We start from the raw sequence: 461,373 nt of genomic DNA, 5'->3' as shown, positions 1-461,373 counted from the left end.
CCTTGTTTTAATGGCCCCTCAGCTTCCGCATATCTGGCAAAATGACGAACTATTCTACAGGAAAAAGAAAGGGCATCGTGTTAAAGCAACCGTAATTTATTTCCCTTCTGATTTCCCATTGAATCTTACAGATGAACAAAATATCTTAAGTCCGATACAGGAACTGATAAAAAAGGCATCAAGAGGTTTAGTTTTTTATGGCACTACCAGCCAAAAGGTTTCCCAGATTCTCTCCGCTTTGTCAAAAGAAGAGGGCTTAACCAAGATCATCAATTTTCTGGAGGTGATAGATATCTTATCACATTCAACTGAATACCGGCACCTGGCAAGTATTTCCTTTAAAAATCTATACGAAGAAAAAGATACAGACCGCATCAATAAAGTATACCAATTCCTGATGCAGAATTTTTATCGTGATATTAATCTGCAAGAGGTTGCTGATCTCTGCAATATGACGCCTAATGCATTTTGTCGTTTCTTCAAAAGCAGGGTTCAGAAATCATTCACACAATTTCTGAATGAGCTACGCATAGGCCATGCATGTAAGCTCATTCAAAATGAAACATATTCTATAGCAGATGTTTGTTATGAAAGCGGGTATAACAATCTTACCAACTTTAATAAGTTTTTCAAATCGATTACCGGTTTTACGCCGTCCAAATACCGAAAAAAATCAGAGTTAGTAAATCCCGTTACAAGCAAGCCCTTAAATTATTAGCTTACCTTTGAGGTGCTATTAACTTGTTTACATGAGTGATGAGGATGCTATTTCATTGATCGGAAAGGCGGTGAGCGGCCATGAACCACAGGTCTGGGTGGATCTGGGTTGCGGCAGCGGGACGTTTACTAAGGCGTTAAATTCATTACTGCCGGTCGGAAGCCACATTATCGCGGTTGATCGAGAAAAGCAACAGTTGAATTTACCGAATGTTGATTTCCTGCGGGCGAATTTTGAGCGAGATGATTTGAAGCTTTCAGGACTGGATGGTATTTTGATGGCCAATGCGATCCATTATGTGGCGGAAAAAGCGGCTTTGATCAGGAAACTGGAACCGATGTTTACAGGCTCTCCCCGTTTTATCATGATCGAATACGATACCGACAGGGCCAATCCATGGGTGCCTTTTCCTATTCCTTTTAAGCATTTGCAGACTTTATTCGGGGCGCTTGGTTATCATAAGATCGTTAAAATCAGTGAAAGGCCCTCTACTTATCGTTCAGGGAATATGTATTGCACATTGATTGAAAAATAGTTTTAGCCTGGCTTAATTAAAGGAATGCCTGAATTCCATTGGCGAGATGCTGGTCTTAGTTTTGAAAAGCTTGCTGAAGGATTGTAAATGTTCAAATCCAAGTTCATAGGCAATCTCGCTGACGGAGAGATTGGTGGTTGAGAGTTTCTCCTTAGCCAGTTCGATTAGTTTGTTATGCAAATGCTGCTGGGTATTCTGTCCGGTTAGAGATTTGAGCAGACCGCTGAGGTAACCGGGTGAGATATTTAAGTTTTCGGCAATGTAAGTAACACTGGGTAATCCTTTTTGAGCAAGAGCACCGCTGTTGAAGTAATTTGTGAGCATATCTTCCAGTTTGATCAATATTTCATGGCTGGCGATCTTGCGGGTGATGAACTGGCGCTGATAGAATCTTTCGGAATAGGTCAGCAAGAGTTCCAATTGTGCAATGATCACGCTTTGGCTAAACCTGTCGATATTGGCATGGTACTCCTGCTCGATATTTTGCGCGAGGGTGGTAAGCATAGTTTCTTCCTTGTCAGACAGGTACAGCGCCTCGTAAACCGAGTAGCTGAAGAACTCGTATTGTTTAATGGTTTTGGCCAGCGAGGTATTCCACAAAAAATCCGGATGGATCAGGATGATCCAGCCTTCGGGCCGGTGCAGTACGCTGCCTTTGTCGATGTCCATACCAAAGACCTGGCCGGGTGACATAAAGAAAAGCACACCTTCATCAAAATCGCTGGCCTGCTGGCCATATTTAAATTTGGCGTTCTTCATCCTTTTCAGTGAGATCGAATAAAAATCATAGGTTAAACTGAATGAGCTTTCTGCCAGAGGCCTGTTCAGGTCGTCCATATGCACCAGGCTGATTAGCGGGTGTGCCGGTTTAGGCAAGCCTGCGGCGCGGTGATATTCGGTGATCGTATGGAAACGGAATAGCTGGTGGTTATTCATAACACAAGATACTTATTTTTGATGACACACTGCTGCGAACTCCTTTGCGAAATCAGCGAGTTTAACCTTACCCATTTTTGGTTGGCTCCTATGAAAGTTCTCCAGCGTTTTGCCGCTGTGCATCACCGCCTGCATTTCTACCAATGTTTCCGCCAGTTTTTCAGGCAGCTTGGCCATCTTCAATCCCTGCAGCATTTCCTTGTCCGAGAGCAGCACCCATTTTAACCAGGGTTTGCCCACCGCGCTGCCAATGATCTTTGCCGCTTCGTTACAGGTCATTTCCTCACTGCCTACGTAACGGATGGTTTTCCCTTCGGGCAATAATAGCAGTTCCTCAGCAACCGCATCAGCGATGTCTTTCGGCGATACGAAAACAATCCGGTCATCTCCGCCATAGTTCCCCATCAGCAGGCCGGTCTTGCCAGTCAGCAAGGCCCAGAGGCCAGAATAACGTAACGTCAGGAATTTGCCGATAAAACCTTTGCCTTTGATCAGGTCGATAGACTGGTAGAAATTGGTGTAAAACGAACCGGGCCGCATGATAGTAATGGAGGCGTCCAGTTCATCAAATAGGTGTTCTACGTTTTCGCCTTTGACCAGGTCAGCAGCCCAGCCACTCATCAATACGATGCGTTTAGTTTTTGCTTCCTTTAGAGCCTGAGCATAATTTTGCGCCATGCGGCGTAAATAAACACTCAGGTCGGGTTCAGTGAAGCTCAGTGGTATCATGGCATAAACCGCGTCTGCGTCTTTAAAAGTATTAGTTAAAAACTTGACGTCGGAAATCGAGCCAATGGCCGGTATCGCACCTAAGTTTTCGATAGCTACTTCTTTTTTCGGGTCGCTGCTTACCACGGTTACGGCATGACCCTGTTTAACTAATATTTCTGTTAGCGGCTGGCTGATGTTCCCTAAAGAACCCGTTACTATAATCTTCATTTTATTGGGTGTAAACGCCATTTTCAATATCCGTAAGTAAGGCCGAATGCGTAGGGTGCCAGTTCAAAGTTTCCTGCGTCCACTTGCTCGAAGACGGACAGTCGATCGCGGCCATATGGGCAAACCAGCCAAAATGCTCCCCCGCTGCTTCGGGCGTAACTGATCTTACCGGTAGATTAAGTTTTTTGCCAATAGCTTCGGCAATTGACTTTACCGTAATGGCTTCTTCGGCAGAAGCATGATAACGGGCACCTTGTGTGGCATTTTCCAAAGCCAGTCGGAATAAATGGGCAGCATCTAAACGATGCACCGCGTTCCAGCGATTCAGCCCTTCGCCGATATAAGCCGAAAAACCTTTTTCTTTTGCGATATTAACCAGTATCGGCACAAACCCATGCTTATCGTCATCTCCATGCACCGAAGGCGACAAACGCACTGACGCGGCACCTACCGAATCTCCTGTTTGCTCCGAGGCCCGCGGCCATCCCGGGTTAACAGGTGGCTTAATATCTTCAGTGGCCAGCTTTCCCGGGCTAACCAGGGCTGTGCCCGAGGTAACTATAAAGGGCCGATCAGAACCTGCCAGTACTTCACCGATGGTTTCAATGGCGATTTTATCTACCTGGCAAACTTCCGGGAACCGGGTAAAATCGTGAATAAAGCCGGCATGGATCACGCCGTCTACCTGTGCAGCGCCGCTACGCAGGCTTTCGAGATCTTCCAGATCACCCCGGTGAACTTCTGCCCCCGCATCGATTAGTTTTTGGGCCGATGCATCTGAACGGGCCAGGCCGAGTACCTCGTGCCCGGCATTTATTAATTCCTGCACAATGGCAGTACCAATGAAGCCTGTGGCTCCGGTGACAAATACGCGCATAATTGAATTCTTTTGTTTCTACAAAAATGGGCTGCTTTGGTCAACAGGATTTATCCAAATCTGCGTTTGTTTTAGCCAAAACCATAAAAAGCATACGAACATCCTGAATCGTTATATCTACTGAATACTTTTTAAACTGTATTTTACTATCAAACAAAATTCTCCATTACTAACGAACAATTTTGCACTTTGTATCAAATGGGTAATTATGATACTTCAATTTGCTCTTAATCAGGTTATCGAAACGCAAGAAGCGAAACTTGCCTCAAAAGATGCGGGTCTGAAAAGAGACGCGTTGGCAAACAATAATTTATAACTATTTTCGCATAATAAAGTAATGGAACTAGTTAACCTCATAGAAAAGTATAATGATCTTCGAATAAGCGAAGTGATCGATCATGATCGGTTTAACCTGATTGCTATTGATCATCATTCTACCCGGATCGAAGGGTCAACATTGACCGAGGTGGAAACACAGGTTTTGATCAATGAGGGACGAACTCCTAATGGGAAACCATTAGAGGAAAGCTTAATGGTTACTGATCATCATGCAGCCTTGCTTTTTACGATTGAAAACGCAAAAGCAAAAAGAGCATTGAGCATATCTCTTTTACAAGAGATTAATGCTTTAGTCATGAAAAACACAGGCAAGGTGTATAACACTATGTTAGGTACCGTGGATTCGCGAACCGGAGCATTTAGAAAAGGCAATGTCACTGCAGGTGTTTCATATTTCCCAAATTTTGACAAAGTAGAGCGTCTGACTAAGGATTTAATAAAAAAACTTAATGAGGCTATTAATTCTCCTTTATCTATAGCCGAGCAACTAAATCTTTCATTTGACGCACATTTTAGCCTTGTCAGCATACATCCGTATTATGATGGCAATGGTAGAACATCGCGACTGTTAATGAATTATATTCAAGCCTGTTATAATTTTCCTTTGGCAATCGTACAGAGTGAGAATAAAGCAGCTTATATCCAGGCACTAATTGATACTCGTCAACAAGAAAACATTGAAATATTTCGTCAGTTCATGGCTGGTGAGTATGCGTTTTTACTTAATCAAGAAATTGAAAAATTTGAGGAAATGAAAAAGCCATCAAAAGGAAAAGGCTTTACTTTCCTGTTTTAGTTAGCGACCGATTGGAGAAAAACGGTAAAGTTGTCTATGTAGTTCCGGCCCATCAATATTTATCAAAGTAATGACAGCAAAGTGCAATATGCATTTCGTGCATATTGCTTTTACCGACCCTGTTTGGAAGGAATTACCCAGGAGTCCTCTGTAGTTCAATCCGCTGATGTTAAAAAATACGACCCGGAATGCAGCGAAAAATTATTCGACAATCTTACTTCTTCTATATACTGCTGGAGTCAGCCCCGTTTTTGATTTAAAGATCCGGTTAAAGGCCGATTCCGACTGATAACCGACGCTTGCTGCAATTTCTGATATATTGCTGTTATTCGTCGTTAATAGCTTTTGGGCTTGTCTGATGCGCCAATTGGTAAGGTAGCTCAACGGCGTTTCATGCACTAATTTTTTAAACCGGTTAAAGAAAACAGAACGTGACATACCAATCTCCGATGCAAGAGATTCCAGCGTCCAGTCGTTTTGGGGTGAATCCTGCATCAGTTTGAGTGCCTTGCTGATCCTTGGGTCGCTTAATGCGGAAAGAAAACCACTGCCGGGAGCAGCCTGCTCTAAATATGCCCTTATGATATTGATAAACATAATTTCCGATAGGTTTTTCAGCATTACGCTGCTTCCCGGCTTTTCGTTATTGAGTTCTTCCAACATTAATTGCGTAACCTGCTTTAGTAACAATTGATTTTCTGTCACATATTGCCTGATATGAATAATTGGGGGCAAATCCTTTAGAAATGGGTGCGGGGGCTGATAATCAAATTCAAAATGGCCCGCTATAAGGGTAGTTACGTCGCCGCCGCCGTTAAAAACATTTACCCCTGCTCTGCGGGCCTTAACAAATTCTGGCGAGGGCATGCGTAAACTGGTAGATTTATCTGCTATCCAGTGGGCGCTTCCGTGAGGAACAAATACCAGATCGCCCTCGGCCAATTCTATGATACTGCCATCGGGTGACCCAATAGTACAGTTGCCACTTACCAACCGCCAGAATTGCGAATTCTCATCCTTAACAATATCCAGTCCCCATGGGGCCGCAAGGGGAAACTTGCTATAAACAACACTTCTGAGTCTGGTTGCCTCTAATACGGTACTTAAAGCGTCCATCTTTATAAATTGATACGATTAGACAAATATACAACACTTTTTAACGCTTTAAGTATTGAATAACAGGATAGCTTTGTATTATTAAATAATCAAAGAAAAATGACAACTCAGGAATTAGCCAATCGCTACTATGATCTTTTTCAACAAGGGCAGGTGGCTGAAATTTATCAACAATTTTATAGCGCCGATATTGTTTGTACCGAACCCGAACATGCCTTGGCAATTGGTGTGCCTACCATAACCAAGGGTATTGAAGCGGTTTTAGCAAAGTCGAAAGCCAGGCAGGAAATTATAGCAGAAGTACACAGTTTCTTTTGCAGCGAACCGGTGATTGGCGGCGACTACTTTAGCGTGGCTATGGGAAGGGACATGACCTTAAAAAATGGTCAGCGGTTACAGTTAGCAGAAATTGCAGTTTTTGGCGTAAAGGACGATAAGATAATATCCGAAACCTTTTTTTATTAGCATCAATTAAAACTAATTGAATAGTAAACTATTTGCCATGTGCAGCAAATATTTAAAAATGTGGTTCGAGTTCTGCTCCCGCTACAAAGTAATTTAAGAAGGCTTTTAGATTAAATTCTAAAGCCTTTTTTATTTAGTACCCAATTCTCCCTAAAGTGAATAGGTATCTAATTCGGTACACTATTCCTGTAATCCGAGAAACTACCATCGACTATTATATCGGAAGATTGAGGCACTATTAGTCTGGAGTTGTAAACTTCGGATAGCGGAGGTGACGTTTTTTTCCGGTCGTCACAGTTATGTGTCCGGTCGTCAAAAATATTTCGGCACTCAACGGTTAGCCTATTTCTTTACATTAAAACACATAAATTATGGAAACCACACAACGTCAAACCTATCTCGACTGGCTCCGCATATTCTCTATACTGGGCGTATTGCTGTTCCACTCGGCTATGCCATATGTTTCGGAAGAATGGTGGCATATCAAAAACCACGATACCAGTAACCTGCTCATGGAATCTAACTTTTTCCTGCATCTTGTCCGTATGCCGCTGCTGTTCTTTATTTCAGGCACGGTGAGCTATTATATGATGCAGAAACGCAGTAGCCTTAGCTTTATCGGATTGCGCTTTCGCAGGCTGTTTATTCCGCTTGCAGTAGGTATGTTCGTTATTGTGCCGCCGCAGATCTATATGGAACGCCTAAATAACGGTTACACTGGCAGCTATTGGGAGTTTTATAAAACAGTGTTCAATTTTGTGCCTTACCCAAAGGGAAGTTTTAGCTGGCACCACCTTTGGTTTATTGCTTACCTGTTTGTGTATGACATTATTTTTGCGCCGTTTTTTGCGTGGATGACATCGCCAAAGAGCGAAGCATTCAGAAACAAATTGGCTGTATTGGCCGAAGGTAAATGGGTATATATGTTAATGTTGCCTGGCGTATTATGGTTTGTTTTTGTGACTAAAGATTCCCCGGAAACCAATAACCTGGTGCAGGACTTGCCATATTTTGTTTATTGGTTATTGTTTGTACTCGGTGGATTTATCTGCATTACCCAACCCAAATTGATGGACAGCCTGGAACGCAACCGGCGCTTTGCGCTTACCATCGGGTTCCTGGCTTTCTTACTGATCGATATCCTGCGTTGGAACAAAATCGAGCCCGAACATGAGCGCTGGCCGTTTGACAACAGCGGGTTAATGTATGACGTCTTTTATTCGTTGTGGCCTATAGTGGCCTGGGCTTGGGTACTGGCACTGGTAGGATACGGCAAACGCTACCTGAACAGAAAGCTAAAGGTCTTAAATTACCTCAACCAGGCTGTGTATCCCTTCTATATCCTACATCAGACGGTGATCGTGATATTGGTTTATTATATTGTTCCGCTGCATGAGGATGTGCTGATTAAATATATTTATACCGTTGGCTTCACCTTCTTTATAACGATGGGCCTGTACCATTTGCTGATAATGCCTTTCCCTGCTATGCGGTTTTTGTTTGGTATGAAACCAGCGGCGAAGATAAAGTCGACAGTAGCGCCTGGACCTGAAAATGTTGAACAATCGATATTGATCTCCGCTTAATTTTTATAACTTGAACTAATGAAATTTTTCAGAAAATATATTTTCCCTGCGCTGTACGGTTTGCTGGTTTATTTTACAGTGAGGTTACTGCACGATACAGATATAGGCTTTCATTTTTGGAAACGGGATTGGCGTATAAATGCTGTAGAATTGACCTGTTCCATATTGGTTGGTTACTTAGGGATAACACTTTTTGAATGGCTTTTCAAGTTTTATGACAGGAGATCGCCGGTTCAGTTAAGTTATAAAAATGTGTTTAAGGAACTGGCTATATTTATTGGTGCTAACCTTGTATTGGTAAATTTTGTGTTTGTTCCGATGGATACGGCATTACACCAGGCCTGGATACCTTGGGCAGATATTGCTGATATAAACATGATACCTACGTTTTATGCAGTTATTTACTATGGCATAGCGCGCAGCAACACCTATCTGCGCGCATTTGTAAATAACAAAATTCAGTTGGAGAAGATCACTAACGATCATTTGCAAACCGAACTAAAATTCCTCAAATCGCAATATCATCCACACTTTCTCTTCAACGCGCTGAATACTATTTATTTTCAGATGGACGAGGATGTGGAAGGAGCAAAACAAAGTATTGAGAAATTTTCTGAATTGCTGCGCTATCAGCTATACGATCAACAACAACAGGTACCGATAAGCAGCGAGATGGAGTATTTGAAAAGTTTTATCGACCTGCAAAAAATACGCAGTACAGATAAGCTGAAACTGGATTTGAAATTTGATAAGGCATTGAACGGACAGCTGGTTTACCCGCTATTATTTCTACCCTTGGTGGAGAATGCTTTTAAGTTTATTGGGGGCGATTATGAAATGAAGGTTAGCACCGAAGTAGAAAGTAAAGAGATCGTCTTCAAAGTAGAAAACTCCGTGCCTGATTTCCAGGAAAAGCTGAATAAAACCGGTGGCATAGGGCTGGAAAACCTGAAGCGGAGGCTTGACTTGCTTTATCCCGGCAAACATTCATTTATGGCGCAAAAACTGGGGGACAGCTTTGTGGCCGAATTAAGATTGAACTATGAATAACATCAACTGCATCATAACTGATGACGAGCCTTTTGCCCGCAAAGGCTTGCAGGGTTATGTGGAAAAAACAAGTTTTTTTGATCTGAAGGGAATGTGTGAAGATGCCATGCAGTTAAGCGATATGCTGCAAAAACAGCCGGTTGACCTGCTGTTCCTCGATATCCAAATGCCGCATATTACCGGGGTAGAATTTATACGGGCATTATCCAATCCGCCTAAGGTGATCTTCACCACCGCATTTGAACAATACGCCTTGCAGGGCTTTGAGCTGGATGTGATCGACTATTTACTAAAACCTATCTCATACGACCGCTTTCTGAAAGCTGCCTGGAAGGCACGCGATTATTTCGCACTTCGTGAAAATAAAACGGATACATTCGGTTCGTATATGTTCGCCAAGTCAAACGGCAGGTTGGAGAAGATCAATTTTGATGAGATACTGTTTATAGAAGCGATGGAGAACTACGCATCCATTCATTTAGAGAACAGAAAGATCATCATCCACACCACCTTTAAAGCACTGTTGGAAAAACTGCCCGCTAACCAATTTCTGCAAACGCATAAATCCTATATTGTTGCCATTGGTAAAGTAGAAAGCATCGATGGCAATACCATTCACATCAAAAAGTGCCAGGTGCCCATCAGCAAATATATGCGTGAAGCGGTTTTGGGGCAGATTATAAGGTAATAGCGCTGTAACACATTTGTAATACAATCCGTGTACAATTCAACAAAAAAACCTGTAAATCCCATCATCGGTGGAGGCCGATGAAGTGTTACTGTTAGGTCAAAACACTGCGTTTAGAAGCCAAAAAAGGCCGTTTCTCTTGCGAGAAACGGCCTTTTTACTTCAAGTGCGCCCACCTGGGCTCGAACCAGGGACCAAAAGATTATGAGTCTTCTACTCTAACCAACTGAGCTATAGGCGCGAAATTAGTTTATCGGGATAAACTACTAAACCGTGGTATTTATGTTTAAAACAATGTTTACCGCTATTCAGGCTGCAAATGTAGAAATTTTTAATTTATACAGAAATGAAATTTGAAATTTTTAACGTCGGGGGGCCATTATTCTCTGATTTTTAATCGCCAGGTTGCCCGTATGCGCCCTACGGCTGACATTTTAGTCCGCTGATCGGGAGTTGAATTCTTCAGGAGATAACTTAAAGCAGTTGATTCTGTGTAATCAGCTACGGCCTCTTTATCAATTACAAACCTGGCATCATAAAAAAACTCTTCTGCCGCCTCAAAACTATCAAACTTATTTTCCTCAATCCGGTGCTGCTCAAAAAATTGGGTCAACTCATCATTCATCTTAAGTCCCGCATTTAATTTTTCTGATTTTATGTATATATCAGCGGTTATCCAGTATCCCCCATGCTGTTCTAATATACCATGAATGATCTTTAATAATTCCTTTTTCTCTTTCACATCCAGATATACCAGCAGACCTTCGTTTACAATTACTATTTCCTCTTCATCAAAGTGATCTGTAATTTTTCTGAATGCATCCTTATTAAGGGCATTTAATGGCAATATTTCCAGTTTGCCTTTTAAGGGCTTTCCGACCTGTTTTAAGGCATTTGTAAAGCCTTCTTTTAGTTTGATCACATTATCCAGATCAGTATCTATATAATGCACATCACGTTCCTGCAAAGCGGCCAAACCACGAAATGAAAACCCAGATGACAGCTCCAGGATATTTTTGGCTGGCAGATCATTCAGTAACTGGTCAATACTTTGATACCGGCTTTCAAAATGTAGTAGCCTTGCCCAAAAGCCAATTTCTGTATTTTCATAGTCAGGTTTATATATCTCTGGCGATACCATCAATCCAGCAGCTTCCCTGGCAAACGGAATGGATGTTAGCCCTTTAAGCAACAGCAATGCCCTTGCCGACGGACTTATGCTACTATAATCACGGTTTGCTGAGTTTGTCTCAATTTCCATGCTATCTGTAAGCTAATTTTCGTAGAATTGTTGGTATAAAACTATTAAATTTCTACCAATGCAAAACATCAAAAACATCATATTTGACTACGGCAATGTAATTTTTAACATCAATTTTGCACAGGTGCAGGATGCCTGGAAAAAACTGGGTATTAACAACGCCGATGACTTTTATGGGCACCGGCATCAGGACCCGGTATTTAACCTGCTTGAGCGCGGCGAAATAAGCCCTGCGGGCTTCAGAGCGCGTATAAGGGAGCTAACTAACAAGCCCGGACTTACTGATGAGCAGATCGATGATGCCTGGAATGCCATATTTGTTGGTATACCACAGGGTAATCATGAACTATTGTTAAAACTAAAAGATAAATACCGCACGTTCTTATTGAGTAATATCAATGCTATCCATTACGACTATGTCCACCGCTATTTAAAAGATGAATTTGGCATGAACAATAATGAGGGACTTTTTGAAAAAACCTATTACTCGCACCTTACCGGCAAGCGCAAACCCGAACCAGAGATATTTGAGCAGGTATTAAACGAAAATAACCTTAATCCTGCCGAAACATTGTTTATTGATGATAGCCCACAGCATTTAGAGACTGCAAAGAAACTGGGGATACAAACCTTTTTAATGACTGCTCCGGATACTATTCAAAAGTTTTTTGAACGTGAGAAGTTGGTTTAGTTTTAGAAACACACCCCTTCCCCTCTTAAGAGGGGAACCAACCTCACTAGCTGCTGCCGCGAGTTTAGCGTAGCGTAACTCGTGGTGCGGCATTGTTAAAGCTTCCAGCTTTAACAACAAACATAAAAAAAGCCCGGTAATGATACCGGGCTTTAATATTTTAACAAAGCCTTATTAAGCTACTTTCAACTTCTTCAAGTCTGATTTTTCGAATTTCTCATGCGCATAATCCAACGTTACGGTTAGTTGTTTCACATCCTTTTTAGATGGGAACTCAAACATCGCGTCAATCATTATCGCTTCGCATATTGAGCGTAAACCACGTGCACCTAACTTAAACTCCATTGCTTTATCAACAATAAAATCCAACACTTCGGTATCAAAGTCAAGCTTTACACCTTCATATTCAAACAATTTTTTGTATTGTTTAAGTAAGGAGTTTTTGGGCTCGGTTAATATGTTGTGCAACGCTTCCCTATCCAGCGGATTAAGGTAAGTTAATACCGGTAAACGACCAATCAGCTCAGGTATCAAACCGAATGATTTCAGATCCTGAGGCGTGATGTATTTGTAAAGATTTTTAAGGTCAACCTCGCCATCATCACGTTTCATTTTGTAACCAACGGTTTGTGTACGCAGGCGGTTTGCTATTTTACGCTCAATGCCATCAAAGGCACCACCGCATATAAATAATATGTTGCTGGTATTAACCGTGATCATTTTCTGATCCGGATGCTTACGGCCACCCTGTGGTGGTACGTTAACCATTGTACCTTCTAATATTTTCAACAAAGCCTGTTGCACACCTTCGCCACTTACATCACGTGTGATAGAGGCATTATCGCTCTTACGTGCTATCTTATCAACCTCATCAATATAAACTATACCTCTTTCGGCAGTGGTTACATCATAATCGGCTGATTGCAGCAAACGTGTTAATATGCTTTCTACGTCCTCACCTACATAACCGGCTTCGGTTAATACGGTGGCATCGCAGATACAGAAAGGTACATTTAATATTTTAGCAAGTGTTTTGGCAAGCAGGGTTTTACCTGTGCCTGTTTCACCTACCATTATAATGTTTGATTTTTCTATCTCTACCTCATCCTTGTCAATACGCTGGTTTAAGCGTTTGTAGTGGTTATATACTGCTACCGATAATATCTTTTTAGCATCATCCTGACCAATAACATACTGATCAAGGTGACCTTTTATTTCGGCAGGCTTTAATATACCCGGTGTTGAAGGAGAGGCTTTTACCTTACGCACTTTCAGCTCTTCAGCTAATATTTCATTGGCCTGGTTAACACATTTATCACAAATATGCGCATCAAGACCGGCTATTAGCATCAGGGAGTCCTGTTTACCGGCGCCGCAAAATGAACACCTGATCTCCTTGCTGTTTTTATTCATCTGATTTCCTTTTGTTTAATCAAAAATAACTAATTGATAATTGAATACGAAATGTATTGCAAATTGTTTCAATTTCAACCAGTTATTTTTATCTAATTATAAATTATTTAGCTTTTGTGTGATTACCACGCAAAATTTCATCAACCATACCAAACTCTTTTGCTTCTTCAGCAATCATCCAATGGTCACGATCCGATGCATCCCATACTTTCTCAAATGGCGCGCCGCTATGGTCAGCTATGATCTGGTACAATTCTTTTTTCAATTTGGTAATTTCATGATAGGTAATCTCTATATCAGATTGCTGGCCCTGCGCACCGCCTGATGGCTGGTGAATCATTACCCTGGCATGTGGCAATGCAGCTCTTTTACCATTGGTACCTGCACATAATAATACTGCCGCCATTGAAGCTGCCATACCTGTACAAATTGTAGCTACATCATTTGATATAAATTGCATAGTATCATAAATACCTAAACCAGCATAAACAGAGCCACCCGGAGAGTTAATATAGATCTGGATGTCACGTTTGCTATCTGCCGATTGTAAGAACAGCAATTGAGCCTGAATTATGTTTGCGATATTTTCATAAATCGCATCGCCAAGAAAAATAATACGATCCATCATTAAACGCGAGAACACGTCCATCTGAGCTACATTTAACTGGCGTTCCTCTATGATATAGGGTGTCATTGAGGTTGGAAGTGATGCTGATTGGGCAACTCCTGTAATATATTTATCTACGTAAAGGCTGTTAATACGGTGATGTTTAACAGCGTATTTTCTGAATTCGTTTTTATCGATACTGTCCATGATTTGTTATTTATCCTTGTTATGTAAATTGGCGGGGTTTAATCGCCCTAATATAGTTTTTACTTCAATAAAATTTAAACCATAAAGTTTTTTTAAAGTAAAATTATTTGGATCAGCTTAGTCCGGAAGTCAGAAAGTCCGAAAGTCGGAAAGTAAAAAAGCAGTTTTGAGCTTTCGGACTTCCCGTCTTACGGACTTTCTGACTAAGGTCTTAAAAATATTAATGCTTATGCTCTGCTACTAATTTGCTGAAATCAGTAAACAGAATATCCTTATCATTTAAAGTAACAACGCTTTTAATGTAATCAAATACCTTAAGCGCTTTTAATTCTTCAAATATCTTGTTGGCATTTTCTTTTGTCTGTAAGTACTGTACTGTGTACTGGGCTAATTGCTCTTCGGCAATTGGCTGCGGACTGTACATCTGGAACTGCTGAGCCAGGCGTTGTTTTGCAAGGGCAAATACTTCGTCATATTTTATGTCGATGTTTTGATCCTTAATGATCTTGTTCTCGATCAATGTCCATTTAAGGTTTTTTGCAAAATCACTATAACCACCTTGTAATTCATCATCGCTCAATTGCTCATTGGTGGCTTTTAACCAGCGTTTCAGAAAATCGTCAGGCAAATTAAAGTCAACTTTATCTAACGCATAATGATATATCTCGTCCTGTAATTTACGCTCAGCATCCTGCTGCATCATAGTTTCAAGCTCTTCAGTTATCTTAGCTTTAAACTCCTCTTCAGTAGTTACTACACCTTCACCAAATAATTTATCAAAGAACTCCTGATTTAAATCACTTTCCTCTAAACGGTTAATGTTCTTAACTGTAAGGCGGAATTTTGATTTCAGATCAGCGGCTGCATCTTCTTCTATCTTTAATAAACCTGCAACTTTAGCTGCATCGTTATTAAATGCTTTCTGAATATCAAACACTACTTCGGCTCCTTTTTGTAAACCTATCAGTTCTGCCTTTATGCCGGCATCCTGTATTTGGTCTAACCTAACCGATGTAGTATTGCTTATCCCATCCTCAAAAACAGAACCATCTGGTGAAAGTTGAACTAATTCTGAATAAAGCACATCATCACCTGCCGATAAGTCAGGATTTGTCATTTTGCCATAGCTTTTGCGGATATTTGTTATGCGCGATGCCAGCGTTTCGTCATCAACTTTGATAATATATTTGGTTATTTTATCTTTTGATGAAAAATCGATATCAAATGCAGGGGCCAAACCAACTTCGTAGTTAAATTCAAAGTTATCGGCGAAATCCCAGTTATATTCTTTGCTATGATCAACTTGTGGCAATGGCTGACCCAAAACCTCTAATTGCTGCTCATTTATGTAGTTATTCAGTGTATCTGATAGTAAATTATTGATCTCATCAACCAAAATACTCTTTCCGTACATTCTTTTTATATGAGCGGGAGGAACCATTCCAGGACGGAATCCAGGGATCTTTGCTTTTTTAGCTTGATCCTTTATAGCTTTATCAACACGTGGCTGGTAATCTTCAGGGTTAAGGTTGATCTTTAAGATCGCATTCAGGTTATCAATTTTTTCCTGTGAAATATTCATCTTTTGCGGCTATTTTAGTTAATCGTTTGTTGTATAGTATACATACTATAATAACTATACCAATTTTAGAGGCGCAAAGGTATTAAAAAATTGTAAAGTGTGAAAGCAGTGCAAATGAGAAATTATGAGAATCATTTTTAAGGCTCTCCTCATATTTTTTGGCTGAAGCCTCTTTTCTATTTGAATTTAGCCGTTGGCTGAAGCCAAACGGCAATGAATTGGGATTACCCCATTCAAGTGCCCACGCTCCACCGCCGGTTCAAGCGTCCACGCTTGAACTTAAAATATTGATGAGCGTCCACGCTCATATTTATTAAACGAGCTAGGACGCTCGTATTTGCTATCACTCAAGTGTGGACACTTGAACTGGTGAGGTATGATGAATAAACCATTACCAACAACTATCAGTTAACTATTTTATGACTAACCGGTTTTATCGATTTCAAATAGGCATATATTGCTTTCAGGTCCGCTTCACTCATCCCGCTGTAATCATACCATGGCATTGGGCTTATGGCGTGCGCATTTTTTTGCTTTGCCCCTGCCGAATCGGTATAGGACTTAAACCTGTTAACAAAAGCCTCCCTTGTCCAGTTACCGATACCTGTAGCTTTATCGGGTGTGATGTTTGCCGAATAATAGGATCTGCCCTGGATCTTAAAATCGCGCCCGCCGGCATAATCCATCCCATGGATGATCTTTCCATTTTTTAATGGCGAATGGCAGCCGCCGCAAGCTGCTTCATTTATTATATATGCCCCGTATTTAATAGTATCGCTTTGCGGGGGTATCTCACCTAAGGAGGCTTTGTGCGGCATAGTGTACACCAGTATGTTCAATGGAAAATCCAACTGCCTTTTCGGATACGGACTGGTTACTATTGGTGTTAACTTACGCAAATAAGCAATAATAGAATACAAGTCTTCCCTGCTCATTTTTGAATAATAATCCCATGGCATAAGCGGGAATATAGCCGAACCATCCTTGCGCTCGCCGGTAGTAATTGCGCGGAATAGTTCACCGTCCGTCCAGTTTTTTAAATTATGCGGTGTGATGTTGGGTACATATATAACACCAGGCAAACCATCATCGCTTGAATCAAATTTATCACCACCCGCGCCGAACTTATCCGGCTCAATAGCACCAATAGATTTCGACCAATCGCGCTGCGAATGGCAATCCATACAAAGCGATACATGATTGGCCAGGTACTTACCGCGCAGCACCCGTTGCGGGGTTATGGCTATGGTTATATTTTCAGGCTTGCCAACACTGGGCAATGCTAATGTGATGTAGGATACCGCTATAACGGCAATTAAAACAACTGCTATAACTAGGTACAATAATCCTTTTCCAATTTTCTTCATGACAGGTTTTAGCGTTGACGGTTAAGCTTCAACTCCTTAAATATAATTACTTTCCATATAATCCAAAACAACCATACCATTTATCTTCAAATAGTTACAGACTTTTTATTATAAGTTAACCAAACATCCGTAAAACAAAAAAGGCCGGAATATGACCCCGACCTTCAACATTATATAGTATAATAATTAATCTACCTTCTCTACCGATGAAGCTCCCGACTTATCATTGGTCACGCTTGCTGGATTGCCTTTGTATTTTACTTCAGATGCGCCGCTGCTATGTATTTCAAGCGAGTGCAGCACATTTATCTGGCACTCCCCTGCTCCCGATGTGCTGATATAGTAATTGCCGACAACAAAATCATACGCATGTACCTTGCCAACACCACTTATGTCGATATGGTGTGAGCTGGCCTGACCTGTAAGAAATAATTCTCCAGCCCCGCTGGTTTCTGTAGTTACATTGGCCGCATCCAGGTCGAGGGTTATTTTACTGGCACCGCTGGTGCGGAAAGCAATATCCTTGGTAACAATTTTACCCTCAGCAGTAACCTCAATAGCACCCGAGCCTTTGATTTCTTCCAGATCACGTATACCTACATGCACAATCATTGGGCCGCCGTTGCATATATTTTTTTTAGTGTGGATATGCAGCACGCCGTCACTCACATTGGTTTTAACATATTTAAGCAGGTTATCATCGGCCGTAATAGTAAGCTTTGTTGAACTATCCTGCTTGAGCACCAGGTTAAACCCACCCGATATATCAAGCTTAGTAAAACTGGCTACATTACGCGTTTCGCTGGTTTGGTGGCCCGAGCCGTGTACACAACCAAACCTGCACGATGATGCTCCCACCGCTATTGAAACTCCTGCTATAAACAGGATGATATAATTAAATGCCTTTTTCATGATGAGTAGTTTATTGTTATTTGAGTTTATATGACCCCTAATATACAAAGGATGTTACATTTATAAATAAAAAAAGCTACGGCCCGTGGGTCATAGCTCCTGATATATGATTGAACTTTTGCAAAAGTGCTGATTATAACTCGGCCAACTCGTCGCTTTGAGTTTTGTGGGCTTTTATTACTTTAACTGTTTTTGTTAAATGCTCGGCCACCAGTTGTGATTGGTTTACAGTAGTAATATTGCTGTATTTTAAATCGCATTCGCTAACATTACCTGCAAGATCGGCTTTGGCATGATCATTTACGTTGATGTTGGCGCTGTAAGCATCAAGGTCAAGCTGGGCTGATGCGTTATCATACAAGGCAACATCTAAACCTATCTCAGCTAATTTACCGAATGATTTAACTACTGAGTTATCATAAGCACTGATGCCTCTCAAATCTTTAGCAGTAACCCATACTACCAATTTTTCGGCTTTGTATGATGAGATCCTTAAAGTACCGTTCACATTTTGTACTACAGCGTTTTCTCCATAGTAGCGGTTGTAAACTTTTACTGCATCGGCTGAGCCGTCTGATACAAATACTTCTACGTTTCCGCGTACTTCGATATTATTGATCTTGCTTACGCTGGTTAAAGTGGTGCTAACTTCTTTATTGTTTTTAACGGTAGCTGCGTTAGTGAAATTTACTGTTCCAAAAGCTAATGCTGCAATAGCTATAAGGGTAAATACTTTAGTTTTCATGATATTTATTTTTTTGATTGTCAATTTGTTGTGATTCATTTCTGTTATTAAATACACCAATAAGACAGACACGCGCAGGCAAACGTTACAGCTACATTTGCTCTAATAGACGTACACCCTGATTATATCGGTAAGCCCGGTAAAAACATCGGTGAAATGCGGAAAAAATTTATTGAATTGATATGCAAATGTGCGGATATGCAGATGTGCAGATGCAAAAAGATCCCTCATTGAGAGGTGTTAGGGGGGTATGCGTTATATAGAACTATAGACTTCCCCAAAAAACGTCATGCTGAACTTGTTTCAGCACCCCACACTCTAAGTTACCATTATGCAGATCATCCTCCTTCTGGTGAGTTCCCGAAACAAGTCCCGGATGACGATCACTTCTCAAAACGTTATCATTAGAAACGAAGCAATCCCCAACTATACAGAGCGGCTCTGCTAATTGGGGATTGCTTCGTACCTCGCAATGACGAGTAGAAGAGCATTGTGGGTATTAACTCTTTAATTACTTGGCGGGCAAATCTGCATAAAAGTAACTACGCTACTACCTTCGTATGATTGTATATCGCCGGTTGGGCAGGCTACACTGTAATCCCTGTAAGTTAGGTTGCGGGCGGCATCGCGGTTTTGCCAGCCAGTGTTGGCATTTTGCTGTACCCAGGTAAGGTATTGCTTTTGGCCGCCATCATTTATAAGCATCATAATATACTGCGCAAATATTGATTTCATTACCCCCTGCTCATTAAAATCGCCTTCGGCAGGTAATAAGCCATTGGTACACATGTTATTTTTGGTATAATCGGCATAAGCTGTGGCATCGGTAATATATGATGCATCTTTTGTCACATCATACAGCATAACCGCAGCGCCAATTGCTGTACCCTGGTTATAGGTATAATCCTGGTAACCGGGGGCACCATTACCTATTTTATGATCGGCTACCTCACCATTGGCAGGATTAACCAAATTCGTCTTCGCCCAAGCGTAAATCGACTTTGCTTTTGCCAGATAAGTAGTATCCTTAGTGATCTGGTACAAACGTACAGCAGCAATTACCGTAGGATAATTTATACAGGCGTTTTTACCGCTGTGCTGAAAATCCCAGAACATACCACCATCAACCGGGTCGTATGAACCTGCCCATACGTGGTTAAAACCAGCTATTGATTGTTGCAGATAGGTGGCATTACCCGTTAGCTGATTGGCCCGGGCCAGCGCGGTTACCCACCACATCATATCATCATAAATAAACCAGTCGGTAGCATTGCTCCAGTTATAGTTATCGTACTGAGTTACGGCACCAGCATATATATTATTGATCATGGTCATTTGGGCAGGATCGTTAGTACGTTGATATACATCCATGGCCAGGTCCCAATAAATAGCCTGTGTCCATATAGCGCCTAAACTACTTTTGGCTGTTGAGCTATAATACAGTTTGGCCGATGAACTATAGAAATACTTGTTAAAAGCCGCATAAGCGGTAGTGGCATCAGCAGCGGTAAAGTTTTTGGGCGGAGCGGTTGTTGTAGTTTTTACCGGGGTGAGGTTTTGCGGCGGCGGCAGGTAACTGGTGCTTTTATTACAACTCATTGTAACAAAGCCTAAGGCGATAAGTAAAGTGTTCATCATGTTTTTCATGGTAAAGGTTTTTCCATTACCATAGCTGGTAAATGTTGTTTTCATAATTAATACGGTTTATGTTTAATTGGTTATGGTTATGCCACGTGAAAGGGGTAACCAGAGGACAAGGATAGTCCGGAGGTATTAAAAAATGGGTTAATAAACCGGTTAACTGCTTATTAAATTTATTAAGCGGCAATAAAAAATCGTTTGATTTATCTATTGAGTCGCATGGTATCGCTCATAGCCGCTAAGGCCTATTTGTTTTGTCTTGATACAAAAGAAACAAAAAATCAAGTCAGCAGAAATGCTTCTTTGCCGCACAAGGCCATTGTCCTGCAAATCAGGCAAAACCTGGGCTGCTATATTTTTACCCTGCTGTCGCTACACACCTGGCCTTTACGCTTTTGTAAAAATCTGCTATGTCCTGCCGGTCTCAAGGCCACCAGCGTTTTGCCTGCTTTCACCCGAAGCTGTTCTACTGACAGAAGAAAGAAGGAACCTCACCACACTTTTCATAAGGAAAGAACTTTAATTGAACCGTAATTAAAAGCGGGTAAAGGCCCGACAAAAAGCGCGGGCCTGGGTGTTTTGCCTGTGGGCGGAAGGATCTTTTTGTCTTGATCTTTGGTTACTTTGGATCAAGCCAAAGTAACTAGTGTCGTGTCAATCATAAAATGTCGCTAGTCATGAGCCTAAAGTCTTGAGTCAAAATTCAAAAAGAACGAAATATGGCTTTAGACTTACGACTAAAGACTGTTGACTTGACACTAGGGCTCCGCGCCCATGAGCGGCTTCATGCGATATTCAAACATGCAAGTCCACTTTGCACAGTCGGGGATTGCTTCGTACCTCGCAATGACGCTTAATGAGATTTAACTGGGTTACAAATAATACACCACCCCATCACTCTTAATCTTCCCGGCATCAAGCAACATACGGATAGTTTCAATACGCTCCTTTTCAACCCCATTTTTAAGGCTGGTGATTAGTTCTGAAGCATCAAGTGATGATATGCTGAGTAATTCTACTATTTCATTAGTGATCACATCGCTTATCTCGTCGGCATTGCGCTCACGCTTTTCTTCGAGGCATATATCACAGATGCCGCATTTGGGGGCATTGGTTTCATCAAAATAAGCTAGTAGCATCTGACTACGGCAACGGCGATGCAACAAGTAGGCAAATACGGCCTCAATTTTATTGCGGTAATTAGCCTTACGGGTTTCAATATAACCTTTATTAATATACAGGTTATCAGCATCCATGCGGGGCTTTAGCCAGGTTACCTGCGGATGATCTGTTTGGGGCAGGTAGTTCAATACACCATATTCCTGCAACTTATTAAGCCCTTCAATAACCTGTTGGGTGTTCATATGGGTACGTTTGGAAAGATCGAACTCCCGCAATCGCACATAATCATCAAACGCCCCACCATAAGAGCGCAGCAACGCTTTTATAAATGGATCCCAGCCGGGGTTTTGAATCTGGAAGTTATATAACTGCTCATTAAATACTTCGAACCTGAAGCGCGAGGGCAGAAAAACACTCTCGTTAAAGCTCACATATTCGTCCTGCTCTAAAAACTTAAGGGCGCTGAGGGTTTTAATAGCATCCAGTTTATAGCGGGCACAAAAATCGCCAATATCCAAATCGAAGCTAATGCCCGCCCCCGCTCCATATGCCAGCTGGTAATAGTTGGCCAGGCAATGGTATATGCGCTTGATCTCCTCTATCGATGGAAAGTTCAATTCAAATTTCTTTTCTTCTTTATACCTGTCGGCCGGACTATACAGTAGCACCGCATAGGCCTTTTGCTCGTCGCGCCCTCCCCTGCCAGCCTCCTGATAGTAGGCCTCCAAACTCTCTGGCAAATCCTTATGGATCACAAAGCGTACATCAGCCTTATCAATCCCCATCCCAAAGGCACTGGTCGCTACAATAACGCGGGTATGGTTCCTGATCCAATTATCCTGTTTTTTGGAGCGCACTTCAACACCCAGACCTGCATGATAAAAATCGGCTTTGATACCATTATCATTATAAAATCTGGCTATTTCGGCGGTTTCCTTACGGCTGCGTACATATACAATACCGCTGCCTTTTACACCTTTGGCTATATCAAGCAGCTTGCGCAGCTTGTTTTCCTCGCTCATCACCACATAGCTGATATTGCGGCGCTCGAAGCTTTTTTGAAAAACGTTTGGCTTGGTAAATCGTAGTTTTTGTTGGATATCTTCCCTAACCTCGGCAGTAGCGGTAGCAGTAAGTGCCAGTACAGGCACATCCGGGTGTAACTCACGCAGATCGGCAATATGCAGGTACGGCGGCCTAAAATCATAACCCCATTGCGATATACAGTGCGCCTCATCAACGGCAATCAGGTTTACCTTCATGTATTTGATGCGTTCCTGCACCAACTCTGATAGTAAACGCTCAGGCGAGAGATATAAAAATTTAACCGGATTATAAATACAGTTATCCAGTGCCAAATCAATCTCGCGCTTGCTCATCCCCGATACGATGGATACAGCATTGATACCTTTGGCTTTCAACCCTTCTACCTGGTCTTTAATCAAAGCTATTAATGGCGATACCACAATACATATCCCCTCTTTAGCCAGGGCAGGTATCTGAAAACATACCGACTTTCCCCCACCTGTAGGCAGCAGCGCCAACGTATCATGCCCCAGTAATACGGATTTTATGATCTCCTCCTGCATAGGCCGGAAGTTATCATGGTTCCAATATTGTTTAAGGAGCTCGCGGATGGTCATGTATGGTGAGTGGTTGATTAGTTGGATTAAGTGAGTAGTTAATGCGTATACTATGTTTTACTAATTGCGAAGATAAGAATTAAGTGGAAAGTGGATTATTGGAAGTATATACAGGGGGGAGCAGGTTTGCAAGTACATGAGAGGGTGTCATGCTGAGCGCTAGTCGAAATATGAGCGCAGAGGCCTTTACCCACATGCTTCGACTAGCGCTCAGCATGACGGCTTAAACACATTGATCTATATAGTTTAGGGATTGCTTCGTTCCTCGCAATGACGCTTTTAGAAGATCAGCCAGAATCAACCACTCACAATTAATTTAATGACAATATCAAAACCTTCCAATTACTTCAATAGTTTTATCTTCGTAACGTAATCATATTATTATAATAATGAAGTTCATTTACCTGCCCATAATATTGCTCCTATTTGTGACTACAGTAAACGCCCAGAAATGGAACGTTGAAGCCCCTCCCGGCCCGTCAAAAAAAGTTATTATAACTACCGATGAAGGCACCTGGATGAATTTGGATGTTAGTCCGGATGGTAAAACCATTGTATTTGATTTGTTGGGCGATATTTATAACCTCCCTATTGATGGCGGCAAGGCAACCTTGCTGGCAGGTGGCAAAGCATGGGAAATACAGCCAAGGTTTAGCCCTGATGGTAAACAGATCTCTTATACCAGCGATAAAGATGGCGGCGATAATATATGGGTAATGAATGCCGATGGCAGCGATAAGCATCCAATAACTAAGGAATCCTTCAGGCTATTGAACAATGCCTCGTGGACACCCGACGGGCAATACCTGGTGGCCCGCAAGCACTTCACCAATACCCGATCATTGGGCGCAGGCGAAATTTGGTTGTATAATAAAGCAGGCGGCGATGGTATACAGCTTACCAAACGCAAAGATGATGAACAGGATGCAGGTGAACCCTTAGTATCGCCCGATGGCAAATTTGTTTACTGGAGCGAGGATGTTACCCCCGGCCCAAATTTTCAATATAATAAAGACCCCAATAAAGGCATATACGCCATAAAAAAACTAAATCGTGAAACAGGCGAAATAAATATAGTAGCAGGTGGAACAGGCGGCGCTTGCAGGCCGCAGCTATCACCTGATGGCAAGCTGATGGCTTTTGTAAAGCGTGTGCGTTTAAAATCGGAGCTATTTTTGCACAACATAGCTACTGGTGAGGAATGGCCTGTTTATGATGATCTGTCACACGATCAGCAGGAAACGTGGGCTATTTTTGGTGTATACCCCAATTTTGCCTGGACCCCCGATAGCAAAGGCCTCATATTTTATTCCAAAGGGAAAATATGGCACATGGATATCAGCACCCTGAATACAACTCCTGTTCCATTTGAGGTAACATCAACTCAAACTATTAGCGATGCGCTGCATTACCAACAAAAAGTTTTCCAGGATGAATTTTCTGTAAAAATGATACGTGAGATTACCACATCGCCTGATGGTAAAACAATAGCTTTTAATGCGGCGGGCTACATCTACACCAAAACACTGCCAGATGGCGTACCTACACGCATAACCAATACCACCGATCTGGAATACTCCCCGCAATTTAGTCCCGATGGCAAATCATTAATTTATATTGACTGGACGGATGAGTTAAAAGCCTCTATCAATCATATCGACCTGACCACACATATTGTTACCCGCTTAACTATTGATAAAGGGTTTTATTATACTCCAAAATTCTCAAATAAAGGCGATAAAATAATTTATGTAAAAGGAGTAGGTAACGAAGTATCAGGCTTTGCTTTTGGCGAGAACCCGGGTATATATATGATACCGGTAATGGGTGGTACGCCACAGATGATCATCAATAACGGCATCAATCCGCAATTCTCAATTGATGACGCAAAAATCTATTACCAGAGTGAGGATGGCGATAAAAAAACTTTCAGAGTGATGGATGTAAGCGGTGCTAATCAACGCACACTGTATACATCTACTTATGCCACGCAATTTAACCCGAGCCCCGATGGCAAATGGATGGCTTTTACCGAACTATTTAACTGTTATATAACGCCTATGGTTACAACAGGTAATCCGCAGGATCTTTCGGCAAATAATAAGGCTATCCCACTAACCAAGCTCACTAAAGACGCCGGCACCTACCTGCATTGGAGCAAGGACAGCCAAAAAATAATGTGGACGCTGGGACCAAGATATTATGTGAGGGATATCGGTACTGCTATCGGCGATAAATTTAACCCGGCAGATACAGCAAGCACAGACATTGGATTGAAGCTAAAAACTGACGTACCGACAGGTAAAATAGCTTTCAAAAACGCGCGTATCATCACCATGAAGGACGACCAGGTGATTGAGAACGGAACCATTGTTATCGACCAGAATAAGATTATAGCAGTTGGCAAAAATGAGGAAGTACAAATACCCGCCGATGCCAAAGTTTATGATATAGCCGGTAAAACCATTATGCCGGGCATAGTTGATGTACATGCACATCTGCACCCCAGCCCTGATGGTATTTCGCCGCAGCAGGACTGGAATTATTATGCCAACCTGGCTTATGGGGTAACAACAGCCCATGATCCATCCACTAATACGGAGATGGTATTTAGTCAGGCTGAAATGGTAAAATCAGGCCACATGGTTGGCCCGAGGATATACTCAACCGGCACCATTTTATACGGTGCTGATGGTGATTTTAAAGCAGTAATAAATAGTCTGGATGATGCCCGCTCGCATTTGCGCAGGTTAAAGGTCGTGGGTGCTTTCTCGGTAAAAAGCTATAACCAGCCCCGCCGGGAGCAACGTCAGGAAATTATTGCTGCCGCGAGAGAACTGCAAATGGAAGTAGTGCCCGAAGGCGGTTCAACTTTTGAAACCAATATGAATATGATAGTAGATGGGCATACTGGTATTGAGCATAACATACCTGTTTGGCCTGTATACAAGGATGTGAAAAGTTTGTGGAACAATAGCAAATCGGGCTATACCCCTACGTTGATTGTAAGTTATGGCACTCAGTTTGGTGAAAATTATTGGTACGACCGTTTGGAAGTGTGGAAAAACCAGCACCTGCTGAATTTTGTACCGCAATTTATAGTAGATGCACGCTCGCGCCGCAGAACGGAATCTGAATATGGCGATTATGGCCATATAGAAATATCAAAATATGTAAAACAGATAAGCGATGGCGGCACAAAGATAAATCTGGGTTCACATGGGCAATTACAAGGTTTTGGCGCCCATTGGGAAATGTGGATGCTGGGCCAGGGTGGTATGACACCTATGGAAGTTATCCGCTGTGCTACCATGAACGGCGCATCCTATTTAGGTATGGATAAAGAAATTGGCTCGCTTGAAATTGGCAAGCTGGCCGATTTGATAGTACTGAATGCCAACCCGCTTGATGATATCCGCAATAGCGAAAAAATAAAATATGTAATGGCAAACGGCCGCCTGTATGATTCAGATTCCATGAACGAAACAGGCAATACCGAAAAGCCACGCCTGCATTTCTGGTGGCAAATGGGCCGGGGTGATATGATCAGCCTGCCGGTTGAAAATGCCCAAACGTATCAGTTTACTACTGAGGATGGGGATTAGGGAACCAGGATTTAGCGGATTTTAGAGATTTACAGGATGTTACTAATCAGCGCGTCATTGCGAGGTACGAAGCAATCTCTACGTATGGGGTACACTGAGGCACTCGAAGTGTGCGGGGAAAGGCCTTTCCGCTTATGCTTCGAGTGCCTCAGCATGATCCGGCACACAGCTCTGTATAGCATAGGGATTGCTTCGTACCTCGCAATGACGCGCGGTGAAAAAAAATCGCGACAGACTTTTGACTTTGAACTTTCGACTTTAAACTACCGTGCTTTCTCTTCTCTTCTTCTCTTTCACAATCAAACCCAACTCGCGGCTCATTTGGCCTGCTATAGCAGTATTTTCCTGCGCACGGCGGAAAAGGTATGGCAGTACGGCTTTTATAGGTCCGTAAGGCACGTACTTAGCAACATTGTAGTCGGCATTGGCAAGGTTAAAGCTCAGATTATCGCTCATTCCCAACAATTGCGAGAAATAGATATGCGGGTTTTTAGGGTCAACGTGCTTTTCATTCAGCAAGTCGGCCAATAAACGACAGCTATCCTCGTTATGGGTACCCGCTACAATGGCAATGCCATCAACATGATCAATGCAGAACCTTAATGCGTTATTATAATCTATGTCCGTAGCTTCCTTATTGGGTTGTATGGGCGATGGGTAACCCTTTTCATCAGCACGCTTGCGCTCTTTTTCCATGTAGGCGCCACGTACTATTTTGGCACCTAAAATAAAGCTGCCTGCAACAGCCTGACTGTAATCCTGTTTTATAGATTCCAACTTATCATGACGGTACATTTGGTAGGTATTGTAAACAATTGCTTTTTGCTTATTAAAACGGGCCATCATGTTTAAGGCCAGCAGGTCAATGGTTTTTTGTATCCATGTTTCTTCAGCATCAATCATTACCGGGATACTTGTTTTATAAGCTTTTTCGCAAATAGCCAGTACACGGGCTTGTACTTTTTTCCATTCTTCCTGTTCAACAATGGTAAGCTCAAGGCCTTCATCCAATTTCTCCAATAATGAAAAGCGGCCTACGCCTGTCACTTTAAATACGGTGATGGGTACAGCCTTATCGCCGGAGGCGCGAACTATGGTACGGATAATTTCATCGCGGGTATTATCAAATACACTTTCGTCATCCTCACCTTCAATAGAGTAATCTAATATAGTGCCTACGCCACCCGCGTACAGTTTTTTTATAGTGTTATCGCATTCGGTAATGGTTTCACCACCGCAAAAGTGCTTGAAAATGGTTGATTTTATGATGCCTTTAATAGGTAAGCCTATTTTAATGGCGAAGTTTGTAACAGGCGGACCAATCTTTACTAAAAAATTTACATTAATGATCCGGAACAACCAATAAGCGCGTTTAAGCTCAAAATTGGTTGCATGGCGAAAAGCTATCTCCGTATTTTCAAACGAAAGTGTAGTTACTGGAGATGCTTTGAGGTCAGTTACGTTCGAAAGCATAAATACAAAAGTAGAAAATACAAGTTAACATAACTCATTATTCTGCGAATAGTTTATTTTTGCCCCTCCATGATAGAATTTAAAGTTACAGGCGATTACATTCCGTTGATACAATTACTAAAAGCAGCCAACCTGGTGCAAACCGGCGGCGAAGCGCAAATAGTTGTAACCGAGGGCGAAGTGCAGTACAACGGACAGGTGGATTACCGCAAACGCCTAAAAGTTAAACCCGGCGATGTAATAGAATTCAGAAATCAAAAGATCATGGTTATATAATTATGGATACGCTTCATTTAGATACGATTAATAGCATCGACTACCCTATTTATTTTGATAATAGTATAGATCAGCTGGTAAACTTTATAAAAACAGGTAACTACTCCCGTTTTTTTATTTTAACCGATGAAAACACGGCACAACACTGCTTACCATTGGTTAAAGAAAAGCTTGGCGATATTGACAATTACGATATTATCGAGATAAATGCCGGCGAGGAAAGCAAGGATATTGATTTTTGCATAGGCATATGGAAAATGCTGATAGACTTTGGCGCCGATCGTAAAAGTTTGATGGTAAACCTTGGTGGTGGTGTGATCAGCGATCTGGGTGGCTTTGCAGCTTCCACATTTAAACGCGGGATCGATTTTGTACACGTGCCTACCACTCTCCTTTCGCAGGTTGATGCTTCAGTTGGTGGCAAAACAGGCATTGATATTGATAGCATTAAAAACATCATTGGCACCTTTACCCAGCCTAAAGCAGTATTTATTGCCTATGATTTTTTAAAGACATTGCCCGAAAGACAAGTACTTTCGGGCCTGGCCGAGATGCTTAAACATGGTTTAATAGTTGATGCCGATTATTGGAACCAGCTTAAAAACAGTGATCTTACATTCCCGGCAGTTGAGCTGATCTATCATTCTATAGAAATAAAAAACAGGGTAGTAATTGAAGACCCGAAAGAAAACGGCATACGTAAAAGCCTGAATTTTGGTCATACAGTTGGTCACGCTGTGGAGACTTATTCTATATTAAAAGACGATGGTACTGCTTTATCGCATGGCGAGGCTATTGCCATCGGCATGATATGTGAAGCATGGCTATCGCACAAAAAAATTGGATTAAGCAAGGCTGAGCTTAACGAGATAGTAGATGTGATTACAAGCTTATATCCTAAATATCTGCTGGAAGAATCAGCAAACGCTGAGTTGTATGCCCTGATGCAAAAGGATAAGAAAAACCAAAACGGTAAAATAAATTGCACACTGCTTACACAAATTGGCCAGTATAGTATTGATAATATCTGTACAGAAGCCGAACTTAGCGAAAGTTTAGCTTTTTACGCAACATTATAAATAAATGAATTCCCTCACCCCAAGGAATGACGCTGTAATTGTATTGATTACCCTGCTGGTTGTATTAACGCTGGTTGAAATGTGGCTGAGCTACCGCGAAAACCGTAAATATTACGAGAAACGCGATACCCTCACCAATATTTATTTAACCAGCCTGGCATTTATTATAAACCTGGCTGTAAATGGCAGTATATTTTTTATCCTGACTTTTACTTATCAATTCAAGCTGTTTGAAATACATAATGCGATAGCCTACTGGTTTATACTGATAGTAACGCAGGACTTTTTATACTGGGTTTTACATTATGTGGGACACTACTCGCGCATGTTTTGGGCCGTGCATGTAACACACCATTCGTCGGAGCATTTTAACTTAACTACCGGCTTCCGCTCTACTGTTTTTGAGCCCTTGTACCGCGTATTTTTTTATTTACCGCTGGCGCTGATGGGTTTTGACCCTATAAATATTTTATATGCTTACCTGATCACCCAGCTTTACGGCAACCTGGTACATACACAATATAACGTTCCGTTGCCAAAATGGTATGGTTGGATATTCGTGACACCATCGCATCACAGGGTACACCATGCATCAAACATCCCTTACCTTGATAAAAACATGGGTATGCTGTTTATTATATGGGACAGAATTTTCGGTACTTTTCATGAAGAAAATCTGCCTGAGCCTATAAAATACGGCCTCACCCATCAACCTGAAGATATGGGCCCGGTAAATGTACTTTTCCACGAATGGAAAGCCCTGCTGCATGATGCCAGGAAAGCGCCAGGCTTTGTTAATAAATTCAAATATTTTTTTAATCCGCCGGGCTGGAGCCATGATGGCAGCACACAAACTGCAAGAGCGTTGCAGCGGGAATATGATGAACAGCAGCATGGAGTTGATGTAAAAACTAATGCGGCTTAAATTCTCTATCATTTAGCGCAAGTCTTGTGCAGCTGTTTGTGCAATGATGACTTGTGATATTAAGATCAAAGAAGCACAAGGCAGCCATTTCTCTACCCTAAAACACAAGACGTGGGTTAACGTAATGACTGCACAGTTCGCATCGCTTCTTTAAAAAGATTTCTCGCTATCGCTCGAAATGACAAGGGGGTTTTAATTTAAACCTGTACATTCATCTATTAATTAAATCTGGTCCCCTATGGATAATAAACAGGTAATAGAAAAATTCTACAACTCATTTGCCGCCTGCGATGCTGAAGGCATGATAAGCTGCTACGCTGATGATGTAACATTTAAAGACCCTGCTTTTGGTTTAATAAATGGTTATGATGTTAAAAAAATGTGGCGAATGCTGTTAAAAAATCCGAATTTAAAAATCATTGCAAGTAATATAAATGCTGATGACAAAACCGGCAGCGCCGATTGGGTGGCCATTTATACCTTTAGCTTAACCGGCAGAAAGGTGACAAACAAAGTACACGCCCAATTTAAATTCAGCAATGGCAAAATCACTAAACATACCGATCATTTTAGTTTTTGGAAATGGGCCGGGCAGGCATTTGGCTTAAAAGGTTATTTATTAGGCTGGACATCATTGATGCAGAATAAGGTAAGGCAACAGGCTTTAGCGAGGTTGGAAAAGTTTAAGGGATGATGGTGAGCATGGCGAATATTTGACTCACCCGGTCTTTCCGCTATCAAGCGGACGACCACACCTCCCTATCGCAAGCGATAAAGAGGGTAAACCTCCTTTAACCCTTTATCCCCTCTTTGCGCGTAGCGGAGAGAAGGATGATAAGCGAAGCGATGTTAGGGTGAGTTAAAATGACCTGAACAGCGGCCTGCTAATCAACGGAGAAAACGACCAGGGAATCGAACTTAAAACAACCAGCAACGCAATCGTAAACCATATCGCCATCGTCTTAAACTTTTCTATATCCGTAGTTTTCCGCTTTGCTTTGGCTGAACCAATAGTGATCAAAATAATACCCGTCAGCATCATGGTAATGTGTTCCATCCCAAAAAACCTGATCTGCCGGTTATGTACCGCATCCTTAAAATTATGCAGGAAATAGTTTACTATCGGGCTAATGAAATACAGCCACAACCCAAACACCAATTGTATATGTGCTATGGTTGCAGTTATCCATCGTACCCGCTCATCCAATTTTGTGAATGGCTTTTTCAGGAGCCAGCCACGGTAACTACGATAAATAGCGAAAAGTAAACTTGCCAGCACAAACCAGCGCACTAATGAATGTAAGGCTAATAAAAAAAGATACATGTAATAAGCTTATATCTTGTTGGACGATCAGCAAAGGAAAAGATTTTAATTTATTTATAAGTAATCCCTGCGTCATGGATGGAAGCGGAAATCCTTTGAAAAAGATTAGAACGAAAAGTCCGGCCATCAGGCAACGGCCAGATGATTATTAAACGACCAATAAGAATAAAAAAGATATATTACCTTTAGGATACATAAAGACTAATGGAGATTGCTAATCATTCTGAAGACCAGATCATAATCGATAAGCCTTTGAATTCTCAACCGAAATCAAAGCATGTATACTAGCTGACTGAAAACTTAGTAGATATTATATTATGAATACAGCATCCACTCTTAACTTTCGCATAGCGACTAAAGAAGATCTTAAGGAAATTATCAAAATGATGGCTGATGATCCGCTGGGGTCACAAAGAGAAGTCGTTTCAGAAATAATATCCGAGAAATACATGTCCGCCTTTGAAAAGATTCAGGCAGATCCAAACCAGGAATTAACGGTTGCAGAAATGAATGGAGTTCTGGTCGCAACATTTCAGCTGACATTCATCCAGTACCTTAACTTTCAAGGTGGAGTAAGGGCGCAAATCGAAGCGGTAAGAACAAATTCCAATTACCGCAGCCGGGGCATTGGAACCAAAGTTTTTGAATATGCCATCAACCGGGCAAAAGCGAAAGGCTGCCACCTAATTCAACTAACCACTGATAAAGCAAGGCCAGATGCACTTCGGTTCTATGAAAAGTTAGGTTTTAAAGCAGCTCACGAAGGAATGAAATTAAAATTGTAAGTAGAATTATCGTTAATCAGCCAGTTCAAGCGCCAACGCTTGAATGCAAAAATTTGTAAGCGTCCACACTTACACCACGCTGTCAAAAAGTTTCCAAATCGGACAATTATGCGAGTAGTTTACAATCACCAACCCAATAAAATTCTGTTTACTCTATTTATTTTCAAAAAAATAAAATTTTCTATTGACAAACTGTTTTTTAACCGTACATTTACCACGCAAAACAAAAACAATGACTTTTAACACCGCATTTTTTTATGGCTACTACTTTTACTTTAACAGTAAGAGCCGGGACTAATATGCGATAACAAACATATAAAGAAACTAAAAAGTCCCGGCCCACAAGCCGGGATTTTTTGCTTTAAGAGTATTTATGAAAAAAGAAAAACCAAGAGTTGCCATACAGGGTATCCGCGCTTCCTTTCACGAAGAAGCTGCCTTCAAATATTTTGGTGAAGACATCGAGACAATTGAATGCAACTCTTTTAAGCAAACATTTGAGGCTCTGCAAAATAAAGAAGCCGATTATGTGGTAATGGCCATTGAGAACAGCATAGCAGGCAGCATTTTGCCTAACTACACGCTATTAATGAGCTATGGCTTCCCTATTGTTGGCGAGGTTTTTATCCCTATCCAGTTGCATTTAATGGCATTGCCGGGTGTGAAGTTTGAGGATGTGAAGTATGTAACATCGCACCCGATAGCTATACGCCAGTGTGTCGACTTTTTTTATGAATACCCGCACCTTAAAATGGTGGAAAGCAGCGATACCGCCGCCTGTGCCAAACGCATCCGCGAAGAACAGCTGACCGACACCGTTGCTATAGCCAATACGTTAGCCGCTAATTTATACGGACTGCAAATACTGGAGCGTCGTATCGAATCAAACAAAGTGAACTTTACCCGTTTCCTGATCATCACCAATCATGAAACGCCTGTTAAGGGAACACCTAATAAAGCATCGCTTTGCTTTGAGGTGAGTAATAAAGCGGGGTCGCTGGCTAAGGTATTAAACATCTTCGCAGATCAAAACCTTAACATGAGCAAAATACAATCAATGCCGGTGTTAGGTAAGCGCAACGAGTATAATTTTTATGTTGATATAGAGTGGAACGAAATGAAGCAATATGATAGCGCCATAAGGCAAACGCTTAAATACACCCACAACTTTAACATACTGGGCGAATATGAGCGATACGAGGAACAACCCAGTACCGATCAGTTTAAAAAGCCTGAGAAAAGGACTTATATAAAGATTAAGAAACTAGGGCAGGCGTAAGAGAGTTGGAAAAGTCGGGAAGACGGAAAGTCCGTAAGCAAGGCAATATAAAACAGTAAAAAATTAACAATTAAAATATATAACGATTAACAAACTTCCGGACTTTCGGTCTTACCGACTTTCGGACTTACAAAACAACAAAACGATGAAACTAGATTTAAACATACAGCCACTTGAATCCTGGATTAAAACAGGTAAGGAACCTCTTGTAATAGCGGGCCCATGCAGTGCCGAAACAGAAGAACAGCTGGTAGCCACAGCTCATTTATTAGCCGCAACCGGTAAGATCAGCGCTTTACGTGCAGGTATCTGGAAACCACGTACCCGTCCCGGAGAGTTTGAGGGTATCGGCAGCATAGGTTTAGAATGGTTAAAACGCGCTAAAGATGAAACTGGCTTACCAACCGCAGTTGAAGTTGCAACAGCAAAACACGTTGAAGAAGCTTTAAAGGCAGGTGTTGATATTCTTTGGGTAGGTGCACGCTCAACTGCGAACCCTTTCACCGTACAGGAAATTGCTGATGCCCTTAAAGGTGTTGATGTACCTGTAATGGTTAAAAACCCGGTAAACCCTGATCTTTCATTATGGATAGGTGCTTTGGAACGTATTAACAATGCAGGTATCACTAAACTGGCTGCTATACACCGCGGTTTCTCATCATACGAAAAATCTGCTTTCCGTAACGAACCAATGTGGGATATCGCTATCCACTTAAAAACTTTGGCACCGCACCTGCCAATGATCAATGACCCAAGCCACATTACAGGTAATCGTTCATTAATTGGTTACGTTTCACAAAAAGCTTTGGATTTGGATATGCAAGGCTTAATGATCGAATCACATATTGACCCTTCAGTTGCCTGGACAGATGCTGCACAACAGGTTACCCCTGCGGCTTTGGTTGAAATTATTGATCACTTAACCCTGCGCAAACCAGAAGTACGTGATGCCGGAGTAAAAGATAAATTAGCTGAACTACGTAGCCAGATTGATAAAATTGACGACCTGGTTATACAGAAGGTTGCTGAGCGTATGCAGATCGCTGAAAAGATCGGTCAATACAAAAAAGATAACGGCATCACCATTTTACAGGTTAACCGTTGGGACGAGATATTGAACAAACGCACAACTTATGCAAAAGCATTAAAGTTAAGCGCTGAGTTTACTGAGAAACTGATGGAATTATTACACAGCGAATCTATCCGTAAACAAACAGAAGTAATGAACAAAGGCCAGGAAACACCTCCTGCAGAACAACTTACACACGCTTAATCAACCAGGCTATCCGGTAGATTCTCCCCCTGTTTTTAGGGGGAAGTATCGACGGAGGAGACAGAGGGGGTAAAAGCGTAATTTGAATACTAATAACTTCGATTATACATCGAAACAGATATGGAGCAGAACATCATCCTGAGTAAAAAAAGCAAAACGGCAAATGGTACCGTGCAATTAACAGGCTCAAAAAGCGAATGCAACCGTGCATTGGTTATTGAAGCCCTGAGCAATGGCAAGGTAAAGGTTGAAAATATTTCAGACGCAGCAGATACGGTGACTTTAATGGAAGTTTTAAGTCAAAAGTCAAAAGTCAAAAGTCAAAATACCGACTCAGGACTAGATACTCAAGACTTAAGACTCGTAAACATCGGCCCTGCCGGCACTGCTATGCGCTTTTTAACGGCCTATTTTACTTTGCAGGATGATGAGGTGATTTTGACGGGCAGCGAAAGGATGAAACAAAGGCCTATCGGTGTGTTGGTGGATGCGTTGCGCCAGTTAGGAGCGCATATTGAGTACGTAGAAAAGGAGGGCTTCCCTCCCATAAAACTTAAAGGCAGCTTCGAGCAGCTAACTAGTAAGATCAGTATAAAAGGCAACATCAGCAGTCAGTATATTACCGCACTGTTGCTCATTGCTGCCCGGCTGCCTTTAGGTTTGGAATTACATATTGAGGGTGATTTAACATCGCGCCCTTATGTACAAATGACTTTAGCTATGCTGGAGCAGGCAAAGATACAACACACATGGGAAGGCAATGTCATCACAATTTCACACCAGGAGTTTGCAACAACAATATTACCGGTTGAACCTGACTGGAGCGCTGCATCATACTGGTACTCAATAGCTGCATTGGCCGATGAAGCCGAATTGTTCCTGCCCGGACTAACGCAATACAGCCTACAGGGCGATAGCGTTATCACCGAGATCATGGCTAATTTTGGCATCACATCGCAGTTTAAGGATGGCGGTGTGCATTTGTTAAAAGAAGCAAAACCGCTTTCCCGTAAAATATTCGACTTGAAGGAATGCCCTGATCTGGCGCAAACCATCATCGTAGTTTGTGCTGCATTAGGTCATGAGGCTACTTTTACCGGCCTGGAAACCTTAAAGATCAAGGAAACCGACCGTGTTAAGGCTCTGCAAAATGAGCTGGCCAAAATCGGCGTAAAACTGATTGAAAAAGGGTTACTTTACAAATTGGATTGCAGCGAAAAATTCATCCCTGAGCGTATTTTCATCAACACTTATGAAGATCACCGCATGGCTATGGCTTTTGCGCCTTTAGCTTTGCTGATACCACAGGTGGAGATTGAAGATGCAAAGGTGGTAGAGAAATCATACCCGGCTTTCTGGAGTGATCTGGAAAAGATAGGGTTTGAGGTTGAGCAAAAAGCATAAAGGTTAAAGCTGAAAGGCTTTTAAAAAGGGTGTCATGCTGAGGCACTCGAAGCATGAGCGTAGAGGCCTTTGCCCGCATGCTTCGACTAGCGCTCAGCATGACATCTACCAAAACAACAATAAACCTAAGCGTCATTGCGAGGTACGAAGCAATCCCTAAACAATACAGGGCGGCTCTGCTAATCAGGGATTGCTTCGAGCCTCGCAATGACGAATTAAATTATAAACATCCGCACATTTGCATATTTGCAGATCTGCACATCTAAAAACATCATGGCAGGCAATTCATTCGGGCAATTATTCAGGATAACAACTTTTGGCGAATCACATGGTGAAGCTATAGGCGTAATTATTGATGGCTGCCCGTCGCAGTTAACGGTCGATCTGGATTATATCCAGGGTGAGCTGGACAAGCGTAAACCCGGTCAGTCTAAAATAACTACCCAGCGTAAGGAGAGCGATACGGTTAAGATACTTTCAGGCGTATTTGAAGGTAAAACAACCGGTACACCAATCGCTATGCTGATACCGAATGAAGACCAGCGCTCAAAGGATTACACCCACAATGTGGATGTTTTCCGTCCTTCGCATGCTGATTATACTTACCAAACCAAATACGGGATTCGTGATCACCGTGGCGGTGGCCGCTCATCCGCCCGCGAAACCGCGGCACGTGTTGCGGCAGGTGCTTTAGCCAAACTATTGCTTAAAAGTCAGGGGATTGAGATAGTGGCCCATGTGAGCAGCGTAGGCAAAATAGATGCGCCAAACGTGGAGATAAAGGATGTACAGGAATTCATTAATGACCGTGAAAAGAACATCGTGCGCTGTGCTGATCCGGCCACTGCTGAGGAAATGATCGAGTATATCGATAGCATCCGCAAGCAGGGCGATACCGTTGGCGGTAAAGTTACCTGCTATGTAAAAAACTGCCCGGTTGGCTTGGGCGAACCTGTTTTTGATAAACTGCACGCCGAGCTGGGTAAAGCCATGCTGAGCATCAATGCCGTACACGGCTTTGAATTTGGTTCGGGCTTTGCCGGCAGCGAAATGCGCGGCTCGGAGCATAACGACATATTTGTCAAGAACAATGTTGGCGATATTGCTACCATTACCAACTTCTCGGGCGGTATACAAGGCGGTATCAGCAATGGCATGCCGATAGAGTTCAGAGTTGCATTTAAGCCGGTGGCTACCATAATGCAGGCCCAGGCCACTATTGATAGCGAAGGCAATGCAGCCGAAATATCGGGCAAGGGTCGCCATGATCCTTGTGTAGTACCCCGCGCCGTCCCTATTGTTGAAGCTATGGCCGCACTGGTTTTAGCCGATCATTATTTAAGAAACAAAAATTCAAAGTTGATTTAAGATGTGCAAATATGCAGATGTGCGGATGTGCAAATGCTTAAAATTGTATGCTTAAAATCAAATAACTATGTATTTCATCTGCACATATGCACATCCGCACATCTGCATATTAAATAACCATGACCTCTCCTATCCAACTCTACAAAAAAGCTTACACAGGTTTATCACGCAATAGCTGGTATCTATGTCTGGTGATGCTCATAAACCGGAGCGGAACCATGGTCATCCCTTTCATGACCATTTACTGCATCCACCAGTTACACTTTACCATTATACAGGCAGGTTATATTATGGCGCTGTTTGGGTTGGGCTCCATCTGCGGCGCATTTATTGGCGGTAAATTAACAGACAAGTTCGGCTTTTACGATTTGCAGATCTTCGCCCTACTAAGCGGTGGTATACTTTTCCTCATCTTAGGCTATCAACATACATTTTTAACCGTAGGTGCCGGTGCTTTTGTATTGAGTTTTTGCAATGAATCGTTCAGGCCTGCAAACTCATCAGCCATAGCCTATTACAGTACCGATGAAAATAAGACACGCTCCTATTCGCTCAACCGTTTGGCAGTTAACCTGGGCTGGTCGGTAGGCGCTGCATTGGGTGGTTTTTTGGCTGCCTATAGTTACCATTCACTTTTTTGGGTGGATGGCTGTACTAATATCCTGGCGGCACTTATGCTGCTAAAACTTATACCACGCTCGCATATTGTTAAAGCTGTAAAGAATAAAACAGCAATCACTGATACATCATCAGCTTATAAAGACACCGTATACCTTGTATTTATTGGCTTAGTGATACTTTTTGCCGGATGTTTTTTCCAGTTGTTCACTATGCAGCCGGTATTTTATAAAACGCAATGGCTACTTAATGAACGCACTATTGGTTTCCTGATGTCGTTAAACGGGTTGCTGATCGTATTTATAGAGATGATCCTCATCCATAGATTGGAGGGCCGTCGTCACCCATTAAATTATATCAGCGCAGGTGTAATATTGGTAGGTATCGGCTTCGTATTGCTCAATGTAATGCCTCCCAATATATTATCAGGTATAGTGGCAATGCTATTCATCACCTTCGGCGAAATGTTTTCCATGCCATTCATGAACTCCTTCTGGATAACCCGTACCAACAACAATAACCGCGGCGAATATGCCGGTCTGTACACCATGGCATGGTCAACAGCCCAGGTTTTAGCACCAACCATAGGCGCGCAATTAATTGCACATGGTGGTTTTAGCCTGTTATGGTGGATAATGGGTGTGATATGTTTAGTATCAGCGATAGGGTTTGGCATTTTGTACCGGAAAATAGTATCAAGTAGCTAGTATCAGGTATCAAGACAGAGTGTTTTTATAATTCCCTCCCCTGGGAGGGGTGCGGCTGGATGTGTTGTGGCAGGGAGGGGTTTCTGCGCCTGGTTTAGCAAAGTTCAAGAAACCCCTCCCTGCCCCTCCCAGGGGCGGGAATCGCACGTTCCCAAGCTTTTTCTTTTTATCTTGATACCTGATACTAGCTACTTGATACTAAAAAGAGCTACTTGATACTAAAATCCTCGCCGTTACCAGCAACTGCCCTGTATGCCTCATGGTATGCTCCGCAGAATGGACCAGCAGACCTATAACTGTTGATGGAATTTGCGCCCTGCCTACACCGCGGGTTTCAGTTAGGGTTGTTTCATCTGTTTCACCTAGTTGTTTTATGGCCCTATCAACCTGATGGTTAAAATTATTAAGCAGGGTTTGCACATTCTGTTGCTGGTCTTTCCCTTCTGATGCCAGGTAATCCAGTTGCTGCTGGGTAAGCTGTTCGCCTTTGGCATACGTAAACAATCTGTCCAGTACGCCAGTCAGATGTTGTAAATGAAAACCCGGCGATGCCATGCCCACGGGCCTTTCCCACAATAATTTATCAGGGAAGTTATTCATCAGGCCGTTTATCTCTTCGCGGGCTTGCAATAAGGCATGGGCAACCGGCTGAAGCAAAGGTGGTATGCCCTCCAACGGACCTCGCAGCCATACTTCTGCTTTATTTTTGTTTGCCATAATTATAATTTCATAGTACAATATCCGCCAAAATTATTCATATCGCAAAAATGGTTTTCATCCCTGAAATGTTCATTAGATTTATTAATTTAATACCGTTTTAACTATTGCAAGTTGTGGTATAGCAATTGCTATATACACACATGATACACATCTATGAAAATGAAGTTCCCTTATTCCATTGTTAAAAGACCCGCTTACCCTGTATTTATATTACTGCTCTGCCTGCTTACCACTACCTTTCAAAGCTGTAAAAAGAAACGTTCTGATATGGCTAATATTCTTTTCAAACGAACTCAGAATATAGTTTTTAAACAATTAGATCCCGACGATTTTGCAGTAGTATTTAAACACGTGCTGGATAGCGACAAGGCAAATCTCACCAACCCGGTACGCATTAAAACTTATTATGTAAATAACGATTATGACCCCGCGCTGTTCCTCGCATATTTTCAAAATGGTGATTTTAAAACAATGCTTGATTATTTTGACAAAGCCGATGAGCACGGGCTTGACTCAAACATGTTCCAACCTCAGCAGATCAGGGCACTTGCCAGTAAATTTTACAGCAAGAATGGCATAAAAACACTTGATGAAGCCTACCATGATATGGCCCAGCTTGAGCTACTTACGGCAAACTCACTTATTAATTATACTAACTATCTGAAATTTGGGCTCATCAACCCTAAAAGGATCTATTCAAGATATTTTATGGCTACCAAAAGGCCCGACAGTACCTCCATAAAACAGGTGTTACAGGCCCGGAATCTTAAAATTTATTTAGATACCATACAACCTAATGACCCTCAATACAAAATTTTGCAAAAAGCTTATTTAAGCGGAACAGTAATACCCGGCTTATCTAAGGATGAATCGCAACGTTTGTTATTGATCAGCATGGAGCGCTTAAGATGGCAAAATAAACCTACTGAAGTAAAGTATGTATTGGTAAACATCCCTGATTTTAAGCTGGATGTGATGGATAGCGGCAAATCTGTTTTAAACATGAAAGTTTGCGTTGGCCAGGGCCGTAATATGGACAATGCAAAAACCCTTATCCATTTTGATGATACCGACAGGTATGACAAGCCCAACCCGCACGAAACCCCCATGTTAAACAGCGTGATACACAGCGTACAAGTAAACCCGGTTTGGAACATACCCGAAAGTATTGCCAACAAGGAGATAATGGTTGAAGCCGCCAAAGACCCCTACTACCTTGCTAACAAAAATATTGATGTTTATAAAAATGGCGATAAGATACCTGACCCTGAAACGATAGATTGGTCGACCGCCAATAAGTCTGATTTTGAATTTAAGCAGAAACCAGGTGCCGATAACTCCTTAGGAAAGATCAAGTTCCTGTTCAATAACCATAGTAATGTTTATTTGCATGATACGCCCGCCAAATCAGCTTTTTATAAGGCGATGCGCGCGGTAAGTCATGGATGCGTAAGGCTGGGTAATCCAGAGGGCCTTGCACTGGCCCTATTCGGCCAAAGTGATGAGTATAATACGATTGACGAAGATATGAAATCCGACAATCCCGCACCTACTGATATCGACCTGCCAAATAAAACCGCGGTTTATATCACCTATACAACTTGCTGGGCCGATTCAACCGGAGTTATACAATACAGACCGGATGTGTACGGATTGGATATAGTTTTATATGCACACATGGCGAAAATACTGGACAATGTTAAACCAAACGTTCCCACATTAGCAGCCAGATAAAGTAGAAAGAGTCAAGACGCTAGAATCAAGAGTCAAGAAAAAAGTTTTAAAGCTTCTTGGTTCTTGACTCTTAATTCTTGACTCTTGCTTTTATCTTGATTCTATTAAAGATTCGCTAACCTGTTTGCGGTATCAGCAGGGAAAATGTAAGCAGCTGAAAGATCTTCGTTAAGGTATTTCGAGTTGTAGTTATTATCGTTTCCGTTGATGAAAAATACGGTGCGGCCTTTTATATCATCAATAACTTCGTTTGATACTTTTGGCGATACAGCAGGACATCCCCAGCTACGGCCTATTTTACCTTTTTCATTGATCGTTCTTTCGCTTACATAAGGCGCGCCATGAACTACAATTTCGCGGGCACGGGCATCATCATTAAAGCCTTCATCCAAACCATCAAGGTGTAATGAACGGCCATGTTTACCCATATAAACATCGTCAGTAAGGTAAAAACCTAAACTGCTTTGGTGTGAGTCATTAATATTAGAGAAGCTGTTGGCAACATCGTCGCCACTACCCGACCCATGGGCAACCCAGGTATTTAATAAAAGGTGCTTGGCAACCAGGTCAACAATCCACATGCGTTTTTCGCGACTTGGTTTATTCAAATCAACAACAGTAATAACGGAGCTGTTTTGTGGTAATTTGTTCGCCATTTTAAGGTTGATGAAACCTGTTACTGCCTTTTTAAATACAACTTCATCCAAACCTGATTGTTGTAGTTGTGCAGCCTGGTAAAGATCATCAACATATTTTTCAAATAGATCTTTTGCTGATGACGCTGCTTCTAATGGAGCAGTCGACCGGTTCGCGTTAGCTGTTCTCCAATTGATCATAGTAATTGAAAGGAGCATACAAGCGCACGTAATCCACCAAAAATGTTTCCTCATAGTACTAATTAGGGTATTTAAATCTGTTAATAAAATCAACAGGTTCAGGTATTAGCAACGATATATTTGTTGTGATTATTGCAAAAGTAAACAAATTAATAAATAATTATTATATTTAATTACAATTATTTCGTTTATGTTAAACAAATCACCTATATATTAATAAAAATACCTGTCTCAATTTTGTTGAGCGTTATTGTACGGAACGGAAACAAAAAAAGTTTACTTAACCCAGCTTACCTTTTGTTCAATAGGAATTGTTCTTTGGCCCTCGGGATGTACATCAGTGTACCCCAGATATAAAACACCTACTACATGGTCATCTACACCGAGGTTTAAATACGCTTTCATGGCAGGTTTAAGTGCCATGCCTCCTGTGCCCCAATAACTTGCAATATTTAACGCAGTAGCACCCAGCAGCAGGTTTTGAACAGCACATGATGTAGCAGCTATTTCTTCAAATACAGGTATCTTGGGTAGTTTACCCCTTTTCATAATGGCGATAATTACATGTGATGCTTTATCACCCTGATGAAGCAGGTTATTTGCAACAGTATCATTCTGATCTACGTCGCTGGTATTTTCCCTGTAGATATTGGCGTGCGCAGCACAAAATTGTGTAGCATCTTCATATACCACAAAGCGCCATGGCTCCGTATACCCGTGGGTTGGCGCCCAGTCAGCAAGTTCTAATATGGCAGCAATATGCCCGTTTGGTATTTTATGGCCGTTCATCATAAATGGCTTTATGGTACGGCGGTTCTTTATATTTTCTGCTATGGCGATGAAACTTTCAGTCATGTATAATAAAAAAATCTTTGTGTTACTATGTGGATCTCTTTGTGACCCTGGCGGTAAAATTAACCACAAAGATCACAAAGAACCGCACAAAGGGCACAAAGATTATATTGCGATGATGAAAATGCTGAACTATTTAAGCTCTTATATTCACTAAATCACTCATTCACTCCATCACTCATTAATAAATCGCCGGATATTTCCCGGGATTGGTCTCGTTCATCATATTATATACCGCCTCTATCACATCATCATGTGATGGTTTGCTGAAATAATCACCATCAGAGCCATATGGCGGGCGGTGGTCCTTAGCACTTAATGTTTTAGGCTGAGAATCGAGCGAATAATAGCCATTCTGGTTTTCCAATATCCTTTGCAGAATATAGGCTGATCCTGAACCGGGAATATCCTCGTCAATAACCAGCAACTTATTGGTTTTTCTTAATGAACTGCCGCAGATATTATCCGTATCAAAAGGATACAGCGTTTGCGGGTCGATCACTTCGATATGGATATCCATTTTTTCCAACTCTTCGGCCGCTTCCATTACAATACGCAGGGTTGAACCGTAAGATACTACAGTAATATCAGCACCTTCGCGCATAATTTCAGCCTTACCCAGCGGTACGGTGAACTCACCCACATTTGCAGGTAATTTTTCCTTTAAGCGATAACCGTTAAGGCATTCTATAACCAATGCAGGCTCATCGCCTCTTAATAAGGTATTATACATACCGGCAGCCTGGGTCATATTACGGGGCACGCAAATATGCAAACCACGCATGCCGCCTAATATCATGCCCATTGGTGAGCCTGAGTGCCAGATGCCCTCAAGCCTGTGCCCGCGTGTACGGATAATAACCGGCGCTTTTTGACCACCTTTGGTACGGTAGCTTAAGCTGGCCAGATCATCACTGATCACGTTCATGGCATATATCAGGTAGTCAAGATATTGTATCTCGGCTATAGGGCGTAAACCACGCATGGAGAGGCCCATACCCTGCCCTATAATGGTTGCTTCGCGTATACCGGTATCAACTATACGCAGGTCGCCGTATTTGCTTTGCAGGCCGGCAAAGCCCTGGTTAACGTCTCCTATCGCACCCACATCCTCGCCAAAGGCAACAATACTTTTATCGCGCTCAAAATTGGCATCAAAGCAGGCATTTAATACCTCACGACCATCAATTAAACGGGCATCATCATCGTACTCAGCTGCAATAACCGGCACATTTAATGGCGAATATGGTGTTCCTGAAAATAGTTTGGAGTTATAACGCTCGGTATTCTTTTCATTTTCAGTATAAAGCCAGCTAATTAGTGCTTGTTTTTCAGGTGTATTTTCTTTAACCGTTAAGCGTAGTGTTTTACGTATTGATGAAACAATATCATTACGCCCCGGGTCAATTACCGAGCGCAATGCTGTGGCGATAGCCGTTAATTCCGTTTCGGCTGCTACATTATGCGCCAATTGCTCAATAGCCAGCGCCGCTTCATCCAATTCGATCTTAATTTCATCGGCACGTTCGTTCCAGGCTTCACGCTGGCATTCACGCACAAACTTTTTAGCCTCCGCCTCCATCTCATCCAGTTCTTCAGGTGTTGCAATGGCCGATGATATCATCCAGTCGCGCATTTTTACCAGGCAGTCGTAGTCATTTTCCCATGCCAGGCGCTCCTTGCTCTTGTAGCGCTCATGCGAGCCTGAGGTAGAGTGCCCTTGCGGCTGTGTCATTTCGGTAACGTGTATCAATACCGGCACATGTTTTTCACGACAGATGCTTATCGCGCGCTCATAGGTTTCGCACAAGGCTACATAATCCCAGCCGCGTACTTTAAATATTTCGTAGCCGTTGGTACCCTCTTCACATTGGAAACCTTTTAATATTTCGGATATATCTTCCTTCGTAGTTTGCAAGCTGGCGGGTACAGATATAGCATAGGCATCATCCCAGATAGAGATGGCCATAGGCACCTGTAATACACCGGCGGCGTTAAAAGTTTCGAAAAACAAGCCTTCGGAAGTTGAGCCATTGCCTATAGTACCAAAGGCAACCTCGTTACCGTTTACTGAAAATTGCTTTAAATATTCCAGTTCATTGTTCTGGCGATATAGTTTTGACGCGTATGCAAGGCCCAATAAGCGCGGCATATGACCACTCGTAGTCGAAATATCCGACGCGCAGTTCATCGTTTCGGCCTGGCTTACCCAGCTACCATCGGGATTCACGAAGCGCGTAGCATAGTGGCAATTCATCTGCCTGCCGCCTGATGCCGGGTCCTTTTCAATATCGGGTGTAGCATACAGTTGTGCAAAAAATTCCTTCAGATTGCTCATCCCTGTGGCAAACATAAAGGTTTGGTCGCGGTAATAACCCGAGCGCCAATCGCCGGGCTTAAACGCCTTGGCCATAGCCAGTTGGGCCACTTCTTTTCCATCGCCAAATATGCCAAACTTAGCCTTTCCCGTAAGCACTTCGCGGCGACCAAGTATACTGGCTTGCCGGCTCTCAAAACCCACACGGTAATCGTTGATCACAATCTTTTTGAAATCATCAAAACTGAGTTCAACATCACCAAAGTTGCCGGCACTATGTAATGCAGTTTCGGGCATATCAAATTTGTTTAGTCGGTAAAATTATAAAATTCTATTTTGTAATTGGTACATTCTTCATTCAAAACGTTCAGTTTTTATAATAGTTTTTAAATTAGATTAAACCTTATATATTTGTATGAATCAAATAACCAACATGAAAAAGATCTTAATATTATGCGCAGTTATTATAGGCTTTGCCTTTACTGCATCGGCACAAGATAACCAAAAAGCTGAATTTAAATTCAACGAAGAAAAGCATGATTTTGGTAAAATACCACAAGGCACGCCAGTTACCACAATCTTCACATTTACTAACGTTGGTACCGAGCCTCTTATTTTAACAAATGTGCAACCTACATGTGGCTGTACCATTGCTGATTATACTAAAACACCAGTAAAAGCCGGCGAAACAGGCCAGATAAAAATCACTTATAATGCTGCTGCTGCCTATCCTTTTAACAAAGGCATTACAGTAACATCAAATGCTAAAACACCAACAAAAATTTTATACATAGTTGGCGAAGTTGTGGCAAAGGCAGCCCCTGCTCCAGCGGCGGCGACCACTACACCACCAACTGCGGGTAAATAAGTTTTTAGTAACCGATATTTAAAAGGCTCCGTAGAACGGGGCCTTTTTTGTTTTATAAGCTTTTTTTATCCAACCCTCTTTGTGCGAAGCGGAGAGAGGGTCGATAAGTGTAACGAAGTCGGGGTAAGTTGGCGGAGCACGGCGAAGTTCGCGTTAGTGATAGCAGCGGATACCGGCCACTTCGAAAGCCTCAGTGCAGGCCCGCGCTTAAGGCCTGTGTAGTATGAGCGGATAGCACGGGCCGCAGGCAACGCCCAAATATTAACTTCGACGCGCTCCGCCGACTCACCCGGTCTGCGCTGCGCTGGACCACCCTCTCTACCGCAAGCGGTAAAGAGGGTGGGTTAACAAAATAAATTGTCAGATTTTAAACACAAAAACCTAACAAACAATATTAAAGATTAACAGTATTTTCTTTTTACTAATTTTGCCCCATGCCAATGATCTCGCATAAAGGTGAGCGGATGCCCGCTTCGCCTATTAGAAAACTGACCCCATTTGCCGATAAAGCCAAACAAGATGGCAAAAAGGTATATCATTTAAACATCGGCCAACCCGATATTGAAACGCCTGCGGGCATGCTTAATGCCATTAAAGGTATCGACTTTAAAGTATGGGCCTATACCCCATCCGAAGGCACATTAACCTATCGTGAAAAACTAACTACTTACTATAATAAACTGGGCTATAACATAGCAGCCGATGATATTTTAGTAACTACAGGAGGCTCCGAAGCTATCACCATAGCCATGATGACCTGCCTCGACTCGGGTGATGAGGTGATCATTCCTGAGCCTTTCTACGCAAATTATAATGGCTTTGCCAGTCAGAGCGATATTGTGGTGAAACCTATATTATCGCACATTGAAAATGGTTTTGCCCTACCCCCAATAAGCGAATTTGAAAAACTGATAACGCCAAAAACAAAGGCTATATTTATTTGCAGCCCCAATAACCCAACCGGCTACCTGTACTCAAAAGAGGAACTGGAAGCATTGAAAGAGTTGGTTTTAAAGTATGACCTGTACCTGTTCTCGGATGAAGCCTACCGTGAGTTTTGTTATGATGGGCAAACCTTTACCTCGCCTATGCATCTGGAGGGATTGGAACAGAACGTAATAGTGCTTGATACCGTAAGCAAGCGTTATAGTGCCTGCGGAGCACGCCTGGGCTGTTTAATAACCAAGAATAAAGCAGTGTGGACAGCGGCTTTAAAATTTGCACAGGCAAGGCTGAGTCCCGGCATGGTGGAACAAATTGCCGGTACAGCAGCGGTTGATACTCCTGATGCCTATTTTGAAGCTGTAAACAAGGAATATACCAACCGCCGTAATACTATAGTTAACGCGCTTAATAAAATGGAGGGCGTTTATTGCCCTAACCCGGGCGGCGCATTTTATGTGGTGGCCAAACTACCCATTGATAATGCTGATAAATTTTGCCAGTGGATGCTAGAAAGGTTCAGCTACCATAACCAAACGGTGATGATGGCACCTGCAACAGGCTTTTATAGCACAGAAGGGGCCGGACTTAACGAAGTAAGAATGGCCTACGTTTTGAATATTGATGATATAAAGAACGCAATGATTTGTTTAGAGGAAGCATTGAAAGTTTATCCGGGGAGAATTTAAGTTAAAAGTCAAAAGTAGAAAGTCAAAAGTCTTTCTAAACGTTGTAGCATCCGGCTAAAAACTGTACTTTTGTAAGCTTTACTCTTTCTAAGGGTCTAACTAAAAAAATGGGGTCGACCGGAATTGACAGGATGGAGATAAGTAAGTAAGCATGCAGCGCGTTGGGTGAATTAGCGCTTAAATCTGAACGCTCAAACTTACAAATGGCGAAAATACTTACGCCTTAGCTGCTTAATTTAGAATTTAGCAAGCTTTTGTCCCGCCGGTTTTCCGTTTCATCGGATCGGCACCAGGGGCATCGAAAGATGAAAATAGCCTGCTTAATGGTGTGCATAGCTGGCGAAACAAAGCACCTAAGGAAGACGGTACAGGCAAGCAACTGGCCTTCCCCTTCCCTACAATTAAACAGAAGCTAAGCATGTAGAAAGCTTACCTTATACCATGTTTGGACGAGGGTTCGAATCCCTCCGGCTCCACCCGAAGGGATAATCGTTAGATTATCCCTTTTTTTTTCTATTTCAAGCAGTCCTTTTTCTTTCATTATCAGATAGTTATGATCCAAACCAGGCAGTATAGTGGGTGTTCGATAGATGCCATTTTGGTAGTACAAGTTGCTGTCGAACACGGTAGAAACCAGGGCGCGTTTTCTGATTGTATCTGATAATTCATAAATACCCCTCATGTCATTAAGCTTGTGGATATGATCCTGGAACAATTTAAATCCTTCAGACATATTTTTGCTCAATTGTTCAATGGTGGCCCGTAGGGTAAATATTTCGCCATTGTAGGTTGAAGACCAACGTTCATAGGTATCACGCCCAATTTGGTTACTTATCCACTTCTCCTCCACTGCATAAAGCTTCTCTTGTACCCTCTCCAAATCTTCTTTTTTTTGTTTAGCGGCCTCCTGATTCTGTTTGAATTTATCATTCAATGAAGCTTCTGCGCTTTCTTTAATAAACCTGATATCATTCATTGGCAAACTCATCAGCTCGTAAATTTGAAGAAGCTGATCATGCGCCTTAACGGCGCTGAGATTAAGGTGCTTGGAAAACTTACACTTATAATAATAGTACCAATGATTTTTCCTGTTTCGGGAAGGAGCTCCGGACAAAGGCTGACCACAGTGGCATTTTAACACACCCCTCAATGGAATTTCATCGTCGAGAGTTTTTTTACTCCTATCCGGTTTTTCCATTTTTTTCTGAACTGTGTCCCAGGTCAACTTGTCAATAATAGGCTCATGCCTTGCCGGAAAAATTCCTCCGGGGTATTCCTTGAACTGTTTTACTTTAACCAAACCGGCATAAGCAGGATTCGAAAGAACACGTTCTATTGCCATATTCCCTTTTCGATTGAAGCCCATTTCAAATACTTGCTCCTTAATGATATTTAAAGGAACATTCCGCAAATAATTCTGGAAAATAAATAGTACTATTTTAGCCTGTTCCTCAACGATTTCCAGTGTCCGCTCTTTACCTTCACCAACTTTTTTGTAACCAAATGGCGGGAGGTTGCTTATTGGAAAGGGAACCGAAAATAAACCTGTCAGACTTATTATCCCAGGCATCGGATAACCTGTTGCAATCTCTTTTGGGTAATCCGAACAAAGGCGATAGTGCCCCTTTATTACCACGAAAGAAAGGCAAAAGACGCAAGGGCATGGGCCTTTAATCATCCTTTAACACATTAAAAATACGACTATGCAAACAGGTGAAGATATACAGGGACTAAGAAAGATCATTGATTTTACACGGCTAATCAGCTTATCTATTTTATGCATTCATTTCTATATCAGTTGCTTTGCAGCTTTTCAGCATTGGCACTGGACAGCGGAAATAACTAACCGTATGGCAATGAATATCAGCAAGACCGGCCTCTTTATAGGAATGCTTAAACCCAAGCTGGCTGCTTTGCTATTGCTTTTTGTTTCCCTAATCGGTGCCAAAGGCAAAAAGGACGAGAAGATTAGGAAAGATACTGTCGCTATTTACATCGGTGCCGGACTGCTCTTATATTTTATGGGTGTGCTATGCTTTTATCTCAACGCCACTGCAACAATTATAGCGATCAGTTACATCGGTATTACCAGCTTAGGCTACCTGCTCATCTTAACAGGCGGTGGCCGACTATCCCGTTTATTAAAGCTAAACCTGCAAAAAGATATTTTCAATACTGAAAATGAAACTTTCCCGCAGGAAGAACGCCTGCTTGAAAATGAATACTCAGTTAACCTGCCCGCCAAATACAGTCTGAAAGGTAAAGTCCGCAACAGTTGGATCAATTTTATTAACCCGTTCCGAGGTCTGTTAGTGGTGGGTACGCCCGGAGCCGGTAAATCTTATTTTGTTATCCGGCATGTGATCGACCAGCATCTGAAGAAAGGTTTTAGTATGTTCATCTATGATTTTAAATTTGACGACTTAACGAAGATCGCCTACAACAAGCTGAAGAAATACCAAAAGAACTATAAAGTCAAACCCAAATTCTACCTGATCAATTTTGACGACCTGTCAAGAACGCACCGCTGTAACCCGCTTGACCCGCAATCAATGGAGGATATTACCGATGCTACCGAAGCATCCCGCACCATCTTATTAGGTCTGAACCGCGAGTGGATTAAGAAACAAGGGGATTTCTTTGTAGAATCTCCTATTAACTTTTTAACCGCTATCATTTGGTATCTGCGTAAATACGAGAATGGCAGGTATTGGCAGGAATGGTCAATTTGGCTGCGGAAAGATTACACCGACCAGCAATGGAATAAAGAAAATTTGACCGTATTATCGGAACATCGTTACAAAACTGAATACGGACAACGTTTTCTTCAGCCGAAAAAAGAAGGGAACATTCTTTTATTGCAATCAGGTTAGCTTATAGCAGATTTAAAGCCCGCTATTAAATGCTCAACCATATTAGCGACCACGCTTAATTCATTATACACCTAAACCTAACAATCATTATGAAAAACAACGAACCGCTTCAAAACATTAAAAATAAAGAACTTACTAAAAGGAAGTTGGTACAGGCTGTTGGAGAAATCATCAAAACAGAAGGTTTTGTAGCTTTAAAAAGTGCCAGTAAAGTTGCCAGGATTGCTGGAGTAGACAGAAAGCTGATAGGCCGCTATTTTGGTGGACTAAACCAATTGATAGAAGCATATGTGGTAGAAAACGATTACTGGCTTTTATTCACAGAAAAAATAAATGACCTGATAAAATCGAATAATTATCCAGGAAGCAAAGACTTAATAACGTCAATACTTCAAAATCAATTTACTTATTTTTTCCTCTGACAAGGATATGCAGCGCTTAATTCTTTGGGAATTAACTGCCGATAGCCCGCTAATGAAAAGCATTCATAACGCCAGAGAAAGCATGGGACAAAAGTTATTAAAGACAACGGACGAACACTTTAATGGGTCAAAGGTAAATTTTCGGGCTATAGGTGCGCTACTGGTTGGAGGTATTTATTATACCATTTTGCATACGACTTGCGCCGAAATGGTGTGGTCTCATTCATCATAATCTCCAATTTACCCATCCTTTCAAACATTTGTTCGGCGATTTCAAGATAGCTGGAGTTCGTGTGCATTTTGAAACCGATATGATCATTTTTTGCGGCCTCCCATTGTTCGCTAAGTTCGAGGGTTGCGCGGCTAAATATTTGCTCGAACGTTTCAAATAAAGCGTTGTCGATTCCTGCCTTTGTATGGGTATTACGCATGTCGCCGATCATACCCATTTTAGCTATATAGGCGACATCTGGTTGAATATCTAAATGATAATTGCCTTCAGCGAATTTACAAAGCCGTCGGTAATGACGAGGGAAGTCCTTTTCAAAATGGGTATTTAATTCGGTTTCGATATGAAAGCTAAGTTTATCATCGACGATGGTTGTGTTATCATGTGGCTGTGAAAATATTCGTTTGGTTCCGGAATTAAAGAAGTGTCGATGTTGTTGCTTATCGTAAAGATATATCTTTCGTTCTGTGTCATTATAAAAGTTTCTGATCAGGCATTCGCTTACATAATGATGGTTAATCGGGATACTCATTTAGACGAATTTACAAAAACATTGCTACAAGGGGTGCTGTCATCAATCAAAAAAAAGCTCATTTATTTTGTGTAAATTTAAAAGTGAATTCGCCAATTGCCACTTTGTATGACCAAATTACCAATCATTTCGCACAGGGCGCAATGGCTATGAGGTTAAATGATGCGATCAAAAGCGGCGCACTGAATCCGGGAATAAGAATTGATGTTCTGAATGAACCCATAAAAACACCTTATGCTGATCCGGCCACTCGTGAAATAGTTTTGCAGGAAAACTTTCTTGCCTTTCTGTGGGCGATCTGCTACTGTTTTAATGCTTTTAACAGAATGGCTTTTGAACAATCTTTAGATCATGCTACTATAAGTTTAAGCCGTTCATCGGAAGCGCCTGTAATCAATCAACTATTCGATTGGGCAGTTGGTCTCGGCATGGCGCACGAGGATTGGCCACCAGGCCTACCAACACCCGGCAGTAAAGATCAATGGTCTGAGGAAACCGATGCATTGTTTCTCTTCGCAATTCGTTTTACCGGAGCATGGTATTTTCATTGATTATACTGTCACTACAGGAATTCAAGTATTTTTAGAGCGACATCGAATCGCCTTTCTTCCGGAAAATACGGAATCATGGAAAATTCAGGAATTTGAGAAATTGTATCAAATACTTTTTGCAAAAGTAGATGAACGAAAAGCACTTTATGACCAATATCGCCCCCTTGTTATTCCTGTTTAAAGCAGTTTGTAGCGAAGTAAGACCCATTTTGCTCAACCTTTCTGCACAGTAAAGAACTTGAAATGAAATTATTGACTGACACACAGGTAGTGGCACCGTAATTTTATCAATTTTAATCATCTTTATACTTACATATTATTTAGAATGAATATTTGACCTGAGCTTAATATGATCCGTTATGCTAATGTAAATTGGGAAACGAGGACCCCTGAGACCGGCCTAAAAGGCCTCTGCCCAGCATGCGGCCATCCGGTTACCGCTAAGTGCGGCGCTGTCAGGATTCACCATTGGGCCCATCTGAAACGTATAGATTGCGATGCCTGGTGGGAACCAATGACGCAATGGCACCTCGATTGGCAAGACCATTTTCCCAAAGAGTGGCGTGAAAAAGTATTTAGGGATGAGATTACCGGCGAGTTTCATCGGTCGGACATACAAACTCCGCAAGGTATCACAATCGAGTTTCAACATTCTGCCTTATCAATTGATGAGTTGCTCAGCCGAAACATTTTTTATAAAAAACTGATATGGGTGATAAATGTATGTTATGGAGATGTGAACGCTTTTGTTATATTTGTTTAAGATGTCCGACGTTTTTGCAAAATACCTGCGTAGCCACATAGAAATCACGGATGAAGACCTGGAGCTGATTCGGTCCGCCGGTGTGGAAAGGAATCTCCGTAAATGGCAACCGTTGTTGCAAGACGGAGAGACGTGGCTAATCAACTGTTTTATTACCAGTGGATGCTTGCGCATATATCGTTTTGGCGACGATGGCAGGGAGCATACATTCAGGTTTGGCGTAGATACCTGGTGGGTAACGGACGTAGAGAGCTACAATCGTGAGAAACCTTCCCTATTTAATATAGAAGCGCTGGCGGCAAGTACGGTACTTATCTGGACCAAGGCAAAATGGACAGAGTTGATGTTGACTATCCCGGTTTTAAAAGAGTTTCAGGAAACACTTATGGCTAATAGTTATGAAGCCAGTCAGCGCAGGATATACTCGTTAATCAGTTCATCCGCCGAAGAGAAATACATCGAATTTCAAAAAACTTATCCGAGTGTTTTTAATCGGGTACCGTTGCATATGGTTGCTTCGTATTTAGGTGTATCAAGGGAAACAGTGAGCCGGTTAAGGAAGAGTTTTACTACACATAGGTAGTTCTAAGTTGGTGACCCGCGCTTGTTAGACGTAAAAGTTTCCTTACTAAATGAGCGCCATAACGCTAAATGATTGTGAGTATTCAATTTTTACCATGTTATATGATGGAATTGATGAATCAACGACACAAAATGTAACATTAATAATCAAGCAGATATAAAATACTACGCGTGTGTTTTCAGGTGCTTAACACCCGTAGTATTTTAAATCTATAAATTCACAAATTGAGGCGCTTTTAGTAATCCATATCATTTTGAAACCGGCGTTTCAGGCTTCATATCGAAAGACGCTTGAAGTGCAGCCGGGCGTGTGCCGAGGCCTTCCCTGCTCTTTTTCAACCAAACATTTTCGATATTCCTTTTCGTTTCTTCCAGCATTGAGTGTGGTTCGAGATTACGGAAAGTTTCAACTTCACCTGCCGCAACAGCTGTCAACGTCGCGAAAACCGGTTCAGGGTCAAACTGCGCCCTTGGAAACGCAAGCTTTGAGTAATCAAATAAACGATCACCGGGCTCATCAATCCAGCTTTCCCAGGTTTGAAAACCGCGATCATTAAAGCCGGTAAGGAACGGCCCCGGATTTACAGTAAATACCTCTACACCAAATTCCTGGAGTTCCAAACTCATCGTTTGGGCAATTGCTTCTGTAGCATGCTTGGAGGCAGCATAAATCCCGGTGAACGGATTTACATTTACACCTTCACGTGAAGATACCCATACGATTCTTCCTTCACCGCGTTTAGCCATCTGCTTGGCGATACCCTGTGTTAATAGTAATGGTCCGAAAATATTTACCTCAAATTGATTTCGCATATTCAGACCGGGAATATCAATTACAGACCCCCCCTCCAATAAACCGGCATTATTAACCAATATTTCCACGTTCCATGCGAGTGCCTTTTTCCTGTCGCCTTCATTGGTGACATCGAGTTTCACCACCTTAATATCCACTCCACGTGCTACCGCCTGGCGTTTTAGTGGCTGTACCTGCGCGTAGATTTCTACCGCAGCAATAACGTCAAATCCTTTTTCTGCAAGTCTCATTGCGGCTTCATTCCCGAAGCCTGTACCCGCACCTGTAATTAATACTGTTTTCATAATATGTTTTTTTTAGTTGTGATGATAATTAATAATGGATTTTTTTGGTTGAGTTTGCATTCAATTATGCCTTATTGTTCCTGAAAGTCTACAGAAACCGAAATCGATTTTAGCGCTTCAACCTCTTTCGTCATTAGCTGAAGTTTTATCGAAGCCCTGTCATACGCGTTCTTTCCGAGAAAAAGATGCAATGGAGGTTTTTCTTCATTAGCCGTGGCTATAATGATGTCTGTTGCGCGGCCGGGGTCACCCGCTTGTTTACCGTCGGTTAACAGGTAACGTTGGTGCGTTTCTTTAACTGCCTTATAACCGTCAATTTTACTTTCCCTGAAAACTAAAGAACCACCTGACAGGAAATTCGTGCGAAACCCCGAAGGTTCAACGATGGTAACTTTAATACCGAATTCTTCAACGTCCAAGGCCAGCACCTCTGAAAATGCTGATACTGCTGCTTTAGTAGCAGAATACGCGGACCAGCCAGGTGCTGCTGAAAACGCAAGTATCGAACTCATGTTAATGATATGGCCTGATCCTTGGTTACGCATGACAGGTAAAATGCTTTTGGTCACATTAAATACGGCAAGAACGTTAACTTCAAAAATATTACGAATATCAGCTTCCGAAATATCTTCTGCTGCACCTGCCGGGCCGTAGCCGGCATTGTTAACCAACACATCGATCCTGCCGAACGCCGCTATAGTTTCCTGAACAGATTTTTTGATCGAATCTCCGTCATTGAGATTGACAGTCAAAGCGAGAAACTGATCACTTTTAGTTTCGCCGACTGACGCTTGCAACGCTTGTATGTTGCGTGAGGTAGCGGCTATTTTATCGCCCCTATCTAATAATTTTTTGACCAGGAACAGGCCCAATCCCTGAGATGCCCCTGTAATAAACCAAACTTTAGTTATTTCCATTTCGATTGTTAGTTGTTTGAATAATGATCAGCAACCGAAAGAATTGGCTAAGGGCTAATTCCCTCGGTTAGTTATTACATTGTTTATTACCATGGCTGACCGTCACCGAATGACCAATCCGAGCGGTCAACGAACACCATGTTGATCATCACATCATCAGCGCGAACATCTAATTGCCTTCTTAGTTCGTCAGAAATATACCTGAAAAAGGCAAGTTTCGAATCTATGTTATTTCCGACAGTGCTGGTTACCTGGATCAGCATAAAATCCGGTGAACGGTCCCAGCCGAGAAAGTTTTTATCGTAGATCAAATTCTCCGGTGACTTTTCGTTAATGACAATGAATTTGTCCCCGTCCGGTGCTTTTAATACATCAACAATTCCTTTGTAAACGATATCGGCAACTGTGGCGCGATATTCAGCTGTTTTTCCTTTTAGTAAATCAATGCGTGCAAATGGCATAATGTTACCCTCCTGTTTGTTTTTAAATTATTGTTTGTTTTTTTGATCTGTTGCAACCGTAAGCCGATTGCATGAAACAAATCTGAGGATTAAAGGCCTGCTGCAACGAAGCCATATGACACAATTTGAAAGTGACATTTGTCACAGGTTTTGTTGTTTCGCAAAGAAATACCTTCAATAATTATTTGGCATGTAAAAATTGAAAGACGACTTAAATAACAAAAAGCACAACAAGTTGTAAATCAACAATTTGCACAGCAATAAAATATAACAACCTGTAAATCAAGGTGTGTTCGACAGTCGAACATTTTTGCTGTTAAATTTTTTATTAAATTGATATTTATCGATTACTTATCGCTAAAAAAACGTAGTTAAAAAACAAAATCTAACAAATAGAAGTAAGTTAACTATTTGATTTTCAACTAACTAATCAACAGTAAAAGAGAAATTAAGTGTTCGACCTGACCCCCACTCACTCCACAAAAAAGCCCTTAGATTAACTTCTGAGGGCTTTTTATTTTATATAGTCGCAGACTACATACATAATTCTCTATAGACACAGTCTACGGACAGCTTGGGCGGAAATACGTGAATAGTATCACGTATTATTACGCTGTAAATCACGTACATGTCCTGATTATTTTTCCCGGCCTGTTGTTCAATTTTGTACCTGATGAGAGACGCAGCTTACTACAGTTTATCGGCTCAATCTCTCTTGTAAATATTTTTAACAAGCTATTTAAAACTTAATTTCATGAAAAAAATTAATTATTTACTACTGCTTGCAGCAGCTATGCTGTTTGCAGCATCATGCGGTAAAGACGGCGCAGTTGGGCCGCAAGGTTCAACTGGAGCTAAGGGCGCCCAGGGTGTGGTTGGTCCGGCAGGGCCTGCTGGCGCTAACGGACAAAACGGAAGCGTGATTTACAGCGGCTCCACTGTGCCGCTGACAACGACGGGCGCTAACGGCGATTTTTACCTAAACACTTCAACTGGATTACTGTATGGCCCTAAAACCACCTCGGGCTGGGGTACTGGCTTTTCACTCGTTGGTGCTACAGGTGCAACCGGCGCTACAGGCGCAGCAGGTACGCCCGGCAGCAAAACGCTGAGCGGGGTTGGCGCGCCTGCAACCTCATTGGGCAGCCTGGGTGATTATTATCTTGATGATGCCAGCTATCTTTTGTACGGCCCTAAAGTTTCTTCCGGGTGGGGAACTCCTGTATCGTTACAGGGCCCTCCGGGCACTGCCAATGTTATGTACACCGATTGGTTTACCCCCCCTACTTACAAAAAGGATACAGTTTTCGGAGTGTACGGTTTTTCAGCTAAAGAAGCTATTCCTGCCATTACACAGTCAATACTTGACAATGGCACCGTGATCACTTATGGAAAATTAAACGGCTATGTTTCAAGCATATGGCCTACCAACCAGGTATCAGAATTACCTATTTCTATTACTTATATGGATGGTAGTGCGGCTAATATAGATACATGGTCCGCATTTGCCACACCGGGCACCCTTGAGATCCGCCTGGTGAGCAGCCTAAATGCATATGGCGGTATTTCAAATGCACACCAGTTCCGCTGCATTGTTATCCCCGGAGGTGTTAATATACCAGCAACCATAGGTTATGCTGCATTACAGCGTTACTTAAGGATAAAGGACAATTAGTCGTAAACAATTACACTTAAATAAAACAAAGAGGCCGTCCCGAGAAGGGAGGGCCTCTTTTTAATAAAAAAGATGTTCGGTTAAGTTTGCCCGAATATTAGCTTAATCAGGGGGCAAAGTTTGAAAAGAACGTTTTTTAAGCGGCTATTCTAGCGAGACATAACGACATATAGATCAGTTATTTACGTGGCACTATTACTAAAGCGTTAAAATTTCGGACCTATTACTTAAAAATGCTCAAAAAGCGTATTTGCGCACTGCCGACCTCTGTACCTGCATAGTCGGCAAACAGGTTATTGGCGGAAATGGTAGGACGACACCCAACAAAGAACGAATATTATTTCCCGACAATTTTCTTTCGGTGTACAATTCCCCAATCTGTAAGATTACTGATGATGGTTTGTAGCGTATTGCCGTGTTCCGTAAGTTCATATTGAACCGTTATGGGTTGTGTATCTAAAACGGTTCGTTTTACCAACTGGTTTATCTCTAATTCCTTTAATTCTTTGCTTAACATTCTGTTAGAAACTCCTTCTACATCATTCAAAATATCGGAAAACCGCCTTTTCCCGTAACAGCAAATAGACGAAATAATAGAGATCTTCCATTTCCCGTTCAGCACGTCCATTGAATCCTGAACGGCTCTCATTCTTTTCTTTTGTTCCTGTTGAAACTCTTCTATTTTACAACTCATAACGTTACTTTGTTATACAGATGATACTGCTATTTTTCAGTACAAAGCTGCAAATCCCCCTTTATTTAAATAAAAAACAAAATCCGGAAAGCCCTGTTGTTTAATTCAATAGGGCTTTTTTTAAGACCTCATATTGAGGTATTAACATTGGTTTCAGATACATTTTTTCAATATCCTGTTCACAGGATTTTTTTAGACAGATACTTTAAAGCCCTTCGTATGTTTCGGAAAAAACACTACCTCCCATTAGCGCGTCCATTGAATTTTGAACGGCTCTCTTTTTTCTTCCTTTGCTCTTGCAAATCTTTAATCTGACACATCACAATGTTACTCTGTTACCTTTATGTTACTGTTATCTTTCGGTACAAAGTTACTAAAGATAACTTTAATAGTCGACTTTTGTCACTCAATCTTTAAAAAAAGAAATAATGAATAGATTAAAAAATAAAGTAGCAGTTATTACCGGCGGCAATAGCGGTATCGGGTTTGGCATTGCCCAGGAATTTAAAAATGAAGGTGCTAAAGGAGTTATTGTCGGCAGAAATCAGGAAACTTTAGATAGTTCTGTGGCTCAGCTTGGCGGTAATTTTATAGCCATAAATGCCGATGTAACCAATGTTGCCGACCTGGGCAGCGTGTTTAAAGAAACAGCTGAAAAATTTGGTAAAATAGATGTGGTTGTAGCCAATGCGGGTGCCGGAGCGGTAGGAACTGTAGCCACTTTTGACGAAGCCGCATTTGACCAGGCCATTGACCTGAACCTAAAAAGTGTTTACTTCACGGTCCAAAAAGCATTGCCATATATGAATGATGGTGGTTCTATTATTTTGATCGGGTCAAATGCAGCACATCGGGCCTATGCGAATTTTACGCTGTATGGCGCGGCAAAAGCAGCCGTCATTTATTTGGCCAAAGGATTTTCGAGCGACCTTTTAGATCGGAAGATCAGGGCAAATGTGATCACACCAGGTACCACAGATACCCCGGCGTTCGACAAATTTGTTCCCGCAGAACAAATGGAAGCGGTAAAAAAACACTTTGCAGATCAAATGCCGATAGGCAGGATCGGGCAGCCTGCTGACATTGGTAAAACAGCGGTTTTCCTGGCCTCTGATGATTCTTCGTTTATGCTTGGTGCTGAAATCCTTGTTGATGGTGGAATGACCTATTTATCTAAGTAATTGACCCAACGGCAGCGCGGGTTTATAAATGTGCCATTAAATAATTAAAAAAAAAATCAAAATGAGTAATTCAAAAAATAAAGCTGCGAGCTACGCAATTATCGGCTTCGGCAAGATCGGCCAGGCCCTGGCCAAGGCGTTTGCCCGCAACGGCATCAAAGTATCCGTTGCAACCACGCGCGACCCGGAAAGCTTTGCACCCGATGCGGCCGCCATCGGATCGGGGATCATTCCCACAACACTGGCGGAAGCCGTCAAGGCGGACGTCATCTTTTTGGCTGTGCGTTTCGAATCGCACCCGGATGTCGCAAAAGTGCTTCAAACCTGGCAGGAGAAGACCATTGTTGATGTGACCAATGCCTATGGCGTGCCCATTGAGAAGATGGGAGGACTGCCTTCTGCCAGGTTCGTGGCGCAGTCCTTCACTGGCGGAAAACTGGTTAAGGGCTTCAACCATTTGGGGGCTGCCATTCTTGACCAGGACCCGGCCGTACATGGTGGCAGGAGAGTCGTATTCCTGGCGAGCGATGACGACGGGGCAGCAGCGGAGATTGGTGCGCTTGCAGAAAATCTCGGTTTCGCGCCAGTCAAACTTGGCGGGCTTTCGGAAGGCGGACTGCTGGTGCAGGCGCACGGAAACAGCTGGGGTAAACTGATATTTCAGGACCTGGTCAAGTTCGACTGATAAATCGTTATCGCAAATTTCAAAAAAGATGAAAGACAAAATAACACAAGAGAATGTCCAGATTGTGCAAGACTTTTTTGCAGCAATTGGCGGCGGCGACAAACAAGGCCTGCTGGCACTGGTAGCCGAAGAGATTGAGTGGATCATTCCGGGTAAGGACTGGCCACTGGCTGGCACGCACCGCGGGCACGCAGGTTTGGCGAAGGTACTTCAGAAGGCGTCCGAAGAGGTGGAAATGACATACCCTAAGCCCCCCGATTTCGTGGCGCAGGGAGAACGGGTTTTCGTCATCGGCGTCGCTACAGGAAAAATCAAAGCCACAAATAAGGCGTTCAAAGACGACTGGGTTTTCGACATCACCGTTCGGAATGGCAAAATAACGAACATCCGGGAGTATATCGACACGCAAGCACTGGCCCTGGCCTCCGAGATGCCCATAAGCCCCAAGGCTTAATGAGCGAATGGACGGTCTTTAAATTCATAAGCTCAAAGGCAATATGACCGTTTATAAGTTAACGGTGGTTTCACCAATACACACTAAATAAATGTTTCAACAGTATAAGCTTCTTTTAAATCTCTGTTTCTTCATGAAGCAGGGATTTATCAGGCAGCTTGAGTAAATTGCGCATAATTATATACTTGAACGATGTCCAATTTTGAAGCGCTTTTCGATTACATTCAAGAAATATCAGGCAAACTGCTTTCAGAAGATGATAAGCATTTGTTGATGGAGCATTTCAAACCCAAAAAACTTCGAAAACGGCAATACTTTTTACAGGAAGGAGACGTATGTAAAAATATAGGGTTCATTGTAAAAGGATCTGCCAGAACCTTTACGGTAGATGAAAAAGGGCATGAACATATACTGAAATTATCTTTGGAAAACTGGTGGCTGGCCGATTTTGAAAGCTTTTACCTGTTAACGCCAAGTCGGTTTAATATTGAAGCGCTGGAGGATCTGGAGGTTCTGCAATCAACCAATGCTCAAATTGAGGAGTATCTCAAACATATACCTGCCTTTTCATCGATGGCGAACGTAATCAGTCAAAATTACACCATTGCAAACCAGAAAAGAATGCAGGCCGCTATAAGCTATACGGCTGAAGAGCGTTACGAGGATTTGATCAGCAATTATCCGCAATTTCTACAGCGGTTCCCGCAAAACATGATCGCTTCTTATCTGGGTTTATCCCCGGAAACGTTGAGCAGGCTAAAGAAAAACTCTTTTAAATAGATCTGTATGAAAGGATGAATTCGGTATCTAAATAAACCCTCATCGATATATCTTCCTGAATGCAAAAAAATTAATTACTAATGGGATATATGCCGTTGTGTCGGTCTGGCTTTCTGCCACTTTGGTTTTTTACCTCTACCTTAAGTTGCTATTTTACAATTTGTTATCAACTTAATGTAATATAGGCCATCATCTTGAATTGACCTATATCAAGCATATTTAATGATTCATATCAACACGCAGTTCGTTACAGTACCGCACCTTTGTATATGATTCAGAACGGAAAAATCCTGAAGAATTTGAAATCAAACGATTCAATGAATGTCAACAAAAAATGTATTAATTAATAAATAGGAATAATGAGTAAATTAAAAAACAAAGTAGCGGTAGTTACCGGTGCTTCAAAAGGAATAGGTGCAGCTATCGCAAAACATTTTGCGGCAGAAGGCGCAAAGGTTGTTGTAAATTATGCCTCAAGTAAAGAAGGCGCTGACAAAGTAGTTAAGGAAATAACCGAAAATGGTGGTATAGCCATCGCTGTGCAGGCCGATGTATCCAATGAAGCAGATGTAACCAGGCTGTTTGAAGAAACAAAGAAGGCTTTCGGAGGCCTGGACATTTTAGTTAACAACGCGGTTTCTCAGGGATACGCACCTATTGAACAAATCTCAGTAGCAGATTTTCATCAGAGTTTCAACGTCAATGTGTTAGGGTCTATACTCACTATACAGGCAGCTTTGAAATTATTTGGCGCTAAGGGCGGCAATATTATCAATATCAGTTCGGGTGCAAGCAAATACCCTCTTCCTAATGCCTCATTATATTCAGCTACTAAGGCGGCGTTAGATGCCTTTACCATTGCGTTATCAAAAGAACTGGGTGCAAAGAATGTTCGTATCAATTCTATTTTACCGGGCGCTACAGAAACAGAAGGTGCAGTCAGTGCAGGTGTAACTGCCGGAAGTGAGTATGAAAAAATGTTTGTGGAGAAAACACCGCTTGGCCGCAGAGGCCAGCCCGCAGATATTGCAAAAGCTGTCGTATTCCTGGCTTCCGATGATGCAGCGTGGATTACGGGTGAGCAAATTTCCGTTTCGGGTGGTATGTATGGTTTTTAAAAATTCTCGTCGCCATTTTCGAAATCGGCCTTTATTGTACCGCCAGGTCAATTAATAGTTGTAAATCCTCTATAAAATTATTGGAAATCGGAGCCTTTGAGACCACATTTAAACCATAATAGGTACGGCATGGGAGAGATTCTTAAAAGCCTATAGATGAAAATCTATAGGCTTTTAAAATTATTTTCTAATTTAGGAGTGTAGTGATAACACCTACCGCGAACTAAATTAAGATGAAAAAAAATAAAAAAATCATATTTATTGTGGTCGCGGTCTTGTGCCAGGCTTTCGGGCCTTTAAGCATTGCAAAGACCTTTGTTCACAATAAAACTGTTGAAAACAGGTGGATTGCTGAAATCCATTTTGAAACGATTGATAACCTGATCTACGTACCTGTTTCAGTTAACGGGTCGGCATACTGTCGCTTTATTTTAGACGGCGGCTCCAGTGTTTGTGTAGTCGATTCGTCAATCGTTAACTCACTTCATTTAACAGGTTCAGGCGACGGAATTATTCATGGCGCGGGTACGGGGGCTGTCAAGGTTAGTTACTGTGATAGCATTACATATAAGCTTAAGGATATAAAAACATTGGTTCCCCGATCGGATATTATTAATCTGTCCAATGCTGTGCCGGGGCAAAAGCTTGATGGACTCTTGGGTTATGACTTCTTTTTGAAGTATGTTATTGAGATAAATTATAAAAATAAAGTTATCCGTTTATATCAACCGGAGAGTTATCATTACAAGGGAAAAGGTTCGGTTGTACCGATCAGCTTTTTCAAAAAGATACCGCACTTTAAGGCTAAGGTAAAGGTGTACGGCCGTGCCCTTGTGGAAAAAGATTATGCGATTGATACAGGGTCTTCCGATGTAATTAACGAGAATTTGCTAAACGTGTCTACCGGTCCTAAAAAAGAGGTAGTTGGGGGTGTCGGTGTTGGACAAAAGTTTACGATTGTACAGGGAAAAATAGAAACATTTCAGATAGGTAAGTACATCCTCCACAACCTGGATGGAGTATCGGGGGCTGATAAAATAGGTGCAGGGCTGCTTAGCAGATATACTGTCGTATTTGATTACTCACGGTCTCACATGATTCTGGAATAATTATAAAGAGGATAACCAATATAACGCAATCAGTTATTTTCAAAACAAGCATTTTTTTAAGGGTGTTATAGCTGAACATTCCGGGAGGTTTTACTATTTGATCCGTGCCGTAAGTTTATCTATTTCAGCCTAACATCACCCTCTAAAGCTGCGATATTTATAGGCTAAGGTCCACTAAATAACCGATCTGTGGGAACAGTATGGGAAAGATTATTCAAAAGCCTTTGTATGGATGATATCGGAAGTTAGCGAATATCGGTGGATTCTGTCCTTGCAAAACCTGTAACTAACCAGAACATTTTAATTCAGCCTTTACTTAAACCTTTTCGGCATTTACTTATCTTACTTTTAACGAAGGTTAGTTAGCCCTATCGACACCTATGAAATTCTTTATTACAGTTCTTCTCTCTTTAATTTGGTGCTTACCGATATTTGCTCAATCGCAGGTTAATAACGCAAAAGCAGACACGCAAAAATATCTTCTTGAATACGATCCGGCTGTATTACGCATAAAAGGCAATTCGTTGCCTATAGGTATCTTAGCTATATCTGGCAAGGGACAAAAATCACAAACCAAAGGTTTTTTAAATGGTGCTGATGATTGGTCGAAATATGAAATAGAAGTGGATAGCGGCAATTACTCAAATGGAAAAATTAAAATAAAAGGAAGTGGAAAAGGATATAAAAAAGGAGATTCATTAACAGTTAATGTCTACACAAAAAAATCCTTTTTATTTTTCAGCAGTAAAGGAAACTGGTTATTCAGTCAAAAAATACCCTATAATTATGAAACGAAGATAAATATTTTAACCACAGGCAATTTTTCTAAAGCTCCTGGCGACCATGTTCAATTTGGTGTGCGAAAATACTTTGATAACAAAATGTTCATTGACAAGTGGGCCCCGGTGAAGAAGAATTTAAAAGATTTTACTTTCCTGTTTAACGGTGTTCATATTTCGAAATCAAAAGACGATTTAGAAATCAATAAAGACCCAACCAAAATTAAAAATGATAAAATACAGTTAATAGCTTTATTTGCTAAAAACACCGCTATAACCGATACGCTTAACTTTTTACTCAATTATGTTGCAAACTATCAGTGCAACATACAATCTAGCGGAACAGGGTACGGTTTAAACGTAACAGCAGATATTTATCACGATTCAATTATCAATGCTCAATTGCTAAAAATTAAGATACAAAATGATGCTACACAAAAAACCTATAATTATTGGATCAATACAAATGGAGGTTCGATTGATATTTCAAGTAAAGGTGCAGATGGCAGTGATGGTATAAATGGCATGGATGGTTTTGCCGGTACAACGGGCGCGCCCGGAACAGTTTCGGCTGATGTAGAAACCACCACCAATGGCGATGGTACAACTACCACTACTACTAATTTAGTAACCGGTCCGGGTGGAGATGGCAGCAACGGTCAGGATGGCGGAAATGGCCAGGATGGTGATACCGGGGGTAATGGCGGAAACATTACTGTTATTTATTCGCCAGCTGTGAAACCCTTTCTAAACTTGATTAAAGCAATTAGTATCCCGGGTAAAGGTGGATCCGGGGGCAGGGCCGGCAGAGGTGGCATGGGTGGAAGTGGAGGAAGCGGAAACCCGAATGGGAATGCTGGTTTAAATGGCCAGGATGGGCGATCCGGTTCCGATGGCGCTGATGGGCGGATAGGAAATGTGACTTTTACAATGACCAATCCATAAAGTAAACTGAAGCTTTGGATCAAGGAAACGATGCAGAATATAAGTTGCCGAAGTTTTCACATTATTGTTAGAACCGACAAAAATGGAGACTTCTTTTCAAGATCAATCAGACATTTTTTTAAACGCCTGAAATTTTTGACTGAAATAGATTGAAGATGCATGTTTGAGAATATGATAAAAAAATCTAACACATGAAAATAAATAACTTATTGGTTTACAATTCACTAATAATCAATAAAAGAGGAATAAAGTGTTCGACCTAACTCCTCACCCACTCCACTGAAAGGAGATGTTCAATTTTGAGCATCTCCTTTTTTATGAGCGACAAATACCTTATTGTCAATTAGTTAAATTTTCATTTTCATAATTTAAAAACTGGTTCGATATTATTACCATTTAAACGATCAGTATAATAAATCTTCAATCTCTTTATCCGTTAATTCTTTGTTCCATACTTGCAGATCATCTATTTTTCCATTAAAGCCCCCTACTTTCTGTAAGGGGAAAAACAAAGTTTCTGATCTGCGCTTTTTAGTTTTGTCTTTATCTGTAAACTGGATGAAATCGTCATACATCTTCTTCTGTAATTGGCCATTTACGTATAGGCTCGTCCCTTTGTTTGTGCCGGTAATTACAATATGTGTCCAGGTGTTTGTAGGTACAGCATAACCAAAATCGAAATTATACCCATCTCTGGAAAAGCCTAAATTACCGGTGCTACCTTGTTTTAGTTTTACTGCCGAATTGGGTGATCTAAAAATAATGGCACTATCAGGATTGTTATCAGCTGCATTTATCCAAAAGGAAACAGTATAATCATAACCAATCTCTTTATAGGGTAGTTCGGCAATACTATTTTTTCCTAAAAACGACAGAGCGTTTCCTTTATGCCCTTTTGCATAGTCGGCCTGATAGAGTTGTACCCTTTCATCCTTTTTATCGAAATTAAAATAAGCCACCAACGGCTGATCAGGTTTGCCTATTTTGCCCCGTATATTTGTTTCGGGGCCTTCGCTTATTTTCTTGCCCGCGCTTTCAAAATCATCAAACTTCATGATGTTAGCACTACCATTCCACATTTTTTGGGATAATACCTGCATGGCGGGAAATACACGGTCATGCACATCCTTTTCGCTGATGCCATTACCCACAATATCGTTCCATACTGCGAAAGCACCACCTAATATGGTGGGGTCACCAACCGGGAAATTTACTTCGCCTATCATTGATGGGGTCCAGTTATCATAAAGGTTTTTAGTATCCAGATAGTCGTAATAATAGTCGGCGGCAGGTACAATATACAGCCAGCCATCAGGCGTACTAATCTGGTTGTAACCGAGCTTTTTCATTGCAATTGGGTTGGCGTAGCCATTATACCAGGTGTTCATGGTTACATTTTTTACAGTTACCGGCGTAGCTCCTGCCGCGTGTGTTAACGCGCCCCAAAGCCTCACCTCTTTGCCATAGCCCTGTACATATTTTATGAAATGATCAGTAAAAGCGCGAAAGGCTTCAGCGTCTCTTTTATCATATTCATCGGTACCGATATGTACCTCTTTTCCCATAAATACAGGATGATCGCCTGATAAATATTCCTTAAACACGTTTTCAATAACCGTATAGGTAAGCGGATTGTGCAGGTCGAGGTGATCCATACCATATTGCCTACTGCCAATTGCCGGAACTGCTTTGGTAAAAGCGAGCGCATGGGCAGGCACATCTATTTCAGGGATGATGCGTACTCCATAGTCATTGGCTAATTGCTGCAGCGCTATAAACTCCTGTTTAGTGTATGAGCCGTCTTTAGCGGTAAGGCCCGGATAGGTATCATTTTGTAAACGGAATGCTGAATAAGTGCTATCCCATTTATTGCCGAAATATTTCCTGAAACCATTATCGCTTAAATGAATCTGGAAATCATTCATTTTGTAGTATGACATGAATTTAACGTAATCGCGCAGGAATTGCAAGCTGAAAAATTTACGTCCATCATCCAGAATAAAACCACGCACTTTAAATTCGGGATAATCGCGGGCAATGCCTTTGGGGATGGTTCTTTTCTGTTCAAGTAATTGCAATAAAGTGCGCGTGCCCCAAAATACGCCCTGATAATCAAGTGCACTGATTTTTATAAAACTCCCAGCTTCAAAATAATAACCTTCATCGCCAATGGCGGCGTCTTTTTCGTGCAGGATTAAATAAATATCGCCCTTTTGGGGTTTACCTGATGCTATTTTTAAGTTGAGGCCAGTTTCTTCTTTTAGCTCATTTTGCAGTATAACAATTGCCTTTTGTAGTACTTGTTTATCGCGGATATTTATAACGATCCTTGAGGCATGTGTTAAAACAAAAGTGCCCGCGCTGCCATGCCATTCGCGCAATGCGGGGATAACAAAAGGTTGGGGATTAATCCCTGTATCCGCATATTTTCCATGCACAAATACTTGCTTTGATACGTCATATTTTAAGGTATCGTTAGTATTGCTTAGCAGCTGAAAATACAGAGTTACATTTTTTGCTACCAGGGGTTTAGCGACCCTTCCGGTACTGTCAATTATAGGGTTATGATCGCTCCCTTTCAAAACCAGATGGTAGCCATTTGGCGCTTCAGGAAAAGTGACTTTGGTATCGCCCGGTTTTATGGCTGGAATACCGGATACTGATTTTATTACAGAACTGTCAACCTGTGCAAAAGACAGGCTCCGGGTTATCATTATTAAAATAATTGTATATATAGTTTTTTGCATAATAAGTTGTGTTTGTAAGTTCAGGTTCAGATCTATTTTATGTCCACACTAAATTTGTTCCCTGCTGTAACTATGATATAGTGGATAATACCTGCCGATAACAGCAGGAAAACCATGGTTTTAAACAAATTGCTTTTTTCATAATTGGAAGATTAATAAGTAAATAAATAAAGTTTTTAATCTATTCAAGTTAATATTAGCCATTAATTAAATTTTAAAAGACACTACACAATCGTTTGATTAACGATCAATAGAGGCATTTTAATTAAAATTAAAAAGGTTGTAATAACTTGTTTACAAGCTTTTAGTCTGCCAATCTATTATTGCTGAACAACATATAATAGTATTTGTATCACAATAATAAACATTGATACCATTTTACCACCCATTCAACACTGGTACTTTCATTTTAAAAAAAACGCTATTCACATTCATTATAAATATTGTGCGCTACTTTAATTTTGACACTTTAAAGACAAACGTTTGCGCAAGCTTTTGCCAGCCATTCAAGATTTTTATTAAATAGATTCGACTTGTGATCATTTGGGTAGTTAAGTGGAAAACAATCACTTATAAACAGGATACCCGCAATGATGCAGTTATATGCGCGGTATAACAAGGCATCAGCAAAAGTCCGATTAAGCATTATTTATTTATTAACTAAATCCAATCAAAGTATGGCAAAGGCTTACAAAAAAACGCTTGTTTGTTTATTATGCTTAGTTTACTATGGCCTTGCCTATGGCCAGGTTAGTGTAAGCGGAGTAGTTAAGGGGTCTGATGATGGCAAAGTATTGCCACAGGTTTCCATAATTGTTAAGGGTACTAGCGATGGAACAGTAACAGACCTCGACGGCAGGTTCCACCTGTCTGTATCGCCAAATGCGGTATTACAGTTTTCCTTTATCGGCTATGTTCCTAAAAATGTTGAGGTAAAGGGCAGATCCGTTATTGATGTCACACTACAGGCATCAAAAAAAGACCTGGACGATGTTGTAGTGGTGGGCTATCACGAGGTATCAAAAAAAACTACAACCGCGGCTATTACTATAATATCAGGAAAAGATATAGAGGATCTGCCAACACCAAGTTTTGATCAGGCCTTGCAGGGTAAAGTACCCGGCGTAAATATCCAAAACTATAATGGCCAGCCCGGTGTGCGTAACACATTTGTAGTTAGGGGTAACACAAATATTTCAACAGGTTTTAATGAGGCTAATGCACTGAGCTCGCCATTGTTTATTATTGATGGTGTACCAACTAACCTCAGCGATATGAGCCAGTTTGATAATACCCAAACTGACGTGCTTGCAGGTATTAATATAAACGATATAGAGAGTATCGAGGTGCAAAAAGACGCGGCCGCGACAGCCATCTGGGGGTCACGGGGTGCAAATGGCGTGGTAGTTGTTACCACAAAAAAAGCCAAAAAAGGCAAGCCGCAAATAGAGCTGAATGTTTATGGTGGTTTTTCTGCACAGCCAAAATTGCAGCAAACTGCAACAGGCTCTGAAGAACGGAATGAGAAAATAAACTTTATCGCACAGCAAACAAATAAGTCGGGGCTTGGAAATCTTCCCCAAATGCTTACCGACAGTTTGAACCCGTCATTTAACAATGCTACAAACTGGCAGGGCCTGTTATACAGGAAAGCTTACCTGCATAATATAGACCTGTCAATAGCTGGTGCATCGGATAATCTTAATTATCGTGTCAGCATGAATAATTTTAATCAGGATGGCGTATTGTATGGCACCGGACTTAACAGATATTCATTCCGTTCAAACATTGATTACCAAGTAACTAAGAAGTTTGGTATTGAGGTTAATATCAGCATGTCAAGGGTGGACAGGCAGCCGGGATTAAGCAACTCCATACATGGTGTTAATCCTTTAGCAGGTTATTCGCTGCCCAGTTCCTTTTACTATCTTGATGCTAATGACATTGCTGCTTATAAGGGACAATACTCCGGCATACGCAATCTGGATAGAAATGATAATATAACAGCGTTCGTAGGCTTGCATTACCAGATATTGCCTGGCTTATTGCTCAAGTCTGAAGAGTCGATAAATAAGCAGTCAAATGAGAATCAGTTTTCCGCGCCTTCCAATCTCTCCAGCATAGGTGCTGCTGTGGCATCCGACTCATTAAGCAATTATACCCAGGTAAATGCCAATAACATATTATCTTACACCAAAAAGCTCGGAAACAACAACATATCCATACTTGCATTTCAGAGTTTTGAGAGAGATGTAACTAACCTTCTTTATGTGTCGGGCAGCTACATTCCCGATAACTCTATTCAGGTGGTGCAGGGGGTATCAGCTGGTAACCTGCTTGCTTCAACCAATTACCTGGCATCCTCGCTTTTATCATGGGGCGGGCAGGCACATTATGATTATAAACAAAAATACCTTTTGGACGCTACTTTGCGCGCCGATGCTTCATCAAGGTTTGGGCCCGGCAGTAAATGGGGGTATTTCCCGTCTGTGAGCGCAGGCTACAACATCATGGATGAGGACTTCATGAAACGTATAAAGTGGATAGATCAATTTAAGATACGCGGAAGCTGGGGCATTAGCGGGCAGCAACCCACTGATTACTATGCACCTTACAATACTTATGTTGTTGGTACAGGCAACAATAACTTTAATAATAACAATTACCAATCAAACCTCAATGGTTACTATAATGGTGTTCCAATCGGTATACCTAATTTTAGTTCGGGTACGGCATTTACCGATTCGAAGCTTTCGTGGGAACCCACAAAGCAACTCGATCTGGGTTTTGATGCGTCTTTCCTGAACAGCCGGATCCAGCTTACTTTTGATTATTACGATAAGAGATCGAGCAACCAATATTATACTTTCCCGCTGCCATTTTATACAGGATATACACAGCAAACTACCAATTCACCATTAACAGTAGGAAACAGGGGTATTGAAATTAACCTTAATACACGCAACCTGTCGCCGCAAAGCAAGGTGCAGTGGAGTACTAATTTCAACATATCGTATAACCATAATGAAATACTGAAGCTGCCAAACGGTAACCGTACATTAGTTTACACTGATCCTAATACAGGTCAGGAATATGTGTTTACAGTAGGCAAGCCAATAAATGTATACTACCAGATACAGTACCAGGGTGTTTATAATACACAGGGCCAGGTGCCGGTAAACCCGTTAACAGGGCAGTTGCTTACTTACTTTAAGGGCTATTATCCTGTAAGGGCGGGTTACCCGATCTGGAAAGACATTAATGGAGACTACGATGTATGGACTGATGAGGATACAGGCAATCAATATGGTGACCTGCAGCCAACTGGTAATCCCAATCCTACGTTTACAGGTGGCTTTAATAACACAGTTAGCTATAAGGGTTTTACACTAGGTGTTTACACCTCTTTTACACTGGGGCGTACAATTGTTAATACATTGCAGCAGCAGCAGTTAAATAACTGGGGAAGTGGCCTATATAATTTTGTCAACACGGGTATCCCCAATCTTAATCAGTTAGGATTCTGGAATCCTGCAGCGGCAGCAGCTAACCCCAACGGATATAAGGCAAAATTCCCTGCATTAAATCCTAACGGCCCTTATTTTTATGAATATTCTCCATGGACAACCATGTTTAACCAGAATGGCAGTTATTTGAAGATCAATACCATTTCATTGGGTTACAGGCTACCTAAAAAATTCACAGATGCTTTAGGAGTTACATCGTGCCGGTTGTATTTTACGGCTGACAACATAGCTGTTTTCCAAAAATCCACTGTACCTGATGCAGAACAGGTGACCCCTTTTGGTGATTATGATGGTACAACCTACCCCATACCAAAGAACTACACCCTGGGTATAAATGTTCAGTTTTAATTGATTTAAAGGAAATTACGATGAAAAATTATAAAATTAAATACTTTGTAATATTATTTCTTTGCGGAACGATGCTGTTTGGCTCGTGTAAGAAATATATAAACGAAACGCCAATAAACGCACCAACTACCGCCAACTTCTGGACATCGGAACAGGCAGCACAAACAGGCCTGGCTGGCGCTTATAGTTTATTGCGTACCGCCTTATTAAGCCGGTCAAGTTACTTTACCTTCGGAGACGCTACAGCGGGTGAGTTCGCATCCTTTAACGGCGATATCGCTTATACTGATTTTAATGAAAGCGGCCAATATGATTTTAACTATACACCCTATGGTGGTGTATGGAACGACTGGACTATCTTTTATCAGTTGATAGCCCAGTGTAACCTTATTATTAACAAGGTTCCCGGTATGGCTGCATCAACATTTACTGATGATCCGGTTGCTACCAAAAAACAGATAATAGGTCAGGCATATTTTTTAAGGGCTTTCGCTTATTACTATATTACCGAAGTATGGGGAGCACCTGTAATTGTTACACAAGTGTATACTAACCCTATTACTGCACAGCCGGTTGCCCGTTCTACAGATGCTCAGGGTTTTGCCCAGGTAGTAAGTGACCTGACACAAAGTATCAGCATGCTGCAGTATAGCTATGCCAACCCTACTGATGTTGCCGTACAGGCCAATAAGAGTGCAGCATTCGCACTTTTATCAAAAACCTATATGTGGCAAAAACAATATCAGCCTGCAGCTGCGGCCGCAGATAGCGTGATAAAATATGGCGGTTATACCCTTGAGCCGGCTGCAACCTATAGAAATATTTTTAGAGGGCATGATCAGGAAAGCATTTTTGAGTTATATATGCTTTATACAGGTGCTGACAATGAGGCAACAGGAGATGCCTTTAATATGTTCCTGCAAGCGCCTTTTATAGTTAGCCAGCAAACGGCATGGTATGTGGCTCCAACTGTGATAAATAACCTTTACGGTGATACCACATCCACTTCTGCTGATATACGCGTGAAGAATAACTTTTACGGATTGCAGACCATAAACCCCATCCTGGTAAAATATGCGGATGTAGTGTATCAGAATTCAGGTACGCAAACCACCGCTTATGTAAGTGATGATTTGGTGCTGCTGCGCCTGGCCGATATTTATCTTACAAGGGCTGAGGCTGCCGCGCGGTTAGGTGATCTGGGTACAGCAGATATGTACCTTAACCTGGTACGTAAAAGAGCAGGAGTAGCAGCTTATAATGCAACCGGTGCTACTGACCTGATATATGAAATTATGGATGAACGCGGAAGGGAGTTTTACGGCGAAGGCAGCTGGTATTTTGATCTTTACCGTACAGGATTAATTTCAGACCCTAACTACGATAATGCGGTACCTGGTTATAATACCGACAGGGTTAACGGCGGCGGATGCCAATGGCCGATTGGGTTAAGAGCATTACTGCAGCAGGACCCATTGCTGGTGCAAAATAAATGGTGGGCGTCACACTAATTATTTAATCACTTAAAAGAAATAACAATGAAAAATATTATAAAATATATGGCAATTGCTGTTGTAATGGTAATTGCGTTTAATGGCTGTAAAAAGAATGACTATATAGTTGGCGGCAAACTGGAAAGTACTACAACGCCCCTTACTACTTATGATTATCTGAAAAGTAACAGGTTTAAAATGTTTGATACCTTACTAATGCTGGTTGATAAAGCCGGATTGAAAGATGTGATCAACCAGAAAGGAATAACCTTTTATGCACCGAGTGATTATTCTATAGACAATTACCTTTTGCTAAGAACGCTTGAAGTGCAAAATGTTGATCCAAGTAAAAAATACACTATCGACACATTGATAAAGTATGATCTGGCTACGTTTAAGGATTCCCTTAATGCTTATATCGTACCCAGCACTGTTACCTATAGTTCACTTACAGAAAATGGCGTTTTATTTAAAACGGCGCTTGGTAACCAAACCGTTATCTCGTATGAAACAACCACTGATGCAACTCTTGGTTATTCGGGTGCAGTAAGTACCTTACCAAGGATAGAGTATTACACCTTTATTAAAGGAGGGCCCCTGCCATCACCGCTTGTTGCATCACAAATAGTTGATACTGTAGGTGTAAGGGTGCTTTGCCAAACATCAGGGCTCACCACTGCCACAGGGCAACTCAATGTTCTTGCGAACGGGCATATATTATATTTTAAACAATAATAGCTTATACAACATGAAAAAGATATTCTATTTATATAGTGCTATCGTATTGGCATTTATAGCTATAACATACTCTTGCAAAAAGTCGACGGTCGGGTTTCTGAGCCCTTATGTTCATTATGAACAGAATCCCATAAAAGTGCCCAAGGGCCGTACTTTTCTGAGTTCAGCATTAAACCCGGATGGATCGTCTATGCCATTTACTGCTACTGTTGTTCATTATTACAACAAGGCTAACGGGCAGATAGTGGATTCATTATTTAATAAAAAATTTCCTGTACAGATATTTACAGGATACATTGACCCTAAAAAGGATACTTCCTTTCAGCAAATCATCTCCTTTCTGAAAACAGAATACCTCCCGGCAGTAACAATTTTACCTAACAGCGGACAGGTATCGGCTAACTCGGGTGCACTGTACTTACCCGCAGGAGAATATCAGTATGATTTAAGAATAACAAATGAAGCTGGTACAAAGGTATATCCGAAGATTGGCGATTTCATATTAGCAGATACCACAACCTTTGATGCTGTACCGGCAATAGGTTCAACAAGCGAAACCCGTATCCTGGTAGGCAACGAAAGTAAATCAAGTGTAGGCCAACATCCGTTATTAACTATTACAAGGGTAGCGGATACTCCAAATATAATAACGGTTGTATACAAAGATAAAAATGGAACTCCCTGGAATCCTCAAGCCGGTGAAGTAGTAAGCCGGCCCGCGGCAGGGCTAAATCCAATTCCTCCTTACTTACAGTCATTGCAGGAATATACTTCTTCCTATTATTACACCTCCACTTCAAGCGTTTTCAGGTTCCCATTGGTTCCTTTTCCGTTAAACACACTTGGAAATGGATTCAATATTTATCAAAGAATACCGGCTAAATATGTAAGTAATGATGGATTACCCGAAGGGGCATATACATTAAACTTGCGGTTCCCGATACGTATATATGTACCCGGTTCGTATTTGGTAGTTGAACAATCAATAGATGCTACGCGTGTCCCCTAAATAAATGGCATTAAATAAAGGAGATTAATGATTTACAAACTTCCGTAATAACAATTTCACGAGAGTTTGTAAATTAATTCATCTCCGGATATCTGCTGATACCAGAGAGATCAACAATATAAAATAATATAAAAACACAAGGCTTAGATCTGATTATAATGAGTACTACAACAAAAAGGGTTAATATTTTGATTGCGGCAATGTTTTTAACGTTGGGCAGCGCATTCGGGCAGTCGGTACCACAAACGGACATAACAGTACCACTTGGGGGCAACGGATGGTTAAACAAAGGAGCAAAAGCAAAGATAACCGACGCCGGCCTTACTGAATGGAGCGATGCTAAAGATACCATTAGTGTTTATGTGCGAACCGAAAGCACTGGCGATTTAAATGTAGCCCTGAAACTGCTAGTACCCAATGGCACAAGCAAAATAAGCATTGCTGTCGATAAAACCATTATAACCAAAGTGGTAACTAATCGTGATACGGCTATCATAAATTTCGGAAAGATAGCCATTAATAACCCCGGGTATATAAAAATAACCCTGTATGGCATAAGCAAAACAGGTAATACTTATGCCGAGGTGAGTGATATTATATTAAGCGGAAACGCACTTGCAATGGGTGCCAGTTATGTAAAAAATAACGAGGGGAATTATTATTACTGGGGGCATCGCGGCCCATCGGTACATTTAAACTATAAGCTACCGGCAGTGGCAAAAAATAATGTAGAATGGTTTTATAATGAAGTTATCGTACCTGTTGGTCAGGATGTACTCGGCTCCTACTTTATGGCTGATGGCTTTACAGGCGGGTATTTTGGCATGCAGGTAAACTCACCAACAGAACGCCATATTCTCTTCTCTATCTGGAGCCCGTATGAAACCAATGACCCTAAAAATATTCCTGATAGTTTAAAAATTCACCTGTTAAAAAAAGGCGACAATGTGCATGCCGGTGAATTTGGCAATGAAGGATCGGGCGGGCAAAGCTATATGAACTATCCCTGGATTGCGGGGAAAACGTATGCATTCCTGATACATGCACAAGCTGATTCGATCGCAAAAACCACAACATTTACAGCCTATTTTAAAGAAGCTGGCAAAGGTGACTGGCAACTGATCGCAAGCTTTAAACGCCCTATGTCGGGCTTTTATTTAAAGGGATTATACTCTTTTCTCGAAAATTTTGACCCGGAAATGGGTAATGTGCAGCGCAAAGTATTTTTTGGCAATGAATGGGTACGTGATACAAATGGCAAATGGTACCCATTAAATGATGCCCTTTTTACGGGTGACGCTACGGCAAACATCAACTACAGAAAAGATTACGGCGGTGGGGTAAAAGATGATCTGTTCTATTTGCGCAACTGTGGCTTTTTTAATGACTTCACCCCTGTTAGAACCAATTTAACCCGCCAAAGTTCAAAGAAACCAGATCTGCAATTACCTGATTAATAATTTGTTAAAACCTGACTATTAAACGCAGTAAACCGCTCCATCATTAATTAACTCATTAACCCCGATGTAAAATGATAAAAAAACCAACAACTTTAAAGGAAATCGCTAAAGCGTTAAACATTTCAGTTTCTACCGTTTCAAGAGGCCTGCAAGACCACTCAAGCATTGGCCTGGTTACCAGAATGAGGGTAAAACAACGCGCTATGGAGCTGAACTATGAACCTAACTTAACAGCAATTTCCTTTAAAAAAGGAAAGTCATTTAACATCGGGGTAATATTGCCTGAACTTTCTGAGTCGTTTTTCTCGGCAGCTGTAAATGGCATTGAAGATACTGCGGATAAAAGAAACTATACAATTTTATTAGCCCAATCACATGATAGCGAAGAAATGGAACGCAGACTGGTGGCCAAAATGAAAAACCAGAGGGTTGATGGGATGCTTATATCTGTCACAAAAAACTCATCTGCCTGTGATCATTTTGAAACATTGAGAAAATCCAATATCCCTGTAGTATTTTTTGACAGGATTCCCGCTATGAAGGACATCCATAGTGTGGCCTGCAATATGGCAACCGGAACTTTTGAGGCGGTAAATTTTCTTTTAAAAAGAGGACATCGTGTTATAGGGATGATAAATGGGCCTGCTACGCTATATGCCACCGGTGAGCGTAAGGAGGGCTATATACAGGCGCTGATAAAAAACAGGCTCAAGTTTGACCCATCCTTACTGGTTAATTGCGACCTGACCGAAGCCGGAACTATCGCTGCTATGAAAGAATTACTCAATAACAAAAGAAAGCCAACCGCAATAGTTACATTTAATGATTATGTAGCACTTTTTGCTATCAGCTATGCCAGATCTCAAAATATTGAAATAAATAAAGAGCTAACTTTTATAAGTTATGCAAACCTGCCACTCATTAATTATATGGATTTTGTTCCTGTGGCATCGGTTGAGCAGTTCCCCTACCTGCAGGGGCAAAAAGCTACCAATATACTAATAGATTTACTGAATAACCCCAATACCAAAAAAGATGAAAAACAGGCTTATTATAGTATAAAAGTAGAGTCGCAATTAGTGGTTAACGATAAAATTAAGCCATAATCGATCTTTCAGTTTAATTACACTCACACTCCTGTTAAATCTTGAACAACTGCATTTCCGGCAGCCTTGATTTGATCCCCACTTCTGCCCGGGGATGCCGAAAAGTAGATTAGTAGCCAACCTCGACGGTCGCCCTGAAGATCGATTTATTCATCAAATTGTTAACCATAAAATGTGCCACGTCCGCTCTGGAAATCTTTAGCCCTTTCCGGAGCGGCCCATCAATTGCTGTACGGTACTTGCCAGTTTCAGGGCTATCGGTCAATTGAGGCGGCCGTATTATTGTCCAGTCGATTCCGCTTTCCCTTACAATTTTTTCCATCACCCGCAAATCGGCATACATGTTCCGTAACAACGGCTGTAAGATAAACCTGGTTGCAAACTTAACCAGCAGGGAATGTGTAGGGTTTACTTCCAAACCGGCCGCCGATATAAAAAATGCGCGGTTAATTCCTGTCTCATGCATCGCTTGCAGCAAGTTTTTATTTCCCTGGGAATATAGTGTTGTTGTTTTTAAGGAGTTTTTTCCTATTGCTGAAATTACCGCATCTTTATTTTCGAGGTGTTGTGCTAAAGATCCTGATTGCATCACATCTCCCTGAACAATGGTTAAATTGGGATGCGAAATATCCAGCTTGGAGGGAGTTCTTAAAATAGCAGTTACGTGATACCCTTCAGCTAGTGCTTTTAATACCGTGTGTTTGCCAATCCCGCCATTGGCACCTAAAACTACTATATGATAGGAAGATTTATTTGAATTACTAGTCATGACTTAATGCTTTAATAGTTGTTATTGATATTTCTGTCTGATTATGTTCTCCCCCTTAATTGAACTTGAAAATGCTCAACACGTAGATAATGATGAATAGCAGAACTTGAATAGTCTGAACGGTCATGAGCCTGTTTTTTAGCTTGACCATAGCTTCAGCAATATCGACTCCTGTGAAATAGGCTGCCAGTGTTCGTTTTAATCTCGAACCCAGCATTCGCCTAAGGCCTAAACCGTTAATAATAATCAATAATAAAACGCCCATTTTTATCCTGAACCATAGCTGGGCTCCCCATACTTCATGCATTTTAACCATCATCAGTATACCGGATATAAGGATGACCAGCATACCGATACCCATGAATTTTTGCAGTTTATTGAGGTATTTCTCTAATCGAACACCTTCCGCCGGATCCTTCAGGAAAACTTTCCAGAAAATCTGGAAGGCTGCTAAATCTATAAAAGCAGCTCCCGCCATAAGTGTTATGCCGATAATGTGCCCAACAAGGGCAGCATCATAAAATGTTATGCTCATTTCCATAGTTAGTTTATTTTATTTTTTAAAAGGTCATTCTTAGACACATACCAAATACTTGTCAAAACCAATATCAGGTCAGCTAAAACAAAAACTATCTTAGAAACAGGATCACCGCTGCAGATATGTGCGATCAGTGCCGAAACCATAGCGATTATAAACCCCGCATAAACCCATTCCTTAACTCTTACAGGCGCAAATGGTAATAAAAGCACAACAGCGCCAATAATTTTGGCGGTAACCAATTCGATTCTGAAATAGTCAGGAAATCCCAGTTTTCTTAAATCCGGGCCATGGCTGTACGAGAACCACGCGCTGAAAGCGATAAAAAAGCTGATAAAGCCTTTTGCTATCCAATAAAGTGATTTATTTTCTGTTTTTTGAGCGCTCATACCTATTACGTTTTTGTAGTTATATTTACAAATATAATTCGTTTACGTATTAAAACAATTATTTTATAATGTATTTTTGTTATTTTTATTGCGGAAGCGAAATAGTATGAATAAAACAGTTGAATTAGTTAACCTCTGGGCGGAATTTGAAGCAAAGTATCCTGATGGAAACATTGATGAATTTTGCCGGCATTATTTAGCCAGCCGACAGAAAACAGATGAGGAAGGACCGCTAGTTGGGGGTGTTATACCATATATTAATGATGGGTTGCTCTTAAAAATTATTGGCAGGATCAGCAAGCTGAATATGAATTATGCCAACCTCGCACTCGAAGGAACGGGTTTAAACCAAATTGAAGAATTTGGTATGCTTTATACCATCAGGCAGGAAGTGAATCCCAGAAAAACGGAAGTGATCTTTGCAAATTTATTTGAACTCTCGAGCGGCACTGATATGTTGAACAGGATGAAGAAAAGAGGATTGATCAGCGAATATGACGACAAAGAAGATAAGCGTTCGAAACGGATGCGGCTTACACCGGAAGGTGAAAAAGTTGCAAATCTGTGCTCCGATAGGATCGTTGCAAATGCCCGGATGATCATGCACAATTTGAGCGATGACGATAAACAGCTTTGTATTCAATTGCTGAAAAATGTGGAGATCAAATTTTCTGCATTATGGCCGAAACATAAAGGAAAAGCATTTGAAGAAGTTTACGCCGAAATAACTGGCACTCCTTATAAAAATAGATAAATATGGCTATCGGTTACTAACTCTCTTTCTGATTCTTAATATCCTGCGAAAACTGCGAGGGTGTTTTACCGAATTCCTTTTTAAAGGCTTTAGTAAAATACGATTGTGTTTGTATCCCTACCCGGTACATTACATCAGTTAGTAAAACATCTTCATGGGTGATAATATTAGCAGCCTTTTTTAATCTGAACGACCGTACAAATTCACCAATTGAATAACCGGTGATGCCCTTTATTTTGTTGTATAATTTCGTTTTACTCATGCCCATCTCTTTACATATATAATCTACATCTAAATCTGAATTACTAAGCTGTAATTCAATAAGGTTTATTAATTGATCTAAAAAATCCTTGTCATTCTCTGAATCTGCAATTTCCTGTGCTTCTAAAAAATAATTTTTCAGGTAGCGTTCCTTTAATATGCTTCGCTGCTCAAAAATGTTTCTGATAGAAAGCAGCAACAGGTGAATGCTTACCGGCTTTGGGAAATACAGGTCGGCCCCCGAATCGGCCCCCTCTATTTTTGACTCAATCGCATCTTTTGCTGAAAGTATGATAAACGGAATCTGGTTTGTTTTTTTATCCTTTTTTAACTCTTTGCAAAAGTCAATGCCATTCATTCTGGGCATCATTAAATCGCTAATGATCAGATCAGGCAATTCGGCTTTAGCTATGGCCAAAGCTGCAATGCCATCGCCAGCCTCAATTATTTGATAAAATTCGGCTAAACTATGACGAATAAAGTTTCGGAGTTCATCGTTGTCATCAACAATAAGAATTTTATACGTTTGGTTGTTGGTTTTTGTAATAGCGGGTTTACTTAACTCCTGCAATTCTTTATTTTCATTTTGATAAACAGATGCACTTAGGCTTTCTAATTGGATAGCCCTGTTTACTGATTTTGAAACCCATGTTTCATTAGTTGAATAGTCGGTTTTATCAACCGGAAACATAACAACAAAATCGCTGCCCACATTTTTTTCACTATTAACATATATACTTCCTTTATGTAGGAGTGTAAGGCTTTTTACAAAAGCTAATCCTACGCCCGACCCCATATGTGCATCTGTAATTCTGTAATAGCGTTCAAATAAATGTTGTATAGAGTCATTTGATATTCCTATACCGTTATCAGAAACACGTATAAAAGCATACTTTTTACCCTTGAAATTAGCATTAACAGCAATTTGATGTTCATATACCGAGATAAAGTCTGGTTCATTTTCATAAAGTTCAATAGTGATGTTTCCGCCATTTTTGGTGTACTTAAAGGCGTTGTCCATCAAATTCAATATTATTTTTTCTATAACCTGGCGATCAAACCAGGTCTCACCCAAATCCTGATCTATTTTTAAATATAAATTTATCTGCTTTTGTAAAGCCAGACTTTTAAAGTCTTCTGCTATTTCAGCAATAAATATATTTAAGTTCCCGGGCATAACTTTTAGTCGTAACGCTCCCGTTTCTGCCTTTCTAAAATCCATCAGCTCATTAATTAATAATAATAACCTGTTAGCATTACGGTGTATAGTATCATAATATTGATGAAATGTTAAACGATCGTCTTCTTTCATCATTTTTTCAACGGGGCCTAAAATAAGACTGAGCGGCGTTCTGAATTCGTGAGAAATATTGGTAAAAAACTGCAGCTGTATGTTGTGCATTTCCTCCCGCTTTTTTTCATCTATTTTTTTAAGATCAAGATTCTTTTTAAACAATAGTAAAAAATAAGCCGAGGTAGAAAACAATATCAGTATCAGGAGTTTAAACCACCATGTTTCCCAAAATGGCGGAAGTATATCAATGGCAACGGAAGTGAATTTATTATTCCATACGCCATCGTTGTTGGCAGCTTTTACGTAAAATGTATAATGGCCGGGGTCAAGGTTAGTATAATTAGCATTACGTTCTGTGCTGTTATAATGCCACGCTTTATCAAAGCCATCTAATTTATAGGCATATTGGTTATTCTCCGGTGCTGTATAATTTAGCAGGGCAAACTCAAACGAAATTGAAGACTGCTGGTAGTTTAAAATAATATGGCGGGTGAAACTAATATCCTTTTGCAAAGGAGAGTTTTCCTGACCAGGTTGTATAGTTTGGTTAAATATTTGAAAGCTTGTTATATAAACCGGGGCTATAAATTGATTTATTTTTATATCCTGCGGATAAAATTTATTAAAGCCATTAATGCCGCCAAAATACATTTCGCCATCTTTTGTTTGCATATATGATCCGGCTTCAAACTCAAGCCCCTGCAAACCATCGGCGATATTGTATTTTTTTAATGAATGATTATCTGGGTTTAATCTTGTCAGGCCGTTTGAGGTAGATATCCATAAATTACCTTCTTTATCTTCAGTAATTCCTTTAATAAACTCCGATGATAAGCCACCTTTATTCGTAAACAAATCAAACCGGTTGGCATATTTATTAAAGAGGTATAAACCGGCCTGGCCCACCCAAACCCGTCCTTTGCTATCCGTAAAAATAGTTCTGATATCAGGTGTTTGTTCGCTATTAATAAAATAATGTTTGAATTTCTTTTTGATCAGATTATAGCAATTGAGTCCGCCATCATCAGTGCCTATCCATACGTTCTTGTCCTCATCTTCATTTAAGGCGACAATGTTATTTCCGAATATGCTGGTTTCCTGCCGTAAATCGCTGGTTATTCGCCTAAAATGATTGGTTTTAAGGTCGAGAAGATTGAGCCCGCCATAATAAGTTCCCACCCAAAAATCCCCTTCACTATCGTTTAATGTTGCTTGCACATAGTTTGAACTGATGGAATTTTTATCGGCTGGATTATTTACAAAATGAACAAAGGTATTGTTAGCTCTATTCATCAGGTCTAAACCTCCACCCCAGGTTCCTATCCACAAATTGTTATAATGATCTTCATTAATACTTAAAATAGCATCAGAACTAATGCTTTTGGTATCATAAACATTATATTTAAAATGCTGAAAGGTATTATTTGTAGTATTATATAAATTTAATCCACCCCCATCCGTACCTACCCATATATTATTTAAATGATCCTGAAAAAATGCTTTAACATCATTATAACTTAAGCTATTGATATCAGACTGTTGTTGTACCAATTTAAATTTATCGGCTAATGGGGCATAAAAGTTAACCCCACCGCGATGTGTACCTATCCAAAGATTATTTTGATCGTCTTCGAAAATAGCTGATATGGTTTTTTGAGATAAACTGAGTGGATTGCCTGGTACATTTTTACAATGGATAAAGTTATTTGTGTTTGGGTTAAACAAATCAAGACTTCCATTAATGCCGCCAGTCCATATCTTGTCCTGCTTATCAATAAATAAACTTCTTACCTGATCAGTGCTCAGGCTAAAAGGTTCTTTATCATTATGATGGAATTGTTTAATAGTATTCCTGGCCAGATTAATTACAATGATGCCATCATCAAGGGTTCCAAACCAAATGTTGCCTTGTTTATCGCCCTGTATTTTAGTTATAGAATAGTTGAGATGATAATCAGGATTACCTGCCAGTTTAAAAGTATTTACAAAGGCCCCGGTTTTTTGGTTGTAAAAGCATATTCCTTTATCTGTTCCAATCCAGAGGTTTGCATTGCCATCTTCATACAAATCATTTATTTCATTATTCAGGAGGTTTGGCGGATAGCCTTTTTGGTATTGAAGCTGTTTAAATACACCATGCTTAGTGTCATAATAATTAAGCCCGCCAGTAGTTGTTCCAACCCATAGTTTCCCTTCTTTATCTCCATATAAACAATTTATTTCGCTGCCCGACAGGCTGTTTTTATTTGAAGGATCATGTTTATAGGTTGTAAACGTGTTTTTATAAGGATCAAATTTATTCAGTCCGTTTAAAGTGCCTATCCATATATTGTGCTGTGCATCCTCACTAATACATTTAATATAATTATCGCTTATGCTTTTTGTATTATTTCCGTTGTTTCTAAATATCTTAATATTATAACCATCGTACTGGTTTAATCCATCCCTTGTACCAAACCAGATATAGCCTCTGCTATCCTGAAAAATGCTTTCTATTGTATTTCCCGACAGGCCATCTGTGGTGGTAATATGTTTAAATTTTAAGTTCAGATTTTGAGCCATCAATACTGATGGAGCCATTATTTTAAAACAAATAAGTATGAAAATCACACATAAGGATAATCTCCTAAATGCGCTGCAGTAATAATTGCTAAAATATTTATAAACCATTTTTTGGTTGTAGGTTGAATAATCGGTTTTTGAAAGTTCTTTAAACCTCCACTACTGGCTAATTTATAAATCCTTACTTAACAATAGGTTATAGCAGGATAGCAAAATGATAAAATGACTAATCGGACTAAATATTTGACTAATTGAACAATTCGATTACGTTGAAATTGTCAGTTATTTGTCCAAGCCTAATTAACTGTACATTTTACATTTGATTCCTCAAATATAAATAACTGTTAATAGAGTTGCCACTTTGTCCTCAGCAAAATGGCGCCATTTTATAAACCAATTAAATTATTTAAACCATTAATCGATGAATTATGCGAAACTTTACTTTTACTTTTCATTTCTGGAGAAGATTCATGTTTTTGATCTTTCTTGTAACCGGACTCCTTTCTTTGAAGGTACATGGTCAGGAAACAATAACTGTTTCGGGTACTGTTAGTTCCAAGGATGATGGAACTGTTATTCCGGGTGCAACCATTAAAATAAAAAACACCCCGAATGGAGTGGCATCCGACCGCACAGGTAAATACACCATACACGCGGCAAAGGGCACTGTGATTATTTTTAGTGCAGTAGGATATGAAAGTATCCAGGCGACAGTAACAGGCGCTTCGCTAAACGTATCACTGGCAACCAAACAAAATGGCCTGAACGAAGTGGTGGTTATAGGTTACGGAACATCTACAAGGGCAAATCTTACAACAGCGGTTGTTAAAGTTGATCCTAAATCTATTCCGAAGGATGCAAATAACTCCGTGGAGGAGTTGCTCTTTGGCAGAGCGGCCGGTTTAGACGTTCAGCAGTCGAGCACACAACCTGGTGGGGCCATTAACCTTTCCATACGCGGTCGCGGCGCCCCTTTGATCGTAGTAGATGGCGTTATATTCCCAAATGACGGGCTTGAACCGAGCGGCGGCAGTATAGATGCAGGTACAAATGGTGTTTCGCGCGGCGCATTAGCCGGTTTAAACCCGTCTGATATTGAATCCGTAGAGGTTTTAAAAGATGCGAGCGCGGCTATATATGGTGTTAACGCAGCCAATGGCGTTATTTTAATTACTACCAAAAAAGGTAAAGCCGGCAAAATAAATGTAACTTTTGATGGCAGCCACTCTGTTGTAAGTAATACAGGCTATTTAAAGCCTTTAAATGCTACGCAATATGAGACGCTTTTTAATACTTTTCAAACCGACCAGTATTTAGGTGCCCATTTAATGGAACCTTATGGATCAAATGCACCATCGGGATTGCCAACACCAAAATATTCGGCAGATCAGATAGCAAGTGCAGGTGTTGGTACTAACTGGCTCGATCAAATCTTTAGAACCGGGTATATTGACAATGATAACCTGAGTGTTAGCGGCGGAACGGATAAAACCACTTACTATTTTTCAGGCGGTTACTTTAATCAGTTAGGTACCGTTCAGGGTTCAGCCTTAACAAAATATACCGGCAGGGTTAACCTATCATTCAAGCTGGCAAAATTTGTTACTTTAAATACAAACTTTACAGGCAGCCAGAATGATTATCAAAACTCTTCATCGGGTGGCCAGAATGATGGGTCAGGCAGTCAGGGATTTGGTATTGTTCAGGCTGCTTTAGCTTTCCCGGCAAACATACCTGTTTATACAAATGGTGTACTTTCTCAATTTGGCACTACTTCAAACCCGGTTGGGCTGCTGCAGGTGCAGGATCATACGCACTATCATTCTTTAAATACCAATATATCCGCAGATTTTAACCTGATACCGGACGCCTTAACCGGCAGGTTATTATTCGGTGATAACTATGAAACTGCAACACGTAATTTTTTTGTTCCAGGTAGCGTGTTTTTTTATCAGCAATTCCTGTCAAGGGCTTCAATAAATAATAATGATCGTGATAACCAAACTTTAGAAGCATCGTTAAGCTATAAAAAGAAAATAGCGAAATTTCTGAATATTGATCTGGTAGGTGGTGCAGGCCAGTATATCAGTAAATATAGTTCCTTTAACTCACAGGGAACCGGTGCAGAAGATGGGCTTACCACAACCAATCTTGGCGCCGAAACCGGAAATATAGCCATTACATCAAACCAAACAGCAAATACTACGCGGTCCTATTTTGGCAGGGGCACATTCAATTTTCTTGATAGGTATATCATCTCCGCTTCTTTGCGTGATGACGGTTACAGCTTATTCTTCCCTAATAATAAATATGCGTTGTTCCCGGCTGTATCATTGGGATGGAAAATTAATGATGAATCATTCTTCAAAAATATAACTTTTGTTGATCTTTTAAAGCTTCGCGCCAGCATTGGTGTAACCGGCCAAACTATAGGATCGGCGGCATACGGCGGGTATTCTCCAAACTCGGATAATGTGTACCTGGATGGAGGATCAGAATATGTTACGATATCGAGGTATGCAGTAGATAATCCCGATTTAACCTGGCAAAAAACAATTAATAAAAATATTGGCCTTGATTTCGGACTATTTAAAGACCAGATAACAGGTTCTGTTGACGTATTTAGGGATGATATCACCAATTTACTAAGCACAACAGCACCAACAGCGCCTTTGTCAGAGTTTTTTACCCAAACCATCAATGGCGCGCACCAGATCAGGCAGGGGTACGATATCTCGCTAATGTCACATAACATCACAACAAAAGATTTTGACTGGAGCACTGTTATCAATGCATCTCATTATTTATTCAAATGGGATACCCAGTTTCCTTTTACTGTTTTGCAGGCCTATCAAAGTGTAAACGATCCGGTGGATGAATATTATTATTTTAAGACCGACGGTTTATTAAAACCGGGCCAGGCGGTACCTGCGTCCCAGCCAACAACCGGTGGCGCTAATTTACCGGGATCTCCAATTTTTGTTGATAAAAACCATGATGGCAAATTAGATTATCGTGACGTTTATAAACTGAATCCCGATCCTAAGTTCACACTTGGTTTTGGTAATAATTTCAGATATAAGCAATTTGATTTAACCGTATTCTTTTACGGTCAGTTTGGTGGCCACGCTACTAATTTAAACAATGCCTGGGGCGATCCTAATGCAATTGCTTCGGGTAGCCAGAATGGAACTACACAAGCCTTTAATGTATACAGCTCAACCAATCCTGGTGGAACAAGGCCGAGTGTAAATTATGTTGAAAGCGCCGTGGGCCTGCTGGTACCATCTGATATTAATCTCACCAGTACTGATTTTGTTCGCCTGCGTAATTTATCGTTTGGGTATACCTTCAATTCGTCTGCTATAAACCGGTTTGCGAAATCTGTACGGGTATTTGTTGATGCACAGAATCTGTTTATCATAACCAATTATAAAGGCGCGGACCCTGAAGTGACTTACCAGACTGTAAAAGGTGGTTATGCCCCTTATCCGCCAACCAGAACCCTGTCAGTTGGCCTTAGAGCATCTTTTTAACCATTTGATGTAAATTAAAAAATTAGAATCATGAAAAAAATATTGATATATATATTAGCCACATCATTTATTGCAATAAGTGGCTGTAAAAAGCTGGACCCACAGCTGTATGGGAGCTTAAACGCTGCTACTTTCCCTAAAACAGTTGCTGATTTTACGGCTTACACGATACAAGCATATGAGCCATTCCAGGCGAAATGGGGCTACCAGGATGGGGCTGCTTATCAACCTTGCTGGTTTAGCGCTCAGTATGGCCAAATAATGGAATTTGACTACGGTACTGATGAAATGAATACTTTTACCGGTTGGGGTGGCATATTTACACAATTTAGTGAGGCTGATTATACCCCGTTAATTAGCTTGCCTGATGCTAATAATGACCATTTTGAAAAAACAAGGTTTATCAGCAGGTTAACGCAAATAATTGCTGATATCACAAACTCAAGCATTGACCAGGCAGACAAAGACGAATTTATTGCCGAAGCCAGGATGTCAAGAGGATGGAATATGTATTACCTTTTACAATTATACGGGCCGGTGCCTGTTATTATTAATCCTGCTTTACTGGGAACAAGTGCCGAAAGTAATCTTACCCGCCCGTCGCGCGCCGATTACCTGGCCGATATAGTGAGCGATCTGACCTTTGCTGCTGCTAATTTACCTGTGGCGCCAGCAAATTATGGCAGGTTTAATAAGGCATTGGCTTTAACCGTATTGATGCGCACTTACATGAATGAAAAGGATTTTACCGACGCGATTCCTGTTGGTAAACAAATTATGGGCATGGGCTACTCATTGGTTAATAATTATGCCAGCTTGTTTACAACCGCAACAGAAAAGAACTCAGAAACCATGTGGGCAGCAATATGCTTGCCGGGATCAGACGGAAAACCGGTTTCCTCAGGTTTTAATCCTTATGATTTTTATACCTACCCGGGCGACTACGTTGGCAACGAGGTACAGTATGCATGGGGATACGCAGGTAATGCACCTTTTGCTGCAACCTGGACATTTTATAATTCCTTCGATCCTGCTGATAAAAGGCGTGCCCTGCTGATAGCAAGTTATACCAACAGATCAGGCGTAACAGTTAACCAGGCTAGTGGCTTAACAGGCCCGGTAATAGCCAAATACCCCGATAATGATGGGCCAAGCGGGTCATTTCAAGCAAATGACCTGCCACAGGCCAGGCTGGCTGATGTGATGCTCATGCTTGCAGAAGCGGAGAATCAGGTGAACGGGCCGACTTCGGAATCTATCGGTTACGTAAATCAGGTTAGAGCGGCTCATGGTGGGTTGGGAGGCGTTTCGGCTGCCGCAATTACTGACAAGGCATCGTTTGACGCGTGGATATTGAAAGAAGAGGGATGGGATCTTTATTTTGAAGGAGACCGGAAAATGGAGCTAATAAGGCACGGGCAATACAACCAGGCATTACAATCTGTGGGTAAAACACCAACCAACTATCTGGAACCTGTTTCAAACTATAACCTGGCCGCCGGAAAAGGCACATTAACTCAAACACCTGGTTATTAATACATATCCCCGGCATCAGCCATGCTATTGACTGATGCCGGGATTATTAAGCCTAATAGTGAAAAATATATTTCGGTTTTCAAGCATTATCCTGGTTCGTAACATAGGATGTAAAAAAGAGGATAGTACCCAAACCATCGGGCTTGGGGCTTTTGATAATACAGGTAAATCCACTATGGAATTGGATGATTTTGCAAACTGATCAGTAATACAAAACAGCCACAATTTACTAACCAAATCAACAATATTATGAAAAAAATTATCATTCTTTCATCAGCTTTATGGCTTTGTTTAGGCTTAAGTTGTACAAAAGAAGCTACACAAAAACAAGTTACTCCAACTAAAACCAAGTCGGTGCTATCTGCTACTTCATTAGCTACCACTACAACGTTTGCATATGGCTCAGATGTAAGCTGGGTTACGCAAATGGAAGCATCCAACTACAAGTTTTATAATAGCAGCGGTACGCAGCAAGACCTTTTTACAATTTTGAAGGGGCTGGGTATCACTTCTATCAGGTTACGTGTTTGGGTAAATCCATCTGCCGGATGGAATAATATAACGGATGTGGTGGCAAAGGCAAAAAGAGCTGCCGCTGCCGGAATGAATATCCTGATCGATTTTCATTATAGCGATACCTGGGCAGATCCGGGTGATCAAACAAAACCGGCTGCCTGGACAAGTTACAGTACCAGCACCTTAATAAGTACGGTTTATAGCTACACTTATAGCGCGTTAAATACGTTAAAATCAAATGGTATAACCCCAACATGGGTGCAGGTAGGTAATGAAACCAGTGATGGTATGCTGTGGCAGGATGGGAGAGCCTCAGTATCAGCAACTAACTTTCAAAACTTTGCAAGCATGGTGCTAAATGGCTATAATGCTGTGAAAGCAGTATTCCCATCGGCAAAAGTTATTGTACATGTGGCTAATGGATTCAACAATACTACAACCCGATGGATATTTGATGGGCTCAAAACATATGGTGCCAAATGGGATGTTTGCGGGTTTTCTATTTATCCTACAACAAGCAACTGGTCAACCATTGACAGTGAGTGTTTAACTAATATGAATGATATGGTTTCAAGATACGGGAAACAGGTAATGATATGTGAAGCCGGCATGGATGTTACAGCGCCAACTACCTGTAATGCTTTTTTAACCGATCTTATAGCTAAAGTTAAATCAGTATCAGGCGGTAATGGTTTAGGGTTGTTTTATTGGGAGCCCGAAGCCTATAATAGCTGGCAGGGATATAGCATGGGCGCATTTGATGCTACCGGTAAGCCAACCGTAGCCATGAATGCTTTTGCACATTAATAAATGAAAATAAGTATGCGATATGTTGTGGGTCGCATACTTGTTTTATAGATTGAACTATATATGAAAAAGAAAATCATACAAAGCTTGAAGATTTCAGCCGGCCTATTAGTTGTTGTATTTACAGTGCACACATTGTTTGCATTTAAATCATCACCGCCTAAAAAGCATATTCATTTTGACAAAATACTGGGGGCTGATATTTCTTTTCTTCCGCAGTTGGAAGCCGAGGGTCATAAATTTTATGATAATGGCACTCAAAAAGATGCCATACAGATACTTAAGGATCATGGATTTAACTATGTAAGGCTGCGTATATTTAATAATCCGGCAGCTGATAGCGGATACTCTAAAAAAGGGTTTTGCGATCTGGAAAGCACAAAGAAGATGGCGCTACGTATTAAAGCTGCAGGCATGGGCTTTTTACTCGATTTTCATTACAGTGATAACTGGGCAGATCCGGGCAAACAGCATAAACCATCTGCATGGAGATCGGCAAATTATCAGCAATTGCAGGACTCACTGCGCGCCTTCACAAAAAACACATTGCTGGCATTAAAACAACAAGGTACCCTACCCGATATGGTACAAATTGGTAATGAAATAAGCCATGGTATGCTATGGCCCGATGCAAGCCTGAAACACCTGGACACCCTGGCTGCTTTTTTAAAAGCGGGTGTGCAGGGGGTAAAAGATGTAGACAAGTCGATTAAAATAATGCTGCACATTGCCTGTGGTGGTGAAAATGGCGAATCGAGGTATTTTTTAGATAATATGTTAAAGCGCGATGTGAAATTTGACATTATAGGAGAGTCTTATTATCCTGAGTGGCATGGCCCAACAGATAGTTTAAGCAGAAATCTCATAGATCTAAATCAGCGGTATAAACAAGATGTTATTGTTGTTGAATATTCGCAGCAGAAGCAGGCTGTAAATGATATTGAGTTCTCCCTACCGGGGAATAAGATGAAAGGGACTTTTATATGGGAGCCGCTCAATTATGGCGAAGCGGCATTTGACCATAGTGGTAATGCCAATGACTATATGAAAACCTATTCAGAGATCAGTAAAAAGTATAACATCACCCAGTAATATTTCTTGTGTGATAAATTTCAAAAAATATGTTAATGGCACATTATTAATCGCCAGTGAACATGTTGTTTAATTCTTATAAATGAAAAAATATCCATTTTACTTTTTGCTTATAATTAGCAGTATATTACAAGCTAAAGCTCAAACAAATCTTCCTTCGGTTAAAAGTTTTAATACTGATTGGGCGTTTGTAAAAGATATTGATACTGTTAATTGCGGGCAGATTTTAAGCAATGCTCAAACAGCCAATATTAACTGGGAAAAAGTATCATTACCCCATACGCCAAATATTGAACCCGTAAATAAAATTAAAGAACAATGGCAGGGAACGTGTTTTTACCGTAAGTTTTTTACAATTCCTGCTGAAAGTAATGGTAAACATATAGCTATTCAGTTTGATGCCGCTATGCACGAGGCCGATATCTATTTAAATGGTAAACATATCTACAAACATCTTGGCGGCTTTCTGCCATTTTATATTGATATATCCAATACTGTAAAAACCGGCCAACAGAATTGTATCCTGGTAAAACTAAATAATCAGGATAATCCCGTTATACCACCCGGAAAAGCAATAAAGGACTTAGATTTTAATTACTATGGCGGTATTTATCGTAATGCATGGTTAATTACAACCAATAAATTGTACATAAATAATGCTGTACAAGCCAATCGCATAGCAGGGGGCGGCATACTTATCCATGATGAGGGTGTAAGTGCAGCAAGTGCAAAAGTTATTGTTAAAACCGATGTGAACAATGACTATAAGCAAGGTAAAAAGGCATGGATAAAAGCTACCTTATTCACTAAGGATGGCAAAGTAGTGGCAACTTCAACATCCGCTCAACAATTAATTAAAGCCGGCAATTACGGAACGTTTACACAAACGCTTACAATTACCAACCCTCAATTATGGTCGCCTGCCCAACCCAATCTATATAATATTAAAATACAGGTATATCAAAACACTAAACAGGTTGATGAAACAAGCCTGAAAACAGGTATTAAAACTGTTGTTTTTGCAGCCAATGGATTTTATATAAACGGAACAAAGCTAACTATTGTAGGTACCAACCGTCACCAGGAATACCCATACATTGGCTATGCTTTATCAGATAATGCGCAATACCGCGATGCCTGGAAGATAAAAAATGCAGGATTTAATTTTGTAAGATGTTCCCATTACCCACCCTCCCCAGCCTTTTTAAATGCCTGTGATGAGTTGGGCATAATGGTAATGGATGCCATACCCGGTTGGCAATTTTTTGGCAACAGCGAGTTCCAGAAAAATAGTTTTCAAAATATCCGCGATATGATTCATCGTGATCGTAATCATGCTGCGATTGTTTTATGGGAGGCTTCATTAAATGAAACCAACATGAGTAAAGATTATATGGATACGGCAAATAAAATTGTACATACGGAGCTTCCTTTTAAAAATGTTTTTAGCTCGGGATGGATGGATTATGCTTTTGATGTGTTTAATCCTGCACGCCAGCATTTAAAAGCGCCTGATTACTTTAAAAAATACAATCACTCCAAACCGCTGTTGCTTGCGGAATACGGAGATTGGGAATATTACGCGCAAAATGCCGGATTTAACCAAAAAGAATATGCAGGTTTAAAAAGTGAAGAGCGCAGTTCAAGGCAATTGCGTACAGATGGGCAGCAACGAATGCTACAACAGGCATTAAATTTTCAGGAATCACATAATGATAATTTGTATGGCCCAGGTGTTGGTGATGCTAACTGGTTGATGTTTGATTACAAAAGAGGATATGCGGAAGATCTGGAAACATCCGGTATAATGGATATCTTCAGGTTGCCTAAATTTAGCTTCTATTTTTACCAGAGCCAATACCAATCAAATACAGATGCAAACAGATTTGGTAAGCCTATGGTTTTTATAGCTAATTATTGGAATGATCCAAAGCAAAAAACTGTAAAAGTATTTAGTAATTGCGATGAGGTAGAATTATTTCTTAATGATAAATCTCTCGGCATTCAGAAACCGGATACAGACTTATTTTCCCGGAATTTGCCACACGCGCCATTTACTTTCAATCCTGCCGCATATATACCCGGCAAATTAACTGCAATTGGTTATATAAAAGGCAAAAAGGTTGCTGTTAATACCATAGCCACCCCAGGCAGCGCATTTAAGATAAATATTAAAGCAGATTTAAGCGGCAAAAACCTTGCTGCAGGTAAAAACGATATCATATTTATTTATGCCAGCATCACTGATAGTAAAGGAACAGTGATACCCAATGCCGGTGATATGATAAAATTTTCAGTTAAAGGTAACGGTGAGCTTATTGGTAAGCAATCTATTAATGCTGAAGCCGGTATTGCTACCATATTACTTAAAGCCGGAGACAAACACGGACCTATTAAAATTGAAGCTTCATCCGGTAAATTGATTTCGGCAGAATTAGTGTATGTTACAAAATAATGATAAATCCAATAACTGCATTATCTGCTTTTAATTGATGTGAACACTTTATCAAATATTAGACCTATTAATACCCGACTAACGATCGGGTATTAATAGGTCTAATATGGTAAATAGTCGAGAGTCGGGCTTATTGAGCGTGTCCAATTCTGCGATCACAAACATAGTAAAGCTAATTCTTTCCTTTTTTCTTATTTATAGCCTTATCTATTTCAAGATCAATATCTGTATTTTTTACAAGTTTGACATTTTTAGCTTTTAGCGTTTCTCTTTCTCATAACTTATTCTTCTAAAAGTCATGGAGGAATACCATTACACGCTAAGGACCTAAAGTCTGATTTCGGTCAGCATATTACTTACTGATAGCTGCATTTAGTTCATCCATTGTCCAGCTTTCGATCCTTCCCTTAGTTGCCTGCCTGATTTTTTCTACATCTTCGGGGTAAATGATGGGTGCTTTGTTACCAAAATCACTGCGTATATAGCTTAGTACCGATGCTATATAATTGTTATCATTACTACCAAGCGCGGGCATTACATCAGGATAAGTTTTTCCTCTGATAGGGCCATGTAACCCATATAATAAAATCTTTATCAGTTTTTCCTTACCGGCGTTAACATCTATATTCTCAGCAAGTACCGGTGCCGGTATATCCTTTCCGCCGATTCTAATACCCTTGGCATCCGCCCCATGGCAAGTTGCACAAAGCTGCTTAAATATCCCTGCGCCTTGTACAACCAGGTTTCTTTCCAATTCATGCATCATTGCTTCCCTTTTTTGCTGATCTGCCAGCGCTTTTATACCATCTTCATATGATTTTTGCGAATAAGCCAATACCGGGTCGCTGGAATAATGATCAATTAAATAAGCTATAAGCGCCTTTGATTTTTCCGTGTTTACAAAACGCATAGTTAACAACAACTGAAAACGCACATCGGCACTTGGATCATCCTTGAGCATGGACAATAGATCTATTGCCTGATCATTCTTTTTCATAAAGTCCTCCCCTATCCAAACTGTTGTTTTACGTACCTGCGCATCAGCATCTTTTAAAGCGCTGGCAAAAGTTGCAGCATCCATTTCGCCTAATCCGTTCAACGTCCATAAAGCATGGATACGGGCAAGTTGGTTAGGTGATGTTAAGGCCATAGACTTTAATGCCGGCACTACTGATTTATCGCCTCTCAGTACCAGCAGCTTTTGTGCATTATCGCGCCACCAGCCGTTAGGACTATTTAAATAAGTTACCAATTGTGCACTTGATTCTTCCAACATATGCGGGCGAACCTTTGCTGGCTTCATTCCGTCATAAACCACCCGGAAAATACGGCCGCGGCCCACATTCTTATCCAGCCCTAACCGCACTATCTGCGGGCGCAAATAGCTATCAGCCTTTGTCCATTCACTTTCCTGTATAATGCCATGGTACATATCCACAATATACATACAGCCATCGGGCCCGGTGACTGTGTTTACCGGCCTGAAATTCATATCACTAGAAGCCAAAAACTCCTGCTTATCATAAGCATTTTGAAGAGTTACTTTCCCCTGGTTATCAGTAACCTTTGCACGGCGTATCAATCGCCCAACGGGCTCACATATATACAGGTCGCCTTGTGCATCCTGCGGTAGTTTATCACCCCGGTAAATGGATTGCCCGTTACAGGCGGTAAAGTGATTTAAAGTACTGTCAGCACGCAAACGGTGCACACCGCCCTGCACATCGGGTGTAGCTATAATAGGCCATACCGCATTAAATTCATCCGTATACTGATCCTTAAAATCAAGTGTACCATAATGTAGGTTCTGTTGAAAATCTAATGCGGGCACTTCGCTGCCTGCCGATGAAAAGAAAAGCCTGCCGTAATTATCATTGGCCAGGCCCCATTGCGGCGGCGAACCCTGTATCAATGAATCGGCTATCAGTTGGTTATTCTTATACGTATAACGTACTGGGTCATAAGTAACATATATGCGGTTATCGAGGTTCCATATTAAACCGCTTTTTTGGTGTTCAAGGTTACTGGTGTTAGGCGCAGGGTTGTTATAGTAGATCGTTTTGGTATCGGCTTTTCCATCGCCGTCAGTATCCTGAAAACAATAGATATGATTTGAGTAAGTTTCATCAACCAATAACCGGCCGTGATCAAGCGGAAGGATCATCCTTGGCAATACCAGGCTATCGGCAAATATGGTAATTTTATCCATTACACCATCGCCATTGGTATCTTCCAATAGTTTAATGCGGCAGGTATTGCTGCGCTGACCTGTGCCATTAACGTTTTTCATATAGGTAGTCATTTCGGCTACATACATTCTTCCGTCTCCGTCCCAGGCTATGGCCACCGGCTGACTAACCAATGGCTCACTGGCAACTAACTGTAAATGATAACCTTTTGGCAGGTAGATCGATCTTATTTCATCCACTGGTGATTTTGGGCCTGGATCAGGATGCGGGTTAACCAGTATTTTACCTGTTGCATCCCGTTGTACAGGGAATTGCACCGGATATTTTGCCTTACAAGTATATAAAAGCACGGCAGTTGTGCATAAAATGCCTAACAACCATTTATGATTTCTTCTCATTTTGTTATTTGAAATTGAACGGTTTATTGCTTATAATTTTTACCTATGGCATATTCTATTCCACCCAGCAAATGTTTCAGGTAAAGCGGGTCAGCGTATGATTCATCAGTATGGCCTAGCTCGGTATAAAAAGCCCTGCCGCCATCATAAGTATGGTACCATGCCATGGGATGATCGCCCATTTTTAATTCGGACTTTTGCTGGTCATAACTACTCTCGTCAATCTTTATCAGCACATGCAGATCAGGAGCCATCCATTTAAAAGAATACCACTCATCTTTCCTTTTCCAATGCCTTGGTAAAAAACTGGTAGCGATGTTAGTAGAATCAACTACATCTAAAACAGCTTCCTGCTGGCTGGGGTGACCCTTAAAATAAGCACCTGAAAGATTGCCATACCACTGCCAGTCGTAACAGCAATCCGTTGCGGCATGAACGCCTACATAGCCCCCGCCATGTTCAATATATTGTTTTAAAGCTGCTTTTTCATCTTCAGTAAATAGCTGTGTACTGAGACCGGTTGTGCTTAAAAATACAATTGCCGCATACTGCTTTAAGTTATCAGTGGTAAATTTTGAAGCATCGGTGGTTGTATCTACATCAAAATTATTTTCGGCGCCCAATTTTTGTATGGCAATATTACCAACAGCAATTGATGCATGATGGAAACCCTTTGTTTTGCTGAACACAAGTATTTTAGGCTTGTGCTTGTAGCCTGATGCCCAAGCAATTGTAAAGCAAGATAAAACAAGGAAAACCATTGCTCCTGAAACTTTCAAAGCCTGTTTAAGGCTAATTATTGGTGATACTTTCATTCTCTTAGGTTATAATTTAGTTTAAAAAATTGTCTTTACACTCAGGCCAAACGTGCGGGGATTGCCTAAATGAGCGGCTCCAAAATCGTAGGCATAATCAACATAATGTTTATTAAAAATATTGCTTCCCCATAAAAATACGTCGAACCGTTTGGTTGATACACCAAGGCGGGCATTAAATGTATTGTATGCTTTTTGCTCGATGGTATTAGCCAGGTCAAAGTACTGATCGCCCAAATAATGCCACTCGCCATGTGCTACCAGTTTCACTTTCTTTGAGCTGCCTAAGCCATAAGCGTATTGCACCAGCAGTGTTGAGGTTATGTTAGGTGTAAATACCTGGTGATTGCCTTTAAAATTTACCACACTATCATTAACCGGAATGTTTAAACTGGTGTACCGGGCATGGGTATAACCAAAATTGTAATCAATTTCAAGTCCTTCAACTGGTGTGGCGGCAAATTCTGCTTCGGCACCATAACTGGTTAGCTTGCCTGCGTTCTGGGTTACGGTAATTGCATCGGGCAATAATAGCGTAGGTACCTGCGCATTATTAACACGGGTATAAAAAACATCGGCATTTAAACGGATTCGTTTATCCAGGAAAGTGTTTTTTGTACCAGCTTCATAGTTATCACTGTATTCGGGTTTGTAATTATACAATGGTGGCTGCGACGGATCTGAACCCAGTTCGCTTATACCACCTGCCCTAAAACCCCGGTTATAGGCAGCATACAGGTTGTTATTTGGGGTAAGATGCCAGGCTGCGGTTACTTTGGGCGAGAGGGCTTTAAAAGTTGCCGTTGAAGCAGTATCTGTCCGGGTAACTACCGGGGCCTGCCCGTCTGGTTGATAGGCGCCGTTTATAAATTCTTTTTTGTGCTCGTAATCATATCTTAAACCTGCTGTAACATCAAATTCAGGTGTGAAAACATAGGTTACCTGACCATAAAATGCCATCCCGTAGTTGGTGCTGGTATTGATATTAATGCTGGTAAAATTAGATACAGTCGAACCCACCATTTGCGCATCACTACCAAAGTGTGTACCTACTTTTGTAGGGCTGTAGTTAAAAAAACCATAGGCCCCGGCAGTCCATTTTAAATGTGATGTTGATGTTGTTGGTGAACTAAAACGAAACTCCTGGATACCCGTTTGCACAATATTCCAATCCGGACCGTAATTATTTATTAATGATATACCATCAATAGGAGAAAAATCACCATCAATAGGTTGTTTATAATATCTATAGTTTTTTTGGTAGGACGACTGCGAAGTAAAGTTAAAAGCACTACCAGTATAATTTGCCGACAGAGATGCGTTGAGCGTATTGTCAACCATAGTAGTGGTCGCGTTCTGATCAACCACAAACGGCGTGGCTAATGCCTGCTGCGCGCTTGAAACCAATGTAAACGGCCCGTTATTACGGTTTATATCATTCTTTACATTTAGTGTGAATGACAATTTTGAATTGGCCAGAAACTTCAGGTAGTAGTTACCTAAAAAGTAATGCTGCTTATCAAATTTGGTATTATTAAATGAATTGGTATAAAAGCCGCCAAAGTTGGAGAACAAACCTGCTACGCCCAAAAATAGCTTATCTTTTATTATCGGCGTGCGTAATCCAAAACTATAGCGTTGCTGGTCATAATTACCAATGTCAACCCCTGCAAAGCCGGTGGTTTCATTAGTGGGCTGTTTAGTAATGATATTAATTACCCCGCCGGTGGCGTTGCGCCCGTACAGGGTTCCCTGCGGGCCGCGTAGTATTTCAATGCGGTCAACATCAAGTAACTGGGCAATGTAGGTGTCCAGGCCAAACTGATTAACCCCATCGATATAAGTAGCAACAGCCGGATCATACGACGTTGTGGTTATACCCCGTACAGAGGTTACGTTACGGTTGTCGCCAGGGTTGGCTGCATACAGGTTGGGCACCAGGCCGGTTATATCTTTAATATTCCATATTTTATCATCATCAACCTGTTTGGCCGTGATAACTGAAATGCTCATAGGTAGTTTCTGGGATTCTTCATCCTGCTTTTGGGCTGTTACAAAAACTTCACCCAGCTGTTTATCCGCATTTATTAATGTGAAATTTACAGATGCAGCGTTGGTTACATTAATTATCTTAGTTAATGTGGCATAGCCAACTGCGCTTACTTTTACAGTGTAGTTACCTGCAGGTATATTTTTAATATTGAATCCGCCATTTGCATTGGTTGATGTACTCAGATTAGTATTAAGCAGGTAAACATTTGCACCGTGTACTGCAATTCCCTTTGCATCTTTTACTATGCCTGATAAAGACTGGGCAAATGCCACCGATCGCAAAAAAAATAGTCCGGATAATAGAAGTAGTATTTTAGTGTTAGTCATCCCCGGTTTTATTGCTGTTTGATTGATAGGACATATTCAACCATTTTTTTCACATCTGCCGGTGGAATTGCCGGGTGAGCTGCCATAGCTACTTGCCCCCATACCCCACTGCCTCCGTTGATCACTTTTTGAGTTAGCAATTCATAATTAGCCTCAGTTGCCGGGTATTTTGCAGCAACATCCTTATAAGCAGGGCCTACCAATTTAATATCCAACTTGTGGCAGCTTAAACAATCTGATTTTGCTACCAGATCTTTACCTTGCTGCAGATCGGCAACTGTAGGTTTTTTAACCGTAGCTTTCTTTTTTGTTACTGTTGATTTTTTGTGTGTTTGAGCAGATGTGCTGTTTGTTGATAAGCCCAGACAGGCAATTAAAGTAACGGCGATTAAAGCAGAAGAAAATTTCAATCTCATATTATAATATTCGTTTTAAAAGGTTGCGTTTACTATTGGTTAAAGTAAATCGGTTATATAATGATAATCCAAAAGAAGGTTTAGGCCTTAATAAACCATTAAAAAAAAGAAATTTTAATAGTTACAATTAAATTTATCTTCAATGATATATTAATTCCCCGGTATACTATTCAAACAAATTAGCATTTATCTCAAACAAATTAGCATCTACTTATTATGTAATAACATTAATACATAATTAATGATTAAAATCAAGAGATTTACTATGGCCCTGGCTTTATTCGCATTAAACCATTTAAGCGATAATAGTTTTCCAGTTGTTTATTGATGATCGTTTCGCCCGCGCCAACTTGTATGATGTCGGGGTTCTGGTCTGCTCCATACCCGCCTAGCGCGGCTGACCGTACATCAGCGATGTAGCCCGGCCAGTTACCGCCGCTCCAGGTATACCCAAACAAAAATGGATTAGCTGAGGCATCACCCATCTTCTTTTTCCATTCCAAGCCTAACTGGACGAATAATTCACCCGGACAAGCAGCTATAACTATATTATCATTTATGATGATGGTTATGAGATGCACATTATAATTAAGCGTTTTATTATACCTGCCGGTGAAATGAAGAGAATCATCCAAAAATTTAACACTGGTTTGATTACTGATGGCTGACAGCTTTTTAGCGAGTTTTATAGTTTCATAAGCAAGCAGTTCACCCGTTCTGTTCATTGGCTTATAATCTGTTTGAACCGAATCATTAGGGCCTGATCTGCGGGGACTAATCTGCAACGACTCAATATTACCGGCAGCACCCTGTATAAAAAGGCAATTCACTTTGTTACCGAATGCTTCTTCAACCTTGCGCGATGCTACACCAGGGTAATCGGCAGATATGGCGTAGTTAAAGCAAACAATATCGGCATGGCAGGCATAATTCATTAATATCACACGCGGCTGCCCCTGCATATCTTCAATTTTAATAACACCCAGCTCGGGATCGACCGGACCAAAAGGAATGCGCTCAGGATTTTCACGTGTGTAGTGTTCATCCCCTACCCATGATTCACGTGCATGCCCATCTTCACGGGTAATGAGCCGGTTAAAGCCCAATTGCGGAAAAGTAGTATGCCCCGCGGATATTTTGGCCGGGAACATGTTATGGGTTGCCATTTCAACTGCGTGAATAATCTGATCTTCATAAAATGTGACATAAGGATTCCTCTGAAACGCTCTTTTATCATTGACCATGGGTTCAGAATGCGTATGCGAGGAGGAGATCATCACCTGCGATATCCCGTATTTTTCTTTGCAGATATTTGCCACCCGGTCACTGACAAAAATAGCCAGATCTACAGCAACAAATGCCAGCCGCTTGCCATTCATGTCAAGCACCAGGCTCCTGGCATAAACCGAATCATGTAATAACTCATCAGTTTTTGGGGTGATGTTTACTTTAGCAGTACCGGCTAACAGCTGCCCATCCCTGGCAATAACACTATTGGGTAAAACAAGTACAGCCACCAAAAAGATGACTGTTACATCAAACTTCAAAAACGAAATACGGCGGGTGCTATTATGATCTGTAAATGGCTTTGTATACATCTTTATCATGTTAATCATACTTATTTTTAGTTTAAAAACAGTGAATAATAAATGTAAAAGCTTAGCGCTGAAAAGGCATTTGGCAGTAACGAAGTCTTTATAAGCATCTCCCGGCGTACAAAAATGGGTTCATCCCTCATGAATCCGTTCATGGCTGTTTTCATTTCGCTTTTATCTGCGCGAGCAACTGCTGAGTATTTTGATTTTTATTGTTCAATTTTTCTGCCTTATTGATATATATCAATGCGGCGTCTTTATTACCCATTTGCAAATAAGTGGCTGCAATTTTATTTATCAGGTCAATATTTGTCAGATCTGCGGCATAAACTTTCTTCAGTTGTATAACATCACCGGCAGCGGCTTTTACGGGTTCAAGGTTTAAGCCTGCTGAGTTATTTGCAATAGCATAGTCCAGGTAAGGCAACGCCTTTTCCGGTTCATCAAGCTTAAGGAAAAGTACAAAAGTATATCTTGCCCTTTCAAATGAAGGTGAAAGATTAAATGCTCTTCTAAAATAAAACAATGTAGTGGTATCATTCTTTAAAACACCACTTAACATGGCAATTTTTTCAGCAAGGCCCGCATCAGCCGGGTATTCCAATGCCAGGCCTTCCAATACATTCCTTGCCTGTTTGTAATCGTTTTTGTTTGTATAATAGGTATATAATTCGCCCATGGTATCGCTCCAAACTGCTTTTTTAAAAACCAGGTTATAAGCGAGGGCCTGTTCTTCCGTTTCAGATTTAATTGAATCTGCAGCGTGTGGCTCATCATATGGCCAATGTGTTTTAAGATTAAGTATGCGGTATAGCCCTGCAAGTGAATCTGGTTTGGTAACGGGCATGTCCTTCAGCAATTTGTTAAATGATAGCCCATCAGAACTAGCTGCAGGTAAAATATGAGCTTTGTTTATAGCCGTGTAAAACACATCCGACATAATTGCATACCCTTTTAAATTGGGGTGCACATGATCTACAATAAGTTTGTCACCTATAATTTGATGATCGGAAAATGATTCAAACGCGGCCTTTGTATCCACCAGGTGAACATCAGGGTAATTGCGGCTTAGTTGTGATAATATAGTGTTGAACTCCTGCGGTGCCCTGAAACGCAGCCCGTCCAGATCGCTGGCCTTTGCAAAAAATATTTTGGCCTGCAGGAAATTCCCTTCAGAAAAATATGACTGCGCCAAATAATAATTACAATTCGCGCTTTCAGTATAGCCTTTATTGGCAGCATTAAAAAAGTTTATTGCTGTATTAAAATCTTTCGCATTGAAGGCCTTTAACCCACTCTGGTAATTTTCATTAAAACCGGTATTTTTTTTACCAGTTGTATCAAAACTTATAAATGGTTTCAGGTCCTTATCATTGCTGACCAGGTTACTCACAAAAACCGGAATATGGTGCTGACTGAACAAGCTAAAAACGGCATCCATATTCGTTTTAAATTGATCCACACCTTTTTCATACAGATCAGACCGATAAGGTATTTGCTGTTTTGCAGCCATTAACTGCATCCGGCTTTCACCTGGTTTGGTAGCTGAGGCGTTTAAAGTGGTCTTTTCAAAAACGTTGCTCATTAATTGTACAATCTTGAATTTACGGAGGCTGAGAATTAAATTCACCATAAACCTGCTGCTACCCATATTTTGGGTGGATGCAGCCCCGAGCGCACCATAAAACTCATTATGCCCGGTATAAATCAATATCGCATCCGGCTCATAGTTCACCACTTCTTTGGCAAAGCCTAATACCGTGTATGAATTTACGGCTGTTAATGATAGATTAATAATTTCAAAATTTTTATCGGGATAATCATGTGCCAGACGATACTGCAGCCAGCGGTGAAAAGATCCGTTGTGAAAATAAGGATACCCAATGGTAGTAGATTCGCCTAAAACAAACAGCCGTATGGTATTACTGTCTTTTTTCTTTTTGAAAATTTCACTGTTCCCGGTTGTAGCGATATCCTGATCGGTAAAATATTTTTTTGAAGCGTTGGGATTAAACACCAGATAATCAGCATTGACTTTGTATTCAACAAACAGGTGAAGGTTATTACCATAATGAAACAACCTTAAGCCAAATTCAATTACACAAAGAATTATTAAAGGGACCAGTATGATACTGATCCCTTTAAATAATATAATTTTATTTCTGGAAGGTTCTTTTAATGACGAGTATTTAGTCTTTTTTACCGGCATAAATTATTAGTCCTCATTTGGTTATCCAGTAAAGTTAATTAATAGCCCGGATTTTGTTGCCATGCCGGGTTTAGTGACATTTCTGCATACGGAATAGGCGCTAAATATTTTTCCTGCACGTTTGTTCCGGCAGGGATTGGGTTTTCCGAAGGATCGCGAACCGCAATTATTGACGGCAGCAACTGCAAACGGCAAATGTCAAACCAGCGTACACCAAATTCGCCGGCACACTCATAAGCCCGCTCGTATACTACAGAATCCCTAAACGCCAGCTGTGAAAGGCCCGGCGTAAGTGGCTTTTCACCAGCACGTGCCCTAACTTGGTTTATAGCCGCATAACTTTGGGCTGTTGGGCCGCCGCCCGACATAGCCGACGATTCAGCATAATTTAAGAGAACCTGCGGATACCTCATAATATCATAGGCTTTATTAGTACTTGGCTGTATAGAGCTAATTGTTGTGGCTGTTTCATTTACCCCATCGCCGTTTAATCCGGCCCTGAACTTTTTGTAATATGGGTGACGGGCATGCGTGTGGCTATCAGACCATGGGTATAAAGTAAATGTCACGTTATCCGCGTTCCTTATTTTTAAAGTGGTATAAAATGTCAGGTCGGTACGTGTACATTTTGGTGCATCTTTAAAGAATGTAAGTTCCGGATAAAAATCATCCCATCCACTTGAACCATCAAGGGCAACTTCATCAAGCGGTACACTGGTTGAGCCAAAACTACGTTGTGGCAAACTGGCGGCAACATTGTACTGCAATGCAAAAATAGATTCAGAACTATTATTGGTAGTGAATACTTTGTCATAAGGTGTATTTAGATTATAAACACCTGCCTGCATCACGGTATTCGCAGCAGCAGCAGCCAAAGCATAATTGCTTGTTTGGTTAAGCGGCCAGCCAGCCATTGTTTGGTATACATCACTCAAAATAGCACTAACTGTATATACATTAGGTTTGCCCTGCTCCAATTTGGTGCTCAACATACCTTTTGCCGTGTTAAGATCACTTATAATTGATGCATAAACAGCAGCTACAGTAGCTCTTGGCAGCCTTGAATTTGGATCGATGGTTCCTAAAACAAGGGGTACCTGCCCAAATGTCCTTACCAAATAATAATAACACAGTCCCCTTAAGAAATACGCCTGACCTGCTGAAGCATTTTTCAGTGAATCTGTTGAATTAACATTTTTATAAACAGTAATTACGTTATTGGCCTGATAGATACAACTCCAAGGGCCATTCCATTCGGCAGGTAAGCTCTGATTGGTACTGCCGCCGGATAACCTGTCGAAATCGCGCTGATCCGCCTTATTTAATCCCGGATCGGTCGTTAAATCGTCTGACCCAAAGTAAGAGAACATTTTACTGGTAAAGCCCCATGAGCCATCCTTTGCCAATACAATGTACATAGCGTTAACAGCACCATCCAGGTCACTTTGTGTTTTATAATAAGTGCCCGGTGTTAATGTAGCCTTCGGATCCTCCTGAAGTATTTTTTTGCACCCGCCAAACAGCAGTAATGCCAGGGACGCAAATAATATTATTTTTATCGTTTTCATTTTTGTACTTTTTATGAATAATTAATTATTACAATAATGCCTTATAAACCAAGTCTGAATCCAACAGTGAATGTTCTCGGATTAGGTATTACTCCAAATTCCTGTCCCTGGTCATTAGTGGTATTACCATTGTACACTTCCGGATCATATCCCGGGTATTTGGTAATTGTAAATAAATTCTGACCACTTACATATACTTCCAAACTTCTGACTTTAATTCTGCTTAACAGATCATTAGGTATATGGTAAGCCAATGACAGGTTCTTTAATTTACAATAGCTGGCATCATATACATAACGACTACTATTATTTTCATTATGGCTGGTATTACTCCATGCAGGGTTATCTGTTTGATGTTGTGGTGTCCACAGGTTTTCAGGTACCGCTGCCGCAAGTGTAGCATTCTTCATATCACCTAAACCACCCCATAAATAGGCAAGGGTTTGAGAGAATATCTGGTTACCCTGCTCGCCCTGAAACATAAAGCTTAAGGTGAAGTGACCATAAGTAAAGTCATTGATAAAACCATAAGAGTACCTTGGTGTTGCATTACCCAGCGGTTCATAATCGGCTGATGTTATTGCATGGTCATTGTTTAGGTCGGCGTACCTTGCATCACCGGGTTTTTCACCATATAATGCTGCCTGAGCGGCTTGATCTGTTTTCCATGTACCCAGGAATTTATATCCATAAAATTCGCCTAATGGCAACCCAACCTTAATTATGCCAAAACCATCCGGCAAATTATCCAGGCCTTTAAGACTAAGGACTTTATTCCGGTTCAATGATACGTTGAAATTGGTTGTCCACTTAAATTTTTGTGAAGCAAAAGGAGTTCCGCCAATTGCAAACTCTAAACCTTTATTGCTGATACTACCAATGTTATTTTGCGTATTACCACCGCCTACATATTGAGGATTTGGGGAATTATATAAAAGATCGGTTACTTTATTTGTGTATGCATCTGCTACAAAAGTTAACCGTCCTTTTAAGAATGACATGTCAACTCCCAGATCATAGGCAGTTTTAACTTCCCATTTTAGTGAAAGCGGCGCCGGGCTACCTAAAAATGTGGCATTGCTTGCAGGACCGCCAGCACCACTATAGTAATAAGCGGTAGACGGGTTACCCGCTGTACTAATTTGTGCAATACTTGAATAAGCACCTACTGACTGATTGCCTGTTTGCCCATAAGTAGCACGGATCTTAAAATCAGAGAACACCGGTGAGTTCGCTAAAAAATCCTCTCTGCCAACATTCCAGCTTAAACCAATTGATGGAAAGGTGCTATATTTCTGGGTCAGGTGTGATGAACCGTCATCACGTATACTGGCTGAAATTTCGTATTTTTCTTTATAGGCATATATTACACGTGCCATATAGGATATTAAGCCGTCTGCACCATAGGTTGATGATGTCAGTTGTGTTCCGCCTAAAGCCAGGTTATAATAGCCCAGGTTATAGGTTGACAGGTTATTTGACCGGGCATCAACACTAACACCATTGTCCTGTGATTGCTCATACAATGCGGTTGCTGTTATTGAATGGTCGCCAAACGTCTTTTTATAAGTAAGGTAATTACTTGTTATGTAGCTAGTATTTTTACTTGAGTTAACATCTGCATAATCAGAGTGACTGATATAACTTCCCGTTCCAGGACCAAAAACAGTTTGATTAAGGCTCCATCCAAGGTTATATACGTCATTTGACGTGAAAGTTAAGCCATCAATAATGCGATAATTAAATGATAGTTGTCCGTCAACGTTCGTACTGGTATTATCAACTGCCTGGCTAAGCGCCTGGGCAATGGGATTGGGTTGTATAGAAGCATAAGGAGCGCTTTGTACAAATGAACCATCAGGATTTCTGATAGGTGACAAAGGATCGTATTCAGCTGCAAGGTTAAAAGGATCAACCAAACCACCATTGTAGCTATTATTATGGCTCTGCGGTAAACTTGCAGCAACAATAATTCTTAAGTCCATTTTGTTATTAAGCTTGGCGTCAATGGTGCTCCTGAATTTTGTATCCTTATACCATTGATTCAGTATTAATCCGGGTTGATCAAGGTAGTTTAATGATACACGGTATTTTACATTATCATTACCCCCTGAAACATCAAGCTGATAATTTTGCACAAATGGCTTTTGTTGCAATGCGCGTTGCCAATCGGTACCGCCATTTGTTTTGTAATCATTTAGCTGTTGTTGCGAAAATGGAGCCAAACCGCCTGTAGCTACGTATTGCGAATTTACTGAACGGGCAAAATCATAGGCATCCATTAAATCAAGTTCCTTAGGTATTTCACCTTTTTGAAACCATGCATCAAAATTGATGACTGTTTTTCCGGTCTGGCCTGATTTTGTAGTAATCAATATAACACCATTTGAACCCCTTGAACCATAAATAGCAGTAGCAGCCGCATCTTTTAACACTTCAATAGACGCGATATCATTGACGTTAACATCCGGGCCACCGCCAATGTATCCGTCAATTACATATAGCGGGGTTGTACTGCCAGTAATTGTATTTACACCACGGATGATAATGCTGGGATCGCGCCCTGGCTGCCCGCTTGTGCTGGTAACAGCCACACCTGATACGGTACCCTGTAATGCCTGGGATACATTTTCCAAGGGGCGTTTAGCAACTTCTTTTGCTGATATAGTGCTGGATGCGCCGGTAACATTACTCCTCTTTTGTGTACCGTAACCAACAGCCACAACTTCATTTAGTAAATTTGGTGCATCCTGCAATGTAATATTTAATGAAGTTTGCCCCGTAAAGGGTATTCTTTGTTCAGTATACCCAATAAAGGTAAAAACAAGTACGGCACCATCCTTTACTTGTATATGAAAGTTGCCTTTATCGTCGGTAACAGTCCCAAAAGATGTTCCTTCAATTTTTACAGTAACCCCTGGCAGGGCCTCTCCCTTACTGTCTTTCACAGTTCCGCTGATATCAGCAGGCGGTCGCGGAGAATTTGTCTGGCTACTCTTTACGAGTGCAAATGCGGCATTGCTTCCAAACACAATACAGCATACCAGTAACATAAATAAAAGTCTTTTCATTCTGGTTTAATTTTGGTTAATAAATTGGGTTAACAATTGATAGTCGAAAGTAAAACACCCCAATTAATAAAGTATTAACAAAAGATTAATGGGATTAATAAGAATTAATTTGCAAACAAAGCACTGATTGTCAAATATTTAATTATAAAGAATAAATATTAACACACGGTTTAATTCAACACAGTTAGCTTATATGGCAAATAGTTTTAATTATGTTGCCATTACAACAAATTGGTTCTTATAATCATTTCGGCCTATCAACTTAGGTAATAATACTGCAAAAATTCGTGCTGAAATAATAGAACTGCGTACATCCAAAATATTAAATCACTTAGTTAACAATGTAAGATTCAATATTACAGTCTATTAACACCTCCATTGCATTATCATTTAATTCGATTGAAGTACATATGTAGTGCCATAAAGAGAATAGTGCTCTCCCCTTTACAATTAAATACTATATATATGAAACGGTCCGGCCAGGATAAACCCGGCCGGACCGTTTCATATATATGGGACAAGCTGGTTATTGAACGCCCCAGCTTTTATTAGGCTTTGGCCCCATCTCAAGTTCAAGATTTCCGCCTGCAACCAGTTGCGCATGGGTAAACCAAGGTGTATTTAGCGGTTCGCCATTAAACTTTGCACTTTGGATATATTTATTTTTAACCGAGCAATTATTAGCAATCAAGGTAAATTGCTTGCCACCCGGAAGATCAATAGTTACTTTTTTAAACACCGGACTGCCAATTGTATATACTGGAATACCGGGAGTAACCGGATAAAAGCCCATGGATGAAAATACTACGAATGCCGACATGCCACCGCCATCCTCATCACCCGGAATACCAAAAATGGTATCCTTATACCATACATCAAGTAAAAATCTTACGCGATTTTGGGTTTTCCACGGTGAATTAGTAAAATTATAAAGATAGGGTATCACAAAACTCGGTTCATTACCCATGGAGAACTGCCCAACCAAACCTGTAGCATCCGGGAATTTACTCCAAAACTCATATTTACTTCTGCCCAGGCTTTCGCGGTATAATTGATCGAGCTTGTTTTCAAACAAGGTTTTACCGCCCATAAGAGCCATTAAACCTTTCACATCATATTGCACCTGCCATAAATACGTCCAACCATTATTTTCATCATAATATTCCCGGCCGCCCATACCACCATCAAACTTGGGGTCAATATTTATCCAGTTACCCCGGCCATCCTTGGGGATAAACATTTTAACTTTATCATTCCACAAATTTTTATAATTGAGCGCCCTTGAACTAAATTTTTTATAGTCATTATCTTTACCCAGATCTTTTGCCATCTGTGCTACAGCCCAGTCATCATAGCTGCCGCCAAGCGTTACAGCTACTGCCTGCCTTTTTTCAAAAGGGTGTACCAATGCTACAGTTTCCTTTTCACCGGGACGCAAGGCGGGGAAGTAGCCGTTTTTATAATAAAAATCATCTAATACTGTTTTCGGCCCGTTCCTCCACGGAAGCATGGTTGCCTGGGTTGCATTTTTCAGCATCCCTTCATATGCCTTTAAACTATCAAAACCTCTTATCCCTTTACGGTAATCATCAAGGATCATGATTGAGGAGTGAAAAGCATTCATACAAGGGTTATCACCAAAAAGCACAGGAAAGGTTGGCATCCATCCACCCTGTTCGTATTGTGTTACATAGGAGTTAACCATATCCTGCTCCAGCGCGGGATCCAGTATAGTCCTTAGCGGATGCAGTGCAAGGTAAGTATCCCAAATCCAGTCATCAACATAAAATGGACGGTTACTGGTGTGGATCTTTTTATCATAACCGCTGTAATATTTGTTGTTTTCAGATATATCTACCATGCGCTCATTACAACGGTACAGCGCTGTATAAAACGATCTCTTTTGCGCCTCAGTCCCACCCGTAACTTTTATCTGATCAACAACTTTTGCCCAGGTTTCCTCGGCATTGTTTTTAATGGAGGTAAAGGATTTATCCTTTATCTCCTTATCAAAGTTCTCCTTAGCCTGCTCAGCACTTATATAGGAAATGGCATATTTAAATTCAACCGTATCGGGTGAATTTTGCGGAAATGAGATCCATGCTTTTACATCGTTCCCATTTGCTGCATCATCCGTGTTTAATTTATCAGCCTTAACAGTACCTGTTTTACCCGCTATGCTAAAAACGCCGTACATATAAACTTTTATGTCATCATGGTAAGTTTCCATTCCCTGCATTTCATTGCCTCCGGTAAAATGCCAGCTGCCTGTACCATCATTATACAGGCTAAAAAGAAGGCTTTTATTTAGTGAATTATGCGGGAATGCAAAACGGAATATCCCCACCTTTTTGCCGGGAGTAAACTCAACATTCATATCATCATCAACCAAATAGGTTGAATAGTACCAGGGCCGTGTTACTTCTAAATCATGATCAAAAGTGAGTTTTTGATCCCACGCCGCTAATGAAAGCGGTTTAACCGATGGCTTAAGTGCAAATACCTGCCCCAGGCGGTGCGAAACTATTGTTAATGGAAAGCTGGAGATCTGGTCGTCAATGTAATCGTTTCTTTGCGGGTACATTCTTATAACCTGGTGAGGCAGTTGGGCCGTTGGCCGTGTAGGCTCCAGCAGTTGGCCAACGTTACCGATACGGGGGTCGATGTATTTTAGATTACCACCGCCTGCATTTTCGTCTTCATTTTGAGCAGATGCAGTTAAGCCGAAGCAGCAAATTAGTACAAGGTGTAATGAAATAGCTATTAATAGCCTTAGATAGTGTTTGTTCATTTATTAGGTTTTATAGTATCCTTAAAATGATCATATATTAAACAGGTTATCAACAAATAAAAATTCGCATCGAAAGATATGCAGCAAAAACAGTAATTAATTGCATATGCATCCGAATTAAATCCTTTTTAGTTTACAATCGGTTTTCAATATGACCGTGCCACGTAATTCATTATTTATTGGTGGCTTTCAGGGAGCTAATTAAACCTTTAACAGTTAATAAAAGATTAATGAAAGCATTAATGGAACATTATTATGCTGTATAATTAACATTTATTGGGGCTTTTTAAAAAATTAAGAGGAAAATATGGAAGATTATTAATGTTGCGCCAAAATATCATGAAAATCCCGTTTAAAATCTTCATCATAAATTATTTTATACTCTTTGACAAAACACTCAAAAGTATTTTTTGCTAGTGAGTGTTTACCCAATGTTGATAAGGCATTACACTTCAGTATCATGGATTCCTCGTTCACAGGATCAAAGTAAAAAATAAAATTGGCTATCTCTATTAAAAACTCGGCATTATAGGGTTGTGACGATTGCGCATAATGAAGGAAAGTATCAATTACCTCGTTTGAGATTTCTGCTTTAAATGTATCCAGCCACTCATAATCATTGTTTGACAAGAAATTACCCCTGCGGGTTATTTCAAAAAGAGATTTAATTTTTTGTTCATCAAGTTTCTTCTTATCCTTAACAATATTCAGGTAATTGTAATAGTCAACATAAATCTTATCATAATCTACATCAATTTTCCAGTAACCTGTATCCTTTGAAAGATGACAATCCTGCATCTTATCTAAAAGCGATTTAAGTTTTGCAATATTTACCGAACGGTTGTTCCTGGCACTTTTGGCAGACTTATCAAACCAAAGTATTTCATTTAATTTTTCAGAACTTAACCCCCTGCCTCTTTTTATAGAATACAGCAAAATAAGTAAAAACAGCTCCTTAATCAGCGGCGTGAAATGCTTTGTTATATCTGCCCCGTCCGCATCAAAAACCTGTAAATCGCCAAATAATAAAATCGCATTTTTTAGCGGAATATCACTTTCATAGTTCTGAACATCGCTTAATGAAGTTACACTTTCAGTTATATACGATGGCTGAGGCTGAACAACATCCCCGGATGGAAGAACCGGTAAGGGTTTCTCCAGGAATTTGGCGTATGGTGCATTGGCATTTTTTGTTTTATATCTTTTATAATAGATAAACCCACCCGCAGCCAATACCAAAATCATTGAGATTATAAAATACCAAAATTTATCGTTTTTTGCCAGTGATAAGTTTTCAGCAATATCAACCGGCGGCCCCAGTAAGGTATAAATATTAACTTTGGTTTCATCATTCTCTAACCTAAGCAGGGTAACTACTACAAATTTATTACTCGCCGGACAGTAGTAAAGGTCGGCGAAGGAATGTATATCATTAAAACTATATGGTATCGCACTTGTCAGAATTTTGTACGATGGGTCATTTAATGATCCCTTTATAAGCTGTAAACTGGAGTTGTATTTGTTTTGGGGAAATACCAGTCCATAGTATGCCTTTTCTTTATCGTTTATTATTAAGGAACTGGCAAAAGCAAAATCCTCGTTGTTTACTTTTAAATCAAATAGCTTTTTAAACGTTCTATTTTTTACGGTAAAACGCATCATGCTATAAATATTCTTCGGGTTTAGTATCTGTAATCCGCTTGAATTGCCGTAACCACCTATCACATACACGGTATCACCACTGGCACTTGCACCTAATGCTGATAAATAACGGGGCATAAAAAAGTCGCCTTTGTATTTTACCTGCTGCCATTTCTGGGTCTTGAAAGTGTATTGCTGTATTGTGTTTTTATACTGCAGCTGCCCGTATCCTCCAAACAGGTACAAAGATGTATCCATACCTGAAATCATTTTGTTGGCATGCCAGAAACCCGTTACAACGTTAGGCGTAAATTTTTTATCCCAGCTTTTGTTTTCAAAACTGTACCTGGCTACTGTCTTTTGGTCAGGAAAAAAGTTGTATAAACTATTATCGTATGGGTTGTACACCGATTGATTGCCCTGATTAAGGTTTGGTTTTATAACATTCGGGCTGCTGGTCATTGCTGAATTATTAACAGAATAACTGTAAACCGAATCTTTACCAACCAGGTACAAAATTTCATTTTTGCGGTCAAATGCAGTACTGGCGACACCCTGCACTGTAATATCTTTTGTTTTTTGCCAGTTATGATGCATTGCCGATATCCACAATGGATTGGTTATAGAACCGTTTTGCTGAGCAATAACTTCATGCACCACAGTTCCCATGCCCTCATTTAAAGGCCAGCTGTATTTTAAAACCTTGTTTTGTGAGATACTGATATTACGAAGCTTTATAGGCGGGATATCAGTTGTTTCAAATTGTTTATAGTTGTTGGTGCCAAAAAATATATGATAACAACCGTTCTTTTTTAAATGTAGCCCTTTTTCAACGAAAGTATTCTGCCCGTCGGAAAACACCAGCTGATCCTTTTCAACGTCGAATAATATGTTCAGTTTGTTCCATTGGCTAAACAATTTATTTAAGGGGATGTCGAATTTTATATTGGTTAGCTTATCACCAGCAATAACATTAAAATGGTTTTTTGAATCCTCTGCACTATAAATCAAGTCAAAATTACGGTCATTATCATCAATTATGCGTACGATGTAACCAAAATAAGTAGCCCGGTAAGGCAAAAAAGAAAGATCAAAAGAAAGGTCAAAATTACCGTTCAAACAAATGCTTTTATCAGTACACAGGTCAAGTGAAGTACGTTTATCCTGAAAAACTTCATGGCTTGAAAAACCCAGACCATAGTTCTGTCCAAAACAATTTTTATTCAGAACACAAATAAAAGCGGTTAAAACAATAATTTTAAAACCCGGGTAAAGTTTTCTCATACTTAATCTAATGCTTCGTTGTATATAAGATCGGTACTATATACAATACTTTTTTACAGGCTTATAAATATGGCACAACTGAGGTTGCCATTATTATCTCAAATTTAATATTTGAGACAGTAATTTCAATAAATTTATAATTTATTATATTATTTTCAATTCTTAGTCGGTTCTGTTTGAAAATTTCGTCTAAATAGTCCGGTTAGTCTGCAATTTTCATCCATTTTTTTAAATATGCAATCGATTGTTGGATGCCTAAAAACCATATTTTATAAAAACACTTCGCTTGGGATTCGATGAAATAGGGCGTAAACAAATCTAATCAAACGCAGAAACTGCTTTCCGTAGCTGCCTTGGCAGTTATGGAAAGCAGGGCAAATAATCTTAAATGTAAATACCAATCAGATGGTAAACCGATACCATCTGATTGGCAAATTTATGTATGGCGGTGTCCTCATTTCATAGCCGCAAGAACCAGATAAATTCTTGTTATTGAACTTATCATTTTACGGCTTCTCTTTCAGGCATTTTATACACCAGTGGCTTTTCTTTTCTTAAAATTTGAGCAGCCTGGCCCGTTAACCACAAATATTGGTCGGATGGTTCCCCATCAAATTTCACAAAGGCCGTTCCTGAACCGGGCGCAGTTACGGGTGGGTTACCATTTACCTTAAATATAGCGGTACCTTCATTTATCTCATCAAACATGGCTACATACAACATGGATGCCCCTGCCGACATAGCGGTAGATAGCATTTGCCAGTAAAAACGCCCACCTTCGCGCGGTATGGATGCTATCGGCTTTACATCATCAGGAAATTCATAGCGGCTCAGATTATGCCAGCTGAAACCCGGGTAAACACATGGCACATAAGCAACATGGTTCTCGCTGCACCATTTCATGTCATCAATAATATCGTCGCGGTATCTGTCCATATCATTATGCAGCAATGGCGAATAACGCTGAACACTCCATGGTAAAACAATATCACATTGTTTAATGAGCTGATGCAAATATGGGTCGTTTGTGCAATCGGCCTTTAAACTGCGCCATGAGTTTGGTACGCCTATCATAATGGCACAACCGCCATACACCGGGTCGTTCTTTAAAAAATCTATCAGTCTTTCAAAACCTATATTGCGGATATTATAAGGTCTGTCGGGAAAACCTACACCCCAAATGGCTACCAAGGGCTTGCCATTATAATGAAGGTAGGTTTTGGTGCCGGGCTGGTTGGTTACCTTTAGCTGGTCAACCAAATACTTCCAGTCCTCAATAATGCTGGAGCAATCCTGGCCCGAAGCGCTTAACCCTGAAAGATCATACATTACTGCAATCGCTCTTTTATATTTAGAGGCTGCCTCAAGTGCATTTTTTAACACAACCGATTCCTTTTCTTTGTCTTTAGCGTTAGCATTATTAAAGAATCGCTGCATAAATACACCATCAATACCATATTGCTGCATCCATTTAAAATGCAGGTCGACCGTACTTTTATCTACCGAGCTAAAGAAACGGGCCTGGTCGCCATTTGGCAGTTTAAAGGGGGTTGGATAAGTTTTTTCATATTCAGTTACATCGGGCCAAACATCAATCCCCGAATGGTTTTCATTGCCATAAACATACCGGGTACTTTGTGAGCCATCACCCTCGGCCCTGAACCAGCCCTGGTAGCCGGCCATAATTAAACCCTTGTAAGTTGGGTAAAGCGTTTCTGTACTGTGTTTATTTTGCCCGAATACTATCGCGCTCAGCAATAATAAAATGCCTGAAAAGGTAAACTTGATTTGCATAATTGGTTTATGTTAAATTGGTATTAGTATGCAAATAAATTCAGCATCATTAATAAATCCTTAATAACTCATTAATAGCAAAACTTAGTTTAAAATACCTGAGGTGGGTTTTCAAGACTGTGAAAAGTTATAATTAGCAGTATCACATGCCTTTTCTATGGCACGATCAGCACATACCAATTACTTTTAAAATTTTCTTTAGTTATTAATTTTTTATTAATCACTTATTATCCGCGGCAGTATAGTTTTACCATACCAATGTATCTGCGGATATATAAACCAATTAAATCATTTTATCAGCAACAACCATCTTTATGAGATTAAAGAAAAGCCTGTTTATACCTTTTATAACTATTACCTGCTGTTCGTTCACCAGCATAAAGCCTGTTTATAAATATCCGTATCAAAACCCGGCTATTCCGGTAAAGCAGCGTGTTGCCGACCTGGTTAGCCGGATGACACTGACCGAAAAAATAAGACAGCTGGATATGTTTGAAGGTAAAACGGTATCAGATATGCAGGGGCATGATGCCAGCTCTGTTTCAGCCGAAAAAATGAAGCAAACCATAGGCACAGCCGGCATTGGTTCTATTCATGATTTTTACCCAATCGGCGCAGACCTTACCAACCAGGTACAGAAATATGCTATTGAAAATACCCGGCTCGGTATTCCCGTATTATTTATTGAAGAAGGGTTGCATGGCTATTCAGGCCGGGGCAGCACATCGTTTCCGGTGCCTATCGCATTATCAACAGCATGGGATACTGTACTTGTACACCAAATAGGCCGTGTAATAGCAACGGAAATGCGGGCACATGGCATAAACATGATATTAGGCCCCGTATTGTGCCTGCCCCGCGACCCACGCTGGGGAAGAACAGAAGAAACCTATGGCGAAGATCCTTACCTCGACGCGCTTAATGGCGTAGCCATGGTTAAGGGCCTGCAAGGAAAAAAATTAAGTGATGATGATGCCGTGCTTGCCGAACCCAAACATTTTGCCGTACATGGCATACCCGAAGCAGGGAGTAATATTGCTACGGTAAATATTGGCGAACGTGAAGCCAGGTCGTCCTTTTTATATGTTTTTGAAAAGGCAATAAGGCAAGGTGGTGCCCAGGGTATGATGGCCGCTTACAGCGAAATGGATGGCATACCTTGTGTTGATAATGAATGGCTGCTGAAAGATGTGCTGCGCAAGGAATGGGGCTTCAAAGGCTTCGTACTATCAGATCTCGGTGCTATAAAAATGACCTTAAACAGTCACCATACAGCAGCTAATGCAAGCGATGCTTTGGCGCAAACCTTTACAGCAGGTATGGATATGCAGTTCTATGATTTTCCGCATGATGATTTTATTACGGCTATGAAACTGGCCATACAAAATAAAAGCTTATCAATGGCTGATCTGAATCGTGCGGTTTCGGATGTATTGAGGGTTAAATTTAAATTGGGTTTGTTTGATAACCCATACATCAATCCATCGTTATCAGCAAAAGTGTTTCACTCGCAACAAAATCAGGACCTGGCGTTGCAGGCAGCAAAAGAAAGTATCTGCTTGTTAAAAAACGACCAGCATATACTCCCTTTAAATAGTAATGTGCATTCGCTGGCCGTTATTGGCCCGCTGGCAAAAAGCACTTATTTGGGTGGCTATTCAAACACCGATGATAAAGCTATATCTATTTTAGATGGGTTAAAGCAACGGGCAGGTAATTCCATTAATATTAACTATGAGGCGGGTTATGAACCGGATTCCACAGCTAGTTTACAGGCTGATTATTTAAAAAAGGCTCTTGAATTAGTTAATCATGCTGATGCTGCAGTAGTTGTTTTGGGTGAAGATGTGAAAGAAGTAGGCGAAGGAAAAGACCGCTCAAACCTGGATATTAACAAGCTGCAGGAAAACCTTATTGAGGCTGTTTACAAAACAGGTAAACCGGTAACCGTAGTATTGGCAAACGGCAGGCCACTGTGCATCAACTGGGTGGCAAAAAATATCCCGTCGATAGTTGAAGCGTGGTTTGGGGGCGAAAAAGGCGGCCTTGCTGTTGCTGATGTGCTTTTGGGTGCATACAACCCTTCAGGCAAATTGCCTATCACCTTCCCCCGCTCCACCGGGCAGATCCCTTTTTATTATAACCATAAACCATCATCAAGGCATATTTATGTTGATCAGGATAGTACCGCGCTGTTTAATTTCGGCCATGGCTTAAGTTATACTACGTTCAGCTATGATGACCTGCAGATCAGTCCTTTAAAAATACCTGTTAATGGCACGGCAACCATCACCGTAAAGGTTAAAAACACGGGCAATGTTGAGGGCACAGAAGTGGCGCAGCTATACATAAGAGATGTAGTATCAAGTGTTACCACGCCTGTACAATCCTTAAAAGGCTTCAGCAGGGTCAACCTTAAACCGGGCGAAAGCGGAACAGTCACTTTTAAACTTAATGCAGCAGAACTAGCGGTTTGGAACAGGCAGATGAAACATATTGTTGAGCCCGGCGAGTTTAAGATTATGGTAGGCAGCGCATCTGATGATATCAGGCAAAACGGGAGCATCTATGTTGTTAAATAAGACCTTTGAACTAATATAAACCAACAATAAGCTAATGAATACACAGTCAAAAACCACATGGCACAGCTCGTTAAAACATATTATACCATGTATGATCATCATTAATAAAATAGTTTTGTGTTGTTATTTGTTAACCCTGGTTACAGTTAACACCGCATCGGCACAAACCGGTACGCAGGCTTTTTCTGATATAAAAACAACATGGCGCGGTGATTATGATCGTTATGACTTTTTGATGGATACTGCTACGCTGGCTATTAAACCCATTAAAGCAGCCGCAAGTGAACAGTACGGCATGACCGATACTGTTAAAGGCCAGGTTCGTTGCATTTTAGTGGTACCCAAGCATGCGGCAACTGGCAATCCATGGTGCTGGCGTGGCTTTTACTGGGACCATGAACCACAATACGAAGTTGAATTGCTGAACCGTGGCTTTTATATAGCCTATATCAATTGCGACCCTGGCAAACAATGGGAAGCCTGGTATAAATTCCTTATAGATCATGGTTTATCGGCCAAACCGGCCTTTGGCGGTATGAGCCGGGGCGGTATAAACGCTTATGCGTGGGCTACAAGTCATCCCGATAAAGTTTCCTGCATCTATGGCGATAACCCCGCTATCCGGCCAGCAAGCATGGCAAAAATGGGCGATCTGGCCAAACGGGATATCCCGCTTTTAAATGTTTGCGGCAGCCAGGACTTCCTCTATGAAAAAAACACACAGCCTATTGAGGATATCTATCATCAGCTAAATGGCCGCATTACTGTGCTGATTAAGGAAGGAACGGCACATCACCCGCACAGCCTGCGCAACCCTATGATAATTGCTGATTGGATAGAGAAAAATATTCAGTCATCAACTGCTGTGCCTGATTTTATTGATTCAACATTTACTAAATCGCATTATTACAGCCTTGCCAAAACTTATAAATATTTAACGGAAGAAGATACTTATGCTACCTGCAGCGGGCCCGGATTTACGCCTTGCTATGATCGTTATGATGTAAAGAATAAAAACTTCTTTGGCACATCAACCCTGGTAATTATTGTTCCAAATAATCCTGCCCCGGGCAAGCCATGGGTCTTCCGCGCCGACAGGATCGACAGGGATGCTGTTGTAGACCAGGAATTACTGGCGAAAGGTTATTATATAGTGGCAACACCACTTACTGAACAATCAGGTGCCGACAGCAGCCAATGGAATGCGATCTATAGAACATTAACCGACCATGGCTTTGCAAAAAAAGTGGTAATGGAGGGCACTGGTGCTTCCGCAGGTGAAGCTTATGCATGGGCCATCCAAAACCCGGATAAGGTTAGCTGTATTTATACAGTAAACCCGGTTATGCGCAGCCTGATGACTAAAACAGTTTTACTGGAAAATCTTTCACCGCTCGCTAAAGCCGGTATACCACTGTTAAATGTTTGCGGTAGCCAAGATCCCTGGTTACGGTTCAATACCATGGATATTGAAAGCAGTTATAAACAATTGGGCGGCTCTATAACCGTAATAGTAAAACAAGGCGAGGGCCATTTTTTAACTATCGACCCTAAACCAGTTGTTGATTTTATCACCAAAAAAAGTAAATCGTAGTATGAAAACCAGATCGGCAATACTCGTGTTATCGTTATTTTTCAATTTGGGATATGCCGGCGGGCTGCCAAATAAGGACAAGGATTATAAATTCAGCCAAATCATTTCAAGACCGGTGCTTGAAAATTACCTGGATCGCTCCATTACTATGCAAAGCCTGCTTACTAATCAAAATGACTTTGATGATAACCTCCGCATGATTAAAAATATAGGCGCGAAGTTTATAGGCAGAGCGGTTTGTCAATGGGGTGGCGAAGCACACTTAATGCAAAACTTTGAGCTGGAAAAACAATTGGCCTTAAAAGTACACCAAGCCGATCCGGACATTATTTTGCAGGCTTGCATCTTTGAAAATGTGACTGATGAAATAAACCAGATTGCTATACCGGCCTGGGCATTTACTGCCTTGGGTATGCCCGTTGAGCAAAGGAACTTCCGTTATGATGATATGCTTTATACTGATGGAAGGTTTAAGAATCAATGGGGTAATGGTTCGGTACCGGATGTGAGCAGGTCAGAAACCAAGTTGTTATTTTATTTTCTTGCGGTTTCCTACATCAATGCCGGTATTGAAGGTATTCACTTTGGGCAGGTTGAGCTGATGAATAAAAACGATAAAAATTTAGATAACTATGCCCAGATGCTTGGCTTAATCAGGGCTTATGCTCATCAGCATGCCCGCCGCGGGATGGTAATATGTGATGCACATGTTCCCAGTGGTGGTTTTCTGCGCGATGGGAAGTTGCTATTGGATGTTCATGCCTTTCCTTTAAGAATAATGGAAAACCCTGATAAGGCACAGGAAGCAACCTTAAAAGTAGGTTATACCGATGCTCTATATCTACGCAGCAAAGGGGGCATTACGCCGAGTGGCTGGTCATGTGATCACCTGCCTTATTTGGTTGAGTTTGATAACTATGGGGGCAGTAGTCAACCCGGACAGGCAAAAGCTGCCGGGAGTTTCTTTTGGGTTTGGGGTTATGATGAAATCAGTTGGTTTGCCAATCAAGATAAACCCTACCGCACTTATTGGCTGCATTATGCTTACGACTGGATACATAAAACCGATATAAACGGCCACCTGGAAATGCCCGGCAGCAGGCAAACATCAAAGCTTAAACAAATGAAATGGTACCATGCCAATAACCAAAGCCTGGTTATGCCCGGAGGCCTTGGCGATGAAGATACCATACGTGATATATGGGCCGCAGCAGATTTAAAATAGATCCCTTGTTTATAATTCGCAATCTTTCGTTCATGATTGATGTTAATTGGGGACTGTTTCTAATAATTCATCTCCGGTATTATTGATCTTTTTTTAGCTGACTATTATGATTATTCATTATTTAAATAAATGAATAATCATAATAACTATTAAACGCCTCCCTGAGGATGCTGCCGGCATTGCTCAGGATTGGCCTGCCATGCCCGAAAACAATTTTTTCGAAGTCGAGATCTGTTACTTTAACAATACTGCGAATGCCTTCGTCCCTGTCCTCATAAAATACGCTTAGGTCAAGCCCCATACTATTCGATAACAGGTCACCAGCAATCAGCACTTCTTCTTTTTCGGCCAACAAGGAGATATGGCCTTTACTGCGCCCGGGTGTATGTATAACGCGGATACCGCCCAGTAAAGGCAGCATGTCATTATCATTTAACTGCCTGTCTATCTCAACCGGATCAATGTCTATTGCCGACCGCTTTATTGCCAAATGATAGATCAACCAATTTTTCAACCCCGGTGTCAGGGATAATTCTTTGCGAAAAGCAATACCGTATCGTATGATCTGCGCATCGTAGAAATGAGCCATCACCGGCACCCCTAAAATCCTTTTTATTTCCCCGGCACTTCCGGCATGATCAGGATGCAGATGTGTGAGGATGATCTGTTTGATAGCATAAGGATCCTTACCCGCTGATTTAATTTTATTGAAGATTTTGCCGGCACTCCCTTTTGGGCCGGTACCTACCAATGTAAGGCCATTATCTTCAATTACAAAAACGTTAACCCAGCCCAGGCTAATCTGGTATATATTATTGCTTATCCGTTTCATACGATTATTAATGTGATTTTAAATTAAAAATTGATGATTAATAGCGTAAAAACGGATGCATAAAGCTTGATGTGTATTTGAATTAATGATTAAAATTATAGTTGCCAAACATGTTAACTGAAATCCTTAACGCTGTTTTCTGATACAAACGTCTAAAAGATCCATGTTAAGAAATGTTAAAGTCGACAGGGCGGCGGGTTTTACCTACCAATAGATGTATTCTATCTACTACCTTAAATTTGTTTTAGTAAAATACCGGAGAAATAGTTTCTACACCCCCCTGAGGTTTTTTTGGGGAAACTGTGTATAATATTTAAACAGGTTGATGATTTTCCTAAAAAAATCAACGTTGTCCTATTATATTATAAACACTCGGAGGGCGCTTTGCCGAACTTCTTTTTAAAAGAATGCGAGAAATGAGAAAGGCTTTCAAATCCCAGGTCGAGGTAGATCGCTGATGGTTTTTTGTTCCTTTTTTCTATAAGATGCCGGGCCTCCGTTAGTCGCTTTTCCTGTAGCCAATGCCGGGGCGCCATGCCGAATACCTTATGGAAGTCGCGTTTGAACCCAGCAAGGCTTCTCCCGGTGAGTTGCGCAAATTTTTCAACAGGGAGATTAAAATGAAAATTACTGAGCATAAACTTTTCCAGATCGATTTTATAGGGCTCCGAAAAATCGAATAAAAAATCCTTAAGCTCTGGCATGGTATGCATCAGCAACTTCACCCCTTCACTCACTTTCAAAATGCCCATGGCTGTAGTTAATTTTTCAGCCGGATTCCTTACATAAGGTATTACAGACTGAAAATAGCCCTGCAAAAAATCGTTTCCGGGAATAAGAATATTAGGAGGACCTGTGTATTTCTGCTGTATATCTATTTGCTCTTCCAACGCGATCTTTCTGAGCAGATCTTCCTGCAGTGAAATGACGATCGTTTCGTAATTCTCACCGGGGAGCGGAGTTTTTGTGATCTGCCCCAATTGATTTTTGCCGATCAGCAACATTTGGCCTCCATTCATCGAAATTTTTTGACTGGCAGTTTCCAGCGTAAAATGACCCGAAACCTGTAATACCAGGGTATTGTGCATCAGAAAGCCCACTTTATCCTTTCGCATGGTGGAGAGATAGGAGTAAAAGATTACCCCGGGAATTATTTCTGTTGGATTCGTCATTAAGTAAAGATATAAAATAGACAGGGCTTTGCAGCCCTGCCTATTATCGTTGCAGATAGGTACCGCCAAGTATAGCGCCCGGCGAAAATTGCGTATTAAGGGTATTTATATCTTCCGGAGTGAATTCGATCTCCATGGCTTGTATATTTTCCGGCAGGCGCAATCTCTTGCTCATACTTACCAATGGCATAATATGCTCGCCCTGTGCATTCACCCAGGCTATTGCCAACTGTGTTGGGGTGTATCCTTTTTCCTTTGCCATTGTCTTCAATACTTCTACTTTCTCCAGGTTCTTAATCAGGTTCTCACCCTGAAAACGCGAAAAATGATTATGATAGTCATTGGCCGCAAGGGGTGCTTTCATTTCACCGGTAAGCAGCCCCTCGGCTGTATTGGCAAATGCTACAACCCCTATACCCAACTCTTCAGCAGTAGGAAGAAGCTCGCTTTCTATCTGACGATCTGCTAATGAATAGCCTATTTCCAATGCTGTCACAGGGTATATGCTATTGGCTTTACGCAGTTGATCCGCAGTTATTTCCGAAACACCCAGATACCGCACTTTTCCTACTTTTATCAGGTCGGCTACAGTTCCTATCACATCTTCCACCGGAACGCTGTTATCTAATCTGCATGGCTGATAAAGATCTATAGTATCTACACCCAAACGGACCAAAGAATAGTTTATAAAATTCTTGATGGCTATCGGGCGAAGGTCCAAACCCAACCACTGACCGTTATAAAAGATAGCACCGAATTTAACGCTGATGAATGCATCATCCCTTCTGCCTTTAATGGCTTTGCCCACCAACAACTCGTTGTGGCCGGCACCATAAAAATCCCCTGTATTCAGAAAATTGATACCGCTGTCTAATGCCGACTGAATAGTAGCTATACTTTCACGCTCGTCGTTCACCGGGCTTCCCCAAACTGAGGACATGCGCATACAGCCTAATCCGAGTTTGGACACGAGTGGGCCGTTTTTGCCGAGGTTTATTTTTGTTATGTTTTTCATAGCTGATATTTTATTTATTAATGACACAAAGATCAGCTTTATAGCCAAGGGCCGATTTCCTTTACGGCTCAATTTACTTGCCTGTATGGCTCACTTTTTTCTCATTCAGACGAGCGATAGATAGCTATTAGCAACTTTTGAAGCTATTGGAAAAGAACCTTATAAGCTAAACCCTACCTCATTGTAATCAATAATTTACAAGCATATTATTAACATGCTATGTACTCACATCATAAATAAGCATTTATTAAGAAAAAAATAATAACTACTTATTGCTTTGTACCCATAACCAACAATTATTAAACTTAACACAAATGGACAAATTTTTACGCAAAAGGAAAGCTATTGCCTTGCTTTTCTTTCTACCCCTGCTATATCTTGGTGTTAGCGCACAGGCTCAAACTTCCACAACTTCGTCTCAGTCAATTATCGATAAGACAGCCAGGTACAATGACAGCTTACCAACTGAGCGGCTTTATCTTCATCTCGATAAATCTTATTATTCAGCCGGTGATACTATTTGGTTTAAAGGCTACCTTATTAATTCAGCATTAGCCTATTCGCCTTTAAGCAGCAGGTTATATGTTGATTTGATCAACGATCACAATAAAGTTGTTCGTCATTTAGTATTCCCCATATCCTTTGGCCTAACCCTAGGCAACATTTACCTCGACGAAAGCCTGGTACATGAAGGCGCTTATACCATACGGGCATATACCAACTGGATGCGCAATTTTGGGCCCGATCAGCTTTTCTATACCAACTTATACGTTGCGGCCTCAGGCAGTGATTCATTGCTCGTTAATGCAAATTCTACTTTATCAGCTAATCATCTTAAAATTGATCTGAAATTTACCGGACCAAAAAATCAACCCAGTGGTGTACATGACCTGCAGGTAAAATTAGCTGATGACAAAAAAACATGGCAAACCAGCAATGCACAAACATCTGCCAGCGGCGACCTGAACCTGGATTTTGATTTACCCGACAATGTACCTGTCAAAAACCTTACACTCATCGCACAGGATAAAAAAACAAACACGACAAAATTAATCCCTGTTAATGTTACCAGAACAGCCGATATAGACCTCCAATTTATGCCGGAAGGTGGCCAGCTGGTGGAGTCACTGCCTACTCATATTGGGTTTAAAGCAATAGGCGAAGACGGAAAGGGTATAAATATTAAAGGTGTGCTCATCGACAAGGAAAACAATGAAGAAGTAAGCTTTGAATCCTACCATAACGGCATGGGCGCCTTTGATTTTGTACCCTTGCCGGGCGAAAAATATACCGCCAAAATAACCTTACCGGATGGCGGGGTTAAAACAGTAAACCTTCCTGTAATAAAAACCTCAGGGACCTTACTAAAGATCAAAAATAACGCATCCGACTCACTTGAGGTTTCCGTTCTGGCAACTAAGGATATGCAGAGCGCCACTAATGACTATACCATTATAGGGCAATCGAGAGGGGCTATTTATTATGCCGCCACTTTTAAGCTTAATAAGGATTATGCTACGTTTTATGTACCCAAAAGTTCTTTCCCTACCGGGATAGCGCACTTCACCTTATTCAATGCTCAAAACCAGCCCCTCAATGAAAGAATGAGCTTTATCAACCACCATGATAACCTTAAGGTTGAAATAAACTCAAATGCTGCATCCTATGCGCCCAGGGATAGTATACCAGTGCATATTACTGTTAAGGATGATAAAGGTAACCCGGTAGTAGGCAGCTTTTCCTTATCTGTTACAGATGACGGGCAGATTAAGAACACAGATATCAACAAAACAAACATACTTACACAACTGCTGCTATCAGCTGATCTGAAAGGCTATGTGGAGGATCCCGCCTGGTATTTTTCTGCAGATAATAAGGCAGCCAAAGCACTTGATATATTATTGCTGACCCAGGGTTGGATAGGTTATGATTGGAAAGACATTTTAAACGGACCGGCGCAGCCTGCTTTTGATGCCGAACCACAATATATGCTTAAAGGCAAAGTTGTAAATGTATTAGGTAAACCTATTGCCAACTCAAATGTAACGCTGTTAAGTACCGGAAAAATAAAGCTTTACAAAGACACAACCAGCGATAGCAGGGGACAGTTTACTTTTAAGAATTTTCCGCTTATAACCGATAGCATAGCTTTTGTATTGCAGGCCCGTAACGCCAAAGGCAGAATTGTTAATGCCGGCATAACCGTTAAAGACGATGATATACCATTGGTTTCGCTGCCTTACTTCCCCCCTCCTGTTCCGTGGTATGTAAATAGTGATAGCACCGCCCTTAATTATATAAATAAAAGTGCTGCTTACCATGATGCACTGGACGGTTTAAAGAATGGACCGGGTAATCACCTGCTGAAAACAGTAAACATAAAGGATAGAGCGGTAATTAAGGGCTCGAAAAATTTAAATGGCGCAGGCAGCTATGATCAGGCCATTACACAGGATGAAATTGTAAAAGCCGGCAAAATATCATTACTAAAACTTATTGAGCAAAAGGTGAACAGCTTTCATGAAGGCTATGGCGCCAAAGGGAACAATTTAGCGTTTATGTTAAAGGATAAGCGGGTACATTTTTCTATTGATGGAATAGATATTGACAGGTTTTATGAAAAATCGGACAACTCGATTCCGAACGATCATTACTACTATCAGAAGGAAATACTTGAATATTTTACTGCCGAAGATATTACAGGGATAGAAGTGATCTATAGCACAAGGTTCACTGCCTTATATGATGAACGTAACTTGCCCGATGGTACAGCTACCCCGCCTACGGCACGTGCCGGTGAAGATGTGGCTTATCTGGAAATAACCACCAGATCGGGCCAGGGGCCATATGCCAACAGGTCTACCGGTATTTTTGTGTATAAGCCGGTACCTATAACTGTACCCGCTCAATTTTACAGCCCTAAATATGTTGTTAAAAATATGTACCCGAGATTTACAGATCTGCGCTCAACCATTTATTGGGAACCTAATATTGTAACCAATAAGGCCGGTGAGGCTAAAACAGTTTTTTATGCAGCAGATCCGTTAACAACTTATACAATTGTTTTACAAGGTGCCGATCTTAATGGAAAAGTAGGTTACACAACGCATCAAATAACCATTGCGAGTAAAAAATAAAAAAACGCCCCTACTAAGTAAATATATATTGTTTAACAAAAGAACGTGCCCTTGAATAAGGCACGTTCTTTTTTGTAAGTAACATAGGTCTTCAGAAGATGGGAAAAAGAAGTATCGGCCTTGGGGCGGGGAAGGGTGGGATTTAACAGCTTATTTGGTGTATAAACCCCTCCCTGCCACTTCACATCCAACCGCACCCCTCCCGTGGGGAGGGAATTAAAAACAGAAATACAATCTTCCGAACACCTATGGTGTAAGTAATAATAATATTATTCTACGCCCCAACTTTTGTTTGGTTTCGGTCCCATCTCCAATTCCAGTGTTCCGCCGTTTATCAATTGTTCATGCGTAAACCAGGGTTTGTTAAGTGGCTGCCCGTTCATTTTTGCGCTCTGGATGTATTTATTAATAACAGAGCAGTTGTTGGCGATCATTCTAAATTGTTTTCCACCGGGCAGATCAATAGTTACCTTACTAAATACCGGGCTACCGATAGTATATACCGGCAAACCTGGCGTTATGGGATAAAAGCCCATGGAGGAAAACACGACGAAGGCAGACATGCCACCGCCATCTTCATCACCCGGAATACCGAAGATGTTGTCTTTAAACCATACATCTAACAGGAAACGGATGCGTTTCTGTGTTTTCCAGGGCGAATTAGTAAAGTTATACAGGTATGGGATATGGAAGCTGGGTTCATTTCCCAGTGAATACTGACCTACCAGGCCGGTGGCATCCGGGAATTTAGCCCAAAATGCATATTTGCTGCGGCCAAGCGGTTCCCGGAAAAGCTGATCAAGCCTGGCTTCAAATTGTTTCTTTCCGCCCATCAGGTTAATCAGGCCCGGTACATCCTCCTGTACTTGCCACAGATAGGTCCAGCCATTATTTTCATCATAATAATCACGGCCGCCTTCTCCACCATCAAACTTAGGGTCAATTTTAATCCAGTTGCCACTACTATCTTTAGGCATAAACATTTTCATGTTGTTATCCCATAGATTTTTATAGTTGTTTGCCCTTATGCTGAACTTTTTTTGATCATCAACCTTCCCCAATTCACCTGCCATTTGGCTTAATGCCCAATCATCATAACTGGCGCCAAGGGTTACCGCTACGGCCTGCCTGTGCTCAATCGGGTTTACCTCCGGTATTGTTTCTGTTTCGCCTACCTTTAAGGCAGGATAATAGCCTTTGGCATAATAAAAATCTTCCAGGCTGCCTTTCGGTCCGTTGCGCCATGGCAACATGGTAGCCGATGTGGCATTTTTCATCATCCCTTCGTAGGCCTTATTTACATCGAAATTTCTTAATCCTTTACGGTAATCATCCAACATCATTATGGTAGAATGGAAAGCATTCATACAGGCATGATCGCCAAACAAAACCGGGAACGTGGGCATCCAGCCTCCCTGGGTGTACATGCTTACATATGAATTCAGCATATCCTGTTCCATAGCCGGGTTTACGATAGCCCGCAAAGGGTGCAAAGCCAGGTAGGTATCCCAGGTCCAGTCGTCAACATAAAACGGCCTGGTGGTATCATGTATCTTTTTATCAAAGCCACTATAATATTTGCCATCCTCGGTAATATCTACCATGCGTTCATTACAGCGGTAATAGGCTGTGTAAAACGACCGGCGCTGCGCCTCTGTACCACCTTCAACCCTGATGTTATTAATGGCTTTATCCCATGCTTTTTCTCCGGCAGTTTTTATATCGTTAAAGGATTTTCCTGCTATTTCCTGTTTAAAATTAGCACGAGCCTGTTCAGGGCTGATATAAGAAATGGCATAGCGAAAATAAATAGTATCCGGTGAATTTCCGCTAAAAGTGATCCATGATTTTACCCCTTTGCCCGCAATCTCCCGGCTTCCCTTATTTAATCCGTTATCAAGCGCGGTCCCGGGTTGGCCATCAGTGTTAAATTCGCCATACATATATATTTTAATATCATCGTGGTAGGTTTCTGTACCTTCCATGCTGTTACCGTTAATAAATTTCCATGAGCCGGCTCCGTTATTATATAGATCGAACAACAGGTTCTTATCCTGCTTATTTCCCGGAAAGGTAAAGCGGTATATCCCTGTTTTTTTTCCGGCAGTAAATTCCACGGTTATTTCATCATCAATTAAATAAGTAGAATAATACCATGGCCGGGTTATTTCCAGGTCATGATCAAAAGTTTGTTTTTCCTTCCATGCATTGGTTGTAACCGGTTTATTCCAGGGTTTTAAGGCAAAAACCTCCCCCAGCCGGTGAGATACGATGGTAAGCGGGAAACTCGAGATCTGGTCGTCTATGTAATCATTACGTTCAGGGTACATCCTGATCATTTGGTTGGGTACTTGTACCGTTGGGCGTGTTGGCTGCAAGAGCTGGCCAACGTTACCAATACGCGGGTCTATATATTTCAAATTCCCTGTTCCATCATTTGTTGATGAAATGTTCTGTGCCCGGGTATTTTTCATACCTAAACAGCAAACAAAAAACAATAGGCACAATAGGGCACGGATAAAACTGGCTGATACCAATTTTGATTTAGAGTTTAGCATTATTAATAGATTTAGAAGGAAAAGATATCACCTGTTGGTAAATGATATAGGATATTAACCCCTGCAGAATTTCTTCGGCAGGGGTTAGATTATTATTGCCCTACTTTAAATTCAGTCCTGGTGATATCCAGTAGATTTGTTCCGTAAGGAGGAAAGTTTTTTGTATTGGTGGAAGAGTCCGCAGGCTCAATTTGCGTATCGTGCTGAAAGTCATTAAAAGAATCAATGATAATTAAATGGCTTTTTGAGGCATTACGCTTGGCAATATTTGTATAAGTGCGGAAGAAGCTCCCGTTGGCAGTTCTGGGAACACTCAGGTTTACAGAGCTGGCGTTAGTTATCTGGTAGTTATAACCGGCCTGAATTTCAGGCACAAACTCAAGTTGTGTTTGGCCTGGGGTTAAGCCACCGGCCGGCCATGATTCAAGTTCCTGTTTGCAATAGGCAAAATTCTGATCGCATTCCTGGGGAAATAGATAGAACCTGTCAAGCACATTTTGGTTATCAACCATATTATATTCATAAACCGCGTCGACACAATTTTGAAAACGATAGTAATAGTTATTGGGGACAGACCATTGATTCAGTTCACCAATAATGTACACATCAAAACCTAAATCACTAAGATTTTTGCGGAGTTGTGCATAAAGGGGGGCATCGCTCCCCGGATTGTTCGGGTCCATATTAGAGTTCAGGTCCTGGGCATGGTTAATGATCAACAGCCATTTGCCGTTAACTTTCTGATAGTTTGACTTACCCATGAAATAGGCCAATCTTTTAAAGTCATTATAAAATCCGGCCAGTTTAACCGGATTAGCTTCTATAGGGATCCCCCTGTTGATGCCGTTTGCATCAGGATTACCTGAGTTAGTAATGCCGAAATCAGCTACGGTTAACGTATAGGATAAGGCAAAATGCATTGACGACGAATTAGATGCATTCAAAAATGAGGTGACCGTGGTTGAATCAGTTTTATAATTGTTTGCTTCCTGCGTTGGAGACCTTACTGTAAAAATAAAATAATCAATTTTGGCGGATAACGCGTCAGCAATATGAGCCTGCATAATATTGGGCGGCACAAGTCCGCCTGTAGAGTTGTAGGTACCCACAGTAGGCACATAACTGATAGCAGCAAGCCATGATGAATAGGAGTAATAAACGCTTCCTACCAGATAATCAACAGTAGGCGGCACATCAGGTATGGTATAGTTAAGAAAGTAATCATTGATAGAAGCTGCTTTCTTTTTGCAGGAGCTGAACAATATGCATGCCAGCAATACCAGCCAACTGTACTTAAATATATGTTTCATGTTCTTTTATTTTTTGTTTAGGATTAATATTGAGACAATACAGTGTATTTGATATTAGGAACGGCTTGCACCTGTTGGATAGTAGTGCCATACCATTTTTGTATATAGGAGTCGTCATAAAACGCTACTACTGTTGCCCAGTTAGTATGCGTATACGTTTTGGAAAATTGTAAAACAGTGGTAGGATAATCACTTCCTCCCAGCTTTTTTGTACCGTCAGCTGCGCCTACCGGGTTAACCGAGGTTTCAGCAACCGGATAGTTCCACCTGTCAGGCAGATCCGCATAAGTAGATTGGAGCAGGTTAGGCGCACCAGGATTGGTATGTGGCGGTAATATAAGATTCTGTGTACGCCGCTGCAGGCACCATGCATCAAATGCACCGTCACCATATGAATTCATCCATTGCTGTATCCATATTTTGGTCATGTTATCTGCCGGGATACTGGTATTTATAAATCCAAGCGGATAGTTGAACCCGTGCCCGGCTGTAGACCATGCAATTCCGTTTTGGGCTTCATAAGCGGTAGCCTGTGCCGCGGTAAGCCCCCAGAAAGCAAAGTTGGCATTTATGCCCGCAGTGTAATATGCCTGGGCCGATTGGGCTCCGCCAAAACCCAGCATATTGGCTTCTGCTTTCATAAAACATACATCGGCATATGTGCTGTGGTAAAATGGACGGTTGGCAGCTAATACGTTTATACCTGAATTTGTTGTAACAGGGAGTTGGGTAAGACCCGGCAACGTACTGAAATTGGTAATATAGTTTAAAGACCCCTGGAAAATTTGCGTACCAAGGTTCCATTGTGCCAATACTGATAAAGATTTAGGCGTACCCAGATGTGGTATGGTATAAGTAACAATATAGTGAAAGGCATCAGCAGTACTGGTCAATGTATCTTTTATTGCTATAGGGACCTGTGCCGGGTTAAAATAGGCACCGAGCCTTGGATCATTGTATGAGCGGAAATAAGTAAATACATAGTCGCTCATAATAGGGCCGCTGCTTTGTTTAACGGCATTGGCTGCAGATTCATTAAGCACATAATGATTAAAATATGCCGACTGGCTGCCACTGGCTGTTCCATAAGTAAATATGGCGTCATCAGCATCTGATTGAGGTAACAGCGCTTCGTTTGACATTACATCCTGAATATTGGAGGCTGCTAAGGAAGGCAGGTTTTTTTGCACGTTAAGCGCAATTTTTAAACGAAGCGTATTCGCAAATTTCTGCCACTTAGTTAAATTTCCACCAAATATCAGGTCTGTGGTCATATCGTCACCTGTTAATACTATAGCGGTAGATGCAGCCTTTAATTTAGTCAGCAATGCTGTATAAATTGTATTTTCATCATCATACAGTATAACCGGCGTGGTAGCTCCCGCCTGGCTATAAGGAACAGGACCATAGGTAGCTACAAGTTGGTAATATATATAACATTCCCATATCTGAGCAATTGCCATCCTGTTTGTAAAACCAGGGTTAGTTCCATATAATTTTTTAAGTTGTCTGAGATTTCCAAGTACATTAATGTAATAGGTATTCCACCGGCTGTTATCACCTGTAAGGTAGCGTTCGGCATAGGGGTCAATAATGTGACCATATTCCCAGAAATAACCCCAGTTATCATTCTCCATCTGATCTGTAGTTTGTTTAAAAACATAGGACATTACCGGATCAAAATCAGGTGAGAGAAATGTATTAGGATTCGTATTTAGCTTATCAAAATTTTTAGTGCATGACGAGAGGCAAATCAGCAAAACGCCAGCCATGTATATTATCTTTTTCATAGTTGTTTTATAGTGAAAATTTTAAATCAACGCCGTAAGTAGCATATGGAAGAGCGCCACCCAATTCTAAGCCCTGCGCGTTTCCTGATGAGTTTGCAGACTCCGGATCAATCCCCTTTGGTGTATTTTGTAAAATGGTCCAGATATTACGCCCTACTAATGATATCCTGGCGCTTTTGAACACGGTTCTTCTCAAAAGCGTTTTTGGAACATTGTAACCAATTATCACCTGGGTCAGTTTAATATAGGAGTCATCAAAAACCAATTCACTGTTAATATGGTAAGCGCGCTGCCAATAAGTTTGCGGGTTTATATACTGTGTATTTGGCTTAGACTTGTCTGCTATCATATTACCATTCTTATCATATATAATGTTTCCATTTTTATCCGTCTCAGGGTAATAGCCAACGAAGATGGAACCTTTAGGTCGCGATGCGTCAGGATATGGCAGACCATATAATGTAGTTGTACCATTTTGCTGGAGTGTGCCTTCTCCGTATATTTCATTTGATAACAACCATGCCTGCCTTCCGCCCAAGCTCTCTGTTGTTACGCCGTTTTGGTCGGCTCTCCAGTAGCTTCCTGAAAATATCTGACCACCCCACCTTCCGGTAAGTAAAAAGTTAAAATCAAATGATTTGTACCTGAACGTTGAACCGAATGAACCCAATGCTTTAGGCTGGAAGTTGCCAAGTATCGGCGTAGCTTTACCATCAGTAGTAAATGGTGTACTTTCGCTATATGGTATACCTGAAGTTTTTTGGATAATAACATTTCCCTGGGCGTCTTTCGCCTGATCCTCTGCCCTTATGGTTCCTATAGGCTGGCCAACCTCTGCATAAACACTTGTCAGCAAAGCTCCCCCTAACTTAAACTGCGTTAAGCCTGGGCTTAATGAAACTACCATATTCCGGTTCATTGAAGCATTGGTGGTGAGATCCCAGCTAAAATTTTCGGTTCTTATAGGAGTTGCATTTATCGATATTTCAACCCCTTTATTGGTAACCTCCCCGGCATTTATAAACTGCGTACTATATCCGGATGCAGGATTTATTGCTCCCTGTAAAATCTGGTTTGTTGTTTTCTTACTATAAACCGATCCGTCAAAAGATATACGATCATGTAAAAACTTAAGCTCAAGCCCAAGTTCGGTTGATGTGGTACTTTCAGGCTTCAGGTTACTATTCCTTAATACCTGGTCATAATCTACAAGCGGCAAGCCATTAAAGGGGGTTGAAACAGTGGAAAAAGACCCCATGGTGTTATACGGGCTGGTATCATTACCTACCTGGGCTATTGATGCCCTGAACTTGCCAAAACTCATGATGTTTTGCGGGATATTAAAAAATTCGCTGAATATAAAGCTTGTACTTACCGAAGGATAGAAGAATGAACGGTTAGCGGCCGGCAGCGTAGATGACCAGTCATTACGGCCGGTTACATCAACATACAAATATTCATTATAACCTACAGATGCCGTACCATACAATGAATTTGTTTGAGATTTGGTCAAAGATTCAACACCCGAGAGTACGGATGCATTATTACTCAAACTTGCCACATCATGTACAATTAATTGATTGGCAGTAGCACTTGTATTATAGTAATTCAGGGTACGGATATTACCCCCGGCATTGGCCATGATGGAGAATTTGCCAATATTTTTATTGTATGAAAACAAACCCTCTGTGTTCCAGTTTTGGTTGTTTTGCTGAAACTCCGTATAGGAACCATTCACATTGGTTACCGATCCTTTTTGTATAAACATATTCCTGTCACCCCATATCAGGTTAGCCGAAGTTTGCGCCCTGAATTTCAAATCTTTGAAAATATTTATGGTAGCCGAAATACCTCCGATTATTGTATTGGTTATATCTTCATTGTGATTCTCATTAATTACCCACTCTGGATTTTCCAAATTGGTGCTCCCGCCTGCATACTCATTGCCGCTAGGGTCTACATAAGGAAAAAAACTGCTTGAGCTTGCACTTCGCACCAAATTATTATAGATATTATTAGGGTTATTCGGGTCCTCGTTACGGGCGGTCCTATTTTTCACATCGGCCTGTAAATACTGAATACGAGTATCAATCCTGATAAATGGTGTAAAATCCCTGCTAACGTTTAGTTGCAGGTTATTTTTTGTCTGCAGGTTCTGATTTTTCACCACATCATTTGCATCAGTCCTGGTGTAGGAAAAACGGATAGATGAATTGTCGGTAGCATTAGCTATAGCAACATTTTGCGTATATGCATAGCCCGTTTGGTACAGCGAAGAAACATTTCCCGGGTCGGGGCTATAAGTTATAGGCTGACCAGAAAAGCTTAAATAAGGCTGACCAAGCATTGGCCCGCCCCAGCTACGTGTATTCGAGCCTTCTTCAACTATTCCCGCTCCGTTATTGCTGCGTGTTCCACTATAGGCGCCACTTCCACCTTCACCGTAAATGTTCTGAAAATCCGGAAACTGAAGTACGCGGCTTGCCATGTAATTAGAATTGACACTTATGCCAAGCCCTGCATTTTTAGTGCCTTTTTTGGTGGTTACTAAAATAGCGCCGTTTGCAGCCCGTGAACCGTAAAGCGCGGCAGCGTTAGGTCCCTTTAAAACTTCAATTGAAGCAATATCATCCGGATCGAGATCGGCTGCATTATTACCGTAATCGTAGTTACCTACCTGGCCATTCGAGTCTGTATTATCGACCGGCACGCCATCAACAACCCATAATGGCTGGTTATTGCCTGTTATAGAGCTCATACCGCGTAACACCACCCGGGTTGACCCTGTTGTTTGCCCACTGGTTGTGATTTGCAAACCAGCTACCTTGCCATCCAGCAAATCGGTAATGTTTGATGCCCGGGCTTGGGTCATATCATCAACGTTAACACTTTGCTGTGCAACCCCCAGTGATTTTTTAGTCCGGGAAATGTTTAGTGCCGATACGACAATTTCTGTCAGATCTTTCGATTCGGACGCCATACTAACATCAACTGTTGTTTTGCCAGTAATATTCACCTCCTGTAATTTGTAACTGATGTAGGTAAATACCAATAGCCTGCTGGTAGCGGCTCCAAGGTTAATAGCATACATACCATCCTGGTTAGTAATGGTACGTATCTGGGTTTCTTTTAGGGTGATAGTTACCCCGGGTAAAGGATTGCCTTTGTCATCGGTTACCTTTCCTTTAATAACCAAATTTTGCGCATAACTGTTAAACGCAAAAAAGATTAATAATAAAATAAATAAAAGTTTCCTCATGTTTTAAGTTTAATTGGTTTTAAGAAATTGGTTTATAGTCGGTTATAATTGTGAGGTAAAATAAGCCGGGCTTCCTTAATTATTCTCTAATTATTCCTTAATTCATTGTGCGGGCAAATATTTTTTGCACATCGACTATTTTTTTTAATTATTTTATTGAATTATTCTGAATTTATGTCTCTAACAACACTGTAATAATGGCAACCGGCCGTATTTTTCACGGGCAACCTCTATCATTAAGATGATTATTGATGTAATGGACGAGTAATGGCGCGGGAATGTGGTAACTAAATGTATTAGCAATAGCACGCCTTACTAATAAATTAAAGGATACCTTAATTTATTAGCAGCATTTGCAAAAAAAGAACCGGGTGTTTACGCTATCCTAGCACGGAATTGAAATCCTTTTTAAAATCTTCGCCATAGATCTCCCTGTAATCTTTGACAAACGTATCAAATGCATTTTTTGCCAGCGAGTGCTTGCCCAAAGTAGCTAAAGCCTTACATTTAATTATCATGGCTTCTTCGTTAACCGGATCAAAATAAAAGATAAAATTGGCCAGTTCGACCATAAATTCGGGGTCATGGGTGCGCCCTGAATGTGCAAAATGAAGATAAGTATCTATTACTTCATTCGAGATCTCAGACTTAAAAAAATCAAGCCATTCATATTCAATATCTGAAAGAAAATTACCGCGCTTGGTAATTTCTGACAAATATTTAATCTTTTTAATATCGAGTTCCTCTTTATCGTTAACAATATTCAGATAATTATAATAGTCAATATATATATGGTCATGGTCAATGTCAACTTTCCAGTAACCGGTATCTTTGGATAAATGGCAGTAGCCCATCTTATCAAGCAGATTTTTTAACTTACCGATGCTCACTGAGCGGTTATTCCCCGCATTTTTGGCTGATTTATCGTACCACAGTATTTCATTCAATTTATCTGAACTTAATCCGCGCCCCCAGCGCAATGAATATAAAAGGATAATTAAAAAAAGTTCTTTTATTAAAGGTGTAAAGTACTTGGTTATATCTATGCCTTCAGCGTCAAATACCTGAAATTCTCCAAATAGCAAAATGGTGTTTTTAACATGTAATTTCGGATCAAATACCCTCAGATTACTTACAGACATATCGATAGGTACGGTAACGGTGCTTTTACTGACAACCGGATTTTCAGGCTGACTAATTGTAACAGCAGTCAGGACTTTTCTTTTCCGCCTATATATATATAACACTAAAACAAGACCCAATATAATTACACCGGTAATTTTGTACCATAGCGCCTTACTTTTAACAATAGCTGGCAGGGTGCTTGTTCCAAAAGGAGGGCCTTGCAAGGTGTAAATTTTAACTTCAGTCTGGCCATTGTCTTTTCTTAAAAGCGTCACCGCAATAAAGCGTTTACTCGATGGGCAATAATACAGATCGGCAAAAGAATGTGTATCATGAAAACTATAAGGTATAGTACTCCCCATTAAAGTATAATCAGGTTTGGCCAGCGAACCTTTAATCAATTGCAGGGTTGAGTTATACTTGTGTTGTGGAAAAATCAACCCGTAATAGGTTTTGTTATGATCATCAATCACTAATGAATTGGCAAAAGCAAAGTCCTGATCGTTTACCTTTAATTCAAACAATTTTTTAAACGCTTTATCCTTAACGGTAAAACGCATCATGTCATAAATATTCCTGGGGTTTAGTATCTGCTGCCCGCTGCTATTACCATAGCCGCCTAAAATGTAAGCGGTATCGCCATTGGCAGTAGTACCCAGACCGGCCAGGTAGCGCGGCATAAAAAAGTCACCTGTTGTTTTAACATCATTCCAGGTACCACTGTTTAAATGATATTGCTGTACTTTATTTTTATAAACCAGGTGGCCATATCCCCCTAAAAAATATAATGTTGTGTCAGCCTTTGAGAAGAATTTATTCAGGTGCCAAAGATCGGTTATATGATTCGGGCTGAATTTCCTGTTCCATAAATCACTTTTAAAATTATAGTTTGCAGCAAATTTTTGATTCGGAAAAAAATTATAAAGTGTTTGATTAAATTGATTAAAAATTGATTGATTGCCCTGATTCAATATAATTTTGTCGCCGCCATGATAACCTTTGTCCTGCCATTTCTCCGTATTTACGTAATAAGTATATAAGGAATCAGATGCAATCAGGTAAACCTCTTCTTTTTGGGGGTCGAATGCCACACTGGCTAACCCGTTTATAGTAATACCCTGCACTTTTTGCCAATCACGGTGCATTGCCGTTACCCACATTGGGTTTGCAACGGAGGCATCATTCTGGGATATGATCTCATGAGCAACCAACCCGCTTACTTCATTTAAGGGCCAGTTATATTTCAACTGGTTATTTTCGGTGACCCGGATATCCCTTATCTTCATAGGAGGGGTATCAGTGGTTTGAAATTCTTTATAATTATTAATGCCGAACAAAACTTTATAGCAGCTGTTTTTTTTCAGATGCATCCCGTTTTCTATGAACACCGTTTGGCCGTTGTAGAATAAGATCCTATCGTGATCAAAGTCAAATTTAATACTCAGCTTATTCCATTGGCCAAAAAGTTTATCCCGGCTGATATTAAAAGCAACTTTTGAAAGCCTGTCACCAATAATTACGTTAAAGTGTTTCCCCTTTCCCTTTGTTGTATCTACATATACCAGGTCAATATTGCGGTTATCATCAGCTATTATCCTTATAATATAACCGAAGTAAACTGCGTAGTTTGGAATAAATGAAATATCAAATGAAATATCAAAATTATCGTTAAAACAAAGTGTTTTATCAGGGCTCAGGTCGAGGCTGGTTCTTTTATCCTGAAATACCTCGTGACTCGAAAAAGCCAATCCATAGGACTGCCCATAACCCTCACTCCTGAATATAAGGAGTACACAAAGAAAGCAAAAGACGATCTTAAAAATTTTGCAACCCAATCTCATTTTATTTTTATCGCAACCAGGGTAAAAAACTATATATTTTTACGGTATCCGGATTGTATTGGTTTATAACAACTGCAAACTGTAGAATTATTTATAAATCCATTGTTTGCAGATTTTCTATCAAAATTAAGACGATAATTAACATTGTCAATAGCCATATATTGAATTACATTTTTAATAATTACTGGTAGTATTATTTAAAATTGTTGCATGTTAATTATTATTAACCAACAGATGACAGGGTAATGTGATCCACACTTTTTCACGTATTCTTTTAATAAATGTTAGTTGTTGGTATAAGGTCGGCCTCTAATCGATCAAAAAAAACTAATTGCCCGACAATTCAAAGTTGTAGATTATAATTAAGTATTTATTAAGAGATAATTATCTATTTATTTTTTCTTCGCATTTCTTAGTATTTAATCCTTATGTCATACCAATTAACACCAATCATTATCAAAGGCGATTATAGGCGCCTGTTTATTATCACGCTTCTCCTGTTCTTTTGCAGTACATCAGTAAACGTGTTTGCACAGCAAGTACATTTCACGCACGACTTTGCTCCTACCGAAGAGCTTGTCCCCCCTCAGGAGAAACCATTCCGGAGCAGTATATGCCTTAATGGCGAATGGCAGTTTTTACCGGTTGAAAAAGCAGAAAAACTGGGAATTGAAAAAATTAAAAACCCTGAGCTACCAGAAAACCCTGATTGGGAAACCACACCTGTTAAAGTACCTTCACCATGGAACGTGAACAGCTTTGCCAGGGACAATAGCAGCGGGGGCGATTTTCTAACGTATCCCAGTTATCCCAAAAAATGGGAAAGTATAAGGGCCGGCTGGCTTATGCGCACCATACCTTATAAAAAGGAATGGAAGGGCAAAAGACTGATACTGCGTTTTGATGCCATTGGAGGTTACACCCAGATATTCATTAACAAACATAAGATTGCCGAAAACTTCGAGGTATTTTTGCCATTTGAGGTAGATGTAACCGATGAGATAAAACCCGGCAAGGACAATGAAATATTGGTTTGGGTAGCAGATGCCCAGCTGTTTAACCAGCCCGGCAAATATGGCCGCCGCATATATGTTGCCGGTTCGTTCTGGGGGCAGCATGCTATTGGGATCTGGCAGGATGTAAATTTGATTGCCAAACCGGTAGTGAATATTCAAAACACATTTGTAAAGCCATCCTTGGCAACAGATATGCTTACGGTTGAAGCAACTATCAGCAATACTTCTGATAAAGTCCGCGAAGTAAATGTTTCGGGGGATGTATCGCCCTGGGTGAACCTGGCCGGTAAAGATGTGATCAGCGCACCCGAACCCAAATGGGAACTGGGTACAACGGCGCTCAGTTTTCCCGGCAAAAAGATCAGCATCAATCCGCATTCACAGGCTACGCTTAGTTTAAGTATAAAGGTAAACGGCAGGCTAAAGGAATGGACCACAGAACATCCCAACCTTAATGGGTTGATACTTACTATAAAGGATGGCAATAATGAAATTGACAAACAATATACCCGTTTTGGCTGGCGCGAATTTACTTTGCAGGGCAGCAAACTATGCCTTAACGGCAAACCAATTGTTCTGAAAGGCGATTCATGGCATTTTATGGGCATACCGCAGATGACACGCCGCTATGCCTGGGCCTGGTTTACCCTGTTGCAAAACAGCCATGCCAACGCCGTGCGCCTGCATGCGGAACCATATCCTTCATTTTATTTAGATATGGCCGATGAAATGGGGATCTGTGTGCTGGATGAAACCGGCATGTGGGCCAGTGATGGCGGACCCAAAATTGACGCCCCGGATTACTGGAAAAACAGCGACGAACATTTAAGAAGATTTGTTTTGCGGGACCGCAACCATCCCGCCGTTTTTGGCTGGAGCGTATGCAACGAGAATATGCCAATAGTACTGAATGTATTCCACGCGCCAGATTCATTGGTAAAAAGGCAGGTTGCTGAAATTAATAAGTGGATAGCCATTACACAGGGATTAGATCCCACACGGGCATGGATATCCGGTGATGGTGAAACACAGGCGATTGCTACTATGAATTCACCTGTTATTATTGGCCATTATGGCGGTACCGATGAGAATTATAGGGACTTATCATCCAAAGGAAAGCCCTGGGGCATTGGCGAGGCCGGGATGGCTTATTATGCCACGCCGAAACAAAGCGCAGAGTACAACGGTAATCGTTCTTACGAATCGCAACAAGGACGCATGGAAGGTGTTGCCGATGAGGCCACCAAACTGATCAATATGCTTAAAAAATATAAGGCATCTTACATGTCCGTCTTTAACCTGGTTTGGTATGGCGTGAAACCTTTGGAACTTGGCTTAGCCGATACTACCAGGGCGCCCAAACCATCCGACGGTATATTTTTTGGCAAATACCGTGAAGGTCAGCCCGGAGTGCAGCCGGAAAGATTGGGACCTTATACAACTACGCTTAACCCAGGATATGATCCGTCGCTGCCACTTTATAAAACCTGGCCCCTGCAAATTGCAGTAAGTAATTCATTTGCTGATACCACTATCCAGAAAGAGGAGATTGTACCGGCTGAAAACGTAACTGTAAATCATACTGCCGTAGTAAACAATGTAATCCTTCTATCAACCGATAAAGATTCCGTTTTATACAAAACATTAAGCGATATGGGCGTATTAGTACACACGCTTCCAGTTAAAAACGGGCATAATCTGCTCATTATTGATGGTGAACATACCCCCGATGATGCCAGATCACTTGCATTACAAAAAACCATTTCACAACAGGGTGGCAATGTATTAATATGGGGCGCTGATCCTTCATCTATTAAAGCGGTTAACAAATACCTGCCTTTCCCAACTGAACTTACCAATAGAAAAGCAACCTCTTTTATCACCATCGGGACAGACCCGGTAATAAATGGATTGGGGAATGCTGATTTCTATTTTTCAGAAGTATCCGACAAACCAATCATGAACTATGGCTTATCCGGCGACCTTATAAAGCACAGTACTATTCTGCTGGATGCCTGCAATACCGACTGGAGAACATGGAACAAACGTGCTGAATACCTCAAAACAGCAGCAGTACTGCGCAGCGAACGCGAGTATAAACCCGAAGGAAAAGCATTAATTACCGTAGATGCCGGCGCTGGTAAAATATACTTTTTCGCTATTGACCCGGCCCTGCTTTCGGCAACATCGGTAAGCCTGGTGCGCCATATGCTGGTAAATCTGGGCGTTGATTTTAATGGCAAAGCAAACACCAATACGGCTTTTGGCACTGATGGTAAGTTGCATAGCGCTTTGTTGCTGGCTTCGTTTGATGTATCAGGTAAAAATGACAATGAGATCGGTAAGATCAATCAACTGAAAGATTTAAAGCCGGAAGATTATTTAGCTGACAAACAGGTGGAAAATCATTTCTGGGAAAATGCTACTACGCCTGATGGCACATTCGATTTCAGCAAATTTCATTTTGATGGGCCAACCACACATGCCATTGCTTACCTGAGCTTTTGGATATACAGCCCGCATTCATTAACTAACCTGTTACTTGAACCAGACCTGCCTCGCCTGGATATGTATTTAAATGCCGATGATGGTTACCAGGTTTATTTGAATAATAACCTGATTAAAGAAACCATCAACGCAGGCGGCTTAACATCGCCCGCACAAGTTATCAAAGCATTACCGCTTGAAAAAGGATGGAATCATTTTGTAATTAAGGCTATACAAAAGGAAGGCAGCTGGAAATTGGCAATCGGAATTGATTGTGACAAAAAGGCTTTTCTGAATGAGATCAAAACGCAGGTAACCCACTAAAATCAGGAAATAACTATTGCATTTAAAAATCCCATTGGCTTTCAGCATTTGAAAGCCAATGGGGTTTTTATTTACAACTACCTTATTGTATTATACATCTGCTGGTTTATTTAGTCAGATCAACCAACATATTCACCAATAATTTACCTGCTACGGGATCTGTCATTGTTTTTTCGAGCATAATTTCCGACAACAGTATATCACCATCGTGGTCTTTTATTTTCACGATCGGGAACCCTTTGATTTGATCTAATCTTTTCATGCGGTCGTTTACCGAGCCAGATAAATAACCGTGTATTTTAATGAATGATGCCAAAGGCTCCACATTGGGATCACGGTTAATACGATAGGCTCCCGATATTACAGCAGGGCTTTCACGCAGGTTATTATTCAGGTAACGCGTTTCAAGTGGTTCGATGCCATCAAAAACATCCGATTCGGGAATATCCATCATGGTGATCTCGCCATTCTCTTTCAACAGGCTCCTGATATATTCAGGGTACAAAGCGTGTGCTACATTGCCCGAAGCTGATAATAAAACCTTACCACCGGCTGCAATTAAATTCCTGATACTTTTTATTTCGTCGGCACTGGTTGACGCCGAGTCGATTCCTGATAATACATATACATCAGCTTTTTGCTTTAGCAGATCACCTAATGTTGCCGAAGCTTGGTAATCGATCCCCAGGAAATCAAGTGATGGAATGATCTTTTTACCGGCATCATACACCACTATCTTTTTACCTTTAAGTTTTTCAGCGTTTAGCCCTGCTTTACTGGCCAGCAGCACATCATAATAATTTTCTGAAACGGTTTTCCCATCAGCTACCAGCTTTAACAACAGTTTACCTGCAACCTTTTCCTTCGGAAGGTTGGCAGGGATGCTGATCTTCGGTTCCATCCATTGTCGGGTATAATGCTCTACCTGCGGTACAGGAACCTTACCACTTGCCAGTGCCTGCCCGTCATCATCAACCAACTGCCATTGCAGCTCTGAGGCGGGCAATGCAGTCCCATCCTCTTTATCATCAATTACACATATCCTTGCAGGTAATTGGGTATCTGCATAAAAATGCCTGCCCCATAACTCAGCTGATACCAGTACCGGCTGCAAAGCTTTTTGCATATCATAATAAACCGGGAATGGTTTAATGCTATCAGCCCGATAAACATTGCTAAACCAGGTAATGAGCGCAAAATGCAGTATCCCGGCTGACTTATCATCACTACGTCGCAATGCTTCGGCCAGCTCCTTGGTGATGAAGGCCTGGGGGATCATAAAATATTTAGGATCACTAAACTCATCGGTGTATTTACCAGCCAATGATTCGGGGTTTTGATGTACATAATTATAAAACCGCGTGGCATGGCCGGTTTCGTCTGTATACCCTGTTGACATTTCCTGGCTGATGAGCGGACGGCCAGCATTCTTATTCTTTTGCTGAAATTCGCCCTTAAAAAAGGCAAATATGGAATAATCATACCAATTGTAGTAAGCATGTACATCGTCAATATCACCATCATCAATCGTATTGAAATAATCAACGCCAAATTTCTTAATGTTCCGTTTGTAATTGGAATCGAACACAATAGGCCGTGTAGGATCAATGGTACGCATGTGCTTTACCACATCTGATATGATGTGCATTTTTATGTTTGTACGCACCGGATCGGGGTCATTATCATAAAACTTCATCTCGTTGTTCACCGTCCATATAAAAAGTGAAGGGTGGTTACGATATTTTTTCAACAGGTCATAATATTCATTTTTCCAAAGGCTGACCAGATTTGGCGCAGGCATACTGCTTTCCAGAAAAAGCCACGGCCAGGTACCCTCGTAGCTTACGCCGATGCCATTGGCATCAAATGCATCCATCCAGGTTTCGGTTGCCGGTACGGTATGGGTTCGGGTAACCATAATATTCCCGGCTTTCATCAGTTTAGTAAACTTATCGGCTAGCGCGGTATCATTGGGTGCCAGTGGCAATGGGGTTTGATTGCCGCCGCGCAGCCAGTAACGTTTCCCATTTAAATACAGGTAGTCGCCTACTGATTTAAAGGTGCGGAAACCCGAGCGGATAGTTTTTGAATCGATCTCTGTGTTATTGGCTGTTAATAAAGTAAAACCAAAATCATATAGATCCGGATGCTCCGGTGACCATAAGCGTGGTTTAAGATCATCAATGCTATAAGAAAATGTTTTTTCCTCGCCGGGTTGCAGCTGCAGTTCTTTTACAGAAACGGCGTTGTACAGTCCATCTTTTTCCTTAGTACCGGTAATACGGGTACCTACCGAAAACGTGGCGGGTTTTGCGGCATTATTTTTTACGGTGATATCAAAATCGGCCCCGGTAAGGTTTGGCTTTATAAACACATCTTCAATCCTGAGCGGATCAGTGATCACCAATGATACGGGCTGCCATATCCCGGCAGGGTCATCATTAAAAAAACCATGCGCCAGATCATGCGCCATCTTTTGGGTAACCTCAACAGTAACGGCTACACCTGTTATCTTGTCAGCATCTTTAATATCTTTTACATAATCACGTACTACCTTTACAGTAACCAGGTTTTTACCCGCTTTAAGCAAACCTGTGGCGTCGATCTGGAAATCACCGAACATACCAATATGACTGCCGGCTTTTACACCGTTAATATACACCTCGGCCACTTTGGATACCGCATCAAATGAAAGCTGCAGATTTTTGCCCTTGATATCATTCGGCAACTCAAGCCATTGGCGGTACCAGCCAATGCTGGTCTTTTTATAGTCAAAGGTGTAAGCTTCACAACGATCAGTTTCCTTTTGAAAATAGTTGTCTGATACGCCTTTACTGGCAGTATTATACTTTTCGCCATGCAACCAAACACGTATCGGGTTCCAAAAATTGGGTACGGTCATCACATGCCAATCCTTATCGCTTTCGCTGGGATCTATCGCCATGCTATCATCTGTGGTTTCGTAGCCGGGAGAGAACAGCCATTTGCCGTTTAATGATATCACCGTGCGTCCGCTATTAACATTATTAATTTTTATAGGCTGATATGCTTTACGTTGCTGTTTGCGCAATGCTTCTTTATTTATAGCAGCAACCGCATATTCCTGCACCGGGCCTGAAAGTTGATGAGCGCTGATGGATTTGATAGATAAATTGGCAAACTCATTAGTGATCCAGCTGCCGCCCAGGGTTACTTTACCCGCAGATGCCAATGCGGTTAATTTATCCGTTACATCAATACGCGGCAACTTTTCATCATCCAGATACACGCGAATGCGGTTACCGGCCACCTGTATTTTAAAATCATACCATTTTCCTGGGATGGGCTGAAAATCGAGTTTTCGCAAGGCTAAAAAATCATCACTACCCATATAACCCAGCCTTGCCAGGTACAAGTCTTTTTGTATACCGCCTTTAAGCATTAAAATATAACGATCATCCCGGTTGGCCGCACGAAAACCGGCACAGATCTGTACCTGTTCAGCTGTTTCAGGTACTCTTGCCTTAAACCTGATCTCATAATTTGCCCAGTTGTTTTCTCCGAAGCTCAAATAAGCATCCTTAGTTGTGAGCACCGAATTGGCTATATCTGCCTCTCCCCTACCAATTTTTTCGTATTTAGTATTTGAAGTATTAAAGTTCTCTGTAAGATTAAAATTATTCTGAGCATAGGTTCCGGGCAGGAACGAACATAGGAACAGTATACCTAGGGCTATTTTTTTCATCCTTTTATATCAGGTAAATACCTCTTGATATTACCTATTGTTAAATAGTGTATTAGAATTATGTATTAATTTACTTTCGTCACATCAACCACATCAGCCATCCTGGAGGCAGGCGTAATCACCAGGTTGGTTATCTTTCCATTTTTTACTGATCCTTGTACAGTTGTATTATATGGCGCATTGAGTTTAAAATCAGCACTCCATCCTTTTGGCCAGGCGGGTAAAAGAATAATCTTTTTACCATCAGTTTGAAGCAGCATTTGCTGTAAACCGTTTTCACCGTTCCCGCCATTGTCCTCATCCGGTGCATAGTCATGCCCGGTTGCCCAAAATGCCGGGAACTTTAGCGTAGGCTCCTTACGGGTTAAAGCAAAGGTTACATATGCCTGGGCATCATCCGTTAACCCAAGCATAGCGGCCTGTATTGGGTCCTGTACCCAGCAGCCTTTATCCTTAAATTTGCGGACATTGAATGTGTTTATGGCTAATTGCAGATCAGGTTTACCTAAACCATAGAGCCTGAACGGGTAGACTGCGTATAGCTCAGGATTTTCCAGGTTACGCCCTTGTGCGGTTTGTGGCCCGGTGTAAGGCAATAAAACGGGCTTTCCATCCTTTTCGCCCACCGGCAGGGCCGGAAGCTCATTATAAAACCGCAGCCAGTCTGCTTTCGTTTTCCCGTCAGCTAAATTATCAGGTAAAGCTATTAAACGACTGATAACAGCATGCAGGCCGGCAATATCCGGTGCAGGGTTATGTACTTTCCAAAACATCTCTATTGAGTTATCCGGATCAAGCAAAAGTTTACCCTGCGCATCACGACCAAAATGCTGGTCAAAAAATTGTATGCCTGCCGACGCAATCGGCAAAAGTGTTTCTTTGGCAAATTTTTGATCACCGGTATATTCGTAATAATCAAGCATCATCATGCTTAATTCCAATATCGGCGTAAAGTAATGGCCGGTCCAGTTTTCTTTAACTTCGGGCCCCATGTATAATAAGCCACCCCAGAAAGGCGAAGTTTCCGCGAAATATGCACCACCATGATGATAGAATTCTTTTACCTGTTTGGTATTATCAGGCAGGATCTGTTTGTACATGTTAAAAAGTGGCAGCATTTCATCAAAATCACCAGCCATTAACCGGGGCCAGTACATAGCCCGTGTATTTTGCATCCAATATTGGCCGCCCCATTCCCGGAAATCTGCGTCAATTGATCGTCCCTGTGATTTCGCATTCTGTTGATATCGGGGATTGTCTACAACAAATATCGACCCATTGAACTTAATGGGGTAAGCGCCTCTGCCCGCACAAGCGGTAACAAAGCGCTGCAAAACATATCCCCTGGTTGTGCTATCTGCCAATCCATCACCTTTAATAAATATCCAGCTCCTATGCCAGAACTGATCCCACCACTGCCGGTGTGCCTGGCGTGCCTGTTCCAACGGCAACTGACCTATTTGCCCGGCCTGATTGCTGATCTGAGACAGCCATTTCCTGTCGGATAATCCTTTTGTTGTTAGGGGATAAATAGCAATTAACTGTGCTTTTGCAGCTCTGCCTGATTGTAAAGTAGTATCATCTTTCCGAACCAGACCATTTCCTTTAATAAGGCCGCCAAAGATGATACCGCGCAAATGCGGATCAGCATCATCAGTATTTTGATGGTACCAGGTAACCTGGTTTGCCCGTTTGGATAGTACGGTATCACCTCCTGCACCAAGCCGCCAGTTATCGAGCGTAACCTTTACAATTACCGGCTTTGCGCTTTTTGATTCAACCCTGATCACCGGGTGGTTAGCATCTACCCATACCCTAAGTTGCACTGCCTTTTCTCCCGTACCTTCATTAACTACGATCTCGTTGTCATGAAGTCTCAGTATCTGTCTAAATTTTGCTCCCGGATCCAACAGCGGATTAGGATTTACAGAGACACGAACCTTTCCCAATTTCATCAGTATTCCCCCGGCTTTTATCCAGGAGTTCTTTTCGCCGGGTGCAGCCGCGCCCCAGGCATCCGTTTTCGCAATAAGGAAGCATAGGTCACCGTTGGGCTCAACCCAAACATTTAGACCGATGTCCCCATTACCCGTCGGCATCGACTGTGACGAGCTGGGGCCGGGAGTATCCCAGCTTACATTATAGGCATCCAGCAATGGACCAATGGCTGACTTCGTTTCAGCGGATCGGGAACCAGGCCCATAGCTTTTAACTGCCTGCGTATGGCCTTTTATCGAAATGATTAACAGCGGTAAAACAGCCGATAGTATCCTTAGTGCTCTTCGGCAGTTGTTTAACTGGCTGTTTGGTTTGTTTATAACGGTTATACTTCTCATTATTCTGAATATATTTTTAGCTTTTGGTAACGTACCCGGTTTCCTTCAATATAAAATCAACAATTGGCGCCGGATTAGGAAGGCTATGCGGGTGATGCTTAAATCCAGGCTTGTGTATTACGGTGATATTGCCGTTCAATGCTTTTACTTTTTGTTCAAATAGCAGCGTATTTTCCTGCGGGATTACTTCCTCATCCGCATCGGCACAAAGTATTAGTATGGGATATTTGCCCTTTACAATCTGTTTTACTTTATCAACCGGGCTGCCTCTAAAATTCATTATATCGCTGTCGGTCGTCAGGTTATAATCCTTTTTAAAAGCCAGGAACATGTCATCCTTCGCGCCGAGCTTATTGATAAACTGCGCTGCCCATGACGGGATATTCAATAAAGGATTATCAACATACACACAAGCTACCTTTTCGGGATTTAAAGCCGCCCAGTTAAATGCATAAACGCCACCGCGGCTCATGCCTTCCAGTACTGCTTTTTTAGCGAGCCCTGCTTTGCGTAATAATTTATAATAGCTATCCCAATCAGCAATGGCCTCGCTATTGCCCAGCAGCTCCGCCGCATCGTAGTAAACAATGTGGAAACCTTGCTGCAACAATGCAATATCTGTTTGCGGCTCATGGCCCCAGAAACGTGCGCGCCAAACCCAGGGATGGCCTTTGGCGGCAAATTTGGGCTTTGCTATTTTACAGTCTCTTCCGTTAAAAGTAAAGTCAGCGCATTCATAACCATAAAACGAACTTTGTTTTAATGGCATTTCAAGGCTTTTGAATATATCATAATCTCTATCCCGCTCTTGCCCTATCACCCTGTAAACGTTTTGCGCCATGATACCGGCACCAACTTTATCCGGATGCAGCTTATCGGGCATGTTGGCTTCTTTATTTATAAACGGCGAATGCATATCAATAACTTCCACATGCCCATCATAAGCTACCTTTTGTATCTTCGGATTGACCTGGTTCACAATTACCGGATCCCAGATACCGGCCGTATCTTTTAAAAAACAGGCCATAGCCGACAATAAAATAACACGCGGGTGCGATGGCAATTGGGTAAATGAATGGATAAAGTCCTTATAATCCTGCTCATATTCATCCAGATGGATACGGTTAACTAATTTCGCATCATTACCACCCAGATCAATAATTACCACACCCGGGTTATCGGCCAGAGCGTCCCGGTATTGTTTGGTTTTCCAGTATGAGTAATCGCCTTTACGTAATAAAGTAGTAGCGCTTACGCCGTAATTTGTTACCTGATAGTGACTACCAAGCATATTTTGCAGCTGGGCAGGATAACAATTCTGTTCCCTGTTTTCGATACGGGCACCATAGGTTATGCTGGCACCTATACAGGCTACTTTTATCCTGTCGTTGGTTTGCGCATGAACCACTAGTCCGCTAAAAATAAGAATGGCTGAAATAAAATATTTCATTTATCAATTTATTAAAAAATGTCTAATCATAATCGGCATTTTGCCTGAAGATAGATCTTGTGTCTTTCCTAAGGAATCGCTTTCTCGTTAACCCACCAATCATCCATCTGTCAGGGATGAAATAAAGCATTATTTAAAATTGTATTAGTGTATAATGATTCAATAATTGGTTACTGCAAAAAAATGCATCTGTGTTAATTAATGCTTAATAAAAAAATAATATCACGGCTGAATAAATAAAAAATTTCAGCGCGTTTTATTGAGTTCAGATAAAAGGCATATTCATGCCTGCCTTTGTCAAAACCCATTTACCGCTTGCTATTGCTGCGTTATCTTCCAGCGCAAATTATCTGTGGCGTCATCAGTAACCTGCACAAGCGTTGAATTTGCAGTACCCGAACCATTATTGCTGATAGCCATATTACCATTTTTACTTCTAATACGGCAATAGCCGGTCCCGTCCCACTCCAAATGCCATTTTACATTATCGGCATTCGTATTACCCGTCACAGTAACCGGACTGTTGTTTACGGCAGAATTACTGCTTAGTAACTTGCCGGTCGCCCTGTTTCTAATTTCAAAATACCCGGCCCCATCGTATAACAATTGCCACTGCATACCGTTATCCATGCCATCCGGTGCCTGTGTGATCTGTGAGCCTGTGCTAGTAACTCCCATTCCGCTAGCCCTGTTTGTTATTTTATACCATTTGCTAGCATCAAATGGTGATATAGGAATAATTGGGCTAATAGGTTTTACCTCTTTCAGCATTTTAGCGCCCACACCTACCAAACGCAGGTAATAATCGCTGGTAGCACCATCATAGGTAAGGAACGGAGCCTGCGTTGGCGGGTTATTTTCTATCTTCATGATCTGTGTACCCTCATTTATCTCATCAAACATGGCCACAAACGCACTGTTGATCACTCCTGTTTTTGAGGCGGCTACAAATTGTTCCCAAAGATAGTTGCCGGTACGACGGGGCACCACCGGACCAGCCGGAGGCGTTGGCGGTGGCCCTGCTATGTGCGTACCTGAATTAAATACAGGCATAAATATCACGTTGTTAGCTTTACATTTTGCAATATCACCGGCCCATAGCGATGTGTTTTGCACAGCATAACCCGTTGCCGGGTCTTTAATCCTGCGGCCCACACTCCATGGCTGCAAACCATTCATCCTCATCAGCATGGCTTGAAATTCGGGAGTGCCCTGTGCCCGCCAATTCGGATCAACCCCACCTATCAAAGTAGCCTGGTATTTGCCGGGAGCTAAAAGAAAATCTATTACCGGGTTCATATACTCCGGCTGCGAGGCAGGGCGGTCCGGGAAAAATCCCCATATCAGTAACACGGGCTTACCGTTATGGTGCATATATCTCGGATCACTGGTAACGCCCTCGTCAACCATTTTTTTCCATTGGTTGATGATAATATTATAAACATCGCTTTTTGACATTCTGCCATCGAATCCGCTCATATCCCACATAAAAGCCCATGTACGCCCGGTAGCCGTTGCCGCACGCCTTACGTTCCGCATAATGGTGAGCACGGCTGTACTGTCACGTTGCCCGCCGCCACCCGGAAAATGCCCGCAAAACTCAGACAACCATACACCATCAATACCGTATGTTTTCATCCACTGAAAATGGCGCAGAACTGTTTTAGGATTTTGAGCGCTATAAAGATAAGCCTGACTTCCATCAGAATAGGTGAAACCCGGAACAGCAGCTTTTTCACCCGTACTCAGTTCACTCATATCCGGCCAGGTATCAAATCCCAATTTTTCAGGGCTTGGAACAGCCGAGTTAAACAAGTGTGCCCATCCCTTGTTTCCGTCATGATCGCCGGGCGTACGGAACCAGCCCTGGTAACCGGCCATTACCTTATTGGTCATGGTGGTGGCGTCAACAGTTTGCGCGCTGACCTGGGTTACAAAAATGCCGGCACTCAATATTACCGATAGCATCAGCCGTAGCAATAATGAGTTTTTATTTATGATATGTGATTTGCGTTGAGTTATCATCAGGATATATTTTTCAATAATAATTTATAAAGTTTATTGCGGCCTGTTTGCCTGTAGCTTACCAAAGTTGTAATTGGGTTTGCTGCCCATAACTATTTTGAGCAGCCCCCCATTCATAATGTCCCGGTGAAGAATATAGCTTTTGTCATATCTCTTCCCGTTTAATAGCAGGCTTTGTATGTAGATATTTGCCGGGCTGTTATTGATCGCCTCCACTGTGAATTTTTTACCGTTATCGAGGTTAATCGAGGCTTTATCAAATAAAGGACTACCAATAACATAGGTTTCAGAGGCTGGAAACACCGGGTAAAATCCCAGCGATGAAAAAATATACCAGGCCGACATTTGCCCGCAATCCTCATTACCAATAATCCCGTCAGTGTTAGCCAGGTAAAACTCTTTCATAATATATCTTACCTTTTCGGCTGTTTTCCATTGCTGCCCGCTATAGGTATACAAATAAGCCACATGGTGGCTGGGTTCGTTACCGTGCGCATACTGGCCTATCAAGCCAGTCAGATCGGCCAAACCATCTTCTTCGGTTGATTTGATCTGAAAAAACTCATCCAGCTTTTTATTAAATGACTCATCGCCACCCAGCAGCGAAATAAGCCCCGGAACATCTTGCGGTACCAGCCACAGGTATTGCCAGGCATTCCCTTCCGCATATAAATCATTTTTGCTTTTGAGCGGACTAAAACCGGGAGTCCAGCTGCCATCTGATAATTTACCCTTAAAAAACTGGTCTGCCTGGTCAAAGTAAAGCTGGTAATTTTTACTCCGTTTCATGAAATAATTATAGTCGGCTGTTTTACCCATTCTTTTAGCCATCAGGGCGATGCTGCCATCGCTAACTGCATATTCCAAGCCTTTGGCTACTGACCGGCTTTGCTTATCAGTAGGTATCGGTTTGAAGTTTTTTACATATAGCATACCTAATGAATCAGACATGGCAGTCCCTTTTTCTGCTTCGTAAGCTTTACCGGCGTCAAATCCCTTAATTCCTTTTAAATAAGCCTCGGCAACCACCTGCATACTGCTGATACCCACCATCGTCCCGGTTTCATTACCCATCAAATGCCAGATAGGCAGTTTACCTTGTTGCTGGTAAATAGCCAGCATGGTATTGATCATGTCGCCTGCTCTTTTGGGTTGAAGGATATCAAAAAGCGGATTCTCGGCACGATAAGTATCCCAAAGCGAAAAAACGGTATAATTATCAAAAGCCGCATGGTGATATACCTTTTTGTCTGTACCTCTATAATCGCCATTATGATCATTAAACAAAGCAGGATCGATCATGGCATGAAATAAGGAAGTGTAAAAAATGCGTCTGTTGGTATTGTCCTTGGTTTCAATAGAAATTTTTGCCAATTCCTTATTCCATTTCGCATCAGCAGCCTTTGCTACTTTCTGAAAATCCCATCCGGGTATTTCCGCGTCAATATTTGCCAGCGCATTTGCCGAACTTACCGGTGAAATGCCCACTTTTAATTTAAGAATTGAAGGCGCAGCATTAAAGCTGATCAACCCTTTGATTGCTAAACCGCTTCCGCTATTGCCTTGCAGTAATTTATTGTCATCATATACCTTAAAATCCGGCAAGGGTTCAGATGAGCGTATGGCAAAGAACAGCCACTGGTTTTTTGCCCATCCTTTTGAAAAACGATATCCCTCAATGGTGTATTGATCTACCTGCTTAATAAATGTAGCAGTGCTTTTGTCGTTTACTCCTTCCTTTAGATCGATAATAACGTGTGCTTCTTTACCTGCAGGGAAATGATACTGATGAAAGCCTACTCTTTCAGTAGCAGTCAATTCAACTTTAATGCCCGATGCATCCAGTTTAACAGCATAATAACCAGGCCTAACCTGCTCATTTTTGTGTGAATAATGAGATGCATAGCCACTGCCGGGGACTGTTTCCTGACCTTTATCTGTTTTTACCGTGCCGGTGTAGGGCATGATCAGTATATCCGCCAGGTCACCTATACCGGTTCCGCTTAAATGGGTATGGGCAAATCCAATTAAAACACTATCACCATAATGATAGCCCGAGCACCAATCCCATCCCTTATAAAAATTTTCGGGGCCTAACTGCACCGCGCCGAATGGCACGCTCGCGCCTATAAATACATGGCCATGACCGCCAGCACCTATATAAGGGTCGACATAAGATGTTAAATGGTGGCTTTTACTGCTTTGCGCTTTTACAACAGGAATAATACCGGTTAAAAAAATGACAATAAATATTAAGCTAAGACGAATTCTTTTCTTGTACAGTGATTTCATTACTAAGTTAAAACTGGTTATGGTTAGTCGTTTTGTTTAAACGTTAACCACAAATCAAGGCCTTAATGCTTAATTAGATAATAATTAAAGCTTAATTAGTGTGAATTCAATTGTAAAAGTTTGTCCGTATCAGATTAGTTACATACAAACGGCAGGCTAAGATCATAAAAACCACATAAATAAACTCTGCCCCATTTTATTTTTTTATTTACGAAATCGTTGCTGTTTTCAAGGTTTATCACTGAATTAATGTTTAATTAATTCTTTTTTATGCTGCAAAACGTTATTTGCGCATATTACACATGAATAGTATTCTTATACCTTCATTATAAAACCAAGTTATTAAGTTCAAATATGTACAAGACCATTTCTCTAAAAAAAACCGCTGTTCTTTTATTTGTTGCTGCAACAATATTTTCAGAATGCAAGGCACAAAAGTCAGTTACTAAATCCCAATTGGCAGAAAATCCATTTATCAGGGATATATATACTGCAGATCCCTCTGCAAGGGTATTTCCGGATGGCCGCTTATATGTTTATCCGTCACATGATGTTGATCCACCCCGCGGGTGTGATTTAATGGACAAATACCATGTTTTTTCGACTGATGATATGGTACACTGGAAAGATCACGGTGAGATATTGAATTCCAGTCAAATTTCATGGGGACGCAAAGAAGGTGGCTTTATGTGGGCACCAGATTGCGTTTATAAAAATGGCACCTATTATTTTTATTTCCCACACCCTAGCGGAACCGATTGGAACAAAACCTGGCAAGTTGGAATTGCGACAAGCAAAAAGCCGGCAAGTGATTTTGTTCCGCAAGGATACCTCGACTTAGGCAACGACAGTTTCGCGATGATTGACCCTAATGTTTTTGTTGACGATGACGGACAAGCTTATTTTTATTATGGCGGCGGCGGCAGATGCGTTGGGGCAAAATTGAAAGACAATATGACTGAATTGGCCCAACCCTTAGCACCTATGGAGGGGTTAAAGGATTTTCATGAAGCTACGTGGGTGTTTAAAAGAAAGGGAGTATATTATCTCACTTATGCCGATAACAATAGAGAAGATGGAAAAGACGCTAACCGCTTGAATTATGCCACCAGTAAAAGCCCTTTGGGCCCCTGGACTTACGGAGGTGTTTATTTAGGTTCAACAGGGAGTGGCACAAACCATGGCTCGGTGGCAGAATATAAAGGCCAATGGTATGCATTTTATCACAACGATGTACTTTCGGGACAGGGAAATCTCCGTTCTATCTGTGTGGATAAGCTATATTTTAATGCCGACGGATCGATCCAAATGGTGGTGCAAACTGGCTTGAAGAGCAATAAACAATAGGCTTAAGTACAGCTTATAAGTTGAAACCAATAACAATTAGTGTCAAGTCAACAGCCTTTAGTCTAAAGTCTAAAGCCAAATTTTGTTCTTTTTGAATTTTGGCTCAAGACTTTAGGCTTATGACTAGCGACATTTTATGATTGACACGACACTAGTGGGCCATATTTATAAAGCAGTCAACTCAACCTTTAGGCGAAAATCATGCGGGCTTAACTTCCCTTTTCGTAACTGGCTGATGTATTTTAAGGCGCTAAGTCTATCCAGTTCCTCCTGATATAACCTGCGTTCTTCGTCTGTTTGCGGGTTATTGTGAAGTCTGAGCCTGATGGATGCACGCGATATTTCCTCCTCCAGTATATCAGGCAGGCAGGTTTGAAAATGCTTAAACGTGTTTATGGGGAAAGGGATAAGAGCCATCTGTTTTATTGTGTAAGTATAACACTCTTATAATAAGACAGATTTAAAATTATATTATCTTTTTATTAGCAGCCTTGTGCTGTTTTGCCCTCAAAGTTTTTAAAACTTTGGAGGGATATTCAATGAAGCTTAACCGGGCTGTTCCCTGTGTTTTGGAGCACTGGCTATATAGGCAATTAGGGGAAATTTCAACCAATAATTAATATGGGCAAAGTGTTACGGAATTAACTGTTTGCTTATTCATCTCCACTACTATCTTCGCATTCCCTTGTCTGAAAAAAATGGCTGCCTACTCGCTTTTCAAACTATCAACCGGGTTGGCTAATGCTGCCTTAATAGCTTGTACGCTTACCGTGATTGCCGCGACCATTAAGGAGACAATGCCGGCTGAGGCGAATACCCACCAATAAATATGTATGCGATAAGCAAACCCCTGCAACCATTGAGCCGACATATACCAGGCTATTGGTGAAGCAATTGCCATGGCAATAATCACCATGAACAAAAAGTCTTTAGAGATCAGTAAAACAATGGATGATACATTTGCACCGAGTACTTTTCTGATACCAATCTCTTTTGTTCGCTGTACTACAGAAAACGCCGTAATGGCAAACAGCCCCATACAGGCAAGTAATATGGCTAAAGCCGAAAAGGTTGAAAAAACACCGGCAGTACGCTGTTCTGTACGATAGAGTGCATCGAAATCATCATCCAGAAATTTATATTCAAACGGACGGTTTTGCACCCGTTGCTTCCAAAGGCTTTGTATAGCCTGAATAACAGCTGAAGTTTGGTTAGCATTTATCCGCACAAACAGGTCTTGAGATTGGTTATGATCCAAAAACAGCAGCAATGGGCTGATGGGCATATGAAGGGATTTAAAATTAAAGTCTTTCACTACCGCCTTTACCACACCCGGCGCATCTTTCGAAATTTTCTTTCCTATGGCCTGCTCAGGTGTCCACCCTAAAGCTCTTGCAGCCGATTCATTGAGTATAAAGGTGTAATGGAAGTTTTTATGGTTATTGGTGGTATCATCCATCTGCAAAACATCCGAATATGTAAAATCACTTCCTGCAATTATTTTCAGCTGCATGGTTTTTATAAAGTCCTCATCCATGGGCAGCGCGTTTACGGTAAGGCTTTTGCCATCATCTGTTTTTATGGCATCACCCCACATTACATTTACCGGTTCATTATTTGCAGCTGCTACGCTCTCAACCCCGGGTATATTAGCCAGCTGTTTTTTAAGCCCGTCCATCTGTGGCATCATTTCATAACCAACGGGTACAACCATCACATTACTTTTATTATAGCCAATATCCTTATTGCGGATAAAGGACAACTGCTGTAATATGATCACAGTAGTAATGATCAAAAAGATGGAAATAACAAACTGGAAAATAATCAACGACCCGCGGGTGCTTTTACCGGAAGTAAAGGAAAACCCTGCTTTTAGTATTTTCGATAACCTGATATTTGCTAATAACAACGCCGGATATGCCCCGGCAAACAAGCCGATAATTAGCGCTAAAAGCACAAGGCTGACCATGATTACCGGGTTAAAGAACACAGCATAGCTAAACTGCATCCCTGAAAGTTGATTAAAATAGGGCAATGCAATATAAGCGATACCAATAGCCAGTACTATCCCTATGGTTGCTACCATTAATGCTTCGCCTATAAATTGTGTGAATAATTGTAGCCTGCCCGCTCCCATCACCTTCCGGATACTGATTTCGGCCCCACGCCCGGCCGATTGGGCAATTGCAAGGTTTACATAATTAACACAGGCAATAACCAGTATCAATATGGCTACAACAATTAATATGTAGATATAAACAATGCTGCCGTTTGGCTCTGCATCACCCGGCAGGTTTGAATATAAGTGAACCTTTGTTAAGGGTTCGATATAAAGACGTACAAATTGGCTCCCTGTCAGGTTAAGTTCATCCCTGTCTACCATTTTCATGTAGGCGCTTATCTTTGTTTGTAAAGATGATATTTGCCCTTTCTCTTTCAGCAACAGGTAAGTGGTATAATTGGCACCGTAATATTGTTCTTTCTTAGCCTGATCCAGCGTGTTAAAGGGCACTAAAAAATCAAACCTGATCTGAGAATTTGACGGCGCGTCAGCGGCAATAGCAGAAACCCTGAAATTCTTATCGCCAACCTTTAGGATTTTCCCGATTGGATCCTCATCATTGAAGTATTTTTTAGCAATAGTTTCAGTAATAACAATCTTATCCGGTGAGCTTAACGCATCAATGATATCGCCTTCTTTTAGTTTAAAAGAGAATATTTTAAAAAAAGAAGGCTCTGCATAAACAAAATTATTTTCTTTGAATAACAGGTTATTGTAGCTTACAATCCTTGGCCATTTATATAGCCGTACGTAGTCAGCGATCTCCGGAAATGTCCTTTTAAACTGGGGGCCGACCTTAGTACCTGTGAAAGCAAACTTTTGGGATCCTCCGCCATGGTTAAATTCCATGGTAACACGCACAATTTTATCGGCATTTTCATTGAAACGGTCATAGCTCAATTCGTGCCTGATGTAGACACCGATTAAAAGACAGCTGACAATGCCTATCGTTAAACCCGTAATATTTATAACAGCATATAGTTTGTTCTTCCTTAAATTCCTCCAGGCAATTTTCAAATAGCTCTTTAACATGATAACCGGCTTTGAAATAAAAAATTAATGGAATTAAAAATACCAAAACACAAGCCAAAACAATAAACATTTGATTTTCAAAAAATTAACACTTTTACTACAAGTCTGATTGTAACGGAAGCGAACACCAATTGTTCGTATTTGAAATTAATGTATTTATACGGTCAGCCAGCGTCAATCAGTCCGAAGGTGCAGTCTTACAATGTTGATAACCCTGAATTTTCAACAATAGCGTTTTAACTATATCTTTTAGCTATTTGAACCGTATAATCTGTTTTTACATTATATGTCTTCTATAAATACCAACGTCTCTTCTGTTCAAATTAACGCCGACCTGGTTAAAATTGTATCCGGGTATGTATTGCTCCGGGAAAGCAGGAACGTATTAAAGGGTAATTGCCCCTTTCATCAGGATAATGCGGCTTCCTTTATGGTAGCACCGGCTAAAAATATCTTTAAATGTTTCGGGTGTGGTAAAGAAGGCGGCCCCTTGGAGTTTATGGTGTTGATAGAAACCAAGAACATAACAAAAATGCAGCAACCGCAACTATGAACTACTTTTTGTTATTATTAAATCTTCAAGCACCAATACATCCATGCCGGTTTGATTAAAACACGCCAAAGCCTCAACCGGGGTATTTACAATTGGCTCATCCATACGGTTAAATGAAGTATTTATAAGTAATGGATAATTGGTGAGTTCATAAAATGCATTAATCAGGTTATAAAAATCGGGATGGAGAGTTTTGTTAACGGTTTGTAAACGGGCAGAGTTATTTACGTGTGTTACGGCGGGTATAACTGACCGGACTATTTTTAACTTTTCGAATCCTGAGCGTTGCTCATCCTGATTAGAAAGTGGTAATCTACAATTTGGCTTAACATCAGCCACCACCAACATATAGGGGCTCGGCACATCTGTTTCAAAGAAATCAGCGGCATATTCCTCCAATATAGCGGGTGCAAAAGGCCTGAATGATTCCCTGAATTTTATTTTTTGATTGAGTATCGACTGCATGTCCGCATTGCGGGGGTCGGCAATTATACTGCGGGCACCCAGCGCCCTGGGGCCGAACTCCATTCGCCCTTTAAAATAACCCACCACTTTGCCGTCTGCTATATACCGGGCAATCGTTTTATAATAATCATCAGGTGCAGGTTCTTTAAATGCTATGCCATTGCTTATTAGTTGCTGTTTTATATCGGCTGTATTATAATGAGGGCCTAAAAGCGCGTTTTGCATTTTATCATGCGCTGTTTCATCCCTGCTATTGCCTAAATATTGATAATAAACTGCATATGCCGCTCCTAATGCGCCGCCAGCATCACCTGCCGCGGGTTGGATCCATATATTTTTAAAACCCGATTCTTTCAGGATCCTGCCATTTGCCACACAGTTTAAGGCAACACCACCTGCCATGCATAAATTCTCCAGCTTATACTCCTTGTATAAGGCAGTGGCTATTTTTAGCATTACCTGTTCGGCAACTGCCTGAATAGAGCAGGCTATATCCATATGGAACTGCGTAATTTCCTGTTGCTGGACGCGTGGCTTACTACCAAATAATTCATGAAATCGTGATGATGTCATAGTAAGGCCGGTGCAATAATTAAAGTATTGCATATCGAGCCAAAATGAGCCATCATCCTTTAAATCGATAAGGTTATTCAATATAACATCAACATAAACCGGCTTTCCGTAAGGCGCCAGGCCCATTACTTTGTATTCATCAACATTAACCTTAAAACCCAGGTAATAGGTAAAAGCTGAATACAATAAGCCTATAGAACTTGGGAAACGGATCTCCTTTACAAATTTAATATCATTTTTATTGCCGATGGCTACCGATGTTGTAGACCATTCCCCAACGCCATCGGCAGTAAGGATAACGGCATCATTAAAAGGAGATGGATAAAATGCCGAGGCCGCGTGCGACTGGTGATGGGTGGTAAATAACAACTCATTATTCCATTCGGCATCGATATTTTTCAGGGCTTTCCTTAAATTCCTTTTCAGGAACAGTTTTTCCGTTATCCATACCGGCATAGCTTTTAAAAACGATACGAAGCCATCAGGCGCAAAGGCAAAATAGGTTTCCAGCAGGCGTTCAAATTTTAAAAATGGCTTCTCATAAAAAACCACGTAGCCAACATCCTTTAATGTTATCCCGGCTTCGCGCAAACAGTATTTGATGGATTGCTCCGGAAAGCTATCATCATTTTTCTTACGGGTAAAACGCTCTTCCTGCACAGCAGCTATGATGTGATCATCTTTAAGCAAACAGGCTGCGCTATCATGAAAATAAGCGGATATACCCAGTATGTACATACCTAAAACAGCGAGTAAATAAAAGGCGCAAGCACCGATCCCTGGGCCAGGATAAGTAACAAGCCGAGTAGCAGGAAAAATATGACCAATGGCCATAACCACAGACGTTTCCGGGATTTAAGGAACAAGAAAAATTCGGCGATCACTTCCATCGTATTATTAAAATTGTTGTTTGAGGGAGCTATTTTCAGTAATGTTTACGGGCTGCCAGTAGCTATCCTTGTTCCTAACCTTTTTAAGGCCAAGTAAATTTTTATTTCCTAGCCTGCGTATAAAACCTATAGGCGTTATCAGCAGAAAAAAAACAATAAACAATATTACATGCGTATTAATAAAACCTAAAATATGGCCTATTTTATCCCACAATATACGTAAAGGGTTTAAAACCACTGGCACAAGCAGGGCCGATAATATCAATACGCCACCAATACAGCCAAAAACAATAAAGTAAGGATGATGAAAAACCAGCTTATAAGCACCTATGGCCAGGCAAGCCCCACCAACTATAAAACCAAATTTCCTATTCTCATCGCTCATATCATTGCGTTTGTTTGTATTTTGCAGCAGCCTCGTTAACACCTATTTTACTATAGTCCATGGCGATCTGCTCACGCAAATTTATATCATTTGACGCAACAGCCAACTTTTTTTCAAGATCGACAATCTCATTTACTATTAATAATAAACTATTAAGCTGTGGATTACTGCCAGGTATTTTCATGGCAGATCCGATATATGGAACAGCATCGCCCGGCCTGTCTGTTTTTAATAATACAAGGTACATATTTTCTGTATTAGTGAGCGAGGGGTCATTATCATACAATCGCTTAAAATAAAATATGGCATCAGCATAATTTCCCTGATCAAAACTTAAACGTGCAGCATATACCTGGTAAGTGGTATTTTGCGGATATTCGAGCATTACAGCCTCAACAGCTTTTAAGGCAGTGGCTTTGTCATTTGCTTTCATACTGTACTGAAACAATTGATTCATCGCGTCGAGCCAATTGATCCTGCCGGTTGATAACGCGCCTGCCAGCTGCTCTTCAACGGTATTTCCCCGTTTAAAATCAGCAGGGATAGGTTTATTAAAGGGCCAGCCTGTTTCCAGCATCATAATGGTGTAAGCGCCATTTAATGAATCGACCTTAGTTACCGGCATTTGCTTTAGCAATTGCTGAAACGACATTTCCTGTGCTGGCTTGGCATTAATAAGATGCGCGGTTTCTATAGCCTGATAAAACGCATCAGAAAGCAACGCGTAACCATAAAGGTTAGGATGCACATGTTCCAGTATAGTTTCATTTCCGAGGACCCCATTTGGTGAATGTTGTTCGAATACACTTTTTGTATCAACCAAATGAACATCATTATATTTTTGGCTGAGTTTTACAATGATCTGGTTCATGGCGTCAGGCGCCCTGAAACGCAGCATATCCAGTTCTTTTGCCTCATCGTACTGTTGTTTGGCTAATACGTATTTACCGGCTTTGTATGATGCATTGGCTAAATTGAACTGTTCATCAGCTGATTCGGATCTGCCTTGCTGGCTTATAAATGGTTTGATATCCTTTTCATTACTTACCAGGGTGCTTAAAAACATAGGGATCTTTTTATCCTGCATCAACCGGCAAAGTTCATCCATATTATCCTGAAACTGGGTGATCCCGGCCAGATAGGCTGGTGAACCATACGGAATTTGCTGCTTACCAGCCATCCTTTTCATCAGGTTGTCTCGCTGATCGATTCCTCCTGACGGTGTGGCTTTAAATTTATTGATGATATTATCAAACAACTGCACCAGCCGGAATTTGCGCAGGTAAAGCACCGTTTTAACTAAAAATCTGTTATTGGCAATATGGCTGGTTGAGCCTATACCCAAAGCACCATAATATTCATTATGACCGGTGTATACCAATACTGCATCAGGTTGATATTTTACTACCTCCTTACCAAAATCAAGCACCGTATAGGAGTTTACAGCGGTAAGGGAAACGTTAATTATCTCAAACTTTACATTGGGATAAGTATGCATTAAACGGTATTGCAGCCAGCGGTGAAATGATCCGTTATGAAAATACGGATACCCGGCAGTTGTTGATTCGCCCAAGACAAAGATCCTGCATGTGTTTGGTGCTTTTTCAATTTTAAATGGCTCAATGCTTCCTTTGGTGGCATTCGCGGTATCTGTAAAATAGCGCTCGGAGGCATACTTATTCATTACCCAATAATCAGTGTTATCCGGGTAAGGGATAAACAGGCTGGTATCATGTCCGTAATCAAAAACGCGTAAAAGCAATTCGGTAACTATTAAAATAATTAAGGGTATAACTACAGCAAAAGCCCTGAACCAGCTTAATTTTCGCTTTGATAACCGTTTTTCCATGTATTATAAATATCGCTTATTTAGCAACCAGTTCCTTTGCATTCACACTTTGCGGAAACCAAACCATCATTTCGCCCTTACCCCTGTTTGCCCATGAATAATAAGGAATAGCGGTAAATTCTGCTTTTTTAACCTTGCCGTATAAGCTATCTCTTTTCAGCACCTCAGCTTTTAATACCATTACGCCATTTAACAGATCGCCTTCATAAGTTGGTTTAAAAGTGGTATTACGCGGTATAATAACATTGCTCACTTTGCCTGAATTGTCCTTCCATTCGCCGCAATACATGATCGGGCCGCGCTGTAAAGCAACTTTATTGCTATCAACCTTTACAGCCTTGTTGGCTATTACTTCCTTAACGTCCATTGGTAAATTCAGTGTTATTTTATCACCTTTTTTCCATTGGTTATTAATAACCGCATAACCATTTTGCAGGATGTATTTTACAGGGCGACCATTAAGTTTGATGATGATATTTGATGGTGTTGTATTTTCAAAACTATACAGATCAGATGGTATTGCCTTTGCACGGCTCCAGCCTGGTATGCGCACCAGTACATTAAAGCGCGCAGGCATTTGCGGTTCAACATTAAGCGACAGCGCGCCACTCCATGGGTAATTATTAACCTGTGTGATCTTAACATTTTTATTATTCAGGCTGATATTTGCTGTACCTGCAATGAAGAGATTCACATATATGCTGTTACCTTTTTGCGCATAGATATAACCCGGCAATGACGGTAGAAAACGTACCATATTAGTCGGACAGCATGAACACTCAAACCATCCCGATCTGGTTGGCTCCATTGCGGGGTGCGTAAATCCATCGGTTATCTGCATGGCATTGGTGTAGAAGAATGATTTACCGTCCAACCCTACACCCGATATTAACCCGTTATAAAGCACTTTCTCCAGCACATCAATATATTTTGAATCGCCGTGCAATAAAAACATGCGCTGGTTCCAGAACACATCGCCTATGGCGGCGCAGGTTTCATTATATGCTGTAGCGTTCGGCAGCTCATAATCCGCGCCGAAACGCTCGCCGTTAGGTACAGCACCTATGCCACCCTGTACGTATATTTTTTTGCTGATCATGTTGTTCCAAATGCGGTCGATGGCATCTATATATTGCTTATCGCCGGTTAAAGCAGCAACATCAGCCATGCCTGAGTACAGGTACATAGCACGCACAGCATGCCCTTCGGCTTCATCCTGGTCAACAACCGGCTCATTATCCTGCCAATACATACCGTTTTTCCATTCATCATTAGCAGTCTTATCGTACTGGCGCTTGCCTCTTTCGTCAATAAAAAACTTGGCCAGGTCCAGATAATCCTTTTTGCCGGTTATACGATACAGGCGCACAAGGCCCATCTCTACAATTTCATGTCCGGGAGCTACGTGCCTTTTGCCGGGACCAAAGGTTTTCACCAGCAGGTCGGCATTTTTTAGCGCGATGTCTAAAAAATTCCTTTCGCCGGTTGCCAGATAATGCGCACTGGCGGCTTCAAACATATGGCCCGAATCATACAACTCATGGCTCAGCTCATTTTCCTTTACCCACCGCTCCGGGCCCGACCATGGGTGCGGGTGCAGGGGATCAATAGTACGGGCGGTATAAAGGTAACCATCAGGTTCCTGCGCCTTACCTACAATGGTGATAAGGGAATCAACGTAAGCGGCCAGTTTGGGATCAGGATGCACTGCCATTGAGTATGATGCACCTTCTATCGTTTTATAAATATCAGTGTCATCAAAAGGGAACTTGGTGCAAAATGCACCCTTTCTCGCGGCAGCCATTTCAAAATTCTTAACCCGGCCGGTATTCTCGCAGCGTGCAAACGATGCAGGTATAGTTACCGTGCGGTTGGTTTCAATCCGCGGCGACCAAAATTTATCGTCAAGTTTTACTTTTGTAAAGGTTACCGGCTGTATAGGGTAATCTTTTACCTGGGCGTTAACTGCACCGGCATACAATAGGGCTACAATTAGCAGATTTTTCATTTTCATATTCTTCATCAACCACTGTTTTAATAAAAGCTTAAAAACATAGGACAGTATACTGTCCTATGTTCAGAAATCATGTACTATGCTATAGTACTAACCAATTTATAAGTAACCAACTTACAAATATCTTTATTATTAATATCCTGTATTTTGTTTAAGGTTGCCATTTGTTTGAATTGCACTTGTTGGAATTGGCAATAAAGTTCTGTAAGTGCCATTTGGCGAATGTGATAACCAAGATTTTGTAGTAAATACGCCAAACCTGATCAAATCCTGCCTGCGGCGACCTTCCTGTGCAAACTCCCATCCTAACTCATCCAGCATCCTGCCATATTGTATATCGCTTACTACATCGTGCGTGGTTGCGAGGTGGTTCCTTAACCCATAATCATAAACAGTTGGCTGACTAAGCTGTGCTGCTGTAACCGTAGCTTTGGCTGGGTTGCTGGCAAAATCCCTCTGCCTAACCTGTGTAACCAGTGTTGCAGCCGTACCAGCATCACCTGATCTAAGTGAAGCTTCGGCTTTCATCATCAAAATATCAGCATACCTGAACAATGGAAAGTCGTTGCTCATACCTACCAGTTCGCCATTGGCAATCTGGTATTTACCAAGTCTGAAACCATGAACTTCTTCGGATGAATCTACTCCCGGAAGCTGATTTATGTAAGCCAGTGGCTTGCCTGTATAAGCACCTAATTGGCCAATCAGAATAGCTCCTGACGAACTATATTGCTGTCCTTGTATCCAATTGTCTGCCAATCTACTATCGTCAGCATCGAACGTACTGATAAATTGCGGGATAGCGCAAATACCACCCCATGGCGAGTTCTGGAAATTATAAGTAGCCTGGTTTTCGGGTTCCAATGTTTCCATGTGCAATGTCCAGGCTGTACTGCCATCAGCTGTATATACGTTATCAAAAGGTATAGAAAAAACAATCTCCTTTGAATTTTGATTTTCTGTTGCAAAAACGCTGGCCTGAACAGGTTCAAGGGTATATAAACCTGAATTAATAACCTGATTACAAGCAGTTATACAGTCGGCCCAGTCTGGTGTACCAGTGTATACACCCGCGTTTAAGTACATTTTAGCCAGTAAAGCATAACCGGCCCATTGATTAAACCTGCCATAGGTGGTTGCATCATTGGTAGCACTCAGAAGCGGTATATTTGTGGTCAGCTCAGAAATAATAAATGTATACACCTGTGCCCTTGTGCTTTGCGCCGGTAAAAATCCTGCCGGCACATCAAATTTGGTAATTATCGGCACGTTTCCAAAAAAATCGATCAACGCATAATAGAATGAGGCCCTCAGTACTTTTAATTCTGCCTCGACCTGAACTTTGGTTGCAGCCGTTACCGGAATTAACCCATCATCTATCTGATAAAGCAGGCGGTTACAATTGGTAATTCCCGCATAGGCATTTGTCCATATCTGGTAGCAGTTATCTTCATCTGCTGTCCATTTATGGTAATGCATACGCTGATAAACGCCACCATCTACCCAACCATTTGGTCGTTTGGGGATTACAGTTTCATCTGCTGATATTTCATTGGTCCGCCATATCGCGTTGGCGCTCCTGCCTAACTCTAAGGTTCGCCAATTGGTATATGGTACACCTACCAGGGCAGCAACATCACCCGGGCCCGGCGTAAACTGACTGGCCACGATGGTTGCATGATCTTTGTCATCCAATTTCGTACAGGAATAAAGCCCGCCAAGAATAATTATCCCACTAATTATAAAATATATCTTTTTCATCTTAATTGATATTTAGCTTTTGAATTTGGTTCATTAAAAATGAGCTGAAAACCCTAACGTAAAGGTCCTGACAGATGGGTAAGCATCACGGGATTCCACACCTGGAGAAAGTGCACTGCCACCAGTAAGCGGCACCTCCGGATCTGTTCCTTTATACCCGGTGATAGTGAATGTGTTTAATGTTGACACATACACCCTGATGTTGCGGATATATTTCGATTTCACCTGTTTGAAGGTATACCCTACATTGATATTATCGATTTTCCAAAAATCCCCGTTTTCTATATAGTAGCTATTAAACTCCTCCGGAATGTTTGAATTTAATACAGCTGTACCAAACACCTTATCCTGTGAGGAGGCTAAACGATTGTAGTTTTGCACGGATGTATTTTCATAATTCATCCTTAATGAATTTAATATCTGGAAATGGAAGGCACCACGCATAGTTACACTGAAATCCCAATTTTTATAATTTATGGTATTGTTCCATCCCGCATAATATTTTGGTAAACCATTACCAAGTACTTGTTTATCTGAGAAAGCGTGATTGAATTGATCGTAGGGAACATCCTTGCCATTTGGTTCCTGGTATATCCATTTCCCATCTGCTGATACCCCCACAACTTTAAACCCAAAAAACTGGCCTATTGGTTGCCCAACCTGTACAATATTGGTAGAGGTGGTTATAGGATCGCCCGTATTACCTGTTACAAAATACGGAACTGTTGCCTTGTACAAATCATTTGAAAGGCTGATCAGTTTATTTGAATTTGTTGAGAAGGTGAAACCACTGGTCCATTGGAAATCTTTCTGTCTGATTGGATTAACGTTAATTGCGACCTCGATACCCTTATTTTCCAATGTGCCCACATTAGCTTCGGTGTTGGGATATAAATTTGGAGGACTTGGCACCTGGTAATTATACAAAAGACCGGTAGTTTTGTTATCGTATACGTCTATAGTGCCATTTATCAGCCCCTTAAACATAACATAATCTAAACCAAGATTAGTTTCATGTTTTTGCTCCCACCTTAAATCTGGGTTGGCGTTCTGGCTTGGGCCCAGGGTTTGTATCCATTGTCCGTTATATAAAATATAATTTCCATAGCCCAGTAGGCCTACACCAAGGAAACCAGCAGCCGGCTGGTTGCCGGTAACACCGTAGCCTATGCGTAATTTCAGGTCATCAAAAATGTGCTGATCTGCCATAAAATCTTCTTTGGTGATCCTCCATCCGGCCTGTACTGAAGGAAATTTACCATAAGGTTCTTTTGCACCGTATAACTGGCTGGCACCATCAATACGCAAACTTGCCAATAACAGATATTTATCTTTGTAATTATAAGTAAACCTTCCAAAGTAGCTGATCAGATTTGTTTGATAACGTGAGCTTCCAATAACATCCAGGCCATTTTTTTGTGCTGCGCCCAGGCCTATATCATTATAGCCAAGTGAGGAATCGTCAGTTGGGAAATCATGATTGGTTATGCTTGAATTAAAGGTATCATCATCCTGGTACTCATAGCCTGCCAGCAATGCAAAATGATGATCACCCACTGCTTTTGAATATTCTGCAGAAAGGTTTAAATACCTGTCGATAGATTGCCCGCTAGCGGTACTTGCAACACCATTTTGAGCATCACGAATAGTTGATATATTTTGAAAATTGGCAAAATATTGGTTTAAATAACCACTCTTTTGATAAGAGCCTGTGGCTACTAAACGGAGCCCATCAACCGGTAAAATGGTGATGGTGGCGTTATATTTATCCCTATATGACGACTGTGGCTGATCCGTATTATAAATATCGGATACCGGGTTTTGGTATTCAAAATTATTGGGCTCCTGGTAATAGCTGCCATTAGGTTCTTTAACAGGTGCAGTTGGGTTCATTTTAAATACCTGTTCGTAATCATAGTAATTGAATGGCAGGTCATTAAAATTGGTTTGCAATAAACCCAGGTTGAATTTTAATTTACCATCTAGCATCGAGTGATTGATATCAACCCTACCTGTTATTTGCTGATGATTTGATTGCTGGAATATACCATTCAGGAAACGGTAATCGAGCGATGCCAGATAATTGGTTTGGTTATTGCCACCCCTAAAAGTTAAATTTTGAAGTTCTGATAATGGAAACTTATTTTCAATGGCTTTCATCCAGTCAGTTGAACTTCCTTTATCGTAAGACGAATCCCGTGTGCCCGCGGCTATTTGGTTCCGATAATCCTGAGCGGTAAGTAACTTGGGTGCCCTACTTATTTGTTGCGTACTAATACTACCATTATAACTAATTTCAGTAATACCTCCGTTAGAATGCTTTGTAGTAATAATAATAACACCATTCGATCCGTTTACACCGTAAATAGCTGTAGCTGATGCGTCTTTCAGAACCGAAATTTCAGCAATATCTTCCGGGGCAACCGTTAAAAGATCACCCGGAACACCATCCACAATTACAAGGGGTGCGGTATTAGCGCCACCAATTGTATTGATACCCCTTAAAATGATTTGTGACTGTGCGTTTGGATCGCCCGAAGGATTAGAAACAGAAAGCCCTGCTACTTTTCCTTTAAGAAGTGCTGCTGCATCTGTAACAGGACCTGAAACAAAATCCTTTGCCTGTACTGTTGCAACTGCGCTTGTAACATCTGATTTTCTTTGGCTACCATAACCAATTACAACCACTTCATTTAAATTGCTGGGTGTTCCTTTAAGCTGTATATTGATAGTACTTTGCCCATTGATTAATACTTCCTGTTGCACAAAACCAATAAATGAAAAAATAAGGGTTGCGCCCGCATCAGGGGTACTTAGTGAATATTCACCCTTAATATTGGTTTGTGTGCCTAATGATGTACCCTTAATTTTAACGGTGACACCCGGCAAAGGCATATTTTCCTCATCGGTTACTTTACCTGTTACGGTTTTTGTATTATTATCGGCAGGCACAGTAGCATCTGTTTGCGGAGTTTTCTGTTCCGTTTCATTTACCGGTTGATTAATTTTACTCAATACAATCCGGTCGCCTATATAGGCAAAGGCAATTCCCCTGGGCTGCAAAATTGCGGTAAGTATTTCGCCTAAAGTTTGCTGCTTTGCATCAATAGCTACATCTTCTTCTCCGGCTACTAAGCTTTTAGGGTATACAAATTTCAGACTCGCTTCTTTCTCTAATTGTTTCAGGGCTGTGCCAAGGCTGGTGCTGTGAATATTTACATCAAAGCGTTGCTGTAAAACAGCCTGCCCTTTGCTGGTTGTAGCATATGACATCCCTGTAAAAATGAGTATTATTACTATCTGACTAAAAGTGATTTTCATGATCTTACACCAGTCAAAATGATTTTGTAAATAAATTTTCATAAATTTAAATCGTTTATTTTTTGTTAAAAAAAGAGACAAAAAGACCCGTTCACCTTATTTTAAGGCGTTCTATCACGGGTTTCAAAAGGTTTAGGAGTGTCATCAGCACTCCTATTCTTTTTCCAAGAAATTGGAGGATTGGGTTTAGGGTTTTTCCATATCGTTCATCATTTAATTAGGCCTGTTATTTATAATTGGGTTATCTATTACTTACCAGAACAAATTCGCTACCATTAATTGCATAGTTTACGTTCATCGTGTTTTTCAGCATTTCCATAATTGCCGGTAAACTCTCATCTGTAAAATCAGCATTTAAGTAATCGGCATTAATTTTCTTATCTGCCGACCAAATATGAACTTTGAATTTTTTATTGAGCACCTTAAATACATCCGCCATAGGCGTATTATCAAAAGATACATTTGTCTTTTTCCAGATATTTATAGTAGTATCCTTTATTTCGGTATTCTTTTTTAATGTATTTAATTTTGTATCGTAAATGGCCTCCTGGTTAGGCGTCAGCATAACTTCCTGTACCGGATTAGTTTGAACCGGGCTGCTTAGATCAGTTGTCGCACGGTTTACTTTATAAATACTTACTGAAACCTTACCGGTAACCACATCAACTTTGGGAATATCGTTTTTATAAGATCTGATGCGGAAACTTGTACCCCATACCTTGGTTGTTATTTTTCCGCTATAAATTGAAAAGGGCCTACTATGATCTTTGGTTACCTCAAAAAAAGCCTCGCCGCTTAGCGCAACCTGTCGGCTGTGCTTATCAAATACCTTTAAATAAGTTAGTTGCGAATTGGGGCTTAACCATACCTTACTCCCATCAGAAAGTACCATTTTGTGAATGGTGTTTGTCATATTGTTAATGACTAACTCCTCCTTATCTTCCACAGGAGAAATACGCGGCATTTTGCTTTTGAGAAAAAACGCAATTAAAAGTATAGCGGCAGCACTGCTAATAAAATATAGTAGGGAGCGGTAAAATTTTGTTCTCTTTAAATTAATTACATTATCAGCTTCGGTCTTTTTAATATTTTCCCTGATATTATTCAACATCAGATCCTTGAATAACTCTTTTTCCAGATCCGGCAGATCAGAAATATCATCCTCATCATGTTCAAATGAATTGTACCATGAGTTTATTTCGGCAATTTCATTTTCATTGCAATCACCTTTGAAATATTTTTCCAAAATATCTGCCGATAGTTTCTTTTTCATTAAGGGCAATTTGAACGAAGTTTAATTATGGTTTATATAATGATGTAACTTAAAAAGGCGCTATCCCCTACTGCTTGAAAAAATAATTTATAAAATCTTTAAGTAGCCTCTACTGCTAAGTTTAAAAACTTGCGGGAAACCTGTTTGCGTATATAGTTACTAAATGTGTGGATGGCACCGGCGTATGAGTACAGCGAATACCTGCTTATGGTTTATAAAACCTAACGAAAGAAAAAGAAAAGCAAAAGGATTGACGTATTAACATTTACCCTCAAATACCTGAGCGCTTTGGTTAAATGATTTTCTACTGTTTTTTCAGATATATCCAGCAGTTTAGCTATTTCTTTATTCGATTTGTATTGATTGCGGCTAAGTTCAAAAACCGAACGGCATTTAGGGGGTAACTGCTCAACACCACTATTAATGCTTTCCATCAGCTCTTTATAAGTAACATACTCTTCTGTTGGATTGTGCGAGCTATTGTTGGCCATCAATAATAATTCACAATAGTCGGCTCTTACATTTTCTGCCCGCTTATAGTTTAACACTGAATATTTAATAGCGGAAAACAGATAACCCTGAAGCGAGGAATGTATTTTGAGTTGTGCCCTGTTGACCCAGAAACTGGTAAAGAAATCCTGCACAATTTCCTGAGCGGCTTCCCTTTCTTTTAACCGGTTATACGCAGCAGAATAAAGTTTAAGCCAATACCTGTTATATATCTCTTCAAAAGCTGCAATATCGCCCAGTTCGAAAAGTTCGATCAATCTCTCATCCGGAAGATCATGCAATTTCATCATTTTATATGAGGTGAAACCATTATCAATGCCTGATCAGCAAAAACAATGTGCTTAAACTTTCTAAATATTGTCACATTAATTTAACTGTTTAATAAACAATTAAATTGCATTATATAATTATTACAAAGCCATCTTAATAATTGAAGAATTTTCAGCCTGATAATTACCAATTAACAGCTATTACACATCTTCAATTCATAAAGTCGGCCTACCTAATATTTCATAAAATATTCAAAATTGAATTTATGCAGACATTCATTAATGCCTGCGTAGGTTATAATTAGCGCTAATCTAAAAGATTTTTTTCAAAAACAAATAAATAATTGTAATAACAACACCAATAATATTTGGTTTGCGTTTTTATTGTAATCAGAAACCTGAAAGATTTTAAGAATGCAAGTATTACTGCACTATCACCTGATGGAGTTATAGGGGATTTGTGAGTATCAGTTGGGCTGTACTGCTGCGTAAACAGGTTCCCGTTTGTGGTATCACCAGATCCGTAACTGACGGCCAGGCGACAGGCAGGTAATTATGCTGGCAAACAGATCCGGCAGTTGAATCCCTTCCCTGGATATACTGGCTGATCTTAATTGATCAGAAAATAAGATCACTGATATAATCCGGGCTATGATGTTAATGAGCGTTGTTTAAAACGAATAGTAAATGTTAAAAATCCATTAAAAAACAAGTATGTTAAAAACACATAGCAAAGCAAAAATGAACTGTTAATACCATCCAAAAACAATACAATAGCTATTGAAATGGCATTTAATATAGCAAAAACAATAGTGGTCTGTAGGTGATTAAACCCGATTTTCAGCATCCGGTGATGATTGTGATTGCGATCTGCAGTAAAGGGCGAAATGCCTTTGGTAATACGAATAACCATAACCCTTATAGTGTCAAATACCGGGCCCATCAGCAATGCAATTATCAATAGCGGTGCTGAATAAACGCGCAATGGCGATGAATTAATAAATTTACTCATCTCGATAAATTTAATAGCTGAAATGATGGATACCAAACCTATTAACAGTGAACCGGTATCGCCCATAAATATTTTAGCCGGGGTTATATTGAATTTCAGGAACCCGATGAGCGCCCCAACTAGTGATAAGGGTAACGCAGCAAGTTCATACTGCCCCATGTAAATAAAAAGCAAGCCTAAGGTGCCGTTCACAAATATACCGGTTGTCGCTGCCAAACCATCAATTCCATCTATCAGGTTAAAGGCATTTACCACCAGCATGATCAGGAAAATCGTTAACAATGAACTGAGTACATAAGGTAATTCGTATATACCCAAAAAGCCATACATATTACTAATTCTTATATCGCCAGGGATAACCAGGATAAATGCCGCAATAAACTGAGTGATGAATTTAGTGCGTGCCGTTACGCCGGCCAGATCATCTATCAGGCCAAGTGCAAAAATGATAATGAAACCACACAATAAGTAATTGATATTTAACTTTTCGCCGGGAAGACCGGGTAATAAAAACGAGACGATAAAACCTATAAAAATTGCTACGCCACCTAAGCGCGGAATGCCCTGATCATGCTGTTTTCTACAATTGCCAAGGATGTCATATATCTGATGGATATGCGCTGCATCTATAATACGGGGAATTATTAAACAGGTAATAATTGCTGAAGATAAAACTATCAGCAAACAGATAATACATGGGTAACTGTGTAAAAGCATATCACAAGATTTTTATTCGCAACCTCAGTAATGAAAGTGTAGTACCCTTTATTTTGTGCAATAACAGGATTTGAATTTATTACTGCAGGGCAGCACAACACTTTCATAAAGCTTTCTATAACTTAATAAACTTTGCCATTCCCAAATCTTTACTCGTACTACTATCCAGCAGGTTAATTATATAGGAGCCATGGCTTAAACTACTCACGTTCTGTATGCCTGTATTGGCATTAAAAACAGTGGACATGACCAGAATACCTGATGAATTATAGATATTCATTTTCAATGGCAGTTTGACTTCCTGACGCAAACGGAACTGGATAGACCAAGCTGTCGGATTGGGAAAAATATCAAACTCAACCAGGTTATTTACCCCGGCTTGTAGAATGACCACATTTGAATAAGTAACATTGTTATTAATATCCGTTTGTTTTAACCGGTACATTAATTTGGCATTAGCCGCGTTTTTATCAGTGTAAGAATAACTGCCGGTACTATCGGATTGTATGGTTTGTATATCATTATAAGTAACTCCGTTATCCACGCTTTTCTGCAAGTCGAAAGTGGTATAGAAATACTCATTTTTAGTTTTCCAGGTAAGCTGGTTATTTAACAATACCCGTTTGCCTGTAAATGAGATAAGCTGATAAGGTGGAAGCTCTTTTTGAATGATAGCTACCTCAAACCTGCTGTTTCCATAAGTTAACGGGTTAGTTTTATCAATAGCAAACGTAGTTGAATCAACAGTCCGCATGTTAACTGTATCATTTTTATAATGATCTACCAGCCATACATCGTAAACCTTATCTATCCCAACCAGGTCCAGTTTTTTTATAGTGTAATTTCCGCTTGCTGAGGCGTTAACACTTAAATAAAATGATAATTTCTTTTGTACCGTTGGCATCGAATTAACATCAACCTCTACACTATCACTGGTCATGCTGCCAAAAAATACGGTTTGGCCGCTGGCACTAAAATCACGAATATCTTCAGTGGGATCAAAGATTGATTTATAGTTCTTATTAAACCTGATGTAAGCGAGGTCAGAATGACTGGCATTCAGGATCATCCTTAAACGGATATACGAATCCTGCCCCGTGTGCTGCACAACAGACATTGTTAACGGCACCGCAGGTGAACCTGTATATCCCGGCTGATGAGCAGGAGTAACATCTTTCATTGATTCAGAAAACACAACACTCCCGGTACTAGCGGTAGACGACTGCACAAAAATCCCCTCCCCCGAAGAAATATAAGGGACTCCGGTAGCTATTGTGGTATTGGTGGCATTGTGCGTATAATCATATACAAAAACATTTACGACGCCAGTGCTTAAAAGGTTTGTACCCGTAATGTTATTTGCATTTATGGTACAGGCGTAAGGGTTACCGATACAAAAAAAACTGTTCGCTCCTGAAAGACTAAGCGTTTGCGTGCCCTGGTTAAGTGTGCCTGTCCATAAACCAATGGTATTTGCGTCAGGAATTGCATAAACACCACCAACACTTACAAGTTTAGATGGTAAATTATGAATTCGATCACCCCTGAAATAAAAATAAAACCCGGTACCTACCTGTGCCGTCTGAGTGCTGCTGGTAAGGCCATAAAACAATCCATTGCTGTACGTGAGTACAGTAGGACCATTGACCGTATAGCTGGTGAGCCATGATGCTGGCGGATCAAACCCCGCACTAGCTCCTCCGGTACCTGTAACTATGAGATTTTGCTTAAGATTGCTCACAAAATTATAAGTACCTGCACTATTGTAAATTGGTGATGACATTAATCGCCAGGTGCGTGTGGCGACGGTACCGCCCGTAATATAACGCTCCACATTAACCGAACCTGTAATACTGCTGCCTGATGGTATGGACGCTACATTGGCTGTTTGTTCGGCATTACTTTTAATATTAACAATAGCCGCCGGACTAACAGCCAGGTTGCCTTTTGTCATAGTTAGCTGGTTATATATATCTACGGTATCATTATTAATAGTAACAGTGCCACTTGCTGAATTATTAATTACCATGTTACCCACATGCGTGTAACCCGTGGTTGTCCCTCCATTATAGCTTTGGGCCGCCATTGAGCCATTCCAGGTTATTGCAGATGTATTGCTATTGGCCCAATTAATAGTACCGGTACCTGTATTATTCAAATTACAGGCAATATTTAAATTATGCCCGTTTAAATTTAAAGTTGCGCCACTGTTTACAGTTAAACCAAAAACTTTTTCATCAGCAGTTAACGAGGGGCTGAACGAGCCTGATCCTATAATCAGGGTAGCAGTTCCGTCAAAAGCAGGTAGTTGATTGGCTGTTCCGGTAGTGGTATTAGTCCAATTGGTAGCCACAGTTGGGTTATTACTGGTTCCGCCTGTCCAGGTATAGGTTAAGCCGCCAGGTATGGCTGCCGCAAAGGTGCTGTACACAGTTAATGCTCCTGATGAACAGAACCCAGCCGGGTTACTCTGATCAACATATTCTGCTTTTATCCAGTCGGCTGTTTTAGCAACATTAGAGATTCGCACCTCATCAATAATTCCATTCATGATATTGACACCTCCATAATCCTGCCCGATAACTATTGGCCCTGGTGTAATGCTTAAAGATGTGCCCGTGGTTGAACGGTCAGGCGCGCCGTTCACATACGTTTGGGTTGTTGTTAGAATTGCAACAGTAGAACAAACACCTTGCACATAATACCATGTACCCGCAGAAAGATTTGTTCCACCTGATGCTAACAGATCTGAAAGTGTAAAAATGGCAGTCTTCGCTTCAACCCCGGCTTTTACCCCCCCACTGGTATATAAGCCCAACCTACCCCCACTTAAGAGGCTTTCGTCAGTTACTATTCCCTGGCTGGCTTGTAAAGTGTTTACATACACCCATGCTGAAAAGGTAAAGTTCCCCCCAACACTTGCCGGGGCAAGTGCCACAATTTTACTGCTGCTGCCGTTAAAAGAGTAGGCGCCCCCTATTTTGCCTGCTACTGCGGTTGTTGAAGTTTGTGTACCTGCATTAACATTGGTTGTAGCATCTATGGCAGCTGCAGAAGATGACCCTTCATCCAAATGATATACCGCCTGGTAATCACTCGGCCATGTGGATTGATAAAATGCCGTTGTATGGTTTGCAGGGGCGGTGGCCGACCCAAAATAAAAAGTTAACAGATTGTTTGTTGAGTGGGTTAATGTAGGGACTTGAACCCAAACCAACAATGTTCCCGCGGTTTGGTTATAACTCACTACCTGATACGGCACTTCACCTGCTGTTGCATCAACAAAGGCGAAATCATACGCGGGCCCGTTTGGAAATTGAACCTTATTGTTACAACTCGTTGTTGAAATAACAAGTGAAGCATCAGTTATTGTAACCAGGTAAGGAAAACTAGTTTGATTGCTGGTGATGCCTAAAGATGTTGTTTGTAGGGTTATGGGAAGGCTATAGGCATAAGTAGTATTAGTGAACCCTGCAGAATAAACATTGACGGCAAAAGAAAAAATCAGGAATAGAGTTAAGAAACCGACCCGATATTTAAAATATGGTGATGACGCTTTCATGGTTTAATATTTAAAAGGATTAGGAAACTACAATCAATCTCACATAATCAAATTCTAATACTAATAACCGTTATTCAGCTCGTTAAAACCAGAAGCTCTACACCTAATTTTTCATTAAAGTTTATTTATTTGCAAATAATAGTTATAATCAATTATTTCATGAATAAAAATACTTACATTACTGTTATAATTAAATAAATGCAATTTTCTGATAACATTTATTAACTGTTTGGAAAACAATTAATAAAACAGTGCAACGTAAATAATGTAACTCCCATAATCCGGGGTTGTCATGAAAAGACCGGAAACAGATTGATAAATAGCTATTTTATCATTTCAAAATCAAAGCGTCGCTTTCGAAAAATACTCCTGCCCAGCCGTGCGCCATAAATTGCCTGATATTTTGATGATCTGTCCCAAGAGGGTTAGCCAGCACTGAATGATAGTGTTCTGCAAATAAGTAAAGGGTATCTGCTTCGCTCAGGCTATTAATACGGGCAAAGGCAAAGATCTTTGCGCTTCCTTGATTTTGTGTAGATTCATTATAGGCATCGCCATTTTTAAATGCAGCAGGCTGATGTTGGTAATAAGTGCCTATAAATTCAATAACCCTGTTAAATGCCAGTGAGTTTGATTTTGAAGCCGTAATTAAATCGAGCAATTGTTCTTTCATTTTTTGAAAATATAATTTTGAAAATAGTATTATTAAACCCACTTCCAGATGAAAAAATAATTAACTGTTGAAGATCAGCTAATTAAAATACCAGGTTATATAAATGTGGTTTATCGCTCGATAGCCAGCCCTAACATGAGCCGTCTGGCAGTAATATCAAACCGTTTTAAAGCCGGATTTGTGCGACCTGGTTAAGAACTTAATGAATATTAACGCTATAACTACCGCTATTATCCCCTGGAACAGTACCGTGGCAGGTGCGCCTATACGTTCAGATACAGCGCCAGTTAGCAAACTCCCCAGCGGCAACATGCCAAAGATGGCCATCAGCAGGACGCCCATAGTCCGGCCACGCATTTCAGGCGCGGCATCCGACTGGACCACAATATTGCTGATGGTAAACTGTGCTATAGAGCCATAACCAGCAATCGCTGCAAAAAGCATAGCTGCGGGAAAATTCTTTATTTGTGAAAAACAAATCAGCCCCACACCCATCAATATGGTACTGATAAACAATATTCTTTTTAAATGCACCCCGGGTTTGCGCGAAGCCAGAAAAATGGTACCTGCTACTGCGCCAATGCCCACAAAACTGTTGATATAACCAAAAGTGGAGGCGTCGCCCTTGAAAACTACTTTGGCAAATACAGGCAATACCGTATTATAGGGCAACACCAGTAAACTAACTACTGCAAGCATGGTTACCATAAGGCCTATATCACGATTATTTTTAATGTAAGAGAAACCTTCGGCAAATTCAGCGATAACTCTTTTATTCGTCTTTTTGGGCAGGTAAGTCGGTAATTTCATGAACAGTAGCGACAGGATAACCCCGCCAAAACTGGCCGCGTTCAGGAGAAAACATACGCCGGCACCAAACACGCTCAGCACAATGCCTGATAATGCCGGTCCCAGCAATTGTGCCAGGCTGGCCGTCGCTGTTGAAAGCGAGAGCGCATTCGGCAGATCATCAGGGCTGGCTACCACATCGTTGATCAGTGCCTGCCGTGCGGGAACATCGAATGCATTAATGATGCCCAGGAGCACACTGAGCAAAAGGATGGCCCATACTGCCGTATGGCCGGTGAGAACCAGCACCGCCAGCAACACGGCCTGGACCATAGAGATTATCTGGGTAATTTTGATAATTGTGTAACGGTTATAGCGGTCGGCTGCTACGCCGCCCGGGATGGAAAATAAAAATGACGGGAACTGCTCTGCAAAAATGGTCACACCGAGCAGGAATGCAGAGTGTGTAAGGGTGTATACCACCCATACCACAGCCGTGCGCTGCATCCAGGTACCGAATTGCGATACGGCCCTGCCAAAAAAGTAGAGCGTATAGTTGCGGCTCGCAAATGCTCTGAATAAATTAAGCTGACTTATTTTTTTCATTTAAAACTGACAAAATTTTAATTAATGCCGAAAAACAAATAGAACTTTTAAGACTTCAACCATTTGGCAACCATGCCGCTTAATAAAGCAGCGGCAGCTTTTGGGTCGTGCGGATCGTTGTGGTCATAAACCTCACGCCTTATACCTCTTACAGCACTTGAAATTATAAAGGCGAGCATCTCCTGTTCAGCGTTGCTTATACTACGATCGTGGGGCAGGCCAACTTGCGATATCGCTTCGATCAGTATGCCCTGTTCCAGGTAAATTAGTTTTTTATGCAAGGCATCCATCAGTTTGGTATGCTTTGATATTTCATCGTCACTCATCGACTGATCCATTGCATTGAACACACGTTTCCATTCTGCAGTAGTTTTCATCTTAGTTGAACAATAGGCGTATAGCTTATCGTTCAAATTTGCAGCGACTGTTACTGCAATACGGATCTCAGCGGCAACATCCTCAGCTATCCGGTCGAGTACTGCCTGGAAAATCTCGTCCCGGTTTTTGAAATAATAATAAAGCGAGCTCCTGCTGCGACCTGTAGCCGTTGCCACGTTATCCATGGTAACTTTTGTAGGGCCGGATTTACGGTACAGGCGCAAGGCTGCCTGCAAAATTTCCTGGTGGATGATATCGTCCTGGCTGGTCATTGTTTTATCTTACCCGACAAAGATAAGTACCTATCTTGACAAAATATATTTTTTTGTCAAATCAAATCCTGTACTCAATGCGCATCGGGTATCTCCACCTTGCCGGCCTTAACTGCTACCCTTTTTTTGATTGTCATGATCACCAGCGGGATGCAGCAGGCATTCAGGATGGCCAGCAGCAGAAAAGCATCCATATAACTTAACAGGAATGTTTGCCGCACCACGGTGTTCTCCAATGCCCCGAGTGAAGCCTGGAGCGCCCGAAGATAGGTAGCGCCGTGGGCCATAAAATTATTGACATAGGATTGCCTGCGCATTATAGTCAAAGGATCCGAGGCGGTTACATGGGCGATCAATGCTGTACGGTTGGCTGCAGAGCGCTGTGCGATATAGGTATTGATCAGGGCGATGCCGAATGACCCGCCCATCTGCCGCATCATATTGTTCAGAGCGGCACCCTGCGGGATATCTGACGGTTTAAGCTCTGAAACAGCGAGTGCGGTTAGCGGTACGATTAACAGCGCGGCACCTAGCCCCCTGCAAATTAAGGGGATGAAAAAATAAGCACCACCAGTTTCAAGGTTCGAGCCCGACATCATGAAGCCGAATACCGCCGACAGGCCAAAGCCAGTAATGATGAGATATTGTGGACGGATGCCGCTTTGCAGCATTTTGCCCAAAAAGGGTGAGATCATGGCAGCCATTAGTGTACCCGGTAGCAACATGGTGCCGGTTTGAAAGGCGGAGTAGCCGATAATACGCTGTGCATATAAGGGAAAAACAAATACGGCACTGAACAGGCCAAAGCCCAGCACAAAGGTCATGATGGCGGAAATTGACAAGGTAGTACTTTTCAATACCCGCAGGTTAATAACCGGGTGTTCGATTTTTAATTCCCACCAGATCAGCACCGCTAAAGATAAGGCGGAGATGATACTGAGCGCGATGATATAACCTGCGGCAAACCAGTCATCGGTTTCGCCCCTTTCCAGCACTACCTGCAGTGAACCGACACCTATTGTTAATAAAAAGATGCCAAGCCAGTCGATGCGGCGCCCGTCCTGGGATCGTTTGGTGGGTTTAAGGTAAATATAGGAAAGCAGCGCAGCTAAAAGGCCAATAGGGATATTTACATAAAAGATCCATTGCCAGGATAAATTATCCACAATATATCCTCCCATTACCGGGCCGATAGAAGGGCCGATGATGATGCCCAGGCTGAAGATACCGCTGGCGGTTGCCCGTTCCTTAACAGGGAATGTTTCAAAAAGGATAGATTGCGATGTGGAGAGCAAAGCACCACCGCCGATACCCTGGAAAAAACGAAAAGCAACCAGCTCCCATAAATTATGTGAAAACCCGCACATGGCCGAAGCCAGCGTAAATAAGAGGATGGAACCGATATAATATTGTTTCCGCCCAATCTTTTCAGCCAGGAAACTGGTCATCGGGATGACGATGACATTGGCAATAGCGTAAGAGGTGATCACCCAGGCGGTATCTTCCAGCGATGCACCTAAGTTGCCGCTCATGGTATTGATCGAAACATTGACAATGGTGGTATCGATCAGTTCGATGATGGTGGAGGTGATGATCGTAACTACGATGATCCATTTTCTAAAACCGGTTTCCATGGCACAAAAGTAACTGTGACTGCCGGGTCAGCATTTATAGAATTCAAGCAGGAATTTATAACATTCAAACACTCGCCGCTTTTTTCATCATTAAATAGTCATATTCATTTATAATAATCAAATAAATACCTACCTTTCACCATGGAAGCTATCGAAACACTCGAAGAATTTTACCGGCGCCACCCGGTAGACAATCAACAGGTTTTTGCCGAGAACAATACCGGGCAGGGCCATTTCAATGTATTTGTGCGCAAACACTGCCTGCAAAAGACTCCTTTCAGCCGCCGTGACTTTTATAAGATCGCGCTGGTGATTGGCAATGGGACCATGCATTATGCGGAAAAGCAGGTACAGATCGACCGCCCTGCACTGCTGTTTTCCAGCCCCTCGGTACCTTCTTCCTGGGAATCCGGGCCCGGCCCGCAAACAGGTTGGTTTTGTCTGTTTACCCAAACTTTTATCGGTTATGAGGATAAAAGCATGCTGCAGGATTTCCCTTTATTTAAAGCAGGCGGCAATCACATCGTTTTTTTGAATGATACCCAGTTAACTTTTTTGGCGGCCATGCTTGGCAAAATGATGGAAGAAATGGAGTCGGATTATACAGGCAAATATGACCTGTTGCGTAACTATCTGCATATCCTTATGCACGAAGCGTTAAAGATTGCACCCTTAAGCAACTATGCGGTAAGCACTGGCGCTGCGGCCAGGCTCACCACCCAATTTTTAGAATTGCTCGAAAGGCAATTCCCGATCGATTCGCCGGAACAATCCCTTAAACTGAAAACAGCCAACGAGTTTGCGCAAAACCTTGCGGTGCATACCAATCACCTGAACCGCTCAGTTAAAGAGCTCACCGGCAAAACCACAACGCAGCATATTGCTGAACGTATATTGAAAGAAGCCTATGCTTTACTCAAACATACGGATTGGAGTATAGCCCAGGTGGCGGGTGGGCTGGGATTCGAAGAACCGGCTTACTTCACCAATTTTTTTAAAAAATATACCGGTTCCTCCCCTGCTATGGCCAGGCTTGCAGGTGCTTAACATATAACGAATAAGAATCGCTTGATTGATGTAATTATACTAATCCATCGATCATTATTAAGCTTTTAGTTGTTCCTTAGTTATTTATGGTAACTTAGGTCAATTTGGAAATCATATTCGACAAACTTATCGATAGCTACCTGGCCACTAACGTAGGTATAGTTAAAGACTTTCTTAGCCAGGAATTATCAGCACACTTAGTCGATAATATTACCGCGCTTTATGCAGGTGAGCAGCTCGTTACTGCCGGAACAGGAAATGAGCTTCTAATCAATCATAATAAACTCATCCGGAGTGACAAAATTTATTGGCTCGACCGTATCCATAATAATATTTATGAAAATGTTTTTTTCGATTTGATGGACAGTTTTGTAAGCCACTTAAACCGGAGCTGTTATGCCGGAATAACCGGTTATGAATTTCATTACACGCTTTACGAAAAAGGAAGTTTCTACAAACGGCACCTGGATAATTTTAAGCAAAACGGTAACAGGGCCTTTTCAATGATCATGTATTTAAACAGCGAAGTTGATGGCGGAGCCTTACGCATCTATCAAGGTAATGATACTCAAGACATTTCACCAAATGCAGGTAAAAGCGTCTTTTTTAAGAGCAATGAGCTGGAACACGAAGTATTAATCACCCATCTGCCCAGAATGAGTATTACAGGCTGGCTGAAAGTGGCCGGGTGATTATTTCGGATAATTTTACTTTTTATGTAGTCGCAGACTACGTGTATAATTATGTGCATATATAATGTGAAAAACTATCTCAAAAAGGGGTTTATAAACAGAAAATATTGTTTACACTCTACGGCAATCCACCCTATTTAAACGATATTACTTATTAAGAAAGCAGACCAAAGCTATAATCAACTGGTTACTACACGCTTAAAAAAACACAATGTTAATATTTCATCACATTTTCCTTTCATTTTAATTACGCTCAGTTTACAATTCTTTGAGTATCTTTGCAGTCTCAGGCACTTTAGTGAATTCCCTTTCTAACTTCCCTGCCCCTTACGTTACAACATGAGACAACTTAAGATAACCCAATCCATTACCAACCGTGAATCACAATCCCTTGATAAATATTTAAGTGAGATTGCGAAAGTGGATCTTATTACCGCGCAGGAAGAAGTGATCCTTGCGCAAAAGATTCGCGAAGGTGACCAGGTAGCTTTAGAACGTTTAACTAAAACTAACCTGCGTTTTGTGGTATCGGTTGCAAAACAATACCAAAATCAGGGCCTTACTTTAGGCGACTTGATAAACGAAGGTAACCTTGGCTTGATAAAGGCTGCCAAACGTTTTGATGAAACCAAAGGTTTTAAATTTATATCATACGCTGTTTGGTGGATCCGCCAGTCGATACTTTCAGCCGTTGCTGAACAATCGCGTATTGTGCGCCTGCCATTAAACCAGGTAGGTTCATTAAGCAAGATCCGTAAATCATCATCAAAACTGGAGCAACAGTTTGAGCGCCCGCCAACTCCTGAAGAATTGGCAGAAGATTTGGAAACTACTGCTGATAAGATCTCGGACGCATTATCAAACGCTGGCCGACATATATCTGTTGACGCGCCATTTATTACCGGCGAGGAAAACACATTGCTGGATGTATTGCAAAGTTCAGATGCCGGTACTGACGACGACCTGATGACAGATTCACTTACTCAGGAGATTAAACGCTCATTAGGTATTTTAGCTGAACGCGAAAGACAAGTGATCGTATTATTCTTTGGTTTGAACAGTACCTCTGCGCATTCATTAGAAGAGATAGGTGAGAAATTCAACCTAACCCGCGAGCGTGTACGCCAAATAAAAGACAAAGCATTGCTTCGTTTAAGACAAAACTCAAAATCGCGTTTGCTGCAATCTTATTTGTAAGTAATACGCACACTGATATACAAAGCCATAAGCTAAACAGCTTGTGGCTTTTTTGTTGGCATATAGACACCTTTTCCTACTTCTTCTGCTACCGCAAGCGTCCCGCTTGTGGTTTTACAACAACTAAATCTATATTTATTAAAAATAATTAGTGCTGCCTCTAAGTTTTCTAAACGTTGTGCGACTAATTCTATAAATATCAATAATTGAAAGAGCAATTTCTGTTACTTATTACTGAGAACGAGGGCCTCATCTTTAAAGTTTGCAATATGTATTGCAACAATAAGGAGGATAAGGAAGATCTTTTTCAGGATATTGTTCTGCAGTTATGGCGCTCTTACTCAACGTTTAAAGGCGACTCAAAGGTTACCACATGGATGTACCGCATTGCTATTAACAACGCCATTACACGGTTAAGAAAGGAAACTAAGCGAGAAAAGTTTGCTGAGCTCGACGGTGAGGCATTCCAGGTGCCGCATACTGATAATGGTGAACTGGAGGAACGCATAACCGCCATGTATGAGGCCATAAAAAAACTAACAGAAATTGAGCGCGCTATTACCATGTTGTATATGGATGATTGCAGTTATAAAGAGATATCAGAGATTTTGGGTCTGTCGGAAACTAACATAGGCTTTAAGTTGAATAAGATAAAGTCCAGGCTGAAAACACTTGTAAATACTTTATGATATGGAATTAGATGAATTTAAAGTGTACTGGCAAAAGATCCAGGAGCAGGAAAACCAACAACAAAAACATACACCCGAAACATTAGAACAACTCATTATGAAAACTACAACCACATTATCAGAAATTCAGCGGAAGAACATATTCTGGAACACTGCCGCAAAAGCGGTATGCCCGGCTTTAATTGCTGTACTTATTATTGAGCTTGGCATAACATATTTTCTTCCGGAAGCACTTACCGGTCATAATTTTTTACAGTCAACACCCTGGGTTATTGTAATGGTTATATTTGCTTTAGTAACCATGTGGGTGTCCAATAAAAATGAACAAATCTTTAATATTGATATCAGCAAAAACTTAAAAGAAACGCTGACAAAAGCTATAACGGATTTTAAAAGATTCCAGATAATATCCAATGCTATTTACCTGTTTCTTTTCCCAGCTTATTACTGCGCTATGATAAAGTTGTTTGTGGTTCAGTTTTATAAATTAACTACGCCGGCAATCGTATGGATCTGTGTTGCATTAACTATCCTTTCATTTATAGGAAACTTGTGGTATTACATGGCTAAATTCCATAAAAGGTTTAAAAGCCTGGAAGCTAATTTGAAGGAGCTAGGGGAATAATCAGTTGTCGGTGAGGACGCCGACAACATTTTTTTAAGACGTTTTTATATAAAGCGCGAGGTGTCACCCTGAGCGTTAGTCGAAGGGTGAGCGCAGAGGCCTTTGCCCGCATGCTTCGACTAACGCTCAGCATGACACCCTAATCTTTCAAACCCTCACTGATCCCCACCCTAAAACTTAAACCCAGCTCCTATATAAGGATAAACCCCTTCTTTTGAAGCACCTACTACTACCTGCACCATAAACAACTGCGCCGGTAAAAAGTACAGGCCGCCACCATAGCCATCATGCCATTGATTTGATGATTCGCCCGGCGACCATACCCTGCCTACATCATTAAACCCTATAATACCCAAAGTACCCGGTAACAGGTACGAAGCATAATCAAACAGTTTAAGGCGCAGTTCAAAATCATTATAGGCCATGGTTTTACCGGTAAAGCGCCCGATGTAAAAGCCACGCAGGTTTGTATTGCCGCCCAGCCTCAACTGCTGGTAAAATGCCGCACTGCCGAGGGTTGTGCCGGCACCTGTTCTGTTGGCAATTACAAATACCGAGTCCTTACCGGGATTGATATAAAAGCTAAATTCAGATTGTATTTGCCCATAATCATGATCGCTTGCGTTAAGCTGTTTCATACCAGTTAAACTGGTAGTCCAGTTAACACCATTATGGGGCAGGAAACCTTTATCGCGGGTATCTAACACAACGCCTGCTACCAGGCCGGCATAGGTTTGTGTACTGAAAACCTTTTGATCGGGGTGCTGCTGGTTATATACATTTAAATACCTATCCTGGTTATCGTCATCGTCACTATTATAGTATTGGGCAGCTAAGCCCGCGCTTACCGTCCATTTCTTATCATAGATATGCTTCAATCGTACATCAGCATTAATGTAATCATAAACATCACGGTAGTAGTGAATTTGCTCCGATCCCTGGTTAACAAAAACGCTGTTGTTACCTATCCCAAAAAAGTTGCTGTTATAATTCGGCCCTTTGCTCAGCACGTTAACCATAAGGTCATTATTGGCGATCACCTTTTTAAAATCACCAATATAATTCAGTAACAATGAGCTAACCCCAAACCCATAACTAACTGTTAAACTTTGTTTTGATGCATAAGGATCTTTTCGGAAACCCTGCTTTTGATAAGTAAAATTGGCAATTAACTGGAAGCCGTAATCATCGCTATAAGTAGCCAAAGGCAGCGGGAGCAGGTAATCGTACTTGTAGTCGACTATATCATGCTTATTTACCGCGGTATCGGTTGAAGTTTTTAAATGGGCTTGTGATGATGAAGGCAAATTGTTCTTCTGGTCGGAACGGTCATAAATATACCTGCCGCCTTTGCCGCTTATGGTGCTGTCAATAGCATAAGTATCTTCGTCGCTTCCGCCGATCATCCTTACCTTTATAGGCGAATTATTGGTGCCATGCACGACAAAAATATCGTTACCCCCCATACCATAGATCCGGATCTCGTTGGTAACATCAGGGTCAAAGGTGCGCTGATAGGTTAGCTGATCCAATTTGCCTTTCTTTTTAAGAGCATTAATTTTTAGCGTTATTTTGCCATCAGGCTGATTGGTAATATCAATATTTTCACGTTTTGAGGTTGCCAGTACAGTAACCACCTGCGATAGGAAACGATAATATCTTAAAGCCTGCTCATTTAATACATTCCGCCGGACAATTAACTTGCCGATGATCTCCGGGCCGCTTTGTTTAAAGATGGTATCGGGCATTTTTCTGATAGCATCGGCTATTACCTGGTCGGTAAGTTTGCTTTGTACATAGGCTATTTCTTCTTTCCAATCTTCCTCATTCAATCCATTTAAAAAATAGCGGTCGAAGTTGCGGGCATTCAAATTCCAGCGGTTAATGGAGCGGATATGGTTGCCATAGCTTTGAAACTTAGCCATCAGCAAATACCTTGAAACCAGCCAGGGGGCAAGGCCATAAGCATTATTATAAACCTGGTCGCGATCACGCGGAACAGGCAAATAAACACTATTTCCCGCGCTGTCCTTCTGTTTTTCAAAGCGCCACTGGTCTTCATGCCTGTCCCAGTCGCCGAGCAGCATATCCAGCAAACGTGCCCTTAAAACCAATTTCTGATCGACACGGGTATCATTATCTGTTTCGACTTTATTTTTTACTTTGGGTACATTATCTGTTTTTTTAGCATCCAGCGGTTCACGTTCTTCAAATAGGAACACCTGGTTGGCAAAGTCCTTACGATACTGCCCTAATGCAGGGTCATCGGGCACATAAACAACAACAGGGTGCGCATGTGGGATACCCAACGCCTGAGCCAGCGGAGGCACGGTGATTGCCGCGAAAGGATGTTCGGCCGAGATCTGATCCTGAACTATTGCAGCGGCTATGGTTGGCCTTAACGTTGCGGGCAATATCTTATCAGGATACTTTTGTATAGTCCTTAAAACCCACTCCTGCCCGGTTGAATCCTGCAAACGCAAGGACTTTGTTTGCATACCACCGCCCAACTGCAATATCTTTAAACCGCCTCGTTCCTGGCTGATATGGAATACCTTCATTTTTACCGGCGTCGACCATAATGGCCTGTAGTTTTCGCCCAGTAAAAAGCGCTGCGTTTTGCCAACCTGGTTATATTCAGGCTCAATGGCAACGGTTATGCTATCCTCCGTTAAATGAGATTGTGCAATGCCTTTAAAAGTATAGCAGCATAAAATACAAACCACTAATACTTTAAATATGGAGAGCTGTTTTAAAATTTTATGCATAGATTATGATATGAGGATACAGGTATTTATGGTTATTTAATAAGCCAGCCATCAGGCTTATATTGCTTAATTACTAAAATGGGCATCCCGCTGCCGGGTGCAAATTTTCCGCATCTTTTGTCAGCACTGCCGATCCATGAGGAAAGGTAACAATCCATATGCTATCAAAATCGCTATCCTTCCATTTCAGGGGCGATGTAATGCCCAGGTATTCAAGTATAGGCGCAATGTTATTATGCTCCCAAACAATAAATATAGTACCGTTTTCATTTAACAGTGCTTTACCCACTCCTTTATAGTCCTCTTCTTCAAAAGCAGAATTAACCGATACATTATATTTGGCCACAAAGGGTGTAATAGTTTGCAGCATGCGCGCCCGCTTGGTTTTTTTACCCATATTTAGCTCAGGCACGTATATATTTTGCGGGATACCAAACTTTTTATAAAGCACCGCAGGCAATTGTAATGAACGGTTTATGCCTTGGCAATTGAGGTTTTCACCCTCCTGAGGCCGTTCCGCATGGCGTATAAAAACAAGTTTCAGTGTTTTATTTTGCGCATTAGTATTGCAGTTTGACAAGCTGAATACTACTAAAAACAGCAGGAATACCAGGTTGATCTTTTTCATAGTGCGTATTCTCAAATTTAACATATTAACTGAATTTATTACAGGCAATTAGTTTAATTGCTGGTACAATACATCATACGACAGGTCATTCTTCTTAAACACATTTTCTTGGTGCAGAATACTCACCCTAAGCCCTTTGAGGCCCGATACACCCTGCAGGTCCTCTATATCAAAGTATTCCATATCATCAGCCAGTATACCGGCAGCTTGCATGATATGCAGGTAGTAATTATATTCGGTTTCCTCCTCACTTTTTGAATAAATAACAGTGAGCTTACCCTCGTGAGTTATACGTTCCTCTGTATTTTTCATATGCGCCTTATCAATCCGCTTTTTGATCACCTCGTAGCGCACATTGTAGGCGCCATCTATATCAAAATGTTTCTCATCCATCCGGAAACGGATAGCAATTGGCGTACTGAATACCAATATAAGCGATGTTACCCCCAGCGGATAAGGAAGCGTTGACCGCAAATGATATTGCTCAATCTCCATTTCGGCAGTTACCAGCAGCTGCCATAAACGCAGGCGACGCCAGTGCTCGTCGCTATATACCAGCGTAGGGACAATAGTGGTACCTATGTACAGGTTATGCTCTACCCCATCGGTTTTAAAGCGCTCGTAGTAATGCGGATAATACTTTTGGATCTCCTCCTGCCTTTTATCAAGTATGGTTGCTAAAGTTGCGTTAATGGCAGTCAGCGTTTGTTCATAATAGCGGCGGTTTAAATGAAATTCGCCGGTTATGGTATCAATCTGAGTAAAGTACTTTTCAATATTGGCCTTTATGGTTTCATTATAGCTATCCTTAAGCAGCGGGTATATGCGAGTTTCCAGGTATTCCTGTATATATTGCTCGGTATCAGCCTTAATACCTGCCGACAGCTCATCAACAAAAATCTTTAACTCAGCCAGGTTTTGCTCGGCAACTTCGGTGTATTTGTAGGCATGCAACTGTTCAACTATCGCAACAAGCTGATTCAGTTGGTTTAACAGGTCATTCCTTACACTCTGGTTGCGGGTGAGAGACGAGTTACCTATATCAACCTGCCCGTATAAGGGGTACACGTTTTTAAATACTATCTGCTTTAAAGTATATTCCGAACCTGCGTTTGCGCTTCTAATATAATTTTTTGCTTCGCGGATAAATTTCCAGTTAACGCTGGGATGCAGCGTGGTATAATTGTTTTGTATAACTGCCTGTATCTGGTTCTGAAAGTAATTTATCTTACGGTCAATAGTATCCATAAGGTAAGGCATTACAATATCCAGCTTATGGGCATTAATGCTGTTAAGCTCCCTGGGCCTTGGCGAAACCAGTTCTAAAATTCCCAATAACACCCCATTTTTTACAACAGGCGCCAAAATAAAGCTTTCAACATTTTGCAGGCTTAAATGCTTTGCCATGGTGGTATCCTTATTTTTGCCGACAAATTGTGCCATATCCGAAACCGCAAAATAGGTATGATCCTTTATTAGGCTTTGGTATGATCCATTGCAAAGTAAGCGTATAGTATCGTCCTCATCTTTATCCAGCAAAAGGAAACTATGCACCTCGGCGTCAAAAGCAGCGTTGCTGAATTTATCTTCCTCTTTATCAAACAAAACAAAGCCCACCTGTAAGTCGGGCGTTTTAAATATAGATCTGAAGATCAGTTCCAGGCTTTGCTGCATCTCAGGAGCGGCAGTATCGGCAAGTAAGTTATCTTTTAATATTGATACGGCATTTTCAATGGTTACATCAAACAAGGTCATGATGGCAAACCCTTTCAGTATATAGCTTGCCGCCGGGAAGGTTTTTTTCCACAGGTCGATGTTATCATAATTATCCAGCAGCAGGTTAATATCGGCACCTGATAAAACAGGCGCTTTTTCAGTGGCTATAACCTCTATAAAATCCACATTGTACATAATGCGGTAGTGCTTTATAATCCCGTTTGCTGTTGGGATATCATAGAACAAGGGCCGGCTAAAATCGAGTGTGGTGCCGTAAAACCGGTTGAGTATGAGGCAGCAGGTAGCTATAAATAACTGATCATCATCAAAACCCCTGATATTGATGGAAAAATCGGGGCCTGCTTCCTGCAAAATACTCTTAAACCGCTCAGTATAATTAAACATAATGCCCTGGTAAGGCAGACTTACCGCCTTTATTTCATTCTGCGTTAACGCGGCAGGAAAAAGATCGGCAAGTAAATGGGATATTACTGTAATATTTTTTTCCAGCTCGCTGATATTACTGATGCCTTTTTTCAGCTCAGGGTGAGCAGCAACTTCATGCAGTATTTGCTTAGCCTTTGCACTATAAAGCCCATCGCCGGCAGCAGCAATTTCTTCAAACCTCTCAATAATTTTATGAAAAGACAGCTGAATACAAAGCGGAGTACCTGGAAGTTGCGGAAGTATCATAGTCAGCTAAGGTGTTTTAACAAAAATATAAAATTATAGCGCAGCATTTGGCATGTGGCAATTTTTGACAATTAAGGTTTTTTTAAGAACGACATGGATAATGCCGAACCAACACCCAATACAGCGCCCCCGGCAACATCACTTGGATAATGCACGCCCAGATACATACGCGAATAGCTAACCGACCCCGCCCACAGATAAGCAGGAACGATTACAAACCATTTAGGATAAGCCATACTCAACGCCGTTGCAGTTGCAATAGTGGAGGAAGTATGCCCCGACGGAAATGAATAGCTGCCCGCCCTGTAAACAGGAGTTATACTAACATTTTGAATAAATGGCCTGCGGCGTTTAACCAATGTTTTTACTAGCAGGTTTAAACCATATGATACAGCAGTGCTGCTGGCAACAAATAATGAGTTTTGCCGCATTTGCTGATCATGGCCTAACACGCCCCCAATAAACAAGCCTGCAGGTATACCTATATCGCCATAACGGTATGTTTTTGTAAGAAACATAAATACATCTGTTTGCGCGGGCGTGCGGGTGTTTTGCAGATCGATAAGTACCCGATCATCAAACTGCTGGATGGGCGATTGTGATTGTGCCTGCGCAAAGGATTGGTTTGAGCAAAACAGCAGCTGTAAAAACAACAGTAATATAACAGGTTTATATGCTCTTTTTGTCATGATCTAACCAATTTGCCTCAGCATTTTGTATATCTCCAACTGGGATTGGATAGCTGGCGTACCTGCTTTTATCTTTACATTCTCAACACTGCCATTCAGCAACACTGCTTGTACGTTATCATTAAGCTGTAAGTTGATAATGGCTAAAATTTCAGCTTTGATCTGCTCATCATAAATAGGGAAACATACTTCAATACGGTTGTATATGTTCCGGTTCATCCAGTCGGCCGATCCCAGGAAAATATCCGAGTTATTATTGTTATTGAAGATGAATATCCTGCCATGCTCCAGGTTCCTATCCACAATGCGCCTGATAGTAATATTTTCACTCATGCCCTTAACGCCCGGTATAAGGCAGCAAATACTACGGATGATCAGTGAAATTTCAACCCCTGCCTGCGAAGCCTCGTACAGTTTATCAATGAGTACCTTTTCTTCCAGGTTATTCATTTTAAGGGTAATGCCTGACGGCAGTCCTTGCTTGGCATTCGCTATTTCACGGTCTATCAGTTCAATAAACCGGGTTTGCAGATTAAACTGGGCAACCAGTAAATTATTAAAGTTCAAAGGATCATGGGCCGATGGCTTTTTACGTTTGCTTAAAAATATAAACAGCAGCTCCATTTCCCGCATCAGGTTGGGATTACAGGTAAACAGGATATGATCGGTATAGAACCGGGCTGTTTGCTCGTTAAAATTACCCGTGGCCAGCAAACCCGAATAGGTTACCCTACCGCCCTCCTTAGTTTTAACCAGTGCTATTTTGGCGTGTACCTTTAGTGCGGTAATACTATAAATGATCTCCACACCTGCATTCTTCATTTTTTTGGCCCATTGCAAGTTGTTGGCTTCATCAAAACGGGCCTTAAGCTCTATTACTACCTGTACCTTTTTGCCGTTCTTAGCGGCGCTTATCAGGGCATTAACTATCTTAGAGTTACTGGCCACCCTGTACAGCGTAGTATAAATTTCAGTAACATCCGGGTTGATAGCAGCCTCGTTAAAAAAACGCAGCACCGGGTGATAGCTCTGGTATGGGGTATTGATCAATATATCCTTATTCTTCACCTGTAATGCCAGGCTTGGCTCGAATTTTATTGCTGAAGGATTGATAGCCTGCCATGAATCGTAGGAGATTCCCGGCAGGTTGATATTTAATGAGGAAAAATCCTTTAAATTATGATAAACACCACCTTCGGTTACACTGGCGCCCTTAAGTTCAAACTGGTGCTTCACAAATTGCAATATGCGCAGCGGTATACCCGCCTGGTGCAGGAAACGGGTGGCCAAACCAAAGTCGCGCTTTTTTAATTGTTTTTCAATCTGATCTGAAATATCACCCGAATATTCATCCTTCAGATCCAGTTCGGCATCGCGGGTTACTTTTATGCTATAGCAGCCTTGTATGGCACTTCCGGGAAATACTTTATCAATATTATACCGGATAACATCATCCAAAAAAGCAATATAGATGTCTTTATCAGCTTTAATAGTTGAAAAACGCGGCAACTCGTCAGACGGTATATTGAGCAGAACGATCTTCTCCTTCCCCTCATCATTCAGCAGGTTAACCACAAAATACAGCTTGTTATTTTCCGGGAAGAAATGCGCTTCTACTTGAAGGTCAACCGGTTGTAAAAAAGCTAAAACCTCGGCTAAAAAGTATTCGGTAGTTTCTTTTTTAACAGCTTCGGGAAATGGCTGATTATATAAAATGTGAACACCCAGTTTTTCAAACTGTGGTATCAATTGTTCCCGTAATATACTGCCGAATTTTTCCTGCAGTGCATTAATTGTACTTATAGCCAGCTGTAAAACGGCTGATTGTTCATCGGCATCGATGGGTGTATTATCATCCTCGCCAATTCTTTTCAGCGCATGCAGCACCGGCATGCGTACCCGGTAAAACTCATCAAGGTTTGATGAGAATATGCTCAGAAATTTCAGCCTTTCCAGCAATGGCACCTGGCTGTTGGCGGCCTCGTCCATTACCCGTTCATTAAACGAAAGCCAGCTTAAATCCCGGTTAAAAAAACGGTTGTTCTTCATTTATTCTTAACGTGTGCTACTTCAGGCAGTTGATGATTGAAAAATATAAAAGCTACAATGAAAGCTAATACCGATACGATGAGCCCAAACATAAAAACGTTATAGGCTACTCTTAACAGATGATATTTTCTTCCCAAAACAACGCCCTGTGCATACAGGTCCCTTATCAGACTGCCATACAAAAAGTCCTTTTCCTGCATCATTTTTTGCATGCCATAGTTAAAATCTTCCAGCTTCATTTTATAAAAATTACCGAAGAATAGAAGGTTAACCCTTTTCTCATTCACATCATCCAATGTAAAAGTGCCTTTTGGGATAGATGGCCGGGTGGATAAAATGGAAAAAGTCATGGCTATGAGGCTGACCGTTAATAAAATAAATGATGGAACGATCAAATAACCGTAAGCATCCAATCTCCTTAACACCAAACTGATTATGGCAGATAAGATAATGGAGTTAACCGTGATCATGATATGGGCCTTTCTATCAGCCATATCACTCAGGCGCTGATGATTGCTCGAGCTGATCCTGAACATGGTTTCAATACCTTTATCTGGTTTATTCTTATCTTTACCCTTATCTTTTTTCTTCTTTTTGCCTTGCTCTTCCTCTGCTTCAGCAACAGCAAGAGGTGTTGATGGCTCCTGGACAATGGCAGGCGCCTCAACCGGCTCATCTTCCTCATTCCGGGCCAGTCTATCTTTCAGCTCCTGCAGATTTTTTTCTTTGGTATCGTTTAGCAACAGTTTTGCATAATCGGTATGGTAATACTGGGCTTCTAAAAACTTAACCGTTTTTGTCCACCATTCGGTTTTAGTCATATCTGCATTATGCAGTACATTATATTCCTTTAACAGCTTTTTATCCTTCTTAAAAAAGTTATCGGTACCCAGATTATACAGGTCGGCATCGCAAATGATCTGCTCTAATAAGGTGATTGGCGATTGCGGCATTTTTGTGGCAGTTATACAGCCCGCAATCAGCTTAATATCCTCATCATCCAACTGATGTTCTTTAAAAAATGTGGTAGCTATTTTAATCCCCTCATCCTCGTGATTGGTGATACTAACCATATACCCGAGGTCATGAAACCAGGCAGCGGCCGTTACAATAAAATAATCATGATCATTTAACTGGTAATGATTGGCAATTTTAGCAGCTGCTGTTACGACATCTTCGGTATGTTCTGCATTATGATAATGAAAGTTTGTAGTATCATGCGCCTTGTAATAATTTAAAACGTAATCTTTTACCTGCTCAAGTAATTTATGATAGTTCATAGTGATAAAAAAACTAATATAATAATGATTAATGGTAATTGCTTAAGCATTAAACAATTTGGCATTTGTGTGAGATGGGGCATATGCCAAGTATATGCCTTGTGCGATTCCCCGCTTGAGAGTAATAGCCCATCAAGAGGCAGATTGGTTTTATTAATACTATTTTTTGTCCCCGCAGTGGTCACCCTGCGTACTCGTGCAAGGTGTTTGACCCAACCCACAACCGCGCAGGGTCCTCTGCGAGAGACCGCTGCGAAGACTTGGTAATATAAAATATATAGTAATGTCTCTTGATAGGTTATTCCCCTCTCAAGAGGGGAATTTTTAATCATTCAAACATTTTATACCGCTATCCAATCTTCTATTGCCTTCACTGTATCCTCATAAAACACTTTATAAGTATCTTCAGTTACATAACCAATATGCGATGTACCCAATACATTATCCATTTTGCGGAAAGGATGATCTAATGGCAATGGTTCGGTGTCATATACATCCAATGCAGCACCGGCTATCTTTTTTTGCTGTAGAATTTCAATCAATGCTTTTTCATAAACCAGCGGCCCGCGCGATGTATTTATAAAATACGCCGTAGGTTTCATGAGCTGTAATTCTTCTGCACCAATAATCCCCTTTGTACGGTCACTTAATACCAGGTGGATAGTTACAAAATCAGCTTCTTTAAATAAGGTTTCCTTGCTTACTAATTTCGCCCCTGCCTCAATTGCTTTTTCTTCAGTCAGATTCTGGCTCCAGGCAATTATATTCATATCAAAAGCTTTGGCATAGGCTGCTATTTTACTACCGACCCTGCCCAGGCCAAGTATGCCAATGGTTTTCCCTTTCAGATCGGTGCCAACGGTAGTTTGCCAGCCGTTTTTAAAGTTGTTGCTTTCCTGCGGGATGTGGCGGGCTATGGCCATCAGCAATGCCCAGGTAATTTCAGGCGCGCCATTTTCAACATAACGGGTGTATTTGAGCGGGATGCCCAATTCCTCAACCGCCTTGTTATCAATAGAAGCATTGCGCATACCTGTGGAAACAATAAGCTTTAGATTTGGCAATTGCGCTAATATATTACGGGTAAGCGGTGTTCTTTCGCGCATTACACATACTATATTAAAGGGTAACAAACGTTCAATTACCACTTTTTCATCAGCTATATGATCATGAAATACCTTTACTTCGGCTTTGGAAGTTATGGTATGCCAGTCGGCAAACTTAAAGGCGACCTGCTGATAATCATCCAAAACAGCGATCTTAAGCGGCGAGTTATTCTTCATAATTTAATAAATGAGGTAGCTTATTATAATACAAGTTCAAAGTAAGATATGTTTCGGGGAATAAACAAATTCGTGTGACGATAAAACTCCGACTGCTTGCCGCTCGTACATTTTAACTCACCCGGTCATTGCTACGCCGACCACCCTCTCTACGCTGCGCGCAAAGAGGGGCAACATGTGAAACATTCATCACCCTCTTTGCGGCTTGCCGCAGAGAGGGTCGACCAGCGGAGCGCGTCGAAGTTCAGCGTTAGTGATAGCAGCGGATACCGGCCTCGCGCTTAAGGCCAGCAGGCGTATGAGCGTATAGCACGGGCCGAAGGTGACGCCCTTATAGATACTTTGGGCGTTCCCGCTATCCAGCGGGCCGTGCTGTTCAGGGCTACGCTTCGCTCCGGCCCTCCTCCGTCGGGCTAAACCCTTACCATCACTAACGCGGGACTTCGACGCGCTCCGCCAACTCACCCGGTCGTTGCTTCGCTCGACCACCCTCTCTACGCTAAAGCGTAAAGAGGGTAACTACATAAAAACAAAATCTTTATTCTTCATCAAACTTTTATCTCAATTTTTAGTTCTCAAAATATGAACACCAACAGACTATCACCAACACTTGCAGCTGCCTTAAATGCCCAGATGACAAACGAGGCGCACAACTCACAGATATACCTGGCTTATGCCTCATGGGCAAGCGACAAAGGGTATGACGGTATTGCGAATTTCCTTTTCAGGCATGCCAATGAGGAACGCAACCATATGATGAAATTTTTGGAGTACATTTTAAAAAGAGGCGCTAAAGTGGTTGTGACCGCTATACCCGCCCCCGGCCATGACCCAAAAAGTGTTAATGACTGCTTTGAGAAGGTATTTAAATACGAAGTGGAGAACACCACATCTATTTACAACATCGTAAACATGAGCCTTGAGGAAAAAGACTGGGCAACCTGGAACTTTTTGCAATGGTTTGTGAAGGAACAAACAGAAGAGGAAACACTGGCGCTCGACCTGCTATCAAAAATAAAAGTGGCTGGTGGCGAAAAAGCCAACCCTGAGGCGCTTTACACATTGGATCTGGACCTGGGCAAAACTCCTGACGATGCTGTATTAGCCCAGGATGTAACTGTGGAGAAACCATAATTAGAGCTATACTATCATAAAAAACACCTGCCGGCTTAATACCGGCAGGTGTTTTTTGTTTAAGCATGTCCGTTACCTGCGCCTGTTTCTTCATCATGCCTTTCAACAGTGATGGTACATTCTGTAACCAGTGCGGCTATAGCGCCAATAGCGGCCATAACCGGCATCAGCAAAATACCTACTACGCCAAAAGTTAGCGGGAAAGATGCCAGTTCTTTACCTGATTTATCGGCAATGGTTATCTTTTTTATATTTCCTTCGGCTATCAGTTCCTTTACTTTTTTAAGCAAGTTCTCGCCATTTATACTGAATGATTCTTTCGTTCCCATAGCCTTATATTTTTTTACAGATTATTAATTTGAAAGTAATATTTGTTGGACTGCCGCACATTGGGTGTTGTTACACTGTGGCATTTATTATTTTTGTACGCCTTAATCATTATAATAATGTATAAAGTATTATTCATATTTCTTTTATTATTCTTTAAGTTGATGCCTGCTTCGGCCGGAATTGACTGGAAGCTTAATACAGAGAAGGATGGCATAAAAATATATACCAGTGTTGTACCCGATTCAAAAATAAAAGCCATTAAAGTTGAATGTGAAGTTACCGCAACAGCATCGCAGCTTGTTACTATTTTAATGGATATTAAGAATGCGCCTGAGTGGGTATATCATACCAAATCCTGCTCATTGGTTAAGCAGGTTTCGCCATCAGAACTATATTACTACTCAGAAGTAACCTTACCATGGCCCGTTAAAAACAGGGATTTTGTGTCACATTTAACAGTTTCACAAGATCATAATACTAAAGTGGTTACCGTTGATGGCCCGGTTGTAAACGATCTTGTACCGGCTAAAGATAATATTGTACGCATAAATCACTCTAATGGTAAATGGGTAATAACACCATTAGGAAACGGCCAGGTAAAAATTGAATACAGTTTACATGTAGACCCGGGAGGCGATCTGCCTGCATGGCTCATTAATATGTTTGCTACAGAAGGCCCTATGCAGATATTTAAAAACCTGAAGACAGAACTGCAAAAGCCTGCGTATAAAAGCGCGACATTGCCGTTTATCACTAATTAAATATTATTCCTTTTTAACAGCACTATTTTTAACAAAGATAACAGCCATTAACGCGCCTAAAAAACCAAGCGCCGCCGATATGCGCATAATATTGGCATAGGCAGCAATAAAACTTTCGTGGTAGTATTTTTCAATAACAGCTTTATTGCTGGATTGGATATTGGCCGGAACCTTTGCATTACCCAGATCAGCGGCTTGTGCTAATGCTTCCTGCTGGTATTGTGGCTTTAGCTTAACATCAGCTAATTTATGCTGCAATGCACCTGTAAAAAACAGTACTGCCAGCGCGCCAAATATGGCATTGGCAAATACGTTGGCTATACGTGTAACCGCATTGTTTACACCAGATGCCGTCCCCGAAAAATGATCACTTACCGAACCCATTACCGCTGTGGTTAATGGCGCAACGGTGAACGACATACCCAGTCCGAATACAATAACTCCCGGAAAAAAGCTTGTCCAGTAGTCCGATGGACCATTGGTCTGCTTTATAAATGATAAAATGAGCAGGCCTGTCCCTGCCGCAGCCGGACCAATAATTAGCAATAACCTTGGGCCATATTTATCGGCAAGCGTACCGGCAAAGCGGGCCAGGGAGATCATCATGATAGTAAAAGGCAAAAAAGTAAGTCCTGACTGCAGCTGACTATACCCCTGCACCTGCACCAAATTCAGTGAAAGGAACAGCATACCCGCACCTAAACCTGCGTACAGGAAAAAGCTAAGCAAATTTGCCCCGCTGAACGTAGCGTTGGCAAACAAATGCAAAGGCACCATAGGGTGTTTACTTTTGGCTTCAATAACAACAAAAGCTACCAGCAGCAATACGCCAACGCTTAGCGTGGTATATACCTGCCAGTTAGCCAAACCAACCGCCGGTATGCGTAAAAAGCCAAAAGTTACCAAAGCCAATCCTAATGCTATAGCTATAGCACCGGGGAAATCCAAAGCATGGCCACTACCTTCATCCCTACTTTCTTTTACCTTGAACCAGAGCATCACCAGCGCCGCAATGCCTATGGGTACGTTTATAAAAAAGATATACCGCCATAAGCCAGCATCGCCCAAGGCGCCACCCAATATAGGGCCGCCCATGGTTACCACCGTTGTAAATGCAGACCAGGTGCCAATGGCCTTACCACGCTCCTGTTCGTTTATTGATGAGGAGATGAGCGACAGGCTACCCGGGATCATTAAAGCCCCGCCAATGCCTTGTATGATCCTAAAAACGATCAAAAAAGTCACTCCGGGTGATAAGCCGCATGCCGCCGAGCCACAGATAAAAATAAATATCCCGGCCATGAACACTTTTTTACGGCCCAATCTATCGCCCAATGAACCACCAATAAGTATGAGCGAAGCCAGCATAAGCAAATATGCATTCAATATCCAGAACAGATCGGCACCGGTAGCCTGCAAACTTTTTTGCAGCGATGGCAACACCACGTTAAGCGCCGTACTATCAATAAAAGCCATAGCTGAAGCCAGGATGGCCGAAACCATAACCCATTTACCCGCGGTACTGCGCAACGCTACTGTAGCCATAAAATTTTGATTACCAAGGTAAAAGTAAACTAATTAGATGGGATAAATGTTTGTTATGGAGTAATGTATTAGTGGTCGGTGAGGACACCAACCACGGGGCTGGCAGGAATTATAAATTATCTTTCCCTCACACTCTTTTTTATTCCCTCCCCGGGGAGGGGTGCGGCTGGTGGTGCGGTGGCAGGGAGGGGTTTATACGCTGGATAATCGCATGCAGAAACCCCTCCCTGCCCCTCCCAGGGGAGGGAATCGCACTACCCGTTACTTTTTTAACTTTGATATCATCTTTTGCCCATCGTAATAAATCTATTACTACCATAATTTGTTAAAATTTCATTACTCATAAACATTAAATTTGTAATGAACCGATCATTTGAGTTCCTTTATAAACCACCATACCTCATGAAGAAAATCATCTTATTATTGCTTGCTATAATTAGCGGGATAGCTTTTTCCTTTGCACAAACCGGCAGTAACGTACAGGTTAAAATAACTAACGGGCTATTACAGGGCGTCGTTGAAACCAGCGGAATACATTCCTTTAAAGGCATACCCTATGCACAGCCACCGCTTGCTGATCTGCGATGGAAGGAGCCCCGGCCACCTAAGAACTGGGCAGGTGTACATGTTGCGGATCATTTTGGACCACAGGCTATGCAACCGCCCGTTTTTAGTGATATGATGTTCAGGAGTAATGGAAAAAGTGAGGATTGTTTGTACCTGAATGTGTGGACACCTGCAAAATCAGCCAAAGAGAAATTACCCGTACTCGTTTATTTTTACGGTGGAGGGTTTATAGCGGGCGACGGTTCAGAATATCGTTATGATGGCGAAGCTTTGGCTAAAAAAGGAATTGTTACCGTAACTATTAACTACCGTTTAGGTATTTTCGGTTTCTTTGCCCATCCTGAACTAACCAAAGAATCACCACATCATTCATCGGGTAATTATGGTTTAATGGATCAGCATGCGGCATTGTTATGGGTACAAAAAAACATCGCAGCCTTTGGCGGCGACCCTGATAAAGTAACCATTGGTGGCGAATCGGCTGGTTCTATGTCGGTATCGGCACAAGTGGCTTCGCCTTTGTCAAAGGGATTATTTAGAGGCGCAATTGGTGAAAGCGGCGCGGTATTAGGTAATTTATCACCTGTACCATTGACTGATATTGAGCAAACAGGCGTAAAGTTCGCGCAAAAAGCGGGCGCAACTACACTGGATGACCTGCGTAAAATACCTGCCGATAAACTAATGCAGCTGGCAATGGGTATAAAGTTCTCTACTGCTGTCGACGGTTACTTTTTACCTAAAATGCCACAGGCCATTTTTGATGCCGGTAAGCAAATGCACGTGCCATTATTAGCCGGCTGGAACTCTGCAGAGGTAGAATATCACTCTGTTTTAGGCAATGATTCGCTGACAGTTACTAATTATAAAAAAGCTTTACAAAAACTATATAATGATAAAGCTGATGATGTATTCAATGCCTACCCCGCAGCAACCGATGCCGATGTTGCGCAAGCGGCCACCGATCTGGCATCAGACCGTTTTATAGTTTTTGCTACCTGGAAATTTACTGATATACAAAGCAAAATCGGCGATAAGCCTGTTTACCGATACCTGTTTTCAAAGAAAAGGCCGCCAATGGTTAACGGACAAGGTAATGGCAATTCGCTGGGCGCGTCACATGCTTCAGAAATTGAATATGCTTTGGGTAATCTATCCACCAACAAAGTTTACGCCTGGACACCTGATGATTACAAGGTATCAGAAACTATGCAAACCTATTTTGCCAATTTTATAAAAACAGGCAATCCTAACGGTAATGGTTTACCGCAATGGGATAAGCTGGATAGTGCAAACCCAAAAACTATGGTGATTGATGTAAACAGCCAGCTAACTCCGGTAACAAATACGGCCCGGTATATTTTGCTCGAAAGTTTTTATAATAAATAGACTATTTATTTCCTGAAAGCATGTAAGTAGATGATTACCTGTGTGATATTTGATCAATTGGTTATTTTTTCTAATATTTAGATGAAAGTTCCCATTAACCATTAAACTTATCATTATGATCCCACCTAATCACCTTTCCATACTTGGCATTATTCATACTGCAATTAGTGTGCTTGCCATAGTTTTTGCTGTTATTGCCCTGCTGCGCGATGGTAAGATAAACCCATTAAATACCATGGGCAAGCTGTACATATATTTTACGGTTGCTGCTTGTTTAACATCACTGCCGATAATGAAAACCGGGCACTTTACCCCGGCACACGGCATGGCTATAATAATACTTGTACTGATTCCTATCGGCGTATATGTCAAATCGATAAAATTTCTGGGTAAAAGTACTGATTATGTGCAAACTATAATCTTGTCAACAACCATACTACTTTCTATGATTCCCACAACGGTTGAGAGTTTAACCAGGCTGCCAATCAGTCACCCTATTGCCGATGGCCCTAACGCGCCTGTTATACAGATGGGGCTGCTAATATTTTTCGTACTTTATGTAATTGGTGTAGTCTATCAGGTTATAAAAATACGCGCTGCTAAAAAATCAAAACCGGGCAGTACGCCGGAGGTAGTGTAATTGTATTGCTGCCGCGGGTTTAGCGCAGCGTAACCCGTGGTACAGCATAGTTAAAGCTTACAGCTTTACAGCAAAACACAAGCTAAGAAGCTTGTACAATACACACCACGAGTTACGCTCCGCTAAACTCGCGGCAGCGATGAGTTTCTAAAACACCCTGTAGCCATATCCACACACAACCCAACCACCGAAGACTTCAAAAATCACACTCGTGCTTTATCACGCTAAGCAAAAATGCTGTTACAATCAACAAATATCATTCTTTAAAACAGATACTTATCTCCAAAAAGGCCAAAAACAGGGTATAGGGGCACATTTGGATCGATTATTGCTCTTTTCCTGAATAAAGGAGCACTATATGAATACTTATAAAGAAAACGACCTGGTTATTTACACCGATAGCAAAGGCAACCGTATTGACACCTTTGTAATATTTGATACTGATACCAAAACAGGCCTTACGCATATCAATCATTTTAACTTGAAAGTGAAAGCTAACGAACTGGCAATGCACCCGCGTGCCGCTAAAGGCAACACTATCCCATTGGCCGATCCGCTTAGCTTTAATCTTTTTAAACTGTTAAAAGATAAATTTACGCAACGCGATCATGCTAAAAAAACCAGCAAAGCACTCGTATTGTATTCTAATAATACAAGAATGGTACTTGCAAATGCATCATAAATAAAGGAAATTGCTAATGATGAATCAAGGTAACAGAATTTTATCCTGATTCTTGTATCTTGATTCCGGTTCTATCTACTACCGTTTTGTTAAAACTTCATTTACAGCTTTAAGCCTGAAAGCAAGTATGGTATTAATAATACCCGTTACTATAAATGCAGATGCTGCCCATAATACAATGGTCATTGCACCAAAGGCGGGGTTAAACATAATCAACATCGCAAATAAAACAATTATCACGCCTGCCAGCATCATCCAGCCTGACCGGCGCATTACGCTGGCAAAACTAAATAGTGAAAACCCTCTGAACAGGAACCATAACCCTACCGCGAACGGCAACACGCTTATACTTAATTTAACATCGAAAATAAGTATAAAGCCCAGGGCTACATCTATCAATCCTAACAGAAAACGCCAGCTCCACCCTACTACGTAGCGGTTTGCATAAGCATGCACCAGCTCGGCAGCGCCCCCTAAAACTATTACTATCCCAAAAAGCATACTGAGTGCCACAAAGGTTACTAACGGTGCACTGATCATATAAATACCCAGTAATATGAACAATATACCGCGCAGTAAAAAGAGCCACCAGTGTTTGATGTCGCTGATTATTTCAGATGAAGTTGCCATAATGATAAGTTAGAGTTATAAAGATAACTCAATAATTATCAGTATGTTTTATAAACCTGTTTATTTTTCAGCATTTATTACCGACAAAATATTGCCGGCAGGGTCTTTAAACCATGCCTGGGTAATGCCAGGGAACCGTGCTATGCCTTTTTCATCCGTTTTTAATTGTCCCATATCATACTGTTCAAAGCTGATGCCCTTGGTGGTTAATGCATCAACCGCCTGCTCTACATCATCCACCGGGAAATTAAGAATAGTGTAGGTTGCAGGTTCATGATTAGGCTTTGGGTATATCAAAATGCTATTATCATTCCCTTCAATATGCAGGTCAAGCAGGCCCATCATCCCCTCACTTACCTCCAAACCCAATGTTTGTTGGTAAAATGCCTTTGCTTTTGCTATATCATCAACCGAAAAACCGCTAAATGCCTTTGTGTGTTTGAACATGATATTTAAATTTAATGTATGTGTAGCTATTCATTACATAATTCCAGTCATGCCGAACTTGTTTCGGCATCCCAAACGCTTAGTCACCATTCAGGCCCTTATAATAACCATTTAGTGATGCAAAATTAAATACAGATAGTTTTGCCATGTTTTTGATCTATAAAAGGTTTATACAAACTTATTAAAGAAAAAACAAGTAAAACAGGGGCAAACAAGCCAACATAAAGGGGATATCTGGACTATTTCAGGAGTGTATTGATATTAATACCATCAACGATTATGAAGCTTTGCTGAACAATAATAAGAATGTGGCTTAGTTCAGTCGCAGACTGAAATTATCATTAGGCTTCAGTTATAAACTGAAGCCAGTACGGGATTGATTAATTGTCATTCTGAGCGGAGCGAAGAACCTATCCACATTCAATCTACAAGCGACTACCTGCTGCTTATAGAATAGATGCTTCGTTCCTCAGCATGACAAACTAGAAAACAAATCCGAAATCGGACATCCGAACTCCTAAATAAACCTTACTTTCCAAACGGCGGCCTGCCTGTTAACTGGTGATACAGCGGCAAATCTTCCCTTGGTGTTGCAGGTACGTGGAAATGGGTGCAATAGTATACCTGTAAATGCAGTTCCTCCCTGCCGTTACGTATAATGGCAATATCGGGTAATTGTTTCACGCTGTCGAAAAATGGCTTTACATCATTGTTTACACTCGCGGGACTACCCTGGTCAATAATAATGGCATCTTCACCTACAACTTTATTAGGATCAACCAAAAAAGCCAGGTTACGTGGGTCATCGTTAAAGCAAATGATATCTTTTTGGCCTTTCAGCACCCAATCAACCTTACCGGTAAGCCACCAGCGGGTAGCACCAACAAATATTTTGTTATTATTCATCCAGCCTTCTTTCTGAAAACGGGTTAAAATGTCATCATAATCAACCCCCTGTATAGTAGGGTCAATTTCATTCTTTTTTGCTTCAGGTGTTTTATCAACCAGACTTACTACCCATTTAGGGCCATAACTTTGCCAAAAGCCGGTAACCTCATCAATACAAAGCACGCCTATGGTAATAATGGTAAACAATGCCGAAAAAACGAGCCAGCGTTTAGTGCCGCGTGCTTTTTGAGGATCGCTCAGGCTTTTATCAATAGCATAACCCAATGGCATAAATAACATCATATAGCCCGGGGCCTGCCAGTGGAAGTGGTATTGCAGATCGGACCATAAGGTAACTGTTGTAAAAAACACCAATGGTAATATGGCCGTCCAGAATAAGAAGCTGTAAGATTGTGATAGTGTACGCTTTTTAAAGGATACGATAAGCTGTTTTACCAGCGGAAACCAGAACCATGGTAACAACCATAAGCATTGGCCGCCTATGCTGCGTAAAAACCAAACTGGGTGCAAGCCACCGCTTGAGCCGGCCCTTGAGCCCTGGAAAACAAAGGATACCCAATTGTTCTTATAGTTCCAGTAAAGTACAGGGAACGCGATCACAAGGGTGATTAACATAGCAATGTACGGTCCGGGATGTCTTAACCAGTGGCGCTGGTTTTTATTAGCGCTCACAAATATAAAGACTCCCGCAAACAGAAATATTACGTGGTATTTACTTAATGTGGCCAAGCCCATGCATATACCTACCAGTATCCAGAGCAGGTAAACCTGCCCGGCACCGCGTTTTGTACGGCCTTCATCAGTAATGGATAATACATCAACTATTACATAGGTACTTAATAGCCAAAAGAACATCAAAGGCGCATCGGGCTGAAACCAACAAGCAATAGGAACGGTAAATACCGCGCTTAAATTCATAACCAATACTGCCCAAAAGCCAGCTTTGGCATTAAATAGCTTTTTAGTAACCAGGTACAGCAACCAGCTGGTACCGGCAAACAATAACACCGACGGGAACCTGATACCCAAATTGGTTAAACCAAATACTTTTATACTCAAGCCGCCCAACCAAAAGAACAATGGCGGCTGATCAAAATAACTCAGATCAAGGTGCAACGCACCACGGAAATAATAAGCTTCGCCAATGCCCAGCCCTGTATAGGCTGCAATAAACAGGCGGATTATAAAAGTGACTACAATTAAAAGAGCGGTATATAATGCGGCGGTGCCTTCAGTTATTTTTTTCATTTATTAAAAAATAAACCCTGGGGTTATTGGGTAGAAAAATTTTTTAAAATTATTACATATTATTCATGTTTTGCATAAAGTATTGAAATTTATCGGAAAGCAGGCTTTAATATCAGGTAGAGATCCATTTGCCCAGCGGTAATTTGCTCAGCAAATACACTAATAACAACGACAGTATGAAGCATATAAGGGCAGTTAACGGAATGCCAACCAAAGGATGAAACAAGCTGTAGTTAATATTCAATTCATCGTCTATAAGCCTTAAAATAAGCGCATGGCTCAAATATATGCCAAAGGTGTACCCGCCAATAAAGTCGCGCACCTGCTTAACCCGCGGCGACCAACTGATATTTGTGAGCTTGCCCACCATAAACGCGCTGCCCGATAACAATACTATTGTTGGGCTAACCGGCTCGTACATCATCGTACTTAAACCTTTATAATAGATGCTGGTATAATAAGTACCTGCAACAATAATGGCTAAAGTAGCCAGGAACAGTATACCAAACCAGTTGCGGTTAAACCTGGCGGGGAAATTCTTATAAGCCAGGTAATAGCCTAAAACAAGATAGCCCGCATAGCCTGCAAAATAATGCAGATCAACCTGCGGATCAAAACGCTTTAAATAAGGCTGGCTGATCATCATCACTCCCAACCAAACCAACAGGAAATACAGCAATTCGCTTTCCGAAGCATTCCGCACAAATTTGCCGAGTACGGGTATTAAAAAATACAGGCCGATAAGCATATATACATACCACAAATGATACGAGCTGCCATATTTTAACTGGTGAAGCACTATTTTAACATTCACCCAGGTATCGGCAGTAAAAGTAAAATCCTCATTATACCAGCCAAATGCAACATATATCAAACTCCAAAACAGGAACGGGACTATGATACGGCCCAATCGTTTTTTAAGAAAAGGGATCGGCTCCTGATCACGGTTCAGTAGCAACGCCCCGGTTATCATTACAAAAACGGGTACCCCAAACCGCGAGATCGCATTATAAAAATCGCCCCAAAACCAATAACTATCTGCTATTTTACCATACTGCATTATTAAAGGCGATGAAGTATGTACAATAACAACCATATACATAGCTATTATCCTTAGGTTATTGATCCAATCCAGTTGTTGTGGTTTGTTATCGGGCATGGGTATTTGGTAAAGTTTAAAAGTAAGATAAATTTTAAAAATACCTATCAGCGAGGTTGACTCACCATTTCCGTATCTTAGCTCATCTATCTACCACACCATGCAAAAACCAATTGCACTCATCCCCCTGCTCCTGCTATGCTTAACTATATCCGCGCAGCGAAAATCAACTTCTGCAAAAAAAACGCAGTCCAATACATTTAATAACATGCTGGGCATAAACGCTTTTGAATGGGATTTTTTGCAGGACCCTAAAAATCCGAATGATGCGAGCAAAATTTATGAGCCTAAAATGGCGATCATTAAATCATTCGGTGGTTTCAGGCATTATTTGGATTGGCAAAAGATTGAGCCCAAACGCGGCAGCTACACCTTCAATCCCACCAACAATGGCGGTTGGAATCTGGATATTATTTATCAGCGCTGTCAACAGGAAGGCATTGATGTTTTGGCTGATATAAAAGGCTGCCCGGACTGGCTACAGCAAACCTATCCCTTAAACCTGCGCGATAGTGAGAACGTGCCTATGTCTTTTGGTGCTGATAAATCAAACCCGGCATCCTACATAGAACAGGCAAAAGCCGCTTTTCAGTTTGCGGCGAGATATGGGAGCAATAAAAAAGTTGATCCGGCTTTGGTAACCGTTGATACCAAACCACGTTGGACGAATGACCCGGTGAATGTCTCTAAAATCGGTCTCGGTGTAATAAAATACATAGAGTGCGATAACGAGCGTGATAAATGGTGGAAAGGCGATAAGGCCCATCAAACAGCCGAAGAATATGCCGCTAACCTTTCCGCGTTTTATGATGGCGATAAAGGCAGGTTGGGTAAAGGCGTTGGCGTAAAAACTGCCGATCCCGGTATTAAAGTGGTAATGGCTGGACTTGCCAATCCCGACCCGAAATACGTAGAAGCGATGATCAACTGGTGTAAAGTTCACCGGGGCTACAAACCGGATGGTTCGATAAATCTTTGTTTTGATGTGATCAATTATCACTATTACGCTAACGATCATAAACCGGGCACTACCGATATCGGCACAGTTGGCATAGCGCCTGAATTATCGGAAGCGGGAAAAATAGCGGATAGCTTTGTAAAATTGGGGAAGGTTTATCACCTGCCAGTTTGGGTAACCGAAGCCGGATATGATATAAACAGCGGCAGTCCGCAGCGGGCAATACCTGTTGGTAATAAGTCTGCCTTGCAAACACAGGCAGATTGGGTTATCCGTACCTCGTTTTTATATGCCCGGCATGGTATAAACAAGGTATTCTTTTATGAGTTGTATGATGACAATAGCGATAATCCTGTTCAATATGCCTCAAGTGGTTTAGCATCAAAAACGGGAGAACGGCGGCCAGCGGCAGATTACATCTACCAGGCTAAACAATTGCTTGACGATTTCGCCTATCAAGGCACTATAAACAATTACCCGCTGGTTGATGTTTACAGAAAAGGCAACAAAACAATTTACGCACTGATGGTTCCTGATGAAAAAGGCCTTACCACAACCTGTAAATTAAGTTTAGGAAAATCAACAACGGCAACAATACATAAATTCAATATCGGCAGTAATAATATGTTAATAAATAAAGTATCGGCATTTAACCATATTTTAAGTATAAAAGTTACGGAAACGCCTGTTTTTGTTGAGGTTACAAATTAGGTGTTGATAAATACTTGGCACGATTAGCCACTTAGTAACAGAAATTTAACACCGTATTAATATGGCGGCTGCACTTTTGCTCCATATTATTCATGTGAGGTATTCCAACCCGTTCTTTATTCACTGGATTAATAAGATCAGTTAAATAGTTAGATAAGGAGAGCTTGCTCTCTTTATTTTTTATACACAATCCCATCCCCTGAATTATGAAAATATTATACGCTATACAAGGTACCGGAAACGGACATTTAAGCCGCTCAATGGATATTGTGCCCTTGCTTAAAAAGATGGGCGATGTGGATGTTTTAGTTAGCGGCACCCAGGGCGATCTTTCACTGCCTTTCCAGGTTAAATATGTTTTGCATGGCTTTGGGTTTGTATTCGGCAAATCGGGAGGGGTTGATATTTGGGATACCTTTTTAAAATCACGTTTCCGTAAATTCTTAAAAGAGATAAATGAGCTTCCCGTTGAAAATTATGACCTGGTGATCAATGATTTTGAGCCGGTATCGGCATGGGCATGCTATATGAAAAACAAGCCATGCATAGGGCTTAGTCACCAAGCGGCGGTACTTTCAGAAAATGCACCCAAGACTGATGATACCGACATGATCGGCAAGCTTATCCTTAAACATTATGCACCGGTAACAGAACAATATGGTTTCCATTTCGCCAAATTCGATAAAAATATATTTACGCCGGTAATAAGGCAGCAGGTAAGGGATCAAAAAATTGAAAACAAAGGCCATTACACCGTTTATCTGCCTGCTTATGACGATAAAAGGCTTATTAAGCGCTTAACAGAGTTTAAGGATGTGCAGTGGGATGTTTTTTCAAAGCATAATAAAAAGACATTCAAATATAAAAACGTATCCATACAGCCTATTGATAACGAGCACTTTATAAAAAGCATGGCGCAAAGCGCGGCGGTACTGTGCGGCGGAGGCTTTGAAACCCCTGCTGAGGCCTTATACCTGAAGAAAAAGCTACTGGTCATCCCTATGAAAACCCAGTATGAACAGCAATTAAACGCGGCTGCCCTAAAACAGATGGGTGTACCGGTTATAAAAAGTCTCAAACCAAAACATAACGAGACTATCCTCGACTGGATAAATAACGACCAGGTTATTAAGGTTGATTATCCTGATACTACTCAGCAAATCCTCGACATGCTGTTTGAAAAACACGCACGGGAGTTACAGCATCAATTAGCATAAATAAAAAATGCAGCTAATAAGGCTGCATTTTTTGCTATTTCAATATCACCTTTGTAGCTCCATAACCAAATTTCTCCTTACGGGCATCCATAAAGGTTTGGATTTTGTTATTCTTGCTTAATGCCTTATGCAATTCGTGGCGTAAAACACCATTGCCGGCGCCGTGTATAAAAGTAATTTCAGGCAATTGGTGTACTATGGCGGCATCCAATGCTTTATTAAAATACTGCAATTGAATGTTCAATATCTCGCTGCTTTGTAAAAACAGGTGATCATCACGCAGCTTTTCAATATGCAGATCTACTTCGCTTATTGGTTTTACAAATTCAACTTTTTCTTCAGCAGGTTTAAAAAAGCTTTCTTTTAGTTTTTGCGCATCAATAACCAGTTCCGGTTCATCCAACTGAATTAACCAGCCCAAATCATTCAATAAAGGCAATTTCTTTTTAGTGCCCGAAAAATCTTTGGCCTTCAGCTTATCATTAAAAACTATGGGGTCGGCAGGCTTTATATTTTGTGGGGTATAAAAAGTTATATTGAATACAAACTTTGGCCACAATTGCAGATCCGCCAATTGTGCAGAATATATTTTAGTAGCAGATTTAGGCGCCGCCAATCCGGCGAACTCACCTTTATATGAAGATGGCTTTTCGGTAGTTAAAGCTGCTAATAGCTGGTACGAGGTATCATTTATCAAATAAAAATGCACTACTGAATTTACTTTCGGGTCATTAACCAGGCCAAGGTATACCCCTTTGGTTTGAAACTCAGCAGCGGGTATTTGTACCTCATTAACAGCATCAACTTTACCTTTTGTACCGGCAGGTTCATAGCCATGTACGCTGGTAACCTTACTGGCCAGTACGGGTATCTCAAAGTCGTCATCTCCGGTAACGCCAATCATCTGGTCGTCAATTATACGGGTAACAAAACCTTCCATTTTTTCATCAACAAACCGCACAAAATCACCTAATTTATATTTCATATAGCAGAATAATATGGGCGCAAAGGTATCTAATATATGCTTAACAATATGTAATGAAACATTGGTATTGGTTGATTGTTAAACTTACCATTGAATCATATTCATAGCTGCTTCTGCCTTTTTTCACTCAAAAAGGATTAAAATATTTTATTAAATTTCACTAATATGGCCCTTGTAACTCCCAAACCACTCGATGAGTCTGTCCTTAATCACGTTTTTGTACATAATTTAAACAGGATATATTTTGGTAAATGCTATTTAAACCAGCATCTCAGTCACCTGATAAGCATCGCATCGTTCCCGGCATTACAAATGGCTATGGAAGAGTTTTGGGAAGATATTAAAAGGCAGATAGGAAGGATGGATGCCATTTATGCCCTTATTGTCGAAACTCCATCCAATAAAAATTGTAACCCTATAAAATCGATCGTAAAAGATAATTTTTGTTTGGATGAGGAGCAGCCCCTACCCATATTGCTGGATATGGACATTATTGCCTATCTGCAATTGCTTGAACATATCAACATTTCGGCCTGCAGCATGCTAAAAATGATTGCTTCTAAACTAAAAAAGGAACAGGCGGCGCAGTTATTGACCGAATGTTTTGATGAATCTATAGATAACGATCATCTTTTCATGCTCATCTCAAAAGAATATGTAACTACCGAATAAGCAGCATTTGCACAGAAAAATCCACAAAAAAAGGCCATTCACATAAAGCGAATGGCCCACAATAGTTATTTAATACCCCTATTAAAATAACTACAGCAAAGTAAAAAAAATATTTCGGGCTAAACAAACTAATTATTTATTAACCTTAGTTGTAATATACTTGTTACTTATTTAAGTCTCCTCACACCTCTCTTAATTCAGACTTAAAATACGCCTTTTTCCATTATATTTACAGCCTTTAACCCGACTTATTATTTATCAGGATGTACAAATACTTCATCTCATCAGCTTTATGCTGTTTTTTTTTAACACAGGTAAAAGCACAAACATTATACCTGCCAAGGGACATTAAAAAAGCTTATGCTAAAGCAACCAGGTCGGCGGATGGCCGCCCGGGGAAAAACTACTGGGAAAACCATGGCCGGTATGATATTAAGATAACCGCCCTCCCACCCGATCGTACCATAAAAGGCACCGAACAGATCACCTACTTTAATAACAGCCCCGACACGTTAAAACACCTTAACATGAAGCTGATATTAAACATACACAGGCCCGGTGCTACACGTTATGCAGCTACCACACCCGATTATATAACCAAAGGCATACAGGTTGATTCCATTTTTGTAAATGGTGTTAAAAAAGAATGGGATAATGATAAAGTAATTGGCACCAATCAGTTTGTTGAGCTATCAAAACCTGTTTTACCGCATGATTCTGTTAAATTAAACATCACCTGGCATTATGAGCTTTCATTAAAAAGTGAGCGCGAAGGGGTGATTGACCCAACTACCTTTTATATAGGCTATTTTTATCCGCGTGTATCTGTTTTTGATGATTATAACGGATGGGACAGGCTTGATTTTAACGACCGCCAGGAGTTTTATAACGACTTTAACGACTATAATTTAAGCGTTACCGTGCCTAAAAACTTTATTGTTTGGGCCACAGGAACATTGCAAAACCCATCACAGGTATTACAACCCGAATACATTAAACGCCTGCAGCAATCCATGACCACGGATTCAACCGTACATATTGCTACGCCTGATGACCTGGCAAAGAAGAACATTACTGCGCAAAACGACCTGAATACCTGGATTTGGAAAGCCAATAATATAAGCGATATGGCAGTAGGTATCAGCGATCATTACAATTGGGATGCTGCCAGTACAGTGGTTGATGATGCTACACATCGCCGCGCCAGTATGCAGGCCGCTTATGCTGATGCCTCAACAGACTTTCACTCTGCTGTTAAATTCGGCGTACATACCTTAAACTGGTTATCACACAACTGGCCGGGTGTGCCTTATCCATACCCTAAGATGACCGCTTTCCAGGGTTTTGCTGATATGGAGTTCCCGATGATGGTGAACGACAGCCATACCGACAACATGCACGACGCTCAATTTTTGCAGGATCACGAGATGGCTCATACCTATTTCCCGTTCTATATGGGTATTAACGAAACCCGTTACGGTTATATGGACGAGGGATGGGCAACCACCTTTGAGTTTTTGATAGGCGCTTCTGAAACCGGCGAACAGCAGAATATAGAGAATTATAAAAATTTCCGTGTAAAACGCTGGATAAATGACCCGTCGACCAGCGAGGACCTGCCGATCATCACCCCTACCAGCGAACTAACCAGGGGTTATGGCAACAATGCTTATGTAAAACCATCGTTAAGCTACCTGGCTTTAAAAGATATGCTGGGCGATGAGCTATTCAAAAAAGCGCTGCATACCTATATGAATAACTGGAACGGCAAACATCCTATCCCATGGGATTATTTTAACTCCATGAGCACAGGATCAGGCAAAAACCTGAACTGGTTCTTCAATAACTGGTTCTTCACCAATAACTATATCGACCTTAACTTACAGAATGTAACTAAAGAGAATGGCGGTTATGTTGTTGCTATCCAAAACATTGGTGGCTTTGCAGTCCCTTTTGATATTAAGGTAACCTATACCGATGGCAGTACCCAAAGCTTCCACCAAACACCAATAGTTTGGCAAAATGATCAGAAACAGATAACGGTACACATAAAAACCACCAAAACCATCGAAGCAGTAACACTGGATGGCGGTATATTTATGGATGCAGACAGGAGCAATAACTCGTTGATATTTAGTATCAAGTAGCTTTTTTAGTATCAAGTAGCTAGTATCAGATATCAAGTACTTTTTTAGCTTCATTCTAGCATTATAAAACAAGAAAAGCAGCCGGCATAACCGGCTGCTTTTCTTTTATCTTGATACCTGATACTAGCTACTTGATACTAACTAAGCATTTTGAATAGAATTATTCCAATCATCAGCAGTGGATTTTACTTTTGATTTTGCGTGGTTAGCGGCATCTTCGCCATATTCCTTTGCGTTATCTACCGCGTTTTTAACTTTTGATTTTGCTGAATCAGCCAATTCTTCATGATATTCTGTGGCATCATGCACAGCACCGCCAAGTTTTGATTTTGCAGTATTATAGGCATTATTGCTGTATTGCTTTACTTCCTTAGCAGTTGCCTCTGCTTTGTTTTTGGCTGTATCAACCAAATCATTAATATAATCAGCAACACTTCCTCTTAATCCCTCACCACTATCCGGTGCTAATAATAAGCCAAGTGCAGCGCCTGCTGCAGCACCCACTAAAAGTGCTGCTATAATCTTTGTCTGATCTTTCATAATTTTTCTCTTTTAGTAGATGAATATTATGTTTACAACAGATTCATTGGCTGTATGTTTAGATTAATTTGTTAAAATAACAGGGCATAAAAAAAGCATCCGCCTTTTGGGCGGATGCTTGAACGATTGATGATTATTTATTTATATAATTAAATAACTTTTACATTTACCGCATTAAGGCCTTTTCTGCCGTTTTCTACTTCGAATTCAACTTTATCGTTTTCACGAATCTCGTCAATTAAGCCTGTAGAATGAACAAATACATCCTGACCACCATTGCTTGGTGTAATAAATCCGAATCCTTTTGTTTCATTAAAAAATTTTACTGTTCCTTCTTTTTGCATTATTTTATTTATTAAAGGCGGCAAGGTAGGTATAATAATTCATATACACTAATTGTTTAGTGATTAGTATGTTGACCCTGATGATTTCAAGGATATTAATATTAAAATAATGAATTTCGAATGATAAATGACGAAATAATACTGCGATGTTCGTTATTCAATATTTAGTGTTCGATATTATAAAATACCATTATTAAACACCCAACCTATCCCCTACTAATCCTATCAACTAAATTTATTTTGCGCATACTCACCTATATGCGCCTAAAAATCCTATTTTTAGCGCCTCAAAATTGATACATCAATATCAATGATTTATGGTAAAATTTATATAAAAAATGAAAGTTTTAAAATTTGGGGGAACATCAGTAGGAAGTCCTGAAAGAATGAAAAAACTGCTGGATATCGTTGATCCGTCCGAAAGGCAGATCGTGGTATTATCGGCAGTATCCGGTACTACAAACAATTTAGTGGAAATTGGCCAGGCTTACCTGGCCGGTGATAAGACCGGGGCAGCCGAACTTATTAAGAAGCTAAAGGATAAGTACGAGATTTTCATTAAGGAGCTATTGGCCAAACCTGAGTTTTATGCGCAAGGCAAGGAAGTGATAGATTATCATTTCGCGCTGCTGAGCAATTTTTCAAATGATCTTTTTACTACTATCGAGGATAAGGTAATTTTAGCACAGGGTGAGTTATTATCAACCACTTTATACCATGTGTATTTGAAAGAGATCGGTGTACCATCGATATTATTGCCCGCGCTTGATTTTATGAAAACCGATGAGGACAGCGAGCCTATAGTTGATTATATAACCGAACACCTTACACCATTGCTGGATAAATACCCGGATAATAACCTGTTTATTACCCAGGGTTACATTTGCCGCAACAGTTTTGGCGAAATTGATAACCTGCGCCGTGGCGGGAGCGATTATACCGCGTCATTAATTGGTGCAGGCATCCGCAGCGAGGAAGTACAGATCTGGACCGATATCGACGGTATGCACAATAATGATCCGCGGATAGTTAAAGGCACCAAGCCAATTGCCCAGCTATCATTTGATGAAGCCGCCGAGCTGGCTTACTTTGGCGCCAAGATATTGCACCCGCAAAGCGTTTTTCCGGCACAAAAATATAAGATCCCGGTTCGTTTGCTGAACACTATGGATCCGCAGGCAAAAGGAACGCTGATCACTAACGACAGCGAGAAGAATAGGATTAAATCGATAGCCGCGAAAGACGGCATTACTGCGATAAAGGTACAATCGAGCCGTATGTTATTGGCACATGGCTTTTTACGCAAGCTGTTCGAGGTGTTTGAGCGCTATAAAACATCAATTGATATGATCACCACCTCCGAAGTTGCCGTATCATTAACTATTGATGATACTACGCATTTAGAGGATATCACCAGGGAGCTTACCGCTTTCGGTTCGGTTGATGTGGATGTGGACCATACCATTATTTGCGTAGTGGGTGATTTCGGCGCCGAAAAGCATGGTTATGCCGCGCGTGTACTGGAAGCTGTAAAACATATCCCGTTAAGGATGATATCATACGGCGGCAGCGATCATAACATGTCGTTACTGATAAAAAATGAAGATAAAACCGAGGTATTAAGGAGCTTGCATAACAGGCTGTTTTAGCCCCTCTAAATCTCCCCTAAAGGGGAGACTTTAATAACAAATTGTCATCCTGAGTGACAGCGAAGGATCTTTAAAGCGGTGAATACAGCGGATAGATGCTTCGCTCCGCTCAGCATGACAAGAAGAAATACTTCTAATATCGAATTTCGGAATTTCGATTTCGGATTTAATTGAAGTCAGGTCTTTTGACTTTTTAATTTCTATTTTTGACTTTTTACAAATGTTTAACAACGATACAATAAACAAATTCCAATCCATAGAAACCCCATTCTATTATTATGATATGGGTATTTTAAGGCAAACTTTAGAGGCTTGTACCAACGCATCGGCTAGATATGGTTTTCATGTGCACTATGCCATGAAGGCTAATTTTAACCCGAAGGTACTTGATATGATACAATCATTTGGCATTGGTGCCGATTGTGTGAGCGGTAACGAGGTAAAAGCAGCCATTGAACATGGCTTTGCAAAAGAAAAGGTTGTTTTTGCCGGTGTAGGTAAATCCGACAAGGAGATAAACCTGGCGCTTGATGCTGATATCTTCTGCTTTAATGTTGAATCGGTGCAGGAACTATTCATTATTAATGATCTGGCGGCAGCCAAAAATAAAAAGGCTAATGTAGCTATCCGTATCAACCCAAATGTGGATGCGCATACCCACCATTTTATTACTACCGGCCTTGACGAAAACAAATTCGGCATAAACATTTGGCAGCTGCCTGATGTGGCCGATGCCCTGCGCAAATGCACTAATCTGCAATTCCTGGGTATCCATTTCCATATCGGTTCACAAATTACGGATATGGAGGTGTACAAGAGCCTGTGCACCCGTATTAACGAGATGCAGGATTGGTTTGAGGATCATGGCTTCCCGGTTAAGGTTTTAAATACCGGCGGTGGTTTAGGTGTTGATTATTACAACCCGGATACCAATGCCTTTAGTGATTTTGAAAGCTACTTTAATGTATTTAAGGACTTCCTGAACGTAAGGCCTGGTCAGGAGGTACATTTTGAACTTGGTCGCGCGCTGGTTGCTCAAAGTGCTTCGCTTATCTCAAGGGTGCTATACGTTAAAAATGGCTTGAAAAAGAACTTCCTGGTGCTTGATGCAGGTATGACGGAGTTATTACGCCCTATGCTTTATCAGGCTTATCATAGTATTGAGAACTTAAGTCAAAAGTCAAAAGTCGAAAGTCAAAATTTGACCCAGGACATAAAATACGATGTAGTGGGCCCGATATGCGAGAGCACTGATTGTTTCCGCAAGGATGTTGATCTGCCTGAATCATTCCGCGGTGATCTGATCGCTATCCGTACCGCCGGTGCATATGCCGAGGTGATGGCATCTGGCTACAATTTGCGTAACAGGGCGCAGTCGGTTTATTCGGAATAAAAACCCTGGGTGATATAACCCCGCCGCCCGTTCAAGCGTCCACGCTTACTTCGTACTAAAATAAGATGATTTTGAAGGGCTTTTAGCGTAGACGCTAAAAGCCCTTTTCATTCAAGCGTGGACGCTTGAACGGGCGGATGTTATTTAGCCCAAACCTTATTCTCCACCCTTATCCTCACTGTAAGCATTATCGCGTTTAGCACAGTAAAAATAACAGCTGTATAATACAGGTGGAACACCATCGGGATAATAACGATCTCACAGATCACGATAAAGTAATTAGGATGCTTAAACAGCTTATAAGGCCCTTTTTTAACCGGACCACTCCCCGGCACGCGGAATATTTTGGTGTTCCAGTATTTACCTAATGAGGATAGCGCCCAGAATTTAAAGCCAAGCAGTAGTATAAACAGCAGCAGGAAAACAAAATCCATTGACAAACTTGGGCGCAGTATATACTCCACAATAATGGAAATAATAAACAGCGTATGCAGCGCTACTATATATGGGTAATGCCCTCTACCGTACTCTATTGCACCTTCTGAACGCAGCCATTTTTCGTTACGACGGGCAATATATAGCTCAGATAGGCGCTGGGTGATGACAAATACGATGAAGGGTATGAAGTACATAGATGTGGTTATTTAATTTTATTAATTCCCCTCTTGAGAGGGGGCGTGTTGGCATGTGTAGTGGCAGGGGTGTGTTCATCGCTTGGCTAACACACCCCTCCGCCCCTCTCAAGAGGGGAATCGCACACAGCCAATGCTCTTTCTTAATTCTTCATTTCCAGCAACACCATCTCGCTCGAAAAACCCGGGCCCATGGCCATCATCAAACCAAAGCCATCATTAAAGCCTTCGCGCAAAAATTTCTCGAGCACATACAAAACCGTAACGCTCGACATGTTGCCATTATCGTTCATCACCTCGCGCGTTTTTTGCAAAAAATCGCCTTCAACAGGCAAGGCATCCTTATAGGCATCCAATACTTTTTTGCCTCCGGGATGAAAAATAAAGTTTTTGATATCGCTTAGAGTAAGGTTATGCTTTGTTAAAAACTCGGTGATATCATGCAATACATTTTCATTAATAAACGCAGGTATATCCTTTGAGAATAACACCTTGAAGCCCGTATCCTGGAACTCCCATCCCATTACTTCCAATGAATCATAATACAGTTTGCTGCTGGAATCAAAATAGGTTATTTTTTTATTTTCAGTATGATTATCGCCTTTTACTATACAGGCTGCTATCCCATCCGAAAACAGGCTTGAGCCTATAAAATTACTTTTGCTGTAATCGTTCTTTATCAGCGTAAGCGAGCAAAGCTCCACTGCTACCAGTAATACCACCGCGTCAGGATCGGCCTTTGCCATAGCGTTAGCCTTTGCCATACCCGATACCCCACCGCCGCAACCCAAACCCCACAAAGGCGAACGCCTTACATGCGGGTTAAGCCGCATTTTATTAATAATAAGCGCATCCATGCTTGGTGTTGCCAGTCCGCTGGTTGATACAAAAATAAGGTCGGTAATATCATCTTTGCTGATGCCTGCTTTCGCCACGCAAGCTTCAATGGCCTGCACAGAGTACTCCAGCGCGGTATTGATGTATTCAATATTACGCTCCTCGAAAGTGGTTGTACTGGTATAATAAGATATGGGCTTGCAAAAATTACGGGTGATGATCTCCGTATTGTCAAAGGCAAATATAAGCCGTTTGGTTTGCGGAAAATTAACCGAGAACATACGCTCTGCCTGCGCTTTTACTTCTTGTTGTGTGGTTTTATGGGGTAATTCTATTTTTGAGACGGCTATTATTGAAGGCATATAGTTTTATAATAAGTACGTAGCTTTTAAAATACCAGTTGCCTTCTTACTTTTTAAATAATTAAAAAACCGGGACTTAAACCTAATATACTAATACTAACGTCTAATAAGACATTAAAGTTCTTTTTTAATTATAGCAATTACTACTAATGGGAATAGTCGTATAAAATAAAAAGAGCCGGACTAAAAAGCCGACTCATATGGTAAATGTCAAATATCAAATATTGATTTAATCTTCCATGCTTTGACTCGACAGGTATCTGTCCAACGAGAGCGGCCCTGAGCCAAGGATCATAAAAACAAGTAATAAAGCTAATGCAATTATGGAAAGCCATAATTCGGTATTGATAGGAGATATCAATACATCGTTCATAAATACAGCACCTACAACAATTGGTATTTGTAAAATGCAGGTAAAACGGGTTAAAATACCCAATGCTATCATGATACCACCCACCATGTGGGCAAAGGTTACATAGTAAACCAATATCATTAATGCTGATGCGGGAAACACGATTGAATCCTGGGACTCGATGATCCCTTTTAAATCTGCCGTGTTATCCATAAAGGCCAGGCCTTTAAAGAATAGAAAGATACCGAGTGCAACCCGGACTACATCTAAAAGTTTGGGGTGATGGGTATCACCCCAATTTTCGATTCTGTGAACCAAATCCATAGCATACCTCCTTTTTATTTAATTGTTAAATTTAAATCAATTAAGGCAGACGTAGTACTAAACGGTTCGCATCTGGTTTGGTTTTAAAAACCGGATGTTCCCTCTTATTTATAACGAGCGCTTGGCTGCTCCCATGATGATATAAACATCAGCATACCCATCAGGAAAACCACACCACTGCTAAACACAAGCCATGGCACTGAATTAGCTCCGTATACATAAGCCCAGAACCCATCAGAATCCACTACGTTGTCAGTTTTTCCGTGATAGAAAACAACGCCAAATACAATCGCTGCTATGATTGATATGATCATTATAAAAATGCCCGCTTTTTTCATTATTATTCTTTAGTAGTATAAAGGTACAAAGTTAAAAATGTTTACCAATCATCATAAATAAAATTATACACTCCTATTCCTTCTTTTTTGCTTGCAAAAGAGAGGGTGGTCGAGCGAAGCAACGACCCGGTGAGTTAAATATGCCGTAAATGCATTTACAACGAGTTGACTCACCCCGACTTCGCTACGCTTGTCGACCCTCTCTGTCGCAAGCGACAAAGAGGGTTGCAACTTATACTTTATAACGCTTTTGGGGCTGTGAATATTATTCTTTCACCTTCGCTATGCGCGTTAAATTCAGGGGCATACATGCTTTGTACAGTGGCTATCCCGGTTGAGAAATCACCCGGTTGGGCAACGCGCAACTGGTATTCAAACACATAATTCCCTTTTTTTAAATAGCTGATGAAAAAGTTAGTGGCTACATCCTTTGTTACCTGGTAATAGTACAGGCCGTCCTGGTATTTATAGGCCGACAATGCGTCAACCGGTTCGGTACCTGCGGGGCGCATATCTTTTAACTGTACGTACTCAAAATCACGGCCCGATTGCAGGTAAACAACCACCTTTAGCAAGTCGCCTGTTTTGGGTTGATGTGTAGCATCAACCGCGGTAAGTACAGGACCGCCATCTGTTTGTTTAACAATAAAATACTTCCTGTCAATATGAATGTCAGTTTTTGATGGCGTTATCTTATCCAGTTGTTCCAGATATTGCCAGTGCAGCGCTCCCCAGCTGATGGATTTGCCATTATTCTTTATCTCCACTTTACCATAAGCAGGCTTTATTTGCTCATCGGCCCAACTGGTTTTAATATAACCAGTACCGGCATCGGCCTTAATATCGGGTTTTAATTCTTCAAGTGGTTTACCACCTAAGGTAATTGCTGATGATGAATTAGGCGACAACCAATCATCCTGTTTCATTAACAAAGCATAGCAGGCGGCAGCTGTTGCCTTGGTAGTTTTCCAGTCGCTGGTTTGTTTGCTGCGCAGCAGCCAGATCTTCATTTCCTCAACTGATTTTTGGTTATTACCTGCTTCGGTAAACAGCTCAATCATTAAACTTTGAGTTTCAATAGGCGATTGATACCAGAAATAGCCATAAGTATTTCTAGCCCAGCACATACCCAGATCATCTGATTGCTGCGCAGTTTCCTTTAGCGATTTAATGATGGCCTGTGCAACCAATGGCTTGCCATTACGCTGCATGGTCAAGGCTATTAATCCTTGCTCATAAATACTTTGCGATACCCATTGCTTTGCAGCACGGTTCAAATAGTTATTAAAAGCGCTTTTTACTGCCGTGCTCATTTGCTTGCCTGTATAATAACTAAGGGCATACCAGGCATGTATTTCTGTCGAACCTAATCCACGTGTTTCATACCTTGGTAATTTCTTGGCTGCCTTATCATCAGTCACTAATTGATCATCGAGATATTGGATGGCTTTATCACTTATTTCTTTCAGTTCCTGGTCTTTTTCCGTGGCGATATTTAGATGGAACAACTGCCCTATCCCTGCTATAATATGCTGGGTGATATACCTGTCGGCCTGATCGCCTGCAAACCAGGTGAAACCGCCATCCGGCAATTGCCTTTTTTGCAGTTTATCTAAATTCAGCTGCATTTCATTACTCATTTTATTAAGATCGAAAAGCAAAGCGATTCGTTTCTTTTGTTCAGATTCGTTTGCAGCATCCTGCAGCCATGGTGTTTCTTCCAGCAAGGTTGATTTTAGATCCTGGTTCTTTTCCAGGTTTGATAATAGCTCCGTGCTATTGGTATTCTTCCATTGATCGAACACCCGTTTTATTACCGGCATATGGTTTACCAAACTGGTAGCCAAACTATTGGCATAATAACGGCTAAACACCTGCTCCGAACACTCATACGGGAACTCCATCATATACGGCAGCGCCTGTACGGCATACCAGGCCGGGTTTTGAGTATATTCCAGCGTAAGTGTTTTACTTTTCAGGGTTGTGCTGGTATTGTTGATCAGTTTATCAAAAGTATAATCGCTGGTTTTTCCTGCCCTCACCATCATTGGCATTGATTCGGTTACCAGCATTCTGTTTGGTAAAACAGGCAGGGTATTTTCCTCGCCATCACTATAATTACCAGCATCGGCAGTAAGGCGGTAGGTTAAAGCATCCAAACCTTGCGGAACTACCAGTTTAAAGGATACACCTTTGTTCATGTTCGCTCCTATTTCAACCTGCTTGGTGCTATCTGCCGGGTTCAGCAACAGGTTAACCGGCTGCATGGTTAAGGCATTAAACAGTTGTATGGTCACTTTACCTTTCAGGTCGCCTGCCGTTAAGTTTGCTAACCTGGCCGATACTGTAAGCGTATCACCCTCACGCAAAAAGCGCGGCATATTGGCGTTTATGCTCAGTTGTTTTTGGGTGACTATTTCATTTTCGATATAGCCGGTTTGCAGTTGCTGTGTATGTGCAAATGCCTCGAAACGCCATTTAGTGAGTGATTGGGGGATAATAAAATCTATCAGTATCTCTCCTTTATCATTTGTACGTAATTGCGGGTAAAAGAAGGCCGTTTCATTAAAATTTTTGCGGATGATGGGCTGCCTCTGCTTATATGGGCTGGCCTTGAATTCCGATGTATCAGCTTTAAAAGCCTGGTCGCCATAATCATTTACAACCTGTACACCGGCAACTTTGCCATTTAGGGCAACTTCTGCCAATTGGGAACTGGTGCCACGTATCATGATCTTATTAGCATTACCAACCGGACCGTTTACCACTATACTTTTTTGTACGCCATAACCTACAACAACTACCTCGTTTAATCCACTTCCGTCCTGAGCTAATTTTAAGTTTAAAATTCCGGTTTTCGAGGTGGCTATCTCCTGTTTTAAGTAACCAACATAGGTAAACACCAACGTACCATTAATTGGCACCCGTATCTTAAAATAACCTACAGAATTTGTTGTAGTAGCTATACTTGTACCTTTAATAGTTACCGATGCCCCCGCCAATCCCGGGCCGCCACTACCTTCCCTAACATAGCCGCTTATATCATACCCATTTTTCACCAATTGAGCATTTTTCAAATAATCTTCCCGTAATTCATTATCTGCCTGTAGCCGTTGCTGATATTGACGGTAACCATTATTGTAATTCCCATAATAATCATAGCCAAAAAGGTTTAGCTGTTCATAATCCCGGCTTATGGTACTATAATTAAAGTTCGCATAGCTTACAGGCATTGTATTTAATGCATTTACAAATTCATAGCTATTCCATGCAAAATAATTGGGCTGATATTTTTGAGATGGATCCAGCGCATGGCTCCAATTTTGACTGGGGGCAATATCATCTAATGATGCATCATACAGCGATGCCACCATTTCAGTAGCCAGTTTTTCATTATTCGCACCGCTTACCTGTAGCTTCCATTGCTCCGCCTGACCGGGCTCTAACTTATTATTAAAGGTGAGGAATTTGACCTTCAGGTTATTATCCGGATTGGTAATGTATATTTTTTGATAGCTGCTATAGATCCGGTTATGATAAACGGTCAGGAACTGAACTGCCGGGTTTTTATCAGCAGCGGCTACCGGCACTTTTATGTTTTGCTGCCCATTATCAATAGTTATCCATTTTGATGAAATGAGCTTTGCCCCGTTGTAATATTCCATCAACACGTTTATTTTTTGATTCAGCCCAACCAAAAACTCTGCATTGCTGCCGGGTTTTACCGAGTTTAGTACAGGCACTACCCATTCATTTGTATTGCTTGCCTTTGGCGGATCAGCCATAAGGGTTACATACTTTGTAATTGAGGTGGTATCGCCTTTTTCGTTCCGCGCGCTTATCACCACCTGGTAAATGCCCGATGCCTGTTTCCTGAGCTGATCTAAGCTAATACTATCCCGTTTACCGGTATCCGTTTTTAAATTTACACTGCTGATGAGCTGCGCGCGTGGCCAGGTGGCCTCATTGTCTTCATTGCCGTAAGCATAATCGGGGAAATTAGCCTTAAAATCAGCTTTGCTTAAAAGATACTTATCCGGCGTTGTCCATAACCTGTTAATAAATAACTGGTCAGGATTCTTTAATGCATATATCTCAACCTTGATCTCTCCTTTTTCAGGCTGATTATTCAGATTACTGATACTTACCGGTACTTTATAAGTATCCTTTGCAAAAGCCCGGGCAGGTATATTATCAATGATCTTTATATCATTATTGCCTATGGTTACCGTGGTTTGCCCGGAGTGGGTTTCGTCGCTTTCATCGGTAACATCGGCATTTATGGTGTAGTTATAATTCTCAGCACTGGCACTTTCGCCGGGTATAGCTTTAAATTTTATGCTGTAATTTCCCTGGTTATCGGTTAATATGGTATCAGCCTTTATCTCGGTTGTTGGATTATTATAATTATACCGGTATGGCACACCGCGCTTGTAAGGCATAAACCTTATATTTTGCGATCGGGTGATATGATAAGTCACCCTGGCCTGCGATAAACCATAACCTGAAAATGCAGTTACCTTACCCTTTACCGTTACCGAATCATTAAGCTTATAGCTTTCCTTAACCCGCAAAAACTCCACCTGGAAAGTTGGGCGTTTGTATTCCTCGACCTGCACATTAATATCACCATCAGCAGTTTTTATACGAACTTCGCCATTCAGCATAGACTGCGGGATGATGAAACTACCACTGAACGAGCCAAACTCATTGGTTGTTAACTGTAATGAGCTCACCTGCTTATTGTTCACATCCATAAAATCAACTTCCTCTGCTTTACCGGGCATTATTTTGCTTTTGCCTTTTAAAGTTTGCAGTTGCAGTCCCTTAAAATAAATAGTTTGCCCCGAGCGATAGATCTGCCTATCGGTAAATAATACGGTTTTGTCCTCCGGCTCGTCGTCATTATCAGTTCTATCCTCAGCGCCATTAATATATTTTGATTGTTCGCTTAAAGTATCTCCCTTAAAAATAAATTTAATGGATAGGCCGTTCATTCGTGCGTATTTGGTGGAGATGAATTTGCCATCCCTATCAGTATTCCCGCTGTCGTTCAGATCTGTCCAGTAAGTATTTTTTGCTTTGTTATCATAAGTAGAAACCTTAGCATTTATCGAAACCTGCACCCCGCTTAATGGCTTGCCTGTTTCCCTGTCCATAACACGGATCTCGATATTATTATCAGGATTCTTTCTTGCTGTATACGCTAGGGAGCTTATCCTGAAATCAGCTAAGCCGGTTAATGTTTCATCATCTGATGCACCGTCTTTTATCAACAGCACATAGTTGCCCGCTGCTAATGCACCGAGTTTAAACTCCACCGAATGCCCGCGAAAATCACCCGGATCGGTCCATTTCAGATCCTGATTCTGCACCGCTTTAAGTTTCTTTAATAGGTTGATGCGATATTTGGGTAAGGTGCTGATGGTATCACCGGTGTTATAATCCTGTAATTGTGCCGCGGATAACCGGTAAACAAGCACATTGGCCGACGTAATATTTTTATAGGTCAGCAAGGCCAGCAATGGTTTACCGGGCATATTGATATTCTCAACAGTTGCCGATATTTCCTTTTGTTCGATACCTTTCATCAATACCGCCGCATTTTTACCCCCCAGGCTTTGCGGATAAGCTGATACCGCTTGTTTAAAATAGTTATAAGCTATAGTAAGGCTATCCAATCCCTGGTAATATTGGCCCTGCAATACCAATGCCTCTGCGCTTATGGGCTTTTTGGCAAATGTGGTGGCTATTTGTTTTAATGCCGACAGGTATAATGAATCTTTATGATTCACAGTTGACTTACTGTATAAAAACTTCAGGCGCTGCAGATCGATATCGGCTAAAGCTTCACCCTGGTGCATTTGCAAATGAAAGTTTGTTGCCTGCTGCAAATATTTTATGCTCTGATAATAGGTAGAAGCAGTATCGGTAGTTTTTACAGGTAAAGCAGCGAATGTGCGGCTATCACCAAAAAATGCAGCATCATTCAGAGAAAATGGCAATCGGGGTTTGGTTAGTGCCGGTTCATCGCTCAAATAAAAATCAAAGGCACGCTGTACCAGCATGTCATATAATGTTGGGCGCAGGTAACGGGTTGCGGTATCACCCTGTAATACGCCATCAAGTACGGTAATAGGCGTAGCTTGCTCCTGTCTGGCATCCGCCAGTGATAGTTTATATAAACCGCTCGTTTCGTTTATAATGGTTTTGAGGTCCCATTTATTAAAATCGGTATCGGGCTTTAACAGCTGACTACGCTGGGTAAAACGGTAACGGTTTTGGTCGTAATATTTCCAGTACATTTCGGCCAGCAGCGATTGTAATACCGGTTTGGCCGGATATTTTGCCTGCTGAACATCTTTTTTCAGCCTGCTGATAATAGCAGGATAGGCGTTCTCTTCGAGGTATGACTGGAAAGTCATGCGGTAAATAACAGCTTTAATTTGTTGCGGGGTATTCTTATTCTGCCGGGCCAGTTTTTCCAGTTCGTCAACTTCCTTAAGTGCTGATTTGGGTAAGCCAACGCCAGCCAGCGAATCTATACGGTTGCTGATAGTTTGATATTTATCCTGTGCACGGGCATTGGTGATGAAAAACAACAAGCCAGTTATCAGCATTATTTTCAGTGATCTTAGATAGGATGAGGACATATAACCCAAGGTTTAAAGTGTTAAATAATAGTATCTGAATAATTATAGTAACAGGATGCACAACCCGTTAATTTTCCATAATTAAATTTTAATTATTTTTTATCTGATTGACAGAATCAATTTCAAGGCGAATTTGTTTTACAATATCGTAACAATAAAAGCAATACCTTTATACTAATAAAACAAAAACCACATCATGAAAACGAACATCGGAATCTCTGACGAAAACAGGAAAGCAGTTTCAGATCAGCTAACCAAATTACTGGCTGATGAATTTATTTTATACACCAAAACAAGAAATGCGCATTGGAATGTTGAAGGTCCCGACTTTCATACCATGCACCTGTTTTTTGAAAGCCAGTACGAGCAATTGGATGAAATAATGGACAGCGTTGCTGAACGTATCCGCAAAATAGGTCATTACGCACCGGCTACGCTTACCCAGTTTTTGCAGCTTACCCACTTAACCGAAAAAGGTGCCGATAAAAATGACAGTATGAGCTTCCTGAAAGAATTACTGGAAGACCATGAAAGCATTATTGAGTTTATCCGTGGCAATATTAACCCTATAGCAAACGATTTTAATGATGCCGGCACCAGCGACTTTTTAACCGGACTGATGGAAACACATGAAGGCATGGCCTGGTTCCTACGTGCGCACTTTAAATAAGATTTTTTTAGTCGATAGTCCTGAGTCTGAAGTCTAAAATAAATTTAGTGTTTTTGACTTTGGACTCGGGACTATCAACTTAAGACTAAACTCAAGCCGATGCCTTGTTATTTTGTGCCGACAGTATGTCTTTTATCTTATCATTCCCCTCAATAGTCCTTAGACCCTCTTCGTAGCCTATCATATAAATCTCATCGGCTGCATCGGTATCAAATATGCCATAGCCCCCTAAGCCATGCGGTTCAATCACTACATCGCACAGCATTTTGTGGGTATTAAGATTAGAGTTAATGGCTATCATAGCGGCCCTGTCGACCAAACTACCGAAAGATTTTATCTCGGTAACAACCGGCAAATGGTTACATGATGAGCCTATAATCAGGTCGCAATTGCCTATTAAAGGTTCAACCGGGAAATTGTTGAGTATACCACCATCAACATACATATGGTCGTTTATAATAATAGGCTTAAAAATACCTGGTAAACAGCAGGATGCCAGTATCGCTATATCAAGCTCGCCCTCAGTAAAGTAAACCAGGTGCCCCTCGCCCAAATCAACTGACGATATGGTAACGCGTATTTTAAGCTCCTTAAATGAATTATGCGGAATATATTTGTTAATCAGAAATCTGGCATTTAATATGGACAGCAAGCCACTGCTCCCAAATGCAGGGCGCAGCATTTTGAACAGTTTGGCATCTTTTATCATCTGCAATATCTCTTTAGGCGCATAGCCTGCGGCGTAGAAGGCCGCGCCAATTGCCCCGGCACTTGTACCCGATATATGCGAAAACTCAATCCCACGATCAATCAGCGCCTGCATCACACCCAAATGCGATACCCCCCTTATACCTCCGCCCGACAATGCCAGTCCTATTTTTTTAGCTTTATGTTGATCCGCACCAGTGTTCATATTTTATTTTAGGTTATATAGGCCATTATTGTGCCAATGTATATAAAATCCCGCTTATTTTTCGGGGTAAATGAATACTGAGTTCTCAAAAAAATTGGCATGAATAGTTATTATTCAGTATTCTTGGCGAATAGCGTAATTGCACCATGCCAGTTCAATTTTCATTTAAATAAAATAGAGCCTAACAATATGACTCAACCAACGCCCGAGATCCTCAAAACCAAACAACATTTCGAAATACTGGATGGCTTAAGGGGCGTAGCAGCTTTAGCTGTGGTGTGTTTTCATTTTATGGAGATAGTGTATTCAGATTATAGCCAAAACTTCATCGGGCATGGTTTCTTAGCGGTCGATTTCTTTTTCTGTTTATCCGGCTTTGTTATCGGCTACGCTTATGATGATCGTATTGGCAAAATGGGTGTTTGGGAGTTTTTTAAATCGAGGTTGATACGGTTGCAACCTTTAGTTATCATGGGTTCGGTATTATGCTTGTTGACTTTTCTGTTTGATCCCTTTAGTACTTATGCCGGTTTATATGGAGCTGGCAAAATCACGCTGATATTTTTGAGCTCTATTTTAATGATCCCCTTACCGATAATGCCCGAACGCTATTTTAACCTCTTCTGTTTCAATGCCCCGGCATGGTCGTTATTTTGGGAGTATGTTGCCAATATTTTTTATGCTTTTCTTCTTTTCAGGATTGGCAGGCGATTCCTGCTTTTATTAACCGTGCTCGCGGCCATGGCGCTCTGCTATGTTTGTTACCGGGCAAACTCGTTGATGGGTGGCTGGAGCGGTGGTACCTTTTGGGATGGCGGCGCGCGCATCTTCTTCTCTTTTTTAGCCGGATTGCTTGTTTACCGTTCTAACTGGATCATTAAAAACAAATTAGGCTTTATCGGGATAGCTATATTGCTGGCATTAGCCTTTATTATGCCTGTTTCAAAATGGAATTGGTTAAGCGAGCCCATTGCAGTAATACTCTATTTCCCGCTGATTGTTGCCTTAGGCGCGGGCGCTGCATTAACCGCGGGTTTTAAAAAGATCTGCGTTTTCTTCGGCAAAATATCATACCCGCTTTACATGACTCACTACGCCTTCATTTGGGTATTCGGCAATTATTACAGCACCCACAAACCGGGTGGCATTCAATTAGTTATTATTATAACAACATCTATGCTGCTTTTAGTTGGCATAGCTTATCTGGTGATGGTGGTTTATGATATACCGGTGAGGAAGTATTTGAGTAGTAAAAGGAAGCAGGCTCTATAGTCGGAGACTATGAGCATAGTGGTCCGAAGTCAGAGACTCCGGACAGCGGGGTATACGCTGATTTAATGACAGAAATACCCGTATTCTAAGACTTTTCAAAATCTTTTTTCGATTTTTTTATCATTATTATTGAGCAGGTTTAGCATACATTTTTTCCATACCACGTATAAAGGAGATTAACCCAACATCCATGTGATCAAGATCGTTGTAAACTATTGTCGACAATTTTAATTTGCTTATATGCTTATTATCAAGTTGTTTTGCCATATTTTCCACCGGTTGAATAGTCCATTCTTTTGGCGTTTCGAATGAGCCAACAGACAAAAAAACACTTACCGTGTCTTTAAGCAATGTTCTTTTAAGCTGGTCCGGTAACTTGAATAGATAATTATTATTATACCATAAGGATGGACTTGCGGATACAAACCCTTTAAAGTCGTTCCTTTTTCCGCTCATCTGCTGTTGAAATGCAAATAAGGAAAAGTAACCACCAAACGAGTGCCCCAGCAAGGTCCTGGTATTCATTTCGGTTCTGTAATTCGAATCTATTTTAGGAAGCAGGTCGTTAGTTATAAATTGATAATAACGTTGCCCGCCACCCGGTGCTTTCATTTCATCAGATGGTATCGCTTGGGGATAAAGATAATCCCGCACTCTTAATGAATTCATCAATTCGAAAGATTTATATCCTACGCCTACCAGTATTAATGGAGGTAATAAACCTCCTTTTTCGTACTGGTGCACAATGGGCGCCAGCATAGGAAAATAAAAATTTGCATCAGTTAATAACACTACCGGGTAACGTTTTTTAGGTTCCTTCTCATAATTTAAAGGTAACTGAACGGTAATGTAAAAGGTATCTTTTACGCTGTTTGAATAACAGGTAAATTCCTTAATTGAGGAGGATGATTCTTTTTTTGGGGTTGTATGACTATCCCCGCAGCCGGATATTACCAATAAAAGAGAAAGCAGATTGATAATAATTGCAGATTTAAGTTTCATGTTTATAGGTAATTTTTATAACTGTGGATGCGAAATCACTACTAACGACAACGCATTTTAAGAATTTAACACTCTTTAACAAGTTGGTAATTAATAAATTAAATCAATCGAATTATGTTTACCAGTATAGCTAATCCAAATGAATTTGCAAATCCCCCCCGCTATCCGAAGTTTCCAACTTCGGATCACTATGCCCGTAGTCTCCGACTACATTCAAGCCCCCTTAGGCAATTCCACATAAAAAGTTGTTCCGTTACCGGGATGACTTTCATACCAGATTTTGCCGCCGTGGGCCTCAACAATTTGTTTGGAGATGGCAAGGCCAAGGCCAAATGGTTGTTCGCCGGCTGTTCCGGGGCGTTTGGAGTCGGTAAACATATCAAATATCTTATTACCCATTTCCTCGGGGATGCCTATACCATTATCCTTTACAGCAATAATTACTTTTTCAGGAACAGATTCAAGGCTGATGTGAATTGTTGCCCCGGTGGGGCTGAATTTAATGGCATTTGCAATTAAGTTACTCACTACGCGCCATAATTTTTCGCGACTGGCAGCAATAGTAACCGGTAAACTATCCAGCTTGAGCTGCTGCCCTTTGCTGCTGGCTTTATTTTCCAGCAGATCGACACAATAATGCAGCATCTGGTCAAGGTCAACCATTTCCATTTTCAGTTCTTCAGTCCGGGTATGTACCTGCAAAAGATCACTCACCAATTCCAACGAATTATTGCCCGACGTTCTGATCATTTCAAGCATCATGCGGTCTTCTTCCGGGTATGAATCATTATCAAGCATCAGTGCAGCAAGTGAGGTAATAGCGCCGATGGGGTTGCGGAGGTCGTGCGCTACTATCTTCATCATGCGCGAGTTATCGGCCTGGCTTTGCTCCAGTGCATCCAGGGTCCCTTTCATTTGCACATATTGTTCCTGTACCTGCCTGTTAAGGAGCCTTGTTCGCGCTAATGTGCGCTTTATCACTACAATTATAGTTATAGCAAGCAGGCAAACAACTGCCGCCAGTATTAGCAATACGGTCTGATATTTTGACCTAACGGAAAGCGACCTGATTTGTTGATCTTTATAGACATAATCCAGGTAATCTATGCTTGATGCGTTGTTCAGCTTTGCCTGCTCATCATTAAGCGCTACCAATTGCCTGCTGTAAGTGGCGGCCTGCAAACTATCATGGTGCAAGGTATAAAGATCGAACAGTTTGCGGGCCATGATCTGGCTGTAGATGAGATAACCATTTTCGCCTGCCACAGTCAGTCCGCGCTGGTAATATCCGGCTGCTTTTACAGGGTCGCTTGTTGCCAGCTGATCGCCCATATCTATCATCATATCCATACTCACATAATACAGATTATGCCTGATGGCCGCGTTTATTGTACTATCAAGCAGTGCCAAACCCTTTTCACGGCTGCCGTGGCTGATCATATCGTCGGCAACAAGTTGATCAATTGCAATTAAGGTTCGTTGATCGTGGTATTTTGCAGCTATACTTTTTGCCCGGGCAATATAATAACCCATCGAATCGCGGTTAAACTTGGCGGGGTATTCCAGCAGGTAATTGTAAATAGTAAGCGACATGATAGAGTCCTGCCTTAACTTACGGCCTAAGCTCAACGCTTCATTAAACTCCTGTATGGCCCGCTGATCCTTCCCTATTTCCTTATAAACCATGGCAATGTTCATTAAGGATTCTACCACGTTAACCGAATCGTGCAATTGTGTATAATTTCTGAAAGCTTCGTCGTAGTAGCGCAGGGCAAGCTGCACATTCCCTTTAATATCAAACACCACGCCCAGGTTGTTTATGGCATCCGCCTTACCTTTAACATAATCCAGACGGTTAGCTATCTGCCGGGCTTTGGCCGTGTATACAAATGTGCTATCAATGTTTTTTTCGTAGAGGAGCATAGCCAGCCTGTTGAGGGCATCAACATAACGTGAGCTGTCGCTAATATTGTTTAGCGATTTCCTGATGTTGGTAACTTCAACTGATTGGGCATAGCTTGCCAGCGTAATCATCATAAATATTGCAACAAGAACCGTTTTACACCTCATAACTATACCACTTATGCCAGCACATATTACTCATACTAAATGATATTAGCAAATGGAATACGGTTAATGTCAGGAAGATAGGTGTTCGGAAGATTTATTTTCTTACGAATATAGAGTGTGGGGTCACCCTGAGACACTCGAAGGGTAAGCGTAAAGGCCATTACCCGCATACTTCGAGTGCCTCAGCATGATTCCCTTTTTTTATCTTCTGAACACCTATGATATCAGGACAAAAAAATAATTATTGAGCAATAGGATGTTATAATTAAACGAATACCGAGTGCGGAAGTTAAGCCAATACAAAGCAACCCCGTCTTTCAACAGTATTTATGTACTTCAGTATTCGCAGTAATTATCCAGTGCCGGATTATTCAGCCACCAGGTCGCCTAATGAGATGTGCAGCAGTGCACAAAGTTCGTGCAGCCCATCCAGCGTCAGGTTGTAGGTATGCCCCAGCCAAGCCCTGAGCGGCAGGATCTCCCTGCGCATCAATCCTTTGAAATGTTGACGCGTCCAACCGTTCTGTCGCAAAAGGGATTCGATGCGTTCAGCGATCAGTTTGCGGTTATCAGTATGCGCTATATCCGCAGGGCTAAGCCTTACCAGGATAGTATCGAGCAAGGAAGGGCGTTGGGCTGTTTCCATAAGTTCAAAATTTAGCGTGGTGAATCCTTAAAAATAGTTAATAGCTATCCAAATAACAAATAGGAAATCACAATGTTTGCTGATAATGACCAAAAAATAACAATTGGCCCTTTCTCCGTATAGTATATTGGCTATTTAGCAGATTTCCACTATCCGCAGTTTTCAAATTGGAGACTCTGCCTGCAGGTCTGTTTATATCGAAATTTGAAGTTGGGTTTAAGGGAAATCGATTTTCTCGGGAACTATTTTTGGATTGATAATTATCTCACTTGCCAAATGAACTGAATAATTATTTGCAAGATGATATTCCTTAATATACCATTTGTTTTTATTTAGAATTCCGTAATCATCAAAAAGCTGTACTTGTTTTAAAGGCATATTTAAGCCCTCACCTGAAGCCTTCAGTATTGCTTCCTTTTTAGTCCAGCAACTATAAAATTCACTATAGGGGTCAGTAGCGTTGGTAATATTCAGCCACTCATCAGCGGTAAACTGGCTTTCAAAATGTCCTAAATTTATTGATTTAACCTCCTCTATATCAATCCCAACCTTATCTTCATTACTTAATACACATACGATAAAAGCACCTGAATGCGAAAGATTAAAATCAATATTGCCTTCGATGAATGGCCGATTAAATGAAGTATACTGCAGATCATCAAATGTAAAAGAACTGAAGCCGCAATTTAAAAGTGCTGCTTTTAAAAGAAGTTTGCCAAACAGGCTTGCATATGCATCCTGCCACCGCCTGAATTTTAATACCTTATTTTTTAGAGATTCGGGTAATTCATCTAAATAAGTATTAAACGCGGTTTCGTTTCGGGGAAATGAAATGTCAGTATAAAAGATCCTTGTCATTTGGCAATTTATAATAATAATTCCCGAAGGATTTCAACTCGGTTTTACCGGACTGCCTGCCCAATTAGTCCCCGGTGCAAGCCGTTCCCCCTTCATGATTAGCGATAGCGCCTCTACGCAGGTGTCATCGCCTATTTCACTATCATATAAAACAATAGTTCCCGCGCCAATCGTGCTTCTTGCACCTATTTTTACCGGGCCAACCTTCATCACGCGGTCTTCAAACAAATGTGTTTGCGGGCCACAATCGGAATTCAGGGCAGCGTCGTCACCGATGGAAACCATATCGAATTCAGTAATATCAGTTGTGTTCATCCATACACGTTTGCCGGTTTTAACACCCAGCAGCCTAAGCAATAAGGGCAGCCACGGGGTTCCTTGCATATAAAACAACAGGAATGGTACTGATAGCGCCTCATAAGTTGACGTGATGGCCTCGCTGCGCCATACTGTCCAGGTCCACATAGGCTTTTGTAGGGGTTTGTATTTGCCTACAAAAAGCCATTTGAGCAATACCGTTAACAAAAACGCCGGCAGACCCATATAAAACAGGTAATAGAACGGAAAGAGTAAAATGATCTTCCACAAAGGCTCCTGCGTAACAAGATCATGCCCATAGGCAATAAACAGGATAGATGAGCAAATAATAGCGCTTTCAGGCAAAATAGTGCGGATAAACTCTACCGTTCCACGAGCCAGTCTACGAATAAATTTTGGCTTAGTGGTAAGCGCTGCATTAAAAACATTGCTTTCCTGCCTGCGCGGTAACCTGATGGCGGGCGAACCAAACCAATCGGAACCACCAATTCCGGACATTTGCTCCTGATCAGGCGGAACGGATAGTACCCCGATAAGCATATCGCTTTGCAGATGGTAGCCCTGAGGAATAAGCGCGCTATTACCCACAAAACTGTTGCCATCTATCACAGTTTTTTCAAGTATAAGCTGCTGACCGCGTACATCAGCCTCACCAAGCGTTACAGCATCGGCAACAAACGCGCCGTCGCCAATTTCAAGTAGCGGATGCGTTACGCTGCCTGCTGTTGATATTTCTGCGCCTTTGCCAACTTTTGCACCAAGTGCACGGAAAAAACCGGAAATAAACACCGTAGCGTAAATAGGATGCAAAACAACCAGGTTGATGGAAAGCACCTGGTCTGCAAACCATTTGCGCACATACGCCATACTGTATATGGGATATTTACCGGGTTTCAGATCATACTGCAATATGCGGGTAATGATAATTGTTTCTGCGGCAAACAGCATTATATACAGCAGGGCCAGCAATGGTGCAGTCACCATGTAATTAAAATTATAGTCGGCCGCGGCATCATCCAGCTTATTTATGGTGATGATAGTTGGCAGCAAAGGTAAAAGGATAATGAGCGGAAATGCTTGTATGCAAATCATGAACAAGGTATTATACTTTATACGATCCTTGCGTGATACCACTAAAGGCTGAGGCAGGTCTTCTATCTTTTTCTTTTCTTTTAACTGAGCGGGGCTCCCGCGCCATACCTCGGCTTCTGCTATAGTTTTACCGGCCTGCAAACAACTCAGGTCCTGCAGTTCGCCCCAATCTGCTATCACACTATCGCCCGATACTATTGAACTGCTGCCAATATAAGCATGATCGCCAATAGTTATTTTACGCAGTTTAAGCATACCATCTTCCACAAAGGCGTTGTTTAAATGCGTTTTTGAGCTCAGACTGGCATCGCTGCCAATGGTAATGAGATCCTCTGCTCCAAACTCAAAACTGCTTATCTGCGCATCGGGTGCTATTTTCATTCCCAGCCAACGAAGATAGACGGGATATAAAGGTGAACCACTTAGAAACTGTGCGGGCAAGAGACGCTGTATACTCTTTACAAGCCACCACCTGAAATAATAACTCCCCCACAGCGGGTAATCGCCTTCTTTCATCTTGCCTATCAATAGCCATTTGCCTGCAATGCATACAAGTGTAAACAAGGGCGGTATCAGCGCGAAAAGCATTAAAGAAGTAACAATGGAATAGCCAAGACTGCCGGTTTCCTCATTAACATAATAATAGCCCAGGTAGGGAATAAATATCTGGAAAGCGAGCAGCCCGTATATAGCCAGTAACGAAACGGATTGTGCAGCCCAGCACAACAGATAACGCAACTTGGGCACTTTATTAAAGATCCGTTGTTTTGATGGTTGTTGTGCCTGCTGTTCTTCTTCCCAGTGAGCAATCAGGCTGCTTATGGGCCGATGAAGATAAACATCTTTTAATGCTACATATGGTAGTGCAGCCTCACGCCTTAACTGCGAAACAAATGCTGCAGCTAACAATGAATGACCGCCGAGATCATCAAAAAAATCCATTGAAGGATCAATATCGCGGCTGGGGAACACGTTATGCAAAATAGCCATTACCTTATCACCTACCGGGGCATCCGCGTCAATAACAATATCTTCCAATTCATTTTCAAGCTCATCGGGCACAGGTAAGGCTTTGCGGTCTATTTTACCACTTGGCAGGCGGGGCATTTCGCGCAGGGAAACAATATTGCCCGGTATCATGTATGCAGGCAGTGTTTTAGAAAGTTCCATCCTAAGCAGCTTATCATCAATACAGACTGAATCCTCCATCATCACATAGCCAACAAGGTGATCCCGGTCGTGACTGTCTTTTTTTATACCAACTGCTGCAGCGCTGACTCCAGCAAGCATGTTCATCCTGCTTTCTATTTCGCCCAGCTCAATACGATAGCCCCGCAGTTTTACCTGGTCATCCATCCTACCCTGTAGTTTCACCGCTCTGTTTTTAAGCATGATAGCAGCATCCCCGGTACGATAGACCATATCGCCGGGCAAAACAGCTAACGAAACAGGTTTTGGTATAAATTTTTGCCGGGTAAGTTCGGGCAACCCAATATAGCCTTCCGAAACACCTGGCCCGGTGATGACCAGTTCGCCGGGTTCACCAAGCGGCATCAGGTTCATATCAGCATCAATCACTGCCAAATTGTAATTCGGCAGCGGATGACCAATCACAATATCGTCCTCTTCCGTCAGCTTTGCTATAGTAGCCGTAACGGTAGTTTCTGTTGGGCCATAGCTATTATAGAATGCTAAGCCATTGCCTGCCCATTTGGCCAGCACCTGCGGTGTACAAGCCTCGCCACCGGCATTAATGAGCCTTAACGATGGCACTTCATTATGCATAACTGCCAATAAACTGGGCACAGCATGCAAAATAGTTATATTTTCCTTTTGCAAAACCGAGCCCAGCTCGTCAATGGATTTTGAAGTAGTATTGTCTGCTACCCATAACGTGGCCCCGGCAAAATAACTTAGCCAGGTTTCTTCACACCACATATCAAACGATACGGAAAATCCCTGGTAAACTTTGTCGGTGGCAGTAACGTTGAATACATCCTGCTCCGCCCTTACCAGGTGGCATATTTGTTTGTGGCCGATAGGTATACCCTTGGGTTTACCGGTGCTGCCCGAAGTATATAAAATGTAGGCCATATCCTCCGGTTCAGGAGATATCAACTCATTTTTTGGTATTGAAGATAGTATAGCGGTTGTTTCCTCATACGTGGGGATTTGTAAAACAGGGCACGCTACATTCAAAGCTTCCATGCTAAAGCATGCCGAGGCGCCTATCTCTGTAAGAATCATTTCAAGCCGTTCAGCAGGTGTTTCACGGTCCACAGGTACGTATGCAGCACCTGATTTTATAATACCCAGGATAGCCGCGTGCAATTCAAGCCCCCGGGGCCACCAAATGCCAACTGTGCTTTTACGGGTAATGCCGTTATTAACCAGGTGCAAAGCGATGGCATCACTCCATTTATCGAGTTCGGCATAGGTTAGCTGCCTGTCGTGAAAAATAAGCGCCGTGTTACCGGCAAAATGTTTCACTGAATTTTTAAATAGATCAACAAGTGTTTCGTTGCTTATCAGATCAGGTCTGTATGATCCAAAGGCAACACTTAAATTACTCATAACTGGCAGGATTCTTTCCAAATTTAGACCATATGCGGCATACAAGGTTTATGCAACAGATCATAAAATATGTAAAGCTTTTATTACACACTGGTAGACAAGTATTTAAACATTGATAAAATTTAATTAATTTATCAAGATACCAGGGGCTAGTGTCGTGTCAATCATAAAACGTCGCTAGTCATGAGCCTAAAGTTTTGAGTCAAAATTCAAAAAGAACGAAATCTGGCTTTAGACTTACGACTAAAGACTGTTGACTTAATACTGGATTATTACAGCTAAAATAAAACTCATGAAAAGGCAACAGGCAAAGTGAACCAAAAAGTTGTACCTTTTCCAATCTCGCTTTCAACGCCGACCTGGCCGTTGTGCATTTTGATGATTTCCGCGCAAATATAAAGTCCGAGCCCCAGCCCGGTATATTGACTGCCACTATTATCCACACGGTAATAACGATCAAACAGAAACCGCAGCTTTTCGGGTGGAATGCCAGGCCCCTGATCACTGACCGATACTTTGGCCATGCCGTTTATCCGTTCAATATAAACGATGATCTCTTTTGAATCAGGAGCATACTTGATAGCATTGGTAATAAAGTTGATGACAATTTGATCAATACGTGAAGTATCCGCATAAACTTCAACAGTCATATCGCCTTCAATTTTAATAGTATAAATACCCTCTGTCTGTATATATTGGCAACATTCAATAATTATTTTTGAAAGGATGAAGTTTTTTGGGCTCATGTGGAGCTGCCCATCATTAGCCTTGCTGGCATTTAAAAGGACCTCAATCAGTACATTTACTTTATCCAGACTTTTATTAGCCTGAACGATCAGCGGCGACATCCGGGCGGAAGGGCTCCCCTTCATCCGGTTCAGCAACTGTAAAGACGCTTTCAGGCTGGTGATAGGTGTTTTAAGCTCATGACTGGCAATGCTGATAAAATCATCTTTTTGCTGCTGCAACAGCCGTAGTTCTTCAATGTCGGTGGCTGTGCCTATCCATAGCTGTATTTGGTCTTTTTCATCCTTTATCGGCATTAAACGCACCAGATGCCAGCGGTACAGACCATCTTCCCTTTTACCACGGAGCTGAAATTCGCCACCATTACCCGCTTGCCTGATCATCCCAAAATGAGCCACGCTCTTTTTCAGGTCATCCGGATGGATGACTGATTTTAATCCGGACGCATTTGTCTGCTGCTGGCCTAATCCTGTATAATCATACCAGCGTTGGTTGTAGAAAATAAATTCACCACCCGCGGTATTTGTCCAGGCAATTTGCGGAATAGTTTCCATCATGTTGCGGAAGCGATGTTCACTTTCTGTTAAAGCTTTTGTACGGCGGTTTACCCGCTCCTCCAGTTCCTGGTTTAACTGCAATAACTCACCGTTAATGGTTTTTACTTTTTCCTCTTCTATAAGTAGCAGCCCGTTTGCGCGGTGTAATTCCTCTTTTTGTGAATGTAAATTAGCCGACAGCACAATAAGGTCCTGTGCACGGTTTTCCTTTTCTTCGTTTTGAAAGGTGAGCTCCTGGTTGGCCAGGATAAGCTCTGCTGTTTGCACTTTTAGCTTTTCATCTGTCAGCGTCTTCTCTTTTCTAACTTCCGTATCATTGAGCGCCCGGTTGATCTTGTTCGACAGGGAGTGTATATTATGGAGATGTTGACCACCCTGTTTCGGGCCAAATTGACCCAGGGGTTAGCTGACTTTTGGGTTGCAGCAAATGCTATAAAAGCATGTACAAAAATAGTTATTTAAAAGGTAATTTCATTAATGGCTGTTTTCTGGTTCAACATTACGTTTTCTTCTCATAGATTCTCCCTTTAACTCGATGCGGTGTGCATCATGAACGATCCGGTCAAGGATCGCATCAGCAACCGTTTTTTCACCGATCACTTCAAACCATTTGCTCACTGGCAACTGCGAAGTGATGATCAGCGAGGTCTTACCGTGCCTGTCCTCAATGATCTCCATTAGCGCAGCCCTGCTTTGTGCATCAAAAGGCTGGATACCAAAGTCGTCGAGTATGAGCAATTGCTGTCTTTCGATCTTAGCCAGCTCTTTCATGTAGGAGCCGTCCGCCTTGGCCATCTTCAGTTTAGCGAACAGTTTGGGTGTACTGGTGTACAATACCCGGTAGCCCAATACACAGGCCTGGTAGCCCACAGCAGAAGCAATATAGCTTTTACCGATACCGGTACTGCCGGTGATCAGCAGGTTCTCGAAGCGGTCAACAAACGTACAATCTGCCAGGCGCATGATCTGGTTGCGGTCGATACTTCGGTCGGCATGATAATGAACATCTTCAATTGAAGCTTTATAGCGGAACCGGGCATATAGGATCGTGCGTTCGATACGCCTGTTCTGCCGGTCGTCCCATTCTGCATCTACCAGGTGGGCCAGTAGTTCATCTGCCGTGTAATCGTTTGTTTTACCGGTTTCCATACTGCTTTTAAAGGCATGGAACATGCCGAAGAACTTCATCTTCCGCAGTTTGTCTAAGGTGCTTGTGTTCATGTTATTGTTGTTTTAAATGGTTATTTGTAATAGTCTTTTCCCCGGATATTACCATGATCAGGCATGGGTAGCTCATCGGCAAATATGCTTTCCTCATAGTTGTCCATCTTGTTTTCCAATATGGTTTGTATCGTTTTATAGCTATAAAGGCCATAACTGAGCCCTCGCTGACAGGCCATTATTAACCGGTCATTCCCTGCTTTTTTTGCAAAGCCAAGTACCCCCAGGCAGGATTTGTAAGCCTGTTCGGGGTGTTGTTTACGCTCCAGTATCTGAAGGATATATAGCCTGACATCCTCATGAATGGAGGCCGCCCAATTGAGGAACATATCTGGTGTCCAGTCACTTTTAAAGCGGTGAGCGCTGGCCATGTGTTCTTTGTCAGTAGTATAACCATAGGGGTTCTTTTCGCGCGGGTGCAAAGCGATACGCTCATAATTGGAGTAGATCTCTACAATAGTGCGGGAGTATAATAGCTTAACCCGCTTGCCGATGAAGCGATAAGGCACACTGTAATAGTGTTTATCAGGGCCGAGATTGACATGGCCATTCTTGATCACCCTGGCATAAAAGTGTTTTTTGAACTGGTAACGCAGGACAGGTAGCGGTGCCAGGGCCCCACGCTCGATCTCTTCAAACTGTAGTATCCTGCTATAATTGCGACCCTTAAGCAACTGGCTGTTATGGACTTCCAGGGCCTGCCAGATCGCTGTATTGAGTTCTGTTAAAGAATGGTAGACATGCTTGTTTAAAGGGGCGTATACCTTGGTATAAATGATCTTAACGGCACCTTCTACTAATGCCTTGTCACGCGGGCGGTACGCCCGCGCTGGTAGAATGGTAGTCCCATAATGGTCGGCGAAGTCTTCAAATGTTTCGTTAAGGGTTGGTTCATAGCGGCTGCTTTTGGTTACAGCCGCCTTCAGGTTATCCGGTACAATGGCGGCAGGAACGCCGCCGATAAAGTGCAGGGTATTCTCGCAGGCTGCGATAAAGTCTTCCTTTTGCTGGCTCATAACAGCCTCTACATAGGTGAGCTGACTGGCCCCAAGGATTGCTACAAAGACTTCTACTTCAATGACTTCACCGGTTTCCTTGTCCGTATAGCTCATCTTTTCACCCGCAAAATCAACGTATAGCTTGTCTCCGGCCTTGTGATCCATGTGCATGGTCGGGTTGACCCTGGTCTTCCATTGGTTGTAATACGTGCAAAACTGGGTGTACTTATAGCCGTCAGGAAACTCTTTGATATAGGCTTCCCACAGGAGTTGCCGGTTCATACCGGTCTTTTTGAGCTCTTTATCGACGTGCGGAAAGCAGCGCAGCATGGATTGCATACGGCTGCTTGGCTGGTTGTTTTCCCTGGTCTTGCCGAAAATATCTTCCAGTTCCTTATCATTCAGGCTATTAACTTCTTCAAAGGTAAAGCCGCTCTTCTTAAGGACGGCCAGGTACTTTCTTACGGTATTCCGGGATGAATCAATCTGGGCAGCTATAAATCGCGTGCTGCGACCCTGGCTGTTCATCCTTAAAATCTTTCTAATCTTACTCATGCTGATTGTCAAATTGGCCATCTTAGAACGGGTCTTTTGCCCTCAAAAGATGGTTGCTTCTACAGCATTTGCTACGAGTTTTGGTGGGTCAGTTTGCCCCGAAATACCATGGTCAGTTTGCCCCGAAACAGTGGGTCAGCTTGCGCCGAAATGGTGTGGTCTCATTCATCATAATCTCCATTCATCTACCCGAGGAGGTGCTCTGCCAGCTTTATTATACCAATGCGCAAAGGACATATCCTGCCTTAACGTTGAAATCCGCTGTTGAATAATCTGTTTAGCAACATATAGCTTTTAATACAAAAAGCCTCAATTTGCATTGAGGCTTTTTGTGATCCCATCAGGATTCGAACCTGAGACCTACTGATTAGAAATCAGTTGCTCTATCCAGCTGAGCTATGGGACCATCCTAAAAACATACGGCTTTACAACCGCCTTATTTTTTGAAAGTGCAAAGATGCAAAAATATAGCTAAAAAGGAAAAATTAATTGAATTGTGTAAAAAGCGACTGGTTATTATTATCACAATAGTGTTAAATATTAACCGTGGAGAAATTAGTAAAAATAAAGCCTCCTCGCACTCGCTGCTTGGAGGCTTAAACCTAAACCTTATCACAATAAGTAAGTAGTGATACTTACCATATGAAGATACAATTATAGCTAATTTTATTACTTTTCACAACTCATTTGCCATGTAAATGAGCATAAATTATACACCGTTAAAGAATAATTCTTTTATATTATTTAAAACATGGGTAATATTATCCATTACAGTAATATTTATCATATTTTTTACAATTGCGGTAATATTTCGACAGAAAAAAAATTAGTTTTTTCAATATAATAAATACATCGAGAAGAAATCCGGGCTTAGCCCAAACTGATTCATCAAAAAAGCAAAAAATAGGTACCGTTTATTATTTATTCATTTTTTTACCCATGCCCAGCCATAATAAGGCATTCATTATAAGTTTCTCCTCCATGGGGCTGTCAAAGGTATGCGACAGGTCATTATTGTTATGGTGTTCATAATCTATATCATTATGGCCCATGTTAAAGTATATCATTTTATAGTTCTTATTTGTCCACACTACCGGGTAATAGCCACTGTGCCATATCTCACTCAGCTTTGGGCCGGTGCCCAGCGGAAAACTGGTTGAATCAATTGAACATAATATTTTTATATCCGGATTTTTACGCAGGTCGAATTCCCAGCGGTACCACTCGTTTGGTGCCGATTTAAAGGTTTCTGGCAGATCCCTGGTAGCAGGGTGCTGATGATCTTCCACACGTAATATAGCCGACGTTGGGCGCCAGGTATTGCTCACATACTGCCCCGACCCTAAAAACACATTGTGGTACCAATCCCAGTTAGCATTTACATCTGATGGAGTTAAGGCAAAAGCCGAAAAGTGAAAGCCCATCCATCCTCCCCCATTTTCCATATATTTTTGGAAGGCCGCACGCTGGGCCGGCTCTTCGGGCCGGGTATCCAGGAATATCACCACTTGGTAATGCGAAAGGAACTCCGCGTTCAGGTTATTCCAGTTAGATGTTGAATCATATGCAAAATGGTATTCGGCTGCCAGCTCAGGGAATTTTTTGTTGGCCTCATGTACAAAACTGATATGTGCCTGGTCGTTTTTGGCAGTATAAAATGCTATTACCTTAAACTGTGGCTTACTGCTCTGCGCGTTGATTATTGTAAAACAAAAAAGAAAACAAAGAGCTATAAGTATTGGTTTAATTTTGGTAGGTAAGCGCATGGTTTGTGGTTTAATGATGATAAAGTAAAGATATAAAACTTAAAATTGCAGGTAACCACTACAACACCACTACAAGCAATTACGTTTTTCCAATCATCGCTTTATACAATTATACCTGATTAATTATGACTGGACTGTATGTAAATTTTCTTCTATAGTTCAAAAAATTGCTTAAAAATTTGATGGTAAATACATATAATTGCATAAAATTGCACGCAACCATTAAGGGTAAAACCAATTTACATTGATGTGATTAAACGATTTTGCAGTTAAAGAACCCCATTTAGCTGTATTTTTGTTGTTTTTGAATGTCAAATAAATTGTCTCTGAAATTTGTAAATCATTTTTTTGACCTCGATTTTATTTTTAATGACCCTAAGTGTTCTTTTTACAATAAGTAAATCATACTTTTAACCGATTTTTTTTTAAAACATATTTTATGATCATAATTGCTGACGGTGGCTCAACCAAAACTAACTGGTGTCTGGTTACCGAGGAGGGTAAGAAAGTTTATTTCAATACCGAAGGTTACAATCCTTATTTTTCAAATGAAGAATATATTATTCAGTCTTTAAACGAGAATCTGCCAACAGATCTGGATAAAGATGCCATAACTGAAGTTAACTACTACGGTGCTGGATGTTCAACTGCGGATATGCGCCAGATTGTTGAAAATGCGATGCAGGCAGTATTTACCAAATCAAAGATCAACGTTGGTCATGATTTACTTGCTGCTGCAAGAGCTTTATTAGGAACTACCGAAGGATTTGCAGCAATATTGGGTACAGGAACAAACACCTGTATTTATGATGGTAAAGAAGTTATCGCTAATATTGATTCAGGAGCTTATATTTTAGGCGATGAAGGCAGCGGTTGTTACATAGGAAAAAAATTATTAACCGATTATATAAGAGGCTACATGCCCGAGGCTGTCCGCAAAAACTTTTGGGATACCTTTAAGCTTACCCCTGATGATATAAACGAGATTGTTTATACCCAGCCAAGGGCTAACCGTTTTTGCGCAAGTTTCAGCAAATTTGTGTATGACAATATTGTAAACATTGAGTATTCAAGAAACATTGTTCGTACATCATTTGAAGACTTTTTCCGTAACCTGGTAACACATTACCCGGATTACCAAAAATATACCTTTAACTGTATTGGCTCAGTAGGTTACAACTTCCGCAATGTGTTGGAAGAAGTTGCTACAGAAAACGGTATGGTAGTAGGCCGCATCATCCGCTCACCTATAGATGACCTGGTTAAATACCATTTAGAGTTATCGCCATCACAATTGTAGTTGGCAGTTAAAAGATAGCGGTGGGCAGTTTGCAGTTAGCAATTTGTACTACCCACAAAAAAATAGCGATGGGTTTGAAACTCATCGCTATTTTTTTGTGGGAATATTAAAATCAATGACTAATGACAGCGCAACGTAATGACGCAATGACCAATGACGCAATGACGCGAAGCATAATGACAGCGAAGCGTAATGACCAATGACTAAGATGCTATCTCGTTCTGAAATATCTTCGCGTATTTACGCCTGTCGAATTTATAAAGTTTGGCGGCGCGGTACGATACACCTTTTTGTTTTTCAGCGAGCTCTTTTAAAAACCCATAGCTGAGCATCTTTTTACGGAAGTTACGTTTATCCAATTGCTTGCTCAAAACAGCCTCATATAACGATTGCAGCTGCGTAAGTGTGAATTTTTCGGGCAGCAATTCAAAAGCTATAGGCTCATAATTTAATTTAGCACGAATTTTTTTGAATGCCCTTTTAAATATTTCGGTATGGTCAAAGGCCAGTGTAGGCAAATCATTAACCGGGTGCCAGAATGCTTTACGCGCATATTGGGTTATCGGCATCAGGTCCTTTTGCCCGCCAATACGTATTAATGCAAAATAAGCAATAGTTACTACCCTGCCCTGCGGGTGCCTGTTCACCTCACCAAAAGTATGGAACTGGCGCATAGGCAGGTCATGCAAGCCTGTTAACTCATACAATATACGCTGAGCGGCCGCGTCCACGCTTTCGTCGGGGCCTACAATATTTCCTGGCAGTGCATACCAGTCTTTAAAAGGTTCTTCGTTACGTTCAATAAGTAGTACTTTAAGCTCTCCCGCTTCAAAACCAAAAATCACGCAATCTGTCGAAAAGACTGAATCAAGGTGAGGTAGATGTATTTCCAAAGACTATATAATTTAATAATTAAATATCGTTTAAAGATATGTGATAATTCCTAATCCAAAAAATATAAATAAAATTTAATGTGTAATATATACACACTATCTTCGTGGCAATTAATTGTGTATTGTAAAGATGCAAAAAATATCGAAACTTGCTGTTTTAACCTCCGGTGGCGATGCTCCCGGCATGAACCCCTGCATAAGGGCCGTGGTAAGAACTGCTATATATAACGGCTTAAACGTTGTAGGGGTTAAACAAGGTTACAAGGGCCTGATTGAAAATGATATGTACGATATGAACAAACGTTCGGTAAGTAACATATTAAACCTTGGTGGAACCATCCTGAAAACTGCACGCTGCCTCGAATTCCGCACGGATGAAGGCATGGAGACTGCTTATCAGAACCTAAAAGCCCAGGGCATTGATGCTTTGGTAGTAATTGGCGGCGATGGTACTTTTACCGGTGCACTGCGTTTTTCAAAAAAATATCCGGATATACAAATTATTGGCGTACCCGGTACTATTGATAATGATCTGTATGGCTCAACCTATACTTTAGGATTTGATACTGCCACCAATACCGTAATTGAAGCTATTGATAAAATACGTGATACTGCCGATGCGCACGACCGCTTGTTCTTTATTGAAGTAATGGGCCGCGATTCAGGCGCTATTGCGCTCAGGGCAGGTATATCATGCGGTGCAGAGGCTATTTTATTACCAGAAGTTGAAACCGCTATTGACGACCTGATAGCAAGCATTAAAACTGGTCACCTTAATAAAAAATCATCAAGCATCGTTATTGTTGCCGAAGGCGATAAGCACGGCGGCGTATATGACATTGCCAAAATGGTGGAGAAAGAGGTAGAACACTACGATATTAAAGTAACCATACTGGGCCACCTGCAACGTGGGGGTAGCCCGTCAAGTTTCGACCGTATTTTGGGTAGTCGCCTGGGTTTTGCGGCCGTTAACGCGCTTATTGCAGGCGAAACACAACACATGGTAGGTTTGCGTGCCAATGAGATTGTTTTAACATCATTGGAGGAAGCCTTAACCAGTCACGAATTTAAACTGGAAGATGATTTGATGCAGATGGCGCACATTCTATCCATATAAGTATTGATGATTGCAGTTGTATATAGCGGATCACACTATGCCCACTGGCGACTGGCGGACAAAGGAAAAACCATTGCGTCCTTTAAAACCAATGGCATAAATCCCTATTTCAACGATGAAAAGCACATCCTACAACTCCTCAGTAAAAACATCAACCTGATACACCACGCCGAAGAGATAAAACGCATTTACTTTTTTGGCGCCGGTGCCTCAACTGACGAATTAAAACGCACCATATATAACGCCCTATCTGCCTTTTTTAAACACGGTAAGGTAACTGTTGAGCATGATATCCTGGCCGCGGCTATTGCTTGCTGCAAAAATTCGCCGGGCATCGTGAGCATCTGTGGCAGCGGATCAAACGCTGCCTATTACGATGGCAAAAAGGTAAAGCCGAACAATTACGGCTTAGGCTATATTTTGGCTGATGAAGGATCGGGAAACTGGCTGGGCCGGCAACTGATAAAAGGTTTCATGAACGAAACACTACCCGAAAACCTCAAAACAAAATTTGTAAAACGCTATGATGCCGATCGCACCAACCTGCTCGAAAAGGTGTACAGGCAAAAACAACCGGCATTATTTTTAAGCTCCTTTAACGATTTTTTTTACGATAATCGTGATGACCATTATCTACAAAATGTAATAAAAAAAGGATTTAGCAAGCTAATAAACACATATTTGTTACCTTTACATAAGCAACATCCCGAAGCTTCAGTACACTTTGCAGGTTCTGTAGCTGCAAACTTCCAGGATCACTTATATGAGGTAGCTGCCGACAATAATTTAAAAATTGGAACAATTATAAAAGAACCTATAAATAATTTATTAACGTACTATTCTAACAAAAATTAAAAAAATCATGAAAATAGGAATCAACGGCTTTGGCCGTATCGGTCGTTTAGCTTTTAGAGCTGCAATGGAAAGACCAGACATTGAAGTTGTAGGTATTAATGACCTTGTAGAGCCTGATTATATGGCTTATATGTTGAAATATGATTCAACACACGGCCAGTTCAAAGGCACTATTGCTGTTGAAGGCGGCCATTTAGTAGTAAATGGTAAAACTATTCGTGTAACTGCTGAAAAAGACCCTGCAAACCTTAAATGGAATGAAGTAGGTGCCGAAGTTATAATTGAATCAACCGGTTTATTCTTAACTCAGGAAACTGCTCAAAAACATATTGACGCCGGCGCTAAAAAAGTAGTAATGAGTGCACCTGCAAAGGATGATACCCCTACTTTTGTTATGGGCGTTAACCATAAAGAACTAAAAGCTGAACAAACTATCGTTTCAAACGCTTCATGTACTACTAACTGTTTGGCTCCTATAGCTAAAGTATTGAATGATAAATTCGGTATTGAAGAAGGCTTAATGAGCACAATACACGCGGTTACTGCAACTCAAAAAACAGTTGACGGCCCGTCACATAAAGATTGGAGAGGTGGTCGCGGTGCTTACCAAAACATCATCCCTTCATCAACTGGCGCTGCTAAAGCAGTTGGTTTAGTATTACCTGAGCTTAAAGGTAAATTAACAGGCATGTCATTCCGAGTTCCGGTTGCTGACGTTTCTGTAGTTGACTTAACTGTTCGCTTAAAAACTCCTGCTACTTATGAAGCTGTTAAAGCTGCTATGAAAGAAGCTTCAGAAGGTTCAATGAAAGGCATTTTAGGTTATACTGAAGACGAAGTAGTATCAGAAGATTTTAAAGGTGATGCACGCACATCAATATTTGATGCTAAGGCAGGTATCGCGTTGAATGATAACTTTGTTAAAGTGGTATCATGGTATGATAACGAATGGGGTTACTCAAACAAATTGATCGACCTTGTTCAGGAAATCGGTAAATTATAATATTTACAACATTACATATATTTAAAAGCCGCCCGGTATACCGGGCGGCTTTGTTATTTAAAATGGATTTATATTGATGTAAACAAGGCAAAAGCCCGGGCCTTGTGCGATTTCCGATATATCAGTTCACATCAATAATATTATTCATTTTTTCTCAATGATTGGGTGCTCAAATGAGATTAATAAAATAAATATAAAATTGACTGGGATAATACAAGCAAGTATTCAAAATAACTATTTGCAAATACTCTGATAGCACTATTAAAATATGTGATACTTGCGCCAAGGATATGCCATCGCATAGTAAGAATTGATGAGTAGCTTTAACCTATCGGAATCACTTACTTTTTTTGTCATTATATGTTCAAGTGCCTTTTTATCTAACTTATTTAAAAAATAATACGATTGGACAGCCGTGGCTTCAAACTCGTCTATTTGTGAAAAATATTTATTCATGTTAACACTATCAATTACAGCAGGAGAGAAATAATCACGTCCCATTGTACATGAAACTTGTAAATAATGAACATATTCGTGTATCAAAATGCTTATTGACTTATAATACACTATATTATTGGTATCAATTGTTTTAGTAATTACATTATAACACATTTGGGTTATAAGTATTTTTGGTTTCAGGTAATACCGTGACGGGTCACACTCATTTCCTATTTGATCGGTATTCATGCCTATTTGAAAAAAAGCATTCAACGTACTATTATACCGTTCGTCATATGCCACTATTTCAATCGTAGAATCTTTATTAATATTAGGCCTTATAGATATATTTAACTTTTTGCATATGCTATAAGATTCTTTATTAATGAGTTTGAATATTTTTGGAGGTAAGTTTTGTGAATAAATGTTGCTATATGAAAACAATAATAATAAGATAATTTTTTTCATATACTTTAATACTTACGAGGACCAATTAAAAGGTAGTCCATCATCATTAGATCCTTTATCTGATAGATTTTCCAGCTTTCTGCTGTTTTCTTGTGTCCATTCCTTGTCGACAATTTCCGGAAAATCTCCTTTAATATCACATTCACCCCCTATACCTTTTCTGATAACTTTTTAAGTATTTTAAGGTATAAATCCACACTTAAATATACAACTATTTATTGGTGTAGTGAGGCATATTATTACCCCCATGGGAGGGGCAGGGAGGGGTTTCGCCAGTATACTTTTAAAGTAAAGCGTAGAAACCCCTCCCTGCCACTGCACCATCAGCCGCACCCCTCCCAGGGGAGGGAATTATAAAAGCTTCTGATCTTCAACCAAAATTTTCACTAAATTTGATTATGGACACATCAACAGCACTTGCCATTTTCAGGAAGAACTTAGAGAAGTATGTGGTATTTAACGAGGCCGAATGGATCGTTTTTACCCAGCACATGAAATTCAGCCTACTGAAAAAGAAGCATTATTTTGCTGAACCAGGAAAGGTTTCCGATAAGGTTGGCTTTGCACTTACGGGTTCGGTACGTTATTTTCACATGAAGGACGGGCAGGACATTACCGGCTATTTCACCTTCGAAAATGAGTTTGTAAGCTCTTATAAAAGCTATCTTACAGGTCAGCCCGGCCATATTTATATCCAGGCTTTGGATGATTGCAGGCTCATCACATTTACCCGCAATGATATGGATCAGATGCTGAATAACCCATTGCTTGCCTTTAAAATGGAGCGCTTAGGGCGCCTGATAGCCGAAAACTGTCTGTGTTGTTATGATGACCGCATAACATCATTCATCACCCAAACACCCGAAGAACGTTACCTGCAACTGCTCAGTACAGGTAAGGAGGTATTACAGCGCATACCACAACATTATATAGCCCACTATTTGGGCATTACCCCGGTTTCTCTATCGCGCATCAGGCGGCGGGTAATGGAAACAGTAAAATGATTTCGGATTTCTAATTGGTTAGCTCCCCGATTAATGCAATTGAGAATTAAATATTCACAAATCCGAAATCGAAAATCACAAATCCGAAATCTCCCCCCATTTCTTATCTTTTGTTAACGTTTTGAAATACAAAGCCATCATACCTTTGGATATATCAAAACAGAAAGAAAATGCAAACTATATTAGGAGCCGGCGGGGCAGTTGCCAATGCACTTACCCACGAATTATTAAACAACAACCAAACCATCCGTTTGGTTAGTCGCAAGCCCATACAACAGGCAGGCAAAAATATCACCTGGCAGAAAGCCGATCTGTTGAATTACAACGAAGTATTAGAAGCAACCAAAGGTTCAACTGTAATTTATCTGACCGCAGGTTTGGTTTATGATAAAAACATCTGGCAGCAGCAATGGCCGGTGATCATGCAGAATGTGATCAACGCAGCTAAAGCAACCGGGGCACGTTTAATATTCTTCGATAACATTTATATGTATGGCCTGGTTAACGGACCAATTACTGAGGATACGCCTTATAATCCATGCAGCGCAAAGGGTGAGGTTCGTGCTAAGATAGCTACCACTTTAATGGATGAGGTTAAAGCCGGCAACGTTAACGCCAGCATTGCCCGCGGAGCCGACTTTTATGGCACCGAAAACATGAACTCCTTTTTAGATATGATGGTGATCGATAAGTTCGCCAAAAAACAAAGGGCGCAATGGATGGGTGATGTAAACAAGCTGCATAATTTTAGTTTTATACCTGATATGGGCAAGGCCGTTTACCTGCTGGGCCAAAAACCTGAGAGCGATAATCAGATATGGCATATGCCAACAGCGGCTCCTCTGCCAGGTAAGCAGTTTATTGAAATGATAGCCGAAACTTATAGTGTCGATCCAAAATACTTTGCCATTAAAAAGTTTATGCTGCAATTATTCGGTTTGTTTGATCCACTGGTAAAAGGTACAGTTGAGATGTATTATCAGTACAATCACGACTATAATTTCAACTCTGCCAAGTTTGAAAAGGCCTTTAATTTTAAACCGACCACTTATCAGGATGGATTTAAACAGCTATTGCAGACGTTGTATAAACCGGTGGCATAATGGCAAATAGCATATCGAAGAAACCCCTCCCTGCCCCTCCCAGGGGAGGGAATCGCACAAGGCCATCGCTTTTGAATCACTGAAACATAGCGATGGGTTTGAAACCCATCGCTATAATAATAACTTGCTCTTTACTCCGTTTTCAAACTTTTAACCGGATTTGTCAACGCCGCCCTCACAGTCAGCACCGATACCGTTGCAAAAGCAATAATAAATACAGTTAAGAATGGTATCACAAATAGCAGCATATCTATATCGATGCGGAACGCGTAGGATTGCAGCCACTTACTTATGGCATACCAGGCCAGTGGGATGGATACAACAAATGCTATCACTATCAAAAAGGCAAAATCCTTATATAACAGCTGTAAAATGCTATTTACCGATGCACCCAGCACCTTGCGGATGCCGATCTCTTTAGTGCGCTGTACAATGGTGTAGGATACCAGCCCGAATAAGCCCAGACAGGCCACTATAATAGCTATCAAGGTAAATATGCCGAATACCTGCCCAAAGTGCTGATCGGCTTTGTATTGCTCGTTAAAATGCTGATCGAGGAAGAAGTAATCAAACTGATCGCCGGGGAAAGCGGTTTTCCAGTTGGCTTGCAGGGATTCAATAGTACGCTGGATATTGGTTGAACTTACCTTAACCGATACATCGCCCCGCACATCAGGTATACAACGGAAAATGATCGCGTCATAAGCATCGTGCAGCGATTGCTGGTGAAAATTATCAACCACACCAACAATAGTGTATACCTTACCCCAAAAGTCTATTCGCTTGCCTAAAGCTGTTTCCGGTTTGTTAAAGCCTAATTGCTCCACTCCTTTCTTGCTGAAAACAACAGCGCCGGTATCCGTTCCAAAATCCTTTCCGAATGCACGGCCGGCAATTACTTTAAGATTATAGGCGGTCAGAAAATCATAATCCACACCGATGATGCGGTATTGCTTGCCTTCCTTTTCATCAGCACCCTTTAGTTTTATACCGCCTGCGTTCCAATACACCGGGTCGCCGGGGATTGTGGTTGATACCGCTACACTTTTTACGGCAGGCAATTGCAGGCATTCATTTTTAAACTCCTTCATGTTGCGGTAAAAGGAATCTACCCTTACCAATGGCGGTTTTATAACGAGTGTCTGGTCTATTCGCATGCCCAGGTCCTGCTTTTGCATATAGGTTACCTGTTTAAAAACCGTAAGCGAACCGATCAGCAGAAATATAGATGCCGCAAACTGGAATACTACCATACCCTTGCGTAACAATGCCCCACCCGATGATGCCGACAGCTTCCCTTTAATCACATCAACCGGCCTGAATGATGATAATACAATAGCCGGATAAAAGCCCGAAAACACAGTACCCACCACCAACATGGCAACAACCGTTAACCAAAACACCGCACTGCTAAACAAAGTAAAGCTTAAATGCATACCCGATATGCTGCTGAAAACAGGCAGGAAACAGGCAATCAATATAAAAGCGAGTATTAATGATAATACATTCAGTAGCACAGCTTCCAGCATAAATTGCAATATCAATTGCCCTTTTGCCGAACCTAATGTTTTGCGTACGCCAACTTCTTTTGCCCTGTTAATAGCGCGGGCGGTAGCCAGGTTTATATAATTTATCCAGGCGATGATGATAACAAATATAGCTATACCCAGTAACAGGTAAACCGACTTGCCATCAGTATTGGGCTGCAGTTCGCCCATACGATTGGCACTTAGGTGAATGTCCTGCACAGGTATCAGCTGGTAAACTCCTCCTTCACCAGAGTTTTTATATTGATCGTAGGCCTTTTTTACGATTGGCGCGAACTTGGCATCAACTACATTCGGGTCCACACCCGGTCTTAGCAACACATAGGTGATACATCCATCGTTAAGCCATTGATCATCGATAGGATAGTTTACTATCTTTAAGAAAGTGGCGTATGATGCCAGGTAATCGCATTTCATGTGGGTATTTTCGGGCCACTTTTTCATTACCCCGGTAACCTTAACAGGCTGTTGGTTATTTATCATGATACTTTTCCCAACTGCGTTTTCGCCATGGAAAAGTTTATCTGCAATCTCTTCGGATATTACTACGGTATTGGGCTCTTTTAAAGCAGTTTTTGAGTCGCCATTAAGCAAGGGGAAAGAAAATACGTTGAAAAACGAGTTACTCGCAAAGTAAACATGCTGGATCACCAGTTTTTGATCCTTATAACTGGCCTGGATATCGCCTGAGCCTACAATTTTCACCTCATCCTCTATCTCGGGCAAAACTTTAATGGCATTACCTACAGCAAAAGCGCCCGCTGTCCATTGCGTGCTTAACTTACCATTGTTGTACCTGTCCTGGTTTACGCGAAAAATACGTGCCTTGTTGGTATGAAAATTATCAAAACTGAGCTCATAAGTAACATACTGAATAATGAGCAAACAGGCCGCCATACCAATAGCCAAACCGGCTATGTTGATGAACGAAAAACCTTTGTTTTTGGTAAGGTTGCGGAAGGCAACCAGCAGGTAATTTTTGAACATAGCTATGTGATTTATAGTTCATCAGCCAAAAAGCATACCCATGTTTTAAACTATTGATAATTAAAAAATTACATAAAAATATCACTATAAAAACTGTTCGGATTCGATACACCCGTTGTTCATTAGCGAACAAGATATTTATCTATTTACAAGTTCATTATCAACAATATAGCAACTCATCTGTTCGTTAAAAATAAAACATTGGCTTATGATACTATTTGCTTATGCGGGGAACATGAATGTAGATGAGTTTGCTAAACTTGTCCCATCAGCAAAAAAGATAGGAGTAGCAAAATTACCGGCCTATAATTTTATATTTAACACTACAGCGCCCGACGAATCATCAAAAGCGAATGTGGTAAAGTCGCTTGAACCTGCTGCTGTAGTATGGGGGATTTTGATAGAGATTGACGATAATGAAAGAGATCACTTTTTTAATCCAGATCCGGTTACCAATGATCTTAAACTGGAGCCGGTAAACTGCCTAACCCACGACGGAACTACTTACCATGCCGAAGTATTTACCGCCAAGCCCCACGCCGTAAACACACATTTGCTGCCTTACGACTGGTACCATGCGCGCATCATAAAACTAGCCAAAGATGCTGAGCTGCCTGTAGCATACATCAGGCAGATAGCAGCTATGGCCTTTAAAACTGATCCGGATGAGGAAAGGCGGGCAAGGAGAATGAAGAAATTCGGATTGTAGTACCCGAAAAATCATCTGTACATAATAGTGTAAATCTTTCGGACTTTCCGTCTTCTCCACTTTCCAACTTCCCCAACAATCTGCATATTTGCACATACGCACATTTGCATATCTATAATACCATGATCCATAAAAAAACAAGAAAATATATACCGGCCGACCTTGAAATGAAATGGGAAGCCCTTGAACCACTTTTTAAAGACCTTTGCGACCGTCCCATCAATTCGGCGCATGAACTGGAACTGTGGCTGCAAAATCGCAGCGAGCTGGAAGCTGCCATTGAAGAAGATTTCGCATGGCGCTATATCCGCATGACCTGCGATACCAATAACGAAGAACTGCTGCAAAAATTCCAGTATTTCGCTACTGAGATAGAGCCAAAAATTGCACCTTATAGTAACGAGCTAAACAAAAAACTGGTAGCCAGCGAATGGGTAGACAAACTGGATGCGGAAAAATTCTTCATTTATTTCCGTGGGGTAAAAAAGTCACTGGAATTATTCCGCGAGGAAAACATCCCTATCCAAACCGAGATACAGGTTGAGCAGCAAAAGTACCAGGGCATCAGCGGTGCCATGTCGGTACATATTGATGATAAGGAATTTACTTTGGAGCAAGCTTCCGTATTTTTAAAAGGCACCGACCGCGCTAAAAGACAGGAAGTATGGGAAAAAATAACTGCCCGCCGCCTGCAGGATAAAGAAACTTTGGATAAGCTTTTTGATCATCTGCGTAAGCTAAGGCACAAAGTGGCGCTGAATGCAGGTTTCGAAAACTTCAGGGACTATATGTTCCAGGCATTGGGCCGTTTTGATTATACACCGCAGGATTGCTATGCTTTCCACGAGGCGATAGAGAAAGAGATCGTGCCTATACTGCGTGAGCAAGCCGAAAAGCGCAAAAATGCTTTGGATTTGTCAGCACTTCGCCCATGGGATATGGATGTTGATGTATCGGGTAAGTCGGCTTTAAAACCGTTTAACGGCGGTGCTGAACTGATAGAAAAATCAATCCAGTGCTTCACCAATATCAACAGCTATTTGGGCGAGCGTTTGGAGATCATGAAAGATAACGGCTTGTTTGATGTAGAGAGCCGCAAAGGTAAGGCACCGGGTGGTTATAACTACCCGCTGTCAGAAACCGGCGCGCCGTTCATCTTCATGAACTCGGCCAATACCTTCCGCGATCTGACCACTATGGTACACGAAGGTGGCCATGCGGTGCATACCTTCCTTACTGCCGACCTAGAATTGAACGACTTTAAACATTGCCCATCAGAAGTTGCCGAACTGGCATCAATGAGTATGGAGCTGATATCAATGGATAACTGGAATGTCTATTTTGATAATGAGGAAGACCTGAAACGCGCCAAACGCGATCAGCTTTTTGATGTATTGAAAACATTGCCATGGGTAGCCGTTGTGGACCAGTTTCAACACTGGATCTACACCAATCCAACCCATACCGATGCTGAGCGCCGTGCCGCCTGGATACAGATCTATGAGCCGTTTGGCGCAGGCTTCGCCGTTTGGAGCGATATAAAAGAAGCCGAAGCCAACCTGTGGCAAAAGCAACTGCATATTTTCGAGGTGCCGTTTTATTACATAGAATACGGTATGGCTCAATTAGGTGCTATAGCTGTATGGAAAAACTATAAGGAAGACCCTGAAAAAGGCTTACAACAATATTTAGATGCGCTGAAATTAGGCTACACCAAAACCATTAAAGAAATTTACGAAACAGCTGGCATTAAGTTCGATTTCAGCGCCGGTTATGTGAAGGAACTCGCTGAGTTTGTGAAGGGAGAGATGGATAAATTGTAGATTTTATAAAGCAAAATGGAAGGGTGTCGTGCTGAGGCAATCGAAGGGTAAGCGTAAAGGCCTTTGCCCGCATGCTTCGATTGCCTCAGCATGACACCCTTCCTATTAAAACGAAAACATAATCCCATTTCATAGGTTAATATTACCTATGAAAAAGATACTAATAATACTTAGCCTCATACTGTTTACTTCATTTAGCTATAGCCAAACATTTAAACAGGTAAAAATTGATAGCCTGGTTTCGGTAGCATTACCGCCCACATATATTACTAAGGACACTTTAAACCAGCGCATCTTCAGCGCGAATGCATCCTTTGGATACATTGTGGTTATCCGCGAGCCAAACTCGAAAACAATTGCCCCATTAAAAAAAGAGAAGGACCTTAATAATGTATTTAAGGATTATGCCAACGGCATTGTAAAGCTATCTGGTGGTACTGTGCAAAACAAGCGTGATACTACAGTCGGCACATTAAAAGGCTTGCGCTTTGATCTGCGTACCGATAATGGCGATGGTAGCGTACAATACCGTAGGTTCCTGCTATTGTATACCCATGATGTAACCTACACCTTTGAATATTATTATGATGAAATGAGAGCCGCATTAACCAAAGATGAGGCTAAAACTTACTTCAGCTCAATAAAACTCGCACCCGACCTGCAAAGGAATGATCAGTACCAGATAGCAAGTGTAAGTCCTGATTTTTTTGGCGTATCCCAAATAATGATCTATGCCGGTATAACAATTATTATTGTTGTGAGCATCAGCATGGTGGTAAAAAGGAAAAAGCGGAATGATGATGAACATATTGCGGATTAGTTCTAACAATTAATTCCTTTAAAAGCAAGGGATGTGCGATTCCTTCCTCGGGGAAGGGAAGGTAGGGGTTTGTTTAGTTTGAATATCGTAGAAACCCCTCCCTGCTACCGCACAGTCAACCGCACCCCTCCCGTGGGAGGGAATTAGAAAAACCTTTTACGCCTTCTTTAAATTCAACAGTCCCCTGTTCCATTTTTCGGAATGGATGAACTTTTTGTTATCCAGCCAAACAATCAAAAACACGGTTGTTATTACACCAATAGCTGATCCCGCAGTAACATCCTCAAAAAAATGCTCGCTCAGGTACATCCTGGAGTAACCAACCAGCATGGCTATTAGTAACAGTGGCAATCCATATATTTTATTTTTACACCAGTAAGTAAACAATAGCGCAGTGGTGAATGCGCTAACTGTATGCCCTGATGGGAAACTATGCAGTTTCAGCATATCAACACCTGCAACTAAGTGGATACGGCTCAGCTGATCCTGAAAATATAATGTAGGCCGTGGTGCATCAAAAATATGTTTAATAACCTGTGCAGTAAGCGCGGTTAAAGCGTTAATCAGCACCAATAAAAAAGCTTTCGAATAATTAAACAGCGATAATATCAGCGTTAAAACTACAACCGTCCAAAAGTTACCTAAATCTGTAAGGTATGGCGCAATGGCATCGGCCCAGGGGTAATTATGACTGTTAACCGCGAAGTAGATCTCCTCGCGACTAAAAGTTAATTTTATAGCCAAACACGCGCATAAAACAATCAAAAAGGGTATAAAGAAGAACCTTATTTTATACAATACATCTTTTATGCTTATATTCATGGTGCAAAATAAGCATATACTTATTCCCTGCAAAAAAATGATTATGTTTGGTCAACGGCCTCTTAATTAAATTTATGTCTAAAAGTATATTTCGTACAAAATCTGTTGATAAAATATTAGCCGATGTAGCAAGCGGTTACAGTGATGGTGAACATTCCGGCAATCATCTTACCAAAGCATTAAACGTAAAAGACCTAACCCTGATGGGCATTGCCGCCGTAGTTGGCGCGGGTATATTTTCAACTATTGGCGAAGCATCTTTTCATGGCGGCCCCGGTGTAACCATACTGTTTGTTATCACCGCTATTACCTGCGGTTTCTCGGCCCTTTGTTATGCCGAATTTGCTTCACGCATACCGGTTGCGGGCAGCGCCTACACTTATGCCTACGCCTCTTTTGGCGAGCTGATCGCCTGGATCATCGGCTGGGACTTACTGATGGAATATGCCATAGGCAACATAGCCGTAGCCATATCATGGAGCACCTATTTTGTGAACTTGCTAATAGGCTTCGGCATCAATGTGCCTGCCTGGCTCACCATGGACTATTTTTCGGCATTTAAGGCGCATGAGCAGGTGCAGCAGCTAACTGCCAGCCACAAGCTTGCCGATATTACCGATGCGCTTAAAGAAGGCGCAGCAGCATGGAATAATGCACCCGGCATTGGTGATTTTAAGCTAATAGCCAATATACCCGCTTTATTAATCGTAGTTATTATCACATACCTGGTTTATGTAGGTATAAAAGAAACCAAACGCGCAACCAACGGCATGGTTATTTTAAAAATAGCCATTGTGATAGGTGTTATAGTCGTGGGCTTCTTCTACGTTACACCAGCCAACTGGCACCCTTTTATGCCTAACGGCTTTGGCGGGGTGATGAAAGGCGTATCGGGTGTGTTTTTTGCTTATATAGGTTTCGATGCGATATCAACCACGGCCGAGGAATGCCAAAACCCGCAGCGCGACCTACCCCGCGGGATGATCTATTCACTTATTATTTGTACTGTACTTTATATACTTATAGCCCTGGTGCTTACCGGCATGGTAAGCTATAAAGACCTTGCCGTTGGCGATCCTTTAGCGTTTGTATTTACTAAAGTAGGTTTAACTAAAATAAGCGGCATTATATCCTTTAGCGCTGTTATTGCTACCGCGAGTGTATTACTCATATTTCAGTTAGGGCAGCCACGTATATGGATGAGCATGAGTCGCGATGGTTTATTGCCTAAAGTATTTTCACGTATACACCCTAAGTTCCATACGCCGTCGTTTGCTACGATTGTAACCGGCTTTGTGGTGGCCATACCTGCACTATTCTTAAACCTTACCGTGGTAACAGACCTAACCAGTATAGGTACCTTATTTGCCTTTGTACTGGTTTGCGGCGGAGTATTACTACTGCCCCGCGAGGCTGCTACAAAAGGCCGGTTTCATTTGCCTTACATCAATGCCAAGTATATAGCGCCGGTGGTATTCATTGCCGGGGCCATTATCTTCTGGCAACCGATGATAGACCTGTTCACCGGTGCAAACGCGCACGAGAATTTCCCCTTCTTTTTGTTCATCATTTTATCGGCGGCGCTAACCATTGCATCGTTTGTTAAAAACCTTTCTTTAATCCCTGTATTAGGTCTGCTGAGCTGTTTTTACTTAATGACCCAATTAGGTTACGATAACTGGATCCGTTTTATAGGCTGGCTGGTTATTGGCCTGGTTATTTATGTTAGCTATGGCTATACCCACAGCAAGCTGGGCAACAAAGCATCTGCCACGCATCAAACTTCGGTATGGATAGCCTTTGTAGGCGCTTTGTTAGCAATAGCAGGGGTATTTATATTCGTGCATACTAATGATACGTTGGTAGAGGTCCTTGACGTAATTGTAGCTGGCTGTGTAGGCTTTTTAGCTGTATACCTGGTATCAGCAGCATTCTTTAACGCATCCGAACGCAAAAAACCCATATAATGAACTTAACAGCGATAATAGGTTACCTGGCAGCCTTTGGCACAACAGCTTCGTTTTTGCCGCAGGCGGTTAAAACCATACAAACCAAGGATACATCGGGCATATCATTACCCATGTACATCCTGTTTACTCTAGGTACCCTGTTATGGCTCATTTACGGGATAATGGAACCCAGTCTGCCTGTAGCTGTGGCAAATGCTATTACGCTGATATTTGCGGCTACTATTTTGGTTTATAAGATAAAGTATAAGTAAGGAATAAAGGCAGTAGCCTTGTGCGATTCCCCTCTTGAGAGGGGTGCAGGAGTGTGTTAATCGTGATGCCTGCATTTCATAGAAACACACCCCTGCCACTACACATTCATCGCGCCCCCTCTCAAGAGGGGAACTAAGAAAAAATTAAATTTAAGCCCTTACAACCCCGCAGCAAACGACAACCCCACCGTTCCATCCTGGTAGGTAGGCATGATCATGGCACTTTTACCGTGCTTGCCTTTGTGGGTTAATGCATTACGCAGGTATGGGTATACAAAATAGGCTGCCTTGGTTGATATTACACCCAAGCCCGCCCCGGCAACAACATCACTAAACCAGTGGTCGCGGTTATACATCCTGAATATACCGGTGGTTACGGCTGCTGTATAACCAATTACCGTGTATATTGGCGATTTTTCTGAATATTCCTGCGCTAAAAACTCGGCGCCAACAAACGCGGCGGTTGTATGGCCCGAAGGGAACGACAGGTAATCCTGCCCGTTTGGCCGTAAACGGTGGCTTACATGCTTGGTTATTTCCTCTGTTCCGCCTGCTATAAGGCCCGACAGGCCAAGTAAAGCGGTACGGTCAATAAAAGTATTTTTACCTTGAACACCAATTAAATTTAACCCATACACCATCACAATTGGTGTAAACAGGAAATAAGTTTCAGCCTTGGTACTAAAGTTGGGGTTGGTTTTAGCTATTTCGCCTTTTAAATAATAATCAATATGACGTACCGGGGTAATAAAAAATGACGACGCGCCATAAGCTATAGCAATAGCAGGTGGTATAAATGATAAAGGATTACTATGCAGGCGCTTTACCGTATCAGGTGCCGTAAAAAGATCTTTTTTTACGGTATCTAAACGGTTAACCTTCTTTGTGGTATCTGCCGTAACCTGGGCATTAGCTTCAAATGAAATAAAGCAAAATAAAACAAATACTATTTTTCTCAATGGCTGATTATTATTGATTTATGCATGTATATTATCGTTTTAATATACTGTACTAATTTGAATAATATACTAATGTCCGCGCAAAATCTGTAGAAAAACTGAACTTTATTAACACTAATTTAATATTGATGTAAATATCCGGAATGGCATCATAAATTACAGATATAATTATAAAATCTTACTTATTTAGTACGTGAGAGTTCAACAGTTTCAGGCGCTGCCAGCATTAGTGGTACTTTTTCAACAGTAACAAAACTCAGGTCGAGGCCAAAACCGCGCTCTTCTGATAAGCTTACTTTTTTCAGGTACAGGTAATAGCCCATAACAAAGCTTTCATAAAACGACAGGTTATGCGAGCGTGAAAGTACTTTCTCAATCACCACAAACCTAAAATCACCTACAATTTTATGTTTGTTGAGCGAAGTGTATTTACTGGTGATATCAACTTCACCATTTTTTACCAATTCTTCAACCACTTTCCTGAACAACAGGTTTATTTGCTGCTCAATCCGGAACCCGAGTTTAAAGTCGATCCTGATCACTTTATTAGGCACTAAAAAGTCAACTTCATACTCCCGTTTATAAGGTTCATCAACCACATCAACGTGTACCAGCCAGTAAACATCGGCACGTTTAGGCTGCTTTTGCAGTATGGAGTAAATGATCTTTGATTCGATCTCCGAATCAAAATTAGCACTGGTAAGATAAACCAGCTGCGAGGCATATTTGGGAACGCTCTCATCATCGCTCAACTCTTTCAGGATGCTGAAATAATCGTCAATCTCAATAAATTTAACATACCTGTTCCTGATCTTACGCGCGGTATGCCATGTCCACATTACCGAGAACAGGAAGGTGCCTATAGTAAGCGTAAACCAGCCACCATGTATAAACTTAACCAGGTTACTGGCCAGGAAAGTAGTTTCAATAGTGAGGTAAACCGCCAGAAAGATGTAAATAATATAATCCGGCACTTTCTTCTTTTTAAGGAACTTGGATACCAGTATAGTGGTCATGAGCATGGCTACGGTAATACTTAAGCCGTAAGCGGCGGTCATGCTATCGGAGTTGCGGAATAATAACACCACACCTATACACCCCGCGCATAATAACCAGTTCACACTTGGCACGTATAACTGCCCTTTTTGTTCGGATGGATAATTGATACGCACTTTGGGCCATAAGTTTAAACGAACAGCTTCAGCTATCAGCGTAAACGAACCTGATATTAATGCCTGGCTGGCAATAATAGCCGCCACAGTAGCTATGCCAATACCAAATATCAGGAACCAGCCTGGCATTAGCGCATAAAACGGATTCAGCTTATCCATATCCATTACTTTGCCTTCGTGTTGTAGCAACCATACCGCCTGCCCAAGATAATTTAGTATCAAACAAGTTTTAACATAGATCCAACTTACGCGTATGTTACTTCGCCCGCAGTGGCCAAGATCGGAATATAATGCCTCCGCCCCTGTTGTACACAGGAAAACAGCTCCTAAAATAATGAAGGCGTGCGGGTCTGTAATTAATAACTTAATACCATAATAAGGGTTTAAAGCCTTAATTATTGATGGCATTTGCACTATGAATGAAACTCCTAATACCCCCATCATGGTAAACCATATGAACATAATGGGCCCAAAAGCTTTACCAACCAGCGATGTACCAAACTGCTGAATAAAGAAGAGCGCTCCTATAATAGCTATTACTATACTTACGGTAGGTATATTAGGATAAAGAGGTTTTAGCCCTTCAATAGCTGATGCTATGGAAATTGGCGGTGTAATAATACCATCGGCCAACAATGCACAGCCACCTATAACAGCGGGTAATATGAGCCATTTTGCCTTACGGCGAACCAATGAGAAAAGTGAGAAGATTCCACCCTCGCCCTTATTATCGGCCTGGAGGGTTATAACTACATATTTTAGTGTGGTTTGTAGTGTAAGTGTCCAGATAATGAGTGATACACCGCCTAAAACAACCAGTTCAGAAATCGGGTATCTACTGCCAACAATTGCTTTAAATACGTATAAAGGCGAAGTACCTATATCGCCGTAGATGATTCCCAGGCTTATCAGCAGCCCCGGAACTGTTAGCTTTTGCAGATCTTTATGACTCGACACTTTTTATATTTAGTACAAAAATATTAAAATTTACCGGTAACATCTTTTTTGGGCGAATAAACGTATAAAAAACAAATAAAGCTGCTGCTTGAACCGACAATGTTAAAAATTGTTAAAAAAAATTATTAAATCGTCAGTATTTGAATTGATGATTGCTTTATTTATATTTTTGCAAAACATTTACTTATAAGGATGAGGCGATTTTTTACGAACAGATTTTCATGTAACATACTTATTGCTGCTGCAATTTGCATGAACTTCGGTTTTGCCTATGGTGGTAGTTTCAGAAAAGACACCATTTATATGCACATGAAAAAGGCCAAGTCAAAAAACTCATACCTTAAAAACGGGTTGCCATTTTCACTGCCACCTTTAAAACCCGGCCTTACCTCCTATGTTAAAATTAACATCCCCAAGGCCGATGATAAATTACTGACAGATGTGGAAATATTCCCAAACCCGGTAACCGACAATCAGCTTAATTTAAAATACTCACTATCACGCAATTCCAATGTCACCATTAAAATAATGGATATTTTGGGTAATGATATCTTAACCGTTTTACAGCAAAGGGTCGACCTTGGCGAACAAAAGGTTTCCTACTCCATCAGCAACAAGCTAACCCGCGGTTTTTATTTTGTACGCATAGTTGCCGGCCCTGAATCGGTGATCAAAAGAATCAGCGTACTGTAGCCCCCCAGCCCCATTAAGGGGGAGCAATTTCCAAGTTCATTACATATTATTGATATAAATATCCCAACCCTCTTTGCGCACAGCCAAGAGAGGGTCGACGAGTGTAACGAAGTCGGGGTGAGTCCACGGAGCGCGAAAGAGTTTATCAGTCGGCTCCACAAGGCTGCTCGGAAGATTAAAAGGGTGTCATACCGAGCGCTAGTCGAAGTATGCGGGCAAAGGCCTCTGCGCTCACCCTTCGACTAGCGCTCAGGGTGACACCCACATCTGGGAACTTATATTACTGTATCGCTAATTTTTTCCAAATGGTACCGAAATTGTATATAGCGCCCTTACAGGCTGGCCGTTTTGCATTGCCGGTTTCCACTTTTGGTTATGATCTTTTAAAACCTGGATAGCTATACCATCAGCCTCCGTATTAAGTGAGTGTACTATTTTGGGTTCTGTTAAGCTGCCATCTTTTTCAACAACAAAACTTAAAGTTACCTTACCCGTTTCGGAGCTGTTATACTGGTGATTAGTATACTTTATCATATACTTCATAAACACACCAATTCCTCCCGGTGGCTCAGGTACAGTTTCCTGGTTCGTGTTTTGGGATTGTCTGGCTGCACTGTCGGTAGGTTTATTGTTCTGTTGTGCCTTTGCCGTTATTACGAACGACAGCAACATAAGAACAAGCAAAGGTTTTCTCATTCGATAAATGTATTCTCAATTCAGCCCGAAAACAAGTGGTAACCACATTGTTACTGGTTTATATCGAATCCGTTGGATATCAGAGTAGTCGGTGTAGCTTGGTGGAGCGCGTTGCCTCCGGCCCGTGCTATCCGCTCATACGCCTGCAGGCTTTACGCGCGGGCCGGTATCCGCTCCTATCACTAACGCGGAACTTCGACGCGCTCCGCCGACTCACCCGGTCGTTACTTCGCTCGACCACCCTCTCTGCGGCAAGCCGCAAAGAGGGTAAAGAAGATTTTTATAACTCCCTCTTTACGCTTTAGCGTAGAGAGGGATGTCCAGCGCAGCGCAGACAGGGTGAGTCAAACGGAGCGCGAAAAATAATATATACATGAGTAAAATAACTCAATCAACCACTCTCCCAATCAACCCAATCAACTAATTTTCCTAATTTTACCGCCATGAAAATAATTGCAATTGGCCGCAACTATGCTGAACATGCTAAGGAATTAAATAACCCGGTGCCTACCGCCCCGGTTATCTTCATGAAACCAGATTCAGCATTACTAAAAGATAACAAACCATTCTACCATCCTGATTTTTCGACAGATATACACCACGAAATAGAGCTTGTGCTCAAGATCAGTAAGGAAGGTAAACATATCAGCGAGAAATTCGCCTCCAACTATTACGATGAAATAGGTCTTGGTATTGATTTCACCGCTCGTGATATCCAAAACCGCCATAAAGAAAAAGGCCTTCCATGGGAATTAGCCAAAGCATTTGACGGCTCTGCCCCTATCAGCAACTTTATGCCGAAAACGCAGTTTACCGATCTTTATGATCTGAATTTAAGGCTGGATATCAACGGAGAAACCCGTCAGAACGGCAATACCAAGGATCTGCTATTCTCTTTTGAAAGCCTCATCGCCTTTGTATCAAAATACATCACCCTAAAAAAAGGCGATCTGATATTTACCGGCACCCCGGCAGGCGTTGGCAGGGTAAATGTCGGCGACAGGCTCGAAGGCTATTTGCAGGATCAGAAAATGCTTGATTTTTACGTTAAATAGGCATGGTAAAAAAACTTCTTGCTTCCATCCTACTGTTTGTGGGCTTTTTATGTGCTGCTTATGCGCAGGATATTGTACAAACCAAACAATACCCAACCGACTACTTCCGCTACCCGCTTGATCTGCCGCCTGCAACAGCCGGCTCATTTGCCGAGCTGAGGCCAAATCACTTCCACTCTGGCCTCGATTTCAGGACCAACCAGCGCGATGGCTACCCCGTGCACGCGGCTGCCGATGGCTTTGTATCGCGCCTGCGGGTACAGTTTGGCGGCTTTGGTAATGCCGTATATATTACACATCCTAATGGCTATACAACGGTATATGGCCATTTGCAAAGCTTTAGTCCGGAGATTGCAAAACTAGTACATGACTACCAGGTACAAAGCAAATGCGATATTGTAGATTTTAACCTGCTGCCGCTGCAAATGCCGGTAACAAAAGGTCAGGTTGTTGCCTTATCCGGGCATACAGGCGGTGTTGCAGGGCCGCACCTGCACTTCGAGATCAGGGATACGCAAACCGAGCAAACTATCAATCCCTCATTATTTGGCTTAACCATACCGGATAATAAACCACCTATCTTAGGTACTGCCTGCATTTATCGTTTTACCGGCGCTCCATTCAACGAAAAAACAAATCGCGAGCTTTTGCCCGTAGTAGGTGCAAACGGACATTACCGCCTGCTAAAACCGCATCTGATCACCATAAATGGCGATGTTGGCTTTGGCATAAGCGCTTATGATGAGAATAACACCTCAGTAAATCATAATGGTGTTTACTCTATCGAACTTAAGGTTGATGGCAAAACCGTTTTCACCTTTGCTGCAGAGCGGTTCGCATTCGACCAGACACATGCCATAAACGCTTATATCGATTTCCCTGAGTTTTTAAATTCGGGTCGCTTTATACAAAAGTGCTTTATCCTGCCTGGCAGTAAGATCACCCTGTATCCGCAATCCATCAACCGTGGTGTAGTTAGTTTTACCGATGATTCATTACATGATATTGAATATGTGGTGAAGGATATAGCAGGTAATGCATCAACATTAAGTTTTAAAGTAAAATCAACCGGCAAAGTCGCCCCTGTTGTTGCTTATAAACCAACAGGCACGCTTTTCCATTACGATCAGGCTAATCAATACAATACCGATAAGATTAAGATCAACATCCCGGCAGGAAATTTATATGATAATGTTGATCTTATTTTTACAATGTTGCCCAGAAAACCAGGCGCATTTTCAGCAACCTACAAGTTCGGCGATCGCTATACTTCTATAAACGACAGCTACGACCTGTGGATAAAACCCGACAGCACCATCGGCCGCTATGCCAACAAAGCGGTTATTGTAAACAATGGCGTATGCGAGGGTGGTGTTTATGAAGATGGCTACATTAAATGCCAGCCAAAATCATTCGGCGAGTTTTATATTAAGCTGGATACCGTACCGCCGCACATCAGCCCGATAAATATTTTGAACGGCGCTAATATGGCTGGTAAAAAGGCTATTTTTATGCGGATGAGCGATAACCTGTCGGGCATAAAAACCTATTTGGGCTATATCGACGGGCAGTGGGTTTTAATGGCTTGGGATTTTAAAAGTAAAGTACTTAGTTATACCTTTGATGATAATCTTTCGCATGGCAAACATACCTTTGAATTAACCGTTACCGATCAGAAAGACAACAGTTCAACCTATAAAGCAGATTTTTACAGATAATTATGGCAACACTTAAAGATGGCGATAAAGCCCCGAAATTTACCGCAAAGGATCAAAATGGGAATACCGTTTCCTTAGCTGATTTTAAAGGTAAAACAGTAATTCTGTATTTTTATCCAAAAGATGATACCCCTGGCTGTACCGCTGAGGCCTGCAGTTTCCGCGATAACTATCAATCGTTGCTAAGCAAAGGTTTTCAGGTTATTGGCGTGAGCACCGATGATGAAAAATCGCACAAAAAATTCGAGACCAAATACAGCCTGCCTTTCCCGCTTATTGCCGATGAGGACAAAAGCATAGTTGAAGCCTACGGCGTTTGGGCAGAGAAGAACATGTATGGCAAAAAATATATGGGTACCGTACGCACCACCTTTATTATTAATGGAGAGGGTGTGATCAGCCATGTGATTAATAAGGTGGATACACAGAATTCATCACAGCAGGTGTTGGATTTGGTGTAAACTAAGTATTTATGTCCATCAATTCACCTTTTAATGAAATATCCCCTAAGGCTTTGGCTGATAGATGGATTTTAAGAGTAATTATACCAATAGTTGTAATTTTTATATTTACTATGGTTTATCTTACCCATAAAGCTAATTTAATAGATCACGGTTATCAATTTAATGGCCCGGTTGACAGTGTAACATACGATGAAAAGGGAAAAGCAACAATCATAATTAGAAAGCACCAAATGTATTTAGGTGACAATAATTGGGATTTTGATCATAACAGGATACAAAAAGGTGATTCTATGATTAAGAAAAGGGGTTCAATGATCATTAAATTAATTAAACCTGATGGTCGTGTTATATTGGAAGGGGAGAATTAATTTTTTTGCACAAACTAAAATATTTGTTACCAATAAATAATACTTATTTTAGTCCGGTTGCATTTATATTAAGTTGATCATATCAAACAAAAACACTTAATACCTTATTTAATACAAGAATTCACTAATATTTATATATGTCGGTACAGGTTGATGATGCAGAGATACTAAGCAAGTTCCAGGATGAAAAAACCCGGAACGAGGCTTTTAACCTGCTGCTAAAGAAATACCAGCAAAAAATTTACTGGCATATCCGCCGCATGGTTATTGACCATGATGACGCCGATGATATTGCACAGGATGTGTTTATAAAAGTGTGGAAGAATCTACTAGGCTTCCGTAACGATGCACAGCTATACACCTGGATGTACCGCATAGCCACCAACGAGTGCATCACCTTTTTAAATAAGAAAAAAGCAAAAAATAATATCTCGCTTGACGAGGTAGACTATTCGCTGGCCGATACGCTGGCCGACTCAAGCTACTTTGACGGCGATAAGGCGCAAAGAAAGTTACAGGAAGCCCTGCTTACCCTGCCTGAAAAACAAAAGCTGGTATTTAACATGAAGTATTACGATGATATGAAATACGAAGAAATATCAGAGGTATTGGGCACAAGCGTAGGCGCTTTAAAGGCATCTTTTCACCTTGCTGTGAAAAAAATTGAGACCTTTTTATTATCAAAAGATTAATTTTAAAAAACGATTAAACCTTTTCATCAAAATTTCATCTATATAAGGATATGAAAAGCGATATGGAAGATAAAGAATGGCTGGATGACAGCATGTCACTTAAACAGGTTAACCCAAATAACCCGTTTACAGTGCCTGCCGGCTATTTTGATGGATTGGAGCAAAGGATTACATCGTATATTCATTTAGATGAATTAAAAACTGGTGCCCCTGAGGGGTTTACCGTACCCAAGAATTATTTTGATGAATTAAGTGCTAATATCCAAAGCAGGATAGCTATTGATGAACTGACCGGGGCAGATAAGCCTGGCTTTGCTGTGCCCGAAAATTATTTTGATGAGTTAAGTGCCAACATTCAAAGCAGGATAGCTATTGATGAGCAGACCAGTACAGATGAGCCTGCCTTTACTGTGCCCGAAAATTATTTTGATGAATTAAGTGCCAACATTCAAAGCAAGATTGCTGTTGATGAATTGGTGAATGCCGATGAGCACGGTTTTGCCGTGCCCGAGAACTATTTTAACGATCTGCAAGATCAAATTACTGCATGCATACTGGTTGAACAAACGCTGGGCGAAACAGAGGAAGCATTCACTGTACCGACGGATTACTTTAACCAACTGAATAAAAGAATCCTTAATAATACCGTTAACCAGGACATAGTTAGGCGTAAAGGCATTGTTAGAAAAATGCTGACATCGGGCTCGTTTAAATACGCTGCCGCTGCATGTTTTGCGCTTGTTATTGGTACAGGTATTTTTGTTAAGCAGGTAACCGACCCCATTGCCGAGCATAACAGCTCTTTTTTACATCAACAGATCTCAACCTTACCGGTTAGTGATATCCAAAGCTATTTACAACAGGATGTAGATGCCAATGATACACAGCATGCCGTTATTGATGAGGGTGCCCCTGTTAATGACAACGGTTTAAACAATGCTTTACAAGACTTAAAGGAAGCTACCCAGTAATGACTAATTTGCTTAAATATACTTTTGCTTTAGCATTAATTTTATGTGTTAGTAGTGTTACGTACGCACAAATGCGCGTTGTTGTGCCGCCCCGCTTTGAGCGCAGGCCGGCTTATCACGAGCGGGTGGTAGTAGTACAACAACAAAACAATCAGGAAAATCCACAACACAGGATAGAAAATATAAAGGTTAAGTTTTTAAAACAGCAGCTTAATCTTACTCCCGATCAGGCAAAGAAGTTTTTTCCACTGTACCGTGAGTACCAGCAGGAGCTTTTCAACATGATAAAGCTGAAACGACTAAATAATACCAATGCACAGGCCAACGGTACGGATCAGATCAATAAGGACCTGTACTACGATTCGGAGATTGTAAGCATCAAAATGCGTTTTAAGGACGCGTTCCTGAAAATACTCCCCCCCGAAAAAGTTAGCGAGCTGTACAAAAGCGAGCGCGAATTTAACGATGAACTGGTACGCTCATTATCCGAACGCAACGGCACCCCTTCTAATTAATGAATGGAAAAGGATAAAAAATCTATTCTTGTCGGCTGCATGATAATTGGAGCTACGATGATTTTGTGGTCTTTCTTTATAACCGGTAATAAATCATCTACCTCCTCAAAAAATGTTATAGTAATTGCAACTGTGCATAAGCTGATAGATACAAATGGGTATGTAAAGGTTGATGTTGAATATAACTATCAGGGCCGGGTTTTGAATAATAGCTTCCATGTGGCTAATGCTGATAGTTTAAAAACTAACGGGAAGGTTAGACTACTTGTATCACAGGGAAACCTAAATAAGGATATTAAATATATTGGCGTTGCTAAATAAGTCGATATTTCAACTAAAAACGACTCATTTTTCGAGCGTAAACGGAAAGTCAATAATTAGTCTGAAATCACTATCAATTAAGAATAAATCGACTTAGGACTAAGAACTTGCGACTAAAGACTTAAATTTGCGCCATGCTAACCCTGCGCCAGCTTTTCCTTGCCAACAACGCTCAAACCACCAACTTCCCGCTTTTGCTTGAATTTGAACGGGCCGAAGGCATTTATATGTACGATAACGAGGGTAAACCCTACATCGACCTAATATCCGGCATTGGTGTAAGCAACCTTGGGCATAGCAATCCATATGTTATCAATGCAATAAAAGAGCAGGTAGATAAATACATGCACCTGATGGTTTACGGCGAGTATGTACAATCGCCGCAGGTACGTTTTGCAGAAAAGCTGGTTTCCATACTTCCCGATAATCTTCAATCTGTATATTTTACCAACTCCGGCGCTGAAGCTGTTGAGGGCGCTTTAAAACTGGCCAAGCGCTTTACCGGCCGGGCAAATATCATTGCCTGCCACAATTCTTATCATGGCAGTACGCATGGCGCATTAAGCGTTATGGGTAACGAGGAATTTAAACAGGCTTATCGACCATTGCTACCGGGAGTTAGGTTCATCAATTTTAATAATACCGATGATCTAAGTTTGATTGATGAGCAAACCGCCTGTGTTATTATAGAAACCGTGCAGGGCGAGGCAGGTATCCGTGTGCCTGATATAGCCTACATGCAAGCCCTACGCAAACGATGCAATGAAACAGGCACGCTACTGATACTGGATGAGATACAAGCCGCATTCGGCCGCACAGGCAAACTTTTCGCGTTTGAGCATTTTGGTATTGTACCCGATATATTGCTGCTGGCAAAGGCTCTAGGTGGCGGCATGCCGATAGGCGCTTTCATCTCATCAAACGCTATCATGTCGGCATTAAAGGAGAACCCTATACTGGGGCATATCACCACCTTTGGCGGTCACCCGGTATGCTGCGCGGCAGGTTTGGCTGCGCTGGAGGTTTTGCTGGATGAAAAATTATGCGAACAAGTTGCCGCCAAGGAAGCACTAATAAGAGCATCATTGATTCATCCGACTATAAAAGAGATCCGCGGCAAAGGATTAATGCTCGCCCTTGAACTGGAAAGCTTCGATCTTAATAAAAAGATCATCGATCGTTGTATTGAAAACGGTGTAATTACCGATTGGTTTTTGCATTGCAGCAATGCCATGCGCCTGGCCCCTCCCCTTATCATCACCCTCGACGAAATCAAAAAAGCCTGCGAAATCATTTCAGAGGCTGTTGATTATTATTCTTAATTCATTTAAATTTCATTTTCGGTCTAATTATCAGTATCTTATGCTGTATCAGGCATAAATGCGCATTGACTTTTTTTTCTTAGCGGTTAAATTGGTATAGTTTATGCACCAGTTACACGAAAATGCACAATTCGGCTTAAATGTGTATTAAAACAGTGTTTTTATAGTCAGAATGCACTTTTTTTAAGTCAGTGCTGTATACATCTGAAAGCTATCCGTAAATTTTTATTTAAAAAACACACTTCTTAACTATATATGAAAATAGCATACATCTCAACCTATCCGCCCCGCGAATGTGGTATTGCCACGTTCAATCAAAACCTAATGCGTGCCATTCATGCCAATTTCCCTAAACGGAAAAGCTTATTGGAAAGCGGTTTTGTGGTGGCTTTAAACGATTCGGAAAATTTGCATGAATATGAATATCCTGAAGAAGTAAAATATATCATCCGTCAAAACCACCAAAAGGACTATATCAGGGCTGCCAATTATATCAATACCAGCACGGCTGATGTTTGTATAATGGAGCATGAGTTCGGTATTTATGGCGGCGAAAGTGGTATATACATTCTTCCATTGCTTAACAGGCTGGAGAAACCGCTGATATCTATCCTGCATACCATACTAAAGGAACCCAGCTATGTGCAGCGCATTATTATTCGTGAAATAGCCGAGCAATCATCAAAAATTATTGTGATGAGTAAAAGGGCGGTTGAGTTTTTAACCACCATTTATGATATCCCTGCTGAAAAGATCCAGATCATTGAACATGGCGTGCCTGATGTTGAAGCACCGGAGATCAACCCAATAAAAAGCTTGTCGCAGTTTAAAAACCACAGGGTATTATTAACTTTTGGTTTGATAAGCCGCAATAAAGGCCTCGAAACCGTTATAAAGGCACTCCCCAAAATAGTTGAAAAACACCCTGATGTTATGTATGTGGTGCTGGGCAACACGCACCCCGGCGTTATCAAAAACTCGGGCGAGGAATACAGGGATCACCTGAAATCATTAGCCGCGCAACTGGGTGTGGCTAAAAATCTTTCTTTCATCAACAAATTTGTGGCCGAGGAGGAATTGGTAGAATACCTTACCGCCTGCGAAATTTATGTCACTCCATATTTAAACGAGGCGCAGATCACCAGCGGTACATTATCATACGCTGTTGGTTCAGGCGCGGCAGTGGTATCAACCCCATATTGGCATGCACAAGAACTACTTGACCATAACCGCGGCCGACTGTTCGATTTTAAAGATACTGAAGCCTTAGCCGACATAGTAAACGAACTGCTAGATCAGGATAGATTATTAAAAGAACTTAAAGAAAATGCCTACGAATACGGCTTGCACTTACGCTGGCCGGTTACAGGTGCCGAATATATTAAAGTAGCCCAGGAATCATGTCGCACGCACGATTTCAGCGACAAGATATTGCGCAACAGTATTGTTGACCCGGAGATATTGCCAAAATTCAGCTTAACGCATGTTATACGCTTAACTGACGATACAGGTATAGTGCAACACGCCAAATACGGCATCCCTAATTTAAAGGAGGGCTATTGTCTGGATGATAATGCACGTGCCTTAATTATGGCATTGATGGCTTATCAACGTAGCAAAAGCAAGGAAGCATTTGAATTGTTGCCGGTATACCTGAGCTACATCCACTACATGCAAACGGATGATGGTAACTTCCGTAACTTTTTGAGCTTTAACAGGCAATATTTGGATGAAGTGGGCTCTGAAGATTCTTTTGGCCGTACCATTTGGGCTTTAGGCTATTTGATCAGCTGCGCTGCAAGCAATTCTTATCGTGAGTTTGCGCTGGAGATCTTTCAGAAATCGTTCCCTCACTTTAAGGCATTAAAACATTTAAGGGGCATGGCCAATACCATTATCGGTGTGAGCTTGTATCTGCAGGTTTTCCCTACGGATGAAGGTATGGTAAAAGAACTGGCTGTACTTACCCAACCGCTATTAGATGCTTATGACAGAAACGAGGCCGAAGACTGGCAATGGTTTGAGGAAAAAATGACTTATGACAATGCCATACTACCACTGGCACTGTTACATTCAGCTGAAATAACCGGTAACGAAAAAGCAAAGGCGATAGCGATGAAAACTATGGCTTTCCTTGATAAACTCACCCTGGCAAATGGCTATTTAAGTCCGGTTGGTAATGATGGCTGGTATTATAAGGGCGGCGAATTCCCTATTTTCGATCAGCAGGCTATTGAAACCATGGCTATGGTGTTGATGCATTTCCAGGCGTACCAGATCTTCCGTGAGCCGGAGTATATCGAGAAAATGTTCCTGAGCTATAAATGGTTCCTGGGTGAAAATACGCTGCGCGCGCCCTTATATGACCACGAAACCAAGGGCTGCTGCGATGGTTTGCTACCAACAGGTATAAACCGTAACCAGGGTGCCGAAAGTACCTTAGCATACCTGATATCCCACTTAACGGTATTAAAAGCCTTTGAGCTGGAATACGAATACAACAAAGTGGGCCAGCGTTTGGAGATCTGCTAATGAAAGTTGCCGTTTTATCACCCGTTGCCTGGCGCACACCGCCCAGGCATTATGGACCGTGGGAGCAGGTAGCTTCAAATATTGCTGAAGGACTGGTTGCAAAAGGTGTTGAAGTAACGCTTTTTGCAACCGGCGATTCGATAACCGCCGGAAAGCTTGATGCTGTTTGCGCGCAGGGATATGAAGAGGACAGATCGCAGGATGCGAAAGTATTGGAATGCCTGCACATCAGCAACCTGATGGAAAAGGCGGGGGATTTTGATATCATCCATAACAATTTTGATTTCCTTCCCCTCACCTATTCAGGATTAATAAAAACGCCGATAATTACCACTATCCATGGTTTTTCATCACCCAGGATAATACCGGTTTACAAAAAGTATAACTCCATGGGCCATTACGTATCCATCAGTAACGCCGACCGCAGTACTGAGTTGGAATACTTAGCTACTGTTTACAATGGCTTGGATACCCGCGATTTTGAGTTTACGGCTACGCCCGATGATTACTTGCTCTATTTCGGCAGAATCCATCACGATAAAGGCACCGCCGAAGCCATTGCCATCGCAAAAAAAAGCAAAAAGAAATTATTAATAGCCGGCATCATTCAGGATGAAGGCTATTATAAAGATAAGATAGAACCTGAATTAAATAATCAGATCATATACGTTGGTCACGCCAGGCCTGATAAACGGAAAGAGCTATTAGGTAAAGCAACTACCTTACTCCATCCTATCAATTTTAACGAACCATTTGGCATGAGTGTAGCCGAAGCCATGCTCTGCGGCACGCCGGTAATCGCCTTCAATAAAGGCTCAATGCCGGAGTTAATACAGGATCAGAAAACTGGCTTTTTGGTGAATACTATTGATGAAGCCGTTGATGCGGTTACTCAGGTTAGTCATATCAATAGAAAAGATTGCTATGATTGGGCTAACGCTCAGTTCTCGCGTGATAAAATGGTTGAGGATTATTATGGTTTATATCAGCAGATATTGGGTTGATTGTTTTCACAAGCAGGATGCTTTGTGAGTTTTGGGTCTAAGTTCGCTTCGCTAAACTTAGACCAGTGTTTTTTCCTACCTTTTGTCATAAATCACTCCACCATTAGCCATACCGCTTTTTGATTGTATATTTAAATCCTGATACAACAAAGCATGGCAGAAACTTCTACTCATCTTGAACGCGGGTTATCATTAACACAGGCTACCGCCATCAATATGATCGATATGGTGGGCATAGGTCCGTTTGTAACCATACCTTTTATTGTTGGTGCCATGCGGGGACCACAATGCGTACTGGCTTGGCTATTAGGGGCGGCGCTTGCATTTTTAGATGGGTCGGTATGGGCGGAACTAGGCGCAAAATGGCCAATGGCAGGTGGCAGCTATGTTTTCCTGCAAAAAGTTTATGGCGAGAACAGGTTCGGCAAAATGATGTCGTTCCTGCTGGTATGGCAAACCATTATACAAGCGCCATTGGTAGTAGCCAGTGCTGCAATCGGCTTCTCTAAATACCTTACCTACCTGGTAAGCCTGAATGGTATACAGCAAAAAATGGTGAGCGGGGCGTTAGTCATCGTAGTTACCATTTTATTATACCGCAATATTAAAAGTATAGGCAAAATATCTGTGTTATTGTGGATCATTACCGGGGGCACATTCCTGTGGCTCATAGGTTCGGGATTTCACAATTTCAATCCTAAATGGGCATTTGGCTTTAGTAAAGATGCCTTTGATCTTACGCCGATATTTTGGGTGGGGTTAGGCCAAGCATCGCTTCAATCTGTTTATTCCTACCTGGGTTATTACAATGTATGCCATTTAGGCGGCGACATCAAAAATCCGGAGAAAAATATTCCACGCAGTATTTTCATTTCGGTAAGCGGCATTGCCATACTGTACATCGGCATGCAGATCATGGTTTCGGGTGCGATGCCATGGCAGCAGATAGCAGGCTCAAATTTCATTGTCAGCACTTATTTTGAGCTTATTTATGGCCCTTTTGCAGGTAAATTGGCTACAGTGTTGGTATTGATTATTGCCAGCGCGTCGTTATTGGCAGTAATGCTTGGCTATTCACGTATCCCCTATGCGGCAGCATTGGATGGCAACTTTTTTAAAATATTCGCGAAGCTTCATCCCAAAAAGCAGTTCCCTTATGTGTCGCTGTTGTTTTTAGGAGGGATAGGTTTTATATTCAGCCTACTGCTTAAACTAACGGATGTAATAAAGGCTATACTTACCATGCGCATCATCGTGCAGTTTGTGGGGCAGTCAATAGGCGTTATCTACTGGCACAAAACCAAACCCGATGATGTTAGGCCCTATAAAATGTGGCTGTACCCGCTGCCTGCTATTATTGGCATTATTATATGGCTTTTTATTCTTTTCAGTAATAACTGGCAGTACATTGTTGGTGCCACAGGCTTTATACTAACAGGTGCAGCAGTTTATTTTATAGTTATTGAGCCTCAAAAAAGGAAGAGGGAATTGGAAAAGGCATAAAAATACACTGGTCTAAGTTCGCTGCGTTAAACTTAGACCAGTATCTTGACCAGTATTTTCCCTACGCGTTATCCGCTACCGCAGCCTTCTCCCCTTTTTTCTTCTTCTCAGCAGCCTCGGCATCAATCTGGGCTGATATGGCGCCATCCTCTTTCAGTTTATTGATAAGGTCGTTCAGATCCAGTTCGGCAAATGCTGTGGATGAATCGGATACGCCATAAGGGATAATGAGCTTGCCATTATGCACTATCGCGCCGCAAGAGTATAATACGTTTGGCACATAACCTTCACGTTCTTCGCTGTTTGGTATCAGCAATGGCTCACGCAGTCGGCCTATCTCAATAGCAGGATCATCCAGCTTTAGCAAACTGGCGCCAAGCACATACCTGCGCATAGGGCCTACACCATGTGTTATCATTACCCAGCCATCTGGGGTTTCAATCGGCGAACCGCAGTTACCTATCTGTATAAACTCCCAGTTGAATTTTGGTTTTTGCAGCAGCTCAGGCTTTTCCCATATGTTGATCTTATCAGAGTACATGATGTAGTTATTGCAGCCGTCAATACGCGATATCATTACATATTTGCCATTAATCTTACGCGGAAACAGCGCCAGATTTTTGTTCTGAGCACCCGCACCATATAATGGCATTATTTTAAAGTTGTAAAAGTCGGTTGTTTGCAGCAGTTTCGGCATTATCAGCGCACCATCGTATGCGGTGTAAGTTGCATAATAAACCGAAGTACCATCATCATGCCTGAAGTGTACAAACCTGGCATCTTCAATTCCCTTGCGCTCATACTCCGATATCGGGAATATCACACGATCGGATATATCCGTATCCAGTGAAAATACAATCTCATAATAAGAATCTGCCAGCCAAAGTATCTTGTCGTACTCCAGTTTCTGCATATCACTTTCCTGTAATTTTTGCGAATCGAGGATGGCACTGCGCAGGTTGGAGTATTCAAAGTGATGATCGAGCTTGGATTCCAACTCTTTCAACACATCAATATTTATTTGGGTGGCGACTGCCTTATCAAAAAACAGTTTTTTATTATAAACGGCATTGCGTACAATCTCGGCTTCATCAATATAACTGCCTGCCGGTAAAACCGTGATATTATTATTCTGATCAACCAAAGCACGGCGGAAGGTGATGGATGATATGTGCCCCTCGCCCACGGCCCTGAAGCTGATGATCATCCGTTTTTGGCCTTCCTGCAACTCGCTCTGATCCGGGTCCTCAACTATCGACGGGTTAAAAAATGCCGCCGACTCGATTGAATACTCGTGCGTAAAATACGAGCCGATCAATAATTTGCGGTATACCGTTAAGGTATCATAATCAATATTAAGCTCTGAAAAAAGAGGTTTTAACCTGCTGCAATGGCGGTTTAAAACCCGGGTAATATTACGGTGGCGTTTGGAATATTCCTGCAATAACGGCGACACAATGCTGAATGCTGCTGCCTCACTTATTTCCATTACCCGTTCAATAACTTCTTTAGCGCGATCGTTCCCATTAAAGAAGAACCTGGCAATTACACGTTTAGGATCGGGATTAACTCTTATGGGTTTACGTTCTACAACTAATCTCATATAAAAAAGTAGCTTTATTTCTTTAACATCAATATTTTGAAATTGATTTGGGCAATTTCACAAAATTCAATCAACTTTAACTAATAATAAAGATAAGTTTATTTACACAAACTTTAATTGTTGGTTGAACATTTGATTTTTATTTTGGATTGATAGGAATAGGAAAGGTTTAGTAATAATTATAATTTCTCCCACCCTCTTTGCGCGCAGCGAAGAGAGGGTCGACCAGCGCAGCGTAGTCGGGGTGAGTTAGCGGAGCGCGTTGAAGTTTCTTCTATTATAATTCAATAATTTCTGAACCCGAATTTCTTGAATTAGAGAATTTATAGAATTCTGCTAATTCCTTAATTCAAAAAATTCCGGTTCAGAAATTTGGGGCGCTGCCTTCGGCCGTGCTATCCGCTCATACGCACACAGGCATTAGTCACGAGGCCGGTATCTGCTGCTATCACTAACGCATCCTACCCCCTCCGTCGACTCACCCGGTCGTTGCTGCGCTCGACCACCCTCTCTCCGGCAAGCCGGAAAGAGGGTTACCTTTACACCATCTTATTTCTCTTGATAAGATAAGCCTTTAAAATATTGCTGTAACCATCCTCAATATTAGCATCAATCAAATCGATGTTATATTGTGCACATTTAAGTTTCAGCTGATTTTTGTAGTGCGCCAATGACGACAAATAAGCCTCCCTGATCTTACCCGGATGCACCTTTACCTGCTCGCCGCTCTCCATATCAATAAAATGGTGTGGGCGGTTATCAAAGTTAAAATCCAGCTCTTTTTGCTTGTCGTTCACGTTAAATATCACCACTTCGTGCTTATTGTATTTTAAATGCTGAATAGCCGCGAACAGTGCCTGCAGTTTTTCGTCACTCAAATTATTCTCCAGCATATCGCTAAAAATAATGATCATGGAGCGCTGGTGAACCTCCTGTGCCATGTGATGCAGTACATCAGTTATATTGGTGTTGGTGTTCGCTTTAGGCTGATTATAAGCATTTTCCAGCTCAGCATATAAATAGAACAGGTGTGTATTGGTTGATTTAGCCGCGCTGATCCAGTCGATCTTATCTGAGAACAGGCACAAACCAAACGCATCGCGCTGTTTTTTAAACAGGTACATGAGCGATGCCACCGCGTAAATGGAAAACTGTAATTTGCTGGTACCCTTCTCCGGAAAGTTCATGCTTGATGAGGTATCCAATAGCAGAAAACAGCGCAGGTTGGTTTCCTCTTCAAACTGCTTTACAAATAGCTTATCGGTACGGGCCAGTAATTTCCAGTCGATATTTTTTACCGATTCTCCATTATTATACAAGCGGTGTTCAGCAAATTCAACTGAAAAGCCATGGAATGGGCTCTGGTGCAGGCCGGTAATAAAGCCCTCAACCACCTGGCGGGCCAGTAGTTCAAGATTGGCCAGTTGCCTTATTTCCTGATCGTCGTTTAATTTCGGCATGGTAAATTGTACAAAAACCTTAGTGTCCCTCTGTGAAAGTCTTCGGGCTCTTTGTGGTTAATTTCTACCACAAAGTACACTAAGAAAACACGCAAGGTAGCACAGAGACTACTCTTTAAATAATTATTGAATACAAAAAAAGCGTTACAGGATATGTAACGCTTTCATTTATTTTTTATGCTTTATAGAAGCTTAAATTATAACTGAGCAGATAATTTGCCGGCTAATATTGATTTTGGAACAGCGCCGATTTGTTTGTCAACAATTTCGCCGTTCTTAAAGTATAATAAGGCAGGGATGTTACGGATACCAAATTTCATTGATATACCCGGGTTATTGTCGACGTTAACTTTGCCTACAACTGCTTTGCCTTCATATTCCTTTGCAATTTCTTCAACTACCGGACCAACCATACGACAAGGACCACACCATTCAGCCCAAAAATCAATTAGTACTGGTTTATCTGATTTAAGAACAAGCTCCTCAAAGTTTGCATCTGTTATTTCTAAAGCCATGATATTTATTTTTAAATTTTGTAATACAAATATATACTATTCAAATTGCTTGCCACAATCATTCGTCTGCCAATATGACAATGTGACAAATGAATGGAGAAGAGAACCAGGATTTATTGGATTTTATTGATTTGCAGGATGTGGTGTGGCATATACCTTTCTGTGAATCAGTTTATTCCTAACAGTACTGATTCTCTGGCTCTTGATGTAGAGACGTAATATTTTGCGTCTCTACGCATGCTAAGGTTATGCGCTGTTCGAAGTCTCCCGACTTCGAACTCCTATGCTAGTAGTTTAAAACTACTCCCGCGTTAGGGATCACAGCGGATACCGGCCCCGGGGTTAAGGCCTGCAGCCGTATGAGCGGAGAGCCCGGGCCGCAGGCAACGCCCAAACTCTGAACCCGAATTTATTGAATTAAAGAATTTTCTGAATTCTGTCGATTCTTAAATTCAATAAATTGCGGTTCAGACAGCTGCAATCAGCCCAATCCTAAAATCAAAAACAATCAACGGTTCAGTATTTCCCTAAAAATCGCTTAATTTGCCAAAAGTTTAATTTTTACGATGCAAGACCTAAAAAAATTAATTGAAGATGCCTGGGAAGACAGGAAGCTATTAGACTATAAGGATTACAGCAACGCCGTTGAAACCGTTATTGAGCGCCTTGATAAAGGTGATATACGCGTAGCCGAACTTATTGGCAACCGCTGGCATACTAATGAATGGATAAAGAAAGCCGTTATATTGTATTTCCCTATCCGCAAAATGGAAGAAATTAAGGTTGGCCCTTTTGTTTTCCACGATAAAATGGCATTAAAAACCGATTATAAAGAAAATGGTGTTCGTGTAGTACCGCATGGTTTGGCCCGTTATGGCGCTTACCTTGCAAAAGGTGTTATTATGATGCCGTCATATGTAAACATTGGCGCTTATGTTGATGAAGGCACCATGGTTGATACCTGGGCAACCGTAGGCTCATGCGCGCAGATAGGCAAGCATTGCCACCTGAGCGGCGGTGTGGGCATTGGTGGCGTTTTAGAGCCCATACAGGCATCTCCGGTAATTATTGAGGACAACTGCTTTTTAGGTTCAAGAGCCATTGTGGTTGAAGGTGTGCATGTGGAGAGCGAAGCCGTTTTAGGCGCTAACGTGGTTTTAACCGCCTCAACAAAAATTATTGATGTTACCCACGAAAAGCCGATTGAATACAAGGGCCGTGTACCTGCCCGTTCGGTAGTTATACCAGGTAGTTATCCAAAAGAGTTTCCGGGTGGCATATACCACGTACCATGCGCCCTGATCATTGGCCAGCGCAAGGAATCAACCGATAAAAAAACATCACTTAACGATGCGTTAAGGGTGAATAATGTTGCAGTATAGGTGCTAAAGGGTTTGTGCGATTCCCCTCTTGAGAGGGGGCAGGGGTGTGTTCTACAATTTTACACACCCCTGCTCCCGCACTCGCCGACGCACCCCCTCTCAAGAGGGGAACTATAATAATGTGCACAAAATGAAAATAGGTTACGATGCCAAGCGGGCTTTCTTAAATAACACGGGACTGGGCAATTACAGTCGCTGGTTAATAAAGGCCATAGCAGCGCATTATCCTGGTAATGAATATTTCCTCTACACTCCCCGTATAAAGCTCAATTCCCGGCTTAGTTTTTTAAGCCAATATAAAAATCTGATAACCATAACTCCCGAAAGCAAATTCTTCACCTCATGGTGGCGCAGCAAAGGAATTGTTAAGGATCTGAAGCGCGATGGCATTGAAATTTATCATGGCCTAAGTCATGAGCTGCCATCGGGCACAGATAAAAGCGGCATCAGATCAGTAGTTACCATTCACGATCTGATATTTATGCGCCTGCCGGGTAACTTCGGCATTATAAGCCGGAAAATTTACGAGGCAAAAGTTAAATACGCCTGCAAGGTTGCCGACAAGATCGTCGCCATCAGCCAAAAAACAAAGGACGATATTATAGAATTACTGGGCACAGATGCCGTTAAGATTGAAGTAATCTATCAAAGCATTGATCCAATTTTTACTATCACCCAAAGCGAGGAACAAAAAGAAGCTGCTTCATCAAAATATAATTTGCCCGCACAATTCCTATTAAGTGTAGGTACTATTGAACCACGAAAAAACTTATTACTGCTCGCAAAGGCGTTAAAATATGTTGATGTTATTCCACTGGTGGTTGTAGGCCGACCAACAAAATATTTAGATGAGGTAAAACAATATCTCACCGCTAATAATTTAATTAACCGCGCCATCTTTTTGCATGACGTGGAATTTGCCGATCTGCCCGCTATTTATCAGCTGGCATCGGCATTTATCTATCCATCAAGATATGAGGGTTTCGGACTGCCGGTTTTAGAGGCATTAAATTCGGGTGTACCTGTAATTGCGGCAACAGGCTCTTGTCTGGAAGAAGCTGGTGGGCCGCATAGTTTATATGTAAACCCTGATGATGAAAAGGATCTCGCCGAAAAAGTCAGCCTTATACTTAGCGATAATGCCTTAAAGCAAAATATGATAGCGCAAGGTTTGCAATATGCTGCTAACTTTGCACAGGATAAACTATCTGCACAGTTAATGCAACTGTACAAAAATTTATAAAATATGCTCAAAGACGAAGTTGCCAAAGCTTTTAAAATAATACAGGATGGCGGTATTATCCTCTATCCTACCGATACCATTTGGGGTATAGGCTGCGATGCTACCAATACAGAGGCCGTGAAAAAGATCTATCGCCTTAAACAGCGCGATGAAGCAAAAAGCATGATAATTTTGCTGGATAATGATAACAAACTGCAAAGCTATATAGCCGAAGTGCCCGAAATAGCTTACGACCTGATTGAGTTTGCCGAAAATCCCTTGACCCTGGTTATGCCCGGCGCTAAAAACATCTCCCCGGCATTAATAGCTGGTGATGGCAGTGTTGGTGTACGCGTAAGCAGTAACGAGTTTTGTCAGCAATTAATACAACGGATGCGTAAACCTTTGGTATCTACCTCGGCTAATATCAGCGGCAAACCATCACCTCAATATTTTTCACAGATTGACCAGGAGATCATAGATGGCGTTGATTATGTGGTTGATATTGATCAGCACAGCATGGAAATTAAAAACCCGTCAACCATTATGCGGCTGGATCCTAACGGGAGTTTTGAGTTTATAAGGAGATAAGAAGTATAAAACTTGTCATTGCGAGCGATAGCGCGGCAATCTCGTCGCTTGGATATTGAACGCGACGAGGTTGCTTCGTCGTTCCTCCTCGCAATGACATAAAAGCTAGGGGTGTCATGCTGAGCGCTAGTCGAAGTATGAGCGTAAAGGCCTGCCCATATGCTTCGACTAGCACTCAGCATGACACCGACTTTTTGGATATTAAAACTACCTTACCCCCTTTGCCGATTGCAGAAGAGAGGGTAAAAACTATTATTACAAATGAGCGCCAGAATAATTTGTTAATTTTGCCTCATTACATGAAACAACACCTTCAGCATTCTATATTCAATACCATATCAAAAATTGCCGGCGAGCATAACTTACAGGCCTATGTCATCGGCGGTTTTGTGCGCGATATTTTCCTGAACCGCCCTTCAAAGGATACTGATATTGTGGTGATAGGCAACGGTATTGATTTTGCTGAAAAAGTAGCTAAAAAGCTGAATGTTAAACTGGCCGTATTTAAAAATTTCGGCACCGCCCAACTAAAATACCAGGATCTGGAGGTTGAATTTGTTGGCGCGCGTAAAGAATCATACCGCCTGGATTCGAGAAAACCCATAGTTGAAAACGGCACCCTGGAGGATGACCAAAAACGCCGCGATTTTACCATCAACGCGCTGGCCATATCCCTACATCCCGACACTTTCGGCGAATTACTAGACCCGTTCGAAGGCATGGCCGATCTGGAGCAGAAACTCATCCGCACGCCGCTTAACCCGGTTGAAACTTTTTCGGATGATCCCCTGCGCATGATGAGGGCCATTCGTTTTGCATCTCAGCTGAATTTCAGGATAGATGACATCGCGGTAACTGCCATAAAAAGCAATACCGACAGGATCAGCATTGTATCGCAGGAGCGCATAACGGATGAATTGAATAAGATCATCCTGTCACCAAAACCATCCATCGGCTTTAACTATTTGTTTGATACCGGCCTGCTGCACAAAATATTCCCGCAAATGGTAGCGCTTTACGGCGTTGATTATATTGACGGCCGGGGTCATAAGGATAATTTTTACCACACCCTGCAGGTTTTAGATAACATTTGCGAAACCACTGACGACCTTTGGCTCCGCTGGGCTGCCATATTGCATGATATCGCCAAACCTGCCACCAAACGCTTTGAACAGGGCCACGGGTGGACGTTCCACGGCCACGAGGACCGCGGCGCACGCATGGTGCCCAAGATCTTTGCCCAATTAAAACTGCCCCTGAACGAAAAAATGAAGCTGGTGCAAAAACTGGTGCAGCTGCATTTGCGCCCAATCGTATTATCGCAGTCAATTGTGACAGATTCGGCGGTACGCCGTCTGCTTTTTGAGGCAGGCGATGATATTGAAGGACTGATGCTGTTGTGTAAAGCAGACATTACGACAAAAAACGAATATAAAGTAAAAAAATACCGCCAGAATTTCGACCTCGTTATACAAAAATTAAAAGATGTTGAGGAACGTGATAATATAAGAAACTGGCAGCCACCCATTACCGGCACCGATATAATGCAGCTTTTTGGTATAAAAGAGGGCCGCGAGGTGGGAATTATTAAAAATCAGATACGGGAAGCCATACTTGAAGGTGAAATTCCCAATGAGCGCGAAGCAGCAATTGCATACACAATTTTAAAAGGCGAAGAAATTGGCTTAAAAGTTGTGGCAACGCTTTAGAATTTTTGGTGACAGGATTTCTGTACAAAATCCTCCAATCAAATACCCAATACCCATAAATGGGGATAAATTAAAAATTAAAATATTATTTTTGCTTAAAATTCCACTTATTTAAACAATGGCACTATACAGGTTCAGGGTTACTTTTGAAGACTACGATGATGTAATGAGAGAGATTGATGTTAAATCAAATCAAACTTTCGAGGACCTTCATCGCGCTATTCATCAGTCGACAGGTTACAATCCCGAATATTCTTCTTCTTTTTATATCAGTAACGACCAATGGACAAAAGGTGAAGAGATCACCTATATGCCCAATCAAAGGCGTACCGACCGTGGCGTATCACTGATGGAAAAAGTGAAACTGAGCAGCTTTATTGATGATCCGCACCAAAAGTTTTACTATACTTTCAATTTCGACCGTCCTTTTGATTTTCACGTTGAACTGATGAAGATCATTTTAGATGATGCACCAGGTGTTACCTACCCTGCGGTTATTAAAGCAGTTGGCGAAGCTCCAAAACAATTTGGCAACTCCTTTAACCCAACAGCCTTACCTGCTGCAAACGAAGATTTCGATCTGTTTGATGAAATGGGTTTTAACCCCGAAGATGCAGAAGATCTGACCGAAGTTACTGATGATGAAGGTGTAGTAGACAGCGATGAAATTGCACATGGCGGTGATGATGAGGAAGAAGATGAGTTCGGCAGTGAGTTTTCAGATAATGAAGGCTTTGAGGATGACGGCAAATCGCATGATGATTATTAATTGTTAGTTCATAGTTGATGGTTCATAGTTCATAGCATGAATTTGCATGATTAAAACTATAAACTATTGCGCTACCATGAACCATGAACCATGAACTATGAACCATCAACTCCCCACCAACAAAACCCTCATCGTTATCGCCGGGCCTACAGCTGTTGGTAAAACGGATACAGCTATACGGCTGGCTAATCATTATAACACGGTTGTGGTTTCGGCCGATTCACGGCAGTTTTTCCGGGAGATGTCTATCGGTACGGCCAAACCCAATGCTGATGAGTTAGCTACTGCTAAGCATTATTTTATTGATTCTCATTCTATAACAGAAAGTTTTAGCGTTGGCGATTTTGAAAAAGAGGCTTTAACTTTGCTGAATGAGCTTTTTAAGCAGCATGATGTAGTTATACTGGCAGGTGGTTCAGGCTTATATATTAAAGCCATTTGCGAAGGCTTTGATGACCTGCCAACTGCCGATCCCGCTATCCGCCACCGCCTGAACCAGGATTTCACTGAAAAAGGTATCCATTATTTACAGGAGCAACTTAAATCCGCAGACCCTGAATATTATACACAGGTTGATCTCAATAATCCTCAACGCCTCATTCGCGCACTCGAAGTTTTTGAAACTACGGGCAAACCATTTTCATCATTCCGTACATCAGCTATAAACAAGCGCCCCTTCAATATCATCAAATTCGGACTGAACCTGCCCCGTGAAATACTCTACCAGCGTATCAACCAGCGTGTTGATATCATGGTTGAGCAGGGTTTGATTGATGAAGTAAAAGCACTGCTACCCTATCGCCATTTAAACGCGTTAAATACTGTTGGTTACAGCGAGTTGTTTGATTATTTTGACGGAACGATTGATTTGAACAGGGCCCGCGAACTCATCAAACAAAACACCCGTCACTTTGCCAAAAGGCAGTTAACATGGTTTAATAAGGATAAAGAGTTTATCTGGCTGGAGCCGGGGGATGTGGCGAAGATGGTGGAGATTATTGACTCAAAAATTTGACCCAATCGTCATTGCGAGGAGGAACGACGTGGCAATCCCCGACTGTACAGAACGGATTGCTTGTCTATTGAATCGCTTGGTATCGCTCATAGCCGCTAAGGCCTATTTCTTTTGTCTTGATACAAAAGAAACAAAAAATCAAGACAACAAGGATGCTTCCACCCGCCCTGCCGATTCTTTACGCTTTTTTCGCTGTTCCGGTACTTCGTACCTTCACATCACACAAAAAACTAAACCGTCATTCCCGCCTCTACGCTGGCCCGCCCTTGTTGTCAGGGCCCTGCGCTTTTTCTTTTCTCCCCTTCTCCCCCTTCCCGTCAGTAGAACAGCTTCGGGCGAAATCAGGCAAAACAATGGTGGCCTTGTGAGTAATGGCAGGGCATAGCAGATTTTTACAGAAGCGCAAAGGCTAAGTGCGTAGCGATAGCGGGGTAAAAATATAGCAGCCCAGGTTTTGCCTGATTTGCGGGGCAATGGCCTCGTGCGGCAAAGAAGCCTTTCTGCTGACTTGATTTTTTTGGTTACTTTTTGTATCAAGACAAAAAGTGACTTCTTAGCGAAAAGCGATACCATGCTATAAGTATACAGTCGTGCGTAACCTCTCTGTATAGCATACAGATTGCTTCGCTACAGCAATGACGCTTGGAGATTATATCATCTCCCATTCACCACAACCACCTCCATCCCAATCAACTCCTTATCCCTTGTTTTCACATTCAAAAACTTAGGCTTTAGCCTGCTTACCCAGTAGGTTTTAAAACCAGCTACCACCTGCACGTGCCAGCCTTTGGCAACAAGGCCATTTACAATATCAGTTTTTGCATAAAGCATAAAAGTATTTACCGGCGGTATTTTTATAGTATCCGGATTCATGGCGATCAGTGGCTGATTCAGATAAAACTCCATGGGCCAATTACTTTCATCACATTGTACTACCGGATATTTTTGGGGATTGTGCCAGTTTATCCACCGGGCCGCCTGACTACCTGCCTGATATTTCATGAGCGATGGATAGAATGCCAGGTTTATGTACAGGTTCACAACAACAGCCGCTAAAACAGTACGCACTATTACTGCCTGCATAGTGATATTGTTTAACCTTCCCGGTAAAAACAGCATCAGCAAGAAAACTATTGATATCAACAATATTACGGGCCATGTAAAGCTATCCGGCACAAAAAAGTACTGCAGGGCACATACTACTACTAACATTAATACGATGACTATTGCCTGCGTAATACGTATGGCCTTAATGCTTTTTGTACCTGACACGCTATACAGGTACTGCGCCGTAATAATGGCGAAGAACGGAAAAACAATATTCATGTAGTACGGCAACTGGAACTTTGATGCCGAGAATAGCAAGAAGGTAAGTAAAGCGCCGCTGATACAGTACCACTCCTGCCCCTGTACATTCTTTACTCCAGTTTTAATAAATCTGAATATCGACACAAAAAACAGCAACGACCAAGGCAAAAAGGCCCATAGCGTAGTATGCACAAAAAAGAAAGGATCACCGCCGCCTTTTATGGGGCCGGTATTAAAAAAACGACCGAACTGGCTATCCCAGAAAAAAAATTTAATTCCTGAAACGCCTTTTTGTCCGAAAATCACTTTTTCAGGATGGATATCAAATTGGCGATATAAACAGTATAGCTCCGGAATGATAAATATCAGCACTAAAGCTATTGCTATCAACCAGCGCCATGCAAACAATTGTTTCCATTGTTTGGTAATAATGAATTGCCCCACAATTGCCCCACCGATGGGTACAATGGCAAACATACCCTTAGTCATGATAGCGCAGGCGGTAAACAGGCTGCCCAATAGCAATTGCCAGAAGTTATTACGGGTGTAGGCTCTATAAAAATGATAAACCGAAGCGATGATGAGCCCTGTTAAATAAGGTTCAGCACGTACATCGTTATTGGAGATAATGATATGTTCAGCAGTAAGTAATATTAAAACCGACCACTGAGCCACCTGCTGGTTATACAGCTCCTTTGCAAAGCGATAGGTATAAATGGCCCCCATCAGCAAAAACAAAATACCCGGCAGCTTATACGCCCAGGTTGAGATGCCGAAAACATTAAAAAATAAGGCCGTAACCCAAAACGGAAAGTGTGGCTTATCCAGCCAGTCATTACCGTTTACGATTATATCCGCATAATTATGGTGCAGCACCATGGTTTTGGCAATGGTAGCATACAGGGTAGCATCGGGGGCAATAAGTGTAACAAATAAGCCGCTAAAATTTACCGCGACAGCCATCGCAATAAAAAAACAAAGCCACTTTAACTGATTAGCCGGAACTGTTTCGCCCATATAATTTGCCACTGAAGTGATGTCAAATATAATGAGTTTTTGGTGGATGGGGATTTGCTGTATAAGTTTTATGCAAGGGTGTCATGCTGAGCGCTAGTCGAAGCATGCGGGCAGGCCTTTACGCTCATGCTTCGACTAGCGCTCAGCATGACACCCCCTTCCCCTACTTTGGCTTTCCCATCAAAAATAATACTGAATTACGTAAACATTTTAGCCGCTTATTGTTTTACTAAATACACTTAAACATTGCAAAGATTATGAAATACGCTTTTGTTTTAGGCACAAGTGCCTATATCGTTCCGCATGGTGTTATTAGTTATGCCAATCATGAAACCTCAAATCCGATTATAAAGATCAATTCTATTTATCATGACAATGAGCCCGGCTCTTTTTTAAGCGTTGATCTGGATATTAAGGACATGCACGGAAACGGCGTTATTGTAAAAAATAACACAACCCTGGGTACAGGGATTAAAATTTTGACAGAACAAAACAGCGTAAAAGTTTTTGGCGCGGATGGCCATGTGATTATCCATGTGCACCAGATCGATGATGAAACCGCCATGAGCCTACAACTTAACATTACCGCCGAGCTTGAAAGAAATGCCCCAATAGCAGTAATACGCATATTTGGCGATTTCATGACCCATGATCTGCGCATTTCAGCAGAAAACGAAAAGCTTTTTATTAATGACGATGGCTATGCCACCTCGGCACTGGCAGGTAACGATCTGCGGTTTACAACAGCTGGGGTAGTATTGTAAGACATTCCTTTACAAATATTCTCACCGCCAAGTAAATTCCCTCCTTTGGGAGGGGTGCGGTTGGGTGTGACGTGGCAGGGAGGGGTTTATACGCCAGATTTAGCAAAGTTCAAGAAACCCCTCCCTGCCCCTCCCATGGGAGGGAATCGCGCAGGCCTGGGTTTTTTCTCTTTTTTCTCCCGGAGTCGGTGTCCGCACCGACGACTTACAAATAACTCAGCCACCACTGATGATGCGTTCTCTTGTAATTGCTGAACCATTTACATGGAAAATACAATATACCTATAACCACCAGCCAAACCAGGTAAACTACCCATAACGGAAACCCAAAGGAAAGCGGTTTAAACAGGAAAGTCTGATTAGGTGTAACGATCTGACTGCTGTTATACCCCATGGCAAAAAACAGGATGATATTGATGAGCCGGATCAGGTAAAAATGCAGCACATAATAAAAAAAAGGCACATTGCCATACACTATTAAAAAGGACGTAAATTTATTAAGGGGCTTTTCTGTTAGCGCAAGGATTACGAGGGCTGTGCCAACCGTCATACATGAATACAATAACGAAGGCGGGTATTTGCTTACGTTGAAGAACGAAATTATGGTGTGCACCGTATTGCGCTGTACCTCCCATGGCGCAGGGTCGCCATATTTGTTTATTAGTCTTAAAACAACAAAAACAGTTAAGGTTGCCAGACCAGTATACAGCAATATCTTCCTTCTTTTCTGCGGATCATATTCGGGCCGGTAAAGCGAGCCCAAGCAATAGCCCAGCAGCATTACGCCCGTCCACGGGATAACGGCATACAGGTCAAATATAAAATGATTGCTGTTTATGGTGAACAGACCGCCGAACGCGGTAAGGAAAAGCTTTAAGAAATCAGCCTCCACTATGGATTTAGGTGCTTGTATATAATCCAGGATATCATGCCCGAAAAAGATGAGCACGCCAATAACCGCTATCCACTTTAAAGGCAAACGTACCAATAAACCCAGTATGATCATGCTAAAGCCGATGGCCCAAAGCACTTGTAATACCAATACATTATAAAATGGATTAAGGGTTAAAGCAAAGGTTATAAGCACTAACTCAACTACAATAAGCCAAAGTCCCCTTTTAACAAGAAAACCGCTTAATTCGCTTTTGGTGCGCCGTGTGCCTGCAAGATAGGCAGATACCCCACTCAGGAAAACAAAGGTTGGGGCGCAAAAATGGGTGATCCACCGGGTGAAAAACAATATGGGCGTAGTAGTAGCCATATTGGTTGGATCAGCGAGTGGCCCGCTGTAATAAATAAAATCCCGGATATGATCGATAGCCATAATCAGCATGATCATACCCCGCAAGGTATCAATAGAATTTATGCGTTGTTTTAAGGGCGGTGAGTCAGTATTGGTCATGTACCGGCAGGTTTAAATTTATACCACAATATAAGAAATATTGAGTATAAGATTAAAGCTATGCCGGTTTGTTACAATTTACAATTGAAAAAATACAAATTGTTTTCACTAATAAACAACTGGACCACAACAGGATACTAAACAACATCAGTATTCCAGCTCCCGGCAATCAAACCCAACGGATTGCAATAATGACTCCACTTTACGCGGACTTAAATTATTGGCAACCACCCTTAATATATGATCGCAATCTTCCAGATCGAAATTCCATTGCGAAATAGCCGGTACGGCAGTTAATAAGGGTTGCACCTTATTAACTGCCTTGCGGTTATAAACACTCGTTACAAATACCATTACATCCATAATCATGTGTTAGTTAATTTTAATTGTTATTCGGTTGGTTTAGGAGTTTCTTCGGCAGCGGTAAAACTATCCCAGTCGGCAAATCTTCTGCCACGAGGGCCGCCAAAACCGCCGCAGCGCTCGCTCCATTTTTGTTTGAATTTTTCCTTCTGCTCCGGTGTCATGTGTTTAAAGTGCTCCTCCATACGATGGCGCATCCATGGGGCACCGCCACCAAAACCACCACGGTGGCCGCCTTTACCAAAGCCAAATAGAATTTTGCATAGGATGAATAAACCCAGCGCCTGCCAAAAAGTGATCACCCCAAGGTGAAAAATAACGGGCATCAGGTTATTCCATAACTGCATTACCACAAAACTTATCAGCGTGAGGAAGGCCGCTACTGCCAGTGGTATAAATATAAATCGTCCTCTAAAAAGTATTTTTCTCATTTTCTTTAATTTTTAATATTGTGTAATCTCATCATACAATTGTTTAAGCCGCTTGCGCAGGTGCAGCACTGCATATCGCTTACGCGATACCAGGGTTTGCACATTGTCGCCGGTAAGGTCGGCCATTTCAGCAAAGGACATATCTTCCAGCTCGTTCCATATAAAAACCTGGCGTTGTTTTTCGGGCAGTTCATCCAGCGAGAAGAATAACTGCTCCCAAAAAAGGTTGCGCAGGTATTCCGTTTCGGGGGTTTTGGCCTCGGTTAATAGTATATCCTTAAAATCTGGAATGTCGTCCTCATCAGCATCGCTGCTAACAACCATATCATCAAGCAAAGTCTCTGATTTTTTACGGTGCTTGTCGGTTATCTTGTTATTAGCAACTTTGTACAGCCATGCGCCGGTTTGCTCAATCGGTTCCGAATTAATGACCGAACTAAACTGGTACCAAACATCCTGCAGAATGTCTTCAGCATCGGCATCGTTCTTTACGCGCCTGCGGATAAAGCCCAGCAAGTTCTTACCATACGATTTAATTGTTTGTATGATGTGGCTGTTCTTATCCTCGGGCATTACGGCTGTTACCAATGTATTGTGCATTTAAAGATAAGACGATTGTGAAATAAAAACATTTTAAATTATTTTGAATAAAAAAAGAGGCACAGTTTTGTGCCTCTTTTTTTATTCAAAATAATTTAAGTGAGTGGTGAATAGTGAGCGGTGAGTAGTTACACCATAAATATTGAGAAGATTAAAAGAAGGGGTCATGCTGAGGCACTCGAAGCATGTGCGTTGGGCATCGCCAGCTATGCATTAACGATTATGCACCGCGTAAAGGCCTTTACCCGAATGCTTCGAGTGCCTCAGCATGACCCCTTACTTAATATTAGTGTAAGAAAATCTATCTTCTGAACACATTACCCTTACATTTTATTTAGTTGATGTAATATAATGTTTTTTTACCACCGCTGTTACTTTATGCCTGATATGGGTTGATATATTCTTCTCCCATACTATTTTATAGGAGCCATCCGCCCTTTGAAAAAGCGAGAAATAATCTCTCAGATCGCCGTTAATTTCACTGGGATTTTTTAAAGCTATTTGCTGTATCTCTTTGTTAAACTCGTCCATAATTCTATTTTTTGCTAAGCTAAAGATTTAATATAACATACAATCCGTCTGCTTAACATAATGCAATGAACCAATGAACTAATGAACATTCTTCCGGTTATACCACGATATCACCAGCCTTACCATCTGGTTATAGGTCTTCAACCCTTGGGGCTGGTTATTTGCTTTTAAGAACTGGTCGTAGAAAATACTGCTTACAGCGTTGATCTCACTTTCGTGGGCCATCCAGTAGTTAAACTCAATAACAAAATCTTGGTGCACCGTTGGGGATACACGGTGCTTTAGTTGTTTGTTCAATACCGTATCGCGCATATAAATATCGCGCATAAACTCATCTACCGCTTCATGATAGGCGGAGTAGCGCAGCAATCTGTCCTTAGAGTTTATCCCCGCCAGGAAACCTACGAAGTTGGCTTCATCCTCGGCGCCATAACCCATTTGGTGTGACATCTCATGGCAGGCCACAAACGGGCGGATAAATACGGGCATCTGGTAGTTCATCTGCGCCTCGCTGGTAAATGGATTGTAATAGCCCGATGTACCCATCATATTAATGAGCGGCGTAAACAGGGAAAGCTTTACATCAGGATCATAGGTATAAAAATCTGTCGAATTAGCCGATAAGGCACGGATGGCTCCTATCGCCGTTTGACGAATAGTGCTGTTGCTTTGCTGCAGATCGGCGGTGGTGACACGTGCCCGGGTGGCGTTGGCACTGTCGATCAATATTTTGGTAAGCGAGGTAAGTTCTTCGGTGCTGTAACTGGTATCCGCCAGTTTTAACCGTTCCGCGGCCGATGGCCTGAAATAGTTAATACCCCAAAGCAGGTAAAAGGCCAGCATGCCTATCTGCACACCCATTATCATCCCCAAACATAAAATACCGGCCTGTTTAAACTGCTTTTTAAATAACAGCCTGATAAGCAATACCAGGTAATAGATAATAAAGCCGATAACCACCAGGTACAACACATCGCCCACACTAAAGGGCAGCAAATTAAAAACCGGGTGAAAAACCCGGCAAATAAAAAGGTATACACCTTTGGAGTAATACCGCTCAATAAACTGTGGATGATCCTCCAGCAGGCCCAGTAAAAAAAGAGCAAAGGCAAGAATTATGATGGTGATAATCCTTGCCTTTGCTACATTTTTATTCTTTTTATTAAGCATTATTCGATGACCCAGAGATTTGATAATTTAAAAATGGTTTATTAATCTCTAATCACCAAACACTAATTACTGTAACTACTTAACTTTAACCGGGATTTCCAATTTATCCCAGATCATGCTAAAGCCTTTATCGGTTACTGTGTAGATCATTCTTTCATGCATCGCAACTGTCACTGGTTTTACTTTTACACGCAAAACATCTTTGCTCTTGTCATATTTAAATGCCCCCCATTGGTAGGCAACACTGTTAAAAATAACTGTCCATGCACCTGCTTTAGTTGGGATAACAAAAAATCCATAAGTACCGGCAGGCAATGATTTACCTTCTACCTTAATTGGCTTGTCAGTAGTAAACCTGGTAGCTTCATTAGCGCCGGCTCTGTAAACGGTGTCATATGGTTCTAATTTGCCCCATATTACGCGTCCTCTTACCGATGGGCTGCCATAGTTAATAGTGATGGTTGCTTCGTTAACTTTGCCACTAACACTGTCGCGTGGACTAAGCGGTGGTTTTTTAGCGTCCTGTGCTTTAGTTGTTAGTACCGAAAACATACAGGCTACTGCAAAAAGCAATACAGCCTTTAATTTGAATGATCTGTTCATAATAGGATGGGATTAATTATTAGTGTATAAAGGTATAATGAAATTTCAATCGCTGTTTATAATGACTGATAATATCCGGTTTTGTTACAAAACAATTAAAATTTGGCATGAAATATGAACGAATTAATTGAAACCCACATTGCAGTTAGGAATTGACCGTAAAAGGTTAAACAATTGTTGTGAGTTTTTGCCCTTGCCGTGAGGCAAGGGTTTTTTATTGGCCAAAATTATCCTGCAATAAAATAAAAAAATATTGGCGCATATCATTTACTTTGCTGAATGAAAGAAAGGAACAGGCAGTTCTACATCTTATTGTTTGTTTTGGCTATTGTGGTTAACCTGGCTGGTATCAGCGTAAAGTTTTTTACGGATGATCCCGGTTTATATGCCTCCATAGCTAAAAGTTTCATTTACAAAAAAGAGCTGCTGGGCCTGTTCACCTATAACCAGGACTGGCTTGATAAGCCGCACTTCCCTTTTTGGGTTATCCTGTGCAGCTTTAAAATATTTGGTATAAGCGCCTGGGCATACCGGTTGCCTGCACTGTTCTTTTTTGCACTCAGTGTTGTTTACACTTTTCTATTCACCAAAAAACATTATGGGTTCGAAGTAGCCGCCATTGCTGTTTTAATTTTGATGACGGCACTAAACTCCCTCATGAGTAATGTAGATGTAAGGGCAGAACCTTATTTAATGGGCTTAATTATAGGCAGTATTTACCATTTATCGCGCCTCGAAGAGCGCTTCAGTATTATAGATCTGTTATTGACCGCCATGTTTACCGCCTGCGCCATGATGACTAAAGGTGTGTTTGTAATTGTTCCTATTTACGGAGCACTATTCGGGCAGCTATTATTTCAGCATAAATTAAAACACCTATTTAATTTTAAATGGATAGTATTGATACTGCTCACAGCTATATTTATTCTGCCTGAGCTGTATGCGCTATATGTGCAGTTCGATCTTCATCCCGAAAAGCTGGTTTTCGGCAGGCATAATGTATCGGGCATTAAATGGTTTTTTTGGGATAGTCAGTTTGGGCGCTTTGCCAACAGTGGCCCCATTAAACGGCAATCGGGCGATATATTTTTTTACGTGCATACCCTGCTATGGGCATTTGCACCCTGGTGCCTGTTATTTTACTATGCCATATTCAAAAACCTGAAAGAAATAGTATTGAAACGGAAACTGGCAGAATACTATGCTTTAAGCGGGGGGGTATTGTTATTGCTACTGTTCTCTATCTCCGGCTTTCAGCTGCCATTTTATACCAACAGTATTTTCCCACTGTTTGCTATTATAACTGCGCCTTACTGCTATATGCAATTAAGTAAATTTGGCACCAAATTCAGGCTGATCGGCCAATGGCTGTACATCGTTTTGCTGCCGGTAGCCATAATAGCAATTAATTGCTTTATGAGACCCGTAAACCAGTTTTATTTTGTTTTTGATTGCCTCATATTCGGGATACTTATATACCTTATTGTTATCCAAATTAAGGAAGATTATAAACGGGTATTTATGCTCAGCTGCGCGGTGATATTATTTGCCAACTTTTACCTCAACACCGTTTTTTATGAGCAATTAACCGTTTATAAAGGGCAGATAACTGCTGCTGATTATGCTAATCAGAAGAATTTTGATAAATATCATTTATACTCGTTGCGGATGGAGAACAATATTTTCCAGTTCTATTGCAAAAGGCCCGTTGATTATGTTCCACTGGAACAATTCAGCGCTTTTAAGCCGTCGGATAGTTCAGCGTTTTATGTGAGCCAGCAGTCGATGGATCAATTAGTGCAGGCGCATGCTGATTTTAAGGTGATCAAAGCTTTCCCGAATTTCCCACAGGAAAACATGTCGCTAAAATTTATAAACCTGGCAACCCGGCAAACCACATTGGACCACGTTTATCTGATCACCAAATAAATTAGTTGGCAAGGGCATCTGCAGGTGCATCATCCTTTATTTCCTGCCAAAAAATTGTCTCAATATAGATGTTGTTTTTTATAGCCACCTGCGCCTTTACCTTTTCAAGCTCTTCTTTTATTTTATCTTTTTCAAGCTCCCCGTTCAGGGTGTGGTAGTAAATCACATAACCAGTCGCGCTGTTTATGAGTTTAAAGTGTTTGTCCTGCGCTTTCATCATCCATTGCTTTAATGAGTATAAAACAATTGTATCAGGAAATGGTTTTTTGCTTTGCGCGTGAAGTTCTAAATAATGACGCTACGCTTACTAATGCGTCATTATCAATCGTTTCGGGGTTTTCAAATTGTTGCATTATCAATGTTATAGGGAATGTTATACCACCGCCGGTGGTCTTAACCAACACGTTCTCCGTTCGGACAGTGTGGCCTTTATAGTCGCCTATTAACTCATTATAATGTGATAATCTCATCAATAATTCAACAATTGCGTATGCGGGGATATTGTTTTTAGGCATATAGCGCAAATTTACGTTAACAAATCAAGAGCTATTAATTAAAGTTACGTAAAATGTTTATTATTGGTTAACATGAATTTAACAAAGTTTATTTTTTCTTAGTTCCCCTCTTGAGAGGGGGCGCGGTAGGCAGTGCGGCTGCAGGGGTGTGTTATGCGCAGAAAGGACACACCCCTCCACCCCTCTCAAGAGGGGAATCACACATGGCCTGCGCTTTAACAACCTATTTCCCAAATATCAAAACAAAGCTCCCAGCGGTTATTAACAATGCTGCCAAAACGGTTCTTACTGTTAGCGGTTCGCCTAAAAATATGGCTGCCAGCACAATAGCTATAGGTACACCCTTTAGCGCAAGTCTTGTGCGAAGGATTGGGGGAGGTTGACTTGTGCTTTCTTAATGAGTCGCACAAGTCAGCCATTACACAAGTCTATCTCACAAGACTTGCGCTAAATCAAAAGAATCGCGCAAGGCCTATGCTTAATAACTTATTTCCAAAATATCAAAATAAAACTACCCGCCATAATCAATAAAGCTGCCGATACCGTTTTCACCGTCAACGGCTCACCTAAAAAAATGGCTGCCAGTACAATAGCTATAGGCACGCTCAATTTATCTACAGGTGCAACCCAAGCCACTTCTCCTATTTGTAATGCTTTAAAATAGAATATCCATGATAAGCCTGTTGCCGCGCCTGATAAGATCAGGAAGATCCAGTTTACCCGGGTAAGGCTGCCAATGGTATTGTTTGTCCCTTTAACAAAGACCAGCGCCCAGGCCAGTACCAGTATAATTACTGTACGTATGGCAGTAGCCAAATCGGTATCAACCCCTTTAATGCCAATCTTTGCAAAAATTGCTGTAAGTGCGGCAAATGATGCCGATAGTAACGCGTATATCCACCACATAGTAATAAGTTTAATTTTTCTATGTCATTTCGAACGGTAGAGAGAAATCTTCTGCAACAGCAAGGAGAATATGCAGGTCAAAGAAGATCCTTCACTCCGTTCAGGATGACAATTTGTTTGTTAAATACATTAAATTTCTCTTTTCATTTCGGGAACATATGGCGATAAATCTTCCGCGAAAGGCAAAGCTTCATGCAATGTGCAAAAGATTTCGCTCTATCGTTCGAAATGACAACTTTATTTTTTAAATAATTCCTTTATCCTAAAACATATCTTACCGTTCAAAATTAATACAGAATTATGTTATAATTTAGCTGAATATAAAGCCTTATATTTATACTTAATGAAATGGTTTCTCAGCATAATCATATGCGCATTTACATATAACTTTGCCCAGGCGCAGTCCTATTCGCTGGATCATTATCTTGAACTTGCCAAAAGTAACAGCCCACTGTTAAAGGATTTACATAACCAGATCGCATCAAATGAGATCGACAGTCTGCGTTTAAAAGCGGGTTATAAACCACAGGTAAACCTTAACAGCGGCGGTTTATATGCCCCTCTTGTAAATGGCTATGGTTATTCCGAAGCTATTACCAATAACCACACATTAAATGGCCTGCTTGGCGTTAACCAATCACTGGCCAGCAAAAACAATATCAACGCGCAGTTGCTAGCTATTACGCTGCAATCACTGTCACTAACCAATGCCTCCAAAATATCGGAGCAGGATCTAAAGAAAGCAGTCACCACTCAATATATCACTGCTTATGGTGATCTGCAGCAATATAAATTCAGTCAGCAGGTAGTTGATCTGCTTACAAATGAAGAGGGCATACTCAAAAAGCTCACCCGCTCAAACGTATACCACCAAGGCGATTACCTCACTTTCCTGGTAACTTTAAAACAGCAGGAGCTGGCACTTACACAGGCACGCCTGGTTTACAAAAACGATTACGCTACGCTAAACTATCTGGCAGGGGTGGCTGATACCACGATAAGGGAGCTGGATGAACCTCTTCTGAAAAAACTCACCCCGCCCGATGCCAGCACCAGCATTTATTTTCAGCAATATAAACTGGACAGCTTAAAGATCATCAACAGCAAACAACTGATTGATTACAGCTATAAACCCAAGATCAATGTTTTTGCTGATGGTGGCTATAACAGCGATTTTATGGGTCAGGCTTACAAAAACTTTGGCGTAAGCGCAGGTTTTGGCTTTGTGCTGCCGATATATGATGGCGGGCAACGTAAAATGCAATACAAAAAGCTGTCCCTGCAGGAAGAAACCCGCGAAAATTACAAAGCCTTTTTTGATGTGCAATATCATCAACAAATAGCGCAGTATAACCAGCAGATCAGCGAGAATGAAACGCTGATAGCGCAGATAAAAGATCAAACAAAATATACCGAAAGCCTGATAAAGGTTGATACCCAGCTATTGCAAACCGGCGACCTGAAAATTGCCGACCTTATACTGGCCATCAATAATTACCTCAGTATAAAAAATTTAATGACCCAAACCGTTATCAGCCGGTTACAACTTATTAACCAGTTAAATTATTGGACAAAATAACCATGAATAAATCGATAATTAAATATACTGTTACTTCGCCCCTGCTTTTACTGGCCTGCATTGCGGTATTGCTAACATCGTGCGGCAGCGGTAGTAAGGGCGATAGCGGCGATGATGATAAAGCTGTTAATGCACAAGTAGCCGTTACTGTTACCAGCGTTAACGATAGCAGCATGGTTGAGTATACTACGCTTAACGCGCAATCGTCGTTTCAGCAAAAAAATTACATCAAATCAAATACCAACGGCTATATCCAAAAGGTTAATACGCAGATTGGTCATTTTGTAAACAAAGGTGAAACGGTATTCACCGTTAAAACCAAGGAAGCGCAAAGCATTGGTAACAGCGTAAATATTTTAGATACTACCTTCAAATTCTCAGGTGTTAACCGCATTACGGCACCCGAGCATGGCTACATTACCCAACTGAACCACCAGGTTGGTGATTATGTACAGGATGGCGAACAACTGGCCGTAATCAGCGACCGCGGCAGTTTCGCATTTATTATGCAGTTACCTTATGAGATGGAAAATACCGTAAAACTAAACCAGGATGTGCAGCTTACCCTGCCCGATGGCGAAAAGATTGATGGCAGGATAGCATCATTTATGCCAACTGTTGATACCGCCGCCCAAACCCAGGGCGTGGTTATCAAAATAAACAGCGATAAACAGATCCCCGAAAATTTAGTGGCCAAGGCCAGGCTGATCCGTTCATCCAAGCAAAACACGGCATCGTTACCAAAATCGGCTATTTTAACAAATGAAACACAAACAGAATTTTGGGTGATGAAGCTCATCAACCCAACAACCGCCATCAAGGTGCCTGTTAAAAAAGGTATTGAGGTAGGCGACAGGGTTGAAATACTTTCACCAAAATTCTCGCCGCAGGATAAAATTGTAGCAACCGGAAATTATGGTTTGGCTGATACTGCTAAAGTTAAAATTGTACAGTAATGACCCCTATCAAAGATTATTTCATATCACATAAAAAGCCGATAGCACTCGTACTGTTCTTTATTATTGTGACGGGCATGTTTGCTTACTCCAAACTGCAAACATCCTTATTCCCGGATATTACATTCCCAAAAATCAAGATAATAGCCGATGAGGGCCTGCAGCCGGTAAATAAAATGATGGTCACGGTAACCAAACCATTGGAAAATGCCATAAAAAAAGTACCCTCATTAATAACAGTTCGTAGCACAACTAGTCGCGGTAGCTGTGAGATATCAGCATTTATGGATTGGAATGCCGATATTGATATGAGCCAGACCAAAATCCAGGCTGCTATTGACCAGGTAAAAAACGACCTTCCGGCTGATGTAAATATCACGGTTGAAAAGATGAACCCATCTATTTTGCCAGTGAGCGGCTACACTCTGGAGAGCCATAGTCGCAGCCCTATAGAGCTAAAGCAACTGGCAACTTACACCGTTAAGCCCTTTTTATCGCAGGTTGATGGTGTATCAGAAATAAGGGTTATAGGTGGTAAGTCAAAAGAGTACTGGCTTATACTTAAGCCACAAAAAATGAGCTCGCTAGGCATAACGCCCGATGTGATCAGTAATGCGTTAAACCAAACCAATTTTGTAAAATCAGGTGGCTATTTATCTGATTATAAGCGGATGTACCTTACTATAACGGATGCCACGCTTGCCACAAAGGATGAATTGGCAAATATGATCATCAGTAATGACCGTAAACGGGTTATCCAGCTAAAAGATGTTGCTGACGTACAGATAAGCGAAGGCATTGAATACACCAAAATAAATGCCAACGGACACGATGGCGTGTTAATAGCTGTTATAAAACAACCCGATGCCAACCTGGTATCTGTATCAGCCGATATGGACCAAAAGGTAAAGGATCTGCAAAAAATACTCCCTGCCGATGTTACCATAAAACCATACTATGTACAGGCCGATTTTGTTAATGATGCCGTAAAAAGCGTGAGCGACAGCTTATGGGTAGGCCTGCTATTAGCCATAGTGGTGGCTATCATCTTCCTGCGGTCGGTAAAAGCAAGTGCAACCATATTAATAACTATACCTGTTACCTTATGCCTTACACTTATTGTACTGTATTGCATTGGTTATACATTTAATATCATGACCCTCGGTGCTTTAGCCGCGTCAATAGGTTTAATTATTGATGATGCTATTGTAGTGGTGGAGCAAATACACCGTATGCATGAGGAATACCCCGATGAACTTACCCGCAACCTGCTGAAAAAAGCTATTGATTACCTGTTCCCGGCAATGATAGGCTCATCAATAAGCACAATAGTAATTTTTATTCCTTTTCTGCTGATGACAGGTGTTGCCGGTGCTTATTTCACTGTGCTTACCAATACCATGATAATTACCCTGGTATGCTCATTTTTTGTTACATGGATAGGATTACCGGTAATTTACCTGTTGCTAACCCGCAAGCCAAACTTCAATGGTAAACTCCAGGAAAAGAAGCAAAAAGCAGAACATGTTAAAAAACAGAAATGGGTATCATGGTTTATACTGCGCCCATGGCTTAGTATTATCATTATTGTAGCGCTTATTGCCGCGGTTGTATTAGTACTGCCAATGCTAAAAACCGGTTTTTTACCTGATATGGATGAAGGCAGTATAGTAATGGACTATACCTCCCCTCCCGGAACATCCTTAGAGGAAACCGACCGTATTTTACGCGAGGTTGAAAAGATAATTATTAAGGAGCCGGATGTTGAAGCTTATTCGCGCCGTACCGGCACCCAGATGGGCTTTTTTATAACTGAACCCAATACCGGCGATTATCTTATCCAGCTAAAAAGAGAGCATAAACAAACAACAGAGGAAGTAATAAGCGATCTGCGGGCAAAAATAGCATCAACCCAGCCTGAGTTAGTTATAGACTTTGGGCAAGTGATAACTGATATGCTCGGCGATCTGATGTCATCAGCACAGCCTATAGAAATAAAGGTTTTTGGTGATGATCAGCAAAAACTGCAGCAACTGTCAAAGCAAATAGCTGATGCTGTTAGCAGTGTAAAAGGTACTGCCGATGTTTTCGATGGTATTGTTATAGCAGGGCCATCCGTTTCTATCAACCCTATTTATGATAAGCTGGCACAGTATAATATTACCCCGGTTGAGCTACAATCACAAACACAAACCGCGCTGGAAGGCAATATAGTAGGCAACATCATTGAAAAAGAACAGTTATCCCCCATCCGCATGGTTTATCCGGGTAACCGTACTTTGAGTATCGACCAGGTTAAAAACATGAACATATTTTTAACCAAGGGCCAGATGATACCCATAAACCAGGTAGCCAACGTTAGCCTTAATCCCGGCGATGCAGAAGTAAACCGCGAAAACCTGCAATCAATGGGCATAATAAGTGCCCGTATGGAAAATACAGATCTGGGTACAGTAATGACTGCGATTAAAAAGAATATCGCCCAAAAAGTAAACTTGCCCCAGGGTTATCACGTAGAGTATGGCGGCGAATATGCGCAGCAACAACAATCGTTTAAAGAGTTGCTATATATACTGGTAGCTGCATGTTTGCTGGTATTTGGTGTTATATTGTTCCTTTTTAAACAATTCAGGATTGCTTTTCTAATTTTATTTATAGCAGTTTTGGGTACAGCGGGTAGCCTTTTAGCCTTACTTATTACTAATACACCACTAAACGTAGGCAGCTATACCGGCCTCATCATGATAGTAGGTATTATTGGCGAAAATGCCATATTTACCTTTATGCAGTTTAAATTAAGCGCACTGGAAAGCAATGTTAATGATGCCATTATATTCTCAATTTCTACCCGTTTAAGGCCTAAATTAATGACTGCCCTAGGCGCTATAATTGCATTAATGCCATTAGCGTTAGGGATTGGTGCCGGTGCGCAGCTTCACCAACCATTGGCTATAGCTGTTATTGGTGGCTTTTTAGTGGCACTCCCACTATTATTAATAGTGTTACCAAGCATGCTGCGCATATTATACCGGAAAGGCGATGTTAACCCGCATTATGAAATATTTGATCTGAATCAGCATAAAAAGTAATCGTAGCCTTTTAAATAAATAGCGTCATTGCTGTAAAGAAGACAACCGACTGGAGGGAGCTTATGAATACCATTGAAAAACAAGCACAACATTAATAATTCTTATGCTGTGCAGAGTGAATATGCAAGATGTGAATATCGCTTGAAGCCGCTCATGGGCGCGGAGCCTTAGTTACTTTTGGCTTGATCCAAAAGTAACCAAAAGATCAAGACAAAAAGATCCTTCCGCCCACAGGCAAAACACCCAGGCCCGCGCTTTTTGTCGGGCCTTTGCACGCTTTTTATCATGGGTCAATTAAAGTATCTCTTTTGAAGAAATTAGGTGAAGTTTTTTTCTCTTCTTCCGTCAGTAGAACAGCTTCGGGCGAAATCAGGCAAAACAATGGTGGCCTTGTGCGGTGGCAGGGCATAGCAGATTTTTACAGAAGCGTAAAGGCCAGGTACGTAGCGACAGCAGGGTAAAAATATAGCAGCCCAGGTTTTGCCTGATTTGCGGGGCAATGGCCAAGTGCAGCAAAGAAGCCTAATCTACTGACTTGACTTTTTGGTTCTTTTGTGTCAAGACAAAAGAACTAGCCTTAGCGGCAATGAGCGATACCATGCGACTAAATAGACAAGCATCATGCCCTGTACAGTCAGGGATTGCTTCATTCGCAATGACGCTTGGAGAATGAGCGCAGGTAAGTGTTGCAAAGAAGATTTCTCGCTATCGCCAGAAATGACAAAGACAAAAGAAATCAAATACCACAGAATTTTAACAGAATCTTAACAGATATTTATCATTATTACACCATAAATATGAAGAAGATATTTTTAACACTTAGCCTCTTGGCTACTATCGGCATTGCCCCATTTGCAGTACAGGCACAAACTTATGTAGCAGATAAAACCATCCCGCTACCAGGTGATGCAGGCTGGGATTATCTTTCAATTGACAATGTAAACCATCGTTTATATGTCTCGCACGGCACTTCGGTAAATGTTATTGATCTGAATACAGAGCAGCCGGTCGGTGTTATCAGCAACCTGAAAGGCATACATGGCATAGCCATTGATAACAAAGCAAACCGCGGCTTCATCAGCGATGGCAGGGCTAACGCAGTAGTAGCTTTTGACCTGAAAACACTGGCCACCATAGCAACCATATCACTTACCGATGCTAATGGCCCCGACGCTATAATTTACGATTCCTATTCTGATCGCGTTTTTAGTTTTAACGGCGAGAGCAATAACTCCTCAGTAGTTGACCCCAATACCCTTAAACAGGTTGGCACTGTAGCCTTGGGTGGCGGCCCTGAATTTGCCGTATCTGACGGTAAGGGCAAGATATATAATAACCTTGAAGATAAAAGCAGCCTGAATGTTATTGATGTTAAAGCTTTAAAAGTTATTAAAAACCATCCTTTAGACCCATGCGGAGGCCCCACAGGCATAGCACTGGATGCTGCGAACGGCCGTGTGTTTAGTGTATGTCGCCAAAATAAAGGCGTAACCGTGGTTGATGTTAACAGTGGTAAAGTAATAAGCACACTGCCAATAGGTGCAGGAGTTGATGCCGTTGCTTTTGATCCGCAAACCAAATTGATATTTGCTTCATGCGGCGATGGTACAACAACCATCATTAAACAATTAAGCGCCGATGATTATACCGTTATTCAAACGCTAAAAACACAAAGCAGGGCACGTACTATGGCTTTGGATACCAAAACACACAAAATATATTTAAGCGTTGCTGATGTTGAAACAGGTACACGCAAGGCTTTACCCAACAGTTTCAAGGTGTTAGTATTTAAATTACAATAAATATTACATTTGAATGATTTTACCAGATTTTATAATTATTATTGAAGCGTATCGTTAGATATAACAAATATTATTAAGCCAGGCATATCCCCTTATCCCTGATTTATAAGAATTACTAAAATATAATATGATTAATAAAACCGATTTCGTTTATTCACAGGTTTCGGAGCCACATCGTACACGTACAAAGCAAATTTTAAAACAGTTTCCGCAAATGCGTAACCTGATCGGGAAAAACCCGCTTACCATATTTGCTATTATAGGGTTGGTGGGGTTTCAGGTGGGGTTGGCATGGCTGGTAAGGGATCAATCCTGGTGGATAATCTTCGGTGCAGCATATTTATTAGGCGCATTTGCCGATCACGCACTATTTGTAATGATACATGAGTGCGCGCACCAACTGCTTTTCAAAGGCCGTTCGGCTAACCGTTGGGCAGGTATACTGGCCAATATGCCGCAAATTTTCCCAAGCTCTATATCATTTGAGCGTTATCATATCAAACACCACTCTTTTCAGGGTGTGCACGAGTTGGATGCCGATCTTCCTAATCGCTGGGAAGCAAAAATGATTAATAACTCATTTTTTGGTAAGGCTTTATGGCTATTATTTTATCCGGTGTTCCAGGTATTCCGCTTATCGAGATTAAGAGAGATCCAAACTTTCGACTGGTGGATAGTTGCAAATATTTTAGTACAGGCAGCATTTACAACCGTTATATGGATATTCTTCGGCTGGCACGCTATCGCGTTCTTGTTATTAAGCTTTTCTTTTTCAGTTGGATTACACCCATTGGGCGCCCGCTGGATACAGGAACACTACCTTACCCATAGCGTTGAGCAGGAAACTTACAGCTATTACGGTAACTTTAACGTTGTAGCTTTTAACGTAGGTTTTCACAATGAACACCATGATTTTCCATCTATCCCATGGAACAGGTTGCCCGAGATAAAGAAAACCGCACCTGATTATTATGATACCTTGTACTACCATACCTCATGGACCAAATTATTTTTTCGCTTTTTATTTGACCGTGAGATATCATTGTTTAACAGGATTTTAAGAAAGGAAAGAGGCAAAGTTGCCCTTACCGATGTATCAAAGCCTGACGCTGAGATGAAAATATAATTTAAAAACTCTTATATTTGAGCGCCCCTATTAAGCATAACTATGATCGTTGCTCTTAAACATTTCTTTTTTCAGCATGAAGACGCCGCCCAGGTACTGATCTATGCTGGTTTAATAACCTCGCTTTGGCTTGCTGAATTTATTTTTTCTTTTGAAGGACTAACAAAAAAGTGGAAACATACTTCAACTAATATACTATTCATCTTCTCGGCACTGCCCATACAGCTTTTGTTAACTGTTTTTATAGTAATGATCTCTAATTGGGCAGTATTACATCATTGGGGGCTCATTAATTTTGTTCCCTTTCGTCACAACAGGTGGGTGTATTATATAGTTATGTTTTGCATGATGGATTTGTGCGAGTACATTTATCATGTTACCATGCATAAATTTGATACGCTGTGGAAATTCCACCTGGTGCATCACAGCGATCTTAGAGTTGACGTATCAACCACCGTGCGCGAACATCCCGGTGAAACCTGCATACGCACTTGCTTTTTAATGTTATGGGTATTTATTTGCGGCCCGGCTATTAGTGTTTTATTGTTGAGGCAGCTTTTCCAAACCTTTGCAAATGTTATAGCCCATACCGAGTTCAGGTTGTCTCACCGCGTTAATAAAGTTGTTGGTTTAATATTTATTACCCCTAACCTGCACCATGTACACCATCATTATCAATTGCCTTATACCGATTGTAATTATGGCGACGTACTGAGCATATGGGACAGGCTATTCGGCACTTATTGCGAGCTCGACAAGGAGGAAACCGTATTCGGGATCGACACCCATATGGATGAAGATACAAATGCCCGTTATCTTAATATCATAAAAGTCCCTTTTCAAAAACTGGAACGTAAAAAAGAATAATCCCCCTCATTGAACAATTATCATACAGCATTTTAACATATGAAAAGGAAATTAATAATTACAATATTCCTTTTTATATGCAGTTCAGCGCTATATGCCCAAACCGAACAAGCCGAAAGCGTAACTTCCAAATTCTATTTCCCGGCCTTAATAGGTGTCGGTATCCCGCTCGATAATGATCATACCATACTCAAACACGGCAGCATTTTAAATACGGCTATTGAGTTCAGGCCTGTTTATATTAATGCCTTCTTTTTCAGGTTTAACTATGATGCACTTAATAATAGCTACGTTAGTCCGATGATTAACTTACCGACAAACGTTGTGAAAGGTAAGTTATCGGCAACATTTTTCCTTGCAGGTGCTGGTTACCGTTGGCAATTTAAAAAGATTGGGATATATACTATAATGCAACCAGGTTTGGGTATGCGAAACTTTAACAAGGCTATAGTAACTAATGACGGAGTAGCTATCGAAAATGTAACAAATGATAGTTTTTCGGTAAAAACCAGTATTGGATTTGAATATTATATTGTAAAACATTTTGCTCTTATAACCGAACCATCGTTTTATAAACTATTTTCGGGGCGCGGATTTAATAACTCCCATTCGCAGGTCTCCGCAATAAGTGTAGGTATCACTACTACGCTTTTCTAAATAAAAAGCTAAAAACCCTGCTTTTTTTCAATATTAACTTATTATATTTGCTAATAAAATTAGCAAATATGGATTTAAAATCAGCAGAAAAGCTATTGATTTTTAGCAGATATATAGGGCAGCAAGTAGTCATACGCAACTTATTAATTGATGATATTGAAACCATAGGCACACTCATCGGTATAAAGGAAAATGCGTTATTAATTAATATTGATAATGTAAACAGGTGGGTACCCCTATCAGATGAATTGGAACTATGCGATATAAAACTAATTTTAAAACCATTAAAAAAGCTTACATCCACTATAATTGATACTGCTAACAGTTTACCGGTACAGGCTTTTATAACACCATATTACCAATCCTTAGGCTTCGACATGCCGGTATACATAGCCCCAGGGCACCCGCTCAACTGCAATTATGTAGTTGAAGTCAACCTGGCCGATTACCGCACAATAGAAGAGATTGCCAACTCCGCTAAACAACTTATGCTGGTTCACGGGTAAATTAATTAAAAGGCTTGCCCCTCTTACCCGCCCGTTCAAGCGTCCACGCTTGAATACTAACAAATGCGAGCGTCCTCGCTCGTTAATAAATATCAGGCCTATGAGCGTGGACGCTCATAAACAAGTAAGTTCAAGCGTGGACGCTTGAACTGGCGGGCGGGGACACTTGAACCGGCAGGGGGCTACGCAAATACTTTCATCACATTTACTACACCTTCAAACCAATCCAATATTGTAACAACCCATTCATTTTCTTATCCAATATTTTAATAAAAGCCAATATTTAATACAACTTTCATAAAAGGAAACGTTAAATGTTAACTTTACAAAAAAAATTGAATGAGCAGGACCAAAAAGCTAAACATAATAATACCTATAGTTATCGTATTATTTGTAGGTGCTTATGCCCGGCATAAATATGATGAGAAAGCGTATGATATAGTTGGTACCCTGCCTAATAAACAACTGGATGAAATATCAGGCATAGCTGCATCTGGTATCAACAAGGATATTTACTATATACATAATGACAGCGGCGACACCAGTCGTTTTTTCGCTATACACCCTGATGGCAAATTAAAAACCACTATTTATTTTAAGGGCGATCCAAAGGAAGGTCAAGGCGTACATGACTGCGAGGATATAGCTGTAGGTCCCGGCCCTGTTAAGGGCAAAAGCTACGTATATGACGGCGATATAGGCGATAACTTTGCGGTACGCAACTATATTACTGTTTACCGGGTAGAAGAAAAAACATCATGGATTGCCGATAGCACACAAAATGTTAATGCCGAAGCAGTCCCTATACACTTCAGATACCCGGATGGTCCAAAAGATGCTGAAACGTTAATGATAGATCCGATGGAAAAACTGATCTACATTATCTCCAAGCGGAAGGATACCGTTGGTGTATATACATCGCCACTCATCTATAAGCCGAATGATACACTGGTATTAACCAAACGTTGTAAACTGTTCTTCCCGGGTATAAAACCCTTTAAATGGATAACCGCAGGTGATATATCAAAAGACGGACAGCAAATACTGGTAAAAGACTACGTAAAGGTATATTACTGGAAACGACAGCATAATGAACCTGTTTGGCAAACCCTGCAACGCCCACCACGTTTATTGCCCTATAAAATGGAAAAACAAGGCGAAGCTATAGGTTTCACACCCGATGGCAAAGGCTATTACACCACCAGTGAGGGTGTGTATTCGCCTATTTATTATTATAAACTAGGATTTAAATAATTAAAAAGATTTACAGGATTTGAATATTAAATCCTGTAAATCAATAAAATCCGTTAAACGGCGTAGCCCTCTTGAACGCCTTTCAAAAACAAATAACTGGTGAAAAATCCCGGTTCTCTTATTTTGATACCCTCACCAGCACCACCCCATGCGATGGCACGCTGGTTTTAAAAGCCTTATTATCGGTTATCAAATACTTTTGTCGCCATACATCGCGTACTTTGGTACCAGTTATGCCAAGCTCGCTCCAATTTATAGTAATGGTTTGATATTTATCTGATACATTAAATATCCCAACCGCTTTCCCCCCATCCTGCAATTCTTTTACATATACCAGGTAACCATCCTTTTTAAGCACCTGTACAGCCTCTTTGCCAAGGTCATCCTGGTTTATAGCTATAACTTCATCATTAGTAAGCAGGTTAAGCGTAAACCTGTCTAAATGCCCCAAATCGCAGCCTATAAGCAGTGGCGATGCCAGTAAGCTCCATAAGCTGATGTGGGTGTATTGTTCGTCAGGAGTAAGTTTGGTATCGTGCTGCGCATCACCCCAGCCTACTTTGCCTACAACCAACATATCCGGGTCGTTAAAATGACCGGGGCGTGCATGCGGCGCTTCTGCCTGCTGATGGAAACCAATGCCGCTCATACTGCCCCAGCTATCGTTTATATCACCGGTTGTGCGCCAACTGTTACCGCCAACTTCTCCGGCCCAGTTCCAACTATCGCCCATACCATACTGGCAAAAGCTGAACATAATATCGCGGTTCACTTTATTCAGCGCCGCGCGCATTACCTGGTAAGGTTTTTTATAATCGTCAAGGCTTGGCTGGCTTGGCGCTATCTCGCCATATGAGCACCAGTCGTATTTCAAATAATCAATTCCCCAATCGCCATAGGTTTTGGCATCCTGTTCTTCATGCTGATAGCTGCCCAGATAACCACCGCAGGTTCTTGGCCCCGGCGATGAATAGATCCCAAACTTTAGGCCCAGGCTATGTACATAATCCGAAAGCGCTTTCATATCCGGGAATTTTTCATTCGCCACTATCTCGCCTGTCGCTGCCCGTTGTGGGGCCTCCCATCCATCATCAATATTTACATAAGCCCATCCGTGCGCGCTTAGCTTATCAGCAATAGTTTTGGCCGCTACACGTACCTTGGCATCGTTTACACTAAGGCCAAAGGCGTTCCAGCTGTTCCAGCCCAGGGCAGGTGTTAAACCAATAACATCGCCAATTTTAATAGTGAATTTCCTGGATGTTGTGCCCAGCCTGTTATGTACGCTGATGAGCACCGGGTAATCACCTTTTTGAGCTACCGATCCGGTTATAATACCCGTTGCCGGGTCTAAAGTTAAACCCGCGGGCAAATTATCAGCCTTATAACTCAAAGGCTTTACACCTGTTGCCGGTATTTTGTACAAAAACGCGTTGCCAGGGCGTGCGCCATACACATCCGGACCATTAATTTTAGCTTTAGCACTCATATATGGGGTCAGGATATAGGGTGTACCCTCGGTCCTCGCCAATTTTCCACCCGATTTTTCATCGGTAAAAGTATAAGTGATCAGGTATGATTTCTGCGCCAGTTCAGCAATGTTAAAAGTATAAGTAAACGGCCTCCCTGCCGAAAAATCAGCATCGTTTGTTTTCTGATAGATCACGGCATTGGTTTCAGGGTCGGTAACCTTAAAATCCAATTTCCCCTTGTAATTGTAGTTACTGCCTGTTGCAATTTTTATGCTTTTACTCAGGCTGTTTTTATCGCCATAAATAAAATCACCGTCAGTATTAAAATAGGCATTGTCCATAACATCAACCATGCTGATCTTAAACCTATCTTTCTCGCCATAAATACCACCGTCGCCGCCACTATCAAAAACGCGAACAGAGATCACATTTTCCTTATCCCACAAAATAGCCGGGTTATTTGCTCCAATTACTATTTTGCATCGACCATACAAACCGGTTTTTATATCGCCATTGTTATTACGGCCAATAAGTTTTCCATTTAAGTAAACATCATAACCATCATCGCCATACCCCATTTCAAAACGTATGCTATCCTTAAAAAAGGCTTTGTCTTTTAATGCTGATGGTATAATCACATGCAGCCTGTACCAACCGAAACCATCATACTTTTCATGCCCCTGCGATTCCCAACTATGCAGTATGCTGATAGGTTGCCAGCCCTGGTCATTATAAGCGGGTGCGGCCCATTGGGTTGAATCACCTGTTTTAAATTTCCAGCCATTTACTAAAGGAACATTTTGCGCGGATGCCGTTAAAAAACCGGCGGTCAACAATAGGAGCAGCAGTGTTTTCTTCATGTAATTAATGTTTTTTATACAGTTTATAATTTAGTATTACAATGGTAGCAATATTTTCAAATTTAACAGCTTATTAATTTTTAGTTTTTATCGCCACTATAAGCTCAATGTTAACTACTTGTATTTTATTGAAAACTTAACATGGCTTTAATTATTAGATTTTATTGAACCTGTAATTTAGTGCCAACAAAAAAAACACTATGAAAAAAATGTTTTTTCTGTCGGCAATGTTCATATGCAGCATTGCTGTTTGCCTTGCAGCCACAGTAAGCCTTAATGGTTCATGGTACGGTACCCTAAAAACCGATGATGGCACCGAGTATCCCCTGCAATATAATTTTAAGGTTGATGGTGATAAACTAACCGGAACAGCCAAAGGCCCGCATGGCGATCTGCCTATACTTGACGGCAAAGTGAACGGCAACGATTTTTCATTTTCGGTTACACTTGAAAAAATGTACCTGGAACATAGCGGCAAGATCTACCCCGATTCCATCAGCCTGAATATTGAAGCGGGTGATAATAAAGCGCACACAGTATTAAAAAGAGGTGATAACTAACAAGCATATACCAAAACCCCGCCGGCATAAAGCGGGGGTTTGCTTGGCATACAACTACAATCGTATGCTTATATGGTATGCCAATAATGTTCACATCTTTTACGCGGCTTTACTTTAAAATTATTTTTTCAGGTCAGGACTTTATTGTATCCCTTGTAATATAATTTTAAGGTAGATGGTGATAATTAACCAAAACAGCAAAGGCCTGCATAGCGATCTACCCGTACTTGATGGCAAAGTGGATGGTAACGATTTTTCATTTTCAGGTATACTTGAAAAAATGTATCTTGAGCATGGCGATAAAATCTATCCTGATTCTATTAGCAGCAATATTAAACTATTGATAATAAGAAACATACTACACTTAAACGCGCAGGATATTTTTTGCAGCTATAAAAGTGTAACAAGCTCCATATTTATACGTTTAACAAATAAAAAAACATGAAAAAAGCTACACTTTTTACCCTGATGCTGATGGGCAGTATTGCGGTTTGCATAGCATCTGTAAATCTTAATGGCAATTGGAAAGGCCTCTTAGTGCTTAATGACGGCACCGAAGTACCCCTTACTTATAAGCTTAAGGCAGATGGCGATAAATTAACCGGGGACGTAGAAACAAATACCGGCGATTTACCCATAACCGATGGTAAAATAAAGGGCGATAGCATCATATTTAATGTTACCTATAACGGTAGCAGTATACCCAATAAAGGCAAATGCTATGCAGATTCAATTGGGATGAACATTACAATTGGTGAGGATGTATATCACGTTACAACTAAAAAGGTGACTGATAAATAAGCAGATAAATCGATATTCATAGTTTCGTAGATAAAGGGGAAGGATCTTTCAACAGGTTTTTCCCTTTTTATTTTTAATTCTTGCCTTCAGCATATACCTTTGCGGCCATATGCTAAAACGCGTTATTGCTTTGCTTTTAATTGTCACCATGGTTGGTGCCAATTTTTCGCGATTTTTTATTTACGCGGGTTTTGAGCTTAATAAAAAGTATATCATAGCCAATCTTTGTGAAAACCGTAACCGACCCTGGTTACATTGCAATGGCAGGTGCTATTTTATGAAAAAGATTAAGCAGGCCGAACAAAAAGAAAAGAGCACCGAAAATGAGGCTCAAAAAAATCTTTTTCAGGAAGCTTTCTACACAAAACCAGCTGTGATAAAATTTCACACACAATTATTGCAGGTAATACCCGTACCTAACGACCGGGTTACCCTGCCGCAAGTTTACATCCCTGTTTTCCAGCCTCCGCAGCTCGGCTAATTATTCCTCTTTTTGCTTTCGCAATAAATGGTTATTTAATTGTTAGTGGCTTTGCCAGCTAATCTTTATTTGCTGTTTAACGCCTCTAATCAAACATCATTCTATCATTCACTAATGTTGTGTGCTGCAAATTAAATAATTGCGGTATGCAGCCTTATATAAATACATATGCTACACATCAAAAAAATGATGCTGCTGGCCGTTGCTTTATTGCTGACGGTACAGGCAACATTTGCACAAAAAATATTTAAAGGCCGGATAATTGACGAACACACCTTTCAACCGGTTGAATATGCCAGCATTCGCTCCAATATATCCGGCAAAACTGCTGCTACTGATCGTTCAGGTGATTTTCAATTATCATTACCCACAGATACTGCAACCCTGCAAATATCTTACATCGGTTATAATGCTAAAATCATCAAAGTAACAAGTACCAATAAACGTATCACCATACCACTTAGCCGTGGGACTATCGATTTAGAAGAAGTTCAGATCTCGCCTGATTTGAATAATGCATCATTCCACACTTTAAGTGCCCTGGATTTAAATCTGCGCCCCGTTAATTCCTCACAAGACCTGATGCGGCTGGTGCCCGGTTTATTTATAGCCCAGCATATGGGAGGCGGCAAGGCCGAGCAGATCTTTGTGCGTGGCTTTGATGCTGATCATGGTACTGATTTGAATGTTTCAGTTGATGGCATGCCGGTAAATATGGTTTCGCACATCCACGGGCAGGGTTACGCCGATCTGCATTTCCTGATACCGGAAACAGTTGATGATTTTGACTATGGAAAAGGGCCCTATTATACGGACAAAGGCGACTTTGCTACTGCAGGTTACCTGAATTTTACCACCAAGGATGCTTTGGATAAAAGCATGGTAAGTTTGGAAGCAGGCAGATTCAACACCTTTCGTGGGATGGCCATGCTTAACCTGCTGGATTCCGCAGCAAAAAGAAAAGGAGAAAACTGGTACATAGCCGGTGAATACAACTATACCGATGGCCCTTTTACCTTCGCCGAACACTATAAGCGCTTTAATGCCTTTAGTAAATACACCAAACAGCTCAATACCAATAACAAGCTTTCGTTAAGTGCATCAGCCTTTACAACAACATGGAGAGCATCCGGCGAAATACCCGAGCGTGCCGTTGCTGCCAATACAACCGCAATTGATGGTAACGGCAATCCAATCAAGATCCCTGAATATGTTAATCCCATAGGCCGTTTTGGAACGATTGACAGCGCGCAGGGTGGAAAAACCAGCCGTTTTAATTTTATTGCAAAACTAAATACCGACCTGGGTAATAACCTGAGCATGGAAAACGAAGCCTATTACACGCATTACAACTTTTTACTACATGTAAACAGCTCGTTTTTTGCCGAAGACAGCCTGGGCGGCGAACAACAGCAAAACCAAAGCAGGGATATGTTTGGGTACAACGGTAAATTGAGCAAACACAGTTATCTGGGTAACAGCATCCTAACCTCAACCATTGGCCTGGGCACACGTTTTGACCGCACCTATGGAACCGAACGCAGTAGTGTTACAGAAGATTATCAATTGATCGATTACATAGAACAGGGCAACATCAAACAAAATAACAGCAGTGTTTATTTGGATGAAACGCTGCAATCGGGAAAATGGCTCTTCAATGCTGGTGCACGCCTGGATTATTTTAATTTCAATTACCAGGACTCCACCCAAACAAAAACGGTTGTAAGTCCGAAGCTAAATATTCAATACACCGCTAACGATCAGGTACAATTTTATTTAAAAACAGGAAAAGGCTTCCACTCCAATAGTGCTATTGTGGCAATCGGAAATAATAATTCAGGGACAGTACCTGCTGCTTATGGTACCGATCTGGGTGTAAACTGGAAACCTATGCCACATTTATACATAAACGTTGCTGCATGGTACCTGTACTTGCAGCAGGAGTTTGTATATGATGATGACGGCGATATTGTAGCAAGCGGTAAAACAAAACGTTACGGGCTCGATTTTTCGGCTCGCTATCAGTTAACAGACTGGCTGTTTGCCGACCTGAACGTGAACCTTGCACATCCCCGCCTTGCCGACAGCGCCAAAAACACTGGTTACCTGGCACTTGCACCTACATTTACCAGCACTGGCGGACTTGATTTTAAATTACCCAATGGCATAAACGGAGGATTAAGTTATCGTTATATGCATAGTCGCCCGGGCAATAACACCAATACTTTAGTAGCCGATGGTTATTATGTAACAGATTTAAAGATCAACTATACAAAAAAACGGTACGAAGTGGGCTTAACCATTGAAAACCTCTTCAACACCAAATGGAATGAGTTTGAGGCTGAAGAAATAAGTCAGTTAAGAGGAGAATCAGCCCCTGTTGACCAGATGAGCTTTACACCCGGTACACCCTTCGCCGCCAGATTGAGGGTGGCGTTATTCTTTTAGAATAACATCCCCGATCAACATCCCGCGTTCCTCTTCACGCGTCATTGCGAGGAGGAACGACGAAGCAATCCCCGACTGTACAGAGACAAAAGCACAGCCGGGGATTTGCTTTTTTGCATATTCTGCAAAATCTCCCTATCTTTGTAAAAAATAAAACAATGCTACGTATCAATCACTTCTGCACAAAAAGCTATATGCGGCCCATGGGTACGCAGCAGAAGAGCTATGCAGCAAAATAGTCAAGCCTCTTCTGCAATCCTCATATAAGAGGAGAAAATTTCTATCACATTTTATTATTGACACTTAGGCTTTACTTAACCGTAAACCTTAACCATTAAATTTTTATGGACACATATTATACTATTGAGGAAAAATATTTACAAGCCGTTGAAGAGGTAAGCTATGGCGAATCGCCAAAGGCATTAAAGCTTTTCAATGAAATTGTAACTAATGATCCGCTATATGCAAGGGCACATTTTCAGTTAGGGAAGATATATTATTACGAAGTAAAAGAATATCAAACCGCAGGTTATCATTTCAAAACCTGTATGGAACTAGAACCGGCTTTCCCCGATAATTATTTCCATTACCTGGATCTGCTGGTTTTTCTGAACATGGAAAAACAGGTAAATATTATCGCGAAGCAAGCATTAAATACTCCGGGGGTAAATGCCGCTGCTATTTATAACCTGTCAGGTTTGTTTTTTGAGAAAAATAAGAACTGGGCAAAAGCACTGGCTGCTTACCAGCAATCATTTATTGAAGTAACTCATAAAAAACAAAAAGAGGATGTTGAAGAGAGTATTGAACGCGTTAAAGAAAAAATGCAACGCGGTAATGCTTATCAATATCACTTAATAGAGTAACCTTCCCTGCCGTGCTTTGCAAATCAAACCACCATGCCATTGCGAGCGATAGCGTAGCAACCTGGCCGCATGTATATCTAAACGCGACGAGGTTGCTTCGTCGTTCCTCCTCGCAATGACATCAGAATATAAATAGTCAGCAAAAAAGCGTGGGCCCTGACAACAAGGGCGGGCCAGCGCAGGCGGGAATGCCGGTTTAGCTTTTTGTGTGATGTGAGGTACAAAGTACCGAACAGCGAAAAAAGCGTGAAGAACCGGCAGGGAGCGGGGGAAGCATCCTTGTTGTCTTGATTTTTTTGGTTACTTTTTGTATCAAGACAAAACGGCGGAGCCCTCTTGAGCACCTTAAAAAAACAAACAACTTGCGAAAAAAGTGACTTCTTAGCGAAAAGCGATACCATAGAATAGGTATAATACCTTGCATATTCGCCCTGTATAGTCGGGATTGCTTCGTTCCTCACAATGACGCATGCTGAATATTATCTATAACACCTCATTAAAATGATGTCACGGAAAACTGGTATAACCCCGAATCGGTATAATCGCCATAGGCATCATAAGTAATTACATGCCAGTAATAAGTGGTATTAGCCTTTACACTTACATCTGGTATTTCATTATAGGTTTCTCCCTTTTTAAGCAAAGGCGGTGTATTGGATGTACCAAAGTACACATCGTATGATTTTATATTATTATCAACCGATATCCCCTTCCATACAAGTGTTATCATCGACTGGTTTACCACCTCTCCAAATAAAGGTGCATCAATTTCTGCAGGAAACGGCGCATAGGTTAATGTTCCAGAACCTGAGCTATAAAATTTCCAAACATCGCTTGAGGTGGTTATTGGTGTTTTTAGCGAGCGTGATATCACCCACCATGCGTAAGGTGTATTTGGTAACAAGTCAATAGAAAGAGCGGTTTTAGTAGTAATTTTTGTAATTACGCTATCGTTCAATAAATTCTCCACAGCAAATTCGTAGCTGTCGGCGTCAGCAACCGCTTTCCAGCTAAAGGGGATTGTAGTAACTGAATCGGAAACCACCGTACCTGTAGTGCATACCTGGTTTAGCACCGGGGTAAGCAATTGCGGTTTCCCGGTTGCAGGGAATACAGTTGGGCTTTTAACACAACCAGCAATAGAAATGACCATAGCAATAATGCATAGAAATATTAATCGGCTTCTCATTTCTTAATTATTTTAAATGATGATTTCTTTGAATCAAGGTTGAGCTTTAAATAGTAGATCCCATCAGCAATACCCGAAAGATCTAACCGGAGCATGCCCGATTGATTATTGTTTTGGCCGCTGTAAACCAGCTTTCCGTTGGTTAATGAATAAACATTATAGTCTATATTTTTAACCACTGCATTGCCTATATTCACATTCAATATATCCTGAAATGGATTGGGATAGGCTGTTATATCACCCGATACCACAATGTCTTTATCTATTACCCCCTGACAAAGCTTACCTGTGGTTACTGATAATTTATTATCACCATTTTCCAGCGGAAGAGTTATCACACTATCGGTAGTAGTATAACTTTTACTGTTAAGTGTAATGTTATATACATTTTCCGAACCTCCCAATTGCAGGCTCACCGTTTTTTGAGCTACGTTTACCGTACTATAAACCGACAGGTCCTGAGGCTGGGTGATATTAACGTTGAAACATTGCTGATAAGCCTCACTATCAACAGTAAAGCAGATATCATAAGCACCTGGGGCAATGTTATTTATGCTAAGTGTATCACTAAAAAAATAGGATTTTGATATACCATTACCGTTTAGCGTTGCCGTATATTTAAGTGGCTGCAACACGTTAACATATATGGAGCCATTATTAGTACCCAGGCAAGATGCCCCTTTTATCAGCACCCTAAAATTTTCGGGCGAAAGCTTAAAGGCGGCAACTACTGTATCAGCAACAGCAGTTGCCGAATGCGAATTTAAACTAAGGCTAACCGTATATACCCCACTTGTTGTAGCTACAAAACTATTGGTGGTATCCCCGGTTATAGGTGTACCGTTCTTAAGCCATTGGTAGGCATACCCGGTATTTGGACTAGCTGTTAGTCTAACAGATCCGCCCTCTATAAAAGCCGTAGGGCCGTTAGCAATTATGGTTGGGATTGCTTGTATGGTTAATGTGCCCGGCACATAGGTAAATGTATAATTTGAATCGAGCCCACCGCTTACCGTAATTGGATAGGTGCCAGCTTTTGAACCGGTGGTGGCTGTTGTTGTAGCTATAGGCGCAACAAGTAAGTTTTTAGCACTATCCTTATAAGCAAAAGTTTTATAGCTTAGGCTAAGCATTGGGTTTGCATCGCCCACAAGCCAGTATTGGTCATTGGCAGTCACCGTAAGGGCGGCTTTGTTAATTTTTAAGATTCGGCTCACCGGTGCTGCGGCGCTATAATTATTATTTGCCGGTTGCGAAGCTGTTATGGTGACAGTACCCGCACCAACAATTTTCACACTATCATTTTGTATGGTTGCAATTTTAGGGTTGCTGCTGACATAGGTAATAGTAACATTTGAATTATTACTGGTTACCCCCGCCGAAAAAACAGGATCGCCATAGGTTTTTGATGGAAAAGCAGGAAAACTTATAAGATTTTGTCCACCTACTACCTGTATGCTTATAATAGCCACACAACTATCTGTTTTATTATAGGCAACTACCCTATAATTTGTCAGCGGCGAAATGCTATCCGGTTTCCCGCTTATAGTTCCTGTGCTATCCATTCTTAAGCCGTGCGGCAATGCCGGGGTGATTGATTCGTAGCCTGTCAGTGATATATCCCTGATCACATAATTGCCGCCATCAGCCACTAAAATACCACCGTTAACCGGGTCGTAAGTAATTCCTCCATGCTTTCCAAAACGCGCTGCTGTACCTATTCCATCTACTTTGGTGGAGTCGGCAGCATTACCTGCAATTACTGAGGCCTGCCCCGATGGTGAAATTTTTGTAATGACAGGGGTCTGACTCGTTACATAAACATTACCAAAGTTATCAACCGTTATACCCTGTGGTGATGGACCTGCCAGGCTATTACCGCTTAATGTAGTAACGTTCCCCGTATTATCTATCTTCCTTATTTTATTATTATAAGTATCGGCAACATAAATATTACCGGCTGCATCAACCGCAACACCATAGGGCTTGTTAAACCTGGCACTGGTTCCGGCTGCATCAGTATAACCACCTACACCTGCTGCGCCTGCTATGGCTGTTACCACACCTGTAAGTGTTACGCTCCTTATCTCGTTATTATAGGTATCAGCAACAATTATGGCATTGGTTGTGGCATCATAAACGATGCCATAGGGCAGGTTAAAATTGGCACTGGTGCCGGTGCCATCGCCATCGGCTGCTTTGCCGCTTCCTGCTAATGTTGTTACAACCCCACCGGGTGTAATCCTCCTGATCATGTTATTGCCATAATCGGCCACATAAATATTCCCCTGCGCATCGCAGGTAACACCAGTTGGCTGATTAAATTTTGCCGATGGCCCGGCCGCATCTTCATAACCTTTTACCCCTCCCGCAAAGTTTGATACAATCCCATTAGGTGTAATCTTCCTGATCACGTTATTATTTGCATCGGCTATATATATATCGCCCGATGCGTCCTCAGCAATGCCCATCTGGCTGCCAAATGTTGCTGCTTTTATATTCCCGTTAACATCACCGCTAACGCCTTCGCCTGCAAGTGTGCTGGTCTGCGTGTAAAAACCTATAGGTATAGCGCCACCCGTATTTTTAGGCGATACCGGCGTGCTCGCTTTGCCTACGGTATCAATTTGCGGTGTAACATAACTGATATTGGGCTTTTGAGCATATACATTGCCCCAACATACTAAGCTGAATAAAAATAGAATGGCGCAATAAGGTTTTATCATGCCATTAGTACGTTAGCCTATTTCAAAAAGTTAACTAAAAGACACATAAAAATTGCCTATTAGCTGATTATAATTAATTAAAAGCTTAATAAACAGCCTATTATTACATAATAATATATTTAACACACTTTATTTCTCTATAATAAAACATTGATTAATTATTAATAAATAATTGATTTACAATGCATTTACCCCCAAAACCATCACAATTCTTCTCATCATTACTTCACGTCCAAATCAGCTTTTACTGAATAAAATGAACAATAAAAGCTCATAAGGCTTAAATAATTCAATATCCCGACAGCATATATTTTGACTTTCCCCTTACGGGAATAAGCCACCATTCAAGTATTTTTGTATTGATAAAACAGCAGGATATGAAAATTGAAATATGGTCGGATGTGATGTGCCCCTTTTGCTATATAGGCAAATGCAGGTTTGAAGATGCACTGCAAAAAACAGGGCATGGCAAGGATATAGAAATAGAATGGAAAAGCTTCCAGCTTAACCCGGATATGAAAACTGATCCCAGCATTAATATCGACCAATACCTGGCTGATATCAAAGGCTTCTCCCTGGACCACGCCAAAGAACTGAATGCCCATGTTACCCAAATGGCCGCCGAAGCTGGCCTGACCTACAATTTTGATCGTGCCGTAGTTGCCAACAGCTTTAACGCGCACAGGTTTAGCCACCTCGCCAAAAAACACGGTCTGGGTGATGCCGCCGAAGAAGCCCTGTTTAAAGCTTATTTTACCGATGGTAAAAATATAGACGATGCACCCACGCTAATTGCATTGGGCACTGCTATAGGCCTTGATGCCAATGAAATAAAGATCACCCTTGAAAGCGATGCTTATGCTGAAGACGTAAAGCATGATGTTGCCGAAGCACAACACCTGGGCATCCGTGGTGTACCATTTTTTGTAATGAACCGCAAATATGGCGTATCAGGCGCGCAAGCAGTTCCTGTATTTGAAGAAACTATTGAAAAAGCCTTCGCAGAATGGCAGCAGGAAAACCCGAAACCATCACTTCAGGTTATTGAAGGTGACAGTTGCGGGTTGGATGGGAATTGTTAATTTTTTCCCACCCCGCACTGGCTTCAGTTTGCAACTGAAGCCTTAAGATGACGATGCTTTCGGATGCTGAATGATCTTTCAGTTTGCAACTGCATACTTGCTTGTTGAGTCACGTGAAGCCGCTCATGGGCGCGGAGCCCTATTTCTTTTGTCTTGATACAAAAGAAACAAAAAATCAAGACAACAAGGATGCTTCCACGCTCCCTGCCGGTTCTTTACGCTTTTTTGGCTGTTCGGTACTTCGTACCTTACATCACACAAAAAGCTAAACCGGCATTCCCGCCAACGCTGGGCCCGCCCTTGTTGTCAGCCCAATGCTCTTTTGATCGCGATTCAATTAAAGTTTCCTCTAAAGGAGGCGGTTAGATGAGGGCTTTCCCCTGTCAGTAGAACAGCTTCGGACGAAATCAGGCAAAACGATGGTGGCCTTGTGTGTGGCAGGGCATGGCAGATTTTTACATAAGCGTAAAGGCCAGGTGCGTAGCGACAGCAGGGTAAAAATATAGCAGCCCAGGTTTTGCCTGATTTGCAGGGTAAGGCCAAGTGCGGCAAAGAAGCCTAATCTACTGACTTGATTTTTTGGTTACTTTTTGTATCAAGACAAAACGGCGGAGCCCTCTTGAGCACCTTAAAAAACAAACAGCTTGCGAAAAAAGTGACTTCTTAGCGACAAGCGATTCGAAGCGATAAGTCTGCAGCCTTGCACATCCGCTCTGTACAGTCGGGGATTGCTTCGTTCCTTGCAATGACGCGTTGATAAATCAATTATTTTCACTACAATTGCCTGCCATTATATCGCCAAAAACAAACCAAATGAATGCTTTCAAAGTTATACTAACCAATATTTCATTACTTATGGTGCTTTCTTCTGCAGTATCTGCACAAACTACAGATTACGCTAACTATCCGACCTATACCGGGAACGATCTCGGCGTAAGCTATTCGAAACAGAAAACAGCCTTTAAAGTATGGGCTCCAAAAGCATCCGAAGTAAAATTGCGTTTGTACGATGCAGGCAACGGCGGCGATGCTATCAATACTATTGCCCTTGCTAAAGCTGATAATGGCACATGGCAAACCATCGTTACACAGGATATTAAAAATAAATATTACACTTTCCAGGTAATGCAGGATGGTAAATGGCTGTTGGAAGCGCCTGATATTTATGCCAAAGCTGCTGGTGTTAACGGGCATCGCGGTATGGTGGTTGATCTGCCTGCTACAAACCCTGCCGATTGGCAAAACGACAAAAAACCGGCTCTAAAAAACATTACCGATGCTATTATTTACGAAACACATATCAGGGATATTTCTGTTGACCCAAATTCAGGTATCACCAATAAAGGTAAATTTTTAGGACTGACTGAAACCGGCACTAAAAGCCCGGATGGTAAATCAACCGGGCTCGATCATATAAAAGAACTGGGCGTTACGCATGTACATCTGCTCCCATCATTTGATTATAATTCGGTTGATGAAACCAAGCTCGATCAGCCGCAATACAACTGGGGTTACGATCCGCTGAATTATAACGTACCTGAGGGTAGCTATTCTACAAACCCATATGATGGCAATGTGCGCATAAAAGAGTTTAAACAAATGGTACAGGCCCTGCATAAAAATGGCTTGCGTGTAATACTGGATGTGGTATATAACCACACTACCGATATCCAGCACTCTAATTTCAGTCAGTTTGCGCCTGGCTATTTTTACCGCCAGAATCCAGATGGCAGTTATGCCAACGGCACCGGCTGCGGTAACGAGACAGCATCAGAAAGACCAATGATGCGTAAGTTCATGATAGAATCGGTGGTTTATTGGGCGAAGGAATATCATTTGGATGGTTTTAGGTTTGATTTGATGGGCATACATGATATTGAAACCATGAATGCCATTAGCGATGCCCTGCATAAGATTGACCCCACCATTATTATTTATGGCGAAGGGTGGACAGCAGGCTCAAGTCCGCTGTCTGAAAACCTGCGTGCCGTTAAGAAAAATATTTACGAGCTAAACAAAGTAGCCGCATTTAGTGACGACCTGCGCGATGGCTTAAAAGGCGGTTTCAGCGATGTAAAAGCAAAGGGTTTTGTAAGCGGCAATCAAAACTCAAAAGAGAGCGTAAAATTTGGCATAGTGGCATCAACCCAAAACAGCCAGATAGATTATACAAAAGTTAACTATTCAAAAGCGCCATGGGCCGCGGAGCCCTATCAAACCATCAGTTACGTATCATGCCATGATGATAATACACTGTTTGACCGTCTCAAGATCTCCAATCCTGATGCTTCGGAGGCAGATCTGATAAAAATGGATAAATTGGCCAATGCCGTTGTCTTAACCTCACAGGGTATAGCTTTCCTGCACTCGGGAGCTGAACTTTTGCGCACCAAGCAGGGCGTTGCCAATTCATTTAACTCACCCGACGCCATCAATCAGATCGACTGGAGTCGTAAAACTAAATATGCTGATGTATTCAACTATTACAAACAATTGGTAGCCTTGCGTAAGGATCACCCAGCCTTCCGGATGCCGTCAACCAAAATGATACAGGACCATTTACAATTTATCGAAACCAATGATCCATCGGTAATTGCCTACCAGCTCACTGGCAATGCCAATGGCGATAAATGGAATACCATACTGGTTATCCTAAACGGCAGTGCTGCCAATAAATCAGTAACTATCCCGGCAGGTAGCTGGACTTTAGTTGGCAATGGCGATGAAATTAACCTGGGCGGCATTAAAAAGATCAATTCCACATCAATAGATGTTGCGGGTACTTCGGCTTATGTTTTGTATAAGTAATTAATTACAGTATTAGATTTATTTCCATGGTTTGTGTCCCCACAAACCATATTATTTGAAAGATTTAAAGCGGTGTCATACTAAGCGATAGTCGAAGTATGTGGGCAAAGGCCTCTACGCTCACCCTTCGACTCTCGCTCAGGATGACACCCACGCTCTATAATTCGTAAGAAAATAAATCCCCCGAACACTTATGGTGTATCAACAAACAATCCATTAGCACACTGACAAGTTGTTTGAGGAGACACAAACAGCGGGAGTTTCCCCCTATTGTTATATCATAATGATATAAGGGATCTCTTGCAAATTTCATAGCCGATTTCCATACTCTCCCTGTCATTTTTAAAAGTTTTCGCCTCCTTTCTCGTCAAAATGACATTTATGAGCTACCTTTGCATAGTGTACTATATACACTATAGTAAATGGACGAAGTTTTAGAAGATATAATAACCACAGAAGTTGCACCACCATACCCGCGCTCAAAGGCAACTTTGCGTATGGTTGTTGGCGTTATGTTTTTCCTGGCGGGATTATGTTTTGCCAGCTGGGCATCGCGTATTGTTACCGTTCAGCAAACACTGGGCTTAACAGATGCCGCCCTTGGTGCTATTTTATTCTCCTTGCCTGTTGGGTTAATGCTCTCTCTGCCCTTTTCAGGCTGGATAATTACCGTTATCGGCAGCAAGCGCCTGCTCATTACTGCGCTTTTATTTTATTCCCTGGCATTGGTTAGTCTTAGCCTTGCACAAAATATTTTTCAGCTTATAGGTTGCCTGGTTCTATTTGGCTTCTCTAGTAATTCGGTTAATATTGCGGTAAACACACAAGCCGTAGCTGCTGAAGAACTATATAAAAAACCAATTATGGCTTCCTTCCATGGCTTGTGGAGTTTGGCTGGTTTTACTGGAGCAGGTATTGGCACATTTATGATTGGCAATGGCATACGCCCGTTGTATCACTTTATATTCATAGCCATTGTTACCATAATAGCGGTTACACTCGTAGCCCGTTATCTTAAAAACGATAAAGTAACCAGCAGCGGCCCTGTTTTCGTAATGCCTGATAGCTCATTAATAACCCTGGGCATCATCGCCATGTGCTCCATGATATGCGAAGGCGCTATGTTCGATTGGAGCGTTATCTACTTTAAAAAAGTGGTACTGGCCCCTACCGCGTTGCTTGGCGCTGGCTTCACTGCCTTCATGTGTACCATGGCAGGCGGCCGTTTTATAGCCGATTGGTTTGCCCGCACTTATGGCCTTAAACGCATATTACAGGTAAGCGGCTCATTAACAGTTACAGGCTTATTGATAGCAGTTATCTTCCCCTATTTTTATACCGCTATGGCAGGCTTTTTATTGGTGGGTGCCGGTGTATCATCGGTAGTGCCTATGGTATACAGTGCCGCAGGTAAATCAAAGACCATGGCACCGGGTGTTGCACTGGCAGCGGTTTCAACTATTGGCTTTATTGGCTTTTTGTTTGGCCCGCCAATAATCGGTTTTATAGCCGGACTGGCAACCCTACGAGCTTCATTTGTATTCATCGCCCTGATGGGTAGCTGCGTGGTGATCCTGTCAACCCGGGCTAAATTATAATTACCTTTTAGTAAGATCATCTTCACTGGGATTTATCAGGTATTCAAACTGCTCAAAACCGTTGTGAAATATAAATTTCAGCCTTTCCTTTTTCTCATGAATGTCAAGTGACATTACGCCAATTGTAGCGGGAATGTTATCACGGGTCAGTTTTATATCGGTTACGTGCGGCATCTCAATAAAAATATCATTATCACGGGGCTCAATTCTCCAGCCCCGGATATGGGCATTGGTTAACATTTCGATCCACTTTTTTTGATATGCATTCATAAAAGTCTTTTTTTAAGTATGATATTATTAAAAAGGAATCGGATAGCTAATGGTTTTAATTTTCGTAATATTAAATTAGCATCCTGTTTTTCTTTAAGTAATTAATAACTTAAAAAACATTATACCTTTATTAAATATCATACTTACATATTTGTATGGTATTAGTACTTATAGTTGTTGACTAATTGACAAAAAAAGGTCATTTTACAAACAATATGTATAATTTTTTGTACCATAACCATAATCATTATAGCATAAGTAATACCTTTGCCGCAATTGATGGACACAACAGACAGCACACCAATACCAGAAGCACCTGTACGCCGTAAACGGGGATCAAAACTAAAAAAGAGCATTAATGATTTCTTTTTTAGCATGTATCAGATCAATCAGTTTATCCTTAAATTTTTTAGGGAAGCTTTTGTGCCTCCTTATGAGTTTAAAGAAATAGTGCGCCAATGCTATGAAGTTGGTGTACGGTCATTCACGCTAATATCATTAACCGGCTTTATTGTAGGGCTTATATTTACCAAGCAGTCGCGCCCGTCGTTATTACAGTTTGGAGCCACATCGTGGTTACCTTCGCTGGTATCAATAGCTATTATGCGCGCGCTGGCCCCTTTGGTAACGGCGCTTATTGCAGCAGGTAAAGTGGGTTCAAGCATTGGTGCTGAGTTGGGCTCAATGCGGGTAACCGAACAAATAGATGCCATGGAAGTGTCGGGTACCAACCCGTTTAAATTCCTGGTAACTACAAGGGTGCTGGCTACAACTTTAACTATACCAATTTTAGCTACTTATACAGGCTTTATAGCATTATTTGGCGGATACCTGAACGTAGCCGTTAACGAGGGCACCAGCTGGAGAACTTTTATTGAACAGGTTTTTGAGCCTTTAACATTTGTTGATTTTACTGCATCATTAATAAAATCAATTGTTTTTGGTTTTACTATTGGTATTGTGGGTTGTTACCAGGGGTACAACTCAAATAAAGGTACCGAGGGTGTGGGTAAAGCCGCTAATGGCGCGGTAGTAACAGCTATGTTTTTGGTTTTTATTGAAGAGATTGTTATTGTACAAATAAGCAGCTGGTTTCGCTAAGCGACATGGAAAAGGGAAAGGCAAATATAGATTACAACAACGCGGTTATCCGTATTCACGGGCTTGAAAAAGCTTTTGATGATTACGAGGTATTACGCGGTATCGATCTTGAACTGTTCCAGGGCGAGAACCTGGTGGTGCTTGGCCGTTCGGGTACGGGTAAATCTGTATTGATAAAGATTATTTCCGGTTTGTTGTCACCAGATAAGGGCAAAGTAGAGGTTTTAGGTGAGGATATCTCCAAATTAAATGACCGCGAACTGCAAGCCCTGCGTATCAGGATAGGCTTCTCTTTCCAGAACAGCGCCTTGTATGATAGTATGACCGTGCGTAAAAATCTTGAATTTCCACTGGTGCGTAACCGCAAGGGCATCACCCGTAAGGAAATTGATACCAATGTTGAATCGGTACTTGAAGCGGTTGGGCTGTCGCAAACCATCAATCAAATGCCATCGGAGCTTTCGGGCGGGCAGCGCAAGCGTATAGGCATAGCCCGTACCCTGATATTGAACCCCGAAATAATGCTGTATGATGAACCTACAGCAGGGCTTGATCCAATTACCTGTATTGAGATAAATGACCTGATAAACGAGGTGCAACAGCGTTATAACACTTCATCCATCATCATTACGCATGACCTTACCTGCGCCAAATCAACCGGTGACAGGATAGCAATGCTGTTGGAGGGTCAGTTTCAGCGCGAGGGTACTTTTGAACAGGTTTTTGATACAAACGACAGTAGAGTTAAACCATTTTTTGATTATAATTTTATAAAATAGATTTACCATACCATGGATGCAAAAGAAAATAGGCGGGCCATAATTGTTGGATTATTTTTAGCCCTTGGGCTGGCAATATTCATCATTGGCGTTTTTACACTGGGGGGCCAGTCAAAAAGCTTTGCCAAAAGCATACACATCAGCGCTGTGTTTGATGATGTTGCCGGTTTAAAACCCGGTAATAATGTGTGGTTTTCAGGCGTAAAAGTAGGTACAATAAAGGAGATCCGCTTTGTGGGTACATCAGAAGTTAGGGTAAGAATGAGCATCGATGAAAACTCGCAGCAATACATTCACCGCAATGCAGGTGTACACATCGGTTCCGACGGACTTATCGGTAACAAGATCATCGTGATTGATGGCGGCAGCCCAGGTGCCCCAATTGTACAGGATGGTGACCAGTTACAGGCTGCAAAACTATTATCAACTGATGATATGATGAAAACCCTGCAGCAAAACAATGAGAACCTGCTATCAATAACCAGCGATTTTAAATTACTGAGTCATAAAATACTACAGGGCAAAGGAACAGTTGGTACGTTAATGGCTGATAGCACCATGGCCGTGCAGCTGAAAGCATCAATGCGTAATTTACAAATTGCCACTGCCAGCGCCGCACTTATGGCAAAACAGCTGAATACTTTCAGCAATACTATGAATACCAAAGGCGGTTTGGCTGATAAGTTATTTACCGATACCACTACCTTCAACAGGTTAAAAGCGGCAGCTAACCAGTTCCAGGCGGCGGCAACTAATGCTAACGCGATAACCGAGAATCTTAAAACTACCACAGATAAACTCAATAGCAAGGACAATGCCGTTGGCGTATTGCTCAACGACCCTAAAAGCGCTGAACAGGTAAGAAGCTCTATCTCAAATCTACAACAGGCTACCATCAAACTAAATGACGACCTTGAGGCGGCTCAGCATAACTTTTTACTTAAAGGATTTTTCAAGGACCGTGCAAAGGCAAAAGCCGATAGCATAAAGAAAGCGCAAGGCAAATAACAGCCTGTATTTACAATATTAATCCACGTAGAGACGCAATATTTTGCATCTCTACGTACTTATTCGGTTAAATTAACCGGATGCCTTTTATCTTCAGGCAGTTTTAAATATTTTTGGTAACAATCATTTAAATAACTGAGCAGGTTAAAATTATTGGCGAAATAAACCTTGGTATCGGGTGTATACAATACCAAAAAATCATCCATATCCTTTCCTGTTAAAGGCACATATTGCGCAATATTCTTCGGCGTAAAAACCCTGGCTATTTTATCCCTGTCCTCTTCTTCCTTTATTTCTTTTGCCAGTCGTTCTCTTTTGTGCTCATCCTTTTTCCAGTACCACATCCTTATGGCTATGCCCCCGGTATAATTCAGGTTATTATCGTGCTGATAAATCACAGTTTGCCCATGAAATCTGGGGTCATAATAATTGTTGAGGTTTTTGGTAGTGTCTGAATTTACCTTCACCTCCTCCAAAAAATTCTGATGCGGCATTAAAAATACTTCACGCTCGTGCATATCGGTTAGCAATACGGTATCAGGCAGGTAGGCAAAGCCTTTAAATACCAATACATCACCGGTTTTGGCAGCAATTGAAAATCTTCCTTTTTCATCGGTAGTTGTAAATGCTTTACTGGTTTGATTTTGTATCTGGATATCTTCCAGCGAAATACGCGTCTTATTTTCAAACACCCGGCCCTTGATCACCGATTGAGCATGCGAAAACGATGTAGTAAAAAAAGCAACAAAAATTAGGATATAACACCTTGACATGCTTAAATTTATAAAAAAAGCTCTTGCACCCTAAACTTTTAACCTTAATTAACAAAAATGCCCTTATCAGTATAAAAACAAGCATTTTTATGACAATGGGATAAAAACTTTTGCAACGTTGAAATTGTAATACCTTAACTCAATATATTTCTAATTTTTTCTTTTAAACCTACAGCGATGAAAACGAAAGCAGAGCAAGCAAAGCAGGGTGACAAAAAAGACCTCACCCGTAGCACTACACTTAACAATGGTGGATTAAAAACCGACAGGCCCCTGAGCGAAAAGGATGAAGTGAAGCAGGCCGAATCACGAATGAGCAAGCCGTTGAGGCATCATTTGTAATCATCGCTTAATTACGTCCCATTTACTTAATTTAGCAGGCAATTTATCATACCTATGAAAAGATATAAATTGCCTGCTGTTATTTTACTGCTCTTAATAGCGGCTTGCAAACCTGCTGTTAAACCCGAAAACCTGTACGGCACCTGGAAGTATATTAAGGTAGAAAATCCTAATGAAACCCCACCAGACAGCGTATCAAAATCCACATTGCAGGAAGAATCCCCATCCATTCGTTTTTCAAAGGGCGATAGCTTAACCATCGTATGGGGCGGTAAAATATTATCGCATGGCACTTTTGTGCTTGATGGTATGAATATCCGCTACACCGAAATATTACCCGGTGGCAAAACCCGTACCTTCCCTTTTTATGTATCCGAAATAACTGATAAGGAGCTGATATTTGAGACACTTGGCGAAGAAGGAACAAGGGTTACGGCAGTGAAGGAATAATTTTTTCAAATAAATGGTGATACTTCTTCACTAAATTGCACTTACTAATAAAAGGATGATCTATGACAACTATGAACAATCCGGACCAGTTAATTGCAAAGCGCGAAGAACTTTTCATCAGGCTTTATAAAAAGGCTTTCCCTACGGTTGCGGCCTATATCAGTCGCCGGGGTGGCTCGTTTGACGAGGCGAAGGATGTTTTCCAGGATGCGCTGGTTATTTATTATGAAAAAACCATTAATACCGATACTAACGAAATTGCCTACCTTATCGGCATAGCCAAACACCTCTGGCTAAAAAGATACCGGGATAACGATCAAAATATCCCGCTCGAAAACATTGATGTATCGGCAGATATGGATGATGAAAGCCCATCAACCAAACGCATCATGCACTTTTTAGAGAAAGCTGGCAGCAAATGCATGGAACTATTAAAAGGTTTTTATTACGATCAATTACCATTAACAGATATAGCTTCCGCCTTCGGTTTTTCGGGAGTGCGCTCTGCAACCGTACAGAAATATAAATGCCTGGAGAAAGTAAGGGAAACCATTAAACAAAAAGCATTACAGTATGAAGACTTCATGGAATGAGACCCGGCAGATAGATGCCTACCTTTCCGGATCGATGGATACCGGTAATGCCTTACTTTTTGAAGTAAACATGATACTTGAGCCTGCTTTACAGGATAAGGCCCTGTGGCAAATAAAAGCCCATACTGCCATACATCAGTACGGCAGTATACAATTGAAAAAGGAAATTGAGGCTATACATCAAAAACTATTTACCGCGCCTGAGCATACCAGTTTCAGCCAGAAAATAAAGCGTTTATTCAGCAACCTATAAACTAAAATTTTATGAATATCGATAAAAACGAATTCCGCAAATATGCGGCAGGGCATTGCCATGTCAAAACTGAACAAATAGACAATTACATAGCCCGTGTTGAAAACAACAACATCCCCTACGCCATGACACCCTATATAACCGAGGAACGCGAAATGCGCGTAGCCCAAATGGATGTTTTCTCAAGACTGATGATGGACCGCATTATATTTTTAGGTGCGGCAGTTGATGATAACATAGCCAACATCATCCAGGCACAGCTGCTGTTTCTGCAATCTACCGATTCAAAAAAGGATATCCAGATGTATATCAACTCGCCCGGCGGCTCCGTATATGCGGGCTTTGGTATTTATGATACCATGCAGCTGGTTAATCCCGATGTTTGTACCATTTGTACCGGAATGGCGCTATCAATGGGTGCTATACTGTTATGCGCCGGTGCCGCGGGCAAACGCGCGGCATTAACACATTCGCGGGTTATGTTGCACCAACCGCTGGGTGGTGTGCAGGGCCCAGCATCGGATATTGAAATTACAGCTATACAAGTACTCAAAGTAAAAAAGGAGCTATACAACATCGTAGCCAAGCACAGCGGTCAGGAGTATCAGAAAGTACACGATGTTTGCGACCGCGATTACTGGATGATAGCCGGCGAAGCAAAGGAATTCGGGATAATTGATGAAGTGTTGGGGGAAAAGTCTTTAGTCTGAAGTCGATAGCCCGGAGTCAATAATCTTAGTTGTAAGTCTAAAGTTAGATTTGTATTCTTTTGACTTTGGCCTTACGACTTCCGACTTAAGACTAACTAATGCCCAGCCACCGCCATTGAGGGATCAGCCTCAACCTTTTCAGTTATATTTCGCCGACCGATAAGTAATACCATTAACGCGATACTTGCTGAAACAGCCATAATAAGCGCCATTGGCATAGCTGAATAGCTACTGAATAAACTAATAGCAAATGACGACAGCGCGCCAATACCCAACTGCATGGCTCCCATTAATGAAGCCGCTGTACCGGCATTCTTTGAAAATGGCGCCAGGGATAACGCCGAAGCATTCGGATTAGTTAAACCAATACCGCACAGCACTAAAAATATCATGGCGATGGTACCATACAATCCGAACCAGCCGTTTAGCGCACCAATTACAAATACAACAGCTGCAATTACCTGCCCGCTTAAGGCTACTATAACAATTTGCTCGCTTTTATAATACTTTATCAGTATGTTGTTTAGCTGACTTGAGCCCACAAAGCCGATGGATAATCCGGCGAAGATCCATCCGTAAAGCTTACCGCTTACATGAAAAAACTCCATAAATACCGATGGTGAGCCTGCCACATAAGCAAACAAACCGGCAAATGCCAGTGAAGTTGTAATGGCATAAGTATAAAACTGCGGTATCTTTAATACAGATATAAAGTTGGTAATAATTGGCACGGGCTTTAATGAAAACAACGGATCATTCTCATAACTCTCGGGCAGGGTAAAAATTACAGCTATAAGTATCAATATGGCAATACTCATGAGCACTATAAAGACTGATTGCCAGCCAAAAGCCGCGGTAAGATAACTACCCGCCGTAGGCGCTATCATGGGCGATGCACCTAAAACCAGTATCAGCAATGCAAAAACCTTGGCATTATCCTTCACCGGAAAAATATCGCGCACCATGGCCATTGCTGCAACGCCTGCTGCGCAGCTGCCTATAGCCTGCATAAAGCGCAGTATGATCAATAAATTAATGGAGGTGGCTGAAAAACAGCCTATCGAAATTAAAATATACAAGCCCAGTCCAAAATACAAAGGCTTTTTACGCCCGAACCTATCCATCAGCGGGCCGTAAAGCAATTGACCGCAGGCCAGGCCAATAAAGAAGCTGGACAGCGAACGGTCTACCTGCTCAATAGTAGTATGCAATGCCAGTGCTATAGCCGGGAAGCCTGGCAGGTACATATCTATTGAAAAAGGGCTAAGCGCGGTAAGTGTGCCTAATATCAGTATAAGAAAAAAGTATCTTTTACGAGTCATGTTGTCCGTTCATAGATCATGGTTGATAGTTCATGGCCGAAGATAAGGATGATTTTCTTGATGGAATGTAAAAACGGTCTATTGTTGAATGTCCCACCAATGGCTATGAACTATCAGCCATGAACCATGCAAAGTGTTAAAAAACCTTAAATAAGCCGTTAATCCACACCATTACACTTTAAATTGATTATATTACCATACAGGAATTCTTATTTATGTTAAATTAAAAACTACAAACTATAATTTCCCGTTCTAAAACTATGATCAGAAAGTTACCGGTACTATTCCTCTGCTTTTTACCCGGTTTGCTGGCTGCTCAAAGTTCAGATAATAAAACTGATACTATTAAGATTAAACGCGATACCATTATTCAAAAAAGAGATTTGATTGATATTGGCCGCGAACTGTTTCATATAAGTAAACCGCGACCGGATACCAATCGCAGAAAGAGGCTATATTTTTCTTTTCTGCCTGTTTCTTCATCAATAGTGGGCCCTGGTAAAGCCTTAATAACATCTACAACTGCGGGTTTTTATATGGGCGATAGATCAACCACAAACCTTTCAAGTATTAGTTTTACCCCTTATTTTAATTTCAAAGGCAGATATGGTTTGCCTATACACTCAAACGTCTGGCTAAATAATAACAGCTGGAATATCCAGGGTGATACCCGTTTCCTGGTATATCCGCAATATACATGGGGCCTTGGTGGTAACCAGCCCGAGAGCGATAGCTTTTTGCTGAATTATAAATATATTCGTTTTTACCAGAGCGCACTTAAACGCATAACCAATTACTTTTTTGCGGGCATTGGCTATGATTTGGATTCTTATATCGATCTTGATCTTACGCCCGCAGATGTGAGCGCGTTCCGGAGGTTTACCAACTATAAATATGGAACAGCTGAAGATGAAAACGTATTCTCATCCGGGCCTACTGTAAATTTATTATATGATACACGTAACAACTCCCTGAACCCGGTACCGGGTTGTTATGCAAACGTAATTTACAGGTATAGTTCCGTTCCACTGGGGAGTGATAATAACTGGCAATCATTATATATTGATCTGCGCAAATATGTTTCCATAACACATACCGGCCCGAAGAATATACTGGCATTTTGGACCTACTATTGGACGTCACTTACCCCCGGCACCCCTTATCTTAATTTACCAAGCATAGGCATGGACCCCTATCAGCGCTCAGGCCGTGGAATTGAGCAGAGCCGTTACAGAGGGCAGCGCCTAATATATTATGAAACAGAATTCAGGCGCGATATTACCCGTAACGGATTGTTTGGCTTTGTATTGTTTGCCAATGTTAACTCGGTTACCCAACCTATTACCAACCAGTTTGTATACTGGCACCCCGCTGGCGGTGGCGGTTTCCGTATCAAATTCAATAAAAAAACCGATACCAACATTGCCATTGATTATGGTTTTAGTAGAAACTATTCGGCACTCTCACTAAATCTGGGCGAAGCATTCTGATATGATGCTTGCCCATAATATTATTTATGGAAATAATATTATTTTTCACTATTTTTGATGCCTTGCTATTTGTCACAATCCGGTTAACAATATAGATATACTATACAAGGTAGTTTATATTTGTTTCTATACTATCCGTTACAATTTTAGCCCACCCCTTTACCGAGATACTAGCATAGTAAAACATTTTTTCATTTTTTGGCTCAATAAAATTTCTATGTTAAAACGCATTTTAGTGTTGGATGATAATCAGGATATACTTGATATTGTAAACGAAACACTCACTTATGAACAGTTTGAGGTGCAGGGAACCACAAAGGGCAATACAGTTATACCATTGATGGAAGAATTCATCCCTGACCTGGTTATCCTGGATTATCGCGTTGCGGATACCAATGGCGGCGAAATCTGCAGGCAGATCAAAACACATCCAAAATTCAACAATATTCCTGTTATTATTTTCTCGGCTTATGTTAACCGCGACAATGAACTTTTTGCCTACGGATGTGATGCGGTTATCAGTAAACCCTTTGATTTAACCGAGCTTGTTGAAAAAGTTCAACGCCTTATCGTTTCTTAAAACCACATTACCTGAGCAGTAATGAAACTACTAATTAACAGTTAAATTTTAAGAAGATCAGAGACTTTTATCTTTTAGGCAATTAAATTACAATTATTGCATAATTCTAATAGTTAATATTCCAATTTAGCATAATTAAGCACTTTTGTTGATAAAAAACCATCCCTCAGGACTTGTTAAATGGGGATTGTTTTAATAAATTTGTTTTATTGATTAAGCTAATTTTAAATACAAATGCCCCTAATTGTATTAACAACGATAATACCTATATCCAGAAATACGGGTTCAGAAAAAAAGCATAAAAGGGAACGCGTTTGCCCAAGGTGCAAAAATGAACTCGATGCCCGTATACGCAGAGGTTTTTGGGTTAAAACTTTTCTTTTCTGGCTTCCTATAAAAAGATATATCTGCTATACCTGCCAGCGTAAATTATATAAGTTAAACTAATTAATACTAAACGGCATTATCATCATAGTAAAAAAAATAACCTATTAGTATCGCGCAATTGTTTTTATAAGGATTTTCACCTTTTTGTCAAATAAAATATCGTAATTGAATTTTATTTTTCCCTTATAAACCTTGAGCCCGAAAATCAATACTTCAAACAAATACCTTTGTCCAAAATGCGGAGCACCTTTTCATTACCAGATGCACCGGAATTGGCTCGTCAAAAAGTTAGCATTTCTTTTTCCTGTCCGAAAATATTTCTGTGCCAGGTGCAAAAAAGCATATCATATACGTATGGACAGGCCCCAGGATTAACAATCTCCCATCCCGCTCTATTCCAATATTATTGTATACAATAACAGATCACTCTGCTATACAAAAAAGCACATTAATTAAACACAATACATTCTGAATGTATAATTATAAATATCAACTAAATATTAATACTAATTTATAGCTATTTTAACATAATTACACTTCTAATCTATTATAAATAAGTTTATTATATAGCTACTTTTTGGTTTATTACAATAATTGGTACAGGATTTGTGTATACGCTATTATAATAAAGTGTAGTATATTTTATTACATAATACAAATTATATGAAAAGGATATTAGCGGTGGATGATAATGAAGATATTTTGGAAGTATTACGATATATACTTGAAGATTCCGGTTATATGGTTGACACATTATCAGACGGGCATTTACTATTTGATAAAATAAAAGAACACACCCCTGATCTTATATTACTTGATATTATGCTGGGTGATATGGATGGCCGGGCCTTATGCAAAGATATTAAAACTCAATGGGACACCCAGGGCATTCCGGTAATTTTAGTTTCAGCCAGCCATGATGTAGCCGCCACACTAAACCAATACGGCGCTCCCGATGATTTTGTAGCCAAACCTTTTGATCTGGATGTATTACTTAATATTATTCAAAGGCAATTGGCTTCAAAGGCTGCTTAATTTAACAGCATCTTTAATATAAGGCACTTTAAATACATAACCCGCCTCCTGTAACCTTGTTGGTACAACCCATCTGCTTTTCAATACAAGTTCAGCTTCAGTACTTAATAATCTTGTACCTATTGCCAGCATCCATTTGGTAGCGGGTAATCCCAAGGGCATCTTCATCACATTTCTTACCACACTCATAAATTCATGATTTTGTACCGGGTTGGGTGCACTCACGTTAAATACCCCTTCAAGCTCCTCATGATCCCTCAAAAAATCTATTACGCCGGTAACGTCATTTTCACATACCCAGCTAAAATATTGTTTACCACTACCCTGCCTGCCACCTAAGCCAAATTTTGCCAGGTTAAAGTAATAAGGCATAACACCACCTTTGCGCCCAAGCGTTATAGCTATTCTTAAACCGATCTTTCTTACACCAGGTGTATCCTGCTCAAAAAATGCGGCTTCCCACTGCTTACATACATCAACAGAGAAACCTTTGCCTAACTCCCCGGTATATTCATCCTGTGGCCTGTCTTCAGCGTATCTGTAAATGGTCGCAGATGCTGCATTTATCCATAACTTTGGTGCATTTTCAATCATTCTGATCGCTTCACCTAAAACTCTGGTAGCATTTACCCTTGAATCCAATATTTCCTTTTTGTTCTTATCATTATACCTGCAATTAACGCTTTTACCGTTCAGGTTAATGAGTACATCGCAGTTTTCCAGTTCAGCAACCCAGTTGCCGATGGTTGCAGCGTTCCAGTTTACATACTTTACATTATTTACAACACGATTGCTGCTACGGGTAAGGACGATCACCTCATCGTCCTTACCTGTAAAATGCGCAGCTAGTATCTGACCAATAAAACCTGACCCGCCTGCTAAAATTATCTTTGCCATTATTGCCTGATCTTTAATCGTTCGTCCCTTTTAGCACGGTTGCGTAGTTTGTAAAAAACAATAAGGTTAAGGAAGTGCATACCGCCCAATATTAAAATTATCCAGCCTATTTTAAAGCTCAATACTTCTACCACAACCTGCAAATTGCCAATAGCATTGGTTTCCTTTAAGGCAAGGCACATATACCCCACATTTATAAGGTAAAAGCCTACAATTAACAGCTTATTCACAGAGTCGGCCAGCTCATTGTTACCATGGAAGATATCTATCAAAAATACCCTTCCGTTTTTAAACAAAACTTTTGCTACCCAAACTGTTAGTGCAACGCTTATTATCATGTAAAAAGCGTAGGTTAAAATAAAATAGTTCATGATGTTGTTGTTGTTTTATATATGTTAATAATTATTGAATTTTCAGTAATAAATGAAAATTTTGAATAAAAAAAGGTTATTTTAATATTTTCATAACCGTACCAAAAAACCAGTTTTCTTCTGCCTTCAGCATAGTTTCTAAAGTTTTGTTAACGTTGTTGGCCAGCTTGTTTATATTGGCCACCGAAGTTTTAAAAGTTTTATACGCCGGGTCCTTCGCATCGCCTGTAACCTCTGAAAGCTGGTTTAATATTTTCAGCACAGGGTCAAGCTCACGCTTTTTACGCTCTTTGGCTACCTGCCTGGCTATTACCCAAGTATCCTTTTCAGCATAAAAATACTCTTTGCGCTCACCTGTCTTGTGTTGTTTTTCAACCAGGCCCCAATCCATCAGGTCGCGCACGGTCATGTTGGCATTGCCCCTCGAGATACTTAGCTCAGCCATAATCTCTTCGGTAGTTAAAGCCTCCGGCGAAATCAGCAGCAAAGCATGTACCTGTGCCATCGTGCGGTTTATCCCCCACTCCGATCCCAGCTTTCCCCATGCTTCAATAAATTTTTCTTTACCCTCTGCTAATTCCATGTACAAATGTAAACAAGTTTTTAAACTTTCAAAACTTTTTGAAAGTTTATTTTTACTTATTTTGAGCTGCCTTATATTTCAGAAAGAGTCAAGAACTCTATTCATTCTGATTCTTGATTCTTGGCCCTTAATTCCTGACTCTTCCCCAACAAAGTTTTCCACACGCATACCACGTAACAAAATTATTGCGTTAGAAAGTTGTTTTTCAACATTTGTGAATTTCTAATGTGAATTGCCTTTTTTTGTATTCGCTAATTTAGCAACTTGTTAGCATGTGCTTATGATCAAACTAAGATACACCTTCCTGTTAATACCCATATTTTTTACACTATCGTCTCAAGCCCAGCAAGACCCTTCATTTGAGGTGTACCGAACCTACCAAACGGCCACCGACCTGCTTAGTAAGGGAAGATATGTTGCCGCTGCAGAGCAATTCCGTTTGGTTGAACAGGCACGGCTAAAACCGAGCACCCAGGCAAAGTATGAATCAAAGCTTACGCTTGTACAGGAAAACGCACAATACTATGAGGCTTTTTGCGAATTAGAACTAGGCAATGATGATGCCGAAAGCATGCTTTTGCGCTTCACCAAGGAGCATCCGGAAAATCCTTTATCAAAACTGGCTTTTTTCCAGATCGGCCGCTCCTACTTTAAACAGCAAAAATATACCGATGCCATGCGTTGGTTTGATAAGGTGGAAGCAGGCGAATTAAACGGCCGCGACAATACCGAGTATAAATTTGACAAGGGTTATTGCTATTTCACAGCTAATGACTACAAAAACGCCCAGGAACTATTCTCAGAGGTAAAAGCCAAACATGGCCCTTATACCGAGGATGCAACTTATTATTTTGCCTATATAGCCTACCTTAATAAGGACTATCACCTGGCGCTGGCAAATTTCGAAAAGCTTAAAAATTCAAAGAAATACGAAAACAGCTATCCGTATTATATCTCGGCCGTTTACTTTTTAGATAAACGTTATGATGATGTGATCAGCTATGCAGTGCCTATCCTTAACAGCACCCATCAGCAGCACGAAACTGAAATGCTGCGCATTATTGGCGCTTCATATTTTGCAAAGGCCGATTATGATAACTCGGTAAAATATTATAGCCGGTTTGAGAATGAGGATCAGGGCAAAACTCAAAACACACAGGATAGCTACCAGATGGGTTATGCTTACTACAAAGTAGGCAATTACGCCAAAGCAGCAACCGAGCTGGAAAAACTGGTGGAGCAGAACGATATTTACAGCCAGAGCGGGAATTATACGCTGGGCGACATATTCCTGAAAATGAATAACAAGCAAAGCGCCCGCAATGCCTTCCAGGTAGCTTCAAGGCTAAGTTTTGACCCGCAATTACAGCAGGATGCTTTGTATGAATATGCAAAACTATCCTACGAGCTTGATTTCAATACTGAGGCGCTGACTGCTACGCGCCTTTACTTAAAAAACTATCCGCGTTCGGGCCGTAATGATGAGGTTAAGGTTTTATTAGGCGAGGAACTGCTAAACTCCCGCAACTATAAAGAAGCGGTTGACATATTGGAGCCTATCCCCAACAAATCCCTAAGCGCTCAGGAGGCTTATCAAAAAGTAACTTATTACCGAGGCCTTGAGTTTTATAATGAACGTGCTTTTGAAAATGCTATTGGTATTTTCCTTCGCTCATTAAAATATCCTATCGACACAAAAATACAGGCCCTTACCACTTACTGGATGGCTGAAGCTATGTACGAGGTGCGTAAGTATGATGAGTCGGTTGAAACATTTGAGCAGTTTCTGGCAATGCCCGAAGCTAAACAAACCGATGTAGCCAACTTTGCCAACTACGCGCTGGCTTACGCAGCCTTCGGTGGTGAGAAATATAAAAAGGCGGCTACTTACTTTGAAAAATTCCTGCAAGGCGAAGAAAAAGATACCGCGACCATAAATGATGCAACTGCCCGCCTGGGTGATAGTTATTTTGTATTGAAAGATTATGGTTCGGCGCTTAAATATTATAACCGTATTATTGATAACCGTAGTCCGGGCCAGGATTACGCGCTGTTCCAGCGCGGTATTATACAAGGCTTGCAGGGATCACAGGATGCCAAGATCAGCACACTTACCTCTGTACTGAACCAGTTTCCGAACTCTGATTATGCTGATGATGCATCATTTGAGATCGCTTATGCTTACTTCCTGAAAGGTGATGGCACCACTGCCAAAACCGATCTGCTGGCTATGATAGATAAATATCCGCATAGCAGCTATGTGCCACGTGCCTTGATGACTATGGGCCTGATTGATTATAACGCAGGCAGCGATGATACCGCCGTTGAATTCTTTAAACGGGTGGTGCAGGATTACTCATCAACCGATGAGGCCAAGCAAGCGCTTAAACAAATTGAAAAGATCTATACCGATAAAGGCGATGCGCAAACTTTCATCAACTATGCTTCAACTACCCCTATCGGTAACTACAGCAGCGCCGACCAGGAAGGCATTATGTATACTGCTGCCAATAACCTGTATTTAAGGGGCGACTGGCAGGGTACTGTAGGTGCTGTTAATGCTTACTTTGACAAGTTCCCTACTAAACCAATATATAACAAGGAGGCCCACTTTATCCGTGCGGAAAGCTTGGTTAACCTTGGGCAACCGGCCTCGGCTGTGAATGATTACAATGTGATATTAAACGATTGGACCAGTGCCTATACCGAAAAATCATTAATCAGCATGGCGAAGCTCTACATCGCGCAGCAAAAATATAACGATGCGGTAGTATTCCTTAAAAAACTGGAAACCAACTCAGAGTATAAGTCAGATTACACTTTCGCTATTAACAACCTGCTGCTTTGCTATTCGCAGATGGAGATGGCCGATGATGTGCTAAACTATGTGAAGGAAGTTAGAGGCAATGAAAAAACATCAGAGGAAGATAAATATAGAACAGGCTTATACGCCGGTAAAGCCTACCTGCAAAAAGGCGATACTACCAGCGCTGTAAAAGAGTTTAACTATACCGTTAGCAACACAAAAACCGTTGCCGCTGCCGAAGCTAAATATAACATAGCCAATATCGACTACCTGAAAAGGCGTTACAAAACATCACAAAAAGCCTGTTTCGACCTGGTTAAGGAGATGCCTAACTATGATTATTGGGTAGCCAGAACTTATATCTTATTAGCTGATGATTACATGGGCTTGAAAGATAGTTTCCAGGCTAAGGCTACACTGCAAAGTATAATTGAGAATTATAAAGGCAACGATGATATTTTACCAACGGCCAAACAAAAGCTTGATAAAATAACAGGCAAAAACTCAGCTATTGATACGGTAAAACCCGACAGTACGCAACAAACAAAACCAGATACTACTAATATTAAACCAGCGGGCAATGGTGGCAATTAAGAGGATGACAAGGCATAAAACGACACAAGCAATGAAACTACGATATATATACATGCTGCTGAGCTTACTGTTAGTATTATACTTTGTACCTGCTCATGCGCAAACAAAGCATAAGGCTAAAAAAGCTGCCGCTAAATCTACAGCTAAAAAAACAACTAAGCCGACCGCAAAAAAAACCACCAAACCGGCAGCAGCACCATCCAAACAAAAGAGTGATGCTAAAAAGTTAGGCGACGCGGCAGCAAATACCAGCGCGGATACTACTAAATCAGGTGGCAATAAAACACCGGATAAAAATCAAAATGCGCTGTCGGAAGAGATCGTAGTAACTACGGCCTATAAACCGGTATTAGCCGATGCGGTTAAGATCCGCCGTAACCCCGATCTGGAAACTAAGATCCCTTTTAAAGCACCTTTAACTTATACTGTTTTAGATAAAAGATTAGCACAGGATAACGAGATCCGCCAGTTGGATGCTATGCCTATGCCAGTGCAGCAGGATTCTCTGCCGGGGAACAACTACGCTAAAGTAGGCCTCGGTAACCTGAAGACCACTTACGGTGAGGTTTATATTAATAACGGTGCCGATCAGGCGTTACAGACAGGCGTTTATGCCAAACACCTGTCAGAGGATGGAAGCCTGGACAAGCAGGATGCCAGTAAAAACGAAATTGCTGTATTTGGCAAAAGCATAGGTGCTACCAACTCCGTTAGCGGCCGTATTGATTATAAATACAACAGCAACTATTTTTATGGCTTTAACCAGGATGTTCCGCCAACAATTGCAATTACGCCCCAGCGTCAGCATTTCAGCATCATAGGTGCCGAAGGCGAGCTTACCAAAAATTATGCTGATGTACCTAACGATTTCACCTACGCCTTTAAGCTTAAAGGGTATAATTATAGCGATGCTTTTAAGGCCCGCGAAAGTAATGTGGTATTATCAGGCTTTTTGAATGAAACCATACAGCAGTTTTATGTGGGTGCATCAGGCTCGCTTGATCTGAGTACGCAAAAGGATAGCGCATACAATTATGGTAATAACCTGGTACGGGTAAACCCTTACATCAAATTCCAGGGTGATAACTATAAGGTAGATGCCGGTGTTAACATAGTTGATGAGTTTGGTTTTAAATCGGCCTTTTACATTTTCCCGTCGGCCAAAGCAGAAATACAGGTAATACCTAAATATGTGCGTTTGTTTGTTGAGGCCACAGGCGATGTAAACAAAACATCGCTGCTTGATTTTTCAACAGTCAATCCGTTTATAGGGCCAAACCTACAGATCAAAAACTCGGTTGATCAGCTCGACCTTAGTGCCGGTTTAAAAGGCACCCTGGCGCCGGGATTAGGCTTCAAAGCTTTCATATTCCGCAATAGCGTAAAATACCTGCCTATGTTTGTAAGCAATTTCGGCCCGCAGGGAAACAAATATGCTGTGGTATATGATAATGGTAAAACACGCGTAAATGGCTTTAATGGCGAACTGGATTACAAGGCATCAGAGGATGTAAATATATTTGGCCAGGTTGATATCAGGAGCTATAATTTATCGCAACAACAGGAAGCATGGAACTTGCCTAAGTTTAAATTAACTGCCGGTACAACAATCAATATAAATAGCAAAGTGTCTGTTACAGGCTCATTATTGTTCCGTGGCAGTACAATGGATGCCCCATATGCCGATGCAGTTAATTTAATTAAAGTTACCCCTACCACTATCAGCTCATTTGCCGATCTGAGCGGAGGTGTTGATTATAAGGCTACCAGTAAAATATCGGTGTTTGTAAAGGTTAATAACATTTTAGACACAACAAATCAAAGCTACCTGTATTATCCTGACTACGGATTTAATATATTTGGCGGTGTTGGCTATTCTTTTTAAGCTTTTTTGATATTTTATAATTAACCGTACTTTTAGCGCAATGGATGTAGCCTATTATATAAGTGAACTATTAGGGCAACTTGGCGAGGTAAATGTGCCCGGGTTGGGCTATTTTGCGCGCCTGCGTATTGATGGTTATTATGATGAGCGCGAGGCTACTCTTTACCCTCCACAGTATAAAGTAGCGTTCGACAGGCAATCCATAGATGATGAGGCGCTTTACCAGTATATCGCCGAAAAAAAGAACATCTCGCTGGCATCATCCAAATATTTTACTGAAAAATATATTGCTACCTTAAAAGAGCAGGCTGCAAAAAGCGAAGTTGCCTTTGCCGAATTGGGTGTTATATATATAACTAATGGCAATATTACTTTTAAAGCAGCGCCAACATCAGCCGGTGATCCTTCTTTTTTTGGCTATCCGCAGATAAAATTAAATAAACTGGGCAATACCCCTGTTGAAGAACCAGCAGCGCCAAAAAACTCTGAACCTGAATTGCCGGTTGAACCGGTAAGTGAAGTATTCGAGCCAGTAGCCGAAGAGTATAAACCACAAAGCTACATACCACAGCCAACCGTGTATTCGCAGGACCCCGAGACTTACCAAACAGCAAATGATGAGCATGACGAACTAATTGATACTGATGTTCCGCATCTTGATGGCACCAAACCAAAAAAATTAACCTATGTGCGTGTTCTTACTGCATTGGCTATAGTCGCAGCATTAATAGTATTGGTGGTGTTTGGCTTATATAGATATGATCCCGTTTTATTTAATGGTATTACTACAGTAAAAAATACACCTGTTGCTGTAAAACACGATACCGTTAAAACAGATACCCCTGCCCAAAAAACAGATACCGGCAAAACACATGCAACGATTAAAGGTGATACAACTGCAAAAATACCGACTCCGGTTACTACTACTGTTACCCCACCGGTTGTTAATGATACGCTTACCAAAATACATTATGAAATTTTGGGTGGCGCATTCCAAACCCTTGACGAGGCTAAAATTGCTATCGGTAATTATAAACATTTGCAAATTAATGCGCGGATACTAAACAATGTCCCCGGCAAGTTATATAAGGTAACTTTAGGTACCTATTTTGATTACCAGCAAGCAGTTAATGCTGAAGACACTTTACTAAAAACAAAAAAAATAAGTAAAAACAGTATAAGTTTACAACCATATCATCCCAAAAAAACTAATCCATAACAATGAGTTTATTATTGCAGATAACAGATACAGCGAAAAAATTAGCAGACACGGTGACCAATCTCTCCAAAGCCGGGGGTACAGCAGGTGATGAATTGCATTTTGGCGATCTGCTGATAAAGGGTGGTGTGATAATGATACCCATTGCCTTACTGGCCATTTTAGGGTTGGTGATATTTTTTGAGCGGTATTTCACTATCCGCAAAGCATCAAAAAATGAAAACAACCTGATGATGCAGGTGCGTTCAAGCGTAATGTCGGGCAATTTGCAGTCGGCCATAGCCATTTGTAAAAACAGCAATACCCCGCTGGGCCGTATGTTACAAAAAGGCTTGTTAAGAATAGGCCGACCTATAAAAGATATTGAAGGCGCTATTGAAAACATAGGTAAACTGGAAGTAGCTAAGCTTGAAAAAAACATAGGCATTTTAGGTATCATTGCCGGTATTGCGCCGATGTTCGGTTTCCTGGGTACTATTTATGGTGTAATCAAGATATTTTATGACATCGCCCAATCGGGTAACCTGAGTATAGGTGTTATATCAGGAGGTTTATACGTTAAAATGGTTACTGCGGCGGCCGGTTTATTTGTGGGTATGGTTGCTTACATATGCTACCACGTTTTAAATATGATGGTTGATAAGGTGATCCTGAGCCTTGAAACTGATGCTATTGAATTTATTGACCTGTTAGAGGAGCCCAGCAAATGAATTTAAGGAACAGGAAAAATAGGATTGCTGCCGAAGTGCAGACATCGGCGATGAACGATATAATGTTCTTCCTGCTTTTGTTTTTTCTTATCGCTTCAACCATAACAAATCCCAATGTTATTAAGTTACTGCTGCCGAAGTCGTCAACCAGTCAGTCGGTAACTAAAAAAACGGTGAACGTATCTATAACCAAGGATCTGCGGTATTTTGTGGATAAGAAAGAAACAAAAACAGATCAGCTGCAAACGGCCATAGCCGCTTATAAAAACCTGGCTTCCGAGGTTACTATAGTTTTATACGTTGATAAAACCGTAGCCATACAGGATGCAGTAGTAGTAATGGACGTGGCCCAAAAACTAAATATGAAACTGGTTCTGGCAACGGAACCTAAGTAGGTTGTTAGTATCAAGTAGCTAGTATCAGGTATCAAGACTAAAAAAACTAATACCGGCGATGCAGCTCCATACTTGATACTAAATACTTGATACCTGATACTAAACAAATGGAATACAAACAAGAAGAAAATAACTACCCGAAGGCATTTTTAGCGACAGGCATTTTGCTGGCTGCTATTGTGGCTATGTGTTATTTTATTGTATTTCAGAGTCCGCCGAAGCAGGAAGAAGGTACGGGTGGCATATTGGTAAATTATGGCACTACCGACCAGGGTATGGGTACCGATTATATGAGTACTGAGCAGCCATCAGTGGCAGAGAAAGCCAACCATGCAGCACCAAACAAGGTTACCCCTGCCCCACCTACCGAAAAGGTACAGGAAGAGAGCAGCGACAAAAAAATAGCAACCCAAAATAATGAGGATGCCCCAGAGGTAGCATCAACCGCCAAAAAACCTACTGCAAATGTTGCCACGCAAGCTACAAAGGCCGTAGCCAAGCCCGTTGTTAACCAGAACGCATTATATAAGGGCAAGACAAATGGCGGCACAGGCGCAGGCGATGGCACCACCAACACTCCTGGCAACCAGGGCAAGCCAAACGGCAGCACACTTACCAACAATTATAACGGAACGGGATCGGGCAATGGCGGCAGTTTAAACCTGATACAGCGCAGTTTTATCAGTAACCCAACTGTTACTGATGAGCACAGGGTTACCGGTAAGGTATCTATTGATATTCATGTTGATAAAAACGGTAATGTAATTTATGCCCAGGCGGGTCGTGGTACTACCATCACCGATTATGACCTAATAAAAAAATGTGAGGACGCCGTTAGAAACTCCAAAGTAAACGCCCTTGATACCGCACCTGATACCCAGCAGGGACAGGTAGTATTTGTATTTAAGCTGAATTGATAATCTCTTTCGCCCCGCGTCATTGCGAGGAACGAAGCAATCTCTATGCTATACAGAGCAAGAGAAAGGTGTAGAACATGCAAAGTTTGACCTGCCTGTTTAGAGATTGCTTCGTTCCTCCAATGATGCACATGAAGAAAAACCTACATATTTCACTTTTCCTCAAAAACCATTAACTTTATTTTATGGGACAGTACGACGCACAGGTTGATGCCTATATTGAAAAATCAGCGGCATTTGCAAAACCAATTTTAAACCACATCAGGGAAATAGTACATGCGGCATCGCCATTAATAACGGAGAGTATTAAATGGGGAATGCCTTTTTTTGAGTATAAAGGTCCGGTTTGCCAGATGGCTGCTTTTAAGGAACACTGCGCCTTCGGTTTCTGGAAAGCATCATTACTGAACGATCCGCACGGTCTATTAAAAATTGGCGATGGTGCTGCCGGTAGTTTCGGGCGTGTTGAAACTATTGATGACCTGCCGACACCTGATGCTATAAAACATTTTGTATTATTAGCTATTGAAAACAACGACAGGGGAATAAAAATACCCGCAGCAAAGAAAGCTCCTGCCGAAAAAAAGGAATTGGTTACACCAGATTATTTTGAAGCGCTGCTGAATGATAATCCAAAAGCAAAAGAAGTATTCGACAAATTCAGCTATTCGCACAAAAAAGAATACCTCGAATGGATTATCGATGCAAAGACTGACGCTACACGCCAAAAACGAATGCAGCAGGCTATTGAGATGATGGAAGAAGGAAAATCGAGAAATTGGAAATATCAATAATTAAATGTTAAACCTGCCTCCTTATAAGGAATTCCCTGAATTGCAATATGATAACATCATTATGCGGCAAATTTCAACTACCGATATTGCCAATATAATAGATATATGTGTTTATGATGGTAAATGGGCCGTTACCGCGCATGACGCGCTGGAAATCTTAAATAAAATTGATAAAGATTACCAGGACGGAAATTCTATCCATTGGGGGATAGTTGACATTGGCAAAAATATAATTGTTGGCTCTTGTGGTTATTACAGAGGGTTTGATAATGATACCGGTGAGATGGGCTTTATTCTAAAATCTGAATTTAGAAGAAAGGGATATATGTTAACTGCAGTTAATTTAGCTGCAAATTATGGATTGATGGATATGGGCCTAAAAAAGGTAATTGCCATAACTTCAAACAGAAATATTAAGGCAAAAAACTTATTAACGCGGGCAGGGTTTGAAATAGACCGGACGCTTACTGATGAGGACATTCAGTATAAATACTGCTAACTAATCCCAATAATTATTGGATCGCTCTTGAATTATCTCTGAAATGATTAATCTTCAACTCAAACATTTCGGCCATTTTACCGGCACGCCACTTGGCTTCTTCGGCTTTATCGCCTGTAAATAATTCATCAACCGTTTGGTTAAACAGGTTTATCCATTGTTTAAAGTGGCTGCCATCAACCGGTAACTTAGCATGCGGCGGAAACGGACTGCCATAATAAGTATGCTCGCCTAACAAGGTGGTTTGCCAAAAGGTGTACATTTTTTCAAGGTGATGGTGCCAGTGATTACCTATACGCTCATTAAATATCGGTGCTAAAAGGGCATCATCCTGCACTTTAGTGTAAAAGGTATCCACCAATAGTTTTACATCATCAAGCGTAAGGAGTTCGTTGTTCATTGGGTATAAAGTTACGGGGTTGGGTGGAGAGTACTATAATGAGGGGGTAAAAATTACAAACCCTAATAGTTATTTTCTCCAAGCGTCATTGCGAGGAACGAAGCAATCCCCGACTGTGCAGAGCGGAGATGCTTGTCTGTTGAGTTGCATGGTATCGCTCATAGCCGCTAGGCCTAGTCCTTTTGTCTTCGACACAAAAGGACCAAAAAGTCAAGTCAGTAGAAATGCTTCTTTGCCGCACGAGCCCATTGCCCTGCAAAATCAGGCAAAACCTGGGCTGCTATATTTTTACCCTGCTGTCGCTCGCTCATTCCCCACGCTTCTGTAAAAACCCGCTATGCCCTGCCATTCCGCACAAGGCCACCATCGTTTTGCCCGCTTTCATCCGAAGCTGTTCTACTGACAGGGGAAGGAAGAACCTTAGTTCATCCAACCCTCTCCAAAGGTGAGGGCATTAATTGCCCCATGATTAAAAGCGGGTAAAGGCCCGACAAAAAGCGCGGGCCTGGGTGTTTTGCCTGTGTGCGGAAGGATCTTTTTGTCTTGACTTTTTGGTTCTTTTGTGTCAAGACAAAAGAACTAGCCTCCGCGGCAATGAGCGGCTTCAAGCGATGTTCACGCCAACATATTCGTGATGCCTACGTAGAGATTGCTTCGTTCCTCGCAATGACGCGCGGAGAGAATACTATGACGGATGAAGCTAAAAATCCAACGGTCCCAGCCTTCTCATATTCTTCAATATCAAATACTGCCTGTGGGCCACATAATCACTCGGGTGGGTTGGCGACCACTTCAAAGGATCGGGGAATATAGAGGCTATGGCGGCGGCTTCGTGTTTGGTGAGATCTTTTGCGTTCTTATGGAAATAAGCCTGCGAGGCGGCCTGTACACCGTATATACCATCGCCCATTTCAATCTCATTAAGGTAAACTTCCATAATGCGTTTTTTGCTCCAGAAAATCTCTTCCAATATGGTGAAGTAAGCCTCAAAAGCCTTGCGTACATAAGAGCGGCCAGGCCACAGGAAAACGTTCTTGGCAGTTTGCTGTGATATGGTGCTCCCCCCTATCAGTTTATGGCTTTTGGCATTTTTATCAATGGCGCGCTCCATCGCCTTAAAATCGAACCCGAAGTGATCCAGGAAGCGCTGGTCTTCCGCGGCTACGGCGGCGCGTTTCATGGGGTCGGCAATGTTATCAAAATCAACCCATTGCTTATCTATCTTCCAGTCCTTCCCCTCTGATTTCCGTTCAAAACCACGCTCTATCATCAGCAATGTAACCGGCGGGTTTATAAAACGGTACAGTATCACCCATAAAATAGTGATGCCAAAATAAAACAGGAAAAATAGTTTAAGAAACCGGAGGATAAGTTTTAACATTTCGACTGTAAAAATAATTTGATATTTCGGATTTTGGATGTGGGAGTTGGGATTTATTTTCCTTAACAGCGCCTAACCAACATGTCATTGCGAGCGATAGCGCGGCAACCTCGTCGCATGCATATTGAACGCGACGAGATTGCTTCGTCGTTCCTCCTCGCAATGACATGTATATAAACAAAAAAAGGCGTTTTGCTTTCACAAAACACCCTTTTAATATTGTATCAAATCCGAAATCGAAATTCCGGAATCCGAAATTACTCAGCTACCACTTCAAATGGTACGCGTACTTTTACTTCTTTGTGCAAGTTTACATTTGCAACATACTCTCCTACAAATTTAGGCTCAGTATCAAAAGTAATACGACGACGGTCAACTTCAAAGCCTTCTTTTTTCAAAGCGTCAGCTAATTGAATAGTGTTGATAGCACCGAAAATTTTACCGCTTTCGCCGGCTTTTGCACCAATGGTAAGTTTAACACCTTCCAAACGGGCAGCTATCGCGTCAGCATCCTTGCGGATCTTTTCTTGTTTAAACTGAGCCTGTTTAAGGTTTTCAGCTAAAACTTTACGTGCGCTTACTGTAGCTAATATGGCGTAGCCTTTAGGTAAAAGGTAGTTACGGCCATAACCTGGTTTAACGTTTACTACATCGTCTTTATCACCCAGGTTTTTTACATCTTGTTTTAAAATAACTTCCATTTCTTAAATCTCCTATTATTTTAATGAATCCGTAACATAAGGTAATAAACCGATATGGCGTGCACGCTTAACAGCCTGAGCCACTTTACGCTGGAATTTTAATGAAGTACCAGTTAAACGGCGAGGTAATACTTTACCCTGATCGTTAATGAACTTTAATAAAAAGTTTGCGTCTTTGTAATCGATGTACTTGATACCGTTCTTTTTGAAACGGCAGTATTTTTTACGGTTATCCTCCACCTTGGGAGCGGTAACGTATTTAATTTGCTCGTTAGCCATTAGTGTGCTGCCTCCTCTGTTGCTTTAGGTTTTTTGTTAAAAGCACCGCTGCGTTTTTTGTCATTGTAAGCAATGGCATGTTTGTCCAAAGCAATGGTCAGGAAACGCAAAACACGCTCATCGCGCCTTAACTCTACCTCCAATTTGTTAATTAAATCACCTGGAGCCTTAAATTCAGTTAAGTGATAGTACCCTGTAGTTTTCTTTTGAATAGGGTACGCTAATTTTCTCAAACCCCAATTATCCTCTTGGACAATTTCGGCTCCGCCATCAGTTAAGATTTTGCTATATTTGGCATTAGCCTCTTTAGCAGTTTCTTCTGAAAGCAACGGGGTTAGAACGATCACGATTTCGTACTGTTGCATTATTTACTTTGATTTTTAATTATTTACCCGCTATTACGGGGCTGCAAATGTAATAAGAATTTCTTACTTTTCAAACACCCACAAACATAAAAACACAAATATGCTATTTATTGATAATGAAGACTTAACAACCATTAATTATACCTCACAACCAGCAATTACATCAACATTTGGCGGCGATGATGACGACGATGATGAGGATGACGACTGGACAGATATTGATGATGAGGATTTTGAGGATATAGCAAATGATGAAGATGATGAGCACGAAATGCAGATGGATGACGAGGAACTACAGCTCGACCCTGATGATGACGACCATTTGCCCGATGATGATCTGCAATAGATAATGACTATTACAACCTTTTAGCGAATTGGAGGTTATTAAACAAATCAACCAAACCATGAAAGAAGAAAAAGAACAAGTAGTAAAGAAAGAACTGACATACATTGAAAAAGTATGGCACACCGTTGCCATAGTCGCTTTGCTGGTTTGTGTAATATTAATAGCCCGTGTGGCCTTTAATATACTGCTGATGGTTTTGGCGGGATCATTGATCTCGGTTTATTTTCATGGACTGGGTGATGTTATTGAGCGCAAAACCAAGCTGAGCCGCAAATGGGCCATGACTCTATCCGTTACACTATCGTTTGTTATCCTCGGGGTACTTCTTTGGTTTATGGGCAGTACCATACAGGTGCAGGTTGCCGAACTGAGTAATACGCTGCCGCATACCGTAAATGTATTTAAAGAAAAGCTGAGCGAAAGTACGATAGGCCAAAAGATTCTTGATAATTTCTCCGATGGCAATACAACCAATCTTACCCATACTGTACAAGCGTTTTTTAGTACCAGTTTTGGTGTAATTGGCGATATATACATTATCGCTTTCCTGGGCATATTTTTTACGTCCAACCCCAATTCCTATAAAAACGGCATATTGTTATTGGTGCCAAAATCCAGAAAGGAACTTAGCAAACATATTATGGACAGGATAAGCCTTTCGCTTAAAGGTTGGCTTAAAAGCATGATGATATCCATTGTGCTCATCACTATTTTAATTGCCACAAGCTTATCCATTATCAGTATTCCAATGGCTATGGTGCTGGGTCTGATTGCGGGCTCACTCAAACTTATACCTAACTTAGGTTCATTACTGGCCATGATACCGGGCGTATTGCTGGCACTTACCATAAGTACTAATACAGCAATTGTTGTAGCTATAATATACATAGTTTCACAAACCATAGTATCAAACATAATAACGCCGCTCATTCAAAAAAAGATGATTGACCTGCCACCCGCTTTAACGCTCATAAGTCAGTTAATTATGGGCGTATTGAGCGGCGCCTTGGGCATTATTTTAGCGGTTCCGCTATTATCCATCTTAATTATTTTGGTTGATGAGTTGTATGTGAAAAAGATTAATGAGGCGTAGGATGATAATACCTGGCGTCATCCCGAACTTGTTTCGGGATCTCAAACGCTTGGTCAACTTCACGCAGGTCACCTGTCCTGTGAGATCCCGAAACAAGTTCGGGATGACATTTATTAACCATTTTATCACCCATTTTTCAACAATCCATCAACCCTATTTTAACTAAGGCATTTTCTCATTATCTTTATGGCTGTGGAGAATTTCATTGTTTCGGCACGTAAATACCGCCCGGCTACTTTTGAAAGTGTTGTAGGTCAGCAGCATATAACTAATACGTTAAAAAACGCTATTAAAAATAATCAGCTGGCGCAGGCATTTTTATTCTGCGGTCCGCGTGGCGTGGGCAAAACTACCTGCGCGCGTATATTGGCAAAAACCATAAACTGCACCAATTTGCAGCCCAATGGCGAGGCCTGCGGAACATGCGATTCATGCCGTTCCTTTTTAAACGGCAATTCCTTTAACGTTCATGAGTTGGATGCCGCCTCAAACAATTCGGTTGATGATATCCGCAGCCTTATTGAGCAGGTACGCATACCGCCGCAGGGTGTACGCTATAAGGTATATATTATTGATGAGGTGCACATGCTATCGCAGGCAGCTTTTAACGCTTTCCTGAAAACGCTGGAAGAGCCGCCCCACTATGCCATATTTATATTAGCCACTACGGAAAAGCATAAAATATTACCCACCATACTTTCGCGTTGCCAGATATTTGATTTTAACCGCATCCGCGTTGAGGATATGGCCAATCATCTGGCATCCATAGCACAAAAGGAAAGCATTACTTACGAAAATGACGGCCTGCATATCATCGCCCAAAAAGCTGATGGCGGTTTAAGGGATGCCCTCTCTATGTTCGATCAGATCGTGAGCTTTTCGGGTGGCAATGTAACCTACAGATCGGTTATCGATAACCTGAACATACTGGATTACGATTACTACTTTAATATAACCGAAAGCTTATTAAAAGAAGACAGCGCCAAAACGTTGTTGCTTTTTGATGAGATCTTAACTAAAGGTTTTGATGGCGCGCATTTTGTGTCGGGCCTATCGGAGCACTTGCGCAACCTGCTGGTAGGTAAGGATACATCAACCCTTAAATTATTGGAGGTTAGCGATGGTATTAAAACCAAGTACCTGCAGCAATCACAGGCTTCGTCGGTTTCGTTCCTGCTATCGGCTATGAATATTGCCAACCAGTGCGATCTGAATTATAAGCTCAGCAAAAACCAGCGCTTACAGGTTGAACTGGCCCTGCTCAAGATGTGTTACCTCACATCGGCCTTTAACCTGGCCGCCGCGCCGCCTACTGCAATGCCCTCTCCGGATGGGCAATTAAAAAAAAAACCTGATACCTCAGCAGGGATAGCCCCACCTGTTGCTTCGGCAACACCAAACCCGGCCCCGGCCCCTGCTCTTAATGATGCCCCTGCAAATTATACTGCTGCAAAAAAAACGCCATCAATAAATACAGAGCCAGTAAACAATGCTAAGGAAACCCTTGTAGCCGAAAAGCCTAAAATATTTATACCCAGCTTAAACACATCGTCAACATCAATAAAGATCCCATCATTAAAGGATCTGGGTAAAGGGTCGGAGGCGATGATTGATGAGGAAGAAGATCCCTACCTTAAAGGCGATGACAAGGATGATTTTTCGCCAGATGATTTTTTAAGGCACTGGCATACTTACGCCGCCAAGTTAAAATCCGAAAGCAAACATAATTTGTTAAGCATATTTAACACCAATGCCGCTAAAATGCTGCGCCCTTATGAGTTTGAAGTAGTAGTTGGCAACAAGGTGCAGGAAAATCTCTTCAGGGATGAAAGGCCGTATTTGCTCAATTACTTGCGCAGTAATTTAAAGAATTACACTATAGAGGTAAATGTTAGGGTTGATGAAATAACAGCTGTTAAACGCCCTTATACCAACCAGGAAAAGTTTCAGTACATGGCTGCTAAGAACCCACAGCTTACAGAGCTTAAGCGAAAATTCAACCTTGATTTTGATTAACCATTTGGTCTACTTTTATTTTCATAATCAGATTTAAATATTTCTGCTTAAACTTATTTTTTGCGCTGTTACTTAACTATCAGCTTTTTGTGCGATAACATACTGCGCAGATTAAACATTTATTTAGCTTTGCAACTCCTAAACAATATTGTTAATGAAAAGACCTTTACTTTTAGCAACACTATTTACAGCGCTGAGCATTTCATTATATTCATGCAAGCTTGATGCTCCAATATATCCAAAACAACCCAATGATTCCGGGACTGGAACGAGTACGAATACTGGAACAGGTACGGGAACTGGTACTGGCACAGGAACGGGAACTGGTACTGGCAATAGCCAATTAACCGGCACGTGGAAAGTTACATCATCCATTACAGAAGTCCTTACTACGTCGTATACCGTTGTTGCCGGCACGGCTCAAACCGATGATCCCGACTTCAATAGTGCAGTGATTGATAATATTTCACAAACTGCTGTATTTACATCAACATTTGGCACAGATGAAGATTTTAGTTATTCTACATCAACCACCGGCGGTAAAACGTATATTACTTTTAGCGAAGCTCTTTACCCTATAAGTAGTAATCCTCCAATACAAATAACTTCATTAACCACAACATCAATGACCTGGTTTACTATTGACCCAACGTTGATTGATAATGGTGCTGGTGGTAAATATTATTTGGCTTATCAAACAACATTTACAAAACAATAAAATTTAATAGCATAAAAGGGGGTTAGTTTACAATTGTAAACTAACCCCCTTTTATTTTCAGGATAATATAAAATTTTAATTATTTCCTGTCATTTTTGGGATATCCTTCTTCGTCCAGATCGTCCCTGTCATCTTCGGCCGTACGGGAAAGGAGTTCATCTGTTGGGTCAAGCTCAACTATTTCGCCGTTATCAATATGCATACCTAACTGGTCAACATCTGTCTCCAATGATTCATTCGGTATATACTCATCTGATGTATCGTAAGGGTTAGCCTCGTCATAGGTGGAGTTCATATCCTCACCATTTTTTGCAGAAGTTTTATATGGATCGGGATGATCGTAATCCGGGTTATCGCTTTTTACATCGTATTCGTAGCTGTTGTCATCAGCATTATACTTCAATTGTTGCTTGTCAATTGTTTCGCCCAGCTCACCTCTAAGTATTCTGTCCCTATCTACACTATCATCGTCAAAAACGGGATCGTCAATTTCGTTGTTCATAGGTTTTGAGTTAATATAAGTAAATATACTAAAACCCTGCCAAAAAAATTGCAAACAAAAAAATTGGTAAAATATTAAAATTGAATTGACTTACGGTATGAAGTGAGCGCGCCGAAAGCAAATTTTAAACCAATGGTAAGCTGACTAAACTTGTCCTTGCTCTTGCCCGTCTCATAACCATCAATATCATCGCCCATCACAAAATTATATTGATAAGCTATATCAACCTTTAAATTAGGGATATTATACTGGTTGAAAATTTTAAACTCATATCCAATACGTGCGGGTATAAAAATTTCGTTACTGCTGTTTTTGCCGGGGGTATAATAACCAGGTATTAAAAAAGAATACCTGTTTGCTGTTACATGGTTTACTATATAACCTACACCACTGGATAGATAAAAGTTTTTCATGGCATTGGCAAATGGGCTCTCTGAATAATCTATAAGTTCACCTGCCTGCACCTGGGCCCTGAAAAGAAAAGCTGTAAAGCTGTTGGAGAATTGCCTGCCCGAACTATCCTTATACTCATTACCACCCTGCAGCTTACCGCCTTGTACCTCTAAAATATAGTTAATAAAAGGCGATTGGTTATAATTAAGTGAAACGTGTATTGTTGGAGTTGTTGTGATCGATTCCGCATCGCCATAAACCTGATCGGCACCGGCTGCTATACCAAAATCAAACTGATTATAATTGTACCCTAGCTGCGCTTTTGAAACCAGCACAGTAAAACACATAAATATTGTTAAAATTACTGTTTTTAAGGTAAGGTTTTTTATCATCAGCATTACGCGTATATCAGGTTGAAAATTAATTTGGGTATTATTCCATAAAAATAGCATCAATCTTAAACAAAACAATACCAAAACAAAATAATTTGTGCTATTGACAGGTTTTTGCCATTTATTGCCATTTAATTAAACAGGTAAAGCTCATTTTTATATATTTGAAACTATTAAACAAAGCATCAGAAATGTCAAAAATTAAAGTAGAAAATCCGGTAGTTGAACTGGATGGCGATGAAATGACCCGTATTATATGGAAATTCATCAAAGATAAACTGATAATCCCTTACCTTGATCTGGATATTAAGTATTATGATCTTGGTTTAGAGTATCGTGATGAAACTAACGACCAGGTGACTATTGATGCTGCAAATGCCATTTTAGAATATGGTGTTGGTATTAAATGCGCAACCATTACACCTGATGAAGAACGTGTAAAAGAGTTTGGTTTAAAACAAATGTGGAAATCACCAAACGGTACTATCCGTAATATATTAGACGGTACTGTTTTCCGTGAGCCGATCGTTATGTCGAACGTTCCGCGTTTGGTACCAAACTGGACAGCCCCTATCTGCATTGGCCGTCATGCTTTTGGCGATCAATACCGTGCAACTGATTTTGTAACCAAAGGAAAAGGCAAATTAACCATTAAATTCACCCCTGAAGATGGCGGCCCTGAGCAATCATTTGAAGTATTTAACTTTAAGGGCGATGGCGTAGCAATGGCTATGTACAATACCGATGAATCTATCAAGGGATTTGCACATTCGTGCTTTAACCAGGCCTTAATGAAAGGCTGGCCTTTATATTTATCAACCAAAAACACCATCCTTAAAAAATATGATGGCCGTTTTAAAGATATCTTTGAAGAGATCTACCAAAACGAATACAAAGCAAAATTTGCTGCTGCAGGTATCACTTATGAGCACCGCCTGATTGATGACATGGTTGCATCGGCCTTAAAATGGAACGGTAACTTTGTTTGGGCCTGTAAAAACTATGATGGCGACGTACAGTCGGACACAGTTGCACAAGGCTTTGGTTCATTAGGTTTAATGACCTCAACATTGGTTACTCCGGATGGCACTGTAATGGAAGCTGAAGCCGCGCACGGTACAGTTACCCGCCACTACCGCGAGCACCAGGCTGGCAGACCAACATCAACTAACCCTATCGCATCTATCTTTGCATGGACCAGAGGTTTGGAGTTCCGTGGTAAACTGGATAACAACCAGGCGCTGATCGATTTCTGTACTGCTTTGGAAGAAGTTTGTATTGAAACTGTTGAAAGCGGCAAAATGACCAAAGATTTGGCCATCACCATTAAACCAAAAGTTGAGCACGGTGTAGATTATTTATATACCGAAGAATTTTTGGCTGCAATAGATGAAAACTTGAAAAAGAAGCTGGCTAAGTAAGTCGTTTAGCTTTAGAATATGGAAGTCCGCATAGAAACTATGCGGACTTTTTTATTTTACAGTGAGAAGGTATCTGAATAGAAATTTTATAATTTCTATATTTGCTTTATGATCGATCTGAATAAAATAAAAAGTATTTTAATACAGCTAAAGCCAGAGCTGTTATTAAAATATCCAATAGCCTCTATTGGCTTGTTTGGATCTGTTGTGCGCGATGATTTTAATACCAATAGTGATATCGACATTATTGTTGACTTTAACGGGAACATCGGAATTGAATTTGTAACACTTGCCGAGGAACTTGAACAAAAGTTAAATCGCAAAGTTGATCTGGTTTCCAGAGGCGGTATCAAGCAAAAATATTTTAACGTGATTGAACCGGAGATAATCTATGTCTAACCGCCAGCCAAAACTTCTTTTAGAAGATATACTTGAAAGTGCTGAGAAGATTAATGCCTATACGCTCAATTTAACTTATGAAGAATTTATAGCGGATAGCAAAACTATTGATGCAGTAGTAAGAAACTTTGAAATTATTGGTGAAGCAGCAAACCGTTTGCCTGATGAACTAAAGGAAAATCACACCGAAATAGATTGGTTCAAGATACGCGGGCTAAGAAACAGAATAGTTCATAATTATTTTGGAATAGACCATAAGATAATCTGGTCTACAAAAGAAACCTATCTGCTCCAATTAATAACCCAAATAAAACAATTATTAAATAAATACGAATAATATCAAGTTATAATACATTTCATACCATGTCAACATTATATCCACTAAAATTCAAGACCATTTTTAAAGACAAGATCTGGGGCGGACAAAAAATTAACACCTATTTACACAAAGATTTTGGCGATCTGCCAAACTGTGGCGAAACCTGGGAGATATCAGGCGTTAAATCTGATGTATCAGTTGTTGAAAATGGCAGCTTAATAGGCGAATCGCTGGCTGATCTGCTGGAGCAATATAAAGACGAACTGGTAGGCAAAAAGGTTTATGACCATTTCGGTAACATTTTCCCGTTACTGGTAAAATTTATTGATGCGAACGAGGACCTGTCGATCCAGGTTCACCCTGATGATAAACTGGCTAAGGAACGCCATAACTCTTTCGGCAAAACCGAAATGTGGTATGTAATTGAGGCTGACCCGGGTTCAACATTAATAGCAGGTTTTAACAAGGAGCTTACGCAGGCTGAATACCTGGAGAAATTCAACAGCGGGCATTTAACCGATGTTTTGAATAAGGAAGATGTAAAAGCCGGGGATGTTTTCTTTTTACCCGCAGGCCGTGTACATACCATAGGCAAGGGCTTACTGATTGCCGAAATACAGCAAACATCAGATATCACCTACCGCATCTATGATTTTGACCGTGTGGATGACAAAGGCAACAAACGCGAACTGCATACCGAAGAAGCATTAGCAGCCATCGACTACAAACATTACCCGGAATATAAAACCCTGTATACTCCTGCAAAAGACGAGACTGTGCACTTAGTTAGCTGCCCATACTTTACAACCAACCTGCTTGATTTTAATGAAAGCACGGTAAAAGACTACTCATCGCTTGATTCATTTGTGATACATGTATGTTTGGAAGGATCGTATGAAATTAAATACAACGGCGAAACTTACCCGGTTAAAATGGGTGAGTGTATACTATTGCCAAAGGTGATTCACCACGTTGAGCTTTACAGCGAAAGGGGCTTTAAAATATTGGAAAGCTATATTGAGTAATATAACCGTTTAATTACGACATTATTCGCCACGCGTCATTGCGAGAAACGAAGCAATCTTTACGCAGATGAGGGTCATGCTGAGGCCCTCGAAGCATGTGGGCAAAGGCCTTTACGCTCACCCTTCGAGTGCCTCAGGGTGACACCCACCTTTCCTTAATAAGGATTGCTTCGTTCCTAGCAATGACGCTTTTTTATTCTTCTTGTTTATACACCTCCGACACAATAAAATCGCCAAAGAAAGTTTTCCTATCCGCAACCTTATAACCGGCTTCCGCAAAGCATTTCGCAATAGCAGGAAGTTTGGAGGCTTCTATCCCACATATTACTTTAAAAAACAGGAACATGGTTTTCAGTAAAAACTGCTGCCACCATTTACTCGTGAGCTGAAAATCAGTATTCAACCATAGTCCATCTCTTTTAAGCAGGCTGTGGATATGAGCGAATACTTTTACAAGTGTTTGCTCCGTAAAATTGTCAAATAAAAATGGGGTGACCACAACGTCAAAATCCGCGGGCAATGTTACATTCTCTACCGCATCATTAATAAATGTTACTGTATTACCGGCTACGTTTCTTTTTTGGGATAGCGCCATCATGTGTTCGGCTATCTCCACATAGGTAATGTTTAAGCCTGTGGGATGTATTTTACTTAATTCTTCCAGTATCCACCCTGTGCCTCCTCCTGCTATCAACACTTTACTATTTGCAGGCACATGCTTTAACAAATAAACCTGCGCGTTTACCAGTGCCTTGCCATAAACAATACGTGAGAGCCTGTCATAAAACCAGGCTGAGTTATTGTAATTGGCCGCCATAAATGAGTTATTATATGGCCCTGAATGCCAGTAAAAGGAGATATTGTAGAATTAAAATCCCATCGATACAAAAGAAGTAGTAATATTCGTTTTTTTCCAAGGTTGATCTGAAGATAAGCCATCCGGCTAAAACAGCGGTTATGGTTAACGCGCAAAAATCATTGTTAAAGCCATTATTCCTGAACAGGAACAACAGTACAACATAGCCCGCCAACAACACCTGGCAAAACAGGTAAGCCTTCTTTTCACCGAAAACTACCGGGACCGTCTTAAGGCCCGATTGCTTGTCCTGGAAGAGATCACGGATATCAAACGGCACTGTGAGTGCTCCTATAAATAAAAACCGCTTAGCAATGAGTATAGTAGTATCACGCATAGATACAGTGCCTAGTTGCAGGTGCTGAGCCTCCAGTAATGGCAATAGTACCGAGCTCATTGTCCATACCAAAGTGATCAGAAACTGCTTTAAGCCGGGGATATTACGTAAGCCAAACTTCTTATCGCCCAGGGTAAACAGGGGCAAGCCATAAGCAAATGATATTATACCCAAAAAGATGAGCAGTATACGTGATTCGGTAGATATTAAAACAAACAGCGGCATTAACGCCAGTATAGATACGATGGTTATGGTAACCATAAGCCGGTAATGTGCAAAGAACCAGCGTTCGCGACGATATATTGAATCCTGTGGACGTTCAGGCTTGCTAATAAGTATGCAGAAATTGTATATCCCCAGGGTGGATACGAATAATAACCCTAAAACTGAGTATACAGGTTTTGAGCCGATAAGAAGAAAGGTAACCAGCCCCTGCGCTACTGCGCACAACGACATAAAAATATTGCTGAAGAGTATAAAATCAAAAGCAGATTGTAATATTTTCCTCATCAGTGATTGGGATGATCAGCCCGCAATATTAATTTAATAACTGGGCGCGACTAATATTCAAATATCGGAATCTCCTGCAATATTCCAACTTGAATAGTCATCTAAAAAAATAATATCATTTCGACCGGAGGGAGAAATCTTCTGCGCTTTGCATACGAATATGCATGGTGAAAAAGATTTCTCCCTCCGGTCGAAATGACAATTATAAAAAATATTAATAACGGTCATCATCCATATCCAGTTCGTCGTCATCATCCGGTTCAAGGTTGAACAGGCTGTTGAACATATCTGAAAACGCAAAACCATTATCAAGGAAACCTTTGCTCAGTTGTGAAAACTCGGCCAGGCCATGCAATACAAATTCCATCAGCAACAGTTGCTGATTTTCGCTCAAATTCGGGTGGAACTTTTTAACCAGTTCCTTTAAACCGGTTACGGAATTCAAAGCTTTTTTATATTCGGCCAGTGGCAGGTCGTCCACTAACGATAAGTTGTTACCATTACTGAACCAATTGATAACTTCGGTATAAGGATTTGGAGCCTTTGATTTTTTAGCTTTTTCCGGGTCGGGGAAAAATTGCAGCAGCATTGTTTTAACTGCTTTGCCTATAAGCATATTAGCCACTTTTGCCGGGCCTTCGAGCTCACCTTCATATACCAGCTCAATTTTGCCGGTAATTGCCGGTATAACGCCTAAAAAGTCGCATATACGTACAAAAGTAGTGGCCTCATGATTAATGATCATGCGGCGCTCGGCATTACTGATCAGGTTTTCATAGGCTGATATGGTTAACCGTGCCGATACACCCGATTTTTTATCGATATACTCAGAGTTACGCGCCTCAAAAGCGATCTGCTCTATCATGTTCTTCACCAAACCATCAGCTTCTACTGCTACCTTCTGCTCAGGGCTTAAGAATGCTTCCTGCTGGGTTATCTTGCGCGATACCTCAACTGTGCGCGGGTAATGCGTTAATATCTGGCTCTCTATCCTATCCTTTAATGGCGTTACTATTGAACCGCGATTGGTATAATCCTCAGGATTGGCTGTAAATACAAACTGAATATCAAGCGGCAGGCGTAGTTTAAAGCCGCGGATCTGTATATCTCTTTCCTGCAAAATATTAAACAGCGATACCTGTATACGTGCCTGCAGATCGGGCAATTCGTTTATTACAAATATGCCCCTGTGCGCGCGTGGTATCAAACCAAAATGGATCACACGCTCATCAGAGTAGGTTAACTTCATGGTAGCTGCCTTTATAGGGTCAACATCACCGATAAGATCGGCCACGGTAACATCAGGCGTAGCCAGCTTCTCGGTATAACGATCAGAGCGGTGCAGCCATGCAATTGGCGTGTTATCACCTTTGGCAAGCACTTCGTGATGCCCAAACCACGAGATAGGCGCCAATGGATCATCAAATAACTCCGATCCTTCAATGTACGGCACATACTCATCCAGTAGATTTACCAGCAAGCGGGCAATACGTGTTTTAGCCTGACCACGTAAACCGAGTAAAAGAATATTATGGCGGGATAATATGGCAGTTTGCAGGTCAGGAATTACCGTATCTTCAAAACCGATGATACCCTCAAAACCACCCTCTTTTTTTTTCAGTTGTGTTATCAGGTTGGCCCTTAACTCATCTTTAACCGATCGGCTTACATAATCAGTTTGCTTTAACTGGCCGAGGGTTTTTATTTCTAATTTATTCATTGTTTCTTTTTAGTCCGGAAATCGGGGAAGACCGAAAGTCCGGAAGAGTTTTTTATAGTAGATGCTTTGATTAATGTATACTGCCCATAATCTTTCGGACTTTCAGTCTTACGGACTTTCGGACCCAAATTACCGAACTGTCTTTCTCCTGTTGCGGATGTAATCCTCAAAAATGTATTCGCCTAAGCCATTTAGGGAACTGTAAAAAGCCTTGCCGCCGTTTGTTTCCGTAAATTTACGCACAAATTGTTGCAGGTAAGGATCCTTGGCTATCATAAATGTGGTGATAGGAATTTTTAAGCGTTTACACTGGGCAGCCATGTTCAGGGTTTTATTCACCACTTTTCTATCTAGCCCTATGCTGTTCTTGTAATATTTAGTACCCTCTTTTAAGCAGGTTGGCTTTCCATCGGTTATCATAAATATCTGCTTGTTATGGGTTTTGCGCCTGCGCAGCAGGTCGGTTGCCAGCTCAAGCCCAGCGTAGGTATTGGTATGGTACGGCCCCACCTGTAAATAAGGCAGATCTTTTAGTGTGATAGGCCAGGCATCATTACCAAATACAACAATATCCAATGTATCCTTCGGGTATTTGGTACGGATAAGCTCAGCCAGCGCCATGGCAACTTTTTTGGCCGGCGTGATCCTGTCCTCACCATAAAGTATCATGGAGTGCGATATATCTATCATCAGCACAGTCGAGGTAAGGGTTTTATAATCCATTTCCTCAACTTCCAGATCACGCTCGGTCATCATAAAATCACCTATACCATGATTTACCTGCGCGTTGTGGATAGATTGGGTCATATCTATCTGGTCAAGACTGTCGCCAAATTCGAACTCGCGACGTTCGGCATTCTTTTCATCACCCTGGCCTGATTGCGGCGACCGGTGATTGCCTTTGCCTGATTTTTTCAGCTTACCAAATATTTCTTCCAGTGCTGATTGCCTTATCCCCTGCTCTGCTTTTGCAGTTATCCTGAACTCGCCATTTTGCTTATCCTCATCCAGGTAACCTTTTTGCTTCAGTTCATCAATAAAATCGCCCATGCCATATTCATCACTGGTGATGTTATATTGCTTATCAAGCTCATTCATCCAGGCCAAAGCTTCGCCTGCATCGCCTGATGTATAATTAAGCAATTCCAGAAATAACTTCAGTAATTCGTCGAATCCACCTTTGGGGATATCGTTTGGGCTAAACTTGGAAAATCCAAAACCGCGCATATTGTACCTTTCTGATATAAAATAACGGATAATTTTTATTAAAAGTTTTATGCGGGGGCTTTTTACGAAGAATTGTTAGGCAGCAATGACAATAGGAATGGTTCATCCTGTTAAAAGCTCTTATTTTCAAACAAAAAGCTGATTTCAGAAAAAAAATATCTGCCCACCATTATGGCGGGCAGATAATCAGGAAATAAGGACTAGGAACATTCTACTTTCAGCAGGATCACAACAACCTGCTAAATGATGAAAGGGTAAATTGGTTAAAGTATTTGCAAATTAGCTCTCCTTACCGGTGCCAGTGACGACCCGAGTACATATGTTTTTTTAAGGCAACTATCACACCTGTACCTTTTAACAGGCAACCAAAATAAAGTTACTTTAACCACAATGCTGCGTCTGGCCCGGGTATCTAGCTTTCCCCGTGCACATTTTTTGCATTTTTTTCGGTCCATTATTATTGGGTCCATAACAACTAATTTTGTTGGTGATTTATACGTTTTTTACTTGTATAAAGTTGAGGAAAAACATCAAAAAAACTGCTTTAAAGCATCAAAAAGCACAAATTCTCAAAAGTTTAAACTTGTACATATTAGGCAACAATTCTTACTATTTATAAAATAAAAAGCAACTAGTAATGCTTTAGAAGTAAATTCAATGGAATATCGAGGAAACACTGTTTATCGACATATTAACCCAAAAAATAATTTCAGTCAAAACCAAAATTATTTTACGGAAAATGTAGTGCTAAAAAGGGTGGAACAGGAAATTTAAGGAGCGTTTTATCCCTGTTTTATAGCATCTATTTCGGCCCAGTCATAAACCGGATTAGCACCACGTTTACTGGTCACAAATGCACCAATGGCGCAGGCATTTTCAAGCACTTGCTGCATGGGTTGTTTTTCCAAGATGCCGGCAATAAAAGTGGCTAAAAAAGCATCGCCAGCGCCTACAGTATCTACAACATTAACTTTAAATCCGGGGTGTTCATAAACCTCATGGTTATGCCATATCATAGCGCCGTTTTCGCCACGGGTTACACAAATAGTTTGCGGATGGTATTTAGCACGAAATTCAGCAATCTTATCTAACAAATGCCCGTTACTGCCGCCTATTAACAGGTTGGCTTCTTCTTCATTCATTTTTACCACAGTGGCACGGGCTGCCAGGTTCTCGATGGTTGAGAGCGTATAATGTGGTGCGCGCAGGTTTACATCAAATATTCTTAAGGCTTTGGTTTCATCAAGCAAATTCAGTAAGGTATCACGAGTGGTGCGCGTACGGCAGGCTAAACTGCCAAAAACAATAGCTGATGCTTTTACAGCGCTGGCAACAAGCGCTTCTGTAGTTTGAATATTATCCCACGAAACGGGTTCGGGTATAATGTAAGTAGCCTGGTTGTTTTCATCAAGCTGAACAGTGACTTCACAGGTTGGCAGTTCTTCATCTACTTGTATAAGCTCAGAAAATAAACCACTTTTCTTTAAAACTCCCGCAAGTTTAATACCCGGTTCATCTGATCCTATTCTGCTGGCAAAGCCTACATCAACCTTTTGCTGGGCCAAATGTGCTGCCACATTCATAGGGGCACCACCGGCTTTTTTTTCATTGCCAAAGGTATCCCATAAAACCTCGCCGAAACATAGTACTTTATTGTTCATAAGTATTAGATGAAGCCCCAAAGCTAAAAAGTATTTTCGGATGATTTTATGTATTTTGCATTATGAAGAGATTGTTACTTTCCTGCTTGTTCATTTTTACATTGTGTACAGTTTATGCACAAGACAAGCAAGCCATCCTTAAATTATTAGCCGACCAGCAGCAAGCCTGGAACAATGCCGATGTTGATGGCTTTATGCAAGGCTACTGGAAATCGGATTCGTTAATGTTTGTTGGCAAAACCGGGCCTGTTTATGGCTGGCAAACTACGCTCGATAATTATAAAAAACGCTACCCGGGTAAAGCCGCTATGGGGCAGCTGGCATTTAAGGTGATTAAACTGCAATTACTTGACCCCGAGAACGCGTTTATGCTTGGCGGATGGCATTTAACACGTGCCAGCGGAGATATAGGCGGTTATTTTACCTTATGGTTCCGCAAAATTGATGGTGGGTGGAAAATTGTTTGCGATCATACCTCGAGCAATAGCTAATTCAAAAGTCAAAATTAAAAAGTCAAAAAACACACTGGTGTTCTGATGTTCAAATAAAATAGGCTTTATAAATAATCTGTTATAGATTTGGATAAAATGAACGGACAGAACAGAAGCGATATTTATCCCGGACTTGAGGTTGATATCATACTCAAACAAGATCAACGATCGGGCAAAAGAACACGCGGGATAGTAAAGAATTTATTAACCAGTTCATCTTATCACTCGCGGGGCATAAAGGTTAGGCTGGAGGATGGGCAGGTTGGCCGTGTAATTGAAATTATTGAAGAAGACTAAATAAAAAAATGACAAAAAATATAATCCCCGATAGACGATTTTTTTTCCGGATTGATGCACACGTTCGTTTAATGATAGCAATTGCTGTTAGTGTAATTGTTTTTTTCTGCTTCCGCGATTCATTAACCTGGCCCGAACTGGCATTATCCTGCTGGATAGGCTGCGCCTTAACCATAATCATACTCAACTGGATCATTATGCTTAGCTCCCACCCGCGCGAGGTAAAAAAGATAGCCAAACTACAGGATTCAAGCCGATATTTCCTGTTTGTATTTATTATAACAGCGGCAGTGGTTAGTTTAGTGGCTATTGTTTTCCTGTTAAAATCATCCCATGGGATTTCTGCGGCAGCTAAAAATGCACATATATTGCTCTCCATATCTGCGGTTGCAGTATCATGGTGGCTGGTTCATACCGTTTTTACATCGCGCTACGCGCATATGTATTATGATACCGATACTGATGATGGTAAAGTATTACCCGGTGGCGGCCTCCAGTTCCCTGACACTGAAGACCCCGATTATCTTGATTTTGTATATTTCGCGTTTGTAGTAGGTATGACATTCCAGGTGTCAGATGTTGTGATTACCCACCGCTCCATCCGTCGCCTTTGCCTGGTGCATAGTTTGATATCCTTTATATTTAATACGCTGATAGTGGCGCTGAGCATCAATGTGATATCGGGGATGGTATCGCAGTAGAATAAACGAACCAGGATTTCGAACCAGGATTTTTTTGATTTTTGGGATTTACAGGATGTTGCTCAGCAATGTACTTTTATACACTCTGATAATCTTTTAAATCCAGTAAATCCTGGTTCTTCTAATCAAAATAATTCTGGTTGTTTGTCCCGATCAATAAACTGCGGCCTCGCCAGCTGTGTACCTAATTTTTTGTTCAATTGTTCAACAACATAGTCAGCCAGCTCAGGTGAGTAGCGTTCATCATGCTGGTGCATAAAGAACCATACCGATTGCAGGCCTTGTGTTTGCCATTGCTGTATCCGGGCAACCCATTCGTCAACACGTGTATAATCGGTTTTATGCAGGCTGTTGCCTACAAAACGGATAAAAGCATGTGGCGTAGGTAAAGTCATATGCACTACATCGCGCCGGCCGCTGGCATCTGTTATTACGGCACCAATGTTTAACTGTTTGAAAAGCTCAAATACCTGGTCGCGGTTTTCGGGGATGGCAAACCAATCCTTGTGTCGCAGTTCAACAAAAACAGGGATATCAGTTGGTAAGCTTTCCAGGTAGATCTTAAGCTCAGGGAAACTCTTTGGGGTATAATTATCGCTCAGCTGTAGAAAAAGGGGGCCCAGCTTATCTCCGAAGGCTAAAATACCTTCATAATAGCTAGTAGTAATATCGTCGGCATTTTTTAAGCGGCGTATATGGGTAATACTTTGCGAAAACTTAGGGCAAAATTTAAAACCGGGGTGGCTCTCCGCTTTGCCTTTCCACTTTTTTATGGTATCCGGGCCGTAAACATTATAGAAGGTGGCGTTAAGCTCAATACAATCAAAATGCTTAACGTATTCATCTAAAAAATTGGCTTCTTTTGTTTTAAGCGGATATATCTTACCCAGCCATTCTTTACGTCCCCATTTGGCACAACCTACATGTACCTCCAACGGTTTATCATTTAATGCTGCTTTAAGCGTTTGTATCGTCAACGCGGCATCAGCCGGAAGCGTAAAATCAACCTCTAATAATTCTCCCGGTGTTACCCTGCCAAATTCCATTCTGTTTTCATTTTTCGGTTTACACTAGTAAAGCTAATAAGAAGAGCCCTTACTATTATCTAGCAAGGGCTCTTTTATTTTTTAGATTAAGGATCTATCTGTTTATCAATACTTAGTATTGCCATAAATTAAGTTCCCAGTCCAATAAGGATTTCTTGATCTTCTCCGATTCGTATAACCTGTCTATACCCTGGGCATAATCCTTTATACGCTCGTCCTTTTCGTTTGATACTTTAACAATGTAGCTATTAAACAATCGCTTCATAAATACATCATCATAGCTCAAGCCTGTTGCATCGCTATTTTTGCTTACAACTTCCTTGGTAACTAATATAGGGCGTACATCAGGGAAATATATCCAGAATGCCGGTTGGTAATCAAGGTCAAGGCTACCTGCTTTTGGTTTTATCATTGGCGCAATACCAATAATACGTGGTTCAAAAACAGATCTTGCTTTGTCAAAAATCCAGTCTTCCTTTATACGGAACTTTACAACACTATCAGGATTAAACTCACCTGCGGTTAATACCGAGCTTATTTTGTTGCCATCCTTATCAAACTTGTCAACAACTGAGCTATCGGCCATTTTATTTTTAGCTTGCCCTGGTGTTAAAGGGTGTGCAAAGCCATCACCGTCAGGATCGTTTTTAGGATCAGGAGACGGGTCATAAGCTGTTAACTCACCATTGGCAATAGCGGTCATTAAAATGTCAATCAGGCGCTGTTTTGGCGACGCCATATATTGGTTCATTTTATCGCGGACATCTATTTCGCGCCATATGCGTTTTGCATAAGCTACATCAGCCTCACGAATGTTCGGATAAGGTGTTACCCTTGCATTCAGGATATCTGATTTTTTGTAATAGCCGTCCAATGGCCTGTCAAAAGGCTTTAATGGCGCTCTTTTGCTTGTATCAGAGGGCTGTGCGCTCAAGGCGGTGCTCGGCGTATAAGTAGGAATAGGTGCCGCCGTCTGAGTAGTAGTCGCTGCCTTCTTTTTTCTTGAACGTTTCTTCTTTTGTGCAAAAGAAACCGTACAAGCTAAACATAATACAATAAGCAAAATTTTCGTCTTCATAATCCAATCCTTTTAATTTGCACTTATTACAATCGGGTCAAGTCCGCGCGGCGAACCATCAGGGCCAACTGCAACAATATCTTTAAATACAATAGTTGTACCAGGTGAAACTGTGTTCATTGCTGAACGCATTGCACTTGTCAACTCATTACCACTGCCTGATAATATGATAGCATCCTGGCGTGGTTTTACAATAAGCATAGTAAAACGTGTTACGTTAAATTTAGCGTCGAAATCAAAGTTATCTAATTTCGCGAATACTCTGTCCTGACCGCGGATATTTGCCGCGCTGGTAGTACCACCGCTTTTACCTGCAAACATTGGTTTCGGATCAGGTATACGTTTTACACGGAACAGTGATGTACCTAAAACCATACCTTTTTCACCTAAAACAGTGATCTTGGCCTCGCCGATAGTATGTACCTGAACAGTATATTTACCATCAGTGCCACCACTTAATGAACCACCTGTCATGCTTAATTTTAAAGCTGAAGTAGCTACACCAGGGGCCGATACCGTAACCGGGTTAGGCACACCTATGTAAAATACATTCATCTTATCAGGCGATACTACTGCTGATGGTTTTGCAACCATGTACTGACCGCTCACCGGGTAAGTTTTTGCCGGACCATCAACCTGTTTAACGGTTAAAGTACCAGTCCATGTGTGTAAACCTTGTCCACTTGCAGTTGTTGTATAAGTACCTACACCATTAGTAGTCGGTATGTTTGCCCCATCAATTGTGATAGTAGGGTTTGAATGTGAATCATAAGCTGTTAAATAAATATCAGCTTTATATTGCTGCCCTTGCAAAATATAACTGCTTGGAGCAACTGCCACACCTTTAAACTGATCGAGTGTAACCTGCGCTACATCAATACGGCCTAAAATCTTTTTAACAACTTCGTTCTCAGAGTTTTTAGCATCTGATTGTATTTTCACTAAAGCTGTCATCGCGGCAGCCATTGGAATACCTTCGCCAAAGTTTGCGGTTTCCCAGTCTTTATTAGGGAAACCAGCTCTGTGCTTAGGAGCCTCTGCATCTAAAGAAAGGTTTACACCTTGTCTTTCAGACGGTTTAAGCAAGGCTAATAATTGCTCTCTGGTATAATCAATTTTTTTATGCAATTCATACGCGTATTTCTGGTCGTTGATCATCAAACGTGTTGATACATCCATATCTTCACGGCCTTTGTAATCATTGGTCGCATCATCAATGGGACCGGTTTCCGATATAAATTTCCCTTTTACTGTTTCAACGTAAGCATTCAGGTCATCTGCCAATTTTTTGGCTTTTAACGCATCGTCATGTATTTTTTGCGCCCTGTCACCTTCTTGTTTTAATTTTGTTGCCTCAAATGTAGTAAAGGCTTGATCTATACCGCTTTGAACGTTAGTTTTTGATGCTGTTAAGCTATCACTTATATTTTTGAATGAGTCCAGCAAACTATCGGGTACATCCAGTGCAATTAGTCCCAGAAGAACCAAATACAATATACCCATCATTCGCTGCCTTGGGGTTTGTTTACCTCCAGCCATGTGATTTAATCTTAGTTAGGTTAAAATAATTAATCAATTAATTAGGTATTAATGTATTAAGCACGAGGCTGGCTCATTGCTGATAGCATATTGCCATAAACAGCATTTAATGAGGACAAGTTCTTAGCTAATTTGCCAACTTCAGTTTTAAACTGTTGTGAACCATCCAATGATTCGTTAAAGTTTGACATAGTTCCTTCCATGTCTTTATAAAACTTACTCATTGATTTTAAGTGATTACTTGAGTCATTCAATTCCAGTTCATAAACTGCATTTAATGCTGCAAGATTTTTAACCATTGTGTTTACCTGCTCATGATAGTTTTTTGAATCATTGCTTGAGCCTGCCATTTCAGCCAGATTTGCAGAGGCTTTTTCAAATGATGTACTTAATTTATCATAACTCTCACCTGCTGATTTTATTTTTTCAGTAAATGCGATGGTAGCATTACCTGCATCGGTAACTCTTGAGATAGCGCTTACTTTGTCACCAAATGTCCTTAAGCCTTCGCCCAGGTTCTGGATAAGTTCAGGGCCAATTTTTGCATCGCTCATCATTTTGTCTAAAGCGGCAGTGTTTGAGAAATTGCCTGAAGCAATAGCAGCTCTTTTAGGAAGTTCGCCGGTGTAATCATCAGCTAATTCAGGATAAGCACGGGTCCAGTCGACTTCCGTAGTATCTCTCTGAAAGCCTAATATTAAGAATAGGAAAGCTTCCATTCCTAAACCCAGAGAAATAAACAGACCACCATAAGGCCAGTGCTGTATTTTGAATAATAGTCCAACAATAACTACCGTAGCGCCCCATGATACGATATTATTTATTCCGTAACCTTGTTTTTTGCCAGCCATAATTTTAAAAAAAAGTGTATTTGATTGTGAGTTAAGTAAGTTGAGATTTTAGTGTTTATCCCTGATGTCGCGCCCCATGAAACTTGTTACGCAACGGAAACCGATATATGATTTTGCTGTATCCTGGTATTCATAACTGCGTGATGAGTTTTGCAGGAAGTAACCTACATCTTTCCATGATCCGCCTTTTACTACTTTACGTTTTAATTCTTCAGGATCGCTGGCTTTAGCCTCGTACTCATAGGTAGGGGCCATATCGCTAACAAATGTTGAAGCTGAAGGGTTAAATGTTGATGAAGTCCATTCAGCAACGTTACCTGCCATATTATATAAACCGTAATCGTTAGGGAAATATGATCTTACATTTACGGTATAAGCACCGCCATCATCAGAGTAGTTACCACGGCCTGGTTTGAAATTAGCCAGTAAACAACCCTTAGCATTTTTAATATACGGACCACCCCAAGGATAATCGGTACCTATCCTGCCACCACGTGCAGCATATTCAAACTGAGCCTCTGAAGGTAATTCGTATGGTAAGCGGTGAGGTAAGTGGTGTGAATCTTTATAGCTATCGTTATAACGTGTGCGCCATACGGTAAAGGCACGTGCCTGGCGCCAGGTTACGCCAACAACCGGATAATTTCTGTAAGCCGGGTGTGAAAAATACCCCTGTACCATTGGTTCGTTTGCAGCGTATGAGAAATCGCTCAGCCAAACTAGCGTATCCGGATATACCTGTACGGTATCGCGCAGAATGAAATCTGAACGCCTTTTTGATTTATCGTTCTTATAGTTGGCAGCATTACGCAATACCAGCATTGAGTAGTTATATTTTAATAAACGCACATCAATCTCATTACGATCGAACACGCGGTCATCACCCTGATAGTACATACCATCAAGCTTTGCGCCATTGTTACCTTGTCCTTTACGTGCAGGGCTCCATACCGGATATCTTTTTACATATTCCCAGTTAATATATTTTTTTCCGCTTGATTTACCTGCGGTTGCGCCTTTAGGGTGCAAGTAATACTTATCATCATTTAAATAGTTGGTGATAGCGATTGAATCACGCACCCAAAACACAAATTGTTTGTACTGACTATTTGAGATCTCTGTTTGATCCATGAAAAACGGAGGAACAGTAACTTGTTTTGTCTGGGATATTTGAGAATAGGTAATATCCTGATCTGTTTGGCCCATTAAAAAGGTTCCACCAGGTATGTAAACCATACCATAAGGCACTTCGGCCCTGAAGTTACGCTGAGGGACGCCGGTTAGTTCACCCCCACCGCCGCTACGACAACTACTTAATGCTGCCAGTGTAACCAAAATAAAAACTAAAGAGTATATCTGCTTCATATATATAATTCAAAATCCAGTTATATTAAATATAACAACCAAATGTAACCCCCGAATATAACAAATGATTGACAAATACTGAAAATAAAACATTTTTTTTCAGCGTTTGTTGATAAGCTATCAACATTAGCGCCAATTAGTTTATAATCAGCACTTTATATGTTAAAAACATACAAGAATATCATTCAAATAGAGGGCTATTTTCAGACTTTTATACGGCGAGTTGTAAAAAAAAGTTACAATAAGTTAAATAAAAATAGTTAAACTTTATTTATTTACCTGTTTAACGTATTGTTCTATTGCCATTGTCATAGATGGGGCCTGTGGTGTAGGGGCCGGAATATCCAGTATTAGCCCCGATTCAAGCACTGCTTTATGGGTGGTTGCACCAAAAGCAGCTATGCGGGTATTGTTCTGTTTAAAGTCGGGAAAGTTTTTATATAACGACTGGATACTTGATGGACTAAAGAAAGCGATAACGTCATAAAAAACGTCAGCCAGATCGGAAAGATCACTACAAACAGTACGGAAAAGTACTGCCGGTGTAAAGTTGTAACCGTTCTCCAGCAAAAATTTTTGCGTTTCTTCGGCAGCAACATCCGAGCATGGGTACAGGAACTTTTCGTTTGAGTGTTTTTTTAACACTTCGGCCAGGTCGGCCGCGGTTTGTTTGCCAAAGAATATTTTTCTTTTGCGGTACTGTATATATTTTTGAAGATAAAGGGCTATAGTTTCTGAAAGGCAGAAATATTTCATTTCTACCGGCACTTCAAAACGCATCTCCTCGCAAATGCGGAAAAAGTGATCAGCAGAGTTACGGCTCGTAAAAATTACCGCAGTAAAATCCACAAGATTTATTTTCTCTTTACGGAAATCTTTAGCCGGTACGCCTTCAACATGTATAAAAGCCCTGAAATCAATTTTCAGGTTAAGCTTTTTAGCCAGTTCAGCGTATGGATTTTTGTCGTTCTCAGGTTTCGGTAAAGTAACCAATATACTTTTAACCTTTTTCTTTCTATCTTCCAATATTCAATTTTATAACTGCCTAAATCCTATAAGTTAAGTACCTTGATCAAAATCAAAATAGGGCAAATTTCGAGGGCACAAAGATAGATAAATAAATAAAATTTGTGAAATCGAAAATTAGAAATAATGTTAACACTGCTGCGCAGATAGATCCAAACGAATATAACTACGATTAAAAACAAGGCTACAGCCAGCAGGTAAGGGATAAATTGGGCTGCCATTAAGCTAAAACATACGGCAACCGGTAAAAAAACAAACGCTATATTAAAATAAGTTAAATACAGCGCTGTAATGTATTCGCTCACTATGCGGTTAATATCAAACAGAAAGCCAATAACCTTTAACAGCAAAAATTTAAACGCAAACAGCGATATAACAATAAGCGAAAGGGCTACAAAAAGCTGTAAGCCGCTATAACTAAAATATACACTTTTATATGATGCATACTGATATAAAAACAAACCGAACGTTGCGCTAAAAAGCAGGAACAAACCAACAAAAGTGCGGAAATTTAATTGCTTGTCGTCCTTATCAAACTGGGCCGCACGTTTAGCATAAAATGATTGAAATATCGTTTTAATGTCGCTACCAAACGAAAAATTCAGCAAAGCGGTATATAAAAGCAGGATGACGATGATAACCAATATCCAGGGGTCGCGGCTTTTGCGGATGTGCCCATCCCCTGTTGTTTTGCCGGATTTAAAAGGGATATCTAAAAAATTATGGCCTTTATATAGATTCCCAATCAGCATTACTGCCAGTTGGTTAACCCGGTTTGAGTCGGGGAATACATACATATTAGCCAACGAATCACTTACAAACTTTGCCCGTAAGGTTGTAGCCATCGCTACGGAATCAAGCAATTCCATGTGTTGCGGAGTGCGGGTTACATTAGAGTCGCCCCTTGTTAATGAAGTACTACCTGCTAATGCAGGCTTACTTGCAGACACGGAATCCTGTTGCGCATAAACACCGGAACAGGTAAGCAGTATAAACAGAAGCCCCAAAACACTAAAGCGCATTATAAATACAAGATTGCTTATTTGCTGCGAAAATACCGCATTTATTGGTTTATTTATGCATCCGGGCTTTATTTTAGTGTTAAATTTATGACCTACACGAATGCGGATATTATAATACTTATCAATAAATATGCATATGCTATTTATAACTAAAAATTTCACATATTATTATTTAATACTACTGAATAATACACAAGCTGTAGCTGTACACTGGCTTACTTATTTGGCAGAAACATTCTTTACTGCTTGAAAATCTGCTTTTTGGGTAAAATACTGCAATGATAAAACCCAGGCAATTGTAATAAGCAGCGTAATTTTCTGCATAATGGGCAAAAACTCTACATTGCTACGGGTGAAATACATGTAATTACAACTATATGAAGCAATAAGGCAAACGATGCAAAGAGCTTTAAACAAGTGCAATTTCGACTTAAATACAAATATTGTGATGTAAAACATACTAATAAGCGCCAGCGTACTGGCAATAGTGATCATTTTATCATGATAGGGTGTTACTGCCAAAAACGCAAATAACATAGCGCTAACACCACAGTATTTAATCATCCTGACTGCACCTTTTTGGGGTATTTTCTTTGAGAAATCAATAAAAAACAAAGCAAAACTACCACAAAGGAACAGCATGCCCGCAATAGCCCAAAGTTGAGCAGCATTATCGGCACCATTTACTGCTTTTGGGCCAAACAGGTTACTCAGGTAGTTATTACCCCAATCGTACCCGATGGAATTTTTATCATATTGTGAGCCACCCGGATAATACAGGGTAGCTATCAGAAGCAGTAATAAAGAAATAATTATTCCAAACAGGATCGAATATTTTTTAAGCATGCAATATCGATTTTAGAACGGGATTCCTTTTGTTAAGAACCGCAGCACTATAAATGTACAACATTTTGCATATCACCTATATGAATACCTTTACACATGGCAGGCATACTAAACTTTATAAGTAAAGCTTTCCTTCCATTACGATTACAGATGAACCACTTACCCAAACCCCATCGTTTACTACTTTTACGTGAATGATAGATGGTTGATTTACATGTTCCCCCTGTAGAATCTGAAAATCCGCGTCTTTATTGATATGGCCAAGCTTTTCCAGGTATCCCGCCAACGGACCAGCAGCCGTACCCGTGGCCGGGTCTTCATCAATACCAATACCAGGGTTAAAAAAACGTGCTTCAGCCAGGATGCTAGTATCAGGATGATCTGTCGTAAATAAATAACAGCCTTCAAAGCCAAACTTAGCAGAAGCTTCTTTCAACAAAGATTTATTTGAAATGGCCTTTTTTAGCAGTTCTCTATTCTTTACAGGAACCATCAGGTGTGCAACTTCGGTCTTTACTATATTGATATCCCATCCATTCAGGTTGAGGTCATCAACGCTTAATCCTATAGCCTGGGCAATAAGTTCAGTTGGCACCGTTCTAACAATTTGCGCAGGGCGCTGCTTCATTCCAACATAAGGTAAATCACCTTGTCCGGTAATTTTCAAGGGAATTTTATCGTCTTTTATCATAACCCATGGTTGGGTGCCCTGACCTTTAAAAATATCCCATTTTTTAAGCAAAGCCAGGCATACGGCACCCAACAGATTGTGCCCGGCGCCTATAACCTCATGTTTTGCCTGGGTAAATGAGCGTACCTTAAAAACGTTTTCTGTAGTTGAATAATTCACAAAGGATGTCTCTGAATACCCAAATTCCCGGGAAATATCATAATACTGATTGATATCAAGTTCTTCATCAATATATACTACTGACAGCTGATTGCCTTTATACCTGCTGTCGGTAAATACATCCACTACGTAATAATCCAGTGTTTTCATGCCCTTATTATTTTATTTATTTTCAAAATTAGATACTAATGGTTTACATTTATTATCAGTTAACTAAAGGTAACCGGTTACCATTTGGTAACTATCATAATATGGAAGATCAGATAAAACAAGAAGCAACCTGCGAGCAGGAATTGATTGCTATTCGCGATAGCCTGGAGATATTGGGAGGCAAATGGAAGCTTAGGATTATGCGCCATTTAAATAATCACATTGCTGAAACAAACACTTTTAAAAAGATCCAGCGTGAGGTTGAAGGCATATCGGCAAAAATGCTTTCAAAGGAATTACAGGACCTGGAAACAAACCTGCTGCTGACAAGAACAGTAATGAACACCCGGCCCGTTACCGTAAGCTATGCCATAACCGAATACGGCATGAGTGTTTTTCCGGTAACAGAAACCCTGGTTCAGTGGGGTTTAAATCACCGGCAAAAGATAAAATAAAGATGAGAGATATTACAGATTGCTGCTTAAAAAGTAAACCCCGGCAGCTGCCATAGCAGTTACCGGGGTGATGTATTTAAAGTTAGTCCCCTCAATTATAAGCCGCCTTTGCCGTTGTATAACTTGACAGGGCCATCCAGGGAAACCTTTAACGCCGTAACGTATTTATCCTGTACCCCTTTTGGAACGTTGATGTATACGAGCCCCGGCACCTTGCTCCAGGATATTTTGCCGACAATATTATAGCTTAAATGAGTACCTGTGCCCAATACCGTTATATCTTTGATCTTATTCTGTAGACCCTTTAGGGTTACACTGCCGCTGATGTTGCCCTGCAGAAACAGATACAATACGGTTGAGTCTTTGGAGAGCGTAGTCGGGCCGTAAAAATGCCCCTGTGGTATCCCGGCAATTGTATTAAACACAGCCTCTCCGTTTCTCTTATTCCACGCACCAAGCTCCTTTAGCAAGTATACATCTTCATCGGATATTGAGCCGTCAGCCCTAGGGCCTATATCGAGCAACAAGTTTCCGCCATTTGAAACCGCATCGGTAAAAATAGTAATAACCTGATAGGGTGTCTTCCAATTTGTATCATCAGGATGATATCCCCAGTTATTATTTGCAGTCATACATAATTCCCACCAGTTGAAGGCCGGGCGTGAAACCGGGAAGTTTTGCTCCGGTGTTTCGTAATCGCCATATCCCTGAAGCCGGCCATTGATGATGGCATTTTTATTACCCGTTAAAATAATATCGCGCACTTTGGCAGCTTCCCATTCTTCGGCGCTATGTTCCCAATCACCGTCAAACCACCATAGATCGGGCTTGAACTTTTGGTTGATCTCTTTGATCTGGGATTGAAAGAATGCCCGGAACTTATTCCAGCGATCGTAATCATCATGGACGTTATACCTTGAACTATCTTTTAAAAACCCTGGATAGTTGCTATTTGACCAATCAATCAGCGAGAAGTAGGCACCACATTTGATATTTCTTTCTCTCAATGCAGCAAATAAAGGTTTGATCATGTCCCGACGAGCCGGCGTTGACTTTACAATATTTAGATTATCAACCTGTGAATCATACATAGTGACGCCATCATGGTGTTTTGTAGTAATAACAGCATACTTCGCACCGCTTTCTTTGATCAGGTCGGCCCAGTATTCAGGATCATATTTCTTGAGCGTAAAACCCTGAAGCTGCTTCATGTAGTCGGCATAGGTGATCTTTTTGTTGTGAAAACTCCAGGATTCGTCGATGCCATTAACAGCATAGATACCTTCATGAATAAATATACCAAGTTTTGCATCTGCGAACCATTGCATTTTATCTTTAATGCTTGCCGGATCAACTGAGGATTGCGCCTGGCTTAATGTTGATAGAAAAACCAGGACAATTGCCGATAGAAAGCCTTTTCTATTGTTTGCCTGCCGTAACGAAATTAATGATGGAAAAATCATGTTGTTTTTATTATTTAATTATATAGTTCATCTCCCTGTTCTATTTGATAATACTGTTAATCTTCAGCATGATCAATATTCACTTCTTTGCCTTCCCACACTTTTTTTGCTGTCCATTCTTCATCTGCACCCTGCCAAAAAACGTCTGTTGGCGGCAACCCTAACACCAGGAATGCCTCGGAACACAAATAAAGGCTACCGGTAGATATATAGGACTCGCCTATACCGGGTTGGTGCCCATAAATGCCTATCTGTAGCCAGCCATTACTGTCAAAAGTGCCCGGCGCCTCAACCTGCCGTTTGATCATTGTATATAAAGCGGCCCGCACTTGCTGAGGCTTAACGCCGGCAGGAAGCTCGTGCATTAAACTTATCATAGACAAGGTTTGGAACGCCCCAAACCTATATGCTAATGACCGGCCTATCGGTGGATAGGTGGCCTCCGGCGATATCATCCTTTCTTGCACAGCAGCGTAGCGTTTTGCATGAGCAAGGGCTGTTTCATAGGTTTTCTTTTGTCCGGGATTTGTGTCACTTAACGTTTTTAATACCCCAACCAGCATAGGCTGAATAACGAAGCTATTATAATAATCCCAATGAAAATTTTCCCCGTCGCCATAAGCGCCATCCCCTTTATACCATGATACCAAATGCTGCTTAATAGCATAATCCATGCGCATCCTATCGCCGCTACCATCAAAGCGCAGGAGAACTGCCTCTATGGTCGCGCTAAATAAAAGCCAATTGTTAAATCCCGGGGTAATAACCCTCGAAGATTTTAGAGCTGTTATCACATTGCTTTGGGTTGTGCTATCCAGCCTACCCCATAACTGGTTTGGAGCCCTCAGTAAAGCTTGTGCTAAAAAGGCAGCATCAACTACGGGCTGGCTGCCTTTATTAAAGTTCATAAAGTCTGCCGCCTTTGGATCGGTAGCATTGTGTATGCTCAGCAGGGCCAGTTTAATATACTTTTCACGAAGTTTACCTTCGGATGTTTTATCGGGGCCAAGTTCGAGCCAGGGGGCCATACCTGCCATCAGCCGGCCAAAAGCCTCCAGGTAGGTAGATGATTCCCGGCCTTTTGCATTCGACTCTACCGGCATTTGCTTTCTGAGCTCATTTTTGCTTAACGCTTCCAATACAGGATCAGCTATACGTGTAAGCGTACTTACATAATAAGTACGCTCAGTTTGTCCTGCTGATTGTGATTGCGCCTTAACCGTTAATGCACTTATGCAAGTTAAAAGCATCGTGCTGTAAATTTTCAAATATTTAGCTTTCATACTGTTATTTGTTGACCTATAATGGGGTTGAAAATATCTTTGCCGCATCATCATCCTCATATTTATCAATCATCTTTTTAAGCTTAACCCGCAAATCGGCAGTGATATTTTCGTATCCCTTTTTGCCATATAGATTATTCATTTCATGGATTGCATTAAAATGCTTAATTAAAAGTTCTGCCCGGCTCACGTACATTTTTGCCTTTCCGTTGCGTCAGATTATCCCGGCCTCTTCAACATATTCCATAACTCTTTTTACCGTATCAGGATAAAGTGTTTGCACACGAATCACAACAGTTACCTCAAAAGCCATGGTTCATCATCCGGTAAGATTCGGGAGAAACACCCATCGTTTTTTTAAATAACCTGGAAAAGTAGTATGGATCATCATATCCGAGATTTATAGCGATATCTTTAATTTTAACATGGGGGCTGAATAAAAGCTGGCACGCCCGTTGAATTTTAAGCTGGATAAAATATTCCATAGGCGACATTCCTGTTGATTTGCGGAATAAACTTGAAAAATAAGACATTGATAGTTGATAGCGGTTTGCAAAATTAGCTACAGTGAACTTGGAGGTTATGCTATCGCGCATAAAAACAATGGTTTCCCTCACCATATCTTTATCATCCGGAACGGAAAAATGCCGGTCCGGATATAAAAAGGTCGATAAGAAATAATACAAACACATATTGGCATTGTTCAAATTATCCTTACTATAACCCATTTCCAACGACTTGTACATCTCCTCCCAAATAGTAAGCCCTTTTTCATTGTAGGGGATATTTTTAGGACCGTCATCAACTGATATATTCATTAGCTTGTTAAATGAATCCATATTGCTGCCGCTATAATGCACCCAAAATATAGTCCAGGGTTGTTCATCATCAGCGCCATACTTAAGATATTTGGTGGTTGCGGGTATCTGTAAAAACTGGTTAGGCCCCACTTCATATTTCTTTTTATCAACTATATACCAACCCTTTCCATTGAGGCAATAAATAAATATATTGTCGCTGCAGCCCTTTCTGCGTTCCCGAAAATGATGAGCCGCTTTTGGGAAATAACCAATATGTGTAATAAAAATTTGGTTCGGGATAGAGTTAACCACTCCTGTATTTTTAAAGATTATACCCGGCAGGTTAATTTGCCGTTGCCCTTCAAATCCATCCCGTACTTTTGTTTTTCTCATGTATATTAATAAGACAACAGCTATTAAATGGCTATCAGCGATAACGCCGGATGGTTAAATGCATTTAGGTAAATAATTGTTGTAAAACTAAATAATAATTGGATAATCCATTAAAATAGAAATATAATTCATTGTAAGGAGGATACTAAGGCAATAGCTTTGATTACCAATTTACTTAAATAATGAAATATTTTTTCTCCTTGCTTATCCTGCTATCGTGTGTTGCTAAACCAAAGGCACAAACGCTAATAGACCCAACCATTAAAACACCTCATGCAGTGATGGATGATTTTATGGATCAACGTTTTGGCATGTTTATTCACTGGGGCCCGGTAACCTTACGTGGTACTGAGATTGGCTGGAGCCGCGGCCACGAAGTGCCAACAGCCGAATACGACAGCTTGTATAAAGAATTTGACCCGATTTTATTTAATGCTGATGCATGGGTTAAAACCGCCAAAGATGCGGGGATGAAATACGTGGTAATTACCGCCAAACATCATGACGGGTTTTGCTTATGGCCAACAAAATCATCTGATTACAATATCATGAACACACCCTTTAAAAAAGATGTTGTTGGTGAACTTGCCGCCGCCTGCAAAAAATACAATCTCAAATTCTGTATTTATTTTACCGTGTTAGATTGGCATGACCCACATTACCCCAATCACAATGGTGCATCACCCCCCGACTCGCTCGTCAATATGAATGAGTTTGTCAAAACGATGAAAAGCGAATTGAAAGAGTTGGTTACAACCTATCATCCCTACATGCTCTGGTTTGATGGTAATTGGGAAAAGCCATGGAAAAACGAATATGCCGTTGATGTTTATACCTATTTAAAGCAACTGGACCCTAACGTTATTATTAATAACAGGCTTGGTGCAAATGACGAGCACGTAACATTAAATTCCAGAAGTATTGGCGACTACGCCACACCCGAGCAAGTAATAGGCGCGCTTGATATGAATACGCCATGGGAAACCTGTATGACCATTTGTACCCAATGGGCATGGAAACCCAATGATAAAATGAAAAGCCTGAAGGAATGCTTGCAAACTTTAGTTAAAACAGCTGGTGGAAACGGTAATTTGTTGTTTAACGTGGGGCCGATGCCTGATGGAAGAATGGAACAGCGCCAGGTTACCCGGTTGAAAGAAATGGGCGATTGGTTAAAAATTTATGGAGAAAGCATTTACGGTACAAAAGGTGGCCCGTTTGCGCCTAATAATGATTTTGCTACTACCCGTAAAGGCAATAAACTGTACGTCCATGTTTTCGAAAAAAAATCGGATCTATTAACGCTGCCCTTAGCAACCAAAGTAAAAGTTAAACAAGCTTATTTACTTAACGGGGGGGAAATTAAATATAGCCAGGATACGACAGGCAATATAACACTTCAACTGCCTGACCAATTGCCAAACAATAATGATACCGTAATAGCATTGGAACTTACCACAAGCGCCGAAGCTATCCCTGTGGTTTCTCATTTGAACTAATGATGCTTTTATAAAATAATAATTTGGTAAATGATAAAAAATATCCGGATAAGCGATAGGCGGTTCCCAATTGGAAAAGGAGCCGGAAGCGACGCAATTCATCGCGACCCAATATATTCATACGCCGTAACCCAATTAATAGACGATAGCGGGCTTACAGGTACTGGTTTTGCCTTTACTTTGGGCGAGGGCAATGATCTTGTATGCAAGGCAGCGCAGTTTTATGCCGAACAACTGAAGGGGAAAGATATTGAAGAGTTGATGGCGGCCTTTGGAACATTATTTAACCAATTATCAAACGAGCAGCAGTTTAGGTGGCTTGGGCCGCATAAGGGGGTGGTACATCTTGCGTTGGCCTCTGTTACTAATGCTTGCTATGATCTTTGGGCAAAAAAAAGAGGTGTACCCTTATGGAAACTTTTGATTGACCTGTCGCCCGAACAGATCGTCAATACGCTTGATCTTTCTTATTTGGAAGATGAGCTTACGCGTGAGCAGGCCATAAAATTATTAAAAGATAATTATGCCGGTAAAACCAACCGGATGCCGGTTATAGCCACCGGGTACCCGGGTTACGATACTTCTATTGGCTGGTTTAACTATAGCGACGAAAAGGTACGCGAAAATTGTAAAAAGGCAGTAGCCAATGGCTTTACCGCCATGAAATTAAAGGTAGGCAGCGCCGAGGCAGAACGGGACATCCGCAGGGCGCATATTGTACGTGAAGTAGCAGGAGATGACATCAGGGTAATGCTTGACGCTAACCAGCAATGGACATTGCCGCAAGCCATCAGTATTTGCAAACGCCTGCAAAGCATGAATCCATATTGGATAGAAGAACCCACTCATCCTGATGATGTATTAGCACATAAAACGCTGGCTGAAGCCATCGCACCAACAAAACTAGCCTTAGGTGAGCATGTACCTAACCGCATTATTTTTAAGAACTATCTGCAAACAGGTTCGGCTGGATTTATACAGGTTGATGCCGTAAGGGTTGGTGGCGTAAGCGAATTTATTACCATTAGTTTACTATGCCGTAAATACAACATACCGGTAGTACCGCATGTGGGCGATATGGGCCAGTTACACCAGCACCTGGTATTATTTAATCACATCGTCCTCGGCCACGAAGCTTTGTTTTTGGAGCATATTCCGCATTTACAGCAGTATTTTACCCATCCCGTTGTAATAGAAAACGGTTTTTATATAACGCCGATGGAAGCAGGAAGCAGTTGCGACTTAAAACAAATGGACTAAAAGTTATCAAAATATAAATAGTAAAAAGATTTATTTTTCCAATAGCATTATCCATTATAACAAATAAATTGGCTATTACAAAGGCATTTATATAATTCCATTATTGACAATATTATCCTTTAATCCAATTTTTAAAATTCTAATTATATGTTAAATAATAAAGTTATCCTTTTAACCGGTGGAACAGAAGGAATTGGTTTTGAATGTGCCAAAGCATATGAAAAAGCTGGGGCAATGATTGGCATTATTTCTAATTCAGCCGAAAGTATTCAACAAGCATCATTGCAACTAAACGCTAAAAATGTCCATTATATTAAAGCCGATGTGGCAAATGCTGCCGAAGTGGAACAGGCTGTGCAGGAAACCATATCTAAATTTGGAAAAATAGATATTGTGCATAATAATGCAGGCATAGCAAACCCTTCAAAAGCTTTACATGAAACTAATGATGATGAATGGGAACGGCTTTTTGCAGTAAATGTTAAAGGAATTTACCACACCACTCGATTCGCTTTAAATGAATTGAAGAATAATAAAGGCAATATTTTGAACACTAGCAGCCTTGTTGGTGATATTGGCCAGGAAATACATGCAGCTTATAGCGCTACTAAAGGAGCCATTAATGCCCTTACCAAATCAATGGCGCTCGACTATGCCCCAATCGGAATAAGAGTTAATGCTGTTGCGCCCGCCGGCGTATGGACACCAATGCTACGCAATTGGAGCACGCAGCAACCAAACCCTGAATTGATAGCAGCTTATTTAGATGGGATACATGTATTAGGGTATTGCCCCGAGGGCGATGTAGTAGCAGATGCCTGCCTTTTTATGGTATCGGATATGGCCAGGTTTATTACCGGGTGTATTTTGCCTGTAACGGGAGGTGCCGAACTGGGCTATCGAAAAAACCTGTATAAAGTTAATTCCGAAAAGGCTGTTACTAACATAGGCTGATAAATTACCCTGAACGCTATAAAAACAAAAACAACTATAAAGCAATTATAAATGTTAAAGTCCACCGACTTAATTATTAGTATACTATATATTCTGGGCATTTTGACCGTAGGCCTTTGGATTGGTATCCGCCATCGGCTAAAAAACAATAAAAGTGCCGCAACCGAATATTTTTTGGCTGGAAAATCTTTGAAATGGCCGGCTATCGGCTTAGCGCTTTTTGCCACCAATATTTCAACGGTACATTTGGTGAGCCTTGCGCAAAGCGGTTTCGACAGTGGGTTGCTTAATGGTAATTTTGAGTGGATGGCAGCCTTTACACTTATTTTACTGGCTTTATTCTTTGTCCCTTTTTATATCAAATCAGGTGTATCTACGCTGCCCGATTTCCTGGAAAAGCGTTATGATCGCTCCAGCCGTGATTGGCTGGCTATCGTATCTATCCTGTCGGCAATCATTATTCACATCGCGTTTTCAATGCTGGCGGGTGGCATCGTGTTAAAAACATTATTTGGCCTTAACATGTATGTAAGCGTTATTGCAATTTGCATAGTTACGGCCATATATACAATTACCGGGGGGTTAAAAGCAGTAGTGGTTACCGAGTCGATACAAACTATTGTTTTGCTGACAGGCGCTTTTATCATCAGCTATGCGGCTTTTCATCGCATGGGAGGCTGGCAGCCTATGGTGAAAATATTATCAGCTCATCATGAAACAAATAAACTCTCCATGCTACGCCCAGCTAATGATGGCAGCGGCATGCCCTGGTATGCAGTTTTTTTAGGGTACCCTGTCCTGGGTATCTGGTATTGGTGTGCTGATCAAACTATAGTACAACGCGTATTGGGCGCTAAAAATGAAGATCACGCCAGGGTTGGGCCGTTGTTTTGTGGCTTTATTAAAATACTGCCGGTGTTTATTTTTGTTTTGCCGGGTTTATTGGCTTATACTTTATCAAAATCAGGGCTTTTGGACGTAAGCAGTTTAGGATTGGATGATAAGGGGCAAGTAAATTCAAAAGGGATTTATACCCTGATGATCACCCAATTGTTGCCTAGCGGCTTAATAGGTGTATTGGTAGCAGCACTTTTATCAGGTTTAATGAGCCAGGTATCAGGCGCCCTCAACTCTATCTCAACCATGGCAAGTTATGATATTTATCAAAGATATTTTCCTGATCGATCTGACAAACAATTGGTATTTGCCGGGAAATTAGTTGCAGGTATTGCCCTGGTTTTTTCGCTTGCACTCCTGCCTTTGTTAAATCAATATGAAAGTATCTTCAGCGGCATTAATGATATTATAGCTCATATAGCGCCGCCAATTACCTGTGTATTTTTGCTTGGTGTGTTTTGGAAAGGAGCCTCAGCTAAATCGGCTAAATTAACCTTGTGGATTGGCTCCGCATTAGGGGTTATTGTGTTTGCTGTTAATAAATTATGCCCGCAAACAATAATTGGCCATACCCCATTTATGATGATGGCTTTTTACCTGTTTTGTATATGCGTGGTTGTACAGGTATTTTTTTCATATGTATTCCCGGTTCAGCATACGAAAGAGAGCAGGCAGCTTTATTGGGAATCGCCAATGGCGGCTTTGTCTAGTTCGGGATGGAAAGGTATTGGCAATTATAAACTACTGTCAGCACTTTTATTAGTGATGATTGGGGTGTTATATTATGTATTCAGATAATTATAGGGGATGAAAAAGTATATTATTATCACGTTATTACTAACAAGTGTCCTGTTTGCTTCAGCACAACAAAACAATAAAGCATTACATATACAGCGCTTTGGCTCTGTAACAGGATTGGAGCCCGAAAAATTAGCCTATTACCAAAAGCTGCATGCCAATGTCTGGCCAGCTGTATTGAAAAGAATAAAAGATTGCCATATCCAAAACTATTCTATATACCTGCAAAAAATACAGGATAAATACTACCTTTTTAGCTATTTTGAATATGTGGGGTCTGATTTTGCAGGCGATATGAAGAAAATGGCAGACGATCCGATTACGCAGCGCTGGTGGAAAGAAACCGATCCTTGCCAACAACCCTTGCCAGAAGCTGCTGCGCAAAAAAAAATATGGACCAATATGAAAGAGGTATTCCACCAGGATTAAAATTTTTAAATGGTCACGCCTTACGGAATATCCAATCATAACCCTGGTTGCGTCATATCACACGGCATTGGGTAACGGCATCTTTTTGAAACCTAAAACAAAAGGCATGAAAAGCGTCTTAACTCGCTCCTTTAACTGAAGGTCATTTCTCTATTGAATGTACTGCTTAATTAACATTGCCTTCGTAACTTTCGCAATAGGACTCCCAATCAGGATAGCCGCAAAAACTTGATAATGTGTTCAGCGTATAAAGCGAGGGCTCAAATTTCGCCGGAGCAAATCCATATAAACGTTGAAGGGTTAATTCGTTAAGGCAATGTTGCGTTTTAACATTGATCATTCCCTTTAACATCTTACAGTCCTCAGCAGTTACAAGAGAAAGCCCGGCTGATGAGGTCACCAGTTTAAGAAGCGATGGGAGTCCAGTTAAGGAGGAATTGGTCATCGGCTAAAATTTGTGTATACGATTCGTTTAAGACTTAAAATTAACTTACTTAAAATAAATTCTAAATTAGTCACAAGGCCCCGGCATGGCTACACTTAATCACGAAATCGGTACTTACCTCTTTGACCAATATTGTTCTATTTCTTCCAGCGTTTTCCCTTTTGTTTCAGGGACAATTTTCCAAATAAACAAAAATGAAAAAACCGAAAAGCCTGTAAATAGCCAGAAGGTATAAGCACCACCTAATAGTTTTAAGAAGGCAGGAAAAACCAAAGAAACTGCAAAAGTTGAAAGCCAAAGAGTAAGTATAGCCAGGGAAATAGCTTTTGCCCGCACGCGGGTAGGGAATATTTCCGCTATCACAACGAATGTCAAAGGCCCAAGAGATATTCCGAAAAAAGAAATATAACCCAAAATTGATAACATTACCCAGTAACCTTTTGTCATATCCATATAAAAGAAGGCGCCAATTAACGCAAGAAAGACTGCCATCCCTGCTGAACCGATCATCAGCATTAGCTTTCTCCCCAACTTATCTACATACAGAATCGCAACGACAGTTGCAACAATATTGACAATACCGATCACAATTGTTTGTAACAAGGCTGATTTAACACCATCGCCGGTTGCCTTAAATATTTCAGGCGCATAATACATAATGGCATTAATTCCAGTAATCTGTGAAAAAAAAGCAAGAACAATACCGATGAAAGTCACTGTGCGTAAACTTGGTTTCCACAGATCAGAGAACGAACCTGTTTCACCATGTACAGATATTTTGATCGCTTCCAACTCTGCGGCTGCCTCCTCTGGCCTGTTCAGTTTATTTAAAATAACCGCTGCTTCACTCCAACGTGATTTTTGAGCGAGCCAACGAGGGCTTTCTGGCACAAAAAGTAACAGTAAAATAAAAATAATTGAAGGGATAATCCCGGACCCGAACATATAGCGCCACCCAATATCAATTGTCCATAATTCATTATTTAAGGATGCGATATAGGCATTTACAAAAAAGATCATTAAAATACCCGTCACAATCCCTAACTGGTTAATAGAAATAAGACGTCCCCTTATTGCAGCAGGGGCAATTTCAGAAATATACATCGATACAACCATCGAAGCAATACCAATTCCAAGGCCTCCGATCAATCTAAAAAAAACGAAATAATACAAGTCCAGGGGGATAATTATACCAAGTGAAGAAATGGCAAAAAGTATCCCTGAGATTATCAATACTTTTTTTCTCCCGATCCAATCCGACATAATCCCACCCACAAAAGCACCTATAACGCAACCGACCAACGCACAAGAAGCGATCCAGCCCATCATACCTGGCGATAATTGATATTTTTGCTGGATAAATCCGATTGCCCCGGCAATAACAGCTGTATCATAGCCAAACAGCAAGCCGCCTATAGCTGCCACAAAAGTACACCGGTATACATAATTTGAGTGTTTCATATTTACATAAGTTTTATATGTGCGAACAAGCAATTTTTCCTTTTTCGAAATCACAGGAATTGCCTTAATTACTTAAAGATCTACCGGTCGCATTAAAAAAATAAAGGTTTGTTATTTACAAAATGCAGCAACTACAGGACATCAAAAGATGACATCTCCCTGGTAACATCGTCATATTGTTTATAATTGTTGATACATATTTATATGTTGAAATTCACATTTTAAAAAATTATTTTTCAAGTTCTATTTTCAGCTACTTACCGGTATCCAAAACAAAGCTTGCCGGAGCATACGCTTTCAGCGGGAAGATCAATTTTCCTGAAATGATTTTCATTGGCTTTCCCATTACTTCGCCCCGTAGGTTTACAGGAGTTGCTTGAACATAAGTTGAGCCTTTGGGCAATGTAATTGTAACATTACCCGAAATGCCACCTTGCTCCCATAAGCGTAAAATAGTTCCCTTACCGTCAGGGTTTTCACCAAAAGCAGTAACCAGTACCCCGGTTTCCGATAGGGATAAGCCCCTATTTGTTGCTGGCAATTGCCCGGCTGCACCTTCTGCTGTCCCGGTTAATAAAGGCACACGGGCTTCCCATGATTTTTCAATCAGGTTGGGGGCTGTTGGCGTATTTTTATCAATAGGCCATATCCTAACCCTCTCGCTCCATGATCCGTCCTGCCATAATGGGAAATTCGTGTTCCACATATTGTTATAGATATTTACAAATACTGAGGGTATAGTAGGTGTGTGCTCCAATGAAAACTTCCATAAGCCTGGTTCACCCAAGCCAATCAAAGGAGAATCCATTGGCGATAGCCCCATTCCGGATTGATCTGCCTGCGTTATGGAAACACCAGAATTTACCGCCATCAAATACCTGTTACTACCCGAAATAATATCTGTTGCAGGATTTATCGGGCCGCCCAAACGGCCAACTGTAAAATGCGGATCATTAACTGAAAAAGGGAAGCAAAGCCACCCGCCTTCCGGTTGTTTGTCGGCTGTTTTAGTATCTACAAACCATTCCACATCAACATAAGCAGCGTTTCGCGGGAAGGTAAATGTTAACGTATATTTCTTTGCAAAACCCTCTGTTGCAAGCGAGGTCAGGGTAGCGACATCAGCAATCGGTGAATGTGAAACGGAGATTGCCCATTCTTTTGGGGTAAATGCCAGATAGGGTGCCTTTTCTGCATTCATCATTCCGGGTTTTCCCAAATCATTCAGCCCCCAGCCCTCTTTTATCCGGCTATAGGCATTCCACCATTTGTCCACTTCATTAGTGCTGAACCGCTCATGCAAAAACTGGCCGACAACATATTTGGAGGATCTGTCAACTAATTCACGACCAGTTGTTTTTTCTGTTAATGAGGCTATTCCGCCCCGGTTTAAATCAAAAACCACTTTAAAATAAGGGGTGCTGAATACCGGTTGCTCATCATTGGTAATGGCCGGTTCTTTGATATCATTTTGAGAATAGGTAACATAACCTGATGGCGCAATTTCTTTAACATAGATCGACTTGCCTTTTTCCCATGGATTTTCTACTATCCCTGATCTTTTCCATGGCAGCGGGTTATAAACTACCAAACGCTTCCCCGCTACATTTACAGACTTTGCCAATAAATCCAGATGAGTTTTTAATGCTGTACTTACAATATCATTTGTATTGCGAATGTATTGGCGTTTTACGTCATAAGAATGCAGCCATTTTCTTTTGCTTCCTTCGTTGGTGTTGATAGCGTCGCTATTTTTAAGTTTTGAATAATCGCCATTTTCTGGAACAGGCTCTGCTTCAGCTTCTGCCGTCCATTTCTTCCAGGCATCACCATAGCTAAAACGCGGGCCGTATTCGGCATTCATGCCCCAGGTATGTTCTGCATATAAAAGGCTTTGCTCATAAGCTTTGGCCAGTTGTGCCGAAACAGATCCGGCAGGTATACCCCAAATTCCCATCTGCGTGTTTAATCCATCAAGCGCTGATTCTAACGGGCGGATATTGCGTGCTATTTTTGTTTCCTGGGGGTTTGAAAGCAAACCATGAATCCAGGTATCAGGCATATCGCCTTTAATAGTTGGCAAAGCAGGCTTTTCCGCAAATATTGCTTTTGCAAAATCATCGAGGATTCCAAAATGCACCTTTACACCGGGCAAATCTTTCGCGATTTCTGCCAGTAAGGCTTCAATTTCTTTTTTATTCGGCGGGCCATGGTTGTCGCCAGTCATAATCATGGCCAGGTAGTTTTTGCATGGCCAGTTTGATGGGGGTTTTATATCTGAACCGTAAAGTGGTGTATATTGGCACAAGATTTTCGAACCATCGGCACCTTCCCACCAAAAAATCGGAGGAACGCGAGGATACTGGCTTGCCGGATTACAACCCAGCTGCAAAAACTTTATCCCTGCATTATTTAATAGCGTTGGCAGAACCCAGGAATGACTTGGCACATCGGTCATTTTAGCACTTATTGTTAAGGGCAGCCCATACATGCGGGAAATATTTGATGAGTAATCCAGTCCGCGGACCAGATCTTCATAATCCAGTGACTCCGTATGCATCGTAAATGGCAGCCCATGCGCCACTATTGATCCATCTCTTATCGCCTTCTCTATCCTTGCTTTACGTTCAGGGGTTTGTAAGGGCCCTAATATTTGAGCATAAAGCGGCCACCCCGGTACTGTCCATACAAAATGTTCGTCCTTGGGTAATGTGGCGTTTTCATTGATAACACTTAATGCATTATCCATCATCTCGCCCCTATACCGTGCAAATACATTCTCGGGCAAGTCGGTAAAACCCAGGTCAAAATGTGTTTTAAATACCACCCATATATCCGTTACCTTTGAAACACCAGCGCTATTTGCTTTCTGTTGCTGTGCATATGCTTTTGTTGCTAATATTAGAGCAACAAAAAATAAGATTTTGATTTTCTTTATCATAAAAAGTTTAGTTGTTAAATATCTTTTTTGTCCGCTTTCTTATAATAGAGTGGAGTAACTCTCTGCCATTCACTGGCGAACTAAATTCTTTCTATTCTATTATGAGCGATGTAATTCCATGTGGCAACATATTGATTGTATTTCCAACTTCCTTACCTGGTGTTTCATCTGCAATGCATGTCCGTATAGATTTTGGTGTGAAAGAAGGAAATGAAAGATTTACCATTTCTGGTTTTTCCGATAATGATCTCAGGCGGATAATCATTGATTTTCCATCTGCGGCTGTTTTAATGATCGAAATAAAAACGTTCGCATTATCTATTTTCACTAATGTATGGATGATTATTTTTTCTTTAACCGGAGTAGCAATCAGCGGTTGTGATTGTTCAAGCCCAAAACGATTAGCCTTAACTGCATCATAACCATACTGATGGGGTAATATCCTATAGCGGAAATTTAGCTTGCCTCCCTGGGATAAAGGGAAATTTGTATGCCAATGATTATTAAGTGCCCATGAATATATGGTTGAACTTAATGGCAAGTGTTGAATCCATTCGGGTGAATGAAAAGCTCCTCCTATAATATTAGCCGTCATATTTCCACTTTCGAAAGTAGGCGCGTCCAATGAACACCAGGTTATTCCCTTGTCTTCGTTTGATATATCAAGCCAACGCTGGAAACATATCCAATTTCGGTTTGCGGCAGGAAGTTGATCTGCATCTATTTCTACCACACTCCAGGGGACATCGATACGTGTACGCCCATCCGGAATGTTAAATGAAAAACCAAAATGAATCCCTTCCTTTTCAGTTGTCGCTATTTTGTCTACTAAATTGTCGATTTCAATTTCCGGCATATCTGCAATAACACGAACTTCACGGATCAGCTTGTTGCAGCCATCGGCTTTTGAATTTACCTGAATAGAGGCCAGAAGCGGTCCATTCTCCTTAATTACGGTTTGTACTTCTATTGGTCCCGTTGCATTTACCGGTTTCTGAGAAAGGATACTGATGGATGCCGTTGTATTTGCAGCGTATTGTGGGCCACTTGAGGCCGGCTTGCCGTTTCCAAGCAGATACCTGAAACTATTCAGGTTGCAGGCAGCACCGGTATTTACAAATTCAACACCTTTTTTATCTTTTAAACTGGTAATATCTCCGGTAATAGGGTCAATCAAAACTTTAACCAATCCATTGTCCAGCGTATTCCCTTTAGCCATTTTTACATCATGTTTTTCCCCGCTTTCAGTACTCAGGGTATAGTTTTTTGTTCCCAATGCAGGAACATCAACGGCTAAAAACACTAATTCACCTGTACTTAGCCGTTGTGAATTAACCAGTTTATGATTGTCATCCCAAACAGATAAAGCGCCTTCACTTTGATTGCTTGAAAGGGTTACCAACCCACTGCGCACCCACGACAAAGTATTAAAAACACAGATAATATTTGACTTATCGGTTGATACCGGGTTAAGGGTATTGGCAAGAAGCTGAATGCTGCTTTTTTCGGCTGTTTTAAAGAAATTTTGCTTTACCCCCCATATTTCATCCTGCATATCGGCCTGATAAGGATTCATATAACACCATGTATGCTCTGATCCCATGAGTACATTGCGCCATGCTTCATCCATCTCAGCGCGTGGCGCTTTTTCCCATGGATGTAACATTGACCAAAGAATGTCTGTTTGAATTAAGCGTTCTTTGGATTTTCGGTTCATAGATGTCTCTTTAGCAGCTGAGCCCAAACCATCTGTCCAATATTCTGTAAAATCACCTCTGAATGAAGGAATTATGTCCCCATATTTTTTTTCAAATGCCGACATGATATCGGTTGAACTTGCGATAACCAGGTGTGGAAATGCATATTCTTCGTTCCAGCTTTTTACTGCATCGGGCAAGTCGGCATCTATTGGTGTATTATCTGCCATTGCCCATGTCATTGGAAATATGTCGTAGGAATAAGCGCTATCATCTTCTAACTGCTTAAGTTTTCCCCATAAATAACCATCAATGAAGTTTTCACGGGGATGATCTGTTTTAACAATTTGCAATAATTTGTTTGGATCTTTTTGACCAGCCATTAAAGGCCAATATTTAAATCCCTTTTCCCTTGCCCCAGGAGTATAATCGCCGGGTTGAAGAAATAGCACTTTTGAAACGCCATCCTGCCCAATCCACCAAAATGGTTTGAAACTGAATTTGTCGGCTAATCCTATGCGGTCTGATCCGTTGAATGGGGCAAAAATGTATTTTATTCCAAACTGTACAGCCATTGGAACAATCCCCCATGACATACCGGGAACATCCGTTTGGTCGATTGTACTTACAGGGACACCTGTTAATTTTTCCAGACGCTTGGCATCTCCAAAAAACCTGGGGAATTCTTCATCGGCTGTAACACTTGTATTATCATTAATATACCCTGCATCAAGGTGAATATATCCTTTTCTAATAGCATCCAATAATTCTTCCCGCTCAGTAGGTGTCGCATTTTTTAAATAACGCTCCACCGGCCACATTACTTCCGGGTTCCAAACATAACGTGCGCCATCCGGATAGTTTGCCGTTTCCTTTGCCAGCATCATTCCGTTAACAAGATTGCGCTTATGAATAATTTCGACATTGGCCTGGGTGTTTGTATAACCTATATCTACATGCGCATGCGGGTAAATATATACTGTCCATTGTCTTTGCTTAGGTAATACAAAGGATTTTCTTATGCTTTTACCTCCCGATTTTAAGGTAACGAATATTTGGATTTCTTTGTCTATGCCAACTCCGGATGGAAGTGTAAATGTTGTTTTTTCTAACCCATAAATACTGTATGGCACAGCCGTAGTTTCTGTACGTCCATCCGCCATAACTTCTATTACAGATGGCTGATATAAATTATTGCCTGTAAAAGCGAGCATTATTTCTCTACCCGGCTTGCCGTCTTTACAATAGCGGTAGATGCTTGTTGAGGTGCATTCGATACCGGTGGGAAAGGGCAATGCTGACTCATTAACTTCAAGTTCCGATATAAATTTCACTCCACTCAGGCCATAAACATTACCTCCCCAATTGGATATGCCGGCAATAATTACTGCCCTTAACGGTCTTTTTTCATTAATAACAATTTCTGATGCTTTTCCATTCAGGTCTTTAGCATCAGACAATTCGAGTGTAGCTAGCTCAAACCAGTCAATTCCATTGGTTGTTCCATACACTTTTGTTAAGCGAAATCCACGGTTAGTCAAATTCTCCTGATTATGGTTCCATATCAATAGCTTATTAAAAGATTTTTGAGTCGAAAAATCAAATCTCACCCAGGCCTTACATGCAGGCAATCCTTTTGCAGGGATGGTGGCTACAGGATTTTCGGTTGTATGCCACATGGTGAGGGCATTACCATTATTATCATGTATGTTGTTATGAATACCGGAACCATCAGTTAAATGGTTAATACTTTGATCAGGGCCGAAAGTACTCGATGCCGATAAGGTAATTTCGTTTGCAGGAATATCCTTAATTATTTTGAATTTAGTGTTTTGGGCTAAACCATTAAAGCCAATAAGCACAAAAATTAAACTAACTGATATGGTAATAATATTTAATGTTTTCATTTCTAATTATCTAGCGTTCCGAAATTATCTTAACGCCTTTAGGGTCTGCCTTAAGCGTAACTTCCTTACCGTTAAAATGGATATTGTATAACTCTCCTGAAAATGGGCATGACGTTGATGGGTCGGCTAAAATACCCGCACTGCCGGCTTCGGGAGCAAAGCCGAAGAATGTAGTTATCACAACATCGCTAAAGGCCACGCCACTGATACATTCTTTCATACAACCCTGCCTTTCTGCAATGCGCACGGGGGCATCATACCCGGTACGGTTGGGACCATAAAACTCGCGCGCCTGGGCAAAAGGACCTTCACTTGTAACCACTGCTGTACGGCAATAAAACGCATAGGCACCCGCTGGATCGCCCAGGTTCCACATGGTATTTACGGTGAGTGGGATCCAGCCATCATAGGCACCCATCGGGCCATGATCCGGCCGGTCTGAATTCTTCGCTGCAGAATCTTTTAGGCTCATGGCGCGCATCCAATCACGGGTAAGCAATTCGTTCTTGACAAAGGAGACCATCTCTGACTTTTGTGTCGCAGAAAGATCTCTTTTCAAAGCGTTGCCCGTATAAATAAAGTCAACACAGTGGCGTAGTTCTACACGCTTACCATTTAACTGCCAGGCATTCCATACGCCATCACCTGCTTTGTAAAGTGACATCACCTTTGGAAGCAAGGCGGCAGCTTTTGCATCGAGTTCTTTCGCACGCATGCCATCCCCATGTAGAACGTACCACTTCGCGGTCTGCCTCATCATCCAAATATCCTGTGCATTGCAAGAAGCTATACAATTGATATAAGCCGGTGCACATTCAAGCAGGTTGTTATTCTCTCCGTAGTCAGCCAGGCCATCATGCCCCTTGGGTAGCGTTTCCCAGTCGGTAGCAAGCGCATCCAAAGTTTCTAAAACGGTTTTACCGTTTTCCAGTTTTTCATCGAGGAAAGCGCGATCATTTGTCGCGCGTAGGTATTCGTCCGTGGTCTTGAAAATAGTGCATGCGTCGAAGGCGTAACCATTGATGTGATCATAATGGTTTGTATCAAAGCCCTTCACATTCCTTAAATCAAGCGCATATCCGCTGGCTTGTCCGCTCCGGGGGTTTTGCACCAACCAGCGGCGCAAAGTTGCCTTCATACCGACAGGTTCAAGAAGTGCCCATGCGGTTGCCTGCATAGATGCATCCCAATAATATTGTGTGCCATCTTCGCGCTCACCGCTGGTAATGAACGAGCGTTTATGGACCGGAAACTGTGTACGTTCTAAAGCTAACATTGTCCATACGCCGACATAATAGTTGCGCATCAATGCAGGGTCATTACTCTTTAAAGTGGGTAAATGTCCGGAAAAATGCTTATTCCCCGGTATGAATGCATCAGCCCAGCGATTCTCCCAGTTCGTTTTACAATCATCAAAGTATTCGTTGAAGCTGGCAGCCCATTTGGTGACATCTATATTGGTTTGAGCAACTTTTGCCGACACCTCATCACCTGCAGTAAATCCAATACTCATAGTGCCACCCTTAGGGAGCTCCTGTATCCAACGCCAAACAATAGCATCTTTTTCCACCGCCACCGCATCTGGTTTGCGTGCCGGACGTACGATAGAAATCACACCGGGGCGTTGGGTGTCATTAGAAACGCCAATGCCATCAGCCATGAGTTTGCCCGGAACACGGAGAGCAAGGGTGATACGACGCGGTACTATAGTAGTATTGGTTGCCGTGATACGGCACATTACATTTCTTGCCTCATTGATCATTCGTGTATCGGTTTCTACCGATGTGCCATTGCAATACTGATTGCGACGAAGAGCCTTATAAGGAAAGCAGCGCGTTTCCGTTGCTGGATATTCCTGCCCATCTATAGTCAGCGTCGTCATCGGATGCCCTTTCTTCCAGGGATACAGACCTCCGGGATAATAGAAGTAAGAAGTTAGATCACGGTTTACCACGAGCATATGATGGAAGTTATGAACAGCCGGCATATTAGCAACCTGCTCCATCGGAATCCAGTCGCCCGCCAGATCATCAAGCGTAGGAATCCCTAATATTGCGGCACGCTTTGAAGCAGAATCTGCACTGACTGTATTAGGCAGATTTTGGAAAGCGAAGCCCGAAAGTGAGCTAAGAACACAAAATACAAGAATAAAATAAGCCGTATAAATTTGTTTTTTCATTTTCTATGTTTAACCATTGGTTTACTATTAGCCAATTTCCGTTTCAAAAAGCATCCCGGCAATACCGGGATTACTTATCAATGATCGAGGTATGGACTATGATTATATTTTTAGTCATCTTATTTTACTTTAAAAATGCTTTGATAACTTTTGCCTGTTCCTTACCCAGGTTAATCAACTTATAACTTTTTGCAGCAGCTGGAATAACAAAGGTTTCAGCATAGGCAAAAGCCTGTTTTGTTCCATCGGCTGTTTCCACAAAAACGGACTCCCCTTCAACCAGCATCATCACATGGCAGTCATTATTGGTCTCTATGCTTATTTCTTTGTCGAATTCAATTCTATGTACATCATAAAAATGTTCCGGATGTGTTGGCAGGTGAACCAACTGCCAATTTTCGCCAGCCTCAATAACATAGGGTTTTGAAATAAGCTCCCCGAGTACCTGGCTCCCTTTTCGTTCAAAATTGAGGTTGTTAAATGCGTGGTCGATATTGATTGGCCGGGGGTTGCCATCCATATCCAGCCTAAGCCAATCATACATTTTAAAGGTAAATATGTACGGGGTGGCGCTTATTTCAAGCACCATATTATTTGCCCCCGCACTATGAATAGTTCCGTTTGGGATTAAAAACAGGTCGTGTTTTTTAGCCGGAAGCGACTGCACAAAGTCAGTAATGTTTATTTCGACATTTTTATTCTGACTTTCTATTAAGGCATTCTTAAATAAAGCTGCATCAATATCCTCCTGAAAGCCAAGAAATACCTGGGCATCCTCCTTACAATCAAGAATGTAATAAGTCTCGTCTTGTGTAATATTTTCGCCAAAAACTTCCTGAATATATTTCAGGCGAGGATGACACTGTATAGATAAATTAGCGCCATCATAAGTATCCAGAAAATCAAACCTTATCGGAAATTCGTCGCCAAATTGCGCGGCATGTTTGCCAAGCACCTGATCCTTATTATGGAACATTAAAAAGTCGAAGGATACTTCCAGCAAATAGCCATCGCTTTCAAATACCAATCCATTCTCAGGAACTATTAGTTCAAATGACCATGCGTAATTTTCGACATCTTCATTTACCTTAGGGATATGTTGCTTTATCCACTGCCCTCCCCATACTCCGGGTTCAAACCATGGCCTTACACGGATAATAGAACTACCAAGCTTATTTAAACCCTTAATAAAATCCGATCTAAACATCCAGTTTATATCATCAATCCATTGCCCATCAGCTATAACAGTAATTTTATCGAGGATTGCTTTTTTATGCTGGTTTAATAAAACCCAATCCACAAAATAAAACCTCTTATACATCAAAAAAGGTTCACATAACTCGTTGCAACCCAAATTGGTGATCGAGCCAGCCCGCATCCGGTATTGTAATTCATTTTTTGGCAGATCGATATAGATTATCGGGGCATTCCAGTTTATCAATGCTGCACCTGTACCCACTACTATATTAATATCAAACGCTTTATCAGGGGATTGGGCACCAAACTCATCCTGATAAAAATCTTTAAGCGTCAATAAACATTTTGTCCCCCAAACTGATTCCCGTTCACCTAAAAAGGGGCTTACCATGGCATCAATTTCAGCTACCGGTTTTAAATAGGCTGCGGTTTCAATCCAATTGATTGTTAATCCAGCGTTTGTAATTTGCTGATCTATCGCCGACTTAATCTCATCCCAAAAAACTTCCCCATAACCATCAATAACAATCGTTTTTTGTTTAATAATCCATTGGACTAATGAGGTATAACCATTAAAGATTTTTTTACTGCCAAGTGAACAAACCGGGTAAATATTATAAGCCATTTCCGTATCATCTTGATTTAAAATGACAGGCATCAGCGTTTGTGACGACTTGCGAAGAGGCACTCCTTTGGACATGTGATTATTGCCTTGATCAGTAGTGTTATTTGAATTCATTTTATCCATAGTAATGTATGTACATATTATAATAAACAAAAACAATCCTTATATGAAGGAACATTATTCACAATAAGGTGGTTTGTTTTAGATTTTATAATTATGTACAAACATATAAACATTTATAATTAATGCAAATTATTATGAAAAAATTTTCTTTTACACAGGTATAACTGATTACGCTATTTTATGTACAAACAAACGCCCAATTTTTGCTTATAATTGTATATTCTTACCCAAAAAATGAAATACTCAATCGATCACAAAAGCCCGGTTCCACTGCATGTACAGGCAGAAATGCTTTTAAGAAAAATAATTGAAGATGAAGAATATCAAAATGGAAAGACCATTCCAAATGAGGTTGAATTAGCCAAACAATTAGCCATATCGCGCACCACATTAAGGCAGGCCATTAACAAATTAGTATTTGAAGGGCTTTTGGTCCGTAAAAAAAGGTTCGGGACCAAGGTTGCTAACGGAGCAGTTAGTTCCCGATCAAATAACTGGCTAAGCTTTTCACAGGAAATGAAATTGAGAGGTGTTACTATAAAGAATTTCGAACTTCATGTAACCTGGGTGTACCCTGACGAAACCCTTGCAAATTTCTTTGAAATAAAAACAGATCGCAAAATATTGAAGATGGAACGGGTAAGGGGGAAACCTAATGAGCCATTCGTTTACTTCGTTTCTTATTTTCATCCACGTGTGGGCCTAACAGGTGATGAAGATTTTAAAAGACCGCTGTACGAAATACTGGAAAACGACCACTCCATAATTGCTACCTTATCTAAGGAAGAAATAACTGCTATAGCCGCAGATGAATTTATTGCCAATAAGCTTAAGATGGAGGTTGGCAGCCCCGTTCTCTTCAGAAAACGGTTGGTCTTCGATCAGGCAGACCGGCAAATTGAATACAACCTTGGATATTACAAGGGCGATAGTTTTGTATATACCGTAGAAAGTTCAAGATAAGAAAATTAGATTCTTCGATATCGGTTATTTTTGTGGATTTGTTAGCCTATGATTATGTATTCAATAAATGGATCTGCAATTGCAGCTATTAGAGAAAGTGTTTTTCATAGGTACCTGATTCCATTTATAAAGTAAATATCAGGGATAAATAGAAGATCATTTTATAACATATTTCTTTATAAATATTGAAAAATATCATTGTAACTACAGCCTTAATAATTAGCATTTCTATCACAGGATTCGCTCAACAAGGGCATAAGTTGGCTGCGCAAATTATGGCAGATAAACAGCTGGACACTGTTTACACAAAAGCTACAGCTCTTTTAAGTAAAGGCTTTAATGCTGGTGATGGTTATCCCCAGGTTTGGATACGTGATTTTAATACTTTTATTGAAACTTCATGCAAAGTTTATAGCCGTGACAGCATCAGAACCAATTTACTTACCTTTATCCGACTTCAACAGCCCAACGGTGAAATTGTAGATGGCTATGTATTAAAAGGTCACGTAACCTGGAACGATCCTAATATTTACACTTCTCCAAATGACAAATCCCATGTGGGGTTTAAGAATACAGTAGAAACAGATCAGGAAACATCACTAATACAGGCAATTGCCAAATACATCCGCGTAACCGGCGACAAATCAATTTTGCAGGAAACGATTGCGGGGAAAACTGCATTACAACACCTGGAGATATCCATTTCCTATTTACTAAAGAACCGTTACTCAAAAAAGTACCATCTTTTAACCGGTGCTACAACACAAGATTGGGGAGACGTACAGATTGAAGGCGGTGCGGTAGTTGATGTTGATGAAAATACCCATTGGGCTATTGATATATATGATAATGCCATGTTTGTTATAGCGCTCAATGATATGGCTGGTTTTTATAAAACCGGAACAGAGCGGCAGAAGTGGCTACAGCTAAAAACGACCACTATCAGCTCGATCAGAAAACATCTTTGGGATGCAAAAAAACATAAATTTATTCCGCATTTGTATCTTGATAAATCACCTTTCCCGGCGAGTTTTGATGAAAACAAAATCTACTTTCATGGGGGAACAGCTGTTGCTATTGAAGCAGGCATTTTGTCAAAAAATGAAATCAGACTTGTTAATCAGGACATGCTTCGGAATGTTAAACTATCCGGCGCTCCTTCCATTGGCTTAACACTTTACCCCATCTACCCGGAAGGTATTTATAAAAACTCATCTTCATCAAAACCTTTTATATACCAAAATGGCGGAGACTGGACCTGGTTTGGTGCAAGAATGATTCAGCAGCTTATACGTTATGGCTTTGTTAAAGAAGCTTATGAAGAATTACAACCCATGATCAACAGAACAATTAAAGATAATGGTTTTTATGAATGGTATGGCGTTGATGGTAAACCGAACGGTTCGGCAGCGTTCAAAGGCTCGGCCGGGGTATTGGCAAAAGCTATAGACCAATTGAAAGAGTGGGCAAAAAATAATTAATTACCGCTCAGGTAAGCAATCCGGCAACCACAATTTATATGGATAATGTGGTCAAAAATAGTTACCAATCATTTTTGACCACATTACCCAAAACCATAGCAGAGATGGTGTATTAACGTGCTTATAGCAGTTTGTCTGATTTTACAAAATCATAAATTATAGTTCTACCCGTAGTGTAACAAAGCCGTATGGCAATACAGTTACATTCCCGTTAATTTCATCTCCCGCTTTCTCTTCTACCTTACAAATATGTACTGATTTTGGCGCGCCGCCCGGGAAGCTTAGTTTCACATTTTCCGGTTTATCAGATAAAGAACGAAGACGGACAATAATATCTTTACCGTCAGCCAAAGATTTCATTATCGTCAAATATACTTTCTCGTTATCAATGGCAATAAATGGTTTAACTTTGGGATCATTATTTGTGGCCACATGGGCTAATGGTTGTGCTTGTTCCATCCCAAAATGATTGGCAGCAACCGCATCATAGGCTCCATGCGGAAGTATACTATACCGGAATGTTACCGGCCCGTCTTGCGTCAATGGGAAATTTGTATACCAGTGATTATTCATCGCCCATGAATAAATAGTTGAGCTTGGCTCCAACTTGCTGATCCATGGCCCTTTGGCACCAAAACTAAGTGAAATATTTGCAGACATGCTGCCGTATTCAAAAACCGGGGCATCAAGCGAACACCATGTAACCCCTTGTTTATCGTTAGAAACATCAAGCCATCGCTGCATGGCGATCCAATTTCTGTTACCTTGCGGCCACTGATCTTTTTCCACTTCCATTATCCCCCACGGAATATCAACACGTGCTTTACTTTGCGGCACATTGAACCCAAACCCGAAGTGGATACCATCTTTGGCTAATAAAGGAAGTTTGTCAACAGTATTTGCAATCTCAACAGATGGCTGCCCGGCAACGAGCCGAACACTTCTGTTTATAGAACGACAACCTTCCCCCTTGGATTTTACATTAAGTTCCACTACCAATGGCCCTGATTCAACTTGAGAAATAACAATGTCACTATCAGCCTTTGGGTGATATACATTGGCAGGGATCCAGCGAAATGCGTTTAGTCCTCCGTTTACATTTATATCGGCCAAATTATTACCGGTTGAAAGACATACAAGCTGAGTAATATCGCCAGACCTGGGATTAATTTCCACACGAACCTGACTATTTTCCATCACCGTCTGGTTTACTTTGCAATCGCCAGTCAATGTGCACCTTCCGGGAACAACCCGGTAATGACGTGACCCAAGAGCCGGTACATCAGATGCCATAAAGACCAACTCGCCTGTTGACAGGCGCTGAGCTAAAACCTCGTTGCCTTGTTCATCAATAACACGGTCGCCTTTAGTGCTTTCAGCGGGGCTAAGCGTTACCAGCCCACCATGTTTCCATGAATGATTGTTAAAAACAGCGATTCCACCTTTGGCGGGGCCATCCTCAGGACCTAAAGCTCCTTCTGATTTCCCGGTTGCCGGAGCCAGCGCTTCATCAAACATTTCCTGTGAACGGTCGTTAGCTTCCTGAAAGTAATGTTGTTTTCCTTTCCAGATAGCGTTAAAAAAATAAGGCTCGGACGGGTTTTCACTGCCCCATGTATGTTCAGAACCCAGAGAAATATAGCGCCATGCTTCATCAAAATCATTGCGGGGGGCAGGTTTACCGGGGCGAAGCATCGACCAGAGTGTTTCTGCCTGAAGCAGGCGCTCTTTTGCATTGCGGTTTAGCGCTGTATACCGGGCAGCAGAGCCCAGGCCATCGGTCCAATATTCGGTATAATCGCCTTTAACAACAGGCAGTTTATCGCCATATTTTTTCTCAATCATTTCCATGATCTCATGCCCGCCTGAAATAATGATATGAGGGTAGGCATATTCTTTGTTCCATGCTTTTACAGCGTCAGGAATATCTGCATCTATCGGTGAATTATCCCATAAACTCCATGACAGTACAATAAAATCAAAAGGATAATCGGCTTTCTCCATACTGGTTACATTACTTACGAAATTCACATTGGCGCTTCCGGTCCGGATAACTGTGGGCATTTTGTCCGGGTTACGCTGGCCAAACCATGGTCGACCGGTTTTTCCTCCTTTGTCAAAACTGCCACTATTCCCGTACCCGCCAGGCTGAAGAAAAAGTATTTTTGATTTACCATCGGGTCCCACCCACCAAAATGGGCGCTGATCAATATCTTTATGGGCAAAGCCGGACCTATCGGGGTTCGGCCATGCCATAATATAGCGTACACCTTCCTGGGCCAACACTGGCACCAGCCCCCACGACATACCCGGAACGTCCATTTGTTGAAAGACGTCTATCGGCTTACCTGTTAGTTCTTGCAATTTGCGACTAAAACTAAATGCATGAAAGAGTTCTTCATCAGAACACACACTCGTATTCAAGTTTAAATAACTCGCATCAGCACACAAATAGCCATCCTTAATGGCCTTTAAAACGCCTTCCCATTGTCCGGGCATTGTTTTCGATAAGCGCTCCAACGGCCATGTTATTTCCGGATTCCAACGAAAACGGGCTCCTTCAGGAAAATCTTTAGTCTCTTCGGCCAACTTAATCCCTTCAAGTATATTCGTTTTATGAAGAAGTTCAACTTGCTTCTGGATGTTAGTATAACCTATATCTACATGTGAATGATTGTATAAATAAACATTCCAATGCCGCATTGGTGGAATCAATACTGTTTTTATTAATTTTTCATTCCCCTGGCGCAGCGTGACACGAACTTTTGATGCCTTATCCACACCAATATCTGTTGGTAACAGCACACTGCAATGGGTGTACCCCTCTTTTTGGGCTACCAGATTAGTGATCTCTTTCTTATCCGAAACACGTACTTCTATTTGTGCATTATTATAGAGTTTTCCGTTTTTAAAGTCGATGGTGACTTCTCTGCCTGGTTTACCGTCTTTACGATAGCGATAGAAAGGTTGTACCGTACAAACCATATCACCAGGAAAGATGGTGTCATTTGTTGATAGCTGCCTGGGAACAACAGATTTTCGATTGCCAACAATTTTCATGGCATTGGCATAACAAAATAAACCCGGGGGGAAAAGCAAGATCATAACAACTATGTACTTTATTTTCTTCATGTTTTAGGTTTCTATTTTTATTCAACGATTAAATTTCAATAAGTGGTCTTTTCAAGTACGGGTTAAAGTTGTCTGCACACATCATCATTAAAACGTGCTAATATCCAGTAGTGTCATACACGCATTAATTTCACCGGAGCTGTATGATAGGCGTTCCACTGACATACATATACACTTTTATCTTCGTCAACGCACACATCGTGCCCATGATAAAAAACAGGTTTTGCAGCCTGCAAAGCGGGCTGCAAAACATCATTTTTATAAACTGGGGCCGTTCCACCGGGATTAGATACCACTTTGTTATTGACATCCAATACGGTTACGAAACCAGAATAATCGAAGCGTTTTCCTGCCGTATCCTTTGACCAGCATACACCGGCATACACGTTCTCCTCATTAATTACGGCCCTGCATACATACATCCCGGGCATATCTATACGTTTAATAAATTTACCATCAAGGGTAAATACCTTAAAGCAGTTTTCCTCGCGCGAAGTGCATATCAGCGTAGGATTATTCTTATCCCTTGTATCAATGGTTACCCCATGCGCATTAACAAGGTTATGCTCGGCATTAGCATTATGGTGCCCTCCAAAATGACGAATATATTGCCCTTTGCTATTGTACTGAATAATGTAATCTGATCCGTATCCGTCAGCTACATATATATCGCCATTGGGCGCTACGGCAGTTTCAGTTGGTTTAAATGGCTCATCATCTTTATAAATACCTATGGTACGAGGGTGCCCAATGGCAAATATCAGCTTGCCATCGAGTGTGGTTTTTAGTACCTGGCCCGACTGCCCGTAGCTACTACCCGTTTTGTCCAAAGCCCAACCGCAATCAGTAAGCAGTAAAAAGTCTTCGCCCCCTTCTTTGCTAATACTTAAACCATGCCCGCCCGGTAGAGCGGTTCCCCAGTAATCCATCAATTTGCCCGATTTATCAAAGATCAGGATGTTGTTGTGCGTGTGGTCACCAAGCATAATAAGGCGGCCTTTGCTGTCCTGTACCATTTCATGACAGTTAGCAAGCGGCGTATTATTTACGCTGATTTTTGCCCAGTTCTTATCGGGTTTGTAGGTAAAGCCGCCGTGGCCTATAATTTGATCGTCTGGCTGTGTATCTTTATGTAAAATAGCAAAGCTCCGTACCGGCGAGGATGCAACTGCTACCGATACTACAGCAGAATTGCGAATAAAATTTCTTCTCGAATTATCCATTGTTTTGAATTATCAGGTTAATATATTTTTAACAACCGTTTCTGCTACATTGGTAAGGCGGAAACGCCTTCCCTGAAATTTATAGGTGAGCCGTTCAGGTCAATACCCATCGTAGCCTGAAAGTCATGAACGTGTACTGTGCTATATCCAGCCGCAACCCAGCTTTTTGTTTTGCCTTATCAGGTTCATGACATGCAAAACATTTATCCGAAAGTATTGGTTTAACATCTACATTATAATCCAATGATTTTGGCAAAGCCTCATAAGCCTGTTTTACATCAGGTGGTAAATCAACTGTTGGTAAATAAAAGTAAATAATTATTACCACCACTAAAACTGAACACAGTACTATTAAAATAAGTCATGTCATGAAAGAATTTTTGTATGTAATAATGTATAAACATATTATTTATATTTTCAATAAACAAACAGCCCCGCGAAAATTATTTTTTTGCGGGGCTGCCGATTCTATTTAAGGCATTAAAAACAATATTTAACTGATGTGGCACATTTGAGGATTACGTGAGCATCTGCAACAACACCACAATTCTCTTCTTTTTTACCACGACCGAACTTAAAGTTCAGACGTTCAATACTACATTACTTATCGGGATGCAGCTACAAGGCAAACATTTACCTTTATCAGCGGTAATTAGTGTTTGATGCAAATAGCGCACATCCCCTTTCTTTATTTCAGTAAGGCAAGTACCGCAATCACCAAAAAGACAACCAGAGCTTATTTCAATGTCATTCCCTTCCGCAAATTCCAATATCGATCTATACCTATTATCCCATTTTACTTTTTTTCCTGATTGCAAAAATTCAATTGAAAAGTCAGGTTCGGTTTTTAGGCTTTCCTGATCCCCCAAAAGCTCCTGCGTGTCATCCTCCAAATCCTGATCATTTTTATTAAATGATTCGATATGGATATCGATTTTTTGAATGAAACACGGATCAGCTATGCCTGCCATTTGCTACTCGAAACGCGTAAACCGATACCTGCAATTGCTTATGAGTGCGGGTATAATACGACGGCCAACTTTCACAAGCAGTTCCTAAAGGTCAAAATGAATACGCCATTACAATACCGGAAATTGTTCGTGCCGGGAATGATGGAACCAGGCACCAACATTGGCATTGTTGATGTTAGCTAGTAACCAACTGCAATTAATATATTCCTAAATATGCCAAGCGTTTTAACTAGTTATCTTGAATACATCTAAACCCCGGATGGTATATACCACTATCTTCCGCCCTTTTCACCGGTAGGATTAGTTAACCATTGCAAGATATTGACGCTTAAAATAAAACTACTGCGCTATAATACTTCCGTCTGCACCAATCAACAAGCGACTGGTCTGCCCGGCTTTAATTGCAAATTTCGGCCATTTTACAAAAGCCGTATAGCCAAGTGGTTTTTGTGCCTGCGCCGCTTTTTCAGCAAATACAGCAACATCCGCATCAAACGAAGTGGGGTTCTTTACTTCAATTAACATTTGTTTTCCCTTATCGCTGATCAGCTTAGCTTCTACATGATCGAAAACGGTTATTTCCTTTTTATCCGTCTGTACATAAATACCAGGCAGTTCCAATGCCATCAACATACCGTCGGTCTCAGTCCAGGAGTTGCGGGTATTAATAAAATTACCGACACTGCCTTTTCCCTCTGCATCACTTGGCTGGATCCGCTCCATAGTGGAACCAACCAGGTTGTTTGTGGTGATATGTCCCGGTGGAATATTTACAGCCTCTGCCTGTGCATGCTGAATATCCCGGATAAGGTCTGCGTATTTTACATCCCCGGTTGCGCGGAACAGTTTAAACAAATAATCGCCTGATGCGCAACATATCCCAGGTGCCGCATGCTTGTTTTGTATGCTTGCCCATACGGCACCGGCCATATGGCATTGCAGTTTACCGATCTGGCTGTTTGCCGGGAATACCGGATCATAAGAGAGTGCCCAGGTTGAGCAAAGCGCTGCCTCTACTTTTGCTTTGTCCAACCAGCTTTTATCACCGGTATAATTGTATAATGCCATCAGCGATTCCATAAAGCCAAAAGCTGATTCAGAGTTGGCATCCATTGAAATATCACCACAATCGCCACCGGTAAGCCCTTGTTTCACTACATCACGGCTATAATAAAAATTAGCTGATTCCTTAGCAATCTGCAACCATTCAGATTGTTTAAAGTAGTCTGATGCAATAGCTAATCCGGCCGTTGCAATAGCTCCTGCTGTAGAATTATATACGGCGATCTCGCCGGTTTCAGGTGCTATATACTGGCCAAATTCTCCGTGTTCTTTCCAGGTATGTGCAAAAGCGGCTGCTAACCGTTTTGCAGCATTTTCCCATTCTGGTTTTATCATGTTACCATAACCCTGCGCTTTAAAAAGCATCATATGCTTCATTAACCATAGTAGCGCGTCAGCATTTTTGCGAACCATTGCCTGTGGTTCAGAAAAATCGGGACTCATTTTATCCAACCGTAATTCCCCATCAGCTGTTATACCTCCATAAAAATAACCACTCTTTCCTTGTAGCTTATTCACCACAAAATCAAGCTCAGCAGCAACCCTTTGGCGTTCTTTTGCATTATTTAATGCCAGCATAGGGTAACTATTCATCATGCCGCTAACCCATCCCAATTGAAAATCTTTGTTATTTTCGGGGAGGTAGTAACTACCAGCAGGTACAGTTACAAAATTGTTACTGCAAATATTTGTTGCAAGCCTTGTTAGCTCACTCATAGGCAATATATTTCGCGGATGATTAGGGCCGGTAAAAGCTTTTCTTACCCCCATAAACCTGGTAAGCAAATCGGGGATATCCTTTGCAGCAAACACATAGATCCTGAATTTTAAAGCTAGTTCATCGCCTTCTTTCCAATCTGGCGCTTTATCACCGCTCGGATGAAAATCACCAAAGCCGGGAGCCAGTTTTCGAACCGCAGGTGCTGAAATAGAAAAAGTACAGCTATCCTGCGCAGCATTTTCCGCAATGGTCATTCCATTATTGCCCCATTTAGACTGCTGATCAGTTAAAATAATAAATCCTTCTTTTTTAGCAGGAGAAAAAAAACACATGGCCGGGGTAGCAGCGTTACTGGTTTGTAATTCGATCACAGAAGCTTTTCCCTTTTCTATCGCCAATCTCGGATTATTGGAAATGGTCAGCGGGACCTTAGGATTGTAATACATATCCTTTGTATATACTGGAGCATATCCGTCTCCAATACTGTGATAACGATTTCCATTATATATACTGGCAGGTACCATTACATAATTATCACGGTTCCAATTGCCAAAATTAAAGGAAACCCCAATTGCCGTAGAGCTGGCTTCACCATGAGTCAGCACAATATTGGCTGTTATATCCCTTGCTTCCGGATGGTTGATTACAGGTTCTTCATTCAATTGCAGTTGCCAAACATTATTATTGGTTTTTATTTTACTTTGTTTGAACTCCTGTTGCCCAATCAGGCTGGTACCCTGGTACGCCCTGGTACTAAAGTGCATACTACCATTTAACTCCCTTAGTAACGTTTTTGCCAAATCAGGCTGTACTTGTGCCATGGCCGGCCCTGCTACTAACATAGCAAGTGTTAAGGCCAGCATATATATTTTTAAGTTTGAAAGCATTCAAATAATTATTTATTGTTTAATTAATATCGTTTTTTATAGTGTCGCTACCTCTTTGATCAAATTTTCTCACCCGTATCAATTGCAGGAAGAACCAACTCGAAATTTATATTACCAGAATGTAATGCTTCAATGCTGATTTGACTACCCCTTTGGCAATACCTGAATATCTCCGTAGGCCGGCAGAGCATATCAGCCATGTTTTACCATACTCTTATTTGTTGCCTTCCACTTTTCACTATTTCAAATGGCCCCGGAGACGGATTGAGAACGTTTCGTTTCTGGCCAGAATAATCCTTTTCAATCCTTAGCTGAGAGCCATCTGTATTCTCGAACGGTAAATCGGGAATGATGGCTTTACCTAACAGTTGGCTTGTCACCAATTTTCTTTTTTGCTTGATTAGCCAATTTTTGTCCAAGGCTATTTCGAGATACATTTTTTCGTTTTCCGTTACCAACTTTGCACTGGCATCAAAATTTTCCTCTGCCAAAAAATTTGTTTCCACGGCATCTTTGTCCGGCACATTTTTTAGTTTCTCTTTTGCTTCTGGACTTATTTCTCCAAAGCTCCTTTTTTTATCTCCTGATACTGCCCTGACAGCACCCTTCACATAAACATTCCCATCGAAGATCACCGGTAATATGGCTTTCTTATATTCTCCTGCATCGCCCCCGTTCACAAATAAATTATTTATAAAATGAATATCGCCACCAGGATTGTCATGTAACCCGGCAACAAAAGTTGAATGTGGTTTCAGATAGGGCGTCAACCTGTTGTCGTAAGAAATCACGTTTATCTTACCCCCAAATATGTTATGCACGAATGCCGCGCCACTGGAGTTCATGTACAAGCTATTTTTTGAAAGTAATATATTGTTACTAATTAACATCGGCCCATGATCTACTTCTAAAAAAACATCCTGTTCGTTGTCGTCCATCAGGTTATTTTTTATTTGTACTCCCTGTGCCATCCAATCAAGCCAAATCCCCAAAACATTGTGGTAGATATGGTTGTTACGGATCTGCACATCAACAGCCCCATGAAATTTAATGCCGGCCATTTCAGCACCACTGAATAACCTTCGCACATGGATATCATGAATAGTATTGCCTTCAACAATGCTAAATGAACAGCCCATACTACCTACTACACCTCCCTGCTCACAATATGCAATGGTGTTATTGCGAACAATATGCCCTCCAACAGTGCCTTTATTCCATCCAAATGCCAATGCCCGGTTAATGGTGCCTACATACCCCAGTGCCGATTCGGTATTGTTATTATCCCACTTATCGCCGTATTTACCCAATGCAATGCCCACGCATTTTGAGTATTGGATTATATTATTCTCAATAATCCATCCTTTACTCCAGTGTGTGCCAACAAGTCCCATTTGCGCAGCTGTAGGTGGTGCCCAATTAGTAGCGGCTTGCTGCATGGTAAAACCGCGAACCGTGATGTAATTAATAAATGGTTTATCGGGATAAAAAACAGTTTGCCGTACATTGATCTCAACGGTTTCTTTGTTAGGGTCCACATTTTTAAACTGTGCCCATATTGTTGTTGAGGTTGAATCAACAGTTGCAAACCAAAGTGGCTTTTTTTCGTCTGCTGCTTTCATCACATCATCCTGTTTAATGGCCTCCATCAACCAGTCCCCATTCAGATACACTGCCCCGGTATGATAGTGACAGCCTTTGGGAGAATAATACCAATCGCCCCGGATTAAATCGCTGTAGGGATTAAATTTCCCAAAAAAACTATTCGGTATTTTTACCATCCAGGTATCATTACCGATTTTTTGCCAGCCTTTGATTATTTCCGAACCTTTAATCTCAACCTTCTCTCCTTTGGCTGCCTGGTAAATGATCCGCTCCAGTTCTGAATTGCCACCACGGGGAGGCGTAATCTGCTCCCGGTATACGCCTGCATGAACCGTGATCACATCGCCCGGCATGGCCACATTTGCGGCAGCTGATATAGTTTTAAATGGCTTTGACGCGCTTCCATCATTTGCATCGCTCCCATTTACCGATACATGATATTCCTTAGCAGAGACAACTAAAGTTGTAAATACCAATAAAATCAGCAATTTAAACTTCATCAATACCATCTTGTTTTTGCATATAATTCTTTTCAAATACAATGAGATTACATTAGTTTCCATTTCTCTTATTTAAGTTAATGCTAAATTTTTTATTCTATAAATCATTACTGCAATGTTTTTTGCGGACACCTTAGCTTAGCTATTGGGTTATGCAGTCCAAAATCCTCAGATGCCGACAGTAACTTTTCGATGCTGTTTTTACCATACTCTTATTCGTTGACGCTCATTTTCTTTGATTTCAAAAGGCCCGGCACAAGGACTCTTAGTGTCTCTTTCTATTCCCCAATAATCAGTATTGAAAAGAATAGTATTGCCAGTAATGTCGTCAAACGATTGTTCGGAAACCACTGCTGTTCCAAGCAATTTACTGGTAATCAGTTTGGGTTTTATTTTGTCTGACCATGACTTTTCTAAGTTCATAGTAAGATACCATTTCTCATTTTTTTCTTCTACTTCAATAGCTGGGTTATAGTCCGGTTTCTGTACAGGTTGTTGCTCATATTTTGAGGGATGGGCATCCATCAAATACACATTGCCCTCCATTTGCACCGGCAATACTGCATTATTGTAAGGCGACAGATCTGTTCTTCCTAAAAACACATTATTGTAAAACCGTGTATCACCACAGGGGTTATTATGAAAACCGGCAATTGCAGTTGAATGTGGTTTCAGAAAAGGCGTTAATCGTGGATCGGCATCATTAGTTTCCCAAAGTTTCCAAGCAATAAGATTGTGTACAAATGCTACCCCTTGCGATAACCTCACTTGTGCTTGTTGCGGCGAAAGAAATAAATTATTATCCACCAATACTGGCCCATGATCCACTTCCAAAGAAAAATCCTGTACATGGTTATCGTGCAAAAAGTTTTTTGTTACACGGGTTCCCTGTGCCATCCAGTCGAGCCATATTCCACCTTCTGTACGGTATATATGATTGTGGCTTATTTCAACATCAATAGCGGCATGTAGTTTTATTCCGGCCATTTCATAACCCCAAAATAGTTTTTGGTCAGCAATATCATGGATAGAATTTCCGGAGATGGTGCTGAAAACTACCCCCAGGCTGCCTGCAATACCTGCCTGGCCGCAATGGCTGATTTGATTGTTTCTTACCAAATGACTCCCAATATGTTCTTTATTCCATGAATGATCGAGTGCCCGTTCCGTTGTTTTGGTGAAGCCTTCTACCGATTCTGACTTATTATCCCATTCATCGCCATATTTACCAAGTGTAATACCAACACATTTTGAATAGCTGATATCATTATTTTCAATTATCCAGCCTTTACTCCAGTGTGTTCCAATTAAACCAATCTGTTCGGCCGTTGGAGGTGCCCATGGGGTAGCGGCCTGGCTCATCACAAAACCTGAAATTCTAATATAGTTGATACCCGTTTGCGATGGATAGAATACGGCTTGCCGAACATTGATCTCAACCATTTTTTCATTGGGATCCACATCAAAAAAATCAGCCCAAATCACTGTATTCTTTTCATCAACCTTGCAATACCAATGTGGAGCTTTGATGGTGGCTGAATCCAGTTGCTTTATCTTGTTAGTTTCTATTAAGGGGGTTCCGTTCAAGTACACTTCGCCGGTATGGCACCAACTTCCTTTTTCAAGCCAGTCGCCATGAATTGTATCGCGGTATGGATTAAATTTTCCAAAGAAACTATTGGGTATCGTAACCTGCCATATAGATGTGCCTAATCTTTTCCAACCTTTGATTATTTCAGAGCCCTTCACTTCAACTTTTTCGCCCTTAGCAGCTCTATACCAAATTCGTTCTTTCTCCGAGTTGCCACCACGGGGCGGTGCAACCTGCTCCCTATAAACACCGGCATGTACAATGATCACATCTCCGGGCATGGCCATTTTTGCAGCTGCCGAAATTGTTCTAAATGGTTTTGAGATGCTGCCATTATTTGCATCGCTCCCATTTACAGATACATGATATTCTTTAGCAGAGACAACTAAAGTTGTCAATACCAATAAAATCAGCAATTTAAGCTTCATCAATATCATCTTATTTTGAGTATAATTTCCTTTTAAACACCAATTTATGCACCATGATCATTAACTGTATCTTTCTTTTAATAGCTGCATCATATATGCATTTACTTCCCATTGATTAGTAATAGGTTGCTGAGTAAACGGCAATGAAACCATATAAGGAAATGGCCCAAACTCAGGTGTTATGGTTAATACTGCACCTTCAAGTTTTTTACGTTCCGCTACCTTGTCCCACCAGTTTAAATGCCTATTTAGTGCATACTGCCATTCAGGAACACGTGGATCAGGCACCTGTGGGCCTTCTTCATAGCCTACTCTGGCATGAATATGTTCTGTTCTTTCAATAGCCAATTGCATAGCACCCTGCTGATCTTCTAAAAACGACTCAGCTACGCAGACCCAATGAGATGCATCCAGTGTAATTCGTAAATCAGGCATCTTTTGGAGGTATTCTTTTGTAATATGTGCAGCAAATGAGAACTTATTCCGATGGGTTTCATGATACACTTTAATACCGGTATCTTGTGAGAATTTCTTTGCTGCGTTAATCAAAGCTGTGTTCTCTTCAAAAGTGAAAAAATCTTTACCGGTCTGCGAATTAATTATAAACGGTTTGTAGCCATTCATTTTCCACAGCCACGCGTTATAGGCATCATAATGCTTGTGGTAGTCTGCCTCGTTAGTGTCGTAATGTTGGGCTATTAACAACATATCTTCTTTCGCAGCTATGTTAAAGATCTCATCAATTATTGAGCTAGGTAAATTGCTTTGAATGGCATATTCTATGCCATCATATCCTTGTAATTTAGCTAGTTTGAAGAACTCCTCCGGCTTTATATTTTCGCATCCCCAACGTGGGCAAAAAAACTTCAATTCCATATAAGTTATAACTCTGTTTTAATTTTCAATGTTTCTGGCCTTAAGTAGGGCTTGTTCATATCTGAGATGCCTTTATAAGCATAAGGATCTTCGCCGGAAACTATCATAATATCTCTTAGATCCTCTGTCGGTTCAAATTTTCCGTCCTGATCCCATGGCAACATTGATTCTGCGCTCATGTAGTGATTAACCAATGCCGTACGAAAACTATCCGTAGTCTTATTTTTTAGAGAACTATGCAGGGTGTATCCATTAAAAAAAACAACTGAACCCTTTTTAACTTCAACCGGGATAATATTTTCCTTTGCAAAACCTGATACGTCGACCGTATCCACATCAGCATATTCATCGTTGCTATTGGGCACCCTTTTCATGATATAGCCGAGTTTGTTTGATCCCGGAATGAGCCATAAACAACCATTGTCAATGGTAGCGTTATCAATCGCAATCCAGACGCCTATTAATGACTTATCCCTGGTAGGAATGTAGTATTCATCCTGGTGCCAGGCCTGGCCTGCCTTACCCGGGGCTTTCACAAACAACATGGATTGCATACATTTCACATTAGGGCTTACAATTTTTGTAAGCACATCAATTACCCTTTCGTGATTTAGATATGCTTTAATCACCTCTGATATTTTATGTGGAAAATGTATCGCTACATACTTTTTAAGTATCTCATCGTTCGTTAAGTCGCCCGGATCTACCATCCCCTCCACATGCCCGCGGCTTCCCCTGAATATTTCTGCAGTTTCTATTCTCAATTCATTAATTTCGTCATCTGTCAGCAACTGTTCAGCAACCAGGTAACCATATTCTTTGTAAAAACTGATGTTGCCGGGCGATACCTTTGCACCCTTTATATACGCATATTCAAAATTCATGACAATCATTTTAATTATTTAATAAAAATGGATTCTATTTCTTCCAATGATCTGCCTTTAGTTTCCGGTACTTTAAAAATCATATATATAAAAGCGATCAAACAAAATACAGCATAACAAAACAGCGTATTTGAGGTGCCTAGCTGGCGGGTCATTACAGGAAACGTGTAGGTGACTACAAAATCAGCAAGCCATAAAGCAAGCGTTGCAACCGACATTGCGATACCCCGTACCTGGTTTGGAAAAATTTCAGAAAGGTATACCCACGTAACGGCGCCAAGTGTACATCCGAATGCTCCTACATATAGCAACATAAACCCGAGCACAACATAATTATCAAAATACCGGAAGTGAAAACAGAATGCAATAGCCATTAAAGACATACCCATTATTAAGCTTCCACTTAACAAGAATTTTTTCCTGCCTACCTTATCCACCAGGCCGATAGCAATAAAAGTTGCTATCACGTTCACAACACCTATACCGATAGTTTGCAATAAAGAAGATGCCGTGCTCAAACCTGTTTCTTTAAATATAACGGGCGCATAATAAAGGATGGAATTAATGCCGGTTACTTGCTGGAAAACTGCGATTAATATACCGATGAATAATACAGGGCGATAAGTCTTACTAAATAATAGTTTTAAACCTGAATCTTTTTCGCGTTTAAAAGTGTTATCAATTTCCTCGATTTCCTGATTAGCGGCTACACTACCTGATATTTTTGTCAATATTAATAATGCTTCCTGCTTAAAACCTTTTTTAACCAGCCAACGCGGTGTTTCAGGGACAAATAATAACATTACCAGGAATAAAAAAGAAGGAACAAGTTGTGATATAAACATATATCGCCAGTTGTTCTCACCAGCCCCTTCAAAAAGATAATTGGAAAAATAGGCCAGCAATATGCCAAGAACAATAGCCAACTGGTATAATGCTACCAATGTCCCACGTAATGAAGCAGGTGCGGTTTCAGCAATATACATTGGGGAAATCATTGCAGCTGCACCTACACCCAGCCCTCCGATCAAACGAAAGAGGACGAATAAAGTAAAATTTGATGCTAAACCAGATCCCAGACCAGAAAGGGCGAACAATACAGCACATATAATGAGCGTTAAACGCCTCCCATATTTATCAGCCAGTAGCCCTGCCATCATTGCACCCACAGCGCAACCAATCAGTATTGAACTAACCGCCCAGCCTAATGAATACCCATCCAGTCTAAAATAAGGCGTAATATAGGGTATAGCACCTGAAATAATAGCTGTATCAAACCCAAATAAGAGACCACCTAATGCGGCCACCATACTGATGAGAATAATAAATCTGGTGTTTATTATTTCTTCTTCTGAAGGGAGTTGTTTTGACGTTTTTAGAGCAGGCACTATAGCCATATCAACTAGATTAGTTTCGTTTGTTAAAGCACTATGATAATCGCTTCTCGTTTGGGCATGCTATACTTTCATATCAAAAAAATAAACTATTTTAATAAAAAAGATTAAAAAATATTAACTTATAACAAAAAATATAAAATACTATCAACCCATGAAGCCGCTTATTCAAAAGCTAACGTTGGATGAAAGTAGCTCTTTTCTTGCCCGGTCATAGTTTAACCGACGTAGGCTCACCTTCATAAGCTAATATTTTGTTGAAGCTAACTACTGAATCAATGGACCTGTACTCCTTTGGTAATTCCATTTTCATTAAAAGAATCTATAGTAAAATAGTAATCTGTATTTACGTCCAGGCTGCGAATAATTATAGACGTATCAGCGTAAACCTGATAGTTTAAATATAATTTATCACGTGCTATTCCATACCGAATATTATAGCCTAAAGCATTGGGGATTTTATCCCAACTAATTTTTACTGTTTTTCTATCGGTCCCGCTTCTTTCAATGGTAAAGTTTTTTACTTGTTCGGGTAGCTTGCCTTTCCCTTTTCCAAAGACACGAAAACCGCTAAGTGCAAATGTTCCATCTGGCATATGATAGTTTGTAATTTTCACATACCGGGCATTGATAACTTTTGGTAATTCAATATAGTCGTGTGGCAGATCTTCGATATTATTGGATTTATCTATCAAGGTTTCCCAATGAATTTTATCATTAGAATATTGCACCACATATTGATATGCACTTTCATTATCTCTACCCAAAAGGTTGGTATTGTGATCGGCAAAATTGATTTGTAAGGCATACACATCGCATTGCTTTTCCAAATCCACACAAAGCCATTCACCTTTATTTCCCGATTTAGCGCTCCAATAGGTTCTGACATCTTCATCGACTGCATTTTTTGATGGCAGCGAATCAATTGCTGATGATGCTTCAACAGGTTTTTTATAAGATAGCAGCATCCAACCGGTAAATAAATCCCCGGCATTCATAAACTTTTTATTGGGTATATAGTGCGGATAATCGCCAAAGGCTGTATTGGTATACAGGGTAGCATCTTTGTCAAAACCGGACGGAAATAGACCCAACCGCCTTTCGAACATATGAATTTTAGAGATTGTCATGGTAGCTATATGCCAATAATTCCCATATACATCACAAAAAGTACTGCTATGCCCTGCTCCGGCAATGAAACCTTCTGGTTTGTAGGAAAACGGATTACTTTTTTGCAGCTTAAATGGTCCAAAGGGCAAATCTGACACATATACCACGTCGGCATAGCTCTTAAACTGGGTGCCTGGTGTAGCATATTGCAAATAATACTTTCCATGGTATTTGTTCATCCACGAGCCCTCTACCCAGGGAGCGTTTACGGCATTTTCGTTATAGTCGCCCGTATTATCCCAACCATGTTCTTTATTATTCCCGTAAATAGTAGCAACTGGTTTCCCAATCGGGTTTAATTTATTTTTTAAATCTAATTCAACAGCATACAGCGGTTCTTTATTTGAACAACCATAATACAAATACATTCTTCTGTCATCATCAAAAAACAAACAAGGATCTGTTAATCCTATTGGAAAATCGTCATTAACAACTTCCCACTTACCAGATTTCGGATCGGTGGTTTTGTAAATTTTTATATGACCGCCTGATGCCATAAAATAAATTTCATTATCCACTATTACGGTGGTTGGCGCATAGTCTTCTAATGGAAGATCTTTTGTGGTGATTAAATCCCAATTCAACAGATCTTTTGAATGCCAATAGCCACCTGACTTTGAAGCAAATAAATAATATTCATTTTTAAACATGATCATGGTTGGATCAGCAGCTTCCCTTCGTGAAGGCATGCTCAAACTATATCGATAATCCAGATTCAATGGGTTACAATAGGTATGCTGACTGTAAGCCGTGGCAAAAACGTGTATAAAAACAATAATGGCAATTAACCTTTTCATATTTAATTAATATCGCAGCTTAACTTAGTTGATAATTATCTGTTTATAAACTACTTTGCCCCCCATGTGGGCTTGCGCATCCGGCTGACTGCCGCCAACACTTATCATCACCTTCCCTGCCAACTCTTTAGCGTTACCATCGTCATCAATCAATGATAAATCTTCCGGGGTTAGCTCAAACTGGATTATTTTACTTTGTCCCGCTTTAATAAATGTTCGTTCAAATCCCTTTAATGCTCTTATGGGTGTTTTAACCTTTAAGCCTGAATGTGACAAGTATAATTCGGAAACTTCTTCACCGTCTCTCTTACCTGTATTTGTAACCTTAACGCTAACCAGTATTTTTTTACCTATGTTTATTGTAGCCGGAATTGTCAGCTCGCCGTACTTAAAGTTTGTATAACTTAACCCGTAGCCAAAGGCATAAAGCGGCGTACCTTTAAAATACCGGTAAGTACGGTTACTCATGGAGTAATCGGTGAATGAGGGTAAATCTTTATCGCTTCTATAAAATGTAACAGGGAGCCTTCCGGCAGGGTTATAATCACCAAAAATCACATCAGCAATTGCTGTACCCGCGTCCTGCCCGCCATACCAGGCATTTAAAATAGCCGGTATGTGTTCTGCTTCCCATGGTATAGCTAACGCTGAGCCGGTCATCATTACAAAAACTACGGGTTTCCCTATGGCATTCAATTCTTTAAGTAATTGGGTCTGCACTTCGGGCAAAGCTATCGAGGTACGGTCGCCACCGCTAAAGCCAGCCTGTTTTACGCTCATTTCCTCGCCTTCTAGCTGCGGTGATATACCACCTATATAAATTATAGCGTCCGCATCTTTTACGCTGTCAATCACGGCCCTAAAATCAGGAACAACTCCAGGGTTACCAACAAAATCAGTTCCCTTTACATAAACTACCTCTGTAGCCTCACCTAATTTTGCCTTGATACCCTGCAACGCAGTAACCAGTTTGCTTGGCATACCATTGTAATTACCCAATATGCTCTCCCCATTATCGGCATTGGGGCCAACAACCGCAATCTTTTTTAAATGCTTGCTTAAAGGCAGTACATTATTTTGATTTTTTAAAAGAACTATTGATTGCCTCGCCATTTTTAATGCTTGCGCATGATGTTCAGCACTCTCCAGCACATTGGTGGTGATTTGTGCATATTTAACCATCTCGGGCGGGTCAAACATTCCTAAACGGAAGCGAATGGTAAACAATCGTTTAACCGATATATCTAATTGCTGCTCTGTTAATTTGCCATCTTTTACTGCGGCTACCAGCGTTTTATAAGTTACATTGCCGCACTCTACATCCGTGCCGTGCAATACGGCATCTGCTGCTGCACTTTCTGCATCCTTTGATGTTTTATGCCGTTGATAAAAATCATCAATAGCGCCACAATCAGAAGTTACATAACCTTTAAAACCCCATTCATTACGTAAGATATTATTCATCAGCAAATCATTACCGCAGCATGGCTGACCTTTAAAAGCATTATAAGCACACATTACGCCGGCAACCTTTGCATTTACAACAAGGTTTTTAAAAGCAGGCAGGTAAGTATCCCAAAGGTCATAATCGCTTATTTCGGCATCAAATTCATGCCTTGACGATTCGGGGCCGCTATGAATAGCGTAATGCTTTGCACAAGCTGCAGCTTTAAGGTATTTGGGATCGTTACCCTGTAAACCGGTAACAAATGCCTTACCCATTGTCCCCGTTAAATATGGGTCTTCGCCATAAGTTTCCTGCCCACGCCCCCACCTTGGATCTCTGAATATATTGATATTGGGTGTCCAGTAGGTTAGGCCCAGGTAAATATTCCGGTTACCTGTTTTAATGCTTTCATTATTAATAGCCCGTCCTTCATCGGCGGTATAATCGGCCATTTGGTGGAGTGAGTTTTTATCCCAGGTGGCCGCCATGCCAATGGCCTGCGGATAAACAGTTACCTTAAATGACGTGCGAGCCACACCATGCAAGCATTCGTTCCACCAGTTATAGGCGGGTATGCCCAAACGCTCAATAGCAGGCGCTGAATTTAGCATCTGGCCCACCTTTTCTTCGAGCGTTAAACGCGAAACCAGGTCATTAACCCGTTTATCAATTGATAACGAGGGATTTTGAAAATCATACGAATATTTTTTGTTCCTTTCCGGCGTTAAGGATGAAAAAACGCACGCTATAAATAACAAAATCAAGAATCGATTATTGATTAAATGTTTCATTGTGGAATTATTTAAAATGTTAGATCGGACTTTTTAGCATAGTACATGATAGTGTTATCCATATATAAAAATCCCTTTTTTCTTATTTACTCGTGATTGCCATTGCCGTACTAACCAAACCAGCGCTTTCCGCTTTTACCACAATCTTGCCTGTCTGTCCTTTCTTCGCTTTTACAATCACCAATGCCATTCCATTAAAGGCCGGCCGCTCATGGCTTTGAAAGGATACGAAACTGGTGGCATCACCATTGTCAGTTGCTACAATTTCGCCCGGCCCTGCTACAGAAAATTTAATTAAGGGATGGGAACGGGGCACCATCAATCCGTCTTTATCGGTTACCTTAACTGTAATATAAGACAGGTCAGCTCCATCTGCTTTTATAACTGTACGGTCGGCAGAAAGGGTTAGCCTTGCCGCTTCGCCTGTTGTTTTCACTACATCTGTGGCCCATTGTTTCCCATTTTTATAACAAACCACTTTCAGCTCACCGGGTGCATATTTTACACTATCCCAAACCAGGCGGAAATCTTTTCCCGGTATTTTAGTTTTGCGCCCAAGGCTCTTTCCGTTCAAAAATAATTCCGCCTCGTCACCTGAGGTGTAAACATTAACAGGGGTTATTTTCCCAATCCGCTCCGGCCAGTTCCAATGTGGCAGGATATGCGCCATTGGGTAATCAGGTCTCCAATGTGATTGATAAAGGTAAAAGCGGTCTTTGGGGAAACCAGCCAAATCTACGATACCAAAATAACTGCTCCGGGATGGTGGGTTCTTTTTACGAAGCTCATCAAGCTTTGCCGCCAGTTCTTTTCGCTTTTCAGGATCATTGCGGAAATTTTGCAAATTAGTTTCATCCGAATTATAAGGTGTTGGCTCGCCTATATAATCAAAACCTGTCCATACAAATTCACCTAATAGATGCGGATATTTGGCGTTGGTGCGAAACTGTTCATCAGGAGAGCAGCCCCAACCCGGATAGGCATTATCATAAGAAGATATTTGCCAGTTCTGGTAATCATTTCCAAAGAAATATTCGCCACGCGACGATACGCAGGACGATGTTTCACTGCCCATGGTTGGCTTGTTCTTATACCGTGGGTCGGCATCCCATTTGGCTTGCTGGTTGAAAAAATAATTCACCCCCATAAGATCTAAAGCTTCCACTGCACCAGATTCACGTCCCCCATCAGGATCGTTATAGCCATTGGAAATAGGCCGGGTGGGATCTTCCCCCCGAACAACATCGGCCAAATGCTTGGTCATTTCCACATTGCGCTGATCCATCACCTCATTGCCGATTGACCAGATGAACACGGAAGGATGGTTTTCGTCACGGTGTACCATAGCTTTCAGGTCCCTTACGTTCCATTCGTCATAAAGCTTGTTATAGTCCAATTCTCTTTTGCCATGCTTCCAGCAGTCAAAGGCTTCATCCCAAACCAGGAACCCCATCTGGTCAGCCAGTTCGAGCAATTCAGGGGCCGGAGGATTGTGTGAGGTACGCAACGCGTTGCACCCCATCGTTTTCAGAATGGTCAATTCCCGGCGCAATGCACTGGTATTGATGGCAGCACCTAAAGCGCCTAAATCATGATGGTTGCAGGTTCCCTGGATTTCAATCCTACGGCCGTTCAGTAGAAAACCTCTGTCGGCAATAAATTCAATAGTGCGGATACCAAATGGCGTATTGTAAGTATCAACCACCTTACCATTTACACTTACGGTAGTTTGTGCCATATATCGATTGGGCGAAATAATATCCCAGCGTTTGGGATCTTTAACGATGGCCTGTATGGTGGTCGTTGTATTCGTGTCGGCTTCAATTTTTATAATTGATTTGTTGAAAAGCGCAACTTTTGCTCCCGGCTTATTATGGCTGTCCAGTTCAAACACAGCCGTTTGAACACTTGCTTCTACTGGTAATTTGCTTTGATTATCAATAGTCACCGCCATTTTAACTGTTGCCGAGGCATCTGAAATTGTAGGAGTAGTAATATAAGTACCCCAATTAGCAACATGTACCGGGTTGGTTTTCACCAGCCACACATGGCGGTAAATACCGGCACCGGGATACCAGCGCGAATCCCAGTTTTCGGTATCAAGCCGAACAGCCAGTATATTTTCTTTTCCAACCTTGATATAAGGCGTTAAATCCATGCGGAACGAATTATAGCCATATGGCCATGTGCCCACATAATGACCATTGAGGTAAATTTTGGCGTTGGCCATGGCGCCATCAAAATCCACAAAAATTTGCTGGCCCGCGTCTGCAGCCGGAACTGTAAAATGTTTCCGGTACCAGCCTATTCCTTTCCAGGGTAGTTTACCTGTTCCGCCTTCCAGGTCAATTCTGAAAGGACCGGTAATCGCCCAGTCATGGGGCAGACTTAGTTTTTGCCAGGCGTTATCATTATAGGTGGTACTTTCCGCATTTTGAGGCTCTTCAATTCTTGAACCATCCGGCTGCAAGCCATACCGGATAAATAACCAGCTATCATCAAATGAATGGGTGTCTGTAGCACCCATCCTTATAATGGCTTTATCTTGTGAAAATGATGATGTAGTTATCATTAAACCCAGAATAAACAGGATGGCTATGTTCAAAGAAAATAAGCGCTTTATTGAATTCATTTTGTTTATATTTTATATAGTTCTTAAAATTACATTAATAAGTGGGCTACGTTAATAGAGCGTAATACCCAAACATTAATGATTAGAAACAACATCGTTCTTAAATCTTAATTGCCATTTTATGATCTGACTCTTTTTAGTTTTAATAACTACTCTCATCCACCCCTTTTCTGTTTGAGGTAAAACTTCAATCGTTGCTTCTCCGTTATTTTGAATAATTGTTGCTGCATCTAATTTCCATTTCCCCCCATCGTTCAGGCCTGCAATGCGCAGTTCATATTTGTCGCTACCAATTATTTTGCTGGTTCCTGACAGTGTTCCTGTTTTCCATTCTTCTTTCATTAAATCAATCATGCCTTGTGTAACATGCTGCGAAGTTGAAACAATAACCGGATGATTTGATTTGGCACGCACCGCTATTACCCGGCACGATTCAGAAGCGAGTTCATATGCAAACGAGCCATAAATATTGGGCAGAGGTTTGTTTGCCCAGAAATCAAAAGCATGATAGAGGGTTTTATTGCTTAATCCTGCCCAACTTAAAGAGCAACCAATATTTTGAGAAGCTGTATCCCAATTGAATAAGCCAATTACATTTCGCGGCGTACCAGTTTTTTTATCTGTTGCAAGCCAGATTGAAGGAAGCATTTTATCAAAAGCATCAACCGGCCGTGCAATTCCAGTATGTGAAGCCATACAACGCTTCATAATTTCAATCCTATCATTGGGTAAGTCAGGAAGCCAGTCGCTGCTCAGGAAAAATTGACTGGAAACTGCAACAAACGAAGGTAATAACCGGGCTCTGGTAAGAGAACCAATCCCAGTACTTGCACCATCTGCCGTTGAGGCACCTTTCTCCCTCAACATAGAAGGATCCGGATCGTTCCACCAAACTCTTCCATTTAAAAAATAGAGCCGGGAAGCACGGATTGCACCGGTACGAATACTTTGCCCATCATGATTGAAATCTGGCCCGATACGCATGGAATTAACCAGGCCCATAGAGGCACCGAACGACCGCATATTCTGGCTTGCACAACATCCGGAAAAAAACACATCATCGCCAACTGCATTTCTCAAAACTTTCAGTCCATCCCTAAATGCTTCAATCTGTGTTTTAAGCGGATTGAATAAGGGTTTGTTATTGCCGATACTGTCGTTTTTATATCCATCATTGATGTAAACCTGCTCTGTAACAGTGCCTGTCCATAAGCCATCCATTTTGAAATAATTATAGCCCCAATTGTGCATGGTTTTGGCAACATAGGCAATATGGTTTTGTACATCAGGGTTAGTAAGATCGAGAGAAGTCCCTCCCCATGTAGTTTCATAAGGTTTCCCATTTTTGCGGTATGCAAACCAATTCTGCCGGTCCTTGTATTCAGGGTCCTGATGATTACGGGCAAAAGGCATCCACCATATTCCGGCTGTCAATCCTTCTTTTTTAATGGCAAGTGCAGTGGTTGTCATCCCGTTTGGATAGCCTCCCTTAGGGTCAACACGGTCGAAACCGCGATGAGGGCCATTGTATTGTCCACCAGCCTGCCATTGGTCATCTATTTGAAGAACGCCAAGTCCAAAAGGCTTCAGGTTATCTTTGATAAATTTCGCCAATTCAATGGTGGATGATTCGCTACCGGCACCTCCGTTTTTTTCGGAGTACCATGTGCAATAAACAGCACTACGGGGTTTTAGTCTGATGTTTTGTTGCTTTGCAATTGCATTGGCAAATTGCTCTTCGCCTAAACGGGCATCATCGAAATAACCGATGAGCAATGTTTCAGTAGCTTCGCTTTTCCCGGCAGGCAAAAGAAGATGTCCGTAATCAATTTGAGTTTTTATTTCAACCAGATTATTATCGATGCCTGAAAATACTACACCACTACCCTTTTCATTGGTCAGCCAGCCTGTGACCACCCCATTTCGGGTGGCAGGATCAACGGTTGTAAGAAACACATAACTGCCAGGGTTCTTATCTGGAGCAAGCAATCCACCGGTCCCCAGCGTTTTTAGCTGAGTTGCCGGTTTTCCAAGATCTACCTTAAAAGAAACCGGGTTCAGCTTTGCAATGTTAATAATGCTATCTCCCGTATTTTTTATTTGTTGATTGATAAAAAGAAAAGGTTGTAAAGAATACAAGATAAAAGAAACAGATGAGCCGCTTGCATTACTTACAATTAAAGCTTGTCCCTTACCAAATACCGGATCAACAACATCTCCCTTGCTGATTTTACTAAAATCAATATTCGGAACAAGATCTTTCACAATCATTTTTCCAGCAGACTTCGAAGTCACATTAAAACAATGGGCTTCGGGGTTAAAGGCCACAGTCAAATATGAATTGCTGATACGATTGTTATGCTGATTCACCCTGGGAATGCCGATTTCGGCCGCGGCAGCTCGTTGGTGAACATTAAACGTCAGGTAGAAAAAAGCGAATATTGACGATAAAAGCAAAAAAGGTCTATTCATTTTATTTTTAATTACTGTATATTTTATAGGTTAAATGCAACATATACAATGGATTGACGCTATAGCCTTCGGAAAAACAATAAATAATTTAAAAGACAAGCCGCTCATAATCTTCATTTAAAACGAGATGATACAATCTCCTTAACCTGACCATTTATCCGAAGCTTAACCTTTACAGGCTTTTCAGAATAAACTTGATAAGTGATCACTTTGCCATTAAGCCATTTACAATTAACTGTAAATCCACCACGTGCTTTAAGCCCATTAAAGGATCCTTCGGCAGCCCATTCTTTTGGAATGGCCGGTAATAATTGTATTTCTCCATTTTGACTCTGCAAAAGCATTTCTGCTATAGCCCCGGTAATACCAAAGTTTCCATCCATCTGAAACGGAGGATGATTTGTGAAAAGGTTTGGCAATGTATTATAGGTAAGTAATCCCCTGATCATCATACCTGCTTTTTCGCCTTCTCCTAATCGGGCCCAAAGCGCGCACCGCCAGGGCCATGTCCATGAACGGCGACTGTCTCCAACTGTTGATTCGACCGTAAAAGGAGTATTTATATTTTTTCCATAATTACCACTTCGACTCCTCAATGAGATAATAGCAGCCTTTGCCAGTTCCGGTGTTTTGATCATATTGATTTGACGACCAGGGTAAACCGCGAAGAGGTGCGATGTATGACGGTGCTGATCATCCGGGTCATCCCTATCGGTCTGCCATTCTTGTAATTGCCCCCATTTACCAATCTTATTTGGCGCAAGATGGGCTTGCATGGTTGCCACTTTAATTTGATAATCCCGATCAATGTTCAATGCTGCCGACGCGTCAAGATAATTTTGAAAGAGATCCCATACCAATTGCTGGTCGTGCATCACCCCATCTTCCCTTGGACCATGTTCAGGCGACCATCCATTGGGAACCATCAATGTTCCGTCGGGCATTACCTTCAAACGATCTTCCCAATACTCGCAAATTTCTTTCAGTATGGGATAAGCAGTATTTTTCAGGTAAACCGTATCATTTGTAAATGCCCAATGTTCAAAAACATGATGTGCATACCAGGCACTTGAAGGTATATTCCATTCCCAGCCATTTCCGCCAAAAATATTTTGACTGGTACGGGCCGTCCAACCCCGGGTCTTTTCTCCGAATGCTTTACGTGTTGCAATCCGGCAAGGCTCTTCCGCCGCAACTATAAAATCGATCAAAGGGATATGGCACTCAGACAGGTTAGTAGATTCTGCAGCCCAATAATTCATTTGAATGTTGATATTATTGTGATAATCACTAGCCCACGCCGGTGTGTTACTATTATTCCATAAGCCCTGCAAATTGGCAGGCAGCCCTCCCGGTCGGGACGAGCTTACCAGGAGATAACGTCCGTATTGAAACATAGTTTCCTCCAAATCCGGATCCTGGCCACCGGCCGCATATTTTTTCAAACGAATATCTGTAGGCATTGCGCTGATATCTGCCGCTGTTTTTCCAACATCAATAGTAGCAGCTGTAGTAAGGCGGGTAATATCATTAATATGCCGTGCTTTCAGTTTCTGAAACCCCAATTGTTGTGCATTGCGTGCTTCTTTTTCAATTATTGACATCGGGTCAGCACCGCGCCATCCTGCATTATAATCAGGTTTATAATTAGTGCGTGCATCTAAATAGATAATAATCGTATTGCAGTTTTTAAACACCAGCCTATCCCCTTCAACATAAACCTCACCGCCCTCATGTTCAAAGTTCAACTTTGCAGCGTACTTTAGTTTATTTGGCATCTCACTTGCAAAGCTTATCCCATCCTTATTTGTTATGCTAATTGCTCCCTGTGCCGAAGTCATTGAAATGCTTCCGGATAGTGCAGCTTTTTCACTCGCTGTATATTTAAAAACAATCACTTGGTCGGGATGACTGGCAAATGCCTCGCGAAAAAACCTGACCCCGTTTATTTTAAACGATGTAGTATGAATACCTGTAGTGATATTTAAAGACCGCTCATATTCTGTAGCAACATCAACATGGTTAAAATCTACAACAAACTCGCCAAAATTGCGGTACGAACCAAATCCATGATCCCCGGTTTCATAGTCACCATCCCAATTATTGTCACCACTCCAAAGGCTTTGTTCATTAAATTGAATGCGCTCCGTCTTGATCCCGCCAAACAACATAGCCCCCATACGGCCATTACCTATGGGCAAAGCTTCTGCATCCCATTTTTCAGCGGGGTGGTTATACCATAGCTTCAACTGCTGAACAGGGACACCTGCTTTAGCTATGTTAAATACTAATAATGCCGAAACAGCAAGCAATATTTTAAATTTGATCATTTCGTTAGGAATTCAGTATTAGTTATAATCATTTCCATTTTTTGAGTAATACTCATGATGGTTTCATTTTTTATTATCACTCTATTACCAGCCATGTATAACTTTCCGGTTCAATGGTTACAGGCAATTCTATTTCATAATTCCTGTCAAGGCTATATTTCCTGGCTAAGTTATCTTTTTCTCTTACAGAAGCAATTGTGGTTAGGCCGGTATAATACAATGGCAGCTTTATCGTCCTGGTAATTTTTTCTTTTGTTGGATTGAACAACATAACAAGGCCTTTTTGTTTTAAATGAGCGTTTACATGAATAATTCCATCCCAATCTCTTCCATCGGCGCGCCTGAGGTGTATAATGTCTGAATTAAGGATATCCCTGTATTGCTTATACCATGCTATAGTTTGGGTTACCAGTTGTTTTGTTTTTTCGGTATCGTACAAACGCGGCCCCCTGTAACAGGCTTGTATGCCTGCGCCATAGTATTGCATCATTAATTGTTCGTAATCTTTCAAGTGGTTTGCAAGCGGCTCTAATACGGCGTCTTCACCACCGCCCTGGTAACGGGTGAGCGGTACAAAGCCCCAAACCATTGAGGGGTTTTCTTCCCAGGTTGCATCAAAAATATTCTGACGGTTCAGTACCCTTTGCTGCTCGCGTGACAATGAAAAATTAACCTCACGATATCCCAACGCAATTTTGTTTGTCCCGTCAAGCAAATACCAGTCAGGGGCGTTCACATAAATGCCATGTTCATTGCACCAATGATATAGTCCTTTTTGTAATTCGATCTGTTTCCACTGAGAATCGCCTAAACCTGAATGGCCCGGGTGTGTGGTTGAGGCACAAAGATCACCCGGGTATGGGCCATCATTTTCGAAAATATCAAAACCTGTATTTTCAAGAAAATATTTCAGCTTGTTAATGTAGGCTAATCCCCAATTACTTCCCATACATGGGGCATTCCCAAATTCAGCCGCAACATCGGGCTTACCTGTAACCGGATCAATAACATCATCACTATCGCTAATACGACGGGAACTAAATAATGAATAGCCGCCAATTTTGATCCCTTTTTGATGGGCCAGTTGTGCCAATTGTTTCCATTTCTTAATATTTGCAGCTGTTGTATCTTCCATATCGCAATGGCTGCCAAAGCTGAGTATCAATGCTTCATAGCCGGTTGCAGCGCATTGTTCTATAGCACTTTTCACTTGTTCATCATTATGGCTCACCAGGTGCATAAATATAGGGTTCTCTGCCGTCCAGGGGGCTACCGTAGTGTACATTTTCCTTATGGCAAGCCCACGCCTTTCCCTGTCATAGCTATCCATCAATAATTCGTGGGTGCGAACAGAGTTGAAAACTTCATTTGGCTGCAATTTAATACTCGTAACCTTTTCAGGATATACCTCCAACAGGCAGGGTGTTTCATAATTATAATTTACCTGTGATGTGTAAACCGAATCCGCTTTCCAATGAGTGGTCTGGTCGCTAAGATCATAACGCATCGAATTGTTAAATGCGTAATTGGTTTCTATATAAATGCCATGTTGCTTTTGCATTTGCTCCGGGGTGCCTACTACAGCACTTTCCTCTTCAACCAAACCCAGTATCTCATTAATGGCCCTGTTTATAATTATTGAATGATTACTGTTGTTAGTTACAGACAATGACTTTACAATCAAAGGGATCCCATCGTACAATTCGTAATGAACGGCTACATCAATACCTTTTAATGAATTCGACTGAAAATTCAGTGTAAGCACCTTCCCGGTGGCTTTTTTAATATTGCCAGCCCAAAATGTTTGTTTCCATTTGATATATGGTTGAATTTCGGATACCGAATATGACTTAAACTGAAAGTCATATTCATTTGCAGTAAAGGCGTCAATCCATTCAGGCAACAGGTAAGCCTGTTCCTTTTGGCCATATAAACCTCCTATATTGATCTTCTTTCCGTCAATAGTTAATACCGCTTCGGGTTTTACATTACGTAATAATTGTTGCCCGCTGCTTAGGTTTTCGTAGCTGATACATGCTATATTGGGTTGTATCCGAAAAACTCTTTTCAGCAAGCCATTTGATAGAATGATATCTTTCCCATCTGCTGATTTTTTTATAGAAGCGATATATCCCTTATTGTTGATAAGCCAATCTTTCGCTTGTTTTTCATTGACTGTTTGGCCCTTACCAAACAAAGCGATGAAAATCAAAGTAAAAAAGAGAAAGGATTTTTTAATATTCATTAGTTTTTAAATTTAAGTTTTAGATATTTCTTTTATGCGTTAAATAAAAACAAGCATTTTTTTACCATTTACCAACCTTTTCCGGTTCGCCAACCGATTTAAACTCAATATCAAGACTTGGTGATTGGTCTCCACTGAATTCACTCGTCGCTACAATTTCATTATTCCCACTTCCACAAACAGGAATTTTATCACTGCTGATCACGCTTAGTTTGTTCCATGTTTTATCGCATAAATAAACTTTTTTCCCATCACAACATACACGATCACCCGCCTTTAATGGTGCATTTAACGTAATGGTTTGATAATCGTTAATCTTGAATTGAAAATACGAAACAGTTGCAGTTAAATCATTACCAACAGCCTTAAGAGTAATATAAAACTGTAATGGTTGTTCCTGATAGGGGTTATTAACTATAAATTTAGAGGTAACGGGTTCACCTGTTTGTACCATTCTAAACTTGTGATGATAGCCACGGTTAAGCTTCACAGGATAAAGCTCCCATTTGTTTTTATCTCTTTTTTCGAGGTGAAACTCGTTCTTCGGGTTTTTCATCCTTTCTATTTGTTCTGCAGTGAAAGCATTGGCTCTCCTGGCGTTCTGCCATTCCCTTATCGCTTCAAATAACTGCTCTTTATACCCGTTCTTTTCAATATTCTCATCAACCCGTAACAGATATCCGGCATTAAATGCTGCACTTCTAGCCTGTATCCATTCCACCTCTTCGGGCCTAAACTCGGGGCTTAACGTGAACCACCCAAGCATACCCGGCATCAGGTTCCTGTCAAAATATCGTTGGTTTTCAATTCTATAATTCACCTGGCTCTCCCTTAGTGCATTATACCATGGTTCGCCCCAATTCATAAATGCATAAATGTGCCAATAGTAATGAAAAGTGCTCGCACCACAGGTAAGCGGGTACCTATCAAGGTTTTTGTACCATAGATCTATAAAACGTGCTGATCCATAACTTTCATGCCCGGTTGGTGACACTCCACCAAACCCGTCAAAATCCATTAAGTCGATCCCTGTTTCATTACAAACCTGGGCTAATCGTTTTGAATAGGCGTCCTGAAGGTTGATATCAGGAAAAAAACCGCTATAATCATCATTAGTTAATTTATCAATGGCAGATCCAACGGTATGAGCAATTGCAAGAGTACCATATTGTGCTCTCTTGCAATCAATAAGCCTCCAGGGTTCATCTGTTGAAACTTTTAAATAATTAACTAACTCCTTACCAATCTTAACGGTATGTGTATTTCCTGTATTTTTAAAATAAGTTGGATCTTTTATAAATACAACATCATCATCTTTACCCAGATCTTTTGCCAAAACTGTACTCCCTGTTTTACACAAGCTATCGCTGGGTACGGGAGTAACATAAGCATCATTTTTGGTTGTGAACATGGTAAGTGTATGCACGCCAAGCGAAATCCCCTCTTTTCTTGCTGCATCTGTGGCTTTCCGAATATCCTCAGCCCCTTTAGGAAACCTTGGGGTTGCAAGGCCAAAATGCCCCCATGTTTGAAAAACATCGCCCATATGAACCAATTTGAACCCACAGGCTTTCGCATATTTTATACTTAATGCAGGATCTCCTTCATTTAATAGATATGCCTCACCAGGTATGGTTGACTTTTTGATCCATACCCCATTCAGCATAGGATGAGGAAGTCTTTCTCCTTGTTCTATTTTCCCAATTACGTCCAAAGCCGAGGGTGCAGAACAACCAAACATTGCAATTGCAGAGCCGGCAAAATCTACATCTATCGGTTCAACGTATTGTGAGTAGTTTTTATCTCCCTGTTTAGATTGAATTACCCTTGCGATTCTCCTGTCTCTGGAAAATAAGCGTAACTCACTTCCATAAGGTTTCTTTACTGCGGCACTACCGCGGTATAACCGCACATACTCCGGCATATCTCCAGTAACATTTACATTCACTTCAACTTTCTGCCCTATTTTATCTTTAAGCGAATCAGGCAACTGCTGACCGGGAAGCGGTTCAATAACGCCACCGCTATCGTCTCTGTCGGGTACACCTTCAATGGTGTTGATATTCAGCGCCTGTAAACCGATCGCAAATTTCTGATCACGAACAACGCAAACTGTTTCACCGATTTTTTCATTGATTATAGTTGGATATGGCCCCCATACAACAGCTTGAATACCGTTGCGCGGCTCCAGAGATAACAATTCAAAACGAAGATAATCTCCTTTTGAATCGATACGGATAGTAGCCAATGAGCCATTCTGATATTTTATAAAATATTCACCTGCTTTTTTTGAATTCTGCTGAAATGAAACAGGTAAAATATAAGTGGAATCCTTATAAAGCGAAAGTAAAGGAACCGGTTTTATTGAAGGAAAATACTCATGAGAAGTTTTCTTATCAACAAAGCTATTGACAAATCCTTTACTATCTATCCCAACTTTAAAGTAAGTTGTTTCAAAAGCCGTTTTTTCTATGGTACCAGAAGTAAGCGTAAAAAATAGCACTATAGAAATCCATAGTATATTGTTTTTCATTGGTTTATTAATTTAATTTTTTTCTGTTTCACATTTTCACTCAATACCCATTTTGAATGTCCCGATGCAAGGTTTGCAAATAAATATCTTTCTCGTTTTTTACTTCAAACAACTTCCAGGTATCATTATCTATCTCTTCCAAATGAAACTGACGGGCCTCATCTGCTAGTATTTTTTTAACAGGATTAGTAAAGCTATTGGCTGCTCTTGCATTTTCCCAGGTTTTAATGGCCCGAAAAATTTGATATTTCTGTGGACAGCGTTCTATTGATTCTTGAGATAGGTTCATCATGTAGGTTACTCCCACGCCTACTGAGATGGCTTGCAAATTTTCCCATTCCCGCACTGTTGAATTTGGACGAAGCGGCTCTGTAATTCCAAAAGTAGAAGGGAAAAAATTTGAAAAACACATATTTCTAACATCCTTTCCTTCTATTGCCCATTTTCGGTCTTTTATCAAATACATATTTGTACCACCTCCTACATTCAATACACTTTGATAATGCCATCCGCCTTCTGACAGTGATGCCCCCATTACCCGTTGATAGGGAATGCCTAGTTTTGCTGATTGCTCAAAAAACCTTTTGAAAAATCTTTTGTAAGCATAGTTGCCATGCCCCTGATAAAGGAATCCTTCTTCGCCATCAAAATCAACATAAGCCATACCGTTCACCTTGGAAAGCTGTGCATAATAATCAGCCATTTTATCTTGCAAAAACATATCAGGAACTAAGCCACCATAGCAATTAGTTTGCAGTTTATACACCACGTCGCCGCTCTGATGTGCGGTTGCAGTTGTTTTCCAAAAACCCCTCTTTATATGTTGAAGAGTGTAAGGTTTGGTAGCTGATACTCCTTTATAATAAATTAATTCATTTCCTATTCTTATGATATTGGTGGGATGCCCTTCCCAACCACCGTATTCATTCATATACTGCTGATCATTAATCACAATGTTGGTATCATTGGCACTAATGTTATTGCTAAGCTTTTTTTTCAGCAAAATACATAAGCTATCATTAGGCACCGGGCTCACATCGCTGCTAACATGGCTTTGCAAAAAATTATTCAGCGTATGCAATCCAAATAAAATTCCATTTTTATTGGTTTGATCTGTAAATACTTTAATTGTAGTTTTTCCGGTAGAAAATGGGATCATCCAATTAATATGCCCATAATTGGCGCGATTGGGATAAAACTCGCCCAAACCTTCTGCCTGTATGGCTTTAAAGCCGAGTTGCCTGGTATACGTTAAACAACTGTCATAGCCCCCGAACCATGCCACATCCGGAACGAATCGTGCAGGATCTTTTATCCATTTTCCATTCACTTTCGGGTAAGGTAATTTTTCATTCACAACAACATTTTCCAAAACGCTCAATGCTTTATCATCGGGAGCTCCCCACAAAGCAATAGAAGAACCTATGAAATCTAAATCAGGAATGGCCTGGACCATTTGATGAGTGGGATAGTTCGCCGGCATCAACGGCATTAAAGAAAAATTAATCATTTTTTCTACCCGTCTGTCCGAAGCATGATAAGCTAAACTAATTTGCCCTTTATTATCAATAAAAGCAGTGTTACCTGCTAAAATCCTGTAATATTCTTCGGGATGCGAAAAAAAAGCAACATCGTTGATGCCATTACCCCCCAAACTAAACATCTGGCCCTCGCGCAAGCTATCGGGTAATGGGAATCTGGCAACGTCGGGAGAGTGAATGACATATTGGGATGGCGCGAAATCGCCAACTGAATTTGCTTCACCACCTGTGGTGGCATCATTTAAAGCCAAAGCACCTATTGAATAATTTATGGCTTCGCTGGTATCACGTGCTACGCCTATTATTTCGCCAAAAAGGTTGGTGATATTAGTATGAAAAGGGCCCCATTGAATATTGTCGATATCCTTGCGGGGAGAAAGGGACTTTAAGGTAAATTTAAAATATTTTTTATTGCCGGGTTCAATCAAAACAGTTGCTTTAGCGCCGTTGCTATAGGTAAGCAGCAATTCCCGTTTAGCAGCATTGTATAGGGCCGATTGAGGCAAATAGTATTTATCATTTTTAGAATTATATAAACAAAGCAATGGTGAGGATTTATCGGTTGGGCTAAATTCCCTGCTTGGTATTGTAACAGTATTTTTCATACTGGTGATAAACCCTTTATTATCGATATGAATTTTGAAATAGTTTGTTGATAGATCTAATTGAGCATAGCATATTCCCGACGTGAAGCTTATAATACAAAAAAACAGGATAACGACTTTTTTTACTTGAGTAATGATTTTGTTTTGCATTGCGATTTTATATTTTTTTCATTCAATCTGATTTTCTAATGAACAAAGAATTCAAATGGTCGACTTTATTTTGAGTTGATGTTTCCGCACAGTAAAAAATAGGGGGCCCCCAGGCCCCCTATTACAAACACACTAACATCAAACTAAACTATTGTAATGGGTCGAATGTGCCGCCCCAATTATTATTTTGCTGAAGTTTAGGATTCCTGTTTAAAACAGCCAAAGGGATCCCATAAATGTAGTATTGGTCTTTTATTGCTATATTATAAACGTCGGTAGGAATAACGGTAGAAGTAAATTTCGGCCATACAACATTAATATCATCTAATGGATTAACGTCAGTTTGACCGGATTTTAATACAATTCCTAATCCGTGGCGTTGACCAAGGCCTCTTAGATAACCAAATAATTTCCAGCGCCTTAAATCGTTCCAGCGTTTACCCTCAAATGCAAACTCTACAAACCTTTCGTTCTGGTAGGCAGTACGAATTGCTGATTGCGATGTGGCAGTAATTCCATAATTATTACCTGCTCCAGGTAATATACCCGCGCGAGCCCTAATCTGATGTAATACATTTAACGCGACCTGTGTATTTCCAACTTCATTGGCAGCCTCTCCATAATTCATCAATACCTCTGCATACCTGATTTCAGGCCAATCAACCGCGGCATTATAAACCGTTCCCTGTACAATTGTTGGATCAATTGCTTTCATCCTATAAAAACTAGAGTTTGACCATAACGGATCAGTTGTTACCTGATTATGCGCACCTTCAATCCCGGATGGGCCGTCATAATTTGTTACACTATCAAAATAAGTCCATAAATAGGTATTTGAAGCTTTCATACCGGCTAAATATTGTATGGGATCGCCATTGTAATAAATGTTGGCATAAAACCTATCATCTCTGTTTTTAAACAAAGTATCATAGGCCATTTTTGTCGGGTCCCAGGCTGAACCATCTTTCATTGGGAAAGCATTAACCAGTTCTAACGAAGGCCTATCATACCCCACAGCATCTTTAGACCAATTAAGAGGTATAAGCCCCCCCTGAAAATAAGTTGCTTGTGGGTAACTAAATAAGTGAATCATTATATCTTCTTCATTCGGCTGTGAATTCCATATCGTGTTATAAACAGGATGCAAAGCTTTTCCGTGAGCAGCACAAAATGTGTTGGCTGCTGAAGTTGCGGCATAAGCTGCCTGCCACTTTGTTGGATCATTGTTAGGATTGAACAATGGGCTGGCAAAAAACAATAGCACTCTGCCCTTAAAAGCCATAGCCGCACCTTGATCTATTCTTCCATAATCATTGCCAGACCAGCTTGTGGGAAGTAAGGCAATAGCGTCATCCAGATCTTTTACAATTTGTGTTACACATTCAGTTGTTGTGTTTCGTGGTAACTGTAATGTTGTAAGATCTGTTGTAACAGGTTGGGGGCTGAGTATGAGCGGTACACCTCCATATTCATTTACCAGGCTATAATATGCCCAGGCTCTCCAAAATAATCCCTGACCTTTTATCGCATTTTTATCATTAGTATCAAACGTAGCCTGATCAATATTTGCCAAAAGGATATTGATAGTCCGGATATTATTATACTGCCCAAAGTCGTTCTGCGAATCAAAGGTGGCAGTTCCTGAAAACCAGGTATTCGTTGTCCGTTGATAGGCGACACCTTCATCAGTTCCATTTCCGGTACCATACGTATTACCCGGCATCATCGTGTTATAAATGCCATTAAGATAAGCATTGGCATTAGCTGCGCTGGCCCAAACTTCTGATGGGGAAATAGCCGCGAGATTCATCTTGTCAAGCACTTTATTGCAGCTAAAAGAAAATAGCCCTGCAAAAAAAACCGCAATGGATATAATAGCTTTATTTTTCATATTCATAAATTTTTTAATAAATTTTAGATTTAGAACTTAACATTAAGTCCTAATGAAAATGTCTTCATCTCTGGATAGCTCATAAATTGATAAACCTCCGGGTCATAAAATTTAAATGGTGTTAAACAAAATAAATTAGTTCCTGAAGCAAATATCTGAGCTGTATGCACGCCCAATTTCTTCAACAATCCTTCGGGAAGGTTGTAGCCAAAATTCAGATATTTCATTCTTACAAAACCTGCATTAAAAGTATTAAATGACGAATTGGGAACATATGTTGCTCTTGCATCTCCCCAAGGGAAAATTTCAGGAGTTGTACCATTCGGATTTGATGGTGACCATGAATTGGCATGATAAAGAGGAACTAGCCCGCCGCCACCAAAGTTTCTGCCCCAGGGATCATTATAACTGTTTTGAAAGCCGGCAAGCCCTGCAAACTGCATATCTAAAGTAAACCTTTTGTATACTAAATTAATTAATACGCCATATGATATAGGCGCGTTAGCAGCACCAAGGTGGTTAGAAAGTACAACATTGTCGTAACCATCAATTTTACCATCAGGCACACCATTAGGACCGCTCACATCTTTAAAATTCATCATTCCCAATTGTGGAACAGCACCATTAATGGTATAACCTGTAGGCAATGCGTTCAGCTGTGCCTGTGTACGAATGATACCGGTAGCCTCAAGGCCGGTGAAGTAACCCAGTGGTTTGCCATTCGGGTTATTCACAGCTTGAGTACCCGGAGCCACATCCTCCTTGATCACTTTCGTTTCGGCCAGGCCGAAATTGCCTTTAACGGCATAAGAGAAATCACTTCCAATTTTGTTATGGTATGCCAGGTCAACTTCCAAACCGTGTGCATTCATTATGCCATAGTTAACTTCCGGAAAACTGCCGCCAAATTCAACCGGCAGTGCAAGCACACGCGCTCCAAGGATGTCATAAGTATGTTTCGTCCAAAACTCTGTAGTAAAAGTGAAGTTCTTTAGGAACTGCACATCAATACCCGCATCGTACGAGTTTGATCTTTCCCAGGTAAGGTTAGGATTAGGGATACCGCCATAGGCTAATATAGGTGCGGTTGTACTCGGATTGCCTAAATAATAAGTACTTGATTGTATATTATACTGTTCCTGCCATGCCCAGGTTGGACCTGTAGTACCGGCAATAGCATCATTACCGGTGGAGCCAAAGGAAAAGCGTAGTTTCAGCAGATCAATAAAATTGTGAACGTTACTATTTTGGAAAAAGTTCTCTCTCGAAATCACCCAACCGGTTGATATAGAAGGAAACCATCCCCACCGCTGGTTAGGGGCAAAATTCATAGAACCATCTCTACGAATAGACGAAGAGAATAAATACTTTCCGGCATAATCATAGTTCAATCTTCCTATATAAGATAACCTCCCGTTCTGAACCTCATTACCACTTGTGGTCACATCGTTCGGATTTTGGCTGGTTGCAAAAAATTGATCGATTGCAACGAGCGGGAAATTATTGTGATACATTGAAAAATAATTAGAATCATATTCATACTGCTCGTATCCTGCAAAGGCTGAGATATGATGATTCCCAAATGAATGGTCATAATTTATCTGAGCATTTAATTGATAAGAATTTGTTTTGGTGTATTCGTTACCATAGTAAGGTGTACCCGGATCACCACTTAACTGTGAGCCCAGCACTTTATCTGTCCAGATGAGATTATTAGTCCCTGTAGTTTGAAAATTGTAAAGGGTTTGCTGTTGTGCAAAGTTTTTAATATAACTATTATCAATGTTTCTGCTATAAGATCCTTTAACAGACAATCCCGGTACAGCTGAAATCTTATATTCGGCATCAACCAACGCGTCAAGTTGTTGGTTAGTGTTGTTCCATGAACCACCGTCTTTCATCATCTCAATAGGGTTACCCAACCATCCCGGGTTAACAGGAAGGCCATTGATATATGGCGGCGTAAACGGGAAAAAATACAACAATTTACCCCAAAGGTTATTTAAATCAGCAGAGCCATAATCATAGGTGAAATTAAACCGGTTACGGTCTCCATCACTATTGCTTAAATTTAAACCCACTGTCAGGTCCTTACTTAATTTAGCTTGAATATTGCCTCTCAGATTGAGTTTATTATACCAAACCTGTGGTAAAAAACCATTTTCATCATAATAAGATGCGCCAAGGTAGTAGGTAACAAAATCATCCCCGCCTGATACACTCAATGCGTATTTTTGAGTATTAGGGTTTTTATAAACAGCATTATACCACATCCTTCCATCAGGATTTATTTTGAGCGCATTTGCTTTTTCTGCTGCTGAAATCCCCCCATTAACTGCATTGGTGAGGTCAATACCTGCGGCAAAAGGCATAAACTGAGGTAGCTCTCCAGTTCTATCCGTACTAAATATGGAATTAAATTGAATAACCGGCTTCCCTTTTTTACCGGTTTTGGTGGTTACAAGTATTACCCCGTCTGAAGAACGTGAACCATAAATAGCAGAGGAAGCAGCATCTTTCAATACTGTTATGCTAGCTACTTCGTTAGGGTCTAATGCGTTAAAACTTGTTGCATCACGAACTACCCCATCAATTACAAATAGTGGACCGGTAGAATTCCAGGAAGACGGCGCTCTGATGGTAATAGCTGATGCAATACCAGGTGTACCTGTACCAGATGATACAAAAGTACCTGACAAACGACCTTGCAAAACATTCGATAGGTTTGAAGTGGGAATAAGTGCTATTTCATCAGATTTGATACTCGTAACAGCAGTGGTTAAAGTTGCCTTGCTTTGTGTACCATAACCTACCACTACTACATCATTCAATGAGGCAACCCCTCCTTTTAAAGTTACGTTAATTTCCAAATGGTTTTGAACAGGCATTTCAACAGGTTTATAGCCTATAAATGAAAACACCAAAACCGCATCAGCATCCGCTTTTATCGTGTATTCGCCTTTAGTGTCGGTAACAGTGCCCTTTGAAGTGCCTTTTATACGCACGTTCACACCTGGTAACACCAAACCTGCAGTATCAGTTACTTTTCCATGAATATCAATAGGCTGAACTGACGAACTTGATGTTTTATCTCCGGGAGAAGGTTCGTCAAGCTTTAGTAAAATATTTTTATCAACTATTTTAAAAGCTATTGCAGTATTGTTAAGACAAGCTTTCAATGTTTCATCAATTGAACCATTGGTAACGTTCACGGTTACAATTGTTTCCTTTATACCTTGGTTAGTATATAAAAATACATATCCTGTTTGTTTCTCAATTGAATGCAAAACTTTTTCCAAAGAGGCATTTCTTTCGTTAAGGTTTATTTGTTGGCTATAACTTTTGGCATAGACCTGCATGAATGCCATAATCAAAAAAACCACAGTTAATTTCATAACCAGAAATAATTTGGGTGGTAGCCATGCCTTGGGCATAGCCATAGAGTAATCATTAAATTTCATACTTTTGTAAAAATTGGGTTAATACATTAAGATAGTTTGACCAAATTGTTTTTCCCGATAGTATCGGGAGGGTTAACCCATATAATTCCGTAGAGGTGCTTCGACTCACCTCTGCGGTTTTTTACATTTCACCTCTTTTTTAAATCTTGTAAAAGAGATTCAATCTATTTTGGGGTTAACCTTGCTGGTTTAATGCTAGGTTCGTAATTGTTTTTTCATCTTCTTTTTGGTTTAATAATTAATAATTGGTTGTTTATTGATAAGGTTAAGGCATTACTATGATCTTCTTTTTGACGCCCTCGTTTTCAATCTTAAAGTGAACTTTAAAGTAACTCAGCATATCCAAAATTTGTGCGGCATTTATATCCCTGTGCAGTTTCCCTGTAAATAATATGTCAGGTATTTTCCCCTCATATTCTACATCTACATCATACCAACGCGCCAGTTGTCTCATAACGATTCCGATATTTGCGTCTTTAAAGTCAAACAATCCGTTTTTCCATGCGACCATTTCATCTACATCTACGTTAGCCAGGTGAATATCCCCGTTCTCCAACTGTGCCTGTTCACCAGGTTTAAGTATTTTATTTTTACCTACTGATGTCACTGCTACACTCCCCTCAAGCAAAGTGGTCTTAACTGCACTTTCATCGCTGTAAGCATTGATATTAAAGTGTGTCCCTAAATCTTCGACTATTTGACCGTTGCAGATGACCCTGAAAGGTTTGGCTGCATCGTGTTTCACTTCAAAATAAGCTTCTCCGGTAATCTCTACCCGGCGTTCATTACCGGTAAAGGCAGTTGGGTATTTTATAGAGGATGCTGCATTTAACCAAACATTGGTGCCATCGGCTAAAGTAAGATGGTACTGACCGCCTCGCGGTGTTTCTATTGAGTTGTAGCTTATAAATGCTGTGTTTTGAGCGGCAGTTGAGGCATCTGTATAAACTACTTGCCCGTTACTGGTTTTGCTAATGGTAATTGCACCTTGTTTTGCTAAGGTCCCATTTTTTGCACCGGTCAAAACAATCTGTTTTCCACTAGCTAAAATCAATATAGCTTTGTTGCCGCCAGGGGCGATATCATTATGCAGCGGTTGATTATGGACGATTTGCTTACCGGGTGCTTGTTTATGCCATAAAAAGTACCCGCCAATTGAAATGAATAATAAGATGGAAGCGGCAGCGGCTATTTTCCCCCAGGTGGAGAATAGGGTAACTATTGTATTAGGTTTTTCATATTTATCAATCCGGTTCTCAATTTTAGCAAGCAAATCAGCGTCAGTAATACTGTTTACCGGATAATGCTTCAGAATTCCCTGGTAAGATTCGAGTATTTGCTCATATTCTTTAAGGTCGAGGGTTGAAATCAGTTCCATAAATTCCTCCTGTTCGGCGACCGTTATAGTTCCATTTGCAAATTTCTCTAAGAAAAGTATAATTTCCTGTTGTATCATTTATCCTCTAATTATATAGAAGACGAACAGCATGTAAAAAAGTACACCTTGTTTTTATAATAAAAATAAAATGAGTTGTATTTTAAAAAAAGCAGGCGATCAATAGAAATAAAAGAGGCCAGTCTGTATGGTAATGGAGATGCTGTTTTATGAAATTAATAGCTTCATACAGTTGTTTTTTTACAGCAGACCTGGTTATATTCAAAGAGCCGGCAATTTCATCAATGGTCATATCCTGCTGAGTACGCATATCAAATATTTTTTTCCGTTGAGGAGTTAATGAACCAATTGCAGCTTTAGCTGAATTTAAATATTCTGAATATATCAGGTTATTATCTGAAGGTGAGTCCATCGGTTCTTCCTGATAGCCCAGTTGACCCATAATTTTTTGCAAACATTGATCACGCTTACGGGCATCAATTAATTGATGTTTAGCCATCTTAAATAAATAAGCTTCAAATGACCTTAATCCAATCAATGTTTCCTTACGCATCCATATTTTCAAAAATATATCCTGAATTATTTCTTCAGTATGTTCTTTAGAGGCATTAGTAAAAGGATATATAAAACGATATATTAAAGGCGTATAAAAAGTATAAATCCGAGCATAGGCATTGCTGTCTCCGGATGCGACCCGTGCAAGCAGCACCTTTTCATCAGCAAGAAGCTCAGAATTTTTCATCAATATTATAGTCTTTTATTAGGTTTTAATAATTGAAATTAACTGCACCAAGCGATACTTCCTAATTTTCAGGACCACAAAATCTACGCAAACGTTTGTATTTCAATATAAAAGGCATTCTAACGTTAGCGTTGACAATATTTCAACAGCCTAAGTGAATTTCCGAAAAAGGAGTTTCCTGGTCTACAATCAAAATTTCGCAAGCCGCAGTCGGGAAAATTCATATGTTAATCAAGTCATCTTCTATTTATTACTTTTGTTACTCATTGAAGTTGAAAAATAACAACTGAGTAAAATAAAAAACAGCTAACAATGAGCTGTATATTCATTTTATTCTATTGCAGTTTCCCCTCATTTAAGCTATTATAAAAGCGTGGCAGGCATAGAATTAACAACAGTTACACAATTAGTTACATTCAAAAAGTAACAAATAAGTAACACTGCATATAAAAATCCTGATATAGTTCGCCGGACAGGAGACAATATCTGTTTTCAATAAAAAGGATATTTTGAGGCTGTTCCCATTTACTAAACTCTGTTCGTGGAAAACGGTAGAACTTTGGAAACCTAATTCAGGAACATGATAAAATACTATAAAGCAATCCCAAATGCTTTTGCCATTACCAATTGGTTGAAGTACTCTGTGTATTCAATGATCTTGTTATCCTTCAGTTTGAAAGTTCCCAGGTAGTCATTCTCATATTTCCCTCCTGACTTGATCTCGATTTTCCCTCTGAACTTCACAAAGAAGAAATTCGGGTCTTCCGTTGCAAATATCTCTCTGGGAAAACGCATCTGGCCGAAGGTTTCCACCAGGCCACTATATTGTTTGTAAATGCCTTCTGCACCATCGAAACTTTTTGGGAAGCCCTCGGGTGAATAAGGATTTAGTTGTTTCCCATTTATGGCGAATAACTCTTTAAGCATTTCAAATTTTGGGGTTTCCAGTGCCACAAAGAAGTTATCAACCATTTTTCTATTTTGCTCTATCAATACTTGTTTTTGCATTTTTTGAGTGGCCAAAGCAGGTAAATTGATATTTCCACTTTGTTGAGTGAAATTAAATTTGTGTTCTGTAATAAGCCAATTTCTATTTACTAATTTCAATTTCGTATCGTAGGTTCCTTTCACTACCCAAATCTCATGGTTGAGAAAATGGTCTGCTTTCCCTGGATAATGAGCGGCCGCGTCATTGCCATTTATTTTTACAATGAAGCCCGATAAGTTATGGTTGGTTCTATCAAATCCGGGTAAAAAGGCTGCCCAAGCAGTGGTTATGTAATTTGGACTGAGATTAGTTGCAGCAATACCTGTCATTGATGAATAATCTAACAATACAATATCATTCATAGTTGCTTCAACTTTTTGCCAGTTTCTTTCGTCAGCGCCGGCAAAAAGGTTTTTGATCTGTTGAACTATTTTATTTTCCATTTCTTTATACGTTTGAAAACATTTATTTCAGTTAAAAAAGAGTAATTAAGGTGACTATACCGAATATAATTATTAGTTTATTTTAGTTAAGATTTTTTTGAAAAAACATTAATAGCTGCAACGACGTATGAAGCCTATTTATTAACTGCTTATCAATACCTTTGCCAAATGGCAGGCATCTACATACATATTCCTTTTTGCAAGCAGGCTTGCCATTATTGCGATTTCCATTTCAACACATCTTTTAAATATAAGGACGAGCTTTTGCAGGCCTTAATAAAGGAAATACACCTGCAAAAGAATTACTTAAGCGGCGAAACTATTGAAACTATTTACTTTGGCGGCGGCACCCCCTCCCTGTTAAATGAAAGCGAAATAGGCCTTATTATCAATACTATTACCGGCATACATACTGTAGCAGCTGATGCCGAGATCACCCTTGAGGCTAACCCAGACGATCTGGATAAGCTAAAATTACAATCGCTGAGGCATACACCTGTAAACAGGTTCAGTATTGGCTTGCAATCATTTTTTGATGATGATTTGCAATGGATGAACCGCGTACACCGCAGCGCCGAGGCCGAAGCATCGGTAAAAAGGGCGCAGGATATCGGTTTTGAAAATCTGACCGTCGACCTGATCTATGGCTATCCCCTGCTTACCGATCAAAAATGGAAATTTAATTTAGATAAGGTTTTTGAACTGGGCGTGCCCCATATATCAGCCTATTCTATGACGGTTGAACCCCAAACCGCCCTGGCATTATTCATCCGCAAGAAAAAACAACCCGCCATGAATGATGAGCAAAGCGCGGCGCAGTTTACGTACATGACAGACATTATGCAACTGCAAGGCTTTGAACATTACGAGATCTCGAACTTTTGCAAGCCAGGCTTTTATTCCCGGCATAACTCTAATTACTGGAAAGGTGTAAAATATCTGGGTATAGGCCCATCGGCACACTCCTATAATGGCGAGACGCGGCAGTGGAACATAGCCAATAATACAAAATATATTGAAGCCATTATTACAGATAAACTACCCGCAGAAACAGAAGTACTAACCGAAGCTGACCGCTTGAACGAGTACATCATGACCTCCTTACGTACCATCTGGGGGCTCGATCTGGATAAGCTGAACAATATAGCCGCTGCATCGGGTAATCAGCTATTAATTGCTGCTGATGAGTATTTTAATAAGGAATGGCTAACAAAAAATAATAATATTATTTCCCTCACCCCAAAAGGAAAGCTATATGCCGATCATATAGCATCCGAGCTGTTTTTCTGATCCTGATAGATTACTTACAGGCGCGCATGTACGAATATTATTTGCGTTTGGTTTAAAGTTTCTTAGCGCTTTTGGCTATTGGAATTATCCGACAATAATAAAACCGCCCTCGTGTAAGCGCCGTATCTTCTATCAAATAACCTATAAAGAAAAACTACAATGAAAAAATTAATTATCGCAGCGTTTGCAGTAGTAGCTATTGCAATTGCACCTAACACGTATGCACAAACTAAAATGGTAGGGGGTGCCGCTATGTATCCAACAAAAAACATAGTTGAGAACGCTGTAAACTCAAAAGACCACACCACACTGGTAGCCGCTGTTAAAGCTGCAGGTTTGGTTGAAACCTTAGAAGGCCCGGGCCCATTCACTGTATTTGCACCAACAAATGAGGCATTTAACAAATTGCCTGCAGGTACTGTTGACAACCTGGTTAAACCAGAAAACAAAGCTACTTTAACCAAAATTTTAACTTACCACGTAGTTGCAGGCCGCTTAAGCGCTGCCGACCTGTGGGCCAAAGTTAAAGCAGGTAATGGCACAGCAACTTTAACAACTGTTGAAGGTGGCACCTTAAAAGTTATGGCAAAAGACAAAAAATTATACTTAGTTGATGAAAAAGGCGGCATGTCATGGATCACTATTTCGGATGTTTTCCAAAGCAATGGTGTAATTCATGTAACAAATACCGTTTTAATGCCCCAATAAATGGCTTAACGCTTAACAGCGTAACATACTGTCACTACAAACCTAAAAAATACTACAATCTACCTAAAGATAAAACCCGGCTGCATTAAGCACCGGGTTTTTTAGTTTACAGTGGGCAGTTTGCAGTATTTAACAAGTTGGCAGATCAAAAAGCTTGCTGACTGCCTATTACAAACTGCCCACTGCTAACTGAGAACTGCTAACTGAAAAAGCTTTGTCAGAAAAATATCAAAAACAATTTTCGCTTTTTCAGCATTTTCTCTTTTTGTTAAATTTGTAGGTTTAATACGTTAACTAATTGTAAAACATGGGCATCATTCTAACCCCTATAGATAGTGTTGATAATATTAGCAGGGAAGATTTCGTAAATAATTATTTAAACCCGCGTAAACCGCTTATTATCCGAAAAGCAACTGAAAGCTGGCCCGCCCTTAAAAAATGGACCTTTGATTATTTAAAGGAAACCGTTGGTGATAAAATAGTGCCGCTTTATGACAGCTCAAAAGCTGATCCTTCGAAGCCCATCAATGCTGCCGCTTTGGAAATGAAATTTGGCGATTATATCGACCTGATACAAACACAGCCTACCGACCTGCGTATATTTTTGTTCGACCCGATAAAACATGCGCCTGGTTTGCTGGATGACTACCGCTCCCCTACCGATCTGATGGGTGGTTTTTTGGATAAATACCCAAACATGTTCTTCGGTGGTAAGGGCTCAGTTACCTTTTTACATTATGATATTGACCTTGCCCATATCTTCCATACCCATTTTAATGGCCGCAAACAGGTGATCTTATTCGATCAGAAATGGAGTGAACGCCTGTATTGCATCCCATTTGCTACTTATGCGTTGGAGGATTACGATATTGAGCAGCCTGATTTTAAAAAATTCCCCGCGCTGGATGGCGTTGAAGGACAGGAAGCCATATTAGGGCACGGTGATACCCTGTTTATGCCGACCGGCTACTGGCATTGGATGAAGTATTTGGATGGTTCATTCTCCATATCGCTGCGTGCATGGGATAAATCGTGGGGTATTAAGGCTAAAAGCCTGTACAATTTGACCATACAGCGCAAGTTTGATGATATCATGAAAAAGAACTTCAAAAAGCGTTATATGGACTGGAAGGAAGACTTAGCTATTGAAAGGGCTAATAAAGCATTAGCTGAAGGAGCTCCTAACCGCTGATTTCTTATTGATTTTGGGATTGCGTTGATTGATCATTTTGGCTAAAGCCAACGGCAATGAATTCTAATTTCGCCATACCCTCTTTGCGCGCAGCGGAGAGAGGGTGGTCGGTCCGCTAGATAGCGGAAACGACCGGGTGAGTTAAATATGCATCCGAACAATTTGAACGCGCTCCGTTGACTCACCCCGACTACGCTACGCGTGTCGACCCTCTCTGCCGCAAGCGGCAAAGAGGGTGAAATCTATTTTCTTTTTATCTGTTGGCTTCAGCCAACGGTAATTAATTATTATCAATATGATATTAACAAGATGGAAAAATTCATTGTCGTTCCATTTATGGGGGCGGATAATTTGGGTTGCAATAAGTGACTTTGGCCAAAATTATGATTGGAGAACAAACTACTCACTATTTACCACCCTCCACTCCCAAATCAGCATCATCCACAAATCAAAAAAATCAGCGGTTTAACACTACTTTAACATTCTTAACAATTTATTTCCGTTACTTTGCTAAACTTCGGTGTTTTCGGTACCTAAGGAAACCCCTTAAGTTAATACAGACGTCCGATAAATTTAACATAGCATGAGTTTTATACTTCGTCCGATTGACACTGTTGAATCAATTAGCCCTGCCGATTTTAAAAAGAACTATTTAGATAAGCGCCGTCCGCTGATCATCAAAGGCTTAACCAAAAGCTGGCCCGCCCGCGAAAAATGGACCGCTGAATATTTAAAGGAAGCGGTTGGCAAAAAAGTGGTGCCATTGTACGATAACTCAAAGGCTGATCCTTCAAAGCCTATCAATTCATCAGCTGCCGAAATGCCTTTTGATGAATATATCGACCTGATAAAATCTCAACCTACCGAACTACGTATATTTTTCTTCAATATATTTAAACAAGCACCTCAATTACTGGATGATATTGTACTGCCTAAAGACCTGATGGGCGGCTTTATAGAAAGCATGCCGGCCATGTTCTTCGGCGGATCGAACTCTGTTACATTCCTGCATTATGATATCGACCTGCCACATATTTTCCATACCCATTTCGGCGGCCGCAAGCATGTGATCTTATTCGAGAACAAATGGAAACGCCGTTTATACTGTATCCCTAACGCCACCTACGCGCTGGAGGATTATGATGTATCAAACCCGGATACCAAACTTTTCCCGGCACTGGAAGGTGTGGAAGGCACAGAGTGCTTTTTAGAGCATGGCGATACCCTATTTATGCCAACCGGCTACTGGCACTGGATGAAATACCTGGATGGTTCATTCTCGCTAAGCCTGCGCGCCTGGGATTCATCGCCTATACGCAAGGCAGCAAGCCTGTACAACCTGGCTGTAAAAGGCGGATTAGATAGTCTGCTGAAAATGACCTTTAAAGCCAAATACGCCAAACGCCGCGAGAAATTAGCGATAAAATGGGCTGACAAGGCTTTAGCGAATGGGAAACCGTTGTAAGGATCTTAATTAATCACTTTAAAGCGGCAGCAATAGTTTTTTCAATTACTGCCTCATTTGTTAATGAATAGCCTCCTATATGGCTTATCATCCTTCTGTTATTATCTATAAAATAGATCTGCGGAATGCTATTTAAGTTATACTGAGCTGTTAAACGTTCCAAATCAGTATTTTCAATTACTAATTGTTGCCAGGCCATATTTTGGTTTGCCACAGTTTGTTTCCATTTTTTTTTGTCCTTATCAATGGAAACACTTACCATTCTGAAGTTTGGATCTTTAAATTCAGCAGCTATCTTTTTTAAAGATGGGATCTCTTCTTTACAGGGGCCGCACCAGCTTGCCCAGAAAACAATCATATTTAATTTTTTGGCAGTATCGATAAGCCCAATTTGTTTTTTATTAGTATCTGTTAAAAATGCATTTGGTTTTAACGCATTCTCATCAGGGCGAGTATTTAGAAATTCATTGATTTTCCGGCCATTATAGGCCTTTTTCACTTCATCATCAAATTCGTCATAAATACTTTTCAGTTCATTATTACTTAAATAAAACTTCAGATTACCTAACGCAAACATTGCATAATAAGCATTAGGGTTATCTTTTATAAGTTTTATCAGCTTACTTATTTGTAATCGTTTTTTGGTGGGATCTTTGCTTATGTAGATAAAAGGCAAATCGTTGTTTCTAAAGTAGAAATCATTTTGTTCGCCACCAGTTAATGTAATACCGTTGCTTTTTGTAAGATCACCGGTTAAATTTATCACACCGGGTTCTATGTATAAGCTGGCATATAGGTCCAACTTTTTACTGGTTGATGTTATCGGGTTAATAATACCCAACATCCCTTTGTAAGCGGGCTTGGTACGGTAAGCGATGTAACCTGCATATGGCTGGAAGGTAGTATCAGGATGGAAGTTAAATTCAAATTTATTATCTATAACTCTCGCTGAGTCTACAGGCTTTGGATTAATTCTAAAACATTCATACAAATAAACCCACTTAGCATTAAGACCTTTTATATTGCCTTTTATAGTGATGGTATTATCTTTTTGCTTACATGAAATAAGTAAGATAAGAACAAGTAAATAATAGGAATACTTAATGTACCTGAAATGGCTCATAACTTGGATTAGGTTTGGCTATCACAAGTTAATACTAATTTCAAAACAAACAATACATTATTATGCTTTAACAAGCTCCTTAACAGCGTTTTCAACCTTAGCAAAATCAAAGCTGCTAAGCAATTTATTAAATCCGGCCTCAATATGTTCATTGCCTAGGTTGCCTATGCTGCCTTCGTGGGTGTGGTTTACTTTTTTATCAGGATTAAACTCGCCGTTTTCAATAGCTAAGCCTACCTGCTTGTAAGCATCCCTGAATGGCGTTCCGCTTAACGTAAGACGGTTTACTTCTTCAACACTAAACAGGTATGCATATTTAGGATCGTTCAATATGCCTGTGTTTACCGTTACATGTTGCAGCATAAACGTGGCCATGTGCAGGCAGCTTTTCAGATCGGTAAAGGCAGGGAACAATAACTCTTTCAGCAGTTGCAGCTCACGGTGATAACCTGATGGCAGGTTGGTGGTCATCATGGTAACATCATTTGGCAGGGCCTGTATGCGGTTACATTTGCCACGCATAATTTCCCAAACATCAGGGTTCTTTTTATGCGGCATAATGCTGCTGCCGGTAGTCAGCGTATCCGGGTAGCTTACAAAAGCAAAATTCTGACTCAAATACAAAGCCTGATCCATAGCCATTTTAGCCACTGTGGCAGCAATGGATGATAAAGCCTGAGCAATGATCCTTTCGGTTTTACCCCTGCCCATCTGGGCGTAAACAACGTTATAATTAAGGCTATCGAAGCCTAGTAGTTTTGTGGTTAAAGTACGGTTCAACGGGAATGATGAGCCATAACCCGCCGCCGAACCCAATGGGTTTTTGTTAGTGATCTTATAAGCTGCTAAAACCAGTTCCAGGTCATCGGCCAAACTTTCGGCATAAGCACCGAACCATAAGCCGAATGATGATGGCATGGCTATCTGCAAGTGTGTATAGCCGGGTAGTAACACATCCTTATGCTTTTCGCTAAGCGCAATCAACTGGCGGAATAAGGCTTCCGTTTCTTCAACAACCTGTTGTAATTCATACCTAAAAAAGAGCTTCAGGTCAACCAGCACCTGGTCGTTACGTGAGCGGCCGCTGTGGATCTTTTTACCGGCATCGCCAATGCGCTGGGTAAGCAGCATTTCTACCTGTGAGTGCACATCCTCTACACCCGGTTCAATGGTAAAATTACCCTGTTCAATATCATGATAAATAGCCTTTAACTCGCGCTGAACGTGTTGCAGATCATCATTATTCATTAAGCCAATGCTATGCAGCATTTGGGTATGGGCCAGTGAGCCCAATACATCAAAAGTAGCCATTTGCTGGTCAAATTCCGTGTCGCGGCCAACGGTAAAGTTTTCCACCAGTTCATTAACGGTAATAGATTTTTGCCAGATCTTACTCATGGTGCAAATATGCTATAAATATTTTATTGATACTTAAATTAAGGTGCAATTGAGGTTTACAGAATTATAGTATTATCATGCGCTTTCTTCTTCGCGCGTCATTGCGAGGAACGAAGCAATGGCGCGTGGAGATAACTAAAAAAGAACTTACCTCCCATCCTGCGCACTAACAACCGCAGTAAGGTCACTATCCAACCTAAATTGGGCATTGTGCAACACTATAAAACCAGCAGCATTTTTAGCATGATAGCTATGCGCTATGCTCCATCCTTTTATCGGCCCCTTAAATAATAATTCATTTGATCGGATGGTTTTTGATAAAGTGCCGGTATCAGCCTCATACTGCATCTGCCTTTTTAAGGCTTCCATATAAGCCATTTTTGAGGTGGTGATCAGATTCATGAGCGTATCCCTTATCTTATCAACCTTTTGCTTCGCGGCTATATTTGCCGATCTTATACTATCATACTGTTTGGTTTCGGCATATCTTTTAAAAACGGTATCAATATCACCAAAGCTTACAGCATCATAGCTGGCAGGGTCGTTTAGATGGGTAGCAAGATAACTTTTAACAAGTTTTTCTGCTTTATGCTGTTTGGATGCACATGAAATTATAAGCATGCATGAGGCAATCAGCAGTATGTTCTTTATCATTTTCATCGGTGTTAATGAACTTAACAATACGTTTATGTAAGGTACTTTTTTTTTTAGTTAATAACGGCGGTATGAATAAGGTATTTTAATGTAATAGGAATGGTACAGGAGGGAGGCGTCAATGACGTGGAGGAGAATAGGTGTAAAACAAAAACTTGCGAAGTTTTAAAAACTTCGCAAGTTTGAATATCGTATAAGCGTCATTGCACGGAGAAAATCTATATTAAACCAGCTGCTCCAACATCTTTACATACAGCTC

356 protein-coding genes, 2 tRNA genes, 1 other RNA gene and 2 pseudogenes (2 of these 361 cut by a window edge) are annotated in these 461,373 nt (G+C 41.1%); 169 read left to right on the top strand and 192 right to left on the bottom strand.

Features of this window, described 5'->3' with window-relative positions:
• Both BLU33_RS06555 and BLU33_RS06550 read left to right on the top strand, forming a co-directional pair.
• Positions 1-718 carry the 3' portion of an AraC family transcriptional regulator gene (locus BLU33_RS06555; protein WP_091370510.1) on the top strand. It extends 182 nt beyond the left edge of the window, so the window shows 718 of its 900 coding nt (coding positions 183-900); the start codon falls outside the window, past its left edge; it ends in the stop codon at positions 716-718.
• A gap of 31 nt (positions 719-749) precedes the next feature.
• On the top strand, positions 750-1,253 hold the full coding sequence (locus BLU33_RS06550) for a class I SAM-dependent methyltransferase (RefSeq protein WP_197684574.1): 504 nt from the start codon (positions 750-752) through the stop codon (positions 1,251-1,253).
• Between the two features lie 12 nt (positions 1,254-1,265).
• Here BLU33_RS06550 and BLU33_RS06545 read toward each other — a convergent pair whose 3' ends face one another.
• The 3 genes from BLU33_RS06545 to BLU33_RS06535 are packed head-to-tail and all read right to left on the bottom strand — an operon-like array spanning position 1,266 to position 4,005.
• Complete coding sequence (locus BLU33_RS06545) at positions 1,266-2,189, bottom strand: helix-turn-helix domain-containing protein (protein WP_091370508.1); 924 nt, start codon at positions 2,187-2,189, stop codon at positions 1,266-1,268.
• A gap of 12 nt (positions 2,190-2,201) precedes the next feature.
• Positions 2,202-3,128 (bottom strand): NAD(P)H-binding protein, encoded by a 927-nt coding sequence (locus BLU33_RS06540; protein ID WP_091370506.1) that lies wholly within the window; start codon positions 3,126-3,128, stop codon positions 2,202-2,204.
• Between the two features lies 1 nt (position 3,129).
• Positions 3,130-4,005, bottom strand: coding sequence for an SDR family oxidoreductase (locus tag BLU33_RS06535; protein ID WP_091370504.1), 876 nt, complete (start codon positions 4,003-4,005; stop codon positions 3,130-3,132).
• A gap of 337 nt (positions 4,006-4,342) precedes the next feature.
• Between BLU33_RS06535 and BLU33_RS06530 the strand changes: the two genes are divergently transcribed.
• Entirely contained in the window at positions 4,343-5,140 is a 798-nt protein-coding gene (locus tag BLU33_RS06530; protein ID WP_091370502.1) for a Fic family protein, read from the top strand.
• A 201-nt stretch (positions 5,141-5,341) separates the two neighbouring features.
• On the opposite strand, the gene BLU33_RS06525 is transcribed toward BLU33_RS06530, so the two are convergent.
• Positions 5,342-6,256 (bottom strand): AraC family transcriptional regulator, encoded by a 915-nt coding sequence (locus tag BLU33_RS06525; protein ID WP_091370501.1) that lies wholly within the window; start codon positions 6,254-6,256, stop codon positions 5,342-5,344.
• 99 nt (positions 6,257-6,355) lie between these two features.
• On the opposite strand from BLU33_RS06525, the gene BLU33_RS06520 reads away from it, so the two are divergent.
• From BLU33_RS06520 to BLU33_RS06505, 4 genes are all read left to right on the top strand, one after another.
• Positions 6,356-6,721 carry a nuclear transport factor 2 family protein gene (locus BLU33_RS06520; protein ID WP_091370499.1) on the top strand — a complete coding sequence of 122 codons (366 nt, stop codon included), beginning with the start codon at positions 6,356-6,358 and terminating at the stop codon, positions 6,719-6,721.
• Positions 6,722-7,092: 371 nt separating this feature from the next.
• Positions 7,093-8,307, top strand: a complete 1,215-nt coding sequence (locus BLU33_RS06515; protein ID WP_091370497.1) for an acyltransferase family protein — start codon at positions 7,093-7,095, stop codon at positions 8,305-8,307.
• 18 nt (positions 8,308-8,325) lie between these two features.
• Complete coding sequence (locus BLU33_RS06510; protein WP_091370495.1) at positions 8,326-9,357, top strand: sensor histidine kinase; 1,032 nt, start codon at positions 8,326-8,328, stop codon at positions 9,355-9,357.
• A complete protein-coding gene (locus BLU33_RS06505) occupies positions 9,350-10,045 on the top strand; it encodes a LytR/AlgR family response regulator transcription factor (RefSeq protein WP_091370493.1) in 696 nt (231 codons plus the stop codon). The genes BLU33_RS06510 and BLU33_RS06505 overlap by 8 nt, the downstream gene beginning before the upstream one ends.
• Before the next feature lie 167 nt (positions 10,046-10,212).
• On the opposite strand, the gene BLU33_RS06500 is transcribed toward BLU33_RS06505, so the two are convergent.
• Together BLU33_RS06500 and BLU33_RS06495 are read right to left on the bottom strand one after the other, a co-directional pair.
• Positions 10,213-10,286: transfer RNA gene (locus BLU33_RS06500), tRNA-Ile, on the bottom strand.
• A gap of 138 nt (positions 10,287-10,424) precedes the next feature.
• On the bottom strand, positions 10,425-11,306 hold the full coding sequence (locus BLU33_RS06495) for a class I SAM-dependent methyltransferase (protein WP_091370491.1): 882 nt from the start codon (positions 11,304-11,306) through the stop codon (positions 10,425-10,427).
• Positions 11,307-11,364: 58 nt separating this feature from the next.
• Here BLU33_RS06495 and BLU33_RS06490 point away from each other — a divergent pair, with 58 nt between their 5' ends.
• Complete coding sequence (locus BLU33_RS06490; protein ID WP_091370489.1) at positions 11,365-11,997, top strand: HAD family hydrolase; 633 nt, start codon at positions 11,365-11,367, stop codon at positions 11,995-11,997.
• A gap of 174 nt (positions 11,998-12,171) precedes the next feature.
• On the opposite strand, the gene clpX is transcribed toward BLU33_RS06490, so the two are convergent.
• The 7 genes from clpX to BLU33_RS06455 form a co-directional block, all read right to left on the bottom strand.
• Positions 12,172-13,410 carry an ATP-dependent Clp protease ATP-binding subunit ClpX gene (clpX, locus tag BLU33_RS06485; protein WP_091370487.1) on the bottom strand — a complete coding sequence of 413 codons (1,239 nt, stop codon included), beginning with the start codon at positions 13,408-13,410 and terminating at the stop codon, positions 12,172-12,174.
• 103 nt (positions 13,411-13,513) lie between these two features.
• Entirely contained in the window at positions 13,514-14,224 is a 711-nt protein-coding gene (clpP, locus tag BLU33_RS06480) for an ATP-dependent Clp endopeptidase proteolytic subunit ClpP (protein WP_091370485.1), read from the bottom strand.
• Between the two features lie 220 nt (positions 14,225-14,444).
• Positions 14,445-15,806 carry a trigger factor gene (tig, locus tag BLU33_RS06475; protein WP_091370483.1) on the bottom strand — a complete coding sequence of 454 codons (1,362 nt, stop codon included), beginning with the start codon at positions 15,804-15,806 and terminating at the stop codon, positions 14,445-14,447.
• Positions 15,807-16,210: 404 nt separating this feature from the next.
• Entirely contained in the window at positions 16,211-17,173 is a 963-nt protein-coding gene (locus BLU33_RS06470) for a c-type cytochrome (RefSeq protein ID WP_091370482.1), read from the bottom strand.
• 186 nt (positions 17,174-17,359) lie between these two features.
• A complete protein-coding gene (locus BLU33_RS06465) occupies positions 17,360-18,085 on the bottom strand; it encodes a head GIN domain-containing protein (RefSeq protein ID WP_091370480.1) in 726 nt (241 codons plus the stop codon).
• Positions 18,086-18,218: 133 nt separating this feature from the next.
• The gene (locus BLU33_RS06460) at positions 18,219-18,830 is read right to left on the bottom strand and encodes a GIN domain-containing protein (protein WP_157682066.1); all 612 of its coding nucleotides are present in this window, start codon (positions 18,828-18,830) and stop codon (positions 18,219-18,221) included.
• 507 nt (positions 18,831-19,337) lie between these two features.
• A complete protein-coding gene (locus BLU33_RS06455; RefSeq protein WP_197684573.1) occupies positions 19,338-20,522 on the bottom strand; it encodes a glycoside hydrolase family 76 protein in 1,185 nt (394 codons plus the stop codon).
• Positions 20,523-20,690: 168 nt separating this feature from the next.
• Between BLU33_RS06455 and BLU33_RS06450 the strand changes: the two genes are divergently transcribed.
• Positions 20,691-21,005: a hypothetical protein gene (locus BLU33_RS06450; protein ID WP_091370476.1), complete on the top strand. Its 315-nt coding sequence runs from the start codon at positions 20,691-20,693 to the stop codon at positions 21,003-21,005.
• 338 nt (positions 21,006-21,343) lie between these two features.
• On the opposite strand, the gene BLU33_RS06445 is transcribed toward BLU33_RS06450, so the two are convergent.
• Positions 21,344-23,236 (bottom strand): RecQ family ATP-dependent DNA helicase, encoded by a 1,893-nt coding sequence (locus BLU33_RS06445; RefSeq protein WP_091370475.1) that lies wholly within the window; start codon positions 23,234-23,236, stop codon positions 21,344-21,346.
• Between the two features lie 389 nt (positions 23,237-23,625).
• Between BLU33_RS06445 and BLU33_RS06440 the strand changes: the two genes are divergently transcribed.
• Positions 23,626-26,841 carry an amidohydrolase family protein gene (locus tag BLU33_RS06440; RefSeq protein WP_091370473.1) on the top strand — a complete coding sequence of 1,072 codons (3,216 nt, stop codon included), beginning with the start codon at positions 23,626-23,628 and terminating at the stop codon, positions 26,839-26,841.
• 258 nt (positions 26,842-27,099) lie between these two features.
• Here the strand turns inward: BLU33_RS06440 and BLU33_RS06435 are convergent, their stop codons facing one another.
• On the bottom strand, positions 27,100-28,314 hold the full coding sequence (locus BLU33_RS06435; RefSeq protein WP_091370471.1) for a proline dehydrogenase family protein: 1,215 nt from the start codon (positions 28,312-28,314) through the stop codon (positions 27,100-27,102).
• A gap of 69 nt (positions 28,315-28,383) precedes the next feature.
• Here BLU33_RS06435 and BLU33_RS06430 point away from each other — a divergent pair, with 69 nt between their 5' ends.
• The 4 genes from BLU33_RS06430 (at position 28,384) to BLU33_RS06415 (ending at position 31,288) form a co-directional block, all read left to right on the top strand.
• A complete protein-coding gene (locus tag BLU33_RS06430; protein ID WP_091370469.1) occupies positions 28,384-28,590 on the top strand; it encodes an RNA-binding S4 domain-containing protein in 207 nt (68 codons plus the stop codon).
• Positions 28,591-28,592: 2 nt separating this feature from the next.
• Positions 28,593-29,669, top strand: a complete 1,077-nt coding sequence (gene aroB, locus BLU33_RS06425) for a 3-dehydroquinate synthase (RefSeq protein ID WP_091370467.1) — start codon at positions 28,593-28,595, stop codon at positions 29,667-29,669.
• A gap of 4 nt (positions 29,670-29,673) precedes the next feature.
• Positions 29,674-30,594: a sterol desaturase family protein gene (locus BLU33_RS06420; protein ID WP_091370465.1), complete on the top strand. Its 921-nt coding sequence runs from the start codon at positions 29,674-29,676 to the stop codon at positions 30,592-30,594.
• A gap of 238 nt (positions 30,595-30,832) precedes the next feature.
• The gene (locus BLU33_RS06415) at positions 30,833-31,288 is read left to right on the top strand and encodes a nuclear transport factor 2 family protein (RefSeq protein WP_091370464.1); all 456 of its coding nucleotides are present in this window, start codon (positions 30,833-30,835) and stop codon (positions 31,286-31,288) included.
• Between the two features lie 165 nt (positions 31,289-31,453).
• Here BLU33_RS06415 and BLU33_RS06410 read toward each other — a convergent pair whose 3' ends face one another.
• Entirely contained in the window at positions 31,454-31,918 is a 465-nt protein-coding gene (locus BLU33_RS06410; protein ID WP_091370462.1) for a hypothetical protein, read from the bottom strand.
• A gap of 317 nt (positions 31,919-32,235) precedes the next feature.
• On the opposite strand from BLU33_RS06410, the gene BLU33_RS06405 reads away from it, so the two are divergent.
• From BLU33_RS06405 to BLU33_RS06380, 6 genes are all read left to right on the top strand, one after another.
• Positions 32,236-32,703 carry a GNAT family N-acetyltransferase gene (locus tag BLU33_RS06405; RefSeq protein ID WP_091370461.1) on the top strand — a complete coding sequence of 156 codons (468 nt, stop codon included), beginning with the start codon at positions 32,236-32,238 and terminating at the stop codon, positions 32,701-32,703.
• Positions 32,704-33,076: 373 nt separating this feature from the next.
• On the top strand, positions 33,077-33,982 hold the full coding sequence (locus BLU33_RS06400) for a prephenate dehydratase (RefSeq protein WP_091370459.1): 906 nt from the start codon (positions 33,077-33,079) through the stop codon (positions 33,980-33,982).
• Positions 33,983-34,127: 145 nt separating this feature from the next.
• Entirely contained in the window at positions 34,128-35,255 is a 1,128-nt protein-coding gene (locus tag BLU33_RS06395; protein ID WP_091370457.1) for a bifunctional 3-deoxy-7-phosphoheptulonate synthase/chorismate mutase type II, read from the top strand.
• A 120-nt stretch (positions 35,256-35,375) separates the two neighbouring features.
• A complete protein-coding gene (gene aroA / locus BLU33_RS06390) occupies positions 35,376-36,659 on the top strand; it encodes a 3-phosphoshikimate 1-carboxyvinyltransferase (protein WP_091370455.1) in 1,284 nt (427 codons plus the stop codon).
• Between the two features lie 273 nt (positions 36,660-36,932).
• The gene (gene aroC / locus BLU33_RS06385) at positions 36,933-38,027 is read left to right on the top strand and encodes a chorismate synthase (RefSeq protein ID WP_091370453.1); all 1,095 of its coding nucleotides are present in this window, start codon (positions 36,933-36,935) and stop codon (positions 38,025-38,027) included.
• A 119-nt stretch (positions 38,028-38,146) separates the two neighbouring features.
• Positions 38,147-39,352: an MDR family MFS transporter gene (locus tag BLU33_RS06380; RefSeq protein WP_091370451.1), complete on the top strand. Its 1,206-nt coding sequence runs from the start codon at positions 38,147-38,149 to the stop codon at positions 39,350-39,352.
• Between the two features lie 198 nt (positions 39,353-39,550).
• Here the strand turns inward: BLU33_RS06380 and BLU33_RS06375 are convergent, their stop codons facing one another.
• Positions 39,551-40,069: a DinB family protein gene (locus BLU33_RS06375; RefSeq protein ID WP_091380263.1), complete on the bottom strand. Its 519-nt coding sequence runs from the start codon at positions 40,067-40,069 to the stop codon at positions 39,551-39,553.
• A gap of 162 nt (positions 40,070-40,231) precedes the next feature.
• Between BLU33_RS06375 and BLU33_RS06370 the strand changes: the two genes are divergently transcribed.
• Entirely contained in the window at positions 40,232-41,806 is a 1,575-nt protein-coding gene (locus tag BLU33_RS06370) for a L,D-transpeptidase family protein (protein WP_172829222.1), read from the top strand.
• A gap of 104 nt (positions 41,807-41,910) precedes the next feature.
• Here the strand turns inward: BLU33_RS06370 and BLU33_RS06365 are convergent, their stop codons facing one another.
• The 3 genes from BLU33_RS06365 to BLU33_RS06355 all read right to left on the bottom strand — a co-directional run bounded on the left by BLU33_RS06365 (position 41,911) and on the right by BLU33_RS06355 (position 46,108).
• The gene (locus BLU33_RS06365) at positions 41,911-42,642 is read right to left on the bottom strand and encodes a murein L,D-transpeptidase catalytic domain family protein (protein WP_232009408.1); all 732 of its coding nucleotides are present in this window, start codon (positions 42,640-42,642) and stop codon (positions 41,911-41,913) included.
• A 276-nt stretch (positions 42,643-42,918) separates the two neighbouring features.
• Complete coding sequence (locus tag BLU33_RS06360; protein ID WP_091370446.1) at positions 42,919-43,497, bottom strand: nitroreductase family protein; 579 nt, start codon at positions 43,495-43,497, stop codon at positions 42,919-42,921.
• Between the two features lie 178 nt (positions 43,498-43,675).
• The gene (locus BLU33_RS06355) at positions 43,676-46,108 is read right to left on the bottom strand and encodes a thiamine pyrophosphate-dependent enzyme (protein WP_091370444.1); all 2,433 of its coding nucleotides are present in this window, start codon (positions 46,106-46,108) and stop codon (positions 43,676-43,678) included.
• Between the two features lie 136 nt (positions 46,109-46,244).
• Here BLU33_RS06355 and BLU33_RS06350 point away from each other — a divergent pair, with 136 nt between their 5' ends.
• The 3 genes from BLU33_RS06350 (at position 46,245) to ssrA (ending at position 48,789) form a co-directional block, all read left to right on the top strand.
• Positions 46,245-46,679, top strand: coding sequence for a DUF1573 domain-containing protein (locus tag BLU33_RS06350; protein WP_091380261.1), 435 nt, complete (start codon positions 46,245-46,247; stop codon positions 46,677-46,679).
• Positions 46,680-47,113: 434 nt separating this feature from the next.
• Positions 47,114-48,310, top strand: coding sequence for a pyridoxal phosphate-dependent aminotransferase (locus BLU33_RS06345; protein WP_091370442.1), 1,197 nt, complete (start codon positions 47,114-47,116; stop codon positions 48,308-48,310).
• Positions 48,311-48,419: 109 nt separating this feature from the next.
• Positions 48,420-48,789: a transfer-messenger RNA gene (gene ssrA, locus BLU33_RS06340) on the top strand.
• A 770-nt stretch (positions 48,790-49,559) separates the two neighbouring features.
• On the opposite strand, the pseudogene BLU33_RS25680 reads toward ssrA, so the two are convergent.
• A pseudogene (locus BLU33_RS25680) lies at positions 49,560-49,880 on the bottom strand (hypothetical protein); the annotation flags it as partial.
• 133 nt (positions 49,881-50,013) lie between these two features.
• Between BLU33_RS25680 and BLU33_RS06330 the strand changes: the two are divergent.
• Together BLU33_RS06330 and BLU33_RS06325 are read left to right on the top strand one after the other, a co-directional pair.
• A pseudogene (locus BLU33_RS06330) lies at positions 50,014-51,021 on the top strand (YWFCY domain-containing protein); the annotation flags it as partial.
• A gap of 251 nt (positions 51,022-51,272) precedes the next feature.
• A complete protein-coding gene (locus tag BLU33_RS06325; RefSeq protein ID WP_091370440.1) occupies positions 51,273-51,605 on the top strand; it encodes a TetR/AcrR family transcriptional regulator in 333 nt (110 codons plus the stop codon).
• 146 nt (positions 51,606-51,751) lie between these two features.
• Here the strand turns inward: BLU33_RS06325 and BLU33_RS06320 are convergent, their stop codons facing one another.
• Entirely contained in the window at positions 51,752-52,366 is a 615-nt protein-coding gene (locus tag BLU33_RS06320) for a DUF4238 domain-containing protein (RefSeq protein WP_091370438.1), read from the bottom strand.
• 83 nt (positions 52,367-52,449) lie between these two features.
• Here BLU33_RS06320 and BLU33_RS06315 point away from each other — a divergent pair, with 83 nt between their 5' ends.
• From BLU33_RS06315 to BLU33_RS06305, 3 genes are all read left to right on the top strand, one after another.
• On the top strand, positions 52,450-52,917 hold the full coding sequence (locus BLU33_RS06315; RefSeq protein ID WP_091370436.1) for a hypothetical protein: 468 nt from the start codon (positions 52,450-52,452) through the stop codon (positions 52,915-52,917).
• Positions 52,918-53,266: 349 nt separating this feature from the next.
• Positions 53,267-53,680 carry a competence protein CoiA gene (locus tag BLU33_RS06310; RefSeq protein ID WP_091370435.1) on the top strand — a complete coding sequence of 138 codons (414 nt, stop codon included), beginning with the start codon at positions 53,267-53,269 and terminating at the stop codon, positions 53,678-53,680.
• Between the two features lies 1 nt (position 53,681).
• Positions 53,682-54,263 (top strand): Crp/Fnr family transcriptional regulator, encoded by a 582-nt coding sequence (locus BLU33_RS06305; protein ID WP_091370433.1) that lies wholly within the window; start codon positions 53,682-53,684, stop codon positions 54,261-54,263.
• Positions 54,264-54,511: 248 nt separating this feature from the next.
• Here BLU33_RS06305 and BLU33_RS06300 read toward each other — a convergent pair whose 3' ends face one another.
• The 3 genes from BLU33_RS06300 to BLU33_RS06290 form a co-directional block, all read right to left on the bottom strand.
• Entirely contained in the window at positions 54,512-55,360 is an 849-nt protein-coding gene (locus tag BLU33_RS06300) for an SDR family oxidoreductase (protein ID WP_197684572.1), read from the bottom strand.
• A gap of 71 nt (positions 55,361-55,431) precedes the next feature.
• Positions 55,432-56,277, bottom strand: coding sequence for an SDR family oxidoreductase (locus tag BLU33_RS06295; RefSeq protein WP_091370423.1), 846 nt, complete (start codon positions 56,275-56,277; stop codon positions 55,432-55,434).
• An 86-nt stretch (positions 56,278-56,363) separates the two neighbouring features.
• Positions 56,364-56,738, bottom strand: coding sequence for a tautomerase family protein (locus BLU33_RS06290; RefSeq protein WP_091370421.1), 375 nt, complete (start codon positions 56,736-56,738; stop codon positions 56,364-56,366).
• Between the two features lie 754 nt (positions 56,739-57,492).
• Between BLU33_RS06290 and BLU33_RS06285 the strand changes: the two genes are divergently transcribed.
• Positions 57,493-58,413, top strand: a complete 921-nt coding sequence (locus tag BLU33_RS06285) for a collagen-like protein (protein ID WP_091370420.1) — start codon at positions 57,493-57,495, stop codon at positions 58,411-58,413.
• A 337-nt stretch (positions 58,414-58,750) separates the two neighbouring features.
• Here BLU33_RS06285 and BLU33_RS06280 read toward each other — a convergent pair whose 3' ends face one another.
• Positions 58,751-59,107, bottom strand: a complete 357-nt coding sequence (locus tag BLU33_RS06280) for a winged helix-turn-helix transcriptional regulator (protein ID WP_091370419.1) — start codon at positions 59,105-59,107, stop codon at positions 58,751-58,753.
• A gap of 428 nt (positions 59,108-59,535) precedes the next feature.
• On the opposite strand from BLU33_RS06280, the gene BLU33_RS06275 reads away from it, so the two are divergent.
• From BLU33_RS06275 to BLU33_RS06245, 7 genes are all read left to right on the top strand, one after another.
• The gene (locus tag BLU33_RS06275; protein WP_091370417.1) at positions 59,536-60,288 is read left to right on the top strand and encodes a glucose 1-dehydrogenase; all 753 of its coding nucleotides are present in this window, start codon (positions 59,536-59,538) and stop codon (positions 60,286-60,288) included.
• A 61-nt stretch (positions 60,289-60,349) separates the two neighbouring features.
• Positions 60,350-60,973 carry an NADPH-dependent F420 reductase gene (locus BLU33_RS06270; protein ID WP_091370415.1) on the top strand — a complete coding sequence of 208 codons (624 nt, stop codon included), beginning with the start codon at positions 60,350-60,352 and terminating at the stop codon, positions 60,971-60,973.
• Positions 60,974-61,001: 28 nt separating this feature from the next.
• A complete protein-coding gene (locus BLU33_RS06265; RefSeq protein ID WP_091370413.1) occupies positions 61,002-61,427 on the top strand; it encodes a nuclear transport factor 2 family protein in 426 nt (141 codons plus the stop codon).
• 192 nt (positions 61,428-61,619) lie between these two features.
• Positions 61,620-62,207, top strand: coding sequence for a Crp/Fnr family transcriptional regulator (locus BLU33_RS06260; RefSeq protein ID WP_091370411.1), 588 nt, complete (start codon positions 61,620-61,622; stop codon positions 62,205-62,207).
• A gap of 359 nt (positions 62,208-62,566) precedes the next feature.
• Positions 62,567-63,325, top strand: coding sequence for an SDR family NAD(P)-dependent oxidoreductase (locus tag BLU33_RS06255; RefSeq protein ID WP_091370410.1), 759 nt, complete (start codon positions 62,567-62,569; stop codon positions 63,323-63,325).
• Positions 63,326-63,558: 233 nt separating this feature from the next.
• Positions 63,559-64,434, top strand: a complete 876-nt coding sequence (locus tag BLU33_RS06250) for an aspartyl protease family protein (RefSeq protein WP_091370408.1) — start codon at positions 63,559-63,561, stop codon at positions 64,432-64,434.
• Between the two features lie 380 nt (positions 64,435-64,814).
• Entirely contained in the window at positions 64,815-66,158 is a 1,344-nt protein-coding gene (locus BLU33_RS06245; RefSeq protein WP_091370406.1) for a hypothetical protein, read from the top strand.
• Between the two features lie 404 nt (positions 66,159-66,562).
• On the opposite strand, the gene BLU33_RS06240 is transcribed toward BLU33_RS06245, so the two are convergent.
• On the bottom strand, positions 66,563-68,905 hold the full coding sequence (locus BLU33_RS06240) for a family 20 glycosylhydrolase (RefSeq protein WP_197684571.1): 2,343 nt from the start codon (positions 68,903-68,905) through the stop codon (positions 66,563-66,565).
• Positions 68,906-69,582: 677 nt separating this feature from the next.
• Here BLU33_RS06240 and BLU33_RS06235 point away from each other — a divergent pair.
• The 6 genes from BLU33_RS06235 (at position 69,583) to BLU33_RS06210 (ending at position 78,586) form a co-directional block, all read left to right on the top strand.
• A complete protein-coding gene (locus BLU33_RS06235) occupies positions 69,583-72,780 on the top strand; it encodes a SusC/RagA family TonB-linked outer membrane protein (RefSeq protein ID WP_157682065.1) in 3,198 nt (1,065 codons plus the stop codon).
• 20 nt (positions 72,781-72,800) lie between these two features.
• Positions 72,801-74,291 carry a RagB/SusD family nutrient uptake outer membrane protein gene (locus BLU33_RS06230; RefSeq protein ID WP_091370401.1) on the top strand — a complete coding sequence of 497 codons (1,491 nt, stop codon included), beginning with the start codon at positions 72,801-72,803 and terminating at the stop codon, positions 74,289-74,291.
• A 27-nt stretch (positions 74,292-74,318) separates the two neighbouring features.
• Positions 74,319-75,008, top strand: coding sequence for a fasciclin domain-containing protein (locus tag BLU33_RS06225; protein ID WP_091370399.1), 690 nt, complete (start codon positions 74,319-74,321; stop codon positions 75,006-75,008).
• A 13-nt stretch (positions 75,009-75,021) separates the two neighbouring features.
• Entirely contained in the window at positions 75,022-76,020 is a 999-nt protein-coding gene (locus tag BLU33_RS06220; protein ID WP_091370397.1) for a hypothetical protein, read from the top strand.
• Between the two features lie 158 nt (positions 76,021-76,178).
• A complete protein-coding gene (locus BLU33_RS06215; protein ID WP_091370395.1) occupies positions 76,179-77,477 on the top strand; it encodes a DUF3472 domain-containing protein in 1,299 nt (432 codons plus the stop codon).
• Positions 77,478-77,551: 74 nt separating this feature from the next.
• Complete coding sequence (locus BLU33_RS06210) at positions 77,552-78,586, top strand: LacI family DNA-binding transcriptional regulator (RefSeq protein ID WP_091370392.1); 1,035 nt, start codon at positions 77,552-77,554, stop codon at positions 78,584-78,586.
• A gap of 109 nt (positions 78,587-78,695) precedes the next feature.
• Here the strand turns inward: BLU33_RS06210 and BLU33_RS06205 are convergent, their stop codons facing one another.
• From BLU33_RS06205 to BLU33_RS06195, 3 genes are read right to left on the bottom strand one after another with little or no spacing between them, the layout of a single operon-like run.
• Positions 78,696-79,355, bottom strand: a complete 660-nt coding sequence (locus tag BLU33_RS06205) for an NAD(P)-dependent oxidoreductase (RefSeq protein ID WP_091370390.1) — start codon at positions 79,353-79,355, stop codon at positions 78,696-78,698.
• Between the two features lie 55 nt (positions 79,356-79,410).
• Entirely contained in the window at positions 79,411-79,890 is a 480-nt protein-coding gene (locus tag BLU33_RS06200; RefSeq protein ID WP_172829221.1) for a hypothetical protein, read from the bottom strand.
• Positions 79,891-79,898: 8 nt separating this feature from the next.
• Positions 79,899-80,282 carry a DoxX family protein gene (locus tag BLU33_RS06195; RefSeq protein ID WP_091370386.1) on the bottom strand — a complete coding sequence of 128 codons (384 nt, stop codon included), beginning with the start codon at positions 80,280-80,282 and terminating at the stop codon, positions 79,899-79,901.
• Between the two features lie 106 nt (positions 80,283-80,388).
• On the opposite strand from BLU33_RS06195, the gene BLU33_RS06190 reads away from it, so the two are divergent.
• Entirely contained in the window at positions 80,389-81,036 is a 648-nt protein-coding gene (locus BLU33_RS06190) for a MarR family winged helix-turn-helix transcriptional regulator (protein ID WP_091370383.1), read from the top strand.
• Positions 81,037-81,052: 16 nt separating this feature from the next.
• On the opposite strand, the gene BLU33_RS06185 is transcribed toward BLU33_RS06190, so the two are convergent.
• Positions 81,053-85,171 carry a hybrid sensor histidine kinase/response regulator transcription factor gene (locus tag BLU33_RS06185; RefSeq protein ID WP_091370381.1) on the bottom strand — a complete coding sequence of 1,373 codons (4,119 nt, stop codon included), beginning with the start codon at positions 85,169-85,171 and terminating at the stop codon, positions 81,053-81,055.
• 410 nt (positions 85,172-85,581) lie between these two features.
• On the opposite strand from BLU33_RS06185, the gene BLU33_RS06180 reads away from it, so the two are divergent.
• From BLU33_RS06180 to BLU33_RS06160, 6 genes are all read left to right on the top strand, one after another.
• Complete coding sequence (locus BLU33_RS06180) at positions 85,582-88,689, top strand: SusC/RagA family TonB-linked outer membrane protein (protein ID WP_232009407.1); 3,108 nt, start codon at positions 85,582-85,584, stop codon at positions 88,687-88,689.
• 30 nt (positions 88,690-88,719) lie between these two features.
• Positions 88,720-90,225: a RagB/SusD family nutrient uptake outer membrane protein gene (locus tag BLU33_RS06175; protein ID WP_091370376.1), complete on the top strand. Its 1,506-nt coding sequence runs from the start codon at positions 88,720-88,722 to the stop codon at positions 90,223-90,225.
• A gap of 58 nt (positions 90,226-90,283) precedes the next feature.
• Entirely contained in the window at positions 90,284-90,427 is a 144-nt protein-coding gene (locus BLU33_RS25035) for a hypothetical protein (RefSeq protein WP_157682064.1), read from the top strand.
• A gap of 47 nt (positions 90,428-90,474) precedes the next feature.
• Positions 90,475-91,548, top strand: a complete 1,074-nt coding sequence (locus tag BLU33_RS06170) for a glycoside hydrolase family 53 protein (RefSeq protein ID WP_091370374.1) — start codon at positions 90,475-90,477, stop codon at positions 91,546-91,548.
• A 63-nt stretch (positions 91,549-91,611) separates the two neighbouring features.
• Positions 91,612-92,640 (top strand): glycoside hydrolase family 53 protein, encoded by a 1,029-nt coding sequence (locus tag BLU33_RS06165; RefSeq protein ID WP_091370371.1) that lies wholly within the window; start codon positions 91,612-91,614, stop codon positions 92,638-92,640.
• Between the two features lie 82 nt (positions 92,641-92,722).
• Entirely contained in the window at positions 92,723-95,095 is a 2,373-nt protein-coding gene (locus BLU33_RS06160) for a glycoside hydrolase family 2 protein (protein WP_091370369.1), read from the top strand.
• A gap of 352 nt (positions 95,096-95,447) precedes the next feature.
• On the opposite strand, the gene BLU33_RS06155 is transcribed toward BLU33_RS06160, so the two are convergent.
• The 11 genes from BLU33_RS06155 to BLU33_RS06105 all read right to left on the bottom strand — a co-directional run bounded on the left by BLU33_RS06155 (position 95,448) and on the right by BLU33_RS06105 (position 117,245).
• Positions 95,448-97,682: a DUF7133 domain-containing protein gene (locus tag BLU33_RS06155; RefSeq protein WP_091370367.1), complete on the bottom strand. Its 2,235-nt coding sequence runs from the start codon at positions 97,680-97,682 to the stop codon at positions 95,448-95,450.
• A 23-nt stretch (positions 97,683-97,705) separates the two neighbouring features.
• Positions 97,706-98,497, bottom strand: coding sequence for a ThuA domain-containing protein (locus BLU33_RS06150; RefSeq protein WP_232009406.1), 792 nt, complete (start codon positions 98,495-98,497; stop codon positions 97,706-97,708).
• A 21-nt stretch (positions 98,498-98,518) separates the two neighbouring features.
• Complete coding sequence (locus tag BLU33_RS06145; protein WP_091370365.1) at positions 98,519-100,876, bottom strand: TonB-dependent receptor; 2,358 nt, start codon at positions 100,874-100,876, stop codon at positions 98,519-98,521.
• Positions 100,877-100,884: 8 nt separating this feature from the next.
• Complete coding sequence (locus BLU33_RS06140) at positions 100,885-101,292, bottom strand: c-type cytochrome (RefSeq protein ID WP_091370363.1); 408 nt, start codon at positions 101,290-101,292, stop codon at positions 100,885-100,887.
• Positions 101,293-101,555: 263 nt separating this feature from the next.
• The gene (locus BLU33_RS06135) at positions 101,556-102,899 is read right to left on the bottom strand and encodes a neutral/alkaline non-lysosomal ceramidase N-terminal domain-containing protein (protein WP_197684570.1); all 1,344 of its coding nucleotides are present in this window, start codon (positions 102,897-102,899) and stop codon (positions 101,556-101,558) included.
• Positions 102,900-103,050: 151 nt separating this feature from the next.
• On the bottom strand, positions 103,051-105,096 hold the full coding sequence (locus BLU33_RS06130) for a hypothetical protein (RefSeq protein ID WP_091370361.1): 2,046 nt from the start codon (positions 105,094-105,096) through the stop codon (positions 103,051-103,053).
• 38 nt (positions 105,097-105,134) lie between these two features.
• Positions 105,135-106,664 carry a RagB/SusD family nutrient uptake outer membrane protein gene (locus BLU33_RS06125; protein WP_091370359.1) on the bottom strand — a complete coding sequence of 510 codons (1,530 nt, stop codon included), beginning with the start codon at positions 106,662-106,664 and terminating at the stop codon, positions 105,135-105,137.
• 41 nt (positions 106,665-106,705) lie between these two features.
• Complete coding sequence (locus tag BLU33_RS06120) at positions 106,706-109,735, bottom strand: SusC/RagA family TonB-linked outer membrane protein (RefSeq protein ID WP_091370356.1); 3,030 nt, start codon at positions 109,733-109,735, stop codon at positions 106,706-106,708.
• A 526-nt stretch (positions 109,736-110,261) separates the two neighbouring features.
• Positions 110,262-112,526: a GH92 family glycosyl hydrolase gene (locus BLU33_RS06115; protein ID WP_091370354.1), complete on the bottom strand. Its 2,265-nt coding sequence runs from the start codon at positions 112,524-112,526 to the stop codon at positions 110,262-110,264.
• 318 nt (positions 112,527-112,844) lie between these two features.
• Positions 112,845-115,451 carry a Kelch repeat-containing protein gene (locus BLU33_RS06110; RefSeq protein WP_091370351.1) on the bottom strand — a complete coding sequence of 869 codons (2,607 nt, stop codon included), beginning with the start codon at positions 115,449-115,451 and terminating at the stop codon, positions 112,845-112,847.
• Between the two features lie 501 nt (positions 115,452-115,952).
• Positions 115,953-117,245, bottom strand: a complete 1,293-nt coding sequence (locus BLU33_RS06105; protein ID WP_091370349.1) for a glycoside hydrolase family 71/99-like protein — start codon at positions 117,243-117,245, stop codon at positions 115,953-115,955.
• A gap of 314 nt (positions 117,246-117,559) precedes the next feature.
• On the opposite strand from BLU33_RS06105, the gene BLU33_RS06100 reads away from it, so the two are divergent.
• The 3 genes from BLU33_RS06100 to BLU33_RS06090 are packed head-to-tail and all read left to right on the top strand — an operon-like array spanning position 117,560 to position 122,646.
• Entirely contained in the window at positions 117,560-119,827 is a 2,268-nt protein-coding gene (locus tag BLU33_RS06100; RefSeq protein WP_091370348.1) for a glycoside hydrolase family 3 N-terminal domain-containing protein, read from the top strand.
• Between the two features lie 34 nt (positions 119,828-119,861).
• Positions 119,862-121,421, top strand: coding sequence for an alpha/beta fold hydrolase (locus tag BLU33_RS06095; RefSeq protein ID WP_091370345.1), 1,560 nt, complete (start codon positions 119,862-119,864; stop codon positions 121,419-121,421).
• Between the two features lies 1 nt (position 121,422).
• The gene (locus BLU33_RS06090) at positions 121,423-122,646 is read left to right on the top strand and encodes a hypothetical protein (protein WP_197684569.1); all 1,224 of its coding nucleotides are present in this window, start codon (positions 121,423-121,425) and stop codon (positions 122,644-122,646) included.
• A gap of 121 nt (positions 122,647-122,767) precedes the next feature.
• Here BLU33_RS06090 and BLU33_RS06085 read toward each other — a convergent pair whose 3' ends face one another.
• From BLU33_RS06085 to BLU33_RS06075, 3 genes are all read right to left on the bottom strand, one after another.
• Complete coding sequence (locus tag BLU33_RS06085) at positions 122,768-123,478, bottom strand: MBL fold metallo-hydrolase (RefSeq protein ID WP_091370343.1); 711 nt, start codon at positions 123,476-123,478, stop codon at positions 122,768-122,770.
• A gap of 362 nt (positions 123,479-123,840) precedes the next feature.
• Positions 123,841-124,650 carry a helix-turn-helix domain-containing protein gene (locus BLU33_RS06080; RefSeq protein WP_091370342.1) on the bottom strand — a complete coding sequence of 270 codons (810 nt, stop codon included), beginning with the start codon at positions 124,648-124,650 and terminating at the stop codon, positions 123,841-123,843.
• A gap of 43 nt (positions 124,651-124,693) precedes the next feature.
• On the bottom strand, positions 124,694-125,665 hold the full coding sequence (locus tag BLU33_RS06075; RefSeq protein ID WP_091370340.1) for an aldo/keto reductase: 972 nt from the start codon (positions 125,663-125,665) through the stop codon (positions 124,694-124,696).
• A gap of 314 nt (positions 125,666-125,979) precedes the next feature.
• On the opposite strand from BLU33_RS06075, the gene BLU33_RS06070 reads away from it, so the two are divergent.
• Positions 125,980-128,802 carry a carboxypeptidase-like regulatory domain-containing protein gene (locus BLU33_RS06070; RefSeq protein ID WP_091370339.1) on the top strand — a complete coding sequence of 941 codons (2,823 nt, stop codon included), beginning with the start codon at positions 125,980-125,982 and terminating at the stop codon, positions 128,800-128,802.
• Positions 128,803-129,071: 269 nt separating this feature from the next.
• On the opposite strand, the gene BLU33_RS06065 is transcribed toward BLU33_RS06070, so the two are convergent.
• From BLU33_RS06065 to BLU33_RS06045, 5 genes are all read right to left on the bottom strand, one after another.
• Positions 129,072-131,276: a GH92 family glycosyl hydrolase gene (locus BLU33_RS06065; protein ID WP_232009405.1), complete on the bottom strand. Its 2,205-nt coding sequence runs from the start codon at positions 131,274-131,276 to the stop codon at positions 129,072-129,074.
• A gap of 176 nt (positions 131,277-131,452) precedes the next feature.
• Complete coding sequence (locus BLU33_RS06060) at positions 131,453-132,670, bottom strand: glycoside hydrolase family 71/99 protein (protein WP_091370336.1); 1,218 nt, start codon at positions 132,668-132,670, stop codon at positions 131,453-131,455.
• 23 nt (positions 132,671-132,693) lie between these two features.
• A complete protein-coding gene (locus BLU33_RS06055) occupies positions 132,694-134,460 on the bottom strand; it encodes a SusD/RagB family nutrient-binding outer membrane lipoprotein (protein WP_091370334.1) in 1,767 nt (588 codons plus the stop codon).
• Positions 134,461-134,467: 7 nt separating this feature from the next.
• Positions 134,468-137,719, bottom strand: coding sequence for a SusC/RagA family TonB-linked outer membrane protein (locus BLU33_RS06050; protein ID WP_091370332.1), 3,252 nt, complete (start codon positions 137,717-137,719; stop codon positions 134,468-134,470).
• 380 nt (positions 137,720-138,099) lie between these two features.
• The gene (locus BLU33_RS06045) at positions 138,100-140,685 is read right to left on the bottom strand and encodes a Kelch repeat-containing protein (protein WP_091370330.1); all 2,586 of its coding nucleotides are present in this window, start codon (positions 140,683-140,685) and stop codon (positions 138,100-138,102) included.
• A gap of 428 nt (positions 140,686-141,113) precedes the next feature.
• On the opposite strand from BLU33_RS06045, the gene BLU33_RS06040 reads away from it, so the two are divergent.
• The gene (locus tag BLU33_RS06040; protein WP_091370328.1) at positions 141,114-144,512 is read left to right on the top strand and encodes a glycoside hydrolase family 2 protein; all 3,399 of its coding nucleotides are present in this window, start codon (positions 141,114-141,116) and stop codon (positions 144,510-144,512) included.
• Between the two features lie 106 nt (positions 144,513-144,618).
• On the opposite strand, the gene BLU33_RS06035 is transcribed toward BLU33_RS06040, so the two are convergent.
• The 5 genes from BLU33_RS06035 to BLU33_RS06015 form a co-directional block, all read right to left on the bottom strand.
• On the bottom strand, positions 144,619-148,236 hold the full coding sequence (locus BLU33_RS06035; protein ID WP_091370327.1) for a glycoside hydrolase family 2 protein: 3,618 nt from the start codon (positions 148,234-148,236) through the stop codon (positions 144,619-144,621).
• A gap of 65 nt (positions 148,237-148,301) precedes the next feature.
• On the bottom strand, positions 148,302-150,572 hold the full coding sequence (locus tag BLU33_RS06030; RefSeq protein ID WP_091370325.1) for a DUF5703 domain-containing protein: 2,271 nt from the start codon (positions 150,570-150,572) through the stop codon (positions 148,302-148,304).
• Between the two features lie 16 nt (positions 150,573-150,588).
• Complete coding sequence (locus BLU33_RS06025; protein WP_091370323.1) at positions 150,589-152,022, bottom strand: GDSL-type esterase/lipase family protein; 1,434 nt, start codon at positions 152,020-152,022, stop codon at positions 150,589-150,591.
• A gap of 318 nt (positions 152,023-152,340) precedes the next feature.
• Positions 152,341-154,047 carry an RICIN domain-containing protein gene (locus BLU33_RS06020; protein ID WP_091370321.1) on the bottom strand — a complete coding sequence of 569 codons (1,707 nt, stop codon included), beginning with the start codon at positions 154,045-154,047 and terminating at the stop codon, positions 152,341-152,343.
• Between the two features lie 33 nt (positions 154,048-154,080).
• A complete protein-coding gene (locus BLU33_RS06015) occupies positions 154,081-156,339 on the bottom strand; it encodes a GH92 family glycosyl hydrolase (protein ID WP_091370320.1) in 2,259 nt (752 codons plus the stop codon).
• Between the two features lie 456 nt (positions 156,340-156,795).
• Here BLU33_RS06015 and BLU33_RS06010 point away from each other — a divergent pair, with 456 nt between their 5' ends.
• Positions 156,796-157,686 carry a family 43 glycosylhydrolase gene (locus BLU33_RS06010; protein ID WP_197684568.1) on the top strand — a complete coding sequence of 297 codons (891 nt, stop codon included), beginning with the start codon at positions 156,796-156,798 and terminating at the stop codon, positions 157,684-157,686.
• 165 nt (positions 157,687-157,851) lie between these two features.
• Here BLU33_RS06010 and BLU33_RS06005 read toward each other — a convergent pair whose 3' ends face one another.
• Together BLU33_RS06005 and BLU33_RS06000 are read right to left on the bottom strand one after the other, a co-directional pair.
• Entirely contained in the window at positions 157,852-158,103 is a 252-nt protein-coding gene (locus BLU33_RS06005) for a hypothetical protein (RefSeq protein WP_091370317.1), read from the bottom strand.
• Between the two features lie 289 nt (positions 158,104-158,392).
• Positions 158,393-160,780 carry an ABC transporter permease gene (locus tag BLU33_RS06000; protein ID WP_091370315.1) on the bottom strand — a complete coding sequence of 796 codons (2,388 nt, stop codon included), beginning with the start codon at positions 160,778-160,780 and terminating at the stop codon, positions 158,393-158,395.
• A 286-nt stretch (positions 160,781-161,066) separates the two neighbouring features.
• Between BLU33_RS06000 and BLU33_RS05995 the strand changes: the two genes are divergently transcribed.
• Entirely contained in the window at positions 161,067-161,333 is a 267-nt protein-coding gene (locus tag BLU33_RS05995; protein ID WP_091370313.1) for a CHC2 zinc finger domain-containing protein, read from the top strand.
• On the opposite strand, the gene BLU33_RS05990 is transcribed toward BLU33_RS05995, so the two are convergent.
• From BLU33_RS05990 to BLU33_RS05920, 15 genes are all read right to left on the bottom strand, one after another.
• Positions 161,328-163,109 (bottom strand): carbamoyltransferase family protein, encoded by a 1,782-nt coding sequence (locus tag BLU33_RS05990; RefSeq protein ID WP_091370311.1) that lies wholly within the window; start codon positions 163,107-163,109, stop codon positions 161,328-161,330. The two genes, BLU33_RS05995 and BLU33_RS05990, sit on opposite strands and share 6 nt — an antisense overlap.
• A 2-nt stretch (positions 163,110-163,111) precedes the next feature.
• Entirely contained in the window at positions 163,112-163,261 is a 150-nt protein-coding gene (locus BLU33_RS25485; RefSeq protein WP_091370309.1) for a DUF5989 family protein, read from the bottom strand.
• A gap of 7 nt (positions 163,262-163,268) precedes the next feature.
• The gene (locus BLU33_RS05980) at positions 163,269-163,646 is read right to left on the bottom strand and encodes an SxtJ family membrane protein (RefSeq protein ID WP_157682063.1); all 378 of its coding nucleotides are present in this window, start codon (positions 163,644-163,646) and stop codon (positions 163,269-163,271) included.
• Position 163,647: 1 nt separating this feature from the next.
• Positions 163,648-165,495 carry a GDSL-type esterase/lipase family protein gene (locus BLU33_RS05975; protein WP_091370305.1) on the bottom strand — a complete coding sequence of 616 codons (1,848 nt, stop codon included), beginning with the start codon at positions 165,493-165,495 and terminating at the stop codon, positions 163,648-163,650.
• Positions 165,496-165,511: 16 nt separating this feature from the next.
• Entirely contained in the window at positions 165,512-167,518 is a 2,007-nt protein-coding gene (locus BLU33_RS05970; protein WP_197684567.1) for a glycoside hydrolase family 127 protein, read from the bottom strand.
• Positions 167,519-167,641: 123 nt separating this feature from the next.
• Positions 167,642-169,270 carry a RagB/SusD family nutrient uptake outer membrane protein gene (locus BLU33_RS05965; RefSeq protein WP_172829220.1) on the bottom strand — a complete coding sequence of 543 codons (1,629 nt, stop codon included), beginning with the start codon at positions 169,268-169,270 and terminating at the stop codon, positions 167,642-167,644.
• 33 nt (positions 169,271-169,303) lie between these two features.
• Positions 169,304-172,633 (bottom strand): SusC/RagA family TonB-linked outer membrane protein, encoded by a 3,330-nt coding sequence (locus BLU33_RS05960; protein WP_091370300.1) that lies wholly within the window; start codon positions 172,631-172,633, stop codon positions 169,304-169,306.
• 199 nt (positions 172,634-172,832) lie between these two features.
• Positions 172,833-173,864: a FecR family protein gene (locus BLU33_RS05955; protein WP_091370297.1), complete on the bottom strand. Its 1,032-nt coding sequence runs from the start codon at positions 173,862-173,864 to the stop codon at positions 172,833-172,835.
• A 221-nt stretch (positions 173,865-174,085) separates the two neighbouring features.
• Positions 174,086-174,664: an RNA polymerase sigma-70 factor gene (locus BLU33_RS05950; RefSeq protein WP_091370295.1), complete on the bottom strand. Its 579-nt coding sequence runs from the start codon at positions 174,662-174,664 to the stop codon at positions 174,086-174,088.
• Positions 174,665-175,292: 628 nt separating this feature from the next.
• Entirely contained in the window at positions 175,293-176,372 is a 1,080-nt protein-coding gene (locus BLU33_RS05945) for an MraY family glycosyltransferase (protein ID WP_091370293.1), read from the bottom strand.
• A gap of 115 nt (positions 176,373-176,487) precedes the next feature.
• Positions 176,488-179,934, bottom strand: a complete 3,447-nt coding sequence (locus BLU33_RS05940) for a DUF2341 domain-containing protein (RefSeq protein ID WP_091370292.1) — start codon at positions 179,932-179,934, stop codon at positions 176,488-176,490.
• 331 nt (positions 179,935-180,265) lie between these two features.
• The gene (locus BLU33_RS05935) at positions 180,266-180,607 is read right to left on the bottom strand and encodes a HopJ type III effector protein (RefSeq protein ID WP_091370290.1); all 342 of its coding nucleotides are present in this window, start codon (positions 180,605-180,607) and stop codon (positions 180,266-180,268) included.
• A gap of 156 nt (positions 180,608-180,763) precedes the next feature.
• Entirely contained in the window at positions 180,764-182,002 is a 1,239-nt protein-coding gene (locus BLU33_RS05930; protein WP_091370288.1) for an MFS transporter, read from the bottom strand.
• A gap of 47 nt (positions 182,003-182,049) precedes the next feature.
• On the bottom strand, positions 182,050-182,652 hold the full coding sequence (locus BLU33_RS05925) for a TetR/AcrR family transcriptional regulator (protein ID WP_091370286.1): 603 nt from the start codon (positions 182,650-182,652) through the stop codon (positions 182,050-182,052).
• 74 nt (positions 182,653-182,726) lie between these two features.
• Positions 182,727-184,286 carry a DHA2 family efflux MFS transporter permease subunit gene (locus BLU33_RS05920; RefSeq protein ID WP_091370285.1) on the bottom strand — a complete coding sequence of 520 codons (1,560 nt, stop codon included), beginning with the start codon at positions 184,284-184,286 and terminating at the stop codon, positions 182,727-182,729.
• 141 nt (positions 184,287-184,427) lie between these two features.
• Between BLU33_RS05920 and BLU33_RS05915 the strand changes: the two genes are divergently transcribed.
• From BLU33_RS05915 to BLU33_RS05905, 3 genes are all read left to right on the top strand, one after another.
• Positions 184,428-185,333, top strand: coding sequence for a helix-turn-helix domain-containing protein (locus BLU33_RS05915; protein WP_197684566.1), 906 nt, complete (start codon positions 184,428-184,430; stop codon positions 185,331-185,333).
• A 104-nt stretch (positions 185,334-185,437) separates the two neighbouring features.
• Positions 185,438-186,025 carry a 2OG-Fe(II) oxygenase gene (locus BLU33_RS05910; protein WP_091370283.1) on the top strand — a complete coding sequence of 196 codons (588 nt, stop codon included), beginning with the start codon at positions 185,438-185,440 and terminating at the stop codon, positions 186,023-186,025.
• A gap of 339 nt (positions 186,026-186,364) precedes the next feature.
• Entirely contained in the window at positions 186,365-187,222 is an 858-nt protein-coding gene (locus tag BLU33_RS05905; protein WP_091370281.1) for a sigma-70 family RNA polymerase sigma factor, read from the top strand.
• A 32-nt stretch (positions 187,223-187,254) separates the two neighbouring features.
• On the opposite strand, the gene BLU33_RS25030 is transcribed toward BLU33_RS05905, so the two are convergent.
• Positions 187,255-187,425: a hypothetical protein gene (locus BLU33_RS25030; RefSeq protein ID WP_157682062.1), complete on the bottom strand. Its 171-nt coding sequence runs from the start codon at positions 187,423-187,425 to the stop codon at positions 187,255-187,257.
• Between the two features lie 3 nt (positions 187,426-187,428).
• Here BLU33_RS25030 and BLU33_RS05900 point away from each other — a divergent pair, with 3 nt between their 5' ends.
• Both BLU33_RS05900 and BLU33_RS05895 read left to right on the top strand, forming a co-directional pair.
• Positions 187,429-187,911, top strand: coding sequence for an RNA polymerase sigma factor (locus BLU33_RS05900; protein WP_091370280.1), 483 nt, complete (start codon positions 187,429-187,431; stop codon positions 187,909-187,911).
• A 1-nt stretch (position 187,912) separates the two neighbouring features.
• Entirely contained in the window at positions 187,913-188,536 is a 624-nt protein-coding gene (locus tag BLU33_RS05895) for a hypothetical protein (protein WP_091370278.1), read from the top strand.
• A gap of 170 nt (positions 188,537-188,706) precedes the next feature.
• Here the strand turns inward: BLU33_RS05895 and BLU33_RS05890 are convergent, their stop codons facing one another.
• From BLU33_RS05890 to BLU33_RS05855, 7 genes are all read right to left on the bottom strand, one after another.
• Entirely contained in the window at positions 188,707-191,304 is a 2,598-nt protein-coding gene (locus BLU33_RS05890; RefSeq protein ID WP_091370276.1) for a BamA/TamA family outer membrane protein, read from the bottom strand.
• A gap of 73 nt (positions 191,305-191,377) precedes the next feature.
• The gene (locus BLU33_RS05885; RefSeq protein WP_091370274.1) at positions 191,378-191,932 is read right to left on the bottom strand and encodes a hypothetical protein; all 555 of its coding nucleotides are present in this window, start codon (positions 191,930-191,932) and stop codon (positions 191,378-191,380) included.
• A gap of 48 nt (positions 191,933-191,980) precedes the next feature.
• Positions 191,981-194,341, bottom strand: coding sequence for a GAF domain-containing protein (locus tag BLU33_RS05880; protein ID WP_091370272.1), 2,361 nt, complete (start codon positions 194,339-194,341; stop codon positions 191,981-191,983).
• A 71-nt stretch (positions 194,342-194,412) separates the two neighbouring features.
• Positions 194,413-195,030 (bottom strand): phosphatase PAP2 family protein, encoded by a 618-nt coding sequence (locus BLU33_RS05875; RefSeq protein WP_091370270.1) that lies wholly within the window; start codon positions 195,028-195,030, stop codon positions 194,413-194,415.
• 3 nt (positions 195,031-195,033) lie between these two features.
• Entirely contained in the window at positions 195,034-197,079 is a 2,046-nt protein-coding gene (ppk1, locus tag BLU33_RS05870; RefSeq protein ID WP_091370268.1) for a polyphosphate kinase 1, read from the bottom strand.
• Positions 197,076-198,359, bottom strand: coding sequence for a Pycsar system effector family protein (locus BLU33_RS05865; RefSeq protein ID WP_091370267.1), 1,284 nt, complete (start codon positions 198,357-198,359; stop codon positions 197,076-197,078). The genes ppk1 and BLU33_RS05865 overlap by 4 nt, the downstream gene beginning before the upstream one ends.
• A 341-nt stretch (positions 198,360-198,700) precedes the next feature.
• Positions 198,701-199,642, bottom strand: coding sequence for a D-2-hydroxyacid dehydrogenase family protein (locus BLU33_RS05855; protein ID WP_091370263.1), 942 nt, complete (start codon positions 199,640-199,642; stop codon positions 198,701-198,703).
• Positions 199,643-200,224: 582 nt separating this feature from the next.
• On the opposite strand from BLU33_RS05855, the gene BLU33_RS05850 reads away from it, so the two are divergent.
• Complete coding sequence (locus tag BLU33_RS05850; protein WP_091370261.1) at positions 200,225-200,776, top strand: ferritin; 552 nt, start codon at positions 200,225-200,227, stop codon at positions 200,774-200,776.
• 59 nt (positions 200,777-200,835) lie between these two features.
• Here the strand turns inward: BLU33_RS05850 and BLU33_RS05845 are convergent, their stop codons facing one another.
• Positions 200,836-201,105, bottom strand: coding sequence for a DUF4342 domain-containing protein (locus BLU33_RS05845; RefSeq protein ID WP_091370259.1), 270 nt, complete (start codon positions 201,103-201,105; stop codon positions 200,836-200,838).
• Between the two features lie 117 nt (positions 201,106-201,222).
• On the opposite strand from BLU33_RS05845, the gene BLU33_RS05840 reads away from it, so the two are divergent.
• Positions 201,223-201,867 carry an START domain-containing protein gene (locus BLU33_RS05840; protein WP_091370257.1) on the top strand — a complete coding sequence of 215 codons (645 nt, stop codon included), beginning with the start codon at positions 201,223-201,225 and terminating at the stop codon, positions 201,865-201,867.
• Positions 201,868-201,870: 3 nt separating this feature from the next.
• Here BLU33_RS05840 and BLU33_RS05835 read toward each other — a convergent pair whose 3' ends face one another.
• Positions 201,871-203,412, bottom strand: coding sequence for an MFS transporter (locus BLU33_RS05835; protein ID WP_091370255.1), 1,542 nt, complete (start codon positions 203,410-203,412; stop codon positions 201,871-201,873).
• 402 nt (positions 203,413-203,814) lie between these two features.
• On the opposite strand from BLU33_RS05835, the gene BLU33_RS05830 reads away from it, so the two are divergent.
• From BLU33_RS05830 to BLU33_RS05820, 3 genes are all read left to right on the top strand, one after another.
• Positions 203,815-205,368, top strand: coding sequence for a carboxylesterase/lipase family protein (locus BLU33_RS05830; RefSeq protein ID WP_091380248.1), 1,554 nt, complete (start codon positions 203,815-203,817; stop codon positions 205,366-205,368).
• Between the two features lie 115 nt (positions 205,369-205,483).
• Entirely contained in the window at positions 205,484-206,008 is a 525-nt protein-coding gene (locus tag BLU33_RS05825; RefSeq protein ID WP_091370253.1) for a hypothetical protein, read from the top strand.
• A gap of 358 nt (positions 206,009-206,366) precedes the next feature.
• Positions 206,367-206,690: a hypothetical protein gene (locus BLU33_RS05820; protein WP_091370251.1), complete on the top strand. Its 324-nt coding sequence runs from the start codon at positions 206,367-206,369 to the stop codon at positions 206,688-206,690.
• A 78-nt stretch (positions 206,691-206,768) separates the two neighbouring features.
• Here the strand turns inward: BLU33_RS05820 and BLU33_RS05815 are convergent, their stop codons facing one another.
• The 4 genes from BLU33_RS05815 to BLU33_RS05800 all read right to left on the bottom strand — a co-directional run bounded on the left by BLU33_RS05815 (position 206,769) and on the right by BLU33_RS05800 (position 211,083).
• Positions 206,769-207,320, bottom strand: a complete 552-nt coding sequence (locus tag BLU33_RS05815; RefSeq protein ID WP_091370249.1) for an HdeD family acid-resistance protein — start codon at positions 207,318-207,320, stop codon at positions 206,769-206,771.
• Positions 207,321-207,380: 60 nt separating this feature from the next.
• Positions 207,381-207,767: a VOC family protein gene (locus BLU33_RS05810; RefSeq protein WP_091370248.1), complete on the bottom strand. Its 387-nt coding sequence runs from the start codon at positions 207,765-207,767 to the stop codon at positions 207,381-207,383.
• Positions 207,768-208,295: 528 nt separating this feature from the next.
• Positions 208,296-209,924, bottom strand: coding sequence for an ArnT family glycosyltransferase (locus tag BLU33_RS05805; protein ID WP_091370247.1), 1,629 nt, complete (start codon positions 209,922-209,924; stop codon positions 208,296-208,298).
• Positions 209,925-210,036: 112 nt separating this feature from the next.
• Entirely contained in the window at positions 210,037-211,083 is a 1,047-nt protein-coding gene (locus BLU33_RS05800; protein ID WP_091370246.1) for an acyltransferase, read from the bottom strand.
• A 100-nt stretch (positions 211,084-211,183) separates the two neighbouring features.
• Between BLU33_RS05800 and BLU33_RS05795 the strand changes: the two genes are divergently transcribed.
• Both BLU33_RS05795 and BLU33_RS05790 read left to right on the top strand, forming a co-directional pair.
• Positions 211,184-212,752, top strand: coding sequence for a beta-galactosidase (locus BLU33_RS05795; RefSeq protein ID WP_091370245.1), 1,569 nt, complete (start codon positions 211,184-211,186; stop codon positions 212,750-212,752).
• Positions 212,753-212,958: 206 nt separating this feature from the next.
• The gene (locus BLU33_RS05790) at positions 212,959-213,969 is read left to right on the top strand and encodes a glycosyltransferase family protein (RefSeq protein WP_091370243.1); all 1,011 of its coding nucleotides are present in this window, start codon (positions 212,959-212,961) and stop codon (positions 213,967-213,969) included.
• A gap of 34 nt (positions 213,970-214,003) precedes the next feature.
• Here BLU33_RS05790 and BLU33_RS05785 read toward each other — a convergent pair whose 3' ends face one another.
• Positions 214,004-214,954 (bottom strand): Smr/MutS family protein, encoded by a 951-nt coding sequence (locus tag BLU33_RS05785; protein WP_091370242.1) that lies wholly within the window; start codon positions 214,952-214,954, stop codon positions 214,004-214,006.
• A 165-nt stretch (positions 214,955-215,119) separates the two neighbouring features.
• Between BLU33_RS05785 and BLU33_RS05780 the strand changes: the two genes are divergently transcribed.
• Entirely contained in the window at positions 215,120-215,626 is a 507-nt protein-coding gene (locus tag BLU33_RS05780) for a DUF892 family protein (RefSeq protein ID WP_091370240.1), read from the top strand.
• Between the two features lie 263 nt (positions 215,627-215,889).
• Positions 215,890-217,773 carry a M1 family metallopeptidase gene (locus BLU33_RS05775; protein WP_091370238.1) on the top strand — a complete coding sequence of 628 codons (1,884 nt, stop codon included), beginning with the start codon at positions 215,890-215,892 and terminating at the stop codon, positions 217,771-217,773.
• Between the two features lie 141 nt (positions 217,774-217,914).
• On the opposite strand, the gene BLU33_RS05770 is transcribed toward BLU33_RS05775, so the two are convergent.
• Both BLU33_RS05770 and BLU33_RS05765 read right to left on the bottom strand, forming a co-directional pair.
• A complete protein-coding gene (locus BLU33_RS05770; protein WP_091370237.1) occupies positions 217,915-218,313 on the bottom strand; it encodes a YtxH domain-containing protein in 399 nt (132 codons plus the stop codon).
• 149 nt (positions 218,314-218,462) lie between these two features.
• A complete protein-coding gene (locus BLU33_RS05765) occupies positions 218,463-218,657 on the bottom strand; it encodes a cold-shock protein (RefSeq protein WP_091380246.1) in 195 nt (64 codons plus the stop codon).
• A 338-nt stretch (positions 218,658-218,995) separates the two neighbouring features.
• Here BLU33_RS05765 and BLU33_RS05760 point away from each other — a divergent pair, with 338 nt between their 5' ends.
• A complete protein-coding gene (locus BLU33_RS05760; RefSeq protein WP_091370235.1) occupies positions 218,996-220,306 on the top strand; it encodes an aspartate kinase in 1,311 nt (436 codons plus the stop codon).
• Between the two features lie 220 nt (positions 220,307-220,526).
• Positions 220,527-221,699, top strand: coding sequence for a diaminopimelate decarboxylase (lysA, locus tag BLU33_RS05755; protein WP_091370233.1), 1,173 nt, complete (start codon positions 220,527-220,529; stop codon positions 221,697-221,699).
• Positions 221,700-221,839: 140 nt separating this feature from the next.
• Here the strand turns inward: lysA and BLU33_RS05750 are convergent, their stop codons facing one another.
• The 5 genes from BLU33_RS05750 to BLU33_RS05730 all read right to left on the bottom strand — a co-directional run bounded on the left by BLU33_RS05750 (position 221,840) and on the right by BLU33_RS05730 (position 231,164).
• A complete protein-coding gene (locus BLU33_RS05750; RefSeq protein ID WP_091370231.1) occupies positions 221,840-222,331 on the bottom strand; it encodes an isoprenylcysteine carboxyl methyltransferase family protein in 492 nt (163 codons plus the stop codon).
• Between the two features lie 143 nt (positions 222,332-222,474).
• Complete coding sequence (locus tag BLU33_RS05745; protein ID WP_091370229.1) at positions 222,475-223,530, bottom strand: type III polyketide synthase; 1,056 nt, start codon at positions 223,528-223,530, stop codon at positions 222,475-222,477.
• A gap of 229 nt (positions 223,531-223,759) precedes the next feature.
• The gene (locus tag BLU33_RS05740) at positions 223,760-224,206 is read right to left on the bottom strand and encodes a DoxX family protein (RefSeq protein ID WP_091370228.1); all 447 of its coding nucleotides are present in this window, start codon (positions 224,204-224,206) and stop codon (positions 223,760-223,762) included.
• 104 nt (positions 224,207-224,310) lie between these two features.
• The gene (locus BLU33_RS05735; protein ID WP_091370226.1) at positions 224,311-224,544 is read right to left on the bottom strand and encodes a hypothetical protein; all 234 of its coding nucleotides are present in this window, start codon (positions 224,542-224,544) and stop codon (positions 224,311-224,313) included.
• 239 nt (positions 224,545-224,783) lie between these two features.
• Positions 224,784-231,164 carry an alpha-2-macroglobulin family protein gene (locus BLU33_RS05730; RefSeq protein WP_172829219.1) on the bottom strand — a complete coding sequence of 2,127 codons (6,381 nt, stop codon included), beginning with the start codon at positions 231,162-231,164 and terminating at the stop codon, positions 224,784-224,786.
• A gap of 229 nt (positions 231,165-231,393) precedes the next feature.
• On the opposite strand from BLU33_RS05730, the gene BLU33_RS05725 reads away from it, so the two are divergent.
• On the top strand, positions 231,394-231,867 hold the full coding sequence (locus BLU33_RS05725) for a Dps family protein (protein WP_091370222.1): 474 nt from the start codon (positions 231,394-231,396) through the stop codon (positions 231,865-231,867).
• A gap of 91 nt (positions 231,868-231,958) precedes the next feature.
• Here BLU33_RS05725 and BLU33_RS05720 read toward each other — a convergent pair whose 3' ends face one another.
• Entirely contained in the window at positions 231,959-232,780 is an 822-nt protein-coding gene (locus tag BLU33_RS05720) for a patatin-like phospholipase family protein (RefSeq protein ID WP_091370220.1), read from the bottom strand.
• Between the two features lie 189 nt (positions 232,781-232,969).
• Between BLU33_RS05720 and BLU33_RS05715 the strand changes: the two genes are divergently transcribed.
• Entirely contained in the window at positions 232,970-234,052 is a 1,083-nt protein-coding gene (locus BLU33_RS05715; protein ID WP_091370219.1) for an acyltransferase family protein, read from the top strand.
• A 126-nt stretch (positions 234,053-234,178) separates the two neighbouring features.
• Here the strand turns inward: BLU33_RS05715 and BLU33_RS05710 are convergent, their stop codons facing one another.
• The 10 genes from BLU33_RS05710 to BLU33_RS05660 all read right to left on the bottom strand — a co-directional run bounded on the left by BLU33_RS05710 (position 234,179) and on the right by BLU33_RS05660 (position 248,456).
• The gene (locus tag BLU33_RS05710) at positions 234,179-235,054 is read right to left on the bottom strand and encodes an alpha/beta hydrolase (RefSeq protein WP_091370217.1); all 876 of its coding nucleotides are present in this window, start codon (positions 235,052-235,054) and stop codon (positions 234,179-234,181) included.
• Positions 235,055-235,267: 213 nt separating this feature from the next.
• Entirely contained in the window at positions 235,268-237,091 is a 1,824-nt protein-coding gene (locus tag BLU33_RS05705; RefSeq protein ID WP_172829218.1) for a tetratricopeptide repeat-containing sensor histidine kinase, read from the bottom strand.
• Positions 237,092-237,491: 400 nt separating this feature from the next.
• Positions 237,492-237,770: a hypothetical protein gene (locus BLU33_RS05700; RefSeq protein ID WP_091370214.1), complete on the bottom strand. Its 279-nt coding sequence runs from the start codon at positions 237,768-237,770 to the stop codon at positions 237,492-237,494.
• Positions 237,771-237,986: 216 nt separating this feature from the next.
• Entirely contained in the window at positions 237,987-238,628 is a 642-nt protein-coding gene (locus BLU33_RS05695) for a 4'-phosphopantetheinyl transferase family protein (RefSeq protein ID WP_091370212.1), read from the bottom strand.
• Positions 238,629-238,661: 33 nt separating this feature from the next.
• Positions 238,662-242,612, bottom strand: coding sequence for a Pls/PosA family non-ribosomal peptide synthetase (locus tag BLU33_RS05690; protein ID WP_091370211.1), 3,951 nt, complete (start codon positions 242,610-242,612; stop codon positions 238,662-238,664).
• A gap of 290 nt (positions 242,613-242,902) precedes the next feature.
• Entirely contained in the window at positions 242,903-244,183 is a 1,281-nt protein-coding gene (locus BLU33_RS05685) for a PAS domain-containing sensor histidine kinase (protein WP_091370209.1), read from the bottom strand.
• 207 nt (positions 244,184-244,390) lie between these two features.
• Positions 244,391-245,137 carry an IS21-like element helper ATPase IstB gene (gene istB, locus BLU33_RS05680; protein ID WP_091369152.1) on the bottom strand — a complete coding sequence of 249 codons (747 nt, stop codon included), beginning with the start codon at positions 245,135-245,137 and terminating at the stop codon, positions 244,391-244,393.
• A gap of 20 nt (positions 245,138-245,157) precedes the next feature.
• Positions 245,158-246,690, bottom strand: a complete 1,533-nt coding sequence (gene istA / locus BLU33_RS05675; protein ID WP_232009318.1) for an IS21 family transposase — start codon at positions 246,688-246,690, stop codon at positions 245,158-245,160.
• Positions 246,691-247,022: 332 nt separating this feature from the next.
• Positions 247,023-247,096, bottom strand: a tRNA-Arg gene (locus BLU33_RS05670).
• Between the two features lie 511 nt (positions 247,097-247,607).
• Entirely contained in the window at positions 247,608-248,456 is an 849-nt protein-coding gene (locus BLU33_RS05660) for a ThuA domain-containing protein (protein ID WP_091370205.1), read from the bottom strand.
• 439 nt (positions 248,457-248,895) lie between these two features.
• Between BLU33_RS05660 and BLU33_RS05655 the strand changes: the two genes are divergently transcribed.
• Positions 248,896-249,756, top strand: coding sequence for an N-acetylglucosamine kinase (locus tag BLU33_RS05655; RefSeq protein WP_091370203.1), 861 nt, complete (start codon positions 248,896-248,898; stop codon positions 249,754-249,756).
• A gap of 203 nt (positions 249,757-249,959) precedes the next feature.
• On the opposite strand, the gene BLU33_RS05650 is transcribed toward BLU33_RS05655, so the two are convergent.
• Positions 249,960-250,649 carry an NUDIX hydrolase gene (locus BLU33_RS05650; protein WP_091370201.1) on the bottom strand — a complete coding sequence of 230 codons (690 nt, stop codon included), beginning with the start codon at positions 250,647-250,649 and terminating at the stop codon, positions 249,960-249,962.
• A 130-nt stretch (positions 250,650-250,779) separates the two neighbouring features.
• On the opposite strand from BLU33_RS05650, the gene pfkA reads away from it, so the two are divergent.
• Genes pfkA through gap form a run of 3 tightly spaced genes read left to right on the top strand, consistent with a single transcriptional unit; the run spans position 250,780 to position 253,624 of the window.
• Entirely contained in the window at positions 250,780-251,766 is a 987-nt protein-coding gene (pfkA, locus tag BLU33_RS05645) for a 6-phosphofructokinase (RefSeq protein WP_091370199.1), read from the top strand.
• Positions 251,767-251,772: 6 nt separating this feature from the next.
• Positions 251,773-252,621, top strand: a complete 849-nt coding sequence (locus BLU33_RS05640) for a hypothetical protein (RefSeq protein WP_091370197.1) — start codon at positions 251,773-251,775, stop codon at positions 252,619-252,621.
• Positions 252,622-252,628: 7 nt separating this feature from the next.
• Positions 252,629-253,624 carry a type I glyceraldehyde-3-phosphate dehydrogenase gene (gene gap, locus BLU33_RS05635; protein WP_091370195.1) on the top strand — a complete coding sequence of 332 codons (996 nt, stop codon included), beginning with the start codon at positions 252,629-252,631 and terminating at the stop codon, positions 253,622-253,624.
• Positions 253,625-253,885: 261 nt separating this feature from the next.
• Here the strand turns inward: gap and BLU33_RS05630 are convergent, their stop codons facing one another.
• Positions 253,886-254,530, bottom strand: coding sequence for a hypothetical protein (locus BLU33_RS05630; RefSeq protein WP_091370193.1), 645 nt, complete (start codon positions 254,528-254,530; stop codon positions 253,886-253,888).
• 398 nt (positions 254,531-254,928) lie between these two features.
• Between BLU33_RS05630 and BLU33_RS05625 the strand changes: the two genes are divergently transcribed.
• A complete protein-coding gene (locus tag BLU33_RS05625) occupies positions 254,929-255,534 on the top strand; it encodes a Crp/Fnr family transcriptional regulator (protein ID WP_091370191.1) in 606 nt (201 codons plus the stop codon).
• A gap of 170 nt (positions 255,535-255,704) precedes the next feature.
• Positions 255,705-256,637, top strand: coding sequence for an NAD-dependent epimerase/dehydratase family protein (locus BLU33_RS05620; protein WP_091370189.1), 933 nt, complete (start codon positions 255,705-255,707; stop codon positions 256,635-256,637).
• Positions 256,638-256,768: 131 nt separating this feature from the next.
• Here the strand turns inward: BLU33_RS05620 and BLU33_RS05615 are convergent, their stop codons facing one another.
• On the bottom strand, positions 256,769-259,171 hold the full coding sequence (locus tag BLU33_RS05615) for an ABC transporter permease (protein WP_091370187.1): 2,403 nt from the start codon (positions 259,169-259,171) through the stop codon (positions 256,769-256,771).
• Between the two features lie 208 nt (positions 259,172-259,379).
• On the opposite strand from BLU33_RS05615, the gene BLU33_RS05610 reads away from it, so the two are divergent.
• The 3 genes from BLU33_RS05610 (at position 259,380) to BLU33_RS05600 (ending at position 262,523) form a co-directional block, all read left to right on the top strand.
• Positions 259,380-259,880 (top strand): gamma-glutamylcyclotransferase family protein, encoded by a 501-nt coding sequence (locus BLU33_RS05610; RefSeq protein ID WP_157682061.1) that lies wholly within the window; start codon positions 259,380-259,382, stop codon positions 259,878-259,880.
• A gap of 122 nt (positions 259,881-260,002) precedes the next feature.
• Complete coding sequence (locus BLU33_RS05605; RefSeq protein WP_091370184.1) at positions 260,003-261,703, top strand: M3 family oligoendopeptidase; 1,701 nt, start codon at positions 260,003-260,005, stop codon at positions 261,701-261,703.
• A gap of 148 nt (positions 261,704-261,851) precedes the next feature.
• Positions 261,852-262,523 (top strand): hypothetical protein, encoded by a 672-nt coding sequence (locus BLU33_RS05600; RefSeq protein WP_091370182.1) that lies wholly within the window; start codon positions 261,852-261,854, stop codon positions 262,521-262,523.
• Between the two features lie 156 nt (positions 262,524-262,679).
• Here the strand turns inward: BLU33_RS05600 and BLU33_RS05595 are convergent, their stop codons facing one another.
• Complete coding sequence (locus tag BLU33_RS05595) at positions 262,680-263,345, bottom strand: phosphatase PAP2 family protein (protein WP_091370180.1); 666 nt, start codon at positions 263,343-263,345, stop codon at positions 262,680-262,682.
• 74 nt (positions 263,346-263,419) lie between these two features.
• Here BLU33_RS05595 and BLU33_RS05590 point away from each other — a divergent pair, with 74 nt between their 5' ends.
• Both BLU33_RS05590 and BLU33_RS05585 read left to right on the top strand, forming a co-directional pair.
• The gene (locus BLU33_RS05590) at positions 263,420-265,312 is read left to right on the top strand and encodes an amino acid permease (protein ID WP_091370178.1); all 1,893 of its coding nucleotides are present in this window, start codon (positions 263,420-263,422) and stop codon (positions 265,310-265,312) included.
• Positions 265,312-265,566 carry a SemiSWEET transporter gene (locus BLU33_RS05585; protein WP_091370176.1) on the top strand — a complete coding sequence of 85 codons (255 nt, stop codon included), beginning with the start codon at positions 265,312-265,314 and terminating at the stop codon, positions 265,564-265,566. Before BLU33_RS05590 ends, BLU33_RS05585 begins: the two co-directional genes overlap by 1 nt.
• A gap of 158 nt (positions 265,567-265,724) precedes the next feature.
• On the opposite strand, the gene BLU33_RS05580 is transcribed toward BLU33_RS05585, so the two are convergent.
• Positions 265,725-266,525: a phosphatase PAP2 family protein gene (locus BLU33_RS05580; protein ID WP_091370174.1), complete on the bottom strand. Its 801-nt coding sequence runs from the start codon at positions 266,523-266,525 to the stop codon at positions 265,725-265,727.
• A gap of 182 nt (positions 266,526-266,707) precedes the next feature.
• Positions 266,708-268,654, bottom strand: a complete 1,947-nt coding sequence (locus BLU33_RS05575; RefSeq protein ID WP_091370172.1) for a KUP/HAK/KT family potassium transporter — start codon at positions 268,652-268,654, stop codon at positions 266,708-266,710.
• A 252-nt stretch (positions 268,655-268,906) separates the two neighbouring features.
• Here BLU33_RS05575 and BLU33_RS05570 point away from each other — a divergent pair, with 252 nt between their 5' ends.
• Complete coding sequence (locus tag BLU33_RS05570) at positions 268,907-269,347, top strand: T9SS type A sorting domain-containing protein (protein WP_157682060.1); 441 nt, start codon at positions 268,907-268,909, stop codon at positions 269,345-269,347.
• A 291-nt stretch (positions 269,348-269,638) separates the two neighbouring features.
• On the opposite strand, the gene BLU33_RS05565 is transcribed toward BLU33_RS05570, so the two are convergent.
• On the bottom strand, positions 269,639-270,043 hold the full coding sequence (locus tag BLU33_RS05565; RefSeq protein ID WP_091370167.1) for an energy transducer TonB: 405 nt from the start codon (positions 270,041-270,043) through the stop codon (positions 269,639-269,641).
• 443 nt (positions 270,044-270,486) lie between these two features.
• On the opposite strand from BLU33_RS05565, the gene BLU33_RS05560 reads away from it, so the two are divergent.
• The 12 genes from BLU33_RS05560 to BLU33_RS05505 all read left to right on the top strand — a co-directional run bounded on the left by BLU33_RS05560 (position 270,487) and on the right by BLU33_RS05505 (position 282,508).
• Positions 270,487-271,098 carry a fumarylacetoacetate hydrolase family protein gene (locus tag BLU33_RS05560; protein WP_091370165.1) on the top strand — a complete coding sequence of 204 codons (612 nt, stop codon included), beginning with the start codon at positions 270,487-270,489 and terminating at the stop codon, positions 271,096-271,098.
• Positions 271,099-271,100: 2 nt separating this feature from the next.
• Positions 271,101-272,816, top strand: coding sequence for a M23 family metallopeptidase (locus tag BLU33_RS05555; protein ID WP_091370163.1), 1,716 nt, complete (start codon positions 271,101-271,103; stop codon positions 272,814-272,816).
• A 2-nt stretch (positions 272,817-272,818) separates the two neighbouring features.
• Positions 272,819-273,277, top strand: a complete 459-nt coding sequence (gene bcp, locus BLU33_RS05550) for a thioredoxin-dependent thiol peroxidase (protein WP_091370160.1) — start codon at positions 272,819-272,821, stop codon at positions 273,275-273,277.
• 11 nt (positions 273,278-273,288) lie between these two features.
• A complete protein-coding gene (locus BLU33_RS05545) occupies positions 273,289-273,648 on the top strand; it encodes a hypothetical protein (RefSeq protein ID WP_091370158.1) in 360 nt (119 codons plus the stop codon).
• A 137-nt stretch (positions 273,649-273,785) separates the two neighbouring features.
• Positions 273,786-274,340: an RNA polymerase sigma factor gene (locus BLU33_RS05540; protein WP_091370156.1), complete on the top strand. Its 555-nt coding sequence runs from the start codon at positions 273,786-273,788 to the stop codon at positions 274,338-274,340.
• Positions 274,341-274,390: 50 nt separating this feature from the next.
• Positions 274,391-275,311, top strand: coding sequence for a hypothetical protein (locus BLU33_RS05535; RefSeq protein WP_091370154.1), 921 nt, complete (start codon positions 274,391-274,393; stop codon positions 275,309-275,311).
• Positions 275,311-275,826 (top strand): hypothetical protein, encoded by a 516-nt coding sequence (locus tag BLU33_RS05530; protein WP_091370151.1) that lies wholly within the window; start codon positions 275,311-275,313, stop codon positions 275,824-275,826. Before BLU33_RS05535 ends, BLU33_RS05530 begins: the two co-directional genes overlap by 1 nt.
• Before the next feature lie 3 nt (positions 275,827-275,829).
• Entirely contained in the window at positions 275,830-276,147 is a 318-nt protein-coding gene (locus tag BLU33_RS05525) for a hypothetical protein (protein WP_091370148.1), read from the top strand.
• 134 nt (positions 276,148-276,281) lie between these two features.
• Positions 276,282-277,469 carry an aspartate aminotransferase family protein gene (locus BLU33_RS05520; protein WP_091370146.1) on the top strand — a complete coding sequence of 396 codons (1,188 nt, stop codon included), beginning with the start codon at positions 276,282-276,284 and terminating at the stop codon, positions 277,467-277,469.
• A gap of 255 nt (positions 277,470-277,724) precedes the next feature.
• A complete protein-coding gene (locus tag BLU33_RS05515; RefSeq protein ID WP_091370144.1) occupies positions 277,725-280,001 on the top strand; it encodes a glycosyltransferase family 4 protein in 2,277 nt (758 codons plus the stop codon).
• A complete protein-coding gene (locus BLU33_RS05510) occupies positions 280,001-281,005 on the top strand; it encodes a glycosyltransferase family 4 protein (RefSeq protein WP_091370142.1) in 1,005 nt (334 codons plus the stop codon). Before BLU33_RS05515 ends, BLU33_RS05510 begins: the two co-directional genes overlap by 1 nt.
• Before the next feature lie 153 nt (positions 281,006-281,158).
• Positions 281,159-282,508, top strand: coding sequence for an APC family permease (locus tag BLU33_RS05505; RefSeq protein WP_091370140.1), 1,350 nt, complete (start codon positions 281,159-281,161; stop codon positions 282,506-282,508).
• A gap of 61 nt (positions 282,509-282,569) precedes the next feature.
• Here the strand turns inward: BLU33_RS05505 and BLU33_RS05500 are convergent, their stop codons facing one another.
• The 3 genes from BLU33_RS05500 to trxA all read right to left on the bottom strand — a co-directional run bounded on the left by BLU33_RS05500 (position 282,570) and on the right by trxA (position 286,086).
• Entirely contained in the window at positions 282,570-284,111 is a 1,542-nt protein-coding gene (locus tag BLU33_RS05500; protein WP_091370138.1) for a glycoside hydrolase family 130 protein, read from the bottom strand.
• A gap of 539 nt (positions 284,112-284,650) precedes the next feature.
• Positions 284,651-285,571, bottom strand: a complete 921-nt coding sequence (locus tag BLU33_RS05495) for a DUF58 domain-containing protein (protein WP_091370136.1) — start codon at positions 285,569-285,571, stop codon at positions 284,651-284,653.
• Positions 285,572-285,768: 197 nt separating this feature from the next.
• Positions 285,769-286,086 carry a thioredoxin gene (gene trxA / locus BLU33_RS05490; protein ID WP_091370134.1) on the bottom strand — a complete coding sequence of 106 codons (318 nt, stop codon included), beginning with the start codon at positions 286,084-286,086 and terminating at the stop codon, positions 285,769-285,771.
• Positions 286,087-286,652: 566 nt separating this feature from the next.
• Between trxA and BLU33_RS05485 the strand changes: the two genes are divergently transcribed.
• From BLU33_RS05485 to miaA, 6 genes are all read left to right on the top strand, one after another.
• Positions 286,653-287,468 (top strand): 2,3,4,5-tetrahydropyridine-2,6-dicarboxylate N-succinyltransferase, encoded by an 816-nt coding sequence (locus tag BLU33_RS05485; RefSeq protein WP_091370132.1) that lies wholly within the window; start codon positions 286,653-286,655, stop codon positions 287,466-287,468.
• Between the two features lie 130 nt (positions 287,469-287,598).
• Positions 287,599-288,711 carry a glycosyltransferase family 4 protein gene (locus tag BLU33_RS05480; RefSeq protein ID WP_172829217.1) on the top strand — a complete coding sequence of 371 codons (1,113 nt, stop codon included), beginning with the start codon at positions 287,599-287,601 and terminating at the stop codon, positions 288,709-288,711.
• 3 nt (positions 288,712-288,714) lie between these two features.
• Positions 288,715-289,281: an L-threonylcarbamoyladenylate synthase gene (locus BLU33_RS25285; RefSeq protein WP_172829216.1), complete on the top strand. Its 567-nt coding sequence runs from the start codon at positions 288,715-288,717 to the stop codon at positions 289,279-289,281.
• 299 nt (positions 289,282-289,580) lie between these two features.
• Entirely contained in the window at positions 289,581-290,990 is a 1,410-nt protein-coding gene (locus BLU33_RS05475; protein WP_091380244.1) for a CCA tRNA nucleotidyltransferase, read from the top strand.
• A 118-nt stretch (positions 290,991-291,108) separates the two neighbouring features.
• A complete protein-coding gene (locus BLU33_RS05470; RefSeq protein WP_091370131.1) occupies positions 291,109-291,759 on the top strand; it encodes an IS1096 element passenger TnpR family protein in 651 nt (216 codons plus the stop codon).
• Positions 291,760-291,856: 97 nt separating this feature from the next.
• Positions 291,857-292,774 carry a tRNA (adenosine(37)-N6)-dimethylallyltransferase MiaA gene (miaA, locus tag BLU33_RS05465; protein ID WP_091370129.1) on the top strand — a complete coding sequence of 306 codons (918 nt, stop codon included), beginning with the start codon at positions 291,857-291,859 and terminating at the stop codon, positions 292,772-292,774.
• 654 nt (positions 292,775-293,428) lie between these two features.
• Here the strand turns inward: miaA and BLU33_RS05460 are convergent.
• Complete coding sequence (locus BLU33_RS05460; protein ID WP_091370126.1) at positions 293,429-295,099, bottom strand: ArnT family glycosyltransferase; 1,671 nt, start codon at positions 295,097-295,099, stop codon at positions 293,429-293,431.
• A 257-nt stretch (positions 295,100-295,356) separates the two neighbouring features.
• Between BLU33_RS05460 and BLU33_RS05455 the strand changes: the two genes are divergently transcribed.
• Positions 295,357-295,863, top strand: coding sequence for a hypothetical protein (locus BLU33_RS05455; RefSeq protein WP_091370124.1), 507 nt, complete (start codon positions 295,357-295,359; stop codon positions 295,861-295,863).
• Positions 295,864-296,068: 205 nt separating this feature from the next.
• Here BLU33_RS05455 and BLU33_RS05450 read toward each other — a convergent pair whose 3' ends face one another.
• The 7 genes from BLU33_RS05450 to BLU33_RS05420 form a co-directional block, all read right to left on the bottom strand.
• Positions 296,069-297,265 carry a DUF1624 domain-containing protein gene (locus BLU33_RS05450; RefSeq protein ID WP_091370123.1) on the bottom strand — a complete coding sequence of 399 codons (1,197 nt, stop codon included), beginning with the start codon at positions 297,263-297,265 and terminating at the stop codon, positions 296,069-296,071.
• A 147-nt stretch (positions 297,266-297,412) separates the two neighbouring features.
• Positions 297,413-297,628 carry a hypothetical protein gene (locus tag BLU33_RS05445; RefSeq protein WP_197684565.1) on the bottom strand — a complete coding sequence of 72 codons (216 nt, stop codon included), beginning with the start codon at positions 297,626-297,628 and terminating at the stop codon, positions 297,413-297,415.
• A gap of 26 nt (positions 297,629-297,654) precedes the next feature.
• Positions 297,655-298,059 carry a hypothetical protein gene (locus BLU33_RS05440; protein WP_157682059.1) on the bottom strand — a complete coding sequence of 135 codons (405 nt, stop codon included), beginning with the start codon at positions 298,057-298,059 and terminating at the stop codon, positions 297,655-297,657.
• Between the two features lie 12 nt (positions 298,060-298,071).
• Positions 298,072-298,659: an RNA polymerase sigma factor gene (locus tag BLU33_RS05435; RefSeq protein ID WP_232009404.1), complete on the bottom strand. Its 588-nt coding sequence runs from the start codon at positions 298,657-298,659 to the stop codon at positions 298,072-298,074.
• 330 nt (positions 298,660-298,989) lie between these two features.
• The gene (locus BLU33_RS05430) at positions 298,990-299,190 is read right to left on the bottom strand and encodes a hypothetical protein (RefSeq protein ID WP_091370117.1); all 201 of its coding nucleotides are present in this window, start codon (positions 299,188-299,190) and stop codon (positions 298,990-298,992) included.
• A 78-nt stretch (positions 299,191-299,268) separates the two neighbouring features.
• Entirely contained in the window at positions 299,269-300,360 is a 1,092-nt protein-coding gene (locus tag BLU33_RS05425) for a DUF3810 domain-containing protein (protein ID WP_091370115.1), read from the bottom strand.
• A 75-nt stretch (positions 300,361-300,435) separates the two neighbouring features.
• Entirely contained in the window at positions 300,436-300,963 is a 528-nt protein-coding gene (locus tag BLU33_RS05420; RefSeq protein WP_091370114.1) for a DUF2911 domain-containing protein, read from the bottom strand.
• Positions 300,964-301,242: 279 nt separating this feature from the next.
• Between BLU33_RS05420 and BLU33_RS05415 the strand changes: the two genes are divergently transcribed.
• Positions 301,243-302,892, top strand: coding sequence for an ArnT family glycosyltransferase (locus BLU33_RS05415; protein ID WP_091370112.1), 1,650 nt, complete (start codon positions 301,243-301,245; stop codon positions 302,890-302,892).
• 1 nt (position 302,893) lies between these two features.
• Here BLU33_RS05415 and BLU33_RS05410 read toward each other — a convergent pair whose 3' ends face one another.
• From BLU33_RS05410 to BLU33_RS05395, 3 genes are all read right to left on the bottom strand, one after another.
• Complete coding sequence (locus BLU33_RS05410) at positions 302,894-303,112, bottom strand: hypothetical protein (RefSeq protein WP_157682058.1); 219 nt, start codon at positions 303,110-303,112, stop codon at positions 302,894-302,896.
• A gap of 31 nt (positions 303,113-303,143) precedes the next feature.
• Positions 303,144-303,407, bottom strand: a complete 264-nt coding sequence (locus BLU33_RS05405; RefSeq protein WP_091370109.1) for a hypothetical protein — start codon at positions 303,405-303,407, stop codon at positions 303,144-303,146.
• A gap of 486 nt (positions 303,408-303,893) precedes the next feature.
• Positions 303,894-304,313 (bottom strand): EamA family transporter, encoded by a 420-nt coding sequence (locus tag BLU33_RS05395; protein WP_091370105.1) that lies wholly within the window; start codon positions 304,311-304,313, stop codon positions 303,894-303,896.
• Between the two features lie 343 nt (positions 304,314-304,656).
• On the opposite strand from BLU33_RS05395, the gene BLU33_RS05390 reads away from it, so the two are divergent.
• The 10 genes from BLU33_RS05390 to BLU33_RS05350 all read left to right on the top strand — a co-directional run bounded on the left by BLU33_RS05390 (position 304,657) and on the right by BLU33_RS05350 (position 316,149).
• On the top strand, positions 304,657-305,892 hold the full coding sequence (locus tag BLU33_RS05390) for a TolC family protein (RefSeq protein ID WP_091370103.1): 1,236 nt from the start codon (positions 304,657-304,659) through the stop codon (positions 305,890-305,892).
• Positions 305,893-305,894: 2 nt separating this feature from the next.
• The gene (locus BLU33_RS05385; RefSeq protein ID WP_091370101.1) at positions 305,895-306,848 is read left to right on the top strand and encodes an efflux RND transporter periplasmic adaptor subunit; all 954 of its coding nucleotides are present in this window, start codon (positions 305,895-305,897) and stop codon (positions 306,846-306,848) included.
• Positions 306,848-309,937 carry an efflux RND transporter permease subunit gene (locus BLU33_RS05380; protein WP_232009403.1) on the top strand — a complete coding sequence of 1,030 codons (3,090 nt, stop codon included), beginning with the start codon at positions 306,848-306,850 and terminating at the stop codon, positions 309,935-309,937. The genes BLU33_RS05385 and BLU33_RS05380 overlap by 1 nt, the downstream gene beginning before the upstream one ends.
• 308 nt (positions 309,938-310,245) lie before the next feature.
• A complete protein-coding gene (locus BLU33_RS25025; RefSeq protein ID WP_157682057.1) occupies positions 310,246-310,398 on the top strand; it encodes a hypothetical protein in 153 nt (50 codons plus the stop codon).
• 336 nt (positions 310,399-310,734) lie between these two features.
• Positions 310,735-311,739 carry a YncE family protein gene (locus BLU33_RS05375; RefSeq protein WP_091370099.1) on the top strand — a complete coding sequence of 335 codons (1,005 nt, stop codon included), beginning with the start codon at positions 310,735-310,737 and terminating at the stop codon, positions 311,737-311,739.
• A gap of 127 nt (positions 311,740-311,866) precedes the next feature.
• Positions 311,867-312,865, top strand: coding sequence for a fatty acid desaturase (locus BLU33_RS05370; RefSeq protein ID WP_091370098.1), 999 nt, complete (start codon positions 311,867-311,869; stop codon positions 312,863-312,865).
• A gap of 42 nt (positions 312,866-312,907) precedes the next feature.
• Complete coding sequence (locus BLU33_RS05365; RefSeq protein ID WP_091370096.1) at positions 312,908-313,732, top strand: sterol desaturase family protein; 825 nt, start codon at positions 312,908-312,910, stop codon at positions 313,730-313,732.
• 39 nt (positions 313,733-313,771) lie between these two features.
• Entirely contained in the window at positions 313,772-314,389 is a 618-nt protein-coding gene (locus BLU33_RS05360; RefSeq protein ID WP_091370094.1) for a hypothetical protein, read from the top strand.
• A gap of 68 nt (positions 314,390-314,457) precedes the next feature.
• On the top strand, positions 314,458-314,895 hold the full coding sequence (locus BLU33_RS05355; protein ID WP_091370092.1) for a hypothetical protein: 438 nt from the start codon (positions 314,458-314,460) through the stop codon (positions 314,893-314,895).
• 339 nt (positions 314,896-315,234) lie between these two features.
• Positions 315,235-316,149 carry a hypothetical protein gene (locus BLU33_RS05350; protein ID WP_091370091.1) on the top strand — a complete coding sequence of 305 codons (915 nt, stop codon included), beginning with the start codon at positions 315,235-315,237 and terminating at the stop codon, positions 316,147-316,149.
• A gap of 118 nt (positions 316,150-316,267) precedes the next feature.
• Here the strand turns inward: BLU33_RS05350 and BLU33_RS05345 are convergent, their stop codons facing one another.
• Positions 316,268-318,481 carry a putative Ig domain-containing protein gene (locus tag BLU33_RS05345; protein WP_091370089.1) on the bottom strand — a complete coding sequence of 738 codons (2,214 nt, stop codon included), beginning with the start codon at positions 318,479-318,481 and terminating at the stop codon, positions 316,268-316,270.
• Positions 318,482-318,681: 200 nt separating this feature from the next.
• Here BLU33_RS05345 and BLU33_RS05340 point away from each other — a divergent pair, with 200 nt between their 5' ends.
• From BLU33_RS05340 to BLU33_RS05315, 6 genes are all read left to right on the top strand, one after another.
• Entirely contained in the window at positions 318,682-319,041 is a 360-nt protein-coding gene (locus BLU33_RS05340; RefSeq protein ID WP_091370088.1) for a hypothetical protein, read from the top strand.
• Between the two features lie 175 nt (positions 319,042-319,216).
• Positions 319,217-319,486, top strand: a complete 270-nt coding sequence (locus BLU33_RS05335; protein WP_091370048.1) for a hypothetical protein — start codon at positions 319,217-319,219, stop codon at positions 319,484-319,486.
• Positions 319,483-319,842 (top strand): hypothetical protein, encoded by a 360-nt coding sequence (locus BLU33_RS05330; RefSeq protein WP_091370046.1) that lies wholly within the window; start codon positions 319,483-319,485, stop codon positions 319,840-319,842. The genes BLU33_RS05335 and BLU33_RS05330 overlap by 4 nt, the downstream gene beginning before the upstream one ends.
• 277 nt (positions 319,843-320,119) lie before the next feature.
• Entirely contained in the window at positions 320,120-320,323 is a 204-nt protein-coding gene (locus BLU33_RS25480) for a hypothetical protein (RefSeq protein ID WP_232009402.1), read from the top strand.
• A 168-nt stretch (positions 320,324-320,491) separates the two neighbouring features.
• The gene (locus tag BLU33_RS05320; RefSeq protein WP_197684564.1) at positions 320,492-322,771 is read left to right on the top strand and encodes a TonB-dependent receptor; all 2,280 of its coding nucleotides are present in this window, start codon (positions 320,492-320,494) and stop codon (positions 322,769-322,771) included.
• A gap of 344 nt (positions 322,772-323,115) precedes the next feature.
• Entirely contained in the window at positions 323,116-323,637 is a 522-nt protein-coding gene (locus BLU33_RS05315) for a hypothetical protein (protein ID WP_091370044.1), read from the top strand.
• Positions 323,638-324,133: 496 nt separating this feature from the next.
• On the opposite strand, the gene BLU33_RS05310 is transcribed toward BLU33_RS05315, so the two are convergent.
• Positions 324,134-324,826, bottom strand: a complete 693-nt coding sequence (locus BLU33_RS05310; RefSeq protein ID WP_157682056.1) for a hypothetical protein — start codon at positions 324,824-324,826, stop codon at positions 324,134-324,136.
• On the bottom strand, positions 324,823-327,552 hold the full coding sequence (locus tag BLU33_RS05305) for an MBG domain-containing protein (protein WP_091370040.1): 2,730 nt from the start codon (positions 327,550-327,552) through the stop codon (positions 324,823-324,825). Before BLU33_RS05305 ends, BLU33_RS05310 begins: the two co-directional genes overlap by 4 nt.
• A gap of 377 nt (positions 327,553-327,929) precedes the next feature.
• Here BLU33_RS05305 and BLU33_RS05300 point away from each other — a divergent pair, with 377 nt between their 5' ends.
• From BLU33_RS05300 to BLU33_RS05290, 3 genes are all read left to right on the top strand, one after another.
• On the top strand, positions 327,930-328,634 hold the full coding sequence (locus BLU33_RS05300) for a DsbA family oxidoreductase (protein WP_091370038.1): 705 nt from the start codon (positions 327,930-327,932) through the stop codon (positions 328,632-328,634).
• 813 nt (positions 328,635-329,447) lie between these two features.
• Positions 329,448-331,442: a type I pullulanase gene (gene pulA / locus BLU33_RS05295; protein ID WP_091370036.1), complete on the top strand. Its 1,995-nt coding sequence runs from the start codon at positions 329,448-329,450 to the stop codon at positions 331,440-331,442.
• Between the two features lie 422 nt (positions 331,443-331,864).
• A complete protein-coding gene (locus tag BLU33_RS05290; protein WP_197684563.1) occupies positions 331,865-333,040 on the top strand; it encodes an MFS transporter in 1,176 nt (391 codons plus the stop codon).
• Here BLU33_RS05290 and BLU33_RS05285 read toward each other — a convergent pair whose 3' ends face one another.
• Positions 333,041-333,310, bottom strand: a complete 270-nt coding sequence (locus tag BLU33_RS05285; RefSeq protein ID WP_091370034.1) for a hypothetical protein — start codon at positions 333,308-333,310, stop codon at positions 333,041-333,043.
• Between the two features lie 375 nt (positions 333,311-333,685).
• On the opposite strand from BLU33_RS05285, the gene BLU33_RS05280 reads away from it, so the two are divergent.
• From BLU33_RS05280 to BLU33_RS05270, 3 genes are read left to right on the top strand one after another with little or no spacing between them, the layout of a single operon-like run.
• Entirely contained in the window at positions 333,686-334,411 is a 726-nt protein-coding gene (locus tag BLU33_RS05280; RefSeq protein ID WP_091380230.1) for an MlaE family ABC transporter permease, read from the top strand.
• Between the two features lie 5 nt (positions 334,412-334,416).
• Positions 334,417-335,190 (top strand): ABC transporter ATP-binding protein, encoded by a 774-nt coding sequence (locus tag BLU33_RS05275; protein ID WP_091370032.1) that lies wholly within the window; start codon positions 334,417-334,419, stop codon positions 335,188-335,190.
• A 12-nt stretch (positions 335,191-335,202) separates the two neighbouring features.
• Positions 335,203-336,198 carry an MlaD family protein gene (locus BLU33_RS05270; RefSeq protein WP_091370030.1) on the top strand — a complete coding sequence of 332 codons (996 nt, stop codon included), beginning with the start codon at positions 335,203-335,205 and terminating at the stop codon, positions 336,196-336,198.
• Positions 336,199-336,257: 59 nt separating this feature from the next.
• Here BLU33_RS05270 and BLU33_RS05265 read toward each other — a convergent pair whose 3' ends face one another.
• A complete protein-coding gene (locus tag BLU33_RS05265) occupies positions 336,258-336,971 on the bottom strand; it encodes a hypothetical protein (protein ID WP_091370028.1) in 714 nt (237 codons plus the stop codon).
• 177 nt (positions 336,972-337,148) lie between these two features.
• Here BLU33_RS05265 and BLU33_RS25020 point away from each other — a divergent pair, with 177 nt between their 5' ends.
• The 5 genes from BLU33_RS25020 to BLU33_RS05245 all read left to right on the top strand — a co-directional run bounded on the left by BLU33_RS25020 (position 337,149) and on the right by BLU33_RS05245 (position 339,319).
• Positions 337,149-337,313, top strand: a complete 165-nt coding sequence (locus BLU33_RS25020; protein WP_157682055.1) for a hypothetical protein — start codon at positions 337,149-337,151, stop codon at positions 337,311-337,313.
• Positions 337,314-337,367: 54 nt separating this feature from the next.
• Positions 337,368-337,763, top strand: a complete 396-nt coding sequence (locus BLU33_RS05260) for a hypothetical protein (RefSeq protein ID WP_091370026.1) — start codon at positions 337,368-337,370, stop codon at positions 337,761-337,763.
• Positions 337,764-337,825: 62 nt separating this feature from the next.
• Positions 337,826-338,356 (top strand): RNA polymerase sigma factor, encoded by a 531-nt coding sequence (locus BLU33_RS05255; protein ID WP_232009401.1) that lies wholly within the window; start codon positions 337,826-337,828, stop codon positions 338,354-338,356.
• Positions 338,337-338,609, top strand: coding sequence for a hypothetical protein (locus BLU33_RS05250; protein ID WP_091370024.1), 273 nt, complete (start codon positions 338,337-338,339; stop codon positions 338,607-338,609). The genes BLU33_RS05255 and BLU33_RS05250 overlap by 20 nt, the downstream gene beginning before the upstream one ends.
• A gap of 11 nt (positions 338,610-338,620) precedes the next feature.
• Positions 338,621-339,319 (top strand): ATP-dependent Clp protease proteolytic subunit, encoded by a 699-nt coding sequence (locus BLU33_RS05245; protein WP_091370022.1) that lies wholly within the window; start codon positions 338,621-338,623, stop codon positions 339,317-339,319.
• 95 nt (positions 339,320-339,414) lie between these two features.
• On the opposite strand, the gene BLU33_RS05240 is transcribed toward BLU33_RS05245, so the two are convergent.
• Entirely contained in the window at positions 339,415-340,641 is a 1,227-nt protein-coding gene (locus tag BLU33_RS05240; RefSeq protein ID WP_091370020.1) for a multidrug effflux MFS transporter, read from the bottom strand.
• A 260-nt stretch (positions 340,642-340,901) separates the two neighbouring features.
• On the opposite strand from BLU33_RS05240, the gene BLU33_RS05235 reads away from it, so the two are divergent.
• The 3 genes from BLU33_RS05235 to BLU33_RS05225 all read left to right on the top strand — a co-directional run bounded on the left by BLU33_RS05235 (position 340,902) and on the right by BLU33_RS05225 (position 344,133).
• Entirely contained in the window at positions 340,902-342,131 is a 1,230-nt protein-coding gene (locus BLU33_RS05235; protein WP_091370018.1) for a BamA/TamA family outer membrane protein, read from the top strand.
• Positions 342,132-342,348: 217 nt separating this feature from the next.
• The gene (locus tag BLU33_RS05230; protein ID WP_091370016.1) at positions 342,349-342,711 is read left to right on the top strand and encodes a response regulator; all 363 of its coding nucleotides are present in this window, start codon (positions 342,349-342,351) and stop codon (positions 342,709-342,711) included.
• 1,050 nt (positions 342,712-343,761) lie between these two features.
• Positions 343,762-344,133: a response regulator transcription factor gene (locus tag BLU33_RS05225; RefSeq protein WP_091370015.1), complete on the top strand. Its 372-nt coding sequence runs from the start codon at positions 343,762-343,764 to the stop codon at positions 344,131-344,133.
• On the opposite strand, the gene BLU33_RS05220 is transcribed toward BLU33_RS05225, so the two are convergent.
• The 3 genes from BLU33_RS05220 to BLU33_RS05210 form a co-directional block, all read right to left on the bottom strand.
• A complete protein-coding gene (locus tag BLU33_RS05220; RefSeq protein ID WP_091370013.1) occupies positions 344,119-345,030 on the bottom strand; it encodes a TIGR01777 family oxidoreductase in 912 nt (303 codons plus the stop codon). The two genes, BLU33_RS05225 and BLU33_RS05220, sit on opposite strands and share 15 nt — an antisense overlap.
• Positions 345,030-345,401 carry a hypothetical protein gene (locus BLU33_RS05215; RefSeq protein ID WP_091370011.1) on the bottom strand — a complete coding sequence of 124 codons (372 nt, stop codon included), beginning with the start codon at positions 345,399-345,401 and terminating at the stop codon, positions 345,030-345,032. The genes BLU33_RS05220 and BLU33_RS05215 overlap by 1 nt, the downstream gene beginning before the upstream one ends.
• 76 nt (positions 345,402-345,477) lie before the next feature.
• A complete protein-coding gene (locus tag BLU33_RS05210) occupies positions 345,478-345,984 on the bottom strand; it encodes a GbsR/MarR family transcriptional regulator (protein WP_091370009.1) in 507 nt (168 codons plus the stop codon).
• A gap of 280 nt (positions 345,985-346,264) precedes the next feature.
• On the opposite strand from BLU33_RS05210, the gene BLU33_RS05205 reads away from it, so the two are divergent.
• The 8 genes from BLU33_RS05205 to BLU33_RS05170 all read left to right on the top strand — a co-directional run bounded on the left by BLU33_RS05205 (position 346,265) and on the right by BLU33_RS05170 (position 355,803).
• Positions 346,265-349,384, top strand: coding sequence for a tetratricopeptide repeat protein (locus BLU33_RS05205; RefSeq protein WP_091370007.1), 3,120 nt, complete (start codon positions 346,265-346,267; stop codon positions 349,382-349,384).
• A 31-nt stretch (positions 349,385-349,415) separates the two neighbouring features.
• Positions 349,416-351,269 (top strand): porin family protein, encoded by a 1,854-nt coding sequence (locus tag BLU33_RS05200; RefSeq protein WP_157682054.1) that lies wholly within the window; start codon positions 349,416-349,418, stop codon positions 351,267-351,269.
• Positions 351,270-351,309: 40 nt separating this feature from the next.
• Positions 351,310-352,488, top strand: a complete 1,179-nt coding sequence (locus tag BLU33_RS05195; protein ID WP_091370003.1) for a hypothetical protein — start codon at positions 351,310-351,312, stop codon at positions 352,486-352,488.
• Positions 352,489-352,490: 2 nt separating this feature from the next.
• Positions 352,491-353,198, top strand: a complete 708-nt coding sequence (locus BLU33_RS05190) for a MotA/TolQ/ExbB proton channel family protein (RefSeq protein WP_091370002.1) — start codon at positions 352,491-352,493, stop codon at positions 353,196-353,198.
• Complete coding sequence (locus BLU33_RS05185; RefSeq protein WP_091370000.1) at positions 353,195-353,593, top strand: ExbD/TolR family protein; 399 nt, start codon at positions 353,195-353,197, stop codon at positions 353,591-353,593. The genes BLU33_RS05190 and BLU33_RS05185 overlap by 4 nt, the downstream gene beginning before the upstream one ends.
• 107 nt (positions 353,594-353,700) lie before the next feature.
• Positions 353,701-354,510 (top strand): energy transducer TonB, encoded by an 810-nt coding sequence (locus BLU33_RS05180; protein WP_091369999.1) that lies wholly within the window; start codon positions 353,701-353,703, stop codon positions 354,508-354,510.
• 185 nt (positions 354,511-354,695) lie between these two features.
• A complete protein-coding gene (locus BLU33_RS05175; RefSeq protein ID WP_091369997.1) occupies positions 354,696-355,304 on the top strand; it encodes a YdeI/OmpD-associated family protein in 609 nt (202 codons plus the stop codon).
• 4 nt (positions 355,305-355,308) lie between these two features.
• On the top strand, positions 355,309-355,803 hold the full coding sequence (locus BLU33_RS05170; RefSeq protein ID WP_091369995.1) for a GNAT family N-acetyltransferase: 495 nt from the start codon (positions 355,309-355,311) through the stop codon (positions 355,801-355,803).
• A gap of 13 nt (positions 355,804-355,816) precedes the next feature.
• Here BLU33_RS05170 and BLU33_RS05165 read toward each other — a convergent pair whose 3' ends face one another.
• From BLU33_RS05165 to rpsF, 5 genes are all read right to left on the bottom strand, one after another.
• On the bottom strand, positions 355,817-356,203 hold the full coding sequence (locus BLU33_RS05165) for a group III truncated hemoglobin (RefSeq protein ID WP_091369993.1): 387 nt from the start codon (positions 356,201-356,203) through the stop codon (positions 355,817-355,819).
• A gap of 700 nt (positions 356,204-356,903) precedes the next feature.
• The gene (gene mtgA, locus BLU33_RS05160) at positions 356,904-357,584 is read right to left on the bottom strand and encodes a monofunctional biosynthetic peptidoglycan transglycosylase (RefSeq protein WP_091369992.1); all 681 of its coding nucleotides are present in this window, start codon (positions 357,582-357,584) and stop codon (positions 356,904-356,906) included.
• Positions 357,585-357,841: 257 nt separating this feature from the next.
• Complete coding sequence (gene rplI, locus BLU33_RS05155) at positions 357,842-358,285, bottom strand: 50S ribosomal protein L9 (protein ID WP_091369990.1); 444 nt, start codon at positions 358,283-358,285, stop codon at positions 357,842-357,844.
• Positions 358,286-358,300: 15 nt separating this feature from the next.
• Positions 358,301-358,564 (bottom strand): 30S ribosomal protein S18, encoded by a 264-nt coding sequence (gene rpsR, locus BLU33_RS05150; RefSeq protein WP_022833472.1) that lies wholly within the window; start codon positions 358,562-358,564, stop codon positions 358,301-358,303.
• On the bottom strand, positions 358,564-358,929 hold the full coding sequence (rpsF, locus tag BLU33_RS05145) for a 30S ribosomal protein S6 (RefSeq protein WP_091369988.1): 366 nt from the start codon (positions 358,927-358,929) through the stop codon (positions 358,564-358,566). The genes rpsR and rpsF overlap by 1 nt, the downstream gene beginning before the upstream one ends.
• Before the next feature lie 100 nt (positions 358,930-359,029).
• On the opposite strand from rpsF, the gene BLU33_RS05140 reads away from it, so the two are divergent.
• From BLU33_RS05140 to BLU33_RS25015, 4 genes are all read left to right on the top strand, one after another.
• A complete protein-coding gene (locus BLU33_RS05140) occupies positions 359,030-359,275 on the top strand; it encodes a hypothetical protein (RefSeq protein WP_091369986.1) in 246 nt (81 codons plus the stop codon).
• 58 nt (positions 359,276-359,333) lie between these two features.
• Positions 359,334-360,368: an AI-2E family transporter gene (locus BLU33_RS05135; RefSeq protein ID WP_157682053.1), complete on the top strand. Its 1,035-nt coding sequence runs from the start codon at positions 359,334-359,336 to the stop codon at positions 360,366-360,368.
• Between the two features lie 192 nt (positions 360,369-360,560).
• On the top strand, positions 360,561-362,384 hold the full coding sequence (locus BLU33_RS05130; protein WP_091380223.1) for a DNA polymerase III subunit gamma/tau: 1,824 nt from the start codon (positions 360,561-360,563) through the stop codon (positions 362,382-362,384).
• A 154-nt stretch (positions 362,385-362,538) separates the two neighbouring features.
• A complete protein-coding gene (locus BLU33_RS25015) occupies positions 362,539-363,102 on the top strand; it encodes a hypothetical protein (RefSeq protein WP_157682052.1) in 564 nt (187 codons plus the stop codon).
• A gap of 79 nt (positions 363,103-363,181) precedes the next feature.
• On the opposite strand, the gene BLU33_RS05115 is transcribed toward BLU33_RS25015, so the two are convergent.
• Positions 363,182-363,604, bottom strand: coding sequence for a hypothetical protein (locus BLU33_RS05115; RefSeq protein ID WP_091380220.1), 423 nt, complete (start codon positions 363,602-363,604; stop codon positions 363,182-363,184).
• Positions 363,605-363,678: 74 nt separating this feature from the next.
• A complete protein-coding gene (locus BLU33_RS05110; protein ID WP_157682051.1) occupies positions 363,679-364,395 on the bottom strand; it encodes a hypothetical protein in 717 nt (238 codons plus the stop codon).
• A gap of 185 nt (positions 364,396-364,580) precedes the next feature.
• On the opposite strand from BLU33_RS05110, the gene BLU33_RS05105 reads away from it, so the two are divergent.
• The 4 genes from BLU33_RS05105 (at position 364,581) to BLU33_RS05090 (ending at position 367,553) form a co-directional block, all read left to right on the top strand.
• On the top strand, positions 364,581-365,810 hold the full coding sequence (locus BLU33_RS05105; RefSeq protein WP_091369976.1) for an NADP-dependent isocitrate dehydrogenase: 1,230 nt from the start codon (positions 364,581-364,583) through the stop codon (positions 365,808-365,810).
• 108 nt (positions 365,811-365,918) lie between these two features.
• On the top strand, positions 365,919-366,209 hold the full coding sequence (locus tag BLU33_RS05100; RefSeq protein WP_091369974.1) for a nucleotidyltransferase family protein: 291 nt from the start codon (positions 365,919-365,921) through the stop codon (positions 366,207-366,209).
• On the top strand, positions 366,202-366,546 hold the full coding sequence (locus BLU33_RS05095; RefSeq protein ID WP_091369972.1) for a HepT-like ribonuclease domain-containing protein: 345 nt from the start codon (positions 366,202-366,204) through the stop codon (positions 366,544-366,546). The genes BLU33_RS05100 and BLU33_RS05095 overlap by 8 nt, the downstream gene beginning before the upstream one ends.
• A 26-nt stretch (positions 366,547-366,572) precedes the next feature.
• Complete coding sequence (locus BLU33_RS05090; RefSeq protein WP_091369970.1) at positions 366,573-367,553, top strand: type I phosphomannose isomerase catalytic subunit; 981 nt, start codon at positions 366,573-366,575, stop codon at positions 367,551-367,553.
• A gap of 193 nt (positions 367,554-367,746) precedes the next feature.
• Here the strand turns inward: BLU33_RS05090 and BLU33_RS05085 are convergent, their stop codons facing one another.
• The 5 genes from BLU33_RS05085 to BLU33_RS05060 all read right to left on the bottom strand — a co-directional run bounded on the left by BLU33_RS05085 (position 367,747) and on the right by BLU33_RS05060 (position 373,864).
• Positions 367,747-368,370 (bottom strand): class I SAM-dependent methyltransferase, encoded by a 624-nt coding sequence (locus BLU33_RS05085; RefSeq protein WP_091369968.1) that lies wholly within the window; start codon positions 368,368-368,370, stop codon positions 367,747-367,749.
• Between the two features lie 10 nt (positions 368,371-368,380).
• Positions 368,381-369,256: a UbiA family prenyltransferase gene (locus tag BLU33_RS05080; protein ID WP_232009400.1), complete on the bottom strand. Its 876-nt coding sequence runs from the start codon at positions 369,254-369,256 to the stop codon at positions 368,381-368,383.
• A 214-nt stretch (positions 369,257-369,470) separates the two neighbouring features.
• Positions 369,471-370,976, bottom strand: coding sequence for a sigma 54-interacting transcriptional regulator (locus tag BLU33_RS05075; protein ID WP_091369966.1), 1,506 nt, complete (start codon positions 370,974-370,976; stop codon positions 369,471-369,473).
• A 129-nt stretch (positions 370,977-371,105) separates the two neighbouring features.
• Complete coding sequence (locus BLU33_RS05070) at positions 371,106-372,203, bottom strand: vWA domain-containing protein (protein WP_091369964.1); 1,098 nt, start codon at positions 372,201-372,203, stop codon at positions 371,106-371,108.
• 782 nt (positions 372,204-372,985) lie between these two features.
• Positions 372,986-373,864, bottom strand: coding sequence for a carbohydrate kinase family protein (locus BLU33_RS05060; protein ID WP_091369957.1), 879 nt, complete (start codon positions 373,862-373,864; stop codon positions 372,986-372,988).
• 62 nt (positions 373,865-373,926) lie between these two features.
• Between BLU33_RS05060 and BLU33_RS05055 the strand changes: the two genes are divergently transcribed.
• The 3 genes from BLU33_RS05055 (at position 373,927) to BLU33_RS05045 (ending at position 375,353) form a co-directional block, all read left to right on the top strand.
• Positions 373,927-374,355, top strand: a complete 429-nt coding sequence (locus tag BLU33_RS05055; RefSeq protein ID WP_091369955.1) for a YybH family protein — start codon at positions 373,927-373,929, stop codon at positions 374,353-374,355.
• Positions 374,356-374,451: 96 nt separating this feature from the next.
• Positions 374,452-374,652 (top strand): YwbE family protein, encoded by a 201-nt coding sequence (locus tag BLU33_RS05050; RefSeq protein ID WP_091369953.1) that lies wholly within the window; start codon positions 374,452-374,454, stop codon positions 374,650-374,652.
• Between the two features lie 8 nt (positions 374,653-374,660).
• A complete protein-coding gene (locus BLU33_RS05045) occupies positions 374,661-375,353 on the top strand; it encodes a DUF1345 domain-containing protein (protein ID WP_091369951.1) in 693 nt (230 codons plus the stop codon).
• Between the two features lie 125 nt (positions 375,354-375,478).
• Here BLU33_RS05045 and BLU33_RS05040 read toward each other — a convergent pair whose 3' ends face one another.
• The 9 genes from BLU33_RS05040 to BLU33_RS05000 form a co-directional block, all read right to left on the bottom strand.
• The gene (locus BLU33_RS05040; protein WP_091369949.1) at positions 375,479-376,399 is read right to left on the bottom strand and encodes a DUF72 domain-containing protein; all 921 of its coding nucleotides are present in this window, start codon (positions 376,397-376,399) and stop codon (positions 375,479-375,481) included.
• Positions 376,400-376,511: 112 nt separating this feature from the next.
• Complete coding sequence (gene porN, locus BLU33_RS05035) at positions 376,512-377,477, bottom strand: type IX secretion system ring subunit PorN/GldN (protein ID WP_091369947.1); 966 nt, start codon at positions 377,475-377,477, stop codon at positions 376,512-376,514.
• A 12-nt stretch (positions 377,478-377,489) separates the two neighbouring features.
• A complete protein-coding gene (gene porM / locus BLU33_RS05030) occupies positions 377,490-379,016 on the bottom strand; it encodes a type IX secretion system motor protein PorM/GldM (RefSeq protein ID WP_091369945.1) in 1,527 nt (508 codons plus the stop codon).
• Between the two features lie 56 nt (positions 379,017-379,072).
• Positions 379,073-379,867, bottom strand: a complete 795-nt coding sequence (gene porL / locus BLU33_RS05025) for a type IX secretion system motor protein PorL/GldL (protein WP_091369943.1) — start codon at positions 379,865-379,867, stop codon at positions 379,073-379,075.
• A gap of 48 nt (positions 379,868-379,915) precedes the next feature.
• On the bottom strand, positions 379,916-381,232 hold the full coding sequence (gene porK, locus BLU33_RS05020; RefSeq protein WP_091369941.1) for a T9SS ring complex lipoprotein PorK/GldK: 1,317 nt from the start codon (positions 381,230-381,232) through the stop codon (positions 379,916-379,918).
• 267 nt (positions 381,233-381,499) lie between these two features.
• Positions 381,500-382,258: a uroporphyrinogen-III synthase gene (locus BLU33_RS05015; protein WP_091369939.1), complete on the bottom strand. Its 759-nt coding sequence runs from the start codon at positions 382,256-382,258 to the stop codon at positions 381,500-381,502.
• A gap of 26 nt (positions 382,259-382,284) precedes the next feature.
• Complete coding sequence (locus BLU33_RS05010; RefSeq protein ID WP_091369937.1) at positions 382,285-383,442, bottom strand: DUF4271 domain-containing protein; 1,158 nt, start codon at positions 383,440-383,442, stop codon at positions 382,285-382,287.
• Between the two features lie 57 nt (positions 383,443-383,499).
• Positions 383,500-384,126, bottom strand: coding sequence for a hypothetical protein (locus BLU33_RS05005; protein WP_091369935.1), 627 nt, complete (start codon positions 384,124-384,126; stop codon positions 383,500-383,502).
• 115 nt (positions 384,127-384,241) lie between these two features.
• Positions 384,242-385,126: a PhzF family phenazine biosynthesis protein gene (locus tag BLU33_RS05000; protein ID WP_091369933.1), complete on the bottom strand. Its 885-nt coding sequence runs from the start codon at positions 385,124-385,126 to the stop codon at positions 384,242-384,244.
• A 38-nt stretch (positions 385,127-385,164) separates the two neighbouring features.
• On the opposite strand from BLU33_RS05000, the gene BLU33_RS04995 reads away from it, so the two are divergent.
• A complete protein-coding gene (locus tag BLU33_RS04995) occupies positions 385,165-385,581 on the top strand; it encodes a winged helix-turn-helix transcriptional regulator (RefSeq protein WP_232009399.1) in 417 nt (138 codons plus the stop codon).
• A gap of 95 nt (positions 385,582-385,676) precedes the next feature.
• On the opposite strand, the gene BLU33_RS04990 is transcribed toward BLU33_RS04995, so the two are convergent.
• From BLU33_RS04990 to BLU33_RS04980, 4 genes are all read right to left on the bottom strand, one after another.
• Positions 385,677-387,044, bottom strand: coding sequence for an alpha-L-fucosidase (locus BLU33_RS04990; protein WP_091369931.1), 1,368 nt, complete (start codon positions 387,042-387,044; stop codon positions 385,677-385,679).
• A 56-nt stretch (positions 387,045-387,100) separates the two neighbouring features.
• Positions 387,101-388,327, bottom strand: a complete 1,227-nt coding sequence (locus tag BLU33_RS04985) for a DUF2264 domain-containing protein (RefSeq protein ID WP_232009398.1) — start codon at positions 388,325-388,327, stop codon at positions 387,101-387,103.
• A gap of 16 nt (positions 388,328-388,343) precedes the next feature.
• The gene (locus tag BLU33_RS25565) at positions 388,344-388,469 is read right to left on the bottom strand and encodes a hypothetical protein (protein ID WP_262493827.1); all 126 of its coding nucleotides are present in this window, start codon (positions 388,467-388,469) and stop codon (positions 388,344-388,346) included.
• A gap of 160 nt (positions 388,470-388,629) precedes the next feature.
• Complete coding sequence (locus tag BLU33_RS04980; protein WP_091369929.1) at positions 388,630-389,520, bottom strand: AraC family transcriptional regulator; 891 nt, start codon at positions 389,518-389,520, stop codon at positions 388,630-388,632.
• A gap of 182 nt (positions 389,521-389,702) precedes the next feature.
• Here BLU33_RS04980 and BLU33_RS04975 point away from each other — a divergent pair, with 182 nt between their 5' ends.
• From BLU33_RS04975 to BLU33_RS04955, 5 genes are all read left to right on the top strand, one after another.
• The gene (locus BLU33_RS04975; protein ID WP_091369928.1) at positions 389,703-391,019 is read left to right on the top strand and encodes an alpha-L-fucosidase; all 1,317 of its coding nucleotides are present in this window, start codon (positions 389,703-389,705) and stop codon (positions 391,017-391,019) included.
• 30 nt (positions 391,020-391,049) lie between these two features.
• Positions 391,050-392,279 (top strand): enolase C-terminal domain-like protein, encoded by a 1,230-nt coding sequence (locus BLU33_RS04970; RefSeq protein ID WP_091369926.1) that lies wholly within the window; start codon positions 391,050-391,052, stop codon positions 392,277-392,279.
• Positions 392,280-392,426: 147 nt separating this feature from the next.
• Complete coding sequence (locus BLU33_RS04965; RefSeq protein ID WP_091369924.1) at positions 392,427-393,233, top strand: SDR family NAD(P)-dependent oxidoreductase; 807 nt, start codon at positions 392,427-392,429, stop codon at positions 393,231-393,233.
• Positions 393,234-393,284: 51 nt separating this feature from the next.
• A complete protein-coding gene (locus tag BLU33_RS04960; protein ID WP_091369922.1) occupies positions 393,285-394,928 on the top strand; it encodes a sodium:solute symporter in 1,644 nt (547 codons plus the stop codon).
• Between the two features lie 9 nt (positions 394,929-394,937).
• Positions 394,938-395,357, top strand: coding sequence for an L-rhamnose mutarotase (locus BLU33_RS04955; protein WP_172829214.1), 420 nt, complete (start codon positions 394,938-394,940; stop codon positions 395,355-395,357).
• A 559-nt stretch (positions 395,358-395,916) separates the two neighbouring features.
• Here BLU33_RS04955 and BLU33_RS04945 read toward each other — a convergent pair.
• From BLU33_RS04945 to BLU33_RS04925, 5 genes are all read right to left on the bottom strand, one after another.
• Positions 395,917-397,263, bottom strand: a complete 1,347-nt coding sequence (locus BLU33_RS04945) for a sugar porter family MFS transporter (protein WP_091369919.1) — start codon at positions 397,261-397,263, stop codon at positions 395,917-395,919.
• A gap of 253 nt (positions 397,264-397,516) precedes the next feature.
• Positions 397,517-400,204 carry a glycoside hydrolase family 38 N-terminal domain-containing protein gene (locus BLU33_RS04940; protein ID WP_091369917.1) on the bottom strand — a complete coding sequence of 896 codons (2,688 nt, stop codon included), beginning with the start codon at positions 400,202-400,204 and terminating at the stop codon, positions 397,517-397,519.
• Between the two features lie 91 nt (positions 400,205-400,295).
• Positions 400,296-403,808: a glycoside hydrolase family 38 N-terminal domain-containing protein gene (locus tag BLU33_RS04935; RefSeq protein ID WP_091369915.1), complete on the bottom strand. Its 3,513-nt coding sequence runs from the start codon at positions 403,806-403,808 to the stop codon at positions 400,296-400,298.
• Positions 403,809-403,818: 10 nt separating this feature from the next.
• Positions 403,819-405,987, bottom strand: a complete 2,169-nt coding sequence (locus BLU33_RS04930; protein ID WP_091369913.1) for a hypothetical protein — start codon at positions 405,985-405,987, stop codon at positions 403,819-403,821.
• A gap of 124 nt (positions 405,988-406,111) precedes the next feature.
• Positions 406,112-407,932 (bottom strand): class I mannose-6-phosphate isomerase, encoded by a 1,821-nt coding sequence (locus BLU33_RS04925; protein ID WP_232009397.1) that lies wholly within the window; start codon positions 407,930-407,932, stop codon positions 406,112-406,114.
• A 234-nt stretch (positions 407,933-408,166) separates the two neighbouring features.
• Here BLU33_RS04925 and BLU33_RS04920 point away from each other — a divergent pair, with 234 nt between their 5' ends.
• Together BLU33_RS04920 and BLU33_RS04915 are read left to right on the top strand one after the other, a co-directional pair.
• Positions 408,167-408,895, top strand: a complete 729-nt coding sequence (locus tag BLU33_RS04920; protein WP_091369912.1) for a GntR family transcriptional regulator — start codon at positions 408,167-408,169, stop codon at positions 408,893-408,895.
• Between the two features lie 275 nt (positions 408,896-409,170).
• Positions 409,171-410,376, top strand: coding sequence for an amylo-alpha-1,6-glucosidase (locus BLU33_RS04915; RefSeq protein WP_197684562.1), 1,206 nt, complete (start codon positions 409,171-409,173; stop codon positions 410,374-410,376).
• A 156-nt stretch (positions 410,377-410,532) separates the two neighbouring features.
• Here BLU33_RS04915 and BLU33_RS04910 read toward each other — a convergent pair whose 3' ends face one another.
• The 4 genes from BLU33_RS04910 to BLU33_RS25675 form a co-directional block, all read right to left on the bottom strand.
• Positions 410,533-413,508 carry a glycoside hydrolase family 38 N-terminal domain-containing protein gene (locus tag BLU33_RS04910; RefSeq protein ID WP_197684561.1) on the bottom strand — a complete coding sequence of 992 codons (2,976 nt, stop codon included), beginning with the start codon at positions 413,506-413,508 and terminating at the stop codon, positions 410,533-410,535.
• A gap of 113 nt (positions 413,509-413,621) precedes the next feature.
• The gene (locus BLU33_RS04905; RefSeq protein ID WP_091369908.1) at positions 413,622-414,731 is read right to left on the bottom strand and encodes an NHL repeat-containing protein; all 1,110 of its coding nucleotides are present in this window, start codon (positions 414,729-414,731) and stop codon (positions 413,622-413,624) included.
• A 94-nt stretch (positions 414,732-414,825) separates the two neighbouring features.
• Complete coding sequence (locus BLU33_RS04900) at positions 414,826-415,059, bottom strand: c-type cytochrome domain-containing protein (RefSeq protein WP_197684560.1); 234 nt, start codon at positions 415,057-415,059, stop codon at positions 414,826-414,828.
• A 253-nt stretch (positions 415,060-415,312) separates the two neighbouring features.
• A complete protein-coding gene (locus tag BLU33_RS25675; RefSeq protein ID WP_091369906.1) occupies positions 415,313-415,702 on the bottom strand; it encodes a 2Fe-2S iron-sulfur cluster-binding protein in 390 nt (129 codons plus the stop codon).
• Between BLU33_RS25675 and BLU33_RS04890 the strand changes: the two genes are divergently transcribed.
• Positions 415,655-415,885 carry a helix-turn-helix domain-containing protein gene (locus BLU33_RS04890; RefSeq protein WP_091380198.1) on the top strand — a complete coding sequence of 77 codons (231 nt, stop codon included), beginning with the start codon at positions 415,655-415,657 and terminating at the stop codon, positions 415,883-415,885. The two genes, BLU33_RS25675 and BLU33_RS04890, sit on opposite strands and share 48 nt — an antisense overlap.
• A 156-nt stretch (positions 415,886-416,041) precedes the next feature.
• Here BLU33_RS04890 and BLU33_RS04885 read toward each other — a convergent pair whose 3' ends face one another.
• From BLU33_RS04885 to BLU33_RS04795, 19 genes are all read right to left on the bottom strand, one after another.
• Positions 416,042-418,372, bottom strand: coding sequence for a hypothetical protein (locus tag BLU33_RS04885; protein ID WP_091369904.1), 2,331 nt, complete (start codon positions 418,370-418,372; stop codon positions 416,042-416,044).
• A 203-nt stretch (positions 418,373-418,575) separates the two neighbouring features.
• Positions 418,576-420,540 carry a right-handed parallel beta-helix repeat-containing protein gene (locus BLU33_RS04880; protein WP_197684558.1) on the bottom strand — a complete coding sequence of 655 codons (1,965 nt, stop codon included), beginning with the start codon at positions 420,538-420,540 and terminating at the stop codon, positions 418,576-418,578.
• 138 nt (positions 420,541-420,678) lie between these two features.
• The gene (locus BLU33_RS04875) at positions 420,679-422,496 is read right to left on the bottom strand and encodes a right-handed parallel beta-helix repeat-containing protein (RefSeq protein WP_091369902.1); all 1,818 of its coding nucleotides are present in this window, start codon (positions 422,494-422,496) and stop codon (positions 420,679-420,681) included.
• 60 nt (positions 422,497-422,556) lie between these two features.
• On the bottom strand, positions 422,557-423,372 hold the full coding sequence (locus BLU33_RS04870) for a xylose isomerase (protein WP_091369899.1): 816 nt from the start codon (positions 423,370-423,372) through the stop codon (positions 422,557-422,559).
• Positions 423,373-423,377: 5 nt separating this feature from the next.
• Positions 423,378-424,256 carry a phytanoyl-CoA dioxygenase family protein gene (locus tag BLU33_RS04865; RefSeq protein ID WP_157682049.1) on the bottom strand — a complete coding sequence of 293 codons (879 nt, stop codon included), beginning with the start codon at positions 424,254-424,256 and terminating at the stop codon, positions 423,378-423,380.
• A gap of 14 nt (positions 424,257-424,270) precedes the next feature.
• Positions 424,271-425,653: a sugar porter family MFS transporter gene (locus BLU33_RS04860; protein WP_091369896.1), complete on the bottom strand. Its 1,383-nt coding sequence runs from the start codon at positions 425,651-425,653 to the stop codon at positions 424,271-424,273.
• A gap of 272 nt (positions 425,654-425,925) precedes the next feature.
• A complete protein-coding gene (locus tag BLU33_RS04855; RefSeq protein WP_197684557.1) occupies positions 425,926-427,539 on the bottom strand; it encodes a family 43 glycosylhydrolase in 1,614 nt (537 codons plus the stop codon).
• 102 nt (positions 427,540-427,641) lie between these two features.
• Positions 427,642-429,855, bottom strand: a complete 2,214-nt coding sequence (locus BLU33_RS04850; RefSeq protein WP_091369892.1) for a glycoside hydrolase family 3 C-terminal domain-containing protein — start codon at positions 429,853-429,855, stop codon at positions 427,642-427,644.
• Positions 429,856-429,937: 82 nt separating this feature from the next.
• The gene (gene galB, locus BLU33_RS04845; protein WP_091369890.1) at positions 429,938-432,487 is read right to left on the bottom strand and encodes a beta-galactosidase GalB; all 2,550 of its coding nucleotides are present in this window, start codon (positions 432,485-432,487) and stop codon (positions 429,938-429,940) included.
• A gap of 75 nt (positions 432,488-432,562) precedes the next feature.
• Positions 432,563-434,959 (bottom strand): alpha-amylase family protein, encoded by a 2,397-nt coding sequence (locus BLU33_RS04840; RefSeq protein WP_157682048.1) that lies wholly within the window; start codon positions 434,957-434,959, stop codon positions 432,563-432,565.
• Positions 434,960-435,072: 113 nt separating this feature from the next.
• A complete protein-coding gene (locus BLU33_RS04835) occupies positions 435,073-437,289 on the bottom strand; it encodes a glycoside hydrolase family 95 protein (protein WP_091369887.1) in 2,217 nt (738 codons plus the stop codon).
• Positions 437,290-437,365: 76 nt separating this feature from the next.
• Positions 437,366-439,534 carry an alpha-galactosidase gene (locus tag BLU33_RS04830; RefSeq protein WP_232009396.1) on the bottom strand — a complete coding sequence of 723 codons (2,169 nt, stop codon included), beginning with the start codon at positions 439,532-439,534 and terminating at the stop codon, positions 437,366-437,368.
• A 61-nt stretch (positions 439,535-439,595) separates the two neighbouring features.
• On the bottom strand, positions 439,596-442,067 hold the full coding sequence (locus tag BLU33_RS04825; protein ID WP_091369885.1) for a hypothetical protein: 2,472 nt from the start codon (positions 442,065-442,067) through the stop codon (positions 439,596-439,598).
• A 40-nt stretch (positions 442,068-442,107) separates the two neighbouring features.
• Positions 442,108-444,213: a hypothetical protein gene (locus BLU33_RS04820; RefSeq protein WP_197684556.1), complete on the bottom strand. Its 2,106-nt coding sequence runs from the start codon at positions 444,211-444,213 to the stop codon at positions 442,108-442,110.
• A gap of 298 nt (positions 444,214-444,511) precedes the next feature.
• Complete coding sequence (locus tag BLU33_RS04815; RefSeq protein WP_172829213.1) at positions 444,512-446,254, bottom strand: RagB/SusD family nutrient uptake outer membrane protein; 1,743 nt, start codon at positions 446,252-446,254, stop codon at positions 444,512-444,514.
• A 29-nt stretch (positions 446,255-446,283) separates the two neighbouring features.
• Positions 446,284-449,715: a TonB-dependent receptor gene (locus BLU33_RS04810; protein ID WP_091369881.1), complete on the bottom strand. Its 3,432-nt coding sequence runs from the start codon at positions 449,713-449,715 to the stop codon at positions 446,284-446,286.
• Between the two features lie 265 nt (positions 449,716-449,980).
• Positions 449,981-451,171, bottom strand: a complete 1,191-nt coding sequence (locus BLU33_RS04805; protein ID WP_091369879.1) for a FecR family protein — start codon at positions 451,169-451,171, stop codon at positions 449,981-449,983.
• Positions 451,172-451,253: 82 nt separating this feature from the next.
• Positions 451,254-451,853, bottom strand: coding sequence for an RNA polymerase sigma factor (locus BLU33_RS04800; protein ID WP_091369877.1), 600 nt, complete (start codon positions 451,851-451,853; stop codon positions 451,254-451,256).
• A 591-nt stretch (positions 451,854-452,444) separates the two neighbouring features.
• Positions 452,445-453,284 (bottom strand): nuclear transport factor 2 family protein, encoded by an 840-nt coding sequence (locus tag BLU33_RS04795; RefSeq protein ID WP_091369875.1) that lies wholly within the window; start codon positions 453,282-453,284, stop codon positions 452,445-452,447.
• 168 nt (positions 453,285-453,452) lie between these two features.
• Here BLU33_RS04795 and hemW point away from each other — a divergent pair, with 168 nt between their 5' ends.
• From hemW to BLU33_RS04775, 4 genes are all read left to right on the top strand, one after another.
• Positions 453,453-454,574 carry a radical SAM family heme chaperone HemW gene (hemW, locus tag BLU33_RS04790; protein ID WP_091369873.1) on the top strand — a complete coding sequence of 374 codons (1,122 nt, stop codon included), beginning with the start codon at positions 453,453-453,455 and terminating at the stop codon, positions 454,572-454,574.
• Positions 454,575-454,733: 159 nt separating this feature from the next.
• Positions 454,734-455,282: a fasciclin domain-containing protein gene (locus tag BLU33_RS04785; protein WP_091369871.1), complete on the top strand. Its 549-nt coding sequence runs from the start codon at positions 454,734-454,736 to the stop codon at positions 455,280-455,282.
• 307 nt (positions 455,283-455,589) lie between these two features.
• Positions 455,590-456,474, top strand: coding sequence for a cupin-like domain-containing protein (locus tag BLU33_RS04780; protein WP_091369869.1), 885 nt, complete (start codon positions 455,590-455,592; stop codon positions 456,472-456,474).
• Positions 456,475-457,057: 583 nt separating this feature from the next.
• Positions 457,058-457,939, top strand: coding sequence for a cupin-like domain-containing protein (locus BLU33_RS04775; protein ID WP_091369867.1), 882 nt, complete (start codon positions 457,058-457,060; stop codon positions 457,937-457,939).
• Positions 457,940-457,952: 13 nt separating this feature from the next.
• Here the strand turns inward: BLU33_RS04775 and BLU33_RS04770 are convergent, their stop codons facing one another.
• The 4 genes from BLU33_RS04770 to BLU33_RS04755 form a co-directional block, all read right to left on the bottom strand.
• Positions 457,953-459,062 carry an AhpC/TSA family protein gene (locus tag BLU33_RS04770; protein WP_091369864.1) on the bottom strand — a complete coding sequence of 370 codons (1,110 nt, stop codon included), beginning with the start codon at positions 459,060-459,062 and terminating at the stop codon, positions 457,953-457,955.
• 60 nt (positions 459,063-459,122) lie between these two features.
• Positions 459,123-460,460, bottom strand: coding sequence for an argininosuccinate lyase (argH, locus tag BLU33_RS04765; protein ID WP_091369861.1), 1,338 nt, complete (start codon positions 460,458-460,460; stop codon positions 459,123-459,125).
• Between the two features lie 147 nt (positions 460,461-460,607).
• Entirely contained in the window at positions 460,608-461,114 is a 507-nt protein-coding gene (locus BLU33_RS04760) for a hypothetical protein (protein WP_157682047.1), read from the bottom strand.
• Between the two features lie 223 nt (positions 461,115-461,337).
• Positions 461,338-461,373 carry the 3' portion of a M20 family metallo-hydrolase gene (locus BLU33_RS04755; protein WP_091369856.1) on the bottom strand. It continues 1,029 nt past the right edge of the window, so the window shows 36 of its 1,065 coding nt (coding positions 1,030-1,065); its start codon lies beyond the right edge, outside the window; its stop codon occupies positions 461,338-461,340.

This window comes from Mucilaginibacter mallensis (assembly GCF_900105165.1).
GTDB classification, from domain to species: Bacteria; Bacteroidota; Bacteroidia; order Sphingobacteriales; family Sphingobacteriaceae; genus Mucilaginibacter; species Mucilaginibacter mallensis.
The sequence above is the reverse complement of the archived record's forward strand: the minus strand, read 5'-3'. Positions and strand labels throughout refer to the sequence as shown.

Coding starts and splice junctions, on each gene's coding strand:
- BLU33_RS06550 (WP_197684574.1), top strand. CDS start 750: ATGAGTGATGAGGATGCTATTTCATTGATCGGAAAGGCGGTGAGCGGC.
- BLU33_RS06545 (WP_091370508.1), bottom strand. CDS start 2,189: ATGAATAACCACCAGCTATTCCGTTTCCATACGATCACCGAATATCAC.
- BLU33_RS06540 (WP_091370506.1), bottom strand. CDS start 3,128: ATGAAGATTATAGTAACGGGTTCTTTAGGGAACATCAGCCAGCCGCTA.
- BLU33_RS06535 (WP_091370504.1), bottom strand. CDS start 4,005: ATGCGCGTATTTGTCACCGGAGCCACAGGCTTCATTGGTACTGCCATT.
- BLU33_RS06530 (WP_091370502.1), top strand. CDS start 4,343: ATGGAACTAGTTAACCTCATAGAAAAGTATAATGATCTTCGAATAAGC.
- BLU33_RS06525 (WP_091370501.1), bottom strand. CDS start 6,256: ATGGACGCTTTAAGTACCGTATTAGAGGCAACCAGACTCAGAAGTGTT.
- BLU33_RS06520 (WP_091370499.1), top strand. CDS start 6,356: ATGACAACTCAGGAATTAGCCAATCGCTACTATGATCTTTTTCAACAA.
- BLU33_RS06515 (WP_091370497.1), top strand. CDS start 7,093: ATGGAAACCACACAACGTCAAACCTATCTCGACTGGCTCCGCATATTC.
- BLU33_RS06510 (WP_091370495.1), top strand. CDS start 8,326: ATGAAATTTTTCAGAAAATATATTTTCCCTGCGCTGTACGGTTTGCTG.
- BLU33_RS06505 (WP_091370493.1), top strand. CDS start 9,350: ATGAATAACATCAACTGCATCATAACTGATGACGAGCCTTTTGCCCGC.
- BLU33_RS06495 (WP_091370491.1), bottom strand. CDS start 11,306: ATGGAAATTGAGACAAACTCAGCAAACCGTGATTATAGTAGCATAAGT.
- BLU33_RS06490 (WP_091370489.1), top strand. CDS start 11,365: ATGCAAAACATCAAAAACATCATATTTGACTACGGCAATGTAATTTTT.
- clpX (WP_091370487.1), bottom strand. CDS start 13,410: ATGAATAAAAACAGCAAGGAGATCAGGTGTTCATTTTGCGGCGCCGGT.
- clpP (WP_091370485.1), bottom strand. CDS start 14,224: ATGGACAGTATCGATAAAAACGAATTCAGAAAATACGCTGTTAAACAT.
- tig (WP_091370483.1), bottom strand. CDS start 15,806: ATGAATATTTCACAGGAAAAAATTGATAACCTGAATGCGATCTTAAAG.
- BLU33_RS06470 (WP_091370482.1), bottom strand. CDS start 17,173: ATGAAGAAAATTGGAAAAGGATTATTGTACCTAGTTATAGCAGTTGTT.
- BLU33_RS06465 (WP_091370480.1), bottom strand. CDS start 18,085: ATGAAAAAGGCATTTAATTATATCATCCTGTTTATAGCAGGAGTTTCA.
- BLU33_RS06460 (WP_157682066.1), bottom strand. CDS start 18,830: ATGAAAACTAAAGTATTTACCCTTATAGCTATTGCAGCATTAGCTTTT.
- BLU33_RS06455 (WP_197684573.1), bottom strand. CDS start 20,522: ATGAAAACAACATTTACCAGCTATGGTAATGGAAAAACCTTTACCATG.
- BLU33_RS06450 (WP_091370476.1), top strand. CDS start 20,691: ATGGTATCGCTCATAGCCGCTAAGGCCTATTTGTTTTGTCTTGATACA.
- BLU33_RS06445 (WP_091370475.1), bottom strand. CDS start 23,236: ATGACCATCCGCGAGCTCCTTAAACAATATTGGAACCATGATAACTTC.
- BLU33_RS06440 (WP_091370473.1), top strand. CDS start 23,626: ATGAAGTTCATTTACCTGCCCATAATATTGCTCCTATTTGTGACTACA.
- BLU33_RS06435 (WP_091370471.1), bottom strand. CDS start 28,314: ATGCTTTCGAACGTAACTGACCTCAAAGCATCTCCAGTAACTACACTT.
- BLU33_RS06430 (WP_091370469.1), top strand. CDS start 28,384: ATGATAGAATTTAAAGTTACAGGCGATTACATTCCGTTGATACAATTA.
- aroB (WP_091370467.1), top strand. CDS start 28,593: ATGGATACGCTTCATTTAGATACGATTAATAGCATCGACTACCCTATT.
- BLU33_RS06420 (WP_091370465.1), top strand. CDS start 29,674: ATGAATTCCCTCACCCCAAGGAATGACGCTGTAATTGTATTGATTACC.
- BLU33_RS06415 (WP_091370464.1), top strand. CDS start 30,833: ATGGATAATAAACAGGTAATAGAAAAATTCTACAACTCATTTGCCGCC.
- BLU33_RS06410 (WP_091370462.1), bottom strand. CDS start 31,918: ATGTATCTTTTTTTATTAGCCTTACATTCATTAGTGCGCTGGTTTGTG.
- BLU33_RS06405 (WP_091370461.1), top strand. CDS start 32,236: ATGAATACAGCATCCACTCTTAACTTTCGCATAGCGACTAAAGAAGAT.
- BLU33_RS06400 (WP_091370459.1), top strand. CDS start 33,077: ATGAAAAAAGAAAAACCAAGAGTTGCCATACAGGGTATCCGCGCTTCC.
- BLU33_RS06395 (WP_091370457.1), top strand. CDS start 34,128: ATGAAACTAGATTTAAACATACAGCCACTTGAATCCTGGATTAAAACA.
- aroA (WP_091370455.1), top strand. CDS start 35,376: ATGGAGCAGAACATCATCCTGAGTAAAAAAAGCAAAACGGCAAATGGT.
- aroC (WP_091370453.1), top strand. CDS start 36,933: ATGGCAGGCAATTCATTCGGGCAATTATTCAGGATAACAACTTTTGGC.
- BLU33_RS06380 (WP_091370451.1), top strand. CDS start 38,147: ATGACCTCTCCTATCCAACTCTACAAAAAAGCTTACACAGGTTTATCA.
- BLU33_RS06375 (WP_091380263.1), bottom strand. CDS start 40,069: ATGGCAAACAAAAATAAAGCAGAAGTATGGCTGCGAGGTCCGTTGGAG.
- BLU33_RS06370 (WP_172829222.1), top strand. CDS start 40,232: ATGAAGTTCCCTTATTCCATTGTTAAAAGACCCGCTTACCCTGTATTT.
- BLU33_RS06365 (WP_232009408.1), bottom strand. CDS start 42,642: ATGATCAATTGGAGAACAGCTAACGCGAACCGGTCGACTGCTCCATTA.
- BLU33_RS06360 (WP_091370446.1), bottom strand. CDS start 43,497: ATGACTGAAAGTTTCATCGCCATAGCAGAAAATATAAAGAACCGCCGT.
- BLU33_RS06355 (WP_091370444.1), bottom strand. CDS start 46,108: ATGCCCGAAACTGCATTACATAGTGCCGGCAACTTTGGTGATGTTGAA.
- BLU33_RS06350 (WP_091380261.1), top strand. CDS start 46,245: ATGAAAAAGATCTTAATATTATGCGCAGTTATTATAGGCTTTGCCTTT.
- BLU33_RS06345 (WP_091370442.1), top strand. CDS start 47,114: ATGCCAATGATCTCGCATAAAGGTGAGCGGATGCCCGCTTCGCCTATT.
- BLU33_RS06325 (WP_091370440.1), top strand. CDS start 51,273: ATGAAAAACAACGAACCGCTTCAAAACATTAAAAATAAAGAACTTACT.
- BLU33_RS06320 (WP_091370438.1), bottom strand. CDS start 52,366: ATGAGTATCCCGATTAACCATCATTATGTAAGCGAATGCCTGATCAGA.
- BLU33_RS06310 (WP_091370435.1), top strand. CDS start 53,267: ATGATCCGTTATGCTAATGTAAATTGGGAAACGAGGACCCCTGAGACC.
- BLU33_RS06305 (WP_091370433.1), top strand. CDS start 53,682: ATGTCCGACGTTTTTGCAAAATACCTGCGTAGCCACATAGAAATCACG.
- BLU33_RS06300 (WP_197684572.1), bottom strand. CDS start 55,360: ATGAAAACAGTATTAATTACAGGTGCGGGTACAGGCTTCGGGAATGAA.
- BLU33_RS06295 (WP_091370423.1), bottom strand. CDS start 56,277: ATGGAAATAACTAAAGTTTGGTTTATTACAGGGGCATCTCAGGGATTG.
- BLU33_RS06290 (WP_091370421.1), bottom strand. CDS start 56,738: ATGCCATTTGCACGCATTGATTTACTAAAAGGAAAAACAGCTGAATAT.
- BLU33_RS06285 (WP_091370420.1), top strand. CDS start 57,493: ATGAAAAAAATTAATTATTTACTACTGCTTGCAGCAGCTATGCTGTTT.
- BLU33_RS06280 (WP_091370419.1), bottom strand. CDS start 59,107: ATGAGTTGTAAAATAGAAGAGTTTCAACAGGAACAAAAGAAAAGAATG.
- BLU33_RS06275 (WP_091370417.1), top strand. CDS start 59,536: ATGAATAGATTAAAAAATAAAGTAGCAGTTATTACCGGCGGCAATAGC.
- BLU33_RS06270 (WP_091370415.1), top strand. CDS start 60,350: ATGAGTAATTCAAAAAATAAAGCTGCGAGCTACGCAATTATCGGCTTC.
- BLU33_RS06265 (WP_091370413.1), top strand. CDS start 61,002: ATGAAAGACAAAATAACACAAGAGAATGTCCAGATTGTGCAAGACTTT.
- BLU33_RS06260 (WP_091370411.1), top strand. CDS start 61,620: ATGTCCAATTTTGAAGCGCTTTTCGATTACATTCAAGAAATATCAGGC.
- BLU33_RS06255 (WP_091370410.1), top strand. CDS start 62,567: ATGAGTAAATTAAAAAACAAAGTAGCGGTAGTTACCGGTGCTTCAAAA.
- BLU33_RS06250 (WP_091370408.1), top strand. CDS start 63,559: ATGAAAAAAAATAAAAAAATCATATTTATTGTGGTCGCGGTCTTGTGC.
- BLU33_RS06245 (WP_091370406.1), top strand. CDS start 64,815: ATGAAATTCTTTATTACAGTTCTTCTCTCTTTAATTTGGTGCTTACCG.
- BLU33_RS06240 (WP_197684571.1), bottom strand. CDS start 68,905: ATGCAAAAAACTATATATACAATTATTTTAATAATGATAACCCGGAGC.
- BLU33_RS06235 (WP_157682065.1), top strand. CDS start 69,583: ATGGCAAAGGCTTACAAAAAAACGCTTGTTTGTTTATTATGCTTAGTT.
- BLU33_RS06230 (WP_091370401.1), top strand. CDS start 72,801: ATGAAAAATTATAAAATTAAATACTTTGTAATATTATTTCTTTGCGGA.
- BLU33_RS06225 (WP_091370399.1), top strand. CDS start 74,319: ATGAAAAATATTATAAAATATATGGCAATTGCTGTTGTAATGGTAATT.
- BLU33_RS06220 (WP_091370397.1), top strand. CDS start 75,022: ATGAAAAAGATATTCTATTTATATAGTGCTATCGTATTGGCATTTATA.
- BLU33_RS06215 (WP_091370395.1), top strand. CDS start 76,179: ATGAGTACTACAACAAAAAGGGTTAATATTTTGATTGCGGCAATGTTT.
- BLU33_RS06210 (WP_091370392.1), top strand. CDS start 77,552: ATGATAAAAAAACCAACAACTTTAAAGGAAATCGCTAAAGCGTTAAAC.
- BLU33_RS06205 (WP_091370390.1), bottom strand. CDS start 79,355: ATGACTAGTAATTCAAATAAATCTTCCTATCATATAGTAGTTTTAGGT.
- BLU33_RS06200 (WP_172829221.1), bottom strand. CDS start 79,890: ATGAGCATAACATTTTATGATGCTGCCCTTGTTGGGCACATTATCGGC.
- BLU33_RS06195 (WP_091370386.1), bottom strand. CDS start 80,282: ATGAGCGCTCAAAAAACAGAAAATAAATCACTTTATTGGATAGCAAAA.
- BLU33_RS06190 (WP_091370383.1), top strand. CDS start 80,389: ATGAATAAAACAGTTGAATTAGTTAACCTCTGGGCGGAATTTGAAGCA.
- BLU33_RS06185 (WP_091370381.1), bottom strand. CDS start 85,171: ATGGCTCCATCAGTATTGATGGCTCAAAATCTGAACTTAAAATTTAAA.
- BLU33_RS06180 (WP_232009407.1), top strand. CDS start 85,582: ATGCGAAACTTTACTTTTACTTTTCATTTCTGGAGAAGATTCATGTTT.
- BLU33_RS06175 (WP_091370376.1), top strand. CDS start 88,720: ATGAAAAAAATATTGATATATATATTAGCCACATCATTTATTGCAATA.
- BLU33_RS06170 (WP_091370374.1), top strand. CDS start 90,475: ATGAAAAAAATTATCATTCTTTCATCAGCTTTATGGCTTTGTTTAGGC.
- BLU33_RS06165 (WP_091370371.1), top strand. CDS start 91,612: ATGAAAAAGAAAATCATACAAAGCTTGAAGATTTCAGCCGGCCTATTA.
- BLU33_RS06160 (WP_091370369.1), top strand. CDS start 92,723: ATGAAAAAATATCCATTTTACTTTTTGCTTATAATTAGCAGTATATTA.
- BLU33_RS06155 (WP_091370367.1), bottom strand. CDS start 97,682: ATGAGAAGAAATCATAAATGGTTGTTAGGCATTTTATGCACAACTGCC.
- BLU33_RS06150 (WP_232009406.1), bottom strand. CDS start 98,497: ATGAAAGTATCACCAATAATTAGCCTTAAACAGGCTTTGAAAGTTTCA.
- BLU33_RS06145 (WP_091370365.1), bottom strand. CDS start 100,876: ATGACTAACACTAAAATACTACTTCTATTATCCGGACTATTTTTTTTG.
- BLU33_RS06140 (WP_091370363.1), bottom strand. CDS start 101,292: ATGAGATTGAAATTTTCTTCTGCTTTAATCGCCGTTACTTTAATTGCC.
- BLU33_RS06135 (WP_197684570.1), bottom strand. CDS start 102,899: ATGATAAAGATGTATACAAAGCCATTTACAGATCATAATAGCACCCGC.
- BLU33_RS06130 (WP_091370361.1), bottom strand. CDS start 105,096: ATGCCGGTAAAAAAGACTAAATACTCGTCATTAAAAGAACCTTCCAGA.
- BLU33_RS06125 (WP_091370359.1), bottom strand. CDS start 106,664: ATGAAAACGATAAAAATAATATTATTTGCGTCCCTGGCATTACTGCTG.
- BLU33_RS06120 (WP_091370356.1), bottom strand. CDS start 109,735: ATGAAAAGACTTTTATTTATGTTACTGGTATGCTGTATTGTGTTTGGA.
- BLU33_RS06115 (WP_091370354.1), bottom strand. CDS start 112,526: ATGAACAAACACTATCTAAGGCTATTAATAGCTATTTCATTACACCTT.
- BLU33_RS06110 (WP_091370351.1), bottom strand. CDS start 115,451: ATGAGAAAACTTTACCCGGGTTTTAAAATTATTGTTTTAACCGCTTTT.
- BLU33_RS06105 (WP_091370349.1), bottom strand. CDS start 117,245: ATGCAAATCAAGTTTACCTTTTCAGGCATTTTATTATTGCTGAGCGCG.
- BLU33_RS06100 (WP_091370348.1), top strand. CDS start 117,560: ATGAGATTAAAGAAAAGCCTGTTTATACCTTTTATAACTATTACCTGC.
- BLU33_RS06095 (WP_091370345.1), top strand. CDS start 119,862: ATGAATACACAGTCAAAAACCACATGGCACAGCTCGTTAAAACATATT.
- BLU33_RS06090 (WP_197684569.1), top strand. CDS start 121,423: ATGAAAACCAGATCGGCAATACTCGTGTTATCGTTATTTTTCAATTTG.
- BLU33_RS06085 (WP_091370343.1), bottom strand. CDS start 123,478: ATGAAACGGATAAGCAATAATATATACCAGATTAGCCTGGGCTGGGTT.
- BLU33_RS06080 (WP_091370342.1), bottom strand. CDS start 124,650: ATGACGAATCCAACAGAAATAATTCCCGGGGTAATCTTTTACTCCTAT.
- BLU33_RS06075 (WP_091370340.1), bottom strand. CDS start 125,665: ATGAAAAACATAACAAAAATAAACCTCGGCAAAAACGGCCCACTCGTG.
- BLU33_RS06070 (WP_091370339.1), top strand. CDS start 125,980: ATGGACAAATTTTTACGCAAAAGGAAAGCTATTGCCTTGCTTTTCTTT.
- BLU33_RS06065 (WP_232009405.1), bottom strand. CDS start 131,276: ATGAAAAATACCCGGGCACAGAACATTTCATCAACAAATGATGGAACA.
- BLU33_RS06060 (WP_091370336.1), bottom strand. CDS start 132,670: ATGAAACATATATTTAAGTACAGTTGGCTGGTATTGCTGGCATGCATA.
- BLU33_RS06055 (WP_091370334.1), bottom strand. CDS start 134,460: ATGAAAAAGATAATATACATGGCTGGCGTTTTGCTGATTTGCCTCTCG.
- BLU33_RS06050 (WP_091370332.1), bottom strand. CDS start 137,719: ATGAGGAAACTTTTATTTATTTTATTATTAATCTTTTTTGCGTTTAAC.
- BLU33_RS06045 (WP_091370330.1), bottom strand. CDS start 140,685: ATGAGATTGGGTTGCAAAATTTTTAAGATCGTCTTTTGCTTTCTTTGT.
- BLU33_RS06040 (WP_091370328.1), top strand. CDS start 141,114: ATGTCATACCAATTAACACCAATCATTATCAAAGGCGATTATAGGCGC.
- BLU33_RS06035 (WP_091370327.1), bottom strand. CDS start 148,236: ATGAAAAAAATAGCCCTAGGTATACTGTTCCTATGTTCGTTCCTGCCC.
- BLU33_RS06030 (WP_091370325.1), bottom strand. CDS start 150,572: ATGAGAAGTATAACCGTTATAAACAAACCAAACAGCCAGTTAAACAAC.
- BLU33_RS06025 (WP_091370323.1), bottom strand. CDS start 152,022: ATGAAATATTTTATTTCAGCCATTCTTATTTTTAGCGGACTAGTGGTT.
- BLU33_RS06020 (WP_091370321.1), bottom strand. CDS start 154,047: ATGATAACTCAACGCAAATCACATATCATAAATAAAAACTCATTATTG.
- BLU33_RS06015 (WP_091370320.1), bottom strand. CDS start 156,339: ATGAAATCACTGTACAAGAAAAGAATTCGTCTTAGCTTAATATTTATT.
- BLU33_RS06005 (WP_091370317.1), bottom strand. CDS start 158,103: ATGGCTCTTATCCCTTTCCCCATAAACACGTTTAAGCATTTTCAAACC.
- BLU33_RS06000 (WP_091370315.1), bottom strand. CDS start 160,780: ATGTTAAAGAGCTATTTGAAAATTGCCTGGAGGAATTTAAGGAAGAAC.
- BLU33_RS05995 (WP_091370313.1), top strand. CDS start 161,067: ATGTCTTCTATAAATACCAACGTCTCTTCTGTTCAAATTAACGCCGAC.
- BLU33_RS05990 (WP_091370311.1), bottom strand. CDS start 163,109: ATGTACATACTGGGTATATCCGCTTATTTTCATGATAGCGCAGCCTGT.
- BLU33_RS25485 (WP_091370309.1), bottom strand. CDS start 163,261: ATGGAAGTGATCGCCGAATTTTTCTTGTTCCTTAAATCCCGGAAACGT.
- BLU33_RS05980 (WP_157682063.1), bottom strand. CDS start 163,646: ATGAGCGATGAGAATAGGAAATTTGGTTTTATAGTTGGTGGGGCTTGC.
- BLU33_RS05975 (WP_091370305.1), bottom strand. CDS start 165,495: ATGGAAAAACGGTTATCAAAGCGAAAATTAAGCTGGTTCAGGGCTTTT.
- BLU33_RS05970 (WP_197684567.1), bottom strand. CDS start 167,518: ATGAAGAATATGAAAATGAAAAATCTGCTAATTGTAGCCCTATTGTAT.
- BLU33_RS05965 (WP_172829220.1), bottom strand. CDS start 169,270: ATGAAAAAGATATATTTTATAATTAGTGGGATAATTATTCTTGGCGGG.
- BLU33_RS05960 (WP_091370300.1), bottom strand. CDS start 172,633: ATGAAAATTTATTTACAAAATCATTTTGACTGGTGTAAGATCATGAAA.
- BLU33_RS05955 (WP_091370297.1), bottom strand. CDS start 173,864: ATGAAAAAGAAACTATCGGCAGATATTTTGGAAAAATATTTCAAAGGT.
- BLU33_RS05950 (WP_091370295.1), bottom strand. CDS start 174,664: ATGATGAAATTGCATGATCTTCCGGATGAGAGATTGATCGAACTTTTC.
- BLU33_RS05945 (WP_091370293.1), bottom strand. CDS start 176,372: ATGCTTTTACACAGTTACCCATGTATTATCTGTTTGCTGATAGTTTTA.
- BLU33_RS05940 (WP_091370292.1), bottom strand. CDS start 179,934: ATGAAAGCGTCATCACCATATTTTAAATATCGGGTCGGTTTCTTAACT.
- BLU33_RS05935 (WP_091370290.1), bottom strand. CDS start 180,607: ATGAAAGAACAATTGCTCGATTTAATTACGGCTTCAAAATCAAACTCA.
- BLU33_RS05930 (WP_091370288.1), bottom strand. CDS start 182,002: ATGAAAAAAATAAGTCAGCTTAATTTATTCAGAGCATTTGCGAGCCGC.
- BLU33_RS05925 (WP_091370286.1), bottom strand. CDS start 182,652: ATGACCAGCCAGGACGATATCATCCACCAGGAAATTTTGCAGGCAGCC.
- BLU33_RS05920 (WP_091370285.1), bottom strand. CDS start 184,286: ATGGAAACCGGTTTTAGAAAATGGATCATCGTAGTTACGATCATCACC.
- BLU33_RS05915 (WP_197684566.1), top strand. CDS start 184,428: ATGGAAGCTATCGAAACACTCGAAGAATTTTACCGGCGCCACCCGGTA.
- BLU33_RS05905 (WP_091370281.1), top strand. CDS start 186,365: ATGAGACAACTTAAGATAACCCAATCCATTACCAACCGTGAATCACAA.
- BLU33_RS05895 (WP_091370278.1), top strand. CDS start 187,913: ATGGAATTAGATGAATTTAAAGTGTACTGGCAAAAGATCCAGGAGCAG.
- BLU33_RS05890 (WP_091370276.1), bottom strand. CDS start 191,304: ATGCATAAAATTTTAAAACAGCTCTCCATATTTAAAGTATTAGTGGTT.
- BLU33_RS05885 (WP_091370274.1), bottom strand. CDS start 191,932: ATGAAAAAGATCAACCTGGTATTCCTGCTGTTTTTAGTAGTATTCAGC.
- BLU33_RS05880 (WP_091370272.1), bottom strand. CDS start 194,341: ATGATACTTCCGCAACTTCCAGGTACTCCGCTTTGTATTCAGCTGTCT.
- BLU33_RS05875 (WP_091370270.1), bottom strand. CDS start 195,030: ATGACAAAAAGAGCATATAAACCTGTTATATTACTGTTGTTTTTACAG.
- ppk1 (WP_091370268.1), bottom strand. CDS start 197,079: ATGAAGAACAACCGTTTTTTTAACCGGGATTTAAGCTGGCTTTCGTTT.
- BLU33_RS05865 (WP_091370267.1), bottom strand. CDS start 198,359: ATGAACTATCATAAATTACTTGAGCAGGTAAAAGATTACGTTTTAAAT.
- BLU33_RS05855 (WP_091370263.1), bottom strand. CDS start 199,642: ATGAAGAATAACTCGCCGCTTAAGATCGCTGTTTTGGATGATTATCAG.
- BLU33_RS05850 (WP_091370261.1), top strand. CDS start 200,225: ATGAACACCAACAGACTATCACCAACACTTGCAGCTGCCTTAAATGCC.
- BLU33_RS05845 (WP_091370259.1), bottom strand. CDS start 201,105: ATGGGAACGAAAGAATCATTCAGTATAAATGGCGAGAACTTGCTTAAA.
- BLU33_RS05840 (WP_091370257.1), top strand. CDS start 201,223: ATGTATAAAGTATTATTCATATTTCTTTTATTATTCTTTAAGTTGATG.
- BLU33_RS05835 (WP_091370255.1), bottom strand. CDS start 203,412: ATGGCTACAGTAGCGTTGCGCAGTACCGCGGGTAAATGGGTTATGGTT.
- BLU33_RS05830 (WP_091380248.1), top strand. CDS start 203,815: ATGAAGAAAATCATCTTATTATTGCTTGCTATAATTAGCGGGATAGCT.
- BLU33_RS05825 (WP_091370253.1), top strand. CDS start 205,484: ATGATCCCACCTAATCACCTTTCCATACTTGGCATTATTCATACTGCA.
- BLU33_RS05820 (WP_091370251.1), top strand. CDS start 206,367: ATGAATACTTATAAAGAAAACGACCTGGTTATTTACACCGATAGCAAA.
- BLU33_RS05815 (WP_091370249.1), bottom strand. CDS start 207,320: ATGGCAACTTCATCTGAAATAATCAGCGACATCAAACACTGGTGGCTC.
- BLU33_RS05810 (WP_091370248.1), bottom strand. CDS start 207,767: ATGTTCAAACACACAAAGGCATTTAGCGGTTTTTCGGTTGATGATATA.
- BLU33_RS05805 (WP_091370247.1), bottom strand. CDS start 209,924: ATGAAAAAAATAACTGAAGGCACCGCCGCATTATATACCGCTCTTTTA.
- BLU33_RS05800 (WP_091370246.1), bottom strand. CDS start 211,083: ATGCCCGATAACAAACCACAACAACTGGATTGGATCAATAACCTAAGG.
- BLU33_RS05795 (WP_091370245.1), top strand. CDS start 211,184: ATGCAAAAACCAATTGCACTCATCCCCCTGCTCCTGCTATGCTTAACT.
- BLU33_RS05790 (WP_091370243.1), top strand. CDS start 212,959: ATGAAAATATTATACGCTATACAAGGTACCGGAAACGGACATTTAAGC.
- BLU33_RS05785 (WP_091370242.1), bottom strand. CDS start 214,954: ATGAAATATAAATTAGGTGATTTTGTGCGGTTTGTTGATGAAAAAATG.
- BLU33_RS05780 (WP_091370240.1), top strand. CDS start 215,120: ATGGCCCTTGTAACTCCCAAACCACTCGATGAGTCTGTCCTTAATCAC.
- BLU33_RS05775 (WP_091370238.1), top strand. CDS start 215,890: ATGTACAAATACTTCATCTCATCAGCTTTATGCTGTTTTTTTTTAACA.
- BLU33_RS05770 (WP_091370237.1), bottom strand. CDS start 218,313: ATGAAAGATCAGACAAAGATTATAGCAGCACTTTTAGTGGGTGCTGCA.
- BLU33_RS05765 (WP_091380246.1), bottom strand. CDS start 218,657: ATGCAAAAAGAAGGAACAGTAAAATTTTTTAATGAAACAAAAGGATTC.
- BLU33_RS05760 (WP_091370235.1), top strand. CDS start 218,996: ATGAAAGTTTTAAAATTTGGGGGAACATCAGTAGGAAGTCCTGAAAGA.
- lysA (WP_091370233.1), top strand. CDS start 220,527: ATGTTTAACAACGATACAATAAACAAATTCCAATCCATAGAAACCCCA.
- BLU33_RS05750 (WP_091370231.1), bottom strand. CDS start 222,331: ATGTACTTCATACCCTTCATCGTATTTGTCATCACCCAGCGCCTATCT.
- BLU33_RS05745 (WP_091370229.1), bottom strand. CDS start 223,530: ATGCCTTCAATAATAGCCGTCTCAAAAATAGAATTACCCCATAAAACC.
- BLU33_RS05740 (WP_091370228.1), bottom strand. CDS start 224,206: ATGGATTTGGTTCACAGAATCGAAAATTGGGGTGATACCCATCACCCC.
- BLU33_RS05735 (WP_091370226.1), bottom strand. CDS start 224,544: ATGAAAAAAGCGGGCATTTTTATAATGATCATATCAATCATAGCAGCG.
- BLU33_RS05730 (WP_172829219.1), bottom strand. CDS start 231,164: ATGCTGATAACTGGCTTGTTGTTTTTCATCACCAATGCCCGTGCACAG.
- BLU33_RS05725 (WP_091370222.1), top strand. CDS start 231,394: ATGAAAACGAACATCGGAATCTCTGACGAAAACAGGAAAGCAGTTTCA.
- BLU33_RS05720 (WP_091370220.1), bottom strand. CDS start 232,780: ATGAACACTGGTGCGGATCAACATAAAGCTAAAAAAATAGGACTGGCA.
- BLU33_RS05715 (WP_091370219.1), top strand. CDS start 232,970: ATGACTCAACCAACGCCCGAGATCCTCAAAACCAAACAACATTTCGAA.
- BLU33_RS05710 (WP_091370217.1), bottom strand. CDS start 235,054: ATGAAACTTAAATCTGCAATTATTATCAATCTGCTTTCTCTTTTATTG.
- BLU33_RS05705 (WP_172829218.1), bottom strand. CDS start 237,091: ATGATGATTACGCTGGCAAGCTATGCCCAATCAGTTGAAGTTACCAAC.
- BLU33_RS05700 (WP_091370214.1), bottom strand. CDS start 237,770: ATGGAAACAGCCCAACGCCCTTCCTTGCTCGATACTATCCTGGTAAGG.
- BLU33_RS05695 (WP_091370212.1), bottom strand. CDS start 238,628: ATGACAAGGATCTTTTATACTGACATTTCATTTCCCCGAAACGAAACC.
- BLU33_RS05690 (WP_091370211.1), bottom strand. CDS start 242,612: ATGAGTAATTTAAGTGTTGCCTTTGGATCATACAGACCTGATCTGATA.
- istB (WP_091369152.1), bottom strand. CDS start 245,137: ATGAACACAAGCACCTTAGACAAACTGCGGAAGATGAAGTTCTTCGGC.
- istA (WP_232009318.1), bottom strand. CDS start 246,690: ATGAGTAAGATTAGAAAGATTTTAAGGATGAACAGCCAGGGTCGCAGC.
- BLU33_RS05660 (WP_091370205.1), bottom strand. CDS start 248,456: ATGCGCTTACCTACCAAAATTAAACCAATACTTATAGCTCTTTGTTTT.
- BLU33_RS05655 (WP_091370203.1), top strand. CDS start 248,896: ATGATCATAATTGCTGACGGTGGCTCAACCAAAACTAACTGGTGTCTG.
- pfkA (WP_091370199.1), top strand. CDS start 250,780: ATGCAAAAAATATCGAAACTTGCTGTTTTAACCTCCGGTGGCGATGCT.
- BLU33_RS05640 (WP_091370197.1), top strand. CDS start 251,773: ATGATTGCAGTTGTATATAGCGGATCACACTATGCCCACTGGCGACTG.
- gap (WP_091370195.1), top strand. CDS start 252,629: ATGAAAATAGGAATCAACGGCTTTGGCCGTATCGGTCGTTTAGCTTTT.
- BLU33_RS05630 (WP_091370193.1), bottom strand. CDS start 254,530: ATGAAAAAAATTATCTTATTATTATTGTTTTCATATAGCAACATTTAT.
- BLU33_RS05625 (WP_091370191.1), top strand. CDS start 254,929: ATGGACACATCAACAGCACTTGCCATTTTCAGGAAGAACTTAGAGAAG.
- BLU33_RS05620 (WP_091370189.1), top strand. CDS start 255,705: ATGCAAACTATATTAGGAGCCGGCGGGGCAGTTGCCAATGCACTTACC.
- BLU33_RS05615 (WP_091370187.1), bottom strand. CDS start 259,171: ATGTTCAAAAATTACCTGCTGGTTGCCTTCCGCAACCTTACCAAAAAC.
- BLU33_RS05610 (WP_157682061.1), top strand. CDS start 259,380: ATGATACTATTTGCTTATGCGGGGAACATGAATGTAGATGAGTTTGCT.
- BLU33_RS05605 (WP_091370184.1), top strand. CDS start 260,003: ATGATCCATAAAAAAACAAGAAAATATATACCGGCCGACCTTGAAATG.
- BLU33_RS05600 (WP_091370182.1), top strand. CDS start 261,852: ATGAAAAAGATACTAATAATACTTAGCCTCATACTGTTTACTTCATTT.
- BLU33_RS05595 (WP_091370180.1), bottom strand. CDS start 263,345: ATGAATATAAGCATAAAAGATGTATTGTATAAAATAAGGTTCTTCTTT.
- BLU33_RS05590 (WP_091370178.1), top strand. CDS start 263,420: ATGTCTAAAAGTATATTTCGTACAAAATCTGTTGATAAAATATTAGCC.
- BLU33_RS05585 (WP_091370176.1), top strand. CDS start 265,312: ATGAACTTAACAGCGATAATAGGTTACCTGGCAGCCTTTGGCACAACA.
- BLU33_RS05570 (WP_157682060.1), top strand. CDS start 268,907: ATGAACTTCGGTTTTGCCTATGGTGGTAGTTTCAGAAAAGACACCATT.
- BLU33_RS05565 (WP_091370167.1), bottom strand. CDS start 270,043: ATGAGAAAACCTTTGCTTGTTCTTATGTTGCTGTCGTTCGTAATAACG.
- BLU33_RS05560 (WP_091370165.1), top strand. CDS start 270,487: ATGAAAATAATTGCAATTGGCCGCAACTATGCTGAACATGCTAAGGAA.
- BLU33_RS05555 (WP_091370163.1), top strand. CDS start 271,101: ATGGTAAAAAAACTTCTTGCTTCCATCCTACTGTTTGTGGGCTTTTTA.
- bcp (WP_091370160.1), top strand. CDS start 272,819: ATGGCAACACTTAAAGATGGCGATAAAGCCCCGAAATTTACCGCAAAG.
- BLU33_RS05545 (WP_091370158.1), top strand. CDS start 273,289: ATGTCCATCAATTCACCTTTTAATGAAATATCCCCTAAGGCTTTGGCT.
- BLU33_RS05540 (WP_091370156.1), top strand. CDS start 273,786: ATGTCGGTACAGGTTGATGATGCAGAGATACTAAGCAAGTTCCAGGAT.
- BLU33_RS05535 (WP_091370154.1), top strand. CDS start 274,391: ATGAAAAGCGATATGGAAGATAAAGAATGGCTGGATGACAGCATGTCA.
- BLU33_RS05530 (WP_091370151.1), top strand. CDS start 275,311: ATGACTAATTTGCTTAAATATACTTTTGCTTTAGCATTAATTTTATGT.
- BLU33_RS05525 (WP_091370148.1), top strand. CDS start 275,830: ATGGAAAAGGATAAAAAATCTATTCTTGTCGGCTGCATGATAATTGGA.
- BLU33_RS05520 (WP_091370146.1), top strand. CDS start 276,282: ATGCTAACCCTGCGCCAGCTTTTCCTTGCCAACAACGCTCAAACCACC.
- BLU33_RS05515 (WP_091370144.1), top strand. CDS start 277,725: ATGAAAATAGCATACATCTCAACCTATCCGCCCCGCGAATGTGGTATT.
- BLU33_RS05510 (WP_091370142.1), top strand. CDS start 280,001: ATGAAAGTTGCCGTTTTATCACCCGTTGCCTGGCGCACACCGCCCAGG.
- BLU33_RS05505 (WP_091370140.1), top strand. CDS start 281,159: ATGGCAGAAACTTCTACTCATCTTGAACGCGGGTTATCATTAACACAG.
- BLU33_RS05500 (WP_091370138.1), bottom strand. CDS start 284,111: ATGAGATTAGTTGTAGAACGTAAACCCATAAGAGTTAATCCCGATCCT.
- BLU33_RS05495 (WP_091370136.1), bottom strand. CDS start 285,571: ATGCCGAAATTAAACGACGATCAGGAAATAAGGCAACTGGCCAATCTT.
- trxA (WP_091370134.1), bottom strand. CDS start 286,086: ATGGCTTTAGAAATAACAGATGCAAACTTTGAGGAGCTTGTTCTTAAA.
- BLU33_RS05485 (WP_091370132.1), top strand. CDS start 286,653: ATGCAAGACCTAAAAAAATTAATTGAAGATGCCTGGGAAGACAGGAAG.
- BLU33_RS05480 (WP_172829217.1), top strand. CDS start 287,599: ATGAAAATAGGTTACGATGCCAAGCGGGCTTTCTTAAATAACACGGGA.
- BLU33_RS25285 (WP_172829216.1), top strand. CDS start 288,715: ATGCTCAAAGACGAAGTTGCCAAAGCTTTTAAAATAATACAGGATGGC.
- BLU33_RS05475 (WP_091380244.1), top strand. CDS start 289,581: ATGAAACAACACCTTCAGCATTCTATATTCAATACCATATCAAAAATT.
- BLU33_RS05470 (WP_091370131.1), top strand. CDS start 291,109: ATGGCACTATACAGGTTCAGGGTTACTTTTGAAGACTACGATGATGTA.
- miaA (WP_091370129.1), top strand. CDS start 291,857: ATGAACCATCAACTCCCCACCAACAAAACCCTCATCGTTATCGCCGGG.
- BLU33_RS05460 (WP_091370126.1), bottom strand. CDS start 295,099: ATGGGCGAAACAGTTCCGGCTAATCAGTTAAAGTGGCTTTGTTTTTTT.
- BLU33_RS05455 (WP_091370124.1), top strand. CDS start 295,357: ATGAAATACGCTTTTGTTTTAGGCACAAGTGCCTATATCGTTCCGCAT.
- BLU33_RS05450 (WP_091370123.1), bottom strand. CDS start 297,265: ATGACCAATACTGACTCACCGCCCTTAAAACAACGCATAAATTCTATT.
- BLU33_RS05445 (WP_197684565.1), bottom strand. CDS start 297,628: ATGGATGTAATGGTATTTGTAACGAGTGTTTATAACCGCAAGGCAGTT.
- BLU33_RS05440 (WP_157682059.1), bottom strand. CDS start 298,059: ATGAGAAAAATACTTTTTAGAGGACGATTTATATTTATACCACTGGCA.
- BLU33_RS05435 (WP_232009404.1), bottom strand. CDS start 298,659: ATGCACAATACATTGGTAACAGCCGTAATGCCCGAGGATAAGAACAGC.
- BLU33_RS05430 (WP_091370117.1), bottom strand. CDS start 299,190: ATGGACGAGTTTAACAAAGAGATACAGCAAATAGCTTTAAAAAATCCC.
- BLU33_RS05425 (WP_091370115.1), bottom strand. CDS start 300,360: ATGCTTAATAAAAAGAATAAAAATGTAGCAAAGGCAAGGATTATCACC.
- BLU33_RS05420 (WP_091370114.1), bottom strand. CDS start 300,963: ATGAACAGATCATTCAAATTAAAGGCTGTATTGCTTTTTGCAGTAGCC.
- BLU33_RS05415 (WP_091370112.1), top strand. CDS start 301,243: ATGAAAGAAAGGAACAGGCAGTTCTACATCTTATTGTTTGTTTTGGCT.
- BLU33_RS05410 (WP_157682058.1), bottom strand. CDS start 303,112: ATGATGAAAGCGCAGGACAAACACTTTAAACTCATAAACAGCGCGACT.
- BLU33_RS05405 (WP_091370109.1), bottom strand. CDS start 303,407: ATGCCTAAAAACAATATCCCCGCATACGCAATTGTTGAATTATTGATG.
- BLU33_RS05395 (WP_091370105.1), bottom strand. CDS start 304,313: ATGTGGTGGATATACGCGTTACTATCGGCATCATTTGCCGCACTTACA.
- BLU33_RS05390 (WP_091370103.1), top strand. CDS start 304,657: ATGAAATGGTTTCTCAGCATAATCATATGCGCATTTACATATAACTTT.
- BLU33_RS05385 (WP_091370101.1), top strand. CDS start 305,895: ATGAATAAATCGATAATTAAATATACTGTTACTTCGCCCCTGCTTTTA.
- BLU33_RS05380 (WP_232009403.1), top strand. CDS start 306,848: ATGACCCCTATCAAAGATTATTTCATATCACATAAAAAGCCGATAGCA.
- BLU33_RS05375 (WP_091370099.1), top strand. CDS start 310,735: ATGAAGAAGATATTTTTAACACTTAGCCTCTTGGCTACTATCGGCATT.
- BLU33_RS05370 (WP_091370098.1), top strand. CDS start 311,867: ATGATTAATAAAACCGATTTCGTTTATTCACAGGTTTCGGAGCCACAT.
- BLU33_RS05365 (WP_091370096.1), top strand. CDS start 312,908: ATGATCGTTGCTCTTAAACATTTCTTTTTTCAGCATGAAGACGCCGCC.
- BLU33_RS05360 (WP_091370094.1), top strand. CDS start 313,772: ATGAAAAGGAAATTAATAATTACAATATTCCTTTTTATATGCAGTTCA.
- BLU33_RS05355 (WP_091370092.1), top strand. CDS start 314,458: ATGGATTTAAAATCAGCAGAAAAGCTATTGATTTTTAGCAGATATATA.
- BLU33_RS05350 (WP_091370091.1), top strand. CDS start 315,235: ATGAGCAGGACCAAAAAGCTAAACATAATAATACCTATAGTTATCGTA.
- BLU33_RS05345 (WP_091370089.1), bottom strand. CDS start 318,481: ATGAAGAAAACACTGCTGCTCCTATTGTTGACCGCCGGTTTTTTAACG.
- BLU33_RS05340 (WP_091370088.1), top strand. CDS start 318,682: ATGAAAAAAATGTTTTTTCTGTCGGCAATGTTCATATGCAGCATTGCT.
- BLU33_RS05335 (WP_091370048.1), top strand. CDS start 319,217: ATGGTGATAATTAACCAAAACAGCAAAGGCCTGCATAGCGATCTACCC.
- BLU33_RS05330 (WP_091370046.1), top strand. CDS start 319,483: ATGAAAAAAGCTACACTTTTTACCCTGATGCTGATGGGCAGTATTGCG.
- BLU33_RS25480 (WP_232009402.1), top strand. CDS start 320,120: ATGAAAAAGATTAAGCAGGCCGAACAAAAAGAAAAGAGCACCGAAAAT.
- BLU33_RS05320 (WP_197684564.1), top strand. CDS start 320,492: ATGCTACACATCAAAAAAATGATGCTGCTGGCCGTTGCTTTATTGCTG.
- BLU33_RS05315 (WP_091370044.1), top strand. CDS start 323,116: ATGGACACATATTATACTATTGAGGAAAAATATTTACAAGCCGTTGAA.
- BLU33_RS05310 (WP_157682056.1), bottom strand. CDS start 324,826: ATGAGAAGCCGATTAATATTTCTATGCATTATTGCTATGGTCATTTCT.
- BLU33_RS05305 (WP_091370040.1), bottom strand. CDS start 327,552: ATGATAAAACCTTATTGCGCCATTCTATTTTTATTCAGCTTAGTATGT.
- BLU33_RS05300 (WP_091370038.1), top strand. CDS start 327,930: ATGAAAATTGAAATATGGTCGGATGTGATGTGCCCCTTTTGCTATATA.
- pulA (WP_091370036.1), top strand. CDS start 329,448: ATGAATGCTTTCAAAGTTATACTAACCAATATTTCATTACTTATGGTG.
- BLU33_RS05290 (WP_197684563.1), top strand. CDS start 331,865: ATGGACGAAGTTTTAGAAGATATAATAACCACAGAAGTTGCACCACCA.
- BLU33_RS05285 (WP_091370034.1), bottom strand. CDS start 333,310: ATGAATGCATATCAAAAAAAGTGGATCGAAATGTTAACCAATGCCCAT.
- BLU33_RS05280 (WP_091380230.1), top strand. CDS start 333,686: ATGTATCAGATCAATCAGTTTATCCTTAAATTTTTTAGGGAAGCTTTT.
- BLU33_RS05275 (WP_091370032.1), top strand. CDS start 334,417: ATGGAAAAGGGAAAGGCAAATATAGATTACAACAACGCGGTTATCCGT.
- BLU33_RS05270 (WP_091370030.1), top strand. CDS start 335,203: ATGGATGCAAAAGAAAATAGGCGGGCCATAATTGTTGGATTATTTTTA.
- BLU33_RS05265 (WP_091370028.1), bottom strand. CDS start 336,971: ATGTCAAGGTGTTATATCCTAATTTTTGTTGCTTTTTTTACTACATCG.
- BLU33_RS25020 (WP_157682055.1), top strand. CDS start 337,149: ATGAAAACGAAAGCAGAGCAAGCAAAGCAGGGTGACAAAAAAGACCTC.
- BLU33_RS05260 (WP_091370026.1), top strand. CDS start 337,368: ATGAAAAGATATAAATTGCCTGCTGTTATTTTACTGCTCTTAATAGCG.
- BLU33_RS05255 (WP_232009401.1), top strand. CDS start 337,826: ATGACAACTATGAACAATCCGGACCAGTTAATTGCAAAGCGCGAAGAA.
- BLU33_RS05250 (WP_091370024.1), top strand. CDS start 338,337: ATGAAGACTTCATGGAATGAGACCCGGCAGATAGATGCCTACCTTTCC.
- BLU33_RS05245 (WP_091370022.1), top strand. CDS start 338,621: ATGAATATCGATAAAAACGAATTCCGCAAATATGCGGCAGGGCATTGC.
- BLU33_RS05240 (WP_091370020.1), bottom strand. CDS start 340,641: ATGACTCGTAAAAGATACTTTTTTCTTATACTGATATTAGGCACACTT.
- BLU33_RS05235 (WP_091370018.1), top strand. CDS start 340,902: ATGATCAGAAAGTTACCGGTACTATTCCTCTGCTTTTTACCCGGTTTG.
- BLU33_RS05230 (WP_091370016.1), top strand. CDS start 342,349: ATGTTAAAACGCATTTTAGTGTTGGATGATAATCAGGATATACTTGAT.
- BLU33_RS05225 (WP_091370015.1), top strand. CDS start 343,762: ATGAAAAGGATATTAGCGGTGGATGATAATGAAGATATTTTGGAAGTA.
- BLU33_RS05220 (WP_091370013.1), bottom strand. CDS start 345,030: ATGGCAAAGATAATTTTAGCAGGCGGGTCAGGTTTTATTGGTCAGATA.
- BLU33_RS05215 (WP_091370011.1), bottom strand. CDS start 345,401: ATGAACTATTTTATTTTAACCTACGCTTTTTACATGATAATAAGCGTT.
- BLU33_RS05210 (WP_091370009.1), bottom strand. CDS start 345,984: ATGGAATTAGCAGAGGGTAAAGAAAAATTTATTGAAGCATGGGGAAAG.
- BLU33_RS05205 (WP_091370007.1), top strand. CDS start 346,265: ATGATCAAACTAAGATACACCTTCCTGTTAATACCCATATTTTTTACA.
- BLU33_RS05200 (WP_157682054.1), top strand. CDS start 349,416: ATGAAACTACGATATATATACATGCTGCTGAGCTTACTGTTAGTATTA.
- BLU33_RS05195 (WP_091370003.1), top strand. CDS start 351,310: ATGGATGTAGCCTATTATATAAGTGAACTATTAGGGCAACTTGGCGAG.
- BLU33_RS05190 (WP_091370002.1), top strand. CDS start 352,491: ATGAGTTTATTATTGCAGATAACAGATACAGCGAAAAAATTAGCAGAC.
- BLU33_RS05185 (WP_091370000.1), top strand. CDS start 353,195: ATGAATTTAAGGAACAGGAAAAATAGGATTGCTGCCGAAGTGCAGACA.
- BLU33_RS05180 (WP_091369999.1), top strand. CDS start 353,701: ATGGAATACAAACAAGAAGAAAATAACTACCCGAAGGCATTTTTAGCG.
- BLU33_RS05175 (WP_091369997.1), top strand. CDS start 354,696: ATGGGACAGTACGACGCACAGGTTGATGCCTATATTGAAAAATCAGCG.
- BLU33_RS05170 (WP_091369995.1), top strand. CDS start 355,309: ATGTTAAACCTGCCTCCTTATAAGGAATTCCCTGAATTGCAATATGAT.
- BLU33_RS05165 (WP_091369993.1), bottom strand. CDS start 356,203: ATGAACAACGAACTCCTTACGCTTGATGATGTAAAACTATTGGTGGAT.
- mtgA (WP_091369992.1), bottom strand. CDS start 357,584: ATGTTAAAACTTATCCTCCGGTTTCTTAAACTATTTTTCCTGTTTTAT.
- rplI (WP_091369990.1), bottom strand. CDS start 358,285: ATGGAAGTTATTTTAAAACAAGATGTAAAAAACCTGGGTGATAAAGAC.
- rpsR (WP_022833472.1), bottom strand. CDS start 358,564: ATGGCTAACGAGCAAATTAAATACGTTACCGCTCCCAAGGTGGAGGAT.
- rpsF (WP_091369988.1), bottom strand. CDS start 358,929: ATGCAACAGTACGAAATCGTGATCGTTCTAACCCCGTTGCTTTCAGAA.
- BLU33_RS05140 (WP_091369986.1), top strand. CDS start 359,030: ATGCTATTTATTGATAATGAAGACTTAACAACCATTAATTATACCTCA.
- BLU33_RS05135 (WP_157682053.1), top strand. CDS start 359,334: ATGAAAGAAGAAAAAGAACAAGTAGTAAAGAAAGAACTGACATACATT.
- BLU33_RS25015 (WP_157682052.1), top strand. CDS start 362,539: ATGAAAAGACCTTTACTTTTAGCAACACTATTTACAGCGCTGAGCATT.
- BLU33_RS05115 (WP_091380220.1), bottom strand. CDS start 363,604: ATGAACAACGAAATTGACGATCCCGTTTTTGACGATGATAGTGTAGAT.
- BLU33_RS05110 (WP_157682051.1), bottom strand. CDS start 364,395: ATGCTGATGATAAAAAACCTTACCTTAAAAACAGTAATTTTAACAATA.
- BLU33_RS05105 (WP_091369976.1), top strand. CDS start 364,581: ATGTCAAAAATTAAAGTAGAAAATCCGGTAGTTGAACTGGATGGCGAT.
- BLU33_RS05100 (WP_091369974.1), top strand. CDS start 365,919: ATGATCGATCTGAATAAAATAAAAAGTATTTTAATACAGCTAAAGCCA.
- BLU33_RS05095 (WP_091369972.1), top strand. CDS start 366,202: ATGTCTAACCGCCAGCCAAAACTTCTTTTAGAAGATATACTTGAAAGT.
- BLU33_RS05090 (WP_091369970.1), top strand. CDS start 366,573: ATGTCAACATTATATCCACTAAAATTCAAGACCATTTTTAAAGACAAG.
- BLU33_RS05085 (WP_091369968.1), bottom strand. CDS start 368,370: ATGGCGGCCAATTACAATAACTCAGCCTGGTTTTATGACAGGCTCTCA.
- BLU33_RS05080 (WP_232009400.1), bottom strand. CDS start 369,256: ATGAGGAAAATATTACAATCTGCTTTTGATTTTATACTCTTCAGCAAT.
- BLU33_RS05075 (WP_091369966.1), bottom strand. CDS start 370,976: ATGAATAAATTAGAAATAAAAACCCTCGGCCAGTTAAAGCAAACTGAT.
- BLU33_RS05070 (WP_091369964.1), bottom strand. CDS start 372,203: ATGCGCGGTTTTGGATTTTCCAAGTTTAGCCCAAACGATATCCCCAAA.
- BLU33_RS05060 (WP_091369957.1), bottom strand. CDS start 373,864: ATGAACAATAAAGTACTATGTTTCGGCGAGGTTTTATGGGATACCTTT.
- BLU33_RS05055 (WP_091369955.1), top strand. CDS start 373,927: ATGAAGAGATTGTTACTTTCCTGCTTGTTCATTTTTACATTGTGTACA.
- BLU33_RS05050 (WP_091369953.1), top strand. CDS start 374,452: ATGAACGGACAGAACAGAAGCGATATTTATCCCGGACTTGAGGTTGAT.
- BLU33_RS05045 (WP_091369951.1), top strand. CDS start 374,661: ATGACAAAAAATATAATCCCCGATAGACGATTTTTTTTCCGGATTGAT.
- BLU33_RS05040 (WP_091369949.1), bottom strand. CDS start 376,399: ATGGAATTTGGCAGGGTAACACCGGGAGAATTATTAGAGGTTGATTTT.
- porN (WP_091369947.1), bottom strand. CDS start 377,477: ATGAAGACGAAAATTTTGCTTATTGTATTATGTTTAGCTTGTACGGTT.
- porM (WP_091369945.1), bottom strand. CDS start 379,016: ATGGCTGGAGGTAAACAAACCCCAAGGCAGCGAATGATGGGTATATTG.
- porL (WP_091369943.1), bottom strand. CDS start 379,867: ATGGCTGGCAAAAAACAAGGTTACGGAATAAATAATATCGTATCATGG.
- porK (WP_091369941.1), bottom strand. CDS start 381,232: ATGAAGCAGATATACTCTTTAGTTTTTATTTTGGTTACACTGGCAGCA.
- BLU33_RS05005 (WP_091369935.1), bottom strand. CDS start 384,126: ATGCTTAAAAAATATTCGATCCTGTTTGGAATAATTATTTCTTTATTA.
- BLU33_RS05000 (WP_091369933.1), bottom strand. CDS start 385,126: ATGAAAACACTGGATTATTACGTAGTGGATGTATTTACCGACAGCAGG.
- BLU33_RS04995 (WP_232009399.1), top strand. CDS start 385,165: ATGGTTTACATTTATTATCAGTTAACTAAAGGTAACCGGTTACCATTT.
- BLU33_RS04990 (WP_091369931.1), bottom strand. CDS start 387,044: ATGATTTTTCCATCATTAATTTCGTTACGGCAGGCAAACAATAGAAAA.
- BLU33_RS04985 (WP_232009398.1), bottom strand. CDS start 388,327: ATGAAAGCTAAATATTTGAAAATTTACAGCACGATGCTTTTAACTTGC.
- BLU33_RS25565 (WP_262493827.1), bottom strand. CDS start 388,469: ATGAATAATCTATATGGCAAAAAGGGATACGAAAATATCACTGCCGAT.
- BLU33_RS04980 (WP_091369929.1), bottom strand. CDS start 389,520: ATGAGAAAAACAAAAGTACGGGATGGATTTGAAGGGCAACGGCAAATT.
- BLU33_RS04975 (WP_091369928.1), top strand. CDS start 389,703: ATGAAATATTTTTTCTCCTTGCTTATCCTGCTATCGTGTGTTGCTAAA.
- BLU33_RS04970 (WP_091369926.1), top strand. CDS start 391,050: ATGATAAAAAATATCCGGATAAGCGATAGGCGGTTCCCAATTGGAAAA.
- BLU33_RS04965 (WP_091369924.1), top strand. CDS start 392,427: ATGTTAAATAATAAAGTTATCCTTTTAACCGGTGGAACAGAAGGAATT.
- BLU33_RS04960 (WP_091369922.1), top strand. CDS start 393,285: ATGTTAAAGTCCACCGACTTAATTATTAGTATACTATATATTCTGGGC.
- BLU33_RS04955 (WP_172829214.1), top strand. CDS start 394,938: ATGAAAAAGTATATTATTATCACGTTATTACTAACAAGTGTCCTGTTT.
- BLU33_RS04945 (WP_091369919.1), bottom strand. CDS start 397,263: ATGAAACACTCAAATTATGTATACCGGTGTACTTTTGTGGCAGCTATA.
- BLU33_RS04940 (WP_091369917.1), bottom strand. CDS start 400,204: ATGATAAAGAAAATCAAAATCTTATTTTTTGTTGCTCTAATATTAGCA.
- BLU33_RS04935 (WP_091369915.1), bottom strand. CDS start 403,808: ATGAAAACATTAAATATTATTACCATATCAGTTAGTTTAATTTTTGTG.
- BLU33_RS04930 (WP_091369913.1), bottom strand. CDS start 405,987: ATGAAAAAACAAATTTATACGGCTTATTTTATTCTTGTATTTTGTGTT.
- BLU33_RS04925 (WP_232009397.1), bottom strand. CDS start 407,932: ATGGATAAAATGAATTCAAATAACACTACTGATCAAGGCAATAATCAC.
- BLU33_RS04920 (WP_091369912.1), top strand. CDS start 408,167: ATGAAATACTCAATCGATCACAAAAGCCCGGTTCCACTGCATGTACAG.
- BLU33_RS04915 (WP_197684562.1), top strand. CDS start 409,171: ATGGCAGATAAACAGCTGGACACTGTTTACACAAAAGCTACAGCTCTT.
- BLU33_RS04910 (WP_197684561.1), bottom strand. CDS start 413,508: ATGAAGAAAATAAAGTACATAGTTGTTATGATCTTGCTTTTCCCCCCG.
- BLU33_RS04905 (WP_091369908.1), bottom strand. CDS start 414,731: ATGGATAATTCGAGAAGAAATTTTATTCGCAATTCTGCTGTAGTATCG.
- BLU33_RS04890 (WP_091380198.1), top strand. CDS start 415,655: ATGGATATCGATTTTTTGAATGAAACACGGATCAGCTATGCCTGCCAT.
- BLU33_RS25675 (WP_091369906.1), bottom strand. CDS start 415,702: ATGGCAGGCATAGCTGATCCGTGTTTCATTCAAAAAATCGATATCCAT.
- BLU33_RS04885 (WP_091369904.1), bottom strand. CDS start 418,372: ATGCTTTCAAACTTAAAAATATATATGCTGGCCTTAACACTTGCTATG.
- BLU33_RS04880 (WP_197684558.1), bottom strand. CDS start 420,540: ATGGAAACTAATGTAATCTCATTGTATTTGAAAAGAATTATATGCAAA.
- BLU33_RS04875 (WP_091369902.1), bottom strand. CDS start 422,496: ATGAAGCTTAAATTGCTGATTTTATTGGTATTGACAACTTTAGTTGTC.
- BLU33_RS04870 (WP_091369899.1), bottom strand. CDS start 423,372: ATGGAATTGAAGTTTTTTTGCCCACGTTGGGGATGCGAAAATATAAAG.
- BLU33_RS04865 (WP_157682049.1), bottom strand. CDS start 424,256: ATGAATTTTGAATATGCGTATATAAAGGGTGCAAAGGTATCGCCCGGC.
- BLU33_RS04860 (WP_091369896.1), bottom strand. CDS start 425,653: ATGGCTATAGTGCCTGCTCTAAAAACGTCAAAACAACTCCCTTCAGAA.
- BLU33_RS04850 (WP_091369892.1), bottom strand. CDS start 429,855: ATGAAACATTTAATCAATAATCGATTCTTGATTTTGTTATTTATAGCG.
- galB (WP_091369890.1), bottom strand. CDS start 432,487: ATGAATTCAATAAAGCGCTTATTTTCTTTGAACATAGCCATCCTGTTT.
- BLU33_RS04840 (WP_157682048.1), bottom strand. CDS start 434,959: ATGAATAGACCTTTTTTGCTTTTATCGTCAATATTCGCTTTTTTCTAC.
- BLU33_RS04835 (WP_091369887.1), bottom strand. CDS start 437,289: ATGATCAAATTTAAAATATTGCTTGCTGTTTCGGCATTATTAGTATTT.
- BLU33_RS04830 (WP_232009396.1), bottom strand. CDS start 439,534: ATGAATATTAAAAAATCCTTTCTCTTTTTTACTTTGATTTTCATCGCT.
- BLU33_RS04825 (WP_091369885.1), bottom strand. CDS start 442,067: ATGAAAAACAATATACTATGGATTTCTATAGTGCTATTTTTTACGCTT.
- BLU33_RS04820 (WP_197684556.1), bottom strand. CDS start 444,213: ATGAAAAATACTGTTACAATACCAAGCAGGGAATTTAGCCCAACCGAT.
- BLU33_RS04815 (WP_172829213.1), bottom strand. CDS start 446,254: ATGAAAAATAAAGCTATTATATCCATTGCGGTTTTTTTTGCAGGGCTA.
- BLU33_RS04810 (WP_091369881.1), bottom strand. CDS start 449,715: ATGAAATTTAATGATTACTCTATGGCTATGCCCAAGGCATGGCTACCA.
- BLU33_RS04805 (WP_091369879.1), bottom strand. CDS start 451,171: ATGATACAACAGGAAATTATACTTTTCTTAGAGAAATTTGCAAATGGA.
- BLU33_RS04800 (WP_091369877.1), bottom strand. CDS start 451,853: ATGAAAAATTCTGAGCTTCTTGCTGATGAAAAGGTGCTGCTTGCACGG.
- BLU33_RS04795 (WP_091369875.1), bottom strand. CDS start 453,284: ATGGAAAATAAAATAGTTCAACAGATCAAAAACCTTTTTGCCGGCGCT.
- hemW (WP_091369873.1), top strand. CDS start 453,453: ATGGCAGGCATCTACATACATATTCCTTTTTGCAAGCAGGCTTGCCAT.
- BLU33_RS04785 (WP_091369871.1), top strand. CDS start 454,734: ATGAAAAAATTAATTATCGCAGCGTTTGCAGTAGTAGCTATTGCAATT.
- BLU33_RS04780 (WP_091369869.1), top strand. CDS start 455,590: ATGGGCATCATTCTAACCCCTATAGATAGTGTTGATAATATTAGCAGG.
- BLU33_RS04775 (WP_091369867.1), top strand. CDS start 457,058: ATGAGTTTTATACTTCGTCCGATTGACACTGTTGAATCAATTAGCCCT.
- BLU33_RS04770 (WP_091369864.1), bottom strand. CDS start 459,062: ATGAGCCATTTCAGGTACATTAAGTATTCCTATTATTTACTTGTTCTT.
- argH (WP_091369861.1), bottom strand. CDS start 460,460: ATGAGTAAGATCTGGCAAAAATCTATTACCGTTAATGAACTGGTGGAA.
- BLU33_RS04760 (WP_157682047.1), bottom strand. CDS start 461,114: ATGATAAAGAACATACTGCTGATTGCCTCATGCATGCTTATAATTTCA.